This window comes from Dyella agri (assembly GCF_044904705.1).
Taxonomy (GTDB): Bacteria; Pseudomonadota; Gammaproteobacteria; order Xanthomonadales; family Rhodanobacteraceae; genus Rhodanobacter_A; species Rhodanobacter_A agri.
The window spans coordinates 55,700-505,406 of sequence record NZ_JADIKL010000004.1; the positions used below are offsets into that span (position 1 = coordinate 55,700).

Consider the following 449,707-nt stretch of genomic DNA (forward strand, 5'->3'; position numbering starts at 1 on the left):
CACGCCGGCGTTGTTGCCCACGATGGTCAGCCCCGTGGTCCCGGCCGCCAGCAAGGCGCCGATCAGGTTCTCGGGGATACCGCACAGGCCGAAACCGCCCGCCGCGATCGTCATGTTGTCGAACAGCAGGCCGTCGAGCGCCTTGGCCGCCGTTGCGTAGACCTTGTCCATTGCCGTGCCTTCATGCGGGGGGATCAGCTGCCAAGGATACGACGGATTGCCGCCGGCCCGTGTCGCACCAGGGGCGCAAGACTTTCCGCGACGGCGGAGGCGGCAGCTTGACGGCTATCATTTACGCGTGTAAACATAACTCCACTTACACGTGTAAACGGTGGCGTCATGGCAATCAGCGAAGCCGAAGCGGTGGTGATGGAAGTGCTGTGGCGCGCGGCGCCGCGCAGCGCCGAGGAAATTCTCGCCGAGGTAGGACCGGCGCAGGACTGGCAGGAGGGTACGGTGAAGTCCTTGCTGAACCGCCTGCTGAAGAAGAAGGCGGTGAGGGCCGAGCGCGACGGACGCCGCTACCTCTACACGCCGCTGCTGAGCCGCGAGAAGTACGTCTCGCAGGAGAGCAAGGGGTTGCTGGACCGCCTGTTCGACGGCCGCGTGGCGCCGCTGGTGGCGCACTTCTCCGAGCAGCGCAAGCTCACCAGGAAGGATGTCGCCGAACTGCGCAAACTGCTGAAGGAGCTCGACGATGAACAGCCTTGAATCGCTGGCGGCGGGGTGGGCGGCACGTGGTTGGCTGCTGCTTTTGGCGTTCACTGTGGCAGTGCTGGTGGTCGCTGCGTTGCGCAAGTCGTGCCGCCATTGGTTCGGGGCGGAGCGTGCCTTTCAATTGTGGCTGCTGCCGCCGCTGGCGCTGCTGGCCAGCCAGCTGCCGCATGCCGTCGCGTCGTCGAAGCCGCTGCCGCCGCTGGTGTACACGATCACCTTGGCGGTCGGCGCCGCGGCGCCGCATGCGGACCTTCCCGGCAGTTTCGATTGGCGTGCCGGCGCGCTGCTGCTGTGGCTGGCCGGCTGCATTGTCGTGCTCGCGCTTGCAGCCCTGGTGCAACAGCGCTACCGACGCCGGTTGCGTGGAGCCACGCCGATGAGCGGCATAGCGTCGGGACGGCCGGTACTGCGCGCCGCCAGCGTCGATACCGGCCCGGCCCTGGTCGGCGCATGGCGCAGCCGCATCGTGCTGCCTGCCGATTTCCGCGAGCGCTACAACGACACCGAACAAACATTGATTCTTGCCCACGAGGCCGCGCATGCGCGGCGTGGCGACGGCTGGTGGTGCCTGTCCGCGCAGATGCTCGCAGCGCTGTTCTGGTGCCATCCGCTGGCCTGGTGGGCGCTCGCGGCGCTGCGCCACGACCAGGAGTTGGCCTGCGACGCCGCGGTGTTGCGCGAACACGGCGCGCAACGGCGCAGCTACGCGAATGCGATGTTGAAAACCCAGTCGGCCGCGCTTGCGTTGCCGGTTGGCTGCACGTGGTCCCCTCGTCATCCACTTACGGAGCGTATTGCCATGTTGAACCAGAAGCCCATTCCCGCCCTGCGTCGTCGTGCAGGCAGCGTTGCCTTGATGGTGGTCCTTGGTGCGGTGGCGGGAGCAGCCTACGCGGCGACGGTGCCGCCGGCAACGAAAGGGAGCCCGATGGTGACGCCGGATCGCTACTCCCTGGAATTGACCGTGTCGTTCGACGACAACCCCGTCCAGCATCTCAAGAAAATGTGCCTGAAGCCGGGTGAGTACACGCATATCAATGGGGTCAGTACCGGTGTGCCGCCATGGAGCGGGCGCGTTGCGCTCGTCCCGGCTGCAAAGGGGCAAATCGAAGTGCGCACCTACTTGAGCGGCGGCAGCCTGGACAAGGCGGTGGCCCCGATCGTGCGCACTATGCCGGGACAGGAAGCCAGGATCGAAACAGGTCGGCGCGCAGAGGGCGGGAAGGGGGGCTTCACTGGCATCAAACTCGCCATGACACCCAACATCGGCTGCTGAGCTTCGTCACGCAGGGGCGGCAGGCAGGCTCGCTATACTTTCCCCCATTGATCCTCAGGGAAAGAGCCCCGTGAAGCCGCGCCGCCTGTTGCCTGCCCTTGCCGCTCTCGGAGTCGCCGCGATGAGCCACGCCGCCGTGCCACCCGTACTGGTGATCCACGGCGGCGCCGGGGTGATCAAGCGCGAGCTCACGCCGGCAAAGGAGAAGGCGATACGCGCGGCAATGACCAAGGCACTGCAAAGCGGCTATGCCGAACTGAAGGCCGGCAAGAGCTCAGTGGACGCGGTAAGCGCGGCGATCGTGGTGCTGGAGGACGATCCGAACTTCAACGCCGGCAAGGGCGCGGTGTTCACTCACGACGGAAAGAACGAGCTGGACGCGGCGATCATGGACGGTGACAGCCGCCGCGCCGGTGCGGTGGCGGGCCTGGAGCGGATCAGGAATCCCATCCTGCTGGCGCGCGCGGTGATGGAAAAGACGTCTTACGTGATGCTCTCCGGCCAGGGCGCCGAGGCGTTCGCGCGGGGCATCGGCATGCCGCTGGTCGATCCCTCGTACTTCCGCACCGAAGAACGCTGGCAACAGCTGCAGAAGGCGCTCAAGGAAGACGGTGCCGGCAAGCCGCACGAGGACGAGGAAACGGCAAAGCATTTCGGTACCGTGGGTGCGGTGGCGCTGGATGCGCAGGGGCATCTCGCCGCCGGCACCTCCACCGGCGGCATGACCGACAAGCGCTGGGGGCGTATCGGCGACTCGCCGATCATCGGCGCGGGCACCTATGCCAACAGCGATTGCGCGGTGTCCGGCACCGGCTGGGGCGAGTACTACATCCGCACCGTGGCGGCGCATGCGATCTGCATGCAGGTGAGCCAGATGCGCGTGCCGATCAAGCGCGCCGCGGCGGTGGTGATCAACCAGGAGATTCCCGCGCTGGGCGGCAACGGCGGCGCGATCGGGCTGGACGTGCACGGCAACATCGCGATCCCGTTCAATACCGACGGCATGTATCGGGGCTGGATCGACGCCAGCGGTGTGCCGCACGTGGCGATCTACGGCGATGAGGACGATGGCAGCTCCGCGCCGCCCGCACCGGCCGACAGCAGCGCAGACGGGTCCGACGACGAGCCGTAGGAGCGCACTCTGTGCGCGAATCGCCGTCGGTCCAGGCTCCGCGAGGCGCTTTCGCGCACAGGGCGCGCTCTACGGCAGCTTGCGCAGTTGCGCCTCGGCAAGCGCGCCACTGATACCTTGCCGGCTGCCGTCGGCATGGATGATTTCGGTGCGCGGCGTCTCGCCGCCCCAGTCCTGGTCGATCAGGAAATCGAGGTGCTCGGGCGAGGCCTCGGCATAGGCGTGGGCGGGGTAGCCGTCCATCCGCATGGCTTTGAGCCGCGCCGCGATCTGCACCTGCTGCGCGATGCTGTCGGTGGCAATAGTGACCAGTTCGACGTCGCGCGGATGCGCCTGCTGCAGTTTCGCCAGCACCTGCATGTTTGCTTCGCAGTAGGCGCAGTCGAGCGCCCACACGGCGAGGATGCGCACGCCATGGGCAGGCGGCTTGAGCAGGGCAGGAATTTCGTTCGCGGACAGCGGTGCGAGCGTGCCGGCATGGGCGCAGGCCGGCAGCGCCAGTGCGACCAGGGCGGCGAAAGCAAGGAGGCGCATCACGGTGCCTCGACGGGGGTCAGGCGGAAACCGTCGGCGGTGTTCCACGCGACGTAGACGCGATCCTGCCATGTCAGCAGTTGCGGCGAGCCCACGGCGGCGCTGGAGCGGGCGATCGCATGCGGCTCGCCGAAGTGCAGGCCGCCATCGGTGGAAACGCGCAGCGTCAACGTGTAGCCGTTCGCGTCGACCCGGTTCCAGACCAGCCACACGGTCTTGCCGTACGCGGCCACGTCGGCGTGGCTGGCGCCAGCGCCAGCGAGTTTCAGCGGTTGCCGCGGCGGGTGGCCGGGGTCGAGTTGGCCGTACCAGATCGCGGGGCCGTGGCTGGCTTCGTACCACACCGCATGGCGCGCGCCGTCCGCGCCGATCGCGAGGCCGGGACCGTGCTCCGGGCAGGCGGCGATCCGCCAGCCGCTGAAGGTGGCGCGTTCGGCATGCACGGGCTGGCCGTCGGTGGGCAGCAAGGCGTAGGCGTGGTCGCGGATGTTGTCGCCGTAGACGCCGCGGAAGAACGCCGCGACGTCGCCGCCCGGCGAACGCGCCAGCGTGATGCGGCAGCACTCGCAGGAGTTGTCCATCACTTTGCGCTCGGCCACGAAGGTTTTGCCCGCGTCATCCGACCAGCTGTAGTACACCGCGGCGCCGAGGTAGGGCTGGCCGTTGGCCTTCGCCGCCTCCACGCCGCGCTTGTCGATCCAGGCGATCACCACGCGGCCCCGGCCGTCCACCGCCAACGCATCGAAGCGGTGGGTGATCTCGGCTCGGTCGTGGTGCACGGTGATCGGCGTGGCGAAGTGCGCGCCGCCGTCCAGCGAGCGGGCGAAGCGCACGAAGCCGGTCCAGGGCTTCGCGCGTGGCTGCGACCAGCTCACGTACAACTCGCTCTTCGGCCCGAATGCGATCTTCGGCCGGTTCTCGCCCGAATCGTAGATGGGTTCGGCGACGGCGTTGACGTCGACCGGCGTGCTCAAGGTCTTGCCGAGGTCGTCGGAGTGGCGCAGCCGCACGTGGCCATCCGCCGCGTCCACCACCCACAGGCGGCCGTGCGCGTCGAAGGCGGCGCTGGCGCCCAGCGCAGGCCCATGGGACATCTTCATGCCGGCCATGTCGTGGGCGACTGCGGTGGACGACAGCAGGCAGAGCAGGACGAGGATCAGTTTGCGCATGGAGTGTCTTGGGTGGGAGGGGAAGGTTGCGGTGTGTGGCTTGCCCTTTCCCCGGCCCTCTCCGCAAGCGGGAGAGGAAGAAAATCGTGGGCTACAGTTCCCAGTGCAGCTCGCCGAACCAGGTGCGGCCGGCATAGGGATGGTAGACCCAGTAATGCTGGTTGGTGAGGTTGTCCACGCCCAGCGAGGCGGTCCATTGCCGCGCGAAGCGCCAGCGCAGCTTCGCGTCGGCCACGGTGAAGCGGCTCACTGCGCCGTAGGTGTCCACGAAGTCGCTGTTGTCCAGCGTGCCGTACTGGCGGCCGGAGTGGCGCAGGCCCAGCGAAGTGTCCCAGCCCGGCGCGAAGCGCCAATCGGCGAACAGGCTGACGCGCAGGCGCGGGATGCGCGGAAAATTCCTGCCATCCGCCGCGGGGAACTGCTGGTCGCGCAGGGTGGTCGCCTGGTTCCAGGCGGCGCTGGCGGTGAGGTCCACCGGGGCGCCGCCGATGTCGGTCAGCGCCAGTTCGCCCTCGATGCCGCGCGTGCGCACCCGGTCGATGTTCTGCACATTGGTCACCGGCACCGGCAGAGTGATGTCGGTCTGCGTGTACAGCGTGTCGGCGACATGATCCTGGAACAGCGATACGCGCCAGTGGCCGTGCGGCAGCGTGCGGATCAGGCTGAGGTCGGTGGACCAGTCGCGCTCCGGCTGCAGGTTGGGGTTGTTGTTGACGATCGCGTTGCCGGAGACCGAGCCCTGGAACAGTTCCTCGACGGTGGGGTAGCGCACCGCCTTGCCCCAGGAGAGGCGCAGCTGCCAGTCGCTTGCGAGGTCCCAGTTCAGCGCGGCCTTGGGCGAGAAGTCGCTGCGCCGGCGCGAGGGGTAGTCCAGCGCGGTGTGGGCGGTCGCCAGCAGGCCATCCCGGGCGCGCCACTGTTCCCAGCGTGCTCCGAGGGTCAGCGCCCAGGCTTCGGTGAAGCTCCACACATCTTGCAGGTAGAACGCGCTGGTTTGCGTGCGGCCGCCATAGGCGCTGACCAGCGGGCCGTCGGCGGGGCCTCGCCAGTCGCTGGCCGCATGCACGCGCGAGTCGAGCCGGTAGCGGTCGAGGTGGACGCCGGCATACAGCATGTTTTCGCTGCCGAGCGGACCGGAACTGCGCAGGTCGAGCGTGCTCCAGCCGGAACCGCTCAGATCGTTCACCGTGCCGGGGCCGCTCCATGTGCCGGCAGCGGACGAGCTGGCCGCATCGTGTTCGAGGCTGTGCTGGTAGTCGTAGCGGCTGGCCACGGCATCCCAATGCCAGCCGTTGTCGAGATGGCCGTTGAGCTCGGCGGCATAGAGCACATGGGTCTGGTCGAATGCGCTGGGGGCGAGGCCGCTGGCGGGCAGTGTCCAGACCTGGCCGCCGGCAACGATGCGGCCGGTATACACCGGCTGCCCGGTGGCGTCGCGGATCAGGCTGCGGGTGGCGTCGTAGGCATGGTTGTGCCACCAGCCGAGCGTGAACAGCGCGCTGACCTGAGGGGCGATATCGACACCTGCCTGCAAGCTGGCCTGGGTCTGCCGGGTGTGCTCGATGGTGTTGGCGCCGTAGACCAGTCGCGGCGTGCCGTTGGGGTTGCGGTCCAGCGTGGTGCCGGATACCGGCACGGCGCTGGCCGCGCTGCCGCCGGCCTTGGCGGTGGCGTACTGCATCGGCTGGCCGTGGTTGTCGAGCTGGTTGAGCGAGAGCAGCCAGCGCCAGCGGCCCTGCCTGTCGCCGAGCTGGGCGGCGAGGCGATGGCCGTCGTAATCGCTGCCGGCGCCGTAATGGTCGCTGTAGCCTTGGCTGAAATACTGCGCGTCCGCACTGGCGATCAGCCGGTCGGGCAGGCGGGTGTGGATCAGCACCGTGGTACCCATCGCGTTGCCGGGGTACAGCGCGGAGTAGGGACCGTACAGCACGTCCACTGCCCCGATTTCCCCGGGCGCCACCATGCCCCAGCGTGGCGCGCCGTCCCAGCCGTTGCTCATCAGGTTGGAGAGCAGCAAGCCGTCGACGTAGAGCAGGCTGCGCGCACTCTGCAGTGTGCCGCTGTTGCGGCCGCTGATGGTGGCGTTGGGATCGCCGATGTAGCGCTCGCGCACCTGCAGATTGGGGGCGTAGCGTAGTACGTCGGCGCTGTCGGCCAGGTTCTGTTGCTGCAGGCGCTGGCGCGGGATGTGCACGGTGACGCTGGGCGTGTTCAGCACGGCTGTGTCGCTGGCGTGCACATGCACGGGCGCCAGCGTGGTGGATTGCGGCGGAGTGTCGGCAAGCGCGACGTTGACGGCGGCAGCCAGCAGCAGCGCGATGGGGAAACGGAGGTCCAAACGACAACCCTTGACCATGGTCCAAGGTTGCCAGCGTAGCCGCCTTTCGTGGCAGCGACAGATGGCGCGTTGTCGCAGCCGCCGTGAATCAACCCTCGCCGTCGGGCCGTTCGCGCACCGGGTGCTTGCTCAGCTTGCGCTGCAGGGTGCGCCGGTGCATGCCGAGTCGGCGTGCGGTCTCGGAGATGTTGCCGTTGCATTCGGTGAGCACGCGCTGGATGTGCTCCCATTCCAGCCGCCGCAGCGCCAGCGGCGCCTCGGGGGCGTCGGGCAAGTCGTCGTCGTCGGCCTCCGCGCCGTTGTCGCCGTCGAGCAGGGCGCGCACCACGGCATCGGCATCCACCGGCTTGGCAAGGTAGTCGTGGGCGCCGCGCTTGATCGCTTCCACCGCGGTGGCGATCGAGGCGTAGCCGGTGAGCAGCAAGATGCGCATGTCCGGCACCAGCGAGTGCAGCTCGGGAATCAGGCGCAAGCCGTTTTCCTCGCCCAGTTTGAGATCGAGCACGCAGTAGCGCGGCTGGTGGCGGCGCGCCAGCATGCGGGCGTCGCCGAGGTTGGTGGCCGAGATCACCTCGAAGCCGCGCGAAGTCAGCGCGCGGGTCAGTACGCGGACGAAGGTGGCGTCGTCATCCACCAGCAGCAGGGGGCGCGCGGAGGTGGGGTAGGCAGGCTCGTTCATGCGGGGATTCCGGTGGGGCGACGTCGCCCATTTTGCCGCATGCGGTTCAAGGCTGCGAAATCACCGCCAGCGGCAGGCGCAGGCAGACCACGGCGCCGTCGTCGGTGTTGCGCGCCACCAGCTCGCCGCTGAGGCGCTCGGCGGTGGCCACGGCGAGGGTGAGGCCGATGCCGAGGCCGGACTGCTTCTGCGAGTGGCCCAGTCGCGCGTTGCCTTCGGTGCTAGCGAAGCCGGGACCGCGGTCGATCACCAGGAATTGCAGCCAGTCGCCTTCGCGCTCCACCTGCAGCAGCACTTCACGCGAATCGCGCAGGGCAGAGGCGTCGGCGGCGTTGTTCAGCAGGTTCAGCAGTGCGTGGCGCAGGCCGGGCGGCACGCGCAAGGGCAGTCGCGCGGTGACGTCGTCCAGTTGCAGCTCCAGTTCGGCCTCGGGGCGCAGCAGCTGGAACCGTTCGGTACAGCTGTGCAGGAACTGGGCCACGTCCAGCCGCTCGGGCTCCTGCGAGAGCTGGGCCTGGCCGAACGCCACCATCTCGCGCAGGATGTCGCGGCAGCGGTCGACCTGGCCTTCGAGCAGGGAGAGATCTTCGGCCAGCCCGGCGTCGTCGGCATGTTCGCGGCGCAGCTCGGGTAGCAGGGTGCGCATGGTCGACAGTGGGGTGTTGAGCTCGTGCGCGGCACCGGCAGCCTGGGTGGCGATGGCGAGGATGCCCTCGTCGCGCAGCGCGCGCTCGTGCACGCGCTGCATCGCCAGCTGCTGCACGCGCAAGGCACGCGCCAACCGGTTGGTGAAGAAGCCCAGCAGCAGCGCCATGATGACGAAGTTGACGCCCATGCCGATCACGTGCAGCGAGTAGCCGTGGTCGCGCATGCCATCCAGCACCGGCAACGGCATGTACCAGCGCATCAGCAGCAGGTAGGCGGTGCCGGCGATGGCGGCGACCACGAGGATGGTGCGGATCGACAACGCGGCGGCGGAAAGCGCGATCGGCACCAGCAGCAAGGTGACGAAGGGATTGCTGGCGCCGCCGGTGAAGTACAGCAGCACGCCCAGCACGAGGGTGTCGACGCCGATGTGGGCGATCGTCTCCCCCTCGCTCACCGGCCACGGGCGGCCCAGTCGCCAGGCCGCCAGCATCGAGAACACGGCGAGCAGGCCGATGCAGGCCAGCAACGGCAGTAGCGGTATCGCCAGATGCAGCCAGAGCGCGCAGACCAGCACCGCCACGCTCTGGCCGCCGATGGCGCACAGGCGCAGCCAGGCCAGGGCGCGCGCGAGCGCGAACGGACCGATGCGGTTCTTGATCGGGCGATGCTGCATTCGGTCCGTTCCGTTGCCATGCGCCCGCCGCCGTGCGGCGACGGGCACGGCGCGACTCAAGGCGTGTCGAACTCTTCGCTGCGCACCGCGGGCAGCGGTTCGCGGTTTGCCACGCCGGCATGGCTGGCCGACAGCTTCTTCATCAGCGGCAGCACCGCCAGCGCGACCACGGTGCAACCCACGCCGACCAGGCCGAGCTTGTTGAAGAGGTTGGTGTAGATGTCCAGCGACTGCACCGGGTCGGTGAGACCTTCCGGGATGTGCGCGTAGTTGGCCACCACGCTGCCCAGGTACTGCGAGATGCCCGAGGCCACAAAGTAGGCGCCCATCATGAAGCCGCCCATGCGCTCCGGCACGTAGCGGGCGATCATCGCCAGGCCCAGGCCGCTCACCAGCAGCTCGCCCAGCGAGTACAGACCGTAACCCCAGACCATGATCCACGAGGACACCTGGCCGTTCACCGCCCAGCGGGCGCCGACGCCGTAGATGAAGAAACCGGCGGCCACGGCGCCGAAGCCCCAGGCGAACTTCGCGGCGACGGAAATATCCTTGCCGATGCGGCCGAGCCCGTTGTAGATGAACACCAGCAAGGGGCTGAGCACCACGATCCAGACCGCGTTGAGGTTCTGGTACTGCTCGGGGATCCAGTTGAACAAGTGGATGCCGAACACGTCGAACGACAGGTTCACGTTCTTCTGCGCGAACAGGTTCAGCGAGGTGGACATCTGCTGGTAGAAGATGAAGAAGAAGATGGTCTGCACCACCAGCACCAGCGCGGCGATCAGGCCGGCGCGTTCGTCGCGGTGGCTGGAGGAAATCAGGTAGCCGAAGATGCACAGCAGCACCACGCCGGCGGCATATACGCAGATGCGCGCCACCGTCTCGCTGTGCAGGATGAAGGCGGACACGAACACCAGCGCCAGGGCGGCGCCCAGCACGCCGGCGAGGCGCTTCAGGTTCACCGGTTCGCGGTCGGCGGGCGAGCCGATGTGCTTCAGCGTGCGGCTCATCAGCGCGTAGTTCGCCAGACCCAGCAGCAGGCCGATGGCGCACACGCCGAACGCGGTGTGCCAGCCCCAATTGTCGCCATAGCGCTGGCCCACGTAGTCGCGGATCCACGGCGTCAGCGTCATGGAGATCATCGAACCGACGTTCACCGCCATGTAGTAGATGGTGAACGCGCTGTCGATCTTGGTGTCGTCGCCTTCGTAGATCTTGCGTACGAGGTTGCCGGCGTTCGGCTTGAACATGCCATTGCCGACGATGATCACGCCCAGCGCGAAGTACAGGAAGGTGGCGTTGTCGGTGGGAATCCACAGCAGCGCGTAACCCAGCATCAGCACGATCGCGCCGATGCGCATGGTGCGGCGGGTGCCGATCAGCTTGTCGCCCACCCAGCCGCCGATCGCCGGCGTCACGTAGATCAGCGCGGCGGCCGCGCCCCAGATCAGGTTCGCCTTGGTATCGACGAAGCCCAGCTTCTTCATCATGTAGGTGACCATCAACACCTGCATGCCGTAGAAGCCGAAGCGCTCCCACATCTCGATCAGGAAGACGGTACTGAACGACCGTGTTTGCGAAACGGGTGGATTCTGGATTGCCATGCAACGATTCCGTGCTGAGAAGTACAACGGCCGCGCAAGCGCGACCGGCGAGTTGTGGTGCTGAACGAAACCACAATCATTGAGGGTACCCCATCCGCCACGCGGGCTTCGCTGCAGCGCAATATCCGGCGTGCCGTCGCGCAAGTGCCGGGCCGGCCGTGGCATCATTGGCGTTTGGCCCGCCGTGCGGGACATCACTCGCCGGAGACTCGTTTCCCATGCCAGGCCACGGATTCCGCGGCAACCCGCGCCAACTCTGGAATGCCTTCCGCTGGTCGATGCTGGGCCTGCGCGCGGGCTGGCGGCACGAGGCGTCGTTCCGGCTGGAGGCGATGCTCGCGGTGGTGCTGATTCCTTTGGGCCTGTGGCTGGGGCATGGCGCACTGGAGAAGCTCGCCCTGGTGGCGCCGGCCTTCCTGGTGCTGTCCGCCGAGCTGCTCAACTCCGCGGTCGAGGCGGTGGTGGACAAGGTCAGCCCCGAGTTCCACGAGCTGGCCGGGCGCGCCAAGGACATGGGTTCGGCTGCGGTGTTCCTGTTGCTGGTGCTGATGGTGCTGAGCTGGGGGCTGGTGCTGGGCACACGCTTGCTCTGATTGCACGGCCTGGCGCAGGGTGCTGCAATGGCCCCTCACCGGAACGGAGCCCCGCCATGAAACTACTGCGCAATCTCGTGCTGTTGCTGGTGGCCGTTGGCCTCACCGGCTGCGGCTACAACGCCATGCAGCGGCAGGACGAGGCGGTCAAGGCCGCGTGGTCGGAAGTGCTCAACCAGTACCAGCGCCGGGCCGACCTGGTGCCGAACCTGGTCGCCACGGTAAAGGGCTATGCCCAGCATGAGGAAAAGGTGTTCACCGAGGTGGCCGATGCGCGCGCCAAGGTAGGCAGCATCCAGGTGACGCCGGAACTGGCGAACGATCCGCAGGCGCTGGCGAAGTTCCAGGCCGCACAAGGCGAGCTCGGCAATGCGCTGTCGCGGCTGATGGCGGTGAGCGAGAACTACCCGACGCTCAAGGCCGACGGCCTGTTCCAGAACCTTCAGGCGCAGCTGGAGGGCACCGAGAACCGCATCACCGTGGCACGCCAGCGCTACGTGCAGGCGGTGCAGCAGTACAACGGGCTGATCCGCACCTTCCCGAACAACCTCACCGCCAAGATGTTCGGCTACACCGTGAAGCCGAACTTCAGCGTGCAGAACGAGCAGGCGATTTCCAGCGCGCCGAAGGTCGATTTCGGCGGTGCCGCGCCGGCGCCTGCCGCCTCGGCACATTGAGATGATCCGGCGCCACCCGCGGGCGCTGTGGGCGTGGTTGCTGGCAGCCGCATTGCTGCTGCCGGCACTGCTGCACGCCGATGCTGCCGTGCCGAAGCTGGCGCGGCACGTCACCGACCAGACTGGCACGCTGAGCGCGCAGCAGGTGGACCAGCTCGACACGCAGCTGGTGGCGCTGGAAAAGGCCAAGGGTGCGCAGCTGGTGGTGCTGATGGTGGGCAGCACCCAGCCGCAGGACCTCGAGAGCTATTCCATCGACGTGGCGATGGCGAACAAGGTCGGCCGCCAAGGTGTCGACGACGGCGTGTTGCTGCTGGTCGCGAAGAACGATCGCGCCGTGCGCATCGAGGTGGGCGCGGGCTTGGAGGGAGCGATCCCCGATGCGGCTGTGGCTCGCATCATCCGCGAATACATCGCACCGAAATTCCGCACGGGCGATTATTACGGCGGCATCCAGGACGCCGTGGGCGCGCTGACCCAACTGATCGATGGCGAGCCTCTGCCGCCGCCGGTACAGGGGGCGCCGCATGAGCGGCGCGGCCTGGATCTCAACAGCTTGCTGGGCGTCGGCTTCTTCGCCTGGATCTTCCTGCGTGGCGTGCTGGGCCGCACGCATGCCTTCGTGCGTGCGCCGTTGGGCGGGCTGGTCATCGGTGGCCTGTTCTGGTTGATGGCCTCGGTGGGGATGGGCATTTTCGGCGGCATCGTGGGCGGGCTCCTGATGCTGCTGCCTGCAGGCGCCGGTCGTTCGATCGGTGGCGGCGGCTGGGGCGGTTTTGGTGGCTGGGGCGGTGGTGGCTTTGGTGGCGGCGGTGGTTTCGGCGGCGGTGGCGGATTCAGCGGTGGCGGCGGCAGCTTCAACGGCGGCGGCGCCTCGGGGAGCTGGTGAGATGGCGCGCATGCGACGCTTGCTGACAAACCTGTGCGAAGGCTGGTTCCGGTTGCATCAGCGCTTCCCTTCAAGCTTGCTGGACGAGATCGCCGCAGCCGTAGCGGAGGGCGAACGCACCCATCTGGGCGAGGTGCGCCTCGCCGTGGAATCGCGCCTGTCGCCGCTGGCCGTACTCGCGGGATTGGATGCGCCGACGCGCGCACGCCAGGTCTTCGGCCAGCTCGGCATCTGGGACACCGAACACAACAACGGCGTACTGCTCTACGTGCTGCTGGCCGAGCACCGCATCGAGATCGTTGCCGACCGCGGCATCGCCCGCCACGTGGCGCCCGAGGAGTGGGTGGCAGCGTGTACGCACATGCGCGATGCCTATGCGCGGGGGCAGTGGCGCGAGGGGAGTCTGCAGGGCATTGCGGATGTGCATGCCTTGCTGCGTCGGCATTTTCCTGACGATGGTGCGAGACGAGTCGACGAATTGCCGGATCGGCCGGTGCTGTTGTGAACTGTCTTCATTGAGTCGGCGGATCTGCGCGACTTGATTTACACCGTGAATCGCTGACGCCCGATTACGCACCTGCATCGCCCGCATATGCGAGCCTCTTCCGGCGAAGCTGCACCTGACGCTGGATGGTCCGCGTGCTTGAAGATCGCGGATACCGGCGACATGACGCCGAAGTGTCTTCCATAAAAAAACCGCCGGGCAAACCGGCGGCTCTTTCAAGAAACCTTCCGGCGATGCGGGCATCGCCGGAAGGTTCAAGGCTTCTCTTACAGCGAGAAGTCGTAACGGGCGGACAGGCGCACCGAACGCGGCGCGGTCAGCCCCAGCTCCTGGTCGTAGAACTGGCTGCGGGTATTGCGGTCCACCGCGTACTGCGGGTTGTTGAACTGCGCCGCCTGCTGGTTGAACACGTTCAGCACATCGGCCTGAAGCGTCAACTGGTTGTTCGCCCACTTCGGGGTGTAGGCCACGTTGAGATTGAACGTGTAGATCCAAGGCGTGCTGCCCTTGGTACCGCGCACCGATAGTGCGTAGTCCGACGACGGCGGGGTGTAGCCCTTGCTGCCCGGTGCCGTGCCCGAGCCCGGCAAACCGCAGAAGTGGTAGTAGGCGCCGTTGTACAGGCCCTTGTCCGCCGTCGGGTAATAGCTGGTGCAGCTCTTCGGGCGACCCGAAGTGATATAGCTCGTCGCACCCACGCGCCATTCCGGAGTGATCTGGTAGTAGCCAAACCCTTTGATCTGATGCGTGCGGTTGTTCGGCAGCAGGCCGTTCGAGCCCACCATGAGCTGCGGCAGGTCCCAGTCCTGGGTACGCGAGACGTCGGCCTGGCCACCCGAGCCAGTGTCGTTGTCCGACAACAACTGGCCTTCGGTGTCACCGTAGTTCCGCGAGAAGGTGTATTCCAGTTTGCCGTACCACTTTCCGTCGAACGGATGCTCTGCGAACAGATCCAGTGCGTAGTAGCGACGCTTCAGCTGCGGCATACCGAGCTGGGCGTTGGTGAACGTCTCCGTCTTGAAGCTGCCGTCGGGCTGCTGGATTTCGAAAGTGTTAGCCACGCCGGGATTGAACCCGAGGCAGTGGCCGCCCAGGACGGGGGCGCAGGTATCGTCGATCGCGCTGCGCAGGTTGCGGAAGGTGAGCTTGGCACCCCAGTTGAAGGCCGGCGTGAGCTGCTGCTGCATGCCTAGGATGTACTCGTCCTGGAAGTGCGACTTCATGTCCTTCGCAGATACCGTGCGCGGGTCGGGCGACTGACCGCACTCGTGGTTGCTGGACACGGCGCCGTTCGTGCCGGGGCAGATGTAGCCCAGGCTGGCATCAACCGGAACCGGCTTGAGGCCAGTCGGTGCGCCGGTCTTCGGGTCGGTGCCGGTGTAGGTGAAGTATTCCATCGTGTACAGCGAGGCCGCCGCACCGCGCACGGCCACGTTGTTCGGCGGTGCCAGATGATAACGGCCGGCGTTGGCGAACAACTTCAGCGTGGAGTCACCGAAGACATCCCACGAGAAGCCCAGGCGCGGCGCCAGCTGATTGCGCTGCGAGATGAACGGAAGGCCATCGCTGTTGTAGTTGGTGAACTGCTCGTTGCGCAGGCCCAGCACGAACAGCATGTGGTCGTTGAACTGCCAACGATCTTCGATGAACTGCGACGACTGGTCGACCTTCACGTCAGCGTAGTGGGTGTAGTACTGCCGGCGGACGAAATAACCCTTGTTAGGTGTGGGGCCTGCCACGCCCAGCCCGGAGCCGCCAGCGGAAGCGGGGGAGCCCACGCCCAGTCCAGCGTTGATGGGGGCGTTCTTGTCAGCAGTCTGCTGGAACACCCAGATGTAGCCACCGGCATACATGTCGCCGGTGATGGAACGGGCCGACTGTGTGTCGGCACCGACGTGGATGGCGTGATCGCCGATGCGGTACTCCACATCGAGGCGGCCGCCCTTGGTCTTGTCCCTGGAGCCCTGCGGGTACACGGTCGTCGCGAACTGGCAGGTCGGGTTGTAGGTGATGCCCGGCATCTGGTTGATCGCAGAAGTGTTGCCAGACAAGCGTGGGCAACTCGGGTCGTAATGCCACGGCGAATTGACGTGGTTGATCTTCTGCTCGCCATACAGCGCACTCACCGTCAGGCTGTCGGTGATATATCCGGTGTACTTGCCGATGTAGAGCTCGCCGCCGTCCTTGGTATACAGGCCGCCGGACTGCACATCGTTGTGCGATTTGCCGTTGTAGTTGAAGCGGGACAGATCGCTGAAGTACTGCGTCTTGTCGGAAATGCCGGTCAGTTCCAGGATGTTGCTGTCGTTGATGTTCCAGTCGATCTTTGCGGTCCAGCGGGGCATCTTGTAGCTGTAGTCGTTCCAGCCGTTGGCCGCGTTCGAGTTGGTAATGGCGTTGCCGACACTGTTGCCGCTCTGCTTGTTGATCTCGGCGCTTGCATAGATGAACAAGCGATCCTTGATCAGCGGACCACTGATGTAGGCGCCGTAGTCAATCACCGAGTACTGATTCTTGTTGCGATACTGGTAGAGCGTGCCGTCGGTGGACGGGAAGGCGCCCGTGTTCGGATAGCGAACGTTGCGCGGGTTGGCGCGCAGGCGCTCCGGAGTCCAGTAAGCCAGCACGCCGGCCTTCCACTCGTTGGTGCCGCGCTTGGTGGTGATGTTGATCACGCCGCCGGTGGAGCGGCCGAACTCAGCGCCGTAGCCGCCGGTCAGCACCTGCATCTGGTCGATCGCATCGAACGGCAGCGTGCTGTAGCCGAGAGAGGTGAGCGGATTGGTTACCGCGTAGCCGTTGATGTAGTAGGCGTTTTCGGAGGACGCCGAGCCACCGAAGCTGGGTGCGGCGGTGTACGACGAGTTGTTGATCACGCTGGGCGCGAGTAGCGCAACTGCGGAGATGTCGCGGCCCACCGGAAGCTTTGCGAGTTCACTGGCGGTGAACACCGTCTTGGTATCCACCGAGGAGACGTCGATCGAGGGCAGGGCCGAGGCCACCACCGAGACGCCTTCCAGGTTCTTGGCGTTTGCGGCTGAGCCAAACGACACTTCCACGCCGCCGGCGATGTTCACCAGTACGTTTTCGCGGGTGCTGACAGCTTGGCCGTTGTCCTGCAGCGTCACGGTATAGGTGCCGATCGGCAACGAGGTGATGCGGTAGCGGCCGGCGCTGTCGACTGGAATTGAGCGCTCGAAACCGGTGTCCGCGTTGCGGATGGTCACGGTGTTGCCATGCTGGCCCGAGATCTGGCCGAAGATCGAACCCGAAGCTTGCTGCGCCAGCGCGCTGGTGCCCGGCAGGCCAAGGCCAAGGCCGAGACTCAGCGCGAGGGTTGTGCGACGCAACTGACGCGCCGTGAAGGTCGTGCGATTACTCATGAAATGCATACTCCCCAAGTGATTCCGGCAAGGCCGGAGGAACTCCCCTAAATGCAAAAAAACGAGCAGTTTCATGTGCTTGAAGCAGGCATGACGCTGCGCTGCCCTCAGTTGGCTGCGGAGCAGACCAGCGGGGCATCGGCGAAAATCGTGGATTGAATGCGTACGTTCTTGCGCCTGATGCGGAACATAACGCGACCGTAACGGACATTCAACAATATTTTGCGATACGCATCCGCATGGACTTGCGTTCCAGCTGGACTGCAGGTTGCCGCATGCCTGGGACTGCGGAGGCGCTCACCGAGTACGTGCTTGGAGCCCTGAGTGCAGCTGGCTTCGCGAGGCATTGCCCACTGAAATATCGCTGCAGCTGGTCAGTGCTGCTGCAATCGGATTCGCGGCCGCGTGTCAGCGGCGTTTAGCGTAGGTCGCGTGCTATCCGGGAGTGAGGACTGAGTGCCCATGTCCTGCAACGGGATCGCGGGTATCAGGACCTGCGCCTGTGTCAGGACTCTCCCAAGAAAAAAGCCGCCGGGAGATCCCGGCGGCTTGAAGCGACTGGGTCAAGCGTAGGTACGAGACCCACGCCGGACCGATTGCATCAGTAGTCGTAGGTCACGCCGAAACGCACATAGCGCGGAGCCTGCGTGCTGATCGGACGCAGATAGCTGCTGGAGGCCGAAATCGGATAGGTCTGCGTGGTCTTCTGCGAGTTGAACACGTTGTAGACCATCACGTTGAAGGCCAGCTTCTTGCCTGCCCACTCCGGGCGGTACTCGGCGCTGAGATCCAGGCGATAAGTCCACGGGTTGGTCTTGGTGCCGGGCGGCCACGGCTTGCCGTTGCAGAAGTGGTAGTACGGACCGTAACCCAGGCCCGGATTGGGCTGGGAGCCGACGTAGTAGCCCAGGCAGGTCTGCGGCGAACCGGACAGGATGGACGCGTTGGCCGAGACCAGCCATTCCGGCGCGATCTGATACGAACCATAAGCCTTGAACTGATGCTTGTGGTTGTTCGCCAGATAGCCGTTGGCGTAGTCCATGAGCTGGGCGTAGTCCCAGTCCATCGTGGCCGAGACGTCATCCTGGCCGACGTCGGTACGCACCTGGCCTTCGCTGTTGCCGTAGTTGCGCGAGAACAGGTAGTCGAAGCGTGCAAACCACTTGCCGTCGAACGGATGCTCCAAGTACATGTTCAGGCCGTAGTAGTGGCGCTTCATGGTGGTGTTGAAACCGAAGTCCTGTTTCCAATCCATCGGGACCTGGTAGTAGCCACCGCCCAGCTTGGCGACGTAGTAGGTCGCGTTCTTGCCCGGGTTGATCAGGTAGCTGCCCGGCATGACGCTGGCGTCATACGTCGTCGGGTCGATACCCATCTTGTTCATCTTGTTGATGATCGAGTTCTTGTCGCCAATGTCGTCGATCGCGTTGCGCAGGTTGCGATAGGTGGCCTTGGCGCCGTACATCCACGAGTCGCCCAGCTTCTTGTCGAAGCCGAGGATGTACTCGTCCTGGTATTCCGACTTCAGATCCTTGGTCGCAGCCACCATGGGGTCGCGCGGCTGGCCGTATTCGCCGTTGGCAGACAGCGGCATGTCCGCGCCGCGGCTGGTGTCGATCGGAGTCAGGCCGGTCGGGACGCCGTTGGCATCGATGCCGGTGTAGGTGTAGTAGGTACGGGTGAACAGCGAGCTGCCCGCGGAACGCAGCGCCACGCTGGTCGGCAGGGCGAGGTAGTAGCGTCCCGCGTTGCCGTAGACCTTGAAGCTGGCGTCGCCATTGACGTCCCAGCTGAAGCCCAGGCGCGGCGCCCACTGCGGCTTGGTGAGGCGCAGGAACGGTCGGCCGGCGGCGTTGTAGTTGGTGAACTGGTCGTTGCGCAGGCCGAGGTTCAGCAGCAGGCGGTCGTTGACCTGCCAATCGTCCTGGATGTACTGCGCACGCTGCGCCACGCGCACCGAGGCGTTGTCGTGGTATTCGTACCGGGCCACGTAGTAGCCGGTTTCACCACCTGCGTAACCGGCGGTGGGGGCCACCCACGGCGAGTTGTGCCAGTCCGCGCCCGGCAGCGCCGAACCGGGGCCGCCCAGGATGTACAGATTGGGATCGGGATTGCCGTTGGCGTCGGTCACCGGCTCGTTGTATTCCCAGCCGTAACCCTTGCCTTCCGACGGGAACATCGTGCCGCCCTGGATGTTCTTCATGTCCATGTTGTCGATACCCGCGGTGAGCGTGTGATCGCCAAGGTGGTAGCTGAGATCGAAGCGCAAGTTGGTGCTGACGGAGCGATGCCCCGGCAGGTTGATCGTGCTGACGGTCTGGTTGTTGGTGATGAGATGACCGCCCGTGATGGCCGGGTTCTCGTAGTTCGGGGTGTAGATGTACGGATTGGTGGGGTCGTACCCGGGCGTGTCGCTGAAGTACGTGCTCTTCATCTTGCCGTACATGGCCGACACGGTGAGATCGTCGGTGATGTAGCTGGTGAACTTGCTCGAGAACAGCTGCGCGGCGTTCTTGGTGTGGGTGTCGTAGCTGTTGAAGCCACCTTCCTTCAGCGTGGCGTAGTCGAACTCGTTCATCGTGCCCTGGTAGGACGACTTGGTGGAGGCACCGGTCACTTCCAGGATGTTGCTGTCGTTGATGTTCCAGTCGAGCTTGGCGTACCACTTCGGGTTGTCATAGCGGTAGTGGGTGTCGTAGGGCGCGGCGTTCGAGCCGACGGACTGGCCCTGCTGGCGCTGCGCTTCGACGGAGGCGAACAGGAACAGCTTGTCCTTGATCAGCGGGCCGCCGACATAGGCATCGACCGTCGTGGTCCAGCTCTTGTTGTCGTTGCGGTACTGGCGCATCGAGCCCTGCGAGCCGTCCTTCTTGACGTAGTAGTAGTTCTTCGGATCGCTCTCGAGACCGGTGGGCGTCCATTCGATCAGGCCGCCGAAGTGCCAGTCGTTGGTGCCGCGCTTGCCGACCTGGCTGATCACGCCGCCGTCGGAACGACCGTAGGCCGCGCCATAGCCGCCGCTGAGGATTTCCTGCTGGTCGATCGAGCCGTACGGCAGCGAGATGCCGCCCATGCCGCTGAGCGGATCGGTGGTGTTGTAGCCATTGATGTAGTAGGCGTTCTCGGTGACCGAGGAGCCCCCGAACGAAACCAGCGAGCCGCCCATGGGGCCCGTGAAGTAAGAGCTGCCCTGGACGACGCCAGGAGCCAGCAGGGCGATCGCCTCGGCGCTACGCGCCAGCGGCAGCGTGGCCAGCTGCTGGGAGGTAATCACCGTGCGCGAATCGACGCTGGTGACGTCGATGGACGGCAGGGAATTGGCCGTAACCGTCACGGAGGAGAGGTTGTGGGCGTTCGCTTCGGTCGAGGCGAAGGAGACTTCCGTGCCGGCGCCAACGCGCAGCGTCACGTCCGAACGCGAATCAATGGTCTGGCCCGCGTGCTTCAGAGTGACGGTGTACGTACCCAGCGGCAGCGAGCTGACGTTGTAGCGGCCGGATGCGTCGACGGCGGTTTCGCGGGTGAAGCCGGTCGAGTTCTGGATGACCACCGTATCGGCGCTGCCTGCCGGTGCCTGGCCGAAGATGCTGCCCGTGGTGGCCTGGCCGAAAGCCAAGCCGCTGAAGCCCATGCCGAGCGCCAAAGCGAGAGCGGTTCGGCGATAGGTATATCCACGTCGAGTGTGGTTGTTGACCATCATCAATCTCCCCAAATGGGTTGTGCGGGAAAGTCAGAAAGAAGCAAGTTGTTTGGAAACAAAGCCTTGTGAGGCAATGGGGGGATCCAAACCTTGCTTGCGGCGGTGCGCGCCGTATGTGTCCAGCGTTCTTGTCAGGCGAAGCTGCGCCAGCAAGAACTTATGAACGTATAGCAAGAAAATGTGATGGTCAACAATTTCGTAACAAATCTTGCGCAAAAAAAAGCGAACCCTTCCGGGTTCGCCATGAGTACTTCTGCTTCAGCTATGGAAGGTCAGGGAGGCGTGGCGCCCTTGCCAATGTGCTTGGCCAGGAAGTCCTGCATCAGATTCAGGCGTTCCACGTTGTTGGCTTCCGTGTAGAAGCCGTGGCCTTCGCCAGACTTGCTCATCCATTCGTAGGGCTTGTGCGCGGCGTCCAGTGCGGCACGCATGGCCTTGGCCTGGGCGAACGGTACGCGCTGATCGGCTTCGCCGTGGATCAGCAGCACAGGGACATCGATCTGCTCGGCCAGCTTGGCGGGCGAGTTGGCCGCCAGTGCCGCGTCGTCCTTGCCGATCACGGCGGTGAGATAGTTCTTGCCGAAGGTGTCCGAACCGATGCTGCCTTTCGAGCGCATCATGGCCAGATCGTAGACACCGGCGTAGCCGATCGCGCACTTGAACAGTTTCGGCGCGCGGATCGCCGACATCAGCGCGGAGTAGCCGCCGAAGCTGCCGCCATACACGCAGACGCGGTCTGGGTCGGCATATTGCTGCTGCTCGGCCCACTTCACGCCGTCGATCAAGTCTTGCTGGATGCGCGTGCCCCACTTGAGGTAGCCGGCCTGCACGAAGTTCACCCCGCGGCTGCCGGAGCCGCGATAGTTCACCTGCAGCACCAGGTAGCCGCGGCTGGCAAGGAACTGCGCATCCTCGTCGAAGAACCAGTCGTCGTTGACGTCATGCGGGCCGCCGTGCGGCAGCAGCACCATCGGCAAGTTGCTCATCGGCACGCCGTTGGGCACGGTGAGGATCGCCTCTAGTTCCACGCCATCGCTGGCTTTGAAGCGCATCGGTACGCGCTCGGCCATCTTCGACGGATCGATCCACGGCGCCGCCGTAAACAGCTTGATTACTTTGTAGTGCTCGGTGTCGATCAGGTACCAGGTGCCAGGGTCGCGATCGCTGCTAACGGTGAACAGCAACTCGTGGCCGTCCTCGCTGAAGTTGATGAAATCGACGAACTCGCCCGGAAATTTCTGGCTGATCGCCGCATACAGCTTCGCAGCCGGCAGGTTCGGATCGACGTAGATCGGACGTGGCGTGCCGGTGGCGGTGATGATCGCGAATGGCTGCAGCGGCGGTGCCGTCCACTGGACGTTGTGGACGCTGCCGAAATCGTCCTTCGCCAGCACTTTGCGATCGCTTCCGTCCAGGCGCTGCACGATCAGCTCGGTGGGGCCCCCCGAGGTGCTGTGCATGGCATAGACGTGCTGGCCGTCGGGAGCCGTGGCGAATGGGGCGAAGTACTTGCCGGTTTGCGCCCGGTTCAGCTGGGCCCAGCGATTGGCGATGGACTGATAGACCACGTATTCGAAATTGACGTCGGTGCCGTAGGCGAATTCCGGCTTGCCATCGGGGCCGACAAGGAAACTGAGCTGGCCCACGCCGATGTCGCCGATCAGGTGGCGCACGTTCTTCATGGAATCGACATCGTAGAGACGGCTGCTGTTGCCCTCGTCCCAGGGGTGGGCGCCGAGATAGAAGTGGCCGTTGGTCTTCTCAGGCAGCCCTTCTACCGAGCCCCAGCCATCATCTGCCTGGCGGGTGGCGCCACGGCTGTTAGAGCCGGACTGGTAGCCGAACAGGTAATCCATGTGCTTGCCATCCACATCGGTGGCGATGACCTCCCCGGTAGCCTGGGGCGCGTCGATGGAGCCGAACATCTTGCCCTTTTCCACGACCAGCCGGGTCGAGCTGACCCAGGTCACGTTGACCGGCACCTCGTACCTGGGCATGCGCAGCATGCTGACCGGACGGGTCATGTCGGCGACGTCGAAGATCACCAATGCATGGTTGTCGCCGTCGTCCATGCGCACCGCGATGTGCTTGCCGTCGGGCGACAGCCGCGGCATCGACACGCTGGCATGGCGGGCGAAGTCCTCAACCGGAATCAGGTCTGCCGCGGCAGCCGCGACAGGCGACAGCAGGCACGCCGCGACCAGCGCGGCACGCAACTTGCGCAAAGACATCATCCTTGCTCTCCCCCTGTGAGTGATGTTGTGGCCCAGCCGTGGCGGATGCTCCCCAGCACCAGGACTGACCGGGCGGCTGGCAGTGTATCCGCCGGGTCGGGCCGTGTCCCGGTACACTGGCGGCCTTGTCTGCTTCGATCCCGTACCCGCATGGCGCAGCCTCCCGTCGTCACTATCGACCCGATCGCCTTCCACCTCGGCCCGGTGCAGGTGCACTGGTATGGGCTGATGTACCTGGTGGGTTTCTTCAGCGCTGCGCTGCTCGGCGAATACCGGCGGCGCAAGGGGCGCCTGCCGGTGACGCGCGACGCGCTGGGCGACCTGTTCTTCTACGGCATGATGGGCGTGATCCTGGGCGGGCGGATCGGCTACATGCTGTTCTATTACGCCGGCGGTCCGCGCTGGATCTGGACCGATCCACTGGCGTTCTTCCGCGTGTGGGACGGCGGCATGAGCTTCCACGGCGGCCTGCTCGGCGTGCTGGCAGCGGGGTGGTGGTGGTCGCGCCGGCAGCAGCTGCATTTCTTCGACACGGTGGATTTTGTGGCGCCGCTGGTGCCGATCGGTCTGGGACTGGGGCGGCTGGGCAATTTCATCAATGGCGAGCTGTGGGGCAAGCCCACGCAGCTGCCGTGGGGCATGATCTTCCCGCATGCGCATGGCGACGACGTGGCCTACGCAGCGGCGAATCCAGCTTGGCAGGCGCAGTTGCAGCAGCTCGGCGGACTGGCGCGCCAGCCCTCGCAGTTGTACGAGTTGGCGTTGGAGGGTGTGGTGATGTTCGCCGTGCTGTGGCTGGCGTCGATGAAGCCGCGGCCGCGCTACCTGATCTCCGGCTTGTTCGCGCTGATGTACGGCTGCTTCCGTTTCGCGGTGGAGTTCGTGCGTTTGCCTGACATCCAGCTGGGTTACCTTGCCTTCGGCTGGCTCACGATGGGGCAGATCCTGTCCTTGCCGCTGATCGCGGTGGGCCTGTGGCTGCTGTGGCTGTCGCGCCACGCGCCCACGCTGCACCTGTACACCGTGGCGATGCCGGCCGGGGACAAGGAATGAAAGCCTACCTCGACCTGCTGCGCCACGTGCTGGAGCACGGCACGGAGAAAGCCGACCGCACCGGCACCGGCACGCGCAGCGTGTTCGGCTGGCAGATGCGCTTCGACCTGGCTGACGGCTTCCCGCTGGTCACCACCAAGAAACTGCACCTGAAGTCCATCGTCCACGAGTTGATCTGGTTCCTGCGCGGCGACACCAACATCGCCTACCTCAAGGAACACGGCGTCAGCATCTGGGACGAGTGGGCCGACGAGCAGGGCAATCTTGGGCCGGTCTACGGCAAACAGTGGCGTTCGTGGCCCACGCTGGACGGCGGCACAGTGGACCAGATCCGCTGGGTCGTGGACGAGATCCGCCGCAACCCCGATTCGCGCCGGCTGATCGTCAGCGCGTGGAACGTGGGCGAGTTGCCGAAGATGGCGCTGATGCCCTGCCACTCGCTGTTTCAGTTCTATGTGGCGAACGGCAAGCTGAGCTGCCAGCTCTACCAGCGTTCCGGCGATATCTTCCTAGGCGTGCCGTTCAACATCGCCAGCTATGCGCTGCTCACCCACATGGTGGCGCAGGTGTGCGGGTTGGGCGTGGGCGACTTCGTGCACACGCTGGGCGATGCGCACTTGTACAGCAACCACGTGGAACAGGCGCGGCTGCAGCTCACCCGCGAACCGCGCCCGTTGCCGCGGCTGGTGCTGAATCCCGACGTGCGCGCACTGGAGGATTTCCGCTACGAGGACATCGCCATCGAGGGCTACGACCCGCACCCGGCGATCAAGGCGCCGGTGGCGGTGTAGCGGCAGGCTTGCAGCCGTTGACGCGACGGAACCAGGCCGTTTCGTGCGGGTAGTCCAGCGTCATGACGAAATGCTGGAAGACATTGCCGCCGACCGCGCCCTCGGTGGGCTTGTCCATCCATTGCGCCATGAATTGGTGATAGGCGCGGTCGGGCTGCTCGGTGAACCACACCGGCCCCACCGACCAGCCGGCGATTTCCACCTTGGGTACTTCGATGATGCGTTTGAGTGGTCTGGCGGCGACCTTGTCGTCGGCATGTTCTACCACGCGCCAGTCTGGGTGCGCCTTGTGCCAGCGTTCGAGCACGCTGGTGGTGATGTAGCTGGTGACCCCTTCGCCTTGCACGGTCGGCGTGCCACTGATGCGTGCGGCAGCCGGTGTGGGGTAAGACGAAGCGCCAGTGTCCAGCAGCATGTCCAGCGGCTGGCCGTCGACACGGATCGTGATGCGCGCAAAGCCCGAACCCAACCTGCCTTCGGCGTCGCGCTGGAAGCCCAATGGAGTGCGTCGGGCAGCCGGACCGGGTTGCCAGGTGTCGCCTTCGAAGGTCAGCCGGTGCGCGGGGTAGTCGAATGTCCAGACGCGGCCGGGCAGGTAGCCAGCGCCCAGTTGGCCGTCGCTGGCGTCGCCTCGCGGAAAGACCAGCAACGCCGCGCCGCACTGCCCCTTGCCTGGCGATGGCAGGCCGCGCCCGGCCTTGTAATCGGGTAGTTGGACGACCGGCATGGACTGATCGCCCAGCGTGCAGGTAGCGGATTTCAGTTGCAGGCGCTGCGCCGCCGCCTTGCTGATCCAATACATGCCGTTGCTGCCGCCGCCGCCGGTATCCACCAGCAACTTGAGCTGCTGGCCGTTGCGGGTCTCCGGCACAGCGTAGAAATGTCCCGCCTCGTACACGGTAGGCAGCACCTGCGCCCTGACGGGGGCGGCGGTTGCTGGAGCGGAGGCAACCGCGGCCGCCAGGACAGTCATGACGATAACCATGCTCGTTCTCTCCCTGAATCGCTACAATGGGCGGGATTATGGGCAGGCTGCCGCGCTGTCGCATATGCCATTCGAACCCGTGACCTTTGCCAGGAGCCAAGATGGCCATTTCGCTGATCGCCGCGCTCGATGAGAACTTCGCCATCGGCCGCAAGGGACAACTGCCCTGGCACCTGCCGGATGATCTGCGCTGGTTCAAGCAGCTCACCACGGGCAAGTATGTGCTGATGGGTTACAACACCGCGGTATCGATCGGCCGTGTGCTGCCGGAACGCACCAACCTGGTGATGTCGCGCCGGCACGAGGCGCCGTTTCCCGGCCAGATCACCGTGCGTTCGATCGAGGAAGCGATGGCGCGCTGCGACCACACCGGCCTGATGGTGATCGGCGGCGGCCAGGTGTTCCGCGAGGCGCTGCCGCTGGCGCGCCGGTTGTACCTGACCTGGGTCAGCGCGGCCATCGACGGCGCCGATACCTTCTTCCCCGGTGTGCACTTCAGCGACTGGACCGAGGTCTCACGCGTGCACCACAAGAAGGACGCCGAGCACGCTTACGACTTCGACATGGTCGAGTACGTCCGGGGCAGCTGATCCCGTCATGGCCGGCGCGCCGCTGCATGTGCTGGCTGGCGCGCTGCGCGACCGCGAGGGACGCGTGTTGCTGGCCGAGCGTCCTGCCGGCAAGCATCTGGCCGGCTTGTGGGAATTCCCCGGCGGCAAGCGCGAGCCCGGCGAGGCGCCGCTGGCGGCGTTGGCGCGCGAACTGGACGAGGAACTGGGCGTCGCGCTGGTCGACGCCGAACCGCTGATCCGCGTGCCCTGGCACTACCACGAGCGCGAGCTGCTGCTGGACGCCTGGTGCGTGACGCAGTGGCGGGGCGAGCCGCGCCCGCTGGAGGGGCAAGGGCTGCAATGGTGCCTGCCGATGCAGGCGGACCCGGCGACGCTGGCGCCGGCCGACCGCGCCATCCTGCAGGCGTTGCGCCTGCCGCCGCATTACCTGGTTACGCCGGCCGATGTGCTGCCGGCCGAGCGCGAGCTGTGGCTCGAGCAGATCGGCCGCGCCATCGAAGCGGGCGAGCGGTTGCTGCAGCTGCGGTTGCCGCGCTGGCCGCGCGAGGAAGTGCGGGAGTTCGCCGCGGCGCTGCTGCCGTCGGCACGCCGGCATGGCGCACAACTGCTGCTCAACGCGGATATCGAGGGTGCGCAGGCGCTGGGCGTCGGCGTGCACCTGACCGGTGCGCAGCTGGCCGCGCTGGCCGAACGGCCACTCCCGCTTCTGCAGGTCGTCGGTGCGAGTTGCCACGATGCCGTGCAATTGGCACAGGCGCTGCGGGTGGGGGCGGATTTCGCCAGCTTGTCGCCGGTGGCCGTCACCGCCAGCCACCCGCAGGCGGCACCGTTGGGCTGGGGGAGCTTCCAGGCCCTCGCCGAGGCAGCCGCGATGCCGGTCTATGCGCTGGGCGGCATGACGCCGGCGCAACTGGCGCAGGCGCGTGCGGCAGGCGCGCAAGGCGTGGCGGGGATACGCGGCTTCTGGCCTGCGCCGTAGCAGCGCACGTTGTGCGCGAATGCTTCTGGCTCCGGTAAAACGCCGGAGCCATCGCGCACAGGGCGCTACTGCGCTTCTTCGTCCTTCAGCGATTTCAGCAACTGGAACAGTTCGCGGAAGGCACGCGGCGGCTTGTTCGGCGTGGCCTGCTCGACACGCGCCTGGCGGATCAGCGCGCGCAGATGCTGGCGATCGATGCCGGAGTGTTGCTCGATCAGTTCGGTAGCCACGCTGTCGCCATCGTCGCCCAGCAGGCGCTCGCGCAGCGCCTCCAGCCGGTGCATCGCGGCGGTTTCCTGGCGCTGGCGGTCGCGGTTCTCGCCCAGCGCCGCGCGTACCGCGTCGAACGCCTCGCTGTCGTGGCGGCGCATGAGCTTGGCCAGGAAGGCCAGCTGGCGCTTGCGCGCGATGTGCGAACTGATGCGGCGCACGTGGGCGATTTCGTCGCGCACGTCGTCGGGCAGCTCCAGCTTCGCGAGTCGCGTCGGCGGCAGTTCGACCAGTTGGGTCGCCAGTTCCAGCACGGCCAGCGCGTCGCGGCGCTGCTGGGTGCGGGTAGGGCCGTAGTCGTGTCCGGGGTCGTCGGTGTAGGTGCGGTTCATCGGTCTTCCAGCAAGCCGGGCTCGGCCTGTTCCAGCGCGAAACGTGGCACGCTCGCGCCATCCACGATCACGGTTTCGGCAAACATCGCCGCGGGCCGCACCCACAGGCCGCGTTCGCCGTACAGCGCCTGATACACCACCAGCGTCTCCTCGGTCTCGCTGTGACGGGCGGTGCCCAGCACCCGGTAGTGCTGGCCCTTGTAATGACGATAGAGGCCGGGGGCGACCGACATGCGCTTGGCTCCGCGGGGCGTTGCGGGTGGGCCGTGCCGTCCCCATGTGGAGACTGCACGGCGCGGATCGTGCATTCTACCCGTTTGACTTGCCCGGAACCCTTCACGTGAGCGATATCGCCCCCGCCGCCGACCGCAGCCTGCAGGACCTGGACCGCCTCGCCGGGCTGGCCGAGGACGTGATCCGCCGCGCCCGCGCGGCCGGCGCCAGCGCCGCCGAGGTGGCCGCCAGCATCGACACCGGCCTCAACGTGAACGTGCGCCTGGGCGAGGTGGAGACGGTGGAGCACACCCGCGATCGCGGTTTCGGGCTCACCGTCTACTTCGGCCAGCGCAAGGGCTCGGCCAGCACGGCCGACCTCAACCCCGATTCGATCCAGGCCACGCTGGACCAGGCCTGCGCCATCGCCAAGTTCACCGAGGAAGACCCCGCCGCCGGGCTGGCCGATGCCGCGCGCATGGCGACGGATTTCCCCGACCTCGACCTGTGGCATCCCTGGGCCATCGACACCGCGGCGGCGATCGAGCTGGGCCGGCGCATCGAGGATGCCGGCCGCGCGCATGCCGGCATCGGCAATTCCGATGGTGCCGGCGTACAGATGGGCGAAAGCCTGTCGGTGTACGCGAACTCGCACGGTTTCCTCGGCCGCGAGCGCGGCACCCGGCATTCGCTGTCGCTGTCGCTGATCGCCGGCGAGGGCGAGCGCATGCAGCGCGACTACTGGTACGACAGCGTGCGCAGCGCCGACGATTTCATCAGCGCGCAGGCGCTGGGCGACAAAGCTGCCCAGCGCACGCTGGCGCGGCTGGACGCGCGCAGCCTGTCTACCCGCGAATGCCCGGTGTTGTTCGCGCCGGAGATCGCGCGCGGGCTGATCGGCCATCTGATCGGTGCGGTGAGCGGTGGCTCGCTGTACCGTCGCGCCAGCTTCCTGCTCGACCATGCCGGCAAGGCGGTCATGCCGGGCTGGTTCGACATAGCCGAACAGCCGCGACTCAGGCGCGGGCATGGTTCGGGCAACTTCGATGCCGAGGGCGTGGCCACGCGCGACAGCGCGCTGATCGAGCGTGGCGTGCTGGCGCGCTACGTGCTGGGCAGTTATTCGGCACGCAAGCTCGGCCTCGCATCTACCGGCAACGCTGGTGGTGTCCACAATCTGCGGGTGGCGCCCGGTGCGGCTGACGGCGAGGCCAGCGATTTCGTAGGCATGTTGCGCCGGCTGGGCACGGGCTTGCTGGTTACCGAGGTCATGGGGCAGGGCGTCAACACCATCACCGGCGACTACTCGCGCGGCGCGGCTGGTTTCTGGGTGGAAAACGGCGTCATCGCCCATCCGGTCGAGGAAATCACCATCGCTGCGAACCTGCGCGACATGTACGCCGGCATCCTCGCCGCCGGTGCCGACGTCGACCCGCGCTCGCACATCCTCTGCGGCTCGATCCTGGTGGACCGGATGACAGTGGCGGGCGAGTGACTCCTGCGTCATGCTGTAAGAGCCTGTCCAATGTCTCCACATGGCTCGCGCCGGGAGCTGTTTGCACGCAGGCCAAGGAAGAGCGAGGAAGTGGACGTCCGTCCACGACCGAGTGATGACGCAGGGATGTGGGCAAACAGACCCGGCCCTTCGGGTTGCCTTGCCGTGGCCGCCAAGCGGCAGCGCGCGGCTTGACCTGCCAGCCAGGCAGGCGCTGCGCCACGCGCCACCGCCTGACGGCCACGGCAAGGCAACGCGGGCCATGCGGAGACATTAGACGGGCTCTAGACGTTTGATCAGTCCGCGCGTGGCTGGCTGCCCGTGACGCGCGGTCCACTCACCGGGGAGGATTGCTCATGAGTACACCGTCGGACCAGATGCCGCCACCGCCGCCTGTCGCCACCGAGGCGAGCAGCGACGACCGCAACCTGGCCATGCTTACCCATCTGTCGGGTTTCATCCTCAGCCTGGTCGTGCCGCTGATCGTGTGGCTGGTGCACAAGGATCGCGCGGACAAGGCTTATCTGGTGAAGGAGGCCAAGGAAGCGTTGAACTTCCAGATCACCGTGGTGATCGGCTACGTGATCTGCGGGGTGCTTGCCGTCATCCTGATCGGTGCGTTGCTCGCCTGGCTGCTGTGGCTGGCGAACCTGATCCTCTGCATCGTCGCCGCGGTCAAGGTCAGTTCGGACGGCAGCTACCGCTATCCGTTCGCCTTGCGGCTGGTGAGTTGAGTCGCTGCTCGACCGGCATGACCATGAAAAGGCCCGCTTCGGCGGGCCTTTTCCTTTGCTTCAGCGGTGGCGTTGCGCGGCGTAGCGGGCCAGCTCCGCCAGCAGTTCGCCGCGCGGCCCCAAGGGCGCGATGGCGCCGAGGGCGATGGCGGTGAGTTCGGCCAGCCGCGCACGCGAGGCATCCAGGCCGATGATCGAGGAGAAGGTGGGTTTGTCGGCGGCGGCGTCCTTGCCGGCGGTCTTGCCGATCACGGCGGATTCGCCTTCCACGTCGAGGATGTCATCGCGCACCTGAAAGGCCAGGCCCACGGCGGTGGCGTAGTGGTCCAGCCCAGCCAGCGTGGCGTCGTCCGCCCCGGCAACCAGCGCGCCCAGCTGCACCGAGGCGCGGATCAGCGCGCCGGTCTTGCAGGCATGCATGTGTTCGAGTTCAGCAAGCGTGAGCTTCTCGCCCACCGCGGCAAGGTCCAGGGCCTGGCCGCCGGCCATGCCTTCGGCACCGCAGGCGCGGCCCAGTGCATGCAGCATGCGCATGCCGGTGGCGGCATCGGGTGCGGCGTCGGGCGCGGCAAGCAGTTCGAAGGCCAGCGCCTGCAGCGCATCGCCGGCCAGGATCGCCATCGCCTCGCCGAACACGATGTGGCAGGTGGGGCGGCCGCGGCGCAGCGCGTCGTCATCCATTGCCGGCAGGTCGTCGTGCACCAGCGAGTAGGCGTGGATCAGCTCCACCGCGCAGGCCGGTGCATCCAGCGCGGCGTCGTCGCGGCCCAGCGCGTGGGCGGCGGCATAGACCAGCAGCGGCCGCAGGCGCTTGCCGCCGCCGAGGACGGCGTAGCGCATCGCGCGGTGCAGTTGGACGGGCGATTGTTCGGCGCTGGGCAAGCAGGCGTCCAGCGCCTGTTCGGCGCGGTGGATCAACGCTTGCAGTGCAGGCCCCAGTTCAGTGTTCGGGTTCAAACGGTTCGGCGCTGTCGGGGGCTTCGGGGTCGAGCAGCAGGCGCACACGCAGTTCGGCTTGTTCCAAGGCCTGTTGGCAATGGCGGTACAGGCCGACGCCGCGCTCGAAAGAGGCCAGCGACTCGTCCAGGCTCAGTTCGCCACCCTCCATCTTCGTCACCAGCTGTTCGAGTTCGTCCAGCGAGTGCTCGAAGTCGGCGGCGGGTGGGGTCTTGGCGGCGGTGGAAGCGGTCTTGGCCATGGCCCGCAACGCTAGCGCAGCAGCCTGCGGGAATCAATGCGAACGGCGTTGCCGGGCTGGCTAAGCCGCGATTCCGAGAGGCGGTCGGCGGGCGTCAGGGGCCGGGCTGCCAGCCGGGTCGACTACCCGCGCTTTCGAACAGTTGCCGGCCGCGGGTACTGGCCCAGCGGTCGGCCACGGCGACCAGTTGCCCATCCTCGTACAGCAGAGGGCAGACAGCACGCTGCCATGGCGGCAATGCCGCCTGCTGGAACAAATCGCGCAGTTCGCGGGTGTGTGCGTCGCCGTCCGGCTTGATGCGCTCACCGCCTTGGCGCAAGCACACCGTGAGCGGCGTGGGCAGGCGCGTGTGTTCGTTGCTCAGCGCGAGCCATCCCCCGTCGGGCAGCACGAGCCGTTCGCCTTGCCAGGGCGTACGCCAGGACGGGTCGATGGCGGGCTGTGGTGCGCGTGCCCACAGGCGTCCCTTCCAGACATGCAGCTCCGTGCCTGGCCAGCGGATGCATGGCGACTGGCCCGGGCGGGCGGTGCACTGGCGTTCGATCTGCGCGCGCTGCGCCGTGGTGGGTGCGATGAGACCGCGCGCGTGCAGCCAATGATCGAGCAGCGGTTCGCGCAGGGCGGGGGCGAGCGCGAGCCAGCCGGTGGCGTCGAGACTGCCGGTGGCGCCGTCATGCAGCATCGCGAAGGCAGCCAGCCACTGGGCGCGCAAGGCGTCGGCGGCGGCGCGGTTGAGCGTGGCGCTGTGCAGGATCGAATCCACTGCCTGCGGCCAGTGCGCGGTGAGGCGCGGCAGGATTTCGTGGCGCAGCTGGTTGCGTGCGAACCGGGTGTCGGCGTTGGCGGGATCGTCGATGCAGGGCAGATGGTGCATGGCGACGTAATCGCGCAACTGCGCGCGCGCGATGTCGTTGAGCAGCGGTCGCCACAGTTCGCCACGTCCCAGCGGGCGGCGCTGGCGCATGCCGCCCAGGCCTTCCGGACCGGCGCCGCGCAGCAGCTTCAGCAGCACGGTTTCGGCCTGGTCGTCGCGGTGGTGGGCCAGCAGCAGGGTTTCACCCGCGTGCAGCTGTGTCGCAAAGGCCGTGTAGCGCACGTGGCGCGCGGCAGCCTCCAGGCCCTCGCCGCGGTGCATCTCGACCTGCACCTGCACCACGTCACAAGTCAGGTCGAGGCTGGCGCAGAACTGGCGGCATTGTCCGGTCCATGCGGCGCTCTGCGCGTGCAGGCCATGATCGACGTGCAAGGCACGCAAGCCGCGCGCCCGCGCCGTGGGCAGCTGCGCCAGCGCGTGCAGCAGGGCGGTGGAATCCGGGCCGCCGCTGTACGCCACGCACAGCGGTCCCGGCGGTGCTTTTTCCAGTGCGCGGGCCAGCAGCGCCGGCAGCGGCTGGCTCACTTCTTGCCGCTGCGCAGGCGCAGGTACATGTGTTTGCCGTTGCCGATGTGGCGCTCCTCGGTCTCGAACAGGCCGATGCCGTTCACCAGTGCGCTGAGCCTGGCGTAGCCGTAGTTGCGCGGGTCGAAATCGGGCGACTGCTTGTTGACGATGCTGCCGACCGCACCCAGACCGGCCCAGCCGTTGTCGTCGGCGGCGGCATCGATGGCGTTGCGCAGCAGGTTCATCAGCTGGCTGTCGCTGCGCAGTTCCTTGGCGGTACGTCGCTTCACCCCGGCGCTGACCTCGGTCGCTGTGGCCGGCGCCAGCACTTCGGTGTAGATGAACTTGTCGCAGGCGGTGCGGAATGGCTCGGGCGTCTTGCGCTCGCCGAAGCCATACACAGTGAGCCCGGACTCGCGGATGCGCGAGGCGAGCCGGGTGAAGTCGCTGTCGCTGGAAACGATGCAGAAGCCGTCGAAGCGCCCGGAATAGAGCAGGTCCATCGCGTCGATGATCATTGCCGAGTCGGTGGCGTTCTTGCCTACGGTATAGCGGAACTGCTGGATCGGCTGGATCGAGTGGCGCAGCAGCGCGTCCTTCCAGCTGTTGAGGTCGGGCTTGGTCCAGTCGCCGTAGATGCGCTTGACGTGTGCGGTGCCGATTTTCGCGATCTCGGCGAGCAGGCCCTCGACGATGGCCGGGCGTGCGTTGTCGGCGTCGATCAGTACGGCGAGCTTGTCGTGGGCCATGGTCGTTCCCGGCAGCCTGACGGTGTGGTCGATGGTAGCGCCGGCACAGTTACAGTGCGCCGGCCTCATGCAGCGATTGCTTGAATTTCTTTACGCCACTCCAGCCCAGGAATTTCTTGGTCAACACGCCGTTCTGGTAGACATAAAACGCCGGCAAAAGCCCCCACGCGTCACTGCCAAGTATTGACCATTCCGAGTTCTGCCATGCGATATGCATGGGCTGATCGGGGAACAGGTGATTCCATGTCTTGGCATATTCGAAACCATCTCCCTGGCTAGCCAGCCACATTGCGTGCTGGGCGAATAGCGGGCGCAGTTGCGCATCCGTCTCGACGGCGTTCGCGGCTTCATCGCAGAAATGACATCCGTCGCCGCTGAGCGCCACGATGCGCAACGCATGCGAAATATCAAATGACTCGCGAGTCATGCCGCCGTGCTTGTCGATGACCAGTGCAGTGGTCGCCGGGTGGGGCGAATCGCCGGTGCGGTCATCGACGGTTGGCATGGCGCTTTCGCCCAAGCCTGGATGCTGATGCAACAATGCGGCAGCTTCGGTGAGTCGACGGTCTGACAAGAGCAACCGGTACAGCCGGGCATAGTCCTGATCCTCGGCCATGCCGCGCCGCTGCATTTCGGCCAGGTCCATTTGCAACTGGGTGATGCGAATCGCACTCGGCGCGCCAACCATTGGCATTGCATATTCAGTTGCGCGCACAAGAAGCCGCAGATCCAAGTCGCTGGTCGTGCGCAGTCGTTCCGGCGCCTCGTAATCGGCGAATAGCCGATCGTAGCGCTGACTGTCGAGAGCAATGCGTTTTGCCACCGGAATGGAAGTAGGCGGCTCCTGCAGGACCAGTTCGTCAAAACGTTGTTCGATCTGGCTTTCGGGGCAACTTTCCGGCGCGCAGTGGCGTGCTTTGGCGTCCTCGGCGCGCTCATGCTGGATACGGGACTGTTTGGCTGGCGTCAGTCCGATATCCATGCTTTGGGCAAGTTTCTCCTGCTCGTTCCCAAACAGCGCAAAGATCTGGACGATTTGTGGATGAGTCAATTCGGCCATGGGTTCGCCGAAACTGATATTCCTTGCTCCCCGTGAGTCAAAATCCACCTGAGCAAGAAAGCGCCTGCGTGACCACGGCGGCAACTTGTCGAGCGGGGAGGTTCCCGCCGGCGTATCGCGCAAGTAACGCGCCAAGTCCGCCTTGGACTTTATCGGGAGCAATGCGTGCGCGTTGGCCTTGCCGGCATCAACAGCTGCTGGCGCGGCCTTGACGGGCATCAGGGGAGCGAGAAGTGGGATCGCTAGCGCATAGGGCAAGAGAGCTTTCATTGAAACCTCCATGCGCTGGCTGCGCGGTTCTATTCCTGGAACGCGCCGTGGCCGCGCAGGCGTGCGTAGCGCTGCTCCAGCAGGTCCGCCGTCGGCATCGCCTGCAGCTCGTCGAGCTGGTTCATCAGCACGGCCTTGAGGCGGATAGCCATGGAGCGCGGGTTGCGATGGGCGCCGCCCAGCGGCTCACGGATCACCTTGTCGACCAGGCCCAGCTCCAGCAGGCGCGGTGCGGTGAGGCCGAGCGCCTCGGCGGCGTCCTTGGCGCGCTCCGCGCTGCGCCAGAGGATGGTGGCGCAGCCTTCCGGGGTGATCACGGAATAGGTCGAGTACTGCAGCATGTTGATGCGGTCGCCCACGCCGATCGCCAGCGCACCGCCGGAGCCGCCTTCGCCGATCACGGTGCAGATGACCGGTGTCTTGAGGTCGGCCATTTCCAGCAGGTTGCGGGCAATGGCTTCACTTTGGCCGCGTTCCTCGGCGCCGATGCCTGGGTAGGCACCCATGGTGTCGATCAAGGTGATCACGGGCAGGCCGAAGCGCTCGGCCATCTTCATCAGGCGCAGCGCTTTGCGGTAACCCTCGGGGCGCGGCATGCCGAAGTTGCGCTTGAGCTTGCCCTTGGTGTCGCGCGCCTTCTGGTGGCCCACGATCATCACCGGTCGGCCGTTGATGCGGCCCAGGCCGCCGACGATGGCGCCGTCGTCCGCGTACATGCGGTCGCCGGCCAGTTCGTGGAACTCCTCGCACATCACGCCGATGTAATCCAGCGTGTAAGGCCGCGCCGGATGGCGCGACAGCTGGGCGACCTGCCATGAACTGAGGTTCTTGAAGATGTCGTTGGTCTTGAGCTTCAGCTTCTCGCGCAGCCGGCCGACTTCCTCGTCGATGTTGAGCGCCTGCCCATTGCTGGTATGGCGCAACTCCTCGATCTTCGCCTCGAGCTCGGCAATGGGTTGTTCGAAATCGAGGAAGTTGGGATTCATTCGCCGGGGTTCGTGACGCGGAAGCGGGGCAGTATACCGGGCGCGCAAAAAACGGGGGAACGGGGGCGTATGGGCATCCCGGTATTCCAGGCGGAGCGAGGCTGCGGCACATGGATGTGCCGCCCGTGCGCGGGCGCTTCAGCGCCTGCGCAGCTCAGACCGGGTCGGCTGCATCGACCCGGTCGACTCGAACGCCGCCAGGAAGGCGGCTTTCGAGATCAGGAAAGGCTCTGGCTCTGATTCCCCAAGCCGCACGAAAGCCTCAATGCTCGCTTTTCACGAGTCGCAACCGCGCTGCTTGCACCCCCGGCAGCGCCCGCACCGCGCGCAGCAGCTCGGGGATGGCCTCCACGCGCCAGTCCTCGCCCAGCTCCAGATCGGCCTGGGCCGTGGCGTTGTGGTAGCCGTGCAAGGTGACGCTGGCGCGCCCGCCGCGGAAGCCGGCCAGGGTCTGGCGCAGCTGCTCCGGGAAACCGGGGTCGATGCCGTTCAATTTCAGCTGGAGCAGGCGTGCGTGGCGCCGGCAGGCGTCGGCCAGGGTAATGGCGCCGCGGGCGCGCAACTGAAAGCCGCCGCCGGAGAACTCGTCGATGCGCAGGCCGCCTTCGACAATCAGCATCTCGTCGCGCACCAGCAGCGGCGCTATCTGCTGGTACAGCTCGCCGAAGAAGCTCACTTCGATCGCGCCGGTGCCGTCTTCCAGTCGCACGAAGGCGTCGCTGTCGCCGCGCTTGCGCATCGCCACCACCATGCCGGCGGCGGTCCATGGCGTGTCCGGGCCGCGGCGGAAGCGGTTGCCGTCGTCGCTGTCGCTCTTGCGCGGCCGGGGCGGCTGGTAGCGTTCGGCGATCTCGCCCAGCGGGCAGGTGGAGAGCTGGGCCAGTTCCTCGCGCCACGGGTCGACGGGATGGCCGGAGAGGTAGTGGCCGAGTGTGTCGCGCTCGCCCTGCAGCTTTTGCTCCAGCGACCAGTCGGGCGCGGTGGGCAGTTCGATCTGCACTACTGGCGTGGCGGCCCCCATGGCGGCGCCGAACATGTCGTTCTGGCCGGACTGGCGGTCGCGCAGGTGCTGCTCGGCCGCCTTGATCGCGTCGGGCAGCTGCAGCATCAGGCTGGCGCGGTTGGGCGCCAGTGCATCGAGCGAGCCGGAGAGGATCAGCGCCTCGAGCACGCGCCGGTTGAGCTTGGTCGGGTCGACACGGCGACAGAAGTCGGCAAGGTCTTTGTATGTGCCGCCGCGCTGGCGCTCGGCGACGATGGATTCGCAGGCACCCTGGCCCACGCCCTTGATCGCGCCCAGGCCGTAGCGGATGACCTTCGGCTCGACTGCCACGAACATGAAGTCCGAAGCGTTCACGTCCGGCGGCAGCACGGTGAGGCCGATCGCCTTGGACTCGTCGATGAAGGTCACCGCCTTGTCGGTGTTGTCCATGTCCGACGAGATCGTCGCGGCCATGAATTCGGCGGGGTAGTGCGCCTTCAGCCAGGCGGTCTGGTAGGAGACGAGTGCATACGCAGCAGCGTGTGACTTGTTGAAGCCGTAGCCGGCGAACTTCTCCATCAGGTCGAAGATTTCGTCGGACTTGCTGCTGCTGAGCCCGTCCTTGGCCGCGCCCTCGCGGAACTTGGCGCGCTCCTTCGCCATCTCCTCGATTTTCTTCTTGCCCATCGCGCGGCGCAGCAGGTCGGCGCCGCCGAGCGTGTAGCCGCCCACGATCTGCGCCATCTGCATCACCTGCTCCTGGTAGACCATGATGCCGTAGGTCTCTTTCAGGACAGGCTCGACGCGCGGGTCGGGGTAGATCACTTCCTCGCGGCCGTGCTTGCGCGCCACGAAGTTGGGGATCAGGTCCATCGGGCCGGGGCGGTACAGCGCGCCCAGTGCGATGAGGTCGTCGAAGCGGTCGGGCTTGGCGTCCTTCAGCATGCGCTGCATGCCCGACGATTCGAACTGGAAGATCGCGACCGTCTTCGCCTTGGCGAAGACCTCGGCGTAGGTGTAGGCGTCGTCCAGCGGCAGCTTGGCGATGTCCAGCGGTTCCTCGCCGCTTTGCGCGCGGCGCGCGTTGATCGCCTTTACCGCCCAGTCGATGATGGTGAGCGTGCGCAGGCCGAGGAAGTCGAACTTCACCAGGCCGACCGCTTCCACGTCGTCCTTGTCGTACTGGGTGACCACGCCGCCGCCACCGGCTTCGCAGTACAGCGGCGCGTATTCGGTGAGCGTGCTCTGGCCGATCACCACGCCGCCGGCGTGCTTGCCGACGTTGCGGGTGAGGCTTTCCAGCTTCAGCGCGAGATCGATCAGCGGGCGCGCCTCGTCCTCGTCCTGCGCGTACAGCTCGCAGAATTCCTTGACGACGCGCTCGGGCTCTTTCTTCGATTTCTCGGTGCGGCCCAGCGCGTCGGACAAGGTGAGATCGAGCGGACGCGGCGGAATCAGCTTGGCGATCTTGTCCACCGCGCCGTAGCCCATGCCGAGCACGCGGCCGGAATCGCGCAGCACCGCCTTCGCCGCCATCGAGCCGTAGGTGATGATCTGGCTGACATGGTCGCGCCCATATTTGCGCGCCACGTAATCGATCACCTCGTCGCGGCGATCCATGCAGAAGTCGATGTCGAAGTCGGGCATCGACACGCGTTCGGGATTGAGGAAGCGCTCGAACAGCAGGTTGAACTGCAACGGATCGAGGTCGGTGATCTTCAGCACCCAGGCGACCAGCGAGCCGGCGCCCGAGCCGCGGCCCGGTCCGACCGGGATGCCGTTCTGTTTGCCCCAGTTGATGAAGTCCGCCACGATCAGGAAGTAGCCGGGGAAGCCCATCTTGATGATGACGTCCAGCTCGCGTTCCAGCCGCGCCTCGTAGTCGGCGAGGCTGTGGCCCTCGGCCAGCGGTGCGGCGGCCAGGCGCTCCTTCAGGCCTTGCCGGGCCAGTTCGCGGATGTGGCTGTCGAGGTTGTAACCCTCGGGCACCGGGAAGTCGGGCAGGTAGTAGGTGCCGAACTTCAATTCGAGATTGCAGCGCTTCGCCAGTTCGACGGTGTTTTCCAGCGCCTCGGGAATGTCCGCAAACAGCTCGGCCATTTCCCCGGGGGATTTCAGGTATTGCTGGTCGCTGTAGTCGCGCGGACGCTTGGGGTCGGCCAGCACGCGGCCCTGGTGGATGCATACGCGTGCTTCGTGCGCCTCGAAATCGTCGCGCTTGAGGAAGCGCACGTCGTTGCTGGCGATCACCGGCAGCTCGAGTTCGGTAGCCAGCGCCAGCGCAGCCGAGTTCCAGGCCTCCTCGCCCTCGCGGCCGCAGCGGATGAGTTCGAGATACAGGCGGTCCGGGAACAGCCGTACCAGTGGGCGCAGCTTCGCCAGCGCGGCGTCGTGGCCTTGGGCCACTGCGATGCGCGCCACTTCGCTCTCGCGGCCGAGCAGGGCGATCAGGCCGTCCGTCGCGGGTGTGGCGAGCCAGCCCGCGTCGACCAGCGCGCGGCCGCCGTGCTGGCCTTCCTGCCAGGCGCGCGAGACGAGCCGGGACAGGTTGAGGTAGCCGTCGCGGTGCTGGCACAGCAGGGTGAGTCGCCACGGGCGCGGATCGTCCGGCGAACCGATCCACAGGTCGCTGCCGCAGATCGGCTTGATGCCGGCTGCGCTGCAGGCCTTGTAGAACTTCACCAGCGCGAACATGTTGCATTCGTCGGTGAGCGCCACCGCCGGCATGCCCGCTTGCACGCAGGCGGCGACCATCGCCTTGATGCGGATGGTCGAATCGACCAGCGAGTACTCGCTGTGCAGATGCAGGTGGGTATAGCGGATGGTCATGCGGTCTGGCGCAGTCAAGCCTCGCAGGCTACCCGGCACCGTGCGCAGCGGCAAGATTGACTTGTGCGTGGTTTGCGCGGTGTGCGGCGGTCAGTGCGGCGCGGCGACTGCCACGGCCTGCGCGGGTTCGACGAGCAGGGCATTGATCTCGGCCACCAGGCTGTCCAGCATGTCCTCGTCGTAGCCCACGTGCACCTGGGCCACGCGGCCGTCGCGGTGCAGCATCACCATGACCGGGATGCCCTTGTCGGTGCCATAGGATTTGCCCAGGGCGCCGTCGCGGTCCCAGGTCATCAGCAGGCCCGGCAGGCGGGGACGCAGGGCGCGCACGGTGTCTACGAAGACGCGCCGATCCTCGCGGTAGTTGATGGTGACCACCTGCAACGGCAGGCCGCGCTGGATCGCCAGTGACTGGAGGTTCGCCAGCGCCGGCATCTCCTTCATGCAGTAGCCGCACCAGGTGGCCCAGAAGCTGATCACCACGACCTTGCCGTGCAACGATGAAACCGTCACCTCCTGGCCGTCCTGGGTCGTACCCAGCGCGTCCGGCGGCGTATCGCCCGGTTGCACATGGGCGTGGGCGGCCAGGCAGAACAGCAGCCCCAGCAATACGATGGCGATACGACGCATGTCATCCCTTCCCCCGTGAAGTGCCGCCAGCGTAGCGACAGGCGCAGGGCGAGAGAAGCATCGCCATTCAACGGACGTGGAAGCGTTCCTCCTCCTGTTCCTCGCCGGGCGGCAGGTAGTGGCCGAGGCTGTCGACCTTCAGTGGCTGGAGGTTGTAGTCGGCGTGCGGCGGGACGTTTTTTTCGACGCCGCCGGTGGCGGGTTCGGTCAGTGCCGGCGGGGGCATGCCGGCCGGTACCGGGGGAGCGTTCGGATGGTTGGACGGGGGCATCATGGCACGACTCCTGCGATCGGCGATGCGCGTTGTGCGCAACGGTGGCAGCGGTCGGCGTGGCCGGTCTGGCGGGACGTCGCCGCTGCTGCGGGCGCGTCCATGCGGACGTGGTTTCCTGTAGTGAATGATGCTCTCGCGCGGGAAAAAGTTGCATAGACCGATGGCCTATGCCGAGCAGCTTCGGGAGGGGCGATCAGCCCTCGGGAACATCCTGGAACAGCCTTCCCTGATCCAGTAGCAGACGCACCGGCGCGAAGCTGCGCCGGTGCTGCACGCAGGGACCGAGCCGCTGCAACGCGGCCAGATGGGCGGGTGTGGGATAACCCTTGTGCACGGCGAAGCCGTAGCCGGGGTAGCTGGCATCCAGGGCCACCATCAGGCGGTCGCGGGTCACCTTGGCAAGGATCGAGGCCGCGCTGATCGCCGGCTCCGACGCGTCGCCGCCGACGATGGCGCGGCCGGGGCAGGGCAGGTCCTTCGGCAGTTTGTTGCCGTCCACCAGTGCCTCCTGCGCGGCCGGCACGAGGCCGGCCACGGCCCGGCTCATGCCGGCCATGGTGGCCTGGAAGATGTTGAGACGATCGATTTCCTCGGCCTCGACCACGATCACGCAATGCGCCAGCGCATCTTCGACGATGTGCGGATACAGCGCCTCCCGCCGTTTCTCGCTGAGCTTCTTGGAGTCGTCCAGGCCGGCGATGGGGCGGGTTGGGTCGAGGATCACCGCGGCCACCACGACGGGACCGGCCAGCGGGCCGCGCCCGGCTTCGTCCACCCCCGCTTTTAACAAATCATGGTTTGGCAAGGTCGAGGTATCCGCGGCTGGGAAGGTATGGATGTGGGATAGGGGCTGCACAGCGCGTTCGCCTCCTCTCCCCTCCGGGGAGAGGATTGAGGCGAGGGACCAGGGCTTGCGAAGAGCGGCATCGAAGCCTGCTTCGGTGCAAACTTATCGCCAGCGTGTCCCCTCACCCTGGCCCAGGGGCAGAAGGGGGAAAGCTACGCCTCTCCGCTCAGGGAAGCGGGAGAGGATTCGCGCTCCAACAGCTCGCCAATCGCCCCGGCCGCCGCATCCGCTGCGCTGCCATCCAGTTCCGCCCGCAAGGCTCGATGCAATTGCTCGAACGCTGCGACGATGGCACCGCGGCGCTCGCTGTCGTTGAACAACGCCAAGGTAGCGTCGGCGAGTTTCGCGGCGGTGCAGTTGTCCTGCATCAGCTCGGGCACCAGCACCGCGCGCTCGCCCATGCCGCAGGCGCGGGCGAGGATGTTTGGCAGTGCGTAGACGTCGGTCTTGAGCATGCGCAGCAGCTTGGCGATGCGGTAGCTGGTCGGCGAGACGCGGTAGCCCACCACCATTGGGCGCTTGGCCAGCATCGCCTCCAGCGTGGCGGTGCCGGAGGCCAGCAAGACCACGTCGGCGGCCTGCATGGCTTCGTGGGCATGGCCATCGAGCAGCAGCGGTGCAGCACCATCCTGCCGGAATCTGGCGAGCAAGGTGCGCAAAGGCCCCAGCATGCGCGGGTTGGCGGCGGGAATCACCACGCGCAGGCCGGGCAGGGCACTGGCGACACGCCGCGCGGCATCGAGAAAGGGCTCGCCCAGCCGGGCCAGCTCGCTGCCGCGGCTGCCCGGCAGCACCGCCAGCACCGGGGCGTCCTGCGGCAACTGCAGCGCTTCGCGCGCGGCGGCGCGGTCGGATACCAGCGGAAAACGATCGGCCAGCGGGTGGCCCGTGAAGCGCGCATCGACGCCGTGTCGTGCGTAGATCGCTGGCTCCATCGGGAACAGGCATAGCACGCGGTCGGCCGAGCGGCCGATCTTTTCGGCACGGTGCTCGCGCCAGGCCCATACCGAGGGGCTGACGTAATGCACGGTGCGCAGGCCGGCCTGTTTCAGCCGATGCTCCACCCCGAGATTGAAGTCCGGCGCGTCGATACCGACGACTACCGCCGGTTTCGCGGCGAGCAGGCGCGCGACCAGTGCCTTGCGCAACTTGAGCAGGCGCGGCAGATGCGACACCACTTCGGCGAGGCCGAACAGCGACAGTTCGCGGATGTCGTACCAGGATTCGAAGCCCTGCGCCTGCATGCGCTTGCCGCCGATGCCGACGAAGCGCGCGTCCGGATACCGGGCGCGCAGCGCCGCAATCAGGTCGGCGCCGAGCTGATCGCCGGAGTCTTCGCCGGCGATGAGCGCGATGAGCGGGGCTCCGGTGGCTTCTGCGGTCGGCATGGTTCAGCTGTCAGAACAAAGGCAGGCGCGCTTGCCTGATTTGCTGATATGCGCTGCGCGCATATCAGCGGGCGAGCGCGCGCTCGCTGCGGTCGATGAAGTCGAGCATCGCGCGTACGTCGGCGCTGTCCTGCGCCTGCGCGACCAGCTGTTCGCGTGCCTCGGGCAGCGACAAGCCGGCCATGTACAGAGTGCGGTAGGCGCGCTTGATCGCGGCGATGCGCGGGCTTTCGAAGCCGCGGCGCTTCAGGCCCTCGCTGTTGATGCCGCGCGGGCGCCCGTGCTGCTCGTTCGCCATCATCAGGAACGGCGGTACGTCGGAGCCGACCAGACAGCCCATCGCGATGAAGGCGTGCGCGCCCACTTTGCAGAACTGGTGCACGCCGGCGTAGCCGGAGATGATCACCCAGTCGCCGATCTCCACGTGGCCGGCCAGCGCCGAATAGTTGGAGAACACCACGTGGTTGCCGACCTGGCAGTCGTGCGCGATGTGCACGTAGGCCAGCAGCCAGTTGTCGTTGCCGATACGGGTGATGCCGCCGCCGTCGCCGGTGCCGCGGTTGATGGTGACGAACTCGCGGATCAGGTTGCGGTCGCCGATCACCAGTTCGGTGCGCTCGCCGGTGAACTTCTTGTCCTGCGGCTCGCCGCCGATGGAGGCGAACTGCGCGATGCGGTTGTCGCGGCCTATGCGGGTCGGGCCCTCGATCACCACGTGCGGGCCGATCACCGTGCCGTCGCCGATCTCCACGCCGGCACCGATCACGCTGTAGGCGCCGATGGCGACGTTCGCGCCGATTTTCGCGGCCGGGTCGATCTGCGCGGTGGGATGGATCGACGCGGGATGGGTCATTTGTCGGACCTCGCCGCGCACATCAGCTCGCAGCTGGCGACTTCCTTGCCATCCACCACGGTGCGCGCCGCGAACAGGCCCATGCCGCGCATCACGCGCTTGACCGACACCTCCAGGCGCAGCTGGTCGCCCGGCACCACCGGCGCGCTGAAGCGCGCGTTGTCCACCTTGACCAGGTAGAACAACGGGGTGGCGGTGTTGCCCTTCATGCGGTTGCTGAGCTGGGTGAGCAGGCCGGCGGCCTGCGCCATCGCCTCCACGATCAGCACGCCCGGCATCACCGGATGGCCGGGGAAGTGGCCGTTGAAGAACGGTTCGTTGATGGTGACGTTCTTCAGCGCCACCACACTCTGGTCGGGCACGATCTCGATGACCCGGTCGACCAGCAGGAACGGATAGCGGTGCGGCAGCAATTGCTGGATCTGCTCCACGTTCACCGGCAGGGTCACGGTCGCGGCGTTGTCACTCATCGTTCTTTTCCTTCTCCAGCGCCGTCAGGCGGCGCGCGAAATCGTCCAGGTGCTTGAAGCGGGCGGCGCTCTTGCGCCACTGCCTGTTTTCCTGCAGCGGCGTACCTGAAGAATACTCGCCAGGCTCGCGGATCGAGTGCGTGACCAGGCTCTTGGCGGTAATGGTAACCCGGTCGGCGAGTTCCAGATGGCCAAGCACACCGGCGTTGCCGCCGATCATGCAGTAGCGGCCGATCTTCGCGCTGCCGGCGACCGCGGCGCAGCCGGCCATCGCGGTATGCGCGCCCACGTGTACGTTGTGGGCGATCTGGATCTGGTTGTCCAGCCGCACGTCTTCTTCCAGCACGGTGTCGTCCAGTGCGCCACGGTCGATCGTGGTATTCGCGCCGATTTCGCAATCGTCGCCGATGCGCACGCCGCCGAGCTGGGGGATTTTCACCCAATGGTCGCGCTCGAAAGCGAGGCCGAAGCCGTCGGAGCCGATCACTGCGCCGGGATGCACCAGCACGCGCTTGCCCAGCGTCACGCGTGTCACCAGGGTGACGCGCGCCACCAGGCGAGACTGCGCACCCACCGTGCAATCCTCGCCCACGATGCAGTGCGGGCCGAGCACCGCCCCTTCACCGATCACCGCGCCGGCGGCGACCACGCAGCAAGGGCCGATGCTGGCGCCGGCACCGATGCTCGCCGCGCTGTCGACCACCGCGCTGGGGTGGATGCCGGGTGTAGCGGCGGGCTGGCGCTCGTACAGCGCGGCGATCTTTGCGTAGGCCACGTAGGGATCGGCGGCAATCAAGGCGTCGACCGGGCAGTCGCTCAGATGCTCCTCGCGCAGGATCACCGCGCCGGCGCCGGAGGCGGCCAGTTGCGCGGCGTACTTGCCGTTGGAGAGGAAGGCCAGCTGGCTGGCGCCGGCATTGGCGAGCGTGGCGACGCCCCCGATGCGGCGGTTGCCGTCGCCGCGCAGGCGCAGGCCGAAACGTTCGGCCAGTTCGGCGAGGGTATGGCTGGGTTGCGGGCTCAAGGCTTGCTCCTCGGGAGGGCGGCTATTGTATCGGCCATGCGCCAAAACGCGAAAAGCGCGGCTTGCCGCGCTTTTCGCCGTACGACAGCGTCCCCTTCGATCAGAACGTGGAGCCGAAGGTGAACTGGATGCGCTCCTCGTAGTAGTTATCGCCCGGCTGGGTGCGGAACGGCAGCGCGAAGTTGATGATCATCGGACCCATCGGCGACTGCCAGTGCAGCGACAGGCCGGTGGAGGCGCGCAGCGTCTTGGCGCTGAAACTGTTCCAGTTCGCATAGGCGTTGCCGGTGTCGACGAACCAGGAGACGCGCGCGGTGTTGACGTCCTTGAGGAAGGGCAGCGGCAGGTACAGCTCGGCCGTGCCCAGCACCTTCAGCGCGCCGCCGATCGGCTGGGCGTAGTTGTAGTAGCTGCTGTTGCAGTAGCTGCCACTGCCTTGGGCAAGCGCACCGGTGCCGCCGCACAGGCGCGGGCCCAGGGTGTTGTCCTGGAAGCCGCGCACATCGGTCACGCCGCCGGAGTAGAAGTTCTCCCAGAACGGGAAGTCGTTGCGCATGTCGGTGGGCACAGGCGTACCCGCCGCGGCGTAGGCAGCCTTGAGCTGGTCGAACTGCGCATCGCTGATGCCGTTCTGGCCGTAGGTCTTGCCGTAGCCGACCACGCCGTTGAGGTAGAGCACGAAGCCGTGGCCGATCGGCCAGTAGTGGTTCGCCTGGCCGGTCAGCTTCCAGTACTTCACGGTGGAGCTGGGCAGGGCTACTTCGGCGTTCAGCGACAGCTGGCCGCCGCGGGTGGGCGCCCAGTAGCCGTTGCGGGTGTCCATGGTCCAGCCCAGGGTGCCGATCGTCGAGTGGATAGTGTAGTTGCCGATTTCGTTCTGGTAGTCGATCAGCTGCTGCGGCGTGTAGCCGGCGATCGAATTGACCTTGTTGCTGCTCAGGCCGATGCCGGCGCGCAGGCTCTGGTAGTCGGTGATCGGGATGCCGAGGTAGGTGGAGAACGCTTGCTGGCTGGTGGAGTAATCGGCGAACTCGCCGTTGTCCACGTTGTTGTAGTCGGTCTTGGAATAGGTGAGGTTGTAACCGATGCCGATGCCGTTGTCGGTGAGGTAGGGGTTGTAGTAGTTGGCGTTGTAGCGGGTGTAGTAGGCGCTGCGCTCGCCGCCGACGGAGACAGTGTCGCCGCTGCCGAACAGATTGCGCTCCGATACCGAGGCGGACAGGATGATGCCCGAGTACTGCGAGTAGCCGATGCCGAACTGCAGGCTGCCGGCGGACTGCTCCTCGACCTTGACGGTGACGTCCACCTGGTCGTCGGAGCCTGGCACCCGCTTCTTGTCGACGTCGACCTTCTTGAAGTAGCCCAGCTGCTGCAGGCGGATCTTGGAGCGGTCGATCGTCGCCTGCGAGTACCAGGAGCCTTCGAGCTGGCGCATCTCACGGCGCATCACGTTGTCTTCGGTGAGCGTGTTGCCCTGGAAGATCACCCGGCGCACGTACACGCGCTGGCCCGGCTCGATGTAGAGCGTGAGGTCGACGGTGCGCTTGTCCTTGTCCAGCTTCGGATAAGGCGTGACCTTGGCGTAGGCGTAGCCGATGTTGGCCAGCAGCGCCTTGATCGCCTTGGTGCTGGTCTCGATCGCGCCGCGGTTGAACACTTCGCCCGGTTTGACGAACACCAGCTGGCGCAACGTGGCTTCCGGCAGCACCATGGTGCCGAGCAGCTTCACGTCGGAAATCTTGTAGATCTCGCCTTCCTTCACGTCGGCGGCGATGTACATCGACTGCTTGTCAGGCGCGATCGACACCTGGGTGGAGTCGATGCCGAAGTCGGCGTAGCCGCGGTCCATGTAGTAGGACTGCAGTTTCTCCAAGTCGCCCTTGAGCTTCTCCTGGGAGTACTGGTCGTTCTTGGAGTACCAGGACATCCAGTTCGGCGTGCCCAGCTCGAAATCGTCGCGGATCTGCTTGTCGGTGAACGCGTGGTTGCCGACGATGTTGATCTCTTTGATCTTCGCCACCTGACCTTCGCGGATCTCGACGTCGATCGCCACGCGGTTGCGTTCCAGCCGCACCACGTGTGGGATCACCGACACGCTGTACTTGCCGCGGTTGTAGTACTGGTGGATCAGTTCCTGCTGCACGTTGTCCAGCGCCAGCCGGTCGAAGGTCTCGCCCTCGGCCAGGCCGATCGACTTCAGGCCCTTCTGCAGGTCTTCGGTCTTGATGTCCTTGTTGCCGCGGATGGTGAGCTTGGCGATCGACGGCCGCTCCACCACCTTGATCACTAGGATGTTGCCGTCGCGCTCCATTTCCACGTCGCTGAAGAACTTGGTCTGGTACAGCGCGCGGATCGCCCGCTGCGCCACGGCGTCGCTCATCTGGTCGCCGCGGCTGATCGGCAGGTAGTTGAACACCGTGCCGGCCGAGATGCGGCTGAGGCCATCGATGCGGATGTCCGAGATCACGAACGGATCGAAGGCGAGCGCCTTGGCGGAGAGGGAGGCAAGCAGAATCAGGGCGGCGATACGCTTCATCGTCGGTTCCGGTGGATGGTTTCGATCAGGCCGCCGGCCCGATCAAGGCACGCGACAGGGTGACGCTCCGTCGCGAGAAAGAACTGGTGCCCGCAAAGGGCGCCGGATGCAGCAAACCGCCGCGCGATGGCGCGGCGGTCACGAACGTTTGCGGCGTCGACGAACCGTGGGGGCGGATCATCGGCGTCACGACAGCAACAGGCGATGGATGTCGTTGTAGAACACCAGGCCCATCAAGCTGAACAGCAGCACCAGCCCGATGTACTGGCCGATCGCCATGGCCTGTTCGCTGAGCGGGCTGCCCTTGAGCAACTCGATAAGGTAATACAGCAGGTGGCCGCCATCCAAGACGGGGATGGGCAGCAGGTTCAGCACCGCCAGGCTCAGCGACACCATGGCGAGGAACTGCAGGAACCAGGCCAGGCCCATGTGGGCGCTGGTGTTGGCCATCTGCGCGATGCCGATCACGCTGGACAGGTTCTTGGTCGAAGCCTCGCCGCCCAGCATCTTGCCGATCATGCCGAAGGTCTGCGTGACGTTGCGCCAGGTGCCTTCCAGTGCGGCACCGAACGCGCGCAACGGGCCGTAGCGCAGCGTGGCGGTTTCCATCGGCGGCGCGCTGATGCCGATCATCCAGTCAGTAGGACTGCCTTGCAGGGACTCGCGTTTCGCCACGACTTCCAGCGGGATCGTCTGGCCGTTGCGCTCGACCACGATCGCCAGCTTCGGCGATACGGCCGCGCCCTGCTGCACCAGCTTGCCCAGCGCTTCGAAATCCGACACCGGCTGGCTGTTGACGCTGAGGATGCGGTCGCCGCCCTGCATCCCGGCCAGCGCGGCAGGCTGATCGTCCAGCACGGTCGCAGCCACCGGGGGCGGCGGCGCCGGTTGCAGACCCAGTGTGGCAAGGTACTGGTCGACAGGCTGGCCAGGCGGCAGCTTGTCCAGCGGCAGCAGCAACTGCCGCTGCGTGCCGGCGGGATCGCGTACGGTCAGCGGCAGCGGGCTGCGGTCCAGCAAGGCGTTGGCGATCGCGTCCAGCGAGTCGCTCAAGGTGTCCACGTCGCGGCCGTCGATGCTGAGAATGCGGTCGCCCGGCTGGATGCCGGCCACTGCGGCCATGCTCTGCGGCTTGGCCGTGACGATGGGCGCCGCATCGGGGCGGCCCAGCATGAACATCAGCCACAGCGCGGCCACGGTGAAGATCAGGTTGAAACCCGGTCCGGCCAGCACGATCAGGATGCGTTTCCACACCGGCTGGCAGGTGAATTCCTGGCTCTGCAACTGCGGCGGCACCACGCCTTCGCGGGCGTCCAGCATCTTCACGTAGCCGCCCAGCGGGATCGCGGCGATCTGGTACTCGGTGCCGTCGCGGCCGATGCGTTTCCATACCGCCTTGCCGAAGCCCACCGAGAAGCGCAGCACCTTTACGCCGCAGCGGCGCGCGACCCAGTAGTGGCCGAACTCATGGAAGGTCACCAGCACGCCCAGCGTGACCAGCAACCAGAACACCGAGCCGAAAAAAGAAGTCATCAAGCGCCGCGACAGGAAATCAAGGGTGACAGGATATCAGCAAGCCCGCCGCAACAGGCGTCGGGCCGCAACCCGCGCCTCGCCGTCGCGTGCGACCAGAGACTCCACATCGACCACGGCTTGCGGCGGCAGTTCCGTGAGCACGGCTTCCACCACCTCGGCAATGGCGAGGAAGGGCAGTGCGCCAGCCAGGAAGGCTTCCACCGCCACCTCGTTCGCGGCGTTCAGGATGGCCGGCGCGTCGCCACCGGCGCGCAGCGCCTGGAAGGCGAGGGCGAGGCAGCGGAAGGTTTCCAGGTCCGGCGCCTCGAATTGCAGCGCGCCGCTGCTGGCGAGGTCCAGCGGGGCCACGCCCGCTTCCACCCGTTCCGGCCAGGCCAGCGCATGGGCGATCGCGGTGCGCATGTCCGGGTTGCCGAGCTGGGCCAGCACCGAGCCGTCCACGTATTCCACCAGCGAATGCACCAGGCTTTGCGGGTGGACCAGCACCTGGATCGCATCGGCCGGCGCGCCGAACAGGTGGTGCGCCTCGATCACTTCCAGGCCCTTGTTCATCAGTGTGGCCGAATCCACCGAGATCTTGCGGCCCATCGACCACTTGGGGTGCTTGCAGGCCTGGTCCGGCGTCACGGCCGCCAGTTCGGCGCGCGTGCGGCCGCGGAACGGGCCGCCGGAGGCGGTGAGGATCAGCTTGCGCACGCCGCTGGCGCGCAGGTCCGGGCGCCCGCCGGGCAGGCACTGGAAGATCGCGTTGTGCTCGGAGTCGACTGGGATCAGTTCGCCGCCGCCAGCGCGCAACGCCTCCAGCAGCAATGGGCCGGCCAGCACGATGGATTCCTTGTTGGCCAGCAGCAGGCGCTTGCCGGCGCGGGCGGCGGCGAGGGTGGAATCCAGTCCGGCGGCACCGACGATCGCGGCTACTACCGTGTCGCACTGTGGGCTCGATGCGGCGGCGGTGAGCGCGGCATGGCCGCTGGCCACCTCGCAGCGCACGCCGGCGGCAGCGAGCCGGCGCGCCAGTTCGCCTTCGAGCGCGGGGTCGGCGATCACTGCCAGCTCGGGGCGGTGCGTGACGCACAAGCCGGCGAGCGCCTCCACGTTGCGGTGCGCGCTCAGCACGCTGGTGCGGAAGCGCTCCGGATGCCTGGCAATCACGTCCAGCGTGCTGGCCCCGATCGAGCCGGTGGCGCCGAGTACCGCGATCCGTTTCATCGCCGCCGCCTCATCTCACAACCCCAGCAGCCACAGGCCTAGGGCGAACACCGGCAGGGCCGCGAACACGCTGTCCAGCCGGTCCAGCAGGCCGCCGTGGCCGGGGAAGATGGTGCCTGAATCCTTCACCTGAGCATGGCGCTTCATCAGGCTTTCCAGCAGGTCGCCCACAATGGAGGCGGCCACCGTGAATACAGCCAGCACGGCGAGGCCGGGCATCGCCGTGCCGCGCACGCCGAGCAACCAGCCGCCAACCAGGGCGACCAGCACGCCTGCGACCAAGGCACCGTAAGCGCCGGCGCGGGTCTTGCCGGGGCTGATCTGCGGTGCCAGCTTGCGCTTGCCGAAGCGGCGTCCGCTGAAATAAGCGCCGATGTCGGCGGCCCACACGATGATCAGCGCCAGCAGCATCCACCAGTGGCCGTGCGGCTCACGGCCGTGCAGGGCGATCACCGCCATCCAGGCGGGGAACATCACGAAGGCACCGGCGACGAGCTTCAGTGCGCGGTTTTCCGGCGTCGGCGCCGCAGCGAAGGCGAAGCGCCCCAGCCACACGCAGGCCAGCAGCCACCACGCCACGCCCAGCACCAGCAGCAGCGTGGTCAACGGGCCAGCGTGCGCAAACCAAAGCAGCGCGAACAGCACGACAGCTACCAGGAGCAGGGCGATGCGCCCGCCCGCCTGCCGCACGCCGGCAAGGCGCGCCCATTCCTCCAGCGCGCCCAGGAACACCGCGGCGCCGACCACGGCGAACCACGGCGTGGGCAGCAGCAAGATGATCAGGATCGCCAGCGGCGCGAGCAGCAAGGCAGTGAGGACGCGCTGGGCCAGCATGCTTATCCCTTGTCCGAGGCGATCTGTTCGCCGGTACGACCGTATCGGCGCTCGCGCCGGCCAAAGTCCTCGATCGCCTGATGCAGACTGGCCTGGTCGAAGTCCGGCCACAGGGTATCGGTGAAATGCAGTTCGGCATAGGCCGCCTGCCAGAGCAGGAAGTTGCTGAGGCGGCACTCGCCGCCGGTGCGGATGAACAGATCCAGCGGCGGCAGCTCGGCCAGGCACATCCGCTCGCTCAGCGCAGCCTCGTCGATCGCCCCGGCGTGCAGTTCGCCACGCGCCACGGCAACGGCGGCCCGCTGCGCGGCCTGCACGATATCCCAGCGGCCACCATAGTTCACTGCGATGTTGAGGTGCAGCTTGCTGTTGTCCGCGGTGCGCGTCATCGCTGCCTGCATGCGCTCGCGCAGCGGTTCATCGAATGCGGCGAGGTCGCCGACGAAGCGCAGCCGTACGCCCTGGGCGTGCAGTTCCTCGGTTTCCTTGTCCAGCGCGCGCACGAACAGCGCCATCAGCGCGCCGACTTCTTCTTCGGGGCGCCGCCAGTTCTCGCTGGAGAAGGCGAACAGGGTGAGCGCCTCGACACCTTCCCGCAGGCAGCCCTCCACCACCTCGCGTACCGCCTTGCGGCCGGCGTTGTGGCCGAAGCTGCGCGGCCGGCGGCGCGCCTTCGCCCAGCGGCCGTTGCCGTCCATCACGATGGCGATGTGGCGGGGGATGGCGGGTTTGGAAGTCATGGTGCGGCTTGGGCCGATCCTTCCCTGGTAAGGGAAACGCCGCTCCGGAGGGGGCGGCTGGTTGCGTGGTCGTCGCGAGCTTGCCTCTCCCCCCCTGGCCTCTCTCCAGAGGGGCGGGCGCGTGGTCCGCGCGGATCCGCCGGCGGGCGCGTCGAAGTGCCTCGGACGCGCCGGCTGCGGCGGGATCGCGGGCTTACATGGACATCAACTCGTCTTCCTTGGCCTTCACCACGCCGTCGACATCCTTCACGAAGCGGTCGGTGAGCTTCTGGATGTCGTCGTCGGCGCGGCGTTCCTCGTCCTCGCTGATCTGCTTGTCCTTGAGCAGATCCTTGACCTTCTGCATGGCGTCGCGGCGCACATTGCGGATTGCGATCTTCGCGTTCTCGCCTTCGTGCGACACATGCTTGGCCAGCTCGCGGCGGCGCTCCTCGGTGAGCGGCGGCATGTTGAGGCGGATCACGGTGCCGGCGGTGGTCGGCGTGATGCCGATGTCCGAGGCCAGGATGGCCTTCTCGACCGGGCCGACCAGGCTCTTGTCGAACGGGGTGATGATGATGGAGCGCGAATCGCCGAGGGCGACCGAGGCCACCTGGTTCAGCGGCATCTCCGAACCGTAGGCCGGCACCTTGATGCCGTCCACCAGCGCGGTGCTGGCGCGGCCGGTGCGCAGGCGGGTGAGCTCATGCTTGAGCGCGTCGATACTCTTGCCCATGCGGGTCTGGGCATCGGTCTTGATGTCGTTGATCATGGGCGTGTTCCGGTGGATCGGGCTAGCCGGCGAGTATAGCAGCGCGCGCCGCCACGGCTGGCGGGCGCGTCAGGGGCGCTCAGTTGTGGACCAGGGTGCCGATCGGCTCGCCGCGCATGATGCGCAGCAGATTGCCCGGCACCGTCATGTCGTAGATGCGCAGCGGCATGTCGTGGTCGCGGCACAGCGCGATCGCGGCGGTGTCCATCACCTTGAGGTTGCGCTGGATCACCTCGTTGTAGCTCAGGTCGTCGTAGCGCTTGGCTTCCGGGTGGCGGGCGGGATCGGCGGTGTACACGCCATCGACCTTGGTGGCCTTCAGCAGCAGGTTCGCACCGATCTCCACAGCGCGCAGGGCGGCGGCCGAGTCGGTGGTGAAGAACGGGTTGCCGGTGCCGGCCGCGAACAGCGCGATGCGGCCCTTCTCGATGTGGCGGATCGCCCGGCGGCGGATGAAGTCTTCGGCCACGTCGTGGATCTGGATCGCGCTCATCACCCGGGCGTAGCCGCCACGCTTTTCGATGGCATCGGCCATCGCCAGCGCGTTCATCACGGTGGCCAGCATGCCCATGTGGTCGCCGGTGACGCGGTCCATGCCGGTCGCCGCCAGGCCCTCGCCGCGGAAAATATTGCCGCCGCCGATCACTACGCCGACTTCGACGCCAGCGCGGCGCACCTCGATGATCTCGTCGGCCAGCCGGCCGATCACCTTCGGGTCGATGCCGTAGTCGGATTCGCCCATCAGCGCCTCGCCGGAGAGCTTGAGCAGGATGCGGCGGTACTGGGGCTGGTCGCTCATGGGGTCTCCGGATTGTGTTGGCGCAAACCGTCACATTGTAGCGATTGCAGCTTCCTGCGGCGAGCTTGCGCAGGCGCCGGATGTGAAAAAGGCGGGACCAGGAGGGTCCCGCCTTGGGTCGCACCAGCGACTGGGTCAGGCGAGGTTCTTCGCCGCGAATTCCCAGTTGGCCAGGTTCCAGAACGCCTCCAGGTACTTCGGGCGGGCGTTGCGGTAGTCGATATAGTAGGCGTGCTCCCACACGTCCACCGTGAGCAGCGGCTTGTCGCTGCCGGTGATCGGGGTGGCTGCATTGGAGGTGTTGACGATACCCAGCGCGCCGTCCGGGCGCTGTACCAGCCAGGTCCAGCCCGAGCCGAAGTTGCCGGCGGCGGACTTGGTGAACTCCTCCTTGAACTTCTCGAACGAGCCGAACGCCTTGTTGATCGCGTCGGCCAGCTTGCCGGTGGGCTCGCTGCCGCCCTTCGGGCTCAGCGAATGCCAGTAGAAGGTGTGGTTCCAGATCTGCGCGGCGTTGTTGAACACACCGCCGGAGGACTTCTTGATGATGTCTTCCAGGCTGGCGCCCTCGAACTCGGTGCCCTTGACCAAGTTGTTGAGGTTGGTCACGTAGGCCTGGTGATGCTTGCCGTAGTGGTATTCCAGCGTCTCGGCGGAGATGTGCGGTTCGAGCGCGTTCTTTTCGTAGGGCAGCGGGGGGAGTTCGATCGCCATGAATGGCTCCTTGAGGGTGGCTGGAAGAAGAGGTCGCGACGGCCGACGGCGGCCGATGGCCGACTGATACAATACCGGTCCGCCTGCATTGTAAAGATGAAGCATCCTGCTATGGACGTAAACGAGCGAATCAAGTCGCTGCTCGCCGCACACCCGATCGTGCTCTTCATGAAGGGCACGCCCGAGTTTCCGATGTGCGGTTTTTCCAGTCGCGCCGCACAGGCGCTGCAGCAGGCCGGCGCGCCGTTCCATGCGGTAAACGTGTTGGCCGACCCGGAGATCCGCGCGGCGCTGCCGCACTACGCGAACTGGCCGACTTTCCCGCAGCTGTTCATCGAGGGCGAGCTGATCGGCGGTTGCGACATCGTGGTGGACCTGCAGGCTTCCGGCGAGCTGGCGCGCATGGCCGGCGACGTGACCGGGGCGGCCCAGGAATGACACTGCCGATGGCGCACCTTCCCGCAGGCTGGATGCCTGCAAGCGATACGCTGGCCGGTCGCGTGGTGCTGGTCACCGGCGCCTATGGCGGCCTGGGCGGCGCGGTGGCGCGTGCGGCGACGCGCGCCGGCGCCACCGTGGTGATCAGCGGCAAGCGCAAGCGCCAGCTCGAGCAGTTGTATGACGCGATGCTGGCCGAGGGTTTGGCCGAGCCGGTGATCCATTCGCTGGACATGGAAACCGCAACGCCGCGCGAGTACACCGCGTTGGCCGACGGCCTGCGCCACGATTTCGGCCGGCTGGATGGCATTGCGCACTGCGCCGCCAGCTTCGCTGGACTTACTCCGGTCGGCATGCACAAGCCCGACGACTGGCTGCGCGCGATGCACGTCAACATCAATGCGCCGTTCGCGCTGACCCAGGCCTGCCTGCCGTTGCTGCAGCAGGCGGCCGACAGTGCGGTGGTGTTCGTGCTGGACGATCCGTCGCGGCTGGCGCGCGCGCACTGGGGTGCCTACGGCGCTTCGAAGGCGGCGCTGGAACGCTTCGCCGCCATCCTGCACGAAGAGACCGACGAGAGTTCCCTGCGCGTGCATGCGCTGCTGCCCGCACCGATGCGCACCAAGCTGCGCCGGCAGGCCTATTTCGGCGAGGACACCACGCAGCACCCGTTGCCGGATGCGACGGCGCAGGCCATGGTCTGGCTGCTCGGCGCGCAGGGACTGCCGGCGCGCGGCCGCGTGCTCGATTTGCGGGAAACGGCATGACGAACGGCCATCGTCAAACAGGGGCGCGCTGATGGAAACGCAGATGACCACCTTGGCGGCCGGGATCATGCTGTTCCTGATCATGGACCCGCTGGGCAATATCCCGATCTTCCTCAGCTTGCTCAAGGACGTGCCGCCCAAGCGCCGTCGCCGCGTGATGGTGCGCGAATTGCTGATCGCGCTCGGCGTGCTGCTCGGTTTCCTGGTGGGCGGGCAGTGGTTGTTGGACTTGCTGCAGCTCAAGCCCGATTCGATCAGCATCGCTGGCGGCATCGTGCTGTTCCTGATCGGCATCCGCATGGTGTTCCCGCCGGCGGACGGCGGCGGCATCTTCGGCAAGTCCGGCAGCGGCGAGCCCTTCATCGTGCCAATGGCGATCCCCGGCGTGGCCGGGCCCTCGGCCATGGCTGCGCTGCTGCTGCTTACCAACACCCAGCCGGGGCGCACCGCCGACTGGGCGATCGCACTGATCGGCGCCTGGCTGGCCACGGCGGTGATCCTGCTGTGCTCCACTTACCTGTTCCGCTGGCTGGGCGAGAGCGTACTGACTGCGCTGGAGCGCGTGATGGGCATGTTGCTGATTGCCTTGTCCGTGCAGATGTTCATGGCCGGCGTAGCGGCCTTCCTGCACCTGAAGCTCTGAGAGCTTGTTCAATGTCCGCGCCGGGAGCTGTTTGCGCGCAGGCCAAGGAAGAACGAAGGAGTGGATGTCCGTCCACGACGGAGTGATGACGCGGGCATGGGGCAGACAGGCCCGGCCCCGGAACTTATAGGTGCAGGGGTTGCTCTCGCATGGCCGCCATGCGGCAGCGCGCGGCTTGACCCGTCAGGCAGGCGCTGCGCCACGCGCCATCACCTGACGGCCATGCGAGAACAACGCGAGCTATGCGGAGACTTTGAACAGGCTCTGGGCCTATCGGCAAGGGCGAGCGGCTGACATTCGGCGGCTGCGCTGGCGTGTTGCAGTCAACCATCCATCGAATACCGACACGCCCATTTGCCCATGGCCGGCATGGTGTATCCGGCAGATTCGGACAGGCCGCCGACACTTGCGTGCGGATAATGGCAATTGTAAAGATACTGTCAGACGATCTCGCCAAAATGCTAACATTGGCGTAAGGATTCCACGGGCGAATCCAGAAGTTCAGCGGTCAGGATGCGATTTTCGCCTTCGGACCGCACAAGCAATAGCCGCATTCATCCACCTGGCTTTACGGTCGGGTTTTTTTGCGCCTGAAGAAAGCGTTTTTTCTTGCACATTCAGCAAGAAATTGATGGGTGCGGCGAGATCCTGCAGTGCTGAGCGCTTCTGTTGCGGAGTGTGTTCGTGCGATCCGGATGGATCGCACGGTCGGCGGGGTAGTGCGGCAGGGAGCCGCGACGGTCGGCGTAGCCGACTTCGCGGTGCCGTTCGCTTCCTCCGGAACTGCAGGTTGAATCCGAATGAAAAATCCAACCATGGGGTTCTGACGTAATGAAACGAAATCATCTTTCCCTGGCGATTGCGCTGGCCTGCTGCATGGCATCGGGTATGGCGCTGGCGCAGACCGCGACAAACCAGACCGACTCCGGCACGGCCGGTCAGTCCAGCCAGCAGCGTTCCAGCGTGTCGAGCACGTCGAACACGACGAACTCGAATGACACCAAGCGCGGCGTGCAGCAATTGAGCGCGGTGCAGGTGACGGCGCAGTCGCTGGCGCTCGGTGGCGGCCTGATGTCGGTGCAGACTGCCCCGAAGGCTGTGTCCACCGTCAGCCGCGACGCTATCGTCCAGGCCGCGCCGGGCGCTACCTTCGTGCAGATGATCGACAGCATTCCGGGTGTCAATGCGTCGACCGACGACGTGAGCGGCCTGGCCAACGGCAACTACCAGATCCGCGGTTTCACCAGCGACGAAATCGGCACCACCGTGAACGGCGCGCCGGTCAACGACAGCGGCAACTACAAGGTCTACTCGACCGAATACGGCGACGCCGAGAACTATGGCGACATCACCGTGCTGCAGGGTTACCCGGACGTCGATACGCCGATCTCGGGCGCTGCCGGCGGCGCGATCTCCTGGGTCACCATCGATCCTTCGCACACTGCCGGCCTGGATGTCACGCAGAGCTTCGGCGACCACGACTATCGCCGCACCTTCCTGCGCCTCAACACGGGCGACCTGGGGCCGGTGCGCGCCTGGTTGTCGTACTCGAACAACACGGCCAACCAGTGGCGCGGCCCGGGTGACATGAACGTCACCAAGGTCGATGGCAAGGCGCTGTGGACCATCGACGACAACAATTTCGTCTCCGCATCGTTCCAGTACAACCGCGAGCGCAATTACTCCTACAACAGCCTGACCAAGGCGCAGATCGCCCAAGGCGGCTACTTCCAGAGCTACGACACGGCCTACAGCCCGACCGACACCTACTACTGGAAGCTTCACACCAACCCGTTCCAGAGCTGGATGGCCAGCATGGACGGCGAGTTCAGGCTCACCGACAGCCTGCGCCTGTCGGTGGTCCCGTACTTCTGGTACGGCAACGGCGGCGGTGGCGGCGGCTACAAGTTCACCGAATCGACCCTGACGCAGAACACCATTGGCTACGCCGACCAGGATCTCAATGGCGACGGCAAGATCGGTGGCAGCGCCGTGGCCTATGCCTTCAACGCGACCTATACCTATCGTCCCGGCATCATCGCCAAGCTGAACCAGGATTTCGGCATGGACGACAGCCTGGAATACGGCTTCTGGTACGACCGCCCGCGCCAGCAGCAGAATGAGTTCTTCACGCCGGCCGTCAACGGCGATCCGGCCGACTTCTGGGCCACCACGGACCTCATCCGCTACTCGAACGGCGTGGTACAGCGCCTGTACCGCGAGTACACCAACTCCGACACCCGCAAATTCTTCGCGACCAACACCTGGACGCCGAACGACCAGTGGACCGTCACGGTGGGCGCGGCCTATCTGTGGGAGCAGCGCAGCGGCTACGACTACGAGAACTGGGGCAGCCAGAGCAGCAATCCCAAGTACGCGCAGTACGGCGGCCAGGCCAGCGCCACCTATCACAAGGTCAGCCCGACCGCGGGCGTCAAGTACCAGCTCAACGACGAGAACCAGTTCTACCTTGGTGCGGGCCAGACCTTCCGCGCCCCGATCAACGGCGCGCTGCTGCAGAACTTCGCCGTGGCGGCGAACTCGAAGAACACCGCCAACACGGCGGCTGGCGCCTACGTCAACAAGCCTGAGACGGCCACCACGGTGGACCTGGGCTGGCGCTTCTATGCCGACCAGTTCTCGGCCAACATCGACGCCTACCAGTCGCACCTGAACAACAAGCAGATTTCGGGTTACGACAACGCAACCGGCAGCACGGTCTACCTGAATCTGCCCAAGATGCGTATGCGCGGCGTGACTGCCGAGGCCAGCTACAAGCTGACCAAGGACTGGACCGTATACGGGAACTACTCGCTGCAGCGGGCCACCCTGGAAGGCAACGTCGATACCCTCGGCGACGGCACCTATCCGACGCAGGGCAAGACCTTCCTCAACACGCCGAAGAACTCGGGTTACATACGCGTGGCCTACGACCACGGTCCGTTCTGGGCCAGCCTGGACGCCAAGTATCGCGGCTCGGTCTATGGCGACTGGATGAACACCGAGAAGGTGGGCGGCTACACGGTGTTCAACCTGAATGCCGGCGTGAACCTGCCGGACTTCGCGAGCTGGCTGCGCCACCCGTACATCAAGCTCAACGTGTTCAATCTGGGCGACCGCCGCGCCTTGACCAACGCCAGCAACATCGGCGCGTTCCTGGCGAGCAACCCGGGCGGCATGTATACCGATCCGACCACGGGCAAGGCCTTGTACGCGTCGGCGCCGTATTACTCGCTGCTTGAGGAACGGACCTACATGGTCACCTTCGGCGTTTCGTTCCACTAAAAACCGGGTCATCAGCCTGCGGCTGACACAGCGCGGGCTCTCAGGCCGGCACCTTCGGGTGCCGGCTTTTTTTTGCCCTGAGCCGCTGCAACGGCGGTCGCGCCCGCACATTCGTGGCGCAAATGCATGCGCTTTGTGCGTCAAAAGTTACGATTCTGTAATATGCTGCGGTTACATTCGTCGTGATGTCCCGGGCTGGTCGCTGCACCGCGTACCCGGAGGGCATCAAGTTATTCCATTGAAATCAGTCTATTAGAACGGTAAGAGGGGTGGCCCCTCTATGCTGGTCCCGTGTTTTTCTTGCGAATCTCTTAGGGGTCGAATCTCGATGAACATCCGTTTGCACAACAAACTTTTGCCGGTAGCCATTGCCGCGCTGCTGGCCGCTTCGCCCGTGCTGGCCCAGGACACCTCCTCCTCGATCAGCGGCCGCGTGCTCGACGCCAGCGGCCAGCCGGTCACCGGCGCCACCGTGCAGATCGTGCACGAGCCGACAGGCACCACCAAGATCACCACCACCGACACCAACGGCCGCTACGCCGCGCAGGGTTTGCGCGTGGGTGGTCCGTTCGACGTCACCGTGTCCAAGGCCGGTATGGCCCAGATCGAGCAGAAGAACGTCTACCTGCAGCTGGCGCAGGACACCGCGGTCAACCTGACCATGGGGGCGGAGCAGGCCAAACAGGCGAAGGACCTCGGCGCTGTTACCGTGTCAGCTACCGCGTTGATGCAGACCTTCACGCCGGACAACAAGGGCATCTCCACCAACGTCTCGCAGCGCGAGCTGGAAGCCGTTCCCGCGCCGGACCGCTCGATCCAGAACATCGTGCGCATGGATCCCCGCGTGGTGATCACCGACCGCGAGCGCGGCGAGATCTCCGCGGTGGGCCAGAACAGCCGCTACAACAACATCACCGTCGACTCGGTGAGCGCGAACGATCCGTTCGGCCTCAACGCAAACGGCCTGCCCACGCTGGGCACGCCGATCTCGATGGACACCATTGCCGAATACAACATCTCCACCGCGAACTACGACGTGGCGAACCGCCGCGGCCTGGGTGCCGCGGTGAACGCGGTGACCAAGAGCGGCACCAACGATTTCCACGGTTCGGTGTACTACGTATTCCAGAACGACAAGATGATCGGCGACAACCAGAAGGGAGCCAGCTACAACGGCTTCTCGCGCCAGTGGACCGGCGGCGCCACGGTGGGTGGTCCGATCATCAAGGACAAGCTGTTCTTCTTCGCCTCGATGGAAAAGAGCACGCAGATCGGCGCCGGCAGCCCCTACGGCCCGGCGGACTCGGGTGCGGGCTCGCCGATCGCCGGCCTTACCACGGCACAGGTCGACCAGATCCGCCAGATCGCCGCGCAGAAGTACGGCATGACCGACATCGGCAACATCGGCGGCGGCAACTCCAACCTGCTGGACAAGCGCTACCTCGCCAAGATCGACTGGAACATCACCAACAACCACCGCGCCAGCTTCACCTTCAGCGAGACCAAGGAAACCAAGCCGATCATCACCGGCACTACCTCCAAGCTGGTGCTCTCCAGCGGCTGGTACACCTCGAAGACCGATAACAAGAGCTACGCGCTGCATTTCTACGACGACTGGTCGGACGTCTTCTCCACCGACACCACGTTCTCGTACGCCAACTTCAGCAAGAACAGTGCGCCGTACAACGGCGTGGACATGCCCGACATCACCATCTATCCGAATGTGTACGGCGGTCCCGCGGTGGAGTTCGGCACCAACTACTCCTACCAGGCCAACGTGCTGAAGGTGAAGACCTGGAACGCGGCCTGGGCCGGCACGCTGTTCCTGGGCGACCACACGGTGAAGGGCGGCATCGATTTCGAGCGCGACGAGTACTACAACCTGTTCGTGCAGAACCTGTTTGGCAGCTACACCTTCGAGGAGACCAAGGACAGCAAGGGCAACGTCATTGCCAATGGTCTGGCCAACTTCCTCGCCGGCAATTACTACCAGTACTACTACAACCGTCCGGCCAATGGGCTTTCGCTGGCCGACACCGCTGCCGCCTATAACCTCAATCAGTGGGGCGTGTTCCTGCAGGACACCTGGCAGGTCAACAACAATCTGTCGGTGCAGTACGGCGTGCGCGTGGACATTCCGTTGATGAGCGACCGGCCGATCTACAACCCGGCCTACGCGGCCGCGCCGGGCGTCGGCGTCCCGTCCAATCCGAACCAGTCCACGGGCGGTTTCGGCCGCAGCAATCAGGCCACGGTCAACGGCAACCGCGTAGTGCAGCCGCGCATGTCGTTCAACTACAGCTTCGACACCGAGCGCATGACCCAGCTGCGCGGTGGCGCGGGTCTGTTCGTGTCGAATCCGCCGGGCGTGTGGGTCGGCAACATCTTCTCCAACTCCGGCATGACCCAGGTGCAGTACAACTGCGGTCCGACCCAGAAGAGCTGCAACAGCAACCTGCCGCCGTTCAGCTCCGATCCGAATGCGCAGCACAACGGCAACGGAAATTCCGGCACCATGACGGTGAACACTCTCTCGCCGGGCTTCCGCATCCCCAGCGCATGGAAGTTCACCCTGGGTTTCGACAAGGAACTGCCGTGGTGGGGTTTGATCGCCACCGCGGACTACCAGCACATCAAGCAGCGTGATGCGATCTGGTTCCAGAACCTCAACCTCGGCGCGCCCACCGGTGTGTTGCCTGACGGCCGCCTGAGCTTCTATCGCTACCCGAATCTGGATCCGAAGGCGAAGAACCAGGTCGTGACCTACAACGCCAACCCGGCGTTCTCCAATGCGAACATCAACCTGGCCGACTCCAGCAAGGGCAAGGCCGACAGCCTGACCCTGGCGCTGAAGAAGCCGTTCGCGGACGGTTGGATGGCGATGGTCGGCCTTACCTGGGGCCGTTCCACCGAAGTGAACCCCGGCACCTCCAGCGTGGCGCTATCCAATTACCAGAAGAACTACCTCACCAACCCGGGCGAGAACGTGGCCAGCACGTCGAACTATTCGATTCCGTGGCGTGCAATCGCGTCGCTGACCTGGCAGCACCGCTTCTTCGGCGACTATGCCACCACGTTCAGCGCGTTCTACGACGGCCACTCGGCCTCACCGTACAGCTGGACCTTCGGCAACGACGCCAACGGCGACGGCGTGGTCAACGATCTGGTGTTCATCCCGAAGCAGGGGCAGGTGGAATTCCGTTCCACCGGCAATGCCGCGCTCGACGCCCAGTTGCAGAAGGAATTCTTCGACTACATCCAGGGCAACGAGTACCTGCGCGACCACGCCGGCAACATCGCCAAGCGCAATGGCGCCCGCGCCGGTTGGATCAACCAGCTAGACCTGAGCTTCAGCCAGGAGATTCCCGGCATCTTCAAGGGCAACAAGGGCGTGGTGCGGCTGGACATCTACAACTTCGGCAACATGCTCAACAAGAATTGGGGCGTGGAGAAGCGCGTGCCGTTCCCGGGCGGTCGTGCGCTGGCCGACTTCTACGGTGTGGATCAGGCCACCGGCAAGTACATCTACGACATCAGCTGCGGTGGTGCGAAGAGCTGCACCAACTACATCCAGAACGGCCATTACAGCCCACAGCCGATCCCGGTCTACATCAATAACAACGACGACCTGATGCAGCGCTGGTCGGTGCAGCTGACCCTGCGCTACAAATTCTGATCCGACCGGATCGGTGCTGTTTCATCCGGCCGGCGCCCGAAAGGGCGCCGGCTTTTTTCGTCTTGACGGCACCGCGGCCGAGGCAGGAAGCTTCCGGGTCGCCGCATCCGCGCGGGCGTGTGTCCGCGGGACAGTGGCATGGAGACACTGATGAATGATTCAGGTGCCGGCGTCGCCGGCAGCAACGCCACCGTGAGCGCGCGCATTTCGCCGGCCGGTGGACTGGACATCCTTTCCCGCCACGAGGTGGCGCGCCTGCGCGGCGCCAGCGACTCGGGCCTGCGCGGCCTGCTGCGCCGCTGCGCGCTGGCGGTGCTGACCTCGGGCACGATCAGCGACGACCCGCGGGCGATCCTCGAGCAATACCCCGACTTCGACATCCAGGTGCTGCAGCAGGACCGCGGCATCAAGATCGAGCTGACCAAGGCGCCGTCGCAGGCCTTCGTGGACGGCCAGATCATTCGCGGCATCAATGAGCTGCTGGTGGCGGTGGTGCGCGACATCGTCTACGTGTCCACCCAGCTGGAGCAGATCGGCAGCGACCTCGAACCCTCGGATGCGCTGACCCAGGCCGTGTTCGAGATCCTGCGCAATGCGCGCATCCTCAAGCCGCATATCGACCCGAACCTGGTGGTGTGCTGGGGCGGCCACTCGATCTCGCGCGAGGAGTACGACTACACCAAGGCGGTGGGCTACCAGCTTGGCCTGCGCGGGCTGGACATCTGCACCGGTTGCGGCCCGGGCGCGATGAAGGGGCCGATGAAGGGTGCGACCATCGCGCACGCCAAGCAGCGGCGCCGCCAGAACCGCTACATCGGGGTCACCGAGCCGGGCATCATCGCGGCGGAATCGCCGAATCCGATCGTCAACCACCTCGTCATCATGCCGGACATCGAGAAGCGCCTCGAGGCCTTCGTGCGCATCGGCCACGGCATCATCGTATTCCCCGGCGGCGTGGGCACGGCGGAAGAAATCCTCTACCTGCTCGGCATCCTTCTGCATCCGGACAACGCGGGCATTCCGTTCCCGCTGATCCTCACCGGGCCGAAGCAGTCGGCCGCGTATTTCGAGCAGATCGACCGCTTCCTGCGACTGGCGCTGGGCGACGCAGTGGCGCAGCACTACCAGATCATCGTGGACGATCCCACCGCGGTGGCGAAGGCGATGGCCAAGGGCATCGACAAGGTGCGCAACAATCGCCTGGACACCAAGGATGCGTTCTTCTTCAACTGGGCGCTGCGCATCCCGCTGGAATTCCAGACCCCGTTCCGGCCTACCCACGAGGCGATGCGAGGCCTGCAGATTCGCCATGGCCGGCCGCTGCACGAACTGGCAGCGGACCTGCGGCGCGCGTTTTCCGGCATCGTGGCCGGCAACGTGAAGGAGGAGGGCGTGCAGGCGATCGAGCAGAATGGCCCGTTCGACATCGACGGCGACCGCGACATCATGCAGGCGCTGGACCGGTTGCTGCAGGCCTTCGTGGAGCAGCACCGCATGAAGCTGCCTGGTGGCGCGGCCTACGTGCCGTGCTATCGCGTGATCACCGCCTGAAAGGCGGCGCCGGATGCGAACCTGCGGCTTGACAGCCCGGCGCCCAATCTACAAACTACGCTGCTCCCGCCCGAATAGCTCAGCTGGTTAGAGCACTTGACTGTTAATCAGGGGGTCGCTGGTTCGAGTCCAGCTTCGGGCGCCAGACAAATGAAAAGGCCGGCAGCGATGCCGGCCTTTTTATTTCTGTGTTCCCGCGTAACGCTCATTCATTGCGCTGCGGCGCAGCTGGCGGCCTGCCTGGCGCTGGCCGTGGCGCCGCGGATGCGGCCGGAATTGGAGACCACTACCACCAGGGCCTGGTCCGGCTGGCCGCGGCGGCAGAAGCGCAAGGTGTTGGGTGTGCCACGGGCGCTGCCATCGGTCTGGAAGCGCACGAGCCTGCGCCCGTTGTCGCCGAGTATGGTGATGCCGGCGTAGCCGGGCGTGATACGCAAGACGCGCGCGTGGGGTGGGCCTTTGCGGGCCGGCTCGTGGCTTATCAGCCAGCCGGATTCCCAGCGCGTTTCGCTGCTGCACTGCGCGCCGTCGCGGCTGGGGCAGAGTAGGGTGGGCTTGCCGCTGAATACGGCCGTGCCGCGGGCGTGCTGCAGGGCGGCGATGAATTCCGCCTGCGCCAATTTCACCTGGTTGCGCCGGAACAGCTCCGCCAGCGACGGCACGGCGATGGCGGTCAGTACACCGATGATCGCCAGCACCACGATCTGCTCGATCAGGGTGACGCCAGCTTGCCCTTCACGCAGACGGCAAGCCTGTCGCATTGCCATGATGCACTCCTGCACGGGCGGGAAGGCCATGCTAGAAAGCGCAGTCCGTGCAGCCAGCCGGCCGCGACATGGCCGCGTCGTCGGCTACTGCTGACAGGTCCTGTCAGCAGTGGCGATTTAATATGCAGGTATCCGCCCGCATATCGTCCGCCATGACCGAGCAATTCGAACTCGTCGCGCCCTACCAGCCCTCCGGCGACCAGCCCGAGGCGATCCGCCGCCTCAGCGAGGGTTTCGAAGCCGGCCTGGCTTCGCAGACCCTGCTCGGCGTCACCGGTTCGGGCAAGACCTACACCATTGCCAACGTGATCCAGCAGGTGCAGCGGCCGACCATCGTGATGGCGCCGAACAAGACCCTGGCGGCGCAGCTGTACGGCGAGTTCCGCGAGTTCTTTCCGAACAACGCGGTGGAGTACTTCGTCAGTTACTACGACTACTACCAGCCCGAGGCCTACGTAGCTGCATCGGACACCTACATCGAGAAAGACGCCTCGATCAACGAACACATCGAGCAGATGCGGCTGGCGGCGACCAAGGCGCTGCTGTCGCGGCGCGACGCGATCATCGTGGCCACGGTGTCGGCGATCTACGGCCTGGGCAACCCTGAGGACTATCTGTCGCTGCGGCTGATCCTGGCCAAGGGCGAGCGCATCGAGCAGCGCCAGCTGATCCGCCAGCTCACCGAGCTGCAGTACACCCGCAACGAGACCGAACTGCGCCGCGGCACCTACCGCGTGCGCGGCGAGGTCATCGATGTGTTCCCCGCCGAGTCGGAAACCGAGGCCTTGCGCATCGAACTGTTCGACGGCGAGGTCGAAAGCCTCTCGCTGTTCGACCCGCTCACCGGCGAGACCATCCGCAAGCTGCCGCGCTACACGGTCTACCCGCGCACGCATTACGCCTCGACCCGCGAGAGCGTGCTCAACGCGATCGACACCATCAAGGACGAGCTGAAGGAGCGGCTGGAGGTGCTGTACCGCGACAACAAGCTGGTCGAGGCGCAGCGGCTGGACCAGCGCACCCGCTACGACGTGGAGATGATGGCCGAGGTGGGCTACTGCCAGGGCATCGAGAACTACTCGCGCCACCTCACCCGGCGCGCGCCCGGCGAGCCGCCGCCCACGCTGTTCGATTACCTGCCGGCCGACGGCCTGCTGGTGGTGGACGAATCGCATGTCACCGTGCCGCAGCTAGGCGCCATGTACAAAGGCGATCGCTCGCGCAAGGAAACCCTGGTGGAGTTCGGCTTCCGCCTGCCGTCGGCGCTGGACAACCGCCCGCTGCGCTTCGAGGAATGGGAAGAGCGCGTGCCGCGCGCCATCTATGTTTCCGCCACGCCGCGCGACTACGAGCTGCAGAAGTCCGGCGACGCCGTGACCGAGCTGGTGGTGCGCCCGACCGGCCTGGTCGATCCCGAGGTGGAGGTGCGCCCCGTGCGCACCCAGGTCGACGATCTGCTGGGCGAGGCGAACAAGCGCATCGCCATGGGCGATCGCGTGCTGGTCACCACGCTGACCAAGCGCATGGCCGAAAACCTCACCGAGTACCTGTCCGAGCACGGCGTGAAAGTGCGCTACCTGCATTCGGACATCGAGACGGTGGAGCGCAGCGAGATCATCCGAGACCTGCGCCTGGGCGAGTTCGACGTGCTGGTGGGCATCAACCTGCTGCGCGAGGGCCTCGACATGCCCGAGGTATCGCTGGTGGCTGTGCTCGACGCCGACAAGGAAGGCTTCCTGCGCTCCACGGGCTCGCTGATCCAGACCATCGGCCGCGCCGCCCGCAACGTGCGCGGCAAGGCCATCCTCTACGCCGACGAGGTCACCCGCTCGATGCAGGCGGCGATGGACGAGACCGGCCGCCGCCGCGAGAGGCAGCTGGCCTACAACGAGGTCAACGGCATCACCCCGAAGACGGTGCAGCGTCGCATCGCCGACATCATGGAAGGCGCGCGCAGCGAAGCGCCGGCACGCGGGCGCGGCAAGGGCCGGCAACGCGCCGTAGCCGAGACGGCGGCCAGCTACGAGGCGATGGATCCGGCCAAGGCCTCCGCCACGATCAAGAAACTGGAAGCGCAGATGTACAAGCACGCCCAGAACCTGGAGTTCGAGGACGCGGCGAAGCTGCGCGACCAGATCCACAAGCTGCGCGAGCAGGTTCTGCGCTGACCGGGCTCCGGTCAGCCGAGCTTGTGGACGGCCCGGGAGTCGCCTATACTGCGCGGCTCGCGCGGCCTGCTGCCACGCGAATCGGGCGGTTAGCTCAGCGGTAGAGCACTACCTTGACATGGTAGGGGTCACAAGTTCGATCCTTGTACCGCCCACCACCTTCAAATCAGCAACGGCGCGGCTTTCGGGCTTTGCGCCGTTTCTGTTTTAGGGCCAACTGCGCCCCCTCCCCGCATTGAATCCTCGCTCGATGGGATGTCAACCCAATCTGCTGGAAAATGGGCGACGCTGAAGTGGACTTCGCAGCCTCGATCCAGACGGCGTCAACGTGACTCAAATCATCCCAGCCGTCGGACTTGACGCGCTCACTGCTTAGAGCATTCTCAACATGTTGGTCGCGTCGTCGAACCCAGAGGGGGACGGCTCAGCGTTGATCTTTGGGTGAGCCCAGGCAGGCATCTGAGTCGACCGTCTGCGTTATAAGCTGATGCCCACGGCCACTTGCCATCGCAACCGTCGTCTGCCAAGAATAGGAAACGCACGAGAACTGCTGCAAGCTAGAGCAGTCGACCTCATCATGGAGCGAACTGTGGCGCAATCCGTAGAAGCATTGTTTGACCCGAATTCGTACCCCATCGAGATGATCACGGGACGCGACATAGGTGCCGGATACATGAGGGGATGCGGCCTGGAGTTTTGGGGGCTCTATCCGCGACTGGAAAGTGACCCCATATTTGCCAAAGCACTCGCAGCGGCGTGGGCCAGAGGGTCGCTTCTGCATCCCCATAAGCTCGCGAACCTCTATCTTATGGTGCGCTATGGGATGAAGGATGATCGCAGCAATATCTTCGAGTTCGGCAGCTACATGGGAGGTTCTGCCGTCTTCATGGGATCGATCCTGAAGGCGCTTGGCCGAAAGGGTGCCGTCTATGCCTTTGACACTTTCGAAGGCATGCCGGAAACGGACCCGATACGTGACCATCATCGAGCTGGTGACTTTGCCGATGCTGGCTATCAGGAGCTGCTGGGCTACATCGAAGAGCATGGGCTGGCGCCCTACGTGAAGCCAGTCAAGGGTTTGTTCGACCTGACGCTGCCGGCCATGTTGCCGACGATTGGGGACGTGGGGCTGATCCACATCGACTGCGACATCTACGAGCCAATCAAATACCTCGTCAACACGACGTTTCCTAAGCTGTCCACGGGGACATATGTCGTTTTTGACGATCCTCTGTTCAGCTCGTGCCTTGGGGCCTTTGACGCCGTGCAAGAGTCGGTCATTCGCGGTTTCGAGCTGACTGCCGAGCAGGTGTATCCACATTTGGTGTTCCGGTATCCCGCGCTGTAGTAGCGTAGGGCGCGCATGGAGCGTTGGAGTGTGTCGGGCGAAGAGATAGACCGACGCATGCGGGTGGCGCACGCATTCCGCGTCCTGCGGAACAGGTTGATCTAAATCCGCTGTACATGTGCCTCATGACCGGCGTGTTTCGTGGTGCCTGATCCTGTCGCAGCCGCACCCTGCGTACTGGAGCAGCTGTATGTGCTTTCCGCACCAGCCGCAGTTGAGTGGCACCATGTAGCAGCAGTCCATCTCGGTAACCTTTTCCGTGCCGAACGTCGGCGGCCCTCCGGGCACTTGGCCACCTCCAGCATCTCCATGGTGTCGCAGAGCCAAGGTGTCGGGGTGATACGGACGTGCATGCTAGAGAAAGTTCGTCGAATCCCGCCTCAAGGGTGTGACGGATTGACTCAGGCGCTCAGCGCAATACGGGGTTTCATGCGGGCGAGCATGAATTCCCGCGATCGCGTCAGGTCTCGATTTCGTTGATCTTCCACGACATTGACATGATGGGAAGCACAAGTTCGACCCTTGTACAGCCCACTACCTTCAAACCAACAACAGCAGGCTTTCGGCCTTTGCGCCGTTTCTGCTTTTGGGGCCGGCTGGCTCTGGACCGACCCCGCGTAGCCGGCAGGGGCTCGGCGCATAGCTCCCGGGTCGCCGATCCGGCGCTGTTCGCGCCGTAGCGATACACATCCCTTCACCTGCGGGCAACCGCGAAAGCGGAATCACTGATACCGGGAGTCTGGACCATGGACAACACTGATTCGGCGTTCTGTGCGATCTATCGCTGGCGGCTCCATCCGGGATCCGAGGCATCCTTCGTCCAGGCATGGTCGCGAGTCACGGAGTTGCTGTTGAACACGCGGGGATCGCTTGGATCGCGTTTGCACCGCGGCCCCGAGGGCATCTGGTACAGCTATACGCAGTGGCCATCGGCGGAGGCAAAGGCCGAAGGTCTCGCGCGTCCGTCTGTCGATCCGGAAGCTTGGCAGCAATTGCGGGCGGCCATTGCCGAAAGCTTGCCGGAATTGATCCTTGAGCCTGTGTCAGACTTTCTCGCGCCCCTTCCGCAAGGTGGTTGTTCAAGCAAATCGATGGGCTAAGTATTTTCAACCGGAGCGTTGCGATGGTCTATCTGTGGGTCAAGAGCTTCCATGTGCTGTTCGTGATCGCCTGGATGGCCACGGTGTTCTACCTGCCGCGCATCCTGGTGAATCTCGCCGAGGCCGGCGACGAGCCGGCGGTGAAGGCGCGGCTATTGCTGATGGGGCGGCGGTTGTACAAGTTCGGCCACAACATGTTCGGCATGGCCTTCCTGTTCGGCCTGACGCTCTGGCAGGGCTGGCGGTTGTTTCCGTCGAGACTGCCGAACGTGGCCGCGGGCATGCACTGGATCGACGCCAAGCTGACCCTGGTGGTCGTGCTGCTGGTCTATTTCGTGTGGGCAGGGCGGATGATCAGGCGTTGCGAGCAGGGCGGGGCGCTGCCATCGTCGAAGGCGCTACGCTGGCTCAACGAGCTGCCCGTGCCGCTGTTGCTGGGCGTGATCTTCCTGGTGCTGGCCAAACCGTTCTGACCGTCGGCCGGTTATCGCTTGAAATACCCGCGGTACCAGGCCACGAAGCGCGCCACGCCTTCCTCGATGGAGGTGTTCGGCGCATAGCCGACGTCGCGTCGCAGTGCCGACACGTCGGCCCAGGTATCGGCGACGTCGCCGGGTTGCATCGGCAGCAGGTTCTTTTCCACCGTGCGGCCCAGGTGCTGCTCCATCAGTTCGATGAAGCGCAACAGCTGCACCGGCTGGTCGTTGCCGATGTTGTAGACGCGCCAGGGCGCGTTCGACGTGCCGGGATTGGGCGCTTCCGCGCTGTACGCCGGATCGGGCGTGGCCGGGTGGTCTAGCGTGCGAATGACGCCTTCCACGATGTCGTCGACATAGGTGAAGTCGCGGCTGTGGTTGCCGAAGTTGAACACGTCGATGGCTTCGCCGCGGCTGATGCGGTCGGCGAACAGCATGGGCGACATGTCCGGCCGACCCCACGGTCCGTACACGGTGAAGAAGCGCAACCCGGTGGTGGGCAGGCCGTACAGGTGGCTGTAGCTGTGCGCCATCAGCTCGTTGGCCTTCTTGGTGGCGGCGTACAGACTGACCGGGTGGTCCACCGCGTCCTCCACCGCGAACGGCAGCTTGCGGTTGGCACCGTAGACCGAGCTGGACGAGGCATAGACCAGATGCTCGACCGCACCGTGGCGGCAGGCTTCGAGAATATTGCCGAAGCCAACCAGGTTGCTCTGCACGTAGGCCTGCGGGTTCTTCAGCGAATAACGCACGCCGGCCTGCGCGGCCAGGTTCGCCACGCGCTGTGGTTTGAAGCTGGCAAACGCCTCGTTCACCGCGCCGGCGTCGGCCAGGTCGGCCCGGCAATGGGTGTAGCCCGGGTGGCTGGCGAAGCGCGCGAGGCGGGCTTCCTTGAGCCGCGGGTCGTAATAGTCGTTGTGATTGTCGATGCCCAGCACTTCGTCGCCACGCGCCAGCAGGCGCTCGGCCAGGGCGGCGCCGATGAAGCCGGCGGTGCCGGTGACGAGGATGCGCATGGGAGGAGTCCTTGGAAAGGTCGCCGTATTCTATCGCCGACCGCCAATTGACAGCCCGCGATAGGCTAGACTAGCGTTTCCGCATCCGTTTCGAGAGACAAGGTGGCCCGCGCCAAAACGCCGGCCGAGCGTGCGACATGGCAACTACCCGCCACCACTGCTGACGACCGCCACGCCTTGTGCTCCACGAAGGCGCCTCGGCGCCTTTGTTGTTTCCAGAGAATGACCATGATCGAGATCACGCTACCCGACGGCAGCAAGCGCCCGTTCGACCATCCCGTGTCCGTGCAGGACGTGGCCGCCTCCATCGGCGCCGGTCTGGCCAAGGCCACCCTGGCCGGCAAGGTGGACGGTGCGCTGGTGGATGCCAGCTTCCCCATCGACCACGATGCCAGCCTCGAAATCGTCACCGAGAAGAGTCCGGAAGCGCTGGAGATCCTGCGCCACTCCACCGCGCACCTGATGGGCCAGGCGGTGCAGCGGCTGTTCCCCGGCGCGCAGGTTACCATCGGTCCGGTGATCGATAACGGCTTCTTCTACGACTTCGCCTACGAGCGCCCGTTCACGCCCGACGACTTGCCGAAGATCGAGGCGGAGATGCAGAAGATCGTCGCCGAGCAGTTGCCGGTGACGCGCAGCGTGAAGTCGCGCGACGAGGCGATTCGCTTCTTCCGCGGCCTGGGCGAGGAGTACAAGGCCGAGATCATCGAGTCGATCCCCTCCAACGAGCCGTTGTCGCTGTACTCACAGGGCGAGTTCACCGACTTGTGCCGCGGCCCGCACGTGCCCAACACCGGCAAGCTGCGCGCGTTCAAGCTGATGAAGGTGGCCGGCGCCTACTGGCGCGGCGACAGCAACAACGCGATGCTGACGCGCATCTACGGTACGGCGTGGTTGAACGACAAAGACCTCAAGGCCTATCTGCACCAGCTGGAAGAGGCCGAGAAGCGCGATCACCGCAAGATCGGCAAGGCGCTGGATCTGTTCCACCAGCAGGAAGAAGGCCCGGGCATGGTGTTCTGGCACCCGAAGGGCTGGGCGATCTGGCAGCAGGTCGAGCAGTACATGCGAGGCGTGTACCGCAAGAGCGGCTACCAGGAGGTGCGCTGCCCGCAGGTGCTCGACGTCTCGCTGTGGAAGAAGTCCGGCCACTGGGACAACTACGCCGAGAACATGTTCTTTACCGAGTCGGAGAAGCGCACCTATGCGCTGAAGCCGATGAACTGCCCCGGCCACGTGCAGATCTTCAACGCCGGCCTGCACAGCTACCGCGACCTGCCGATCCGCTACGGCGAGTTCGGCGGCTGCCACCGCAACGAGCCCTCTGGCGCGCTGCACGGCATCATGCGCGTGCGCGCGTTCACCCAGGACGACGGCCACATCTTCTGCACGCCCGAGCAGATCGAGCCGGAGGTCACCGCCTTCCACCAGCAGGCGATGCAGGTCTATACCGACTTCGGCTTCGACAACATCGCGCTGAAGATCGCCTTGCGCCCGGACAAGCGCATCGGTTCGGACGAGGTGTGGGACAAGGCCGAGGAGGCGCTGCGCGCCGCGCTGCGCGCGGCCGGCGTCGCCTGGGAAGAGCTGCCGGGCGAGGGGGCCTTCTATGGCCCCAAGATCGAGTACCACATGAAGGACTCGATCGGCCGCGCCTGGCAGGTCGGCACCATGCAGGTGGATTTCATGATGCCCGAGCGCTTGGGCGCCGAGTACGTGGACGAGCACAGCCAGCGCCGGCATCCGGTGATGCTGCACCGGGCCATCGTGGGCTCGATGGAGCGCTTCATCGGTATCCTGATCGAGCACCATGCCGGTCTGCTGCCGACCTGGCTGGCCCCGGTCCAGGCGATGGTGTTCAGCATCACGGATGCCCAGGCCGATTACGTCCGCGAGGTGACGCAAGCCCTTGTCGATAAAGGCTTCCGTGTAGAGGCGGATTTGCGCAACGAAAAAGTCGGCTATAAAATCCGCGAGCATACGTTGCAGAAAGTGCCCTACCTGCTTGTCGTCGGTGATCGCGAGAAGGAGTCCGGGGCGGTTTCCGTGCGTACCCGTTCGGGTGAGGATCTGGGCAGCATGCCGCTGGCCGACTTCGCCGGGCGTCTGGGGGCCGAGACGCGACGCTGATCGACGTCCGGCCTACATCGTTCAATCTTCTGGAGGATCGTGGTATCGCTACCACCGACAACAAGGGTAACCGCCGTAACCTGGAAATCCGCGTTCCGCGCGTGCGCGTGATCGGCCCGGATTCGGAGCAGCTTGGCATCCTTACCCGCGACGAGGCGCTGCGTGCGGCCGAGGAAGCGGGCATGGATCTGGTCGAGATCCAGCCGAACGGCGATCCGCCGGTCTGCCGCATCATGGACTACGGCAAGTTCAAGTTCGAAGCCCAGAAGAAGGCGCAGGCCGCCAAGAAGAAGCAGAAGCAGGTCGAGATCAAGGAAGTGAAGTTCCGTCCGGTCACGGACGTGGGCGACTACCAGATCAAGCTGCGCAACATGCTGCGATTCCTGGAAGAGGGCGACAAGGTCAAGGTCACGATCCGCTTCCGCGGTCGCGAGATGTCGCACCAGGACCTCGGCCAGAGCCTGGCCAAGCGCATCCAGGAAGACGTGGGCGAGAACGGCCAGATCGAGTCCTTCCCGCGCCTGGAAGGCCGCCAGATGGTCATGATGATCGGCCCCAAGAAGAAGCAGTAAGGCAAACGGTGGCCTGCGGGCCGCCGTTTCGCATGAGGCGATGGGCAGGCGGCCTGCCCGGACGAGCGCCACAGGCTGGCGCCAGCCTCGTTTTCTCCGTACAATTGGCAGTTCGACCCGCCTGGAAGGGTCGTGAACCGATGTCGGCAGGACGGAAAGCGCGGCCTTGCGGTCGCCGCCGAATCAGTCAGAAACCGGGGTTTCGGCCCCATCAAGGAGCATTCCCATGCCCAAGATCAAGACCAACCGGGCGGCTGCGAAGCGTTTTCGCAAGACCGCTTCCGGCAAGTTCAAGGCCGGTCACGCCTTCAAGTCGCACATCCTGACCAAGAAGTCGACCAAGCGTAAGCGCAACTTGCGCGCCACCAACCACGTCAAAGCGTGCGACACCAAGGGTGTGGCTCGCATGTTGCCGTATCTCTGAACGGGAGGACTAAACCATGGCTCGTGTAAAGCGTGGCGTTACCGCCCGTCGTCGTCACAAGAAGATCATCGGCCGCGCGAAGGGCTACTACAACGCCCGCCGCAAGGTTTTCCGCGTAGCGAACCAGGCCGTCATCAAGGCCGGCCAGTACGCCTATATCGGCCGCAAGCAGAAGAAGCGCCAGTTCCGCGCCCTGTGGATCGTGCGTATCAATGCGGCCGCCCGTCAGTTCGGCCTGTCCTACAGCCGTCTGATCAACGGCCTGGCCAAGGCCGGCATCACGGTCGACCGCAAGGTGCTGGCGGACATCGCCGTGCACGACATCAAGGCGTTTGGCGCCATCGCAGAAAAGGCGAAGGCCAGCCTGGCCGCTTGATCGTCGCTCACTGACGATATGATGTGAATCAAGCGGGGAGAAGGCCAACGCCTTCTCCCCGCTTTGTTTTGGTAGCGCGCTTTTTGCGTTCGCCTCCTCTCCCTGCCGGGGAGAGGATTGAGGTGAGGGGCCGAGGCTTGCCCCGAACTTCATCGAAGCTCGCTTCGAACTGGCGTCGACGCAAGAGCGCCCCTCACCCCAGCCCTCTCCCCTAAGGGGAGAGGGAGAGAAGCGAGAGTCGCACCGATGGATGATCTCGACAGTCGCGCCGCACAGGCGCTGGCCGACATCGACAAGGCCGATACGCTGGACGCGCTCGAATCCCTGCGCGTGGGCCTGCTGGGCAAGAGCGGCATCGTCACCGCCGCGCTGAAGTCGCTGGGCGCGCTGGCGCCGGAAGAGCGCAAGGCGCGTGGCGCCGAGGTGAACCTCGTCAAGGAGCGCCTGGCCGACGCGCTGGCTGCGCGCAAGGCGACGCTGGAGCAGGCCGAGCTGGATCGCCGGCTGTCCTCCGAGACCATCGACATCTCGCTGCCCGGCCGCGACGGCGAGCGCGGTGGCATCCACCCGATCACCCGTGCGCTGGAACGTATTGCCGCGATCTTCGCGCGGCTGGGCTACCAGCGCGCCGACGGTCCCGAGATCGAGGACGACTGGCACAACTTCGAGGCGCTGAACTTCCCGCCGCACCACCCGGCGCGCGCCATGCACGACACCTTCTACTTCGGCGACGGCCGCCTGCTGCGCACGCACACTTCGCCGGTGCAGATCCGCTCGATGAAGGGTCGGCAGCCGCCGATCCGCATCATTGCGCCGGGCAAGGTCTACCGCAGCGATTCGGACCAGACCCACTCGCCGATGTTCCATCAGATCGAGGGCTTGCTGGTTGACGAGACCTCCAGCTTCGCCGATCTGAAGGGCACGCTGGCCGAGTTCATTCGCGCTTTCTTCGAGCGCGATTTCGAGATGCGCTTCCGCCCCAGCTACTTCCCCTTCACCGAGCCTTCGGCCGAGGTGGACATCCGCTGGGAGACCAGGGATGGCGAGTCGCGCTGGCTGGAAGTGCTGGGCTGCGGCATGGTGCATCCCAACGTGCTGGCGAACTGCGGCATCGACCCGGAGCGCTACACCGGCTTTGCCTTCGGACTCGGCGTGGAGCGCTTCGCGATGCTGCGCTATGGCGTGACCGATCTGCGCGCGTTCTTCGAGAACGACCTGCGCTTCCTCAAGCAGTTCGCGTAAACCGGGCAGGGAACACACGATGAAATTCTCCGAGAACTGGCTGCGCGAACTGGTCGACGTACAGGCCGATCGCGCCCAGCTGGCCCACGCGCTGACCATGGCCGGGCTGGAAGTGGAAGAGCTCACGCCGCTGGGCGAGGGCCTGGATGGCGTGGTGGTGGCCGAAATCGTCGGCGCCGAAAAACATCCCGAAGCGGACCGCCTGCAGGTGTGCAAGGTCGACACGGGGCAGGGCGAGCCGCTGCAGATCGTCTGCGGCGCGCCGAATGCGCGCGTCGGCATCAAGGTGCCGCTGGCCACGGTCGGCGCGGACTTGCCAGGCGGCATCCACATCAAGGCGGCCAAGCTGCGCGGTGTGGAGTCGTTCGGCATGCTGTGCTCGGCCAAGGAGCTGGGCATCGACGCCGATGCTTCCGGCCTGCTGGAACTGCCGTCCGATGCGCCGGTGGGCCAGTCGCTGGCGACATACCTGGGCCTGCCCGACGCCAGCATCGAGCTGAAGCTCACGCCGAACCGCCCCGATTGCCTTGGCCTCTACGGCCTCGCGCACGACGTGGCTGCGTTGTTCGGCAGCCACGTGAAGACCGGCGAGCAGGCGGCCGCGCCTGTGACTGGCGCGGCACGCCGCGGCATTCGTCTCGAAGCCGGCAAGGACGCACCGCGTTACCTCGGTCGCGTCGTCGAAGGCATCGATCCGGCCGCGCGCACGCCGCTGTGGCTGGCCGAGCGCCTGCGCCGCGCAGGTCTGCGCCCGATCAGCGCGGTGGTGGACATCACCAACTACGTGATGCTCGAGCTGGGCCAGCCCATGCACGCCTTCGACAACGACACGTTGGAAGGCGACATCGTGGTGCGCCACACGCGCGCTGGCGAAACGCTGAAGCTGCTCGACGGCAGCGAGGCGAAGCCCGATGCCGGCTTCGTGCTGATCGCCGACGACAAGAAGGCGCTGGCGGTGGCCGGCGTGATGGGCGGGTTCGACTCCCGCGTCACCGATGCCACGCGCAACATCTTCCTGGAGTCCGCGCACTTCGCCCCGGCCGCGATCATGGGCCGTGCGCGCAAGCTCGGCCTGCATACCGACGCCTCGCACCGCTTCGAGCGTGGCGTCGATCCCGCGCTGCCGCGCCGCGCGCTGGAGCGCGCCACCGAACTGCTGCTGGCGATCGCCGGCGGCAAGGCCGGGCCGGTGCTGGTGGCGGAGAACCTCGTCGATTTGCCGCAGCCTGCGCCGGTGGTGCTGCGCCGCGCACGCCTCAGGCGCGTGCTGGGCGTGGACGTGGCCGACGCCGAAGTGGCGCGCATCTTCACCGCATTGGGCATGAAGGTGGAGCCGCAGGTCGGTGGCTGGCAGATCACCGCGCCCAGCAGCCGCTTCGACATCGAGCGCGAGGAGGACCTGGTCGAGGAAGTCGCGCGCATCTTCGGCTACGACAACATTCCCACCGCCACGCCGGCGGGTGCATTGGCGCTGGCGGCCGAACCGGAAGCGCGCATTGGCGAACTGGCGCTGCGCGAACAGCTTGCCGCGCGCGGTTATTTCGAGGCGGTGAACCTGTCCTTCGTCTCCACCGAGTTGCTGGCGCGCTGGGGTCTCGCCGGTCAGGGCGTGCCCCTGGCGAACCCGCTGTCGGCCGATCTCGCCGTGATGCGCCCCTCGTTGTTGCCGGGCCTGGTCGAGGCGCTGCGCCACAACCGCGCACGCCAGCAGGAGCGGGTGCGCCTGTTCGAGGTGGCCCGGGTGTTTGCGGCCGGCGATCCGCCGGTCGAGACGCCCAGCCTGGCCATCGTCGCCTGCGGCAATGCCCGGGCCGAGCAGTGGGGCGAAGCGTCCCGCGCGCTGGATTTCTTCGATCTCAAGGGCGACCTGGACGCCTTGCTGGCCTGGGGCGGCGAGCCGCAGCGCTGGACCGTGCATACCGATGGCCTGCCTTCCTGGCTGCACCCGGGACGTGGCGCGCGCCTCTCGCGCGACGGTGAGACAGCGGGCTGGCTGGGCGCCCTGCACCCGCAGCTGGCCAAGGCGCTGGACCTGGGGCCGGATGTGCACGTACTGGAGCTGGCGCTGGAGCCGCTGCTGGCCCGTCGCCTGCCCAAGGCGCAGCCGGTGGCCCGGTTCCCCTCGGTGCGCCGCGACATCGCCGTCGAGGTGCCGGAAAGCGTGGCCTGGTCACACATCGGCGAAGCCGTTCGCGGCAGCCTCGGCGCGGTGCTGAAAGAGCTGCGGCTGTTCGATCGCTACAGTGGCAAGGGGGTCGAAGCGGGCCGAAAAAGTCTCGCTATGGGCTTGATTTTGCAGGATGCTTCACGCACCCTTACCGACGACGACGCAGACAGTTGCGTGCGGCAGGCCGTCGCCGCACTCGAACAGACATGCCAGGCTAAGTTGCGAGGATGAGATGGCGCTGACCAAGGCGGATATGGCCGAGCGGCTTTTCCTGGACGTGGGCCTCAACAAACGTGAAGCCAAGGAGTTCGTGGACGCCTGTTTCGAGGTTGTCCGCGAAGCACTGGAAAGAGGGGAGCAGGTGAAGCTGTCGGGTTTCGGCAACTTCGACCTGCGCGAGAAGAACCAGCGGCCAGGGCGCAACCCCAAGACCGGCGAGGAGATTCCGATCTCGGCGCGCCGGGTGGTGACGTTCCGGCCAGGGCAGAAACTCAAGGTGCGAGTCGAGGGCTATGCTGGACCAAGGGAATAACACCGAACTGCCGCCCATCCCTGCCAAGCGCTACTTCACCATCGGCGAAGTGGGCGAGTTGTGCGGGGTGAAGCCACACGTGCTGCGCTACTGGGAGCAGGAATTCCCCGCGCTCAATCCGGTGAAGCGCCGCGGCAACCGCCGCTATTACCAGCGCCACGATGTGCTGATGATCCGCCAGATCCGTGCGCTGCTGTACGACGAAGGCTTCACCATCACCGGTGCCCGGGCGCGGCTGGAAGGCCCACAGGCGCGTGTGGAGGCGAGCATGTCGCACCAGATCGTGCACCAGGTGCGGCTGGAGCTGGAAGAAGTTCTTGCCCTGCTGCGTCGCTGAGCGCGTTCATCTGTTATAGTTCGCGCTTTCTGATCGCATGATCGCGAAGCACAGAAGGCGGCCACGTTGCCGCCTTTCAAGTCCAAGTCGGGGCGTAGCGCAGCCTGGTAGCGCATTTGCCTGGGGGGCAAAGGGTCGTCGGTTCGAATCCGGCCGCCCCGACCAATTGGATTACTCTAGGCAACCCTAGATGTCCCGGAAACCGCGCTACGGCGCGGTTTTTTGTTTCTGCGTTGCCCGTAATGTCCCTGCACTTCTCTTGGGCTCCCCAATTCCGGGGGGATGGCTGGGTACGTGACCCATCAAACGTGGCGTACTCCAAAAGAAGGGTGCGGTAATGTCCGCTTTCGACGGCGGACGTAACCGTTCGTAGTAGCGTTGATCATGATGTCGGCGGCCTGATCGAGGCCCACTGGTTCAGGCGATCAACTTCATCGGTGTGCGCAAACAGGGGGCGCAGTTATGGAGCCGCGTGGTTTCGAAATCATTGCCGAACGAGAGAAAGGCTTGCGACGCGGCCTTTCGACGGCGCAGCTTTCGATGATTGCCATTGGTGGCGCCATCGGCACCGGGTTGTTCCTTGGCAGCGGCTTTGCGATCGGCTTCGCGGGTCCAAGTGTGCTCGTGAGCTATGCAATTGGCGCGCTGATCGCGCTGCTGCTGATGGGGTGTCTCGCGGAGATGGTGGTTGCACATCCCACCTCGGGATCCTTTGGCGCGTACGCGGAGTACTACATCGGGTCATGGGCCGGGTTCATGGTGCGCTACGCGTACTGGACGTCGATCGTGATCGCCGTAGGCACCGAGGTGACCGCCATTGCCGTCTATATGAAATATTGGTTCCCCGGCATTCCTGGCTGGTACTGGATAGTCGGCTTCTCGGGCGCGCTCATGGGCATCAACGTCGTGAGTGTCAAAGTATTCGGCTCGGTCGAATACGTGTTCTCCATGCTCAAGATCGCGGCGATCGTGGCCTTCATCGTCCTGGGTGCATGGATGGTGGCTGGCGCGCCCTCGAGTTCAGGCATCGGGCTGGCGAACTACACCGCACACGGTGGGTTCTTTCCGAAAGGCGTCTGGGGCATGTGGGTAGCCGTGATCGTCGCGATCTTCAGCTATCTGAGCATCGAGATGATTGCTGTCGCCGCCGGCGAGGCCAGCGAACCCCGGCAAGCCGTCACTCGGGCCTTCCGGGCAACGGTGTTGCGGCTGGTGTTGTTCTATCTGCTGACCCTGGCGTTGATGCTGGCCATCGTGCCTTGGACGGCGGCGGGAACCGATCAGAGTCCCTTCGTGAAAGTCATGGTCGCGACGCATATACCGGGTGCTCCCGGCATCATCAACTTCGTGATACTCATGGCCGCACTCTCGGCGATGAACAGTCAGCTCTATATCTCGACACGCATGATGTTCAGTCTTGCGCGGGCGGGCTACGCTCCACGGCGCCTTGGCCAACTCAACAGACATGGCGTGCCAGTGGCGGCACTCCTGCTCTCGGCGATCGGGATCGCCCTGGCCACGGTAGTGAATGCATTGCATCCCGATACGTCCTTCATCCTGATGATGGCGATCTCGCTGATTGCCCCGATGTTTACCTGGTTCATGATCTTCGTCACCCATCTGTTCTTCCGTCGTCGCCATCGCGGCGAAGTGCTTGGATTTCGCATGTGGGGTTACCCGGCAACGTCGCTTCTAGGCGCCGGGCTCATGCTTGGCGCGCTCCTGACGACGATCTTCACGCGCGAGTTCCGCATGACGCTGTTGTTCGGCGTACCGTTCCTGGCTGCGCTCGCGCTCGCGCATCGCCTTTGGCGTCGTGGACGGTTGCAGGCGCTAGGGAGTGAGGACCAGGTGCTTGGCTGACCTGCTCTTAGTGATCCGCGCGGTCATGGCGGGCTTCGACAAGGCAACCGACCTCGTAGAGAAGCAGGTGGCTATGGGATCGCAGTATCAACTGCTACCGGCAGCTCTCCGGGATGCGATTGATGCGGAATATGCCGCTGCGACACATGGCTAGACTGTCCGTTATCGACCCGAAGCGGAGGTCGAAAGGCACCTATGAGAGAACGGGAGTCGATATGACGAGTACTGACGAAGTTACGGTGATGTACCGCCCTGTTGGACCCGAGGAACTAGAATTGTTACGCCACGCAGGTTTCAGGCGGTGGCCTCCGCGCCTGCCCGAACAGCCCATTTTCTATCCGGTTACCAATGAGCAGTACGCGGCCGAGATAGCGGGTAAATGGAATGTGCGTGACAGTGGCTTTGGTGCGGTTACTCGCTTTCAGGTGCGAACATCTTTCATGAGCCGATACCAAATTCAACGCGTGGGGGGGGCTCACCACACGGAGTGGTGGGTGCCAGCTGAGGATCTTGAAGACCTAAACGACAACATCGTCGGCCTCATCGAGGTCACGCGCGAGTTCAGGTCATGAAATCGATGCCCGCTTTCGACCCGTAACGGACCTTTTGGGATAGGGGCTGTGTGGGGCTGTGAGAAAGCCAGGGGGGCACTAATGAGCGATGCGCAAGATGCCACGTTGCTAAGAACCGTCAGGACGTACTGGCGCGCTTTTGCTCCGGCATGGATTTTTCCAGCCATATTCCTGTTTGGCGGTCTTGCCTCTGACCGTATGGGCCATCCGAACCTGTTCTTTTTTGCCGTGCTTCCGCTCTTCTTCTGGAGCTTCAGTCGAGCTACTGGTCCCTGGAGGAGAGGGGAAATTCGCTACTGGCATGGAGCATTTTGGTGCTTGGTCGTTCCATTCATTGTTTGGGGTGTCGCTGTGTTTGCGCACCTGGCCGTGGTGGGCCGTTGAGACCGGAGCAGACTGACGCTAACTCGAAAACAGTCCGCTTCCACAAAGCGGACTGTTCGGGCGCGCGAAATACTCCGATCATCGGCTCGCACCTGATCACACGTCGGTCGCTCTCTGACGATCGCCGGATGAGGCCTGACTCACGGGCAGGCGCTAACATCCCGGGAACGTCGTCATTTGGCCCCCGACCTGAGACCGATTGAATGCCCTCGACAGACCGACCGGCTGGCGCTGACCAGCTACCCCACAGCCACCCCACCGGCACCGGCCACATGCCCAAACCCTTGCCGTCTGACCTGGACGGCGAGGCCACCGACTGCGCCGAGGGGCTGGCGCGCGAGGAAGCGCTGCGCGACTCCTCGCTTCGCGTGCCGCGCTGACGGGTGTCGCGCACGGTTGAAGGGCATCCCCGCCACCAGGTTGTTGCAGTGCAGGGCTTGCGAGGCATTGTTCGGTAGAAGCCGCCCCGACCATGGGATCACTCCAGGCAACCCTGGATGTCCCGGAAACCGCGCTACGGCGCGGTTTTTTGTTGGCTGTGCCCGTCTGCAACGCCCCGGCACCTCCTTCCCGCCAACACGCGGAAGGCGCCCATATGCGGCCGGAAGGCTTGCAGGGGACTTGCGCTGTAGGGGCATACGTATGCATCGTGTACGTATTCGCCGGTATCGGACAGGCCGATGCAGAGCTTCCTGACAGCTCTGTCAGGGAATGCCGACATCGGCCGAGCGCTTGTTCCTGCATTCTTGTACTGTTTCGTGAGTTTGGCGACGCGCCTGCGGTCCGTGGCAGACGTCGGCCAAGGCCTCTTATGACCCAGCCCAAGGCGTCCCATCGATGAGCATCCTGTTCGCGATCCAGGAAGACGATGCCGGCATGTGGTGCATCTGCCGCGGGCAGGCCTGCCTGTCGAACCGGCTTACCCTGGCGCAAGCCATTACCGATGCGCGCAAGCTGGCACGGGACCACCACGCCCGAACCGGCCTGACCGCCTCCGTGGACCTGATCAGCCCGGAAGGCACGACCCGCCTGGGCCACTATGCGCGCCCCAGTGCCGAGCCCGACGACGTAGCTGTGGCCTGACGCCAGTTATCGCGCCTGTTCGGGGCTTTGAACAGGCGCTAAGACGTCCGCGTTACGGACGCGCCGGGGCTTCCGCCGGCTTGGCTTTTGGCTCCGGCACGATCGGCGCCGCACCCTCCTTGCGCGGCAGGAAGTGTCTGGCCAGCAAGGCATCGGCCTGATCGTCCTTGCCGTCCTCACGCAATGCATTGACCAGGGCACGCACGAGATCGGCAGGCATGTCCGCACCCGCAGGGAATTTCTCGAGCATGGCGATGCGCTGGGCCGCGGGTTTGCTCATTTGCCGCATGGCCTTGTCCATGCCGGTGTACAGCGCGGGGTTTGCCGGATCGGCCTGGAAGCCATGCTGGAACACGGTGGCGGCTTCCGAGGGCGCCTGCCTGATCTCCAGCAATGCGCGACCGAGGCTTGCATCAAGCGACGGGATATCCGGTTTGAGGGAGGCGGCGTGGCGCCATTCTGCGATGGCCTGATCGGTGATGCCCTTGGAGAACAGTAGTGTTCCCAGCAGATAGTGCGCGGAGGCGTCGGAGGGGTTCCTGGCGAGGGCTGCGCGCAGGACCAGGAGCGTTTCGCGCCTTTCCGGGAACACATAGCGCAATGGCATGTGCGAAGCGGCCCGATAGTCGGCCAGCCCGGATTGGCCCATCTGCTCGCGGCAATAGCCACGGTAGTAGGCCAGCAAAGGGTATTGATCGGGCGATACCGTACCCGGCTCGGCCTGGTCGGCCGGTACGGCCGGATACGTGCGGGTGAGCAGCGCGAGCGAGTCGGAATAAAGCCCTAACCGGTTGTACTGGATCACCAGGTCGAGAATCCGGTTCGGGTCGCTGGCGAGGTGTTCGTCGAGCTGCGCATCCGGGTGCCCCAGGATGGATTGCTCGTTGCGCAGGAAACGGCTGGTGGGGTAGGTGGCAAGTGCCGTGGTGACGAGTTGCCGCGCGCGATCGACCGGGCCCAGGGCGCGCCGCACGGCCACCACATCTTCTATGCAGCGCTGGGCCACCGTATTGGCGGTGTCGGGGTGGCACACGTGGGCCAGCACGTCATGGGCGCGTGCGAAATCCTTGTCCTTGATGAGCGACTCGGCCAGCAGTACACCTGCCGCCGCCCGGTAGGATGGGTCGCGATAGGCCGCCTCGAATTCGATGCGGGCTTCCCGCGGATGATCGAGGAAGGCTTCTGCGATACCGCGGTAGTAGCGGGTTTCCCCGTCCCAGGTGGCGCGGTCTTCGACCTGCTTCAACAGACGCGAGGCGTCTTCGAAACGGAACAGGTCCACGTCCAACCGGCCCTGAGCCTTCAGGAGGGCCATGCTGTCCGGTGCTGCTGCAAGCGCCTGCGCATAGGTTTTATGGGCGGTGATCAACTGGCCCTGGAGTTCTTCGTTCCTGCCGCGCTCGAGCAGGCCGTCGCTGGTGTCGGACGGCTGATAAGTGGTCTGCGGGCCCGTGTGGACCTCGTCGCGCGGCGTCCAGTCGTACTGGTCCTCGGTATGTTCCAGAAGCACCTCGTGCTTGTCGTTCTCGACGACAAAGGTGTACTTCTTCGCCGGAGAAAGATCATCGAACGTGTGTTGCCATGTCTTGGCCGGGTCGAGCGTCGCGGAGTCCTGGAAGACCGTCTTGGCACCGTCCAGGATCCGGATACTTGCGCCGGGGAACCGGCGGTTGGCATTGAAGGCTACCGCCAGTGCTTCATGCCCGGCGGCATTGCGCTTCCTGGCCATGAACACGACGCCATTCAAGTTGGCGCGCGAGATGCCGCCGGTTCCGCGCACCGGCATCCAGTATTCGGAGAAGTGGATGATCTGCTCGGGCTGGAGAAAGCCGTAGGTCTCCTGGTTGCGGAAAAGTCCGGCCTGTACTTCCGCATACGCGCTGTCGTTGTCCGAAAGCACATGGCGCCACGCGAGGCCTTCGGTATTGGTGCCCCAGGTCCAGATCTTCTTGGCCGGCAGATCCGCATAGTCGGCATAGTGGACAACGCCGGCATCCGCATCCGGGTTGTAGATGCCCATGAAGGGTTCGCGGCTTCCGTAGGTGAAGCGCGATACGGGGCCGTCCTTGTGGTTGCCGATGATGCTGAGATCCATGCCTTTCGCATTCACCGGCCAGGTATCGATGTCCTTGAAGCCATGGCTGGCTGTGAACTGCATGGGGTACCAGATCTTCGAATCGTCACGGACCTGCACGCCTGCGTTGTTCCACCAGTAGAAGCGGTGCCGCAGTTCGCTTGGGTTGGACAGCGTCACGCGTTCTTCCAGCACGGTGCTGCCCTGGCGCAGGACCAGTTGGACCGTCCATTCCATGCCGTAGACACGATCGCGGTTGCCGATGGTCACCGAGGCGCTTCCGTCCGGATCCTGGGCGTAGGACCAGTCGACGGGAGAAAGGGAAACCCAGTTGTGCGAAACGGGGAAATTGAACTCGACGCCGAAGGCAGACCATGCGCCGCGATAACCAATCAGCGCCTTCTTCAGCGTCGGATTGGCATAGAACATCGGCTTGCCGTTGATCTTGTCGATGCACGTATAGATGTGCCCGCCAAGATCAGGAAGGATTGTGCACTTCAGGTATTCGTTCTCGAGAAAAAGCGCGCGCCAGAGATGCTTGGCTTCCGTGTTGCGCACATCTTCGCGCAGCGTGTAGGGGTAGCTGAATTTGTCGGTGCCGTAGATGTCGAACGGCGGGTTCTCGTCGGGCGGGCCTTCCTCCGATGCCGCAAGCGGCATCTGGCCCTGCCAGACGCGAACCTGTGCGTGCAAGGAAAGCGGCCCCAGCAGAAGCAGGATGCAGAGACTCAATCGCGAACGTGCCATTAGCTTCACCCTGTCGTATGTGAACCGTTGCCGGGACCGCATCTTGGCGGCGTGGTCTGTGCGGAAATCGCCGAGTTATTTGAAGCTGCCGCGAAATGCGGTCCACCCGTAAGCGTCGATTTATCGCAGCGTGCAGATCCAGCGACACGCTTTGCCGGGCCGGTATGCATTTGCTCGCTACCTGTTCGTACCAGCGTCATGATCGGCGCCTCGCAATGCCTTTAAGCCCGCTTCGCGAGGGATGCCTGTGGATGTTTGCCGTGGTCTTACGGCTTTGCAGATGGGGCGCTCCCTGCAACTGGCGGCTGACGCGGGATAGGGGTTTGCGCATGCTGCTGTTCGAGCCAGTGGGCCATGGCCTGCTTCATCCGCTCTGCTTCGTGTGGATGTGCATGGACAAGGTTGAATTGTTCGGTGGGATCGTTGGCCAGGTCGTACATCTCATAGTGATCGTCTTCATTGAAGTGGATCAGCTTGAGATCGCCCTGCCGGTAGACCACCCACGGCGTCACCAGCTGGTCGTCCCAGTAGTGAGGGTAGTTCCAGCCCATGTCGCGCTTCGCCATGCTATCGCCGTGCAGTAGCGGCACGACGCTGCGCCCATCGAGATCATCCTGCGGCTTGATGCCGGCAAGCTGCAGGAGCGTTGGCGTGAGGTCCACGCCGTAAACGGGCGTATCGTTGTGGCCGTGCGCCGGAATGTGGCCTGGTTCGACGAAGATCAACGGCACGCGCAAGCCGCCTTCGTAGGCGAAGCCCTTGCCGGCGCGCATCGGTGCGTTGCTGGTGGCGAGTGCGCTTCCGGTCTCGTTGGGAAGGTCGAGCCCACCGTTGTCGGACATGAACACCACGACGGTGTTGCGGTCCAGATGCAGTTCTTTCAGCGTCGCTGTCAGCTTGCCGACGCTACGGTCCAGCGCATGGATCATGGCGGCATAAGTGCGATTGTCCTGGCCATCGGCTGGCGTCCAGTCCTTCACCGCCGCCAGATCGGCCTCGGTAGCCTGCAGCGGTGCGTGCACCGCGTAGTGCGACAGCTCCAGGAAGAACGGGCGGTCCTGATGATGCGTAGCCGCGTCGTGGAGGTATTTGATGGCTTCTTCGGTGAGGCGATCGGTCAGGTATTCGCCGGGGCCGCCACCTTGCGCAGCCAGATCGGGCACCTGCCCCGGGCTGCCGGGTTTTCCATAGGGCCAGAAATAGGAACCCGGATGGCCCTGCGGACCAGCGGCGAGGCTCCAGTCGAACCCGTGGTCGGTCGGTAGCGAGCCTTTGCCGCCAAGGTGCCATTTGCCGATGATCGCAGTGCGATAGCCGACTTCGTCGAGGTCACGTGCCAGCGTGCGCACGTCAGGCAGTTGCTGGTTGAATTCGGGAACCCTGAAACGCGATTCCGCGGGCGTGCCTTCGCCCGGGATGTAATCCGTCAGGTGCAATCGGGCCGGCGTTAGCCCGGTCAGTAGCGAGGCGCGTGAAGGCGAGCACACCGCAGCCGAGGCGTACGCGTTCTCGAAGACCATGCCTTCGGCGGCCAGCGCGTCGAGGTTGGGGGTGCGATAGAAGCGACTGCCGCCGCCACTCCAGTCATGCCAGCCCATATCGTCAACCAGGATGAACAGGATGTTCGGAGGGGTGGGCGCTTCTTTGCGACTCGTGGTTGGCGCCTTTCCGGTGGCGCTAGCGGCAGGAAGGATCAGTGACACCAGGATCAGAACTATCGCCCCCATGCCGGAGCGTGCGGCTCGGGTAGTGCGAAACATTGGCTCGTGCCCCTCGTGATTCACACGGATTTCCTACGTTTTCTTTTTCCGTCGTCGGTTTTCCATCGATTCTGGAAATAAAGAAAGTAAACCGGATGTTTTCGAATATAAACGAAAGAAACATAGTTGCAAGTACCTCATGCAACCGGGCTGCGCAGCCTGCACCGCCGACGCGGTGCCAGATGGCGATTGGGGTGATGCGCCGCTGGGTGGACGCGCGGGCGCAGCGGTGGCGCCCGGCATGTTCGTTCGGGACTCGCCTTGCGCCGCAGAAGGTGCAGGAAATTTCAGCGGGGGCCGGCTAGGCTGCGGCATCGGGCTCGCCCACGCCAGGAGATGCCGCATGCCGTCGAACTGCTGCCACCCGAACGCGCCGCACGAGAAGCTCAAGGCGCCCGACTGGTACGTCTCGGCACTGATGATGGATCGCGCGCTGGACGCGATCCTGCGCCGTGTGAAAAAGCTCGACCGCGAACACGACATCCCTTACCTCGCCGGATACAGCCAGGACGGCAAGACGATCTACATCGACCGCCACCTGCCGAAGAGCTTCATCTTCCGCGGCCGCACGGTCGAAGTGGACCGTTTCCTGATCCTGCACGAAGAGGTGGAGAAGACCCTGATCGACCAGCTTGGCCTGCATTACCTGCACGCGCACCAGATCGCCACCCGTGCCGAGGAGGCCGCGGTGAACGCGCAGCGCGTCACCTGGAAGGCCTACGATCGCTTCATGCAGAAGTACGTGAAGTCGATCGGCGACGAACGCTTGCAGAAAGTGCCGGGCGACCTCGACCTGAAGCCTTATCGGGACTACCACGACTACGAACTGCTGCGGAACATGGCGGCGCATATCGACCAGGTGCCGGGGATGGGCGACAAGGCAAAGGCGGAGTTGAAAAGCTACGCGGCGGCATTCCGCGAGCAGCGGCGCGACGAGCAACGGCTCGCCCTGAAGGCGAGCGCAAAGGCAAGTACGCGTCGTGGGCCTGCAGCAAAAAAAGCGGCGGTCGAAACCGCGAAGCCGGCAAAGACCGTCAAGCGGAAAACCGGGCGTCGCGTCGTTGCCGCCTCGTCCGGCTGAGCACTTCCGGCAGCGCCGGCGGATCGAAGTCGGGCAGCCTCAGGGCTTGTCGACGCGTACGGAAAGATGCGCAAAAGCGCCGTTGCGGGTCAACGCGGTGACCCGGTGATCGCCTGCTTGCGGCAATGCCAGGTGCATATTGGCATTGCCGAGGCTGCTTCCCTGCAGGCGACCGTCGAGCAGCCATTGCACTTCTCCCGTGGTGCCGAGCGCTTGCAGGGTCACGTGCAGTGGCTTGGTGCTGTTCGGCGCCTGCCGCAAGCGCGCGCCATCGCTGAGCCCGGCGATGCGGATCGGGCTGGCGACATCGAGCGAATCCGTGGCACAGCCGGGAGCGAGCGGCGGCAAGGCGGCATGCGCGGCATCGTCGGTGCTTAGCCATGGGGTGGCCAATGCAGGCCAGCGTGCGATCTGCACTGTGTGCTCGCCCTTGCCATGGCAGGTGGCGCTCAGGCGGTGTCCGGCGGCGTCGACGCGCAAGTTCGCCAGCCCGGCGGACCAGGCCGTGAGGTCGCGTTCGGCGAAGGTCGGCGGCAATGCGCCATCGAGTGTCCATGCGCTGCGCCGCTGGCGGCACAGGGCTGGCGGCGTGCTGGACACGGCGCCACCCAATGGCCAGCAGATATCCATCTTGCGCACGCTTGCGGGCTGCGCGGCGTAGGCATGCTTGTCGGGCAGCATGTCGACGATGTCGAACATCAGCGGCAGCGACGTCACCGCGCCGTATTGGCCCGGGGATGGCGTGCCGTCGGGGCGGCCGATCCACACGCCGACGGTCCAGCCATCGGCGACACCGATGGCCCAGGCATCGCGGTAGCCGTAACTCGTGCCGGTCTTCCATGCGACGGCGCCATGCCGGTTGATCGTGCCTTCTATCGGCGCGCCGTCGACGTCGGCCGGATTGGTCGCCAGGATGTCGCGGATGATCCAGGCCGCACCGGGTGAAAGCAGGCGACGGGCCTGCCTGGGTTGTTCCGGTACGTAACGCGGCGTGCCGGCGATGCCGCCGTTGGCGAACGCGGTGTAGGCGCCCACCAGATCTTCCAGCCGTGTCGAGGCGCCGCCGAGGATGATGGACAGGTTCGGTTGCGCGCCTTGTGGCAGTTGCAGGTCGATGCCGCCATTCGCCAGTCGCGCCACGAAACGCTTCGGGCCTACATGGTCGAGTACATCCACGGCCGGCACGTTGAGCGAACGCTGCAAGGCCTCGGCCGCGCTGACCGGGCCACTGAAGGTTTCGTCGAAGTTGCCCGGCTTGTAGCCCCCGAAGTCCTGCGGCGCGTCGATCAGCAGGCTTTGCGAGGTGATCAGCCCGTCGTCGAGCGCGAGCCCGTACAGGAAGGGTTTGAGCGTGGAGCCGGGCGAGCGCGGCGCACGCACCATGTCGACGTGCCCCAACCGTTGCACGCTGCCGAACTCGGCCGTACCCACGTAGACGCGCGCCGCCAGCGACGTATTCTCGACCACCAGCACGGCAGCAGAGGTGCGTGGCGGCAAGCGGGCGAGATAGTTGCTGACGCGGTCTTCCACTGCGCGCTGCAGGTTCGCATCGATGGTGGTGACGATGCGCCTGGATTTCGGTTGTTGCTGGTGCAGTCGTTCGGCCAGCAACGCGGCGGCCAGGGGGGCGCGCAGCGAACGCGCGACCACCGGTTCCATTTCCGCATCGTGAACCGTGGCCGCGCTCCACAGGCCTTCGTCGTGCATGCGCCTGAGCACCTTGTCGCGTGCGCGCCGCGCTGCGTCGGGGTGCCGGTCGGGGCGCAGCAGGCTTGGCGATTGCGGCAGCACCGCCAGCAGGGCCGCCTCGGCATGCGACAGTCTTTCGGCCGGCTTGCCGAGGTACGCCCACGATGCCGCCTCCACGCCCTGGATCGGCCCGCCGAAGGGGGCGTGGTTGAGATACAGGTCGAGGATCTGCGCCTTGCTCAGGTGGGCTTCGAGTTGAAGCGCGCGAAAGACCTGCACCACCTTGCCCGCGACCGTATGCGGCATCGGCATGATGATGCGCGCCACCTGCATCGTCAGCGTCGAACCGCCGGACACGATGCGCCCCCCGCGCAACGACAGGAACGCGCCGCGCGCCAGCGCATACGGATTGACGCCCGGAAGCCGGTAGAACCAGCGGTCCTCGTAGGTGAGCAGGGCAGAGAGGTAAAGCGGCGACACTTTGCTCGCCGTGGTCGGATAGCGCCAGACACCGTCGCTGTCGGCAAAGGCGCGCAGCGGCGTGCCGTCGCGCGCCAACACCACGGTGCTGCCGGTATCGGGCGCCGGCAGCCTGAGAGGGAACAAGCGATCCAGCAGTACGGCCAGCAGAAGCAGCACGGCCATGGCGATCGCCGCGACGCGCAACCACCGGCGCAGCCGCGCAGAGGCGGGCCTGGTTCGGCGGCCGGTTGCAGGTGGTGCGAGGTCCATGCGGTTCATCGACCGGAGGGGCACGCGTGACGCCGCGTGCCCCTCCGTCGACTCAGGGTTCCACGACGTTGATCGAGGTGAGCGGGATGGCGCCGATGCCGCGCACGGCCGGCCGGTACATATCCTCCACCAGCGGCGGCGGGACGGTGTACGTGCCTGGCGTGACCGCGCGCACCAGGTAGAACACATGTGCCGCTTGCCCGCGTTGCAGCTTCAAGGCCGCATCGTAGCGATCGTCGCGGTATTCCTCGTGCACGATGTCGGCGGCGCCGGTGTGCTGGTCGAGGTTGATCCCGTCGACCACCACGCCCTGCCATTGCTGCGCGCCGCCCAGGTTGAGGTTCTCCACTTCCAACCCGCCGGGCAGCAGGTCGGTAACCATCGCGTCAGGCATGTCCATGCGCGCCTCGATGGTCAACTCGACGATCAGGCTGTCACCTTCCTTGAGCGTGTCGCCGGTCCACGGCTTGCCGTCCGTGCCGAAGTAGCTGCGGCGCACGTCGACCTGGCTGGCGTCGGCCGCGGGTGCTTTCGACGGGATGCCGGCGACATCGAACGTTGCGAACACGGTGGCCTTGCCGGCCGGCCGGATGGCGACGCCGCTGGCAAGCTCGGCAGGCGTCAGGTTGCGGGTCCACATGAACTTGTCCGCCGGCACCTGCTCGGCCTTGCCGCCGATATCCAGCGACGCGGCGAGCGGTGCGTTGCTTCCCGCATCGAACGCATGCGCCACGCGTGCGATGGCGACCTGCTCCTGTGTGCTGAGGTAGGACCACGACCAGTGGTAGTAGGGGATCTTCTCCTGAGTGGCGCGCACATCGACCGTGGCGTTGCGCGCCCAGTCGATGAGCTTGGCATCGTAGGCGGGCTTGTTCATGCCATAGCTGTGCGTGAGTGCCACCATCACGGCCAAGTCGCGCAGGTCCGAGCCGTAGTCGCCGACGTACCAGGGACGTTCTTTGTTCCAGGCGAACGCTTCGTCGATCGCCTTCTGCGCGCGCTCGTTGTCGCCCATCAGCTTCAGTGCGATGCCCAGGTGCACCAGCGGCAACGGCGCGACCAGTTTCTGGCGGTCGTTGTCGAAGATCGCGCGCAGCGTGCCCAGCGGCGCACGGTTGACGCGCGCCAGCACGAAGCCGGAATAGGCCTCGTCCGCGATGCGCATGTGGTCGTGGTGTTCGTAGCCGTAATACGGGTGGCCACCGGCGAGCAGGTCGTCGCTGAGGCGCTGCAGCGCCTTCTGCAGCACGTCCTGCGGCACCGCGAAACCGGCATCGCGCGCATCGAGCATGAAGTCGGTCACGTACGGCGTCATGAACGTTTCGATCGGGCTGCTGCCACCCCAGAAACTGAAGTGCCCGTTGCTGGCCTGGAACGACGCGATGCGGGCGAGGGCGCTTTCCACCGCCTCCCGGCGCTGCACATCGCCCAGGCCCATCACGCCGAGCGCCTTGGCCGTCTTGTCATCCATGTACAGCGCTGCGTAGCCCTTGCTGGTGGTCTGCTCGATGCAGCCGTAGGGATAGTCCAGCAGATGGCGCAGGGCGCTGTTGTAAGGCAGCGGCGGCAGCGTGCTGAGGGTGAGCTGGGTGCGCACCGTCGCCGGGATCAGACCGGCCAGCGAGCCGTCCAGGCGCGCGGGCTTGCCGTCCTCGATGGCCATGGGCGTGGTGCGGACCTGTTCCGGCCAGGCTGGGCGCACGGCGAACTCGAAGTGCCGGTCGACCTGGTAGTCGTTGAGCTTGGCATGGATGTCGAGCGTCGCCACACCCGCGCCGCCCTTGGCGGTCACCGGCATCAGCAGCGTCGTGCTGGCGCCATCCTTCAGCGGTACGTCGCGGGTGGCGTTGTCCACCTTGATCAGGTCGCTTGCTTTCACGCTGACCTTGGCCACGCCGTCTTTGCCGGACAGGTTCTTCACGTCCATGCTGATTTCCGCCTTGTCGCCGGCGGCCATCACGCGTGGCGTGCTGGGTTCGACCACCAGCGGCGCACGCACCGTCACGTTGCCGTCGGCGTTGCCGAAGCGTCGGTCGGTGTAGGCCAGCGCGGCGAGACGCAGGCTGCCGTTGAAGTCCGGTACCTGGACGTGCAGCGTGGCCTTGCCGTGGGCATCGAAGGCGACCGGGCCGGCGAACAGATCCACGATCCGCACCTTCGGATTCAGGCGGGCCGCATGCGGCAGGCCCTTGCCGCCCATGTCGCCGCCGTAGCGCAGCTTGGCGGTGGCGCCGTCCATCGCTTCGATCACGCGGCTGTACAGATCGTAGGCGTCGACACCGAGCGCGCGCTTGGCGAACATCCAGGCCCATGCATCCGGCACCGGGTAGTTGGTGATGTTGAGCACACCCTGGTCGACCGCCGAAAGCGTGACATAAGCGTGCTGCCCGGCGAGGCCTTGCGCCTGCGCCGTGACCTCAAGCGGATTGCCAGGGCGCATCATCGCCGGCGCTTCGAGCTTGAGCGGAATGCGCCGGTCATTGCGATCCATCGTGACGTGCTCGACGCCCATCGCGCGCGCCGGTGTGGTGTGCTCGGTGGCTTTGCCGCCGCGGAATACCAGCGCAACGACATAAACGTTGTGGCGCTCCCAGTCCTTGGTGACCGGGATATCGAACGTGGCTCCGGCGGTGGCGTTGATGTCGCGCGTGTACAGCAGGTGGTCCGACTCCACCAGCAGCACACCGGGGCCGTCGTGCGGCGGCGTGACAGTGACTTTCATAGTGTCGCCGGCGCGGTAGCGCGCCTTGTCCAGGGCCAGCTTCACCTTGTCCGGCCGTGCCTCTTTGCCGATGTTCTCGTCGTCCCAGCTGTAGCCGGCGAAGAACGGATAGACCGTGGTCAGCCGGGTGGCCGGGTCGTAGACCTCCAGCCGATAGCCGCCCCATTCCACCGGGAAATCGACCTGCGCGCGCTGGCCTGCGGCGACATCGACGTCCTTTTCTTCGATCTCCTGCAGTTGCACGTTGGCGTTGGACTTCCAGTCGTCTCCGTGCTCGTACAGCCAGTAGAAATCGCGGATCTCGCGCTGCAGCCGGACTTTCAGGTGCGAACCCGCCACCAGCTTGCCGTCCGCATTCGCGCGCAGGATCTCGAAGGACGCCCGGCCCTCACTTTCCGCGCCCTGGGTCGGATCGAACAACGGGCGTACGCCTACCAGCTCGGCAGTCGGCCAGTACACCCGGTTGAGGATGCGGGTGACCGCGCGACCGCCGGTTTCGAACACACTGCCCGACAGCGTCACGGTCAGTGGTGCCACGGGCTTCACATCGTCGGGCAGGGCGATGTCCTGTTCGAGATGGCCCTTCGCATCGAGCTTGGCGTCCACCACATCGTTGGCGCTCTTGGGCAGGTCGACCAGCGGATTGCCGAAGAAGGTATCGGGCAGGTTCGCCAGCGGATGCACCTCGGGCTTCACCAGCAACTTGGCGGTGAAGCGATTGCTGTCGGCAGGGGCGCCGTAGAGGTAGCTGGAGTTCACCACCAGTTGGAGCGGCTCGCTGGGGGCCAGCCGTGCCTGCGGGCTGGACAGGTCCACCTTCAGGCGCTCGGGCAGGAATTCCTCGACATGAAAGGGAAACGCCTGCACGGCCTCTTTGCTGCCCGGGTCCAGCCGGAATTCGAGCTGCCAGAGACCGGTGGGCGCGTCTTCGGGAATGACCTGGCTGAGCTCGAAGTAATTGAGGTCGTGGGGATCCAGCCGGGTGTCGACCAGGCTGCGTCCATCCGGTTGCTTGAGCCGTACGAACAGCGCCTGCGGCTTCATCGGGTTGCCGTCGTAGTCCCGCAGCAGGGCCGATGCGCGCAGCGTCTCGCCGGGACGGTACAGGTCGCGTCCGGACCAGGCGAACACTTCAAACGGCCGCTGGGGACGGCCGGTGATATCGAAATTGGAGACGTCCAGCGCGGGACGGTTGAACGGCAACACCGAGACGTCCTTGCCGTGCCGGGCGATCAGCACGTCCGACGGATCCACCTTGTACGCGATCAGGGCGTTGCCATCGCCGTCGGTGGTGGCTTTCAGCTTGGCGCTGCCACTGGGATCGTCGATTTCCACGTCGACGCCGCTGATCGGCGAACCATCCTCCAGGGATGCGACGTGGAGCAGCGCATTGTTGCGGTAGACGCGAAGATGCAAGCCCAGGTCGCTGACGAAGAAGATGGCGGTGTCATAGCCGTTCGAGAACGTGCCGCCCTTCTTGAGCACCGCCATGTACACACCCGGCTGGGCAAGCTGCGGAATGTCCTGTACCGGAATGTAGGTGATGGTGCGCGCGTTTTCGTCACCGCCCAAGGTGTAGTGGTTGGCGTAGACCGAGTCGCCCATGTCGGTGATCGGCCGGCGTACGCGGTCGCCGTGCTCGCAGCGGTCCCACGAGTTGATCTGGTGGTCGAGCTCGTAGTCGCCCCGGTGCTTGTTGGCGGGGTAGGCGCAGAACAGATCCGACAGCGCATCGTCGTGGACGCGGAAAAACTCGATGTCGGCGTCGTGCACGTTGACCGACACCAGCGGCAGGCCGCGCGAACCGCGTGCCGGCAGCACGCTGCCCGTCGAGGCGAAGCCCACGGCGGCCTGCAGGTTGCCGGAATAGACGTCGCGCTTGATCTCATGTCCCAGCGTGCTCCCGTCGGCCGCCAGCAGGCCGGCGTGCAGGAGCACGGCGTAATGCTGGTTCGGCGACACGAACGGGAAGCTCAGTGTCTTGCTGTCGTCCTGCAGGGACCAGCTGCCATTGACGACCTCGCCGTTCGGGCCGGTCACCGCGATCTGCTGGTCGAAAGACTGCGCGGAAGCCAGGGCAGCGCTGAAATGCAGCGCTATGGCGGTACCCGAGCCGGTCGACTGCGGGCTGGCCGAGAGCAACGCAAAGGGTTGTGCTTTCGCGGAATGGATGGAAGCACTCGCGGCGGGCGCCCCCTGTAGCGCCGGCTTGCCCCCTTCCTGATGGTGCCCGCATGCGGCCAACAGGCCGACCATGAGCAGCACACCGATCCCTCCCATGCCATTGCGTACGCAATGGCCGATCGACAGACGCGCCATAGAACCCTCCCTGAGTCTAGGCAGGAGTGTCGCATGCATTTATGGCGGCGCGAGGGCCGGGGCGTGGCGGCCCGATTCCGGCGCGCATAAAGCCTGCCCAAAGCCTCCTGGCTCAGGCCATGAGGGAGGCGGTGGGCAGGTTTTTGGGTGAGCGACCGCTATGTCGATGCGGTAGCTACTGGCTCAGGCGGCCTCCGCAACCGCCTCGTCTTCGGCCACTTTGAAAAAGGCCACGCTCCGCACCAGCGACCCGGCACGCAACTGCACGGCCTCGGCTGCGGCGGCAGCTTCTTCTACCAGGGCCGCGTTGCTCTGCGTGACCTCGTCCATCTGGCCCATGGCGCGGTTGACTTGCCGGATGCCGGCCGCCTGCTCCTGACTCTGCAGGGCAATCGAGCCGATGGTGTCGACGACCTTGTCAACGCTCCCGAGCAGCTTGCCGACCATCGCCTCGGCGTGGCCGATCCTCTGTGTGCTGCCGTTGATGATGGATACCGACTCCTCGATCAATGCCCGGATCTGGTCGGATGCGGCGCGCGAGCTGCGTGCCAAGGACTGGACCTCGGATGCCACCACGCTGAATCCCTTGCCGGCCTCGCCCGCGTGGGCTGCTTCGACCGCTGCGTTGAGTGCCAGTATGTGGGTCTGCGTTGCGATCCGCGCCATGGTCTCGGTGATGTCGTTGATTCGGTCGGAGACATCCTGGACGCGACCCATCGCTTCGACCGCTTCACCCATGGCGATGCCGCTCTCGCGGGCAACGGCGGAAGCGCCGGCGGCCAGCTGGGCGGCTTGCTGCGCGCGCATGGCGTTCGCGTTGACGCTTTCGGTGAACTCCTGCATCGACGCCGTGGTTTCCTCCAACGCCGCGGCCTGTTCGCTGGTGCGCGCTGAAAGGTCCTGGTTGCCGCTGGCGATCTGGCGCGTGGAGGAGGAGATCTCGTGGGAGCCGTTGCGGATCGTGCCGACGACCTGGAGCAAGCGGCGGTTCATGCGGTCCAGGGCGGCCAGCAACTGGCCGGTCTCGTCCCGGCTGGCGGCCTCGATGTACGTGCGCAGATCGCCATCGGCCACGGCCTCGGCCACCCTTACCGCCCGATGGATCGGCATGGTGATGCTGTATGCCAGCAGCCAGATCAGCAGCGTGCATGCAATCAGCGCGCAAAGCACAACCGCCGCCAGCAGGTGCCAGGCGCCGCGGTAGGCATTCTCGCTCTCCGCGTCGATGCTGCGGCCCGCGGCGGCGGCCCGGCCCTTCATGCCCGCCACCAGGGCGTCGATGGCGTCGGTCGGCGGGCGATCCATGCCTGCGACCGATGCGTCTACCGCGTGCACGCTTTCCGGCTTGCTGCCGTCGTACTTCAGCAGTGCATCGTCGTAGCGCTTCTGCAGTTCGGCGTGGGTGGACAGCGCGGCGTCGACGCCGCGAGTGTCCAGCCCGAGCGCAGCCATCTGCTGCTTGAGGGAGGCGAGATCCTGATCCACCGCATGGCTGCGGTCGATGAACTCGTCGTGGTACTTCTTGAACGCCGCGGGGGCCGCGCCACGCAGCAAGGTGTCCTTCCAGTTTTGCACCTGCTTCTTGAAGTCGACCTGGGCCACGCGCGCGGTATCCACGGCGGCGGCGAAAGCGGCGGCGGTGCGGGTGGTGCGGATCTGCAGTTCGTGGGTGCGTTTCAGGCCCTGCCAGCCGCCAAAGCCGATCGCGGCCGTGGCCAGCAGCATGATGAAGCCGAGCAGGCCGAGTCGCAGGGCGATGCGCAAATCACGTAACCGGAACGTCATGGGTATACCGAGGCTGGATGGAATGCCTGGATATCGGCATCCCATGGCAACGGCTTGAACCCTGTTCCGATGAAGGAGTGGCCCGGTGCTGCCTGGGTCAGTACAGCACCCGGGTGCGCAAGGTCCCCGGAATGGCTATCAGCTTGTCCTTCAAGGCATTGGCCTGTGCCTCGTCGGCCGCCACGTCGATCACTACGTAGCCCACTTCCGCGTCGGTCTGCAGGAACTGTGCGTCGATGTTGATGTTGCCCGCGGAGAACAGTTCGTTGATGCGCGACAACACGCCGGGCACGTTCTTGTGGATGTGCAGCAGGCGGCGGCTGCGCGGATGCTCGGGCAGCGATACCTCGGGGAAGTTCACCGCCGACAAGGTGGAGCCGTTGTCGCTGTAGCGCACCAGCTTGCTGGCCACTTCGATGCCGATGTTGTCCTGCGCTTCCAGCGTGCTGCCGCCGATGTGCGGGGTGAGGATCACGTTGTCCAGGCCCACCAGCGGCGACACGAACGGATCGTCGTTGCCCTTGGGTTCGACCGGGAACACGTCCACCGCGGCACCTGCCAGCTGGCCTTCGCGCAGCGCCGCCGCCAGCGCATCGATGTCGACCACGCTGCCGCGCGAGGCATTGATCAGCACCGCGCCGCGGCGCATCGCGGCGATTTCCGGTGCGCCGAACATCAACTTGGTGGCCGGCGTTTCCGGCACGTGCAAGGTCACCACGTCGGCGCGTTGCAGCAGGTCGTGGAGGCCGGCCGCGGCCTGGGCGTTGCCCAGCGACAGCTTGGTTTCCACGTCGTGGAAGATCACCCGCATGCCCAGGCCCTCGGCCAGCACGCCGACCTGGGTGCCGATGTGGCCGTAGCCGATCACGCCGAGCACCTTGCCGCGGGCCTCGTAACTGCCCGCGGCGGACTTGCTCCAGCCGCCGCGGTGGCATTGTGCGTTCCGCTGCGGGATGCCGCGCAGCAGCATGATCGCCTCGGCGATCACCAGCTCGGCCACGCTGCGGGTGTTGGAGTAGGGCGCGTTGAACACCGGGATGCCCAGCCGCTCGGCCTCGGGCAGGTCGACCTGGTTGGTGCCGATGCAGAAACAGCCCGCCGCGATCAGCCGCTTGGCGTGGCGCAGCGCCTCGGCGCTGAGCTGGGTGCGCGAGCGCAGGCCCACGATATGGGCGTCGGCAATGCGTTCCAGCAACTGCGCCTCGGGCAGCGACTTCTCGTGGTATTCGATATTGCTGTAGCCGGCGCGCTCGAAGACCTCCACCGCGGTACGACTCACGCCCTCCAGCAGCAGTACCTTGATGTCTTGCCGTGGGTACGAGGTCTTCATGGCGGCTCCGGCGCGGAATGAACTGCTACTATGCCAGAATTGCGGCAACGCAGCACGCTGTGTTTGGACGTCCGAACGCATCGCAAGACTGACCCACCGGAGAGCACATGAGCGCCGCCCTGGACGACCTCGCCCACCGCCTGCCCGGCCTGCGCCTGCTCACCGGGCAGGGCGACCTGGAGCACTACGGCCGCGACTGGACCCGCCGCTGGGCGCCGGCGCCGCTGGCGATCGCGCTGCCGGCCACGGTGGAGGAAGTGCAGAGCATCGTGTGCTGGGCCAACGAACACCATGTGGCCATCGTGCCTTCGGGCGGCCGCACCGGGCTTTCCGGCGGCGCAGTGGCGGCGCACGGTGAGCTGGTGCTCAGCCTGGAGCGGATGAACCGCGTGCTGGGCTTCGATGCCGCGGATCGCACGCTCACCGTGCAGCCGGGCATGCCGCTGGAAGCGGTGCACGGGGCGGCGCGCGAGCACGGCCTGGTCTACCCGGTGGATTTCGCCGCGCGCGGCTCCTGCTCCATCGGCGGCAATATCGCCACCAATGCCGGCGGCATCCGGGTGATCCGCTACGGCAACACCCGCGAATGGATCGCCGGACTCAAGGTGGTGGCCGGCAATGGCGAGCTGCTCGACCTCAACCGCGCGCTGGTGAAGAACTCCAGCGGCTACGACTTCCGCCAGCTGATGATCGGCTCGGAAGGCACCCTGGGCATCGTGGTGGAAGCCACGCTCAGGCTCACCGACCCGCCGCCGCCGGCGCAGACCATGCTGCTGGCGTTGCCGGGCATGGATGCAGTGCTGGCGGTGTTCGGCCTGTTCCGCGCGAAGCTGGCGTTGCAGGCTTTCGAATTTTTCACCGATGTGGCGTTGAAGCATGTGCTCGCGCATGGTGCGCAGCGCGCGCTGGACGGCGAGCATCCGTATTACGTGGTCACCGAGTTCGATGCGCCGGACGAAGCCGCGCAGGATGCCGCGCTGGCGGTGCTGAGCGAAGGCATGGAGCAGGGCTGGATCGTCGACGGCACGATCGCGCAGAGCGAAGCCCAGGCCGCCGCGCTGTGGCGGTTGCGCGAGGGCATCACCGAAAGCCTGGCGCCGCACAAGCCGTACAAGAACGACGTGTCGGTGCGCATCGGCGCCGTGCCGGCTTTCCTGCATGCGATGCAGGCACTGCTGGCGCGCGAGTACCCGCAGTTCGAAGTGGTGTGGTTCGGCCACATTGGCGATGGCAACCTGCACATCAATGTGCTCAAACCTGTCGGCATGGCCGACGCGGACTTCATCGCGCAGTGCGAACATGTGACAAAACTGCTGGCCGCCACGCTGAAGGAACATGGCGGCAGCATCTCCGCCGAGCACGGCATCGGCCTGGTCAAGCGGCCTTACCTCGACAGCACGCGCGGCGCGGCCGAGATCGCGCTGATGCGCGGCGTGCGCCAGGTGTTCGACCCCAACGGCATCCTCAACCCCGGCAAGCTGTTCGAGCCGGCCTGAGCCGGCGTCGCCGGCGATTCAGAAACTGAGCTGGGCACGTAGTTCGGTGATGTGCGGACCGGCTTGCCGTTCCTGGCGCGTGCTCGCGGCCCAGACTTCGTTGGCCTGGAACTTCAGGTGCGTGCCCAGGTACCAGTTGGCGCCCAGCGTCCAGTCGTGCTCGCGGCCTCCCGCGGGGCGCGTGTCGTCCATGTCGAGCTGGCTGTAGCGCAGCGCGATCTCCAGTGCGCCCCAGGCGTGGCCGGCGGGATGGATCGCCGAGCGGTCGGCGCTGCGGTAGCGGCGTTCCGAGACACTGCCGTCGGCATAGACGCGCGACTCGCCGGTCAGTGTCCAGGTGGCGTAGGCGTAATAACCGTGGACCTTGTAGTCCGGTAGTCCGTCGCCACGCTGGGCGGTGGCCTGGAGGTATTCGCCCTGGACCGACCATGGGCCGTCGATCCAGAGCGCCTCCAGGCCGCGCCGATCGATACGATCGGTATGGGGCAGCGTGCCCGAATCGACGAGCATGACGGGCGAAAGGCCATCCTCGGGCCGCGCCCGGAACCGCGCTGACGGTGGTTGGCCGGCGTGCCATTCGGGGGTTTCGCGCGATGCCGAAATGCCCAGGTGCAGCACATGGCCATCGCGCTGGATCGGTACCCATGCAAAGCGGGCGGCCACGCTGCGCCCGGGGTTGTTGCCGTCCAGATCCTCCGGCACGAAGTAGTAGCCCACGTTGACGAGATAGGTGGGGCGCAGGAAGGCCCAGTCCAGTCCGCTGCGCCGCCCCTCCCAGACGGCCTGGGTCGGCAGTGCGGTTTCGATGAACGTCGTCGCGGCCGCCGAGGTCGCTCCCTCGAAACCTACCGGCGTCTTGCTGTAGCCGAAGCGGAACAGCCCGACGTCCGCGCCGAGCAAACCCTGGCTGCGCACGCGGATGTAGGTGTCGCTCCATTGCTTCGCCTGGAAATCGTATTGCACGATCGCGTCGTACAGGCCGGGGTGGCGCAGGTACAGGCCGAGGTATTTGCGGCGGTTGGTCGCCGCGTCGTCGAAGCGGCCGCGATCCTGCGCGTAGCGGTTCACGTCGAACTGGTAGAGCGCCGTGACGCCGGCGACGGTGTCCTGGCCGAGTGCGAAGTGCGTCGGCAGGTCGCTCGGGGCGTCGCGGTCGTCGGCCGCGTGGATGGCGGGTGCCGCGGCAGCGAGCATCAAGGTGGTTAGGTAGGCGAATGCGGAGCGTGGCGTCATGGATGGGCGCGTGCGCAGCGGGGTATCCGGAAGGGGAATGCCATTCGAGCAACCGGACCGGCGCGAACGAAATGAAGTGTTGGCATGTGTTCATGCCCTGCCGGCAGCACCTTCGGCGAGACGCCGGAAGGGGGCGTATGGCCGGGAGGGTGTGCCTGGCCGCCGTGCTAGCCTTGGCGGCCCCCGATGCCGCCGAGTAAGTCCGATGAGCCAGGAACGCCGCACGCTGTACCCCGAGATCGAGCCGTACGATCGGGGCATGCTCAAGGTCTCGGAGTTGCACACGCTGTACTACGAGCAGTGCGGCAACCCGGACGGCAAGCCGGTGGTGTTCCTGCACGGCGGGCCGGGCGGCGGCACCAATCCGAAATGCCGGCGCTTCTTCGATCCGGCGGTGTATCGCATCGTGTTGTTCGACCAGCGCGGCTGCGGCCAGTCCACACCGCATGCGGAGTTGCGCGAGAACACCACCTGGGACCTGGTGGCTGACATCGAGCGCGTGCGCGAGCATCTAGGCATCGATCGCTGGCAGGTGTTCGGCGGCTCGTGGGGCTCCACGTTGGCGCTGTCGTATGCACAGACGCACCCGGACAAGGTCACCGAGCTGGTACTGCGCGGCATCTTCATGCTGCGCCGCTGGGAACTGGAGTGGTTCTACCAGAAGGGTTGCGACGCGCTGTACCCGGATGCGTGGGAGACCTATCTGGCGGCGATCCCCGAGGTCGAGCGCGGCGATCTGATGAGCGCCTACCATCGCCGCCTCACCAGCGACGACCCGGCCACCCGGCTTGCCGCGGCGCGCGCGTGGTCGGTGTGGGAAGGCGCCACCAGCTACCTGTTCCAGGACCCGGCCAGCATCGGCTCGCACGACGAGGATGCCTTCGCGCTGGCCTTCGCGCGCATCGAATGCCACTACTTCGTCAACGGCGGTTTCTTCGCGCATGACGACCAGCTGCTGCGCAACGTGGACCGCATCCGCAGGATTCCGGCGGTGATCGTGCAAGGCCGTTACGACGTGGTCTGCCCGATCCGCAGCGCGTGGGATCTGCACCGCGCCTGGCCGGAGGCCGACCTGCGCATCGTGCAGGACGCCGGCCACTCGGCGTTCGAGCCGGGCAATATCCACGAGCTCATCGAGGCGACCGACCGCTTCCGCGCCTGAGGCGCTGCCGCGGGGCTGGGCTACGGCCGGCCATGGCCGGAGCCCGGCTTTACGGCGCGGCCGCCGTGCCCGCGCGGGAGGACACGTGCAGGCTGGTGCCGGCGCGCTTGGCCTGGCGCTTTGCGCGCGCCGCCAGCATCGCGATCGACGCGGCGCGTTGCGGCAGGGGCGGCATCAGCTCGACCACGCCCATCACCACGGTGGTGCATGGGAAGCATTGCGGCTCGCCGCGGCGGTCCTTGCCGCGCAGGCCGCCGCGCGCCAGGTCGTCGGCATCGAACAGCTGCGGCGCGCGCGCGTTGAAGGCCTCGACGATGCGCCAGCAACGCGTCTCCCAGTCCGTGCTCTGGAACAGCACCACGAAATCGTCGCCGCCGATGTGGCCGACGAAGTCGAGCGCCGGGTCGACGTGCTCGTTCAGCAGGCCCGACAGCAGCCGGATCATCTCGTCGCCGCGCGAATAGCCGTAGTGGTCGTTGAAGGGCTTGAAGTCGGTGAGATCGACGTGCGCCACCGCAAAGCGCTCGCCGCCATCAAGCAGGCGCTCCAGGTGTTCGGTGGTGGGAATGTTGCCGGGCTGGAAGGTCAGCGGGTTGGCGTGGCGCGCTGCCTCGATGCGCAACTCGCTTACGCGCCGCACCAGCGCCTCGCCGGTGCCCAGCCCGAGGTAATGGCCGTGGCGGGTCACGATGAAACCGTCGGCCAGGTAGCGTTGGTCCTCGCCGCGTAGCACGTCGGCGAGGCTTTCCAGGCTGCGCTGTTCGTCGCAGACCAGCGGCGCGTCGTTCATCAGCACGGTGCATGGCTTGCGCGCCAGCAGTTCGCGGGCGAACGGTTGCGCCATGCGTTCGTTCACCAGCCGGCGATTCACCAGGCCGATCGGCCTGCCGTTCCGGACCACCGCCACGGCGTGCAGTTCGGAGTGGCGGCCGAACAAGGCCATCACCTCCTCGTTGGTCTGGTGCGGATCCACCATCGGCGCCTCGATCAGCAGATGGCTGACCTGGGTGGGGCGCTGGGTGATCGGGCCGCGCGGGCGCGGCAGCACCGGCACAGCCGGCCCGCCTGGTACATGCCTGGCCTCGGCGCGGGCCGCCGCGACGAGGGCTGGCGCCGGACGTCCGATCAGGAAACCCTGCGCGTAGGGGATGCCGAGATCGCGCAGCACGCGCAGGTCGGCAGGGTCTTCCACACCCTCGCCGACGAGGTCGGCCCCCAGCGCCTCGGCCACCTGGCACAGTGATCGCACGATCGCCAGTCGGCCGGCGCTGCGCGACAGCCCGTGCACGAGGTAGCGGTCGATCTTCACCACGTCGGGGTGGATCTCGTTCCACATCTCGAAATTGGAGTGGCCGTTGCCGAAATCGTCGAGAGCGATGCGGACGCCATGCGCACGCAGGTAACCCAGCGCGTGGGCAAGCAGGGCAGGGCGCTCCACCACGTCGCGTTCGGTGATCTCGATGGTGACGCGGGCCGGATCCAGACCGCTGGTGCGCAATGCGGCCAGCACTTCGTCCGGGCGCAAGCTGTCGTTGAGGATGGCGCGGGCGCTGAGATTCAGCAGCAGCCGGCCGGTGCCGCCCTGCGCGGCGAAGGCGGCGCAGATCGTGCGTGCGGCGTGCAGCTCCATGTCGACCAGTCGGCCCTCCATGCGGGCGAGGTCGAGCAGATCGAGGATGGAGACGTTGCCGGGCATGAAGGCGCAGCGGCTGAGCCCCTCGTGCGCGACCACTTCCAGCGTGTCCAGGCGCACCACGGGCTGGAAGACCGCATGGAGGCTTCCTGCAGCGAGTGCGCGCTCGAGCATGGTGTGGGGGCTGCGGTGGCGTGCGGGGAGGATGGGCATGCCTTGGCTTTCAGGCCGCGCGAGCGACCAGGGAAGGGAGCATCGCTGCGGGCGAGGGCCGGGCATCCGCTTCCGGTCCATGAGGCACCGGCGATTCGGCGGGAAGGCGGAAGAAATCCACCTGGCGGATCAGTGCCCCGGCATCGCCGGCGAGCGCCTGGCCGGTGGCATTGATGTCGTCCACCAGGCCGGCGTTGGCCTGGGTGATGCGGTCCATCTCGGCCACGGCGCGATTGATCTGGCCGATGCCGCCGGCTTGTTCCCGGCCGGCGTCGGAGATCCGGGCCATCAGCGCGGAGACGCGCGCCACGCTCTGCACGATGCCGTCCAGCGCGGCGCCCGACTGCGCCACTTTGTGGCGCGCCAGTTCCACCGCCTCGGTACTGCCGGCGACCAGCCGGCGGATGTCCTGGCCGGCCTCCACGCAGCGGCGTGCCAGCTGGCGCACCTCGCCCGCGACCACGGCGAAGCCGCGTCCGCGTTCGCCGGCATGGGCCGCCTCGATGGCGGCGTTGAGCGAAAGCAGGTTGGTCTGGAAGGCGATGCTGTCGACCAGGTCGACGATCTCCGCGATGTCGCGGCTGGCCTGCTGGATCGCATGCATGGAAGCGAGTGCCTCGTCCGCGACGTGGCGGCCTTGTTCCGCATGACCCAGCGCGTCGCGCGCCGCCTGGGCGGCGCCGTCGGCGTGGCTGACGCCTTGCCCGACGGTGGCGGCCATGTGCTCCATCGACGCCGAGGTCTGTTCGAGGCCGGCGGCCTGCGTCTGGGTGCGGGCGCTGAGCGCCTGGTTGTCGCGTGCCAGATGGTGCGCGCGCTGCTCCACCGAGCAGGCGCTGCTGCGTACCAGGGTCAGCACGCGCGCGAGCTGCCGGTCCATCGAGGCGAGCGCACGCAGCAGCCGCCCCAGCTCGTCGTCGCGACCCGGATCGACCGGTTCGCCCAGGCGTCCTGCGGCGATGCGCTCGGCGACCTGGGTGGCTTGCCGCAGGCGCCGCAGCAGGCTGCGCATCAGCGCACCATCCAGCACGATGGCGGAGAGCAGCGCCGCGGCCAGCAGGACGAGCAACAGCCCCATGCCCTCGCGGTTGGCCTGGCGCTGGCTCTGCGCTTGCGCGCTGCCCTGGTCCAGCGCGGCGAGGAACAGGTTGGCGAAGTCGCTTTGCAGCGGCTGGTAGGCGGGTTGCACTTCCGTGCCGAGCTTGAGCGCGGCCAGCTGGAACTGGCCTGCGTCGAGCAGGGCCAGTGTTTCGTCGATGGTGCGGTCGGCGTCGTCGCGATGGATCGCGGCCAGCTTCAGGGTCTGCGCCTGTGCCTGCGCCAGTTCGCTGGACAGCAGCGGTTTCCAGTGCCGCATGGCATCCACGCGGTCGGCATGGATGCGTGTGTGCGCCTCGTCCACGGCGGAAGGCAGTTGCGACAGCACCGCGTGAACCAGTGTCTGCAGACTGCTGTTGTAGTCGTTCTGCACCCGGCCGACGTCGGCGACCGGGCTGAGCGAGCCTTGCACCAGTCCCTGGATGCGGCGATCGGCCTGCCGCAATTGCAGCAGGCCGGCAACGCTGGTCACCGCGAGCAGGCCAAGGACGATGAACAGGCGCAGCAACAGGTGCTGGCGCAAGCTCGGGGCGGCAATCCACTTCGGTCGTTTGAGCATGGGGAGTGTGCGCGTGGGGATCTGCAGGAGCTGTCGGCCCATCGCGTCGCAACTTTAGCGAAGTGGCGAATAAATTTTCTTTGAAATCAAATTGTTATATTCCTTCCAGTGGGCTGGAAGGGCGCGTGGAAGATGACGTGGCGAGATGTCGGTTCCGTGACTGCCGTGTTGCGCTTTCGCGGAACGCGCAAGGGCAGGCGCTTGCCGACGATCCTCACGCGGCGACGGCGGCAGAGCTGCGCGAGCCCTGCGGGGATCGTGAACCGGTTTCAGGCATCCCGTGCCGGTGGCTTGCGACCGGCCATGCCCCGATGACTCAGCTGACGGGAAACTGTTTGGTGCCGAAGATCTTGTCGCCGGCGTCGCCCAGGCCGGGCAGGATGTAGCCGTGCTCGTTGAGCCGCTCGTCGATCGCGGCGGTATAGATCTCGATGTCCGGATGCGCCGCTTCGATGCGCCGCAACCCTTCCGGGGCGGCAACCAGGAACAGTCCCTTGATGTGCTTGCAGCCGGCGGCCTTCAGCATATCCACGGTGGCGACCAGGGTGCCGGCGGTGGCCAGCATAGGGTCGACGATCAGGGCGATGCGCTCGTCCATGCGGCCGGTGAGCTTTTCGTAGTAGGCGATCGGCTTCAGCGTTTGCTCGTCGCGTTGCAGGCCGACCACGCTGACCTTGGCCGCGGGGATCATGTCCAGCACCCCGGGCAGCATGCCGAGGCCGGCGCGCAGGATAGGCACGATGGTGATCTTCGCCCCTTTGATCCGCTGCACGACGAGCGGGCCGGCCCAGCCCTCGATGTGCTCCTCGACGGTCTGCAGATCTTTGGTGGCCTCGTAGGTGAGCAGGGCGGCGACCTCGCCTGCCAGTTCGCGGAACTCCTTGGTGCTGATGCCGGCGCGGCGCATCAGGCCCAGCTTGTGGCGGATCAAGGGGTGGCGGACTTCGACCAGCTTCATGCGATGGGACTCCGGCTGCGGGTTGCGCGAAGAAGCCGAGCATAAAACACCCGCCGCAAACGAAACGCCCCTGCCCGGCGTTGCCGTCGGACAGGGGCGGGGGCGTCAGCGCATCGACGCCTAGGCGGGGCGATGGCTCAGCCGGCCGGAGCGGCGGCAGCGTCGCCCTTCAGACAGGTGCTCATGAAGGTTTTGCGGTCGGCACCCTTGAGCGCCTTGGTCTTCGCGTCGGCGTTGCAGCTCTTCATCTTTTCCTGCTGCGTGGCCTTGGCCGCCGGTGCGGCAGCGGTGCTCTCGCCCTTCAGGCAGGAGCTCATGAAGGTCTTGCGCTCGGCGCCCTTCTTGCCGGTGGCTTCCTTGTTGCAGTCCGTCATGCGCTGCTGCTGCGCGGTGAGCGGCTTCTTGGCAGCCGGGGCTGCGGTCATGGCGGCTTGCGGCGCGACGGGCGCGGCGGTGGCTGCGAAAGCGGCACCGGCGAGCGCCATGGCGGCACTGACAGCAAGCACACGGATCGACACGGACATGATGTGACCTCCCTAGGTGACCGGCGGGTGCCGGCGAGGGCAGTCTATAGCCGTGGAGGGAGCATCGTCGCTGAACGATGCGTCGGACCTGTAGGCCCGCGGCCCGCACCGATGTCGGCGACGGGCCCCGGGCATCCTGCCGTAGCGAAAACCCGGCTACGACAGGAGGGGCGGACTGGCTCAGGCGGCCTTGCTTTCGCTCTTGCGCGGGCCTTCAAGCAGGGCGTGGCGCACATGCGACACCACCAGGTCCACTTCGGCGCTGGTGACGTTGAAGTGTGGGGTGAAGCGCAGCGAATTGACGCCACCGTGGATCACGCCGATGCCGCGTTCGCGCAGGTATTCCTCGATCGAACCGGCGCCGTAGCACTTGAATTGCGGGGCCAGCTCGCAGGAGAACAGCAGGCCGGTGCCCTGCACCTTGGTGATCAGACCGCCCAGCTCGTCTTTCAGCGTGTTGAGCTTGTCCACGAACTCTTTGCCGCGGGCACGGATGTTGGCGCGCACCGCATCGGTCAGCTCGCCAAGCGTGGCCAGCGCCACGTCCAGCGCACGCGGGTTGGCGGTCATGGTGTTGCCGTAGATGCCCTTGCGGTACAGGCCGGCGGTGCGTTCGCTCACCGCCAGCACCGAGAGCGGGTACTGGCCGGCGTTGAGCGCCTTGGAGAAGGTCTCCATGTCCGGCGCGGGCAGCTTCTCGAAGCCGGGGTAGTCGGTGAGCGAGAGCACGCCGTGCGCACGCAGGCCGGCCTGGATCGAGTCGATCAGCAGCAGGCTGCCGTGCGACTCGGTGAGCCGACGGGCGGCCGCGTAGAACTCCGGCGTCACCGCGCGGCCAGGGTCGCCTTCGCCCATCACCGGCTCCAGGAACATCGCCTCGATGAACCAGCCGTGCTTGTCGGCGTCGGCGAACGCGGCTTCCAGCTGGGCCACGTTATAGGGCTCGACCACCAGCACGCTGTCCTCGTGGCGGTAGCTGGCGAGGTATTGCTGGTAGGTCTTGCGCGAGGAATCGGAATACAGCGCCGGCTTGTCGGTGCGGCCGTGGAACGCGCCCTTCACCGCCAAGCGCTTGATCGTGCGCCCGGCGTAGCGGCCGCCGGCGTCGGTCATCAGCTTGGCGTTGACGTCGGCGATGCGGCAGGCCAGGCCGACCGACTCGGAGCCGGAGTTCAGGCACAGGTAGCTGACGTAGGGATTGCTGCCGCGGTTGCGGCCCAGCTCCCGGTTCAGCGCCTGGGTCAGGCGCAGTTGCGACACGCTCGGTGTCATCACGTTCGCCATCACCTGCCCGCGGGCCAGCGCGGCATCGATGGCCGGGTGGTTGTGGCCGAAGCCGAGCATGCCGTAGCCGCCGTTGTCGTGCACCACCGCGCCCTTCAGCGTGACGACCCACGGGCCGCGCGCAGCAGCCGGCAGGTAGGGGTTGATCGCGTCGTCGGGGTAGAAGTTGACGAAACCGGCCAGCGCCTGCGCCAGTTGCTCGGCTTCGTCCAGCTTCAGGAAGTCGCCGAGCTCGGCGCGCAGTTCGCGATGACGCGCCACGGCAGCGGCCACGGCCTCGCCGAGCATGGCGTCGGCCGCGGCCATGCGCTCGATGCTGGCATCGTCCAGGCCGGTGGTGCGCGGCTTGCCGCCGAATTCGCGCAGTTCGCGCAGCTGATCGATCAAACCCATGGCGTTCTCCTCGAAAATCCGTCGGCGCCTCGCACCCAGCGCAAAGCAGGCCGACGTGTAGTGCGTGGGGGAGCCTGGCTCCCGCGGCGCGTGGCCCGGCTCGGCCGGGGATGCGCGCGTCCACGAACCGCGAGGATAACCCGCGGCATGGCCTGCCCGGTACCCCCTGAGCCTGGCGCGGCGGGCGGCTGTCACCTTGTCCCCTCTTTTTCGATCAATGGTTTGGCCTGCGTTCGGGGCGTGGATGACGCTTGTCACCCGCGATGGTTGACGCTGGCGACTGGGGCCGGTGACACGCCCTGCCTAGGCTGTGGAACAGGAGGAGAGACCACCATGAACGACACCACTGTTGCCCGACTTGCCGCCGCCGTGAAGCGCTACGGCTCCCTCACCGCCCTGGATGGCGTGGACCTCGCCGTGAAGCGCGGTGAACTGCTTGCCCTGCTCGGCCCCAACGGCGCCGGCAAGAGCACCAGCATCAGCTTGTTGCTTGGCTTGATCCGCCCCGACGCCGGCCGCGCCGAATTGTTTGGACTCGACCCGCAGCGCATCGAGGCGCGCCGGCGCATCGGCGTGATGCTGCAGTCGGCCAATCTGCCGCCGACGCTGCGCGTCGGCGAGCTGCTGCGCCTGACGATGAGCTACTACCCGGAGCCGCGCGGCTTCGACGAGACCGCCGCGCTGGCCGGCATCGGCGACTTGCTGCTGCGGCCTTACGGCAAGCTGTCCGGCGGCCAGCAACGGCGCGTGCAGTTTGCGCTGGCGATGTGCGGTCGGCCGGAGCTGCTGTTCCTCGACGAACCCACCGTGGGCATGGACATCGACGCACGGCAGAAGCTGTGGGCGGCGATGCGCACGCTGGTCGCCGAAGGTTGCGCGGTGGTGCTCACCACGCATTACCTCGAAGAGGCCGAAGCGCTGGCGCAGCGCGTGGTGGTGCTGGGGCAGGGCCGGGTGCTCAGCGAGGGCAGCGTGGACGACCTGCGCAAGCGCGTGGCGCTCACCCGCATCCGCTGCGTGAGCGACCTCGATGCCGACGCGGTCGCCCGTTGGCCGGATGTGGCGTCCGCCGCGCGCGAGAACGGCCACCTGCGCATCGCCACGGCCCGTGCCGAAACGGTGGTACGCCGGCTGCTCGATGCCGATCCCGCCCTGTCCGAACTGGAGGTGCAACGCGCCGGCCTGGCCGAAGCGTTCACCGAACTCACCCGCGAAACCGCCGCCGAGCAGGAGGCTGCCTGATGAACGCCGTTGCCGTTGTCGCCGCATCGTCGGCTACCGTCCCCGTCATGCCGCCGCGCCGCGTGCTCGGCGCCTACCTTGCCGAGGCGCGCAGCGAATGCCTGCGCTATTTGAGAGCGCCGGGCTTCTTGCTGCCGGTTCTGCTGTTCCCGGGCCTGTTCTATCTGGTGTTCGGTGTGCTGATGGGGCGATCCGAGGGAGCCGATGCGGCGCGTTACCTGTTGGCCAGCTACAGCGTCTTCGGCGTGATGAGCCCGGGCCTGTTCGGCTTCGGTGTGTCGCTGTCGCTGGAGCGCGACGGCGGGCTGCTGACCTGGAAACGTGCGCTGCCGATGCCGCCGGGCGCCTATTTGTTGGGCAAGATGCTGATGGCGATGGGGGCCGCCGCGGTGGTGGTGCTGATGCTGCTGGCGATGGCGACGGGGCTGGGGCACGTGGCGATGACAGCTGAGCAGGCCGTCGCGTTGCTTGCCACCGGCATGCTGGGCGTGCTGCCGTTCTGCGCGCTGGGCATGCTGGTGGGCACCTTGATCAAAGGGCAGGGCGCGCCCGGCATGCTGCAGCTGGTCTATCTGCCGATGTCCTTCCTGTCCGGCCTGTGGTTCCCGTTGTCGATGCTGCCGAAGTCGCTGCAGCAGTTCGCGCCGGTGTGGCCGAGCTATCACCTCGACCGCATCGCGCTGACCGCGGCGGGCCTCACGCATGACGCGGTGCTGCCCCATGCGCTGGTGCTGGCCGGGTTCGCCGCGATCTTCTTCGCGCTGGCGGTGCGTCGGCTGCGCCGGGTCGGCTGACTCGCAGTAGCATGCCGGCATGAACGATACGAGTGCGCATTTTCCCGGCAGGCGATGGTTCGCCTGGCTAAGGCCGGCGCCAGGTTCCGCGGCGGCAACCATGCTGGCCGCGGGCCATTCGCCATGGGCTTATGCGTGGAACCTGCTGTGGTCGTTCTGGGTGTTCCTCGGCCCGCTGTTCGAGCATGTGGGGCCGGGCTTCTGGTGGTCGCTGGGGCTGGGCTATCCGCTCTTCCTGCTGATCTTCCTGCTCTCGTGGATACGGCCCACCGCCGAGGTGAACGGTTACGTGGGTGCGCTGGTGGTGTTGACCGCGTTGTCGATGCCGTTGAATCCCGCCGGGTGGACGTACGCGGTGTTCGCCTGCGCGATGGTGCCTTACCAGGGGTCGTGGCTCGCCAGCGCGATCAGGATGGCGATCATCCAGGCGCTGCTGGTGCTCGAGGGCATCTTTCTGCACTGGCCCTGGTATGCCCACCTGATCCTGGTGGGGGTGTGCACCAGTACGGGTGTCGGCGCGCTGGCGGGACGCATCAACTGGGAGAAGAACACCCGGCTGCGCATGTCGCACGACCAGATCCGCCAGCTGGCCGCCACCGCAGAGCGCGAGCGCATCGGCCGCGACCTGCACGATCTGCTCGGCCATACGTTGTCGCTGATCACCATGAAGCTGGAACTGTCGCGCAGGCTGCTGGATCGCGATCAGGTGTCAGCGCGGCGGGAGCTGGCCGAGGCCGAGGATGTGGCGCGCCATGCACTGGCGGAGCTGCGTTCGGCGGTCACCGGCATCCGCGCCGCGGGCTTCGCGGCCGAGCTGGCCTCGGCGGCCCTGCTGCTGCGCACGTCGGGCGTACAGTTCGACCAGCACTTGCAGGCAGCCAACCTGCCCGAATCGATCGAATGCAGCCTGGCGCTGATATTGCGCGAAGCGGCGACGAACATCGCGCGGCATGCGCACGCCACGCGGGCCAAGGTATCGCTCACCCGTTCGGGCGATGGCTTGCGGTTGCGCATCGAGGACGACGGTCGCGGCGGCGTCCGCACGGCCGGCAACGGCCTGAGCGGCATGCAGGAGCGCGTGCAGGCGCTCGGTGGCAGCTTGCAACTGGATTCGCCACCCGGCCATGGCACGCGGCTGGACATCGTGGTGCCGCTGGCGGCGCAAGCCGCTGTGCGTGACGCGGACCCGCCGCGCCCCCACGTGCTGCCCCCTGCGCAGGCCCGGCACGCCACATGAGCGCGGCATCCATCGTCCGCTGGTTTACGCCCGCCCCGGACTCCGGAGTGGCCGACGATCTCCGGCGCGGCAAGTCGCCGTGGGCCGACAGCGTGCATCTGCTGTGGTCGCTGTGGATTTTCGTCACGCCGCTGTTCGACAACGGTGTCCATGGATACACCCGGACCTGGCTGTGGTTCACGCTCGGTTCCTATCCGTTGTTCCTGCTGCTTTTCGCCAAGATCCAGCTGGCGCCGCAACGCACGGCGTACCTCTACGCCTGGGCCATGGCGGTGCTGTGTTTTGCCTTGCTGCGCTGGTATCCGAGCGGCCTCAGCTATTTCGTCTACGCCTGCGTGATGCTGAATCACTGCCGGATGCCCTTGCGCACTCAGCTGGTCCAATTGGTGCTGCTCAACGCGGCGATGCTGGGGCTGGCATGGTGGATCGGCTACCCGACCAGCGTCCTGGTGATCATGCCGGCCTCGGTCATCGTGATCAGCGTGATCATGCTGGTCGAGCGCATCAACAAGGAAAAAGACGCCGCCCTGCGGCTGTCGCAGGACGAGGTACGCCGGCTGGCGGTGCTCGCCGAGCGCGAGCGCATCGGCCGAGATCTGCACGATCTGCTCGGCCACACGTTGTCGCTGGTGACGCTGAAGTCCGAACTGGCGCGCAAGCTGGCGCTGGCCGATCCGCCGCGCGCGCAGCGCGAGATGGAAGAGGTGGAGCGGGTGTCGCGCCATGCGCTGGCTGAGGTGCGCGCCGCGGTCACCGGCATGCGGCGCAGCGATCTGGCGGCGGAGCTGGTCTCGGCGCGGCTGATGCTGGAAGCGTCGAATATCGCCTTCGACACCGTAATGCCCGCAGTGCTCGATCTGTCCGCGGAGATCGAGGCGTCGCTGGCGCTGGTGCTGCGCGAAGCGGTCACCAACATTCATCGCCACGCACGCGCCACGGTGGCCTGCGTGGTTTTCTCCCGCGAAACGGAAAGCTTCCACATGCGCATCAGCGACAACGGACGCGGCGGACTCGCCGCCCACGGCAACGGCATCAGCGGCATGCGCGAGCGGGTGCGCGCGCTGGGCGGCACGCTCGCCATCGACTCGCCGGCACGGCGCGGCACCACGCTCGATGTTGAAGTGCCCGTGCGCACCGCGTCGAAGTCTGCCGCTGCGGGTATGCGCCTGGCGCCGGCGCTGGCGGGCCTGGAGGGCGGCGCATGATCCGTGTGTTGCTGGCCGAGGACCAGGCCATGGTGCGCGGCGCGCTGACGGCGCTGCTGAATCTCGAATCCGACATCGAAGTGCTGGGCTCGGCTTGCGATGGCGAGGCGGCCTGGCGCGAGCTGCAGCGGCTGAAGCCCGACGTGCTGGTCACCGACATCGAGATGCCCGGCCTCACCGGGCTGGAGCTGGCGCAGCGCATCCAGCGCCACGAGCTACCGATCAAGGTGATCATCGTGACCACTTTCGCGCGCCCCGGCTTCCTGCGCCGCGCGTTGGATGCGGGCGTGTCCGGTTACTTGCTCAAGGATGCACCGGCGGAGAATCTCGCCGAGGCCTTGCGTACCGTACACCGCGGCGGCCGTGCGATCGATCCGCAGCTGGCACTGGAGGCGTGGTCGGAGGCCGATCCACTGAACGACCGCGAGCGCCAGGTGCTGCGCCTGGCCGGCGAAGGCCACTCCGCGGGCGACATCGCCACGCAGCTGAATCTTTCGCACGGTACTGTGCGGAACTATCTGTCCGAGGCGATCGGCAAGCTCGGCGTGGCGAATCGCATCGAGGCGTATCGCCTCGCGCGGCAGAAAGGCTGGCTCTAACGACTTTGCCGCCAGCGCGGCAGCGGTTTCTTGCTGCCGGGGGCGGCTGCGCTGGGTTGTAACGCACGCACGAAGCTGGCTGGATCGGCCGGAGACAGCACTACAGTGCACGCGGCTCCCCGCAGCACTACGGCACATTGCCAGTCGGTGACGAAGGCGCGGTATCGCCCCAGTTTGGCGTTGCGGAACCAGCCGCTGAAAGAGAACAGGCCGCCGTTGCCGAACAAGCGGATCGAGCCGGCGCCGGCCTCGGGATCGGTGGCGGCCTCGCGCAGCTCGCCCAGCGTCACCCGGGTGGTCCAGAACAAGCGGCGCACATGCAGGGCGCCGTCACGCAACTCGTAACCGCGTACCACGAAGAGCACGGCGGCCAGCAGGATCAGCAGCGGCCAGGCAAATACCACCTCGTGCAAGAGCGTCGGCACTCGCACCGGCATGACGAATGCGAACAGCAGGGATATTCCCAGCAGAAGCAGGGTGACGACGATCGAGATGCCCTTGAGGAAACCGCTCCAGGGTGCGGCGGGGTAGCGTGGATTCATGGGCCGGATTCTGGCCGTTGCCTGCAGCGGGGACAAGATGAACGACCGGACATCCGGGCTTGCGCGATAATGTGGCGCTACCCATTGCATTCACTCCGTTGCCGAGCCCCTCCTTGAAGAAGTCCGATTTCGATTTCGACCTGCCGCATGAACTGATCGCCCAAGTGCCGTTGCCCGAGCGCTCGGCCAGTCGCCTGCTGTTGCTGGATGTGGCTGCCGGCAGTCGGCAGGATCGGATGTTCCGCGAGCTGCCCGGGTTCCTGCAGCCTGGCGACCTGCTGGTGTTCAACGACACTCGCGTGCTGCCGGCGCGCCTGTATGGGCGCAAGGAGAGCGGCGGCGCGGTGGAGATACTGATCGAACGCGTCACCGGTGCGCACGAGGCCACCGTGCAGTTGGGCGTGAGCAAGAAGCCGAAGGAAGGCTCACGGATCGAGCTGGCGGATGGCAGCCATGCGGTGGTGCTGGGGCGCGACGAGAGTTTCTTCCGCCTGCGCTTCGAGGCGCCCGAACCGTTGGAGCGGCTGTTGCTCAAACTCGGCGAGATGCCGCTGCCGCCCTACATCGAACGGCATGCCGACGCCGCCGATCTGGAACGCTACCAGACCGTCTATGCACGCGAACCCGGGGCGGTGGCCGCGCCGACCGCGGGACTGCATTTCGACGAGTCGCTGCTGGCCGAGCTGCGCGGGCGTGGCGTGGATTTCGGCTATGTCACCCTGCATGTGGGGGCGGGTACCTTCCAACCGGTGCGGGTTGAGGACATCAGCGAGCACCACATGCACCGCGAGTGGCTCAACGTGGGCGCGAGCCTGGTCGAGCAGATCCGCCGCACCCGCGCCGCCGGAGGGCGGGTGATCGCGGTGGGCACCACCGTGGTGCGCGCTCTGGAAAGCGCCACTGTGGACGGTGAGCTGCATCCGTTCGCGGGCGAAACCCAGATCTTTATCTTCCCTGGCTATCGCATCACCAGCATCGACGGCCTGATCACCAACTTCCACTTGCCGCAATCGACCCTGCTGATGCTGGTGTCGGCGCTGGCCGGGCGCGAGTACGTGCTGGACGCCTACCGGCATGCGGTGGAGCAGCGCTACCGCTTCTTCTCCTACGGCGATGCGATGCTGATCCTGCCCCAGGGTGCTTGAGCATCTGCCCCTCTCCCGCCAGCGGGAGAGGGGAGAAGGCCGGGACCTGCGATAATGGCGGGATGACTTCCCTGAATTTCGACCTTCTCGCCACCGATGGCGCAGCCCGCCGCGGCCGTCTTTCCTTCCCGCGCGGCACGGTGGAAACACCGGCCTTCATGCCGGTGGGCACCTATGGCTCGGTGAAGGCGATGACGCCGCGCGACGTGCGCGAGACCGGCGCCGAGATCATCCTGGGCAACACCTTCCACCTGTTCCTGCGGCCCGGGCTGGAGATCGTCGAGCAGTTCGGCGGCCTGCACCGCTTCATCGGCTGGGACAAGCCCATCCTCACCGACTCGGGCGGCTTTCAGGTGTTCTCGCTGGCGCACCGGCGCAAGCTCACAGAGGAAGGTGTGACCTTTGCCTCGCCGGTCGATGGCTCCAAGGTGTTCCTGTCGCCCGAAGTGTCGATGAAGATCCAGCGTGTACTGGATTCGGACATCGCGATGATCTTCGACGAGTGCACGCCGTACCCGGCCACCGAGAAGGTCGCCTCCGATTCGATGGAACTGAGCCTGCGCTGGGCCGAGCGTTCGCGCCAGGCGTTCGACGACCTGAAGAACCCGAACAACCTGTTCGGCATCGTCCAGGGCAGCGTGTACGAGCCGCTGCGCCGGCGCTCGGCCGAACGTCTGGTGGAGATCGGTTTCGACGGCTACGCGGTGGGCGGCCTCGCCGTGGGCGAGCCGGAAGAGGCGCGCAACCACACGCTGGATTTCACCGTGGGCCTGCTGCCGCGGGACAAGCCGCGCTATCTGATGGGTGTGGGCCGGCCCGAGGACATCGTGGCGGCGGTGTGCCGCGGCATCGACATGTTCGACTGTGTGATGCCCACCCGCAACGCGCGCAACGGTTTCCTGTTCACCGCCGAGGGCACGCTGCGCATCCGCAATGCGAAGTACGCCGCCGATACCCGGGTGATCGAGGAGGGCTGCGACTGCCATGCCTGCGCCAATGGCTTCAGCCGTGCCTACCTGCGCCACCTCGACCGCTGCAACGAAATCCTCGGCAGCCAGCTCGCCACCATGCACAACCTGCGTCACTACCAGCGGTTGATGGCGGGCTTGCGTGAGGCGATCGCGGCGGGCCGGTTGCAGGATTTCGTGGCCGCATTCCATGCGCGCAGGCAGGGTGCCGCGGTCGAGGCTTGAGATCCCGCCGCCATCCGCGGGCCTTCGGCCTTGCAAAGCGTGACGGGCGCCCTGACTGCATCCGGGGGCCGGGCGGGGGTGTCCGGCGCACCGTGCGGTGGATGGGAACGCATGGCATAATCCATGGTCTTTTATCGGGCGTTCAGCAGAAATTCCTGCTGGCGCCACTACTTGCGAGACGAACCGATGAGTCTTCCGATGTCTATCACGCTGGCCCAGGCCGCTCCGGCGGCCCAGGGCGGCGGCATTTCCATGATCATCATGATGGTCGTGCTGTTCGGCCTGATGTACTTCATGATGATCCGCCCGCAGATGAAGCGGCAGAAGGAGCATCGCACCATGGTCTCCGCCCTCGCCAAGGGCGACGAGGTGGTGACCAACGGCGGCCTCGCCGGCCGCGTGGACGATGTGGGCGAAACCTTCATCACGATCGAGATCGCGCCGAACGTGAAGGTGAAGCTGCAGAAGGGTGCGGTGTCCCAGGTGCTGCCCAAGGGCTCGCTGAAGTCCTCCTGATCCGGTGCGCGCCGGGGCAGGGCATTTCTTATATTTGTGAAGTGCGGCCATCGATGGCCGCTTCTCGACGTTCGCGATCATGGATGATTGCAAAGGATCATAGATGAGCGATTTCCCACGCTGGAAGTACGCACTGGTCGTGTTGGCCATGCTGTTCGGCATCGTCTACGCGCTGCCCAACGCTTTCCCGCCGCTGCCGGCGGTGCAGGTCACCGCCAACAAGAGCTCGGCGCCGATCGACGACGCGTTGCGGCAAAAGGTGAGCGACGCCCTGACCAAGGATCACGTCGTCGCTGGCGAAGTGCTGGTGCAAGGCGACCAGCTGCTTGCCACCTTTGCCAACGCCGACGTGCAGAAGAACGGCGCCGACACCATCAAGACCCTGCTTGGCGACGGTTACACCGTAGCGTTCAAGCTGCAGTCGTCGGTGCCGCGCTGGCTCACCACGATCGGCGCGAACTCCATGCCTTTGGGCCTGGACCTGCAGGGCGGCGTGCACTTCCTGATGCAGGTGGACCAGAGCGGCGTACTCGACAAGCTGGAGAACAGCTATGCCGACGACATCCGCAACCAGCTGCGCGACAAGAACATCCGCTACGAGTCGGTGACGCGCAGCACGGTGGCGGGGCAGGGCATCGTGGTGGTGGTGCGTTCGTTGGACGATCGCAGCAAGGCTGCCGACCTGATCGCCGGCAATTCGCCCGACCTGGCGGTGACTGACGGCCCCAGCACCGGCGACCGCTACGTGCTGTACGCCGCGATCAAGCCGACCAAGCTGCGCGACCTCTCGCTGGGCACGATCAAGCAGAACCTCGCCACGCTGCGCAACCGCATCAACAACCTCGGCGTATCCGAGCCGCTGATCCAGCAGCAGGGCGAGGACCACATCGTGGTCGAGCTGGCCGGCGTGCAGGATCCCACCGAGGCGAAGAAACTGATCGGCGCCACCGCCACGCTGGAATACCGCCCGGGCATCGGCTTTGCGGGCGATCCGCGTGCCCAGGATGCCGCGCGTACTGGCAGCATCCCGCCGGACGCCAACCTCTACTACGAAGCCAGCACCCATGCACCCGTGCTGGTGGGCAAGCGCCCGATCGTCACCGGCGATGAGCTGATCAATGCCAACTCCGGCGTCGACCCGAACAACGGCTCGCCTTCGGTGAACGTGACGCTGAATGCTTCCGGCGCGAAGAAGATGCAGGAGTTCACCAACGCCAACGTCGGCAAGCCGATGGCGGTGCTGCTGATCAATACCGAGTACGAGACCAGCACGGTCGACGGCAAGGAAGTGCGCACGCCGAAGACCTACTACTCGGTGATCAACGACGCCCGCATCGAGAGTCCGTTCGGCAAGGATTTCTCCACCAACGGCCTTGGCAGTCCCAAGGAAGCCTCCGACCTGGCGCTGCTGCTGAAGAGCGGCTCGCTGGCCGCGCCGATGGACATCGTCGAAGAGTACGTGATCGGTCCCAGCCTCGGCCAGGAGAACATCACGAAGGGTTTCGACTCGGTGATGCTCGGCCTGTTGCTGGTGCTAGTGTGCGCGGCCGTCTACTACAAGCTGTTCGGCCTGGTGGCCGACATCGCGCTGTTCTTCAACCTGCTGATCCTGGTCGCGGTGATGTCGCTGATCCACGTCACGCTTACCATGCCAGGCATCGCGGGTATCGTGCTGACCCTGGGCATGGCGATCGACGCCAACGTGCTGATCTGCGAACGCGTGCGCGAGGAAATGCGCAACGGCTCCACGCCGCATGCGGCGATCCACGCCGGCTACGACAAGGCCTGGGCCACGATTCTTGATGCCAACGTCACCCACCTGATCGCGGCGCTGGCGCTGATGACGATGGGTACCGGCGCGATCCGCGGCTTCGGCGTCACGCTGGGCATCGGCATCCTGACCTCGATGTTCACCTCGGTGGTGATGACGCACGCGTTCACCGCGTTGATTCACGGCCGTCGCAAGCTCAAGACCTTGTCGGTCTAAGGGCGGGATTCAATCCATGGAAATCTTCAATCACAACAGCAATATCCACTTCCTGCGCATCCGCGTCTTCAGCATCGCGGTAGCGGTCGTGCTGATGATCGCTTCGGTCGCGTTGATCGCCACCAAGGGGCTGAACTACGGCCTGGACTTCACCGGCGGCGTTTCCCTGATCGTGGACTACACCCAGCCAGTGCAGACCGGCGACGTGCGCGACGCGCTGGAGAAGGGCGGCCTCGACAACGTGGTGGTGCAGAGCGTGGGCGGTTCCCGCGAAGTGTCGATCCGCATGCAGCCCACCAAGGACATGCTGGACACCAAAGGCCAGGTGAACCTGGACAAGGTGGCCAGCACGGTGATGCAGTCGCTGAAGGTCGCGCGCAATGATGCCTCGCTGAAGAGCCGCTCCTCGGTCAGCGCCGAAGTGGGCGCGGAGCTGAAGAGCGATGGCATGGTGGCCGCGGTGTTCGTGATCCTCGGCATCATGGCCTACCTGTGGATCCGTTTCGAGCGCCGCTTCGCGATCGCCGCGGTGCTCACCGAGATCCACGATACCCTGGTGACCCTCGGCATCCTGGCGCTGGTGCAGCGCGAGTTCGACATGACCGTGCTGGCCTCGGTGCTGGCGGTGATCGGCTATTCGATCAACGACAAGGTGGTGGTGTTCGATCGTATCCGCGAGCTGTTCCGCCTGGCGCGCAAGGCCGAGCCGGAGGAGATCCTCAACCGTTCGATCAACAGCACGCTGTCGCGAACCATCATCACCTCGCTGTTCACCGGCATCACCATGGCCGCGCTGTTCTTCTTCGGCGGCCCGGCGGTGCACGGCTTCGCGATCACCATGTTGATCGGCATCCTGGTGGGCACGCTCTCCTCGATCTTCGTGGCCAGCCCGATCCTGCTGTGGCTGGGCGTGTCGAAGAAGGACTTGATGCCGGTGACCCGGGAAAACCCGGAACTCGCCCGTCGCCCCTAAGACCGATGTCGCCCGCACCGCGGGCGACTCTGGTTACTCTCCCCCGCTTGCGGGGGAGATGCCTGAAGGGCAGAGAGGGCGCTTCGACAGCTTCATCGCAAACGCACAGACAGAGACGGCCCGGTTATCCGGGCCGTCTGTTTTTTGCGTGCCGCGACGACTTGATCGCGAGACTTTGCGATCGTCATCCCATGATGGAAAACGCGTCGTTGTTCACGTAGCTGGACGTACCATTCGCGCGGTCCCCTTTTCTCCACATCGACCATGCAAACTCTCTCCGTGCTCTGGACTGCTGCGGTGAACTGGCTGACGTTCCATGCGGTCGTGCCAGTGCTGGTCGCCTTGCACCTCACGCATTTCGTCGTCGATCCGCCGCGCGAGATCGCGCAGTACTTCCTGCTCACCGCGGCGGAGGTGGCGATCATCGCGTGTGTGTTCCGGCCGATGGAGAGTCTGTGGCCGGCGGAGCATTGGCCGGATCGCCGCACCACCGCGATCGACCGTACGTATACCCTGCTCAAGCTGTTAGGCGTGCTGCCACTGTTCACCTACCTGGTGCTGTCGCCCTTGACCCAGTGGCTTGGCGGTGCGGGCGCTGGCGACGATGCGGCCGGGCTGCTGAGCGTGCAGGGCATGCTGCCGTGGCTGGGGCATCATCCGGTGCTGCTGTTCCTGGTCTATTACGCCATCTACGACCTGGTGTACTACGGCATCCATCGCATGCAGCACACGATCCCGTGGTGGTGGGCGCTGCACAGCCTGCATCACAGCCAGCGCCAATTGAACTGCTGGACGAACGACCGCGACCACTACCTCGACGACTTGCTGGAGGCGCTGATCGTGGCGTTGGTCGCACTGCTGATCGGCGTGTCGCCCACCGACTACGCGCTGCTGGTGTTGAGCGGCAACCTGTTGCAGAACCTCGATCACGCCAACGTGCGCCTGCGCTTCGGTCCAGTGCTGGAGAAGCTGCTGGTCGATCCGCGTTATCACCGCCTGCATCACATGCGAGTGGACCCGGAGCGGCCGAACCTGCACTACTGCAATTTCGCCTTCATCTTCCCGGTCTGGGACATCCTGTTTGGCACCGCGCTGTTCGGCGAGCCGGTGCGGCCCACCGGCGTGGGCGATCCGATGGTGGACGCCGACAATCACTACGGCCTGGTGGGCCAGCAGCTCTACGTGTTGCGCCGCTTCTGGGGCGCATTCCGTCGTCGCGCCGGTTGGCGGCCAGGCGATGTGGCGTTCGACGAGAGCTATGCGCCGGTGTCGGTGCGCGATTTCGATCTGCACCAGCTGGAATCCAGCCAGATCCCGCTGACGCATGCCGAAACGCGGCGGGCCGTGGTTCAGCCGGAGAGTTCGGCGTCCAGTTGAGCGAGGCGCGCCGGCGTGCCCACGTCGGTCCAGCGGCCGCGATGCGCCGAACCCGTCAGCGTGCCATGCGCCATCGCCGCTTCCAGCAGCGGCCGCAGCTTGAAGCGTGGCGGATGCTCCACTACTCCCGGTACGTCGCCCACCGCGGTGCGCCAGTCGTCCAGCAGCTCGCGGCGGAACACGCCGATGCCGCTGTAGGTGAGCCGAGGTTCGCCGTCGGCATGCAGCCGGCCTTGAGCATCCAGCAGGAAATCGCCCACGGGATGATGCGCGGGGTTGCCCACCATCAGCAGGTGCGCACGTCCCTCCGGCTCGGCAGGCAAGGTGGCGAGATCGGCGTCGCACCATACATCGCCGCTGATCGTCAGCACCGGCTCCGGCCCCAGCAGCGGCAGTGCGTTGAGCAGGCCGCCGCCGGTTTCCAGCGGTGTCGGGCCTTCGTACACGTAGCGGATGCGCAGGCCCCAGCGCGAGCCGTCGCCCAGCGCCTCGGGAAACTGCCCGGCGAGATGCGAGGTGTTGATCGCCACGTAGTTCACGCCGATCGCGGCCAGCTTTTCCAGATGCCACACGATCAGCGGCTTGCCGCCCACCTGCAGCAGCGGCTTGGGCGTATGTTCGGTGAGCGGCCGCATGCGCTCGCCCAATCCCGCGGCGAAGATCAGCGCATGTCTCATGCGCCCACCTTGGTCAGGTCGCGGCCTTGCGCGTGGCGCTCCAGCAATGCGGCGAAGTCGGCCAGCTCGGGATAGCTGCGCGCCACCTCGATCACATAGCGGTACACCTGCGGAACGTCGGCGAGGTAGCCGGGTTTGCCGTCGCGGTACCACAGCCGGTAGAACTGACCCAGCACGCGCACGTGGCGATGCAGGCCAGTGAGGTCGAACCAGCGCAGGAAGTGCGCGGCGTCGATGTCATCGCCGATCACTCCGGCATGCCGCAGGCGTTGGCGGTAGGACTCCACCCAGCCTTCGACACGCGCGCGCGGCCATGCGACGTAGGCGTCGCGCAGCAGCGAGGCGAGATCGTAGGTGACCGGGCCGTGCAGCGCGCCCTGGAAATCGATGATCCCCGGGTTGTTCTCATCCACCACCAGCAGGTTGCGGCTGTGGTAGTCGCGATGCACGAAGCAGCGCGGCTGCGCCAGCGCGTTGCGGATGATCACGTCGAACGCCGCCTCCAGCACATCCCATTCCTCGCAGCTGGGCGTGTGGCCGAGGTGGCGTTCGAGGAACCACTTGGGCATCACTTCAAGGCCGTTCACCAGCACGATGTGGTCGAACGGTGGCAGGTCCTCGCAGGCCACCCGCGTCTGCATCGCGAGCAGCGCGTCCATGGCATCGCCGTAGAGCTTGTCGGCGTTCTCCGCATTGAGCTCGGTCAGATACAGCCGCGAGCCGAGGTCTTCGATCAGCAAGAAGCCTTGCTGCAGATCCTGCTCCGCCACTTTCGGTACGTGCAGGCCGGCCTTGGCAAGCCGCTCGCCGATCGCCAGCCAGGGGCGCGGGTCTTCGCGCTCCGGCGGCGAATCCATCACGATCCAGCTTTGTCCCGCATGCATGGTGCGCCAGTAGCTGCGGAAGCTGGCGTCGGAGGAGGCGGACTCCAGCGTTAACGCGGGATCGCCGAGCGTGCGGCGGGTCCAGGCGAGGCGGGCGGTGGCGCGGTCGTGGGCAGAGGAGGGCATGGCGCGATGCGGGCGGGGAATGCCCTGCAGCTTAGCCGCGCGATGGTGGCTGCGCGAGCCATCGGTCGCGCGGCGTGGGCGAAGGCGGTTACCGCGAGCAGGGGTGTTTGCAGGCAGGACCGACCGGTGGCGCGATCATCCCCCGGATCAGCGTGTGCTGCATGGCCGGGTGCGTCGCCTACGCAAGCGCCTTGGCCATAAACATGTTGAAGCCTGTCGCGGCGTATTCGCCAAAAGAATCACACTGCACGAAGCCATTGCGCCGATAGAGCATGTGCGCGGGTTCGAAGGCTGCGCCCGTGCCCGTCTCCAGAAGCAGGCGTGCGTACCCACGCTGGCGAGCGGCGCGGATGATTTCATCAAGCACTGCTTGTCCAACGCCGCGGCGAAGAAATTCGGCGCGCGTGCGCATGGATTTGACCTCGCCAGTACGGAAGTCCAATGCCTTCAGTGCCCCGCAGCCGCACGGAACACCGTCCGTCCGCGCCACCCAGAAGGTGACCTGTGGCGAGCGGAGGCTCTCGATGGCGAGGGCATGCACGCAGCCGGGCGGGGAGTTGCTGTGCATGCCGGAGAGGTGTTCGGCAATAAGCAGCCGGACCTCGGCTGAAGAGAGGTCGTCCTGCTGGATGTCCATGCTCGCCACGTGGCCCCCTTTGCGGCCTAGCTCAAGTTGTACGCCCGCTCCTCGTGCTCCGCGAGATCCAGGCCGATCTGCTCCTGCTCGGCATCCACGCGCAGGCCGACGGTGCGGTCGAGCAGCTTGAGGATCGCCCAGCTCAAGGCGGCGCTCCACACTAGGGTGAAGCCCACGCCCTTGGCCTGTATCCACAGTTGCAACAGCGGCGAGGCCACCGTGCCAAAGCCGCCGAGCTTCGCCGCGGCGAACGGGCCGGTGAGCAGCGCGCCGACGATGCCGGCGACGGCGTGCACGCCAAATACGTCGAGGGTGTCGTCGTAGCCCAGCCGGTACTTGAGCCGCGTGGCGGTGAAGACGCACACGCTGCCGGCGGCCAGGCCGATCAGCAGCGCGCCGCCGGGGCCACAGGTGCCGGCGGCGGGCGTCACCGCGACCAGCCCGGCCACCGCACCCGAGGCGATGCCGAGCACGCTGGCGCGTTTGTGCATGGCCCACTCCACCGCGGTCCAGCCGATCGCGGCGGCCGCGGCGGCGATCTGGGTCACCAGCATCGCCATGCCCGCGCTGCCGTTGGCGGCCACCGCCGACCCGGCGTTGAAGCCGAACCAGCCCAGCCACAGCAGGCTGGCGCCGATCACGGTGTAGCCAAGGTTGTGCGGCGGCATGTGGGTGTGCGGCCAGCCGCGGCGCTTGCCGATCACCAGGCAGGCCACCAGGCCCGCGATGCCGGCGTTGATGTGCACCACGGTGCCGCCGGCGAAGTCGAGCACGCCCATGTCACCCAGCAGCGAGCCGGGGCCACTCCACACCATATGCGCCATCGGCAGGTAGACCAGGCTGAGCCACAGGCCGGAGAACCACAGCATCGCGCTGAACTTCATGCGCTCGGCCCAGGCGCCGACGATCAGCGCCGGCGTGATCACCGCGAAGGTGAGCTGGAACATCACGTACACGCTTTCCGGCACGGTCTGGTAACGCGAGTCGGGCGTGAGTCCGGCCAGCATCGCGCGGTCCAGCCCGCCGATGAAGGAATGCCAGCCGGTGACGCCGGCGTGCATTCCCTCGGTGCTGAAGGCCAGCGAGTAGCCGTAGACGATCCACAGCACGGTGACCAGGGCTGTGACCGCGAAGCACTGCATCATCACCGAGAGCAGATTCTTGGCGCGCACCATGCCGCCGTAGAACAAGGCGACGCCGGGTATCGTCATCATCAGCACCAGCATGGACGCGGTAAGCATCCAGGCGGTGTCGCCGCTGTCGAGTTTCGGTACGGGCGCGGCTTGCGCGAAGGCGGAGAGTGGCAGGAAGGCGAGCGCGGCGGCGCCGGCCAGCAGTCGGCTAGAGCGCATCGGCGTCGACCTCCTGTGTACGGATGCGGATCACCTGTTCCAGCGCGCTGACGAAGATCTTGCCGTCGCCCACCTTGCCGGTGCGTGCGGTGCCGGCGATCGCTTCGATCGCGCGCTCCAGCTGCTCGTCGCTCACCGCAAGCTCGATCTTGAGCTTGGGCAGGAAATCGACCACGTACTCGGCGCCCCGGTACAGCTCGGTGTGGCCGTGCTGGCGGCCGAAGCCCTTGACCTCGGTGACCGTCATGCCCTGCACGCCGGCCTCGGCCAGCGCCTCGCGCACTTCGTCCAGCTTGAACGGCTTGATGATGGCGGTGATCCACTGCATGCGTCTGCCCCCCGCGGTTGGTCCCGTGTTGCAGCACAGCAGAATGCGTGCCAGCGGCAGCAGGCCCGGCGCAGAGCCATCTGGACGGCCAAATCCCGGACAAGCCGGTTCGGACCCGGCGAAGCTGGTGCAGGCCTTGCCTGTTCTTGGTGCAAACCGGAGATTTGACCGGTCCGGGCGCAATCAGTACCATTTTGGTCTGGATTAATGCCGCTCCCGCCCGATTTCCCCATGCTTCGCGTCAGTCGACTCACGGATTACGCCACGGTGGTGATGACTTGCATCGCCGCCCATCCGGACGATGTGCTCAGCACCGCGCAGATCGCCGATGAGACGCATCTGGAACTGCCCACGGTGAGCAAGTTGCTGAAGTCGCTGGGCCACGCCGGACTGGTGGAATCCTTCCGTGGCGTCAACGGCGGCTACCGGCTGGCGCGGCCCGCGCAGGCGATCACGCTGGCCGAGATCGTCGAGGCGATGGAAGGGCCGATCGGCATGACCGAATGCGGCGTCACCGAAGGCCAGTGCGAACGCGAGGCGCAATGCGGCGTGCGCGGCAGTTGGCAACGCATCAGCAGTGTGGTGGACCGGGCACTGCGCGCAGTGAGCCTGGCCGACATGCTGCGGCCGCCACCGCGCCGCACCGAAGTGACGGTCGACATCAGTACCCTGAAAGGCAGAACCACGGCATGAGCAGCGAGATCATCGAAAGCACCGCCACCGCGCTGCGCGACAACGCCGAGGTCGCCGAGGCGCTGGGTCGGCGCTACAGCGCCGGCTTCGTTACCGAGATCGAGATGACCGGCCTGCCGCCGGGCCTGGACGAGGAAACCATCCGCCAGCTATCCGCGATCAAGCGCGAGCCGGAGTGGATGACCGAGTGGCGTCTGGCCGCTTATCGCCACTGGCTGACCATGCCGCAGCCGGATTGGGCCAAGCTGAAGATGGACGCGATCGACTACCAGGCCCTCAGCTACTACGCCGCGCCCAAGAAGGCCCCGAAGTCGCTGGACGAGGTCGATCCAGCACTGCTGGAAACCTACGAGAAGCTGGGTGTGCCGCTGCACGAACGCGCGGCGCTTGCCGGCGTCGCGGTGGACGCGGTGTTCGACTCGGTCTCGGTGGGCACCACCTTCCGCAAGCAGCTGGCCGAGGCCGGCGTGATCTTCTGCTCGATGAGCGAGGCGATCCGCGAATACCCGGAGCTGGTGCAGAAGTACCTGGGCAGCGTGGTGCCGCCGGGCGACAACTTCTTCGCCGCGCTGAACTCGGCGGTGTTCTCCGACGGCAGCTTCGTGTTCATCCCGAAGGGCGTGCGCTGCCCGATGGAGCTCAGCACCTATTTCCGGATCAACGCGCAGAACACCGGCCAGTTCGAGCGCACCCTGATCGTGGCCGAGGAAGGCGCCCACGTTTCCTACCTCGAAGGCTGCACCGCGCCCAAGCGCGATGAGAACCAGCTGCATGCCGCGGTGGTGGAACTGGTGGCGCTGGAGCGCGCGCAGATCAAGTACTCCACCGTGCAGAACTGGTACCCCGGCGACGAGAACGGCGTGGGCGGCATCTACAACCTGGTCACCAAGCGCGGCGATTGCCGCGGCGACGACAGCAAGATCAGCTGGACCCAGGTGGAAACCGGCTCGGCGATCACCTGGAAATACCCCAGCGTGGTGCTGCGCGGCGACCGCTCGGTGGGCGAGTTCCACTCGGTGGCGCTCACCCACCACTACCAGCAGGCCGACACCGGCACCAAGATGATCCACATCGGCAAGGACACCAAGTCGAAGATCGTCTCCAAGGGCATCAGCGCCGGCAAGAGCAACAACAGCTACCGCGGCCTGGTGAAGGTGGAGAAGGGCGCCGAACGTGCGCGCAACTACACGCAGTGCGATTCGCTGCTGATCGGCAAGAAGTGCGGCGCGCACACCTTCCCGTACATGGAAGTGAAAAATCCCACCGCCATCGTCGAGCACGAGGCCACCACCTCGAAGATCTCCGATGACCAGATGTTCTACTGCCGTTCGCGTGGCATCGGCGAGGAAGACGCCGTGTCGATGATCGTGGACGGCTTCTGCAAGCAGGTGTTCCGCGAACTGCCGATGGAGTTCGCGGTGGAAGCGAAGAAGCTGCTCGAAGTCTCGCTGGAAGGTGCGGTGGGATGAGCGAGGGACGCCAGCAGCACTGGGAGACGGTGTACCGCGACAAGGAAGAGGGCGAAACCAGCTGGTTCCGTCCGCACCTGGACGAGTCGTTGCGCCTGATCGATGCGCTCGATGTGCCGCACGGGCAGCCGGTGATCGACGTGGGCGGCGGTCGTGCCACCCTGGTCGACGACCTGCTGGCGCGCGGCTTCCATGACGTGAGCGTGCTCGACCTTTCCGCCAATGCGCTGGCCGAAGCGCGCCGGCGGCTGGGGGCGCGGAGCGAGCGGGTGCACTGGATCGTCGGCGATGCGATCCAGGTCGAACTGCCGGTGGCGCACTACGCGCTGTGGCACGACCGCGCCGTGTTCCACTTCCTGGTCGAGCCGGGCGAGCAGGCACGTTACGTCACCACCGCGGCGCGCGTCTTGCGCACCGGCGGCCACCTCGTGGTCGGTTGCTTCGCGCCGGATGGTCCGGAGCGCTGCAGCGGCCTGCCGGTGGCGCGCCACAGCGCCGATGACCTGATCAAGCTGTTCGCCCCGGCCTTCGATCCCGTCGCCCAAAGCCGCGAGTTGCATCGCACGCCGGCCGGCCGGGACCAGGCTTTCACCTATGTCGTGCTGCGCCGTCGCGACGACGGCACCGGCCTTTGAACCGATCGAGTAGACCCATGCTGAAAATCGAGAACCTGCACGCCCGCGTCGAGGGCAAGGAAATCCTCAAGGGCCTCACGCTTACCGTGAACCCGGGCGAGGTGCACGCCATCATGGGGCCGAACGGCGCGGGCAAGTCCACGCTGGGCAACGTGCTCTCCGGCCGCGATGGCTACGAGGTCACCGCCGGCAGCGTGAGCTTCGGCGACATCGACCTGCTGGCGCTGGAGCCTGAGGCGCGCGCCGCCGCCGGTGTGTTCCTCGCGTTCCAGTACCCGGTGGAGATTCCCGGCGTCAACAACACCTACTTCCTGCGCGCCGCGCTCAACGCCCAGCGCAAGGCGCGCGGCGAGAAGGAACTGGATTCCATGCAGTTCCTCAAGCTGGTGCGCGAGAAGCTGAAGGTGATGCAGATATCCGACGAGCTGCTGCACCGCGCGGTGAACGAGGGTTTCTCGGGCGGCGAGAAGAAGCGCAACGAGATCTTCCAGATGGCGGTGCTGGAGCCGAAACTGGCGATTCTCGACGAAACCGACTCGGGCCTGGACATCGACGCGCTGAAGCAGGTGGCGCAGGGCGTCAACGCACAGCGCTCGCCCGAGCGCTCGTTCCTGGTCATCACGCATTACCAGCGCCTGCTCGATTACATCGAACCCGACTTCGTGCACGTGCTGGCCGGCGGCCGCATCGTGGAAAGCGGCGACAAGACGCTGGCGTTGAAGCTGGAAGAACACGGTTACGCCTGGGTACGCGAGCACGGCGAACCGGCGGGGGCATCGGCATGAGCCAGCCGGCGCCCGTGCCGTTCGTCGCGTCGCTGCTGGACGCGCCGTTGCCGGCCAGCGGCATCGCCTGGCTGGATGCGCAGCGCCGCGAACACCGCGACGCCTTCGCTGCCGCCGGCCTGCCCGATACGCGGATGGAGGCGTGGAAGTACACTGCGCTGCGTGCGCTGGGGCAGCGCCGCTACGCCGCCGGCGATGCGCAGGCGGCCATGCGTGCGATCGATCCTGCCGCTTTCGCCTTGCCCGGTGTCGACGGGCCGCGGTTGGTTTTCGTCAACGGCACGTACCGCGCCGATCTTTCCATGCTGGACGACCTGCCGGCGGGGCTCACGCTGCAGCCGCTGTCGCAGGCGCTGCGGCAGGACGCCGAGCCGCTGCGTTTCGTACTGTCGCGCCATGAGCCGGAACAAGGCGATGCCTTCGTGCGGCTCAATGCCGCGCTGGCCGCCGATGGCGTGATGCTGAAGGTGGTGGCCGGCGCGAAAATCGCGGCGCCGGTGCATCTCGTGTTCCTCGGCGCGCCTGCCGAAGGCGAACTGGCCTGGCACCTGCGCCATGTGATCGAGCTGGGCGAGGGTGCCGAACTGGCGCTGGTGGAACACCACGTCGCCGACGGTGAGCAACAGCACTTGGGCACCGCGGTGGGCGACATCATGCTGCGCGACGGCGCGGTGCTGCGGCACGTGCTGTACCAGCAGGCGGCGACGGGCAGCACTCTGATTCGGCGCAGCAGGCTGCACCTGGGTGCCCGGGCGCAAGCCATGCTGCACGTGCTGGAACTGGGCGGTGCGCTGGTGCGCCACGAGTTGCGCGCCGAGCTGGTGGGCGATGGTGCGCGATTGGACACGCGCGGTGTGTTCATGCCGCATGGCCGCCAGCACATCGATACCCAGCTGGCGATCCGCCACCAGGCGTTGAACACCGCGTCCGATTCGGTCTGGCGCGGCGTGGCCGACCAGCGCGCGCGCGGCGTGTTCCGTGGCGCGATCCTGGTGGCGCCCGGCGCCGACGGCAGCGACGCCAGCCTCAGCAACAAGAACCTGCTGCTGTCCGCGCAGGCCGAGATCGACACCAAGCCGGAACTGGAAATCTACGCCGACGAGGTGAAAGCCGCGCACGGCGCCACCGTGGGCCAGCTCGACGAGCGTTCGCTGTTCTACCTGCGCTCGCGCGGCATCCCGCAGGCCGAGGCGCGCGCACTGCTTACCGCCGCGTTCTGCCGCGCGATGCTGGACGACCTGCCGAACGTGGCCTTGCGCGAACACCTTGCCGGCTTGCTGGCGGCCCGACTGCCGGACTGACGCCAGCCGCCCGCAGGCTGGGAAAACACGGAATCCACCGACGATGAATGCACAAGCCAGCACACCTGCCACCTTCGACGTCCAGCGCGTCCGCGCGGACTTCCCGCTGCTCGCGCGTACGGTGCACGGCAAGCCGCTGGTGTACCTGGACAATGCGAACACCAGCCAGAAGCCGCGCCAGGTGATCGAGGCGGTGGATCGCCACTATCGCGAGCACAACGCCAACGTGTCGCGCGCCGTGCACCTGCTCGGCGAGGAAGCTACCGCGGCCTACGAGGGCGCGCGCGACGCGCTGGCGCGCTTCATCAACGCACCGTCGCGCAACGAGCTGGTGCTTACCTCGGGCACCACGCAATCGGCCAACCTCGTGGCCTACAGTTTCGTGTTGCCGCGGCTGAAGCCGGGCGACGCGATCCTCAGCACCACGATGGAGCACCACGCCAACATCGTGCCGTGGCAGATCGTGGCCGCGCGCACGGGCGCTACGGTGAAGGCGGCGCCGATCGACGAGCGCGGCGAGCTGATCGTGGAGAAGTTCGTCGAGCTGCTCACGCCGGAGGTGAAGCTGGCCTGCGTGGGTCATGTCTCCAACGTGCTGGGCACGGTGAACCCGGTGCGTGAACTGGCGAAGGAATGCCGCAAGCGCGGCATCCCGCTGTTCGTGGACGGCTCGCAGGCGGTGCCGCACCGGCCGGTGGACGTGCAGGCGCTGGGCTGCGACTTCTACGCGCTCACCGGCCACAAGATGCTGGCGCCCACCGGCACCGGCGCGCTGTGGGCGCGCAAGGAACACCTGGACGCGATGCCGCCGTTCTTCGGCGGCGGCGAGATGATCCGCGAGGTGAAGTTCTCGGGCACCACGTTCGCCGAGCCGCCGCACCGCTTCGAGGCGGGCACGCCGAACATCGCCGGTTTCGCCGGTGTCAGTGCGGCGATCGGCTATTACGAGTCGCTGGGCTTCGAGGCGATCCGCGCCCACGAGCGCGCCTTGCTCGACCATGCCACCGCGCGTTTGCGCGAAATCCCCGGCTTGCGCATCGTCGGCGAGGCGCAGGAGAAGGAGCCGGTGATCTCGTTCCTGGTCGATGGCGCGCAGGCCACCGACCTCGCCACCTTGCTCGACCTTGAGGGCGTGGCGGTGCGTTCCGGCCACCACTGCGCGCACCCGCTGATGCAGTTCTACGGCGTGCCGGCCACGCTGCGCGCCTCGCTGGCGTTCTACAACACGCACGAAGAGGTCGACGCTTTCGTGGCGGCCTTGCTCAAGGTGCGCCAGTTGCTGCGCTGATACTCATCGGCACCGGGTGTGCCGCCGCGCAGCGACGAGCCGCTCGATGGGCGACCGCCGCCGCCAGAGGGCCAGCGGCTGCAACGGACCGGGTGCAACCAAGGCGGTGTCGTGCGCATCTCTGTTGCCGGAGGTGTTGATTTCGGCGTGGCCGATTCGCAGGGCGCGACGGGGAAGAAACCTGCCCCGGGTGTTGCGGAGGTGCTGGCGACGCAATTTCTCCGCGGGACCCGCGGCGGCGTCTGCGCAACCGGTGTACTGGGGCTGGCTTGATCCGGTGCGTGGACGGGAGCGCCGTCACGCCGGGCGCAGTGATCGTGCTGTTCGGAGCTTTCCGGGCTGAGATCGCCGGATTCCTTGATGGTCGCGCGGTGCTCCAACCAGGCAACGGCGACTTTCCCTTTGTTCAAGACCAGCCGCTCGGCCGCTGCCGCGCGGCATGTGGACGGCTGTGCCTGCGTCCGGAGGAGACTGTATGCGCTGGTGTTTTCTCGCCTTGTCGTTGGTTTGCCCGCTGGTCGTCGCCGCGGCGCCGGAAGACTTGCGTGTCGTCAGGGTCATCAACGACACGCGCACCCAGATCGTTTCGTTCGCCGTGGCCTCCGCCGGCAGTGGCCACTGGCGCACGATCGAATTCACTCGGCGACCGTTCGACTACGGGCTGGTCTTCACCCTTGCCTGGCATGACGGCGATGGTTGCCTGCGCGATTTCCGCACCATGCTGTCCGACGGCCGTCGCATCGACGCCCGCGGCTTCGATCTGTGTGGACCGGATACCGCGTATTGGCCAGGCCGGTTTTTCCACCACGGTCGCCAGGTCGAAATGCCGAGGCTGTGAGCGATGCTGCTCGGCGGTGCATCTCGTCGACAGCGCTACGATCTGGAAAGGTGGGCGCTTGTTCCCGAACGCAACACGCAGGAACCCTGGGCCGGCCTGCTCGCATGCAAACCACCCGTAGTGACGCGGATCGTGCATGATGCGGTTCGCTCACTGTTTACCGCCGGATCTTCATGCCCGTTTTTATCCGCCTGCCATTGGTCATTGGCTTGCTGGCAGGCAATACGCTGTTGCACAGCCTTGCCCTGTTCGTGCTGACACTGTGCAAGCTGGTGTTGCCGCTGCCGGCCTGGCGCCGCGCGCTGTCGCGTGGCCTGGTGGCGATCGCGGAGAGCTGGATCGGGGTCAACAACGCGCTGTTCGAGCTGTTCACGCGTATCCACTGGCAGGTGGACGGCCTGGACGGCCTGCGCCGCGACGCCAACTACCTGGTGCTGGCCAACCACCAGAGCTGGGTGGATATCCCGGTACTACAGAAAGTCCTGAACCGGCGCATCCCGTTCCTGCGCTTCTTCCTGAAGAGCCAGCTGATCTGGGTGCCGCTGCTGGGACCGGCCTGGTGGGCGCTGGATTTCCCGTTCATGAAGCGCTATTCGCGGGAAACCCTGGCGAAGCACCCCGAACTGGCTGGTCGCGACATGGCGGCCACGCGCCGCGCCTGCGCAAAGTTCCGCCAATTGCCGGTGTCGGTGATGAACTTTGTGGAGGGCACGCGCTTCACGCCGGCCAAACACGATGCGCAGGATTCGCCCTACCGGCACCTGTTGCGGCCGCGGGCCGGTGGCGTGGCCTTCGTGCTGGATGCGATGGGCGATGGCCTGCAGGCGATCCTCGAGGTCGCCATCGTTTACCCCGGCGGGCCGTGCAGCATGCTCGACCTGATCGGCGGGCGGGTACGCGAGGTCCGGGTAAGCCTGCGCCAGTGCCCGATCGAGCCCGGCTTGCGCGGGGACTACGAGGGCGACGAAGCCTATCGCCAACGATTCCAGAGCTGGGTCAATGACTTGTGGCACGAGCAAGATGCGCGGATTGGGCGTCTGCTGGGATAATCTTGCGGGTGCCGCGTGCGCGACTGAATACCGCGTGAGGCGGTAAAACCGGCGTTATGCCCGCCATCGGGTAGGGCGCGGTAAGCTTGTCACGGCGGTGACGCCATTGTGAAGGCAGACATGGAACTGCCTGGAAATCGGTCGAAGGGGTGGAGGATGACGCTGGATCGAGGCCAAGCTAATCGGATTCGCGCGGGGCTTGCCCATGGGTGAGACGATGCGCCCATCGACGGGAACGAGCCAGGCCGCCGGCCGGGGCGCGTTGCAGGCCATCGCGCGGATGTCGTCCACCCGGACGAATTACCTGGTCGGCCAGGCCGCCGATTTCGTGGTCAGTCTCGCCTTGCTCGGCTCGGCGTTCTGGTATGACCACAGTCGCCCGCTGCAAGCCGTGGCGGTGGTGTTGCTGGGCCTGTTCATCTTCAGCTTCATCGAGTACGCCTTCCACCGCTGGCTGTTCCACGGGCCGGTGCCGCTGTTCGAGCAAGGCCACACCCTGCATCACGAAAAGCCGCTGGGCTACGATTCGCTGCCGTTCTTCTTCCCGCCGGCGGTGGTGCTGCTGCTCGCGGCAGTGCTGGCGCTGGTCGTGCCTACGGCGATCGCCTTGCTGCTCTCCGGCGGGATCGCGCTGGGTTACGCGATGTACGGTTTCAGCCACCTGATCATCCATCGCCGCCGTTTCAACCACCCGCTGGCACGCAAGTGGGCGGCGGTGCATCACGTGCACCATCATCATCCGGGCAAGAACTACGGCGTGACCTCGCCGCTGTGGGATTTCCTGCTGGGCACCTGGTACGTGTCCAAGAGCAAGGTGAGGTAATTTCCGCACCCGTCCCCGATCGCGAAGATCGTCAGGCGGGCGGCAGGCCGCGCAGTTCCACGCCGTCGGCGTCCACGTGCAATACCGAGCCTTGTTCGTACCAGTCGCCCAGCACGATGCGTTCGGCGGGCTGGCCGTCGAGCGCGAGGCGATGGATCGCGGGGCGATGGGTGTGGCCGTGGATCAGCCGCGTGGTGCCGGCCTTGCGCATGGCATCCGCCACGGCGTCGGCATTGACGTCCATGATGGCTTCCATCGTGTTGCCGGTATGGGCGCGGCTCTCCGCGCGCGACTTCGCGGCGAAGGCGCGGCGCGCTTCCAGCGGCATGGCGAGGATCTGCGCCTTCCATGCCGGCGTGCGCACCTGCTTGCGTACTGCCTGGTAAGCGAGGTCGTCGGTACACAGCACGTCGCCGTGCATCAGCAAGGTGGGGCGGCCGTACAGCTCGTGCACGGTGCCGTCTTCAAGCAGTTCGAAGCCTGCGCGTCGGGCGTAATCCTCGCCGAGCAGGAAGTCGCGGTTGCCGACCATGAAATACACCGGCACGCCGGACTCGCACACGGCACGGGTGGCGGCGGCGATGCGTCGCGGCAGTTCCGCGTCGTCGTCGTCGCCGATCCAGGCTTCGACCAGGTCGCCGAGGATGTAGAGCGCGTCCGCGTCGCGCACCTCGTCGCTGGCGAGGTAATGCTCGAACAGTGCGGTGATCTGCGGCCGGCTGTCGTCCAGGTGCAGGTCGGAGATGAACAGCGTGCTCATCGACCCTGCGCCGGCTTGCGGGCGCTGCGTTTCGCGGGTTTGGACGTTGCGGCGGGCACGATCGGGGCCGGGGTGCTGGCCGCGACGGCAGGCACCGCCTCTCCGACGACCTGGGCGCTTTCGATCACCACCAGCGGGTTGGGCACGTCGGCGGCGAACGGGCCGATGCCATGGGTAGGCAGGGCGGCCATCTTGTCCACTACGTCCATGCCCTTGACGACTTTGCCGAACACCGCGAAGCCCCAGGTGAGGCTGCTCTGGTTGCCCACGAAATCCAGCCGGCGGTTGTCGACCAGGTTGAAGAAAAACTGCGAGGTGCCGGAGTTCGGATCGGCGCCGCGCGCCACGGCGACGGTGCCGCGCAGGTTGGACAGGCCGTTGTCCGCTTCGCTGGCGATCGCCGAGTGGGTGCGCTTCGGTTGCAGCTCACGCGTGTACAAACCGCCCTGGACCAGGTAGCCGGGGATCGCGCGGTGGAACACCGTGCCCGCGTAGAACCCCTGGCGGACGTACTGCAGGAAGTTGGCCACGCTCTTCGGCGCCTTGTCCGGGTACAGCTCCAGCGTGATGTCGCCCTGGGATGTGTGCAGCACCACCTCCGGGCTGGTCGCAGCGGCGGCCGGCTTGGCGTCTTGCGCCTGCAGCACGGGTGCGAGCAAGGCGGCGGACAGGAGCAGCAGGGCGAGCTTGAGCTTAGGCATGGCAATCGGCGCTTCGGACTGTCCGCGCATGATACGCGGCCACGCCGCTGCGTGTGCCTTCGGAGTTCAGAAGTGTCTGAGGAGTGCGGCCATGGATGGCCGCGGGTGGCGCTAGGTAAGGGCGAGAGCTTGAAGCTTGCGGCCAGCTGTCTCCCTGCGGCGATTCCGGACGAATCGCACCCGTGCCGGAGTGCGGCCAAGGATGGCCGCTGGTGGCGCAAAGCAGGGGCGAGAGCTTGAAACTTGCGGCTAGCTGTCACGCTGCAGCGATTCCGGACGAGTCGCCCCCGTGCCGGAGTGCGGCCACGGGGCCGCCCGTTTGATCCTCGCGATCAGGGACGATCGCAAAAACTACGCCGCGGACAGTTCCAGCTCCAGACCCAGTTCGCCCATCGGCGCCTGTTCCTGCTGCAGGTCAGCCTCGCTGAGCGGATGCTGTTCCAGCCACGCGGCCGGTAGCCCGAGGCGCAGCCGCTGGCGGGTGGCAGTGAGCTTCATGGGCGGTAGCGACTCGGCGCGGCGGCCACGGCGGAACAGTACAGCGAGACGCAGCAGCGCCGTGGTGTAGCGGGCCAGCTGGCGGTAGCGCTGCGGCAGAGTGGCGATCACCGCCTTGTCCGGCTTGCGCCGATGCAGTTCGACCACGGCGGCAAGCAATTGCTGCTCCTGGCGCGAGAAGCCGGCCAGGTCGGCATGGCGCAGGATGTAGGCGCCGTGGTGATGGTGCTGGCTGTGCGCGATGGCAAGGCCGATCTCGTGCACGCGCGCGGCCCAGGACAGCCACTCGCGCGCCTCGCCGTCCAGCTTCCAGGCTTTCGCCACCTGGTCGAACAGCTGCAGGGCGGTGGACTCCACGCGCCGGGCCTGCGCGCGATCCACGCCGTAGCGGCTCGCCAGCGCGTCGATGCTGCCGGTGCGCGGGTCGCTGCCGGCGGCGCGACCCAGCAGGTCCCACAGCAGGCCTTCGCGCATCGAGCTCTCGCACACGCGCATACGCGTGATGCCCAGCGCCTCGAACGCGGCCTCGAAGATAACCACCGCGCCGGCGATCACCGGCGCGCGTTCCTCCACCAGTCCAGGCAGTTTCAGCGCGGCGATCGAGCCTTGCGCAAGGATCGCTTCGCGCAAGCCGGCGAGCGATGCAGGGGTGATGCCGTCGTCGCTGAGCTTCATCGCCTGCACCAGTGCGCCTATCGCTTTGGCGCTGCCGGAGGAACCGTAGGCGTCCTGCCAGCCCGACTCGCGATAGTCCTCGGCGAACTGCTGCAGCAGCACGCCGATCTCGCCGCATGCGCGCTGCCAGCGCTTGCGGTTGAGCTTGCCGCCGGGGAAGAAGCGCAGCGTGGAGGCGATGCACCCGGCCTGCACGCTCTCGGTGTGCAGCGGTGCCAGGCCGCGACCGATGATGAACTCGGTGCTGCCGCCGCCCACGTCCATCACCAGCCGCGGCTCGCGCGAGGCGGGCAGGTCGTGCGCGGCGCCGAGGAAGATCAGGCGGCCTTCCTCACGACCGGAGACCACTTCGATCGGATGGCCCAGCGCCGCCTCGGCGGCGCCGAGGAAGGCTTGCGGCGCGGCCAGCCGGCGCACCGTGTTGGTGGCCACCGCACGCACTCGCTGCGAGGGCAGGCCGGCGATGCGCTGGCCGAAGCGGGCCAGGCAGTCCATCGCGCGGGCGCGGCGGTCCGCGTCCAGCGAGCCGTCGCTGCGCAGGCCGGCGGCCATGCGCACGCTGTCGCGCAGGCGGTCGATCACCCGTGGCTCGCCGTGCTCCATGCGCGCCACGATCAGGTGGAAGCTGTTCGAGCCCATGTCCACTGCGGCGAGCAGTTCGCCGTCGCGTATCGGGGTCTGGTCGGCCTGGCTCAAGCGCGGGTTCCTTGTTGGCGGGGATGTGTGCCGCGACGCACATCATGCCGCATCCGCGCTCGGCATGGCACGGCGCGACGTGGCAAGCGCGCCGTTGGCTTGTTGCCAGGCTGGCGCGGAACGCTAGTGCAACGCCGCCTCGAACAACACGTACACCATGATGGCCAGCATGACGGCCGCCGCAGACCAGTGCAGCAAGAGTCTGCGCGTCCATGGCAATGGAAGGCAGAAGCAGACGATGGCGAGGCGCATCCACATGTGTTCGTTCCAGTGGAAGCTGCCGGCATGTACGGCCGTCGCCCACCCGGTCGCGATGACGTACAGGACGATCAGGGTGAAAAAGTAGCGACTCTCGGCAAAGTACACGGCAAGCAGGTCGCCATGGTGCACGCGCAGGGCATGCACGTCGGGTAGCGCAGCGGCGCAGATCAGGTACAGGAGGATCGGGAAAGCCAGGGCGAGCATGAAGGTGCCGACATTGGGGACGGCCATGGCCGCGACCTGGCCCAGATAGATGCCCCACCAGTAGTTGAGAACCATCAGCAGCGCGATGAACGCCCAGGTCAGCGGCAGCGCATTCCAGCGGAGTTCGCGGCGCCTGCGCATCAGCCGGTTGAAGCAGCCGAGCAGGCTGGTCAGCCCAAGGCCGATAACCACCGAGATCAATGCGAGCGAGTGTTCACGGATATCCATGATCCAGCCCCCTGAGCTGCGGTGAACGCTAAACGAGGGCTGGATGGAGCGCAACAGGATGCGACGGGCGTGGCCGTGCGCTGCGGTATTGCAGTGACGCGCCAGGGGGCGTAGCGCAGGCAGTTGATCGCCTCAGCTCACCGTGCTTCATGTGCGCCAGGGTGAAGCGGAAGCTGCTCGAACCTGTGCTTACCCATGTGGCGCAGTGCGGCCGGGATCGCCAGCCCCGGACCTGCCTGAGTTGATGCGCTGGGGAAGAGACATACGTGCTGCGGGCGCGCGACTGAAGCGGCGGTACGGCGAAAGCCGAATGGCTGGTTGCCCGGTCCCCTTTGGCGCGAAAACAAGCAGGGAGCCAGCGACACTACCGCTTCGGAGGTAATGTCCGCTGGCTCCCTGGTCCACGATGCAGCGTGGTCTCAGCCACGCCGTCAATCCACGCTCAGTATCAGTGGTCGTGATCGCCGTCGCCGGGGGCGAACGACACGCCGCGCAGCACTTCACCGAACTTCGCACCGCGCAAGGTCACGAATGACTCCTTCGCGGCAGCGGTTGCCGTGGTGTTCTTCAAGTCGTCACGGATCGCCACCAGCCGGTTCGGATCGGCACCGGTGTCGCCGTTGCCGCTCACCGTGGATGTCACTGCCCAGAGCGTGACCTTGCCATCACGGTCGACGCGACCGGTGATGTTGCGCAAGCCGTCGGTGGCAGGCGACCAGGGCAGGTTGGTGGCCGCGTTGGTCCCGGTCGGATAGTCGCGCACCGTGTACGGCTTGCCCAGGCCGAGCCCGGCCTGCAACGTGTAGGCCAGTTTCCAGCTCTGCGTCGCCGCATCGAATACCCATTTCTGCAGGCCGGCGGTGGTCTGCGCCGCGGCGTGCGTGTACAAGTCGCTGCCGCCCGCGTAGCCGTCGCCCTCGTCGGCCACATAAACAGTGTTGGCGTCGGCGAACCAGATGCCGAACGGATAGGCGACGGTCGTCGCCGTCTTGTTCGGCGTCGACGGGAAACCGGCCAGCACGCACATGTTGGTCGGCAGACCCGTCTTGGCCAGCGTGCTTGCGTCGTAGGGCAGCGGCGCAGAGGGCAGGGCGGCACCGGGCACCGGCACGCCCACGCCGTTGGGGCAGGCCTTGCCCGTCGTATCCACGAAGTAGACCGTATTGATGCCGTTCCCGCCGCTGCCCTTGGTGTAATAGAGCACGTTGTCGAACACGGTCATGCCGCGGAAATTGTCGTCCTTGCCGATCTTGTCGGCCTTCTGCCCCAACGCGGTCAGCGAGAAGCTGGCTACCGGCGTGCTGACGCCAGGCGTCTGCGATACCTCCGGCAGCGGCACCGGTGTGATGAACTGCGCGCCGGCACCCAGTACGACACCCTCTGGTTGCGGGTTGCTGCCGTTGCCCGCATTGCCAGCGGTGTAGAAATAATCGGCATTGCCGCGATTATTGAGGATGGCGGCGCGCCCGTTGTTGCCGCTGTAGGCATTGGTTTCAGTGAAGCTGAAGCGACCGTGACGATCCACCGTCGCCACCGCACGGTGGAAATTCTGGCCATCCGGGTTGGTGGGGTCGACGGCGCCGGCAGTGTTCGAGTTGGACACGTCGAGTGCGTTGACGGGGGCGACATAGCCCATGAACGTCAGGTACTTGTGGTCCAGCGACAGATTCAAGGCCAGCTCCGACTTGGAGCTGAAGCTGGTGACCAGCTCGCCCGCCATCGCTGTGGGCAGGGAACTGTTGGGTACCTCCAGCGAGTTGATCCGCCAGCCGTCGGGAGTCAGCTGATCCAGGAAGATGCGTGCCGTGATGCCGAAACTGCCGTCGTAGAGATCGTTGTTCCAGACATAGGGATAGGTGCCGTCATAGGGAGCGCCGGTTGCCGCACCGCAGCCGCCGGTGGTGTTTGCGCAGTTCGGCGCAAGGATGGTGCCGACAGCAATGTTGCTGCTCTTGTTGTCGTAAACGGCGCGACTTACCACCAGATTGCCGGGAAGAAACTGAAAGCCGTGTCCGTGCGAATAATCGTCGGCACTGGCGATGCCGCTGACAGCAAGAGCGCCAATCACCATGGCAGCCACGATGCGCTGACGGAAGGAGTGGCCGAGCAGAAGCTTCGTCATAGGAAGTGTCCTTGGGTAGGGCCGGATGAGCGCCGGACAGGGGCCGGGGCGCATCCACGCTACGCGTGGGCAATGAACGATTCTTGACAAAATGCTGCGCAAGAAACTGCGTAAAACATGGGCGCGAGCGCGACGCCCACGCCTCCTGCGACGGCTGGACTGGAGCCTGCGACGAGGGCAAGGATCAGTTGGAGTTGCCGCTGTCCGCGAGGTCATTTCGCGTGCGGTATTGCTGGCGCAAGGGCTGATGCGCGAACGCGAGCCGAGACAGGTCGCACAGGGTTGCGCAGTGGAGTCAACGATGGCGAATGGCTGATGGGGGGCGCCGATCCGGAAGAACCTGCGCCGACTGCCTGCGCCTCCTGCGCTGGCGCATCGCTGGCTCCGGTCGCCCTGATTTCCGCAGGTACGGCGGGGCGGTACCATGATTCCGTGTGCGGATGGTCGTCAGACATCGCCTTTGCGCGGAGTTCGAACATGATCCACGACAGGCCGACGCCAAACCTCTTCATGGTCGGCGCGCCGAAATGCGGCACGACGTCGATGTATCACTACTTGCGTCAGCATCCGCAGATATTTTTCCCGTTCGACGATGCGAAGCTCGGGCGGGCCAAAGAGCCCCATTACTTCTGCCCGGAGCTCGAAATCGGCGAACGGGATTCGATCAAGGATGAAGGCGAATACCTCGATCTGTATCGCGGCAGCGAGCATGCCAAGTGGCGTGGCGATGCTTCGGTGTTGTACCTGTTCAGTGAGCAGGCGGCGTCGCGAATCAAGCAGTTCTGCCCCGACGCGCGGATACTGATCATGCTGCGCCCGCCAGTCGAGCAGATGCATTCCCGCCACGCCCACTGCATTCGCCATATCACCGCGCGCGAGGACATCACCGATTTCTACGAGGCGATCGCGGCCGGCGAAGACCGCCGGAACGGTTTGCGGATCCCGCCGCATACGACCATTCCGAAGTGTCTCGATTATTTTTCCGTAGCGCGCTTCGCGCCGCAGGTAGAGCGCTATTTCGATACCTTTGGCCACGACGCGGTGAAAGTGATTCTTCTGGAAGACATGGTCGCTGCGCCGAAAGAGACCTATCGTCAGCTGCTCGCGTTTCTGCAGGTCGACGATTCGTTTGTGCCAGAGTTTCGCGCCTACAACGAAGCGCCCGCCCAAACCCCGCTTGAGCGCGCGGTGCATCGTGTTTACCGCAACAGCGCAGTCAAGCGTGTGGTTCAGGCCATTGCGCCTTACCAGGCAAGGCGACGGGTATTGAACGGCATCCGCGTGTTGGCGCGGGGCAGGAAGCAACGGTTGCCGCGCGACGAGGAGCTGTACCAGCGTTGCCGCCCGGATGTAGAGCGGCTGGCCCGGTTGCTCGAACGGGATTTGTCGCACTGGCTGTAGTGAAACGAGGCGAGAACAAAGTGATGGAGCCTGGGCTCCGTCCCTGTTTCACGGGCACAGCTTGTCCAGCAGCGCCTGCTGTGCGCTGTAGGGTGCGTGCCGGCCCGGCGTGGCGCGGTGGTAGCGGCCTTCGGTATCCAGCAGCCAGGCCTGGGTGTTGTCGGCGAGGCTGCTGGCGAGGGTTTCCTCGTAGACCCGCGCGGCCAGTTCGGGATCGCGGATCGGGAAGGCGATCTCGATCCGCCGCATCAGGTTGCGTTCCATCCAGTCGGCGCTGGCGCAGTAGATCTCGGGCGCGCCGTCGTTGCCGAACCAATACACCCGGCTGTGTTCGAGGAAGCGTCCCACGATGGAGCGCACGCGGATGCGCTCGGAGATGCCGGGCAGGCCGGGGCGCAGCGTGCAGGCGCCGCGCACGATCAGGTCGATCTCTACGCCGGCCTGTGAGGCACGGTACAGCGCCTCGATCACATGCGCCTCGTTCAGCGCGTTGAGCTTGGCGACGATGCGCGCGGGGCGGCCGGCGCGGGCCAGCGCGGTTTCGCGTTCGATCCGTTCCATTACCCCGGTGTACAAGGTGAACGGCGAGTGCAGCAGGTGCTTCAGCGCGATCCGCGGGCCCAGCCCGGAAAGCTGCTGGAACACCTTGTGCAGATCTTCGCCGATCTCCGGATCGGCGGTCATCAGGCCGATGTCGGTGTAGCTGCGGCTGTTGATCTGGTGGTAGTTGCCGGTGGAGAGGTGCGCGTAGCGGCGCAGCGTATCGCCCTCGCGGCGCACGATCAGCATCATCTTGGCGTGGGTCTTGTAGCCCACCACGCCGTACACCACCTGCACGCCGGCCTCCTGCAGGCGCGTGGCGAGGCGGATGTTGGCCTCTTCGTCGAAGCGCGCGCGCAGTTCGATCACCACGGTGACGTCCTTGCCGTGGCGCGCCGCCTCTACCAGCAGGTCCACCAGCGGGGTGTCCTCGCCGGCGCGGTACAGGGTCTGCTTGATCGCCAGCACGTTGGGATCGGTGCTGGCCTGGCGCAGCAGGTCCACCACCGCGGCAAAGCTCTGGTAGGGGTGGTGCAGCAACACGTCGCGCTGGGCGATCTGCTCGAACTTGTCGCGGCTCGTCTCCAGCCCGGCCGGCAGCTGCGGGGTGAAGCGCGGGTACTTGAGCTCGGGGCGGTCCAGCCAGTCGCAGATCAGTCCCGCGCGGATGATGTTGACCGGGCCGTCGCAGCGATAGACGTCGGCTTCCTCCAGCTGGAAGTTGCGCGTCAGCATCGAGGTGATGGATTGCGGGCAGTCGCTGGCGATCTCCAACCGCACCGGCCGTGCATAGCCACGCCCCAGCAGCTCCTCGCTGAGCGCACGGGCGAGGTTTTCCACCTCGGCCTCCTCCACCATCAGCTCGCTGTTGCGGGTGACCCGGAACTGGTAGGACCCGACCACCTTGAAGCCGGGGAACATCAGGTCGACGAAGGCGTGCAACAACTCGGCGAGGAACACGAAGTGATCGCCTTCGCCGCATACCTCGGCGGGCACGCGGATGATCCGCGGCAGCGAGCGCGGCGCGCGCACCAGCGCCATGTGACCCTCGTGGCCGAAGGCGTCGCGGCCCTTCAGCACCACCGCGATGTTCAGTGTCTTGTTGAGGATGCGCGGGAACGGATGCGCCGGGTCCAGGCCCAGCGGCGACAGCACCGGCAGCACCTCGTGCTCGAAATAGCCCTGTAGCCAGCGCCGCTGGCGCGGGCTCCACTGCTTGCGGGTGAGGATGTGAATGCGCTCTGCATCCAGCTGCGGGCGCAGTTCCTGTTGCCAGATCTGGTACTGCTCGGCGACCAGTTCCAGCACGCGGCTGCGGATGCGCGACAGCAGTTCAGGCGGCGACAGACCGTCCGGTCCCGGCGCGGCGGAGCCGTAGGCGTGGTGATGCTTGAGCATCGCCACGCGCACCTCGAAGAACTCGTCGAGGTTGTTCGCCACGATGCTGAGGAAGCGCAGCCGCTCCAGCAGCGGCACCGTGGTGTCGCGTGCCATCGCCAGCACGCGGAAGTTGAACTCCAGCGCGGCCAGCTCACGGCTGAGGTAGAGGCCGGGCGCGGCAAGGTCGATGGGTCCGGTGACGGCGGCGGGTTCGGACGGGCTGGCATGGGGACGCGGCATGGCGTGCATTCTGGCGCATGTGCGCCAGTCGGTGCGTGGCGCGCTGCACGCCGCTTCAGCTTTCGTCGTGGCCAGCGGTGGGCGCCAGCAGGCGTTCGGGGCTGAAATGGCAGGCGAAGGTGGAGCCGTGGCCCGGTTCGCTCTCGATGCTCAGCCGCGCCTGGTGCAGGTTCAGCACGTGCTTGACGATGGACAGGCCCAGCCCGGTGCCGCCGGTGCCGCGCGAGCGGCTGGAGGAGACACGGTAGAAGCGTTCGGTGAGCCGTGCGAGATGGCTGGCGGGGATGCCGTAGCCGGTGTCGCTGACCGAGTACGTCGCGCCATCGTCGCTGCGCCGCCAGCGGATCGTGATGCTGCCGCCGGCCGGGGTGTAGCGCACCGCGTTGCTGACCAGGTTGGACAGCGCGCTGTGCAGGTCCTTGGGCGAGCCGAGCAGGTCGAGTCCCGCATCGGCCTCCACGGCGACGGCATGGCGGCCCTGGCTGAGCGCCTCGGCCTCCTTGCGCAAGGTAGCCAGCAGCGGCGCCATGGGCACGCGCTCGTCCTCGACGCGGTGCTGGGTTTCCAGCCGCGACAAGGTGAGCAGGTCTTCCACGATCTGGCCCATGCGCTTGGATTGCGCCCGCATCTCGCCGAGCACCGGCGCCAGCGCGGGTGCGTCTTCGGGATCGATCAGCTCGAGGTAGCCGTGGATCACGGTGAGCGGCGTGCGCAGCTCGTGCGAAACGTTGGCCACGAAGTCGCGGCGCATCTGCTCCAGCCGGGTGACATGGCTGGTGTCACGCGCCAGCAGCACTTGCTGGCGGCGGCCGAATGGCAGCAGGCTGACGCTGATCTGGCTGTCCGGCTTACCCGGCGCGATGGTGTCGTGCAGCGGTTCGCGCTCGCCGCCTTGCTGCAGCCAGCCGGCCAGCTCCGATGCCTGCAACCGCTGCCGCAGCTGCACGCCGCGGTCCTGCGGCAGGCGCAGGCCGAGCAGGGTCTCGGCGGCATGGTTGCACCAGCGCACGTGCTGGTCCTGGTCGAGCAGGACTACGGCATCGGGTAGCTGGCTGGCGGTGCGGCGCAGGTCGCGCAGATTGGAAGCGAGGCGGCGGGTACGCATCTGGAGATGATCATGACGTGGCGTGGCAGCCCTGGCGGGCGCCGGCATGATGGATTGCGCCACATGACCGAATCGGGTCAGTAGCAAGACGATTTCCGCTACTGCGACAATCGCCACGCCTAAAACGACTCGGCCGCCGGCCAGCCAGCCCAGCAGCATGCCCGCCAGCAGGCCGGCGGCCAGCGCCACGGGCAGCGTCCAGGCGCGGCGCACAGGAGTCGTCGGATTCGGTACGGAGGTGGGCGGCATGGCGGCCAGCATCGGCAAAAGCCCGGGTCGCCGCAAGGCGGACGTCAGACGCTGGCCGAGAAGCGGTAGCCGCTGCCGCGCACGGTCTGCACCATGTCATGCAATTGCCACGGTTCCAGCGTCTTGCGCAGGCGGCGGATGTGCACATCGACGGTGCGCTCTTCCACGTAGACGCTGCCGCCCCAGACGTGGTCGAGCAGCTGGGCGCGCGAATACACGCGCTCGGGGTGGGTCATGAAGAAATGCAGCAGGCGGTATTCGGTGGGGCCGATCGTCACCGCCTCATCGCCGGCGAACACGCGGTGCGCGGGGCCGTCGATGCGCAGCCGGCCCAGCTCTACCACGCCAGACCCGTCGTCGCCGTGGCTGCGGCGCAGCACCGCCTTGATCCGCGCGAGCAGCTCGCGGGTGGAGAACGGCTTCACCACGTAGTCGTCCACGCCGGCTTCCAGGCCATTGACACGATCCATCTCCTCGCCGCGCGCGGTGAGCATGATGATCGGGATTTCCCGGCTCAGCTCTTCCTTGCGCAGGCGCCGGGCCAGCTCCAGGCCGCTCATGCCGGGCAGCATCCAGTCCAGCAGGATCAGGTCGGGGACCTGTTCGGAAATGGCCAGCTGGGCGGCGCGGGCATCGGCGGCCTGCATCGCTTCCATGTCGGCTTTGCGTAGGGCGAACGCGATCATGTCGCGGATCGAGGTCTCGTCTTCGACGATCAAGATGCGTTTGTGCACGCGGGCAGCGTCCGGTTGGCCTGTGACCGTGATATTGCAATGTAGGAATGTTACGCGGCGATGACATGAAATTTGTGTGCGCGTCCATGCACACATGAAATCATGTGGTGGTTGTGCGTTTCGCTGCGCTCGCCCCGGGGGCCGGGATCAAAAGCGGCCTTTCATTGCTGCCCTTGCCGCGAGGGTCTGAGGTCTGGCTTCAGTAAGCGCTTGATCCGAGGCCGAAACATAGCCGTCCCGCGCAGCGCTCGTCCTGCAGCTGTTGCGAGCCGTCCCGGGTCGCGGGGTTGTCCGGCGTGCCGATCTTGCGCTTCTGCAATTCCAGCACCAGCGGAGTGAGCTCGGCGATGCGCGCCTGGATGCGCGCGCGGGCGTAGTAGCTGAGGTCATTGCGCTTGAGCAGGCGCTTCAGCTGCTCCATCGCATCGAACGGGCGGCCGGAGTAGTAGCTGGCGTCGGCGAAGGCCTCGCCGGCGCGTTCGTCGTCGCCGGCCTTGTCGCTGGCGCGGGCGTAGGCGGCGTAGATCTCGGGCTGGTCGCTGTTTTCCAGCAGCGGACGCAGCAGTTCCGCCGCGGTGACGGCCTGCTGCTTGTCGCCGCCCTCGGTGAGCGCCGTGGCGTAGGCCAGCGCCACCGCACGGTTGCGCGGCGACTGCTGGTTGAGGTCGTGGTACAGCGCCAGGGCGTTGTCGCGCTGGCCGGCCTGTAGTTCGGCGTCTGCCAGGGCCAGTGTGAGAATCAGGCTGTCCTTGTGCGCCTTGAGCAGCGGCTGCAACTGCGTCGCCGCCTGCGCGCCGTGGCCGCTGCGGGTAAGTGCCAGCGCATAGCCGTAGCGGTTTGCCGGGGTGTCGAAGTCGGGCTGGCCCTTGAGGTTGCTGCTGTACCAGCTGGCAAGACGGACGGCGTTGCCGGACAGTACGCGCACCCGTTCGCGCATCAGCGTGTAGGTGCTCAGGCCGTCCTGGCCTGCGGTGTTACGGTCGAGCCGGATCGGCTCGCGCACGAACGGCATCGGCGCGGTGATCTGCTCCCACTGGCCTTTGAGCAAGGTGTCGCTGGAAGGGCGCAGCTTCTGTGCGGCGATCAGCGCGCCGGCGCGTGCCTTGGCGTCGGCGATGCGGTCGCTGGTGACCGGGTGGTCCTGCAGGAAGGATGGCGCGGCGCCGGCGGCGCCGGCGCTCATCACGTCTTCCATATGCCCGAAGAACGCAGCCATCGCGTTGGGATCGAAGCTGGCGTTGGCCAGGGTCTGGATGCCGGCACGGTCGGCTTCGATCTCGTCCTTGCGGGTGAAGTTGATCTGTTTCTGCGCGAGCAGGCCCTGGCCGCCGGCGAGTACCGCTATCGGCGCGTCGCCGGCACTGCGGCCGCCGGTCGCGCCGGCGGCGATCGCGCCCAGCAGTACCAGCGCCATCAACGGAGCGTCCTTCTTCGAGGCCTCGAACGCGCGTTGCAGGTGGTTCTGGGTGATGTGGCCGATCTCGTGGGCGATCACGCCGGCCAGTTCGTTCTCGTTGCGGGTGATCGTGATCAGGCCCGAGTTCACCGCGATGTAGCCGCCCGGCGCGGCGAAGGCGTTGATCTCGTCGTCCTTGACGATGAAGAACGCGAAGTGGTCGCGTGGCTTGGCGCAGGCGGCCACCAGCCGGAAGCCGAGATCGTTGATGTAGTCGTCCAGCAGCGGGTCGTCCACCACCATGTCCAGCGCACGCATCTGGCGCAGCATCGCGGCGCCGTAGTCCTGCGCCTCCTGCGGCGAGATCAGCGCGTTGGCCGAGCTGCCGAGGTCGGGCAGGCGCACGTTGTCCTGCGCCCCGGCGGCGAAGGCGAGGCCGGCGAGGATCAAGGCGGTCAGCAGGCGCTTGGCAGGGCGTCGTGGCGACATGGGCATGGGTTTGGGCGACAATGGGCGGTTGTTGCGATCATCCATGGTCGCAGGGATCAAACGGGCGGCCATCCATGGCCGCACTGTTCATTATTCAGTTGACCGTTGGCCTGAGTGCTTGTTCCTTGGCTTGTTGCCCTTATGTTGGGCGCAGGCAACCGGAGTTACGTGATGTCCAAGATCGAAGTCTATTCCACCGCGGTCTGCCCGTACTGCGTGGCGGCGAAGAACCTGCTCAAGGCCAAGGGCCTGAGCTGGGAAGACATCCGCGTGGATACCGACCCGGCGCAGCGCGACGCCATGCTGGCGCGCAGCGGCGGTCGCCGCACCGTGCCGCAGATCTTCATCAACGACCAGCTGGTCGGCGGCTACGACGACCTGGTGGCTGCCGAGCGCAGCGGCAAGCTGGCCGAACTGCTGGGCGAAGCCGCATGAGCGACGGGCAGGGTGGCGAAAAGGACCGCGTGGCCGAGTTCACCGCGTTCCGCCAGCGCATGAACGAGCGCATCCTGGCGGAGGACAACCAGGTGGTGCGGCGCTTCTTCGCGCTGGACACGCAGACCTACAAGCCCGGCGCGCTGGACGTGAAGACCAAAGAGCTGCTCGGTCTGGTCGCCTCGATGGTGCTGCGCTGCGACGATTGCATCAGCTATCACGTGGCGCAGTGCAAGGAGGCCGGCGTCAACCGCGAGGAATTTTTCGAAACCTTCAGCGTGGGCCTGGTGGTGGGCGGTTCCATCGTGATCCCGCACCTGCGCCGTGCGGTGGATTTCCTCGACCGGCTGGAAGCCGGCGAGGCCGGTTCGGCCGACAACTGCGCCGACCACGCCTGACGCCGCCACCCTCCTGTCTCGTCAGGGAAAAGGTTGGGGTATGCGAGTTATCGCAACGCTCCGTGCGAGGATTTTCAACGCCTTGCGCCAGCCTGCGGCTGTTCGCTGCCGTACGGATCGGCGATAATTACGGGGTTATCGATCCCGCTGCGCCCCTCTCCCGGCGCCGATCGACGGTTTCATTCCCCAAGGAGTTTCCCCCATGAGCAAGACCATCGCGGTGATCCCGGGCGACGGTATCGGCCCGGAGATCATGACCGCCACGCTGCGTGTGCTCGACGCGCTGGATTGCGGCCTGAAATACGACTTCGTCGACGCCGGCATGGTGGCGCTGGAGAAGCACGGCGACCTGCTGCCCAAGGCCACGCTGGACAAGATCGGCGAGCACCAGGTGGCGTTGAAGGGCCCGCTGACCACGCCGATCGGCGGCGGCTTCACCTCGATCAACGTCACCTTGCGCCGCCACTTCGACCTGTACGCCAACGTGCGTCCGGCGGTGAGCTTCCCCGGCACCAAGGCGCGCTTCGACAACATCGACATCATCACGGTGCGCGAAAACACCGAAGGCGCCTATCTGTCCGAGGGGCAGACCGTGTCTGAGGACGGCGAAACCGCGATCTCGATGATCCGCAACACCCGCAAGGGTTCCAGCCGCATCGTGCGCTACGCCTTCGAGCTGGCGGTGAAGAAGGGCCGCAAGAAAGTCACCGCCGTGCACAAGGCCAACATCATCAAGACCGCCTCGGGCCTGTTCCTCAACGTGGCGCGCGAGATCGCCAAGGAATACCCGCAGATCGAGTTCAACGAGATGATCGTGGACAACACCTGCATGCAGCTGGTGATGAAGCCCGAGCAGTTCGACGTGATCGTCACCACCAACCTGTTCGGCGACATCCTCTCCGACCTGTGCGCCGGCCTGGTCGGCGGCCTGGGCCTGGCGCCGGGCGACAACATCGGCGAGCACGCGGCGATCTTCGAGGCCGTGCACGGCTCGGCGCCCGACATCGCCGGCAAGGGCATCGCCAACCCCTGCGCGCTGCTGCTGGCCGCGGCCGACATGCTCGACCACCTCGGCATGGTGGACAAGGGCGACAAGCTGCGTGCCGCGATCCGCGACACCATGACCCACGACCGCGACAGCGTGACGCCGGATCTCGGCGGCAAGGGCAGCACCGCGAGCTTCGGCGAGGCGATCGCGAAGCGCGTCCAGGGCTGAGCTCCCGCGTGATCGACACGCAAGGCCGCGGCATCGTCCGCGGCCTTGTCGTTTCCGGATAGCGCGGAACGGTTGCTAGCATGGGCGTCCCGGGCCCGCCGACACGACTCGCGCAGACCATCCTATGGACATCTCGTTCTGGGTTTTCGTCTACATCGCCGCCGCTGTGCAAGCGGCGCTGCTGGCGCTGGCGCTGTGGCGCCGGCAGACCAATCGCGAGGCGAACCGCCTGCTTGCCGTGTGGGTGGCGTTGGCCGGCATCGACCTGGCGGTGAAGGCGGGCTACTGGCACACACTCGCGCCGGAATGGTTCCGCGCCTATCGCTTCGTGGCGCTGTTCCCGTTCCTCTACGGCAGTTTGTTCTTCCTCTACGTGCGGGCGCTGACCCGGGGGCTGGGATTCCGCTGGCGCGACCTGCGGCACCTGCTCGGTTTTGCCGCGATGCTGCTCGCCACCGCGCCCGTACTGCTGGGGAGCACGGCGCGACTGCAGGCGATGTCGGCGAGCTGGATCGCCGGCGAGCGGGCGATCGGCTCCTGGTTCGACCTCACCCTGTTCGTCTACAGCCTGTCCTATGTGGCGGCGGCGCTGGTCCGGGTGCACCGCTACCGCCGTGGCCTGCGCGAGCGTCGTTCCGACGCCGACCGCCTGTCGCTGCGCTGGATCGACACCATGGCGGCGTGCCAGCTCGTGATCTGGTGCATCGCCATCGTGCAGGCCCTGGTGTACTTGCCGATCCTCAATTACGGCCTGCTGTTCGGCGCCATCGCAGGGTGGATCTGCGTGATGGGCTGGTTCAGCCTGAACCAGTCGCCGGTGGCGGTCGAGCCCGAGGCTGCCCCGGCGGACGAGGGCAGCGGAGCAGCGACCCCGGCAGCCGAACCGGACGACGCCCGCTACGATGATGTCGCGACGCGCCTGACACAGCTGATGGACGGTGCCGCGCCGCTTTACCTGGAGCCGGCGCTGACCATCGGCCAGGTGGCGAAGCGCAGCGGTTACCCCGAATACCTGGTGTCCGCGGTGATCAACCGCCGCTTCGGCGGCACGTTCTGGGACTACATCAACCGGCTGCGCGTGGAAGCGGCCCGCGCCCGCCTCGCCGACACTGGCGACACGCGCACCATCCTCGACATCGCCTACGCCTGCGGCTTCACCTCCAAGTCCACCTTCAATGCCGCCTTCAAGCGGCAGGTCGGCGAGACGCCCAGCGGCTATCGCAAGGCGGCCCAGCCGCTCACAGGCGCGGCTGGCGACGCAGGGCGGCGATGACCGCCGCCACCAGGTCGCCGGTGTCGTCGCCGTAGTCCAGCGAGATGCCCATGCGCACCACCACCAGCCGTTCGGACGGCACGATCACCACGTACTGCCCGAACGCGCCGCGCGCGTAGTACATGTCCTTCGGCAGCTGCGGCATGCCCCAGGGCGCACTCCACACCGGCACTCTGGTGTCGTTTTTGATGTTCAGCCAGAAGCCCGCGCCGTAGCCGGTGTCCAGTGTCTGCGAGTGGCTGTAGGCCACCCAGCCTGCGGGCAGAATGCGCTGGCCGCCAACGACGCCGTCGTCGAGGTAGAGCTGGCCGAAACGGGCGAAATCGCGCGCCGTGCCGTAGCTGCCGCTGGCGCCGATCAGGCTGCCGTCGGCATCGGCCTGGATCACCGTGTGCGCCATGCCCAGCGGTGCGAACAGCTCGCGCTGTGCGAAGCGCTCGGCATCCACGGCGCTGCCGCCGGCGGCATCGGTGACCATGCGGCCGAGCAGCACGTAGCCCAGGTTGCTATAGCCCCACACGGTGCCGGGCGCGCGGGCCAGCGGCATGTGCGCGGCGTAAGCGGCCATGTCGCGCTCCAGGAAGGTCATCCGCGTCAGCGGGTTCAGCGCGCCGCCGGTTTCGTCGAACGGCAGGCCGCTGTCCATGCGCAGCAACTGATCGATGGTGATCGCGCGGCGCGGGTCGCCGGGCGACTGCCATCCGGCAACCGGCGCGACCTGCGGCAACTGCAGCCTGCCTTCGCGCACGAGGATGCCGATCAGCGCGCTGGTCAGCGACTTGGTCAGCGAATGCGCCCAGATCGGCGTGTCCGGCCCGTAACCGGGCGCGTAGCGCTCGGCGATCAGCCGGCCATCGTGCAGCACCACGATGGCCTTGGTATTGCGCGGATGTGCGGGGTCGGGTTCGGCGAAGGCGCGCTCCAGCGCGCGCTGGATGGCGGGGTCGTCCGATGCGACAAGGCGGTCCGGGAACGGGCTGGCGATGGGAGAAGGCGTGTAGCCGGCAGCCTCGGGCACCGCGCCGTCGCCGTGCATCAGCAGGCAACCCAGTCCCGGACGGAACACGGCGCGCGCATCGAAACCCCCGAGCACGCTGGTGCGTACTTCGTCGTGCGCGCGGTCCACCTGCCAGCGAACCGCCCAACCGATACCGCGCATCAGCGGCGCATGCTGCTCGCGAAACACCTGCCCGGGATCGACGCGGCTGACGTATACGGCGTCGCACAGCCCCTGGCTGACCGAGCCGCTGGCGACGAGCAGCAGGGGCTTGCCCGCCGTGCACAGCCAGGCGGCGCCTGCGAGCACGATGGCCAGCAGCAGGCCCAGGACGATTTTGAGGATGCGTGCAGTCATCGGATGCTTCCTTCGCTTCATGATTGCGCCGCCATGGCGGCAAGGGATGGATGTGACTGGCCCGTGGGCCGGCGCAGCAGGGCTTCGCACACGACCAGATTGATCGGCCAGCAGACCCAGGTCGCGAAGATGTAGACGGGCAGGAACGGCAGGTGGAGCGCCATGCCGATCGCCAGGATCAGCCGCAGCGTGACAGCGGCAAAGGTGAGCGCGGCGGTACGGCACATCCAACGGCGATGGCCGGCGATGTCGCCGGCCACGATGCGGCGGATGCCGTTGCCCATGCACCACAGCCAGACCGCGGCCAGGGCGGCCAGGGCCAGTCCGCTGGTCACGCCACCCTGGGTGCGCCGGGCCATTGACAGGGCTGCCACCGCGGCAATGAGGATGGCACCGGCGGACAGCCAGCCGCCCAGCCGGTGCAGGCGCGGCATCCGTCGGCGCACCCACGCGCTCAATTGCAACGGAGCCAACAGCAGCGCAAGGCCGGCGCCGAAGAAATGGGCCGGCACATCCAGCCCCGAGACGGCGAACTGGGCGGCGAAGCGGTTGTACGGCAGGTGGTCGCGATACAGATAAGCGAATGCATAGGCGGCGACCGCCACCGAGAGCGCGGCGAAAGCCACGGAGGCGATGCCGCGCAGCAGCCTGACGGAGCGTTCGCGCATGGAATGGTCCCGTTCGTCGGAAGGAGCCGTCAGCATGCGGAAGCGGGCGTTCGGCTTCGTCCGGGACGGCGGAACCGTACGGCGGCACGCGCCGTGCAGGTGCGATCCGGCCGGTTCGGACCTCTCCGATGACGCTTGGAGACATTGAACAGGCTCTAAGATGCGTGCTCGCCTGCCGGCGCGTCGCTGGCGCTGCTTGCCGGTCGACGGGAGAGTGCATTGAGGGTGAAGGAATGGCTGTCGGGTCTGCGCGGTGGGCGGCACGGTCCGGTGCGTCGCATCGCCACCGTCGCCGATGGCCTGGCCGGCGGCCGCGACAACTTCCTGCTGCTGCGGCTGCTGGCGGCGAGCCTGGTGATCTACGGCCATGCTCCCGCCATCACCGGCGGCCAGGGCTGGCCGGACGTCTTCGTCTGGATGGGCTGGGGCAGCTACTCCGGCGACCTGGCGGTGGACGTGTTCTTCGTGGTGAGCGGCTTCATGATCGCCGGCAGCTACCTGCGCCGACGGCACCTGCTGGATTTCCTGTGGGCGCGGCTGCTGCGCATTAGTCCCGCCTACATCGTGTGCCTGGCGGGTACGGCCTTTGTGCTGGGTGCGGCGTGCACCAGCCTGCCGCTGCACGACTACTACGGCAGCCACGAGGTGGTGCGCTACGTGTCGAAGAACATCCAGCTCGGCAAGGGGCTGGTCTTCACCCTGCCGGGTGTCTTCACCGACAACCCGAAGCTGGCGTTCGTCAACGGCTCGATCTGGACCTTGCCGGCCGAAGTGCGCATGTACCTCTGGGTGGCATTGGCCGGGGTGCTGGGCATCCTGTCGCGCCGCTGGAGTTGCAACCTGCTGCTGGCGGCTCTGTTCGTCTGTGGATGGCTGGCCCCGGCGCACGTGCCGCTGGTGCCGCTGGCCTCGTTCCTGCGGCTGGCCGGCTGTTTCGCATTGGGCGTGTTCTGCTTCGTCAATCGCGAGCGGGTTCCGGTCGGCTGGTGGTGGGTGGCCGTGCTGGCCGTACTGGCGTGGTTGCTGCACGCGACGCCGCTCTATCCGTTCGCTTTTGCGCTGGCGCTCGCGGCCTTCGTGTTCGCGTTCGGTTATGCCTCGCCGTGGCTGGGTTGCCTGCGCTTCGGCGACTACTCGTATGGTTTGTATTTGTGGGGTTATCCGATGCAGCAGCTGGTGGCGCATTTCGCTCCGAGATGGGCGCCGGCCGGCAACATCCTGCTGGCCTGGCCGCTGGCCATGCTGTTGGCGGTGTTGTCCTGGCACTTGGTCGAGCGGCCGGCGCTGCGGCTGAAGTCTCTGCCGGATGCGATGCAGGCGAAAGCGCGAGGGATGTTTGCGCGCATCCGCACAGACGGCTGAGGCCTGTGCGGATGCGTGCGTAGCGTCAGTGAGACGCCGGCTTGTAGTGGCCGCCTTCCGTGCGCACAGCGATGTTGAGCCGGTTCCAGGTATTGATCAGGCCGATCAGCAGGACCAGGTCGATCACCGCGGCTTCGTCGAAGTGCTGGCGCACGCGCGCGTAGAGCGCATCGGACACCGACTCGTGCGAGGGCAGTTCGGTGAGTTCCTCGGCCAAGGCCAGGGCGGCCTGTTCGGCCTCGCTGTACAGTTTGGTTTCGCGCCAGGCAGGCAGCAGATACAGGCGTTGCTCGGTTTCACCGGAGGCGCGGGCGTCTTTGCTGTGCATGTCCAGGCAGAACGCGCAGCCGTTGATCTGTGAGCAGCGCATCAGCACGAGATCAGCCAGCTTTGCGTCGATGTGGCCGCGCGCGCGGATCTCCTCGCCGAGCTTGATCAGCGGCTGCATGGTGGCGTAGTGGCGCTGGATGGAAATGCGGGTCATGGGGAAGCTCCTGTGTCAGTCGGCAAATGACGGCCGGAATGAGCCGTTCAGTGCAAGGACGTGCCAGCCGACGGATTCGTTACCGTCGCCGCCAGCCGCGCGAGCTTGCCCGGGTGGCGCAGCGCGTGGATGGCGGTGATGTGTTCGCCATCGCCCTCGACCTCGACCCAGATGGCCGTGGTCAGGGTGTCGCCGGCACAGGCCAGCAGCGCAGGCGCCCCGTTGAGCGTGAGCAGGCTGTAGCGCAGCGGCTGCAGGCGGGTGTTGTGGGCGATCTGCAGGTACAGACGCGCCAGCCGCTCGGCGCCGTGCAGCGGGTGCAAGGTGGCGGAGACCACGCCGCCGCCGTCGCTGATGTGGATGGCGTCCTCGGCGAACAGCGCCTGCAGCGATGCCAGCGTGGGTTGTTGCATGGCCGCCACGAAGCGCTGCAGCAGGCGCTGCTGCGCCTGTGCGTCCACGCTGTAGCGCGGGCGATCCTCGCGCAGCCGCGCTCTGGCGCGATGCACGCGCTGGCGGCAGGCGTTCTCGGCGATGCCTAGGATGGCCGCCGTTTCGGCATGGCTGTAGTCGAACACTTCGTTGAGCAGGAAGGCGGCGCGTTCGTCCGGGCCCAACCGTTCCAGCAAGGTAAGGAAGGAGAGGGTGAGGCTCTGGTCGCGCTCCAGCGCCGCTTCCGGTGTCGCCTCGGTGTCGGCTTGCGCACCCTCGTCCACCAGCGGCTCGGGCAGCCACGGGCCGGGGTAGTGCGCGCGCTCGGTCTTGGCGCGGCGCAGGCGGTCCAGCGCAAGGCGCGTGGTCACGGTGACCAGCCAGGCCTCCGGATCGTCCAAGGCGGCGGTGTCTTGCGCATGCCAGCGCAGCCAGGCGTCGTGCAGCACATCCTCGGCGTCGGCGGGCGTGCCGAGCATGCGGTAGGCCAGCCCGAACAGGCGCGGGCGGTGTTGCTGGAACAAGGCGGTTTGCGGGTCCATGGCGGCTTCCTCGGAAATATCACCTCAAGGACGCGCCAGTGGGCGCCGACGTGACAGGCTCAGCGAAAGAGCGGCCAGGGCGCCAGGAAGATCAGCCAGAGCAGCACCAGCATGCCCAGGTATTTCAGCACGCGGAACAGTTTCGGGTGCTTCTTCTTGAACGCGCGGTTGCGCTCGCGGTTGCGCTGGTTGAGCGCGAACATGCGGTTGACGAAACCGGTCTTCTCTTCCGGCGATTCGGTGTTCGGCGAGGCGGTGATCTTGCCCATAAATGCCCCCACGCGATGGTTGATCGCGTTCATCCAGCGCGTACGCAGCGGGCGCTCCACGTCGGCGAACAGGATCACCCGGGTCTGGTCGGTGGTGTTCTCCACCCAGTGCACGTAGGTCTCGTCGAACACCACGTCCTTGCCATCGCCCCAGGCGTGCTCTTCGCCGTCGACGAAGATGCGGCAATTGCGCGAGTTCGGCGTGATCAGGCCGAGGTGGTAGCGCAGCGAGCCGGCGAACGGGTCACGGTGCGGGTTGAGCCGGCTGTTTGGCGCCAGCGTGGCGAACATCGCTGCCTTCACGCTGGGGATGGATTTCAGCAAGGCCACGGTTTTCGGGCATAGCGTTTCGGCCGAGGCCAGCGGCTCGCCGTACCACTTCAGGTAGAAGCGCTTCCAGCCTTGCTTGAAGAAGCTGTTGAAGCTGGCGTCGTTGCCGCTGTGCGCCGCGCGGATATGGCCTTCGTCGAACAGCGACAGTGCCTCTTCGCGAATGGTCTGCCAGTTCGCCTGCAGCAGGTCCAGTTGCGGGAAGCCGCGGCGGTCCAGGATGGGGCGCGCCGGCACCGCGGAGAATGCGTACATCAGCAGGTTGTAGGGCGCGAAGATCGCCGAATGGTCCACCAGCTGGCGATCGAAACGCAGCCGCGCGCGTCCGCGCAGGTGCACCAGCAGCACGCACAGCGCGAACAGCAGGATCAGGACCAGCAGGACGAGGCGTGGGGTCATCGGATCGGGCAACAGGCGTGGCGGAAGAATGCGCCATTCTAGCGCCCGTGCCGTGAACCGCCGCAGCGCTTCGACTCAGTGCGACAGCACGCGCAGCGCTGCGCCGCCGGGCTGGTAGCCACGGGCCAGCGCACGTTGTACGTAGGCCACGGCGCGCTGCACGGCGCGGCGGGGCGATTGTCCCTTGGCCAGTTCGGCGGCGACCGCCGAGGCCAGGGTGCAGCCGGTGCCGTGGGCTTCCAGTTTCAGCCGCGGATGGCGCAGTTCCATCACGCCGCGAGCGTCGAAGTAGCGATCCACTACCTCGCGGCCGCTACCGTGGCCACCCTTGAGCAACACGCTTTCGGCACCGAGCGCACGCAGGTCGGCGCCGGCACGGAGGCAGTCCTTCGCGCTGCGGATCGGGTAGCCCAGCAAGGCCTCGGCCTCGGGCAGGTTGGGCGTGAGCACGTCGGCCAGCGGAATCAGCTCGTTCACCAGTACCGTGATGGCACCCTCGTCGAGCAGGCGTGCACCGCTGGTGGCGATCATCACCGGGTCGACCACCAGCCGTGCGGGTTTGCGTGCCGCCAGCTCGCGCGCTACCAGCCGCACGATCGCCGCGCTGCCAAGCATGCCGGTTTTCACCGCGCCGATCGGGAAGTCGTCGAACACGGCAGCGATCTGGCTGCGGATATGCGCGAGTGGCACCGGATGCACCGCGGTCACGCCGCGGGTGTTCTGCGAGGTGATCGCGGCGATCGCCGACAAGCCGTGCACGCCACGGGCGTGAAAGGTCTTGAGGTCGGCCTGGATGCCCGCGCCACCGCCGGAGTCGGAGCCGGCGATGGTGAGGGCGACGGGAGGCGTAAGCCTCACAATGCTTCCGACGCGAAATCCGCCAGCCGCGAGCGTTCGCCGCGCCGCAGGGTGACATGCGCCGAGTGCTCCCACTGCTTGAAGCGGTCCACCGCGTAGGTAAGGCCGGAGGTGGTTTCGGTGAGGTAGGGCGTGTCGATCTGTTCCACGTTGCCGAGGCAGACGATCTTGGTGCCGGGGCCGGCGCGGGTGATCAAGGTCTTCATCTGCTTGGGCGTGAGGTTCTGCGCCTCGTCGATGATCAGGTAGCGCGACAGGAAGGTGCGTCCACGCATGAAGTTCAGCGAACGGATCTTGATGCGCGAGGCGAGCAGGTCGTTGGTGGCCTGGCGGCCCCAGCTGCCGCCTTCCTCGGGGTTGGCGAGCACTTCGAGGTTGTCGGTGAGCGCGCCCATCCACGGCGTCATCTTTTCCTCTTCGGTGCCGGGCAGGAAGCCGATGTCCTCGCCGACGGACACCGTGGCGCGGGTCATGATGATTTCGCGGTAACGCTGCTGGTCCATCACCTGGGCCAGGCCGGCGGCGAGTGCCAGCAGGGTCTTGCCGGTGCCCGCGGTGCCGAGCAAGGTGACGAAGTCGATGTCCGGATCCATCAGCGCGTTGAGCGCGAAGTTCTGCTCGCGGTTGCGTGCGGCGATGCCCCAGACGTGGTGGTTGGCGTGGCTGTGGTCGTCCATCAGCGCCAAGGTGGCCTTGCCGCCGTCCAGGTGCAGCACGCGCAGTTCGACGCCGCCTTCGCCGGGCAGATACAGACACTCGTTGGGGTACCAGTCCTCGTCCTCGCGGACGTCGAGCTTGTAGTAGGTGCGGCCGCGCTCGTTCCACGACTGGACCTCGGGATGCTTGTCCCAGAAGTCTTCGGGCAGCGCGGCGGAACCGGTGTAGAGCAGGGCGAAGTCGTCCAGCGCGCGGTCGTTCTCGTAATCCTCCGCATCGATGCCGTAGATCTTGGCCTTGATGCGCAAGTTGATGTCCTTGGTGACCAGGATCACCGCGCGGTCGGGATTCTGGTCGCGCAGTTCGATCACCGCGGCCAGGATCAGGTTGTCGGCCTTGCCGTGGTTGGTGCTGGTGCGCTGCTGGAAGTACAGCCGTCCCACCGCAGCGCCGCGCTTGAGGTTGATGCCCTGCGGGCTGGTCAGTTCCAGGCCGTTGCTGATGCCGTGGCCGTTGCCGCGCACGATCAGTTCGTTGAGGAAGCGGCTGACTTGGCGGCCGTTGCGCGAGACTTCCGAGGCGCCTTTCTTCTTCTCGTCCAGCTCCTCCAGCACCGTCATCGGGATGAACACGTCGTGTTCTTCGAAGCGGAACAGCGACGTGGGGTCGTGCAGCAACACGTTGGTGTCCAGGGCGTAGATACGCTTGCTTGCGGTCATGCGGCGGGAACCTCGCAAGGGGCAGTACGAAGGGATCGCGGCATGGCGGATGCCGCGGGTGCGATGCTGGGAGGGGCGGTGGTCACTTGCTGGCGGGAATGGCGTCGAGCACGGCTTGGGCATGGCCCGGCACCTTCACGCCGCGCCATTCGGCGACGAGTTTGCCGTCCGGGGCTATCAGGAAGGTGCTGCGCACCACGCCCATGTGGCGCTTGCCGTAGAGAACCTTCTCGTGGATCACGTCGAAGGCGCGGCACCAGGTTTCGTCGGGGTCGGACACCAGCGGGAACGGCAGTTCCTGCTTGGCGGCGAAGTTGGCGTGGGATTTCGCCGAGTCGCGCGAGACGCCGACGATCTCGGCGTGGCGTTTCTTGAACTTCGGGTAGAGGTCGCGGAAGTCCTTCGCCTCGTTGGTGCAGCCGGGGGTGGAGTCCTTGGGGTAGAAATACAGCACCACCCATTGGCCCTTGAGGTCGGCGAGCTTCAGCGTGCTGCCGTCGCCGGTGGTGCCGCCCAGGGCAGGGGCTTTCTTTCCGATGTCTGGCATGGTCTCTCCGGAAACCCGGTGGGGTTTCGCCTGTGTTCGGGGCAGAGACTAGCGCGATGAATGTTACGGATGACAGCCTTGTCAGGCGTGTCGTGCAGGCGCATCCTAGGAACCTCGGCGGCGAAGCTTCGCAGAGGCTCCTAGAACTTCACCGGATCCATGATCGCGTCCAGGTTCAGGCCGTCGCACAGTTCCAGGAAATCGTCGCGCAAGGCGGCGATGTGCACGTCGGACGGAATGCCGATCGTGAACTGCGCCTGGAACATCTCCGCACCGGTCTGCATTGCGTGATAGCGGGTGGAGTGCAGCTGCTCCACGCTGATGCCTTGCTGGCTGAAGAACTCCACGATGCGCGCCACGATGCCGGGGCGGTCGGCGGAGATGATCTCGACCATGTAGGGCAGCAGGTGCGAATTCGGCTCGCGCGGCGCCGTACGATAGTGGCTCAGCCGCAGGTTCTCGTCGCGCGCCAGCTTGTTCAGCGCCGTCTCCAGCTTGGCGAGCGCGTCCCAGGCGCCGTTGGCCAGCAGCATCATCGACACCTCGTTGCCGATCGTCGCCACGCGCGACTCGGCCAGGCTGCAGCCGGCGTCGGCGATGCGGCGAGTCAACGCAGTAAGCGGGGAGTGGGCGGCCGAAGTCAGCGCGTGGATCAGCAACTGGTTGTCACTGCCCGAACGGGCGGAGGCGGGGGGCGTCGGTTTCAATGAGATGGCCTGTGCCGGATCCCGCGCGGCGCGGGAATCGCGCCGGCCAGCTTACTTGCCGCTCCGGCAAGGCCGCAAGTAACATGGTTGGTCTGAATCTGCAGCGGAACCGAGCCTTGGACATTCGCGGAAGCATCTGCGCGCTGGTGACGCCGTTCGCGCCCGATGGCGCGCTCGACCTGCCGGCGTTCGCGCGCCTGCTCGACCACCAGCTCGCCGGCGGTACGCAGGCGCTGGTGGTGGCCGGCTCCACCGGCGAGGCGCACATGCTCGAACACGACGAGTTCGATCGCCTGCTCGCGTTCGCGGTGGAGCATGTGGCCGGCCGCGTGCCGGTGATTGCCGGTACCGGCGAGGCGGGCACCGCGAAAACCGTGGCGCTCACCCGACGTGCCAAGGCGTTGGGCGCCGACGCAGCCCTGGTGGTGACGCCGTACTACGTGCGCCCCACCCAGGAAGGCATGCGCCGGCATTACCTCGAAGTCGCCGAGCACGGCGGCCTGCCGGTGGTGCTCTACAACGTGCCCGGCCGCACCGCCTGCGACCTGCTGCCGGAAACGGTGGCACAGCTCGCCGGCCACCCGGCCATCGTCGGCATCAAGGAAGCTTGCGCCGACGCCGGGCGCATCGCTGCGCTGGCGGAACTTGCGCGCCCGGATTTCGTCTATCTCTCCGGCGACGACGGCACGGCCGGGCAGGCCATGCTGGCGGGCGCGGCCGGTACCGTGTCGGTAGTGGCGAACCTGGTGCCCAGGGCGTTCCGCGCGCTGTGCGACGCGGCCACCGGGGGAGACAGGGTTGCCACTGCGCGTTGCGATGATGCGTTGGCACCCTTGGTGCTGGCGCTGAACTGCGCACCGAACCCGATCGCGGTGAAGGCCGGCCTGCCGGAACTGGGGCTGGGCTCGGCGCTGCCGCGGCTGCCGCTGGTGGAGCTCGCCGAGGGTCCGGACCGCGCCCGTTTGCGCGAGGCGCTGTCCAGTCTGGCATCCTTGGCACACGCTGCCTGATTCGAGAGCCGCGTTGGCGGCCATTAACGACCCATCCACGGAAATCCTTTGCATGAAGAAATCCTCGCTCCTCGTGACCTTGCCGGCACTGGCCCTCGCGGGCTTGCTGCTTTCCGGTTGCGGCATGTTCCGATCCACGAAGGCGTGGGAAACGGCCAAGCAGGAATCCCCGCTGGAAATCCCGCCGGGCCTGGATACGCCGCCGGCGACCGCCGCGCTGGTGATCCCGCCGCCGGGCTCGGAGCAGTCCCAGGCTGCGCCGGCCGCGCCCGACCAGATCTCGGACGCTTTCATCGTCTCGGACACCGTCGACAACACCTACCAGAAGGTGGGCACGTTGCTGGCCGCGGGTAGCGCTGGCCAGGTGGCCGGCCACGACGACGGCGCGCACAGCTACACCGTGAACGTGGTGGGCGGCGAAGTGCCGGCGAAGAAGCGCGGCTTCTTCGGACGCATGTTCCATCACGACAAGAACACGGCCACCTCCGACACCGCCACGCATGCGGTGCAGGTCACCGTGAACCCCAGCGGCAGCACCGCCAGCGAAGTGCGCGCACAAGGCGCCGCCGGCGCGGTCGCCAAGCTGATGGATGCACTGAAGAAGGGCATGGGCAGCTGACCCGGCTTTCGCCTCGACCAACGAAAAGGCCGCCCGATGGGCGGCCTTTTCGTTGATGCGCTACGCCGGCTTTCAGCGTTGCAGCAACTTGAGCTTGTCCGGCTTGCCTTCCCAGTCCTTCGCGTCGGCAAGGCCGTCCTTGCGCTCGGTGATGACCGGCCAGGCCTTCGCCAGTTCGGCGTTCAGCGCCACGAAACCCTCCTGGCCGCCGGGCACGTCGTCCTCCGGATAGATCGCGTTGATCGGGCACTCCGGCTCGCACAGCGTGCAGTCGATGCACTCGTCCGGGTCGATCACCAGGAAGTTCGGGCCTTCGTGGAAGGCATCGACCGGGCAGACTTCCACGCAGTCGGTGTACTTGCACTTGATGCAGTTGTCGGTGACGACAAAGGTCATGGGGGTGGGGCTCTTGCGATGGATGCCGGCAAGTATGACCGCATTGCGCGCGGCGTGAAAAGTCGCTGCTTGCCGTGTCGGCGGCTCATCCGGGCGCGAATCACCGCGTCTATCGCGCAGGTGGAAGGCGCGCGGCCAGGGGCGGTTGCCGGGGTGTCGCCCAAAAACAAAACGGCACGACCGCTGGGTCGTGCCGGCTGTTTCTGAAGAGTGCGGCCATGGATGGCCGCGGGTGGCGCTCGGGCAGGGCGGGTGTTTGAAGCTTGCCGCATTGCCGCGCCGGGCTGCGATTCTGGACGAATCGCACAAATAATGGCGCTCCCAACGAGGTTCGAACTCGTGTTCCCGCCTTGAGAGGGCGGTGTCCTAGGCCACTAGACGATGGGAGCGGATTGTCGCGAAGCGCGCTAGTATAGCGGAATTGTTTCGTCCGGCAATGCCTGCGGGTGACGTCGTGCATGATCCGCGGCCCTCGACCGCCGCGCCGTCGTCATGAGCCGCGGACCGTGCCGGGCGCGGTACTCCAAGGATTCCACTCGCTTGAATTCCGAAACCAGGAACGACGCCAGGCCCGCGCTGCGCATCATCCCGCGCGAGCAGCACACGATTTCCCGCAAGAACATCAGCAAGGCCGCGCTGCGCGTGCTGTACCGCCTCAACGAGGCCGGTTACGACGCGTTCCTGGTCGGCGGCGCCGTGCGCGACCTGCTGCTGGGCGGTCGGCCCAAGGATTTCGACGTGGCCACCAACGCCACGCCGGACGAGGTCAAGAAGCTGTTCCGCAACTGCCGGCTGATCGGTCGCCGCTTCCGGCTGGCGCATGTCGTGTTCGGGCCAGAGATCATCGAGGTGGCCACCTTCCGCGGCACCGGCGAGGAAGAGGGCGCGGAGGGCGAGCGCCACATCGTCGATGGCCGCATCGTGCGCGACAACGTCTGGGGCACAATCGAAGAGGACGCGCTGCGCCGCGACTTCCGCGTCAACGCGATGTACTACGACATCAGCGATTTCTCGGTGCGCGACTACGTGGGCGGCATGCAGGACCTGCAGGACCGCGTGCTGCGCCTGATCGGCGAGCCGGTCACACGCTACCGCGAGGACCCGGTGCGCATGCTGCGCGCGGCACGGCTGGCGGCCAAGCTCGGCTTCAGCATCGATACGGCCGCTACCGCGCCGTTCGAGGAGCTGGGGCCGCTGCTGGCCGAGGCGGCACCAGCGCGGTTGTTCGACGAATCGCTGAAGATGTTCCTCTCCGGGCACGGGCTGAAGAGCTTCCGCATGCTCGAGCAATGCGGCCTGCTGAAGTTCTTGTTCCCGGCCACCGCCCGTGCGCTCAAGCGCGGCGACGAGGCGCTGCGCGCGCTGGTCGAACAAGGGCTGGCGAACACCGACGCGCGCGTGGCCGAGGGCAAGTCGGTGACGCCGGCCTTCCTGTTCGCCGTGCTGCTGTGGGGCGAGGTGCGCGATGTGGCTCAGCAGCAGATCGCCCGCGGCAAGGACGGCAATGAGGCCTGGGCGCGCGCCGCGCTGCAGGTGGTGGGCGAGCAGTGCCAGCGCGTGGCGATCCCACGCCGCTTCACCTTCACCATGGAGGAGATCTGGTCGCTGCAGCCGCGCTTCGAGCAGGTGCAGCGCAAGAAGGTGTTGCGCTTGCTGGCGCATCCGCGATTCCGTGCCGCGTTCGATTTCCTGCTGCTGCGCGCACACGAGTCGCCGGCGATCCGCGAGCTGGGCTTGTGGTGGGACCATGCACAGCAACTGCCGCATGACACGCTGGCGGCGGCATTGCCGGTGCACGAGAGCGGCGGCAACGACCACGAAGCATCCGCACCGGCCAGCGCCGCGCGCAAGCGGCGCCGGCGCAAGCCTGCGACCAAGTCGAAACCGGCGTGACCGCGGCCTACATCGCGTTGGGCGGCAACCTGGGCGATCCGCGGCATCAGTTGCTGGATGCCATGGACGCTCTGGGACGGCTGCCTGCCACGCGGCTGCTGCGTCGCTCCCGCTTATACCGGACCCCGCCCTGGGGCGTGCTGGAGCAACCTCCGTTCCTCAACGCTGCCGCGCTGCTGGAGACCGGCCTCGGGCCGCACGACCTGCTGGATGCGCTGCTGGCGATCGAACAGCGCGCCGGACGCGTACGCGCCGAGCGCAACGGCCCGCGCACGTTGGACCTGGACATCCTGCACATGGAGGGCGTACGGATCGACGACGCCCGGCTCACCCTGCCGCACCCGCGCATCGCCGAACGCGCTTTCGTGCTGTTGCCGCTGGCCGACCTGGCACCGGATCTGCTGCTGCCGGGACAGGGCCGTGTGGCCGAATTGTTGGCTGCGGCGGATACCCAGGGTTGCGAGTGCCTGATCGAAGGCCGGCTGGCCGAATGATGCGGTGCAGCGGATAATCGGCCGCTCCCACCCTGCGAGACGACATCGTGTACGTGGATCCCGCCAAGACAACCGCCCGCAAACCGGTCACCGTGCCGGGCCTGCACGCGATGAAGGCCGAAGGCCGCCGCATCACGGTGCTTACCGCCTACGACTATAGCCTTGCCGCGCAACTGGAGCTGGCCGGCATCGACGTGGCCCTGGTCGGCGATTCGCTGGGCATGGTGGTCCAGGGTCACAAGAGCACCTTGCCGGTGACACTGGATCACATGGTCTACCACACGCAGGCGGTGGCGCGCGGTCTGTCGGCCACGCTGCTGGTCGCGGACCTGCCGTTCATGGCCGATCGCGACCTGCCGCACGTGCTGCAAGCCGGCGCGCGGCTGGTGGGCGAAGCGGGGGCGGCGATGGTGAAGATCGAGGGCGCCGCGCCGCACATCCTCGACGCGATTTCCGCGCTGGTGGCGCGGGCGATCCCGGTCTGCGCACACCTCGGCCTCACTCCGCAGTCGGTGCACAAGTTCGGCGGCTTCCGCATCCAGGGACGCGAGCAGGAAACGGCCGACCGCATCTTTGCAGAGGCGCAGGCCGTGCAGGCGGCGGGCGCGGACCTGCTGGTGCTGGAAGGCGTGCCCACCGCGCTGGGCGAGCGGGTGACCAAGGCATTGGATATCCCGGTGATCGGCATCGGCGCGGGTCCGCATTGCGACGGCCAGGTGCTGGTGATCCACGACATGCTGGGCATCACGCCCGGCAAGCGACCCAAGTTCAGCAAGGATTTCCTCGCTGGCCGCGATTCTGTGGCAGCGGCGATCGCCGCCTATGCGGCGGACGTGCGCAGCGGGGCGTTTCCTGCGCCCGAACATTGCTTCAACTGACCGACGGCGGTTTCCGAATGCAGACTGTGCAAGACCTTCCGGCCCTGCGCGCCGCGATCCGCAGCTGGCGGACCCAGGGCCAGACCGTGGGGCTGGTGCCGACCATGGGCAACCTGCACGCGGGGCACTACTCGCTGCTGAAGCTGGCGCGCGCGCGCGCCGATCGCGTGGTGGCCAGCGTGTTCGTCAATCCCACCCAGTTCGGCCCGAACGAGGATTTCGAGCGCTACCCGCGCACGCTGGCGCAGGACCAGGCCGGCCTGGCCGAGAGTGAATGCGACCTGCTGTTCGCACCCGAGGTGGCGACGATGTACCCGTTCGGCGCCGAGCATGGCGTCAGCATCCACGTGCCCGGCATTACCGACACGCTGGAGGGCGCGCACCGCCCCGGCCATTTCGATGGCGTGGCCACCGTGGTGTGCAAGCTGTTCAACCAGGTGCAGCCGGACATTGCCGTGTTCGGGCAGAAGGATTTCCAGCAGCTCAAGGTGATCGAGCGCATGGTGCGCGACCTGGCGCTGCCGCTGAAGGTGGTGAGCGCGCCTACCCAGCGCGCCGACGACGGCCTGGCACTCAGCTCGCGCAACCAGTACCTGTCGGCGGAGGAGCGCGCGCTGGCGCCGCAGATCCACGCCACGCTGACGCAGATGCGCGAGCTGGTCGTCGACAAGGGCCATGCGTGGCGCATCGTCGAGGAAGTCGCGCAGTCGAAGCTGGAGCGCGCCGGCTTCGTTCCCGATTACGTGGCGATCCGCCGTGCCGAGGACCTGACCGAGCCCGAGGCCGGCGAGCGCACGGGGCTGGTGGCGCTGGTCGCGGCGCGGCTGGGCGCGACGCGGCTGATCGACAACTTGCAGTTCGACTGAACGGCCCACATTTTCGAGCTGAACGGCCGATGTTGCGGTGCAATGTCGGCAGTTCGATAATGCGCAGCCAGGCGGGCCGTTCCCGCAGGAAATCGAAGTCATGCACCTGAACATGTTCAAGGCGAAGATCCACCGCGCCACCGTCAGCCACGCCGAGCTGCACTACGAGGGTTCGATCGCGATCGACGGCAACCTGCTGGATGCCGCTGGCATCCGCGAGTACGAGCAGATCCATGCCTGGGACATCGACAACGGCCAGCGCTTCGTCACCTACGCGCTGCGTGCCGAAGAAGGCTCGGGCATCATCTCGGTTAACGGCAGCGCCGCGCGCAGCGTGCAGGTGGGCGATCTCATCATCATCGCCGCGTTCGCCCAGATCGACGAGAAGGAGCTGGAGCAGTTCCAGCCCACCTGCGTCTACGTGGACGCGAACAACCGCATCACCCACACCAACCGCTCGATCCCGAAGCAGATGGCGGCGGCCTGAGCTTGCCGATGTAGGAGCGCACCCTGTGCGCGAATGCTCTGACGCTTGATCGAAGCCAAGAGTCATCGCGCACAGGGTGCGTTCCTACAGTGAATCATCAGAACGCCGGTAGCACCGCGCCCTGGTACTTCTGCTCGATGAACGCCTTGATCTCCGGACTGGTCAGCGCCTTCGCCAGCTTCTGCACGCGCGGGTCGTTCTGGTTGTCGGAACGGCCCACCAGGTAGTTCACGTAAGGCGAGTCCTTGTCTTCGATCAACAAGGCATCCTTGGTCGGATTGAGCCCGGCCGCCAGCGCGTAGTTGGTGTTGATCAGGGCCAGATCCACTTCATCCAGCGTGCGCGGCAGCATCGCCGCCTCCAGTTCCTTGAACTTCAGCTGCTTCGGGTTCGCCGTGACGTCTTTCGGCGTGGCCAGCGCGTTGCCGGGATCCTTCAGCGTGATCAGGCCGTGCTTGGCGAGCAGCAGCAGGGCGCGGCCCTCGTTGCTGGGGTCGTTCGGCAGCGTCACGGTGGCGCCGTCAGGCAGCTGGTCGATGCTCTTGATCTTGCGCGAGTAGGCGCCGAACGGCTCGATATGCACTCCGGCGACCGGCACAAGATGGGTGCCGTGCTCGTGGTTGAATGCATCCAGGTAGGGCTTGGTCTGGAAGTAGTTGAGGTCGATGGTCTTCTCGACCACCTGGGTGTTCGGCTGTACATAGTCGGCGAACACCTTGATCTTCAGGTCGACGCCTTCCTTCGCGAGGATAGGCTGCACCTGCTTGAGGATTTCCGCATGCGGCACCGCGGTGGCGGCCACGGTGAGCGTGTTCGCGTCCTCCTTGGGTGCCGAGCAGGCCGCGAGCAGCAAAGCAAGGGCTGCGGCGCTGGCAGCGCGCAACATCCGCGTCATGACGGCTTGCGGGCGAAGCCGGCGAGCAGCAGAAGGGACAAGGTGGCGGAGATGGCACCGAGCAGCAGCATGGATCATGGCGGTTTCCGGGGGGAGTTCCAGACTAGACGTCCATTCGTTGGCGGGGAAATAACCAGATCAGTATCGCTTATAACGCGCCACGATGCGGTCGCCGAACATCTGCAGCAGTTGCACCAGCACCACCAGCAACACCACGGTGACCAACATGTAGTCGGACTTGTAGCTCAGGTAACCGTAGCGGTAGGCGAGGTCGCCGAGGCCGCCGGAACCGATCGCGCCGCCCATGGCGGTGTAACCCACCAGCGCGATCGCGGTGACGGTGATGCCGGCGGCGATGCCGGCGCGCGCTTCGGGCAGCAGCACGTGGCGCACGATCTGCCAGGTGCTGGCGCCCATCGCCTGTGCCGCCTCGATCACGCCCTTCTGTACCTCGCGCAGCGCGGTTTCCACCAGCCGCGCGAAGAACGGTGCGGCGCCGATCACCAGCGGCGGGATCGCGCCGCGCACGCCGAGCTTGGTGCCCACCAGCGCGTAGGTCACCGGCATCAGCACGATCATCAGGATGATGAAGGGCACCGAACGCAGCACGTTCACCACCAGCGAGGTGACTCCGTACAGCTTAGGCATCGCGCGCAGCTGGTCTTGGCCGGTGAGGTAGAGCAGCACGCCCAGGGGCAGGCCGATCAGCACGGTGAGTGCCAGCGAGCCGCCCAGCATCAGTAAGGTGTCGACGCAGGCGCGGGCCAGCTCGCCCCAGTCGTCGATGTTGGGAAACAGCGTCTGCAGCAGCGGCGCGGTACTCATGGCAGCTCCTCGATCTCGATGCCGGCTTCGCGCAGGGCGGCCAGCGCGGCGTCGGTGTTCGCGCCTTCCAGCGCCAGGGTGAGCTGGCCGTAGGGCAGATCCTTGATGCGGTCGATGCGGCCGGCCAGCAGGTTGAAGTCCACGCCGCTCTCGCGCATCACCCGGCTCAATACCGGGCTGAGCGTGGTGGCGCCCCGGAAGGTGAGTCGCAGCTTGCGGCCGCCGACCTGCACCAGCGGCGTCTGCGCGCCGGCGGCTTCCTCGGGCAGCGCCTCGTTGACGAAACGCCGCGTGGTGGCGTGCCGCGGGTGCAGGAATACGTCGGCCACCGTGCCGCTTTCCACGATGCGCCCGGCGTCGAGCACGGCCACGCGGTCGCAGATGCGGCGCACTACGTCCATCTCGTGGGTGATCAGCACGATGGTGAGCTTGAGCTCACGGTTGATCGAGGCTAGCAGGTCGAGCACCGATGCCGTGGTCTGCGGGTCGAGCGCGCTGGTGGCCTCGTCGCACAACAGGATCTCCGGCCGGTTCGCCAGGGCGCGGGCAATGCCTACGCGCTGTTTCTGGCCGCCGGAGAGCTGCGAGGGGTATTTGCCCGCGTGCTCGGTCAGGCCCACGCGCGCCAGCAGTTCGCCGACGCGAGTGCGGATTTTCGCGGTGTCGCGCTCGCCGGCAAGGCGCAGCGGAAACGCCACGTTGTCCGCCACGGTCTGCGAGGCGAGCAGGTTGAAGTGCTGGAAGATCATGCCGATGCGTCGGCGCTGCGCGCGCAGCGCAGCCTCGTCCAGCGCGGTCATCTCGGTGTCGCCGATCAGGATGCGTCCGCCGCTGGGCTGCTCCAGCAGGTTGATCAGCCGGATCAGGGTGGACTTGCCCGCGCCGGAATGGCCGATGATGCCGAACACCTCGCCATCCTGGATGTCGAGGTTGAACGGCTGCAGCGCGGGAATCTCCCGGCCGTCCACGCGGTAGGACTTGTGTACGTCTAGGAAACGGATCACGGCGGTTCGGCGTCGGTGCGGGCGAGTATTCTAGCGTCTGGCACAGACTGCCATACGGCCATACCGGAGCTACCGCCATGAGCGACATCTACGACTTCAGCGCGCGCGACATCGACGGCAACGAACGTCCCCTGTCCGAATGGCGGGGCAAGACCTTGCTGGTCGTCAACGTGGCCTCCAAATGCGGCTTCACCCCGCAATACGCGGGCCTGGAGCAGCTGTGGCGGAACGGGCGCGACCGCGGCCTGATGGTGCTTGGCTTTCCCTGCGACCAGTTCGGCCACCAGGAGCCGGGCGACGAGGCGGAGATCCGCAACTTCTGCAGCACCAGTTACGACGTGAGCTTCCCGATGTTCGCCAAGATCGAGGTGAACGGCGAGCAGGCCCATCCGCTGTACCGGTGGCTGAAGCATGAGGGCAAGGGCATCCTCGGCAGCGAGGCGATCAAGTGGAACTTCACCAAGTTCCTGGTCGACGCCCACGGCCACGTGGTGAAGCGCTACGCGCCCACCGACACCCCGGAAAAGATCGGCAAGGAACTGGATCGCCTGCTGGCGGATTGAACCGGCTTCAATCGGCGCCGTGCCAGCCGGCCAGCAGCTGCACGATGGCGTCGATGTCCTGGTTGGCGGCGGGGGCGTCAGGCGCGGGCTCGTAGTTGTTGAGCAGGATCGTGAAGGCCAGCCGCTCGCCGCCCGCCGTGGTGACGTAACCGGCGATGCTGTGCACGTGGGCCATGCTGCCGGTCTTGGCTTGCACCCTGTCGATGGCAGGCCCGTCATGCATACGTCGTTTCAGCGTGCCGTCGACGCCGGCCACTGGCAGCATGTCGCGCAGCGTGGCCGCCCACGGCTGCGCGGCAAGGTATTGCAGCAGCCTTACCATCGCCTCGGGCGTCACCAGGTTGCCACGCGACAGCCCGGTACCTTCTTCCAGCAACACCGAAGACGGGGCGATGCCGATGCGTCCAAGCAGGTCGTGCAGCGCACGCAACCCCCAGGCTTCGTCGCTGAGAAACCCGCTGGGTGTGTCGGGCTTGTCCGCCGCCGCGGCCTTCGCGCCAATGCCGTCGATCTGCAGCAGGTTTTGCAGGTACAGGTTCTGCGAGCGCTTGAGGCCCTGGGCGAGGATCTCGGTGACCGGCGGCGACAGCAGCTCGGCCAGGACCTGGGCATGGCTGCGCAACGCATCGTCGCGCTCCGGCCAGTGCAGTACGCGCAGCTGTCCCTCCAGCTTTATGCCGTGGCTTGCCAGCGCCGCACGTAGCTCCTCGCCGGCCTGTTGCGCCGGATCGGGAATGGCCAGCCGATAGGTGCGCGCCGGTGTGCCGGCGGGGATGCTGCCGAACGCGTGCAGCAGGGGATGGCCGGGTGCGCGATACAGATTGATGTCGTCGTGGCTGTGTGGCGCTGCGGTGGTGAGCGAGCCGGTCAGGGGCGGCGCTGCCGTATCGGGCGCGAAGCTCAGCCGGGCCGGTCCGCCGGCGGTTGCGGCGGGCGTCACGGTCAAAGCCACGATGTTCTCGTGCACGCTGAGCGCCGCGGCGGGCGCTGCGAACCAGCCCAGCAGATCGCTTGCTTCCCAGCCGCTGCCAAACTGCGGGCCGGCGAAATAGCTGTCGTCGGCGACCAGGTCGCCGCGTATCGTGTGCACGCCGCGCGCAGTCAGTTGCCCGGCCAGGTCGTCCGCCCACGCGGGATTCGCACCGGGCGTGCCCAGCGTCGGATCGCCCATGCCGTACAGCAGCAGAGGGCCTTCCAGCCGGCCGTGCCGGATCGGTGCGGCCGAGAGCAGGCGGGTAGGGATGCGGTAATCCGTGGCCAGCGTGGACAGGGTCAGCGCCGCGGTGAACAGCTTGGCGATGGAGGCTGGCTGGAACAGCCGGCCCGCGTTCTGTGCATACAGCATGTGGCCGCTATCCAGCGACACCACGGCGATGCCCCAGTCGGCGGCGGCGTAGCGTGGCTGGTGAGTGATCGTGTCGATCTGCGCGATCAGCGCGGACAGATCATGTGGCGTGTCGGATGCCGGAGTGGCGGAAGCCGCCGACGGATTGGCGATCGACAGCAGACACAGCAGCGGAGCGATCCAGGTTGCGATCCGTTTCATCATCTGCGGAGTATCCCGCAGGTGCGTCGCGGTCAGCCAGGCATCGGCGCGGCGATCCACGCCTGGCGGCGCTGCAGCCGCAGCGCGATCAGGCCCAGGCTCACACCGCGCATCGCCATGAAGACGACGAAGGCGAACCACAGGCCGTCGTTGCCCCAGCCGCGGCAGGTCCAGGCCACTACAGCGAACAGCAGGGTCGAGAACAGCATGCCGTCGCGCATCTCGCGGGCGCGGGTGGCGCCCACGAACAGGCCGTCGAGCAAATAGCTCCACACTCCCACCAGCGGCAGCACGGCCAACCAGGGCAGGGCGTGGTAGGCCGTGGCACGTACCGCCGGCAGGCTGGTCTGCAGGTCCACGAACAGATGGCCGCCCAGCGCGAACAGCGCGGCGAAGCCCAGGCTGCCCAGCAGCGACCAGCCACTGGCCACCACCAGCGCGCGACGCAGGCCGGGCAAGTCGCGGGCACCGATTGCGTGGCCGCACAGGGCCTCGACCGCATTGGCCAGGCCATCAAGTCCGAACGCGGCGATCAGCAGCCCGTTCATCAGCAAGGCATTGGCGGCCACCACGGCGTCGCCGAGCCGGGTGCCGAGCAGGGAGACCGAAAAGAACACGGCCTCCAGCGCCACCGTGCGCAGGAAGATGTCGCGGTTCACTGCAAGCAGCGGACGCCAGTGCGACCAGCCGCGCATCGCGGCCCAGTCCACTCGGCCGGCGACGGCGCGCAGCGCCTGCCGCGCCCGCGCCAGGCCAAACAGCGTGCCGCACCATTCGCCGGCCACCGAGGCCAGCGCGATGCCGGGTACCCCCAGCCTGAAGCCCAGCACGAACAGCAGGTTCAGCGCGATGTTCACCAGGTTCGTGACCAGCAGCAAGGCCAGCGTGGTGCGTGTGTCGTGCTTGCCGATGAACCAGCCGGCCAATGCGTAGTTCAGCAGTGCGGCAGGCAAGCCGGCGAGGCGCAGGTGCAGGTAGTCCAATCCCAGCGTGCCCAGCGCGGCGGAGGGGTGCATCTGGCCGATCAACCACGGCAGCAGCGGCCACATCAGGGCGCCGACCAGCAGTCCGGCCGTTGCCGCCAGCAGCAGCGCCTGCGCCAGGATCGTGCGCAGCGCCGAGCCGTCGCGGGCGCCATGCGCCTGTGCGGCGAAGCCGGTGGTGCCCATGCGCAGGAAGCCCAGGCTCCACACCGGCAGTGCATACACGGCGCTGCCCACCGCCACCGCGCCCAGGTCGCTGGTGAGCGGCAGGTGGCCGGCCACCGTGCTGTCCACCAGCGCCACCAGCGGCACGCTGAGGTTGGACAGGATCATTGGCGTCGCCAGCGCCCACACGCGGCGATGCGTGGGGCGGTGGCGCCAGTCGGCCAGGATCGACGGCATGGATGGAGGCTCTTGGGGGACGCGGCATTCTGGCACGGGCGCCGCAGGGTCTGCGGGAGCGGGAAGGGGCGATCTGCTAGGCTGATCGTTCGTGCCGGTGTGGAGCCGGCTCATTCACCAGTTACCGGAAACCTTCATGCAGATCGCCCCGAATACCGTTGCCACCTTCCACTACACGCTCACCGACGACGACGGCCAGGTCGTCGACAGCTCCGCCGGACGCGAGCCGTTGGCCTACCTGCATGGCCAGGGCCAGATCGTGCCGGGCCTGGAGAAGCAGATGGAAGGCCGCCAGGTCGGCGACAAGTTCGACGCCCACGTGGTGCCGGAGGAAGGCTACGGCGTGCGTCACGACGAGCTGGTGCAGGAAGTGCCGCGCGAGGCCTTCCAGGGCGTCGAGGACATCCAGCCCGGCATGCAGTTCCAGGGCCATGGCCCGCAGGGCGTGATCAACGTCACCGTGACCAAGGTCGAGGACGGCAAGGTGCACATCGACGGCAACCATCCGCTGGCCGGCAAGGCTTTGCACTTCGCGATCGAAGTGACCGGCGTGCGCGAAGCCACCGAGGAAGAGCTCGCGCACGGCCACGTGCACGGCGAGGGTGGTCACCACCACTGACGAGGCGGCGCGATGCAGGGACGCAGCATGCGCATTGCCATCGTGGGCTACGGCGCCGCCGGTCAGGCGGCGTCGCTGTTTTTGGCCGGGCAAGGGCATCGGCTGAGCGTGTTCGAGCAAGCGCCGGCGCCGGGGCCGGTGGGTGCGGGCTTCCTGCTGCAGCCGACCGGGCTGGCAGTGTTGGCGCAACTTGGCTTGCGCGAACAGGCGTTGGCACTCGGCCAACGCATCGAGGCGCTGCATGGCTGCAATCCGCAGGGCCGGCAGGTGATGGCGATGCGCTATGCGGATCACGCACCGGACTGTTTTGGTCTGGGCATGAGCCGGGGCAGCCTGTTCGCATTGCTTCGCGATGCGTATGCCGATGCGGGCGCGATCCATGTCGGCATGCGCATGGTCAGCGTGGATGCGGAGTCCGGCATCCTGTATGACGAGCATGGCGATCGGCACGGCCCGTTCGACCTGATCGTGGCTGCCGATGGTGCCGGCTCGCGTCTGCGAGCCAGTCTTCCCCGCCTGGCGCGGCGCGACACGATCTATCCCTGGGGCGCGGTGTGGTGCCTGTTGCCTGCCGAGAACTGGCTGCACGCCGATACCTTGCAACAGCGCTACGCCGGTGCGAGCGAGATGATCGGCCTGCTGCCGGTGGGCCGCCGCGCCGATCGCAAAGACCGCTGGCTGACCTTTTACTTCAGCCTGCCTGGTGACCAAGTGGACGCTTTCGACGCGGCGGCGCTGGCGCGTCTGCGTGAGCGCGTCGAAGCGCTGTGGCCCGAGGCGTCGCCGTTGCTGGCCGGCATCGATGCGCCGGAACAACTGCAGCGCGCGCGTTATCGCGACGTAGTGGTGCCGGTGCCGTATCGCGGACGAGTGGTGTTCCTCGGCGACGCGGCTCACGCGATGAGCCCGCAACTCGGCCAAGGCGTGAACATGGCGCTGCTGGACGCGCAATCGCTGGCCGCAGCACTCGCCGAGCATGACGACCTGGCGCAGGCACTGCAGGCCCACCTGCGTGCGCGTCGTCGCCACCTGCAGGTGTACCAGTTCATGAGCCGCTGGCTCACGCCGTTATTCCAGTCGCGGCACGACCGTTTGGCACGGTTGCGCGATCTGGCTTTCGGTCCGCTGGGGCGCCTGCCGTTGGCGCGCGGCCAGATGCTGCGCATCCTGACCGGTGCCAAGCAGGGCTGGTGGCGTTAGAGCAGCTTGCGGTAGACGACGAAGCCCGATTTCTCGGCGACCTGGTCGTAGAGCCGCATCGCGGTGGCATTGGTTTCGTGGGTCTGCCAGTACACGCGCGGCGCATGGGCCGCACCGGCGTGTTCGTAGACCTGCTCGATCAATGCGCGGCCTACGCCACGGCCGCGCGCGGCTTCGACGGTGAACAAGTCCTGCAGGTAGCAGCTCTGCCCGGTCTGGATGGTGCTGCGATGGAACAGGTAGTGCGCCAGGCCCAGCAGTTCGCCGCCGCACTCGGCGACCAGCGCATGCACCGGTTCGGCCGGATCATGGAACCGCGCCCAGGTCGTGCGGGTGATTTCCTCAGGCAAGGCGCTGGGACCGCTGCGGCCGTAGAACGCGTTGTAGCCGTCCCATAGCGGCTTCCAGGCGGCGTAGTCGGCCATCGTCACCGGTCGGATCAGGATCGTATCGCTCATGGCGGTGCTCGCTTGTGCGGATCGAGGCTGCGGCATGCTCTCAGTACCAGTCGAGCAGCGACACACCCACTCCCAGGTAGGTGGCGTTGTGGTTGTAGTCGATCATGCTTTCGCCGTAGCCCTTGAACAGTTCCATGTAGCCGCGCAGGTTGCCGGCGATGGGGAAGCTCCAGGTGAAGCGCGCGGCGCCATGGCTCTGGTCGCCGCCGCGCAACGAATGGCGCAGCATCATGCCGAACTCCTGGCCTTGCCATTCGTGGACGATCTGCACCTCGGCACGCCCCATGTAGTTGCTGATGTCCGGGTTGTCGTCGTCGCTGCGCGGCTCGGGGATGCGCCACCATGGGCGGATCATGATCGTCCAGCCGGGGCGTTCGAAACCGAAGTCGGCGACCACCCGATTCCAGCTGCGCGACAGCGGATCGCCGCGGCCGTTGGATTGGTGGTCGACGCCGATGCTGAACAGGCGGCCGTCCCAGCCCAATACGCGGTAGTGCGTGTCGAACACCAGCAGCGCCTCGGGCTCGTAGTCGGTTTCGCGGAACGGGCGCGACGCTTGTGCGTTGTAGACCTGCCAGCGCGAGCTTTGCGTATAGCCCAGCCACAGGTCGCCGGCATCGCCGAACACGCCTTGCCACACCTTGGTCTTGAGGCTGAGCTGGAACTTGCCTTCGATGTTCTGCAACTGCTGCGGCGTCTGCACGGTATTGTTGGGATTCGGGCTGTGCGGCTCGGTGTTCTGGTTGCTGGTGGTGAACAGCGGCATGGCATAGACCGGCTTGTAGCCGCGCAGGTTGAAGGTGCCGAGCTTGCTTTCGGGCGACAGCTCCCAACGGCTGTCCAGCAGCGACAGTGGTGCCGACACCTCTGGTTCGGAACGGGTCGCGACGACCGAGGCTTGCCGGTCGTGCGCGAACACGCCGGCGTTCGTTGTGGCGGGCGGTTCGTTGCGCTTGCGCGCAGCTGGCAGCTGGTTGCGTCCGGTGGCGCGGTCATAGCAGGCCAGCCGCTGCGCATCGCTCTCGATCGCGGTGCAGCCGCGGATGTCGATCGGGTCGGGATTCTGCGCATGGCAGATACCGGCGGCAAGACAGCCAGCCAGCAACAGGGCGCGGCGGTATTTCATGGGGACTCCGGCGGCGTCGACCAGCGGGGATGGATGGAGTCTAGGACAAGGCGCGCATCCGGTTTCCGACAGGCGACAAAATCGCTGGTGGCAACACGGCATCGCATCGGCGATGCATGAAAGCGATGGTCACAAAAAAACCGGCCACATCGCGATGTGGCCGGTTCCATGCAAAGCGTCTTACTGGGCCTGCTTGACCCAAGCTTCGTACTGCGCCTTGCTGACGTGGGTGCCGTGGTGGCTGGCGTTGAGGAAGTCATTCGCCAGCGGCGGATAGGCGGCGGCCTGTTCCTCGGTGATCCATTTCTTGCCGCCGGAGAGTTGGCTGAATGGCGGTGGCGAGCCGACTTGCGGCGCGGCCGGCGGTACGCTGCGCACGGTCACGTCGGGCGGCGGCGTCTGCGCGGGGGCAGCAGTCTGCGCGGGAGCTGCAGTTTGCGCAGGAGCCGCAGTCTGCGCAGGAGCCGCAGTCTGCGCGGGGGCGGGTGCCTGCTGCATGGTGTCCTGCGCCGGTGGCGGCGTCTGGCCGGTGTTGTCCTGGGCGAAGGACGCGCTCGCGAAGATCAGGGCGCCGGTGGCGAGTACGGGCAACAACGCAGTGCGTGCTTTCATGATCGTTACTCCATGCCAGAATGTCCGAAGGAATGCGGGCTCGACTGGCGGCAAGAACGATTCGGCGCCGACGAGCCTGTAACTGACGCTAACAGAGGCTGCATAAATGTCGCCGCAACATTCTTGTCGAGCCGGTGTGAAGGCAGCGTGCCGTTGAGCGCGGCTTCAGCGAACGCGGTTGCTTTGAGTCCAGCGCAGGCGCGCGCGTTGCAGTTGCATGCGCAAGGCCTGCTGCAACCGCAGCGGCGCAAGCCGCGTCGCGCCGACGTGGTAGCGGCGATCGAGCGCATGCGCTTGCTGCAGATAGACAGCATCCACGTGGTGGCGCGCAGCCCCTACATGGTGCTGCACGCGCGTCTCGGCGATTACCCGATGGCATGGCTGGACGAAGCGCTCGCCGACGGTCTGATCGCCGAATGCTGGGCGCACGAAGCTTGTTTCGTCGGTGCGCGTGATCTCGCCGCGCATCGCGCCTGGCGCGAGCGCGGCAGCCATTGGGCGCAGCGGCATGCCGAACGCATGCATCGCGATCACCGGCCTGCAATGGACGCGCTGCTCGCGCGCATCCGCGACGGTGGGGCGGTGCTTGCTTCGGATTTTCCGCGCGAGGATCGCGGTGTTTCCGGCTGGTGGGAATGGAAGCCAGAGAAACGTTGGCTGGAAGCCTGGTTCGCGCTCGGCGAGTTGATGGTGCCGCGACGCGAGCGTTTCCAGCGCGTGTACGACCTTGCCGAGCGGGTGCTGGCGAAACTCGATCCGCCGTTCGTGCCCAGCGTGCTCGATCCGGCGCAACTGCGGCAGCACTTCATCCTCGATGGCGTGCGTGCGCTGGGCATCGCGCAGGCGCGCTGGATCGCCGACTACTTCCGGCTGAAACCGACGGTGAGCGCGCGCGAGCTTGCGCCGCTGGTGGCGACCGGCGAGCTAATCGAAGTGGCGGTGCGTGGCTGGGACGCGCCGGGCTATGTGCATCGCGAGCATGCCGGGGCGCTGGAATTGGCGCGCGGCGGTCGCCTGCGCGCCACCCACACCACGTTGTTGTCGCCGTTCGATCCGCTGGTGTGGGACCGCGCGCGTGCACTGGCGATGTTCGATTTCGACTATCGCATCGAATGCTACGTGCCTGCGCCGAAGCGGCACTATGGCTACTACGTGCTGCCGATCCTGCATCGCGGTGCCCTGGTGGGCCGGCTCGATGCAAAAGCACATCGCGCCGAGGGCGTGTTCGAGATCAAGGCGTTGTTCCTAGAGCCCGGCGTGGAATCCACGCCGCGCCTGGTGAGCGAGCTGGCTGCGGCAGTCATACGCACCGCGCGTTGGCATGGCACGCCGCGGGTCCGCCTGGGGCGCTGCCGGCCGGCGGCGCTGGCGCCGGCCTTGCGTCGCGCCTGGAAGGCGGAATCCGGCTGAATCAGTGCGACGTCGGCGCGGTGGCAGGTGCGGCCTTGCAGGCGCGTCCCTGCAGGTCCGCGTTCAACTGGTCGGACAGCAGGCGGCAGCGCGCGTCCAGGTACGGGCGGGTCTGCGGATCACGGGCGGCGTCGAGCAGGCTGTCGCGCATGGTCTGGTAGTGCGCCTGCAGCTGGCCGGCCGGAAAGATCGCCGCGGCCTGGTGGCAGGCCAGGTAGCTGGCCAGGTAGGTATCGCAGGCCGGAATGCCGGTAATCGCGGCAGGTGCCGGCGGCGGTGCGGCAGGGCGGGGCGGCCGGGTGGTGGCGCAGCCAGCCAGCAGCAGACCGGCGCACAGGGGGAGCAGCAGGCGGGTGCTCAAGGCGGAAAATCCTCGTGGTGGCGTGGGGCGGGCAGACATGATATGCGCATGCTCCTCGCTTCCGGGCGGCCCTCCGGGTATCATGGCAGGGCTGAGTTTGCCGGGGTCGCCAAGCACCGGTGACCCGATGCAGCCGATCCGCGATCTGCCTCATCTGTTCACCCCGGGGTTGTTTTCCTTTGCACACCAGTAAGCCGGCTGCCGCATGTCGCGGCGGTCGAGTCTCCTTTGATTTGAAATACCCAGTGGAGTGATTCAATGTCTGATCGTCAGATCGGTACCGTCAAGTGGTTCAACGACGCCAAGGGCTTCGGTTTCATCGCCCGTGATAATGGCCCGGACGTGTTCGTGCATTTCCGCGCGATCACCGGCAATGGCTTCAAGAGCCTGCAGGAAGGCCAGCAGGTCAGCTTCAAGGTGGTGCAGGGCCAGAAGGGCCTGCAAGCCGACGAAGTGTCCGCAGCCTAATTGCCGTTCGCGCGTCATCCGAAACCGGGCAGCAATGCCCGGTTTTTTTATGTCCGCTGCCCATGGCAGGCAGCTTTCGGGCCAATGCCCGCGGCTATGTCAAAAATCGCTATCTGGCGATTTTTGTGTCCGCGGACACTATCGGAAAATGACGCTTGACATGTCGCTTGCATTCGTGAAATTCCGTTATGCTTATTCCACTGCGTCTGCTTGGCCACGTGCGTGCCCGGTATGGAACGGTTCCCGATTCCATGTCGCTACACCCGACCCCGGCATGCCCAGTAAGTCGTCGACCCGCGGGGTCGGCTCGTCTCAAGCGTCTGGATTGGATCGGAGTGAGTCATGTCGGATCGTGAAACAGGTACCGTCAAGTGGTTCAACGACGCTAAGGGGTTCGGCTTCATCAGCCGTGAGAACGGCCCCGACGTGTTCGTGCATTTTCGTGCCATCAGCGGCACGGGCTTCAAGAGCCTGCAGGAAGGCCAGAAGGTGACGTTCAAGGTGGTGCAGGGCCAGAAGGGCCTGCAGGCCGAAGAAGTCACCCCGGCTTGATCGCTGTATCGCAGGTTGGAAAAGGCCGGCGCAAGCCGGCCTTTTCTTTTCCATGGCGATCGTCCGTGATCGCGAATATCACATGGGCGGCCATGAAGGGCCGTACTTCTCAATGAATACGACCACCATCCCAGAGCCCACCGCGCTGCCGCTGACGATGGCCGATGGCGCACGCGCCGAGTTGTTGTGCGTGGCGCCGGATGGCGTGCCGCAGGCGGCGGTGTACTGGCTGCCCGCGATGGGCGTGGCGGCGAAGCATTACCTGCCGCTGGCCGCGGCGCTGGCGGCGCGGGGCGTGGCCGTGGCACTGCACGAATGGCGCGGTATCGGCTCCAGCAGTCTGCGCGCCGGCCGCCGTTGCGACTGGGGTTACCGCGCACTGCTGGAGACCGACGTGTCCGTCGGCATGGCGGCCATGCGGGCACACTGGCCGCAGGCGCGCCCCTGGCTGGGCGGACACAGCCTGGGCGGGCAACTGGCCTGTCTTTACGCGGCCCTCCATCCGGACCAGGCCACCGGCATCGCCCTGGTCGCCAGTGGCTCGCCATACTGGCGGCGTTTCCGTCGTGGTGCGTTGATCGGCCTCGGCTACGTGCTGGCCCCGATGCTGGCCGGGTTGCTGGGGCATCTGCCTGGCCGTCGCATCGGCTTCGGCGGCAATGAGGCGCGTGGCGTCACCGCGGACTGGGCGCGCAGCGGCCGCCGCGGGCGCTACGCCGCGGCGGGCATGGCGGTGGATTTCGAACAGCGCCTGGCCGCGCTGGAACTGCCGCTGCTGGCGCTGCGCCTGCGCGACGACTGGCTGGGGCCCGCCGCTTCGCTGGACTGGCTGCTGGGCAAACTGCCGCGCGCATCGCGTCGCCACGAGCTGGTCACGCCGGATGAGCTTGGCGGACAGCCGGCCGATCATTTCGGTTGGATGAAGGCGCCGGACGCGATGGCCGCACGCATCGCCGGGTGGATTGCCGCGCACGACACAGCCTTCTCGGTTGCACGTTGCCCGGGCCCTTGATGCGGTGCCGGTGTGCCGGCACTGTAGATGTCTCCCTCCCCGGCCAGGCTAACGATGAAATTGTTCGAACCGTTCCCGCAGCGCAGCCTCAGCCTGCGCAACCGCATCGTGGTGTCGCCGATGTGCCAGTACTCGGCCATCGACGGCATGCCCGACCACTGGCACCTGGTGCACCTGGGCAGCCGCGCGGTGGGTGGCGCCGCCGCAGTGATCGCCGAGGCCACCGCAGTATCGGCACAAGGGCGCATCTCGCCGGGCGACACCGGCATCTGGAACGACGCCCAGGCCGCCGCCTGGCAGCCGATCACCGCCTTCATCGCGGCGCAGGGGGCGATCCCCGGCGTGCAGCTGGCGCATGCTGGCCGTAAGGCCAGCGCGCATCGGCCGTGGGATGGCGGCGGTGCGCTCACCGCGGCACAAGGTGCCTGGACCACGGTGGCGCCATCGGCGCTGCCGTTCGACGCCAGCTGGCACACGCCCGAGGCGCTGGATGCGGCCGGCATCCGCGGGCTGATCGCCGACTTCCGCGCGGCGACGGAGCGTGCGCTGGCCGCCGGTTTCCGCTTGATCGAGCTGCATGCCGCGCATGGTTATCTGCTGCACCAGTTCCTGTCGCCGCTCAGCAACCGGCGCGAGGACGAATACGGCGGCAGCTTCGAGAATCGCACGCGCCTGCTGCGCGAAGTGATCGCCGCCGTGCGCGAAGCATGGCCGGTGGAGCTGCCGCTGTGGTTGCGCATCTCCGCCACGGATTGGGCCGAGCACGGCTGGGACATCGAGCAGAGCGTGCGGCTGGCGCGCGAGGTCAAACCGCTGGGCGTGGACCTGATCGACGTTTCCAGCGGCGGCCTGCTGCCGCACGTGAAGATCCCGCTGGGACCGGGCTACCAAGTGCCGTTCGCCGCGCGCGTTCGCCGCGAGGCGGACATCGCCACCGGCGCGGTAGGCCTGATCACCGAGGCGCGTCAGGCCGCCGATATCGTGGCGAACGACGAGGCCGACGTGGTGCTGATCGCCCGCGAGAGTCTGCGCGACCCTTATTTCCCGCGCCGGGTGGCGCAGGAATTGGGTGCGCAGCTGCCCGCGCCGGCGCAATATCAGCGGGCATGGTGAGAGGGAGGAACCGATGGAAACGCAACCGACCCTGATCGACGGCCGCCTGCACGACCTTGGCGACGGCTTCACGGTGCGCCGGCTGCTGCCGGTACTCGAGGCCCGCCATGTGGGCCCGTTCGTGTTCTACGACCACATGGGCCCGGCGGATTTCGCGGCCGGCCGCGGCATGGACGTGCGGCCGCATCCGCACATCGGCCTGGCCACGGTGACCTGGTTGTTCGACGGCACGATCCGCCATCGCGACAGCCTGGGCAGTCTCGCCGACATCCAGCCCGGTGCGGTGAACTGGATGACCGCCGGCCGCGGCATCGTGCATTCCGAGCGCACGCCGCCCGAGGCGCGTGCCGCGGGCCAGCGCCTGCACGGCATCCAGGTGTGGGTGGCGCTGCCGCGCGACCACGCGGAGACGGCGCCGGCGTTCCATCACCACGAGGCCGATGCCCTGCCGCAGATCCGTCTGCCCGGCGTCGAACTGGTGCTGATCACCGGCACCGGCTGGGGCGAGGCCTCGCCGGTGAAGGTGTTTGCACCGATGTTCTTCGCCGAGGCGCGGCTGGCCGCCGGTGCCGAACTGGCCTTGCCGGCGGAGCATGCGGAACACGGCGTACACGTGATCGAGGGCGAACTGGAGTGGGGCGGTCTGACGCTGGAAGCGGGCCGGATGGCGGTGCAGGCAGGTGCGTCGGTACCGCCGCTACGGGCGCGCGGCGCCAGTCGCGCGATGCTGTTCGGCGGCGCGCCGCTGGATGGCGAGCGCCACCTGTGGTGGAACTTCGTGGCCAGCAGCCGCGAGCGCATCGAGCAGGCCAAGGCCGACTGGCACGAGGGGCGTTTTGCCAGGGTTCCCGGCGACGATCAGGAGTTCATTCCGCTGCCGCCAGGCTGAGAGGAGCACGCATGCCTGAATTCGCCAGTTTCCGCGCGTTCTATCCCTACTACCTCGGCGAGCACAGCCAGCGCCTGTGCCGGCGCTGGCATTTCATCGGCAGCTCGCTGGTGCTGCTGATCCTGCTGCTGGCGGTCGCCAGCGCCCATTGGGCGTGGTTGTGGCTGCTGCCGCTGGCCGGCTACGGCTGCGCGTGGATCGGCCACTTCGCCTACGAGAAAAACCGGCCGGCCACGTTCCGCCATCCGCTGTACAGCCTGATGGGCGACTGGGTGATGTACGCGCAGATGCTGCGCGGCAAGGTGACGTTCTAGCGGTACTTCTGGTGGCAGCTCTGGCAGGTCTCGCCGACCGGCTTGAGTGCCGCGGCCAACGCTTCGCAGGTGGCGGGGGCGGACACGGTGGCCTGCTGCAGGCGCGTCTGCAGCTGGTTCGCGTCGTCGACAAAGGCCTTGTCGGCGATGCCGAAGGTGGGCTGGATGTCGGTGGCGGTGGATTGCAGGCGCAGCAGGTGGTGCTGGATCGTGGCGGCGTCGCACTTCTGCGCCTTCAGCGCCTGCTTCAGTTCACCCATGTGGTAACCCATGGTGTGCATCACCGCCTTGGGCATGGGGTTGCGTGCGGCCAGCGCATTCATCACCCGGGATGTGCCGATCACACCGATGGCCAGGCCAAGCAGGATCAATAAGGCAGCACGCATTGCATGGATTCCTTGTGGAGACCGATTCCCGAGGATAACCCGGTTCGTCGGGGCGGGGCGATAGAATGGCCGCTTTGCGCCATGTGCGGCCTGGCCGCGGCACGGCGCCGAACCTTAAGGTCCTTCGATGAGCGAACCCTCCTTCCCGCACGAACGCTTTGCCGGCATCGAGCGCCTGTATGGCGCCGGCAGCGTGGCGAAGCTGGCGCAGCGCCACGTCTGTGTGGTAGGCGTCGGCGGCGTGGGTTCGTGGGCGGCCGAGGCGCTGGCGCGCAGCGGGGTGGGGCGGCTCACGCTGATCGACGCCGACGAGGTGTGCGTGTCCAACACCAACCGCCAGCTGCACGCGCTGGACGGCGAGTACGGCAGGTCCAAAGTGGGCGTGATGGCCGCGCGCCTGCATGCGATCAACCCGGCGCTGCGGCTGGAGGCGGTGGAGCGCTTCCTCACCACGTCGACGCTGGATGAGCTGCTCGACCGCGGCTACGACGTGGTGCTGGACGCTTGCGATGCATTCCGGGTGAAGCTGGAAATGATCGCCTGGTGCCGCCGGCGCAAGCTGCCCATTATCACCGTGGGTTCGGCTGGCGGGCGCACCGATCCGACGCAGATCCGCGTGCGCGACCTCTCGCGCACCGAGCACGACGCGATGTTCAGCCTGATCCGCAAGAAGCTCCGCAGCGATTTCAATTTCCCGCGCAGCCCGCAGCGCTACTTCGGCGTGCCGGCGGTGTATTCGCTGCAGAACGTGCAGTACCCGCAGCCGGACGGCAGCGTCTGCGGCACCCGGCCGCCCGGCGGCGATGCGTTGAACCTCGCCTGCGGCGGCGGTCTCGGCGCGGCGACCCACATCACCGGCGCGTTCGCGTTCGCGGCAGTGGGCAAGGTGATGGAGCGATTGCTGCAGGCGGGAGACTAGGCCGCTTCGGTCAGCTGCAGGCGGCGCCCCGGGCATCGACGCCTCCGGCAGTGCAGGTCTGGTTGCCGCCGGCTTGCTTGGCCCGGTACATGGCGTGGTCTGCGGCCTTGGCCAGCTGTTCGTCATTCTCGCCATCTGTGGGATAGATGGCCACGCCGATGCTCGCCGAGATACCGATCTGCAGGTCCAGCAGATGGAAGGTCGGGCCGAATGTCGCGCGGATGCGCTCGGCGATGTCCAGGCCGAGGCCCGGCGTCGCCAGCGTGTCGAGCAGCGCCACGAACTCGTCGCCGCCGATGCGCCCCGCGATGTCGTGTTCGCGCAGGCAGCTGCGGATGCGGTTGGCGACCTCGCAAAGCAGCAGGTCGCCGACGGGGTGGCCGTGGCGATCGTTGACCTGCTTGAATCCGTCCAGGTCGATGTAGAGCAGCGCCATGTGCGTTTTCCGCCGGCCGGCGTTTTCCAGCGCCATCTCCAGATGGCGGCGCAGCAGGTTGCGGTTGGGCAGATCGGTCAGCGGGTCGTGCAAGGCGAGGTGGTGCAGCTTCGCCTGGACCTGCTTGCGTTCGATCGCAGTGCTCACCTGGGTGGCGACGAATTGCAGCAGCTCACTGTCGGCATCGGTGTAGCCGGTGCGGCCGCGGTGCGCGACGACCAGCGCGCCGATCGTGTCGTCCTTCGATTGCAGCGGCACGCCTAGCCAGTGCGCGGCATCCGGCTCCATTGATGCATCAGGCGCGTCATGCACGACCCGGCCACCACGGATCACCTCGGCGATGCGCGTGTCGGCGACGAGGCTCGCCGCGTCCGGCGCGGGGCCGCGCCCGTAGGCCACATAGGGAAATTCCAGGCGGTTCCCGGCGCGGTCGTGCAGGACGGCGATGAAATTCGTCGCGGGCAGGATGCCGCCGATGATCCGGTGCACTTGTTCGAACAGTGCCGGCAGGTCTTGCGCGGCATGCGCCGCCTCGGCGACCGCGTGCAGCGCCAGCCGCATCGATTCGCCGCGCTTGAGCGCGGTGATGTCGCGGGCGACGGCGATCCTCACCCGGTCGGCTTCGGACCAGCGCGCTGACCACATGATGTGCACGACGGTGCCGTCCTTGCGCACGTAGCGGTTCTGGAAGTTGGATTCGGGCCTGCCGTCCATGATCGCCGCGGCGGTGCGCAACGTGACATCGCGATCATCCGGATGCACGAGGTCGATCATCCGCTTGCCGATCACTTCCGCGGGGGTGTAGCCGAAGATGCGCTCGAACGCGGCACTGACGAATACGTAGCGTCCCTCGGCGTCGACGACGCAGATGGCGTCCAGCAAGAGATCCAGGATCTTGCCCAACGGAGTGATTGCAGTTGTTTCCATCGAGTTCCGGTGAGTCGCCGTGTTCGTGCCGGTTCGGCATGCACGACTTGTGCCACGGCATGCCGGGCGATTCCGCCCTCACGGCCCTGCGCTCTGCCATCCACTCCCGGCCGGGCCGTATCGGCGGCAAGCGTCCTGCTGCTGCCGCCGGTCTGGCATCCTGCCCCACGTGGCAGGCGCCGTAGCGGGATGCGTTCTGGCTGGCGCATCCCGCAAATGCAGCGCTTACCAACCCATGTAGTGCCCGCCGTTGATGGCGAGGTTGGCGCCGGTGATCCAGGCGGCATCGTCGGTGGTGAAGAAGGCCACGGCGTGGGCGATTTCCTCCGGCTTGCCCAGCCGGCCGACCGGAATCTGCGCCACGATCTTCTCGCGAACCTCTTCGGGTACGGCCATCACCATGTCGGTGCCCACGTAGCCGGGCGAGACGGTGTTGACGGTGATGCCGAAGCGGGCGTTTTCCTGCGCCAGCGAGATCGTGAAACCGTGCATGCCGGCCTTGGCGGCGGCGTAGTTGGCCTGGCCGTACTGCCCCTTCTGGCCGTTGATCGAGCTGATCTGCACGATCCGGCCCCACTTGCGCGAGCGCATGCCCTCGATCACCGGGCGGGTGACGTTGAAGCAGGCGTTGAGGTTGGTGTTCACCACGTCCGTCCACTGCTGGTAGCTCATCTTGTGGAAGGTGGTGTCGCGGGTGATGCCGGCGTTGTTGACGAGGATGTCCACCGGCCCGCTGTTGGCCTCGACCGCCTGGATCATCGCCTCGCAGGAGGCGGGGTCGGAGACGTCGCCGGACACCATGCACACCTCGATGCCCTCGGCAGCCATCGCCTTGCGCCAGGCCTCGGCCTTGTCCGGATTGCGGTAGTTGGTGGCGACCCGATGCCCCTGTCCGGCCAGGTAGCGCACGATCGCGCTGCCGATACCGCCGGTACCACCCGTGACCAAAGCCGTGCGTTGCGTCATGTCCAGTCTCCTTGGGGTCGCTGCAGGGCACAACGTGCGACGGTCGGCGACCGGCGTTTGCCCATTGAGGGATTTATAACCGCTCAGCCGTTAAAGCAACCACCATGGCGCGGTAGGCGCGACGGATCGAAGCCGAGCGCGGCCGCGGCCAGCAGGGCCGGCGCATCGACGGCACCCGCCGGCACCGGCTGGCCAAGGAAGGCCAGGGCGCGCCGCAGCGCCGGCAGGGGATCGGCCGGATCGACGGGCCAGGCCTGCTCCGACTTGGAGAGTTTGCGCCCGGTCGCATCCAGCACCAGCGGCAAGTGCAGGTAGCGCGGTGTGGGCAGGTCCAGCAGGCGCTGCAGCCAGATCTGCCGCGGTGTGGAATCGAGCAGGTCGCAGCCGCGCACCACTTCGGTGACGCCTTGGCAGGCGTCGTCCACCACGCAGGCCAATTGGTAGGAGTACAGGCCTTCGACCCGGCGTATCACGAAATCGCCCGCGCTCTCGCGCAGGTTCTGCTGCTGTGGCCCCTGCAAGGTGTCGTCGAAGGCGATCTCGGTATCTGGCGCACGCAGCCGCCATGCCGGCTCGCGTTGCGGGTCGGGCGGCGCCACGCAGCAGCCGTCGCGATGCAAGCCGGCACCGGCGGCCAGGTCGCTGCGGCTGCACCAGCAGGGGAACACCGCGCCGGCCTCGCGCAGCCGCTCGAACGCGGCATCGTAGGCGGCAAGGCGTTGCGACTGGAACAGTACCGGTTCGTCAGCGACGAAGCCGAGCGCCGGCAAGGCGTCGAGGATGGCGGCGGCCGAGCCGGGCACCTCGCGCGGCGGATCGATGTCCTCCATGCGCAACAGCCAGCGCCCACCTGCATGACGGGCACGCAGCCAGCTGCCGAGCGCGGCGACCAGCGAGCCGAAATGCAGCTGGCCGGTAGGCGAGGGGGCGAAGCGTCCGCGATAGTCCATCCGGTGCAGTCTGCCTGCCGGGAGAGCGGCTGGCGAGTGGGCCGGATGCTTGAAAGCGGGCGTCTTTGCCCCCACCACCATCGCGTTCGTCCAACCTTTCACGTGACTGCCGCCAAAGAGACAGCCATGCGCCGTATCGCTTTATTTCTCGGTACCAATATCGCCGTCCTGTTCCTGCTGAGCATCGTCTGCCACCTGCTCGGGGTGGACCAGATGCAGGCCGCCCGGGGTTTCGGCGGCAGTACCGGCCTGCTGATCTATGCCGCGGTGTTCGGCATGGGCGGCGCCTTCATCTCGCTGGCCATGTCCAAGTGGATGGCCAAGATGACGACCGGGGCGCGGGTGATCGAGCAGCCGGCCAATGAGGCCGAGCGCTGGCTGGTGGAAACCGTGCGTCGCCACGCGCAGAACGCCGGCATCGGCATGCCCGAGGTGGCGATCTACGACGCGCCGGAGATGAACGCCTTCGCCACCGGCATGACCAGGAACAGCTCGCTGGTGGCGGTGAGCAGCGGTCTGCTGCAGCAGATGGACCGCGAACAGGTCGCCGCCGTGCTCGGCCACGAGATCGGCCACGTCGCCAATGGCGACATGGTGACCATGACGCTGATCCAGGGCGTGCTCAATACCTTGGTGATCCTCGCCGCGCGCATCGTGGGGCGGCTGGTGGACAGCTGGCTGTCCGGCGGCCGCGACGGCGACCGCGGCGGCAGCGGCATCGGCTACTTCGTCACCGTGATGGTGTTGCAGCTGGTGTTCGGCCTGTTCGCCTCGATGATCGTGATGGCGTTCTCGCGCTGGCGCGAATTCCGCGCCGACGCCGCCGGCGCGCACCTGGCCGGCCGCGGCGCAATGATCTCCGCGCTGCAGCGGCTCAAGGGCGACCACGGCGAGAACACCTTGCCGAAGACGCTGGCCGCGTTCGGCATCTCCGGGCCGCTGGCCGAGGGCTTCCAGCGCCTGTTCATGAGCCATCCGCCGCTGGACGAGCGCATCGCCGCGCTGCAGAACGCCTCGGCACACGCCTGATACGTTGAGACTCCTTTCCGCTGAGAGGATGAGAGGCCGGTTTGTGCGCAAGCTTGCGCTTCACCCGAACCCTCACCCGCCCTGCCGGGCACCCTCTCCCGCAGGGAGAGGGGATAATCCCTTCGTTACTTTGGAAATCCTGCCGCAATGACTACCGAAACCCGCAAGTTCGAAGCCGAAGTCGCCCAGGTGCTGCACCTGGTCACCCACTCGCTGTACTCGCACAAGGAAATCTTCCTGCGCGAGCTGATTTCCAACGCTTCCGATGCCTGCGACAAGCTGCGCTTCGAGGCGATCGGCAAACCCGGGCTCCTGGACGGTGACAGCGAGCTGCACATCGACGTGAGCTGGGACGAGACCGCGCGCACCATCACCGTGCGCGACAACGGCATTGGCATGACGCGCGACGAGGTGGTGGCGAACATCGGCACCATCGCCAGTTCGGGCACGCGGCGCTTCCTGGAAGCGATGAGCGGCGAACAGAAGGCCGATGCGCGCCTGATCGGCCAGTTCGGCGTGGGCTTCTACTCTTCCTTCGTGGTGGCCGACAAGGTCACCGTACTGACCCGTCGCGCCGATGCGCCGGTGGGCGAGGGTGTGAAGTGGGAAAGCGACGGCAAGGGCGAGTACGCGCTGGAGCAGGTCGAGCTGGCCGGGCGCGGCACGTCGGTGACCCTGCATCTGAAAGCCGACGAGGACGAATTCCTCAAGGCGTGGCAGCTGAAGTCGTTGATCCGCAAGTACTCCGACCACGTCGCCTTCCCGATCCGCATGCCAAAGGAAGAGGACGGCAAGCCCACCGCCGAATGGGAAACCGTCAACGACGCTTCCGCGCTGTGGACCAAGCCGAAGTCCGAGATTTCCGACGAGGATTACCAGAGCTTCTACAAGTCGCTGGGTCACGACTTCAACGATGCGCTGGCCTGGACGCACAACCGCGTCGAAGGCAGCCAGAGCTTCACCACGCTGCTCTACATCCCCGCGCAGCCGCCGTTCGACCTGATGATGGGTGGGCGCGACGAGCGCAAGGGTCTCAAGCTCTACATCAAGCGCGTCTTCATCATGGACGCGGCCGAGGAGCTGCTGCCGAACTACCTGCGCTTCGTGCGCGGCGTGGTCGATGCCGACGATCTGCCGCTCAATGTGAGCCGCGAGATCCTGCAGCACAACCGCCAGCTTGAGCGCATCAAAGCCGCCTGCGTGAAGCGCGTGCTGGACCTGATCGAGAAGCTGGCCAAGGACGAGCCGGAGAAGTTCGCCATCTTCTGCAAGGCCTTCGGCAACACGCTGAAGGAAGGCATCAGCGAGGATGCGACGAACCGCGAGCGCATCGCCAAGTTGCTGCGCTTCGCTTCAACCAAGGGCGAAGGTGCGCAGCAGACGGTGTCGCTGGACGACTACATCGGTCGCATGGCGGTGGGCCAGGACGCGATCTGGTTCATCACCGCCGACAGCTACGCCGCCGCCGCCGGCAGCCCGCAGCTGGAGGCGTTCCGCGCCAAGGGCATCGAAGTGCTCCTGATGTTCGATCGCATCGACGAGTGGATGGTCGGCTATCTCGGCGAATACGAAGGCAAGAAGCTGCGCAACGTGGCCAAGGGCGAACTGCCGCTGGACGAAGCCGAGAAGAAGCAGCAGGAAGAAACGGCGAAAGAGGCCGAACCGCTGCTCAAGAAGCTCAAGGAACTGCTTGGCGATCGCGTGGGCGACGTGAAGGTGTCGGCCCGCCTCACCGATTCACCCTCCTGCCTCGCGCTCAACGACTACGACATGGCGCCGCACCTCGCACGCCTGCTGCGCGAGGCTGGCCAGGACCTGCCCGAAAGCAAGCCCACGCTGGAGATCAACCCGCAGCACGCCCTGCTCAAGCGGGTCGAGAGCGAAGCCGACGAAGCGAAGGCGAAGGATCTGGCTACGCTGCTGCTGGAGCAGGCCGAGATCGCCGTCGGCGCGCAGTTGCCCGATCCGGCGGCTTTCGTGCAGCGGATGAACCGGGTGCTGCTGGGGACGTAAGCGCGCAACCCTGCGGGCGCATTCTCCGCCGCAACCCCGAAAAAAAGACCAGCCGCATGCGGCTGGTCTTTTTCATGCTGCATCGCCTTACCGGGTGCGCGACGGTGGAGGCGACGAAGGCGTGGAGACACTGCTGGCGGCGTTCTGCACGGCCGGCGTCGTCGCAGGCACAGGCTGGCTGAAGCTGCCCTTGTAGGCCGGCCGATAGCCGTCGCGGTAACGCTCCATGGGTACGTAGTTGCGCCTGTTGTTGAAGCGCATGTCCTGGCTGGCCAGCGCCAGCCGATCGCCGGTGAGGTGCACCCAGTACCAGTTGCCCGGCGGCACCGGCCGGGTCGAAACGTAGGTGAAATGAGCGGCGTAATCGCCCGTGCCGTTCGGTTCGGCCAGCAGCGCCACGTTCATCACGAACTGGCTGGATACCGGCTTGCCGTGCTTGTCGGTGGCGGGGGCGTGGATCATCTCGCCGAGGTTGGCATTCAGCAGGCGGGTCATCTTCGGCGAAAGCGAGTAGGCCGGCGAGACGTCGGTGACCTTGCCTTGGGCGTTCACTCGCAACAGCACCGGTTCGTACCTGTGGGGGAATTGGTTGAGCGACATGGAGTCGTCGGCAACGGCGCTCGTACCGCCCAGCAATCCAACAATCATGATGGAGGAAACCAGCAGCGATCGCATGTCCGTCTCCCTGTGACAGTGGGGCATTTCCCTGCTTACTCCGGGCGATTTGCCGCGTCAAGAGGCGGAGAAACCTCCGGTTTCACTGCAGTTTCGGTCAGCTCGCCGGGCTCTTCCGGCGCCGCGGTTTCTGCTCCGCCGCCGCCAACAATTGCTGCAGGTAGGCGATGCCTTCCTCCTCCGGAAAGAACGCCACCACGTCGGCGACGCTGAGCTGGTGGCGGGCGCGCAAGGCCAGGAATTCCTCGCGGGCGCGGGCAATGCGCGCGGCCTCGGCGGCTTTCTTGCCCAGCGGCTTGGGCTTCGGTTCGGGGCTGGCCTGTTTCGGCTCGGGTTTGCTCTGGTCGAGCGCGGCAAGCTCGGTCTGGAACTGGCGGAAGTCGTAGGGCTTGGAACTCATGGCTCGGATGCGGTTCGGAGGCGGGGCCATTCTCGCATGCCGGCAGTGCCGCGCAGCAGGCTTTCGGCTGCCGGCCGGATCGCGTCTAATGCGGCGCTGGTTCATGCGGAACGTCCGCGATGAGTGCGTTGTTGCTGCTGTTCGTCTGCCTGGTGCTGGGGGTGCTGGTGCGCCGCTGGGCGCGGCCTCCGGCCGGCATCGTGCACGGATTGAACTGGTGGGTGCTCAATGTCGCGCTGCCGGCGCTGGTATTGGAGCTGATTCCGCGGATGAAGTTCGATGCCGGGCTGTGGTTTCCGGTGGCGGCGATGTGGCTGGTGTTCTTCGGCGCCTGGCTGTTGTTCGCATGGCTGGGTCCGCGGCTGGGCTGGTCGCGTGGGCGTGTCGGCGCGCTGACCCTGGTGTGCGGGCTGGGGAATACCTCGTTCATGGGTTATCCGATGCTGCAGGCGCTGCACGGGCAGGCAGGCCTCACGCTGGCAGTGGTCGCCGACCAGCTCGGCTGCTTTCCGCTGCTGGCTTCGGCGGGCGTGGTGGTGGCCTGCCTGTACGCCGGGCGCGCGCCTGACCCGCGCCGGATCGTGTTTCGCATCGCCACGTTCCCTGCCTTCATCGCCCTGGTAGTGGGGGTGGTCGCCGGCGCGCTGGGTGGCTGGCCGCCCCTGCTGGATGGGGTGCTCCACCCGCTCGGCGCCACGCTGACGCCGCTGGCGCTGTTCTCGGTGGGCCTGCAGTTCCACCTGCAGACCGGGGAACGCCAGCTCGGCGCGGCGGCCTGGGGGCTGGGCTGGAAGCTGCTGCTGGCGCCGGCCCTGTGCTGGGTGCTGGGCGCGGCGACCGGCGTGGGTGGCCTGGTGCTGACCACCGGCGTGCTGCAGGCGGCGATGGCGCCGATGGTGTCGGCGGCCATTCTCGCCGACGAATACGAGCTGGATCCGGAACTGGCGAATACCGTGCTCGGCGCTGGCATCGTGCTGTCGCTGCTGACGGTGCCGCTGGGCAACTGGCTGCTCGGCGCGTGAGCGCTGGCGCCTGCGCGGACGATGCGGCGACAATCCCGGCGATGAATGACCCCCAGGGCAACGATTCCGCCGAAGTGCGCGCCGACGTGTGGCTGTGGGCCGCGCGCTTCTTCAAAACGCGCAGCCTGGCCAAGCAGGCGATCGATGGCGGCAAGATCGACGTCAACGGCGCCGGCTGCAAGCCGGCCAAGTTGCTCCATGCAGGCGACGTGCTGCGTATCGGTCGCGGCGAGGAGCGCCTGGAGGTCGAGGTGCTGGCGCTGTCTGAGCGGCGCGGGCCGGCCAGCGTGGCGCAAAGCCTGTATCGCGAGAGCGAGGCGAGCCGGCTGGCGCGGGAGGCGCAACGCGCGCAGCGCCGGCTGCTAGGCATGCAGGCGCCGCCGCAACGTCCGGACAAGCATGCACGCAGGGCGTTGCGCCGCCTGAAAGACGGCGGTTGAGCAGTGCATCTCAGATTGCGCCGTGGTTCTGTCGCAGCATGCGCAGCCATGGGGTATGCCGGTTTCGCGCTCCCCACCGATCAGAACGGCAAGGAGTCGCGCAATGAACAGCATGGGAATCTTCAAGCGACTGCTGGGCGGTGTGGCGGGCGAGCGGCCGGAACAGCGGCGGCAGGCCCCATCGGGCACGCGCATGCTGGTGGTGGACGATTCGCCGACGATCTGCGCCGTGCTCGGCCGCATGCTGGAGCAGGACGGCTATGCGGTGAAACGGGCGGCGGACGGCGAACGCGCGCTGGAGCTGGCGAAGGCCGAACTGCCCGAACTGATCTTCCTCGACATCGTTTTGCCGGGCATCAACGGCTTCGCGGTGTTGCGTGCGCTGCGCCATGATCCGCTCACCGCGCATATCCCGATCGTGATGATCAGCGGCAACCAGCAGGCCACCGAGCAGTTCTACGTACAGCGCTATGGTGCCGACGATTTCATGAAGAAGCCGTTTGGCCGTGCCGAAGTGATGGCCAGCATCGACGCACTGGTGCGTGCCGGTCGCATGCCGGCGCGCGACGTGGCGTTCGAGCGGATAACCGCACAAAGCTTGCCGCAGGATGCGCTGGGCGTGGTGGCCGGCCTGGCCACCTGACGAAACTTTCCGGGATCCCCGGTTTCCAGTTCGCGTGTCCCTTGGGGCTGCCTTGCCTCCGGGCAGTGCAGCATGCGAAGCCTGCATGTCAAAAGAAGGCCGCCGGTCGCCCGGCGGCCTTCTTGGTTTTTGCACCTTCGTGTCTCGCGCCGCCGACATCTGCGGCGCGAGACACGAAAAGCGACTTACCAGTCGAACTTGACGCTGAACTCGCCGTAGCGCGGAGCTTCGATGCCCACCGGCAATTTGTAGCTGGTGCTTGGCGCAGCCGTCGAGCCATAGCTGCTGTTGTAGGCCGTGATGGCCTGCTCGTTGAACACGTTGCGGACCTGTAGCTGCAGGGTCAGATGCTTGCCGGCCCATGCCGGGATGTAGCTCAACGACAGATTGAGCTGGTGGGTCCACGGCGTGCTACCTGCGTCGCCCGGACGCGACGGCTGGCCGCCGCACCAGTGCATGCCCGAACCATAGCCGATCGGGTTGGTCTGGCCGGGGCCGAAGAAACCCGCGCAGGTGAACGGCGCACCCGATTGGATGATGTAGGTGCCGCTGACCAGCCATTCCGGCGTGACCGCATAGGTACCGTAGGCCTTCAGCGTGTGCTTGTGCATGTTCGGAAGGTCGCCGTTGGCGTACTCCATCACCTCGGGGTAGTCCCAGGCCGTGGAGATCGAGCCGGACTCACCGCCACCGGACGCGGCCGAGGCGTTGGAGATCTGGCCGGACCACGACTCGGTCGGACCTTCGGTGGTGCCGTAGCTCCTGGCGAACACGTAGTCGATCTTGCCCATCCATTTGCCGTCCCACGGATGCTCCAGGGACTCTTCCAGGCTGTAGTACTTGCGGAACGCCGCCGGGAAGCCGACCAGACCGTCCGAGGGGTTGCCGACGGCCGTATGCGGGTTCCAGGTATAGGTGCCGTACTTCGTGCAGGTGGGGTTGAGCGCGCCGTTGTCGGCCACGCAGTAGCGCAGTGTGTTGCTGCGGCCCGGGTTGACCAGCACGTCCGTCTCCGTGGGATAGATGAGCGGATTCATGTCGGCATCGGCCGGCAGCTGGATGGCGCCGGTGTCGTCGACGATGTCGTTCATCTTCGAGTAGGTGGCCTGCGAGGCCCACACCAGCGACTGGCCGAAGACGCTGAATGCCTTCTGGAAGCCCAGCACATACTCGTCCTGGTACATCGGCTTCAGGTTGGTCGCGGCGATGACGCTCGGATCCTTCGGGACGCCGGTTTCGCCGTCGGGCGAGTACGCCGCACTGGTCGGGAGCTGGGTCAGGCCCTGCGGAAGGCCGTTCGCATTGATGGATGTGTAGGTGTAGAAGGTCTCGAGGTAGGCATTGTCGCCCGCCATACGCGTGCCCAGGCCCGAGGGCAGGGCGAGGTAGTAGCGGCCCGCGTTGCCGTACAGCTTGGCGCTGCTGTCGCCGAAGATGTCCCAGCTGAAGCCGAGGCGCGGCGCCCACTGCGGCTTGGTCATCCGGATGTAGGCCTGCATCGCCGGGTTGTAGTTGGCGAACTGGTCATTGCGCAGACCGAGGTTCAGCATCAGGTTCGGCGTCACCTGCCAGTTGTCTTCGACGTACTGCGCCTTCTGCATCACGGTGAACGAGGCCGTGCCGCCGTAGGTCAGCTTGCCCACGTAGTAGCCCTGCGGGTTGCCGGGGGATACCGCGGTGGGGACGCAGATGCCCTGGCCATTGCAGGCCAGGGTCGGCGAGGTGAGATTCGACTGCTGGCCATAGGACCAGTAGTAGCCCGGGCCGGCGGTGATGGAGCCGTCGTCGATATCGGTGCTGCGCTGGTTGTCGATGCCGAACTTCAGGTCGTGGCTGCCCAGCTTCCAGTCCAGGTCGACACGGAGGTTGTTCGATGTCGAGCGGTGGTCCGACGACGGCAAGGTGCCGGGATTGAGGTTGTAGTTGCCGAAGCCCGGAACCGTCGGGTTCTGGCCGCCGATGGCGCCCTGGCCGCCCATGCTCGGCAGTGACGGATCGTAACCGGGGTAAGCCAGCGCCTGGTCGAAGTAAGTGCTCTTCATCTTGCCGCCCAGCACGCTCAGCGTGATGTTGTCGGTGATGTAGGAGGTGTACTTCAGGATGCCGACGTTGAACTTGCTCGAGTACAGCGGATTGTTGACCTTTACGAAATTCCCCACGCTGTTGGTGATGTAGTTGTAGCTGTAGAGGTTGTTCGCGGTGTCCTCGACCTTGCTGGAGGCGTAGGTGGCTTCCAGCGTATTGTTGTCGTTGATGTTCCAGTCCAGCTTGCCGTAGAACTTTGGCGAGGACTGGCCGTGCGAACTCCAGGTCGTCTTCCCCGACGACGTGGCCAGGCCGGCGCTGGTGGCGTTGGTTTGCTGGGTTTCGGCGGTCAGGTAGAAGAACAACCTGTCCTTGATCAGCGGTCCCGATACGTAGGCATCGTAGATCCGGGACCAGGACTCGTTCTGCGAGCGCGGCTGACGGAGGTCGCCGTATTGCTGGCCCGTCTGGCGCGGCAGCGCGTTCGGGTTGGCGTAGTAGTAGTTGTCGTAGCTGCTCTTCGCCCAGTCCGGTGCCCAGGTGGCGTAGACGCCGGCATGGAAGTCGTTGCCGCCGCGCTGGCCGACCTGGCTGATCACGCCGCCGGTGGAACGGCCGTACTCGGCGCCGTAACCGGAGGTGATGGTCTGCTGCTCGGCGATCGCGAAATAGGGCAGGGCGATGCCGCCGGCGTTGCCCACAGGATCGGTGGTGTTGAAGCCGTTGATGTAGTAAGCGTTTTCCACCACGGAATCGCCGCCGAAGGAAATCAGCGGAGTGCCGGCTGGGCCGCTGCCCAGACCGGCATTGCCGCCGGCGGTGCCGGGCGCCAGCAAGGCGATGGATTCGGCGTTGCGAGCCAGCGGCAGCACCTTCAGGTCCTGCGCCGTGATCACCGAAGTCTGTCGGGTGGAGGACACGTCGATCGCGGGGATCGAGTTGGCGGTGACGGTGACGCTGGACAGGTTCTGCACCTTCTTGCCGGTCTCGGCCGCGGTAAACGGCACGGCAGAGCCGCCCGCCACGCTCACCTGCACCTGGTCGTGCGAGGCAAGCACGGTGCCCCCCTGCATCAGCGATACGCTGTAACTCCCCACCGGCAGGTTGCCGGCATTGAAGTGCCCCGTGCTGTCGACCGGCACTTCGCGGGTAAGCCCGGTCTGGTTGTTGACCACCTTGACTGTTTCACCCGCTGCCACCGGCGCCGTGCCGAAGACAGAGCCGGTCGTGGCCTGGCCATACGCCAGGCCGCTGATACCAAGGCCCACGGCCATGGCCGCAGCCAAAGTGTTGCGGCGACAGTGATTCTCACGCGTGACGCGCTTATTCATCCTTTTCCTCCCCATTTAGATGCCCGCTACGGGCAAGTGACATCGATCACGCCTGCCGCTTACGTAGCGGCATGGCATGGCTCCCCAGGCAAATCGAACCTATGAACATCGAAAGCAAAGATCAAATAACAAAAGTTATGAAATGCAAAATATATTGCGTTTATAGCGCTTTATCTTTCGATTTTGCCGAGCCGGATGACGCCAAAAACCTTGCTGGATCGGCGGCGTTGCACGTGATAAGCCACAAAATTCAGCCTTGCGCGCAGGCATGGGCGTTGCCCGCGCGGCGTTTACGCGGGCGAAAGCGCAGGGGTGGAAGGTTTCGGTTTGTTGAGGCGCGTGTGGCCGGCAGCGCGCGCAGGCCGCGCGGCTGGTCCGATCGTGATGATCCGTGGCGATCCCCGGCGGCCGGGTAGTTCCGCGCGCAGCGCTACGGCGCCGACGACGTCAGAGGGATGTCATTCGACTGCGCCGCAGCGCATGGCGGTATCGAGACATGGCTGCACGCAGAGCGGCCTGCCGCGCGTCTGGTCGGGTTGATTCCGCCGGTGGCGGGGAGCGCCGGTGCCATGCCCGGCGCGATGCCGGGCATGGCTGCCTGAAATACGCCTGCGATACCGTGCGAAGCCTGCTCAGGGTTTGAGCCCCAGCGCCTTGGCCACGCCTTCGCCGTAGGCCTTGTCGGCCTTGCGGCAATGTTCGATGTGACGGCGCTGGATGTCCTCCGGTACGCCCTGCATGGCGCGCGCGGTGTTCTCGAACAATGCCTTCTTCTGCTTTGCGCTCATCAGCCGGAACAAGGCGCCGGGTTGCGAGTAGTAGTCCTCGTCCACGCGGTGGTTCCAGTGGTCGGCGGCGCCCTCCAGCGAGAGCGGCGGTTCGCGGAAATCCGGCTGCTCATGCCATTCGCCGTAGCTGTTCGGCTCATAGGCCAGCGTGCTGCCCTGGTTGCCGTCCACGCGCATCGCGCCGTCGCGGTGGAAGCTGTGGTACGGGCAGCGCGGGCGGTTCACCGGTATCTGGTGATGGTTTACGCCGAGACGGTAGCGCTGCGCGTCGCCGTAGGAGAACAGCCGCGCCTGCAGCATCTTGTCCGGCGAGAAGCCGATGCCGGGTACTACCTGGGCCGGATTGAAGGCGCTCTGCTCGACGTCGGCGAAGAAGTTCTCCGGGTTCTTGTTCAGCTCCCACACGCCTACTTCGATCAGCGGATAGTCCTTGTGCGGCCACACCTTGGTGAGGTCGAACGGGTGGTACGGCACCTTGGCGGCATCCTTCTCCGGCATGATCTGCACGCACAGTTTCCATTTCGGGAAATCGCCGCGCTCGATCGCCTCGTACAGGTCGCGCTGGTGCGATTCGCGATCCTTGCCGATCAGCTTCTCGGCTTCCGCGTCGGTGAGGTTCTTGATGCCTTGCTGGCAGACGTGGTGGAACTTCACCCAGAAGCGTTCGTTCTTCGCATTGATGAAGCTGAAAGTGTGCGAGCCGAAGCCGTGCATGTGGCGGTAGCTGGCGGGGATGCCGCGCTCGCTCATCACGATGGTGACCTGGTGCAGTGCCTCGGGCAGCGAGGTCCAGAAATCCCAGTTGCTCTTCGCGCTGCGCAGGTTGGTGCGCGGGTCGCGCTTCACCGCATGGTTGAGGTCGGGGAATTTCAGCGGGTCGCGGAAGAAGAACACCGGCGTGTTGTTGCCGACCAGGTCCCAGTTGCCTTCCTCGGTATAGAACTTCAGCGCGAAGCCGCGGATGTCGCGCTCGGCGTCGGCCGCGCCGCGCTCGCCGGCCACGGTGGTGAAGCGGGCGAACAATTCGGTCTTCTTGCCGACCTTGGAGAAGATCTTCGCCCGGGTGTATTTGGTGATGTCCTTCGTCACGGTGAAGGTGCCGAAGGCGCCCGAGCCCTTGGCGTGCATGCGCCGCTCGGGGATCACCTCGCGGTCGAAATGGGCCAGCTTCTCCAGCAGCCACACATCCTGCAGCAGGGCCGGGCCGCGCGGACCGGCGGTGAGGATGTTCTGGTTGTCCGGTACCGGCGCTCCGGCGACGGTGGTGAGGCGGGGCTTGCGGTTCCTGGGCATGGCGGGCTCCGGATGGTGGTTGGCGTGCGCATCGAATCTACGCATCGGCGACGGCCGATGGAATTCGCTTGTTTCGATGCGGCCGATAGCGTGCGGCTATGGCCGGCGTCCGCATCGACAGCGGACGTACGTACATGCCACATCCGAGGTGGACGACAGATGATGCCGACGTGCGCCGCGACTCAATCGATCAGATCGTGCGCCGTGCTGCGCGCCGCCGCGCGGATTTCCTCGCGCAAGGCATCGTCCTCAACGGTGCGCGCCAGCACCATGCCGCCCACGCACAGCGCGGCGAGGGCGAGCCCGTGCCGGCGTGCGGCCTGAGCGCCGGCGGATGCGCCGGCGCTCTGCGCGAACATGCCGGCCATGCGCTCCAGCAGGCTGTGGTAGGCGCGCTTCACACCCGCGCCCGCGCGTGCCACGTCGGAGGGCAGGGCGATCATCGGGCAGTGGCCCTCGATGTCGTCCAGGTGTTCGCGGGAGAGATAGACGTCGACCATCTGGCGGGCGAAGGCGGTGCCGCAGCGTTCCGGATCGAAGTCCAGCTGCGGCCAGCGATCGATCGGGTTGAAGTCCTGGTAGATCGCCACTGCCTCCACAAACAGCTCTTCCTTGGTGCGGAAGTGGTTGTAGAAGCCGCCGCGGGTGAGCCCGGCGCTGGCCATGATCTCGTCGATCGACACTTCGGTGAAACCCTTGCGATTGAACAGTACGCGGGCGCACTCGACGATGCGCGCGCGGGTCTGCTGCTTGTGTTCGGTGGTATAGGGCATGGTGGTTTCCTCTGGTTCCGCACAGCGTAGCGCCGATGCTGAATATGTTCTTGAACATATGTTGATGCGGTGCAGACTGGGATCCTCCATCACCGAGGAGTTCCCCATGAAGCTGTACTACGCCGAGACCTTCAATCCCCGCAAAGCCTGCGCCGTGGCGAAATACCTCGAGTCGCCGGTCGACTTCGTGCGCGTCGACCTCGCCCACGGCGAGCATCGGCAGCCGCCGTACCTCGCGCTGAATCCGAACGGCAAGGTGCCGCTGCTGATCGACGGCGCGCTGCACCTCTGGGAAGCCGACGCGATCATGGTGCACCTGGCGACGCGGGCCGGTTCGGATCTGTGGCCGGCCGATCCGTCGCTGCAGGTCGAAGTGTTGCGCTGGTTGTCGTGGAACATGGCGCATTTCTCGCGGCACGGCAGCGCGCTGTACTTCGAGCGCCTGATCAAGCCCTGGCTGGGCATGGGCGAAGCCGATCCAGCTGCGGTGGCCGAAGCGGAGAAGTTCTTCCGGACTTTCGCGGCGGTCCTCGACGCGCACCTGGCCGGGCACGAATGGCTGGTGGGCGAGCGGCTCGGCGTGGCGGACTTCGCCGTCTCCACCCCGCTGGGCTGGGCAAAGGAAGCGAAGCTGCCGCTGGACGGCTTCGAGCACCTCGCACGCTGGCACCGGCAATTGCAGGCCCTGCCGGCGTGGCGCGAACCGTTTCCGGTCGCCTCCAGCGCCGGCGTCGCGGCCTGACCGCACTCATTCGGGAGTCGAGCCATGCGCAAACTGATTGCCTTCGAAATGGTGACATTGGATGGTTGCTACGCCACTACGGACGGTGACTTCGGCTGGACCCATCGCCGCGAGCGCGATGCAGAGTGGGATGCCTTCGTGGAAGGCAATGCCGGCAGCGGCGGCGAGCTGGTGTTCGGACGTACCACCTACCAGATGATGGCGGCCTGGTGGCCCTCGCCGGCGGCGGCGGAGAACGAACCGCGGGTGGCCGAGCGTATGAACGCGCTGCCGAAATACGTTTGCTCGCGCACGTTGCGCGAGGCAGCGTGGAACAACACAACGCTGCTGCAGGGCGAGGCGGCCGAGCGGCTGCAGGCCCTGAAACGCGAACCTGGCGCGGACCTGGTGATCCTCGGCAGCGGCGAGCTGGTGGCTGCCCTGGCGCCGACCGGGGTGATCGACGAGTACCAACTGGTGGTCATCCCGACCGTGCTGGGCCGGCGCGGCAAGTCGCTGTTCGGCAGCCTCGGGCGCGGCATGGAGCTGCGCCTCGTCGACTCGCGGCGTTTCGGCAACGGCAACATGTTGCTCTGCTACCAGCCGCAGCCAGCTACAGGCTGAGTCCCCGGCCCGAGCCCTCGGCTTGCGTCCGCCCGCGCCGGCACGGAAACTGCGCCGACGCGGGCGTCTTCGCCGGCCAGGGGGACAGGGGATGGCCGGATTCGGTCTGTTGAAGCGGCTGGTGGCCGGCGGTGAGCGCCGCCACAGCGAACCGCGCGTGCGCGCGCCTGTGGCCACCCGGGTGCTGGTGGTGGACGACTCGCCGACGATCCGCGCGGTGCTGGGCAAGATGCTCAGCCAGGACGGCTACGAAGTCATTGGGGCTGCCGATGGCGAAAGCGCGCTGGAGCTGGCGCGCGACAGACAGCCGCATCTGGTGTTCCTCGACATCGTGCTGCCCGGCATGTCCGGCTTCGAGGTGCTGCGCACCTTGCGCCGCGAAGCGGCCACGCAACTGATCCCGATCGTGATGATCAGTGGCAACGTGCAGGCTACCGAACAGTTTTACGTGCAGCGTTACGGCGCCGACGACTTCATGAAGAAGCCGTTCGGCCGCAGCGAGGTGTTCGAACGCGTCCGCCAGCTGGTGCTGGCCGGCCGCCTGCCAGCGCGCACGTCGGTCGGGCAGCCCTTGCCGCCGGCCGGAGTGAGCCAGGCCGAGTGGGATGCGATTCCCGACATCGCCATGCCGGACGAGGCCCATGTCTCGCCCGATGTGTTGGCGGAACCGGACGCGCCGCCATCGACTTGACAGTGGGTCCTTTGGCAGGTTCTTCGCGTGGCATCCGCGCGTCGGCGACGGCGGGCGCTTCACAGACACGGAAGAACGATTCCAGCCGGTTGCCGGCATCGCGCCGAGGTATTTCCGGTGATGGCGCGCGCCTAAATCATGGCTGAATTGATGCCGTGGCTACCATCATGGCGACGGTCAACTCGATGCATGGCCGCGCCGTTCTTTGCGTCGTGCCGGCCAGACGGACAACGATCCGGATCGACGCTTCGAGGGGTTCCGAAATTTCCAGCGCGGATGGCCGGTCTTCGACCGTCGGCCAGGATGCGCGGATGCGGCCTTCTGCCGTGCACGGATAGGTTTCTTGCAGCAATGATTCAACCTGCCAACCACCGAACGAGGGATTCACGCTCATGAATGCAAAGACGACGTTCCGCAACAGCTTGATGGCCCTGCTGGTGTCCGCCGCGTTCGCCTCGGGAGCCGCCATGGCCCAGGCCGCGCCACAGACCGATGTTCCGGGGCACCCGCGCGTCAACGAGGTCAACAATCGCCTGGAAAACCAGCAGGACCGCATCCAGGCGGGGGTGAAGGATGGCCAGCTCAATGCCAAACAGGCCACGCGCGACGAAACCCGCGACAACAACATCGCGGCGCGCGAGAGTGCCGACGAGGCGAAGCACAACGGCCATCTCACCAAGAAGGAACAGCGCAACCTCAACAAGTCCCTGAACAAGGATAGCCGTCAGATCCATCGTCAGCGCAAGCACTGATCCGGCGCGCAGACGGCCGGATGCACGGAAACCTCCTCGCATGCGCGAGGAGGTTTTTTTATTGCGGTACGGGCAGGCGGCCGGATGCGCCGCACGTGGTCAGCGCAGCGACTTCAGCCGGTACAGCGCTTCCAGCGCCTCGCGCGGACTCAGTGCGTCGGGATCGACCGCGTCCAGGGCATGCTCCACCGCCGACGGTGCGGGCGGTGCGAACAGCCCGAGCTGCGGCGAGGCATCGGCGGCGGGCGCCGGTGTGCCTGCATGTGCGTGCATGCCGTGTTCCAGTTCCGCCAGCGTGCGGCGCGCGTCGGCGATCACCGCTTTCGGCAGGCCGGCCAGCGCCGCTACCTGCAGGCCGAAGCTACGGTTGGCGGGGCCGTCCTTCACCGCATGCATGAACACCAGCTGCTCGCCGTATTCGACGGCGTCGAGGTGGACGTTGGCGATGCCGGGATAGTCGCCGGCCAGCTCAGTCAGTTCGAAGTAATGGGTGGCGAACAAGGTGAAGGCGCGGCTGGTGGCGGCCAGGTGCACTGCAGCGGCGCGCGCCAGCGCCAGTCCGTCGTAGGTGCTGGTGCCGCGGCCCACCTCGTCCATCAGCACCAGGCTGTGCGCGGTGGCGTTGTGCAGGATGTTGGCGGTTTCGCTCATCTCCACCATGAAAGTGGACTGGCCGCGCGACAGGTCGTCGCCCGCGCCGATACGGGTGAAGATGCGGTCGACCGGGCCAATCGCCGCATGCGACGCGGGTACGTAGCTGCCGATGTGGGCGAGCAGCACGATCAGCGCGTTCTGCCGCATGTAGGTGCTCTTGCCGCCCATGTTGGGGCCGGTGATGACCAGCATGCGACGGGCGTCGGCCAGCTTCAGGTCGTTCGGCTCGAACGGTTCCTCGCGCACTTTCTCCACCACCGGGTGGCGGCCGCGCTCGATGGCGATGCCGGGTTCGTCGGCGAGTTCCGGCGCGCTCCAGTCCAGCGTCTCGGCGCGTTCGGCGAGTGTGGCCAGCACGTCCAGTTCGGCGATGGCGGCCGCGGCCTGCTTCAGCGGTTCGAGTTTTCCGGTGAGCGTGTCGAGCAGCACCTCGTACAGCGCACGCTCGCGCATCAGCGAACGCTCCTTGGCACTGAGCACCTTGTCCTCGAACTGCTTCAGCTCCTCGGTGATGTAGCGCTCGGCGTTCTTGGTGGTCTGGCGGCGCGTGTAATGCGTGGGCGCCTTGTCCGACTGCGCCTTGCTGATCTCGATGTAGTAGCCGTGCACGCGGTTGTAGCCCACCTTCAGCGTGGGGATGCCGCTGGCCGCTTTCTCGCGTTCTTCCAGCTCCACCAGGTATTGGTCGGCGTGGGTGGAGAGTCGGCGCAGCTCGTCGAGTTCGGCGTCGTAGCCGTCGGCGATCACGCCGCCGTCGCGTTGCAGTACCGGTGGCTGCGGCACGATGGCCTTGGCGAGCAGGGCGGCGTTGTCGGCGTGGTCGCCGATGCGTTCGACCAGGGTGTGCAGCAGCGGGCTGTCCAGGTCCTCGATGCGCGTGCGCAGTTCCGGCGCTGCGAGGAGACCATCACGCAAAGTGGACAGGTCGCGCGGCCGCGCCGAGCGCAACGCCACACGCGCCAGGATGCGCTCCAGGTCGCCGATGCCGCGCAACTGTTCGCGCAGCGCTTCGTAGCGGCGGTTGTCGATCAGCGTGCCAATGGCCTGGTGGCGGGCGCGCAGCACGTCGCGCGAGCGCAGCGGGCGGTTGAGCCAGCGCCGCAGCAAACGCGCGCCCATCGGCGTCACGGTCTCGTCCAGCACGCCGAGCAAGGTGTGCTCGGTGCGGCCGCTGGGATGGGTATCCAGTTCGAGGTTGCGGCGGGTGGCGGCATCCAGCGCGATGGTCTCGCTGGCCGATTCCACCGCCATGCCGCTGAGGTGCGGTAGCGCGCTCTTCTGGGTTTCCTCGACGTAGCCGAGCAGGCAGCCGGCCGCGCCGATGGCGAGCGGCAGGCCATCCACGCCGAAGCCGCCGAGGTCGCGCGTGCCGAAGAAGCGGTTGAGTTCGCGCCGCGCGGCATCGGTTTCGAAATGCCACGGCGGACGCTTGCGCAAGCCGGGCAGGGTGGCGACCAGTTTCGGCCAGGCCACGCTTTCGTCGACCAGGGTTTCGGCGGGTTGCAGGCGCGCGAGTTCTCCGGCCAGCGCTTCCGCGTGCGGCACTTCGCTGAGCAGGAAGCGTCCGCTGGACAGGTCCACCCAGGCCAGGCCGTAGCCGTCCTTCGCACCGGCGGCGATCGCCAGCAGCAGGTTGTCGCGGCGTTCTTCCAGCAGCGCGGCGTCGGTCACCGTGCCCGGCGTGACCACGCGCACCACCTTGCGCTCGACGATGCCCTTGGCCAGGGCCGGGTCGCCGATCTGCTCGCAGATTGCCACCGATTCGCCGAGGCGCACCAGCTTGGCGAGGTAGTTCTCCACGGCGTGGTAAGGCACGCCTGCCATCGGGATCGGCGCGCCGGCCGACTGGCCGCGCTGGGTCAGCGTGATGTCGAGCAGCCGCGCCGCCTTGCGTGCGTCGTCGTAGAACAGCTCGTAGAAATCGCCCATGCGAAAGAACAGCAGCACATCGGGATGCGCCGCTTTCGCGGTGAGGTATTGGCGCATCAAGGGGGTGTGCAGGGAGAGATCGTCGTGGCTCATGCGTGGCTGCGCGTGGGTGGAACAAGGTGGCCGATCCGCGTTAACGTGCTGGCCTTGAAGATCGGGAGTCTCGCATGGAGTCGTCGTCCGTTCCTACCGATGCCGAACTGCAGGTGCTGGCGCAGGCGGTGGCGGAGGAGACGCTGCGCCAGCGCCGGATGCTGGTCACCGCCGAATCCTGCACCGGCGGCTGGATCGCCAAGACACTGACCGACTTGCCTGGCAGCTCGGCCTGGTTCGATGCCGGCGTGGTCACCTACAGCTACGAAGCGAAGCAGGCGCTGCTCGGCGTGGATCCGCGCACGCTGGAACATATCGGCGCGGTGAGCGAAGAGACCGCGCTGGAAATGGTGTCGGGCGCGCTGGCCCGCTTCGGCGCGGGCGTGGCGGTGGCGGTCACCGGCATCGCCGGCCCCAGCGGCGGCACGCCGGACAAGCCGGTGGGTACGGTGTGGATTGCGTGGAAGCGCCGCGGCGGCTACGCCCGTGCGCAGCTGTTCCATTTCGCCGGCGATCGCGAGGCGGTGCGCCGGCGGACCGTGGCCGCGGCCCTCGCCGGTCTGCGGAAAACCCTGACGGAGTGAGGCGCCTCGGGCCGGATGGCAGGCTTGACCGGTGTGGGATACTGCGTGATCGCAGCCCGTGAGACGCGACCCGGGCATGATGCTCCCCATTCACAGCCCAACCGGAACCAAGACGATGGATGACAACAAGCGCAAGGCGCTCGCCTCCGCCCTCGGCCAGATCGAAAAGCAGTTCGGCAAGGGCGCCGTGATGCGCATGGGCGATCGCACCAACGAGGCGATCGAGACCGTGTCCACCGGTTCGCTGGGCCTGGACATCGCGCTGGGCGTGGGCGGCCTGCCGCGCGGCCGCGTGATCGAGATCTACGGCCCGGAATCCTCGGGCAAGACCACGCTCACCCTGCAGGTGATCGCCAACTGCCAGAAGAACGGCGGTACTGCCGCCTTCGTCGACGCCGAGCACGCGCTCGATCCCAGCTACGCCGCCAAGCTCGGCGTGAACGTGGATGACCTGCTGGTTTCCCAGCCCGACACCGGCGAACAGGCGCTGGAAATCGCCGACATGCTGGTGCGCTCGGGCGCGGTGGACGTGGTAGTGGTGGACTCGGTCGCTGCGCTCACGCCCAAGGCGGAAATCGAAGGCGAGATGGGCGACTCCCACGTCGGCCTGCACGCCCGCCTGATGAGCCAGGCGCTGCGCAAGCTCACCGCCAACATCAAGAAGTCGAACTGCCTGGTGATCTTCATCAACCAGATCCGCATGAAGATCGGCGTGATGTTCGGCAGCCCGGAAACCACCACCGGCGGCAACGCGCTGAAGTTCTACGCCTCGGTGCGCCTGGACATCCGCCGCATCGGCGCGGTGAAGAAGGGTGAGGAAGTCATTGGTTCGGAAACCCGCGTCAAAGTGGTCAAGAACAAGGTGGCGCCGCCGTTCCGCCAGGCCGAATTCGAGATCCTCTACGGCGAAGGTTCCTCGCGCGAAGGCGAGATCATCGAGCTGGGCGTGGCGCAGAACCTGATCGACAAGTCCGGCGCCTGGTACAGCTACAAGGGCGACCGCATCGGCCAGGGCAAGGAAAACGTGCGCCAGTTCCTCCGCGACAATCCCGCCATCGCCAACGAGATCGACACCGAGCTGCGTGCGCGCCTGCTGGTGGGCGGCAGCGGCAAGGCCGCCGCGACTTCCGAGGAAGCGCTGGAAGAGGCGTGACAGCCCACCGCCCCATTCCCTCTCCTGCGTGCGGGGGAGGGAGGGGTAGGGTCTTCGCATGAAACGCCGCGATGGTGAGCCCGACAAACCCAGGCCCAGCGCCTACGACAAGGCGCTGGGCCTGTTGGCGCGCCGCGAACAATCCCGGCGCGAGCTGCGCCGCAAGCTCGACCAGGGCGGTTACGCCGGCGACGAATCCGACGCCGCGCTGAGCCGGCTGGCCGACCAGCACTACCAGGACGACGAACGCTTCGCCGGAGTGCTGCTGCGCAACCGCGCCAGCCAGGGCTACGGCCCCTTGCGCATCCGCATGGAACTGAAGACCCACGGCGTGTCCGACGCTGCCATCCGACGCCTGCTCGACGAGTCCGGGGTGGACTGGAACGCCAATGCCGCCGCCCAGCTGCGCCGCCACTACGGCGGCAAGCCCGCCACGGATCGCGCCGGGCAGGGCAAACGGGCACAATTCCTCCTGCGCCGCGGCTTTGCCGCCGCCACGGTAAGATACGCAACCCACGCCGAAGTGGACGACGCCGACGAGGAAAGCTGATCGCGGCATGGCCTCGGCGTGCTTTTTTCGCCGCCATTGCAGCCACGCATGAAAACTGCCGACATCCGTTCGACCTTCCTCGACTTCTTCCGCGCGAAGGGCCACACCATCGTGCCGTCCGCCTCGTTGGTGCCGGCCAGCGACCCGACGCTGCTGTTCACCAACTCGGGCATGGTGCCGTTCAAGAACGTGTTCCTGGGCAGCGAGAAGCTGCCCTACGTGCGTGCGGCGGACGTGCAGCGCTGCCTGCGCGCGGGCGGCAAGCACAACGACCTCGACCAGGTGGGCTACACCGCGCGCCACCACACCTTCTTCGAGATGCTGGGCAACTGGTCGTTCGGCGACTACTTCAAGCGCGAGGCGATCGCCTGGGCCTGGGAACTGCTCACCGGGGTGCTCAAGCTGCCGGCGGAGAAGCTGTGGGTCACCGTCTATCACACCGACGACGAGGCCTACGACATCTGGCACAAGGAAGTCGGCGTGCCGTCCGAACGCATCGTGCGCATTGGCGACAACAAGGGCGCGCCGTTCGCCTCCGACAACTTCTGGCAGATGGCCGATACCGGCCCCTGCGGTCCCTGCACCGAGATCTTCTACGACCACGGGGCAGACGTGGCCGGCGGTCCGCCCGGGTCGCCCGACGAGGACGGCGACCGCTACATCGAGATCTGGAACCTGGTGTTCATGCAGTTCGACCGCGCGCCCGACGGCACGTTGTCGCCGCTGCCCGCGCCCTGTGTCGATACCGGCATGGGCCTGGAACGCCTCGCCGCCGTGCTGCAGCACGTGCACTCCAACTACGAGATCGACCTGTTCCAGCACCTCATCAAGGTGGCCGCGGAACTCACCGCCACCCGCGACCTGGCCAACCAGTCGTTGCGCGTGATCGCCGACCACGTCCGTGCCTGCAGCTTCCTGATCGTCGACGGCGTGCTGCCGTCCAACGAGGGCCGCGGCTATGTGCTGCGCCGGATCATCCGCCGCGCGCTGCGCCATGGCTGGATGCTGGGCGTGCGCGGTGACTTCTTCTGGAAGATGGTGCAGCCGCTGGTCGAGGAGATGGGCGAGGCCTATCCCGAGCTGAAGGCCAAACAGGTTTTCGTGGAAGACGCGCTGCGCACCGAGGAACAGCGCTTCGGCGAAACGCTGGAGCACGGCATGCGCGTGTTCGACGAAGTGACCGGCAAGCTGTCCGGCAAGATCGTCGCCGGCGAGGATGCGTTCCGCCTCTACGATACCTATGGCTTCCCGGTCGACCTCACCGCCGACATCGCGCGCGAGCGCGGTCTCAGCGTGGACATGGCCGGCTTCGAGCAGGCGATGAACGAACAGCGCGAGCGCGCCCGCGCCGCGGGCAAGTTCGAGGCCAAGGGCCAGATGCCGGCGGAACTCGCCAGCCAGCTCGCGCCTACCGCCTTCCTCGGCTACGAGGCCTTGGCGGCGCAGGGCTGCAAGGTGCTGGGCATCGTGCGGGACGGTCGCCAGGTCGCGCAGCTGGCCGAGGGCGAGCAGGGCTTCGTGATTCTCGACCGCACGCCGTTCTACGCCGAGTCCGGCGGCCAGGTGGGTGACACCGGTACGTTGTCGAACAGCGCCGGCCGCTTCGAGGTGGCCGACACGCTGAAGATGGGCGGCGTGTTCTTCGGCCACGTGGGTACCTGGCGCGGCGCCGAGCCGCTCAAGACCGGCGGCATGGTGGATGCGCAGGTCGATGTCGCGCGCCGCCAGGCCATCGTGCTCAACCACTCCGCCACCCACCTGCTGCACGCCGCGTTGCGCAAGGTGCTGGGCACCCACGTCACCCAGAAGGGCTCGCTGGTGGCGCCGGACCGCCTGCGTTTCGACTTCGCCCACCACAAGCCGGTGAGCCGCGAGGAGCTGGCCGAGGTGGAGGCGCTGGTGAACGCCGAGGTGCGCCGCAACGCTGCCGCCGAAGTGCGCCACATGGCCTACGACGACGCCATCGCTTTCGGCGCGATGGCACTGTTCGGCGAAAAGTACGGCGATGAAGTGCGGGTGCTGAAGATGGGCGAGTTCTCCACTGAACTGTGCGGCGGCACCCACGTGGGCCGCACCGGCGACATTGGCTTGTTCAAGATCGTGGCCGAGTCCGGCGTCGCTTCCGGCGTCCGCCGCATCGAGGCGGTCACCGGCGCCGGGGCGCTCGCCTTCGTCGCCGACGAGGAGCGCCGTCTCGGCGAGCTGTCGCAGCTGCTCTCCAGCAGCGGCGACGACGCCATCGACAAGCTGCGCCAGCTGTTCGACAAGCAGAAGAAACTGGAACGCGAGCTGGAATCGCTGCGCGCCAAGGCGGCCGGCTCCGCCACGGCTGAACTCGCCGGCGGCGCGCACGACATCGACGGCATCAAGGTGGTGGCCGCCCGGCTGGAAGGGCTGGACGCCAAGGCGTTGCGCGACAGCGTGGACCAGCTCAAGCAGCAGCTGGGCGACTGCGTCATCCTGCTGGCCGGCGCGGCGGACGGCCGCGTGTCGCTGATCGCCGGCGTGCACGGCAAGGCGCTGGGCCGCATCAAGGCTGGCGATGTGGTTTCGCACGTGGCGCGGCAGATCGACGGCAAGGGTGGCGGCCGGCCTGACATGGCGCAGGGCGGCGGCATGGATACCCCCGCGCTGTCAACGATTCTGGCCGGCCTGCCGTTGTGGACCTCCGGCCAGCTGTCGGCCTAGTGTCGCGTCAACCTGTGCAGTGCCACAGGTCATGCCTGTGCATTGCGCCGATCTGGGATGCTCGCTAGTATCGTTCGAATGCCGATGGCCCCTGTCCCGACAAATTGATTGTCGCGGCAGGTAGCCGGATGGAGGGCCGGGAAGGCGGTAGGGCCTTTGACGGATCAGTCGTCGAACTGTGGTGATGGAGGCTCAGGGGTGAGGCGCCATCGCCGCAGGTCTGGAACCAGGATTTAATGGAGTAGTAACCATGTTGATTCTGACCCGTAGGGTCGGCGAGACCCTGATGATCGGCGACGAGGTGACCGTCACCGTCCTGGGCGTGAAAGGCAATCAGGTGCGCATCGGCATCAATGCGCCTAAGAACGTCGCCGTGCATCGCGAAGAGATCTACCAGCGCATCAAGGGCGAACACGAGCCGGGCAGCGGTTCCGCCTCCGGCGGCGCCGACGAACACTGATAGCGGCATCCAGGCTTTACCTCGAGCCGGTCGACGGTTATCCTTGCCGGCCAAGCTGCTGCATCACAAACCCGGAGAGATGCCCGAGTGGCCGAAGGGGCTCCCCTGCTAAGGGAGTATAGGGTCAAAAGCCTTATCGAGGGTTCGAATCCCTCTCTCTCCGCCAGATACGCAAAACGCCCCCTCGTGGGGCGTTTTGCGTATCTGGCGGAGAGATGAGGTGTGGACGAACCCTCTGGGTTCGACAAATTCGCCTGGAGCGAATTTGGACAGCCGCAGGCTGGCCCCGTAGCGCGCAGCGCGAAGGGGTGAGCCCCATGGATGGGGCGAACAATCCCTCGCGCCGGGTCAACGCGATGCTAATCCANGTGCATGCCCCCTCGTGGGGCGTTTTGCGTATCTGGCGGAGAGATGAGGTGTGGACGAACCCTCTGGGTTCGACAAATTCGCCTGGAGCGAATTTGGACAGCCGCAGGCTGGCCCCGTAGCGCGCAGCGCGAAGGAGTGAGCCCCATGGATGGGGCGAACAATCCCTCGCGCCGGGTCAACGCGATGCTAATCCAAGTGCACGCCCCCTCGTGGGGCGTTTTGCGTATCTGGCGGAGAGATGAGGTGTGGACGAACCCTCTGGCGACTCGGCACTTCCTGTGCCTCGCCCTCCGGGCCAGCGGCTACACCGCTGTTCGCTTCGGCCCCTGCTTCCGCGAGCGACACATTCGCCGGGAGCGAGTCGGTACAGCCACAGGCTGGCTGTCCCCTCTCCCTTGGTTGCTCAGCGTTCGCGCTCTTCAACCTTTGGGTCCAACCTCACCCAGTCAATGGCTTCGAGCACATAGGGGGCGAACAGGAAATCCCGGATCCGGGCGATCCGTTTTTCCGACCAGTTGATCAGGACAAAATGGGCAGGGCGTTCCATCGGGCCAGTGCTGTCGAAGACCAGCATGGCCGGTTGCCCTTCAATCGCACCCAGGGCGAACCGCCATTTCATCACTTCCGCATAGCGCGTGAAGTAGGGGACGATCTTGTCGCGTCCTTCCAATTGCAGCCGATTCACAAGATCGAGCTTCACGTCATCGGCGAGCATGGCGCGGATCGCATCGAAATCGCCGCTCTGGAACAGGCCCACATAGGCGATCATCTTCCGCCGGGCCGTATCGGACATCAGTGGCAGCCGGATGTCGTCGGGTGTTTGTGCGAGCCGGCGCAGCGTGACGCGCCCGCGCTGGAGAGCCGATTTGGCCGCTGCTGGGGAGCATTCGGCGATGCTTGCGATCTCCTCGACCGAATGCCCCAGGACGTCCTTGAGGATCACCGCGCAGCGTTGGAGCTCGGGCAACCGCAGGAAGGTGTGAAAGCTGATTGCGACGACATCCGCCTCGGGCATCGGTGCTGCCTCGATATCCTCGGTGAGCGGAACGATCGTGCTCCGGGACCGGGTGCGCAGGAAATCGAGGCTGGCGTTGTGGGCGATGCGAAACAACCAGCCTTCGAGATTGTCCACCCTGGCGCCCTGGGCCCGCGCCTGCAGGGCTTTGACAAGAGCATCTTGCAGGATATCCTCGCCATCGATCGCCGATCCGGCCATGCGCGCGCAGTAGCGATGGAGGCGTGGCCGCAGCGCTTTCAGGCGATCTTCGAATTCGTCCGTACTCATGCGTCGGAATCTGCGGCGCCGGCGCGCCTCGTCTGGCCAGGATTTGCGCCGATGCCGACGAGTATCTTCGACATGGCGTCCGGTTGCGACAGGAACGGCGAGTGGTTGCTTTCGAGCGTGTGGGTGGTCGTCTTGCCGCCGATCGCGGCGCCCATCGTCGCGATCATGTGATCCTGGCCGGTCAGCGGCATGGCGTGATCCTGCGTGCAGCGAATGTAATGGCGAGGCAGGGGAGCGACGCGATCCCACGTCGAACGGTTGTGCCAACCGCCGTAGACCAGGAAAAAACTGCCTTGCTTGCCGACATCGCTGGATTCTCCTGGCATGGTTTCAGAGCGGCGGGTTCAAACTTCCCGGTTGGCGAACAGGAACATCTGGACGCCCGAGTCATCCGGCGCGAAAAGCCGGCGGTCCGCTCCGGCCGCACGTCCCTCGGGGCTTGCGAACGCCTTTTTGATCGCAGCGAGGTCGTCGAAATGCAAGATCCCAATCCGATGGATATCGAGGGCGCCTACCGGGGTCGCGATGGGGCCATCGCTCACCTCATATTTCCTGAGGCCACAAATCTTCCAGGCGAGGGGCACGTGGACGTCGAAGTAATGCCGGTCGAATGCCTCGATGTCCTTGGGGGTAGGGTAGATCACCAACATCCGGGCCATTGCGGTTCTCCTCGTTAGCTCGCGTGGCGCAGGCTCTGGCAGGAACGCCATCAACGGGCTTCGCTCGCCACCGTCGAGCCCATGACCGAGTCCAAACTTGCCAGTTCGGTGATCTTCGGGAAGCAGGCCTTCATGCGTGGATCGTTGCGCATCGCCTCGACCGCGGCGGGGCTCTCCCACTCGGAGTAGATGACGACGCCGGTGCCATCCCTGGCCGCGATCAGCCGGGTCTTCCGCCAGCCATGGAGCGTACGCACCACGTTGTCGATGTTCTGCTTCAGGAGCGCGACCAGCGCATCCTGCTTTCCAGGCTCAACCTTCAGCAAGTTGATCAGGACAACGGACTCGTCAGACATGGCATGCCTCCTTCTGTTTGGGTCACACCAAGGACGATCCGGGTGGTGGAAACGGATCGCGGCACGGAAGTTTTTTTGGAAGGCCCGAGTCTGCCCGTCATCTCGTGGTCAGGCCCGACGCGGTCAGGGCATGCATGCGGCGCGGGTTCGGATATAGGAAAGCCGCGCCATTGCTGCCGCGGCTTTCCCGTACATCGCGGGCGCGCTTACCAGATCTTCACCCGCTGCTCCCCGTCGCGCACCATCGCATCGCTGCCCTTGCACTGGAACGCCTCGGCGAACGCGGGCATGTTGGATGGCGCACCGATCGCGCGGAATTTCGCGGGGGCGTGCGGGTCGGTGTTGAGCAGGGTGAGCTGGGCTTCGGGGCGGATGCTGCCGCGCCACACGCGGGCCCAGTTGAGGAAGAAACGCTGGTCCTGGGTGTAGCCGTCGATCTTCGATTTTGCCTCGGCGGGGTTCTTTGCCAGTGCCATCTGCAGCGCATCGTAGGCGGCGTTGAGGCCGCCGAGGTCGCCGATGTTCTCGCCCATGGTGAGGCGGCCGTTGACGTGCTTGCCGGGCAGCGCCTCGTAGCTGTCGAACTGGGCGGCCAGCTTGTCGGTGCGCGCTTCGAAAGCCTTGCGGTCGGCGTCGGTCCACCAGTTGGCGTTGTTGCCTTTGGCGTCGAACTTGCTGCCCTGGTCGTCGTAGCCGTGGCCCATCTCGTGGCCGATCACCGCGCCGATGCCGCCGTAGTTGAGCGCATCGTCGGCCTTGGCGTCGAAGAACGGCGGCTGCAGGATCGCGGCGGGGAACACGATCTCGTTCACCTGCGGGTTGTAGTAGGCGTTGACGGTCTGCGGTGTCATGCCCCATTCCTCGCGGTCCACCGGCTTGCCGATCTTGCCCACCATGTAGTCGTAGTTGAACTTGCGTGCGGCCTGCACGTTGGCGTAGTAGTCGCCCGGCTTGAGAGCGAGGCCGTTCCAGTCGCGCCACTTGTCGGGGTAGCCAATCTTGGGCGTGAAGCTGGCCCACTTCTCCAGCGCCTTCTGCTTGGTGGCGTCGCTCATCCACTCCAGCTTCTCGATGCGCGCCTTGTAGGCGGTGCGCAGGTTGTCGACCAGTTCCTGCGCGCGCTGCTTGGAAGCCGCCGGGAAGTGATCGGCCACGTACAGCTCGCCCAATGCCATGCCCATGCTGCCGTTGACGGTGCCGAGCACGCGCTTCCAGCGCGCCTGCATGGCTTGCTGGCCGTTCAATGTCTTCTCATTGAACGCGTAGTCTTCCTGCTGGAACGGCTTGGAGAGGTAGGGCGCGGCACCGTCGATGGCGTGGAAGCGCAGGTAGGCCTGCCACTCGATCACCGGCGTTTCTGCCAGCATGCGGTCGAACTCCGCGAAGAACTTCGGCTGCGACAGCGAGAAGCCCTGGCCCACGTCGGCGCCCTGCGCCTTGAAGAACGCCGCCCAGTCGAAGTGCGGCGTGACCTGGCCGGCCTCGGCGATGCTGACGTAGTGGTAGCGGTTCTCCGGCTTGCGCATCTCGGTGGGCACCAGCGAGGCGCCGGCGAGCCTGGTCTCGAAGGCCAGCACGGACTTCGCCTGCGCTTGCGCCGAGGCAGCAGGCGTGCCGGCCAGCTCGAACAGCTTGGCGATATGCGCCACGTAGGCGTCGCGGATCTTGGCGAAGTCGGGCTTGCTGTAATAGTCGGGCGTGGGCAGGCCAAGGCCGCCCTGGCCGGCGTAGGCGATCTCGCGGCTGGAGTCCTTGAAGTCACCGTTACCGTAGAAGCGGAACGCTACCGCGTGGCCTTGCGCGTAGCTGTCGCGGATGTAGGCGGCGATACCGGCGCTGTCCTTGAGGGCCGCGATGCGCGCCAGTTCGGGCTTGACCGGCCCGTAGCCGGCCTTGTCGATCGTCGCCTCGTCCATGCCCGAGGCGTACAGCCAGCCGATCTTCTGCTCGATCGAACCGGGCTTGGCCATGGCGGCATGTTTCGCCGCCTGCTCCACGATCGTGTGCTGGATGTTCAAGCTGTCCTCGCGCAGCGCGTCGAACGAGCCCCAGCGCGTGCGGTCGGCGGGAATCGGGTGCGCAGCCACCCACTTCGCGTTGACGAAGCCATTGAAGTCCTGGCAGGCGTTGATCTTGGTATCCAGCTCGCGCATGTCGAACGAGGTGGCGGGCGCGGCGAGCGCGCCGGTGGCGAGCGACAGGGCGATGGCCAGGGCCAGCGGCTTCGTGTAACGGTGGCTCATGCGGATGATCCTCGGAGCGTTGCGGGTCCGCGCCGCGGCGCGGGCTGAAAGAATTTGCGGAGTTGCAGGCTAGGCAAATCGGCGGGCGTTGCCACAGTGACGAAGGTCATGGATGCGCCGGCGCACGCGGCGATGATGTCCAGGTCGCCAGTGTCGGCGCCAGCCCTTAACATGCGCGCATGCCCGAATCCCCCCAGACCGATTTCCGCCCGGCCGTGATGGCCGACGTTCCCGCCATCGTCGCACTGGTCGAGTCCGCTTATCGCGGCGACTCCGGCCGCGCCGGCTGGACCACCGAATCCGACTTGCTGGATGGCCAGCGCACCGACGTCGCCGGCGTTGCCGCGCTGCTAGGCCAACCCTACAGCATGCTCTTGCTGGCCGAGCGCGACGGCGTGCTGCTGGCCAGCTGCCATATCGAGCGGCGCGGCGACTCGGGCTACTTCGGCATGTTCGCGGTCGCCCCTACCCGGCAGGGCGGCGGCCTGGGCAAGGCCGTGCTGGGCGAGGCCGAGCGCATCGCACGCGAGGAGTGGCATTGCCGCGCGATGCACATGACGGTGATCGTGCAGCGCGAGGAGCTGATTGCCTGGTACGAGCGCCGCGGCTATCGGCGCACTGGCGAATTCCAGCCGTTCCCGTACGGCGACGAGCGCTTCGGCATCCCGCGCCGCGACGATCTGCGTTTCGAGGTGCTGCGCAAGGACTTCGCCGGAGTGCCGGCATGAGTCTGGCGGGCGAGGGATGGGTGCAGGTTGGCACTCGCAGCGAATTGCTTCCGGGCGAATTCAAGGTGGTGTTCGACGGCGACACGCCGATCGCCGTGTACAACATCGACGGCGACCTCTACGCGATCGAGGACGTGTGCACCCACGACGGCGGCGATCTCGCCGGCGGCGAAGTGTTCGGCTTCGAGGTGGAGTGCCCGCGCCACGGCGCGCGCTTCGACCTGCGCAGCGGCGCGGTGACGCGTCCGCCCGCGGTGGAGCCGGTGACCCGTTTTCCAGTGCGCGAGGAAGACGGCGCGATCTGGACTCGCGACGACCGCTGAGCGGGGTGGGTCTCTTGCGATCTTTCTTGATCGCTGAAATCAAACGGGCGGCCATTCATGGCCGCCCGCTTCAAAAGTGGTAGACGAAGGCCAGTGACTCGGTGAGCTGGTTGCGCGAGCCGAACTGGCGCACCAGTGGGCTGGCGGCGGCCTGGCCGAGCAGATAGCCGTATTCCAGCGAGGCGGCCAGTCCGGTGTGCTTGCTGGTGGGCATGAACAAGTCGTATTCCAGGGTGGCGAGCTGGCTGCCGCCGTCGGGTTGCCATGCCGGCACGGCCAGCGCTTGCGCCGAGGCGGGCGTGATGCCGAAGAAGCGCCGCATCGCCGTGCCGTTCATCGATTGCCAGCGCAGTTGCAGCGACTGTTCCAGCAAGCCCAGCTTGGGCGGGTCCCATTCCGCGTAGAACTCGAGGTAGGCGCCTGCGCCGTTGATGTCGTGGCTGAGGCGCGCGCCGGCGTCGAGCCGTGGGGTGAAGTCCCACTCCAGGTAGCCGCCGCCGGTGGCGCGGGGCGCCAGCGAGGGCAGCTTGCCGGCCAGCTGGTGGAGGTCGTCGCGTTCGCGGCCCCACTGGAAGTCGCCGTAGAGGCCGCCGTGCAGGTGCGGGTCGCGGATCAGGTCCCACTGCAAGCCGTCCTCGGTGGACAAGCTGAAGCCGTACTGCGGCAATTCGATATCCACGAACGGGATCGGGTCGTCGCGGTGCGTACGCGCCCCGGTCCAGCCGGGCATGCGCTGCATGCCGGCGCCGATCGTCAGCACCGGCGGCGTGTCGGCGGTGTCGGCAGAGTCGGCCATGGCGCCGAACGGCAGGAACAGGCACAGCAGGGCGGGCAGCAGGCGCGAACGGGCGGCGGGCATCGGGCGGGAGCAACGGGAGTTCGGCGCAGCTTAACGGGTGTACGCGTACCGGTTCATAAACGGCCATGTGCCGGCTCGGGTCCGATTCGGCTTCCAGCGGCCGGTCGAGTGCCGTCGAAAGCCCCGATCCGCTTGTCGGGTCGGGATGCGCCGCACACCCCAGGCTGGCAAGCGCCCGATCGGCAGGCCGGGGAAAGGGCGCCGAAAGGCAGCTTGCCTAACGTGGCATCCATCATTGTTGCGAGCGTGCCTGCTGATGCCCGTTTCCGGCTGGACCATCCTGTGCGATTTCGACGGCACCATTTCCGTCGAGGACGTGATCGACTCGCTGCTCGACCGCTTTGGCCGCCCGGGTTGGGAAGTGCTGGAGCAGGACTGGCGCGCCGGTCGCATCGGTTCGCGTGAATGCATGGCCGGCCAGGTCGAGCTGCTGCAGATGACCCGCGCCGAGCTGGACGAGCACTTGCGTGAGCTGTGGATCGACCACGCCTTCCCGGGCTTCGTGGCGAAGGCGCGCGAGCTCAATGTGCCGATCCGCATCGTCAGCGACGGCCTCGACTACGCGATCCACCAGATCCTCGGCCGCTACGGCCTGGACGACCTGCCGCTGGCCGCGAACCATCTTGCGCCGGCCACGCCGCCCAAGCAGTGGCAGCTCACCTCGCCGTTCCAGGCCGCGGGTTGCCGCAGCGGTACCTGCAAGTGCGCCTGCGTGGCGCAGGCCCGCCAGGGCGGCGCCAAGACCTTGCTGATCGGCGACGGCGCCTCGGATTTCTGCGCGGCCGACCGCGTGGACTTCGTGTTTGCCAAGCACCGCCTGATCGAGCACTGCCGTGCCGCCGGCATCCCCTACATGCCGATCACCGGTTTCGAGGACGCGCTGGAATACCTGCCGCGCCTGCTCGACGGCACCTTGGCGCACCACGCGCGCTATCACGAAGCCGCAGCGGCCTGATCGGCCGCTTCGCTTCATCTGCAACACCCTCCGCCACCGTTCCCCCGGAACCCGACCCATGAACATCGACAAGAACGCCGTCGGTTTCATCGACGACGCGCAACTGCTCGCCGACGAGGCCAAGTACAGCTCCTTCGGCGACACCGTGCATTACGTGGACCCGCCGAAGATCTTCCGCCACGGCGAAGGCAGCTACATGTTCGACACGGCCGGCACGCCGTTCCTCGATCTGCAGATGTGGTACTCGGCGGTCAACTTCGGCTACGGCAACAAGCGCCTCAATGACGCGCTGAAGAAGCAGATCGACGTGCTGCCGCAGGTCGCCAGCCAGTATCTGCACCAGACCCGCATCGAGCTGGCCAAGACCATCGCGCTGGATGCGAAGAAGAAGTTCGGCCTCGACGGCCGCGTGCACTTCAACGTCGGCGGCGCGCAGGCGATCGAGGATTCGCTGAAGCTGGTGCGCAACGCCAGCAACGGCAAGAGCCTGATGTTCGCTTTCGAGGGCGGCTACCACGGCCGTACCCTGGGCGCCTCGTCGATCACCTCCAGCTACCGCTACCGCCGCCGCTTTGGCCACTTCGGCGAGCGCGCGATGTTCCTGCCGTTCCCGTATCCGTTCCGCCGCCCCAAGGGCATGACGGCGGAAGAGTATTCCGATAGCTGCGTGCGCCAGTTCGAGCGTCTGTTCGAGACCGAATACAACGGCGTGTGGGACCCCAAGACCGGCCAGTGCGAATACGCCGCGTTCTACGTCGAGCCGATCCAGGGCACCGGCGGCTACGTGCTTCCGCCGATGGGTTTCTTCAAGGGTTTGAAGAAGGTGCTGGACAAGTACGGCATCCTGATGGTGTCCGACGAAATCCAGATGGGCTTCTGGCGTACCGGCAAGCTGTGGTCGATCGAGAACTTCGGCGTGACGCCGGACATCGTGGTGTTCGGCAAGGCGCTGACCAACGGCCTGAACCCGCTGTCCGGCCTGTGGGCGCGCGAAGAGCTGATCAACCCCACGCTGTTCCCGCCGGGTTCCACCCACAGCACGTTCAACTCCAACCCGCTGGGCACCTCGCTGGGTCTGGAAGTGATCAAGATGGGTTACGAGCTGGACTACGAGACCACCGTGCCGAAGAAGGGCGCGCACTTCCTCGAAGGCCTGCGCGAGCTGCAGAAGAAGCACAAGGAAATCGGCGACGTCGACGGCCTCGGCCTCGCGCTGCGCGCCGAGATCTGCACCGAGGACGGCTTCACGCCGAACAAGACACTGCTCGACAAGATGGTCGACATCGGCCTCGCTGGCGACCTGGAGCACAACGGCAAGAAGATCGGCCTCGTGCTCGATGTGGGCGGCTGGTACAAGAACGTGATCACGTTCGCGCCGTCGCTGGACATCACGCATGAAGAGATTGATCTGGCGATGTCGCTGCTGGATCAGCTGCTGACGAAGGCCAAGAAGGGCTGACAACCCGTCGCGGTACAAACGAAAGGCCCGGCGGGAAACCGCCGGGCCTTTTGCTTTCCCCCTCCCTTTCCGGGGAGGATGCCGATTCGTGTCGATTTATCTGCCGGTCGTTCGTTGCATGGGTGGAAGCGTGCGCGGCCAAGGCGTACGACGTCCGGAACCGGGAAGGAAATGCAAGCCGTGGGGCGTGATGGCGATCATTCGCTTCGGCAGCACCTACCGGGATACTTCAACTTGATACGGAGCAGCTTGCCATGAACACCATTGTCCGAACTGCGTTGCGGCCGTTTGCCGCCGGTGCAGTTGCCATCCTGCTCGGCATGTATGGCGCGGCGTCCCGCGCGACCGACGCGGCTGCGCCATCGGCCATGCCCCCGGTGGCTGCACCACCCGCAGGCGCGTATCACATCGACAAGGCCCATGCGAGCCTCCAGCTTCGTGTAAGCCACATGGGATTCTCGACGTACACCACGCGATTCAGTCGCTTCGATGCGGCGCTGACGTTTGATCCGCGCAACATACCTGCGTCCAAACTGGTCGCTACGGTCGAAACCGCCTCGCTGGAAATGGATGCGGCCCCGAAGATGTGCATCGACATCGTGCAGGGGCCTCAGCTTCTCGACGCGGCGAAGTTTCCCAAAATCGTCTTCCGCTCGGAAAAAATCCAGATGACCGGTGCCAAGTCATTCGAGATCGAAGGCACCCTGGATCTGCACGGCGTCACTCGTCCATTGACGCTGACCGGCACTTACAACGGCGGCTATGCGGGAATGCCTGGCATGGATCCGCATGCGCGCATTGGATTTTCCGCGCACGGAGCCTTCAAGCGCTCGGATTTCGGCATGGGATTTGGCGTGCCTGCGCCGGGCACGACGATGGGAGTGGGCGACTTGATCGACGTGACCCTGGAGGCCGAATTCATCGGGCCGGCATTGGCGAATACCACCGGCAAGCCACGCTGACGTCCGTTGCGGATGCGGGAAGGCATCGGCAGGGATGGCGATGCCTTTCGGCCGTGCGGGAGGCTGGCCGAAAAGTCCGGCCACGACGCGTGGATTTTCCGTCCATGGATGGGAAGCGCCGCAAGGCGGTAGGCCCGGCTTGAGGCGCCCCGATCAGGGCGCCCGCTTCAACGCCAGCACGGCGTTGAGCCCGCCAAACGCGAACGAGTTGCTGAGCACCGCCCGCACCGGCATCTCGCGCGCCGTATTCGGCACGTAATCCAGGTCGCAGGCGGGATCGACCTTGTCCAGGTTCGCGGTAGGCGGCACCACGTTCTCGCGCAGCGCGCCGATCGCGGCCACCAGCTCCAGTGCGCCGGAGGCGCCCAGTGCGTGGCCATGCATGGACTTGGTCGAGGTTACCGCGAGGCGGTCGGCGTGTTCGCCGAAGGCAAGGCGGATGGCGCGGGTCTCGGTGACGTCGTTGGCCTGGGTGCCGGTGCCGTGGGCGTTGATGTAGTCCACGTCTTCCGGGTTCAGGCCGGCGTCTTCCAGTGCCTGGCGCATCGCGCTGGCGGCGCCGTCGGCGCTGGGCATCACGATGTCGCTGGCATCCGCGCTCATGCCGGTGCCGGCGAGTTCGGCGAGGATGGTGGCGCCGCGCGCCCGCGCGTGTTCCAGCGATTCCAGCACGAAGACAGCGGCGCCTTCGCCCAGCACCAGGCCGCGGCGGTTGGCGCTGAACGGGCGGCAGGTGTCGTCGGACAGTACGCGCATGGCTTCCCATGCACGCAGCGCGCCGTAGCTGAGGCAGGCCTCGGTGCCGCCGGTGACAGCCACGTCGGTCATGCCGAAGCGGATCATCTGCGCTGCCTGGATGATCGCGTGGTTGGCCGAGGCGCAGGCGCTGGCCACCGCGTAGGTAGGCCCGCGCAGGCCGTAGGCGATGCTGATCTGGCTGGCCGAGGCGTTGGTCATCAGCCGCACGATGGTAAGCGGGTGAGTGCGGCTGGCCTTCTCGGCGTACAGCCGGCGGCTCTGTTCGTCCTGGGTGGTTTCGCCGCCAACGCCGGTGCCCACCACCACGGCGGTGCGCAGGCCCAGGCCATCGCGGTTGAAATCGATGCCGGAGTGCGCGATCGCCTCGCGCGCCGCGTGCAGCGCGAACTCCGAGGTGCGGTCGAGCAGGGGCAGGGTGCGCTCGTCGATGCCGGTGGCCGGATCGAAGCTTTCCGGCACCTGGGCGGCGATCTTCACGCGCAGCACTTCGCCGTCCTTGTGGCGCAGCGGGCCGATCGCGCTGCGCCCTTCGCGCAGGCCTTGCCACAGTGCCCTGGCGCCCACGCCTTGCGGGCTGATCGCGCCCATGCCGGTGATGACGACCCGGCGTGTCTCGATGGTGGGCATTACTGGGCGCCTTCGCCGGCGGCGGCCTTCTCGTCCATCGCCGTCTGCACGGCGTCGACCAGGCTCTGCGCGGTGTCGCTGTCGAAATTGGCGCCCTGCTGCTCGGGGAAGTGGATGTCGAAATGCTCCTCGATATCGAAGATCAGCTCGATCGCTTCCAGCGAGGCGATGCCCAGATCCTTCAGCGTGGACTCGGGCTTGACGTTCGCCACGTCGACCTTGGCCTGCTTGGCGATGATCTCGAACACTTGCTGCTGGGTCGTTCCGGTCATGACGGGATCCTTGATGGCAGGCGACAATAGGCGGGTCCGCGCCGGACGTTCCGGCACGGGCAAGGCCCCTACAGTCTAGGCAAACTGGCTTACTCATGCCTTTCATTTCACAACTGGAACCTGACGCCTTGCTCAACGCGTTCATGGACGAGCCACCGATCGGCTTCGCCGTGGGCCGCTCGCCGCAAGGCATGCCGGGCTTCGTGGCGCCGTTCGACCTGCTGACCACGGCCGACGACGCGCTGCGCCGCCGCGTGGCCGGGCTGCCGCTTGCGCGGTACTGGCGCCGCCTGATCACCTGGCGCACCCGCTTTGCCGGCACCACCGTGTCCGAGTACGCGCCGCTGCCGGCCGACCTGCCGCCCGCCGCCCTGGCGCAGGGGCTTAAGGCGGCCTGGGGGCGCGAGTGCCGGCTGCTGATCGTGAAGGACATCGCGCAGGACTCGCCGCTGCTCAGCGACGCGGAGAACGCCCACGCGCGCGCCTTCGCCGCGGCGTGCGAGGCGGAAGGCTTCGTGCTGCTGGAGGGCCAGGCGCTGGCCTACGTGCCGATCGACTTCGGCTCGGACGACGATTACCTCGCGAGGCTCAGCTACAGCCGCCGGAAGAACATCCGCCGCAAGCTGCGTTCGCGGGCGAAGCTCGACATCGAGGTCGTGCATACCGGCGACGCGCGCTTCCTCGACGAGGCGACGCTGGCCACGTACTACGCGCTGTTCGACAACGTGTACGCACAGAGCGAGATCCACTTCGACCGCCTGAGCCTGGACTTCTTCCGCCGCGTGCTGCGGGATGCCTCGAGCGGTGGCGTGGTATTCGTCTACCGGCACGAAGGGAAGATGATCGGCTGGAATCTCTGCTACGAACACGGTGGCAAGCTGATCGACAAGTACATAGGCTTCGCCTACCCCGAGGCGCGCGACCACAACCTCTATTTCGTGAGCTGGATGCACAACCTCGGCTACGCGCGCGAGCGCGGACTGAGCCACTACGTGGCCGGCTGGACCGACCCCGAGGTGAAATCCTTCCTCGGCGCCAGCATGACCTTCACCCGCCACGCGGTGTACGCGCGCAACCCGCTGCTGCGCGCGCTGCTGCGCAAACTGGGCGGACATTTCGAGAGCGACCGCAGCTGGCAGGACGCAGCGGAGAAAGACGATGAGTGAATCCGTACAACGCCCCGTGGTGCTCGACATCGACAGCTCGGTGGGACCGCTGCCGGACGGCCTCGTGCTACCGCTGGCCGAATGGCAGGAAGCAATCCGCTTCGGTTGTTCGCTGGCCACCATGCGCCGCTTCCGCGCACTGCTCGACGAGCAACTGCCCGAGCGTCACGGCACCGTGTTCACCGGCTCGGGCGATTTCCACCATCTCAGTTGGCCGCTGATCGCGCGGCTCAAGCCCGCCACCTCCATACAAGTGGTGGTGCTGGACAACCATCCCGACAACATGCGCTTCCCGTTCGGCGTGCACTGCGGTTCGTGGGTGCGCCGCGTGGCCGCTTTGCCCTTCGTCGACCACGTGCACGTCCTTGGCATCACGTCACACGACATCGGCGCGGGCCACGCGTGGGAGAACTACCTGACGCCGCTGCTGCGCGGCAAGCTCACCTACTGGAGCATGGGCGTGGATACCGACTGGTCGCGCCGGCTCGGCATCGCGCGCGCGTTCCGCGGCTTCGACACGCCGGATGCGCTGGTCGATGGCTTCGTCGAGCAGCAGCGCACACAAACCCTGCCGACCTACCTCACCATCGACAAGGACGCGTTCGCGCCCGAGGTGGCGCGTACCAACTGGGACCAGGGGCGGCTGCAGCTGGCCCACGCGCTGGCCCTGATCGGCAGCCTGCGCCAAGGCCTGGCGGGCAGCGACATCAACGGCGAAGTCTCGCACTACCGCTACAAGGCCTGGTGGAAGCGCAAGCTCTCCGCGATGGACGAGCAGCCCGAGATCGACACCGCCCAGCTCGCCAGCTGGCAGGCGCAGCAGCATGCGCTCAACCTTGAGTTGCTCGAAGCCATCGGGGCACGCTCCGGCTGATGCCGCAGCTTGCGTCGGCAGCACCGGCGACGGCTTCCGGATCAGTCTTCGCCGGGGTTCGGCGCAGGCGTGGGGATTTCGCGTTTGCGGTCGGCTTCTGCCGCCACCGCGCTTGCAGGCCAGATACCCAGGCTGCGGCCGAAATACGCTTGCTTGTACAGCGGCGCCGGCATGTCCTGGTAATCGTTGTCGTCGCTGATGACCCAGCCGTCCGGGTGTGCGTGCACCCATGCCGCCACGGCGGCTGGATCGCGCGTGTCGGGAATGGCCGCCGTGAGCCGCCCGGCGAAAGTGAGCAAGCCGTACTGGGAGCCGGCAAACAGCATCGGGATGCCGTCCCGCTGCGCTGCAGCGACATGTTGCGCCATCGCGCGCACGTCGTAGCGTGGACCGATGCTGAGCACGAAAGCCAACTTGCACAGCATCACGGCAGCCAGCGTGCCAAGCGCGACCGCACTGGCTGAAGGCGGTTGCGCGCGCGGCACCAGGTACGAGACGCCCAGCAACACGATGAGCACGCCGCAGGCCACGGCGCCCATGGCCGAGTCGGGCGCCTCCCGCCAGCCCAGGCCAAGTGCGACGGCAAGACCGACGGTAATGAAGGTCGGGGCCGTCCGCCAGGCGACGATCCGCCAACGGCCCGAGCCGATACGCTCGCCCGCGAACAGGGCCAGCGGCGGGATCAAAGGCAGCAGGTAGTGAGGCTGCTTGCCGCTGATCAGGCTGAAGACCACGAAGCCGGGAATGACGGCGGTGGCTGCGAAGCGGCCAATGGCCTTGGCCGTGCTCCGCGAAGCGGACGCGATCGGTGCATGGCGCGCAAGGCACAGCGTCCATGGCAAGGTCATCGCGGGAAGTATGGGCAGATACCACCACCATGGACGCGCGTGCGCGAAGCTGTGTACCACGCGCCCCATCGTCTGACGCAGGAAGATGGCGTCGGCATAAGCGGGGCCGCCGGCCTGGGCCGCGGGAATCGCCCAGGCCAGCGCTAGCAGCACGGAAGCCAGCAGTACGATGAACAGGCGCAGATAGAACACCGCTGGCCGGGTCTGAAAGCCCGGCATCCAGTACGACGCGAACAGGGCCGGCAGGCCGCCCACCAACAGGGCGACGGGGCCTTTGGCGAGTATGCCGGCGCCCAGTGCCAGGCCCATCAGCAATACCCCGGCCGGCCAGCGTCGCCCGGCGAGAATCGTGGTGGCCAGCCATGCTGTCAGCGTGCAGAAGGTGAGCAGCAGATCGAACATGATGACGTCGGCGTAGATCGCCAGCGCCATGCAACCCAGCCAGAGCCATTGCGCATTCTCCGTCGCCGCGTCGTCGGCACCCAGTCGGCGACCCAGCGAGCCAAGCAGGGGCAGGGTCGACAGCCCGAGCAATAGCTCCAGCAGCCGGACTGCCCAGGCATGCACGCCGGTCACCGACCAGGCCAGGTTGATGAGCCAGAACAGCAGCGGCGCCTTGTCCGAATACGCTGCGCCATCCAGCCAGGGCACCAGCCACTGGCCGCTCGAGTGCATGTGCCATGCGACCGCCAGGTAGCGGGTTTCGTCGATGGGCACCGGGGGCAGGAAAAACACCGGTGACAGCAGCAGGATCAAGGCGGCGACGCGGCGCAGTGGTCGGCCCACGCTCGATTGCTTCAGGATGCCGATGCGATGCAGCGCCGTCATGCCGGGCTCGATGAGTTGCGCGGAAACGGTCCGCATGGTGACGCGTCGGATGCGTCATGCCAATGACGAACATGTGTAGAGCGGCCGCAACCCGGCGCCGCGGAATGGGCGCATGCGCTCAGCTGTTTTCGAGCACGCCGCAGATCGCCGCCATGTCCGCGTCGGTGAGCCATAGGCTGTTGCCGATGCTGAGGCTGCGCGCGGCGAAGTCGCGGGCGTTCGGCACATCGCTCGCGGGCACGATGTCGCTCAGGTAGGCATAGTCGGGCAGGGCGTGGATGAACAGGCGGCTGACGCCATGACCGGCTTGCCACAACGCGTTCAGCGCGGCATCGCGGCGGCCCTGATCGGGCAGCAGCAGGAAGAAGAACGGCCAGCTGCCTTGGCTACCGGGAGGATCTTCCAGCACGGTGACGCCAGGGATCGCGCGCAGGCGCGGCAGATGGCGTTGTGCGCGTGCCGCGCATTGTTCGATGAAGGCAGGCAGGCGCCGGGCGGCATGTGCTCCCACAGCCTGGCGCCAGCGGCCCACGGCGTGCAGGGGCAGCGGCAGGCCGAAATCGTCGCCCACCGCGGCCACCGGATCGCCGTGCCGCAGCGCGCGGCGCAACGGATTGCCATAGGCGAGCGCCAGGCCGCGCGGGCGGTACAAGGCCGCGTAACCCAGCAGTTCCACGCTGCGGCGCAGTTCCCAACCCAGGCTGGGCGGCGCGATGCGTGCGGCAGTGCGCGCCAGTCGTTCGCGCAGCTCGGGGTCGCGCGCGGCGAGCAGGCCGCCTTCGTAAATGGAGAGGCCCTTGCCCGCGGCGAGGCTGAAGAAGCCGATGTCCCCGGCGAGGCCCACGCTGCTGCCGTCGCGCCGCGCACCCAGCGCCTGGGCGGCATCTTCGATCACGTGGGCGCCCACGTTGTTGGCCACGGCGAGCGCGTCGTCCACGTCGGCGACGCGGCCGGCAAGATGGGTGGGCAGGATCGCCAGAGTGCGCTCGTCGCAAGCCGCGCGCAGCGCGTGCGGGTCCATGTCGTAATGGCCCGGGCGCAGGTCGCACAACACCGGCTCCAGCCCGGCCTGATGCACGGCCAGTGGCACCAGCGGGCAAGTGTAGGCAGGCATCACTACGCGACGGCGTTGCGGCTTCAGTTCGCGCAGCGCGGCCAGCGCGACCAGCAGTGCCGCGGTGCCGGAGCAGGTAAGTTCGAGCGGTGGCGTGCCCAGTTGCGCAGCGATGTCGACGGCCAGCGTGGCCGGGCCGGGGCGGAGGTCCGCCAGCTTCAGCGGCAGGCCGGCGGTGGGTGGCAGTTCGTGGCGGCGACGGGGCAGCATGCGCTGGGCCGGGTCTCAGGCCGGAGCCGGACCTTCGTCCGCTTCCGGCACATGTTCGCGGCTTTCGGCCAGCCCCAGGCAGACGATACCGGCGACGATGGCGACGGCGCCCAGCACACGCGGCAGGGTGAGGTGCTCGTCGAACAGCCATACCGACAGCAGCATCACCGACACCACTTCCAGGTGCGAGGCGGCGAAGGCGGGGCCGATCGGTGCGTGTTTGAGCAGGCTCATCCAGGTGAAGAACGCACCGACGTAGCCCACGATCGCACCGTAGATCCACGGCGCGCCGAACACGCGCAGCAGCCAGGCGATGTCCGCGGTGACCGGCAGCGCATGGGTGCCGGCGTACTTGAAGCTGATCTGCGCCAGGGTGTCGAAACCCATCAGCAGCGCGAAGCCGATGAGGTAGAACCAGCCGCGCTTCATCCGGCCACTCCCACGACGGCCACGCCCAGCGTCACCAGCAGGATGCCGGTCACGCGCAGGCGGGTGAGTTTCTCGCCGAACAGGAAGCGCCCGGCCACCATGATCGCCACGATGTTGATCGAGCCCAGCAGCACGCCTTCGGACAGCGGCACCAGCGAGAGGAAGGCGATCCACACCAGGAACTCGATCACGTAACTGCCGATACCCAGCCACAGCCATGGGCGCGAAGCCATGTGCTTCCAGCGGGCGAGGCCGTCGCCGGCATCCTTGTCGCCGGCGGCGGCCTTGAATGCGAGCTGGCCGCCGGTGTCGAGCACCACGTTGAGCACCCACAGCAGCGCCACCAATGACGAGATAGAACCCGTCGGCACGATCAGGCTGCCGCGCGCTGGGGAATGTCGGCCGCGGCGATGCGGTCGAAGAATGCAGCGGAGCGTTCGATCAGGGTGCGGCGTTCCTTGTCGATGGTGATCATGTGGTAGCTGTCGTCCAGCAGCAGCATCTCGACCGGGGCGCTGACTTCGCGCATCACCAGTTCGGCGTTCTTAATGCTGGCCACGTCGTCCTCGCTGGCGTGTGCCACCAGGCAGGGCGCGGTGACTTGCGAAAGCTGGCGACGCACCGCGGCGGACAGGCCGTACATCTCGGCCAGCGAATACCAGGGGTTGCCGGGCAGGCCGGCGGCGGCGCTGTCGCCGCCCAGCATCGCAGCGCTGACCTGGGCGCGCAGGCGCTCGTCGCGGATGCCGTAGGGCGGCTGCTCCATGAAGCTGCGGTGGCGGCCGATGCCGAGCTTCTTCAGCAACGGCAGCATGAAGGACATGCGCGCCATGCGCGGGATGCTCCAGCCGTCGTAGCGGAAGGTGGCGCCGTACACGCCCACGCCGGCGATCTGGTCGGGGCGATCGGCGGCGAGCTTGAGCGAAAGCAGGGCGCCCATCGACAAGCCGCCCACGAACAGGTGGTCGACCTTCTCGCGCAGCGCATCGGCGGCCTGCTCCACGCTGGCATACCAGTCGCGCCAGCCGGTGGCGAGCAGGTCCTCGGCATTGCCGCAATGGCCGGCCAGTTGCATGCCGTGCACGGTATAGCCGGCGCGGTTCAGGCCCTTGCCGAGCAGTTTCATCTCCATCGGCGTGCCGGTGAGGCCGTGGATCAGCAGCACGCCGCTGCGGCCACCTTCGAAGAAGAAATCGGTTTGCTGGATCACGCGCGACACCCAAGACGATGCGAGCCGCATCGGCGGCTTTTCAGGCGTGCAGCTTCGCAGCGGGCGGTTTCCCCAGTCTTTCGGCTATGTGCAGGCGGGGACGCTTGCCCACATTTTGCGGGATTCAGAGCGATTCCGGGTGCCTGAAACCGCCCGTTAGCTCGCGGCAGAGGGCGACGGCGTAGTGCGAATCAGTGCTTTCCGTCGGGCAGGAACCGCACGATCACCCGCTGGCCGATGCGCAGCTGCTGTTCGGGTTGGTCGAAGGCCAGCACGCACTCCACCGTACGCGCGTTGGCGCGGACCTGCGGATCGTTTTCCAGCGTGGCCGGGCCGTAGACCTGGCCCACGCGCAGCACGTGGGCGTTCCAGTGGCCGTTCTCGGCGTCGTCATTGGCGACCACCTCGGCGCGCATGCCGGCTTGCACCGCCGTTACAAAGCTTTCGTTGAGTTCGGCGCGCACGATGCGCGGCTTGTTGGGCAGCAGGGTGAACAAGGGGCCGGCGCCGGGCGATACGCTGGCGCCAGGCTGCGCGGCCACGTGCACCACCAGCGCGTCGAACGGCGCGCGCAAGCTGTGCTGCGCCAGCTCGTACTTTGCTTCAGCCAGTTTCTGGGCGGCCATGTCCACCGAGGCCTGGTCGGCATCGTGTTCGGCGTCGAGCTGGTTGCTGGCTTCGCGCGCGTCGTCGGCGCTCTGGCCGTCGCCGGCGCCGGCGGCGGCGGCAGAGGCGAGCCGCTGGGCGCGCAATTTGGCGGCGGCCTGCTTGATGTCGAGCAGCTTGAGCTGGGCTTGCGCCTGTTCCAGTTGCGCCTGGGCAGAGTCCGTTGCCAACTGGGCCGGGCGGGTGTCGAGCGCAGCCAGCAACTGGCCCTGCTTCACCGTCTCGCCTTCATGCACGGCGACGCTGGCCAGCACGCCTTCACGCGGCATCGTCAATGCGAGCATGCCGCCCTCGATATCGACGCGTCCGCGGGCCACTGCAGCGTAGTTGCTCGCAGCAACCTTGGGAGCAGCCGGCTCCGCGGGTTTCGAACAGGCGGCGAGCAGCAGCGTGGCGGCCAGCGCGAATCCGGCGGGCCGCAGCAGCGCCGCAAGGCGCGCGGACGAAGGCGGACGGGATGCGGTCGGCTTCATGGCGGGTTTTCCTTGGAGGCGACGGCGTCGGGGCGCCGGTCGCTGAGAATGCGGCCGTCTTCCATCGCCAGCACGCGGTCGGCGTGGGCGACCAGGCGCGGGTCGTGGCTCACGCACAGCACGGTGGTGCCGTGGGTGGTGGCGATAGTGTGCAAGATGTCGATGATGGTCTGGCCGTTGGCGGCGTCCAGCGCGCTGGTGGGCTCGTCGGCGAACAGCAGCTCCGGCTCCTTGGCCAGGGCGCGGGCGATCGCCACGCGCTGCTTCTCGCCGCCGGAGAGTTCCGACGGGCGCAGCTTGATGCGGTGGGCCAGGCCCACTTCGTCCAGCGAGCGGCGGGCACGCTCGCGTGCCTCCCGCTTCGACAAGCCCATATGGTTGAGCGGCAATTCCACCTGCTCCAGCGCAGTGAGCGCGGGGAACAGGTTGAAGCCCTGGAACACGAAGCCGGTGTGCTGCAGGCGGAAATGCTCCAGCGCGCGCAGGTCGAGCTGACCCAACTCGCTGCCCAGCGCATGCACGCGGCCGCTGTCCACCTTCTGCAGGCCGCTGAGGATCGCCAGCAAGGTGCTCTTGCCGCAGCCGGAGGGGCCGGAGATCAGGGTGAGTTCGCCGGGATCGATGCTCAGCGACAGATGGTCCAGCACCTGGGTGTGCTGGCGGCCGGAGTCGAAGGCCTTGCACACGGCTTCGGCCCGCAGGACTGGAGCGCTTGGCGAAGTGGCGGCGGCGATGGCGTGAGGCATCCGGTTCACCTCAGCAAGGTCGCAGGGTCGATGCGGCGCATGCTGCGCATCGCCGCCATGCCCGAGACCGCGGCCTGGCCCATGACCAGGGCAATGCAGGCGATCGCGGCCAGCGGCCCCAGCACCACCGGCACATCCTGGCTACGCGCCAGCAACAGCAGCAACACGCCGAGCACGGTGGCGCCGAGCAGGCCCAGCGCACCCACCCAGAACGCTTGCTCCAGCACTACTTTGCGCAGCGCGCCGACACCCACGCCCAGCGCGTTGAGCGTGGCGTATTCGCGCACCGAGCCTTGCACTGCGCCGACCAGGGTCTGGCTGGTGATGACCGCACCGACCAGGAACACGATGCCGGCGAGGAACAGCACGCCGGCGCCGGCGCCGGTGTCGAACAGCCAATAGAGCACCGAGATGCGGGCGAAGTTGGCGGCACTCCACGTGGTGTAGGGGCCGAAGGCGCTGCCGCCGCGCAGGCGCGCCGCGACGGTGTCGGCCTGCGTCGGATCGCGCAGCTTGGCGACCAGGTAAGTGGGGCCGTTGTCGGCGTTGTCGGTGTCGAGCTGGCGCGCGGTTTCCAGCGAGGCGATCACGTTGATGCCGCCCAGTCCACGCAGGCCGCTGCTCACGCCGACCACGCGCACGCGCTGGCCATTGATGGTGGCGGTGTGGCCCGGCGCAACGCCGAGCTTGTCGAGGTCGGCGCGATCCACGATCACCGCATCCGGTTCGGCCAGCCGCGCGCGCAGTTCGGGCGGCAGCACCTTGGAAAACATCAGGCCGTCGGCGGTGGGGTCGATGCCGGAAACGAACACCGATACGCCGCCGGTATCGCCCGTGCCGCGCCAGTCGCCGTCGATCCATTCGTAAGGCTCGACGCGCGTCACCGCCGGGTCCATCAGGATCCGCGATTCCACGTTGGCGTCGATGGAACGGCCCGAGCCCACGCTCTGGGTGCCGGGGAACCCGACCCACACGTCAGCGGACGAACCGGTGATATAGACGCTGGTGGCGCCGAAGATACCCAGCACCAGGGCCAGCTGCAGCAGCTGCAGCAGGCCGGCGAAGCCCACCGCGAGCATGGCGGGCAGGAAGCGCCGCCATTCGTAGATCAGGGTCTTGCGCGCCAGGGCCACCATCAGCGCGTCGCCTCGGTGGACTTGCCTGACTTCGCATCGGGTGTCTCGTCCGCCGGCAGCGGCGCACCGCCGAGGGCCTTGAACAACGCCACGTAGGCCAGGCTGCGGGCGGCGCGCGCCTCGGCCAGTTCGATCGCTGCCTGGTTGGCGGCAAGCTGGCCGTCGGTCAACACCAGCGGGCTTTCCAGCTTCAGCTTCACACGGGTCTGCAGCGTGTCGTCGACGCGTTGCAGTGCCTGCCAGGCTTCCAAGGTGTGCTGTTCGCGTTGCTGCTGTTGTTGCAGCGCGCCCAGCGCGGTCTCCACTTCGGCCACGCCCTGCAGCACAGCCTGGCGGTAGGCCAGCACGCTGGCTTTCAGCTCGTGCGATTTGGCGTGTTCGTTGGCCTCGCGCAGGCCCCAGTCGAACAGCGGCATGCTGAACATCGGACCCACCGTGACCAGGCCGTTGGAAACGGCATGGGCGCGGTTGTTGTTGAGGTCGGTGGCCCAGACCATCGAGGCATCCAGGCCGATGTTGGGGAAACGGTCGGCATGCGCCACGCCCAGTTCGCCGGCAGCGCGCAGCACATCGGCTTCGGCGCGGGCGATCTCGGGGCGCGTGCGTAGCAGGTTGGCCGGTGTGCCGGGCAACTCCCATGCGCCGAGTTGCGGTTGCGGGCCGGTTTGCAGCCAGGCCGGGTCGGGGTGGTTCTGGCCTGCCAGTACGGCCAGCCGCTGTGCGGCTTCATTGACGGCCTGACGTGGCGCGGCCAGCGCGGCCTGCGCCTGCGCGGCGGCGGCGGCGGCCTGATCCACCGCGCCGGCCGGCGCCAGTTGCAGGCGCTGGCGGATCTTCAGCAGTTCGAGTTGGTGGCTGCGCAGCTCGCCGATCTGTTGCAGCAGGGCTTCCTGTTGCTGGGCGGTGCGCAGCTCGATCCAGTTGCGCACGACTTCGGCCACCAGCGTCACGCGGGCCGCGTGCAGATCGGCCATGCTGGCATTCAGTTGGCCCTGCGCTTCGCGCTGGGCGCCCTTGGCGCGGCCGAACAGGCCGAATTCCCAACTGGCGTCGAAGCCGGCGACGAGATACGAGGCGCTGGCGTCGGGGTCGATCGTCTGGTCGGTGCTGGCCTTGAGGTAGGGCAGGTAAGGTGCGCCGGAATGCTGTTGCAGCACGCGCACGGCGCGTACCCGTTCGACCGCCTGCGCCACATCGAGGTTGTGCGCCAGCGCCTGGTCGACCAGCGCGTTCAGAGCCGGATCGTTGAAGGCACGCCACCAACCGCGCAGATCGGTGGGCTCGGCCGCTTGCGACGCCGCGGCATGCTGCCATTGCGCCGGGATCGGCGGTTCCAGCTTCGGCACCGCCACCGAGCAGCCGGCAAGGGCGATGGCTGCGCCGAGCAGGGTCGGGCGCCAGCGGCGCAGCGGCGCGACGCCTGCCTCAGCCATGCCGGTCACCACGTGTGGCGGAGCCGGTACGGGGGCCGGCGTTGTCGATGGGGGTCAGGGCCACGGTCAGGTCGGGATAGTGGAGGTGGAGGCGCGGATAACGACCGTGCGCATCTGCCTAGGATACAGGCCGGGTGCGGGGGCTGTCAGCGCGCCGGCGGCGTTTCGTGGGAGGCGGCCGCGCCGCCGCGGGGCCGCGGCGTCGGGAAGCGCACCTCTACGCACAGGCCGTGCTCCTCGCCCAGCTGGTAGATCACCTCGGCGTGGTGGCGTTCGGCAATGCGCTGCACGATCGCCAGTCCCAGACCACTGCCTTCCTCACTGGTTCCCGGCGCGCGGAAAAAACGCTCGCTTAGCCGCGGCAGCAGTTCGGGCGGCACGCCCGGGCCGTTGTCTTCGACCACCAGGTTGGCACCGCCGTCGGGCCGCGCCTGCAGGCTCACGGTGACGGTGCTCCCGCGGCCGGCGTAGCGGATGCTGTTGTCGATGAGGTTGTCCAGCAGATCGTGCAGGCTGGCAGCGTGGCCGGCGATGCTTAGCGCTTGCTCAGGGCCCTGGTAGCCGAGGTCGATGCCGGCGGCCAGCGCCTCGTGCACGCGCTGCATCACCGCCTCAGGGATTAGCCGGGTCAGTTCCAGCGGCACGTGTTCGATCGTGTCGGTCGATGGCGCCTGCGCGCGGGTCAGCGCCAGCAGCTGGGCGGTGGTACGCGCGGCGCGCTGGTTGAGCCGGCGGATGTGGGTGAGCGCGTCGTGCACGTTGGCCGGATCGGGATCGGCCAGCGCACGCTCCACGTGCAGGCCGAGTCCGGTCAGCGGCGTGCGCAGCTGGTGTGCGGCATCGGCGATGAAGCGGTCGTGCAGCGCGAGCATGCCGCGCAGGCGGGCGAACAGCGCGTCGATGGTGCGGGTCAGCGGCAGGATTTCCTGTGGCACGTCGGGTCCGCCGATCGGGGTCAGCTCGTGGTTGCGGCGCGCCAGCCGGCGGGTCAGCGGATCAAGCACGCGCAGGCCGTGGTTGACCCCGAACCACACCAGCGAGAGCACGCAGACGATCAGCAGCGCCTGGGTCAGGATGGCCAGCAGCAGGATGCTGCGCGCCTGCGCGTGACGGTCGTGCAAGGTCTCGGCCACGGTGATGATCAGGGGGTCGTCGGGGCGGCTGTCCGACGCCGTGCTCAGCGTGACCGCACGCAGCGGGCGGTTGTCCATGCGGGTGTCGAACAGCTGCGGCGACGCGCCCACGGCCGGCGTCCGCGCCGGCAGCGGCAGGTGGCCGTTGCCGGCCAGCAGGCCGTGCTTCCGGCTGATCACGCTGAAATAGCTGTCGCCATTGGGGTCGTACTGCAGCAGGAAGCGCGCCTGCGGAGTCAGCTCGCCGCCCAGTTGCTCGTTGCCCATCATCTTGGCCAGGGTCAACGCGTCATTGCCGAGGTCGCGGTCGTGCACGTGGTTGGAATAGCTCAGCGCCACGCCGTAGGTGAGCAAGATGTCCAGCACCAGCAGGATCGCCACCGGGATCAACAGGAAGCCCAGCAGGCGGCGGCGCAGACTGGGGCGGCGGGCGGGGGCGTGGCTCATGCGTGGTTGCCGTCGGCGGTGGCCTCTTCGAGCAGATAGCCCAGGCCGCGGATCGTGCGCACGCCGGTGCCACTGCCCTCGAGCTTGCGGCGCAGCCGGTGGATCGCGATGTCCAGGCCGTTGTCAGTGAGCTCCTCGTCCCAGCTGCACAGCGCCTCGATCAGCTGCGCGCGGCTGGTGACGCGGTCGGCGCGCAGCGCCAGCGCCTCCAGCAGGCCGAACTCGCGCGCGGTGAGCTCCAGCGGCTCGTCGTCCAGCCAGGCGCGATGGCCGGGCAGGTCCAGCCGCAGCCGGCCGAGCCGGAGCTCAGGCACACCCTGGCTGCTGCTCCGGCGCAGCAAGGCGCGCACCCGTGCCTCGAATTCGGACAGCGCGAATGGCTTCACCAGGTAGTCGTCAGCGCCCAGGTCGAGCACGCGGATGCGCTCGTCCAGCCCGTCGCGTGCGGTTACCACCAACACCGGCACGCCGGTGCCGCGGGAGCGCAGCCGGCGCAGCACTTCGCTGCCGTCCAGTTGCGGCAGGCCAAGATCCAGCACCAGCAGGTCGTAGTCGTGGTCGCGCAGCGCGGCATCCGCCAGCTGGCCGCTGGCTACGTGGTCGACGGCGTGGTTGCTGTGGCGCAGCGACGCGCAGATGCCTTCGGCGATGGAGGGGTCGTCTTCGGCGAGGAGGATGCGCATGCGGTTCGAGGTTCTCCGTAGGGATGGTGCACAGCTTGCCACGCGGCGCCAGTCCGGCAGCTTAGCGGGGATGCATGGGCTCATGCATGACCTCTGGCCTATGACGGCGGGCCGGGTCAGGCGCAGTCTGGAGGGATCACTCGTGGGGAGCGTGCGAATGGGGTCGATCAGGGGCAGGAGCGGGCTGTGGCTCGCTGCATTGACGGTGGGTTGGTGCGGAGCTTTTGCGAGCTTCGCGCAGGAGGCGCCGGCCACGGCGGGCAGCGCGGCGGCACCGGCGCCGGCGGTCGCCAGCACGGCGCCGGTTTCGATGGAGCCCATTCCGTTCGCGCCGGCGCACCGGACCACCATTACCACAGCCAGCGCGCCCGAGGCCTGGGGCGGCGAACGCAGCGGCCACGAATCCACGTTGTCCGATCGCGTGGTGAGCTACGCCATAGACGCCAGTCTCGATGTGGCGAAGCACCAGGTGGCGGGCAAGGAGCGCATGACCTGGCGCAACCGCAGCGATCGCCCGGTCAACCACGTCTACTTCCACCTCTATCTCAACGCATTCGAGAGCGATGGCAGCACCTGGTTCACCGAGCGCCAGGTGCTCACCGCGCATGGCCGCTCGCGCGGCAATGCGGTGCTGGAAAAGGGGCAATGGGGCTGGATCCACCTACAGAACGTGGCGCAGGATGGCGCGGCGCTGAAATGGAGCTTCGTGCACCCCGACGGCGGCCCGGCCACAGACCATACGGTAGTACGCATCGATCTGGCCCAGCCGGTGCCGGCGGGTGGCACGCTGGCGCTGGACGTCGACTTCCTCAGTCAGTTGCCGCGGGTCGTGGAGCGCACCGGCTGGTGGGGCGACTTCAACCTGGTCGGCCAGTGGTTCCCCAAGATCGGCGTGCTGGAACTGGCCGGCGAACGCGGTGCCGCCGCGCCGCGCTGGAACGTGCACGAGTTCCACTTCAACAGCGAGTTCTATGCCGACTTCGGCAGCTACGACGTGCACCTGGACGTACCCAGCGATTACACCGTGGGCGCGGTGGGCCAGCTGCAGGGCGAGCCGAAGACGGCAAACGGCCGCACCACTTACCACTATGCGCAGGGCGACGTGCATGACTTCGCCTGGGTGGCCGCCAAGGGCTACAAGACGATGGACGGCAGCTACACCGGCGCGGGCAGCCCGCCGGTGGCCGTGCGCGTGATCTATCCGCCCGAATACGCGGCCAGCGCTGCGCCCACGCTGAAATCCACCATCGATTCGCTGGGCTATTTCTCGCAGACCATCGCGCCGTACCCGTACCGCACGGTCACCGCGGTGATCCCGCCGTACAACGCGGACGAAGCGGGCGGCATGGAGTATCCAACCTTCTTCACCTCGGAGGGCTACAAGGAGGTCACGCCGGGCACCCTCAGCCAGTACGGCAGCGACTTCGTGAACATCCACGAATTCGGCCACGGCTACTTCTACGGCATCCTCGCCTCCAACGAGTTCGAGGAGCCCATGCTCGACGAGGGCATGAACGAGTATTGGGATGACCGCATGATGCGCGCGCGCAACGAGGATCTCACCCTCGCCACGCCCTTCATGAAGTGGCTGGGCATCGCGCCGGCGATGAGCGGCTTCCAGATGGAGCGCATGGGCGCGCAGCTGGATCGCCCCGAGGATCCACTGGCGCAGAACAGCTGGGACCGGCTCTCCAGCTCCAGCTACGGTACGGTGTACACCCGCACCGCCACCGCGATGCACGATCTGGAGCAGCGCGTCGGCGAGGCGGCAATGGAAAAGGGGATCCGGCTTTACTACCAGCGCTGGAGCTTCCGCCATCCCTCGGTGGCCGACCTGCGCCAGGCGCTGGCCGACGGTTCGGGCGATGCGAAAACGGTCAATGCGATCTTCGATCAGGTCGTCTATGGCATCGCGCACATCGACGACCGCGTGGCCGACATCGACACCACCGAAGTCCTGCCGCAGGCCGGCGTGAGCTGGAAGGACGGCAAGTCGGTGGAGGTCGACCAGAAGGCGCTGGACCAGCAGATCGCCAAACAGCGTGAGGACTGGAAGAAAGCGCACGCTGACGCCAAGCCAGGCAGCGGTGGGCCGTTCCCTTGGCATAGCACGGTGACCGTGCTGCGCGACGGCGCGCGGGTGCCAGAGACGCTGCGCGTCACGTTTGCCGATGGCAGCCACGAAGATCTGCGCTGGGACGACGACCGCCGCTGGGCGCGCTTCGAGTTCACCAGGCCGGGCAAGGTGGTCTCCGCCGAGCTGGACCCCGCGGGACAGGTCTATCTCGACGCCAACAAGCTCAACGACAGTTTCGCGACCAAGTCGAACGGCGCTGCTTCGCGCCGCTGGACGGCCGACGTGGCCGCGGTCCTGCAGACCCTCTACTCGATGCTGGTGACGCTGTGATGATGGCCAGGACGACTGCTCCACGCGCCGGTTTCGGTGCGTTGTTTTCCGCGATGAGTGCTGCCCTGCAGTGGCGCCTGCTGCTGCTGTGGCTGCTGCTGATGCTGCTGCCGGCCAGCGTGGTGGCCTTGCCGCTGTGGCGCACGCTTGGCGGCCTGCTCGACCACTCGGTGCATGCCGGGGCCTGGGCGCAACAGTTCGACCCGGTGATGTTCGGCGACGCGATGTTCGCGATGGCCGGCCATACCGCCTGGCTGGGCGGTGCGGCCCTGTTTGCACTGATGCTGACCCTGCTCATGTCGCCCTTCCTCGACGGCATGGCGGTGGGCAGCGGGCGTGCCGCGCGCAGCCTGGGCTTCGGTGCGCTGCTGCAGAGCGGCTGGATCGAGTACGGGCGGATGTTCCGGGTGATGCTGTGGTCGCTGCTGCCGTATGCGGTAGTGGTCGCGGTGGCGGGTGCGGGCATGCACATGGCCGAACAGCACGCCGACCAGGCGGTGCTGGAGGCACAGGCCGATGCCTGGGCGCACGGTACGCGCTGGGTGCTGCTGGCGGTGTTCGTGCTGGCGCAGGCCATCGTGGAATCCACCCGCGCGGCCTTCATCGCCGACACCAGTTTGCGTTCGGCCACCCGCGCCTTCGGCCGTGGCTTCATGCAGCTGCTGCGCCGGCCGCTGAAGACCTTGCTGTTCTACCTGGTGGTGAGTGTGCTGGGCCTGGCGGTCGCGGCGGCGCTGGGCATGGCGCGCATCCACACCACGGCGGTCGATGGCGGCTTCTGGCTGGCCTTGCTGCTCAGCCAGCTGATCGTGGTGGTGGTGGCGTGGATGCGCGTGGCGCGGTTGTTTGCGCTGGCGCGGTTGGCGCGTACGCGCTGACGCAGTCCGTTTTCCCCTCTCCCGCTTGCGGGAGGGGGGTAGAGGAGAGGGGTTTTTGCCCCGGCGAAAAGGCGTTGCCATGCATGGCAACGCCCGCTGCGCGGCCTGATCGGCCACGCCTCACCGCCGCATAGGGCCGCCCCAAGGGCAGCGCGCTCCTGCGCACAGAAGCAACGGCCGGAGCAAAGCCAGGGATTTCCCGCCAACGGGTGAGGCCGGATCAACCGCAGGCGGCGCGGCGCGTCTCACGGTGCGGCGGATAGTAGGCGAACACGTGGGTGTCGCTGCCGTAGAAGTCCATGTCGTCGATGTGCTCGCCGCCTAGGCGTTCGGCCACGCGGTCGGAGGCCTCGTTGCCCACGCGCACCAGGCTGATCACGCGCAGTGCGCGCAAGTGGTTCCAGGCGAAGTCGAGCACGGCCGTACCCGCTTCGGTGGCATAGCCGTGGTGGCGGTGTTCGGGTTTGAGCATCCAGCCCAGTTCCAGGTCGGGCCAACCCTCGGGGCAGAACAGGCCTGCGCGGCCTACGAATTCGCCGCTTTGTTTCAGCTCGAGCGCCCACATGCCGTAGCCGCGCAGCTGCCAGTGCCCCAGCAGCATCGCCAGCGAACGCCAGGCATTGGTGCGGTCCAGCGGCTGGCCGTCACCGATGTAGCGGGTGCTGTCCGGGTCGGCCAGCATCGCGGCGTAGTCGTCGAAATGGCGCTCGGTGAGCGCGGTCAGGCGCAGGCGCGCCGTCTCGATTACAGGGATGTCGATCATGCCAATTCAGCAAGCAACTCACATGCCACCGAGCAAGGCCGCCAGTGCGCGGGTGCTCGAAGCGAGGCTTTCGGTCCAGGACAATCCGGTGATTGTCTCACCTGTGAGCGCATCCGCAAAATCCTCGGCTTCGCCGGGCGGCAAAAGGTGCCGGTAGTCCACCGTGATCTCGGTGCCGGCGGGCAGGTCGGCCAGCGCGAACACGAAACCCAGGTGCCACAGGCCGTTGGGCTGGAAGCTGTGGTTGATGTAGCACTCGTCGGGCCAGTCCGGCGACACGGTGTAGCGGTCCTCGAACCAGCGCGCGCTGGCGTACTTGAGCTTCGCCAGTTCCGGCGCGGCGAACTCGTCGTGGCGGAAGGTGCGGTCGATCGCGTCGGGCGCGCTGACGATGCGTCCCGCGGTCACGGCTTCGTCGAGAAACAAGCCCTTGCCGGCACCGGGAATGCGCGAGGCGTCGATGTGATAGCGCGGCAGGATCATGGCGAGGGTCGGCGGAAAGGTGCGCCAGTGTAGTGCCTGCCGCGCGGCGCGGGCCGGCCGCAGGTGGCATGCTTGCTAGAATGGCGTTTTTCCCCGCTTTGGAGCCCCCCATGGATACCGCCCGCCTTTCACGTTATGTCAGCGGCCTGTGGGACGAGGAGATCGTGCCGAAGCTGGTGGAGTACATCCGCATCCCCAACAAGTCGCCGATGTTCGACAAGGACTGGAAGGCGCACGGCCACATGGACGCGGCGGTGAAGCTGATGAGCGACTGGGCGGCGTCCAAGCTCGCCGCGCTGCCCGGCGCCACGCTGGAAGTGGTGCAGCTGGAAGGGCGTACGCCGCTGATCTACGTCGAGGTACCGGCCACCGGCCAGAGCGACGACACCGTGGTGCTGTACGGCCATCTCGACAAGCAGCCGGAGATGACCGGCTGGGCCGAGGGCCTGGGGCCGTGGACGCCGGTGCTGAAGGGCGACAAGCTTTACGGCCGAGGCGGCGCCGACGACGGCTATGCGATCTTCGGCTCGCTGGCGGCGCTGCTGGCGCTGCGCGAGCAGGGCGTGCCGCACGCGCGCTGCGTGATCCTGATCGAGGCGTGCGAGGAATCGGGCAGCTACGACTTGCCGTACTACGTGGACCATCTCGCCGCACGCATCGGCAACCCTTCGCTGGTGGTGTGCCTGGACTCGGGCTGCGGCAACTATGACCAATTGTGGCTAACCACGTCGCTGCGCGGCATGACCGGCGGCAACCTCACTGTGCAGGTGTTGGAAGAGGGCGTGCACTCGGGCGATGCCTCTGGCGTGGTGCCGTCCAGCTTCCGCGTGCTGCGCGACATCCTGTCGCGGCTGGAGGATCCGGAAACCGGCACGATCAAGCCGAAGGAGCTCTACGTCGAGATTCCCGCCCAGCGCGTGGAACAGGCGAAGCACGCGGCCACCGTGCTGGGCAGCGACATCTACACCAAGTTCCCCTGGGCCGCGGGCATGCAGCCGGTGACCAGGGACCTGCCCGAGCTGGTGCTCAACCGTACCTGGCGACCGCAGCTCGCGGTGACCGGCGTCGGCGGCATCCCGCCGCTGGACAGCGCCGGCAACGTGCTGCGCCCGTTCACCGCGGTGAAGCTCAGCTTGCGCGTGCCGCCCACGCTGGACGCGAAGCAGGCTGGCCAGTTCCTCAAGCAGTTGCTGGAAAAGGACCCGCCCTACGGCGCCACGGTCACCTTCGACCTGGAGAAGGACGGTAGCGGCTGGAACGCACCCGCGCTGTCGCCGTGGCTGGAGCAGGCGGTCACCGAGGCCTCGCAACATCAGTTCGGCGCGCCGGCTACCTACATGGGCGAGGGCGGCTCGATCCCGTTCATGGGCATGCTGGGCGAGAAATTCCCCAAGGCCCAGTTCCTCATCACCGGCGTGCTGGGCCCGCACTCCAACGCCCACGGTCCCAACGAGTTCCTGCACATCCCCACCGGCAAGAAGGTCTCGGCCGTGGTAGCCGAGGTGGTGGCGAAGCATTACGCGCAGGGCGCCAAGGGTTGAAGCGTTTTCTCCCTCTCCCCCAGGGGAGAGGGGGCGAACGCAAAGAATCATCACCCATGGATCACTCTCACCTTGCCGCCAACTGGGCCGACGTCCGCCGCCGCGTGGACGAGGCTTGCCGCGCCGCCGGGCGCGACCCGGCCGAAGTCTCCATCCTGCCGGTCAGCAAGACCTTCGGCGCCGAGGTGGTGCGCGAGGCGGTGGCGATGGGGTTGCACCGCTTCGGCGAGAACAAGGTGCAGGAGATCCGCGACAAGTCCGGCCCGCTGGCCGACTGCGGCATCGCCTGGGTGGTGATTGGCCATCTGCAGACCAACAAGGCCAAGGACGTGGCGCGGCTGGCCAGCGAGGTGCAATCGCTGGACCGCCCCGAGCTGGCCGAGGCGCTGCATCGCCGCCTGCAGGCCGAGGCTCGTGCCATCGACGTGCTGGTACAGGTGAAAACCTCCAGTGAGGAGAGCAAGTATGGCCTGCCGCCCGCCGAGCTTCCCGGTTTCCTCGACAGCCTGGCGCGCTACGACAGCTTGCGTGTGCGTGGCCTGATGACGCTGGCCACCCACAGCGAAGACCCGGCGGAAATACGGGCCTGTTTCCGCCAGCTGCGCGAGCTGCGGGATGCGGCGCAGGCGCGCGGGCACGAACTGCCGCGGCTTTCCATGGGCATGAGCGGCGATTTCCCGCTGGCGATCGCCGAGGGCGCCACCGAGGTACGCATCGGCACCGCGATCTTCGGGCGACGCCCCGCGCCGGGCAGCGCCTGAAACAAGCCGGAAATCAAAAGCTGGAACAGCCGGTTTCGGGCCGATGGAAGCAAGTTTCGGAAAAATCTGCTGTTTTTCAGAACGTGATGGGTGTATCGGCGTTTGCGAACGATAGGGTTCAGTTAACCCCAATCCAACAACCCCCCCGGACCTTCTTGGTAAGTTCATCCCTTCGTCACGCCTCCTGCACGACAGGCGGCATCTCCGAAGTTAAGGTCGTAGGGGTGATTGCCTCATGCCAATCCAGCGATTGACCGGTGTCGCCGCGCTCGTTTCGATGCTGCTGCTGGCCACGCCCTCGCATGCCGCAACCCAGCAGGCCCAGAAGAAGCACGTCCAGCACCGTCACGCCAAGGCACACCGCTCCTCGTCGCACCACGCCAAGTCCAGCCATTCGCACTCCCAGGCCGTCGCCAGCACCTCCGCCGACAGCCAGTACTCGCTGGTCACCGGCGGCATCCTTACCTCGCCGCTGTCGCTGAACCCCTTGCCGACCCTCAGCCCGATGCCGACGCTGGCCTCGTCCGGCGTGGTGGGTTTCGGCGCCAACACGCCTCCGGCCTTTGGCGTGAAGAACAGCTTGCTGGCGCCGGTCGTTGCCGCTCCCGCCGTGGCCGAGGCCACCAAGCCGGGTGCCGACCAGGTCGACAGCGACGTCGACACGGTCACCGACCTGCGCAAGGCGCTGGTTTCGCTGGCGATGAACCTGCGCGACGTGCGTTACGTGCGTGGCGGCCACAGCCCCTCCACCGGTTTCGATTGCAGCGGCTTCGTGCGCTACGTGTTCGCCCATGCGATCGGCGTGCAGCTGCCCGCCAATTCCGCCTCGCAGTTCCTGGACGGCCTGAAGGTGAAGCGGGCGGACATGAAGGCGGGCGACCTGGTGTTCTTCCACACCGGCGGCCGTCGCCATCGCATTACCCACGTGGGCATCTACATTTCCAATGGCCAGTTCATCCACGCCCCCACCTATGGCAAGGCGGTGCAGGTCTCCAGCCTCGACGAGGCCTACTGGGCGAAGCGCTTCGTGGGCGCCAAGCGTCCCGAGGGCATGCTGGCCCTGGCCGGGAGCGGCGGCAACGGCTGATCCGAGCCTTGTCACTCGCATAGAGAAGCCGCCCAGTGAGGCGGCTTTGTTTTTTGCGATCGTCCCTGATCGCGGAAGTCAAACGGGCGGCCATCCATGGCCGCACTCTTCAATGTGTCTTTCCGTCTATGTTCGTGGGGCATCGCAGCCGTTACGCTAATGCTTTGCCCTTGTGACACTGGCATCGACGGAACCCTGCATGCCTAACCTCCCGCCGGTCACCCGCTACCTGCTGATCGCCAACGTACTGGTGTTCGCGCTGCAGCAACTGTTGCCGGATGCAGACTCGCTGGCCCTCGTCAGCCATTTCGCATTGTGGCCGCTGGGGCCTTCGCCGTACTCGAATGTCGCGGGGTTCGAACCCTGGCAGCTGGTCACCTACGCGTTCATGCACGGCGGGTTCGAACACATCCTGTTCAACATGTTCGGTCTGTACATGTTCGGCGGGGTGATCGAGCGCACCTTCGGCGCGCGCAACTACGCGATCTACTACTTCGTCTGCGCGATCGTCGCGGCGGTGGCGCAGCTGCTGGTGGTGAAGTATTTCACCCACGGCTTCTATCCCACCATCGGCGCCTCGGGCGCGCTGTTCGGCCTGCTGCTGGCCTTCGGCATGCTGTACCCGCAGGAGAAGATGTTCCTGATCTTCCTGCCGATCCCGATGCCGGCGTGGCTGTTCGTGATCGGCTACGCGGCGGTGGAGCTGGTGCTGGGCGTTACCGGCACCCAGGCCGGCGTGGCGCATTTCGCGCACCTCGGGGGCATGGTCGGCGGCTATGTCATGATCCAATACTGGCGCGGCCGCCTGCCGCTGAAACCGAAGCGCCGATTGCTGCGCTGATCACACAGGGAAACCCATGAGCCAAGACCTGCAGCGCCGCCTCACGCCGCGCCACATCACCTTCATGGCGCTGGGCATGTGCATCGGCGCCGGGTTGTTCCTTGGCTCGGGCAGCACGATCAAGCTGGCCGGCCCGTCGGTGCTGTTCGCCTACCTGATCTGCGGTGCGATGATCTTCATCATCATGCGTGCGCTGGGCGAGATGGCCGCGCACGAGCCGATCGCCGGCTCCTTCAGCGCGTATGCGCACAAGTACCTCGGGCCGTTCGCCGGCTACCTCACCGGCTGGAACTACTGGATCCTGATGATGGGTGTGGGCATCGTCGAGAGCACGGCGGTGGGCATCTACATGAAGACCTGGTTCCCCGATTCGCCGCAGTGGATCTGGGCCTTCGCCAGCGTGGCGATGATCGGCGGCCTGAACCTGCTGGCGGTGAAGGTCTACGGCGAGCTGGAGTTCTGGTTCTCGCTGATCAAGGTGCTCACCGTGGTGGCGATGATCGTGGGCGGCTTCGCGATGATCTGGCTGGGCTGGGGCAACCATGGCACGCCGGTGGGTCTGTCCAACCTGTGGACGCACGGCGGCTGGTTCCCACACGGTGTCACCGGCATGGTGCTGGCGCTGCCGGTGCTGGTGTTCTCTTTCGGCGGTATCGAGACCATCGGCATGGCGGCGGCGGAAGCCGCGCAGCCGGAGCGCACCATTCCGCGCGCGGTGAACTCGGTGATCTGGCGCATCCTGATCTTCTACGTCGGCTCGCTGTTCGTGATCATGGCGATCTACCCGTGGAGCGAGCTGGACGCGAACAGCAGTCCGTTTGTCACCACCTTCGCGCGGCTGGGTATTCCGCAGGCGGCGGGGCTGATCAATTTCGTGGTGATCACCGCGGCGTTGTCCAGCTTCAATTCCACCACCTTCAGCGGCAGCCGCATGCTGCACAGCCTCGCCGGCAAAGGCCAGGCGCCGGCGGCGATGGGCCGCACCAACACGCATGGCGTGCCGGTGCGCGGCGTGCTGGTGACCATGGCCTTCCTGCTGTTCGGCGTGCTGATGAATTACCTGGTGCCGGGGCGCATCTTCGGCATGATGATGTCCATCCTCGCGTTCAACACGGTGTGGACCTGGGGCATGGTGCTGGTGGCGCACTGGAGCTTCCGCCGTCGCCAAGTGCAGCCGCTGGGTTTCCGCCTGCGCGTGTGGCCGCTGTCCAGCGTGCTGTGCCTGGCCTTCCTCGCCTTCGTGTGGGTGATGCTGGGTTACAGCCCCGACACCCGCGTGGCGCTGTACGTGGGCGTGGCATGGATCGCGCTGCTCACCGTGGCCTATTACGCATTCGGCATCGAGCGGCGCATGCGGCAGGCGGCCACCTCGGGCGTGGCCTGATTCCGGCATAGCGACCCGGCGTTCGTTTCCTGAAGCGCGCAGCATAGGCTGCGCGCTTTTTTGTGCGCACCGTTCTTTGACATAGCTCCATGGCGGCGTGATGGCATATACTCCCCTGGGGTATACGAGAGGGGGCGTCCATGCCGTACTCGACGCAGGAAAAGAAACAAGCGCTGGTGCGCGTGCGCCGCATCGGCGGCCAGTTGGACGCGCTGGCGCAGGCGCTGGAGCAGGAGGCCGACTGCGGCGCCGTGCTGCAGCAGATCGCGGCGATCCGCGGCGCGGTGAACGGGTTGATGGGCGAGGTGCTGGAAAGCCATCTGCGCGCCAGTTTTATGCCGCCCACCGCAAAGCCCATCAGCCCGGCAGACGCGGCGGCGCTGGAACAGACCATCGCCTTGCTGCGCACTTATCTCAAATAGCCGGCCTCGCGCCGGCCGAACCATCGATTCACTACAGGAGCACCACCATGAAATCCCGCGCCGCCGTCGCCTTCGCCCCCGGCAAGCCGCTGGAGATCGTCGAGATCGACGTGGCCCCGCCGAAGAAGGGCGAGGTGTTGGTGAAGATCAGCCATACCGGCGTCTGCCACACCGATGCGTTCACGCTGTCCGGCGATGATCCGGAAGGCCTGTTCCCCTGCGTGCTCGGTCACGAGGGCGCGGGCGTGGTGGTCGAAGTGGGCGAGGGCGTCACCTCGGTGAAGCCGGGCGACCACGTGATCCCGCTGTACACCGCCGAGTGCGGCGAGTGCCTGTTCTGCAAGAGCGGCAAGACCAACCTGTGCGTGGCCGTGCGCGCCACCCAGGGCAAGGGCGTGATGCCGGATGGCACCACGCGCTTCTCTTACAACGGCGAGCCGATCTACCACTACATGGGTTGCTCCACCTTCAGCGAATACACCGTCGTCGCCGAAGTGTCGCTGGCGAAGATCAATCCGCAGGCGGACCACGAGCAGGTCTGCCTGCTGGGCTGCGGCGTCACTACCGGCATCGGCGCGGTGCACAACACCGCCAAGGTGCAGCAAGGCGACAGCGTGGCGGTGTTCGGCCTCGGTGGGATCGGCCTGGCGGTGGTGCAGGGTGCCCGCCAGGCGAAGGCGGGCCGCATCATCGCGGTCGACACCAATCCGGCCAAGTTCGAGCTGGCGCGGGCTATGGGTGCCACCGACTGCGTCAATCCGAAGGATCACGACAAGCCGGTCCAGCAGGTGATCGTGGAGATGACCGGCTGGGGCGTGGACCACAGCTTCGAGTGCATCGGCAACGTCAACGTGATGCGCGCGGCGCTGGAATGCGCGCACCGTGGTTGGGGCCAGAGTGTCATCATCGGCGTGGCCGGCGCGGGCCAGGAAATTTCCACCCGGCCGTTCCAACTGGTCACCGGCCGCAAGTGGATGGGTACCGCGTTCGGCGGCGTGAAGGGTCGCAGTCAGTTGCCTGGGATGGTCGAGGACGCGATGAAGGGCGAGATCGAGCTGGCGCCGTTCGTCACTCATACCATGGGGCTGGAACAGATCAATGAAGCCTTCGCGCTGATGCACGAAGGCAAGTCGATCCGTTCGGTGATCCACTACTGAGGCGCGCGATGGAACGCATCGAACACCGCGCCTGCTTCGGCGGCTGGCAGGATGTGTACCGGCACGACTCGGCCGTGCTGGGATGCACGATGAATTTCGCCGTCTACTTGCCGTCGCAGGCGGAAAAGGCGCGGTTGCCAGTGCTGTACTGGCTGTCCGGTCTTACCTGCACCGAACAGAACTTCATCACCAAGGCCGGCGTGCAGCGCTACGCGGCCGAACACGGCGTGATCGTGGTGGCGCCGGACACCAGCCCGCGTGGCGAAGGCGTGGCGGACGATCCGGCCTACGACCTGGGCCAGGGCGCGGGCTTCTATCTCAATGCGACGCAGCAGCCGTGGGCGGCGCATTACCGCATGCACGACTATGTGGCGGAGGAGTTGCCCGCGCTGATCGAAGCTGGCTTTCCTGCCAACGGCGTGCGCGGCATCAGCGGCCATTCGATGGGCGGCCACGGCGCGCTGACGATCGCGTTGCGCCAGCCCGGGCGCTACCGCAGCGTGTCGGCATTCGCGCCAATCGTCGCGCCGGCACAGGTGCCGTGGGGCGAAAAGGCGTTCGCTGCCTACCTCGGGCCGGATCGCGCGGACTGGGCACGCTACGATGCCACCGAACTGCTAAAGACGGCCACCGAGCGGCTGCCGCTGCTGGTGGACCAGGGCCAGGCCGATGAATTCCTCGCCGTGCAGCTCAAGCCGGAGCTGCTGCGCGAAGCGTGCGCGAAGGCGGACCATCCGCTCACCCTGCGCCTGCATCCGGGCTACGACCACAGCTACTACTTTGTGGCGAGCTTCATCGGCGAGCACATGGCCTGGCACGTGCGGGCGATGAAGGGCTGAGGCGCTTAAACCCCTCTCCCGCTGGCGGGAGAGGGGAGTGTCGCGGAGGCTCAGCGCAGCGCGAGGAAGTCGGCACTCACCACGAAACGTACGGCGTCCAGGCGCAGCCGCGATTGCGGCAGCGCGGCGAGCAGGGCGGCGCGTTCGGCGGCGAGGGTGGCGATTTCTGCGGTACTGATCGACGGGTTCACCGCGCGCAGTGCCTGCAGGCGCGACAGCTCGGCGTCCAGCGCGGCGCCGGCCTCGGCCATGGCGGTGTCGATCATCGCCTGCGCGCGGGTGCGGGCCGCGAGTTCCGCCTTTTCCAGCATCGGCGGCACCAGTTTGGCGAGGAATTTGCGATAGCGCGGCACTTCGATGTTGCGGTCGGCAGCCTTGCGCAAGGCCGCCTCGCTGGGCTCGAAGTCGGCGCGTTCGGCGAGCCGGGTGTCGATGGTGACGGTGATCGGCAACGCGGGCAGGAAGCGCTCCGCGTCGAGCCGGCGATCGGCCACGCATTCCAGCACGAACACGGTCTGCAACAGTGCGCTGCGCGGCGGCAGTGCGTCGTCCACCATGAATGCGGCATTGCCTTGTTCGCCGGAGAGCGCAAGGTCCAGCGCGCCGGCGATCATCGGGTGGTCGAGCCGCAGCAGCGGCAGCTCTTCGCGCGCCAGCGCCACCGCACGGCTGAAGGTGGCCGACTGCGGCCCCTCGGCGAAGCCGGGCAGGGCATCGGTAGAGAGATATTGCGGATCGAGCAGCAGCACCTTGCCGCCCAGTTCCTCGGCGTGGACGCCGTAGGTTTCCAACACGCGCTGCACGAAGGCGTCGCGGGCCGGGTCCTCGTCCTCGCGGCGGAACGCCTGGCTCAATTCCTCGGCATGCGGGTCGCGGCTAGCGGCTAGTTCCAGCAAGTGGTCGCGACCCTCGCGGATCAGCTCGGCCATCTGCTCGTGGGCGGCGCGTGTCTCGGCCAGCAGCACGTCCAGTTCCTGGTCGCGGCCGTCGCCGCCGCGTGCGTGCTGGTCGGCCAGTTGCGCCAGCGTGCCGCCGTAGCGGCGCAGCAGCTCGCGGCCGTCGGCCGGGCTCTGCCGGAACGCGTCCACGCCCTCGTCGTACCAGCGCGCCAGCACGTGCTGCGCGCTGTCGGCCATGGCCAGGATGTGGATGCTGATGTCGTGGGTCTGGCCGATGCGGTCGAGGCGGCCGATGCGCTGTTCAAGCAGGTCGGGATCCAGCGGCAGGTCCCACAGCACCAGCCGGTGCGCGAACTGGAAGTTGCGGCCTTCCGAGCCGATCTCCGAGCACAGCAGCAGGCGCGCGCCGTCGGGCTGGGCGAAGTAGGCGGCGTTGCGGTCGCGCTGCACGATGCCAAGGCCCTCGTGGAAGCGCGCGATGCCGGCGCCGCTGCGGGTGCGCAATGCCTCTTCCAGCGCTAGCACCTTGGCCTGGCTGCGGCAGATCAGCAGGAATTTGTCCTGCGGATGTGCGTCGAGCAGGGCCACCAGCGCGTCGAGGCGCGGATCGTTCGCGTAGTCGTGTTCCAGCACCGGTGGCGGCTGCTGGATGTCGGCGTGAAATTCGGCCAGCAAGGCCTGACGCGCGGCCTCGTCGAGGCCGGCGGCATCCAGCACGTGCCACTGCGGTACGCGCTGGGGGAAGCCACCGATGCCGGCGCGGCGGTTGCGGAACATCGCGCGGCCAGTGCCGTGGCGGTCGATCAGCGCGGCAAGAATCTCGCGCGCATGCTCGGGCTTGGTCGTGTTGGCGAGTCGCGCCTCCAGCGCCGCATCGCCGGTGAAGGCGCTGCGCAGCGTGGCGAGCTGGGCCTCGTCCAGTGCCTCGCCATCCAACAGCTTGTCGGCGATGCGCGACAGCGGCTGGAAGCGTTCGGCCTCGGCGAGGTAGGCATCCAGGTCGTGGTAGCGCTGCGGATCGAGCAGGCGCAGGCGGGCGAAATGGCCGCTGCGGCCCAACTGCTCGGGCGTGGCGGTGAGCAGGATCACGCCGGGCGTCTTCGCGGCCAGCCGTTCCACCAGGGTGTAGCGCGGGCTGGCGGCTTCGGGCGTCCAGGCGAGGTGGTGCGCCTCGTCCACCACCAGCAGGTCCCAGGGGGCGTCCAGCAGTTGCTGCGCACGCTTCGGGTTCGCTTCGAGGAAGGCGAAGTCCGCGATGACCAGCTGTTCGTCCTCGAACGGATTGCCGGCATCCTTGCCTTCCTCCGACAGCGTCAGCGCCTCGCAGCGCTCCTCGTCGTAGATCGCGAAGCTGAGGTTGAAGCGGCGCAGCAGCTCGACGAACCACTGGTAGACCAGGGTGTCGGGCAACAGCAACAACACACGCGAGGCACGGCCGGTGGCGAGCTGACGCGCCATGATCATGCCGGCCTCGATGGTCTTGCCCAGGCCCACCTCGTCGGCCAGCAGTACGCGCGGCGGCCGGCGCGCCGAGGCGATGCCGGCCACACGCAACTGGTGCGGTACCAGCCCGACGCGGGCGGCGCCCAGGCCCCAGGCCGGCGAGCGGCGCGCCTCGGCACGGCGGCGCAGGCCTTCCACACGCAGCTCGAACTGCGCCACCGGGTCGGTGCGGCCGCCGATCAGGCGGTCGTCGGCCTGGCTCACGCTCTGTTCGTCGTCGAGCTGGCCCTCGTGCAGTTCGCGGCCCTCGCCGCGGTAGATCAGCAGGTCCTCCTTGATCTCCACCCGTTCCACCAGGAAGGCGATGCCCTTGCCGGCCACGCGTTGCCCGGCGCGGAATTCCGCGCGCACCAGCGGTGCGGAATCGGCGGCATAAGGCCGCAGCACACCGGCCTTGGCGAACAACACCTGCACGCCGCGTCCTTCGACGCGGAGCACGGTGCCGAGGCCGAGCTCGGGCTCGGCGGTGGAGATCCAGCGTTGACCAGGTACGAACATTGCACAGCCGCTTGGGTTCAAGGGCCGCCAATTATCCGCGTTGTGGGCGTCAATGCACAGCGAAGCCGGGCCGGGCAGGCCGCCCGGGCAACCCGGCCGCAGGTCACGAGGTCGTCGTGACGGCGGTCACTTGCCGGCGGCAGGCGTTTGCCGCTCGTCGGGCAAATGCGCCCGCCGATCGGCTGGCGTCTGGCGGGGTTGCCCGCGGCGAGTAGATTGCGGAGCCGCATATAAGGGGGAAATCCATGCGCGTCCTGTCGCATCCGCGAGCCGTTCCGCCCGCTGGCACGTCGTGCCGGGCGGCAGGTTTCACCCTTGTCGAACTGATGATCACGATTGCCGTGGCGGCGATCCTGCTGATGATCGCCGTGCCGAGCTTCAACAACATCATCAACTCCAACCGGCTCACCACGGCGGCCAACACCATGGTGAATGCACTCAATACCGCACGGATGGAGGCGATCAAGCGCAACGGCTCGGTGCAGTTCTGCAGCAATTCGGCCAGTACCAATACGAGTGGCAGCGGCGACACGCTGGGCTCGAATTGCGGCACGAGCGCTGGCGCGGTTTACGCCGGCACTTCGACCACCCCGGTATTGGCGGCGCCTCCTGGCCTTGGGACCACGTCGGTACAGATACATGGGACCGTCGCCGCGATCCGCTTCAACGGGGAAGGCCTGGGCTACGCCCCAGGTTCGACCACTCCGTTCGACTCCGGCACGCTGGGGGCCGTCGTGGACCTGTGTTCAAAGGCGCTAAGCAGCAACAACCATATCCAGGTCAGCATGGCTACCGGCACCATCATCACCAGCGGTACTCCATTCACGGGAACCTGCCCATGAAACGGCGTGAACCATTCCTCCGCTTCGAGCGGTGCACGGGGCCGCGTCCGGCGTCGGCCAGCCAGGCTGGCGTGGGCCTGATCGAGGTGCTGGTAGCCGTGCTGGTGCTGTCCATCGGCTTCGTCGGCATGGCCGCGTTGCAGGCGCGTTCGCTGTCCACCAACAACAGCGCGATGGCGCGCAGCATGGCCACCGTGGCTAGCTACTCCATCCTCGATGCGATGCGTTCCGATCTCGCCAATGCGGTGCTCGGCAACTACAACGGTACCGTCAAGGCGAACGCATGTTCGACGATCTCGGCCCCCAATACGTTGGCCACCGCCCAGCTTACCCAGTGGTGCTCTGTTGACCTTGCGCCGTTGGGCGCCAACGCAAGCACCATGGGCATCATCAACTGTACTGCCGCTGCCGGCACCGCGACTGCCTATTGCACTGTCACCGTCCAGTTCGATGACAGCCGCGCCGGCCTGTCAGGTAGCACCTCACAGCAAGTCGTCACGCAGGCCATGCTATGAGCAACCAGTCTATGACCCGCGGCCAGCAGCGGCGCAATGCACGGCGCACGCATGGCTTCACCCTTATCGAGCTGATGGTGGCCATGCTGCTCGGTCTCATCGTGATCGGTGGCGTCAGCAGCGTGTTCCTCGCCGGGCAGCAGACCTATCGCACCAACGAAGCACTGGGCGACGTGGAGGACGGCTCGCGCACAGCGTTCGAATTGCTCAGTCGTGACATACGCAATGCCGGCCTCACTGGTTGCGATGACACCAGCGGGCGCATCGCCAACGTGATTAATCCCAATTCAAGCGGCAACACCTATTGGTATGCGAACTGGAACTATGCGCTGCAAGGTTTCGACGATGCCAGCACGGATCCTGCGCTGACCGGCATCACGGGTGACGGTACGCCGGTGAAGGGAACCAGTTCGATCGAATTGCTCAGCACCGCCAGCAGCGACGTGGTAGTGACGTGGAATACAAGCAATGGCAGCGGCTCCCCCGGCAACTTCGCGATCAATGCACCAAGTTCCTTGCTGGCCACTGGCCAGATCATCATGGTGTGCGACTTCAACCAGGCCACGATCCTGCAGATCACTAGTTATTCCGGCAATCAACGAGTGATCCACAACTCGGGCAGCGGCACTCCCGGCAATTGCACGAAGGGCATGGGCTTGCCTGTCGTTTGCTCGGCTAACGGCAACAATCACGACTACGCCAACAATGGGCGTGTGGCCATACTTACAGCGGTGGATTGGTATATCGGCACCAGCTCGAAGGCGAGCAGTGGCAAGTCACTGTACCGTTTGACCGTCAGCTACAGCAGCGGCAGTCCAACATTCACGCCGGTGGAAATGGTGCGCAACGTCACCGGCATGACGATCAACTACCTGCAGTCCTCGGGCACGCCTTCGGTCGGGGTCATGCCGGGTGCACTCCCCGGTACCGGGTTCGTCACTGCCACCAACGTCACCAATTGGGCGAATGTCTACGCCGCGCAGGCCACGCTTACCGTGCAGAGCAGCTTCACGCGCGCCAGCGTCAATGCCACGCCGCTCTCGCGTCCGTTCACTTCCACCACCGCCGTACGCAACCGGACGCCATGATATGAACGCGCCCACTCTTTCCAGCCTTCGCCGCATCCGCAGCCTGCATGCCGGTGCACGTACGCAACGCGGCATCGCCCTGGTGGTGGCGCTGATCCTGCTGGTGCTGATCACCCTAGTGGGTCTGGCCGCGGTGCACGGCACCATCCTGCAGCAGAAGATGGCGTCCAACCAATACGACCGCGAGCAGGCGTTCCAGAGTGCCGAGGCGGCGATACGCGCCGCAGCGGCCCAGGTGGCCACCACGCCGGGGATCAGCTGGCACAACTGCCAGGCTGGCGGCATTACCTGTCTGCCCAATCCGTTCAGCGATCCGACGTTGCCGACCAGCGCCATCTATACCGTGACCACGGGTACCGCAACGGGCAGCTATACCGCTACTGCGACCGCCGCTGGGCAGCCGCAGTACGTGGTGGAAAACATGGGTAACTGGGTGAACCAGCAGAGCAATACCGGTTTTGGCAATACGGCCAATTCCCGCAACTACGGCGTACAGGGTGGCTCCAGTACATCGGTGTACTACCGCATCACCGCGCGCAGTGGCGATCCCGCCAAGGTGGGTGATCGCGCGGTGGTCACCCTCCAGGCCGTGATCAAGCAGGGCTGATCGGCAGCGACGCATGACTCGCGGCATGCATGGCGCACAAATGCCAGGCACCGCAAACATCCAGAGTGGAAACGCCATGAAAACGCATCCGTTGCCGTTCATTTCCCGCATCGGCGCCTTCGGCAGGCTGCTGGTTGCCGCCTTTGGCGTCTGGCTGGTGGGAGCCGTCTATGCGCCGCCCGTCATGGCTGCGACTACGCAGGTGTCCGTGAGCCAGTCGCCGTTGAGCCTGCAGCCGACGATTCCGCCCAACGTGGTGCTGATGCTGGACGATTCCGGTTCGATGAATTGGGACGTGATGCCGGACTACTCGTATCTCGGCGCGACTCCAGGCTCGCCCACCGCGAGCGAGCTGACCAGCTCCGACGTCAACGGCCTCTACTACAACCCGAATGTCACTTACTCGCCACCATACAAGGCCAATGGCCAGTTGTACCCTGCGGCGACTTTTACCGCGGCATGGGTCGATGGTTTCCATACTGGCAACGGTATGGTGAATCTGACGAACTATGATGGTTCGAGCGACTCCAGCAGCAACAGCACTTGCTACGCAGCGAATGCATTCTGCCCGCCGAGCAATATCGGTTATACGGCGTCGTTTAATGTAACCACGACGGGTACCCCTTACGCGCCGACGATTTGCCCGACCGGGTATTCGATTCAGTCCAATGGGCAGTGCGTGGAGCAGCCCGCTACGCCCACCTGCGGGTATAACTATACGTTCCAGACCACGGGCAAGAATGCGGGTCTGTGTGTCAAAAACACGAATAGCAATAAGACCCAGAGCCCTACCTGTCAGTATGGATACACCTACAGCTCGACAACCATGCAGTGCATGCCGACTCCGGTCCTTTCCCAGGCGGCACTCTGCAACAGCAGCACGGACACCTACAACGCAAACACCAATCTTTGCACGCCGGTGCAGTCGCAGGCCACGTATTCGTTCTTCACCTATACGGTGAAAAACTCGGATGGCAGCTTCACGAGCCATTATGTGGGCCTGGCCGGCACCTGCGCATTGGCGGTGCCGGGCGGGATGGTTGCGAGCAACTGCGACGATAGTGCCGCGACCCAGCAAAACGTCGCCAATTGGTATTCCTACTACCACACCCGCATCCTGATGGCCAAGAGTGGCCTGATGGTGGCGTTCAACCAGATTGATCCGAGCTTCCGTTTCGGCTTTGGTTCGATCGACGGAGGAAATTACTCGGCGTCCATGGGCGTTAATGGTACCGACCCATTCACGACAAGCCTCGGTGGGGGGTACAACTACTCCACGGGCATCGCCCAGGTAGCACCGTTCGATACGAATTGTGTCAGCAGTCCCTCGACGTGCACGCCAGGCCAGTCGGGCACCCAGCGCGCGGATTTCTGGAGTTGGGTGGCTGGCGAGACGGCAGGCGGCGGCACGCCATTGCGCCAGGCCCTGGATTACGTTGGCCAGTATTACCAGACATCGCAGCCCTGGAAGACGATGTCCACCGACCCTGGTTACGGGACTACGAATCAACCGTCGAATATCGCCTGCCGGCAGTCCTACGCCATATTGACCACGGATGGTTTCTGGAACGACAGTTTTTCGTCTTCGAACTCGAGTCCGCCCGAGAATGGCGCCAGCAACGCACCATGGCCGGCCGTGAATGGTCCGAATGGTCTGGTCTGGCCGACCAGCACGAGCGGTAGCTCGCCGGGAGTACCTTACTCCGGAGGCGGAGTATCGTCGCAAGCCTCCTTGGCCGATGTGGCGTTGTACTATTGGGAAAACGACTTGATGTCGTCCGGCATGGGGGCATCCAATATCCCCAACGAAGTGCCGACCAATGCAGAGGATCCTGCGTTCTGGCAGCACATGACCACCTTCACCATGGGCCTTGGCTTTAAGCCGTCGGGGATCACGGGGAAGGCATCGAACGGCGATACGCCACCCACCATCAGCGATATCTTCAGCGCGGCCAACGGCAAGCTCACTCTCAGCAACTTCAGTTGGCCTACGCCTGCGTCAAACTCGATCAACAACCTCGCTGACCTCGCCCACGCGGGGGTGAACGGTCATGGCGGGTTCTATTCGGCGACCAGTCCGTCGACATTTATCAATGGCCTGACTGATGCTTTGAATCGCGCCTCCGAGCGCGTGGGCACGGGCGCCAGCCTGGCGGCCAATTCCACTCAGCTGACCAATGGTACCGTGGCCTATCAGGCCACCTACTACACCGCCGTGTGGGCGGGCGACCTGAATGCACTGGCGATCAATTCCAGCACCGGTGCCATTGCCACCACACCCACCTGGTCGGCGTCGACTAAGCTTCCCGCGGCCGCAAATCGCACGATAGTCACTTACAACCCGAGCGGAGCTTCAGGTTCCCAGTTTGTGGCGTTCCAGAACAACAGCAGCACTGGTGCGCCGCCGTCGCTGTCCACCACGGAATTGAACGCGCTCGGCAGTACGGCGACTGCGCAGGCGGCGGTGGTGAATTACCTGCGCGGCGACAGCTCGCAGGAGCAGAGCAATGGCGGCAACTATCGCACCCGCAAGACCCCGTTGGGCGACATCGTGGACTCGCAACCGGTGTATTCCGGGGCGCCGAATACCAACGAATTCGGGGGGCAGACATTCACCGGGATTACCAACACCGCGACGAGCGGAGACAATTCCTTCCAGGGTTTTGCCGGAGGTACCACGGATACCAGCGGCAATTTCACCGCCAGCGCGGCATCGCAGCGCGAGGCGCTGGTGTTCGTGGCTGGCAATGACGGCATGTTGCATGCTTTCGACGCAAGTTCTGGTGCTGAGACCTACGCCTACCTGCCAGGTGCTGTGATCGTCGGAGATAGCAATAACTACGGTGCCAACGCCACCATTGACGGTACTGCCCTGGCGACGCTGGCCAACACCAGCTATGGCACGACCACGGGTAGCACGCCGCACCAGTTCTACAACGATGGCGAACTTACCATTGCGGATGTCTTCGACGGCTCAAAATGGCGCACCGTGCTGGTGGGTACTACCGGCCGTGGGCCTGCGGAGGCCGTGTATGCGCTGGACGTTACCAACCCTTCCAGTATCACGCCGCTGTGGGAGCGCTCAGCCAACGATGGGAAAACCAATAGCAATTACATCGGCCAGATGGTGGGCAAACCGGTGATTGCCAAGGTGCAGGATGGCACCACGTCCGACTGGCAGGTGCTGATCGGCAATGGCTACAACAGCGCTAGTGGTCAGGCGGCGCTGCTGGAATTCGATGTCATCACGGGCACGCTTTCGGTGCATACGACCACCAATCGCTCGGGTTACACCACCGCCGGTAACGGTCTGGCTGCGCCGGTGGCCTGGATGGACAGCCCTGCTGCCGGCGTCAGCGACGTGGCTTATGCCGGCGATCTGCAAGGGCAGGTGTGGCGGTTCCCGTTGTCTACCTCCAAGACCACTGGTCAGGGGACCACCTATACGACTGATCCGGCAACCTTGGGCGGTACCGCTTCGGATGGTTTTGTCGTCTTCACTACCCAGCTGACCAGCAACGGTACGACCAATGTCCCGCAACCGATCATGGGCGGCATGCTGGCGGGCAGCGACCCTGCGACCAGCAACGTCTGGCTGTTCTTCGGTACCGGCCAGTATCTGAACAGCAATGACTTGGCCAACATGCAGGTGCAGAGCTGGTATGGCGTGGTCGCACAACCCAGCGGCGCATTTGCCACGAGTGCGTTGACGTACAGCAATCTGGTGCAGCGTGCGATCACTTCGGAGACGGATGGCAACACCAATGCTGTTCCGCCGACCTTGGGTGTGCGCACGATAACGACGAACGTCGACAGCAATGGTGGCGCCATACCCAGCGGCGATTCCGGCTGGTACATCAACTTGCAGGCACCGACCGGTGCGAGTGGGGCGCTGGTCAACCAGGGTGAGCGCATGGTTACCTCCAACCAGTTCCAGGGTAACCTGCTGCTGGCTACCACGCGCATTCCGATCGTTACCGACATCTGCAACCCCTCGGGCAGTGGCTGGGTGATGGCGGTGAACCCGTTCACGGGCACCAATCCGACCACGGGCTTCTACCAGGCCAATGGCAGCACCACGGTCACCATCACGGTGGGCGGCAGACTCGAGACGGTGCCGGTGGCGGGCGTGGGCTTCAGTTCGCTGCCGAACAATCCGATCTTCGTGGGCGGCGACATGTTGATGAGCTTCGACAACGGCACTACATCCAACGTGCAGACCACGGGTTCCACCGGTGGCGTGTCCCGCGTTTCCTGGCAGGAATTGGTGAACCCATGAACAAGATCGTCATGAATAAGGCAGACCGGACCGCCACGTGGAGGCAGGTGGGCTTCACCCTGCTGGAGTTGATGATCGTGGTGGCGATCGTCGCGATACTAGCGGCGATCGCGATCCCCTCGTATACGAACTATGTGGTCAAGACCAATCGGGCTGCGGCCGAAGGCTGTCTGTCCGAGTATTCGAACTACATGGAGCGGTTCTACACCACCAATCTGAGCTACTCCTATAACCAATCGACTGCAACGGCGTTCACTTCGCTGTCGTCGGTCAGCCTCGATTGCACCGCCACATCGCAGACAGGGAATAACTACACCTATAAGTTCCCGGCCGCCCCCAGCTCGACCAGCTATACCGTGCAAGCCGTGCCGATCAATGCGCAGTTGACGCGGGACACCCAGTGCGGGACGTTGAGTCTGGATCAGGCGGGCAACCGCAACATCAGCGGCACTGGTACCGTGGTCCAGTGCTGGGGCGGCTGATCGTGGTCGCTGGGCCGGGGGGCCGATTTCATTCGTAGCGCGGCGTGCGGTGTCGTGATGCAAGAAAGTGGTGACGGTTGTTGGATCCTGCACTCCGCAGGTACGGATTGCGAAACCCCGCGCTGGTCTGGCGTGCTCAGCTCTCCGCCCATTGCCGCAGCAGGTTGTGGTAGATGCCGGTGAGTTGCAGCACGGCGTCGCCGTCGGCGCCGGTGGCTCTGAGGCGCTGGATCGAGGCGTCCAGGTCGAACAGCAGGCGGCGGCGACCGTCGTCGCGTACCAGGCTCTGCACCCAGAAGAACGCGGCCACACGCGCGCCGCGCGTCACCGGCTGCACGCGGTGTACGCTGCTGGAGGGGTAGATGATGGCGTCGCCGGCGGGCAGCTTCACTTCGTGCTCGCCGTAGGTGTCGCTGACGATCAGCTCGCCGCCGTCGTAGTCGTCCGGATCGCTGAGGAACAGCGTGCAGGAGATGTCGCTGCGCAGCTGCTCGCCATTCGGCAAGGCCATCACCGAACCGTCGACATGCATGCCGTATTCGCCGCCGCCTTCGTAGCGGTTGAAGCGCGGCGGCAGCGTGCGCAGCGGCAAGGTGGCGGCGTGGTAGAGCGGGTGCTTCGCCAGTGCGGCAAGCACGACGCGGCCCAGCTCTTCGCGCAGCGGCGAGGCGTCTGGCAATTGCCGGTTGCGTTTCACCTGGGCGCCTTGCGCACCCACGGTTTCGCGGCCGTCGGTCCAGTTGGCCGCATCGAGTGCGCGGCGCAGCTGCGCGACCTGGGCGGAGTCGAGGATGTCGGGGATGTGCAGCAGCATGGCGAGGTTCCTTGACGCGGAAAGCCTTCCCCTGGGCGGGGAAGGTTCCGAGTTTGCCTCAGGCCGCTTCCGGCGGCGTGGTCGGGGTCAGAAGCGGAAGTTCGCCGTCAGCATGCCAGAGCGCGATGTGCCCGGGATGTAGCGGTAACCGCTCTTGTTGATGGACGCGGCGTAGTGCTTGTCGAACAGGTTGTAGAGGTTGAGCTGCAGGTCGAAGTGCTTGTTGACCGGATAGCTCGCCATGGCGTCGAACACCCAGTAAGCCTCGACGTATTTCGGCGTGCCGATCGCACCGTCGGCGCCGCGCTGCATCTCGCCCGAGTAGCGTGCGCCGCCGCCGATGACGAGGCCGAACGGCAGGTGGTAAGTGGTCCAGCTGGTGAACGCGTTCTTCGGCGTGTAGGCCAGCACGTTCGTGCCGTCGGCGGCAGGCGCCGAGCCGTTGGTGGCGCCGCTGAGGGCACCGTTGCTGGTGCTGGTGTGCATGGTGGTGAAGCCGGCGTTGACCGCCCAGTTCTTGGTGATCTGGCCGATGGCGGTGAGCTCCACGCCTTGCACGCGCTTGTTGCCGATCTGGTACCACAGCAGCGTGGTGGGATCCTGCTCCAGGTCGTTGCTGACCGTGGTGCGGTAGAGCGCGGCGGTAAGCAGCAGGCGTTCGTCGAACAGGTTCCACTTCGTGCCCAGCTCGGCGGTGCGCGACTTCTCCGGGTTGAGCGCAGGGTTGTCCACGCTGTTTGCGGATGCGCTGAACGACAAGCTGTTGCCGCCCGGAGGCTGCGCGGCGGTGGCGAGGTTGGCGTAGATGCTGCCGTTCGCCGCCGGCTTGTAGATCACGGCGAGCTGCCAGCTCGGCAGGTTGTCGGACTTGCTGGCATCGACGCCGGGCACGATGGTGCCGGTGGCCAGGTTCCCGCAGGCCGGGCCGCTCCTGCCTCCGCAGGCAACGGCGCTGCTGAAGTCGGTGGTGTAATGGTCGAGGCGTGCGCCGGCATTGACCTGCCACTGCTCGTTGAACTTCAGCGTGTCGAACACGTAAGCGCCCACCGTGTTGGTCTTGCCGCGCGTCCAGCCGCCGTTGGGGCCGTAGGTCAACGGAGTGGAGACATTCGGGTTCGGGTCGTACAGGTTGGCGGCGGACCAGGTGCTGCCGTTCAACGCGGCGAGCGTGGTCGTGCCCAGCGTCTCCCGGCTCAATTCGATACCGGTGCTCAAGTTGTGCGTGATCGTGCCGGTTTCGAAGTTGGCGGTGAGGTTGAGCTGGTTGGCGACGATACGGTTGGTCTGATCCTTGAAGTTCGGGTTGCTGCGCGCCACCGTCCAGGTCGAAGGATCGCCGGGGTTCGGCGTCTGCAGATTGGCGGCGGTGCCCATGAACGAGGTCAGCAGGTAATCCTCGTGGGTGCGCCCCCAGCGCAAGGTGTCGTGCAGCAACACGTCTTCCGAGAAGTCGTGCTGCAGGATGGCGGTGAACATGTCCTCGACGACGTGGTCGTGGTCCTGGTCGGTGCCGTAGAAGTTGCTCGGGTCGACCTTCGACGCATTGCCGATGAAGGGGCGCGTGGGGTCGGGTGAGGTGTAGCCGGGCAGGCCGATGGTGGGAATGCCGCCGTCGGGTACGTTGTCCTGCTTCACGTGCAGGTAGTCGAGGTAGACGCGCGTGGGCGTGCCCAGCCCGAAGGCCAGCGAGGGCGCCACGCCCCAGCGGTCGTTCTTCACTTCGTCGCGGCCGGGCACGCCGCTGTTCTGGCCGAGCACGTTGAGCCGGAAGGCGGCGTTGGTGCCGACCTGCTGGTTCCAGTCCGCGGTGGCGCGCTTCTGGTCGGCGCTGCCGTAGGACAGCGAGCCCGATACTGCGTTGCCGAGTTGTGGCTGCTTGGTCACCAGGTTGACCGCGCCGGAGGGCGCCGTGCGGCCGTACTCCGTGCTGTCCGGGCCCTTGGTCACTTCGATCTGTTCGATATCAAACACGTCGCGCGAGATCGTGCCGAGATCGCGCACACCGTCCACGAAGATGCTGCCGGAGGTATCGAAGCCGCGCATGAAGATGGCATCGCCAGTGCTGGTGGAGCCGTTTTCGCCCGCGAAGAACGTGCCCACCCCGGGGGTGTTGCGCAGCGCTTCGGTCAGCGTGGTGGCGCCTTGTTCGTGGATCAGCTCCTGGCTGATGACGACGATGGTCTGCGGCGTGTCCACCAGCGGTTGGGTGAACTTGGACGAGGACAGCTGATCGACCTTGTACGGCACCGCCTTGCCTTCCACGGTGACGCCCGGCAAGCGCTTGGCCGTGGCGACCTGGGCGTCGGTGGCGGGCGGCGGGGCATCGGTGGTGGCGGCCATCGCCGGCAGCGCGAGCGCGAGACTGGTCGCCAGCGTGGCGGTGAGTGCGGGGGCGGGTGAGCGGCGCGTCACCGGATGCTTGCGGCTTTTGACGAAGTCCATCAGGAAAAACTCCACAGGTATGCCGGAAAAGAGGGCGAGCGACGCTTCCTGCCTGACAAGGCGCACACGCAGCGTGCGTCGCATATGGCGGCGCAAGATAAAGCAAACGAGAATGATTCGCAATATTGAAATGTCTGCGGAGAGATGGCACGCCGACCAAGGTCGGCTCGGCAGCCACGGCAAGGCGGGTTAACCTGACCGGCGCACCGACGGATTCCGTCGCGAGGAGAACTGAGGCATGCGTATTCTGGTTGTCGGCGCCGGCGCCACCGGTGGCTATTTCGGCGGACGCCTGCTGCAGGCGGGCGCGGACGTGCGCTTCCTGGTGCGCGAGCAGCGCGCGGCCCTGCTGGCGCGCAACGGCCTGCGTATCCGTAGTGCGCTGGGCGATGCCGACATCGCAGCGCCGCCAACCGTCACCGCGGCCACGTTGCGCGAGCCGTTCGATCTCGTGCTGCTGAGCTGCAAGGCCTGGGACCTGCCGCAGGTGATCGAGGACATTGCGTCCGCCGTGGGCGAAAGCGGTGCGGTGTTGCCGATCCTCAACGGCATGCGCCAACTCGACCTGCTCGATGCGCGCTTCGGTGCTGCGCGGGTGCTGGGCGGGCAATGCGTAATTGCCGCCACGCTGGATGCCGACGGTACCGTGCACCATCTCAACCGCTCGCACAGCCTCAGCTTCGGCGAGCGCGACGGCAGCGATTCGGAACGCGTGCGAGGCATCGCGCAGGCGATGGCCGGCGCGAACTTCGAGCCGCGCGCCAGCGGCACCATCGTGCAGGACATGTGGGACAAGTGGGTGTTCCTCGCCAGCCTCGCCGGCATCACCTGCCTGATGCGTGCGCCGGTGGGTGACATCATGGCGGCGGCCGGCGGCCGCGCGGCGACACTGGCCTTGCTCGACGACTGCCGCCGAGTCGCCACTGCCTGCGGCCACGAGCCGCGGCCGGCGGCGCTGCAGCGCGCGCACGACGTGCTCACCGAAACCGGCTCCACGCTCAGTGCTTCGATGATGCGGGACCTCGAGCACGGTGGGCGCATCGAGGCCGATCACGTGATCGGCGACTTGCTGGCGCGCGGGGAGGCGCATGGTGTGGAAACGCCCATGCTGCGCCTGGCGCATGCGCACCTGAAGGCTTACGAGGCACGTTGCGCACACACGTGACGTTGCCTTGATTCCGTAGGCTGCAGCGTCTCTCGCCGGCGCGACCGCTCGCCGCGATTGCGGCCTTGCAAATGCTGCTTATCGGGCCACGGCGCACTTTGCGGGCGCGGCACCGGCACAAAAAAACGCCGCGCTTGCGCGCGGCGTCGAGGAGGCTGCGGGTCGCGGCGGGACCGGCCGCGACCCGCAGGGACTTACCAGATCTTCACCTGCTTGTCGCCCGAACGCACCATCGCATCGCCCGGCTTGCACTGGAAGGCGGTGGCGAAGGCGGTCATGTCCGACGGCGAGGCGATGGCGCGGACCGCGATCGGCGAGTGCGGATCGACGTTGAGGTACAGCTCGGCCTGCTTGTCGCGCACGCTGCCGCGCCACACGCGCGCCCAGCTGAGGAAGAAGCGCTGGTCCTGGTTGTAGCCGTCGATCTTCTGGTCGGCTTCGGACGCGTTCTTCTTCAGCGCGGCCTGCAGCGCCGAGTAGGCGATGTTGAGGCCGCCCAGGTCGGCGATGTTCTCGCCCAGGGTCAGCTTGCCATTGACGTGCAGGTCGGGCTTGCCCGCGATCGGGGCGTAGCCGTCGTACTGGTCGACCAGTGCCTTGGAGCGCTCGTCGAACTGCTTCTTGTCCTGCGGCGTCCACCAGTTGGCGCGGTTGCCGTCGCCGTCGAACTGGCTGCCCTGGTCGTCGAAGCCGTGGCTGGACTCGTGGCCGATCACTGCGCCGATGCCGCCGTAGTTGATCGCGTCGTCGCCCTTCGCATAGAAGAACGGCGGCTGCAGGATCGCGGCCGGGAAGTTGATGGTGTTGGTGCTCGGGTCGTAGTAGGCATTGACCATCTGCGGGGTCATATCCCACAGCTTGCGGTCGGTGGGCTTGCCGATCTTGGACAGGTCGTACTGGTAGTTGTACTTCTGCGCGGCCTGCAGGTTGCCGTACCAGTTGTCCGCGCTGATGTTCAGGCCCGACCAGTCGCGCCACTCGCCCTCGTCGGGGTAGCCGATCTTGGGCAGGAACTTGTTCCACTTGTCGACGGCCTTGGCCTTGGTCGCGTCGCTCATCCAGTCCAGATGCTCGATGCGGTCCTTCAGCGCGTCACGCACGTTGGTGACCAGCTCTTCGGCACGCTGCTTGGTCTCCGGCGTGAACACCTTGGCCACGTACAGCTGGCCCAGGCCCATGCCCATCGAGCCGTTGACGCCGCCCAACACCTGCTTCCAGCGCGCCTTCTGCTCGGGCTGGCCGGACAGGGTCTTGCCGTAGAAGTCGAACTTGTTGTCGCGGAACGTCTTGGACAGCGAGCTGGACGCGTCGTCGATGGCGTGGAAGCGCAAGTAGGCCTGCCACTCGGATGCCGGCGCGCTGGTCAGCAGCTTGTCGAACTCGGCGAAGAACTTCGGCTGCGACAGCGAGAAGCCCTTGTCGATGGTCACGCCCTGGGCCTTGAAGAACTGCTCCCAGCTGAAGTGCGGGGTGACCTTGTCGGCATCCTTGACGCTGACGAAGTGGTACTGGTTGTCGAGGTCGCGCATCTCGGTGGGGGCCAGCGAGGCGCCGGCCAGCGCGGTCTCGAACTTCATCACCGCGTCAGCCTGCTTCTTGGCGTCGGCCTCGGACACGCCGGCCAGCTGCAGCGTCTTGGCGATGTAGGCCACGTAGGCGGTGCGCAGGTCCTTGTACTCGGGCTTGGAGTAGTAGTCCTTGGTGGGCAGGCCCAGGCCGCCCTGCTGCGCGAAGCCGATCTGCTTGGTGGCGTCCTTGAAGTCCGCGCCGGCACCGAAGCCGAACACCTGGCCTTCGCCGTCGGCGGCGCTCTGGTTGAGGTAGTTCACGATGTCGGCGGTGTTCTTCAGGCCGTCGATGGCGGCGAGCTTCGGCTTGATCGGGTCGAAGCCGGCCTTTTCGATGGCTGCGTCGTCCATGCCGGACTTGTACAGCCAGCCGATCTTCTGCTCGACCGAGCCGGCCTTGGCGCTGTCGGCGTTCTTGGCGGCGTCTTCGACGATCTGGTGCTGGGTGTCCAGGCTCTGCTCGGCCAGCGCATTGAACGCGCCCCAGCTGGTGTGATCGGAGGGGATCGGATTGGCCGCGACCCACTTCGCGTTGACGAAGCCGTTGAAGTCCGTGCAGGCCTCGTTGCTGGCGCCCAGCTCGCTGACGTCGAACACGCTGACCGGGGCGGCGGCAGCCGCGGTGGTGGCGGCCGGGGCCGGGGCGGTGGCCGGTGCGGCCGGCGCGGCGGCCTGCTCGCTCTTGCCGCAGCCGGTCAGCGCCAGCGCGACAGCGGCGGCCAGCGCCAGGGGCTTCAGATACTGCTGGGTCATGGACTTCCCTCTCTTGGGTGTGTGGTTCCGCCGTGGCGGCGTTTTGCGCATGCAGGCCAGGCGCGGGCGGCTCCCCGTTCCGGCCATGACCGCCCACGCTAGGCCGATCGTCATGGTCGGCACAGTGTCAAAGGTCAGGGGTGGCTTCGGCAACCGGTCCAGGGCCGGTACCGCCGGGGTCCGGGACCTGGCTGGCGGAACGCGCCCGGTGGCCTGGCGGCGGCAGTCCACCGCGCGACGCGCGGTTACTGCGGCTGATCGGGTAGGCGGCGCGGGGCGGGCAGGCTTTCCGGCGACACCGCGCCACCGGAGATGATGAAGGCCATCGCCTGGTCCATGGTCCAGTCGGTCGGCGTCAGCTCGTCCATCGGCACCAGTTCGAGGTAGCCGCCGGTAGGGTTGGGCGTGGTCGGGATGTACACCGCCGCCATCTCGCGCCCGGTGCCTTCCTCGATCAGCGTGCGGGTGACGAAGCCCACGGCCTTCATGCCCGGCCGCGGGAAATCCACCAGCACCACGCGCTGGGTGCCGCCGGGCTTGTTCTGCAGCACCGCCATCAGCTTCTTGGTGCCGCCATAGATCGTCTGCACCAGCGGGATGCGCTGCAGCAGGCCGTCGAAGGTGTTGATGAGGCGGCGCCCGATCACGCGGTTCGCCAGCCAGCCCACCACGTACAGGCCGCCCAGGGTCAGCAGCAAGGCGAGCACGAAGACCAGCCCGCTCTTGTTGAGAGTGTCCGCGGCGTGCGGTGCGACCAGCTTCAGCGCTTCCGTCAGCGCCGCTACCAGCGGCGCGCCGATGCCGGCCAGCAGGCCCAGCACGAACTTGAACACCAATACCGTCACCCACAACGGCAGGAAGGTCAGCAGGCCGGTGATCAGATAGCGTTTGAGTCGCAGGGGAGGCATGGCGGCGCGGCTGGGGGAGGGTGGCCCATTGTAGGGAATGACGCGTCGGTGTGACTTTTTCCGCGGCCGTGCGAATCATGCTTGCAACGACGGGGATGCGTGGACGGACATGGGCGGCAAGGCGGACCAACAACGTTTCGAGGCGCTGTGGCGCGAGCACCGCGGCATCGTGCTCAAGGTGGCCAGCGTCTACGCGCGCAGCGCCGAGGAGCGGTTGGACCTGGCGCAGGAGATCGGCGCGCAGTTGTGGCGTTCCTTCGCCAGCTTCGACGAGCGGCGCGCGAAGTTCAGCACCTGGCTGTACCGCATCGCGCTGAACGTGGCGATTTCGCACCTGCGTCGCGAGAGCGGCGGGGACGGGCGCTTCGAGCCGCTGGACGAGGGGCATCTCGAAACCATCGCAGGCGAGCCCGCGGCGGAACCGGACGAACGCATCGGCGCGCTGCACACCTTCATCGGCGAGCTCGATGCGCTCAACCGAGCGCTGATCCTGCTGTACCTCGAAGACAGAAGCTACGCCGAGATCGCCGAGGTGCTCGGCATCAGCGCCACCAACGTGGCCACCAAGATCAACCGCGTCAAACAGAAGCTGCGCGGCCAGATGACCGCTGCGACCACTATCGGAGCATGACCATGGAACTCGACGAGATGAAACTTGCCTGGCAGGCACTGGGACAGCAGCTGGAGCGGCAGAACGCGCTCGGCCTCGAATTGTTGCGGCAAGGCCGGGCCAGCCGACTGCGCGGGCACCTGCGCCCGCTGGTGTGGGGGCTGTCGCTGCAGGTCGCGCTTGGCATCGCGATCATGCTGTGGGGCATCAGTTTCTGGTCCACGCACACGGCCATCTGGCAGGCGATGGCCTGCGGCATCGCCATGCAGGCTTTCGGCACGCTGGCCTTCATCTTTCCTATCCGTCTGCTGGCCATGCAGCAGGGCATCGACTATGCCGCCCCGGTGGTGGAAATCCAGCGTCGCCTCGCGCAGATGCGCGCGTGGCGAGTGAAGGTGGAGGCGCCGGTGTTCGCGCTGCTGGGGAGCGTGATCTGGATACCCGCGCTACTGATGTGGGGGCAGTACGAAGGGGATCGCTTCGGCCTGGATCTGTGGCAGCACATGCAACCCGGAGTGATGGTGTGGCTGCTGTTGAGCGTCGGTGTCTCGGTCGGGGTGGTGTTCCTCGCCCGCTTCGTGGTGCGCAGGCTCGGTCATGGCCGCTGGCTGGAAAACAGTCTGGCGGGCGGCTCCATCGTCAAGGCCGAGGCGGCGCTCGCGGAGATCGCGCGTTTCGAGCGGGAGTGAGGCGGGGGCTGGCGGCGAACCGCATGTCGGGCTTCAGCCCGACATGCACGGGGCATCGGGCGGGGGAGTCCCGACCCACGGAAGCCGCGGCCCTCAGCGCGCCCGCGGCTTCAAGCGCACGTAGAGCTGCTTGCGCACGCGAGCGATCACTTCGCCGGAGGCGGTGGTGATGTCGTTCTCGAACCAGTGCAGCACCTTCTCGCCGCCGGCCGCGGCGCCGCGCAGTTCGTCGACGATGGCGTCGTCGAGTTTGAAGTGGGCGTAGACGTCCTCGCGGCCGGGCGCCACGAAGTCGATCGCGCCGGCCTTGTCCCAGACGTAGTAGTCGGACCCGAGCCGGCGCATCGCCAGCAGCATCCAGAACGGATCGACCATCGCGAACAGGTTGCCGCCGAACTGGCTGCCCACGTAGTTGCGGTTGCGGCGGCGCAGGCGCAGCACCACCTTCGCTTCCGCGTAGTCCTCGCTCAGCGACTGCAGGCGGATGGCATTGATCAGGAACGGCGGCCACAAGTTCAGCAGCCGCCGGAAGGTGGATGCCTTCATCAGAACAGAAGGGAGGCCATGCGACGACGGTAGCGGCCGACCAGTTCAGCGTCGTCCAGCGTGTTGAAAGCGGCGAGCAGGCGCTTCTTCGCGGTGCCGTCGTTCCAGTCGCGGGCGTGTTGCAGGATGGCAAGGAACTGTTCGAGGCCGGCGGCCGGGTCGCCGCCCAGCAACAGGCGCACGCCGAGCAGATCGCGCGCTTGCCAGTCGGCGGCGTCGGTCGCCACGCGCTGCTCCAGCTCGGCTTGCGCGGGTGCGTCCTTCAGCACGCGCGCCAGTTCCAGCTGCTGGCGCAGGCGCACCGCGCGCGCATCGGTGGCGAGATTGGCGGGCAGGGCGTCGAGCTCGGCGGCGGCGGCGTCGCTATGGCCGGCCAGGGCCAGCGCCACCGCGAGGTCGAGTTTCAGTTCGGCGCGCTCGGGCTCGGCGGCGATAGCCTGCTGCAGGCGGTTGATCGCCGCTTCCGGCGTCTCGGCGGGCGCTTCGGCTGCTTCGGACTCACTTTCCAGCGGTTGCACGTGGCGTTCGAGGAATTCGCGCAGCTGGCCCAGCGGCAAGGCGCCGGCGAAGCCGTCGGCGATCTGGCCGTCCTTCACCAGCATCACGGTGGGCACGCTGCGGATGCCGAACATCGCGGCCAGCTGCTGGTTCTTGTCCACGTCCACCTTGCCGAGGCGGAACGCGCCCTTGTACTCGGCGGCGAGCTGTTCCAGCAGCGGGCCCAGCGTCTTGCAGGGGCCGCACCAGGTGGCCCAGAAGTCGACCAGCACCGGGGTGTCCAGCGAGGCACTGATGACCTCGGCCTCGAAATTCTGTTCGGTGACGTCGAAGACGTGGTCGAGGGTGGCGTCGGTCACGGCGGGTTCCAGCAAAGGGGAAACTCCCCACATCGGGGTGCCGGCGAGCATATCAAGGGAATCGACGAGGCTTCAGCCGCAAGCCGGCCGGATTTGCGAGAATTGCCGCATGGACGCGTCAACCCCGCACTGCATCGACACGACTGCTCCGGCGCTGCTGATCTGCGAGCACTGCGACACCGTGCATCGCCGTCACCCCCTGGCGAGGGGCGAGGTGGCCGAGTGCGCCCGCTGCGGCGCGGTGCTGGAGCGCTGCCGCGGCATGCCCGCGAAGACCATGCTGGCGCTGGTGCTGACCGCGCTGGTGGTGTTCGTGCAGGCCACGCTGTGGCCGATCGTGACGCTGGGCCTGAACGGCCAGTACGTGGACGCCACGCTGTGGGACATGATCCACATGATGTGGGTCGACCACTCGCAAGTGGTGGCGGTGCTGGCGGCAGGCACGCTGTTCGTGTTTCCGCTGGGCAAGATCCTGATCCTCGGCTGGCTGCTGATGTATGCGCGCAACGGCCGCCGTGCGCCAGGCTTCCGCCAGCTGATGGTGGCGCTGCATCACCTGGGGCCGTGGACGATGAGCGAGGTGTTCGTGCTCGGTGCGCTGGTGTCCATCGTCAAGGCGCACCTGTATTTCGACGTGCTCCCCGACCCGGGCATCTACGCCTATGGCGCGCTGATGCTATTGATCACCGTGTTCGCCGGTATCGACCTCACCCGGCTGTGGGACGAGACCCGCGACGAGCACGCGGAGGAGTTGCCATGAGCGCCTTGCCCCGCGCCGCCGAGCTCGGCCTGATCGGCTGCCACGTCTGCGGCCAGGTCTGCCATGCCGCGGGCGTCGAGGACGACGGCGGCACGCTGGCCTGTCCGCGCTGCGGCTCGACGCTGCACCGGCGCAAGCAGGCGGTCTATACGCGCACCTGGGCGCTGCTGATCGCCGCGTTCCTGATGTACATCCCTGCCAACCTGTTGCCGATCATGCGCACGGCGAGCCTGGGCGACATCGACGACAACACCATCCTGAGCGGCGTGGTAGAGCTGTGGGTGAAGGGATCGCCGGGGCTGGCGGTGATCGTGTTCTGCGCCAGCATCATGGTGCCGATGCTGAAATTCCTCGCGCTCGGCACCTTGCTGATCAGCTGCCACCGCGGCAGCAGCTGGGCACGGCGGCAGCGCGCGCAGCTGTACCGGCTGGTGGAGTTGATCGGCTATTGGTCGATGCTCGATGTGTTCGTGGTGGCGCTGCTCACCGCGCTGGTACGCTTCGGCTACTTCAGCCTGGTGGAGCCGCTGCCCGGCGTAGTGTTCTTTGGCCTGACCGTGGTGCTGACCATGTTCGCCTCGATGTGTTTCGATCCCCGGCTGATCTGGGACGGCAAGGAAGATTCCGATGACTGACGAGCAATCCGGCGCACCGCCATCGCCAGGCGGCGACGCCTTGCCGCGCCCGGTACTGCGCAAGCGGCGCACGAACGCCTCGCTGATCTGGCTGGTGCCGATCCTGGCGGCGATCGTGGGCGTGTCGCTGGTGGTGAACAGCTGGCTGCAGGCCGGGCCCGACATCACGATCAGCTTCCAGAGCGCGCAAGGCCTCGCCGATGGCAAGACGCCGGTGAAATACAAGGATGTGGTGATCGGCAAGGTGGACAAGATCCGCCTCAGCGGCGACCGCAGCCACGTATTGGTGAAGGTGGCGCTGGACAAGAGCGCGAAGGCTTTCGCCACCAAGGACACGCGTTACTGGGTGGTGCGCCCGCGCATCGGCCTGGGCGGCGTCTCCGGCGTGGATACGCTGTTCTCAGGCGCCTACATCGGTGCAGACACCGGCGATTCCAGCGAGCCGGAGGACGAGTTCAAAGGCTTGGAGAATCCGCCCGCGGTGACCAACGGCGAACCGGGCAAGAGCTACACCTTGCATGCCGACGACCTCGGTTCGCTCGACATCGGCTCGCCGGTGTACTTCCGCCGCATCCAGGTGGGCCGGGTGGTGTCCTACCAGCTGGACAAAGACGGCAAAGGCGTGTCGCTCGCGGTGTTCATCGACAGCCCGAACGACCGCTTCGTGGATACCTCCACCCGCTTCTGGAACGCCAGCGGCGTGGACGTGTCGCTGGGCGCGGACGGGCTCAAGCTCAATACCCAGTCGCTGGCCACCGTGCTGGCCGGCGGCGTGGCCTTCCAGGATCCGGGCGGTCCGCACGATGCCACGCCGGCGTCCGACGGCGCCAACTTCAGCCTGTTTGGCGACGAGACCGCCGCGATGGCGCCGCCCGACGGCGAGCCGCGCTACATCCGCATGCGTTTCGACCAGCCGCTGCGCGGGCTGGCGGTGGGCGCGCCGGTGGAGTTCCTCGGGATGAACTTCGGCAAGGTGGTGTCGATCCGCATGGATTATGACGAGAAGGCCCAGCGCTTCCCGTTCATCGTCGGCGCCGTGATCTACCCCGAGCGGCTGGGGCAAGCGAATGCCAAGCTGGTGGCGCTGGCGAAGGCCCACGGCGACAACGCCGATCTCTCGCACATGGTGGGCAAGCTGGTCGAGCACGGCCTGCGCGCGCAGGCGCGCACCGGCAACCTGCTCACCGGCCAGCTCTACATCTCGATGGACTTCCTGCCGCATGCGACGCAGGCGCACTACGATCCCGATGCGCGGCCGCTGGAGATTCCCACCGCGCCGGGCAGCTTCGACAAGCTGCAGGAGCAGATGGCCGACATCGTGGACAAGCTGGACAAGGTCCCGTTCGACCAGATCGGCAACCACCTCAACGACTCGCTGGCCAGCCTCGACGCCACGTTGAAGCAGGTGAACGGCCAGACCCTGCCTGCGATCAACGACACCATGCACGACGCACGCAAGACGCTGGGCACGGCCAACGATACGCTGTCGGCCGATTCGCCGCTGCAGCAGAACCTGGGCAACACGATGCAGGAACTGCAACGCACGATGCGCTCGCTGCGCGTGCTCACCGACTATCTCGGCGTGCATCCGGAATCGCTGCTGCGCGGTCGCCCGGCCGACCCGAAGCCGGCGGGGCCGAAGCCCGCCGCCCCCGCCAACAGGAGCCAGCCATGAGCCGCTCGTGGATACTCGCCGGCGCCGTCGCGCTGGGCCTCGCCGGCTGCGCCTCCGCCCCCATGCACTACTACACGCTGGCGACGCAGGCCGGCCCCGCGGCGCGCATCGCGCCGGCCCTGTATCCGTTCGAACTGCTGCCGGTCAGCGTGCCGGCCCAGGTCGACGTGCCGCAGCTGGTGGTGCGCACCGGGGGGCAGGGCATGCAGCCGCTGGACGGCGAGCGCTGGATCGCGCCGCTGGGTGACGAGATCCGCGGCGCGTTGTCCGCCGACCTGAGTCGTGCGCTGGGCGTGCCGGACATGAACGGCCTGCCCGGCAACGGCCAGCCGCGCCTGCGCATCGTGCTGGACGTCCGTCGCTTCGAGTCGATGCCCGGTGGCCACGCGCTGATCGAGGCTGCGTGGAGCCTGCGCCTCACCGGGGGTTCGGGCGGCCAGGACGCGTTTTCCTGCACCAGCCAGGTCAGCGAGCCGGCAGGCGCGGGCTATGACGCGCTGGTGGCTGCCCACCAGCAGGCGCTGGCCGAGCTGGCGAACCGCATCGCGGGCACGGCGCGGGTTTACGAGGCCGGCAACCGGCCGGCGTGCCCCGACGGCTGAGGCCGGCAGCCGGCAGGGAACGGCGGGTGTTCTGCTAATCTGATCCGTTCTCCCGGCAGCCCGCCACCCCGCGCCACGCTGCCCGCAAAGACCACGGCTACGGAACCATGCAAGACACCCACGACACCAGCAAGACCGAGCAGGACTATCAGCCGCAGACGGTGGAAGCCGCCGCCCAGCAGTACTGGGGCGCGCAGCACGCCTACGAGGTGAAGGAAGACCCGGCGCGGCCGAAGTTCTACTGCCTCTCGATGCTGCCGTATCCGTCGGGCGCGCTGCACATGGGCCACGTGCGCAACTACACCATCGGCGACGTGATCAGCCGCTACCAGCGCATGCAGGGCAAGAACGTGCTGCAGCCGATGGGCTGGGACGCGTTCGGCCTGCCCGCCGAAAACGCCGCGATCAAGAACAAGACCGCGCCGGCCAAGTGGACCTACGCCAACATCGAGCACATGCGCAGCCAGCTCAAGTCGCTGGGCTACGCGATCGACTGGACCCGCGAGTTCGCCACCTGCCGCCCCGAGTACTACCGCTGGGAACAGTTGATGTTCACCCGGCTGATGAAGAAGGGCCTGGCCTACCGCAAGAACAGCGTGGTGAACTGGGACCCGGTGGACCAGACCGTGCTCGCCAACGAACAGGTGGTGGATGGCCGCGGCTGGCGTTCGGGCGCGGTGGTGGAAAAGCGCGAGATCCCGCAGTGGTTCCTGCGCATCACCGACTACGCGCAGGATCTGCTCGACGGCCTGGACACGCTGCCCGGCTGGCCCGACGCGGTGAAGACCATGCAGCGCAACTGGATCGGCCGCAGCGAAGGCCTGGAGATCCACTTCGCGGTGGAAGGCGAGGCCGCGCCGCTGACTGTGTTCACCACGCGTCCCGACACCTTGATGGGCGTCACCTTTGTCTCCATCGCAGGCGAGCATCCACTGGCGCTGAAGGCCGCGCAGCACAACCCGCAGCTGGCTGCCTTCCTCGACGAACTGAAGCACGGCGGCGTTTCCGAAGCTGAGCTGGAAACCCAGGAAAAGCGCGGCATGGCCACTGGCCTGTTCGCCATCCATCCGGTCAGCGGCGACAAGGTGCCGGTGTGGGTGGCCAACTTCGTGCTGATGGGCTACGGCACCGGTGCGGTGATGGCGGTGCCCGGCCACGATGCGCGCGATTTCGAGTTCGCGCACAAGTACGGCTTGCCGATCCGGCAGGTGATCGCGGCCGGCGACGAAACCTACGATGCCGCCCAGTGGCAGGAGTGGTACGGCGACAAGACCCGTGCCGACATGCGCGTGATCAACTCCGGCGCGCTGGACGGCAGGAACTACCGCGAGGCTTTCGACTACCTCGCCGCGAAGCTCGAAGCCGAAGACAAGGGCTTGCGCCGGGTGAACTGGCGCCTGCGCGACTGGGGCGTCAGCCGCCAGCGCTACTGGGGCTGCCCGATCCCCGTCATCTATTGCCCGAAGTGCGATGCGGTGCCGGTGCCGGAAGACCAACTGCCGGTGGTGCTGCCCGAGGACGTGGCCTTCAGCGGCGTGCAGTCGCCGATCAAGGCCGATCCCGAGTGGCGCAAGTGCACCTGCCCGCAGTGCGGCGGCCCGGCCGAGCGCGAGACCGACACCTTCGACACCTTCATGGAGTCGAGCTGGTACTACGCGCGCTACACCTCGCCGGGTGCCGATGCGCAGGTGGATGGGCGCGCCAACTACTGGCTGCCGGTCGACCAGTACATCGGCGGCATCGAACACGCCATCCTGCACCTGCTGTACTTCCGCTTCTATCACAAGCTGATGCGCGACGCGGGCCTGGTGCAGTCGAACGAACCGGCCACCAACCTGCTGTGCCAGGGCATGGTGATCGCCGAGACGTTCTACCGCGACAACGCCGACGGTTCGAAGGATTGGATCAATCCTGCCGACGTGGAGATCCAGCGCGACGACAAGGCGCGCGTGGTCGGCGCGCTGCTCAAGGCCGACGGTCAGCCGGTGAAGATCGGCGGCACCGAGAAGATGTCCAAGTCCAAGAACAACGGCGTGGACCCGCAGGCCATGGTGGGCAAGTACGGCGCCGACACGGTGCGCTTGTTCTCGATGTTCGCCGCGCCGCCGGAACAGTCGCTGGAGTGGAACGAGGCCGGCGTGGAAGGCATGGCGCGCTTCCTGCGCCGCTTCTGGCGCGAGGTCACCACGCATGCCGCGCAGCCGAACCACCCGGTGGCCGATCCCGCTCAACTGGACGCCGGCCAGAAGGCGTTGCGCCGCCAGTTGCACGAAACCATCCAGAAGGTGAGCGACGACTTCGGCCGCCGCCATTCCTTCAACACCGCCATCGCCGCGCTGATGGAGCTGCTCAACGCGGTGAACAAGTTCGCCGACATGAGCGAGCAGGGTCGCGCGGTGCGCCACGAGGCGCTGGAAACCATGGTGCTGCTGCTGAACCCGGTGGTGCCGCACGTCAGCCACCACCTGTGGCAGGTGCTGGGCCATGCCGAGGCCGTGCTGGAGGACCAGCCCTGGCCGGCCGTGGACGAAAGCGCGCTGGTGCGCGACAGTCTGACCCTCGCGGTGCAGGTCAACGGCAAGCTGCGCGGCACCATCGAGGTGCCCGCCAACGCCGGCAAGGAAGAGGCGGAGGCGCTGGCGCTGGCGCAGCCGCACGTGGCCGCCTTCCTCAAGGACCTCGCCGTGCGCAAAGTGATCGTGGTGCCGGGCAAGATCGTCAACATCGTCGCAGGATGAAAGCCATGAACCGCATGCTCCGTGTCGCGCTGCCGCTCGCCGCCGCCCTCGTCCTGAGTGCCTGCGGCTTCCACCTGCGCCGCAACGCTGCGCTGCCGCCTGCGATGAGCCACGTGCATCTCACCGTCTCCGGCGGCGGCGACCTGGAGCGCAAGCTGACCCGCGCGCTGGAAAGCGCCAATGTCGACGTCGAGGACCAGGCCGGTGCCGGCGTCGCCGAGCTGCGCGTCCCAGTGGCCGCGTTCGGCACCGAATCGCTGACCCAGGGCGGCTATGCGCGCATCACCGAATACGCGGTGCGCTACCAGGTCGAGTTCGACGTGAACGGCGCCGACGGCAAGAACCTGGTACCACACCAGCGCATCGACATGCAGCGCGAATACAGCTACGACTCCACCGATACCGTGGGCAACGCCGCGCAGGTGCAGCAGATCCAGGGCAGCCTGGTCGACGACATGGTGCAGGCGATCATGTTCCGCCTCGAGGCCGCTGCCCGGCACCCGCAGGCCGCACCGGCGCCGGCATCCTCTACCGGCCAGCCCTGATGCCGCTGGCTCCCGCGCAATGGCAGAAGGCGCTGGCCGCTGACAGCCTGGCGCCGGTCTATCTGCTCGCGGGCGAGGAATTGCTGGTGCTGGAAGCCGCCGACGCGCTGCGCGCGCAGGCGAAGCGGCTCGGCTACGCCGAGCGCGAGGTGCTTGAGGTCGGCCAGCATTTCGACTGGGACGATCTTGCCCGTGCCGCCGCCGGCATGTCGCTGTTCGCCACGCGCCGCCTGCTTGACCTGCGCCTGCCCACGGGCCGGCCCGGCGTCGACGGCGCCAAGGCGATCGGCGAGTTCTGTGCCGATCCGCCGCCCGACGTCACCTTGCTGATCACCGCGATGGAGTGGAGCAGCAAGCACGACGGCGCCTGGAGCAAGAAGCTCGACGCTGCCGGCACCATGGTGGTATTCAACGCGCCCCGGCCCAACGAATGGGCAGCCTGGATTGGCGCGCGGCTCGCATCGCGCGGTCTCGCCGCTACGCCCGATGCTGCGGCCCTGCTGGCCGAACGCGTGGAAGGCAACCTGCTCGCTGCCGCGCAGGAAGTGGACAAGCTCGTCGTGCTGCGCGCAGGCGACAGCAGCCGCATCGACGCCGATGCGATGGAAAGCCTGGTTGCCGACAGTGCGCGCTACGACGTGTTCAAGCTCACCGACGCCGCGCTGGCGGGCGAAGGCGCCCGTGCGCTGCGCATCCTTGCTGGATTGCGTGCCGAGGGCGATGAGTTGATCGCCATGATGGGCTGGCTGGTGAACCAGCTGCAGCTGGCCCTGCGCCTCGCCAACGCACCCGATCTCGCCGCCCAGGCGCGTGCCGAACGCCTCTGGCCGGCGCGCGAGCAGCTGTTCCGCAAGGCATTGCGTCGCGCGCCGCGCGAACATTGGCTGGCCTGCCTGACACGCGCTTCGCGCATCGACCGGATCGCCAAGGGGCGGGAGCAGGGCGAGGCCTGGCGCGAGGCCGAACGTCTGATCGCGGCGATGGCGGAGCCGCGGGTGGCGCGGGCGCTCGCATGATCGCCGTGCCGCCTGCTTTGTTCCCTCTCCCCGCTGGGGTGAGTGATGGGTGCTCGCGACAATCCTTCATGATCGCACTTCGGCTCGCACCAGTTGCAGCGGAGGTCGCGCGATGAGCGCTCGCCCGCTTGCGATTTTCGGCGGCACCTTCGATCCCGTGCACATCGGCCATCTCACCGTCGCGTGGGAGGCCGCCGAGCTGCTGGATGCGGAGGTAAGGTTGATGCCGGCCAACGTGCCGCCGCACCGGGCGGCACCATTGGCTTCCGCCGCGGAGCGGGTGGCGATGCTGCGCGCGGCGCTGGCCGGCCAGCCGCGGCTGGTGCTGGATGCGCGCGAGCTGGAGCGCGACGGACCTTCGTACACCATCGATACGTTGATCGAGCTGCGTGCGGAGCAAAATGACCGCCCACTGGTGCTGTTGCTTGGCGCCGATGCGTTTGCGGGATTGCCGACGTGGCACTGTTGGCGCGAATTGTTCGACGTCGCACATATCGGCGTGCTGAGCCGGCCGGGTGTTCCGGCGGTGCTTTCCGACGAGTTGCTGCATGAGGTGGTGCCGCGCCGTAGCGATGATGTCGATGCTCTACGCGGTCAGCCGGCCGGCATGGTGATCGAGCTGACGGTCACACCGCTGGAAATCTCCGCGACGCGCATCCGTGAGTTGCTTGCCGCTGGGCGCGATCCCCGTTACCTGCTGCCGACAGGTCTGTTCGACACCCCCGCATTGCTGGCGCCTTATCGCGACTAGTCGTCCGTAGTTCGCTCATTGTTTTTGCATGCCGTGTGCATGCCACGTCGTGTGCATGCAAGTAGTCGTGCAATCGCCGTGGATCTTGGTCAGGAGCGGCAAGCGCGACGTAGCCATCAGGGCGAATCAGGTAGAGCCCATCGCGTTTGAAGCCGGCGCGTTTCATGTCGGCGTTCCACCCGAATACATGGATCGAAAGCTGGTGCTCGGCACATGCCGCACTCAGGTCCACATGTAATGCACCGTAGACATGCACCTGCCACGCCAACGATTCGAGCGGGCCGAAATTGTCGTGCTGCACATTGTCCCGTGCCGCTGGGACGCGGACCCATGGCAAGCGATCGCCGCCATGCACGGCACCGGCTTTGCCTGCACTCAGCCTGCTGTGCCGATACTCGATGCCGATTTGCGACATCGTGCGGAACAGAAATCGCCGCATTGGCGACCACCGGAACAACAGGGGTGCAATCACTGGAATCAGTTGCGTGCGGACAAGCCGTGCGAGCCGGCCTTCGCTGGTGGCCAGGGTAAAGCCACGATCCGTCGTGGCAACCAGTCGACGGGCAAACCTGATTCGTTCAACCTCGTAGGTATCGAGTAGGCTCTCGGTGGCGTGCTGGTTCAACACGGCGGCAAGTTTCCATGCCAGGTTTACCGCATCGCCGATGCCGGTATTCATGCCCTGGCCGCCGGCCGGGCTGTGGATATGCGCGGCGTCGCCCAGCAGAAACACACGCCCCTGCCGGAAGGACGGTGCCACCCGGTGATGCACGTGGTAGGTCGAGAACCAGTTCACCTTCACGACGTCGAGTCCGAGATGTGCGATCGCGCGTGGACTGATGTCGTCGAACGTCAGTTCGCCGTTTTCATCGGCGGGTTCGCGCACGGTGCCGACCAGGCGTACGCAGCCCTGTTCCTTGAGCGGGAAGACCGCGAGAAAGTCGGCGTCGTCGAGATCGATATGCAGCTCATGGTCGGTGGTCGGGCCCTTGGCTTGTATGTCAGCGACGTAAAACCGCTGTGTGTAAGTTCCCCCGGGAAAGGTGAACCCCAACCCGTTCCTGACCGTCGAGCGCGCGCCGTCGCAACCGGCAAGATAGGCCGCATGGCAGGTTGCCTCCGTGCCATCGGGCAGCCTGAGCGTGGCGCGCACGCCGTCATGCGACTGGTCAAATGCGAGCAGCTCGGTCTGACGCTCCACCGTCACTCCCAGTGCCTCCAGCCGTTCGATCAGCAGTCGCTCGTGGGCGTCCTGCGGAAAGACCAGCCCGAACGGAAACGGGCTAAGGCCCTTGCCGATCTGCCCGAAAGGCACCCGTGCGGCCTTGCTGCTTCTGACCCACAGATTGACGCCGGCAATCTGGACGCCACGGCTGACAACCGCATCGGCCAGGCCGACCTGCCGGTAAAACTCCAGCGTGCGCGATTGCACCGCCAAGGCGCGCGAGGTGCTTCCTGCTTCGGCGGTCTTGTCGATGATCCGTACGGCAATGCCGAGCCGGGTCAGCCACAGCGCCAGCACGAGGCCGGTAGGACCGGCGCCGGTGATCAGCACGTGGGTGTCATGGGCATCGGATCGTGCAGCTTGCATGGTGCAGGCCTGGTCGATGATCGCGAGATATCGAGCATGCCATAGCGAACCGCAGCGAGCGACCAGCACCGGGCACGCGTCTATCCGTCCAGCCGACGGTGTGCGTCAGCTCATGCCGTCCTCGGGATAAACCGCAACGCCACCGAATTCATGCAATAACGCAACCCCGTCGGCGGCGGCCCGTCATTGAACACGTGGCCGAGGTGGCTGTCGCAGCCAGCGCAGCTGATGGCGACGCGTTCCATGCCAAGGCTGTCGTCGCGGGTTTCGATCACGTTTTGTTTCGCGATCGGTCGCCAGAAGCTGGGCCAGCCGGTGCCGGAGTCGAATTCCGTGGCGGCGTTGTAGAGCGCGGTGGCGCAGGCAACGCAGCGGAAGATGCCGCGTTGCGCCGGGCGTTCGTGCGAGCCGCTGAAGGCGCGCTCGGTGCCGTCGCGGCGCATCACCTCGAAAGCGAGCGGCGACAGCCGCGCCCGCCATTGCGCGTCGGTAAGCACCAGCCGGGGCACGTGGCAGGGACCGAGGTCGCGGCCATCGTCGGCAAAGCACTCCAGCACCACGTCGCCGGGCGGCGTGTGCACCAGTGCGGGCACGCCGCCTTCCGCGCCGGCGGCCAGCAGGCGGGGCAGGGCGTAGCTGCCGCCCACCGCCAGCAGGGCACCGCCACAGAGCGTGGCGCGCAGGAAACGGCGGCGATCCATCGCGAGGGATTCATCGATGCGGGACATGACAGACCTCCATCACAGATACGCATGAGCCGATTGCAGTTGCGTGCGGCAATGGCATGTGCCGCACGCGATCAAGCACGTCGTGCCTGACCGCGGAGGCGAGTCCGGAGATGCGCCGGACTCGTCGCCCGGCTCGCCGACAGGAAGCGGGCGAGCCGGGCATCCGAAAAAAATCAGCCGAACGTGAACGCGTAGGCGCGCACGCCGGGGTCGAGGAAGGTGATGGTGAAAGTGTGCTCGCCATTGCCGTGAGCCTGGCGCACGAGCTGGTACAGGCGCTGCGCGGTGACAGTACCGTTGCCCGCAGCGTCGGTGTCCATGCCGTGGTCGGCGCCGGGGGCCTGGTCATCCAGCGTGATGCGGAAGCGCACTGGCTTGCCGTCCTTGCCGGGGCCAAGCACGAGGTGCAGGTCGCGGCCACGGAAGCGATAGGAGATGGAGCCGCCCGCGGTGTCCAGCGCGGCATCCTGCGTCTGCACGATCCAGCGGCCGGCGAGCGCCCATTGGTTGGCGGTGAGCTGCGCAGGCGCACGGTAGGTGAAGGTTTCGTCGTGCGCGACTTGTCCGCTGGCGAAGCCTTCGGCGCGTGCGTAGCCCACATAGGTTTCGGGAGAGCGGTCGTCGTCGCTGGAGATGGCTGCTTGCGCACCTTTCGCGCCGGGTTGCACGTAGCCGCCGGGCAGCTGGGTGTTGCCGGCTTCGGTCAGCAGCTGGCGGATGGCGTCCTCGCCTTCGGCATAGCCGCCTTCGCCGAAGTAGTGATGGCGGATCTGGCCTTGCGCGTCGATGAAGTAATCGGCGGGCCAGTATTCGTTGTTGAAGCCCTGCCAGACCGCGTAATCCGAATCCAGCGCCACCGGATAAGTCACACCCAGGCGCTTCACCGCGGCGGCCACGTTGGCCGGATCCTTCTCGAAGGCGAACTCGGGCGAGTGCACGCCGATCACCACCAGGCCGTGATCCTTGTACTTGTCGTACCAGGCTTCGACGTAGGGCAGCGAGCGCAGGCAGTTGATGCAGGAGTAGGTCCAGAAATCCACCAGCACCACCTTGCCGCGCAGCGACGCGGGCGTGAGCGGCGCACTGTTCAACCAGCCGGTGGCGCCGGACAGCGAGGGCAGCGTGCCTTCCACCGGCAATGCCTCGCCAGGCTTGGGCGCGGGTGCCGCGGCGGCGGGCATCGGCCGCACGGCGTCGATCAAGTGCTGCTCGATGCGGTTGGTACCGGCCAGCGAGACGCGGGTGAGCAGGCCGGTGTCCGCCCCCATGGCGATCGCGGCCACGCCGGCCAGCACCAGCACGCCCAGCGCGCGGCGTACCCATTGACCCGCGCCCAGCGAGCGTTTCATCAGCGCGAACACCTTGCCGCCGATCGCCAGCGCCAGCGCCAGCGAGGTCGCCGCGCCCAGCGCGTAGGTGAGCAGCAGCAAGGTGGTGGTGACGCTGGCACCCTTGAGCGCGGCGCCGGTCAGCAGCAGGCCAAGGATCGGTCCCGCGCACGGCGCCCACAGCAGGCCGGTGGCTATCCCCAGGCCCACCGCGCCCCAGATCGATTCGCCGTCACCCTCGCTGCGTTGGGTGAGCTTGTTGCCCAGGGCCACGAACGGCCGCGTCAGCCATTCGGCGACGTGCGCGGAAAGCAGGGTAAGGCCGAGGAAGGCCAGCACCACCAGCGCCACGGCGCGGCCGTACTGGTTCGCGTGCACCGCCCAGCCGCCGCCCACCGCCGCCAGCGTAGCGACCAGCGCGAAGGTGAGCGCCATGCCGGCCAGCATCGGCAGGCCGCTCTTCAGAAACGGGCGGTCGGCGCGGGCGAACACGAAGGGCAGCACCGGCAGGATGCAGGGACTGAGGATGGTGAGCACGCCGCCGAGGTAGGCAAGGATCAGCAGGAGCATGGTGGATCGTCCGATGTGGAGGTCTGTCGGTGATTCGTCGCTGCAGCGCGTCCGGTTACATGCATCGCGATGAGGTAACCGGCGCGCCGGACCCGGCGAATCACCGAAAGAACCCATGGCACGGAACGACACCCTTGACCGCCGACGGCAGCTTGGTACTAGATGGCGGTCTCCTCCCGACACTGGATCGCCGCGCCACCGTGTCCGCCGAACCCGCCAGCGCCAGCGAACAGGCCGATCGGCAGCGTGCCGTGTGGATGGCCGCCGCGCAGGCGGGCGATCGCCGCGCGTACGAGCGCGTGCTGGCCGATTCGGTGGCGCTGATCCGCGCGGTGGCGCGACGCCAGGGCGTGGCGACGGATGCGCTGGACGACGTAGTGCAGGAGACCTTGCTTACCGTGCATCGTGTGCGCCACACCTACGACCCGGCGCGCTCCTACGACGCCTGGCTGAGCGCGATCGCCGGCCGCCGCGCGATCGACGCGCTGCGCAGCCACGGCCGGCGCGGGCGCCGCGAGCTGCACGACGAGTTCGCATTGGACAACCAGCCTGACCGCGACGACGCCAGCATGGATGCCGAGCGCCGACAACAGGCGCGGCAACTGCGCGAAGCCATCGCCCAGCTGCCGCCCGGCCAGCGCGAGGCGGTGGAGCAGCTGGGCCTGCGCGAGCAGTCGCTGGCCGAGGCTGCCGCGCAGACCGGTCGCAACACCGGCGCCCTGAAAGTGAACCTGCACCGCGCCCTGAAGGCCTTGCGCAACCGCCTGCACGGAGATTCCTGAGCACCATGTCCGAACCACGCCACCAAGCCCTGATCGACGCGCTCGGTGCCGAGCTGATGCCGGTACGGCGTCTGCTGCCGCCGTGGCTGCGCACGCTGGGCTGGCTGGCGCTGGTGACGGCGTTCGCGCTGCTGCTGTTCGCGCATTACGGCGAAGCGCCCATGCTGCGCCGCTGGGCCGGTGCGCCCGACCTGGCCTGGGCCGCGCTGGGTGCGGTGCTGACCGCGGTCACGGCAGCCTGGGCTGCGTTCGCGCTGGCGGTGCCGGGACGTTCGCGGGCCTGGGCCTGGCTGCCGCTGCCGCCGGCGCTGTTGTGGATCGGCGCCAGCGGCCTGGGTTGCCTGCGTACCTGGCTGGCGCCGGATACCAGCATCGCCACCTTGCACCAGTCCGCCGACTGCCTGGTTTTCATCATCGCCTTCTCGATTCCCCTGTCGGCGCTGCTGGTGGGGCTGCTGCGCCGCGCCTGCCCGTTGCGCCCGCTGCTCACCGCGCTGCTGGTGGGCCTGGCCAGCGCGGCTGCCTCGGCCAGCCTGCTGGAGATCTGCCACGCCTTCGACGCCGCCGCCACCGACCTGCTCACCCATGCGCTGGCGGTAACGATCGTGGTGGCGGTGAACGCAGCGATGGGCGGTCGGCTGTTGTCGAAACATTGAGGTAACCGGCGCCCGGTGAGCAACGAAGCAGCGAATGGAGGCGGTGCGCCCGTCTCCATCCCTTTTCTCATTCAAGGATTCAGCCCATGAACGCACGCACGCTCGCCGCCCTCGCGCTTTCCGCCGCCGTCAGCGCCTTCGCCTTCGCGCCTGCCTTCGCCCAGGACGCCATGCCCGCCAGCTCCGGTTCGGCGATGTCGCACGATGCCATGCAATCCAAGGACGCGATGAAGGGTTCCATGCACAAGGATGCGATGAAGATGAAGAAGGACACGATGAAGTCCAAGGCCATGAAGCACGGCGACATGATGAAGAAGGACGACGCAATGAAGATGAAGCAGGATGCCGCCACCGCGACGAGCAGCGGCGGCTGAGGTATCCGCGGCATGGCGGATGCGACATATCCGCCATGCCGGGTTCATGCCGCATGGACGTGGCGGGCCGATAATGTCGCGATCCCCTGCAACGGATGATGCGCATGTCCTCGTTTGTACAGCGGCTGGGCATCGAATGCCCCCTTGTCCAGGCGCCGATGGCCGGCGCCACCACGCCGGAACTGGTCGCCGCGGTGTCAAACGCCGGCGGCCTCGGTTCGTTGGGTGCGGGCTATACCGAGCCGCAGGCCATCCTCGACCAGGCGGCAAGGATTCGCGCGCTGACTGACCGGCCGTTCGCGTTGAACCTGTTCGTGCTGCCCGACGAAGTCGCACCCGATCCGGCTGCCGTGACGCGGGCGCGGGCGCGTCTCGATGCGCTGATGGAGCGCGAAGGTTTGAGCGTCCGCACCAGCCTGCCGGCGCGCTGGGCGCCGCGCTTCTCCGAGCAATTCGCCGCGTTGTGCGAAGCGCGTCCCGCCGTGGCCAGCTTCGCGTTCGACTTGCTCGCGCCCACGCAGATGCAGGAACTCAAGCGCCGCGGCATCTATGTGATCGGCACCGCCACCACAGCGGCGGAGGCGCGCGCCTGGGCCGAGCGCGGCGCCGATGCGGTGTGCGTGCAAGGCGCCGAGGCGGGCGGCCATCGCGGCGGCTTCCTGCACGCGGGCGAGACGCCGCTGATCGGCCTGTTCGCGCTGATCCCGCTGGCGGCAAGCGCGGTCGCCGCCAGTGGCAGGGACATCCCCGTGATTGCCTCGGGCGGCATCATGGACGGTGCCGGCATGCTGGCTGCCGAGGTGCTGGGCGCCGCGGCCAGCCAGCTCGGCACGGCCTTCCTCGCCTGTCCGGAATCCTCGGCGGCCGAGGCGTGGAAGCACGACCTGGCCGCAGCGGAGGATCATCGCGTGGCCACCATTCGCAGCTTCTCCGGCCGCGCCGCGCGCGGTCTTCGCAACCGCTACGTGGAGGCCATGGAGGGTGCGGTGGACGAGCTTCCGGCCTATCCCGTACTCAACGCGCTCACCGCGCCGTTGCGGCGTGCGGCGGCGGCGGCCGGCCGCGCCGACCTGCTCTCCGAATGGTGTGGCCAGGCCGCCGCGCGGGTGCGCCCGCAACCCGCCGCCGAGCTGGTGGCGCGGCTGATGCACGAATACCGGCTGGCACGGCGGGCGTTGGCGCCGCATTGACGTTGGCGCGGGCAGCGGGCGTTATACTGCCGCCGCGCCGCACCGGCGCGTGATTCCGCACTGAGGCTCTCCTATCTTGAGCACTAGCCGCAAGACCAAGGCCGACTCCACGGCCGAACTGCGCAAGACCGTCGTCGCCGCGCTGGAAGAACTGAAGGCCAAGGATGTCCGCGAGATCGATGTCCGCGGCAAGACCTCCATCGCCGATCTGCTGGTGATCGCCTCCGGCACCTCCGCGCGCCACGTCAAATCCATCGCCGACGAAGTGGTGAAGTTCGCCAAGAAGGCGGGCGTGATGCCGCTGGGCGTGGAAGGCGAACAGGAAGCCGAATGGGTGCTGGTGGACCTGGGCGACGTGATCGTCCACGTGATGCTGCCGCGCATCCGCGAGTTCTACGGCCTGGAGCGGCTGTGGACGGTGGGCGATCGCGAGCAGGATGTCGACGCCGCGAGCGCGGGGTGAGCACTTGCCTTTCTCCCTTTCCCCTCCGGGGAGAGGGCCGGGGTGAGGGGGCGGTCTCGCGGCGAGTGGGCAACGCAGCGGAAAGCTGCTTCGATGTAAGCCTTCGCAAGTCCCGGCCCCTCACCTCAATCCTCTCCCCGAAGGGGAGAGGAGGCGGACGCGGGGCATGGTGTTCTCCCCCTCCCCTCCGGGGAGAGGGCCGGGGTGAGGGGACGGTCCCGCGGCGAGCTGGCGACGCAGCGGGAAGCTGCTCTGATGTGAGCCTTGGCAAGTCCCGGTCCCTTACCTCAATCCTCTCCCCGAAGGGGAGAGGAGGCGAACGTGGGGCATGGTGTTCTCCCTCTCCCCTTCGGGGAGAGGGCCGGGGTGAGGGGACGGTTTCGCGGCAAGCTGGCAACGCAGCGGAAAGCTGCTCCGATGTGAGCCTTGGCGCGCCCCGGCCCCTCACCTCAATCCTCTCCCCGAAGGGGAGAGGAGGCGAACGTTGGCGCTGTGCGCCGGCTTTTATTCTTGGACAGCGATCATGCGCGCGCGCCTGATCGCTGTCGGGGAGCGCATGCCGGGCTGGGTGGCGGAGGGCTTCGCCGAATACCGCAAGCGCCTCTCGCACGAGCTGCCGCTGGAACTGGTCGAGCTGAAGCCCGGCGCGCGCGGCAAGGGTCGCGACGATGCCAAGGCAATGCAGGATGAAGGCGCTGCGATTCTCGCCGCGTTGCCGCGCGACAGCCATGTCGTGGCGCTGGACGGACGCGGCAAACCCTGGTCCAGCGAGGAGCTGGCCGAACAGCTTGCGGCGTGGCGCATGTCCGGGCGCGAGCTGGCTTTCCTGATCGGCGGTCCAGATGGTCACGCACCGGCCGTGCTGGCGCGCGCCGACCAGCGTTGGTCGCTGGGCCCGCTCACCTTGCCGCACATGTTGGTGCGGCTGGTGCTGGCCGAACAGCTCTACCGTGCCACGACCATCGTGGCAGGGCATCCCTACCACCGCGCCTGAGGCGTCGATGAGCCTGTCGCTGCTCGGCTGGCTGTTTGCACTGGGCGTGGTCGCCCACAACGCCGAGGAGGCGTGGTTGCTGCCGGGCTGGTCGAAACGCCCCGCCCGCTGGCGCGTGAACCCGCGGATGTTCCACTTGGGTGCGCTGGTGTTGTCGCTGCTTGCCATGCTGGCGGCGTGGCTGGCCGAGGTGGGGGGCAGGCACAGCTTCGGTGCGTATCTGCTGGCGGGCTATGCGTTGGCGATGGTGCTGAATGTCCTGGCGCCGCATCTGGTCGCCTGCCTCGTCGCGCGCAGTTACGCGCCGGGCACGGCCACGGCCTTGCTGCTCAATCTGCCGCTCGGCGGCTGGTTGATCCATCGGTCGCTGGTGGATCGCACGATCGAGCCGGCGGTGTTTGCCTGGAGCGGGCCACTCGTGGTGCTGGGCCTGCTGGCCTTCATTCCCGTGCTGTTCGTGCTGGGTGGTATGCGGAGATCGTAAACAGGCTCTAAGCTTGCGGGACGACTCCTCCCCAGGGTTTGCCCATGTCGCTTGAGATACGTCGCGCCACGTTCCATGACCTCGATATGCTGGTGCCGCTGTTCGACGGCTACCGCCAGTTCTACGGCAAGCCGTCCGATCCGGCGGGTGCGCGCGAATTCCTCACCGCCCGCCTGCGCCTCAACGAGTCGATGATTCTGCTGGCGCACGACGGACACGGCGCGGCGCTGGGGTTCACCCAGCTCTATCCGCTGTTTTCCTCGGTGCGCATGGTGCGGACCTGGTTGCTCAACGACATGTTCGTGGCCGCTTCCGCGCGGCGGCAAGGCGTCGCGAAGGCCTTGCTGGAAGCCGCCGCCACGCAGGCCAGAAACCTCGGCGCGGCCAGCCTGTCGCTGTCTACCGCGCACGACAACCTGGCCGCGCAGGCGCTGTACGAGTCGATGGGCTGGCAGCGCGACACGGAGTTCCGCGAGTACGCCCTGACGCTATAAGAGCCTGTTCAATGTCTCCGCGTAGCTCGCGTTGCCCTCGGGCCGGGTCTGTTTGCCCCCATGCCTGTGTCATCACTCAGTCGTGGACGGACGTCCACTCCTTCGTTCTTCCTTGGCCTGCGCGCAAACAGCTCCCGGCGCGGGCCACGCGGAGACATTGAACAGGCTCTAAGGAACGATCCATGCTTTATCTCGCCTCGCAGTCGCCGCGCCGCCGCGAGCTGCTGAACCAGCTCGGCGTGGCGTTCCGGGCGATCGACGTGGACGTGCCCGAACGGCGCGCCGCGCAGGAATCGCCGCGCGAATACGTGAGCCGGGTCGCCCGCGACAAGGCGCAGGCGGGGCTTGCCGCGCTGGCCGGCGTGGCCGGTACCTGTGTGCTGGGGGCGGATACCGAGGTGGTGCTGGACGACGAGGTGTTCGGCAAGCCGCGCGATGCGTTCGATGCGGCGGCGATGCTGCGCCGCCTGTCCGGCCGCACGCATGCGGTGATCTCGGTGGTGTGGCTGGTCGATGCACAGGCCGAGCGCAGCGCGTGCTGCGTGTCGCGGGTGCGTTTCGCGGAACTCGACGAAGCCGACATCGCCGCTTATGTCGCCACCGGCGAATCCTTCGGCAAGGCCGGCGCCTATGCCATCCAGGGCCGCGGCGCGGTCCTGGTCGAGCATCTGGAAGGCAGTTATTCCGGCGTGATGGGCCTGCCGCTGTTCGAGACGGCGCGACTCCTGCGCGAGGCCGGGGTCATCGGCTGACTCAGCCCGGGCGGTAGAGCGAGACGAACAGCGCCAGCATCGCCAGCAGGTTGTTGCAGGCGTGGGCGATCACCGCCGGCCACAACGAGCCCGAGCGTAGCCGCAGCCAGGCCAGCACCACGCCCAGCAGCGCGAGGTTGGGCAGCGCGTACCACAGCCAGCGCAGGTCGGGCAGGTGCACCAGCGCGAACAGCGCGGCGCTGGCCAGCACCGCCCAGGCGGTGCGCAGCCGGCGCAGCAGGGCGGACAGCAGCACGCCGCGGAACAGCAGTTCCTCCACCAGCGGGCCGATGCTGGTCACCGTCAGCGTGAGCGCGACGCGGAGGCCGGTGCTGGCGCCGCCACTCAGTTGCTTGACGTCCTGCGGCACGGCGTGGCCGTGGGCCAGCAGTTCGGTGAGCTTGCTGCCGACCAGCGGCACCAGCAACCCCAGTGCCACCGCGGCGATGCAGTACGCCGCCGTGGGCGCGGTAAAGCCGAAGCCGGGCGGCGCGGCTTGCTGCCACAGCTGCGGCCAGCGCGCCCGCGCCACCCACAGCGTGGTCAGCGCGGCGCCGAGCAAGGTGGCGATCACCACGACACTGCTGACGTCTGGCCGCGCCATCAGCGCCGTCAGGTCGACCGGCGCGGCGCCGTGCAGGAGGCGGTAGCCGAAGCCCAGCAGCAGCGCCGCCACGAAGCCCGCCACCACCTGCAGCGCGAAGTACAGCAGGATCAGGCCCAGGGCCCCGCCGATGCCGGGCAGCCGGGGCAGGGCGGAAGCGGTGGCGGGTGGCTGGCTGTGGCGCGGTGCATCCATCGGACGAAAACCCATGCGCCTGACGGACGACGTCGCCGGAACGCACGGCGCCGCATCCCGATACCGCATCTTGGCGGTTTCGCGCGAGCGGGCGCAATCCTCCATCCGGCAGGGGCGGCACGGGTGGGGCGGAGCGCCCGCGGGCGCGAACGGCGCCAGGTGCTACGCTCTGGCCCGGATCGATGCCGCGGCCACGCGGCGCCGACCCGCTTGGGGGCTTTCGCTGCAGAGGAGGGGCTGTGAGCGAGGATTTCGTGCGCGGCGCGACCGAGCGCCTGCGTCCGGTCACCGAGTTTCCCGAGGTGCTCTTCGAGCGCCTGCTCGCCGACGGCAACGTGTGGCCGGGCTGCACCGTGCTGGATCTGCATTGTGGCGGCAGCAATGTCGCGCGTGGCCTGGCCCTGCGCGGCTGCGAGCTCACCGGCATCGACCATTCTGCGCCCCTGCTGGCCCAGGCCGCCGAGCTCGACCGGCATGCCGGCGTGGTGGTGAAGCAATGGCGGGCGCGGGTGGAGAACGCGGATTTTCCGGCGGCTTCGTTCGACGCGATCACTGCCGGACAATGCTGGCAGGCGTGCGAGCGGCCGCGCACGCTCGCGCTGGCGCGCGGCTGGCTGCGCCACGGCGGGCGGCTGCTGATCGCGCAATACGAATGGCTGCCGCTGACCGGCAACGTGGTGCAGGACAGCGAGCGGCTGATCCTGGGCTGCAATCCCGGCTGGACGGCGCACAGCAGCAGCGGGTTGCATCCGCTGTGGCTGAAGGAGGTGGCCGAGGCCGGTTTCGTCGACCTGCGCACCTGGTCGCAGGACCTGGAAGTGCCCTGCAGCCACGCAAGCTGGCGCAAGCGCGTGCGGGCCAGCCCGGCGGTGGCGATGCTGAGCGACGAGGCGCGGGTGCAGCAGCTGGACGTCGAGCTGATGACGATGCTGGCCAGCCGCCATGCGAACGAGCCGATGGCGGTGCCTTACCGCTTGTGGGTGGTGAGCGCGGCGACGCCCGGGGAGCTGGCCTGAGCCTGCCATGGCCGGCGCGGTGGCGTGATGTCCAGCTTGTATAGTGGTCGGCCTTTCCATGGAGGACGACGGCGCTCCGGCGCTCCCTCATGTTCGCATTCGACTGGCTGACCGATCCCTCCGCCTGGGCCGGCCTCCTCACCCTGGTGGTGCTGGAGATCGTGCTGGGCATCGACAACCTGGTCTTCGTCGCGATCCTCGCCGACAAGCTGCCGGCGCAGCAGCGCGACCGTGCCCGCCTGCTGGGCCTCGGCCTCGCGCTGGTGATGCGCCTGCTGCTGCTGGCGGCCATGTCCTGGCTGGTGCGGCTGACTGCACCGATCCTCACCTTGGGCGGCCTCTCACTGTCGTGGCGGGACATCATCCTGCTGCTGGGCGGCGCCTTCCTGCTGTTCAAGGCCACGCTGGAGCTACACGAGCGTCTGGAGGCCGGCGACGAGCACGGCGCGGGCGAGCGTGCCCGCGCGCGCTTCTGGCTGGTGGTGGCGCAGATCGTGGCGCTGGACCTGGTGTTCTCGCTGGATTCGGTGATCACCGCGGTGGGCATGGTCGACCATCTCGCGGTGATGATGATCGCGGTGGTGATCGCGATGGTGCTGATGATCGGCGCGAGCAAGCCGCTCACCGCCTTCATCAACGCGCGTCCCACGGTGGTGATCCTGTGCTTGTCGTTCCTGCTGATGATCGGCTTCAGCCTGGTCGCGGAAGGCTTCGGTTTCCATATCCCGAAGGGCTATCTGTACGCCGCGATCGGCTTCTCGATCATGATCGAGGCGTTCAACCAGACCATGCGCCGCAACCGGCAGCGCAGCCTGTTCAGCAGTCCGCGCAACCTGCGCGACCGCACCGCGCAAGCGGTGCTGCGCCTGCTTGGCGCCGGCGGCGAGGACGAGGAGGATGTCTCCAGGGCCGCCGCGGTGGCCACCGAGAGCGGCGTCGCGGTATTCGGCAAGGACGAGCTGGCGATGGTGCAGGGCGTGCTCGACCTGGCGCACCGGCCGGTGCGTTCGATCATGACCCCGCGCCCGGAGATCAGCTGGATCGATCCGCGCGAGGATGCCGAAAAGCTGCGCGCCGAAGTCACCGCTTCCAGCCACCATTGGCTGCCGGTGGCCGGCGACGATCTCGACCAGCTGGTCGGCGTGGCGACCTCGCGCGATCTGCTGGCCAGTCTGCTGGAACACGGCCGCATCGACGCGGACGAAGTGGTGCGAAAGCCGATGACTGTGCTGGAGTCGCTGAGCGTGTTGCGGCTGATCGACGAATTCCGCCGATCGCCGCTGCAAGTGGCGTTGGTGGTGGACGAGTACGGCAGCGTGCTTGGCCTGGTCACCCCGGCCGACGTGCTGGAAGTGATTGCCGGCGAATTTCCCGATGCGGACGACGGCGACCCCGCGGCTATCCGTGAGAGCGACGGTACCTGGCTGCTGGACGCCAGCCTGGACCTGCGCCGGGTGGAGCATCTGCTTGGTCATCGCCTGGGCGGCGACGACGGCTTCGCCAGCCTTGCCGGCTATGCGCTGCAGCAACTGGGCCGCTTGCCGGTGGCCGGCGAGTGCTTTGCCAGCGAGGGCTTGCGGTTCGAGGTGGTGGCGATGGATGGGGCGCGCATCGAGAGGCTGCGGGTCGGGCCGGCCTGAGAGTTTGTTTACGATCTCCCTGTGCAAGGGAAGTCGTGTCATCGCAAGCGTGAGGAGCGGTTCCGGTCGCCTGCCGGCGAATGCGGGCCCAACGCCTCGACGCCATGACTTGTGTCCCATTGATCGGCCCTCGCACAGGTTCTTACGATGCGCCGAACGGTCGCCCCTCGTCCTGTCCCGGCCCATCAATGGATGCCCATGAGATCGATACGTAGCGTCATTGCAGTCGCTTGTTTCGCGCTGGCTCCGGCCTTGCATGCGGCCTCCGCGCCAGCGATTCAGCTGGAGCCTTTCATGGGCCGCGCCTTGATCGTTCACGCGACGATCGGCGGGCACCCGGGCGTGTTCATGTTCGATAGCGGCGGCGGCGTGAGCAACATCACTCCCGCCTTTGCCGCGCAGATCGGCTGCAAGCCATGGGGCCAGATTTCAGGCTTCCAGATGAGCGGCCAGCGCCTGGACATGCAGCGTTGCGACAACGTCAGCGTCCAGATCGGCGCGCATCGGGCCCGTCGCGAGACCATCGGCGTGTTCGACATGGACAAGTACTTGCCGACGGGTTCCACCGAACGGGTGGATGGCACGCTGGGTCTCGATATCTTCGACGGGAACGTGGTGCGCTTCTCTTATGCCGATCGCACTCTGACCGTGCTGGACAAAGCGGCTGCGGACGCGCTGTCGAAGCGTGGCGGCGCCATGCCTATCCACGTGGTGCGGGACGCCGAAGGCCTGGCGCTGACGGTCAACCTTCCCGTGCACACGGAAAGTGGCACGGCCTGGTTCGAAATGGATTCGGGAAACACCAGCCCTTTCGTGCTGGTTGGAAAGCATCTCGCCGGCAGCTTCAACCTGCAGGATGATCCCAAGAGCAAGCAGGCCTTGAAGGCCGCACTCGTCGGCGGCCAAGCTATCGAAGGCACTGCCAAGGTGCTCGATCTCACGCTCGACGGCAATCTGGGGACGACGTTCCTGTCGCGCTACGACGTTACCCTCGATCTGGCCCATCAGCGCGCATGGGTTGTTCCGGGCCAGGGAGCCAGTCTGGCGACGGCCCCCAAGCCAGTTTCCGAATAGGCGTCGCCAACAAACGTGTCAGAGCCTGTTCCATGTCTCCGCGGGCCACGCGGAGACATGGAACAGGCTCTCAGATCTCGAACGCATCCAGATCCGCCGGCGCCTTGTCTGGCGCCGGCGAAGCACACTGCGTCAGGCCGCCAGCAAGGCGCGGACCACGCCCGTCAGCGCCATCAGCAGCACGGCGACCAAGCCGAGCGCACTCAAGACGAAGCCGCCTTCGCGCTTGCTGGCTTCCTTGAGATAGGCCAGCGCGTACCACACGCGGCCAAGCAACCAGACCAGGCCGGCGAGGCCCGCCCAACCGCCCAGGCCGTAATGCGCGGCCAGCCAAAGCAGGGGCAGGAACATCACGCAGGCTTCCAGCGTGTTCATCTGCACCCGGAACGCGCGCTCGAAGTCCGGGTGGCCGCTGGTGGCCGGCGCCTTGATGCCATAGCGCGCGCGGGCGCTGCCGACGGCGTACGCGGTACCGCCCATCAGCAGCACGGCAAGCAGGGTGACCAGGGCGGGCAGTTGCTGGAGCATGGCGAATCTCGCGCGGAAGGGGACGTCACTGTAGCGGTTTGGCACGGTGGCGGGCGAGGCGCTATCGTCGCCACGGGCACCGGCACGGGAGCGCGAACATGGACTGGCAGAAGGGCGAAAACAGCGACAACGTCGAGGAAGGCAGCGGCGGTGGCGGTGGCGGCGGTTTCCAGCCGGGCGGGGTCCACCTCGGCATCGGCGGCATCCTGATCCTCGTGGTGCTCAGCCTGATCTTCAAGCGCGACCTCATCACGCCCTTCCTGGGCGGCGACGGCGGCGTTGCGCAGCAGACCAGCGGGCAGGCGCGACCCGCACAGGCGGTGAATTGCCAGAATCCGGCCAACGAACAGATCTCCTTCGCCTGCCACATCATGGGCTCGACCGAGAAGACCTGGAGCGACTATTTCGCTTCGGCCGGCCAAACCTACGTCGATCCCAAGCTGCACCTGTTCCAGGGCCAGGTGGGAACCGCGTGCGGTGCCGCTTCCACCGCGGTGGGGCCGTTCTATTGTCCGGGTGACCAGAAGGTCTACCTCGATCTGGGCTTCTTCCAGGAGCTGCAGGATCGATTCCACGCCTCCGGCGATTTCGCGCGAGCCTACGTGATCGCGCACGAAGTCGGCCATCACGTGCAGAAACTGCTGGGTGTCTTCGACAAGGTGCAGCAGATGCAGCAGCAGGGCGCTCCGATGGACGGGGCCGACGGTCTGTCCGTGCGGCAGGAGCTGCAGGCCGACTGTTTCGCCGGCGTGTGGGCCAACCGCACGCAGCAGCGCCTCGACTGGCTGAAGCCCGGCGACGTGGAGTCCGCGCTCAACGCGGCCAGCGCGGTGGGCGACGATACGCTGCAGAAGGAAACCCAGGGCCGGGTGATGCCCGACACCTTCACCCACGGCACCTCGGCGCAGCGCGTGAAGTGGTTCAAGGCCGGCATGGCCAGCGGCGACATCCAGAGCTGCAACACCTTCGCGGGCGAGCCCTGAGCTTGTAGCGCCGTTCGTCCCTGGTGCAGGTTTTGCGGCCTGTGCCCGGGGCGAACGATGGCGTGCCCGGGCGCCTCTTTCGCGCGTTGGCGGCGAGCCCTAAAATCCCTGCGCTGCGCGCCTCGGGGTGCGCCTTCGCCGGCCTGCATGAGCCATCCCTGCCTGAGTTGCGGCGCCTGCTGCGCCTATTTCCGCATCGCCTTCCACTGGTCCGAGACCGATCCGGCGCTGGGCGGCACCGTGCCCGCCGAACTCACCGAGAAGCTCGATCCGCACCGCGTGGTGATGCGCGGCACGCAGTCGAAGACGCCGCGCTGTGTGGCCCTGGTCGGCGAGATCGGCAAGGCTGCGCACTGCGGCATCCACCCGATCAAACCCTCGGTGTGCCGCGAAGTGGAACCGTCCTGGGAATTCGGCCGGCACAGTCCGCAGTGCGACAAGGGGCGCATCGCCCATGGCCTGCGTCCGCTGACGCCGGAAGACTGGGCCGGCGTCGACGGAGCAGGGCAGGCTTAGTCCGGCCAGGTCCCGCCCATTACGGCGCGTGGCCCGTCTGCAGGTGCTGCACGATGGCCAGCGACTTCTTGACGTGATCCTCGGGGTGCAGGTGGTCGGCCTCGGAGGACAGCGTGGCGATGATCCGGCCGTCGCGCCCGATCACGAAGGTCGTGCGCGGGATGAAACCATGGTCGATGGCCACGCCACGCACGTCGGTCATGCCGGCTTCCGCCGGATGCAGCTGCAGGCCGTAGGAAGCGGCGATCTTGCCGTCGGCATCGGAGGCGACCGGGAACTTGCCGGCGCAGTAATTCGGATCCGAGGAGAAGCTGTCGAGCCGCTGGATACTGTCGGCCGAGACGCCGATGATGGTCGCGCCGGCGGCATCGAATCCGGCCTTCTGCGTGGCGAAGGTATGCGCCTCGATGTCGCAGCCGCCGGTGTAGGCCGCCGGGTAGAAATACACCACGACAGGCCCTTTCTTGAGGGCATCCTTCAGCGAAAAGCTGAAATCCTTGCCGGCCAGGCTGGCCTTGGCAGTGAAGTCCGGCGCCTTCGCGCCCTGGCCCAGCGCGGCAAGCGCCGGCATGGCCAGCAACGCCGCCGCCGCGAACATGCCCGCGGTCATCAAACCTGTCAGTCGATGTTTCATTTACGTCACCCTTCTCGTGGTTGTGGGGATCCGTCAGTGCGCGTCGCTGCCGCCGCTGCCCTGGCGCAGTGCCTGCGCGAAGCTGCGCAGTGCGGCGGGGTCGACGTCGGAGACCGCGGCATAGTGCATGCCATCGTCAGTCCATCGCAGCACAGTGTAGCCATGCTGCTGCGATTCGCGCTGGACGGCGCTGGCCGTGGCGGTGGCGGCCGGCCATTCGTACACGCTGATCAGGTGCAGGTGCCGGCGGTACACCAGGGCGGCGACGCTGCGGCCGCCCAGCGCGTCGAGGCGGCCGCCCACCAGCGGAAAGCCGGCGCCGGCCAGGTCCACCACCCGCGGCGAGTAGTCGAGCTTGCCGTCGAACCAGGGCTTTACCGTGTGCTGGTCGGTGGACACCACGTCCATCAGGTGCTGCGGTTGCAGCGCACGCAGATGGCTGCTGACCGCCTCGTCGACCAGCGCGTCGCCGGCCGTGCTGCGCTGCTGCAAGCCGTAGTACAGCGGCGTGGCCAGCAGCAGCGCCCCGGCGAAACCCGCCGCCAGCGCCCAGGCGACCGGCGCACGGCGTGGGCGGATCGGCGGCGCGGCGGCCGTGTCGTGCCGCGGCGTCCAGCGTTCGCGCAGCGCTGCCGGCGCGCGCTGGTACAGCTCGGACTGCCTGAGCGCCCGGCGCAAGCGCTCGTGTTCGCGAAAGCGGCTGGCGCAGGCGGTGCAGCCGTGCAGGTGGCTGGCGATCGACGCGCTCTGGGCGGCGTCGAGTTCGTCGTCCAGGTAGGCGTGCAGCAGTAGTCGGGCGTCAGCGCAGATCATGGCGGCGCGCCTCCCCGGTTCGACCGGACAATTCAAGTTTCAGGCGCTCGCGGGCGCGAGCGAGGCGGGACATCACCGTACCGATCTTCTGGCCGGTGATGGCGGCGATTTCCTTGTAGGAGCACTCCTCCAGCTCGCGCAGCACGATCGCCTCGCGCCAGGGCGGCGGCAGCCGTTCCAGCGCCTGCCGCAGCGAGCCGACGTCGACCGCGAGCAGGGTCAGCGCCTCCGGCGAGGCCTGCTCGTCGGGCAGCGGATGGGCTTCCTCGTCCAGCGGTTCGAGCAGGTGTTCGGGCAGCGTCTTCGCGCGCAGCGTGAAGTAGGTGTTGCGCACGATGGCGAGCAGCCACACGCGCGCGTCGCCGCCGCGGAAACTGTCGAAGTAGCGCAGCGCCCGCAGCATCGCCTCCTGCACTACGTCCTGCGCGTCGGCGTCGTCGCGGGCCAGCCAGCGCGCAAGGTTCCAGGCCGCGTCCAGCCACGGCAACACCACGGCTTCGAAGCGTGCGCCGACGGCAGGCTGCGGGGCTGGGGATGCGGCTGGCGCTTGGGTGGGCATGTAAGAGCCTGTTCAATATCTCTGCGTAGCTCGCGTTGCCTTGCCGTGGCCGTCAGGTGGTAGTGCGTGGCGCAGCGCCTGCCTGGCTGGCAGGTCAAGCCGCGCGCTGCCGCGTGGCGGCCACGGCAAGGCAACCCAGCACCTATAAATTCCGGGGCCGGGTCTGTTTGCCCCCATCCCTGCGTCATCACTCAGTCGCGGACGGACGTCCACTCCTTCGTTCTTCCTTGGCCTGTGCGCAAACAGCTCTCGGCGCGGGCCACGCAGAGATATTGAACAGGCTCTAGGGATTACCGCGTTGCCAGCGACTTTATTCCCGACGCGAAATAACCGGAATAGGCCATGGGCTGGCCCGGTAATGCAAGGTGAAGGGCGCTTCCCGCACCCACCGTGGAGTACCACCATGACACAGCAGCGCGACGACGAGCCCCTGGACCGCCGTGGGTTCCTCAAGTGCATGGCCTGGGCCGGGGCCGGCACCTTGCTGATGATGAAGGGCGGCGTGCTGCATGCGCGCACGCTGGGCGCCGACGCGGGCGCCGAAGCGAAGGACGCCAGCTTCAGCTTCGTCCAGGTCAGCGATTCGCACATCGGCTTCCACCTGGCGCCGAACCCGGACCCGGCATCGACACTGCGCGCCGCGCTGGCCCAGGTTGACGCGCTGCCGGTGCGCCCGGACTTCCTGCTGCATACCGGCGACCTCACCCACCTGTCGCGGCCGGACCAGTTCGATACCTTGGCCGGGTTGATGCAGGAGTCGCGCGCCGGCAAGGGCAAGGTGTTCTATGTGCCGGGCGAGCACGACGTGATCGGCGACAACGGCGCGGAGTTTTTCCATCGCTTCGGCGAGCGGCAGCAGGCGGGCGGGTGGTACAGCTTCGACCACCATGGCGTGCACTTCGTGGGCCTGGTCAACGTGCTCGGCCTCAAAGCCGGCGGGCTGGGTTTCCTGGGCGCCGAGCAGCTCGCGTGGCTGAAGAAGGACCTGGCGCCGCTCTCCGCCGAGACGCCGGTGCTGGTGTTCGCGCACATGCCGATGTGGTCGCTGTATCCGGCCTGGGGCTGGGGCACCGACGACAGCATGGAGGCGATGGGTTATCTGCGCCGTTTCGGTTCGGTCAGCGTGCTCAATGGCCACATCCACCAGATCCAGCAGAAGGTGGAGGGCAACATCACCTTCTACACCGCACGCTCGACCGCCTACCCGCAGCCGGCACCCGGCGCAGGGCCGGCGCCGGGGCCGCTGAAGACGGTGGCGCCCGGCGCGTTGCACAGCTACCTCGGCATCCGCAGCGTGCGGCATGTGCAAGGCAAGGACGCGCTGGCCGTTACCGAGGAGGTGATGGCATGAACCGCCTTGCTTGCGTGATGTGCCTGCTGCTGGCCCCGGGTGTCTGGGCGGTGGCTGGCGCCGCCACGGCCGGCCATGCGGCCGCGGCACAGCCGAACCGGATCGAGATCCGCAACTTCATGTTCATGCCGAAGACGCTCACCGTGCCGGCGGGCGCCACGGTGACGTGGGTCAACCGCGATGAGGAGCCGCACATCGTGGTCAGCGCGAACGGGCAGTTCGCGCCATCGAAGGCGCTGGACAGCAACGACAGCTACACGACTACCTTCGGCAAGCCGGGCACTTATGTGTACTACTGCACGGTGCATCCGTTCATGACCGGCACCGTCATCGTGAAATGACGCCTGGCCGCGTGGCGATCAGCGCGATGCGGCGATGAAGCTGTTCGGTGCGTACAACGTCCAGTCGTCCGTGTTGCCGTTCACGGCGACACGGGCGACGAACGCCACGCAGCTGTGGTCCGGGCAGGGATCGTCGGCGTCCGTGCTGGCCGTAGCCGGCGCCTGCAGCGCGTAGTCATGGCTGAGGTTGATCTCGCGGCAGAACTCCGGCGGTCCGCCGACGATACGCATCACCACGGGATGGGCGTAATAGCTGCTGCGGCCGGAGACCTGCAGCTTGAATTCCTCGCGGGTGCAGCCCCACGCGCCGGTCTTGAAGCTCACGGCGGTGGCCGTCGCCGGCGGTGCGAGCCGGGCCTCTTCGGCCAGCGTGGGCATGCTGGCATTGCGGCCGTAGTGCCAGAGCAGAAAACCGCCGACCACGATCATGCATCCGAGCATGCCGCCCAGCCTGGTTCCCGACATCGTGTTCTCTCCCTAAGGCGGCAGCGGGCCGCGGCGCGCAACTTGGCACGCCCGTCGCAAACGGTCAATCGGGGCGCGGGCCGTCGAAACGGTAGATGTCCATCGCCAGGAAGCCGAGGTCGATGCCGGCATCGATGCGCTGAGCGTGTGCGCCGTCGCCGGCCGCACCCAGCGCCACGTAGAGCGGCAGCAGGTGCTCGTCGGTGGGGTGGGCGCGCTGGGCGAACGGCGCCTGGCGGCGGTAGTCGAGCATGGCATCGACATCGCCCGCCGACAGTTTCTGCTCGATCCAGCCGATGAACGGGCGCACGTAGGGCGCCTCGCGCTCGCTGCTGTAGCCGGCGCGGAAGTCGTGCAGGTTGTGGGTGATGCTGCCCGAGCCGATCACCAGCACGCCTTCCTCGCGCAGCGGCGCCAGCGCGCGGCCCACCGCATACTGGTGGGCGGGGCCGAGCTCCGGCTGGATCGACAGCGGCACCACCGGGATGTCGGCCGCGGGGTAGAGCAGGTGCAGCGGCACCCAGACGCCGTGGTCCAGCCCGCGTTGCGGGTCGAGCCGCGGGGCAAGGCCGGCCTGGTCCAGCAATTCCGTCACCCGTGCGGCGAGCGCGGGTGCACCCGGCGCGGGGTAGCGCAGCTGATACAGCTCGGGCGGAAAGCCGTGGAAGTCGTGGATGGTTTCCGGCTGCGCGGCGCCGCCGACCAGCGGTGCGCGCGCCAGCCAGTGCGCGCTGGCGATCACGATGGCCTTGGGGCGCGGCAAGGCTCGCGCCAGTTCCGCCAGCCGCGCGCCGGTCGCGCCGGGCTGCAGCGCGGTCATCGGCGAGCCGTGGGAGACGTACAGGCTGGGCAGGGCGGACATGGCGGATCGCCTCTCAGGGGGATCTGCCCAAGATAGTGGTGCCTGCGGGATTTGCATCAATGGCGTGACGAACGCAGCGTTGCCTTGCGGAAACGCCGATGTGCGGTCGTGTGCAGATCGGGCTTCAGCGCGATATCACCGCAACGCAAGTCGGGCTGGAGCCCGACCTGCGCCCGATCTGCGGAAGCATCGCCTTATTTCGTCCGCGGCGGCTTGCCACCGTGCGCATGCGGCTTGCGCGGACCGGGCTTGGCGCCACCGGGCTTGAAGCCACCCGGTTTGCGGAAGCCGCCCGGACGACGGGCGGGGTGCGTGTCGTGTCCGCCACCGGTGCCGTCGTCCTTGCCGTCCCAGGCGTGGATCTGCAGCTGCTGGCGCGCCACCCAGACCTTCTTCAGGTGCTCGAAGATTTCCTTCGGCATGCCTTCGGGCAGGTCGATCAGGCTGTGGTCGCCGCGGATGCTGAGGCGGCCGATGTACTGGCTGTCCAGCCCCGCCTCGTTGGCGATGGCGCCGATGATATTGCCAGGCTTCACGCCGTGATCGTGGCCTACCTCGATGCGGTAGGTGATCTTGCCGGCTTCGGTGTTGTGCGGGCGCGATACATGGCCGGCGGTACGCGAGTGCTCGCGTTCGGGACGCTCGTGCCGGTTGCCGCGCTCGGACTTGTCGTGATGCTCGCCGTGCTCGCGCTTGCTGCGGGGCTCGGCCTGTTCGCGCGGCGCGTATTCGCGTTTCGGCGGCGGCGTGAGCAGCAGCGGGCGGTCGCCCTGGGCGATGCGTGCCAGTGCGGCGGCGATCTCGACGGCGGGGATGTCGTGCTCTTGTTCGTACTGCTCGATGAGCTGGCGGAACAGGTCGAGTTCGCCCATCGCCAGCGTGTCGCTGATGCGCTGCTTGAACTTGGCGATGCGCTGGTCGTTCACGGCCTCGACCGTGGGCAGCTTCATTTCTTCGATCTTCTGCCGCGTGGCGCGCTCGATCGCGTGCAGCATGCCCTTCTCGCGCGGTGTGACGAACAGGATCGCCTCGCCGCTGCGGCCCGCGCGGCCGGTGCGGCCGATGCGGTGCACGTAGCTTTCGGTGTCGTAGGGGATGTCGTAGTTCAGCACGTGGCTGATGCGCTCCACGTCCAGGCCGCGCGCGGCCACGTCGGTGGCGACCAGGATGTCGAGCTTGCCGTCCTTCAATTGCTGGATCACCCGCTCGCGCTGCGGCTGGGCGATGTCGCCGTTGATCGCGGCGGCGGCGAGGCCGCGCGCCTGCAGCTTCTCGGCCAGTTCCTCGGTGGCCTGCTTGGTGCGCGCGAACACGATCATCGCGTCGAACGGCTCGGCCTCGAGGATGCGCGTCATCGCGTCCAGCTTGTGCAGGCCGCTGACGAACCAGTAGCGCTGGCGGATGTTGGCCGCGGTGGTGGTGGCCGCCTTGATGGCGATCTCCACCGGCTCCTTCAGGTGGCGCTGCGCGATCTTGCGGATCGGCACCGGCATGGTGGCGGAGAACAGTGCCACCTGACGGGTCGGCGGCGTCGCCTCGAGCACCTTCTCCACGTCGTCGACGAAGCCCATGCGCAGCATTTCGTCGGCTTCGTCGAGCACCAGGTACTTCAGCTCGGAGAGGTCGAGCGTGCCCTTGTCCAGGTGGTCGATCACGCGGCCCGGGGTGCCCACCACGACGTGCACGCCGCGACGCAGCGCATGCAGCTGCGGGCCGTAGCTCTGCCCGCCGTAGATCGGCAGCACTTGCAGGCCGGGCAGGTGCGCGGCGTAGCGCTGAAACGCCTCGGCCACCTGGATGGCCAATTCGCGCGTGGGCGCCAGCACCAGGGCCTGCGGCTTGCCGGGCTTGAGGTCGATGCGCGACAGGATCGGCAGCGCGAACGCGGCGGTCTTGCCGGTGCCGGTCTGCGCCTGGCCCAGCACGTCGCGGCCTTCCAGCAGCGGTGGGATGGTGGCGGCCTGGATCGGCGAGGGCGATTCGTAGCCCACGTCGGCCAGCGCTTTCTGCACCTCGGGCGAAAGCGCGAGCGCGCCGAAGCCGGCGGTTGCCGGGGCGGAATCGGGAGACGGGGCGGACATGGGGAACCTCGGGGTGGCATGCGCGGCGGCATGCGGGAGAATGGGCGGCATTGTAACAGCCTGGGATTTATGCCGTTCGCCCTGAGCGTAGGCCCGAAGGGCCGACGCGGGGAGCGGCCAAGGATGGCCGCGCTCTGAGGAGCGAGGAAGTCGAAGGGCATCGCGTGGCGCTTCGACTCCGCTTGCTGGCGCAAGCTACGCTCAGCGCGAACGGAACTTTAGATTGGGAGACGAGCATGCCGAGCCGTTTGACAGACCGCATTGCGCTGGTGACCGGGGCCTCCTCCGGCATCGGCGAGGCCACCGCGCTGGAACTGGCCCGGCAAGGCGCCAGGGTGGCCATAGCGGCACGCCGCCGCGACCGGCTGGAGGCATTGGCCAAGGAACTGGCAGCGCTCGGCGCCGAGCCGCTGGTGCTGGTGGCCGACCTGGCCGACGAGGCCGATGCGCAGCGCATCGTGCGCGAAACCGAGCAGCATTTCGGCCGTCTGGACATCCTCGTCAACAACGCCGGCGTGATGTACCTGGAGCCGATCGCCGAGGCCGATCTCGGCCGCTGGCGGCAGATGCTGGAGCTCAACGTGCTGGGCCTGATCGCCGCCACGCAGGCGGCGCTGGCCGGGATGCGCGCCCGGCGCGACGGCCACATCGTCAACGTCTCCTCCACCGCCGGCCGCATCGCCAATCCGAATGCGGGCGGCTACGCGGCCACCAAGTTCGGCGTGGTGGCGTTCTCCGAATCGCTGCGCCGCGAGGTGTACAAGGACAATATCCGCGTCAGCGTGATCGAGCCGGGCGCGGTGGCGACCGAGTTGCGCGAACACATCGGGCACACCGCGACCAAGGACGCGCTCAACGCCTGGGCCGACAGCATGCGCCAGCTGCAGAGCCAGGACATTGCCGAAGTGATCGCCTTCTGCGTGAGCCGGCCGTCGCACGTCAACATCAACGAAGTGCTGGTGCGGCCCACCGACCAGGAACGCTGACGCCGTGAGTCTCTCGCCGCGCCTGCAAACTGCGCGCACCCGCATCCGCCTCGCCGTGGAAGCGGATGCGCCGGCACTGCTGCGCTATCGCGTGGCGAATCGTGCGCATCTGGCGCCATGGGAACCGTTGCGCGAGGAGGCGTTCTACACGCTGGAGCATTGCGTGCAGTCCATTGCCGACGGCCGCGAGCATGTGCGGCTGGATCGCGGCTATCCCTTGTTGGTGTTCGACTGCGACGAGGTCGAAATCCTCGCCACGTTCACCCTTGCGAACGTGGTGCGCGGCGCCTTCCAGGCCTGCCATCTCGGCTACGGCGCGGCGGCGTGCACACAAGGGCAGGGGATCATGCACGAAGCCTTGCAGGCCGGCCTGGACTGGGCCTTCGGCGAACTGGACCTGCACCGCGTGATGGCGAACCACCTGCCACGCAACGAGCGCAGCGCGCGCCTGCTGGCGCGGCTGGGCTTCGAGCGCGAGGGCTATGCGAAACGCTACCTGCAGATCGCCGGCGTGTGGGAGGACCACGTGCTCACCGCCCGGATTCGTCCGGGCGGTTGAGCCGGCGCCGTCACGCCTTGGCGGCGGGACGCGGCCGGTGGCGGCGCTTGCGGTTGCCCGCGGCGTGCTCGCCGTTGCCCTGCTTCTGCGCATGGCCGTGCGGGCGATGCGCCTGCGAGCTGCCTTGCGAGCGTTGCGACTGTCCGCCCTGCGAGCGTTGCGGCGCGCGCGGCTGGCGCTGGCCCTGTTTCGGGCGCGGCGCGCCGGCATCCAGCCGCAGCGGCGTGGAAGGCTCGAAGCCGGCCACGTTGTCGATGGCGATCTCGTCCTTGAGCAGCTTGCGGATGTCGCGCAGCAGGCCGGATTCGTCGTGGCTCACCAGCGACACCGCCATGCCTTCGCTGCCGGCGCGGCCAGTGCGGCCGATACGGTGCACGTAATCCTCAGCCACCATCGGCAAGTCGTAGTTGATGACCATCGGCAGCTGGTCGATATCGATGCCACGCGCGGCGATGTCGGTGGCGACCAGCACGGTGATGCGGCCGCTCTTGAAGTCGCCGAGCGCCTTGGTGCGCGCGTTCTGGCTCTTGTTGCCGTGGATCGCCGCGGCGCGCAGGCCGGCGTGCTCCAGGTACTTCACCAGCTTGTCGGCGCCGTGCTTGGTGCGGCTGAAGACCAGGGTCTGGCGGCGGCTGTCCTGCGCCAGCACGTGCAGCAGCAGCTCGCGCTTGCGCTCGGCGTCCACCGGGTGCACGTGATGGCTCACCGTCGCGGCCACGGTATTCGGCGGCGTCACCGAGACTTCGCGCGGCTCGCGCATGAACTGCAGCGCCAGCGCCTTGATCTCCGGCGCGAAGGTGGCCGAGAACAACAAGGTCTGGCGCTGCTTCGGCAGTGCGCCGAGGATGCGCTTGAGCGCCGGCAGGAAGCCCATGTCGAGCATGCGGTCGGCCTCGTCCAGCACCAGCGTTTCGACGCCGGAGAGATCCACGGTGCGCTGCTGCATGTGATCGATCAGGCGGCCCGGGGTGGCGATCACGATGTCCACACCGCGGCGCAGTGCATTGATCTGCGGACCCATGCCGACGCCGCCGAAGATGGTGGTGGCGCTGATGCGCAGGTGTTTGCCGTAGGCCTGCGCGTTGTCGAGGATCTGCGCGGCCAGCTCGCGGGTGGGCGTGAGCACCAGCGCGCGCGGGCGGCGCGTCATGGTCGGGCCGGCGTTGGAAAGCTTGTGCAGCAGCGGCAGCGCGAACGCGGCGGTCTTGCCGGTGCCGGTCTGCGCGGCGGCAAGCAGGTCGTGGCCAGCCAGTACCAGCGGGATGGAACCGGCCTGGACCGGGGTGGGTTCGGCGTAGCCCTGTTCGGCGAGCGCACGCAGCAACGCGGGCGCGAGGCCCAGCGATTCGAAAGACATGAAACGACTCCTGTGCAACCCGGAGCGTTCATGCGGAACCGTGTTGCGATCTTGGGGGGAATGGGGCGGCATGAGCCGCAACGGCTGGGAAGCCGTGGGCGGATTGTAGCCGATATGCGCGCCGGCATGCAGATTTGGCGGCGAGGCGCCCCGTGCAGGGCGGGCGGCGACACCGTGCTAGCCTGCGCCATTGCCTTGCGGAGTGCCATGCCATGTCGCTGCTGTCGTCCCTGCGCGAACTGAATCATGAGCAGCGGCACACGGTGATGGCGAGCTTCCTGGGCTGGACGCTGGACGCGTTCGACTACTTCCTGTTGACCCTGGTGATCGTGGCGATCGCCAAGGAGTTCGACGTCGGCAACACCGAGGTCACCTTTGCGTTGACGCTGACCCTGGCGGCGCGGCCGCTGGGGGCGCTGATCTTCGGCCGGCTGGCGGACCGCTACGGGCGGCGGCCGATACTGATGCTGGACGTGATCCTGTTCTCGCTGTTCGAGCTGGCGACCGCGTTCTCCACCTCGCTGGCGATGCTGCTGGTGCTGCGCTTCCTGTTCGGCGTGGCGATGGGCGGCGAATGGGGCATCGGCGCCTCGCTGGCGATGGAGTCGATTCCGCCGAAGTCGCGCGGCCTGGTCTCGGGCCTGCTGCAGAGTGGTTATCCCTGCGGCTTCTTCCTTGCCGCGCTGGTGAACTGGCTGCTGGTGGATCACATCGGCTGGCGCGGCCTGTTTGTGGTGGGCACGCTACCGGCGCTGCTGGTGCTGTACATCCGACGCAAGGTGCCCGAATCGCCGGTGTGGCAGGCCGGGCAGCACGCGCGGGGCAGGGTCGGGGTGCGCGAGGCGATGCACGGGCATTGGAAGCTGTTCGCCTACATGATCGTGCTGATGTGCGCGTTCAACGCCTTCAGCCACGGCTCGCAGGACATGTACCACACCTTCGAGGAAGTGAACCTGCACCTGCCCACCGGTTCGGGTACGGCCTTTCTGCTGGTGGCGCTGCTCAACCTCGGCGCGCTGGCGGGCGGTCTGTACTTCGGCGCGTGGTCGGAAAAAGCCGGCCGCCGTCGCGCGATGATCGTGGCGGCGCTGCTGGCGATCCCGGTGATCCCGCTGTGGACGCACGGCGGCTCGCTGCTGCTGCTCGGCATCGGGGCTTTCCTGATCCAGGTGATGGTGCAGGGCGCGTGGGGCGTGGTGCCCACCCACCTCAACGAACTGTCGCCCGACGCGGTGCGCGGCACCTTACCGGGCTTCGCCTATCAGTTGGGCAACTTGCTCGCCGCCGGCACCGCCACGGCGCAGACGTGGATAGCGCAGCGGCATGGCGGCGACTTCGCCTTTGCTATGGCGCTGTGGATCGCGGTGGTGGCGGTGGTGCTGGCCGTGCTGGTGTGGTTGGGGCCGGAGGCGCGTGGGGTGGGGTTCGGCAAGGCGGAGTCGTGACAGAAGGCGTCCTGATAGAATCGGCGCTTTGCACCCATTCGAGAGACAGGCAATGAAGGCTGGCAAGGACAAAGTCGTCGCGCTGCACTACACGCTCAGCGTGGATGGCGAGAAGGTCGAGAGTTCGCACGATCGCGGCGAGCCGCTGTGGATCCTGCTCGGCCACGGCCAGCTGATCCCGGGGCTGGAGAAGGCGCTGGAAGACCACGCCGCCGGCGACAACCTGCAGGTCTCGATCGCTCCGGCCGACGGCTATGGCGAGCGTCAGGAAGGCCAGATCCAGCGCGTGCCGAAGAAGTACTTCCAGGACGCCAAGTACCTCAAGCCCGGCATGGCCACCGTGCTGGCGCTGAAGGAAGGCGGCCAGCGCGCGGTCACCGTGCACAAGGTCGGCATGAGCACGATCGACGTGGACCTCAACCACCCGATGGCCGGCAAGACCTTGGACTTCGACGTGAGCATCCAGGAAGTGCGTGACGGCACCGAGGAAGAGATCAAGCACGGCCACGCTCACCCACCGGGCAGTGCCCCGCACTGACCGGCGGGTCAACGATCAAAGCAAAACGGCGCCCATGGCGCCGTTTTTCGTTCGCCCCCTCTCCCTCCGGGAGAGGGTTGGGGAGAGGGTACGGACTCGCGCGAACCCGCTTTGGCTCGCCCCCCTGCAGGAAACCTCTCTCCCCCAAACCCTCTCCCGCAAGCGGGAGCGTGAAGTTCATGCCCGGCGCCTTCCCGCATGCCCCTGGCGGGCAAAGGAAGGATCAATCCAGCACCCGCCTCCCATAGGCGAAGTGATCGCGCCAGTACGGTCCGTCGATGTCGTCCAGCCGCACGGTGCCGCCGCTGTTCGGCGCATGCACGAAGCGGCCCTTGCCCACGTACACGCCGACGTGGCTGATGCGCCCGCCGATACCGAAAAACACCAGGTCGCCGCTGACCAGCTGGGTCATGCGTTTGACCTTGCGTACGTCCATGTCGGCCATTTCGCCGGAGGTGCGCGGCAACTGCAGGCCGGTGGCGTTGCGGTAGATGTAGTCGACCAGGCCGCTGCAATCGAAGCCGCCAGCCGGGGTGTTGCCGCCCCAGTGGTAGGGGGTGCCGACCAGCGCCATCGCGCGGAACAGCACATCGTTGGCGGCGGCGATGCCCCCCTCGGGGCCGCGGGCGGGTTCGTTGGCGAGTGCGGACGGCGTGGCGGCCGAAGGGCGACGCGGCGCGCCAGCACAGGCGGCGAGCAAGGCGATGGCGAGGGTCAGCAGCGCCAGCCGGGCGAAGTGCGTCGGCGACATGGCGAACCGGACGGCGGGCTGCGGAATCACGGAACAACCTCGGCGTGGGACGTGCCGAGGTTATCAATTCAATAATTCATATGCAAATCAAAAGACTTTCTGCAGCTTTGAATTTGATTTCTCAACATCGTCGGCCGGGCTCGGCGGCGGATGGAGATCGAACGCGACGGGTACGCGCACATAGCCGTCGACAGGCTTGCCGTCCTTCGTTTCCGGGTTGAAGCGCCACTGCCTTGCGGCATCCGTGGCCGCCGCGATGAGGTCGGCGGAGGTCGTGGTGCTGTGTTCGGGCTCGTAGGCGATGCTGCCGACGGAGCCGTCGGCGAGTACCTGGACTTTCAACATCACCGTGCCCTGTTCTCCCGCCTTGATCGCTGCGGCGGGATATTTCGGATATAGGCGCGAGTTGTAGCTAAGGTCCTGGCCAGCTGTCTGATGCGGCGGGTTGCCCGTCGCCGCCTGCGCCACGAACACGCTGCCTGCCATCAGTACGGCAAGCGCGGCATAGCCTGCGCGGCGGCGCAGGGCGCCGGGACGGTGACGCTGGATCATGCTGAGTCGCTCCTTGAGCTGTGGCTCGGCGAACCAGGGGATCAGCGCCGGCGCCGCGGACAGGTCGACGCTATGCAGCAAGGCCTGCGCATAGCCGGCTTCGTCGCGCGGCGTGTGGCGCAGCACGCGTTCGTCGCAGGCCAGTTCCTGGTCGAGCCGGAAGCGCGGCCGCGCCAGCCAGGCCAGCGGATGGAACCACAGCAGCGCGAGCATCAGTTCGGCGGCGAGGCTCCAAAGCGCGTCGCCGCGGCGCAGATGGGTCAGTTCGTGGCGCAGCACCAGTCGCTGCCCAGTGGCGTCGAAACGGTCGAGGAAATCCGCCGGCAGCAGCAACAGGCTGCGTGGCGCCCACAACACCGCCGGGCCGCTGGCGTGCAGGCGCAACCGGTGTAGATCGAAACCATCCAGCAGCTGCGGCAGGCTGGCCGCCATGGACGCCGGCAGCGCCCGGGCCTGTCGGCGCAGGCGCACGTAATGCACGCCAAGCCGTAGCAGCATCGCGGCCGTGCCGGCCAGCCAGAGCCAGCGCAGCCACGGCATGGACACGGTGGCATCGGCGGCTGGCATGCCGACAGCTATGGCGCCGGGCAGCACCCGGATGGACGGCAGCACGGACCAGCCGGCGGGCAGCTCCGGCAGGCAGGGCAATACCAGCGCCAGGGCGGGCAGCAGCCAGAGGCTGAAGGCGGGGCCGGCGCCGAAGGCCTGGCGGGCGGGTCGGCGCGCCAGCAGCACCAGGGCCAGCGCTGCGCTGATGTACCACAGGCTGCGAAGCAGCGCGGCATCCATTTCAGCGCGCCTTCTTCTCGATGCTTTCGAGCAGTTTGCGCAGTTCGGTCACGTCCTTCGCGCTGAGTTTTTCGTGTTCGCTGAAGTGCGCGAGCAAGGGACCGAGCCGGCCGCCGAACACGCGGTCGAGCAGGCTGCGGCTTTCCTGCGACTGCCATTGCTCGCGGGTGATCGTGGGGGAATACAGGTAGCGGCGGCCGTCCTTTTCCGCGCTCGCCGCGCCCTTGCCGAGCAGGCGGCTGAGCAGGGTGCGGATGGTCTTTTCGTGCCAGTCGCTTTCCCGCTGCAGGGCCGCGACGATCTCCTCGGAACTCTGCGGCGACTTGCGCCACAGCACTTCCATCACCCGGCTTTCGGCTTCGCTGATATTTGTCGATGGAGCTGCCATGCTTGCGCCGCCAAAGGATTACGAACGTAGTTCATATTGAGACTACGCCCGTAATTTTTTCGATGCAAGCGGCTAGCGCTGGGCCACGGTGATGGTGTATTCCGACACGGTGGTGCCATCGATGTTCTTGGCACGCAGCCGATAGCTGCCGGGGCGCAGATAGAGCAGGGTAGCTTCCTTGGTGCCCATGAAGGCATAGCGGTCGGCAGGGATGGCGTCATCCGGTTCGTCGGCGTAGTACGCGTCGACCACGCAGGGGAGAGAGTTCCTGCACAGCGCCCCATCCACCGGATAAGCGCGACGCTTTCCGCCCAGGGATAGCCAGTCCGCCCGTTGCATCGCGTTGCTGTCGTCCACGTGCGGCAGGCCACCCACCATGGAGTCGTTCCTGAAGCCGTACTTGTACACGCCGAATGCCTGGATGCTGAGGCTGGGAGGCACGATCACGTTGACATCGTAGGCCGCCGGGCGGTCGCTCCAGGGCAGCCCCGTGCGGCGGTTGAGCAGCACCTCGGCGCCACTGGACGGAAACTCGTGCGCGAGCTGGTGATAGGCATCGCCAGGGTCGACACCAGTCTCCAGGAAATCGGTCTGGTCGATCGACAGCGGCGTTATCCCGGTCAGCGCCGCCAGTTGCATCGCCATGGGTCGCAAGTCGCCGAGGCGCCCCGCGACCTTGTCGATATGGGCGTAGCCGGCATGCACGAACAGGCGCGCGTGCGGGTCTTTGGCAAACACCTTCTCGTACAAGGCCTGGGCTTGTCCGGTTTCGCGTGCCTGCCCGGTGAGCGTGTTGTCGTAGGGCACGATGATGAAACCCAGCCGGACCGCCTGCCGCACGATGTCGCCGTATACCGGGTCGCGCAGGTATTCCGTGCCGCTCTTCGCCGTCGGGTAGCCGCGCTTGGCCAGGCCGGGGTCGCTGTCGGTCAGCGCCTCGGCAGCGAAATAATTGAAGCCCATGGCCTTCAGCCGGGGCAGCAGTTCCAGCGTGAGCACGCGGGTATGGGTGTCGTGATGCGCCTCGTTGACCATCACGATGCGGCGATCTGCGGCGAGCGAGGTGATGACGTCGACGGCGTTGGCGGACTTCCAGTCCGTCTGCGTCGGAAGGGTCAGATTGGAGGGCAGCTGGTTCCTGAGCGGGAAGCTGAAGACGGCCTGGTCGTAAAGGCCCAGCTCGTCCAGCGAGAAGGAAACGAACTGCATCGCCAGGACCCGGTCGTCTGCCGAGAGCTTCGGTATTTCGCGGGCCAGGTACTGGTAGCGGGCGAGCGTGTTGGGCTCGTGCTCGATCGTTTGGAGCAGTTTCAGCTCCGCGGGGTTGAAGGATTGCGCGGCGGCGCTGGCGCTGACCAGCAGCGCGGCAAGGAAGACTGCACGGGAGGCGAGGATGATGGACACACCTGGGCCAAGTGAACAGACTGGGCGCATCATGCCCGTGGCCTATGGGCGGTGCAAGACGGGGGGCGCCGACGGCCGGCTACAATCGGCGGATGGATACTTTTCGTGGAGACGTGCTGGTACTCGGCGGTGGGGTCATCGGCCTGGCCAGTGCGTTGTATCTGTTGCGCCAAGGGGCTTCGGTGCGGCTGCTGGAGCAAGGCGTGCCCGGTTGCGGCGCCTCGCACGGCAACTGCGGCACCATCACCCCCAGTCATGCCGCGCCGCTGGCGATGCCGGGCACGCTGGGCGTGGCCTTGCGTTCGGTGCTGCGCGCCGACGCACCGCTCTACCTCAATCCGCGCCTAGACGGCCCGCGCCTGCGCTGGCTGCTCGGCTTCGCCCGGCACTGCAATTGGCCGGACTTCCATCGCGCCACGGTGGCGCGCTCGGCGATCCTGCAGCGCTCGCGCCGGCTGCTGGGCGAACTGGTGCGCGACGAGGCGCTGGACTGCGAGTTCGCCGAGGAAGGCGAGCTGTACGTGTACCGCGACGCAAGGGCCATGGCGGCCGACGAGCGGCACCACGCGGCCGTGCTGGATCGCCTTGGCATCGAGGTGCAGCGCCTGCGCGGCGACGCGGTGGAGGCGATGGAGCCGGCGTTGAAGCCCGGCGTGGTCGGCGGCCTGTTCCATCCCGGCGATGCGCGCCTGCGACCGGATCGCTATGTGGACGAGCTGGCGCGGCGGGTGCGCGAACTGGGTGGGGTGATCGAGAGCGGTGCGCGCATCGAGGGCTTCGCCACCGATGGCAAGCGCATCACCCAAGTGCAAACCTCGCGCGGCGCGTTTGCGGGCGAACGCGTGCTGCTGGCGCTGGGTGCCTGGTCGCCGCTGCTGTCCCGTTCGCTGGATCTGCGCCTGCCGATGCAGCCAGGCAAGGGCTATTCGATCACCTACACGCGGCCGGCGCGGGCGCCGCGCCACGCGCTGGTGCTGCGCGAGGCCCAGGTCTGCGTCACCACCTGGGCCAGCGGCTACCGGCTGGGCAGCACGATGGAATTTTCCGGTTACGCCGAGGGCCTCAACCGCGCGCGCCTCGATGCGCTGCGCCGCGGTGCTGCCGCCGGCCTGCACGAGCCGGAAGGCCCGGTGCAACTGGAGGAATGGTGGGGTTGGCGGCCGATGAGCGTGGACGAGGTGCCGATCATCGGCCCCAGCACGCGCTGGGCCAACCTGCATCTGGCCACCGCGCACGGCATGCTGGGGGTGAGCATGTCGGCCGCCACCGGCGAGCTGGTCGCCGCGCAGCTGGCTGGCGCCACGCCGGCGCTGGACCCGCAGCCTTACGCGCCGGCCAGGTTCGGTCTCTGACGACACGCTGCGCGGTTCGCAGCCAGGTCATCGGGTGTTGCGTGCGTGGCCCCGGTCCGGGGACGATCCCGGTCGAGCGGAACATCTGGCGTCATTCGCGCGTTTTGCAAGGTGATGACGACGGCGCGCAAAGTTTGTTATACGCGCCGTCACCTAGCTGAAGCTCGGATATCCACATTCGACGCATTCTGCAAAACCTGGACCAAATTCAGTCCCAGTAGCCCTGCGATGCTGCTATTGTGCAGCCGTCGCGCCACCCGTGGCGCCGGGTTCCGGCCGGGTTCGCGATACAACAATATCGTCGAGGTTCACCGTCATGATGCGTAAACTTGCGATCGCTTCTCTGCTCGTCGCCGGCGTTGCCCTGTCCAGCTCCGTGCTGGCCCAGGAAGCTGCTCCGCAGGCCGCCCCGGCCGCCCCGGCTGCTCAGGCCGCTCCTGCTGCCATGCAGGCTGCCCCGGCTGCTGAGCACAAGGCTGCCAGCCACCACAAGTCGAGCAAGCACCACAAGAGCCACAAGAAGGCTGCGAAGAAGTCCGATATGCCCGCGACGGCCGCCAGCGGCGGTTGATCGTCGGATCGACGAAGTCACGAAAAACCCGCCGGTTCGCCGGCGGGTTTTTTTTGTGCGGTCTGAAATGATCGCCAGCACTTTTGAAAAGTGTGGCTGGGGGCACGCTCGTTCGGCCCTCGCAATCAGCGCGATCGTGGAGATTTGTTGAAAGTGCGACCAGGGAAGGCCGCCCGTTCGACCATCACGATCAGGGACGATCGCAGAGATCTTTTTTGAAAGGGCGGCCTGGGATGGTCGCCCGTTTGACCTTCGCGATCAGGGACGATCGCAGTGGCCGAGTGCTGCTACGCACTTCAGCTCGATCGCGATCGGCGTGGGCAGGGCGGTAATGCCCAGCGTGGTGCGACAGGCGTCCACACCGGCGAAGTGCTCCGCGTAGAGGCGGTTGTAGGCGGCGAAGTCGCGCGCCATGTCGGTGAGGAACACGGTGACGTCGACCAGGTCCTCCCAGCGCGCGCCGCTGGCTTCCAGCACCGCGCGCACGTTGGCGAACACCTGCCGGCACTGCGCCTCGATGTCGTAGGCCACCAGCTTGCCGTCGGCATCGTGGACATTGCCGGGGATCGCGTTCGTCCCCGGCTGGCGCGGGCCGACGCCGGAGAGAAACAGCAGGTTGCCCACGCGCCGCGCATGCGGATAGGCGCCCACCGGCGCCGGCGCCGCGTCGGTGCGCACGACGTCGCTCACGCTGCGCTCCAGCGCTCGGCGAGCGAGGCCAGTACGCCTTCGTAGGCGGCAGGCAACTGATCATGGCTGCGCACGTCTAGGCCCAGGTCGTGGATATGACCGTCCTTCAGGCCATAGATCCAGGCATGCACGGCCAGCTCCTGGCCGCGTTCCCAGGCATCCCGGACGATGGTGCTGTGGCACACGTTGACCGCTTGCTCGATCGCATTGAGTTCGCACAGGCGCGAGTGGCGCACCGCGAATGCCATGGCCGGGTCGAGCTTGTCGTCGTGCTTGAGCGCGACGTCGCCGATATGGCGCAGCCAGTTGTCGATCAAGCCCATCCGCGACTGCTGCAGCACTGCGCCGATGCCGCCGCAACCGTAATGGCCGACCACCAGGATGTGCTTCACCTTCAGCACGTCCACTGCGAACTGGATGCAGCTGAGCGCGTTGAGGTCGGTGTGCACCACGACGTTGGCCACGTTGCGGTGCACGAAGATCTCGCCCGGCGGAAGGTCGACGATCTGGGTGGACGGCACGCGCGAGTCGGCGCAGCCGATCCACAGGTATTTCGGCGCCTGCTGGTGCACCAGCTTCTCGAAGTAGTCCGGCTCTTGCGCAGTGACTGTGGCGGCCCAGCGCCTATTGTTGGCCAGCAGGTCTTTCAACGAGTTCATCGGCGTTTCCATATCGGAGTATTCAGTAGCGGATGCAGACATTCTTCGGCTCGGTGAAGAAGCGCAAGGCCTCGGTGCCGCCTTCGCGGCCCAGGCCCGAGTGCTTCATGCCGCCGAACGGCGTGCGCAGGTCGCGCAGCATCCAGCAGTTGATCCACACGATGCCGAATTCCAGCTGCGCGGCAAACCGGTGCGCGCGTGCGAGGTCGCGCGTCCACAGCGAGGCAGCGAGGCCGTAGCCGGTGCCGTTGGCGATCGCCAGCGCTTCGGCCTCGTCGTCGAACGGGATCAGCGTCACCACCGGGCCGAAGATTTCCTGCTGGTTGGTGGCGGCCTCGTTCGGCAGCCCCTCGATCACCGTGGGCGCCACGAACCAGCCGTTCGTGCAGCGACCGGGCACGGCGACCGCTTCGCCGCCGCACAGTACCTGGCCGCCCTCGGCGCGCGCCTGGGCGAGGCAGGCCAGCACCTTGTCGTAATGGGGTTTCGACACCAGCGCACCGAGGTCGCTGGCGGCATCATCCGGATCGCCCACGCGCAGAGCGCGCACGCGCTCCAGGTAGCGCGCGCGGAAGCTTTCGTAGATGGAGCGTTGCACCAGCAGGCGCGAGCCGCACAGGCAGATCTCGCCCTGGTTGGCGAAGCCCGAGCGCACCATGGTGTCGAGGTTGGCGTCGGAAAGATCCGCATCGTCGAACACGATGGCCGGGTTCTTGCCGCCCATCTCCAGCGACACTTTTTTGAACTGCGCGGCAGCGGCCGCGGCGATGTGCGCGCCGGTGGCGGTGCTGCCGGTAAAGGAGACCGCCTTGACACGCGGATGTTCGACCAGCGCCTGGCCCACCGTGGGGCCGCGGCCGTGCACGATGTTCAGCACGCCCGGCGGCAGGCCGGCCTCGATGGCCAGCTCGCCGAGCAGGGCGGCGGTGCAGGGCGTGATCTCGGAGGGCTTGGCCACTACCGCGTTGCCGGCCGCCAGCGCGGGGGCGATCTTCCAGGTGAACAGATACAGCGGCAGGTTCCACGGGCTGATGCAGCCCACTACGCCCAGCGGCTGGCGCAACGTGTAGTTGATCGCGCCCTGGTCCGGCTGGCCGGGTGCCATGGCGTGCGACTCGCTGCCCCACGCCGTGACGGCGGCGGCGAAGTAGCGCAGGTTGCTCACTGCGCGCGGGATGTCCACGCGGCGCGCCAGCGCTACCGGCTTGCCGCTGTCGCGCGATTCCAGCGCGGCGAACTCGTCCAGTCGCGCTTCGATGCGATCCGCCAATGCGTGCAGCAGCTGGGCGCGCTGTTCGACCGGCATGGCGGCCCAGCCCGGCGCAGCGCGCTGGGCGGCCTCGACTGCCTCGGCGACGTCAGCGGCATCCGCATCGGGGCAATGCGCGAAGATTTCGCCGGAGGCGGGTTCGAACACATCGAGCCAATGATCGGTCTGGGGCGGCACGAGGCGGCCGTCGATCAGGTTGGCGAGTCGCGTGATAGGCATCCGCGCAAGCTTACGCCGCGCGGCACGCGATTGCACCGGACGCCTGCGTACGCGTGGTGGACAGGCGCTTAGAGCCTGTTCCATGTCTCCGCGTAGCTCGCGTTGCTCTCGCATGGCGGCCATGCGAGAGCAACCCTTCCTCGCTCCTCAAGGCCGAGTCCATCCATGGACTCTCCCCGCGTGTCCTCGCTCTTCCTTGGCCTGCGCGCAAACAGCTCCCGGCGCGGGCCACGCGGAGACCTGGAACAGGCTCTTACAGCGAACGCATGCGTCCGCCGTCCACCGGCAGGCTGACGCCGGTGATGTAACTGGCGGCAGGGGATGCGAGGAAAGCCACCGCGGCGGCGATTTCCGCCGGTTCGGCGAAGCGGCGCATCGGCACCTCGGCCTCCATCGCTTGCTGCACTTCGAGCAGCGCCTTGCCGCTCTTTTGCGCGCGTGCGGCGACGATCTGCTCGATGCGCGGCGTGCGGGTGGAGCCGGGCAGCACGTTGTTGACGGTGATGCCGTACGGCGCCAGTTCGCCGGCCAGGGTCTTGGCCCAGCTGGCCACCGCGCCGCGGGTGGTGTTGGAAACGCCGATGCCGGGAATCGGCTCGCGCACCGAGGTAGAGATCACGTTGACGATGCGGCCCCAGCCGGCCGCGCGCATGCCCGGCACCACGGCTTGTGCCAGCGTGTGGCAGGCCAGCAGGTGCTGGCGCCAGGCGGCGAGGAAGTCCTCGGGATTCGCGTCGAGCACGCTGCCGGGCGGCGGTCCGCCGCTATTGTTGACGAGAATGTGCACCGGCGCGGCGGCGGCGAGCGACGCGGCTTGCGCACGCAGGGCGGCGGTATCGCCCACGTCGGCGACGATGAAATCGTGGCGTTGCGCCGCATGCGTGCGCGGCAGCTCGCGCACCAGGGTTTCCAGCGCCTCGGCGCGGCGCGCCAACGCGGTGACGCTGGCGCCCAGCGCGGCCAGCTCGATCGCGCTGGCGCGGCCGATGCCTTGCGAGGCGCCGCAGACCAGGGCGTGACGGCCGTCGAGTTGCAGTTGCATGGGCGTGGCTCCGTGGTCGAGTGTGCCGGTCAGCCCCAGCGCAGGCGCATCGCCAGCGCGGCCAACCAGCACAGCCAGCCCAGCCACTGGCTGTAGCGCCAGATGCCGCGCCAGCGGTCGATGTCGCGATCCTGCAGCGCCGGCAGCGCGGGCGAGCGCAGCACGTATTGCATGCGCATCCACACATGCAGCGGGCCGGTTTTGCCCTTGGCGGATTCGATCACCACCTGCCAGTGTTGCGGATAGCGCAGGCGCATCAGCGCGGCCACCCGGAACGGCGCCACGTAGGAGAGCACGAACAAGGCGACGCCGGCGAACAGCAAGCCCAGATAGATGGCCAGCACGCTCAGCTCCCCTTGGCCTTGACGGCGCTGCCGGTGTCGGTGCTGCCGGTGTTGCTGGTCCACGGCAGCGGCAGGGCGCTGCGCAAGGTGTTCAGCACGCCGTCGCCTTTTTGCGGCTTCTTGCAGATCGCGTTGTCCACCGCCTTGGCATAGGTGGAGTCGATCATGCCGACCCAGATCGTGCCGTCCGGCCCATGCGGCACGCTGAAAGTGCCGCTGGAGTTCATGTCCAGCGTGGCCTTGGTGCTGCTGGAGAAGGTGGCGGGCGACTGTTCCCAGTAGGTCTTGCCGGTCTGCTGCGCGGCCGAGCTGTAGACCAGCAGGTAGCGCGCCTGCTTGCTGGTGACGGTAAAGCTGCCGAACGCGCCCGAGGCCGCGTCGCTCCAGCCCATGTGTTCGCACAGCGAGATGTCGTCGGAGCCGATCGGCTGGAAGCCGCTGTCCAGCATCACCACGGTGGGGGCGAACAGGTAGCTGGACTTCAGCCAGCGGCCGTTCAATTCCGACTTGAACGCCACCCGGTAGGGCAGCTTGGCGCCTTCGGGCAGGCGGAAGGCGAGGAAGTAGCTGTGCGTACCGTTGATGTTGGCCACGCTGCTGCCGCTGCCCAGGGTGTACGGCTGCGGCTGCCACGGCAGCAGGTTCTGGTAGGAGAAGTCGGCGAAGCTGGTGCAGCACGGCGTGGCGTCGAGCAGATGCTGCTGCGCCTGCTTGAGCGAATCGTCGGTGTTTTCCGGTGCGCGCAGGTTCGGCGGCACCAGGACCTTCACGCTGTGGCAGCCGGCCAGCAAGGTGCCGGCGGCCAGGGCGAGGAACAGAATGGGGAACCGGCGCTTCGTTCGCATGGGGTACTCAGAATTCGGCTGTCCCCGCCGCACGCGGATAGGGGATGGCATCGCGGATGTTGGAGAGGCCGCAGACGTAGACCAGCAAGCGCTCGAAACCGAGGCCGAAGCCGGCGTGGGGTACCGTGCCATAACGGCGCAGGTCACGGTACCAGCCATAAGTGACGGGATCGAGGCCGAACTTGGCCATGCGGCGGTCGAGGTAATCCAGGCGCTCCTCGCGCTGGCTGCCGCCGATGATCTCGCCGATGCCCGGCGCCAGCACGTCCATCGCCGCCACGGTCTTCTCATCGTCGTTGAGGCGCATGTAGAAGGCCTTGATCGCCTCGGGGTAGTTCATTACGACAACCGGGCGGCCGATATGTTTCTCGGCCAGGTAACGTTCGTGCTCGGTCTGCAGGTCGATGCCCCAGGCCACCGGGTATTCGAACTTCTGCCCGGAGTTCTTGAGGATCTCCACCGCCTCGGTGTAGTCGATGCGTTCGAACGGCTGGCTGATGAAGCCCTCCAGCCGGCTGATCGCGTCAGGCTGCACGCGTTCGGCGAAGAAGGCCATGTCGTCCGCGCGCTCTTCCAGCACCGCCTTGAAGATCGCCTTGAGGAAGCCCTCGGCGCAGTCGGCGTCGGCGGTGAGGTCGGCGAAGGCGATCTCCGGCTCCACCATCCAGAACTCGGCGAGGTGGCGCGGGGTGTTGGAGTTCTCGGCGCGGAAGGTCGGGCCGAAGGTGTAGACCTTGCTCATCGCCAGGCAGTAGGCCTCGACGTTGAGCTGGCCGGACACGGTGAGGAAGGCTTCGCGGCCGAAGAAGTCCTTGCGGAAATCGATCTTGCCCTTGTCGTCGCGTGGCAGGTTGGCCAGGTCCAGCGTGGACAGGCGGAACATGTCGCCCGCGCCCTCGGCGTCCGAGGTGGTGATGATCGGGGTGTTGATCCAGAAGAAGCCCTGCTCGGTGAGATAGCGGTGGATCGCCGTCATCATGGTGTGGCGCACGCGGGTCACCGCGCCGAACAGGTTGGTGCGCGGGCGCAGGTGGGCCACCTCGCGCAGGAACTCCATCGAATGCTGCTTCGGCTGGATCGGGTAGGTTTCCGGATCGTCCACGAAGCCGGTGACCTCGATGCGGTCGGCCTGGATCTCGAACGCCTGGCCCTTGCCCTGCGAGGGCACCAGGGTGCCGCTGACGATCACGCCGGCGCCGGCGGTGAGGTGCTTCACCTCACTGTCGTAATTGGCCAGCGTGGCCGGCGCCACCGCCTGGATCGGGTCGAAGCAGGAGCCGTCGCTGACGGCCACGAAGGACAGGCCGGCCTTGGAGTCGCGGCGGGTGCGCACCCAGCCGCGCACGGTCACGGAGCTGCCGGCGTCGAGCTTGCCGGAAAGTGCTTGCTTCACACTGCATGCCGTGGGGCGGACCGCCGTCATGGATTGAAACTCCTGTGGATGCACCGCATCTATCGGGTACATGGATCGTTGGAACGCGCGTCCTGCGGAGCGCGTGGACAAACCGGCATGATAATGTAGGCCTTGCCCGCGTCGCGACCTTTACGGCGTGCGCGATCTCCGTTTTCGCACAAAATCTCCGTCTGTCATGACCATCACGATCACACCCGCCGCCAGCGAACGCATGCGCCAGTTCCTCGCGCAGACACCCGGCGCCGCCGGCGTGCGCTTCGGCGTGAAGCGCACCGGCTGCTCCGGCTTCGGCTACGTGGTGGACCTGGCCGTCGCCACGGGCGAGGGCGACCGCGTGCTGGAGGTCGACGGCGTGCCGCTGGTGGTGGACGACAAGAGCCTGCCGCTGGTGGATGGCACGGTGATCGACTTCCGTCGCCAGGGGCTCAACGCCAGCTTCGTGTTCCACAACCCCAACGCCACCGGCGAGTGCGGCTGCGGCGAGAGCTTCACGGTAGGCTGAGCGGGGTAGGCGCCTGGGCGCGCGTCCGTGGGCGCGAAGGTCAACGGGCTGCCATTCATGGCTGCACGTTTGGATGCCTTGCGATCGTCCTTGACCGCGAAAGTCCGACGGGCGGCCGTCCATGGCTGCACTCTTCAAATTCAGTCGCTTGCGTGGCGTCCCCGGTTCCCCGTACAATTCCGCTTCTGTCCGCCCTGAAAGGGGCGTGGCGGACACTTGCCTCACCGCATCCAGCGGGAGGCTGCGAGGCCATTCCGGCCGCATCCACAAGGAGTCGAATCACGATGTCCCAGCGACATTATGAAGTCGTGTTTCTGGTCCACCCTGACCAGAGCGAACAGGTCCCGGCGATGATCGAGCGCTACAAGTCGCTGATCGAGGCCGATGGCGGCAAGATCCACCGCCTGGAAGACTGGGGCCGCCGCCAGCTGGCCTATCCGATCGTCAACCTGGCCAAGGCGCATTACGTGCTCCTGAACATCGAAGTCGGCCAGAACGCGCTGAACGAGCTGGAGTCGGGCTTCCGCTTCAACGACGCCGTGCTGCGCCACCTGGTCATCAAGCGTGACGCCGCCGACATCGAGCCGTCCTTCATCCTGAAGAGCAAGGAAAAGGATGACGCCCGTTCGTCGCGCCGCCGCGATGACGACAGCGATGGCGACGGCGACAGCCGTGGCAACGACCGCGACAGCGACGACTGAGAGGAGCCCAGACCATGTCCAAGTTTTTCCGCCGCCGCAAATTCTGCCGTTTCACCGCGGAGAAGGTGAAGGAGATCGACTACAAGGATCTCAACACCTTGCGCCAGTACATCACCGAGAACGGCAAGATCGTGCCGAGCCGCATCACCGGCACCAAGGCGCGCTACCAGCGCCAGCTGGCGACCGCGATCAAGCGCGCGCGCTTCCTCTCGCTGCTGCCGTACACCGACAACCACGACGTCTGATGCTCCGGCGCCCCGCTCCTTCCGGGGCAGGGCGCCGAACGCAGGACCTTCGGACAACCGTCCACGGCTGCGCCGGCCATCCCGGCGCTAACGAAAAGGAATACCCATGGAACTCATTCTTCTGCAGAAAGTGCGCAACCTCGGCGATCTCGGCGACAAGGTCAGCGTGAAGCCGGGCTACGGCCGCAACTTCCTGATCCCGCAGGGCAAGGCCGTGCGCGTGAACGCCGCCAACCTGGCCGCGTTCGAGCAGCGCCGCGCCGAGTACGAAACCCGCGCCAAGAACGCGCTGACCGAGGCCGAGGCCCGCAAGGCCAAGCTGGCCGACGTGTCGGTGACGATCGAGGCGCACGCCAGCCCCGAGGGCAAGCTGTACGGCTCGGTGGGTCCGCGCGACATCGCCGAGGCGCTGCAGGCTGTCGGCCACGACATCCACAAGGGCGAGGTCATCCTGGGCGAAGGTCCGCTGCGCAACACCGGCGAGTTCGAGGTGGCCATCCACCTGCACGCCGACGTGCAGACCAGCGTCAAGGTGATCGTGGTCGGCGAGAAGTAATTCCGCCACCGCCACAGGCACGACGGACGGGCGCCCTCGGGCGCCCGTCTGCTTTGGAGGATCCAGGGCCGCGTTATCCCCAGCGATCCCCAGCTTATCCACAGACTTGTTGTCTCGACGCCTGAGACGGCGCCGCGCATCATGCTGGTCTTGCCACCGGCGGGCGCAGGTGGCGTCCGCCGCTTCGTTTTCCAGAGGTATCCCGATGTCCTTCGTGCCCGATCGCAAGCCTTCGTCGCCGGCCGTCGAGGCGCTGCGCGTGCCGCCGCATTCGATCGATGCCGAGCAGGCGGTGCTGGGCGGCCTGATGCTGGCGCCCGATGCACTGGACAAGGTAGCCGACCGCCTCGGCGAGGAGGACTTCTACCGCCGCGACCACCGCCTGATCTGGCGTGCGATCACCGAGCTGGCGAACAAGGGCATGCCTTGCGACGCGGTGACCCTGGGCGACTGGTTCGAAGGGAACGGCCTGGCCGAGATGGTGGGCGGCGCCAGTTACCTGATCGAGCTGGCCAACAGCACGCCCAGCGCGGCGAACATCGCGGCCTACGCGGAGATCGTGCGTGAGAAGTCGGTGCTGCGCCTGCTGATCGACGCCGGCACCGCGATCACCGAGGACGGCTACCGCCCGGAAGGCAAGAGCGTGCAGGAGGTGCTGGAGAGCGCCGAACAGTCGGTGTTCAAGATCGCCGAGTCCGGTGCGCGCGGCAAGAAGGATTCCGTCTCGATGCGCGAGGCGGTGAAGGATGCCTTCCGCCTGCTCACCGAGCGCTACGAAAACAAGGGCCAGCTCACCGGCATCACCACCGGCTTCACCGACCTCGACAACCTCACCTCGGGCCTGCAGCCCTCCGACCTCATCATCGTGGCCGCGCGTCCCTCGATGGGCAAGACCGCGTTTTCGCTCAACATCGCCGAGACGGCCGCGCTGCGCGCGAAGAAGGCCGTGGTGGTGTTCTCGATGGAAATGTCCGCCTCGCAGCTGGCGTTCCGACTGATCTCCTCGGTGGGCCGCATCCACCAGCAGCACCTGCGCAACGGCGACCTGGCCGAGGAGGATTGGCCGCGCGTCTCCAACGCCATCGCGATCCTGTCCGAGGCGAAGATCTTCATCGACGACACGCCCGGCCTGTCGCCAGTGGAAATGCGTTCGCGTTCGCGCCGGCTGCACCGCGAGCACGGCGGTCTGGGGTTGATCGTGATCGACTACCTGCAGCTGATGCAGGTGCCCGGAAACAAGGAGAACCGCGCCACCGAGATTTCAGAAATCTCGCGTTCACTGAAGGGACTCGCCAAGGAACTCAACGTGCCCGTGATCGCCCTCTCGCAGTTGAACCGCTCGCTGGAGCAGCGTGCCGACAAGCGCCCGATGATGTCGGACCTGCGCGAATCCGGCGCTATCGAGCAGGACGCGGACGTGATCATGTTCATCTACCGCGACGAGTACTACAACAAGGAATCGCCGGACAAAGGCCTGGCCGAGATCATCATCGGCAAGCAACGAAACGGCCCCACTGACACCGTCAAGCTGACCTTCCTCGGCCACTACACCAAGTTCGAGAACTACGCCGCCGATTCCTTCGTGGGCGGCTTCGAGTGATCGCGCGCCACGCATGAGCCGGACCACCGTCGCCACCATCCATCTGGGCGCGCTGCGCCACAATCTCGCCCGCATCAAGGCCATGGCCGCGCCGGCGAAGGTGATGGCGGTGGTCAAGGCCGATGCCTACGGCCACGGCCTGGAGCGCGTGGCGCGCGCACTGGACGCCGAGGCCGAATGCTTCGCGGTGGCCGCGCTGGGCGACGGCCTGCGCCTGCGCGCGGCCGGCCACCGCCAGCGCATCGTGGTGCTGTCCGGCCCCGACCAGCCCGGCGACATCGCCGAAATGCAACGGCTGGGACTGGACGCGGCAATCCATCACGAGGCGCAGCTGACCTGGCTGGCCGAGGCCAGCGCGCGGCGCGGACGCTTGCGTGCGTGGCTGAAGGTGGACAGCGGCATGCACCGGCTCGGCTTCGCACCCGAACGTGTGCCGGAAGTGCATGCGCGGCTAGTGGCGATGCCTGGCGTCGACCCCGGGATCGGCCTGCTCACGCACTTCGCCGAATCGGAAGTGTTCGACGGCGAGGTCACGCGTGCGCAGATCGCGCGCTTCAACGAAGTGATCCGGGGATTGGATGGCCCGCGCTCGCTCTCCAACTCGGCCGCGGTGCTGGGCTGGCCTGAGGCGCGCGCCGATTGGGTGCGCACCGGCGGCCTGCTGTACGGCCTGTCGGTGGTGGACGGCAAGAGCGGCGCGGATTTCGGTTTTCGTCCGGCGATGACGCTGTCCACGCGGCTGATCGCGATCAACCGCATCGGCAAGGGTGAGCGCATCGGCTACAACGGCACGTGGATCTGTCCGGAGGACATGCCGGTGGGCGTGGCTGCCATCGGCTACGGCGATGGCTACCCGCGCAGCGCGGCCAGCGGTACGCCGGTGCTGGTGGGTGACGCGCGCGTCCCGCTGATCGGCCGCGTCTCGATGGACCTCGTCACGCTCGACCTGCGCACGGCGCCGCAGGCAAAGGTGGGCGACCGCGTCACCTTGTGGGGCGAGGGTCTGCCGGCAGAAGCCGTCGCGCCTCACGCCTGCACCATCAGCTACGACCTCACCTGCGGCATGACGCGGCGCGTGCTGTTCGTCGAGGACGAAGGCTGACGACACGGCGCGACGGTTGCGTCTCGCTCCCTGCGATGGCTGGCGGCTAAGCTTGCCCGCATCGCCTTTGCGCTCGTCCATGAGCGCGAAGATCAAAAAGCAGCCATCCTTGGCCGCACTATTCACAAGGAGCGGAACTCTCGATGGCCAAGGCCAAGACCGCCTACGTCTGCACCGACTGCGGTGCCGAACACCCGAAGTGGCAGGGCTCGTGCGTGGAGTGCGGGGCGTGGAACACGCTTTCCGAGATCGTGCTGCAGCCGGCGGTGAAGTCGGTTGGCGCGGCGCGCGGCGGTTATGCGGGCAAGGCGGCGGGCGCCAGCAAGGTCATGCCGCTGACGGAGGTCGCGCTGACCGCCGAGGCGCGCACGCTCACCGGCATCGGCGAGCTGGACCGCGTGCTGGGCGGCGGCCTGGTCGAGGGCTCGGTGGTGCTGGTCGGCGGCGACCCGGGTATCGGTAAGTCCACCTTGCTGCTGCAGATGCTGGGCACGCTGGGTGCGCAGCTGCCCAGCGTCTATGTCACCGGCGAGGAATCGCTGGCGCAGGTGGCCGCACGCGCGCAGCGCCTTGGCCTGCCGCTGGCGCCCCTGCAGGCGTTGGCTGAGACCTGCATCGAGCGCATCCTCGAACAGGCGGCGGCGGAGAAGCCGCGCGTGCTGGTGATCGATTCGATCCAGACGATCTGGACCGAGCTGCTCACCGCGGCGCCGGGTTCGGTGTCGCAGGTGCGCGAATCGGCGGCGCGGCTCACGCGCTTCGCCAAGGAAACCGGCACCAGCGTGTTTCTGGTCGGCCACGTCACCAAGGAAGGCGGCATCGCCGGTCCCCGCGTGCTGGAGCACATGGTGGACGCGGTACTGTATTTCGAGGGCGAATCTGGCAGCCGCTTCCGCGTGCTGCGCGCCTTCAAGAACCGCTTCGGTGCGGTCAACGAGCTGGGTGTGTTCGCGATGGGCGACAAGGGCCTGCGCGAAGTACCCAATCCTTCCGCGATCTTCCTTTCCGCGCACGCGGGGCCAACCCCGGGCAGCGCGGTGATGGTGACCCGCGAGGGCACCCGGCCGCTGCTGGTCGAGGTGCAGGCGCTGGTGGACCAGTCCAGCCTGGGCAATCCGCGCCGCGTGGCGCTGGGCCTGGAGCAGAACCGCCTGGCGATGCTGCTGGCCGTGCTGCACCGGCACGGCGGCGTGGCCGCCTACGACCAGGACGTGTTCATCAACGTGGTGGGCGGCATCCGCGTGCAGGAAACGGCGGCGGACCTGCCCGCGTTGCTGGCGGTGCTGTCCTCGCTGCGCGACCGGTCGCTGCCGGAGAAGACCATCGCCTTCGGCGAGGTGGGCTTGTCTGGCGAGATCCGCCCGGTGCCGAACGGCGAGGAGCGCCTGAAGGAGGCCGCGCACCACGGCTTCCGCCGCGCCATCGTGCCGAAGTCGAACGCGCCGAAGTCCGGCCGCGTGGGCGAACTGGAGGTGGTGGGGGTGGAGCGGCTGGCGCAGGCGATCGACGCCTGCCGATGAACGTTTTGCTCCCCTCTCCCGCCTGCGGGAGAGGGGCAGGGGGAGAGGGGCGGGCCTGCGTCGAGGCTGAGGCGATCTGGTTTGCCCTCTCCCCCGACCCCTCCCCCGCAAAGCGGGGGAGGGGAGACGAGCGCAAAAAAGCCGGCCAAGGCCGGCTTTTTCGTCACACGCGATGCGAGCGGCTTACGCCAGTTCGTGGATCTTCGCGTTCAGGCGGCTCTTGTGACGAGCGGCCTTGTTCTTATGGATCAGGCCACGCGAGGCGTAGCGGTCCATCACCGGCTGGGCGGCGGCGAAGGCTTCGACAGCGGCTGCCTTGTCCTTGGCCTCGATGGCCTTGACGACCTTCTTCAGCGCGGTGCGCACCATGGAACGGGCGCTGATATTGCGCAGGCGGCGCTGCTCGGACTGGCGCGCACGCTTCTTCGCGGACTTGATGTTGGCCAAGGTAAAACTCCCGAATCGCGGGTTGCAGGTTGGAGAAAGAGGCGAATTATGCGGTCGATTCGCCCATGCGTCAAGCATTTAGATGACAGCAGGCGAGGCATTGCCCGCGTTCGGTCATGATCCGGCGGTGATCTTGCCCGCGCCGGCTGGCAGACTGTGCGCCCATTCGCCCGCTCGATCCAGGATTCCCTACCGGATGAAGTCTCCCAGCATGTTCCGCGGGCTGCTCTCGTTCAGCAGCATGACGATGGTATCGCGCGTGCTCGGCTTGATCCGGGACATGTCGCTGAACGTGGTGTTCGGTGCCAACGCCGTCACCGACGCGTTCTGGGTCGCATTCCGTATCCCCAACTTCATGCGCCGGCTGTTCGCCGAGGGCTCGTTCTCCACCGCCTTCGTGCCGGTGTTCACCGAGGTGAAGGAGAAGGGCACGCACGAAGACCTGCGGCAGCTGATGGCGCGCGTCTCCGGCACGCTGGGGGCGGTGGTGCTGCTGGTGACCGCGCTGGGGCTGATTTTCGCGCCGCAGGTGGCGACGATGTTCGAGCCGGGCGCGCTGGATCAGCCGCACAAGTTCGACCTCACCATCGACTTGTTGCGATTGACGTTTCCGTTCCTGTTCTTCGTCTCGCTGACTGCGCTGGCGGCGGGCGTGCTCAACAGCTTCCATCGTTTTGCGTTGCCGGCGCTGGCGCCGGTGATCCTCAACATCTGCATGATCGTGGGCGCGCTGTGGCTGTCGAAGCGGCTGGCGGTGCCGATCATGGCGATGGGCTGGGCGGTGCTGGCGGCCGGCGTGCTGCAGTTGCTGTTCCTGTTGCCGTCGCTGCGCAAGCTGGACCTGCTGGTGTGGCCGCGCTGGGGCTGGAGCCATCCCGAGGTCAAACGCATCCTTAAGCTGATGGTGCCCACCTTGTTCGGCTCTTCGGTGGCGCAGATCAACCTGCTGTTGGACACGGTGATCGCCTCGTTGCTGGTCACCGGTTCGCAGAGCTGGCTGTCGCTGTCCACCCGTTTCCTCGAGTTGCCGCTGGGCGTGTTCGGCGTGGCGCTGGGCGCGGTGGTGTTGCCTTCGCTGTCGCGCCATCACGTGAACACGGACCGCGAGGGGTTCTCGCGGGCGCTGGATTGGGGCCTGCGGCTCACCTTGCTGATCTCGGTGCCGGCGATGTGCGCGCTGCTGCTGCTGTCCGAACCGATCGTGGCGACGCTGTTCCAGCATGGCCGCTTCAATGCGTTCGACACGCGCATGTCCACGCTATCGATCCTGGCCTTGAGCTGCGGCCTGCCGGCTTTCGCGCTGGTGAAGGTGCTGCTGCCCGCGTTCTATTCGCGCCAGGACACCCGGACCCCGGTACGCGCCGGCGTGGCGGCGCTGGTGGTGAACATGCTGGGCAACTTCCTGTTCATCGCGCTGCTGTTCGAGCTGTGGGCGCCGGCCGCCGTGCGCCAGGACAGTTGGCTGGCAGGCATCGCGCAGGTGCCGGGCCTGCATCTGGCGCTGGGCATTGCCAGCTCGCTGTCCAGCTACCTCAACTTCGTGCTGCTGTGGTACTGGCTGAAGCGCGCCGGCGTGTACCGGCGCCAGCCGGGCTGGCTGCGCCACTGGACGCGGCTGACGCTGGCGTGTGCCGCGATGGTGCTGGTGCTGGCGGCGGGCCGCTGGCTCTGGCCGGACTGGGACCACGTAGCCACCTTCACCCGGGTCTGGCGCCTTGCCGTGCTGGTGGCCGCGGGCGGCGCGGCGTACGTGGCGACATTGTTCGCAACGGGTTTGCGGATGCGGGATCTGCGGGCGGTGTGATGGCACTTTTTGCAAAAGCCTGGATGCCATCCGCGGCGTGACTGGGGGCGGCCCGATATACTGCCGCGATGACGAAACTTTCCCGCGATATCGCAGGCCCTTGCCTGGCGCCCCAGGGCAGCGTGGTGGCCGTCGGTGCGTTCGACGGCTTGCATCGGGGTCACCAGGCCTTGTTTGCGCAAGTGCAGCGCCGTGCGCGGTCGCTGGGTTGTGCAGCGGCGGTGGTGACGTTCGAGCCGCTGCCGCGGACCTATTTCTCATCCGAGCCGCTGCCCCGCCTTTCCAGCGTGCGTGAAAAGCTGCTGGGGTTTGCGGCAGCGGGTTTCGAGCAGGTGCACATGTTGCGCTTCAACGCCGAACTGGCCGCGATGTCGGCCGGGGACTTCGTGCAGCGCGTATTGGTCGAGCGCCTGGCTGCCAAAGAAGTCTGGGTGGGCGCGGATTTCCGCTTCGGCCACCAGCGAAGCGGCGATGTGGCCTTGTTGCGCCAGCTGGGCGAGAAGGCCGGATTCGCCGGCTGCGTGATGCCGTCGATCCTGCTGGAAGGCGCGCGCGTCTCCGCCAGCCGCGTGCGCCAATTGCTGGGCGCCGGCGAGTTCGCCGGTGCCGCCGCGTTGCTCGGCCGTCCGTTCGTGATCGAAGGCAAGGTCGAGTACGGCAACCAGCTGGGCCGCACGCTGGGTTTCCCCACCGCCAACATCCACCTGCGCGAGCGGGTCAGCCCGGTGGGCGGCATCTTCGCGGTGCGCGTGGGCCTGGGCGAGAGCGAATGCAGCTGGCCGGGCGTGGCCAGCCTGGGCGTGCGCCCCACGGTGAACCAGGTCAGCGAGCCGCTGCTGGAGGCCCACCTGTTCGATTTCGAGGGCGACCTCTACGGCCGACGCATGGCGGTGGAGTTCGTCGCCAAACTGCGCGACGAGCAGAAATTCGACGATCTGGATGCACTCAAGGCGCAGATGGATCATGATGCGCGCTCGGCCCGGGAAATCCTGGGTATGAATCCGGTACTGGCCCGCGCATGAGCACCCGCGACAAGTCCAATCCGAGCTACACCGCCGGCAGCCGCGTGAACGCGGCCGCGGCGGTCGTCATTATTATTTGAAGGCATCCGCCCGCAGCGCGTGCGCCTGCCGCCGCGCGCGGTGGGCGGTACAACAGCGCTCCGGGCCGGGCGGCATCGGGGCGGGACTGAAGAGGCACCCGAAGCGATGACCCAGGATTACAAGAGCACCATCAACCTGCCGCAGACGGATTTCCCGATGCGCGGCGACCTGCCCAAGCGCGAGCCGGGCTGGCTGGCCGAGTGGGAGCAGGTCGGGCGCTATGCGCAGATCCAGGCCAGGACCGCCGGCCGCGACAAGGCCTTCGTGCTGCACGACGGCCCGCCTTACGCGAACGGCGCGATCCACATCGGCCACGCGGTCAACAAGATCCTCAAGGACATGGTGGTGCGCTCTAAGCTGCTGGCCGGGCATCGCGCACCCTACGTGCCGGGCTGGGACTGCCACGGCCTGCCGATCGAGATCGCGGTGGAGAAGCAGCACGGCAAGCCGGGCGAGAAGCTCGACGCGCGCGCATTCCGCCAGAAGTGCCGCGAATACGCCGCCGAACAGATCGACACCCAGCGCGCCGGCTTCAAGCGCCTGGGGGTGCTGGGCGACTGGGAAAACCCGTACCGCACGATGGACTTCAAGTACGAGGCCGACATGGTGCGTGCCTTGTCGCGCATCGTCGCCAACGGCCACGTGGTGCGCGGCGCCAAGCCGGTGTACTGGTGCTTCGACTGCGGTTCGGCGCTGGCCGAGGCGGAAATCGAATACGGCGACAAGGTCTCGCCGGCAGTGGACGTGGCCTATGACGCGGTCGATCCCACAGCGCTGGCCGCGGCGTTCGGCGTGGATGCGGGCGACGCCATCGTCGCCGTGCCGATCTGGACCACCACGCCCTGGACGCTGCCGGAAAGCCAGGCGGTGTCGTTGGGTGCGGAACTCGAATACGCCCTGGTCGAAGGCCCCGCGCGCGGCGGCAGGCGCGTGCTGCTGGTGATCGCCGCTGCGCTGGTCGACAAGGCGCTGGCCCGCTATTCCCCTCTCCCTCCGGGAGAGGGTGCCCGAAGGGCGGGAGAGGGTACGGGCGGAGCGCAGCATTCCGGCTCCGCCGAACCCTCACCCCCAACCCCTCTCCCGAAGGGAGAGGGGAGGGTGTTGGGCCACGCCGTTGGCGCCACGCTCAATGGCGTGAAGCTGCACCGCCCGTTCTACGACCGCGTCGTGCCGGTCATCCTCGGCGAGCACGTCAGCGCCGAGGACGGTACCGGCGCGGTGCACACCTCGCCCGACCACGGCGTCGAGGACTTCGTGGTCGGCCGTGAGAACGGCATCGGCCTGCTCAACTACATCGGCGCGCGCGGCACCTACCGCGACGACACGCCCAAGGCCGGCGAACTCGACCTGGCCGGCATGCACGTGTGGAAGGCCAACGACGCCATCGTCGAGCTGCTGCGCACGCGCGGCGTGCTGCTGGCGCACGCGAAGATCGAACACAGCTACCCGAACTGCTGGCGCCACAAGACGCCGGTGATCTTCCGCGCTACGCCGCAGTGGTTCATCGGCATGGAGCAGGCTGGCCTGCGTGCCACCGCGATGAAGTCGATCAAGGACGTGCGCTGGGTGCCGGGCTGGGGCGAGGAGCGCATCGCCGGCATGGTGGCCGGTCGCCCGGACTGGTGCATCAGCCGCCAACGCACCTGGGGCGTGCCGATCGCGCTGTTCGTGCACAAGGCGACGCAGGAGCCGCATCCCGATTCCGTGGCGCTGATGGAACAAGTGGCCAAGCGCATGGAGCAGGGCGGCATCGACGCGTGGTACGACCTCGATCCGGCCGAGCTGCTGGGCGACCAGGCGAAGGACTACGACAAGGTCACCGACGTGCTCGACGTGTGGTTCGACTCCGGCGTCACCCACTTCGGCGTGATCGGCCAGCGTCCCGAGCTGCAGCAGGGCAGTGCGTCGCAGTACAAGGTGATGTACCTCGAAGGCTCCGACCAGCACCGCGGCTGGTTCCAGTCCTCGCTGCTCACCTCGGCGGCGATCCACGGCCGCGCGCCCTACGACGACGTGCTCACCCACGGCTTCACCGTGGACGCCTCGGGCCGCAAGATGTCCAAGTCGCTGGGCAACGTGGTGGCGCCGCAGAAGGTGATGGACACACTGGGCGCCGACGTGCTGCGCCTGTGGGTGGCCTCGGCCGACTACCGCAACGAGATGAGCGTCTCCGACGAGATCCTCAAGCGCGTGTCGGATGGCTACCGCCGCCTGCGCAACACCGCGCGCTTCCTGCTCGGCAACCTCGACGGCTTCGATCCGGCGAAGCACCTGGTAAAGGTGGAAGACAGCCTGCCGCTCGACCAATGGGCGGTGCAGCAGGCCTACGACGTGCAGCAGGCGGTGGTCGCCGCCTATGAGCGCTACGACTTCCCCGAGGTGGTGGCGCGCGTGCAGAACTTCTGCACCAACGAGATGGGCGCGCTCTATCTCGATATCACCAAAGACCGCCTGTACACCATGCCCACCGACAGCCACGGCCGGCGCAGCGCGCAGAGCGCGATGTACCGCATCGCCGAGGCGCTGGTGCGCTGGCTGGCGCCTATACTCGGTTTCACCACCGAGGAGATCTGGCAGGCGCTGCCCGGTCAGCGCAGCGAGAGCGTGCTGTTCGAGACCTGGTACGACGGTCTGGCCGCCACCCAGGCTTCGCCCGAGCAGCGGCGCTGGTGGGCCGACCTGTTGGCGATCCGCGACAGCGCCGCGCGCGTGCTCGAAGGCATGCGCAAGGCCGAGCAGATCGGCGCCGCACTGGAGGCGAAGCTGGCGATCCATGCCGACGAGGCGACGGTGGCGCGCTACACACCGGCGCTGAACGAGCTGCGCTTCTTCTTCATCACCTCCGACGTGCGCCTGGATAAGGCCGGTGGCCAGCCGGACGACGCCGTGCTCACCGAGCTGGAAGGGGCCGACGTATGGGTCTCGGCCACCGTCAGCGGGGCCGCCAAGTGCGTGCGCTGCTGGCACCGCCGCGACGACGTGGGCCACCACGCCGACCACCCGGAACTCTGCGGGCGTTGCGTCAGCAACGTGGAAGGACCGGGCGAGACGCGGCGCTGGTTCTGACCTGAAAATATCCCGTTCGCCCTGAGCGTAGGCCCGCAGGGCCGAAGTGGAAGGGGCGTGGTGCGTGGCCCTTCGACTTCGCTGCGCTACGCTCAGGGTGAACGGCAATGAACGGATGACCCTGGCTGAATCCATGACCACCAAACCCAACGCGCTCCCCTGGCTGCTGCTTTCCGCCGTCGTCATCGTCCTCGACCAGCTCAGCAAGTGGTGGGCGCTGGCCGCGCTGCAGCCGGCGGGCCTGCCGCACCCGGTCATTCCGGGCTTCATGAACTGGACGCTGGCTTACAATCCCGGCGCCGCCTTCAGCTTCCTCGCCTGGGGCAACGGCTGGCAGCGCTGGTTCTTCGTGGCGCTGGCGCTGATCATCAGCGCGGTGCTGGTGGCGTGGCTCTCGCGCACCTTGCGGCGCGACTGGCGCACTGCGCTGCCGCTGTCGCTGGTCATCGGCGGCGCGCTTGGCAACCTGATCGACCGTTTGCACGCGGCCCAGGTCACTGACTTCGTCGACGTGTATTTCGGCAATTGGCACTACCCGGTGTTCAATCTTGCCGATTGCGGCATCACCGTGGGGGCCGTGCTGCTGGTGGCGTTCGGCCTGTTCGGCGGCAAGGGGCAGGGCGGCGTGCGATAATCCGCGCTTGCCTGTCGCCGGTTCGTCCATGGATATCCTGCTCGCCAATCCCCGTGGTTTCTGCGCCGGCGTCGACCGCGCCATCGCCATCGTCGAACGGGCGCTGGAGTCGTATGGCGCGCCGATCTACGTGCGCCACGAGGTGGTGCACAACCGCTACGTGGTGGACAAGCTGCGCCACGACGGCGCGGTGTTCGTGGAGGAGCTGCACGAGGTGCCCGACGGCGCCACGGTGATCTTCAGCGCCCACGGCGTCTCCAAGGCCGTGCGCGAAGAGGCCGAGCAGCGCGACCTCAAGGTCTTCGACGCCACTTGCCCGCTGGTCACCAAGGTGCATATGGAAGTCGCGCGGCTGGGGCGCATCGGCCGCAGCGTGGTGCTGATCGGCCATGCCGGCCACCCCGAGGTGGAAGGCACGATGGGCCAATGGAATGCCACCAACAGCGGCGAGATCCTGCTGGTGGAGTCGGTGGATGACGTGGCGGAGCTGGTACCGCGCTTCCCGCATCTGCTGTCCTACGTCACCCAGACCACGCTGTCGGTGGACGACACCAAGGCGATCATCGCCGCGCTGCGCGCGAAATTCTCCGACATCGAGGGGCCGCGCAAGGACGACATCTGCTATGCCACGCAGAACCGCCAGGACGCCGTGCGCCGGCTGGCCGACGCGGTGGACCTGATGCTGGTGGTCGGCTCGGTCAACAGCTCCAATTCCAACCGCCTGCGCGAGCTGGCCGAGAAGCAGGGCGTGCGCGCCTACTTGATCGACGGCGCCGAGCACATCGATCGCGCGTGGCTGGAAGGCGTGGCCCGCATCGGCCTCACCGCCGGCGCCTCCGCACCCGAGAAACTGGTGCGCGACGTGATCGCCCGCCTGCAATCCTGGGGCGCTGGGGCGGTGCACGAACTGGACGGCGAGGCGGAAACCATCACCTTCGCCCTGCCGAAGGAGCTGCGTGTGCTGGAAAGCGGCCCGGCGGCGGACTGATCCGGCTTGCGCCCCATCCGGCCGCCCCGTAAACTTCGCGGCTCGCCATCGCCGGAATAGCTCAGTTGGTAGAGCGGCGCATTCGTAATGCGTAGGTCGCAGGTTCGACTCCTGTTTCCGGCACCATATTTCGAATAAAAACAGCGGCATGCGCATATCAGCGTCTGCCGCTGTTTTTATTTGCATCCCACGAGGGCCACGGTTTGTGTGGCCAATCTGTGGCGACGGCGGCCCCGCGTTGTACCCGCTTGCAAAGGTGTATGCGACAAAGCGATGCAGTCGCCAGGCAAGAGGCAAGTGCTACATTGCCAGCCCTGTTCTCCGCTTCTTCCGGTCGATTGCGTGTTGCGACGTAAGGCCAAGCGACAACCCATGGCCTGGCTGGCCTGGCTGGCCATGGCGCTGCTGCTCGTGGCGCCGCTGGTATCGCGTGTCCTGCCGGCATCGACACCGGTGACGCACGCCATGATGGGCGGAGTTTGTCCGCATGGCATGGCGTATGCCGGCCATGCGTCCAGGCAACCCGGTGAGAAGAGTCCGACGGATTGCTGTGGCTACTGCGTGCTGCTCGGACAGCAGTCGCTGCTGGCTGCGCACGCCATCCTTTACCTGTTGCCTGCAGCACCGCGCGAAGCCGTTGCAGCGGCCTATCAGGTGCCATCGCTTGAACCGCCGGCCCGCCTCTGGGCCCGACCACGCGGCCCTCCATACCAGGCTTGAGCTTCTCTGGCATGCGTCTGCGCCGATCCGGCGTCGGGCCGATGCTTTTCATCTCCACCCGTGTCGTCGCGCACCGACCATCGCATGCCATCGCATGCGCCCCGGATGCCGGCGCACGCAAGCCCATTTCCAGCGCGCGAACCGTACGACGTTCGCCGCGCGTTTCAAGGCCGGATCTTCATGCGCCACACATCATCATCGTCTCGCACGCCATCGCTGCGTCGCTCGCCGCGGCATACTGCAGCGCCTGGTGCGGCATTCTTGCTTGCCGCAGCCTGCATGCCCCAGCTTGCCCACGCCTGTGCCACGTGCGGATGCACGTTGAGCACGGATGCCGCCACGGGCTATTCGACCGCCAGCGGCTGGCGGATCAACGTCGACTACACCTATATCGATCAGAGCCAGCTTCGTCATGGCGGCAGCAAGGCGTCGCCCGAACAAGTGGTCGATCAGCCCTCCGATCCGTCGCTGGGCGGCGGGGAGATCGAAAAGGGGACCACCAATCGCTATATCAACATCGGCGCGACGTATCGCTTCAATGCCGACTGGGGCGTGTCGCTCGTCGTGCCGTATGTCATCCGCGACCACGACACCTACGGCACACAACTGGCGCCGTACACACCCGGCGAGAGCGCGCCTGACCAGATCAGCGGCGCCCATGTGGCCGGCATCGGCGACGTCAAGGTGATCGGCAGCTACCAGGGCTTCCTGCCCACGCACAATTTCGGCATCCAGTTCGGCGTCAAGCTGCCCACCGGGAACTATGGCGGCCAGACCGGCGATGGCGCGTTCGTCGGTCAGCCCGTGACATTCCATTCGGGCCCGGGCCTCGGCCAGTCGCTGGACAGCAGCCTGCAGGCGGGTACGGGCAGCACCGACCTCATCGTCGGCGCCTATTACTTCCAGCCCGTGAGCCAGAATTTCGACATGTTCGTGAATGGGCAGTTCCAGGCGGCAGTAAGCGAGAAGATGGATAGACCGGGCGCCAACTTCCGGCCGGGCAATCTGGCTTCCGCCAGCTTCGGCCTGCGCTACGAAGCCCATGCGGACTGGGTGCCGCAGCTGCAGGTCAACGTGTTCCATCGCAGCGCCGACCAGGGCGCCTTCGCCGATACGCCCGATACGGCCGGCACGGTGGTCTATCTCAGCCCCGGCATCAGCGCCAGCTTGACCCGGAACCTGCAGTTCTATGCTTTCGTGCAGCTGCCCGTGTACAGCCATCTACAGGGATACCAATTGTTCCCGCGCTGGACGGGCACGGTTGGCCTGAGCATGCAACTGTAAGCAACGTTGGTTTGGACGTGCCTGCCAAGGCAGGCATGTCCATGTCAGGACGATCCCCATGGCCTTGTTCTCCATGACCCCTCTTCGCTGCGTCGCCGTCGCCTGCCTGTTGTGCGTACTCGGCATGTCGCCCGTGTCCGCGAACGACCTCCGCGTAGGCCAGCCCGCCCCCGACATCACGCTGGACACGCTGGACGGGCAGCACATCGCCCTGCACGACCTCCGCGGAAAGACGGTAATCCTCACGTTCTGGGCAACCTGGTGCGTTCCATGCCGCGAAGAGTTGCCGCTGTTGTCGCGCTACGCCCGGGCGCACATGAGCGACGGCCTGGTCGTACTCGGATTCAGCCTCGACACACCCGATACGCTGGCACAGGTACGCCAGGTCGCATCAGGCCTGCACTTCGCGGTGGGCCTGCTTGGCGATGCGCACGTCCAGGGCTACGGGCGCATCTGGCACCTGCCCGTGAGCTTCGTCGTGGATCGCCACGGCGTGCTTGTGTACGACGGCTGGAACGACAAGCAGCCGGCGTTGACGCGCGAACGGCTGGAACAGGTAGTTGCACCGCTGCTCGGGCCATCGCCTCGTTGAGGCGTGGGCCGGCCTGGACCGTGGACCCGCGGTGGTGGAAGCGCCGTGAGAGTGCGGACCCGGCAGCGTGTCGTGGCTTGCTGTGGGGGCGCTGGACTGGATATGTGACAGCGGCCAGGTTTTGCGGGGCCGGCTCGCCGCTTGTCGGCAAGTTCTTGCCGTTCGTCACCGCAAATACTTGACGAAATAACTTGCGTCACTAACCTGCGATCTACGGTCCAGGGGAGTGATCATGCAAGTCCAGTCGCAGCCATCGGGCATTCTGCCGGGCGGGTCGCGCGGATGGCGTGCCATCCGCGGGCAGGCGTGGGGGCCGTGCGCCCGGCGCGGCTTCACCCTGGTCGAGCTGATGATCACCGTGGCCGTGGCGGCCGTGCTGCTGATGATCGCGGTGCCCAGTTTCAAGAACATCACGCTTTCGAACCGGCTCAATACCGCCGCCAACGACCTGGTCAACGCGATCAACGTCGCGCGCATGGAGGCGGTCAAGCGCAACGCCAACACCCAGTTCTGCAGCAATTCGGCCAGCGCCAACACCAACGACGGGCTCGGCGGCGCCTGCGGCACGGAAGCCGGTGCGGTCCGGGCCATGCGCGGAAACGCAGTCGATGAGAACCCGGTTCTCGCCGGTGTAGCCAGCCTAGGCCCGCCCATCCAGATCAACGGCAATCTGACTGCACTGCGTTTCAGCGCGCAGGGACAGGCGCGCAAGGCCGGCGATGCCACTTCTTTCGGCGATGTGGTGGCGGACATCTGCACCAGCCAGATGAGCCGCGACAACCATCGCGTGATCACCATGCGGGCGGGCTCGATCCTCGCCACCACGACCTCCAGTGGAGACTGCCCTTCGTCATGAACGACTCGATCGCGTCCGCGCGACAGGCGCGCTGCCATGTGCATTTCCGGAGCCACCAGACTGGTGTCGGTTTGATCGAGGTATTGGTGGCCGTGCTGGTGCTTTCGATTGCCTTCCTGGGCGTGGCGGCGCTGCAGGCAAGATCGCTCGCCACCACCAATAGCGCGATGGCGCGCAGCCTGGCCACCATCGCCAGCTATTCGATCCTCGACGCGATGCGCCTGGACATCGCCGCAGCCAGGGCGGGCAGCTACAACCGCAGCGCCGATTCGGCGGTCGTGGCCAACGCCTGCCCGGATGCCTCCGGGTCCTTGATCAACGACCAGCTCAACCAGTGGTGTGCCCAGCTCGGCCAGGGCCTTGGCATGGCGGCCACCACCACCGGGCAGATCGCCTGCTCGGATGCGGGTGTCACCGCCGACTGCACCGTCACCATCACCTTCGACGACAGCCGCGCCGGCACCGGGGGCAGCAATGTCCAGACCGTCGCCACTAGGGCCATGCTATGAAGCGCCGTCCGCTTGCCGGCTTCACCTTGATCGAGCTGATGGTGGCGATGGTGCTGGGCCTGGTCGTGATCGCCGGCGTCACCAGCGTGTTCCTCGCCAACCAGCAGGCGCACCGCACCAACCAGGCGCTGGGCGACGTGCAGGACAACACGCGCATCGCCTTCGAGATGATGGCGCGGGACATCCGCGACGCCGGGCTTACCGGCTGCAGCAACGACGGCCGCGTCGCGAACGTGCTCAACAACGGCCCGGTCGCCGGCGGCAGCGCCTGGTGGGCGGACTGGAACCATGCACTGGTGGGTTACGGCGGCAGCCAGACCGATCCGGCGGTGACCACCGGAACCGCGGCGGGAAACCGGGTGGGCGGCACGGACTCGCTGCAGCTGCTGGGCGGCGATGGCCTGGGCGCGAGCATGCAGGTGAACGCCGAACCGGCCGCCACCTTCACCCTCAACGAAACCGGTTCCAATCTGAAGGTCGACCTGAAAGTCGGCGACGTGATGGTTGTATGCGATCCCGACCACGCCGCGCTGGTGCAGCTCACCAGCCTGAGCGGCGGCACCCTCGGCCATGCCGGCGCCACCGGCTCGCCGGGCAACTGCACCACCGACCTGAACTACCCCACCGTGTGCAGCAGCACCGCCAGCTACGTGTTTGCGACGAACGCGCAGATCACCCGCCTGCGTGCGGCCGACTGGTATGTGGGCAACAACCCGGACGGCGGCAGATCGCTGTACCGCTCCAGTCTGGTCAACAACGCCGGGATACCCACCCCTACCTCTGAGGAACTGGTGAGCGGCGTCACCAACATGAGCATCACCTACCACCAGGCGGGCAGCACCGGTTTCGTGGCCGCCAGCAGCGTAGGCAACTGGACGCAGGTCGATGCCGTACAGGTACGCCTGTGGCTTGAAAGCGCCGACCAGCATGCCGGCACCGATGCCAAGCCACTGCAGCGCGATTTCACCGCCACCACCACCGTACGCAACCGGGTGAATTGACATGTCCAGCGCCATGACCGTCCGTTCGTATCACCGGTTCGCCCGCCGCGCCATGCCAAGGCGCGTGGGGCAGCGCGGCGTGGCGCTGGTGGTGGCGCTGCTGCTGCTAGTGGTGATCACCTTGGTCGGTCTTGCCGCGGTGCGCGGCACGATCATGCAGCAGAAGATGGCGGCCAACCTGTTCGACCGGCAGATCGCCTTTCAGAGTGCCGAGGCGGCGATGCGCGCCGCCATGGCCCGCATCGCCGGCAACCCCGGCGAGATTGCCCGCAACTGCCAGGCCGGCGGCGTGTTTTGCCAGAGCAATCCGTTCGAGGATCCGAACCTGGATCAAAGCAAGATCATTCCTGTCGTGACCGGCACCGGCACCGGCCAGTTCGATGCCGGCGCGCTGGCGGCCAGCCAGCCGCAATACGTCATCGAGAACATGGGCAATTGGTACAACCCCAGCACCAGCACGGGCTTCGGCCAGAGCGCCAACGCACACAACTACGGCGCCCAGGGCACCTCCACCACCGCCGTGTATTACCGCATCACCGCCCGCAGCGGCGATCCCTCCCTGGTGGAGGGACGCGCCATCGTGGTGCTGCAAGCCATGGTCAAGCAGGGCTGACTTCCGGCGTTCCCAACGAGTCCCTTGGGGCGCATGGTCATGCCATGACGCTCCATCCAGCAGAGCGAGCCGTCATGAACATCGTGTCCCGTTTGCGCAGCAAAGCCGCCGGCTTCCTGGCCAGGCTGCTCGTCACCAGCGTGCTGGTGTGCGCCGCAGGTATCGGCCCCGCGATGGCGGCCAGCGTCAGCGTCGACCAGTCGCCGCTGATCATCCAGCGCTCGCTGCCGCCCAACCTCGTGCTGATGCTGGACGATTCGGGTTCGATGGATTGGGACTACATGCCCGACTGGAGCTATCTGAGCAGTACGTCAAACGATGCCGTGCGCAACGCCAACGTCAACGGCACCTATTACAACCGCAACGTGAGCTATGCGCCGCCGGTCAAGGCCGATGGCACGTTCTATCCGAATTCGCCGGGACTGACGACGGCCTACAAGGACGGTTTTCTCGATACCAGCGCCACGGACGTGACCCGCTACGCGAGTCCGTACCAGTCCCGGTTTCCGTACTACACGATGTTCCCGATTGTCACCAACTATGCGGCGACATCGACGACCACCTATTCGTGTCCAAGCGGCTATACCGCGTACGGCGTCAATCAGTGCCAGAAAACCAACACGCCCAACAAGGGCTCGATCATCGATGCCACGGCCTCGATAACCTACAGCTGCAACAGTGGCGACACCAAGAGCGGCAGCCAGTGCACGAATACGACGAATAAATACTATTTCACCTATACGACCGGTACGGCCAATACCCAGAACTACGTTGGCGTAACGGGAAGCTGCGCCAGCCTCACGTCTGCCCAGCAGGCGGTTTGCGACGACAGCACCGCGGCCCAGCAGAACGTGGCCAACTGGTTCTCGTACTACCGCACGCGCATCCTGATGGCCAAGAGCGGCCTGATGAGTTCGTTTTCGACCATCGATCCCTCCTTCCGGATCGGCTTCGGCTCGATCAACGACAACAACGACAGCAACCTGCCGGCGTCCACCTGGGCGAATGGAACGAACGGCAACGTCATCGCGCAGGTCAGCCCTTTCGGCGATGGCTCTTCAGGTACGCAGAAGGCCAACTTCTGGAAATGGGTCAGCAGCAGCAAGGCCAACTCGAGCACGCCGCTGCGCGTCGCCCTCGATGCCGTCGGCACCTATTACCAGACCGCGCAGCCGTGGAAGGGAATGAGTTCCGATCCCGACTACACCACCGCGGCCGCCAACACGCAGCTTGCCTGTCGCCAGTCCTACACCATCCTGACCACGGATGGCTTCTGGAACGAAAGCTTTTCCGGCGCGGGCGACGTGGACGGCAGTGCCGGCAGCACGATCAACGGCTCCAACGATCAGCACTACACCTACACGCCGGCACTTCCCTATACCGATTCGGCAGTAAGCACCTACACCACCACCTCCACGCCGTCCTGCCCGAGCAGATACAGCCTCACCAAAGTCGGCAACGTCTACCAGTGCACGCGCTCGGGCTACACCAACCAGGCCCCGACCTGTCCGGCCGGCAGCACCCTCAGCGCCGACCAGCACACCTGCCAGAAGACCGTGACCGCGCCTAATCCGAGCTACTCGGATACCTTGGCCGACGTGGCCATGAAGTACTGGTCCACCGACCTGCGGCCGGACATGGCCAACGAGGTGCCGACCAACGACGCGGATCGCGCCTTCTGGCAGCACATGACCACGTTCACCCTGGGCCTGGGCTTCGACGCGACGGACGGCACCGGCACCAAACTGGACACGGACCGCATGGCCAGCATCTTTGCCTGGGGCCAGGGCGACGCGACCAAGGCGATCAGCGGATTCAGCTGGCCGAAACCCGCCGGCGATTCGATCAACAACATCGCCGACCTGGCGCACGCCGCGGTCAACGGCCACGGTGGTTTCTATTCGGCCAAGAGCCCCGGGGATTTCGCCAATGGCCTCAAGGAGGCGCTGAAGCGCGCCGCCGAGCGCGTGGGTACCGGCGCCAGCCTGGCGGCCAATTCCACCCAGCTGCAGACCGGTACGGTGGCCTACCAAGCCAACTATTGGACGGCCAAATGGAAGGGTGACCTGAAGTCGCTGGCGGTGGACTCCGCTACCGGCACGATTGCCGCCAGTCCCACCTGGACGGTGTCGGGCAAGCTGCCCGCGGCAGCCAACCGCACCATCAAGACCTTCAATCCCGGCGCCGCGGCGGGCAGCCAGTACGCGGATTTCGCCTGGGGCTCGTTGTCGACGGACCAGCAGAACGCGCTGGTGGCCGTGCCGCTGCCGGCGGGAACCGTGTTCAGCGGTGCCGGCCTGGTCAACTACCTGCGCGGCGACAGCTCGCAGGAGCTCGTCAACGGCGGCGTGTTCCGCAACCGCGACACGCCGGTGGGCGACATCGTCAATTCGCAGCCGGTCTACGTGGGCGCGCCCAACGCGAACCAGTTCTATACCGAAAGCTTCAGCGGCTCGACGGTGTTCGCGAAATACGCGAGCGGCCAGAGCAAGCGCGCCGGCACGGTCTACGTGGCCGCCAACGACGGCATGCTGCACGGTGTCGATGCCACCTCCGGTGTCGAGAAGTTCGCCTATCTCCCCGGTGCGACGATCACCGCCGGGGTGAGCGCACTGGCCAGTCCGGACTACGGCGGCACGGTGGCGCACGGTTTCTTCAACGATGGCGAGCTGACCGTGGCCGACGTCTACACCGGCAGCCCGGCGAGCTGGAAGACGGTGTTGGTGGGCAGCACCGGGCGCGGCGTGGCCAAGGCCGTGTACGCGCTGGATGTCACCGACCCGGACAACGTGAAATTCCTGTGGGAGCGTTCGGCGGGCGACGGGTTGGCGAACAGCAACTTCATCGGCCAGATGACCGGCAAGCCGGTGATCGCGCAGACCGCGAATGGCAGCTGGTCAGTGCTGATGGGCAACGGCTACAACAGTGCGGCCGGCAAGTCGGCGCTGCTGCAATTCGAGATCGTGGACGGCACCTTGCATGCGCACGTCACCACCGACACCAGCGGCCTGGCGGCGCCGGCGGTATGGATGGATCCCTCCGGCAACGGCATCAGCACCGCGGCCTACGCCGGCGACGCGAACGGCGATGTATGGTCGTTCAAGCTCAACACCAGCGCAGGCACCAGCGCTACCGCCACGCCTGACAGCGCCGGGGTGAAGATCTTCGTCGCCAAGGACGCCAGCAACAACCTGCAGCCGATTACCGCGGGCATGCTGGTCGGCAAGGACCCGGGCACCGGTAACACCTGGGTGTTCTTCGGCACGGGCCGCTACTTGAACGCCGCGGACCTCACCGATACCAGCGTGCAGAGCTGGTACGGCCTGATCGTGCAATCGGGCACCAGCGGGCTGGCGGTGACGTCGGCCATGACCCGCACTGCCAACCTGGTGAAACGCGCCATCACCGCCGAAGCCGGCAACGCGCGCGCCGTCACCACGCTGGACGAGGCCATCGCGGCGAATACGGCTATGAGCGGCAAGTCGGGCTGGTACGTCGACCTGAGGTCGCCGGTCGCCGGCGCCGAAGGCGAGCGCATGGTCACGCCCAATCAATTCCAGGGCAACCTGCTGCTGGGCACCACACGCATTCCCAAGGCCAGCGACCCCTGCAACCCGTCGGGCCGCGGCTGGATCATGGCGCTCGATCCGTTCTCCGGCACCAATCCATCGCGGGCGTTCTTCGACCTCAACGGCGACGGCAAGGTGGACGACAACGACTTTATCGACGGCAAGCCGGCCGCGGGCATCGGTTTCAGTTCGCTGCCGAACAATCCGATCTTCGTCGGCAGCGCCATGCTGACCAGTTTCGACAACGGCAGTACGTCCAGCACCCAGACCGCGAGCTCGACCAACGAACCGAAGCGCGTGTCCTGGCGCGAGATGATTGTCCATTGAGGAACGAACGATGAAGAGGTTTCCACGCACGCGGGCGCGGGGCGCCGGCCATGGGAAGGTCCCTGCATGCAGCGCCGGTTTCACCCTGCTGGAGCTGATGATCGTGGTGGCGATCATCGCGATCCTGGCAGCGGTGGCCGTGCCCTCGTACACGAAGCACATCGTGAAGACCAAGCGGGTGGCAGCGCAGGCCTGCCTGTCGGAGCACGCCAACTACATGGAGCGCTACTACACGACCAACCTGCGCTACAACGAGGACACCAGCACTCCCGCGGTGCCCAATCCGCTCTCCGGTGCGACGCCGGCGATGACGCTGGATTGCGCCCTGCGCACCAGCGCCGATTACCAGTACCGGTTGACGGCGGTGGCGCTGAAGCCTTCTACCTACAGCCTGACGGCGACGCCGATCGGCGCGCAGGCGGCACGCGACACCACCTGCGGCACGCTCTCGCTCGATCAGGCCGGCACGCGCGCGCCGGCCACCGCCGGTTGCTGGTAAGCCTGCTCAATCACCTTGCAGCCGCGCGGCCAGCCCCGAGTGCCGCCGGGTGCGCTGGGCGATCGTCTGTTCGACGATCGCCGCGTCGCCGACCAGGCTGAACCAGCGGCGTGCGCGGGTGATGCCGGTGTAGAGCAGCTCGCGCGTCAGCACGGCGTTCGGTTCTGGCGGCAGCAGCAAGGCGGTGTGCTCGAACTCCGAGCCCTGCGACTTGTGCACGGTGAGCGCGTAGGCGGTTTCCACGTCGCTCAATCGCGAAGGCGCGACGAAACGCAGCCGCGTGCCACTGCCATGCTCCATGGCAGTGGCGAGGAAGGCCACCGCCAGTCGTGTGCCGCCGCTGCCGTCGTCGGTGGGCAGGCGCAGGCACAGGCCGATGTCGCCGTTCATCAGGCCCAGGCCGTAGTCGTTGCGGGTCAGCAGCACCGGGCGGCCTTCGTACCAGCCGTGCTCACTGTCGATGTATCCGCGCGCGTGCAGCGCCGCGGCGAGCCGGCGGTTCAGGCCTTCCACGCCATGCGGGCCGCGGCGCAGCGCACACAGCAGCTGGAAGCGGTTGAACGCCTCCAGTGTGCCGCGCGCCCAATCCGCATGCGCTGCCTCGCCGGCGTCGGCGGCGGGGCGATGGGTGCGCAGCCATGCGAGGTAATGGCGCAGGCCGCGCGGGCCATCGTCATCATGCGGCGCGACACTGCCCTCGATCGCCAGCGCGGCCAACGCATCGGCGTCGGCCGAAGGCAGCCAGGCGAGATCGCGCGACGGCGCGTGCAGCAGTGCGAGTGTGCCGGGGGTGTCGCCCGCGTTCACCGCGCGCGCCAGTCGGCCGATGCCGCTGGCCGCGCCAAAGCGGTGGCTGACGCGCAGCATCGCGATGCGCTGGTCCAGCGCCTGCGCATCGCCTTGCACGAAGTGGCCGATGTCGTCGCCAGTGACGGCTTCGAGCCACCGGGCGGTGGCGGCGTCGTAGTGGCCGGCTTCGGCGCGGCGGCAGAGATCGCCGAGCACGGCGCCTGCTTCCACCGACGAGAGCTGGTCCTTGTCGCCGAGCAGGATCAGGCGCGCCGACGCCGGCAGCGCGTCGAGCACGGCGGCCATCATCTCCAGGTCGATCATCGAGGCTTCGTCGATCACCAGCACGTCCAGGTGCAGCGGGTTGCGGCGGTCGTGACGGAAGCGGCGCGTGTCCGGCCGCGCGCCAAGTAGGCGGTGCAGAGTGACGACCTCGGCGGGAATCGCCGCGCGCACCGCAGCATCCACGTCTAGCCGGGCGAGCTGACCGCTGATCGAGGCGTTGAGCCGCGCCGCGGCCTTGCCGGTGGGGGCGGCGAGGCGGATGCGCAGCGGTTGCGCGTGCTCCTGCAGCTGCAGCGTCTGCAGCAGGCCAAGCAGGCGCACCACGGTAGTGGTCTTGCCGGTTCCGGGGCCGCCGGTAATCACGCTGAACGGGCCGCGCGCGGCCAGCGCGCAGGCAATGCGCGGCCAGTCGGGCGCATCGGCCGACGCAGCGGGAAACAGGCGCGCGAGTTCGCCGGCCAGGTGTTCCGACGGCGGTTCTTGCTGCGCTACGCGGGCGAGGATGCCTTGCGCCACGCTGCGCTCGTGGTTCCAGTAGCGGCGCAAGTACAGCCGCGTGCCGTCGAGCACCAGCGGCGCATCCTCCGGCTCGCCTTCATGGTTCATGGCGAGCAGCGGCGAGGCGGGCAGATGCAAGGTGTCGCCGTCGCGCAACGCATCACCTAGCGCGCGCCAGTCGGCGGGCCAGTCCTGTTCCTGCGCCAGCGCGGGCAGCAGCGCCAGGTCAAGGCAGAGATGGCCGTCGGCGAGTTGCCGGCTGAGCACGGCAGCCAGCCACGGCAGCGCTGGCGCGATCTGCGCGTCGCGTTCGGCGAGGAAGCGCGCAAAAGCCACGTCCAGCGGGCGCAGGCGTTGCTGTTCCAGCGCGCGGTCGAGCAAGGCGTACAAGGCGTCATGCCGCATGCGCGATGCCTCCGGTGGCGAACAGCTTGTCCAGCGCGTCGATCAGTGCGAATGGCAGCCGTTCGCGGTGCACGCCGTGGCCGTCGCTGTCCACGCCGCGCAGGTACAGATAGAGCACACCGCCCATGTGCCGCTCATAGTCGTAGCCGGGCAGGCGTGCCTTGAGCTGGCGATGCAAGGCCAGGGTGTAGATCGCGTATTGCAGGTCGTAGCGGCTTTGCAGCACCGAGTCGCGCATCGCTTCCGTGGTGTAGGCGTTGGCATCGCGGCCCAGCCAGTTGGACTTGTAGTCGGCCACGTACCAGCGGCCTTCGTGCTCGAACACCAGGTCGATGAAACCCTTGAGCTGGCCGTTCACGGCCTGGGGTGGCAGCGCGGGGCGTGTCGCGCCATCCAGTGTATGTGCGGTGACGAGGCGATCCAGCACCTGGGTGTCGACGTGGTTCGCCTCGAACCAGAATTCCAGCTCGGCGCGATAGCGGATCGGGTCGGCCAGCGCGATCAAGGGCATCGCGCCGCCGTCGGGCAAGGCCAGCGGCATGCGCAGCAGTTCGGGCAGCCACCGTGTCAGCGGCGTGATCCAGTCGTGCCAATCGCGCGCCTGGCAGCGCCGCGCAATGGTGTCGCGCAGCGTGGCGGAAGGCGCGGCGGCGCGGGCGAAACCTTCGTCCGCGCAGCTTTCCAGCAAGTCATGCAGGAAGGTGCCGGCATGGGCGCCGCGCGGGAAAGCGTGGATGCCGTGTACCGGTGCGTTGGCGGCCTCCGCATCGCTGGCGGCGACGGCTTCGGCGAGCGTGGCCTGCCCGGCGGTTTCGGGGGCGGAGCGCGGCAAGGTGGCATCGTCGTGACGGGCCAGTGCGCTGTAGCTGGCGATCCACCAGGGCTGGTGCGGCGGCAGCGTGCAGCTGCGCGCGGGACGGGTGGCATCGGTGGTCGCGATGGCCTGATAGCGGTGCTCGTCGGCGGCTTCGTCCAGCGCGACGACGTCGATGGAAGCGGGTGTGCCGGCAAGCGCCCGCACGCGCGGCAGCAGCTCCGTGGGCGCGATGGGTGTGCCGCCCGCGAGCACGTAGCCGAACGCGGACTTGTGCAGGCCGGAGTCCTTCTTCTGCCCATCCCTGAGGCAGGCCACGCCCAGCCAACAGGCATGGCGGGCACGGGTGAGCGCCACGTAGAGCAGGCGCAGTTCTTCCTGCAGGCGTTCGCGGTCGGCGGCAGCCAGGGCGCCGGCGTCGGGGGCGAGGTCGAGTTGCGCACTGTCCTCGCCGTCGCGAGTGCGGATCGCGTTCCTGTCCTTCTCCTCGCGAAAACCGCAGGCGAAGGGCAGCAGTACCACGGGGTATTCCAGGCCCTTGGACTTGTGGACGGTCACCACTTTGATCAGGGCGGCTTCGCTTTCCAGCCGCACCAGCTGCGCTTCGGCGGCTTCGCCGCTGCCGGGATTGGCGATCTGCGCGGCGAGGAAGCGGATCAGCGCATGCTCGCCGTCGAGCCCGGTGGCGGCCTGCTGCAACAGCTCGGCCAGGTGCAGCAGGTTGGTGAGCACGCGCTCGCCGCCGTCGCGCGCGAGCAGGCGCGCAGGCAGGCCAAAGCGATGCAGCAGCTCGTGCAGCATGGCCAACACGCCGTGGCGCTGCCACAGCAGGTGCAGCTGGCGGAAGTGTTCGTCGCAGGCCTCGCGATAGCCTTCGTCGCGGTCGAGCCGATCCAGTTCGGCGAGGCTGCGATGCATGCTGGGCGTGGCCAGCGCGGTCCGCAGCGCGCGGTCCGCGCCGGGCTGGGCGCAGGCATGCAGCCAGCACAGCAGGTCGCCGGCCTCGTCGCTGGCGTAGACCGACTGGTTGTCGGAGAGATAGACGTGGGCAAGGCCGCGCCGGCGCAACGCGGTCCGCATCGCGGCGGCGTCGGTCTTGTCGCGCACGAGGATCGCGATGTCGCCGGGTTGCAGCGGCGCCAGTCCGCCGTCGTCGCCGGCGAAGCCGCAGCGGTCGGCCTGTGCAGCGGCCAGCCAGGCCACCAGCTGTGCCGCCGCGTGTTCGGACATGCGCGCTCGCCACTCGCCGGCAGCAAGGGGTTCGATGGACGTATGGACGGCCATCTGCATGGCGGGTACCGGCTTGCCGTCGAACTTCAGGGTTTCCTTGCGGCCCTTGGCTTGCACCGGGATGAAGGGAAGTTTCGCGCCGAAACCGAAGGCGCCCTGTGGCTGGGTGCCCGCGAATTCGAACACGCGGTTCACCGCCTGCACCAGCGCCTCGGTGGAGCGATGGTTGGTACCCAGCGTCCAGTGCGGACTGGCCGCGGCGGCGCGGGCGCGCAGGTAGGTGTGGATGTCCGCACCGCGGAAACCGTAGATCGCCTGCTTGGGATCGCCGATCAGCAGCAGTGCGGTGCGGTCGCGTTCGCGTTCGCCGTAGATGCGCTGCAGGCTGCGCCATTGCAGCGGATCGGTGTCCTGGAACTCGTCGACCAGCGCCACCGGATATTGCATGGCAATGGTGCGCGACAGCGCGTCGCCGTTGGCGCCGTGCAAGGCGGCGTCGAGGCGCTTCAGCATGTCGTCGTAGCCGAGCTGGTCGCGCTGGCGGCGGGCCTCGTCGAGGCGATGGGCGATCCACGGCGCCGCGTGGGCGAGCAGCCACGGTTGCAGCGCATCGGCCCGTGCCTTGGCGGCAAGCCACTGGTCGATGGCGTGGAAGGCGGGATGTGCGGGCGCTGTCTTGCCGGCATTGACCGCATCGTCCAGGCGCCGCTGGCCGAAACGTTCCAGCGTTTCGCGCCCGGCCTCGCCGCCTTCCGCCCAGGCGCGCATGGCGGCGAGATGGCGCGGGAGATCCTTCGCCCTGACCTTGTTGCCGTTGAAGACCTTGGTTTGCACGGCCGCCGCCACGGTCTCTTCGATGGTTCCGACATCGGCGCGCCATGATTCGCGCGCCGCGCGTTCGGCGCTGTGCAGCGCTTCGGCTTCGGCATCCAACAGGCCAGCAGGATCCGCGATGGCCGGGATGGGCCGGCCCGCCAGCCGCAGCGTGTCGGGCGGCTGCGCCAACAACGGCCTGACCGCGTATTGCAGGTCGTCCGGCGTCTTCCAGTACGGCCCGACCAGCCTGGCGGCGTCGCGCTGCAACGGAAAATAGAAACGGCGCCAGTAGTCGCGCACGGCTTCGGCCAGCAAGGCGTTCTCGTCGGCGATGCCGCCCTCGCTGGCGGCCTCGCCGCTGTCGAAGGCATGCTGGGTGAGCATGCGCTGGCACCACCCATGGATGGTGAACACCGCAGCCTCGTCCATCCATTGCGCGGCCAGTTCCAGCTGGCGCGCGGCGGTCGCGCGCGCCTCCTCGCCAGGGTATTCGGCGATCAATGCGCGCAAGAAGTCGTCGGCTTCGCGTTGGCCGCGGAACGCACCGGCGGCTTCCGTGAGGCGGCTGCGGATGCGCTCGCTCAACTCGGCGGTGGCAGCCTTGGTGAAGGTCATCACCAGGATCTGCGCGGGCAACAACGGCGCGGTGCGACCATGGCCGAGCACCAGGCGCAGATACAGCGCGGCGATGGTCCAGGTCTTGCCGGTGCCGGCGCTGGCCTCGATGAGCTGGATGCCGGCCAGTGGCAGGCGCAGCGGGTCGAGTGGTGCGGCGGCGCTCATGCGGCGTCTCCTTCGCGCTGCACGGCGGCGGCCAGCGGCGCATACAGGTGCAGCCAGCGCTCGAAGCCGGCAGCGCGCAGGCGCGCGAAATCCGGCCAGTCGCGGGCGAGGCAGGCGTCCTCATCCACCTCGCCCTGGCCGTACCTGCCGTCGCGATGGTCGTAGCACTGGCGCGCCGCGTCGGCGGGATCCTTCGCCTTGTCGGGCGTGGCCGTGCGATTGGCCGCCTCGATCTGCAGCCATGCGAACGCGGTCTTGCGCGCGATCGGCAGCGGCGATTGCATGCCGGTGTGGAAGGCGGCGAGCAGTTCGTCAATCTGCCTGCTGGCCTCGGCCGGTTCGAGCGGCGGCAGCATCAGCACCGCATCGGGGGCGGCGATCCAGCTGGAAAGCCGCAGTGCGTTGGCATTGGCGAGCAGATGCGCGACCCAGGTATCGAGCAGCTTGTCGTGACGCAGGGTCTTGTCGTCCTGCAAGCGGCTTGCGGTGGCGAGCAGGCGCACGTGGCCGCCCGCGCCGTCGTGGCGCAGGTCGCCCAGCCAGTCCTCGACCCGCAAGCCATGGGCTTCGTGTTGCAGCTCGCGGATGCCGGCGGCTTGCGGCCAGCGTGCCGCCAACGCATGCCAGGCGTTGCCGGCGTCGCGCGCGGCCTGCTCGACAGGCTCCAGCGCCAGCGCGCCGAAGCTGCCGGGCGGCAGCGCGCCTTGTTCGCGCAGGTGCTGCGCGGCGGGCGCGAGCGCGTCGACGCCGGAGACGATGGCGGTGCGCAGCAGGGCATCGGTGGCGCCGTAGCGTTCCAGGCCGCCGAGCAGGAAGGGTTCGTGTTCTTCGTCGGCGTCGTCGAGCGCGTCGAAACGCACGCCGAGGCGTTCGGCATAGAAGGTTCGCGCCGGTGCCTTCAGAAAGCGCTGCAGCTGGCCGAGGCTGAGTGCGGTTTCGGCGTGCCATGCTGCGAGCGGCGCGGTGTCGGAGGCGGGCGCGGCGTGGCGGGCGCGCTGCCATTCGCTGGCATAGGTGAACAGATGCGCGTCGTCGCCAGCGTCGAAGTAGCGCTGGCTGAAGGCTTGCAGCGGGTACGCGGTGGTGAGCGCAGCGAGCAGGTTTTTCGCGCCGTCGGCATCGTTCGCATCATCGCTCGCGCGACGCCAGCCGGCAGCGAGGTAGTCGCGCAGCTGGCCTACCAGCACCGAAGGCGGCAGCTCGCCGTTGTCGCGCGCGCTACGGCCCACCCAGCTCACGTACATGGTGTCGCGGGCAGAGAGCAAGGCCTCGAGGAACAGATAGCGATCGTCTTCGCGGCGCGAGCGGTCGCCGGGGCGCTGCTGCCCCTGGTTTGCCATCAGATCGAAGTCGGGTGCGCTGTGGCGGCGCGGGTAGTCGCCGTCATTCATGCCGAGCAGGCAGACCACGCGGAACGGGATCGCGCGCATCGGCAGCAAGGTGCCGAAACTCACCGCGCCGCCGAGGAAGCGCTGCGACAGGCGGCTCTCGTCGATCGCGGCGAGCCAGTGCTCGCGCACCACGGCGAGCGGCAGCGGCTGGTCGAACCCGGCCTCCGTGCAGGCCTGTTCCCAGGCAGCCAATGCGTCGTCGAGGCGCTGCAGCGCCAGTGCATCGTCGTCGTCACGGCCGGCGTCGAACATCGCCGCGAGCAGGCTGCGCAGGCGCGCGGCCCATTGCGCCGGCGTGGCTGGCGCGGCGAGCAGGCGCCAGTAATGCTCCAGTCGTTCGAGCAAGGCGGCGAGCGGGCCGACCAGGGCGGCGTCGAGGCCGCCCACCTCGGCATACGGCGCGATGCCATCCAGCGACGCGCCATCGCCCACGGCGTAGCCCAGCAACATGCGGCGCAGGCCGAAACGCCAGGTGTTCTGCTCCTCGGGCGGCAGGCCAAGCATTTCCTTCTGCATGCCGGAGAGACCCCAGCGGATGCCGGCGCCTTCGATCCAGCGGCGCAGCACCGGCAGGCCGGCTTCGTCCAGCTTGTAGCGGCGGCGCAGCGCGGGGGCGTCGAGCAGGTCGAGGATGTCGCCGGCGGCGAAGCGCGATTCGGGCAGGCGCAGCAGCTGTTCCAGCGCGACCAGCAGCGGCGCCGCGCCGCGCGCGGGACGATCGGCGATGCTGCATGGCAGATAGCGCGGATCGTCGAGCGGCACGCGGCCGAACACCGCCTGGATATGCGGCGCATAGCTGCGGATGTCCGGCACCATCACCATCACATCGCGCGGGGCCAGCGGCCTGCCATCGCGTGCGGCCTGCTCGAACAGCGCCAGCAGTTCATCGTGCAGGATCTCCACCTCGCGCTGCGGGTTGTGCGCGATGTGGAAGCGCAGCGAGTCGTCGCCGGGTTCCAGCGGCTGGCGTTGCGCCGGATCGGCGGGCAGCGGTTCGAGATCGAGGATGGCTTGCTGCACCTGGTGCAGCAGGCTGTCGCGGCCGGGATCGGCGAACAGGTCGATGTCGCGGCCCAGCGCGGCGAAGCGCGGGCGGTAGGCATCGGGACGGTCGAAACTGTCGAGCAGGCGGATGTAGTCGCGGCCCTGCTTGCCCCACGCGGCCAGCAGCGGGTTGGCGTGCAGGTGCAATTCCTCGTAGCGCGGCTCGGCCGGCAGGCCGGGCTTGCCGGCATGACGGCGTTGCGCCGCCTTGAGCAGTTCGCGGTCCTCGATGATGTCGGCCCAGTAGTGCCGGCACGGGTTGGCGACCAGCAGCAGCACCTGGCAGACGCGGCCCAGCGCGGTCAGCGCCTCCAGCGTCTGCTGCGGCAGCGAAGAAATGCCGAACACCACGATGCGCCGGGCCAGCGTGGCAGGGCGCCGTTCCAGCGTGGCGACGCGGTCGAGGAAGGTGCGGTGGACCGCGGCGCGATGGCTGTCGCGCTGCGCGGCACCCACGTCGTGCAGCAACGCGCGCCACAGCCGGGCCTGCCAGCGTTGCGCCGCGGGCAGCGGTTCGCGGTTCGCGCGCAAGTCGTCGCGCAGCACGTCGCGGCCGTGTTCCCAGTCGTCCAGCCAGTCGGCGCGGTAGACCTGGTACTGGTCGAACAGGTCGGCGATCTGCCGGGCGAGCTGGAAAAGTTTGATGGCGTCGGGCTTGACCGGATCCGCCTTCAGCAGATCGGCGGGTTCGGTGCCGAGGAAGTGGCGCAGCGGCGCGAAGGCCTCGTCGTCGAGCTGCGCGGGCAGCAGGCGCATCAGCCGCCAGGTGAGCCGCGATTTGTCGAACGGCGAATCGGCGGGCACCGCGTCGCGCCCCAGCACGGCGCGATAGGCCTGCCACAGGAAGCGGCCGGGCAGCTGCATCTCCACCGCTGCACTGATGCCCATGCCGCCGGCCTCGCGCGGGCGCGCCAGCGCCAGTTTCAGCCACTGCGCGATGCCGTTGCTCTGCACCAGCATCAGCTCGTCTTCCAGCGGGGCCAGCGGCGTACGCGCCAGCCAGGCGATCAGCAGGTCGCGTAGATCCTCGAGATGGTTGCCATGCACGACCATCAGGCCGGGCTGGATGTCTTCCGTGAGGGGCGAGGGGGCTGGCATCCGCCGATTTTGCCGTCCTTTGGTCTCGCCGTCTGCGATGGCCGCAAAAATGGAAACGGCCCGGAGTGTCCGGGCCGTTTCCTCAAGCGGGTGCGGTGGTGGATCGCCGCCGTTCGATTCCCGCGATCAGGCGAAGCTCATACCCTCTCAGCCGTTCACCCACACGCCGACATGGAAGTGCCAGCCGTCGCCGCGCTGCTCCCAGTGCGGATGCACGTAGTGATAACCGGGACGGACCGGCTCCCAATGGCCGGCCACCGACACGTAGCGTCGGCCGTTCCAGTGCCAGTAACCGCGCGCCCACACGTAGCCCGGACGCGACTCCTGCACCACTTCCACGACGGCCGGCGGCGGCGGCTGCGGCGCAATCACTTCCACCACCTCGGGCGGCGGCGGGGGCGGCGCGTAGACCACGGGGCGCGGATGCGGACGCGGCGGCGGCTCCACCACGCAACCCGCGGTGGTCGCGATGACCGTGGCTGCAATCAACAGACCTGCAAGACGTGACGACATGGATTCCCTCGTTTGTTGTGATGGAGCGTGGCTGGACGGCGTTGCCGCGCCGTGAAGACGGTCGGCAGTCTAGAGGCGGCCGATGCAACGGAAAGCGGCGCGGTATCGCCGTTTCCGTCGCAGGTTGTTGCGTGTTCAGCGGGTCCAGTAGCCATTGTTGAAGTGCCAATGGCCGCGCGGTCCCTGGTACCAGCGCGCGGGCATGTAGCGATAGCCAGGACGCGCGCGCATCCAGCGGCCATCCACCCAGACGTGGCGGCGCATGCGCGGGCTCCACACCCAGTAGCCGGGTGCCCACATGTAACCGGCGCGCGGCGGCGGCACGCGCTCGAAACGCGGCGCCGGCGGTGCTACGCCGATGTTGACACCCACGCCAACTGACACCTGGGGCGCGGCTTGCACTGCGGTCGTGGCGGCGAGGCCGACACCGGCCAGCGCCAGCGCGGCGGACAGGATCAGGGCGGAAGATTTGCGGCTCATCGTGCTCTCCATGAGTGCCGGGAAAGGCGGCAGACAAGACGGAGAACGCCGCCTGGCGGTGCGTGTTGACGCCGGCACAGCGGTGCATTCAGGCGCGGGTGGGACTCGCATCGTCGCGTGTGCGCCTGCCCTGAAAAGCCCGCTTGGAAGTGCACGCGACAGGGGATTGTAAAAGAACGAACGGTCGTGCTATTTTTCCCGCCCATGGAAATCGCATCCGCCCCCGGCAAGCGCGCCGCCACGCGCGACACCATCCTCGATCACGCCTATGCGCTGGCGCGCAACGACGGGCTGGAAGGCTTGTCCATCGGCGCGCTGGCGACCGACGTGGGCATGTCCAAGAGCGGCGTGTTTGCGCACTTCGGCTCGCGCGAAGAGCTGCAGCTGGCGGTGCTCGACCTGGGCGCGCGGCGCTTCATGGCCAACGTGCTGCTGCCTGCGCTGAAACAGCCGCGCGGTCTGCCGCGCCTGCGCGCGATCGTGGCGAACTGGTTCGCCTGGGCGCGCAAGAACCAGAGCGGTTGCGTGCTGCTCTCCGCCGCCAGCGAATACGACGGCCGCGACGGCGCGCTGCACGACGCCGTGGTGGCACAGCAAGCCGGCTGGCGGGTCGAGTTGCAGAAGGCGATCGCGCAGGCGGTAGCCGAGGGCCACCTGCACGCCGACACCGACACCGCCCAACTCGCCTTCGAGATCTACGCGCTGCTGCTCGGCCTGCATCACGACGGCGGCCTGTTCGGTTACGACGAGGCCCAGCGCCACACCGCGGCCGCCTTCGAGCGCCTGTGGCGCAGCTGGCAACCCTGACTCTCCCGCACGAGGAGCTCCCCCATGTCCCCCCATGCCGCTTCCGTTTCGACCCGTCTTCGCCTCGGTGCGCTGCGCGCCGGCTTCGCGATGGGCGGTTGGCTGGCACCGAGGCATACGGCCGACCGCGCCGCGCGCTTGTTCGCCACGCCGTTCGCCAGCAGCCGCCGCCGCGCGCTGGCAGTGCCGGAGGATGCGGCCATGCGGCGCGGCGAGCTGCATATCGGCGGCGAAACCATCGCTACCTACGTGTGGGGCGATCCCGCCACGCAGCCGTATGCGCTGCTGGCGCACGGCTGGTCCAGTTTCGGCCTGCGCTTTCAGTCGTGGGTGGATGGTCTGCGCGCGCTGGGCTACGCGGTGGTGACGTTCGACCAGCCCGGCCACGGCCGCAGCAGCGGCAAGCTGTGCACGTTGCCGGAATTCACCGCCACCTTGCGCGCCGTCGGTCGCCACTACGGCGCGGCTGCGTTGGCGGTGGGGCACTCGCTGGGCGGCGCCGCGCTGGCGCTGGCGCAGGACGAAGACTGGCATGCGCAGCGCCTGGTGCTGGTCGCACCCGCCGCCGACATGGTCGACGCGGCTAACCGCTACTTCCGCCTCGTGCATCTTGGTGAGCACTTGCGTCAGGCCTTCTACGACTGGCTGCTGCGCCGCACCGGTATCAGCGTGGAACAACTGGAAGTGCATCGTCGCCTGCCGGCGCTGGGCCAGCCTGCATTGATCGTGCACGACCTCGACGACGCCGACGTGCCGTGGAGCGAGGGCGAACGCTACGCGCGCTACTGGCCCGGCGCGCGCCTGCTCACCACGCAGGGGCTGGGCCATCGCCGTGTACTGGACGCACCCGCGGTGATCGCCGCGTCGCTGGCCTTCGTACGCGGCGAGGCCGTGGGCGAGCGTGTGATCGGCACGACCAACCTGCCGTTCGGCGTGGCCTGATCAGAGGCAGCTTCGCAGCCGGCGCACGCCTTCTTCGATGGTGTGCTCGTCCACGCTGCCGTAGCCGAGGATCACGCCGCTGAGTGTCGCTTCGCCGCGATAACAGGGCGACAGCGGCCGCACCGACACACCGACCTGCGCCGCCCGCCGCGACAGCGCCACATCGTCCACGTCCGGCGGCAGCAGGGCGGTCAGTTGCATGCCTGCCTCGGCGCCCACCACCTGCAGCGTATCGGGCAGGTGGCGACGGATCGCCGCCTGCAGCGCCGCGCGCCGCGCCGCGTACAGCACACGCATGCGCCGGATGTGCCGCGCGAAGTGGCCTTCGCGGATGAAGTCGTGCAAGGCCCGCTGCGGCAGCATCGGCGAGCAGGTGTCCAGCGCGTCGCGCGCAGCGCGGAAGGCCGGCAGCAGGTCCTTCGGCACCACCAGGTAGCCCAGCCGCAGCGCCGGGAACAGCACCTTGCTGAAGGTGCCCACGTAGATCACCCGTGCGTCGGCATCCAGCCCCTGCAGCGCAGCGATCGGCTTGCTGCCGTAGCGGTATTCGCTGTCGTAGTCGTCTTCGACGATCCAGCTGCCGGTGCGCGCCGCCCATTGCAGCAGCTCGATGCGCCGCGCCGCGCTCATCGTGGCGCCCAGCGGAAACTGGTGCGACGGCGTGACATAGGCCAGCCGCGCCGTCGGCGCAAGGCGGATGCCTGCGGCCACATCCAGCCCCTCGGCGTCCACCGGCACCAGCACGGGCTCGGCATCCACCGCGGCCAGCGCCTGCTGCGCGCCGGAGTAGCCGGGTTCTTCCACCCAGGCGCGGTCGCCCGGGTCGAGCAGGGCGTGCGCGCTGATCTGCAGGCCGTGCTGCGCGCCGCTGGTGATCATCACCTGCTCGGCATCGGCGTGCACCGCGCGCACGGTCGCCAGGTATTCGGCGATCGCCTCGCGCAGCGGCGCGTGGCCCGAGGTGTTGCCGTAGACCAGCGCGTCGATGCCGACATGGCGTGCATGCCGGCTCAGCAGCCGCGACCACACCCCATGCGGGAACTGGTCGAGCGCGGGCACACCGACGCGGAACGCTCCCTGGCTTTCCAGCCAGGTCTGCGGTGGCCCGGCCATCGCCGCCACCCGCGCGGCGGTTCGGCGCGGAACCGGCGTCGAGGACGCGGCCGGCGTGCGCGGCGGCCGGCGTGGCGGCACGGCCGCCGCCTCATGCGGGATCGCCGCGGCCACGCAGGTGCCGGCACCGGTGAAGCTCTCCAGGTAACCCTCGGCATGCAATTGCTCGTAGGCGCCCAGCACCGGCAAGCGCGAGACACCGAGCTCGCTGGCCAGCGCGCGGGTGGAGGGTACGCGCTGGCCCGGCTGCAGCCGGCCCTCGGCGATGGCGCGACGGAACCAGTCGGCCAGCTGCTGGTAGATGGGGCCGCCGCCCTCCAGCACGATCGATGGCACCAGGCCGGTAGGCACGCGCTTCATGACGATCTCCCTAGTGGTCATGTCATGCTAGTGCGATGTGGCTATTTGTTCGAGCCACTTGCTCGCCTAGTCTGCCCGCTACAGGCGAACGGTGGAGGTGTCGGTGGTCATGCGGGGAAGGGCGGGAAAGCTACGACGGACGGCATGCCGCCTTGCGGCACTGCTTGCCCTGCTGCTGGGCGCGGGCACGGCCGCGGCCCAGGATGCCGGCCCGCCGCGCCAGTCGCTGGACGACGCCTGGTGGACCGGCCCGATGCTGGCCAATTCCGCCGAGACGCTGCCGCCGGGGCACATACTGGTCGAACCCTACGTCTACGACGTCGCTTCGAAGGGCACGGACGCGTTCGGCTCGCGCGCCTACGTGCTGTACGGACTCACCGACCGGCTCACCGTGGGCCTGATCCCGATCATCGGCTACAACCGCGTCAGCAACGGGCCGAACAGCTCGGGCATCGGTCTCGGCGACCAGATCCTGCAGGCGCAGTACCGGCTCACCCGCTTTCACGAAGGCAGCTGGCTGCCCACGCTCTCCCTGCAACTGCAGGAAACCGTGCCCACCGGCCGCTACGACCACCTGGCGCGCGCCAGCGACGGCATGGGCGGCGGTGCGTGGGCCACCATTCTGGGCCTCAATGCGCAGAGCTATTTCTGGCTGCCGAACGGCCGCCTGCTGCGCGTGCGGGTCAACCTCACCCGTACCTTCAGTGGCGACGCTGATGTGACCGGCGCCAGTGTCTACGGCACCGCGCCCGGTTTCCGTGGCACCGCCCGGCCGGGCGACGCGTTCTATATCGGCACCTCGTTCGAATACAGCCTTACCCGCCGCTGGGTGTTGGCGCTGGACCTGTTCCGCAGCCACGGCGCGGCCAGCCGCGTCGACGGCAGCACGGACCCGGTCAATGCCTTGCCTATGCCGGTGCATCTGCAAGCCGGCTCCAGCGACGCTTACGGCTACGCGCCCGCGGTCGAGTACAGCTGGACGCCGAACATCGGTGTGCTGCTCGGCGCCCGCGTGATCGTGGGCGGGCACAACACGACGCGTTCGCTGACGCCGGCCATCGCGATTAACTACGTGCATTGATGGGTGCTGGTCCGGCTTGAGGACCATTCCCGCCCAGCGAGCACGGGTGCGGACAGCAACGCGGCCAGGCCGGCCAGTTGGAGTTCCAGTGGTGGCGCAGGGACCGTGCCTCGCAACGGTACACACCCCAACCTGGAGAGAGTGTTCGCCATGCATACGAAGATGATTTTCCGCACCTGCCTGCTGGCCATGGTCGCGATGACCGGGTGGCAGTCGCCGTCGGTCGCGGGCGCGGCGCAGGCCGACGATCAGCAGCATGCTTTCGATTTCCACTTCGGCACCTGGCGAACCCAGATCATGAGTCGGGACGTCACCGCGTCGGGCGTCGGCGCCTGGGTCAAATTCACCGGCACGGTGATCGATCAGCCCTTGTGGAACGGGCGGGCCAACGTGGAGAAGATCGAAGCCTCCGGCGCCGGCGGCCACTTCCAGGGCGTGACGCTGTTCCTGTACAACCCGGCGTCCGGGCAGTGGAGCGAACAGTTCGCAGGCAGCAGCAACGGCACCTTGCAGGAGCCTTCGTACGGGGAGTTCAAGAACGGGGTCGGCGTGTTCCACGCCTGGACCGAGTCCGCCGGCAAGAAGGTTCTGCAGCGCGACATCTGGTCGAACGTCACGCCGAACTCCTACCACTACGAGATCGCCACTTCGACCGACAGCGGCAAGACCTGGGTCACCAACTTCGTGGCGCAACTCACGCGGGTGAGCAAGGCCCCCGACTACGAGGTGCACCTCACGCAAGGCAGCGGACCGGAGCACGGCTTCGACTTCAACATGGGGCGCTGGGACACCCGGATACGCGAGGTGTCGAACCCGCTGTCCGCGCCCGATGTGTGGAGCAAGTTGAGCGGCACGCATGCGGTGTATCGCCTCTGGGATGACTGGGCCAACATCGGACAGCTCGAAGTCGACGGGCCTGGCGGCCGCCTCGAGTATCTGGCGCTGCGCCTGTACGACCGCAAGACACAGCAGTGGCGGGTCTACTTCGCCAACGGCAAGACCGGGACGCTCTACCAACCGATGGTGGGTGAATTCAAGGATGGCGTGGGAACCTTCATCGGCTCGGACGAGGTCGAAGGCAAGACCGTGCTGACCCGCAACGTCTGGTCGGGCATCAGCGCGAAATCCTGCCAGCAGGATTGGGCCGTTTCGGCAGATGGCGGCAAGACCTGGGTGCCCACCTGGACTTCCGTCGACACGCTGGGCGGATGATCCCGGCGAAAACACTGACAACCTGACGGGAGGCGTCATGGCTTCGATTGGTCTGGATCACCGATGTCCTGCCGGACGAATTGGCGGACCTCATCGGCCAGAACGTGGAGCTGGGTGCCGCGGCCATGAAGCGGGTGCTGGAAAGGAAAGCCTACGCCCGGTGATCTCGGTGATCACGTTCAACCACGCCTGGGAGGAATACGCCGATGAACACAAGCAGCGCGGCGGTGAGTCACGCGAGGAAACGGTGCGCAAGGTCGCCTGGTCGGCGGTAAAGCAGGGCTGCGCCAAAGGCGACGACGCGAAATAGGCCAGCAGCGGCCACCTGTTTGGGCGGGCGCTGCGGCAAGTCAACCGTGATTGGACGGAGCGAGCAGGGTCGGCCCTGCGTCATCCGTCTGCAGGCCGCCGTCGGCGAGGGCATCGGCCGCATTCATGTTGGGTTTGTCGACCCACGGTGCCGGCGTGTACGGTCCGGGAACGTAGGTTCGCCACACGACCTTGTCGGGAGCGGTTCTGCCGTGTGGCAGGAGGTTGAAAATGATCGGGACACGGGCCACCCAGCTGTCTCGCTTGGCCAGCCTGCCCGTGGTGGGAACCTTGAAAGTCCATTGACGTATTGCCTTGAGCGATGCATCGGCAAGGATCTTTCGGTACTGCGTGAGCAGGCTGTCCGGGCCGATATTTTCAAGATTGACCTGTTCGGCAACGGCATCGGTGACGTGGCCACTGCGGTCCACGCGCAACGATAGGTACACCGTTCCTTGCGCATGAGCCACGACCGCTACCCCAGGGTATTTGGGGACTATCTTCTGGTCGTCCGTGGTCTCGCTCAACGTACTGGTGTCGTTCGGGTTGTAGTCACCGAACGTGACGCCCTTGATGCGTGCGGTGTAGTTGCCGTCGGGCTTCTGCTTCAGCACCACGCGGGCGTGCATGCTGGCCTTGGCGACCACGGGCTGGCCGTCCTGCAGCACGGGCTGGAAGTGCCACTGCAGCGCCGCGTTGCGCACCATATCCGCGATGGGTTGGCCGTACTTGGCCGCGTCGTCGATGACGGCGGTCTGCACCGTACCGTCCTTGGCCAGCACGATGGTGCCGTTGACGACGGCGGAAGACTCGGCGTCCTGGCGCGTAGCGGCCTGGGCGGTGATGGTCGTTACCGCGAGGAGTGCCCCGAGCATGGCCTTCTTCATACGATTTCCCCTGAACTGCGTTGAAGTCGATCAACTCCGCGCGGCCGATGCCGGCAAGCCGGGCCAGTGCGCGGTTCGCACCACGTTCGACACCGCCGAGCCGGGCACGGTACCTGCCTCCACCCTTTGGTGATTTGTCCCCCTGGCGGATGCCGGACGGCGCCGCGCAGCTGGCGCGCAGTATGTAGGCAAACCGCGACCCGCGTAAGCCGGTCCCGGCGGCCCGGATTCCGCTGGAACCTTCGAATCCATACGTTCCGGTACGCGCACTGCAACAAGCCCTTGACGCCGATCCCCACTAGAATTGTCCGGTTCAAGCACACGAAGTCGGAGTCGCCATGAGTTCCCCCGCCAAGCACGTCCCCGCCGGCGCCCCCCAGGCCGAGACCACCCCGCTGCGCTTCGTCACCGCGGCCAGCCTGTTCGACGGCCACGACGCGGCGATCAACATCATGCGCCGCATCATCCAGAGCCAGGGCGCCGAGGTGATCCACCTGGGTCACAACCGCTCGGTGGAGGACGTGGTGCGCGCCGCGCTGCAGGAGGATGCCGACGCCATCGCGCTGTCGTCCTACCAGGGCGGCCACGTCGAGTACTTCAAGTACATGGTGGACATGCTGAAGGAGAAGGGCGCCGCGCACATCCGCGTGTTCGGCGGCGGCGGCGGCACCATCACGCCGGAGGAGATCCGCGAGCTGCAGGCCTACGGCGTGGAGCGCATCTACCACCCCAACGACGGCATGAAGCTCGGTCTCACCGAGATGATCGAGGACGTGATGCAGCGTGCCGGCAACGCCGCCGCGCAACGCGCGCCCGACACCGCCGCGTCCGAGGTGGACGTGGACGACGAGATCTCCATCGGCCACATGCTCAGCGCCATCGAGGAGGGCAAGCTCTCCGCCACCGACCTCGACCACCTGCGCAAGCAGTGGAAGCTGGCCGGCAAGGCCACGCCCGTGCTGGGCCTCACCGGCACCGGCGGCGCGGGCAAGTCGTCCGTGGTGGACGAGCTGCTGCTGCGCTTCCTGCACGCCTTCCCGCAGATGCGCATCGCCGTGCTCGCTATCGACCCCACCCGCCGTCGCTCCGGCGGCGCACTGCTGGGCGACCGCATCCGCATGAACGCGCTGCGCAGCCACCGCGTCTACATGCGCTCCATGGCCACGCGCCGCCAGCACGCCGCCACCAACGAAGTGCTGCACGACTGCATCGACTTCCTCAAGGCGCAGCCCTACGACCTGGTGATCGTGGAAACCGCCGGCATCGGCCAGAGCGATTCGGAGATCGTCGACCTCGTCGACTTCCCGGTCTACGTGATGACCAGCGACTACGGCGCGGCCAGCCAGCTGGAGAAGATCGACATGATCGACTTCGCCGAGTTGGTGGTGCTCAACAAGTTCGACAAGCGCGGCGCGGAAGACGCCCTGCGCGATGTGCGCAAGCAGTGGAAGCGCAACCGCACCGCCTTCGCCGTCAAGGACGAAGACGTGCCGGTGTACCCCTCCATCGCCAGCCAGTTCAACGACCCCGGCGTCACCTGGATGTTCGCCAACCTGTGCCGGCTGATGCGCGACAAGCTGCACCTGCCCGCGGACAAGTGGACGCCGCAGATCGACACCACGCTGAAGGAGCCGCGCGCCACCGTGCTGATCCCCGGCAGCCGCGTGCGCTACCTCGCCGAGATCGCCGAACAGGGGCGTGGCATCAACGCCTCCGTCGCGCACCAGGCCGAGGCCGCCAGCAAGGCGCAGCACTACTACGAGTCGCTGAAGGAACTGGGTGACGACAAGCTGCCGAAGCCGCTAGAGCTGTACCACAGCGAAGATTTGCATCCCTCTCCCTCCGGGAGAGGGGCCGAGGGTGAGGGTACGGCCCTTGCCTCAAACGCCACGCAAGCCCCGAACCCTCACCCCCAGCCCCTCTCCCAAGGGGAGAGGGGAGCAGTGGACCGCACCTTGCTGCTGCTCCGCCAGCGCTACAACGCCGCGCTCAAGGAACTCACCCACGAGTCCATCCACCTGCTGCGCGACTGGCCCAAGCTGCGCGAGTCGGTGACCAAGGACGTCAACGAATACAAGGTGCGCGACAAGACCATCCGCGTCGAGAACTACCGCGAATCCCTGAGCCACCAGAAGATCCCGAAAGTCGCGCCGCCGAAGACCGCAAGCTGGGGCGACCAGCTGCTGTTCCTCGGCAAGGAAAACCTGCCCGGCCACTACCCCTACACCGGCGGCGTGTACCCGTACCGCCGCAGCGGTGAAGACCCCACCCGCATGTTCGCGGGCGAGGGCACGCCCGAGCGCACCAACCGCCGCTTCCACTACCTCAGCCAGGGCGGCGCGGCCACGCGCCTCTCCACCGCGTTCGACTCGGTCACGCTGTACGGCGAAGACCCGGCGCCGCGCCCCGACATCTACGGCAAGATCGGCAACTCCGGCGTCAACATCGCCACGCTGGACGACATGAAGAAGCTGTACTCCGGCTTCGACCTCAGCGCGCCCACCAGCTCGGTGTCGATGACCATCAACGGCCCCGCGCCGATCATCCTCGCGATGTTCATGAACACCGCGATCGATCAGAACGTGGAGAAGCACCTCAAGGAAGATCCCGTGCGCTGGGCCGCGGCGGAAAAGCAGATCGCCGCGATGTACCCGAATGGCCGCCCGCAGTATTCCGGCGAGCTGCCCAAGGGCAACGAAGGCCTCGGCCTCGGTCTGCTCGGCGTCACCGGCAACCAGCTGGTGGACGGCGAGACCTATGCCCGCATCAAGGCCGAGACGCTCAGCAGCGTGCGCGGCACCGTGCAGGCCGACATCCTCAAGGAGGACCAGGCGCAGAACACCTGCATCTTCTCTACCGAGTTCGCCCTGCGCATGATGGGCGATATCCAGCAGTACTTCGTGGAGCACAAGGTCCGCAACTTCTACTCCGTCTCCATCTCCGGCTACCACATCGCCGAGGCCGGCGCGAACCCGATCAGCCAGCTCGCCTTCACCCTGAGCAACGGCTTCACCATCGTGGAGTACTACCTCGCGCGCGGCATGAAGATCGACGACTTCGCGCCCAACCTGTCGTTCTTCTTCTCCAACGGCATGGACCCGGAGTACACCGTGATCGGCCGCGTCGCCCGCCGCATCTGGGCCCGCGCCATGCGCGAGCGCTACGGCGCCAGCGCGCGCAGCCAGATGATGAAGTACCACATCCAGACCAGCGGCCGCTCCCTGCACGCGCAGGAAATCCAGTTCAACGACATCCGCACCACGCTGCAGGCCTTGTACGCGCTGTTCGACAACTGCAACAGCCTGCACACCAACGCCTACGACGAAGCCATCACCACGCCCACCGAAGAAAGCGTGCGCCGCGCCGTGGCCATCCAGATGATCATCAACAAAGAGCTGGGCCTCAACTTCAACGAAAACCCCTGGCAGGGCAGCTACGTGGTCGAGGAACTCACCGACCTGGTGGAAGAGGCCGTGTACAAGGAGTTCGAAGCCATCAGCGAGCGCGGCGGCGTGCTCGGCGCCATGGACACCATGTACCAGCGCGGCAAGATCCAGGAAGAGAGCCTGTACTACGAGCACAAGAAGCACGACGGCAGCCTGCCGCTGATCGGCGTCAACACCTTCCTGCCCAAGGACCACGGTGGCGAGATCGCCACTGAGATCGAGCTGATCCGCTCGACGGAGGAGGAGAAGGGGCAGCAGATCGCCAATGTGCAGGCGTTCCAGAAGGCGCGTAATGCGCTGGCGCCGGCGGGCGAGACGTCACATGCGCATGGGACGGATTCCACGGATGCACCGGTGGCGCAGGTGCATGACAAGCATGGGTTGGCCTATCTACAGGACACGGCGCGGGACCGCAAGAATGTGTTCAATGCATTGATGGAGGCGGTGAAGACGCATTCGCTGGGGCAGATCAGCCATGCGTTGTATGACGTTGGTGGGGAGTACCGGCGAAACATGTAACGCGATAACCCCCTCTCGCTTGGCTGCGCGGGGGGCTATCCTGAAGAGACACTTGATGAATGTCTGTCAGCTACCCGCAACGCAATTCCGACTCGATGTCGCTGGGAGGAACCCATGACCGCTGACCCCTCAGGCGCTATTGTCAAAATTGATGGCAAAGCTGTTTCGAAGGTTGGGGTAAAGCTCATCGAGAAGGTTGCAGAGGGAATCGGTGGCCTGTACAGGCCAGTTGGAATAGTTCGCGAAGCAAAGGCCAATGCTAAAGCTGAGGTCATTGCTGCGTTGGCCGCGCAGCAAGTTAGCGAAATTCAACAACGTGCGGTTCAACGATTTGTTGCAGAGGAAGTCAGGCGCCAAGAAAACATCGAGAAAATCACTGCTGAAGCGATCAATCATCTCCACGAAGATGCCGAGCCCTCGAAGATCAATGATGACTGGATGGCGAACTTCTTTGAGAAGGCGCGGATCGTGTCTGACGAGGAGATGCAGAGTATTTGGTCGAAAATTCTCGCTGATGAAGCGAATGCTCCAGGCAAGTTCTCTAAAAGGACGATAAACCTGCTGTCGGATCTTGATAAGTCTGATGCGTTGATGTTTTCAACTCTGTGTCAGTTCTCGGCTAACTTCGGGTCGAGCCAGCTTCTTGTATTTAACCCCGATGCGGCAGTCTACAACGCGAGCGGAATCAACTTTCCTGCGCTTTCGCATTTGGAATCGCTGGGCCTTATCAAGTTCGAAACACTTACAGGTTTCACGCTTACGGGCCTGCCCAAATATTTCTCATTTACCTACGCCGGAAGGCAGCTAAACATTGCGCTGAAGAAGTCGGGAGATTCATTTCAGACAGGTAAGGCCATGTTTACGAGGATGGGAAGCGAACTATCTACCCTAATTGAGGTTGCTGAGGTGCCGGGCTTTTTCGATTACCTATCTGCGCAGTTTGAGTCGGCGGGCATCATGCATTCTGTCAGTAAAGATGTCACAGTAACCATTCCGTCAGCCACTCATCAGGCGCCTGATACTTCATCAATCCTCGAAACGGGGGCATATGCGGCGTGGTCGCATAAGGGGTCGGACGACGCTAGTGGGGCGTAGCGGGGTTAATGCTCGGGAAAAAGGTGTCAGAGACAATTTCTGACAGCGGTTGGGGCTTGGAGGCTAGCGGGGGCAGGTTCACTTACTTACTGCGGGTTAGCTGGGCGCGGTGGCCGGCGGGTGGGGCGGATGCCGACGAAGCGGCGGGTTTTGGCCTCGACCATGGCGCGAAAATCGTCCCGGCTCCGTGCGTGCTGTTGCTAAAGATAGGGTCCAGAACGGGGTCAGGTTCACTCATCTGGCTTTTGGAAGTGAACTTGGCCCCGTTTCGTCGGACCTATCCCCGATTGGTCGGCTGGCCCAATATTTCTCCACGGTTGTAGGGGGTGGGAGTGAGGTTTTTTGGCAATGGTCTTAACGGGGCTTACCTGCGTGATGTGCTGCCGCAGGACGGAAGCGAGGTGGAGTGGGTAAAGGCCGCAATCGCATATGGTAGCGACGAGAAGACGCTGGTTCAGAACTGCCTTGAGCTAGGCAAGCGGCTTGACATATGGATGCGATACGACCACACGGTTCCGGTGTCGCCTGCGCTACTGAATCACTTGCTCCGCTCTGAGCAGCGCAACATCTTCTGCAAGCTCGTGCCGGATGTTCTACATGCCAAGGTTATATGGTGGCGGGGATACGGCGCCTACATAGGCTCGGCCAATCTCACGGACCGGGCATGGATGACTAACATCGAATTTGGGGTCTTTTTATCGGAAGTGGAGCTGGAGGCAGCCCGGGCGATAGGTGAACTTGAGGTTTTCTTCGGAGCACTCGAGTCATGTGATGAGCTTGTCGAGCTGACAGAAGATCTCATCAAAGAGCAAGCAGCTATTCAACGGGCGAGGCAGAAGCTGGAAGCTGAGGCTGAGTCGAAAAGCAGAGCAATGAGGTCGCGAGGTGTTTGGGGTGGTCCCGCGTTTGTCGGGGGACGCCGAGCTGCAGTCGATCGTCAGAGGGAAGCGTTCATCAAGGAATGGCGAAACGGCGCCTCAATACTTGCCCATTTGGCGGAGCAAGCACCGTCATTCCGTCCTATTTGGCTAAACGAGGATGTTCCGCCGGCTTGGCAGGCAGATCAGTTTCTCCACGCGTACTATTACAACCAGGTGGTAGATGGGCCCGCGCATCCCTTTGAGGACTTCTACAAAAAGAACTTTGGGAGCCCTAGTTCTGCGGTGAAAGCGGCGTTCCAGTGGTGGTCGGAACTTCGATCACCACCCTCCGAAGAAGACGTCAACTGCCACGAAAGAGCCCCGGTGATCCGGCGGTTGCTAGCCCCATCGACGATCGAGGCGCTAACCGAAGCAGAGCTCCACGAGCTCCTGCAAGCGAATCATTCAAGTAGAGATCACATTCGGCGCATGACCTTGGAGGAGTTGCGTGTTGATCCGTCGGCCGGCGGCTCGGTGGATCGGATACAAGCGTTCGCTCGACTGCTATATCGGCAACGTAACAGCGCAGGGCAGTCGTTCCCGGAGGTGCTTGAGTTTGTTCTTGATGGCGGAGCACCGGAGGACATGCCATTGCGGCTGTTCGAAGCTGCTGGTGAGCGTGGGTTCGCACATGTCGGGAAGAATCAACTTGCGGAGATGGCGGGTTGGGCCAGACCCGAGAAGTACTCGCCACGTAACGGTCGCACCAGTAAGGCACTGAGGGCGCTGGGCTTTAACGTGAAGGTCTATTAGACAGTGCGGCACCCTCACCAAAACAGCCGCTGGGTGCCGGCTGGCGTGAAGGCGGCGGGTGTGCATCGCCGGTCAGTTGCATCGGAAAAAAGGTGTCAGGGACAATTTCTGACGGGGGATTGGCGGCTGGGATGAAGGCGGGGCGCGGCTTGCACTGATCGCGGTATGCAGGGCCGTGGGCGATGCTGTACGGCATAAAAACTGGGGTCAGAGTGCACTTTCTGTCCCTGTAAAGATGCGCTCCGCCCCATGCTTCTGAACTCAGCTTCTGTTTTACGCTCAGTACGGCACGTCGCCTGAATCGACCGGGGATGGCATAGACAGCTGGCTGAGCCGCTCAGCTTGCTCGCTAAGGAAATAGAGGGCGGCGAAGAGGCCTTCGGTAGTGGGCGCATCCAGCGGGCAGCAGCCTGGTTCGATAGTGTCGCTCTGGCTGTTGGTGTGGAGATCGCGGAAGGCTTCGCTGTTGGTGAGGACGCGGGCGAGGGCGCGGATGGCGGTGGTGAGGCCGGCCAGGGTGGCGGCGTCCTGCTGGTCGGGGTCGGCTTCGGCGAGCGTCCAGTAGGGGCGCGATAGCGGGTTGGTGGGGATGCGCGCATCGTCGTGCGCGACTGCCGTATGATCGGGCTTAGCCATGGTCAACTCTCCAGTAGTTGGTTGTGGTCAGCGGGTCGTATGGGTTGCTGCCCATGCGGCCCGCGTTGCTTTTGGTCTTGCGGATTTCCTTTAGTGGCGGTTTTCGCCGACCGGCGGCTATTGCGCTGCGGCGGTTTTGATATTAAGGCGGATGGAAAGCAAAATCTGCCGGGTGGATGGGATTAATTTGTAGGGATTGGACTTTATTTCGTAGTCCACGGATTTAATTAACTCATTCTGATTTAATTGTCGATTTAAATGGCCGGCATGAGGGTGGCGGAGGAATTGCGGCGATTGTTATAAGCTATCTCGCGGAAAATGATGAGCCAGGGGGCGCCATGGAAGCAGCGATCACTGCCAAGCCGAGGGAGGTTCGTATCGGCGTTCTTTGCCTTTGGGTGGCACTGGCCTTGGGGTTGTTCGGCGACCTTCAGCACGTCATCCGGTTCGGAACGAGCGTTTCTCCAGTAGTCCTGTGCTGCAGCTATCTGCTTGCGGTGATGTTCTCGGCATTCTTCATCCACACGATTTCGCTAGGGCGAAGCTGGGCGAGGGCCACTTACCTGGTCCTGCTCTTGCTTGGTGTGGCGATAACAGCCCGTGGGCTGGTGGATGAATTCAGCCTCGACCCCGTCGCCGCGATGATGACGGTGGGCCGCGTGGTTGTATTGGCCTGCGCGGCGCATCAGTTGTTCAGCTATCCGAGCGATGCATGGTTCGCAAGCCGCAAGCAGGCGACAGCGTCATGACGCCGCGGACTTATCGGTGGCTGGATCGAATCTGCCGGCCTATCCAGTGGATCGTTGGATTCGCCACGGGCTTGGGTAGCTATGTCCTATGCACGATAGCGGTTGGAAATGCTTGGCGATTGGGGCCGATTCTTCCCATATTGGTCGTGACGTTGTTCGGCCTTGCGACCACCATCATTCACGAGCTTGGTCACTATGCAGCAGCACGCTGGGCCGGCATGACGGTCATGCACGTTCGCTTTGGAAGCATCGAGGTCATTCCGCAGCAGCAAGGATGGCGTGTCCGGTGGAATGCCCAGCAAAAGATCCGGGTAGGTGGCTTTGTTGTGGCTGCCTGCGATCCCCGGCGGCCTATGCGACCACAGGCGCTTTGCTTGGTCGCCGGCGGTCCGCTTGCCAATCTGGTGGCGGTGGCGATCTTTGTTGTCCTGGCAAATGTATGGCCTTCGGCGGTCGCGGGCCCGCTTCTGTGGACCTGCGCAACACTCAATGCTGGCGTAGCCCTCGGCAATCTCTTGCCCACCTCACGCGGCAAGGGCACAGACGGCATGCGTCTGCTGACCTGGGCACCAAAGGACGTAGAGAGCGATCCGAGGTTGGTGTACCTGCGTCTGCAGGCGTTGTCCATGGCCGGCGTTACCGCCGATCGGTTGCCTGGCGATCAAATAGCAGCGTTGGAGTCGATGGCGATACCCATGCCGCTCATCGCGCTCTGGTATCGGCTGAAGGCGCACCAGAACCGTGGCGAGTGGCAGTCAGCAGCCCAGCTGCGAGAGACTTACGAGAGTTTGATGCAGGCGCTTCCTGATACGGCTCGACCCAAGATGGTTGCGGCGAATGCGGTCCTGCGTACTGAACTGGCCTTTGCAGAAGCGATGCAGAGCGGCGATGCCTCTGGATTGACTGATGGGCTGTTGCCAAAAGCAACAGCATGGCTGGTTCCCAGTCTGTGGCCACGCTGCCTCGCGCTCCGTGCGATTCTCGCCGGGAATATCGTCGAAGCAGAGCGGCTGCTGGACGAGACGAAACGCTACGCCGAGCAGTCGATGGATAAAGCATTGCCGAAGAGTGAGGCGTTGATACGAGCCTATATGTTGTCGTTGCCCGTCGATGGTATTCCCTTGTTGCGAGATGTGGCCTGCAACGAAGCTGGCTAGTCACGCTTCTCCTTGCATGGCCGGGAGGATGTCGACGTTCTGAAAGGGTTTCTGGCCTAAGCTTGCATGAGTCGTATGTTGAAGGATGGGACATGGGTATGCGAAAGCAGGCTTTCACGGTGGCAATGGGGTTGATGATCTGCTTGTTGATCGGTTGCGGCCGAGATGTCGGCATGGCGCATGATTCGACAGTGACGTTCTATCCGTTGGGCCTGGAGTTGGTCTGTGACCAGTCCACGCCTTCGCCGTTGAGGACCGACTACCCCGTACGAGATGTTGAAAATGCCGTAGGGACGGATTGCATCGAGCGCAATTCGGGTGCCGATGCGTTGACCATCTCAGAGGGCAACATTTATCGCAACAAGGCTTTTAGTGAGCCCCTCTACGAAATCCATTTTCACATCGATCGAAAGGACTGGAAACGCGTAGACGCGGTTATGAGCAAGGCCATGCAGACCCGCAGATCTCTTGCGTTTATTGTCAATGGTTCAATAGTAGCTCGCGCGTTCGTAACGAGCGTTCCGAAAGAAGGCGTCATCGAGATGGGCGGATATGGCAGCGTCAAGGAGGCCGAAGTGGTGGTCTCGCGCTTTGAGGTTTCGCGGGCTGGAGAGCGCGTGGCCAAGGGCGGCGCGGCCCCATAAGGGGATGGAGGGGGTTAAACGTTTCCCGGGCCCAGGTGGCGGATCGTCGTGGACGGCCGCGTTGGCGCAGCTGGGCGGAACGACCCCGCGCAGTTTCGATCATGGCCTGGAACTTGGCGTCGCCCAGCGCTCGCTCTTGTTCGAGGTGTGTCGTCACCTGAAAACTCGGTCTCTTAATTCCCTCCGTCCCCCTTTGGTGCGTCTTTGGCCATCCCGAGTGCCTGCATGATCGCCTTAACCACCGCCGAGGCGCGCTGTTGCGTGAGGCAGGCGAGGATGGCGTCGAGTCGTCGTCGACCAAAGCTCCGTGCGCGGGGCGGTGGTGGGTCTTGGAAGTGAACCTGACTCCGTTAGGTGTTGGACCCACTAGGTCCAATCAGCCCTTCTTTTCCGGGCGCTTCCCCACGCCCGGCAACGCAGCAATCTGCTTCATCCACGCCGCCACCTGGCGCTCATCGATGTCGTCCACAGAGGCAAGTTCGACGCCACGGGTCGCCTTGCCCATGGCAACCGGTGTTACCGGAGGCACCGGGGTTAGCGTCACGCCGTTGACGAACATCAGCTTGACGTGGGTGTCGAAGGCCCCGCAGCTGAAGCACCAGCCATCGCCGACGCCGTAGTACGACATGCCCCATTTCACGCTGCGCTGCAGGCCAGGGAGCGTTTCGGCGGCCAGTTGGTCGATACGTTCCGCAATGCCGCGCTGCGGTTGCGGCAGGCTGGCGATATAGGCGAACACGGGCTTGTCGCCGACGGCGGCCTTGGCGGGGCTGGCCTTCCCGGGAGCCATGGATGCCGGCAAGGTGGTGGCGGCTGTGCCCGTTTTTGCGGCGGGAGGTGGCGCCGGCCGCGCGTTTGTCTGGGCGGGTTTGTCGGTTTTCCGGGTCGCCATGATTCACTCCTTCTCGGGGTGGTCCAGCACCTGGCAGTGGCTCGATCCGATCGGGCCGGCTGTCCATAAGGGTAACGAGCCAGCGCCTGGGAAATCGACAGGTTCGAAAAGGCGAAAAGGTGTCAGGGCCCCTGTCTGGCGATGGCTAGCTCCGTGTGCGGTCTTGCGTACCGCACGGGTGCTGACGATCGCGACCCTTCAGGGGCGTGAAAAAAGCTGCCACCTTTTCCGATCATCGCACCACCAGCCGCGGCCTGAAGCGGCTGACATGCGCGGCCTCGACGCCTGCGAACGCGTCATCGGGCGTGGGCTCGGTCACCACGCGACTGGGATGCGGTCGCCGATGGACCTCTCCTACGAAGCGGTAACCCAGGGTATGCACGGTGGCGATGTAGCGCGGGTGGAGTGCCGAGTCGCCCAGGGCATGGCGCAGCTGCGAGATGGCGCGGCTCAGTACGCCCGGTGTGACGTGGTGGTGGCCCCACACGGCATCGAGCAGCGTGTCCTTGTCGACCATCGTGCCGGCATGCTCCAGCAGCGTCACGAGCACGGTATAGGCCTTTGGCTCCACTTGCCGGGCTTGGCCGTCACACTCCAGTCGGTGCGCACATGGATCGACGATGAGGCCGTCGCATTGATAGAGCCAGTGGTTGTCGAGATCGGAGGGGCGCATGGCCGTGCCTGTCGATGACTTACCCTGCAAGCGAAGTGTGTGCCTGCCGATGACCGGCGCCATCTGCCATACGTAATACCTGCGGCGTGGTCTGTGCTGATCGGTTTGGCACGATTTTTCCCAGGAACGGGGCCATGAACTGGGGCAGGTTTATTTCCTGCTTTCGGCGGCGTCGGTCGGTATCGTCCAGGAAGCAGGGCAGGCGATTGTTGCCTCGCTGCGAAATTAGGGGTCCGAGTGCACTTTTTGAAGTTAATAAAGTGCACTCCGATCCTGCTTTACCTCACACTGGTGGCCAGAGTTGCTGGACCGTTGGCACAAGGATCTCGTTGCCTTCGTCGAAGCGGACGCTTTGCGCGTAAATTTCCCAACGACCGTTGCCGTCATTGAATCCAATGACGTTGTGCCATGAGTATTTGGCGTCGTCGGTATCGCCGTAGCCGACAAGCGTGCCCGAGGCTTTGGCGAAGCCTGTCGGCGACGCGACGTCCGCCCCCATTTCGCCGCCGCTTGAGAAGCGCCGCGAATTTTTGCCGAAACCAACAGCCTCGCCTTGTTGATTGCGCCATTTCGATCCGGCGGAGGTCGCGCTTCCGATGCTATCGCCGGCGATATGCGCGATGCGCAGCGGCACGACCGTGTCCCCAGTTGTCGCCTCGCCGACACGAACCGTGCAACCGTTGACCTCGCTGGTCAGGAACATCGACGCATTGTTATCGAGATCAACGTGGACGGTCTTCTTGCTTTCCCACGGTAGCCAATAGGCGTATAACTTTGTCGCCGAACTGCTTGCGGCCTTGGTGCGCGAGGCATAGGCCGTGATTTCGTGGACGAACGCATTCGTCGCGCCGTATTTCTTGTACACGACGTCGATCCGACAAAGCCCAGCCTGCTGCGGCATCTTCGACGAATCGTTGGCATACGTGATCGCGTGGGTCTCGAGGAACAGGCGTTTCCCGTCGCGTAGACGCTTTGTCTGACCGTCACTCATCTCGGCACCCCCCAAAGGCTATCGATGTCGACCAGCCCTGAAATCATACGTCGCTGGACAGCATCCGTCCGGTTGAGGAAGCGGCCATGGCCGAGGTCGATCAGCTTCGCCGCCTGCGCATAGCTGTCCGGCATGCGCTGCAGCGTGGCGGTGTGGCTGGCTTCGGCGGCCCGGGCCTGGCCGAACATCACGGCCAGCAAGAGGGCGCTACCCGCTTTCAGGTACATCCTGTTCAAGGCGTGTCTCCCGTCCGACAGCCAGGACAGGGGCCGGGCAGGCTCCTTCATCGACTTGAGGCGGCGCAGGAAGTTCAGGGAGTTCGTGCCACTTGGGGCACAAGGGGGCGGGAATTGAACGTTTCCCGACCCCGGATCGCGGATCGCCTTTCGCTGGGGTAACGAGCAACGCCAGCGTTACCCGTTATCTACGGGCAAGGGCGTGACCCTCAAGATCAATAAGACAACGACAGCGAGCTCATCCAGGTCAAGGCCTCCGGGCGCTTCGGGGTAGGGATGGGGTTGACGGTGTAACTCAGCTGGTTGGACAGGTAAATGCCCCGCGTCAGACGGTGCACATAAGACAGTGCATAGTTGCGGCTGTAGTCCACCGCCGTGTAGCCCTTTGCCTGCTGCATGTGCTCGAACGCCTTGCTCAAGCGATTGAAGGTGTAACTGAGCGCGAACGCGTCGGAGGCCTGCCGGAACGGGCCGAGCATGTAGAGCGTCACGCCGGCATCGCTGGCGTAGACGTTCCGGTCGGGCGGCGCGTAGTCGGCTTTCACATTGACATAGACCCCGCGGAATGGCTGTGCGTCGTCCGGTCGGGTCAGTTGGTAATCGCCGACCAGGTAATAGGCGTAGTTGTGATTGGCATGGCCGCCGCGGAAGTCGGGGAACCGGCTCGCGTTGTACATCACGCCTTGGCGAAGCCACATCATGTGTTGCTGAGGGGCGGGATCGCGCTGATAGCCCAGTTCATTGACGTACAGCGCCCCGGCGCCGGGGATATGCCATTTCAGCCCCAGGAAATTGTTGTTGTCCCAATCCGCTTGGGGGCCCTGGGGATCCACGCTGCGCGTGATGCCTGCACGTTCGTAGAAGTGCCCGCTGTCCGAAGCCAGGCGCAGGTTGATCTCGGGTGCGGACTTGTTGAAGATGAATCCGACTTCGTAGGGGATGGAACTGCCGACGCCCGCGGGCGATGTCGTCGAATTGGTTCCCAGCGAAAAGCCGTAAAACTGGTTGGCTATCTCGTCATACCCGTACTGCAGCTGCACCCGCCCGTTGTCGAAGCGCTGGCTGATATACAGGCTGTTGATCGCGAAGCCTGTCGGATTTTCTCCGGCGTAGGAGAACGCCTGCAAGTTGGCGTTGAACAGCAGGAGCGCTTCCCCCGCGAAACCGATCCGGGACAAATCGTAGTTGGCTGTTACAAACGCATTGGCGCGGTATGTAGGATCCTGGCCGATATAGAGCTGGGGTCGTTCGCCGTGGTTCAGGAGATCGAACGTGCCGCCCAGGATGGCGCCGCCCTGGATCAGCCAGCCGCTGCCAGCGAGGTTCTCACGAAGCCCATTCCAGTCAGGCGACAGCGTGTCGCACGTACTGATCGCGGGACTGGTCGTGCCTTGGGCCTGCAACTTGTCGTAACGCTGACAACGGGTGAAGCCGGCTTGCGCGCCGGCATCGGACGAGTCGGTCGAGGATTGGTAATTGGCGCGTGCGTCATCGCAAATGGCGGATAAAGCCAGTAGCAAACTTCCTGCCAGCACGAAAGCAGCACGGTGAGTCATCTTGGACATGGCAATCGGCGCGGGGGTATTGAGTTGGGGATACTCAACCTTGCTTGGGAGCCTAACCGTGTGCGTGGCGCCGAATACAGTGCCGGATGGCATGCATGACCTGCCAGCCGAAAGCGGCACGGGAATGGCACCATTCACTTCTTTGCCGGGTACTCGAAGCGGGTGCGCAGGGATTGGAGAGGCCGGGATTATTGAACGGGCGTTCTGGCGAACCATGCCTTCCTGGATTGACAGGTTTCCATGGCGCGCTGGTAGCCTGCGCGCGCGCTGGTGCGGGCGATATAGGCTTTCTCTGTTTCGCCGAGGCTGATGCCTGCTCCGTGTTGCGCCAGTTCCAGCGCGTAGGTCACCGAGATGTCGGCAGCCGTGAACATCTCGCCGGCGAGATAAGGCGTGCGTGCCAGCTGCCGCGTCACCAGACCCAGCCGGGTTTGGAAAACGTCCAGCGCCTGATGGGCGCTCCAGTTTTGCCGTTCGGACTCCGGCGCGAAATGGCGCGCGCCGAGGACGAAGTAGGCGGAGGCCGCGAGGCCGGCTTCGCCAAGGTGCAGGAACTGCTGGTAAGCGGGGAACGCCGGATCGTGCGGCGCGGGTGCCAGTGGGGTGGGCCCGTAGCGGGCCATCAGATACTCCATGATCGCGATGGACTCGACCATGGTGACGTCGCCGTCCCGGATAGCGGGGATGAAACCGGCAGGGTTGATGGCCAGGAACTCCGGGTCGTTCTCGGCGCCGGCCAGCAGGTCCACCGGCCGCAACCGGTGTGCGAGGCCCATCTCTTCCAATAGCCAGATGACCCGAAAGCCTCTCCCTTCGCCAAAGACCGTGATCATCGTTAGTCATCCTCCTGGGGGTGGGCTTTGTCGGCTCTGCGAGAGGAAGACGAGCGGGGCCTTCGGAAATCGACATGGACACGGGGCATAAGGGGGCGGAGGGAATTGAAGGCTTCCCGGTCGGATGGCGGATCGCCGTAGCCGGTGGCGCTAGCGCCGCTGGGCGAAGCGCCCCAGCGCCTTTTCGATCATGGCCTGGAACTGGCGTCGCCCAGCACGCGCGCTTGTTCGAGGCGCGTGTCGTCTACGGATTCCGGTCGCACTGAACATCGATTCCGGTGAGCGCTGAACACTCTGCTGGTGCGGACCAAAGGCGGCGGGCTCACCGCTGTCAGGCGCTTCAGCTTGCATCCTGGAAGCGGCCGCATTCGGCAAAGTGGACGTTAGCCATGATAGACGCCCCCCATGATTGTTCACGATGGCCCACAAAATCCCGACGAGTCCCTACCCAAAGCGCTTGCGTAACCTGGGGCGTGTTGACTACACGTGTAGCCACGGATTAGTGTGGCTACACGTGTAGCCAAGGAGCGTGAGATGCCAACACTAAGCAGGACGTGGGTAGCGGTTATCTTGGGTATGGCCATCGTGCATACGGCTTCAGGGGCCACAGCTTGCTCGGCCACCGGCTCGACTTTCCAGACGGAAAGCACCAGCTACCACCGGCAATTTGTTTCAGTGGCAGATGGAGTGCGGCTGGAAGTGCTCGATTGGGGCGGAACTGGGCGACCGCTAGTACTCTTGGCGGGGCTTGGCAATACGGCGCATGTGTTCGATTCGATTGCCCCGGAATTGGCGGGACATTTTCACGTTTATGGCATCACTAGACGCGGCTTCGGAGCATCGTCCGTGCCCAAGAACGGCTATGACGCCGATCGGCTGGCCGATGATGTCATGGCGGTGGTCAAAGCACTCGATATCGATCGCCCCATCCTTGCCGGCCATTCGATCGCCGGCGAGGAATTGAGCGCGGCAGGGACACGTTATCAAGGCAAAATTGCCGGACTGATCTACCTCGATGCCGCGCACGAATACGCGATCTACGATCAGGATCGCGGTGCCTATCATGCTGACTTGAGTCATCTGTCCGCGCAGATTTCGCGCGTGCACGATCACCCGACAGACAAGTCGCAGATGACTAAGCTGTTGAATGAAGTCTCTGTGTTGCAACGGAGCCTTGGGAACGAGCTTGCTGGGGTGGCGGCGGATGACGCCAGTACAACGGGGGCTCCGCCTTCCGATCCAACGCCCAAGCAACTGGCCAGTTTCCCGGCGTTTCGTTGTTTCGTCTCTGCACAACTCGGGGGAGTCATCCCTGAAGACGAGATACGCCAGACGTTTGCGACAAGCGCCACGGGCGGCGTCGGAGAGCAGAAAACACCGGCGTTCGTTTACAACGCCATCCTTGAAGGCGAAGAGCGCTTCCACGCGCCTAACGTTCCCATACTCACCATCGTCCCGGTCCCACGCGCGTCGGATCTTCCAGTCGGCAGTGATGAGGCGAAGCGTCAAGCAGCGGATGCGATGCACACTCGAATGCAGGAGCAGGAAATCGCTACGCTCCAACGTCAACAGCCATCAGCGAAGATCGTGCGAATACCGCACGGCCACCACTTCATATTCCTGTCGAATCCAGCCGAAGTGGTGAGCGCCATGATCAAGTTTGGGGAGCAGTTACCTTAGGTCTGCTCTTGGCCGGTTTCGGTCGATGGCCTCCCATGGGTCGAGATGCCGGCGCGCAGCGCATGACCCCATCCCGCAACTTGGTGCCTTGGTCAGCACCAGCGAGATGGTCAGGAGTTGCCGGAACGATGGTCAGCCATTGCCGGAATCCGCATCGTCACCTGAAAACGCGGTCTCTTCATTCCGTCCGTTCCCCTTGGGTGGAGAAGATCTGCGATCGGATCGAAAAGCAGCGGCGTTCCAACGAAACGGGCGTCGGCTGGAGCCGCCCGTCCTCAGTCCCGCAAGCTCACCGTCTGGCTCCTCCAGACGGCATCCTGATAGCGGTAAAACTGGCTCAGCGAGGACGGTTTGTCGGCCTGGCGGGTGGTGGCGAGGGAGGTCATGTCCATGATCTCGAAGCGGTGGACGAAGCGGCCGTTCACCCGCGCCTCGCGCGCCACCAGCATCTGGCGGTCGCCGGGCACCCAGCCGGCGAATTCGATGTAGCCCAGCTGCGGGTCGTCGTCGGCGGGCGGCAGCACGTCGATCACCCATTGCGTGCCGACCACGTGGAACAGCCACAGCTCGCGCCAGCTGGTCATGGGTTGCACGGCCAGCGCCAGCGCGGTGCCGCCCGCATTGGCGCGCGCCGAGCCGGCCCATACCGTGCCATAGGTGCAGCGTTGGGCCAGCGGCGCCTTGGTGTCGTGCTTGCGGTCCAGCAGCTGGATGCAGGTCTCGCCGGGGCGGCCTGCCGTGGTGGCGATGTGCAGGTTGGTGCCCGCCTTGGGCACTGGCAGGGCCGCCCAGCGCGAGGCGCCCACGCGTATCGCCGCATCGTTGTAGTCGTCGCGGTCGCTTTCGACCAGCGCACGGGTGTCGACGGCCGCCAGTTCGTCGATGGCGCGCGACGCGGCCTGCTGCGCCGGTTGCTGGCTGCGTGTGCGTTCGAAGGCGATCGCCGACCAGACCGAAGCCTCGCGCATGTGCAGACGATTCTGCACGTAGCGGGGCAGCGCTTCGCGCGGCACGCGGTCGAGCAGGTCGGCGCGCCAGCTGTCGAATGCCGCGAGTTGCACGGGCGGCAGGCCGGGGTCGATGCAGGCCGGGTCGGTAAGGGCCAGCGCGGCGGTGGCTTTCTGCATCGCGCTGGCGTTCATCGCCATCACGCGGCGGAAGGCATCGCCGTCGTAGCACAGCCTCACGCCATCGCCGCCGGTGATGCTGCGGATCGCGACGCCGTAGTCGGCCACCACTTCCAGTTGTCCGGACAGCGCCTGCTCCAGCGCCTTGGTGCGGTTCGTGGAGGCGCGCCGGGCCAGGCGTTCGGCCATCACGCCCAACGCGTCGAACGGCTCGGCATCGATGGCCTTGCCTGGCGCGGCCTTGAGATAGGCCGCGGTGTAGGCGATACCCAGCGCCTCGCTACCTGGCGCGTCGCGCAGGAAGCGCACGACGGCCAGCAGTTCCGGCGCATCGCCCGGTTGCATCGAGACGATGCGCACCCGGCTGGCGCGGACGAAGCCGGCGCGTTCGATGCGATGGTCGTAGACCTGCAAGTAGTCCAGTGTGCGCCCGCGCACCTCCAGGTTCTCGCCTTGCCACAACACCGCCTGCGGGGCCGCCGAGTGGCGCGCCTGCGCCCGCAGCGCGGTGCCGTCCTGGGTGACGATGGCCAGCGGGTTCGCGGGCGGCGCGGCGGGTTCGGTGGCGTGCGCCATGCCCATGCCGAGCAGCAGAGGCAGGGCGATCCAGGTCAGTGCCTTCATGGTGCACTCCCGGAGGCATTCCCCGTCGCGGGGGCCGGGTGCGCGCCGTCGATCACGGCCTGGCCGATGAATCCGCCGGTGGCCGGCGGCGGCGCGATGATGACCGAGATCTTGTCGGACAGCTTGTCGGCCAGGGTCTTCTGGATCAGCAGCGGGTGCTTGTCGATCAGGGCGCCGTCGCGCGCGAGCTGCTCGCTGTTGACCTTGCCCAGCGTTTCCTGCCGGTAGGCATCGGCGTCGGCGAGCTTGCGGCGCGAGTCGGCCTCGCCGGCGGCTTCGATGCGCCGCGCCTCGGCGGTGCCCTTGGCGTTCTGGATGAGGGAGGCGCTCTGGGCCTGCGCCTCCAGTTCGCGCTGCTCGATCTGCTGGCGCTTGAACGGCAGCACGTGCTTCATCGCTTCTTCCTGGCCCTTGGCCGCGATGATCTGCTCGTCGGCGGCCGCCTCGGCCGCGGTGTCGCGCCGCGCCTTGTCGGCCTCGGCCTGCAGCTTCGACTCCTGCACCTGCTTCTCTTTCAGCTGCAAGGTGTACTGCATCTGCTGGGCTTCCAGCTCGGTGGCCAGCACCTTGTTCATGCCTTCGCGGTAGTCCGGCGGCAGGTCGACGTTGCCCATCATCACGTTGCGCAGCACGATGCCGTCGGCCGCCAGCATCGGCTTGAGCTCGCTCTCGATCAGCGTCTGGATCTCCTGCCGCCTGGTCGAGAAGATCTCGCGCACGGTGTAGCGCGTGAACACCTTGTAGATCACACCTTGCACCAGTGGCTCGACCAGGTCGCTGCCGACATCGTTGGGCAGCCCCTTGGCGACCCTGGGCAAGGTCTTCGGATCGATCGCGTAGCGGATCGCCAGCTCCACGCCGATGGACAAGCCCTCTGACGACTGGAACGGTGCCGGGCCGTCGGCCTTGGCGCTGCGGGTGGGGCGATAGATCTCGTCCTGCAGCGGAAACCGGCGCAGGCTGTGGATGCCGGGAATCACCAGGCACGTGCCCTGGCCCACCTCGCTCACCGAGCCGGTCCACGCGTTCGTGCGGATGCCGACCTGCTGTGGCCCGATGGTTTCGATGGGTGGATGGCGATACAAGCCGTAGCCTGCCAGGGCGAGGATCGCCAGGGCCAGGGTCTTGCGGTTGAGTACGCGTGTTGCTGCTTTGCCGAGCTTGCTCGACGTGTCCATCTTGATGCCGCCCCCTGCCGCATGGTTTCCATTGATGGCTCCGTCCCGTTGCGGGTCCGGAGCTGACCTTCCATGGGTTCCGGGCGATTGCCGCCCGGAACCGTGGTTGGCGCTTATTAGGAAGCCAGAGGGAGCCGCGCGCGGGCCGGAGATGCGACATGCCGGGGAAGGGATGTGGCAACTTGCTGGCAGCGCGTGGGAGCGGGACGAAGGTCTCCAGCCAGGCCCTTAGGAGCGAAGGTAGGCCGTGGCTACCCAAGGGGCGGAAGCCGGTGACCTGCTCTTCGGTAAACCGCGTGCTGTCACCTGGATGCGATGCACTCCGTCCCCGTTGGGCCGTGTCCTAATATGGCTACCCATCACCTCACATTGATCGGCCCAGGCAGGGGGATACGTGGACATCTTGTCTGACACGGTGCGTTCCTTGGAAAGCGTTCCGGCACGACTCGATCTGCTCTATCGCACGATGCCGGCGTCCTATTGGGACTGGAAACCGGCGTCCTGGGAGGCGTGTCCCGGCGAGGAGTTTTCATTCCGTGAGCATGCTTGCCACATGCTCGACTTTGACGCGCTGGTCTATCACGTTCGCATACGGCGAACACGCGACGAGCGCAACCCGAAGTTTGAGCGTGTTTTCGGCGACGAACTCGCTGCAAAGCGCCGGTACTCTGAAATCCATCCGCTCGAAGCTATCGCGGATTTTGTGGCCGCCCGCAAGGCGACGGTGGCCACGATCAAAGCGCTCGACGACCTGCAACTTCAGCGCAAGGCTGACTTGGCGCAATACGGCGAGATCACCCTCGGTGGGCTGGTTCACCTGTTGTGCGATCACGATTCGCGCCATTTGGCCTGCATGCACTGGCTGCTGGCCAAGCTGGCATGCAGCGGCCATCCAGTCTGATTCGCGAGGATCAAGCCGATGCGCATCGGAAATAGAGGTCATGCGGTAGTGATACGTCCGATGCCTGGCGGCGAAAACCGGGGTCAGAGTGAACTTTCTAACCTCGAAAAGGGCACGCTGACCCGGTTTCTCTTTCGTTGTCCTCGGCGCCAGGATTTGCGGCACGTGGTGCATGGCCTCGGTTGAACAGCCTTACTTCGGTGCACGCTGCGTCATCCCCAGCGCCTGCATGACCGCCTTGGCCACCGCATCCGGTTGATCGATCTGGATGTCATGCGAGGTATCCGCAACGTGCACCAGCGTGCCGTGGGAAGAGGTGGCGACGATCTGCGCCTGCGTCTGGGCCCGGGCTTCTTCCAGCCCTTTGCGGTCACGCGGCAGCGCATCGGCGTAGGTGTTGGCAGCGGACAGCACGATCAGGGGTGACGAGCCGTGCGTCTCCTGCTTTGACACCGGCGGCTTGAACACCGCTGGATTGCTCTGGAGCACCGACAGCACGGTGTGCCAGTACGCCGGCTTCGACATCAAGGCCAGGTTCACCGCGTTGAGCTTGGCGCTGGCGTGCGGATCGGCCTCGCCGAGACACTGGCTCAAGTCCTTATTGGTGGACGGCAATGCGTGCTTTTCGGCGGCCGCTTCGCATTGGTGGAGAAACGCGAACCGCTGCACCGAGAGGGTGTCTTCATCCTTTTGCCAGCCGGGGGCGAACCGGCCGATGTCCTGCGCGGGCGGATCGATCAGCACCATCGCGCTCACGTCCGCCGGGTAGCGGCTCGCGTACTGCCGAACGATGTTGCTGCCCAGCGAATGCCCCACCATCACCAGCGGGGTCGCAAGGCTGGCGCGCTGGATCAGCGCGTGCAGATCCGACACGTCGGCGTCGAGATTTCGCGGCAACGGCCCCTCGCTGCTGAAGCCGAAACCGGCCCGGTCGTATGCGCAGACGCGCGCGTGGGCGGCCAACAGTGGCTGCACCTTGAACCAGGTGGAGGAATCGGCGAGCGCACCGGCCTCCAGCAGGACGGTCTGCGGCCCGCTGCCCGAACAGCGCAGATTGAGGATGCGGCCATGGCCAAGGTCGATCAGCTTCGCCGCCTGCGCATAGCTGTCCGGCATGCGCTGCGGCGTGGCGGTATGACTGGCTTCGGTGGCCGCGGCCTGGCCGAACATCACGGCCAGCAGCAAGGCGCCGCTCGCTTTCAGGTACATCCTGTTCAAGGCGTGTCTCCCGTCGATGGCCCGGACAGGGCGCCGGGCAGGCCTCTTCATCGACTTGAGGCGGCGCAGGAAGTTCAGGGCGCGGGTCACTTGGGCAAAACGGGGGCAAAACAGGGGGGCATTTTTCAGAAGTTCGACTCTGCCCTTGTTTTCTTTCGTGCAGGAGCGAGCGGATCGGTTTGCCGCGATCAGCCAATGGGTCGTCCGCGCACACGTTCGAATCGTCCCGGGCACCCTCGCTGAGCTGCTTTGTAAGCGGTTGACCTTGAAGCGCTGTGGCAATGATGATCGCGTGCGTCGCGAGACCATCAGGACGTTGCCGGCCGGACCGCTAGCGCCGCGGGGAGTCATGGTGAGGGGGGAATCAGTCGTGTGGGCGAAGCCTCCACGGCAGCTGCGCAGGCGCTGGTTGCGGCGGTTTGATCGGCACTATCACTACGGAACGGGGGATGCCATGTCGACGGACAATATGGAAGAACGGCTTGCGGCGTTGGAAAGACGCCTTGCGCAGATCGAGGAACGTCTTGATGTGCGCTTTGTCTGGCCGCAATCGTCGCGCACGATGCCGCCCCCGCCGGAGTCGTCGCCAGGGCAGGCCCAGCAGGCATCGCCGCCGCCCCTGCAAGCGCCGCGGCCCCAGCAAGCCCATCCACAGGCACCTGCCGCGCCGTCGCCGGCTGCCCGGCCGGCCGTTGCGGCAAGAAGCGCATCGGCCCAGGCCGTACTGGCCCGCACACGGGCGGTACCCGACAGCCCTTCGTTCGCTACGAGCATCCTGGGTTGGGGCGGCGCGGCGGCTTTCGTGCTGGCGGCGGCGTACCTGATACGCCTCGGTATCGACAGCGGCTGGCTGACGGCGCTGGTGCAGATCGCCGCGGCGGCGGCAGGGGGGCTGCTGCTGATCGTCGCGGGGCTTTGGTTGCGCGACGCCCATCCGCGCTACGCAGGCTACCTGCCGGCGTGCGGCATCGTGATTCTGTTCCTCGCGATCTATGGCGGGCATCTCTACTACGCGTTGATTTCGGCCAAGACGGCGACCTTGTTCGTCATCGGTGTCTGCGCCTTGTCGCTGTGGCTGTGCCGGGTCTTCGACAGCGAGCTGTATGCCTTGTTCGCGGTGGCGGGATCTTATTCCGCGCCCTTCCTGCTCGCCGGCGACGGGGGCTCCATCACCGACCTGGTGATCTACTACTCGGCCTGGAGCGTGGTGTTCAGCATCTACGCCATTTGGTGCGGGCGGCGCCTGATCTACCTGCTAGCGCTCTATCTGGCGCTGATCGGGTTCGACGCGATCTGGCAGATGCATGCGCCGACGGAATGGATCGCCGGGCTCTCGTTCCAGACCGTGCAGTTCGTGATTTTCGGCATCGCCACGATGGTGTTCTCGGTACGCCGCCAGCAACCGTTGGACGAGGCGGTGGCGATGCTGCACCTGCCTCCGTTGCTGCTGTTCTATGTGCTGCAATACGTCGTGCTGGCCCAGCACGTGCCCGACCTGGCGCCATGGATTTCGTTCGCCAGCGTGGTGGCGGTGGGCTTGCTCTACCTGATCGCGCGCCGGCTGTCGGATGCGCCGCTTCCGGGCGGCGAATGGTTGCTGTGGTGCTACCTCGCCGTGGTGCTGCTGCATGCGGGCTACCTGGAGGCATGGCCGAGCGACTGGGCGCCTTGGGCCAGCTTCATCCTGGTGCCCGTTGCGTTCTGGATCACGCTTAGGCGCGCGGGTGGGATCGGGCCGTTGTGGGCATTGTGGACGGCGGTGGGTGCGATCTTCCTGCTCAACTATGTCCGCGTCGTCGTCGGTTTCAAGCTGGAGCAGGTGCCGGGACACACCATCCTGGCCATCGCCTATGCGGCGATGCTTTACCTGGGGTACGCCATGGTTTCGCGCAGGGAAGGCGGGCGCGAAACGCGCATGCTGCTGGTCTACGCCGGCCATGTCAGCGCGATGGCGGCCGCCGTGCACTTGCTCGATGCGGCCATCGTCGTCTCCACCGCCTGGGGATTGCTGGCGCTGGCCTGCCTGGGCATCTCGATGTGGAGGAGCGACCGGATGCTCGGCCAGTCCTCGCTGCTGGTGTTCGGCGCCACCGCGGGCAAGGTGCTGCTCTACGACCTGAGCGGCGCGCAGCCCCTGGCGCGCATCATCAGCCTGGTGGTGCTGGGCGTGACGTTCTACATCGGCGGGATGTTCTACCAGCGTCTGACAGGGGCGCGGTGATTGAGGCGGAGCAGGTAGTGGTTCCGACACGAGGAATTCCAGCGGTCGGTGCTATAAATCGTCCTGAGCTGGAGCAGGCCAGGGCAAGCCGAGAAGGCTGCCTCTGCTTTCGAGATGGATCGCATGGGGGTTTGATGAGCACGTGCATAGTTCGATGGTCGCTCTGGCGCAACGGGGTCGTAGCGCTGATTGGCGCAACGCTGACCGTGCTCGGCGCCATAGCGCTCTTTAGAAGCGCCCATGACCAGCGCGTCCTTTTTTTCGGCGTGCTGTTTTTCGGCCTTACCACGTTGTTGTTCGCTCGCCGGGCGCTTTATCGGAAACCCGTCTTGGTGATCGATGCGCAGGGCATGACCTTGCCACGGTGTGGACTGGTCCCTTGGGATGACATCGACAGAGTGGGTATGGCGCCAGGGCAAGCGGTCCTGATTTTTCCTAAGCGACCGGAAGCATGGCAAGCAAAGCTGCCGACCTTCTATGCCCTCATGTGGCGGCTGTTTCCAAAGCGACGCTGCTTAAGCGTATCGCTGCAAAATGTGGATACGCCCACGCCAGCCATCTACGACGCCACGAAGTCGTATCTCGTGAACGAAAGCACGGGACAAGGTCTGCTGATACTTAAGCGGGGTGACTACGCGTAAGGGGGCGGAGGGATTGAGCCTGCGCGCGACCGAAAGGGTCAGCGTTATGCGGTCGGCCGTGCATCGAACGCGGTGAAGGACGGGGTCCCGGCACGTTTTCGGCTCTGCATCGGCTTGATTCAGAGTTATGTAATTTCCTGCGATATCGATGGTGCCGTCGAGCGACTGCATTTGACACTGGAGATGCAGGCCAGATTGCGTGAGACTCGGCGCCGACAGGGGGAACTCGCCGCGGCCGCCATCGCTTGCCAAGGGCAATTGAAGTCGTGCGCTCCCCCCAAGCACGGAATGTTTGCGTTGAATGACGCAATGCATAGGGATATCCATTCACCGGGGGCAGCATGAAGGGGTTTGTGGCGGACCATCGTTTTATCGGAAAACTCGCGGTAGCCCTCGTATTGGCTGCATCAGGCAGTTCGGCAAGCGCCATGGCGCAGCCTTCGCAAGGCGATATCGCCACTGCGGCCAGTACCGCGATGGTGGCAATACACCCGGCCGTGACACTGCATGACGATGAAAAGCTCGTCGGCCCACTGTCCGTTTCGCAGCCCATGCACGTGGTAGTCGCCCTCAGGCTGCGCAACGAGCAACAGCTCGATCAATACATCGCCAAACCCGGCTTCAGGCCGCTGACCTCCGGCCAGTTCCGGATGCTCTACGCGCCGACCAGGCCACAGGCTCAGGCTGTCGCTGACTATCTGACCAAGGCGGGCTTCACCAACGTAAAGATCGGTGACGGCAATGCATATGTGCAGGCCGATGGCCGTGCAGACACGGCGCAGGCCGCGTTCCACACTTCGTTCGTGCACGTCAAGGCGCGCGACGGAAGCGACACCTTCGCCAATAGCAGTGCGGTGCAAGTGCCTGCCAGCCTGCAAGGCGCCGTGCATGCGGTGGTCGGCCTGCAGAACGTACACAGTTTTCACACGATGGCGCGTCGTTACGACCCCATTGCCGCACACGCCATGGCGATGCAAACCGAAGCAACGGGTGCCGAGGTCGGTCACCCGCCTTCCGACTTCCCCGTGATCTATGGCGCCGGCGGGATGCCTAGCGTGACGTCCGTACCGGTGGGTTCGATCTCGGCCGGGCCGATGGCCCATGTCTTGAGCGACCTTGCATCAGTGGATCCGGGCGTCACGGTCACGCTGAAGGGGGACACCAGTGTAGGCAATGGAAGCGGCAGCAACAGCAGCGACATCGAATGGGATCTCGACAGTCAGACCATCATCGCCTTCACCGGCATCCAGCAGTATTACTTCTACGTTGCCGCATCGCTGTACGACACGGACGTCCAGACGGCCTATGCCCAGGTCGTCTCGGACAACCTGCTCAAGGCCATCGATGTCTCGCTGGGCGAGTGCGAATCCGATGCGCAGTCGGATGGCACGGCGGCTGCCAACGACGCCACGTTCAAGCAAGGTGTTGCGCAAGGCCAGACCTTCTTTGTCGCGGCCGGTGATTCCGGCTCCAACGAATGCGGCGAGGGGACAGGTTCGCCCACGATGGCGTGGCCGACAACGTCGCAATACGTGACGTCGGTCGGTGGCACTTCACTCGATACCAGTCCCAATACCACGTGGCAAGGCGAGGAAGGCTGGTCCGTCTCGCAAAGCGGCAGCAGTGGTGGTGGCGTGAGTGCGTTCGAGCCCATTCCGAGCTGGCAGCTTGGCGTTCCAGGCATCGTCAACCAGACCTATCGCGGCGCGCCGGACATCGCGTTCGACGGCAGCCCCAGTAGCGGGGCCTTGGTAACCATTGATGGGCAGGGCAACCAGTTGGTCGGTGGCACCAGCCTGTCCGCGCCACTGGCGGTGGGCATGTGGGCCCACGTGTTGCAGGCCGACGGCATCAATCTGGGTTTTGCCTCTCCGATTATCTACAAGGTTGCCCGGATGTCGGAGGCTGGCTATGGCACCGGCTTCCACGACATCCTCCTCGGGAACAATCTCCACTACCAGGCTGGCGCGGGCTGGGACTATGTCAGTGGCTGGGGCAGCGTGCTCGTCAGCCAGTTTGCCAGTCTCGTTCCCGCCATCAATTACAGCTCAAGCTCCCCGGTCGTGTCGTTTGAAACCTTGCCTGCGCTGCAGGTGACGACGCCCGTGCCAGGGAGCACGCATACGCCGGGGGATTTCGACGGGAATGGAACCTCCGACCTGCTGTGGTTCAACCCATGGACAAGCCAGGTTGGCCTCTGGAACATGAGTTACCAGCTGTCGAGCGACTGGATGGGCGGCGGTGTCACGCGCAAATCGCTGGAGACCTACAACATTACGCCGGGCTACTTTGTCGGCGCCGTAGGCGATTTCAACGGCGACGGTTATGCCGATCTGGTGTTCACCAGCGCAAATCGCGACTTGTATTTATGGACGAACGACCAGAAGGGTGGCTTCACTGCGCGTTACATAGGGACCTACCCGGGCAATTGGCAGCTGATCGGTGCAGGTGATGTCGATGGCGATGGCCATGACGATCTGTTGTGGCTGGATCCTTCCGAATGCAAGTTCGGCTACTGGACGATGAATGGCGCTACCGTCACCGGTTACCACATGGTCAACATTGCGTGCGGCTATTACCCGATCAGCCTCGGCTATTACACGCCGTCGAACCGGCTGAGCATCATCTGGACGAGCGCGGCAAACGATCTGTACATCTGGGACAGCAATGGCGGCAGCGCCGGCAACGGCTTTAATGCGTATAACCTGACTTCCCAGATCCCCGTCAATAGCCATGTTGTCTCCGTGGGCGGCGGCTATGAGGGGCAGAACATGGGCGTGCAGCTGTATACGCTCAGCTCCGACGGGACATATGACGCCGATCAGGGAATCATCCTTTCGCGCTCCTTCGATGCCAACGGCAACCAGACGGGTGTCCAGAAGACGGTGTCATGGAGCTTCAACGGGATTCCCGGCTACATAGGGTCGGCCGGGTATGTGATCGCGGGCAATACCGCCGGCACCGCATTCAACAACACGGGCGTTTACAACATCGACCCAAGCAACATGACCATCAACACGGGTGGATTGATCACTGCTCTCTCCCCCTCTACATCCGGAAACGCGCCCGAGTTTCCGCAATATCTGCCGGACAGCTGGGCTTATCCTGCAGGTTGGTGGGTGGTTGGCGCCCTCTTCAACGGCACGACTGCACCTCCCTGGAAATAGGCCTGCCAAGGGGCGGAGGGAATGAAGCGCCGCTTCCCCTGGATGTCTGGTCACTGTGGCTGACCGTACCGGTGCTTTGGGCAGCGCCGAAGAACGGGGTCTGGCTCACTTTCTGTGCGCCTGTATGCGACGTGGCGGCCGATGTGCAAGGCGGGTGCTGGCGAAGCGTCGGCTCTTGGCTTCGACCATGGCGCGGAAGTCGTTGCGGCCCAAGGCGCGCCGTGGCTGAAGGTAGGCGCGGATGGCGGTGATGTCGTCATCGGCCAAGGCTTCATGCACGGCGCGATGGCAGGTCTTGGCTCGATCCGGCGCTGTGGCGACAAGGGCGGTGCAGGCCGGGTGGGGTGTGAGTTGCGCGTCTTGTTGTTGGCCGCAATGGGTGACGCAGCTTGGCAGGTGTGCAGCGCCCGTCCTTGTCGGGCAGTGAATCTGACTCCGTCAGGTGGCGTTCACGTAAGATTTTGCGAAAGATGGCGGATGAACGGCTCCGTTAGAGGGCTGATCACGAAAAAGCGATGAGCGTCACGTTTTTCTTACGCCATTCTGGAGCAGCCTAACAATCCGTAAAGGTTGGCCTGCGTAGTTTTAACGTTGGACCGGAGTTTGGTCCATTCCCCCCGAGATGTAGACGAAGGCTTGTCGCAGGCACCCGGGGAACGACGAGTCTTGGAGTCTTAAATGAATTTTCCCCGCAATGATAAGGCGGGGCGTCTCGCGTGCGCCCTCGCTTCTACCCCTGCCGTTGCTTCGACCCCTGGCGCGGCCACTCATCCGCGTGCTTTGGGCAAGCCGTCCAGGTTTCTACGCGGCGTGGGCGCAGGCAGCTGCGCCACGCTGTTGACCCTGTTGATGACCACGCTGTCCGCGAATGCTTTTGCCGCGACAGCACCCGCCGTGACTGCGGCGCATCCCCGGTTGATCCTCGATGCGCCAACCCTTTCGACCCTGCGCCAGAACGCCGCCGCCAACACGCCCGAGTGGCAGATGCTGAAGTCGGTCTGCGACTCGTACATCGGTGGCACGGTGAATTATCCGACCGGCGCTACCTACCCGAACCTGCCCAATATCGGTTCGGGCTACCAGGGCGAGTCTTACCTGCCGGCGCTGCTGTCCGAGGCGCTCTGCTATCAGACTTTGAAGACCAGCAACCCCACCGCTGCGGCCACCTACGGTGCGAAGGCGGTCGATATCCTGATGAAGATGGCTGCGCCGTACGGCAGCCAGGGTGAGAACCCGAACGTCGATGACGGCTACGCCATTCGCTTCTACGGCGTGGGCTTCGGCCTGGGCTACGACTGGCTGTACGACTTGCTGACCCCGGCACAGCGGACCCAGGTCTACACCACCGCCAATGCGTGGGTGACGTCCTTCGAAACGCAGACGTTCGAATACAGCCACCCGCAGAGCAACTATTTTGCCGGCTATTTCCACGCCAAGGCGGCCATTGCACTGGGCACCTACGGGGACAACCCCAGTGCGCCGACGCAGTGGAGCGACTGGTACACCAACCAGTTCGGCCAGCGCGTGCAGCCGTTCTACGCGCAGCACCTGACCGGCGGTGGCTGGCCGGAAGGCTATGCCAACTACGCGCCGTTCGGCATTCTCAACATGACCTTGCCCGCACGCGAAGTGATGACGGCGACCGGCACGGACATCATCCACCCCACGGCGACACCGTACGGCTTTCCGCTGGACAGCGCCGACTACATGGTCCATTTCACCTGGCCGTCGCGTGCGTATTTCGACGACCGCGACACCAACCACGCGGATGGCTCGCCTGTCGGCATCGGGATGCCCGGCACCACGCAGGTGGGCCTGGCGGAGATGATCCTGGGCGAAATGGGGTTCTGGAAATCGCCCAAGGTGGGCGTATTCCATGAGTATCTCAACGAGGTCAGCACGGCCACCAGCGGCTTCAATTCCTCCGCGCCATGGCTGCTGTTCCTGGAGACCAACCCTGCCGCGCCCACCACATCGCTTACCTCCCTGCCGTTGTCGTACTTCGCCAGTGGCATGAACGCGGTGGCGGCGCGCTCGGATTGGGGTACCGCTGCCAGCTGGATGTCGTTCCGCGCGGGGCCGTACACCAATGCGCCGTCGCAGGGTGAGGAATACTTCGACCAAGGCAGCCTGGCGCTGACGCAGGGCAACACGCCGCTGCTGGTCAATGCCGGCGGCTGGATGGTGCACGGGCCTACCGGCTCCGCGGACGAGAACAGCATCTACAACGACAACTACGGCAGCAGCGACGGTACGCTCTACATGGGCAACCGCCAGCTCTACAACATCTTCTACGTGTTCAACAAAAGCGGCAGCACGATCGTCGAAGGCGGTTCGCAGGCAGCGGCAACCACCGAAGACAACCAGGTGCGCACGCACGTCGCGGCCTTCGAGGAAGGTGGGCCGTACGTCTACACCCGCGCCGAACATATCGAGGATATGTATCGCAAGTTCTCTGCCGGCCCGGCCGTGGCGGCCTGGTCGCGCGAGGTGGTGTACCTGCGACCGCATCGATTCGTCGTCCACGACCGCACCACGGCCGGCAGCAGCGCCTACGACCAGTACCTGGCGTGGCATTTCCCGGCCACCCCGGCCAAGGGCTCGGCGCCAGCCGGCGAGACGCGGCTGGACGTGACCTACAACGGAACCTATGCCGGCGCGATGACCTCGGTGCTTCCCGCCAATGCGACCACCACCACGGTGGGTCTGTATCCGAGCAGCAACCCGGTGAAGGTGTGGCAGGTGCAGGAGCGCGCGCCGACCGCAGGCCTCAGCCAGCAGTGGTTGAACGTGTTCGATACCTCGTCGTCGCCGACGGCCGTGGCCTCTGCCACGCCGGTCACCGTCAACGCGGGCGCCATTGTGGGCGTGAGCTTGTCGGGCAGTGACGGCAACGACGTGGTCATCAATAACGCCGGGGCCGCAGGCACGCCCATCAGCGGGACCATCAGCTACACCGTGCCCGCGAATGCCGCCACGCATGTGGTCACCGAGCTGGTCCCCCAGGCCGCTTATTCGGTGACGGTGGCCAACGTCAACGGACAGCAGCAGGTAAGCGTGTCGCCCGGTGGCACGTTCATGGCCAGCGCCAATGGCGTGCTTGCCTTCAACGTAAGCGGTGGCGGCACCGTGACCGCGGTTCCGCCTCCGCCGGCGATCACATCGCTACCGCCGCCGGCACCCGCACCGGCGCCTGCACCGGCACCCGCACCGGCACCCGCACCGGCACCTGCACCGGCACCGGCACCGGCACCTGCACCTGCACCTGCACCTGCACCTGCACCGGCACCGGCACCGGCACCCGCACCCGCACCCGCACCCGCACCCGCACCGGGCGGCAAGTTGCAGAACGACGTCCCCGTGACCGGACTGAAGATCGCGGCGGGTGGGGACCTGCGGTACACCGTGACGATCCCCAGCGGCGCCACCTACAGCGAGGTGATGACGGTGAACGGAACGGGCAACGCCGATCTGTACATCAAGTACGGCTCGGCGCCGACGCTGACTAGCTACGGCTGTCGCTCGTCCAACGCCGGCAACAACGAGCTGTGCGCCTCAAGCAATCCGAAGCCTGGTACGTACTACGTGTTGGTGCATGCCCAGACTGCCGTCACCGGCCTGACCCTTCGGGCCCAGTGGTTGCCGTAAAAGCAAGTGACGTCACCCTTCGGTGACGTTCTGGAAAGGGATGCTCCGCGATGGCCGGCCTGGCCATCGCGGACGTCCAAAGCAAGCGCCAGAGTGCGCTCTCACCAAGCTGGCGTGTACCGCGGCAGCCCAGGTAGGACGGACAGCACCAGAAAGGTTCGCTTGTACGTCTGTTGATGCCTTGCATCATCTTCTTGCCGAACTTCGGGCAAGGCTGCGGCGCTTCGACCACTTGCTCGTCGCCTCGGCACGCTTACGATCCCATCTCCTGGATCAGCCCGCGCGGATCAGAATCCCGGCGGCCGTTCCCCGGCCACCGCCACCCTCGCTTCCAGCGCGCGTCCGACACGCCCCAGCGTGCCTTCCTCGAACAGCCGGCCGATCAAGGTGATGCCATAGGGCACGCGGTGCGGCTTGGCCAGCTTGGGCAACGGATGTTTCGGGTCGGGCGCCCAATCGCTACGCACCTGACTCACTTCCACGAAGCCGGTGCGCAAGGTGAGCGACGGGTGGCCGGTCATGTTGGAGATCACCATCATCTCGTCGCGCAGCGAGGGCACCAGCAGCAGGTCCACCTCGCCCATCACGCGCTCCATCTCTTTCGCTACTTTGCGGCGCAAGCGGTCGGCCTGCACGAAGTCGACGGCGGAGAGGAAGCGCGATTCGCGGAACAGGTTGGGCCAGGCATCCGGAGTCTGTACGCGCATCTGGTCGGCGGCGCCGGAGAGCGTGAGCTCCTCGAAGGCCGCCGCGGATTCGGCGAACAGCAGCACGTTGAGGTCGTCGTACGGCCAATCGGGCAGGGACACTTCGGTGGGGACCAGACCGAGCGCGCGCAGCTGGTCGAGTGCGGTGCGGTCCAGGTCGGTGGCTGGCGCATCTTTCATCCAGCCGGGGAAGTAGCCAACCTTCAGGCCCTTGATCGGCGCGGCCGCGTCGTAATCCAGGTGCGCGGCCACGCTGGCGTCGTCGCCGGGGTCGGTGCCGTGGATGGCGTCGAGCACCAGCAAGGTATCTTCCACCGAGCGGGCGATGGGGCCGAGCTTGTCCATCGTCCAGCACAGCGTCATGGCGCCGGTACGCGGCACGCGACCGTAGGTGGGGCGCAGGCCGGTGGTGCCGCAGCGCATGCACGGGCTGATGATGCTGCCCTGGGTTTCGCTGCCGATGGCGAACGCCACCAGCCCGGCCGCCGTGGCCGAGGCCGGGCCGGCGCTGGAGCCGGAGGCGCCTTCCTGCAGCAGCCACGGGTTCATGGTCTGGCCGCCGAACCAGATGTCGTTGAGCGCCAGCCCGCCCAGGCTCAGCTTGGCGACCAGCACCGCGCCGGCCTCGTTGAGCTTGCGGGTGACCGCGCCGTCGTCCTTCGGCACGCGGTTCTTGAAGGGATCGGCGCCGTAGGTGGTGGCGATACCGGCGGTGTCGAGCAGATCCTTCGCGCCCCACGGAATGCCGTGCAGCGGGCCGCGGTAATGGCCGGCGGCGAGCTCCTTGTCGGCCTGTGCGGCCTGCGCCAGTGCGTGGTCTTCGCACAAGGTGATGACGCAGCGCAGCTGCGGGTCGAAGCGCTTCAGGCGCTCGAGGTAGATCCTGGTCAGCCGGGTGGAGCTGAGCTTGCGCGCGTGGATCCATGCGCCGAGCTGGGCGACCGAGGCGAAGGCGATGTCCTCATCCTTGGCCGGCAGCGGCGTGGCCGCCACCTTGGACGGCGCGAAGCGATCATGTGTGGGGCCAGCGTGCGCGCGGCCCATCGCCGGGAACCAGGTGGTGGCCGGGGCCAGCCCTTCTTCCAGTGCCACCTTGCGCGGGCCGGTGCGGCGCTCCAGCAACGCAGCCATGGAGGTGGGCCAGTTGGCCACCGCCATCTCGCGTTGCGCTTCGGTCATCGTTACCTGTTGCAGCTTCTCCGCCTCGGCGAAGGTGGCCGTGGTCAGCTTCGGTCCCGCCGGCGGCGCGGTGTTGAAGGCGCCGGGCGAACCGGGCGGCGGCGTGGCCGGGGCAGGGTTCTGTCCGGTCTGCGCCAATGCGCCACCAGCCACCACGGCACCCAGCAGGCCCAGCGGCGCCTGAGTCAGGAAATCGCGACGCGTCTTCATGCTTCTCCCCGATGCGCCCCTGCAGCGGGGGCGCGTTGTTGTCGAATACTCGGCAAGGAAGCGGCCCGGCAACGGTGCCGGCGCCGCTTATTTGCTGCCGGAAGTGCGCTGACTCGCCTTGATCCTGACCTTCGGCGGACGCCGCTGCTTATGGCGAGGCCGAAGGCGTCGATGCCGATGTTGCCGCAGCGGGTGACGCGGCCGTGGTCGCACCGGCGGGTTGCGCGCCGCCGGAGGCGTATTGGCCGACCTGCAGGGTGAACGGTGCTTGTTGTCCGGACGGCATCGTCGCTGGATCGACGTATACCTGAATCATGTAGTTCGTCGCCGTCGCAGCCGACTCGGACCAGGTGTTCGTCCCGGTGGCGCTTGTGTCGACCAGCGGTTTGTTGTGGGTCTGGTCATTCACCTTGAAGTGCAGCTGGGGGGTGCTGGAGACCAGATTGACCTTGACGGCCATGCCCGCGGCAATGGAAACGGTGAAGTTGTGTGCGGTCGCGCCAGAAGCCAGGCTCCCATTTTCCACCGCCCATGGCTTGTTGGCCTGGAACGTCATGGCGGTCGTCGGGGGCTGCAAGTCGGCGGCCCCGTACTGCCCGATCTGCAACGCATATTTCGCGGTTTCGTCGCGCTTTACCGCCTCAGGGTCCATGTAGACCTGGATCGTGTACGTCGTGGCTGTCGCGTTCGGAGACGACCAGGTGGAGGCGCCCGTTTTATGGGAGTCCAGCAGTTGTTTGTCGTGGGTCTGGTCGTTCACTTTGAAATACACGTTCGCATTGCTGGTGATGAGGTTGAGCTGCAATGTCTTGCCCGCCGCGATCGCCACGGTGTAATCGCGCGAGCTGTCGGAATGATCGAGGTTTCCGATCTGCTGCGCCCACACGCTGTTCGCCTCGAAGGTCACCGTGACCGGCGTGGTGGCGAAAGCGGGCAGCGACATGCAGGCAGCAGCTACGCCGAGACTCACTCCCATGGCGGTACTGCGGAGAAAATGGAAACGTGGCATGTGTGGAATCCTCGCGTCGTTTGGAATTCGGTTGTCAAACAGGAAAAAGGCGTCAGCGACACGCTGACGATGGTTGGGGGCTTGGGACGAGATTGCCGTTGAGTCTGTGCTGAGGGTGGCGGGAAGGTTGGCATGGGATGCTGCCATGCATGGCTCGACTTCCGTATGGCAACCCTCCGGTATTCAAGTTGTCCCCGATACTTTTTGCTCTGCTCTGTTGCCAGGAATTTCACAAGGCCTTCTACGTCAGCGCCTTGCCGAGCAACATCTCATAGAGCTGGAGCCGTAGTCTGACGCTGATCTGCTGCATACTCAGCCAGTAGCCAAAAACCAGCGCAAAGATCAGGAAGACTTCCAACCAGCTGGGGTGGGGCGGCCAGTGCATGTCCTTGAACTGCAGATAGAGTGCGATGACGATGGGCAGGGCGCCCAGCTTTTCGATGCTGCCGGTGAGCATGGGGAGTTTCTCCTTCATGCGTGCGTGCCGGTAGCTGACGAACTCGCTCAGCTTTTCGCGCTGGTCGCGTGGAAAACTGCGCAGCCAATCGACCAACGCCAAGTGGTGAGGTAAGTCGAAATCCAGTTCTGCCGCGAATTCACACCGTTCGCGGGCGAATGTCGGCCACTGCCTGGGCATTTCGGCGAGAGCGGCGATAACGATGCCCACGATCTCTATGACGATGCCCATAGCGCTGAGGATGAGCGTGTAGATCGCGTTGCTGGGAAGCAACTTGACGCTGAGCAAGCTAAGCAGTGCGCCCACAATAGCAACCAGGAATCCCCACTTGGCCTTCTTTGGAAGGATGGTCGAATCGTCAGGGAACTTGGGCAATGCGTCGATTTTTGCGTTCAATACGGCAAACGTGAGCTTCGGCGACTCCAACGCGTCTGGATGCATGCCTGCACTCGCGTCGATGCTTCCTTCCATGTGCAGAGCCATCTCTTCCCCCCCGGGGTCAATGCAGCTAGCGGACCATACGCCGGCCCGGTGCTGTTCGCCATATCCCGGGCAGGCAGGGGAATGCCATAACCGGACCAGGCGGGTGCCGCCGAGGGCCAAGTGATGCTCGCTTTTGGCGGAAGGGTTCGCGTTGGCGCGCAAGAGCGGAGTGCGCGCGTATCTGCCGGTCGTCCCTGAAAGCGACCCACGGCAAACCCGGCCAGCCCACTCCGCCCAGCCTTTGCCTACATCGCCATCCCGGCAGGCGTGCCGTCGGACCAGGTGGCGACGCCGACCAGGAGCACCGACAGCGGCGGCAGGGCGGCAGCCTCGGCTTGATGGCCCGGCGTGTAGAACCAGTAGTTGCCGCCGAAGACCGGAGAGCCCGACGCGTTGGCCCCCCAGTTGGCGCCATCCTTGAACGGGACGTAGAACATGACGTGCGCCATGTCGTGGCCGCCGTCATCCGACAGGTAGGCGGTTTTCGACATCATGTAGCACATGGCGCCCGGCTCCAGTGGCGGGATTTCCTTGGTGCGCAGGGCGGCCTTGATGCGGTCGGCGACTTCCGCGTCGGTGCGGCCGGCAAGGGTCATCGCCGTACGCAGCTTGGCAATCGCAGTGACGGTGCGCGCGGCCTGCGGGTTGTCGCATCCGGGGGCGCGGATCTTCGGGTTCCATCGCTCGGGCCAGTCGGGGGCGCCGCTGAAACTCCGTGCCACCCAGCACACAAACCCGTTGCTGCCCGTGACGGCGGTTTCATAACCGGTGCGGGTCATGACCAGGATGGTCGCGTCCTTGGAGATGGACGCCGGCGCGGCACTTTTGGCCAGGGCGATTTCCTGGGGGCGGGCCATCAGGTAAGCATCGACGGGGGCCATGTGGGCATAGGTTTCGGCGGGAGCCGCGACAGCGCCGCTGGCGGCAAGCAAAGCCAGCGGGGCGCACGCCATCAGTTGGGCGGCAAGCCGGCCCACGAGCTTCTTTCTCACGGTGCTCCGCCTGCCCCCGAAGGTGCCATCGATGCCGAGCGAAACAGACTTGTTCAGAGCCAGCTTTCTCATAGTGATCTCTCCTGTGAAAGTCGGCCCTTGCGACCGTGCTGGAGCGACGAAGGAGACTCCCGCAGATCGACATGGATTCGAAATTTTTTGGTGTGCTGTCATCCATGTGCCGCTGTGCCGTAGTTTCGGACTGGCGTGTGTCGAACCGCGCTTGGCCTGTTCGTCGTGAGGAGAACGGCAGCCACTGGGGCTGCGAGGCCTCGGGACATGGCATGAGCAAGTACCTCATCTACTTCAACCAGGCGTGGGTCGGCGACCACAGCGAGGCGTGGTTCGCCTCGCGCGGGCCGCTTGCACATGCCGTCGTGACCGACATGAAGGCCGCCGGCGTCTACGTGTTTGCCGGAGGGCTGGAGGAGGACCCGCAGGATGCCTTCAGCGCGGATACCACCAGCGGCACGCTGACGTTCACCGACGGGCCGTACCTGAACAACCCCCAGTTCCTGGGCGGGTTCGCCGTGATCGAAGTGGCCGACGAGCCGGCGGCAAGGCAATGGGCCGGTAAAGTGGCCGAAGCCTGCGGCTGGCCGCAGGAGGTTCGCCGGTTCAAGCCGTAGCTCGTGCGCGAACGAAAGCGGGTGGCAAGTATCCTAGGGCTGAATTCGGATCGGAGTGCAGGTTGCTGACAGCGTGCGGCTGGCTCCGGCTGCCGCAAGGCGTGCCGGGATGACGCTGCCATGCCAACCGGGCCGTAGCCACTTTTGAGACGTGGCTCAGCCGCCGATGCGCCGCCAGACCGATACCGGCACATTGCCATCCGGACGCGGCGGCACCCGGTAGCTGAGCGTGTCGCCGTGCAGCTCGAAGCTGCGGCTTTGCTGTTGCCCCTCCCAGTTGGGAAAGGAGGCGCCTTCGATATGGAACACCATCTGGTGCCGGTCCGGTTCGACCGTGATCATGCCGAAATGCGTGCTCGCGCCCATCACGGCTGCCCGGTATTCCTGCGCGCTGGCCTTGGCCTTGTCCGGGTTGGCGAAGCGCGGGCGGTCGCCGCGGAAGATCTGCAGCGCGTAGTGGCCCATGCGGTCGATCAGCAGCAGGCCCTTCGGCGCATCGCCGTAGTCGTGCGAGCGTGAGCCGTCCGGATGCAGCACGTCAGCCGCCACCAGCGTCCAGGTACCGGCCAGCGAGGCATCGCCCCGGGTATCGGCCCCTGTGGCGCCCGAGGACCAGGCCAGGCCGGGCAACAGGCAGGCGACAACGGCAAGGCGGAGCAGGGTGTGGCGCAGGCTCATGGGGTTGTTCTCCTTCGAATCAGGGGCCGCATGGATGGGGTTGGGTCGATCGTAGGTCTTGCTGATCTTCGGAAAAACCGAATAATTCGGTGGTAACACTTTTGAATTTCTTATCTATGTCGTTTCCCAATCTCGACATGGACGCCTTGCGCAGCCTGGTGGCGATCCTGCACCTGGGCAGCCTGGCCCGTGCCGCGGAACGGATCGGACGCTCGCCCTCGGCGATCAGCCAGCAGATGCGCAAGCTGGAACTGCAGTTGGGTGAACCGTTGTTTCGCAAGCAGGGCCGCCGCGTGGTGTTGACCGAGGCGGGCGACCGGGTGCACGCCTATGCGCAGCGCATCCTGGAGCTCAACGACGAAGCGATCCATGCGGTGCGCGGCGCGGCGGTCGATGGCGTGGTGCGCTTCGGCCTGCCGGGCGATTTCGCCGAGAGCTGGTTGCCGGCGGCGTTGGGGCAATTCAGGAAGGCCTACCCGGCGGTGCGGGTGGATGTGCTGGTCGAACGCAACGGGCTGCTGCTCGAACGGCTCGACCGCGGCGAGCTCGATCTGGTGCTTGCCATGAACCAGGGCGCGCGCGCGGACGCCGAGCGCCTGGCCGTGCTGCCGATGGCCTGGATCGGTCCCGCAGGGACGGGCGAGCTGGTGCGGCCCGACACGGTGCTGGATCTGGCGCTCTACCAGCCGCCGTGCTTCTTCCGCCAGGCGGGTACGGCCGCGTTGGATAGCGCCGGCATCGCCTGGCGGCCGGCTTTCGTCACGGCCAGCCTGCACAGTCTGTGGGCCGGCGTGACCGCGGGTCTGGGCATCACCGTGCGCACGGCCGCCGACCTCCCGCCTTCGCTGATGCGGCTGGACGAACGCCACGGCCTGCCGCCGCTGCCGCATGTGGACCTGTGCCTGCATGCCGCCCTTGGCCCGCCGTCGCCAGCGTTGACGCAGCTGCGACAAGCGGTGATGGAGCAGGCACGAACGCATCTGGGCTGAGAAAGCCAACAGGACACATCATGCACTCGGATGCAGGCCGCATGCCTATGTGTCGATGGGCCATCGTGACATCTGCCTGGCTACCTCCCCGGAGCGACCTGCGATCTGGCGAACTGGGCCGGTTGCGGCCAAAGCGGTCGTTGTCGATAGACTGAGGCGGTGGCCAAGCGCAACGAGGCAGTATGGCTCCGGCGAAATCCAAACCTGAGGCGCAGCAGCGACAGTTTCAGTCTGCCCAAGAATTTCGTTCTTGGTTGGCGACAGAACATGCCCAGGCCGACGGCCTGCTTCTCAGGATTTTCAAGAAGGATTCCGGCGTCGAGTCAATCACCTATGCCGAAGCGCTGGATCAGGCGCTGTGTTTCGGTTGGGTCGACGGGCAGAAGTTGCCGCTAGACGCAGACTCCTGGATACAGAAATTCACGCCACGCGGCCCCAAGAGCCGCTGGTCCAAGAGGAATACCGAACACGTGGACCGACTGATCCGTGAGGGTCACATGACAGCTGCGGGCCTCAAAGAGGTGGATGCAGCCAGGGCAGACGGGCGATGGGCCGCTGCTTACGACTCCCCCGCAAACGCAACGGTGCCTCCGGAATTTCTCAAGGAGCTGGCTCGCAACAAAAAGGCCAGCCAGTTCTACGCGTCGCTCAATAGAGCCAATCTGTACGCGATCGCCTACCGACTGCAGACCGCCAAACTCCCGGAAACCAAGATCAAGCGAATGAAGCAGATCATCGAAATGCTGGCGCGTGGGGAAAAGTTTCATTAATGGAGCTGCGCAAATGCCCCATAGCAGCGTGACCTGTCTGTAGCCGCGCGCTGCCTTGGTCAGCACAGGTCCGGTGGGCGGTGATTACCGGAATGTCTGGTCAACTGGGCCGGATATGCACCGCCGACGGAGACGGCACGGCGATTGACGTCACGCCGGTTGGTGGTGGTTCTGGTATGTTGGCCCCGAAAGCCCTGGCTTGGGTGGCTGCTGGCGCAGCAGGGCTCGGTTGCATAGCGTTACCGGACCGCCCCGATCGTGCGCAAGCACGTTCGCGTTCCGTTCGACAAGGGGAGAGCCATGGGCCACGACAAGTCACGCTCAAGCGTTTCGGTCGGTACGGTCGACTGGAACGACCCGCATCTGAGTTCGCTGCTGGAGAAGGCCGACGGCTGGCACCTGGAGAATCGCGGCCAGTTTCCCCCGCAGGAAGTGCAGATTCACATCAACACGGGCTGGGCGACGACCAACACGGTCTGCAAGCCTGCGCTGGTGGTTGCGAAGCACGAGGGCACCATGGTGCTCGTGACCCGCTTTCCCGTCCCGCTGGGCGAACGCCTGAGGGTCGATAGTCCCCGGGATGACGGCACGCAGGTCGCGTGGGGCATAGTGACCGAAGAACGCGAAGGGCATCGGGTCGAAGACCGCGAGTGCGGTTTGTTCCTGAACTGGTTGCGGCTCGACTGAAACAGGTTCGGAAAACAGGCAGGGCGGGTGAGGGTCGTCTTTCCACTATGAGGCGGCGACGCTGTTTCCCTTGGCGCCGCCGGGATGGCTATCGCCGATGCTTCGCACGATCAGGAATGCCATCAGCACGACGACGAGCGCGTAAACGTACTGCGTCCGCGCCACGCCGATGCCGAACGGAAACCAGATGCCCGGCACGCCGATGGGATCGAGCCATTCGCTGCCAAACAGCGCGGCCATGATCGAGGCCAGGGTCACAAGTGCCAGGACCCGCATCGGTCCGTCGCGGACAACGCGCACGCCGATCACCACGCATAGCGCGATCGACCCGAGCCGGCTGATGCGGGTCATGTCTGTCGCATGGATCATGGCGCCGATCAGCCCGACGACCATCAGCACCACGGCCGCGACGTCGATGCTTCGCCACGGGTGCCGGCTCCAGCGGTTCCAGGCCAGCGCCCACGCGGCCACCGTCGGCACCCACATCACCGACGCCAACCACGTATAGGTGGCGAGGTCCTGCAGGTCGGTCCACGCCACGATGGCATTGTTGAGGCGTCTGGCTGCGGTAAGCGCGAGCGCGATGCCGCCGAAGACCAGGAAGCCCTTGCGGCTGCTGCGGGACCAGCATGCGAACGCCAGGACGACGAGTGCCAGCATGGCGATCGGTTCGATCGCATCGACAATGTAACCGGCGATGGTCCGCGCCCATTGCACGCGATGGAGCGCGTCGCTTACCGGCCGCGGGGCGAGTATGGGGGCGCTGTGCATGCCACCCCCGTCGGCGCTGACCCCGGAGCTGACGAGCATGTAGGTGCGGATGGCGAGCACGCCGCGGGTGCCTGCCGCATCGGCGGGAAGGGCGAACCGCAGCGGCCGCGTGCCGACCACGCGCGGGTCCGGGCCGAGCCGGCCCGAGCCGCCCAGCCGCTGGCCGTTCCAATACAGCTCGTAGCCATCGTCGACGAGGGTCGGTCCGAGGATGTCCCATGACCCGCGCCCGGCCGGTACCGTCACCACACGTCGGTACCAGGCGTAGCCGTGATAGCCGGGATGGCCGTGCGCCATCCACCCGCCCACGTAGTCCGGCAGACCCACATCGCCATCGTGGCTGCCCGGCGGGGCCGTCAGGTCGACCGTCTCCCATGGGGTATCGTCCGTACGGACATCCGCCCAGTGCGGATCGTCGCCGATGTGGAATCGCCAGGAACCATCGAGCAGCGTTGCGGCGGAGCGCAGCGCCTGCGGATCGGGGCGGCCGCCGATCGCCAGGTCGGCCATCACGGCGATCAAGGTGACCAGCGTCACCACGACGATGCCGATGAAAAGCCTGCGTTGTGTCGTGTCGATCGACGGCGCAGCCGCGGCTGGCGATGGGGACATCATGCAATGACCTCGACGGCTGTTTGATGCCGGCAGACAGGTTACCATTCAAATTCATTTAGACGGTAGCATAGGGGCGTGATCCAAAGGACCCGCCCATCACGCATGTCGCCCGCGCACGGTCATTTGCCGCCACGGCCGGTTGACGCCATCCGCCTCGATGGGGGACGCCTGTGCCTGGATTTCGTCAACAGCATCCACGACCGCTACGCCGTCGAGATCGAGGATTACCTGCAGCAGCCGCAGCGTTTCATCGCGTGGTGCCTCCGCGCCGGTGCGTTGCATCCGGGCGATGGCGTCCGTGCACCGCGCGTAGTGCACAAGCGTGCGGTGTTGATGCGCGAGGTGGAGACCTTGCGCGATCAGCTGCATGCATTGTTCGCCGCGCGGGTCGACGGCTCGCCGATGCCTGCGGGGGCGGTGCGTGGGCTCGATCGCTGGCTGCAGCTGGCTTGGGCCGGCCAGTCGCTCGGTGCCGATGGACACCTGCATTGGCGCGCCGATGCCCGCGATGCACGGCTGCCGCTGAAGCGCATTGCGCTGGATGCGCTGGACTTGCTCGGCGATGCGTCTATCTCGCGGCTGCGCCGCTGTGCCAATACCACCTCGTGCGGATGGCTGTTTCTCGATACCAGTAAAAATCAGCGCCGCCGCTGGTGCGCCATGGAAACCTGTGGTACCGCGGACAAGATGCAGCGCTATCGCCGGGATTGATCACCCGTTGCCGTGGAAGTGGAACGCCACTACCTCCCAATGCTGCACGTTGCTGGGCGCAAAGCGCATGCCGGTGATCGTGTGCGACGCATGGGTATTGAACGCCGTGTAGATATCCGGCTTGAGGCCTTCGATGGCAACGATGTGCCCGGCCGGATCCACCAGCACATGCGCATAAGCATCGATGCTGCTTGGCTTGCCGTTGGCATCCGCAGGCCATGGCTGGCCGACGCCTGGCACCTCTCCCGCTGACGTCGGAGAGACCGTGAACTGTTTCTGCGCTACCAAAGCCAGCTCCGACGGGGAGATGCCGGGTACGGGCTGCGGTTGGCATTCCCTGGCGGCTTGTGAGGGCGGCCATGCCACTGCGGCATCCGCTGCCGAACCGAAATTCACGGGAACCCGGAGATAGCTGGAAGCTGGAAAGCCGTTCTTCATTTCCGGTTGGTACAGATGCGTGGTCATGTGTTTTATCGCTGACGCATCGAGTACATCGTTGCCGCTGCTTTTCTCGATACAGGCTTCTACCGGCACGCCGCGATAGTCGACCAGGATGAGCAGCAGGGTTTCGCCGGTAGCGGGGCGTCCAGCAGCATCCACCGGCCATGGAGCACCATCCAGCGTGACTCGATGCTGTGGCGGCGGAACGCATCCCGCCAAGCCCATCAAAAGTGCCAGGACGCCCCATTCCTTGCGCATCGCTCCCCCTTCGTTGCCGGACGCGGCAACAAGAAAGTCGGCAGCGTACCGTGCTTCATGGTGGGACGGGAGGCCGACGGCAGGCCCGGTGCCGCGCCTGCGCCATCTGTCGGTTGCCGGCCTGGTCCGGTGGCGGCACGGTGCTGGCATGTCGATTTCCGGCCCACCCGTTCGTCATGGGGTAGGGTCGCTCGCTGGCGCTTTTGGCTGGTGTGCCATCGGGGCCGATCCGGATCGAGTCGGATTCCAACCAGCCATGCCTGCGCGATGAGACGGGGAGAACTGCGATGAAGCAAGGTACCGGCCGCTGGAAGATCGGTGTGACACTGGGCGTGCTCCTGGCCACAGCAACGGCCGCCGCCGAAGGTTCGCCAGCGCAGAACCCGCCACACGCCTATCCGGCCATGGCGCCGCTGGCGCAATACCTGATGGCGGACCGCAATGCGGAAATCGCGCTGGCACGCAGCGCGGCACCCAAGGCCATTTCCGATGACGCCACGGTCCTGGTGCTCGGGCCGCATGGCTACATCACAGCGGTCAAGGGCAAGAACGGCTTTGTCTGCCTGGTCGACCGGGGCTGGACGGCGCAGTTCGATTTCCCTGAGTTCTGGAATCCCAAGCTGCGCGGGCCCATGTGCCTCAATCCGCAGGCTGCCCGGTCGATCCTGCCGATCAGCCTGAAGAGGACGGAGCTGGCGCTTGCCGGCCGATCGAAGGAGCAGATCCTGCAGGGCATGAAGGCCGCGGTGGCCGGCAAGCAGCTGCCGCCGCTGGAGCCCGGCGCGATGTGCTACATGTTGTCGAAGCAGGGTTACTTGAACGACGACGTGGGGCACTGGATGCCGCACTTGATGTTCTATGTCCCGCGCGACGCGGACTGGGGTGCCGACCAGCCCGGCTCGCCGGTAATGTTGAACCCGCAGTTCCACGACGGCCCCGAGCCGGTCAAGGTGATGATGGTGCCGGCCGACAAGTGGTCCGACGGAACGCCCGCGCCGGCGATGTAAGGCACCCGGGTTGGTGTTCCCGTGGGTGCCGGAGCATGCTTCGGGCATGGCACGGCGCCCTGCGGCGCGGCCGGAAATTCGGGAAATCCCTGGGAGACGCGTCATGCGGAAATCATTGGAATGCTGCGCCTTGGCAGTCGTGATGTTTGCGGGCGCGACACATGCCCAGGGAGCGCCGAAGGCAGCTGCCATCGAGGCATTCGGCAAGGGCGTGCAGATCTACTCATGCAAGGCTTCCGGTGCAACCTATGCGTGGGCATTGAAGGCACCGGATGCCACCCTGACGAATGCCAAGGGCAAGGCGATCGGCAAGCATTTCGCCGGGCCGACCTGGCAGGCGAGCGATGGCAGCACGGTGGTGGGCGAACCCGTGAATGTCTCGCCTTCGCCCGATGCCGGTGCCATACCCTGGCTGGTACTGCACGCCAAATCGCACGCAGGCAACGGCGAAATGGCGACGGTGCAATACATCGTGCGCGAGCGCACCGAGGGCGGCGCGGCGCCGGCGTCGGGGTGCGATGCGGGCCATGCGGGCAAGGAAGCGCGCGTGCCGTACAGCGCGGTGTACCTGTTTTTTCGGGGTTGAATCTTGCAGGTGCAGCCGATTCCCGCGCTGCCGGCCATCGTCGTGATGGGCGTCTCCGGCAGCGGCAAGAGCCATGTCGGCGCCGCCCTGGCGCGTGCATGCGGCGTGGACTTCGTGGAGGGCGACGCGCTGCATCCCGCGACGAACATCGAAAAGATGCGTGCCGGCATCCCGCTGGACGATACGGATCGCCAGCCATGGCTTGAAGCGATCGCTTCGGCGATCGCCATGCATCGCGGGCAGGGCGTGGTGGTTGCCTGCTCCGCGTTGCGTCGCGCCTACCGCGATGTGCTGCGCCAGGCGGATCCCGCATTGCGCCTGGTTTATCTGCGCGTGCCGCGCGACGAACTGGCACGCCGCCTGCGCGAGCGCACGCATTTCATGCCGGCCAGCCTGCTCGACAGCCAGCTGGCAGCGATGGAGGAACCTATCGCGGACGAGCACGCCATCGTGCTGGAGGCCGGTGCCGACCTGGGCTCCATGACGGCTATGGCCATGCAGGCGCTGTCGATGCCGGGCCGGTCGGCTTGAAGCTGGCCTTGGCGTGCGTGCTTCGCTCGATCGATGCTGTCAGTGCCGGGATACTTCAGGACTTGCGGGGCCGTCGTGGTGTCATCGGTCGGGGGCTTGGTTGGCGGCCTCTGCCGCAATCTCCCGCAACGCCTGTTCGAACACCTCCGGCGGCTGCCCACCCGAGATCAGGTGCGTGCCGTTGACGATGGTGGCGGGCACGGAGTGGATGCCGGCCTGCTGGAAGTGCCGCTCTCTCGCGCGCACTTCGTCGGCGTATTCGCCGCTGTCCAGCACACGGCGCGCTTCGCCGGCGTCGAGGCCGGCACTCCCGGCGACGCGGACGAGTACGTCGCGGTCGGAGACGTTTTCGCCGTCGCTGAAATAGGCGCGCAGCAGCGCATTCTTCAGCGCCAGCGCGCGAGTGTTGTCCTGCAATTCGGCCCAGTGCAGCAGCCGGTGCGCATCGAAGGTGTTCCAGACGCGGCTGCCGTGCCGCACGTTGTAGGCGAAGCCGAGCGCCGCGGCGCGTTCGCGGATCGCTGCGCGGTTGGCATCCATCCGGGCCTCGTCGATGCCGTACTTGCGCATGATGTGTTCGCCAGCATCCTCGCCTTCGGCCGCCATCTGCGGATTCAGCTCGAACGGCTGCAGGTGGATTTCCGCGTGCACCTCGCCATCGAGTTTCTCCAGCGCCTGCTGCAAGCTGGCGAGCCCGACCGCACACCACGGGCAGGCCACGTCGGAGACGAAATCGATGCGGAGCGGGGCAGCGGCGGCCATGGGCGATCCAGAGCAGGTTCGGGTGCCCATGATGTGGAGGCGGAAGCGCGCATCTCAATCGCGCGGCGTGCGTGCTGCGCCCGCGTTATTCGAATGACCCGGTCTGCACTGCGCCCTCACGGAAGTAACGGTTGACCAGCACGCCGCTGCTTGTGGTCCTCGACGCAGCGAGGCGAAAAGCCGAGGCCAACGTGTGATCGTCGAACAGGCGCTTGCCGCGGCCGAGCAGCACCGGATAGACCAGCAAGCGCAGTTCGTCGACCAGCTCCGTGGCCAGCAACTGGCGCACCAGCGCGCTGCTGCCCTGAGTGACCAGGTTGGGGCCGTCGCCCTGCTTGAGTTCACGCACCGTGGCGGCGATATCCGGTGCCAGCGCGCGGCTGTGCCGCCATGCCAGCGTCTCGGGATGATGGGTGGCGACGTGCTTGATCGTGCCATTGAACATGTCCGCAATGCCTCGGTACGGCGCATCCTCCGGCACGTGCGGCCAGTACGAAGCGAAGATGTCGTAGGTGCGGCGTCCAAGCAGCAGCTCGAACGGCTCCGAGAACACGCCGCCCATCACTTCGCCGGACGTGTCGGCGTAAGGCCAGATCCAGCCGCCGTAGGCAAAGGCGCCGCTGGTGTCCTCCTCCGGGCCGCCGGGCGCTTGCACGACGCCATCGAGGCTGATGAATGCGGGAACGATGAGTTTGCGCATTGCCGGACTTCCTGCTGCGCGAGCCGAGCTGCCCGCCTGTCTTCATGACGAACGGACGACTCGGGAATCGACAACAGGAGAAGTTGAGCTTGGCCAGTTCATTCGGGCCGCCGGCTGCCAGATGGGCGGCGTTTCGCTACATCCGCATGATGCGTGCGGAGAACTGGGGCTGCGGGGAAAACGTATCAGGCTGCCCCGGATCAGGGGGCCACCCTGCCTGACGCAATGCGGCCGCTCAGTGGGCTGCCGGGGCACTGTCTGACGCGGCGTGCTCATTCAGCACCGCCAGCATGTCGATGAACTCGCGGCCGCTGGCCAGCGGATGGAGCAGCAGAAAGCAGCGGCCGGAGCGGCCGGCCGTCCGGCTGGCGGCAACGTTGCAGAGTTGCCCGTCCTGCGTGGACATCGCAGGCGGCAGGGCGTAGCGGGGATCCCACAAACGACGCCGGATCAGGCCGTGCTCCGGTCCCCCAGCGATGATGCATTCGATGAACTGGTACATGACGGCGGTTCCAAGGTCCCTAAGCGGAGGCTCACTGTCAGAAAGAGCATGTCCCGGGCCAGGAGAAGGCGTCCAAATGTGGTGTGCATCACACATTGCATGGCCCGCAGCCCGGCTTGACGTCCGCCTCGCGGTTACGCCACTTTCCCGCCATTGCACCTGCGAGCGGCCGGCACATGCGACGCGAGATCGCCATCATCGTCTTTCCGGGATTCCAGCTGCTGGATGCCGCCGGTCCGGTTGCGGTGTTCGAGATGGCGGAGCGTTTTCGTCCGGACAGCTACACGATCAAGGTGCTGGCCCCGGGCGGCGGCATCGTGCGCAGCTCCTCGGGCGTGTGTTTGGCGGCCGCGCCGCTGGCGCCGGGGTGTTTCGACACGGTGATCGTTTCGGGCGGGAACTTGGCACAGGTCGAGGAGAGTCAGCGCGACATCATGGCCTGGCTGGGCGTGGACGCGCGGCGGCGCACGGCGGGCGTCTGCTCCGGCGCCTTCTTCCTCGCGGAGGCTGGCCTGCTCGACGGCCGCCGCGCTACCACGCACTGGGACGCAGCCGAACGCTTCCGGCTGCGTTACCCAAAGGTGCGGCTGGATGCCGACCGGATGTTCGTGAGGGACGGCGAGGTGTGGACGTCGGCAGGCATCTCCGCCGGGATCGACCTGGCGTTGGCGCTGGTCGAGGATGATCTGGGTCCCGGCATCGCGCGGCGCGCGGCGCAGCAACTGGTGGTGCACCAGCGGCGGCACGGTGGGCAGTCGCAGTACTCCGCGCTGGTGGAACGTGGCGGCCGCACCGGGCGTTTCGGCGAGCTGATCGACTGGATGCGTGCGCGCATCGCCGAGCCGATGACGATCGAGCGGTTGGCCGAGCGTGCCGCGATGAGCCCGCGGAACTTCGCCCGCGCCTTCGCCGCGGAGATCGGCGCGACGCCGGCGAAGGTCGTGGAAGGCCTGCGCCTTGAAGCCGCGCGCATCGCGGTAGAGACCAGCCATCTCAGCCTGGACCACATCGCCGCGTCGACGGGTTTCGGCGATGCCAGTCGCATGCGCCGCGCCTTTGTCCGTGCGCTGGGCATGTCGCCGCAATCCCTTCGTCGCGGCGCAGCCGCCTGATCGCAGCATGCTGTCGCCGGCGTGCCGCACATGCGCGGCGCGTAGGCGCGTTGGCTGTTTTTGTCCGGAAATTGTCCTTGCCGGCAAGGCGCGATCCGCCCATAAAAGGGCGCCTCGGAGCAGGCCGGCAAACGCGGCTTGCCGAGGAACATTCCCCAACCTTACGTACGAGGATACGCATGCGCCTGATCCGTTTCGTTTCGGCTTGGCTGCTGTTGTGTGCCGGTGTCGCGCAGGCGTCGGCACCGGCGACCGTTGCCGCCGCGCCCGCCACGCGGCTGGACCACATCTTGCTGTGGGGGCGCGGGATCGATCAGTCCACCGCAGTCATGGCGGTCAAGCTGGGCTTCCAGGTGCGGCCGGGGCACGACCCTGGCGGTGTGGCCAACCGCTACATCCGACTGGCCGACAGCAGTTTCATTGAACTGCTAGGCATCACCCGGCCCGATCCCGCGTTCGATCCGGGCATGAAGGAGGACCAGCAGGCGTTGAAGGGTGGGCCGGGTTCGCGCACCTTTGGTTTTCGCACTTCCTCGCTGGATGCGATTCACCGCTCGCTGCAGGCCTTGCACTACGCGGTCACGCCCTTCTTCTCCGGCCCCGACAGCGCAAAGCCTGGTTGGCAGCTGTTCGCGTTCGACCGCGCGCCGCTGTCGAGCAACACCTTCTTCATCGACTACGCGGACGGCTATGCGCCCGACCAGTTCGATCCCGCCAACGCCGGCGACTACCGTGCGACGCGCGAGCATCCCAACGGGGCGCGCGAGCTGTCATCGATCTGGCTGGTGTCGGCCGACGCCGATGCCGATCGCCGCCAGCTCGAAACGATGGGTTACGGCCATGCGGTGCCGGTCAAGCTGCCGGCGCTCGGCGCGAAGGGCTATTGCGTGCCGGTCGGTCCGACCGCGCTGCTGGCGCTGCAGCCCGACGGCGCGGGCATCGCTGCGCAGACCATGGCGAACGGCGGCCCGCGCGTCCTGGGCGTGAGTATCGGCGTGAGCGACCTCGGCCGCGCGCAGCGCTGGGTGGAGCGTGGCTATGAGCGCCCGCTGGCGACCTACCGCGGCCTGTCCGGCGCATCCATCCTCGCGCCGACACAAGACGATCTCGGCCTGTCCATCGAATTCCATGCAATGCAGTCAGGGGTGTCGCCCTGCGCTGGCGCGAGTCTCTGATCCCTGATGGCCCGCGCCGTGCGTGATGGCGCGCAGGCGGGGGCGGCGAGCCTGCGCGCGGTCAGTGCAGGCTGGTGAGCTGGTAGCCCACGTACAGCACCAGGAACAGCGCCAGCGCGACCAGCAGCGCGGTCAGCACGCGCTCGACCATGGTGCCGCGGTAGGCCGCTGCGGCTTCGGCCTGGATAAGCCGGCTGTTGCGATAGAAGCTGCGCGTGGCGAGCAGGATCAGGGCGGCGCCCAGCAGGATCATGCCCAGGCCCAGCCACTCGGAGGCGCGCAGGTGCAGGCCGCTGTTCAGCACGGAACCGCGCGTCGTGTAAATGAGGAAAACGTCGAAGCGCTCGATCAGGAAGCCGAAACCCATCAGCGACACCGCCGTGCGAATCCAGGCGAGATAGGTGCGTTCGTTGGCGGAGAGATCGCTGAAGTGGGGGATCATGGAGATGGTCCGCGCAAGAGTTGGGGCCAGTCTAGCCCGCGCCTGCGCAAGCATGTTTCCGGGCCAGGCCGGAGTGCCGTTTGTCAGGTGGTCCGCAGCGGTGGCGGCGCCTCCGTTCGTGGGATGATCGGAGGGTCCCCTCATCGAGAGAACCCCATGAACGATCGTGGCGATGTGATGCATTCGGGCCGGCGCCGCTTCCTGCAAGCTTCGGCGCTCGGTGCGGCGGCACTGCCGGTGGCGATGCTGGCCGGCAACGCCGCTGCGGCGGAAGCGGATGGCATCAAGCTGCCGGCATCGATCCTCGCCTTGCAGCCGGTGAAGTCGCAGATCGTGCCGATCACCGACGACGAACGCCGCGGCCGGCTGGCCCGGGCGCAGGAGCTGATGGGGCAGCACGGCATCGACGCCATCTACCTCGACGGCGGCACCACGCTGGACTACTACACCGGCATGCACTGGTGGACCAGCGAGCGCCTGATGGGCATGCTGCTGCCGCGTTCGGGCGACCCGGTGTACATCACGCCCGCGTTCGAGCGCAGCCGCGCGCTGGAGCAGATCCGCTTCGGCCACGACGTGCGTACCTGGCAGGAGAACGAGAGCCCCTACGCGCTGATCGCGCAGGCGATGCGCGAGAAGCACGCCGGCACCGGCACGCTGGGCATCGAAGAGAAGGTGCCGTACTTCCGCGCCAACGGCCTCGCCGAGGCCATGCCGCAGGCGAAGCTGGTGCCGGCGACGCCGGTCACCGCCGGCTGCCGCGCGATCAAGAGCCCTGCGGAACTGGCGCTGATGCAGGTGGCGAACAACGCCACGCTGGCCTTGTACAAGGCGGTCTGGCAAGGCCTGGAACCCGGCATGACCCAGCAGCACATCGCGGCATGGGTGGACGCCGGCTACGCGCGCATGGGCTTGCGCGGCGACGCCAGCATCAACGTCGGCACCTATACCGCGCTGCCGCACGGTTCGCGCGAACCGCAGGTGATCCGCGAAGGCACGCCGGTGATGTTGGACGACGGTTGTTACGTCGAGGGCTACGAGAGCGACATCACCCGTACCTTCACCCTGGGCAAGGCCAGCGACAAGATGAAGCGGGTATTCGATATCGTGCGCAAGGCGCAGCAGGCCGCACTCGCGGCGGCGCGTCCGGGCGCGACGATGGCATCGGTCGATGCCGCCGCGCGCAAGGTGATCGCCGATGCCGGCTACGGCCCCGGCTACACGTATTTCTCGCACCGCCTCGGCCATGGCATCGGCATGGACATGCACGAGTGGTACTACCTCGTCGAAGGCAATACGCGGAAGATCGAGGCAGGCATGACCTTCAGCGATGAACCCGGCATCTACATCCCCGGCGAATTCGGCGTGCGGCTGGAAGACGACATGCATGTCGGCGCCGACGGCGCGCGCTGGTTCACGCCGCAGAGCCCGTCCATCGAGAAGCCGTTCGGGTAAGTGCGCAGCAGAGGGCGGGCCCGCGGCGGGCATGCCCAGGCGGAATCATCAGGCTCGGGAATAGTGAAGGTGGCGAACATGAAGAAGGCTGTTGTGCGGCGCTGGCTGCCAGGGTGTGCCGCGTTGCTGGCGACATGCGCGGTTTCGGCGGCGAGCCCGCACGACGCGAACTCTGCACGGTTCGCGCCGGGTTCGCGCGTGGTGACCACGGCCGAGCCGCCGGTGTCGCGGCCGGCGGGCAAGCCGTGCATGGTGACGCTGTTCGACCACGAGGCGTTCGACGACAAGGGTGACGGTTCGTCGATGGCCGCGCGGCCCCACCGCTTCGACTTCACCCCACCCGAGGGCTGCGCAGGCGGCTGGGGCAAGGTGGTGCTGGAGGCGGATTTCTCGGTGCCGGCCGGCCGCCAGTTCGACCGCACCGTGGCGCTCTGGCTCGGCGGCGTGAACCTTTATTTCGGTACCACCATCGAGCCCGAGCCGGACGTGGCCCAGCACTGGCATGTGGAGCGCGACCTCAGCGACTACGCCGCGCTGTTCCGGCAGGCGCGGGCGGGGCAGATGATCCTCAACAACTGGGTGAGCCCCACCACCGATCAGCCGATCTACGTGGATATGCGCCTGGCGTTCTATCCGGAAGGCGCCGGTCAGCCGATCGCGGCGTCCGCCGACCGTGTCTACCCGTTGAGCAGCGATCCGCGCGGCGAGCAGGCCGAACTCGACACCCCACAGCAGAGCCTGTCGCGCACGATCAGCTTCCCGCGTAACGTGGAGCGCGCCTATCTCGACGTGATCGCGCAAAGCCAGTCGCACGACGAACGCTGGTACACCTGCGTCGACCAGGCCTACCTGGAGAAGACGCGCGACTACTCGCTGGAGTCGTTCGAGGCCTGCGACGGCGGCAGCTTCCGCGGCATGGAGGTGCTGGTGGATGGCAAGCCGGCCGGGTTGGCGCCGGTCTATCCGTGGATCTTCACCGGCGGCGTGGCGCCGCACCTGTGGCTGCCGACGCCGGCCATCCAGACCACGAACTTCATTCCGGCGCGGGTGGACCTGACACCGTTCGCCGGCGTGTTCGACGATGGCAAGCCGCACACGGTGGCCGTGCGTGTGCCGGGCGCCGATCACTTCTTCAACGTTGCGGCAAACCTGCTGGTCTATCAGGACCCGCACGCCAGCCAGTTGAGCGGCGAGCTCACGCAGGACACGCTGGCCGAGCACCAGCCGGCGGAACTCGTCGTGCGCGACACACTGCATGCCGATGCCGCCGGTCGCATCGTGGGCACGATCACCACCGACCAGACGCAGTCCGGGGTGATCGCCGGTCGCCTGCACACACCGCGCGGCACCCTGGACATTACGGTGCGCTACGACAGTGACTTCCATAACCATCAGAGCTTCGCGCGACCGGGCGAGAAGCGCTACGACGAGACCATCGACCAGTTGGGCATGACGTCGGTGGCGGTGAAGCGCACTCTGGACGGCCGCCCTCTGGACGGCTACACGGTAGAGCAGCGCGATCCGCTCTACCTCTCCTCGCGCAAGACCATGATCACCAAGGGACAGGACTTCACCGCCGAGGTGGCGATGAAGCAGGGCCATCGCATTGATAGCTGGCGCACGGATGCACGGGGCGCAAGCTACCACGCCGTGCTGGACGAAAGCCTCACCACCCGCGACCACGCCGACGGCAAGACCATTCCCGACCCGCTCGACCGCACGAGCTTCGCGCACGATGAGGCAGGCGGCGAACAGGTGAGCTTCGCCGACTCGCTGGGCAGTTGCTACCGCACCACCATCCAGTCGCGCGACCAACGCCTGACGGCGGCGAGCGAGGGCAGCGGATGCCCCGGCAACGCCAATCACCTGGACAGTCGCTCGCGTCCCGATCATCCGTGGCTGGCGCCGCTGAGCCCGCTCCCCGTGAATCGGGAGCAGGCGGCAGCCGGCAAGCACTGAAGATCATGCAAGGGCGGTTGCCGGATGCAGCGCCGCCGTTGTCCCCTTCGGGTTATTTCGGATCCAGTGTCACCGAAATTTCGGTGATCGAGTCGACCGGGATCTTGTTTTGCGGCGGCCGACTCATGCCAGCATCCGGTGATCTGCGGCGCGAATGGCATAGTGCTGCGGCGTGCTGCGTCGTAGAGCGCGTCGCAGGGAGAGCTTCGGTGCGATGCAGACCAAAGCGAGCCCGCCGGTCGCTCGCGCAAAGTGCGCAGCACCGGCGAAATGACGCCAAGCCGCTTCAGCTTGCATCGCGACGGCCTGGCTGTCACCGCTCAGCCAGGTCGTTTCCGCGGGTGCTTGCCGAGTCATGCAGATCGCCCCGTGGTTGCCGGACAAGCGCATCGTGCACCGCCTGGTTCATGCCGTCCCTGCCATCGCGCCGGGCGAGATGCGCGGATCATGTCGCTCCTGTCGGCCCTTTTGATTCCATTTGAGCGAAGATCGGGCGAAAACCCCAGTTAAGGGATTGACGCCGCTTGCGTGTAGTACATTGCGGGCATATAGCCGGCTACCTGCAATGTACCAAGGGGCAAAGGAGGGGATTCATGTCCGACAGGAAGTGTGGACTGCGGCCGTGTGCCGTGGCATTTGCAGTGGCGCTCGCGTTGGGATTGTCGGGCTGTGGAGATTGTGATGCAAACATCAAGCCCACCCAGCCACCACAGGTAGGTGGCAGCGATTTTGCCGGGGGTAATGTAAACGTCAATGCCGGTAATGCCACCGTCTGGCCCGCCGACATCAGCGGCTCAATTGACTTGGTGAAAGTGGGGGCTGGTACGTTGGTACTGACCGGCACCGACAGCTACACCGGCGGTACCACAGTTAGCGCCGGCACTTTGCAGCTTGGCAACGGCGGTACGAGCGGAGTAATCACCGGCGACGTGATCGATAACGGGTCCCTGGTGTTCGACCGCAGCGACAACGTGACTTTCACGGGCATCATCAGCGGCAGCGGCTCGTTGGTGCAGGCTGGCACAGGGACGTTGACCCTGACGGGGAAAAGCACCTACACCGGCGCCACCGCGATCAGCGCAGGCACGCTGGCACTGACCGGTAGCGCCAGTCTGGCGAGCTCCGCTGGGGTAAGCGACGCGGGTACATTTGACATTTCGGGTACCAGCAGTGGTGCGACGATCGTGAGCCTGTCGGGCAACGGTACAGTGATGCTTGGCGAGCAGACGCTGACGGTGAGCAATGCCGCAGGCACGTTCGGTGGCGTCATCAAGGGTAGCGGCGATTTGCGATTGGCAGGTGGGACGGAAATACTGACGGGAGCGAATGCTTATACGGGTGGTACCACCATCAGCGGTGGCATCTTGCAGTTGGGAGGTGGTGGTACGAGTGGCGCAATCACCGGCGACGTGATCGACAACGGCTCTCTGGTATTCGATCGCAGCGACAGTGTGAGTTTCAGCGGCATCATCAGTGGCAATGGCTCGCTGACACAGGCCGGCACCGGCACCCTGACCTTGACGGGTGACAACACCTGCACCGGCGGCGCCACGATCAGCGCTGGCACTTTGCAGCTAGGCAACGGCGGTGTGACCGGTATGGTCGCCGGCAACCTGACGGACAATGGATCGCTGATATTCGACCGCAGCGATGACGTGAGTTTTAGTGGCTTCGCCGCTGGCAGCGGCACACTGACGCAAGCCGGCACGGGTACCTTGACGCTGACGGGTAACAACACCTACACCGGCGGCACCACGATCAGCGCTGGCATCTTGCAGCTAGGCAACGGCGGTGTGACCGGTGCGATCACCGGCAACGTAGTGGACAACGGATCGCTGATATTCGATCGCAGCGACGATGTGAGTTTCGGCGGTGCCGTCACTGGCAGCGGCTCGCTGACCCAAGCCGGCACTGGCATGCTGACTTTGACGGGCACCAATACCTACACGGGCGGCACCACGATCAGCGCCGGCATCTTGCGGTTCGGCGACGGTATCCGTACTGGCTCGGTCGCAGGTGATATCACGGACAACGCCTCTCTTGTGTTCAGCCCAAGCAGCAATCTGAGCTACGCGGGCATGATCAGCGGGAGCGGCTCGTTAGTGAAGGCCGGTGGCGGCACGTTGAAACTGACTGGCGTCAGTAGCTATGCCGGTGGTACTACGGTGAGTGGCGGCGTTCTAGAAATTGCGGCTGGAGCGGTGCCTGGTGCCGGCAGCATTACGGTGTTCGGTATCTGGCCCTCTTCAAATCCTGATCAGATGTTGCAGGTGGATAGTGGCGCCTCACTTTCCAATCAGATTGTGCTGGACGGCTTTGGAGTACTGAACAATGCCGGGAAACTCAGTGGCAATCTTGGTGCCGCCGTAAAAGGCGCGGACCCTTTTGTCACTATCGTGAATCATGATGGCGGCATCATCGAAGGAAATGCTTCCGCTGTGGCGTTTTTTTCCAATGGTACGGTCGAAAACAGCAGCGGCGGCATCATTGAAGGAGGCAGCTTTGGCGTGGTAATGAATGACGGAGGGACGGTCTCCAATGACGGTGCCGGAAGCATCATTCGATCGCCAGGTGGAATGGCCGTCCAGGTGTCAGGAGAAACTGGTGTCGTGACAAATACCGGTGGTGGCACGATCATGAGCAGCTTGACACCGGTTTATTTGCAACATGGCGGCACCGTGACCAATGGGGCAGGGTCCACCATTGAGACGACCGCGGCAAGGAGCGGGGATTGTGCAAGCACAGGCATTTGCAGCATTTTCGTAGCCTGGGGAGACAGCACTGTTTCCACTTTCGACGGCGGGCTGACGCTGAGCAACGCGGGGAGCATCATCGGCAACGTGCAGATGATTCAAGCCGCGCGCAACTATGTCACGTTATCGGCGGGTGGCTCCATTCATGGCAACTTGCTTATAGGCTCGAATAGTGCCTCGCTTTTGATGTTGAACGGTGATGCGGGAACGGTGCAGTTGTACTCGCAGGCCGTTACCGGTGCGACCACGTTTGCAGGATTATTTCGGAAGTCCGGCGATGGTAGGTGGATCATCGACAACAACGAACTTGACTCGTCAAGTTCGACCGAAATAGACGGTGGCACGCTGCAAGTCGGCAATGGTGCAGCCGAAGGCTCGATCGGCCAAGGTACGATCAAGGTCCTCGGCGGCTCGCTGGTGTTTGACCGCAGTGATGACCTGACTTTCCAGGGGCAGATTGTGGTTGGGCAATCCGGTGCTTTGGTACAAGCCGGCACCGGTACGCTGATACTGACTGGCAATACCTTCAGCGGGCCAGCCTCCGGCGTCACCATCAAAAGTGGTGCCTTGCAAGTAGGTGACGGTGGTACGGCCGGTATGCTTTCCGGTGATGTGGCGAACAACGGATCACTGGTTTTCGACCGTGGCGACAACGTGGCCTTCAACGGTGTGATTTCCGGGACGGGATCCCTGACGCAGCAGGGAGCCGGCACGTTGACTCTGTATGCGGACAACACATATACGGGAGACACCGTCGTCAATAACGGTATGTTGCGGGCGTTGTCGACTTTGCCCGGCAACGTAATAGTGAATGCCGGAGCTGTACTTGATGGTGCCTCTTACTATGGGGCGCCGCCTGGCGTATTCCAGGTGGCCGGTAATCTTTCCAATGCCGGCACGGTGGCCGTTCATGGACGTGATTCCACAGTGATTGGAGACTATGTCCAGTCATCTACGGGCACGTTGGCGGTCAGTCTCGGCAGCAAGCTCACTGTGCTCGGTGCGGCCAAGCTCAACGGTGGCATACTGGAGGTGACCGGTGCCGACAGCGGCTATATAAGCAATGTCCACACCAATGTCCTTACTACGGGCAGAGGTGTTAGCGGCACCTTCAGCCAGTTGGTCAAAGACGCCGGCGTGGTATTTATCGCAACGACCATCAATTACGACGCCAGCAGCGTATGGCTGGATACCACCGGTCTCAACGTGACCACCGCGGCGGCAGGTGCGGGCGTCAGCTACACACCGGCTTCCATGGGCAGCGCACTGCGCGTACAAGCGGCCTTCGAGCAACTCGACAGCAAGATCGCAACCGACAATCTTTCGAGCGTGTCGAGCAATTTCCTGAGGGCCGCAGGCCAGTTCCAGCAGGCACCCACCCTGCAGGCCGCGCAAGCTTCGCTGCAAAGCCTGTCCGGTGAGTTGCATGCAGCCAGCGCAGCGATGACTTTCGAGGCGATCGATGCATCGAGTCGTGCGTTGTCGGACCGCTTCGACAAGCTGCTCGGCAAGGAGGCGAGTTTCGGCGCATGGACGCAAAGCCTCGACATGGGCGGCAGCATGGCTCGCACCGGCTATGACGGCGTCGGTTTCCAGTTGAACGGCTGGCTCGTTGGCAGCGATCGCCAGATTGGCCATTCCGGAGTGGCCGGTTTTGCTTTCGGCCAGAGCCAAGGCCTGCAGCAGACGGGGCAGGGCTTCGGCCGCGACAACAGTCGGAGTACCGAGAGCATGGTGTACGCGGGCTGGTCTGACGGTAATTGGTACACGCAGGGACGGGTTGGTTTCGGCCACCTTCAACAGGATGTCAACAGGCAGGTTCTGTTGGGCTACAACACGCAGGGCGTTTCTACCCAGTACAGCAGCAATTTCAGCGTGGCTTATGGTGAGAGCGGTCTGTATCTGAACTATCGTGGTACCCGCATTACGCCATTTGCCAATGTGGAGTACGCAAGCATCAAACGTGGCGGCTTCGCTGAACAGGGCGCCAGTGGTTTTGGCTTACAGAGCGAAGCGCAGACGACAACTCGCTGGCAGGCGGGCCTTGGCGTGCGGGCAAGTCGTCATTGGAACCTGGGCGATGGCCGGGCCGTGGATTTCAGTGCCCGTGCGCAATGGCAGCGTACCTTGGCAACCCGGGGCGATGTGTTCGACGCCAGTTTCGTGGGCGTGCAGCAATGGCAGCCGCTGACAGGTATCGGACTGTCCCGCTACAGCGGTTTGCTGGGTTTGGGGCTGGATGCAACGCTGTCGGCGCGAGCAGCCCTGAACTTCGGCTACGACTACGAAGTCGGTCAGCGGGAAAGTGCGCAAATACTGTCGGCGCGACTGAACGTGGCGTTCTGAGGCGGATCAGACTCTCCGTTGCTGACGCCGCCAGGCAAGGACCTGCATCAACCGAGATAGCTCCCCCTCCCTCACATGCGAGGGAGGGGCTCGGCATTTTCTGGACGGTTCAGCGATTGCCGCCCGTCACGCAGGGTTGCGGTGCGCCGGCGGGTGAGGCATCCGCGCCCCAATTGGCCGCAGGCAGCGCCGCCTTGCCCTCGCCCTGGAAGGACATTGCCGAGTGGCCCAGTTGCAGCTGGTAGTCGCCGGCGGGTTGCTGCCAGTGCTGGCCTTGGCCGTCGAAATTCGCCAGCAGGCGCGGATCGGCGGTCGCCACCAGATGCGCGGACTGGCCGGGCTTCAGGCTGACGCGGCACCAGCCGGCCAGCCGCCGCACTTCGCCCGGGCCGGGCAAGGTCACGTAGAGCTGCGGCACGTCCACGCCCGCGCGCGAGCCGCGGTTGGTCACGGTGAACGAGGCCGTGATGCGGCCATGCTCGACGCGCGGCTTGAAGTCGCTGTAGTCGAAGTGTGTGTAGCTCAGGCCATAGCCGAACGGGAACAGCGGTTCGCGCTGTTTGTGCTGGTACCAGCGGTAACCTACGTTGGCGCCTTCGATGTTGTAGTCCACGTCCTGGGCTGGCTGGCCTTGCGGCGGCTGGCCCATGGACGTGAGCGCGGCACCGGGGATTTCGGGGCGCGGCAGTTGCGATTCGTCGCGCGGCCAAGTCACCGGCAGGCGACCGGACGGATCGACTTCGCCGTAGAGCAGCCGAGCGATGGCCTCGCCGCCGCCCGCGCCGGGGTACCACGCCTCCAGCACGGCACCTACCTGGTTCAGCCATGGCATGGCGAGCGGGCCGTTGTTCTCCAGCACCACGATGGTGTGCGGGTTGGCCTTGGCCACGGCTTCGACCAGCGCATCCTGCTTGCCGGGCAAGGTCAGCTGCGGTGCGTCGATACTTTCCGCCGCCCACTGCTCGACGAACACCACCGCGACCTTGGCCTGCGCAGCGAGTTTTGCCGCGGCGGCGATGTCGTCGCCGCTGGCGTAGTCCACCTTGCCGCGTGCGCGTCGTTCGATCGCTGCCAGCGGCGCCGAGGGCTGGTACAGGCGCGGGCCGGGCCAATCCGTGGGCGCAAGGCCCGGCACCGCGTTGCCCTGCGGCGACTGCACCGCCGAGGAGCCGCCGCCGGTCAGCACGCCTTTGTCGGCATGGCCGCCGATCACCGCCACGGATTGCGTAGCGGACAACGGCAGCAGCGCCTCCTGGTTGCGCAGCAGCACCGCGCCGGCTTCCTCGGCGCGCTGCGCCACCTTGCGGTCGGCATCGAAGTCGATGGAGGCCTGCGTGGCCGGATGGTCGATCGCGCCGGCCGCGAACAGGCTGCGCAGGATGCGTCGCGCCATGTCGTCGATGCGCGACTGCGGCACCGCGCCGGACGCCACCGCGGCGCGCAGCGGCTTGTCGAAGTACACCTCCTGGTCGAAGGTCTCGCCGGCGGACTCCTGGTCCAGCCCGGCCAGCACGGATTTCGCGGCACTGTGCACGGCGCCCCAGTCCGACATCACGAAGCCGGGGTAGTGCCAGTCGCGCTTCAGCACCTGGTTGAGCAGCCAGTCGTCCTCGCAGGCGTAGACCGCATTGACCCGGTTGTAGGAGCACATCACCGAGCCGGGCTTGCCGGCGGTGATGGCGATCTCGAAGGCGAGCAAGTCCGATTCGCGCGCGGCGGCTTTGTCGATGTTCGCGCTGAGCGTGTTGCGGGCGGTTTCCAGATCGTTGAGCGCGTAGTGCTTGATGGTGGAAACGAGGTGCTGGCTCTGGATGCCGGCAATGGCGTTGCCGACGATCAGGCCGGCCAGCAGCGGATCCTCGCCGGCGTATTCGAAATTGCGGCCGTTGCGCGGATCGCGCACCAGGTCCACGCCACCGGCCAGCATCACGTTGAAGCCGCGGCGGTGCGCCTCGCTGCCGATCATCGCGCCGCCGGCGTAGGCCATCGCGGGGTCGAAACTGGCTGCGGTGGCGAGGCCTGAGGGCAGGGCGGTGGCGCCGAGCTTCAGCGGCTTGGCCACGCCGAGGCCGGCGTCGCTTTCCTGGATGGCCGGCAGGCCCAGCCGCGCCAGTGCCGGCTGGTAGCCGGCCGAGCCCAGCGCGCCCGGCGACATCGTATGGCCGTTCTGGTTGTCGCCGAATTCGGTGCGGATCAGGTGGAATTTCTCATCCTGCGTCATCGCCTTCAGCACCAGCTCTGCACGCTGGTCGGGCGACAGCTTGGGATTCATCCACGGGCGCGCTTCGCCGCCTTTGGCGGCCGCCGCGCAGGTGCCGCCGAATGCCAGCAGTGCCATGCCGATGAAGGAAGCAACGCGAGTCTTGCGATGTGCCATGACATCCCCGTCCGTTTTGCCTGCCAAGGCGCAAGCATGCGCACAGCGAACGCGGGATGACAAGCGAGGACAGTCTTCAGAAGAATGTAGGCATCACTTCCAGCACCCGCAGCGCGTCGTCGACGCGCAGCACCTGCCGCCATTTGTCGAACGTCAGGCAGGGGTGGGAGGCGTCGAACGAAACGATGTCGCCGATGCGGAGGTCGGCGTCTTCGGGGATCGCGAGCATGGTGTGCTGATCCATCACCTTGCGGGTCGCACAATGCCGCAGCGCATGCGCAGGCTCGCCCGGCCGGTGCCGCTGCAGAGGGATCGGCAGGTCGGGGTCGCAGGAGATGTCGCGCTTGCCCATCGCGACGACCGCCAGGCCGGGTTCGGGCAGCGACTGCACGTGGGCGAACACGGCGAGGGCCGGCTGCAGGTTGCCTTCGAGTTCCGGGTGGCGCGCCTTCACCTCGGCCAGCGCGTCGCGGTACGAGCGGTGGTCGTGGACGACATAGCAGCCCGGTCGCAGCACCGGCGTGCAGCGCTCGCGCAGGTCCACCCGATCGAACGCTTCGGCGATCAGGTCGAACCATTGCGAACCCGCTGCAGTGACGATCGGCTTGCGGTCGGCGAACGCCCCCGCGTCCATGAGCCCGTGCAAGGTGGCGACGAGTTGGCCGGCATACGCGCGGATGCGGTCGACCGCATGCTCGCCACCGATCAGTGCTTCATAACCTTCGACACCGCAGAGCGCGATGGCCGGCGCGGCCGCGATGGCATCGACCAGCGCCGTGAGGGCGGAGGCGTCGCGCACCCCGCAGCGGCCACCGGGCACGCCGAGCTCGATCAGCACATTCAGGGTCAGGCCGCGCTCGCCGAAGAATCGGTCCAGCGCCGCGACGTTGGCCGCGCTGTCGACCACGCAGCAGTAGTCCGCGCCGCGCCCGATCAGGTCGGCGACGATCGCCATATTGGGCGTGCCGACCAGCTGGTTCGCCATCAGCAGGCGCGCGACGCCGTGCTCGAAAGCCGCGGCGCACTGCACGGCGGTAGCCAGCGTGATGCCCCAGGCGCCGGCATCGAGCTGGCGGCGGAACAGTGCGGGCGTCATCGTGGTCTTGCCGTGCGGCGCGAGTTGCGCGCCGTGGTCGTCGGCGTAGCGCTGCATCCAGGCGATGTTGTTGGCCAGCGGCGAGTCGAAGATTGCCGTGGCCGGCAAGCTCACGTCCTCGAGTAACGATTGACCGGTGATGGGGGCGCCTTTTTCAAGTTGCTGTGCCTGGAATGTCATGGGTTGCGATCTGGTCGGGAGCTGGTAGTCGATGCTGTGATGACCGGGATATTTGCTGCTTGATTTTATGCTCACGGAGCTGGCGTTTAAGGTCGCTGCATCGTCCACCATCGCCCATCATCAACGACACGTACCGGATCGAATGGGCATGTTACCCATGTCCTGCTGCGGCGGTGTCTGCTCCTCCCGGTTGGTGCGCTGCGGCAACGATCATTGCGGCGGCCCCAATGCCTGAGGCCCGGGACTTTTCATCGGTTTTCGTGTAATACATTGCGGATGCAAGTCGACGTGTCGGCTATGCGCCAGGGGAAAAGGGGGAGGGAATTCATGTCCGATGGGAAGCATGGACTGCGGCCGTGCGCCGTGGCGTTTGCAGTGGCATTCGCGCTGGGGTTGTCGGGTTGCGGCGGCGGCGGTGGCGGTGGAGGGGCAAACGTCAGACCCACGCCGCCGCCACCGATCGGGGGCAGTGATTTCACTGGGGGCACCGTCAACGTCGATGCCGGCAATACCACCGTCTGGCCCGCCGATATAGGAGGCTCGATTGACCTGGTCAAAGGTGGGGCTGGCACGCTGGTGCTGACCGGTACCGACAGCTACACGGGTGGTACCACGATCAGCGCCGGCGCCTTGCAGCTTGGTAACGGCGGCACGACGGGCTGGATCGTTGGCGACGTGACGGACAATGGTTCCCTGGTATTCGATCGCAGCGACAACGTGAGTTTCGCGGGCGTCGTCAGCGGCAGTGGTTCGCTGACGCAAGCTGGCACGGGCACGCTGATCCTGACGGGAAACAACACGTACACGGGTGGCACCACGATCAGTGTCGGCACCTTGCAGCTCGGCAACGGCGGCACGACAGGCTGGATTGTCGGCGACGTGACGGACAACGGATCTCTGGTGTTCGATCGCAGCGACAACGTGAATTTCGCGGGCGTCGTCAATGGCAGTGGTTCGCTGACGCAAGCTGGCACGGGCACCCTGACCCTGACGGGAAACGACACCTACACCGGCGGCACCACGATCAACGCCGGCACCTTGCAGCTCGGCAACGGCGGCACGACGGGCTGGGTCGTCGGCAACGTGACGGATAACGGTTCCCTGGTATTCGATCGCAGCGACAACGTGAGCTTCAGCGGCACCGTCAGTGGCAGCGGTTCGTTGACACAGGCCGGTACGGGCAGGCTGACCCTGACGGGAAACAACACGTACACGGGTGGCACCACGATCAGCGCCGGCACCTTGCAGCTTGGCAACGGCGGCACGACAGGCTGGGTCGTCGGCAACGTGACGGATAACGGTTCCCTGGTATTCGATCGCAGCGACAATGTGAGTTTCGCGGGCGTCGTCAGTGGCAGTGGTTCGCTGACGCAGGCTGGCACGGGCACGCTGACCCTGACGGGAAACAACACGTACACGGGTGGCACCACGATCAGTGCCGGCACCTTGCAACTCGGCAACGGCGGCACGACAGGGTGGGTCGTCGGCGACGTGACGGACAACGGTTCCCTGGTGTTCGATCGCAGCGACAACATGAGTTTCGCGGGCGTCGTCAGTGGCAGTGGTTCACTGACGCAGGCTGGCACGGGCACGCTGACCCTGACGGGAGGCAATACCTACGCCGGCATCACGAAGATCAGTGCGGGCACGCTTGCGCTGACGGGCAACGGCAGCGTGGCAAGTTCCAGCGGGGTGAACGATACCGGCACGTTTGACATATTGGGCACGAGCAATGGCACGACGATTGCGAGCCTGTCCGGTGATGGTACGGTGATGTTGGGCTCAAAGACGCTGACGTTGAGCAACGCCGCTGACACGTTCGGCGGTGTCATCTCAGGCACCGGTGGCCTGACGCTAACGGGGGGCACGGAAATACTGACGGGTGCGAACACGTACACCGGCGGTACAGCGATCAGCGACGGCACTTTGCAACTCGGCGGTGGTGGCACGACAGGCTGGGTTGTCGGCGATGTCACGAACAACGGCATCCTGGTGTTCGACCGCAGCGACAATCTGATCTTCACCGACATCGTGAGTGGCGGTGGCTCGCTGGTTCAGGCTGGCACAGGTACGTTGACCTTGACGGGAAGCAACACCTACTCCGGTGGTACCACGATCAGTGCTGGCATCTTGCAGCTCGGCAGCGGTGGCACGGCAGGATCGATCACTGGTGGCGTAACGGACAACGGTTCTCTGGTGTTTGATCGCAGCGACAACGTTAGCTTTAGTGGCGTGATCAGCGGCGGTGGCTCGCTGACGCAGGTCGGTACGGGTACGTTGACGCTGGATGGCAACAGCAGCAGCTTCATCGGGAGTAGCACGGTAGCTGCAGGGACGCTGGTGGTCGGCAGCGCCGCCAACAACGGCGCAGCGTTAGGTGGCAACGTGACGGTGGATGCCAGCGCCACGCTGCGCGGCCACGGCACGATCGGCGGCAATGTCGATGTCCTGTTTGGCGGCATCGTGACTCCGGGTGACTCCATCGGCACGCTCACCGTCAACGGCAACTTCACCGCTGCGCAAGGCAGCCTGATGGATTTCGCTTTTGGCGCGCCGGGAGCAAATTTCCACCAGGCCGCCGGCACTGGCGACAACGTGATTGTGGGCGGCAACCTCATCCTCAACGGTGCCACGCTCAACGTCACTAATACGGGTGGCATGGGGCCGGGCTTATACAACATCTTTAGCTACGGCGGCACCTTGACTGAGACGAACGGCGGCCTGCGCCTGGGTAGCACGGCTGGCCAGACACTGTTCCTGCAGCACCTGACGGCATCGAAGCAAATCAATCTCGTGAATACCACGGGATACACGGTGCACTTCTGGAATGCGAACGGGCAGGCCAGCGGCACGCAGATAGGCGGTGGCAGCGGTACCTGGTCTGCAACATCGCAAGTGTGGACGGATATAACCGGTGCCGTGCCGAACGGCCCAATGTCGCCACAGCCGAGTTTCGCGGTCTTCGCTGGCGCGCCGGGCACGGTAACGGTGGATGATGGCGCAGGCAACGTCAGCGCCACCGGCCTGCAGTTCGCGGTGGATGGCTATACGCTTACAGGCAGCACTCTGACACTGGTGAGCACTATCACCAATGGCTTCGCCAGCCAGCCGTTCATCAACGTGGGGAACGGCACCAGTGCCGGTGCTGGCATGACGGCGACGATAGCCAACGTGCTGGTCGGCACAAACGGATTCAACAAGACCGACTTCGGCACGCTGGTGCTGACTGGCGCCAACACCTATGGCGGCATAACCCAAGTGAACGGCGGTGCACTTGAGATCGCGCCGGGTGGCGTACCCGGTAGCGGCCAAGTGGTGGTGGACGACAGTTCCAACCAGGCTTCGACGCTGCGGGTGGACAATGGTGCGTCGCTACCCAATCTCGTCGTGCTGAGCAACGGCGGAATGCTGGACAATGCCGGTACGCTCAACGACCCCGCCAGCGGTTACACGGTGGTATCAGACATCGGTACGGCGACCGTCAGCAATACGGGCACTATCACGGGCATCCAGACCGCCGTGGGGCTGTCGTATGGCGGCTCCATCAACAACACAGGCACCATCACGGGCAACATAGATGGCGCGTCGCTGACGGGCGGCGGTTCGATCAGCAATATCGGCGGCACCATTACAGGCACCAGCAGGACCGGCGTGACGCTGACGGGCGGTGGTTTGATCAGCAATGTTGGCGGCACCATCAGTGGTGGCATCACGGGGGTATCCATCGCAGTAGCCGCCGGTAGCCTTGTTAACAATAACGGCGGCATCATCCGAGGTCCGGCGGACGGCGTCCTGGTGGTAAACGGTGGCACGATCACCAATGGCGCTGGCTCGTTGATCGAAACCACCGGTACTACCTCCGGCGACTGCAACGCCAGTGGCGATTGCGCCATCTTCGTGCCCGCGTCCTGGCCGACGTCGGGAAGCAATGGCGGTCCGCTGAGTCTGAGCAACGCCGGCAGTATTGTCGGCAACGTGCAGTTATTCATGGGTGCTGCCAATACCGTCGAGTTGACCGCAGGGGGTTCCATTCAGGGCGATCTGTCGATTGGCACCAGTACGCAGTCGACGCTGACATTGGACGGTGACAACGCAACACCGCAGTTGTATTCGCATGCTGTCACCGGTACTACGACCTTCGCCGGAAACCTCGTCAAGAGCGGTAGTGGCACCTGGGTCATCGATAACAGCGCTCTCCAGAACGTAGTCGATACATCCGTCAATGCCGGGACGTTGCGCGCAACTCAAATGCTCTCGGGCGAAGTAACCGTAGGTGCTTCAGGCAACCTCGATGCGGTGCCCGGCGTGGTCGGGGATCTATCCAATGTCGGGAGAGTCGCCGTTCACGGCGGTGATTCCACTGTTGGCGGCAATTACACCCAGGCATCCACGGGCACATTGGCCGTCAGCTTGGGTAGCAAGCTCGCCGTGACCGGTACGGCTACACTCAATGGCGGCACGCTGGAGGTGACCGGTGCTGACAGCGGGTACGTGGCCAACACCCACACCGACGTCCTTACCGCGACAGGAAGCCTGACCGGCACTTTCGCCCAACTGGTCAAGGACACCGGTGTCGTGTTCACTGCGACCACCATCCAGTACGACGCCAACAGCGCCTGGCTGGATACCACCGGCCTCAACGTGACCACTGCAGCGGCAGGTGCCGGCGTGAGCTATACGCCGGCTTCCATGCAAAGCGCGCTGCGCGTGCAGGCTGCCTTTGAGCAGATCGACAGCAAGATCGCGACCAACAATCTTTCAGGTGTTCCTGGCGATTTCCTGCATGCCGCAGGCCAGTTCCAGCAGGCGCCCACCTTGCAGGCCGCACAGGCTTCGCTGCAAAGCCTGTCCGGCGAGTTGCACGCAGCCAGCGCGGCGATGACCTTCGAAGCCATCGATGCGTCCAGCTGCGCGTTGTCTGATCGCTTCGATAGCCTCTTGGGCAAGCGCTCCAGTTTCGGCGTGTGGACACAGAGCCTCGACGTCGGGGGCGACATGGCACGCACCGGTTATGACGGTGTCGGGTTCCAGTTGAACGGCTGGCTGGTTGGTAGCGACCGCGAGATTGGCCACTCCGGGGTGGCGGGTTTTGCATTCGGCCAGAGCCAAGGTAGGCAACAGGCAGACCAGGGTTTCGGCCGCGACAACAACCGCAGTACCGAGAGCATGGTGTACGCGGGTTGGCTCAACGGCAATTGGTATACGCAGGGGCGTGTCGGTTTTGGCCATTTCCAGCAGGATGTCAACCGACAGATCCTGTTGGGTTATAGCGCGCAAGGTGTTTCAACCCAGTACAGCGGCAACTACGGTGTGGCCTACGGTGAGAGTGGCTTGTACCTGAACTATGGCGGTACCCACATCACACCTTTCGTCGATGTGGAGTATGCAAGCATCGATCGTGGTGGTTTCGCCGAGCAGGGTGCTGGCGGCTTTGGCCTGCGCAGCGGTACTCAGGCTCTGGATCGATGGCAATCAGGCCTCGGCGTGCGCGCCGACCGCCGGTGGGATCTTGGCGATGGTCGTGCCGTGAACCTTGGTGCGCATGCGCAATGGCAGCGTACCTTGGCTTCACATGGTGACGTATTCGACGCTAGCTTCGTTGGCTTGCAGCAATGGCAGCCGCTGACCGGTATCGGCCTGTCGCGCTACAGCGCCCTGTTCGGTTTCAAGTTGGACGCGACCCTGTCGGCGCGTACGATGCTGAATTTCGGCTACGACTACGAAATGGGCCAGCGTGTCAGTGCGCAGATGTTGTCGGCGCGCCTCAACGTGGCGTTCTGACGCCACCGACTTTGTCGCGGACAAACCGGGGTGCTGCGGCAGCGCCCCTGGTGCAACGGATGCCGGAGACTGCTTGGCGCATGGCGGACAAATGGAGCGGGCGATAGTTGCTGCCGGCTGTGGTGCCTGCATACACCACTGCGACATGCGCTCGTGGGTTGTTCCAGCTCGTCATGCGCCCTGTGCCCGCACCCACTGCACGATGCCCGCGGCCTGCATCGCGCCGGCCTGGCGCGCGACTTCGCGGCCCCTCCTGAACAGCGCCAGGGTGGGGATGCTGCGGATGGCGTAACGGTTGCCTAGCGCCTGTTCGGCGTCGGTGTCGACCTTGAGCAGGCGTACGCGCGGCTCGAGCTGCGCGGCGGCCTGCGTGAAGTGCGGCGCCATCATCTGGCAGGGGCCGCACCACGTCGCCCAGAAATCCACCAGCACGGGGATGTCGTTGCGGGTGATGTGCTTCTGGAAGCCGGCCTCGTCGACGGCCAGCGGATGGCCGGTGAACAGTGGCTGGTGACACTGGCCGCAGGTGGGCGATGCAGCCAGGCGGTCGGTCGGCACGCGATTCACGGCCTGGCAGTGCGGGCACACAAGATGCGACATGTCGCTCATGGCATGAACCTCGCGGACAAGGAGAGAGTTGCACGGACATGGGGGCGGCGGTGTCCGTATCAAAGCGACGACGCTTCTGACGGGGACGCGAGGTGGTTTCCGCTCGACTCGCCGAAGACGCCGCTCATCCCTCAATGCGCAACTCCCATCCCGGCGGGTTGGGATCGGCTTTTGGCGTGGTCCAGCATGACGGATTCCGAATCGTGGGTGACGCATGAAGGCCGTGGCCAAAACCTTGTTCGCATGCTTCCTGGTCGTCGCATGCATCGCGCGGGAAGCCTGGCCACAATCGCCTGCGCCATCTTTCGATCTGCGCTTGCTCGACGCGCCGCATGCGGTGGACACCGATACCGGGACGCAGGTATTCCAGGAATTGCATCTGGCCAATTTCGCGGCCGTGCCATTGCGCCTATCCCGCGTCGACGTGGTGGATGCAGGGAATGGACATGTGCTGGCGATCTTCGCTGGCGAGGTGCTGCGGCAGCGGTTCGCACTGATCGGCGTGCCAGCCGCCGTGCGCGATCCCGTCGTCCCGCCGGGGCGGCATGGCGTGGTCTACATCGAATGGACCTTGCAAGGCAGCCATCCGCGAGTAATCGAACACATGGTGACGTACACGGTGCCGCCGGATACGGCGGCAATCGGCTTGTGGGGTGCGCGTACAGCGGTGTCGTATGCCAGCGGGGTTGCGTTGGGGCCGCCATTGCGCGGAGGCCCCTGGGTCGCGGTCCATGGAGCCGGTTGGGCCAATGGCCATCGCCGCGTCTTCAACACGGTCGATGGCGCGGCGCGTATTCCGGGGCGCTTCGCCGTCGACTGGGTGCGCGTCGATGACGCCGGGCATCTCGCGCGGGGAGATCGGAATCTGCCGCGCAACTGGTTGGGCTATGGCGCCGGCGTGCTGGCTGTGGCCGATGCCACCGTGGCGGCTGTGCGCGACGGTATGACCGAGGCTGCAAGCGTGTCCGGGAATCCCAAACATTCACTGGCGGAGGATGCGGGCAACTATGTGGCGATCCGCCTGGACGACGGCCGGTACGCGTTCTATGAGCACTTGCGGCCCGGCAGTATCGCGGTCAGGCCGGGCCAGCGTGTGCATCGCGGCGAGGTGCTTGGCGCGTTGGGCTTCACCGGCGCATCCACCGGCCCGCACCTACACTTCCATATAGCTGGCGGGCCATCCCCGACCGGGGCGGAAGGGCTCCCTTTCGCGTTCGACGCATTCGACCTGCTGGGCCGCTACGAGGATCTGAGCCAGCTCGACAAAGCAGGCTGGACGCCCAGGCGCGCGGACGAAGCCGGTCGGCGACTGGACGAATGGCCGGCGGAGAACGCGGTCGTCCGGTTTCCGGACCAATGAAAGCTGCTCAGGTGATCGACCACGCGATGGCCTGCCCCGCCCGGAACGGAATGCAATGGCTGTCGCCGAAGGGCAGGGTATCGGGCACCGTCCAGGACTTGCGCTCCAACACGATCGTGTCGGTGTTGCGCGGCAGGCCGTAGAAATCCGGGCCGTGGAAGCTGGCGAAGGCTTCCAGCTGGTCCAGCTTGCCGGCCTGCTCGAATGCTTCGGCGTACAGCTCGATGGCGGCGTGCGCGGTGTAGATGCCGGCGCAACCGCAGGCAGCCTCCTTGGCTTGCTGCGCATGCGGCGCGCTGTCGGTGCCGAGGAAGAAGTGGGGGTCGCCGCTGGTGGCCGCTTCCACCAGGGCCTGGCGGTGCGTCTCGCGCTTCAGCACGGGCAGGCAGTAATAGTGTGGCCGGATGCCGCCTTCGAAGATCGCGTTGCGGTTGAGCAGCAGGTGGTGCGCGGTGATGGTGGCGCCCACGTGGGCCGGCGCTTCGCGGATGAAGTCCACCGCGGCGCCCGTGGTGATGTGTTCCAGCACCATGCGCAGCTCCGGGAAGCGTGCGCGCAGCGGGATCAGGTGACGCTCGATGAAGGCGTGTTCGCGATCGAAGATGTCCACGGTCGGATCGGTGACCTCGCCATGCATCAGCAGCGGTAGGCCGTGCCGTTCCATCGCCTCCAGCACGGGATAGACGTGCGCCAGGTCGCGCACGCCGGCCTGCGAGTTGGTGGTGGCGCCGGCGGGGTAGTACTTCACCGCGAACACGGTGCCGCTGGCCTTGGCGCGTGCGATCTCCTCGGGCGTGGTGGCCTCGGTGAGGTAAAGCGTCATCAGCGGCTGGAAGCGCGTGCCTGCCGGCAGGCCGGCGAGGATGCGTCGGCGATAGTCCTCGGCCTGGGCCACCGTGGTCACCGGCGGCTTGAGGTTGGGCATCACGATGGCGCGCGCGAACTGCCGCGCGGTGTCGGCCACCACCGAACCCAGAGCGGCGCCGTCGCGCAGGTGCAGGTGCCAATCGTCCGGACGGATGATTTCGAGGCGCGTGGACGACATGGTGGTGCTACTCCGGTACACGAATCGGGGAACGGCGGCGCGCGGATGCGCGGGACGCGGCGTGGGCGCGCACCGCCGGATGGGGACGCCCATGGTATCGGATCGTGGCTCGCCCAGCGTTGCCATGGAGCGCGCCATCGCCGGCGCACGCCGTGCGGAAGTGACGCATGGGCGATCTCTATGCCGCATCGCTGTAGCCGGATGCCGTCGGTTTCGACGCGCTGATGCGGTCGATCGGGCGATCAGCGAGCAGGGTAGTTCGAAGCATGTGCACCTCGACCGCTGGCGCCTGAGCTAGCGGGCAGGGCGCGATCACACGCTCACCATGACCAAAGGCCCATGAGCGCGATCGTGCGGAGCGCTAGATTCGAAAGTTCTTGCGTGGAATCGCTCAGGGGAAAACCGTGATCAAGCGTTGCATGTTGATGTTGTGCCTGGGTTTCAGCGGCCTGGCTCTGGCCCAGGAGCCGGTAGATCAGGAGATGGCCAGCCGTATCCGGCAGGAGGCCTTTCACCATTCGCAGGTGATGGACATCCTCGGCCACCTCACCGAGGACATCGGCCCGCGTCTCACCAACTCGCCGCAGATGGCCAAGGCGAATGCGTGGACGCGCGAACAGTTCGGCAAGTGGGGCCTGGCCAATGCGCACGACGAGGCCTTCGACGATTTCGGCCGCGGCTGGGAGTTCAGCGAGGCCAGCGTGGACATGCTCGCCCCCCGCAGCGCGCCGCTGTATGCGCTGCCCAAGGCGTGGACGCCCGGCACAGACGGCCCGGTCGAGGGCGAGGTGATGCGGGTAAGCATCAAGAGCCGCAAGGACCTCGACCAGTACAAGGGCAAGCTCAAGGGCAGGATCCTGCTGCTGGACGATGCGCGCGAGTACAAGCCCGGCACCGAGGCCGACTGGCAGCGCTACGACGAAGACCAACTCACCGAGCTGCAGCGCCTCGACCTGCCCAAGGGCGCGACCCGCGATCGCGCCGCCCTCATCAAGCGTTACGCCGAGCGCCAGGAGCTGACGCGCACGGTCAACGCGTTCTTTGTCGCCGAAGGCGCGCTGGCCACGATCGGCATCAGCGGCTGGGACAACGGCATCATCCGCGCTGGCGGCGGCGGTTCGCGCCGCGCCGGCGAGTCCGTGGGCGTGCCGGAACTGGTGATGATGGCTGAGCACTACAACCCGCTGGTACGCGCGCTGGAGCGCAAGGAGACAGTGAAGCTGCGCGTGGACGTCAAGGCGCGCTTCACCGACGACAGCAACCGGCCCGGCTACAACACCCTTGCCGAGATTCCCGGCAGCGGCGGCAAGGCGAATGAGATCGTGATGCTGGGCGCGCACATGGATTCCTGGCACACCGGCACCGGCGCTTCCGACAACGGCGCCGGCGTGGCGGTGATGATGGAGGCCATGCGCATCCTCAAGGCGGTGGGCGCGAAGCCGAAGCGCACCATCCGCGTGGGGCTGTGGAGCGGCGAGGAGCAGGGCTTGATCGGCTCGCGCGCCTATGTGGCGAAGCATTTCGCGGCGTATCCGGAGCCCACCGATCCCGCGCAGCAGGCGCTGCCCGCCTTCCTGCGCGAACCCACCGGCACGCTGCAGAAGAAAGCCGAATACGAGCGTTTCGCGGCCTACTTCAACATGGATAACGGTTCGGGCCGCTTCCGCGGCATCTATGCCCAGGAGAACACCGCGGTGATGCCGATCTTCAAGGCCTGGCTGGAACCGTTCCACGACGTCGGCGCCACCACCGTGACCAGCCGCAACACCGGCAGCACCGACCACGTTTCTTTCGACGCCGTGGGCCTGCCGGGCTTCCAGTTCATCCAGGACAAGCTGGACTACTCCACCAACGTCCACCACAGCAACCTGGATACGTTGGACCACGCCTCCGCGGATGATCTGAAGCAGGCCGCCGCCATCGTGGCCTTCTTCGCCTGGCAGGCCGCGCAGCGCGAAGAGAAGTTGCCGCGCAAGTCGCTGGCGCAGGACTGATGGCACGACGCCCCTCTCCCCATGGGAGAGGGGTTGGGAGGAAGGAGAGGGTACGGGCGAAGCGTGTTCGCGCCGGCGCTGCGCACCACTCTCTCCCGCAGAGATAAAGAAGCGAGCCTCGCCGCTTGAGGCCCGCCAGCTGGCGTGGGACGATCCCACCGATGAGCAGCGCCTCTCCCCCGGCAACGCATCTGCGCGACCTCGCCCGCCTGCGCCGCGTGCGTGACCGCATCGATCGCGAATACGCCCAGCCGCTGGACGTCGAATCCCTGGCGGACACCATCGGCATGTCGGCCGGCCACCTCAGCCGCCAGTTCAAGCTCGCCTTCGGCGAGTCGCCCTACAGCTACCTTATGACGCGACGGATCGAGCGTGCGATGGCGCTGCTGCGTCGCGGCGACCTCAGTGTCACCGAGGTCTGCTACACGGTGGGCTGCGCCTCGCTGGGTACCTTCAGCACCCGTTTCACCGAATTGGTTGGCCAGTCGCCCAGCGTTTACCGGCGCGAGGCGGCGCTGGCGACCGCAGGCATGCCGTCGTGCGTGGCGCGCCAGGTGACGCGACCGATCAGAAATCGAGAAGCGCCGGCCACGGAAGAAACCTAGGATGGCGACACCTTCCACACCGAGCGACACCGTCATGGACATCAACATCCACGCCAGCTTTCTCCCGCACAACGACCCCGATGCCTCGCTGGCGTTCTACCGCGACACCCTTGGCTTCGAAGTGCGCAACGACGTCGGCTACGGCGGCATGCGCTGGATCACCGTCGGCCCGGTCGGCCAGCCCGGCACCGCCATCGTGCTGTATCCGCCGCAGGCCAGCCCCGGCATCACCGACGACGAGAAGCGCACCATCGCCGAGATGATGGCCAAGGGTACCTACGCGATCATGCTGCTGGCGACCCCGGACCTCGACGCCAGCTTCGAGCGCATCCAGGCCAGCGGCGCCGAGATCGTCGAGGAGCCGACCATGCAGCCGTACGGCGTGCGCGACTGCGCCATCCGCGACCCGGCCGGCAACCTGCTGCGCGTGCAGGAACGGCGCTGAACTTTTCCAGATCGAATTTTGCGAGGAGTTTCCGATGAGCCCGGTTGCCAAGAAAGCCGCAAAGAAGACCCCAGCCAAGACCACCGCGTCGCCCGACAAAAAAACCGGCTTCAGCGACGACGAGAAGGCCGCGATGAAGGCCTACGCCCAGGAGCTGAAGGCGCAGGCACGCGCGGACAGAACCCGGGAGGACGGCGAGCGCGAAGTGCTGGCGGCGATCGCCGCGATGCCGGAGTCCGATCGCGTCATTGCCGCGCGGGTGCATGCCCTCGTCAAGGCCCATGCCCCGGTGCTGGTGCCGAGGACCTGGTACGGCATGCCGGCGTACAGCAAGGACGACAAGGTGGTCTGTTTCTTCAAGGACGCGCAGAAGTTCAAGGACCGTTACGCCACCTTCGGCTTCAACGACAAGGCCATGCTCGACGACGGTGCCATGTGGCCGACCGCGTTTGCGCTAACGACGATGAACGCCGATGTGGAGAAGCGCATCGCCGTGTTGTTGAAGAAGGCCTTGGGCTGAGCCATCCATTTTGGATCGGTGAGCGGGCGGGATGTTTTCCCGCCCGCTCACCGGTCTCCTAAGATGGCGCTCCGCTCACCGATGAGGCCACTCGCCATGCATACGGCTCTTCCACGTTCGTGCCGCGTCCTGCTGGGGCTGGCGCTCGCGTCATCCGCTCCGTGGGCCGCGGCTGCCGATTCGGCGCCTGTGACGCACGTAGACAGCGGTACGCTGTCGGGTATCCACGATGCCCAGACGGGCCTCGATGAGTTCAAGGGCATTCCGTATGCCGCGCCGCCCGTCGGCGCACTACGCTGGAAGCCGCCGCAGCCCGCGGCTGCGTGGAACGGCGCGCGCAGCGCCGAGCATTTCGGCCCGCGCTGCATGCAGCGGCCGCTGTTCGGCGACATGGTGTTCCGCTCCGCCGGCATGAGCGAAGACTGCCTCTACCTCAACGTATGGAAGCCGGCGCACGCCACGGCCGGCAAGTTGCCGGTGCTGGTGTATTTCTACGGCGGCGGCTTCCTGGGCGGCGATGGTTCGGAGCCGCGCTACGACGGCGCCAGTCTGGCGCGGCACGGCATCGTCACGGTGACCGTGAACTACCGGCTGGACGTGTTCGGCTTCCTTGCCATGCCGGCCCTGACCGGCGAATCCCCGGCGCATGCCAGCGGCAACTACGGCTTGCTCGACCAGGTCGCCGCGCTGCGCTGGGTCCAGCGCAATATCGCGGCGTTCGGCGGCGATCCGGCCCAGGTCACCATCGGTGGCGAATCGGCCGGCGCCATGTCGGTGTCGGCGCTGATGGCCTCACCGCTGTCAAAAGGGCTGATGCAGCGTGCCATCGGCGAGAGCGGCGCGGTACTCGGCAATCTCAAACCGGGGCCGCTGGTGCTGGCCGAACAGCAGGGCCAGGCCTATATGCAGCATGTCGGCGCGCATTCGCTGACGGAGCTGCGCGCGATGAAAGCGGACGTTCTGCTCAAGGCCTGCGGCGACAAAGGCGTGCCCGAGTTCGGTCCCATCCTCGACGGGTATTTTCTGCCGCGCCCGCCCGAGGCCATCTACGCGGCCGGTGCGCAGGCGCACATCCCGCTGCTGCTGGGTTCGAACTCACAGGAGGGTTACTACCCGTACCTGCTCGGCAAGCAAGCGCCCACGCCGGCGAACTATCGCGCCGCGGTGCAGCGGGTGTTCGGCACGCATGCGGACGAGGCGCTCAAGCTTTATCCGGGCGGCGACGAGGCGGAAGTGAAAACTTCTGGCACCGCGCTGGAAGGCGACCAGTTCATCGCCTTCGCCACCCGGCGCTGGATGGACTGGCAGCGCAAGACCGGCAAGGCGCCGGTGTATTACTACTACTTCGACCAGCCGCGCCCGGCGAAGCGCGACGGCAGTGCCGGCCCGGATGCCGGCGCGGTGCACAGTGGCGAGATCGAATACGCGCTGGGCGACCTTGCCGGTAACCGTGTCTATGCGTGGACCGCTACCGACCAGCGCGTCTCGGTGGTGATGGAAGGCTACTGGGCCAACTTCATCAAGACCGGCGATCCCAACGGGGCGGGCCTGCCGCACTGGCCGGCCGCCGCGGACAAGGACGATGGCGTGCTGCGCCAGGTGATCGGCGCGGAGACGCATACCTTCATCGACCGAAACGCGGCGCGCTACGAATTCCTGCAGCGCTTCGAGCCCGACGCACATCTCTGAAGCGCCGAAAGCGGCCTTCGCGTCAGTAGGGCCGTGTGCGCTTGCCGGCTGCGCTGGCGGCCTGCATCTCGACGCTGAGGGTGAAGGTGCGCCGCTCGTCCGGCTGCATGGCGCCGACGCCCACCAGCTTGCGCGCGATCTCCTCGCCGCGTTCGTTGCGGATGGTCAGCACCATCGAATACTCCCACGCGCCGCTGTCGGGATTGCGGAAGCTGCCTTCCACGCGCAGCGGCACAGACGCCGCCGGCGCTGCGCGGGCGCCGCTGGTCGGTTCGCTGAAGCGCAGCTTGTGGCGGCAGGCCGGGCACACGCTCGCACTTTCGAGGATGGTCTCCCGGCAGTGCGGGCAGGTGCGCGTCGCCCCGGCCGTGCCTGACGCTGCGGCGCTCACGAACTTGTGCCGTTGTGCCTGTCGCTCGTACGTGCGGCGTTGTCATCCCAGCCGAACTCGGCCTGGCCGCGCATGCGCGAGCCGGCGGCCACGCTGAGTGAACCGGCCTTCAGATCGCCGGTCAGCGCGCCGCTCTGCAGCAATTCCACGTGTGCCGCGGATTCGATGTTGCCCACCAGCTCGCCTGCGATGGTGACCTTCTCCGCGCGTACGCTGCCGGTCACCTTGGCGCCGGGTTCGATGGTGAGGTCCCCGCGCACGCTGATGTCGCCCTTGAAGTTGCCGGCGATGCGCACGTGGCCGGCGCCCTCGATCTTGCCCTCAATGGTGATGTCGGGCGCGATCAGCGACTCGGCCTTGGGCTTGCCCGGTACGGCCACGGGCGTGGGACGGGAGACCGGCTGTACCGGCGCCGCCGCTTCCGGCTTGGCTTCAGGAATGTCGAAACGGGCCTGTTCCGTGGCTTCGGGCACTGCAGCGGTAGGGGACTTGGCGGTTTCTTTCCACAAGGCCATGGCGGGGCTCCGCTCACTCAGGGGGAGGTCGAGCGTACCCCCGGGCGGCTGGGATGGAAACCGGTGCAGACAGCTCGGGTTCACGGCTTGGAGCACGGATAGGCCGATAAACGCCAAAACCTGCGTTTCCATGGCAGTCTTCCTACCTTCGATGGCTCCGCGCGAGTTCCTGCGTACTTAAGCGATGTGTCGCCTCGCAGGGCTGCAGCGATTCCGATGACAAGCGCCAGGGGGCAGTTGAAGCCAGCCGCGTTCGGGTAGAGTGCGCCATCTGACAGGGGGTGGTCGTGGCGACTTTCAGGACCGGCTGCGTGCTGGCGATGTTGGCGTTGGCATGGTGGGTGATTCAGCCTGCCTTTGCGCAACAGCCTCCTGTCGCAGGCGACCCGCAGTTCCGCCCGCCACCGCCCGGCGCGCACCCGCCGCCGCAAGGGCCGCCGCCGCGTGGCGCGCCGGGATGGGTGCCGCCCCCGCCCCCGCCGCCATCGCCAAGGGTCGAAGCGGAGGCGCCCGCTGCGGCGCCGGCCTTGCTACCCGCTCCTGCGCAGGTGGCGCCCGCTCCTACGCGTGCGGACCCGATCGTAGCGGTGGGAAGCACTGCGGCCCCTGCGCCGCTTGCAGCAACGTCTGCGACGCTGCCCGCCACGCAAGCTGCATCATCGAGCGCCGCGCCGTCGAGCGTACCCGTGTCCTCGACGCCCGATGCCGTCGCCGTACCGCCATCGCAAAGGCATTCGCTGGCCTGGCTGCTGCTGCCGGTACTGGGTGTCGTGCTGCTGGCCTGGTGGGCGTCGCTGCGCCGCGCCCGGCAGCTGGGGCAGCAGACCGAACAGCTGACGCGCCAGCAGCGCTTCCTGAAATCCGCACACAGCCACCTGCAGCGCAGGTCGGAACAACTGCAGTACCTGTCCATGCACGACCCGCTCACCGGCACGCTCAACCGGCATGCTTTCGCCGGGGAGCTGCGCGCACGCATCGACCATCTGTCGAAATACAACCAGCCGCTGTGCCTGATCGTGTTCGACCTCGACCACTTCAAGCAGATCAACGACCGCTACGGTCACCAGGCGGGTGACGCGGCATTGGCGCTGGTGGTGGGGGTGGCGCGCGAACACCTGGTGAGCGACGACTTGTTCGGCCGTTTCGGCGGCGACGAATTCATGATCGCCTGCGGTGGACAGGACACGACCCAGGCCACGGCGCTGGCCGACGCCCTGCGTACCGCCGTGGCTGCCCGTGCGCCTCAGGCGGAGCCGCCGATTCCCGATCTCACGCTGAGCCTTGGCGTGGCGCAGGCCGATCCGCAGCGTGGCTACGACGCGGACGAACTGTTCGCGCGCGCCGACGCGGCGCTGTACGCGGCCAAGCGCCGCGGCCGCAATCAGGTGGTCGCCGACGCCAGCGACGAAGCGTTGCCGATGCCGGACGCCGTGCGCCGGCACCTGTAATGAGCGCGCTCAGCGCCGGATCGCAAGCACTCCATCCAGTGCCAGTTCTGATTTGAAGCCAGCCTCTTGCAGTCGCCGCGCCACCTCGCGCGGCACGTCGCGGCCGCTGGTCAGCTTGTTCGGGCTGCCGGTGTAGTGGAACAGGCGGCCGCCCCGGCGCAGCACGCGGGCGAGCTGTTCGTAGAACGCCAGCGAGTACAGCTCGCCGGCGATGCCGAAGCGCGGCGGGTCGTGCAGCAGCGCGTCCACCGAAGCATCCGCGAGTTGCGCGATAGCCTGCGACACGTCGGCATGCCGCAGCGAGAGGCGACCGCCATGTTCCGGCGCGTCCGGGTCGGGCGACCATGGGTTGAGCGTGCGCAGCCACAGCACGTCCGGATTCTTCTCGAAGGAATGGATGCGCGCTGCGCCAGCGTCCAGGCAGCAGGCGGCGAAGTAGCCCATGCCGCCGCAGGTATCCAGCACCGCTTTGCCGCGCGGTTCGACCAGCGCGACCTTGCGGCGTGCGTCGTCCAGCGGCGACGTCTTCGAAGTGGGCAGCATCTTGATGCCGTCGATCTCGAAGGTGGGCACGTCCCATTCGGTGGGCACCAGTTTGATCAGCGCGCCGGAGAAGCGCGCCGCCGGCGCGAACGCCTCGCCGTCCCAGTAATGGATGCTGCGATCCTTTGGCAGGGGCGGGTAGGGGTAGCGTTCGCCGCGCCATTGCCAGGCGTCGGCCTGCAGCTGCGCGGTGCCGGTGGATCGGCCCAGGTCCAGCGAACCCGTCCACCCGGCGGCACCGGCATCGCGCGCGGCGAGCAAGGCCTCGGCAGTGGGGCGGGTAAGCAAGGGGCCGGCGTAATGCGTCACGAAGAAGTCTCCTGGGGCGCCGGTGCGGTGGTGCAAAGCGGTTCCGGCGAATGGCGAATCATGACGGATGTGGCGCCGGTAGCGACATCGTTCCGTTTTCCTCACGAAGACGGAGGCATAGTCGGGCGACTGCGGCCGGGGCCGCGCCGTTCGGGAGTCGTGCCATGACGAAGTGTTTCACGCGTGGGTTGCCGGCCTTGCTGCTGGCGCTCGCCTTGCCGGTCGCCGCGCAGGCGGCGGATGCGAGCGGTGCCGCATCGAAACAGATCGCCACCGCCGGTGCGCACGCCGGCATGGCGCTGGGTGCGGCAGACCTGGCCACGGCGCATGCGCACCTGCACCATGTGGTGAATTGCCTGGTCGGTCCCGCGGGCAAGGGTTTCGATGCCACGGCGGAGGATCCCTGCAAGGGCATGGGCCAGGGTGCCATCGTCGATGCGAAAGGCGACAGCGCCGTCGAGGGCCGCCTGCACATGGCGTTGAGCCAGGCCGAGCAGGGGCTGAAGGCGAATACGCTGGATGCCGCGCATGCCGATGCGAAGAAAGCCATGGATGCCTTGCAGGCGAAGTGACGGCGCGCCGCCCATCGAGTGTCAGCGCCTGTTGCATCGTGTCTTGCTAGCTTGAAGCCTCGTACCGCATGACGAGGAGGCCGGCGATGAAGTTTTCCATGCTCGCGTGCGCCTGGGCGGCGGCGTTGGCCTGCGTGGCCTGTTCGCAAGGGTCGCAGGAACCGGCGGCGCCGGCATCCTCCGTGTCTTCCCCCGTGGTGCCGACCACGCAGGCACCGCCGCCCGGCGCGATGACGACGGCCGGCGTCGTCGCTGCGGCCACGGTGGAAAAACCGGTTGCGGTGCCGATCTACCTGTTCGACCTGCTGCAGCGGCCCGATTTCGTGCAGGCACTGGGTGCGCTGCCCGAGGCGCAGGCCTTGCCGGCCTGGGTGCGCACGGGCGGCACGGCGACGCCGGTGCAGACCGTGCAGCTGGACGGCAAGTCCATGCTGCTGGCGACGGCGTGCAAGCCGCACGATTGCCCGACCGAGCGCGTGGCCCTGCTGTACGACGCGCAAGGCCACGCCATGTGGGGACTGTTCGCGCAACGCCCCGAGAACCTGCCGCCGGCGGTCGATCCGGCTGACAGTTCGCAGGACCGGCTCAGCTGGCTGGGCGCGCCGGATCCGGACCGGCGCAAGCTGCTGCGCGCCGCGCTGTACGCGCGTTGACGCCGCGCATCACGCCGGCTTGATCGCGCGGCGTGTCCAATGAATCGGATGCGCCGCAGCCGCGCGGCGCGCATTCCCCGTGGGAGATTTCTGCATGAGCACGATCAAGGTGGCGTTACTGGTGGGCAGCCTGCGCAAGGCGTCGATCAACAAGCGGCTGGCGCACGCGGTAGAGCGGCTGGCGCCGAAAGAATTCGCCTTCGAGTACATCCGCATCGACAACCTGCCGCTGTACGACCAGGACTTCGACGCCGACTATCCCGCCGAGGCCAGGCGCCTGAAGCGCGAGATCGAGGCGGCCGACGCACTGCTGTTCGTCACGCCGGAGTACAACCGCGGGATACCGGGCGTGCTGAAGAACGCGCTCGACGTCGCCTCGCGGCCCTGGGGCACGAACTCGTTTGCCGGCAAGGCGGGGGCGGTGATCGGCGCCTCGATCGGCGCCACCGGCAGCGCGTTGGCGCAGCAGCACCTGCGCAACGTGTTGGCCTATCTCGACGTGGCGACGCTGGCGCAGCCGGAGGTGTACGTGCAGTTCAGGGACGATGGCCTGATCGACGCCGAGGGCCACGTCGCCAACGAGGGCACGCAGCAGTTTCTGCAGGGCTTCGTGGACCGTTACGTGGCCTGGGTGAAGCAGCACCTGAAATAAGCCGCGTTGTAGCGCATCCTGTGCGCGAACGCTCTTGCTGACGTTCGATCAAAAGCATTCGCGTACAGGATGCGCTCTTGCGCGCGGCAGGCTGAGAGAGCGCTCAGGCTTCCGTGCCGCAGAACTTCTCCAGCAATTGCTGCTGCGCGTCGCGCACCGCCTCGTCGGGTGCGCGCGTCACCGGGCGGTAGCTGCCGTCGGCCTGCAGTTCGGTGGAGCCGACGTTGTCGGCCAGGTAGAGCTCCAGCGCGCTGAAGACGCGCTGCTGCAGCTTCTTGCCCTCGATCGGGAACGCACATTCCACACGGCGGTCCAGGTTGCGTTCCATCAGGTCGGCGCTGGAGAGGTACAGCCGCGGCTCGCCATCGTTGGCAAACCAGTACGCGCGGCTGTGTTCCAGGAAACGGCCGATCACCGAGCGCACGCGGATGTTCTCCGACACGCCGGGCACGCCCGGGCGCAGACAGCACATGCCGCGCACGATCAGGTCGATGCGCACGCCGGCGATGCTGGCCTTGTACAGCGCGCGGATCATCTTGGGGTCGGTGAGCGCGTTGATCTTGATGAGGATGCGCGCGTCCTTGCCTGCCGCGGCGTTCGCCGCCTCCTGCGCGATCAGGTCGAGCAGGCCTTGTTTCAGCGTGAACGGCGCCTGCAGCAGCTTGCGCAGGCGCAGCATCTTGCCCATGCCGGTGAGCTGGCTGAACAGCTTGTGCACGTCCTCGCACAGCACTTCGTCGGAAGTAAGCAGGCTGTAGTCGGTGTACAGCCGCGCGTTGCCTGCGTGGTAATTGCCGGTACCGAGGTGCGCGTAGCGCACCAGCTCGCTGCCTTCGCGGCGCTGGATCAGCATCAGCTTGGCGTGGGTCTTGATGCCGACCACGCCGTAGATCACCATCGCGCCGGCTTGCTGCAGGCGCGAGGCGAGCGTGAGGTTGGATTCCTCGTCGAAGCGTGCGCGCAGCTCCACCACCGCGGTCACTTCCTTGCCCGCGCGCGCGGCGTCGACCAGGGCGTCGACGAGTTCCGAATCCGCGCCGGTGCGGTACAGCGTCTGCTTGATCGCCAGTACCTGCGGATCCTTCGCGGCCTGACGCAGCAAATCCACCACCGGCACGAAGGATTCGTAGGGGTGCAGCAGCAGCACGTCCTGCTTCGCGATCACCGAGAACAGATCTTCGGCGTGCTTCAGCGTCTTCGGCAGCGCGGGTACGAATGGCTTGTACTGCAGCCTGGGGTAGTTCACTTTGCTGGCGATGCGGAACAGCCGCGCCAGGTTCACCGGGCCGTTCACTTCGTACAGCTCCGACTCGGTGAGGCCGAACTGTTTCAGCAGATGCGTGCTGAGTGCCTTGGGGCAATTGTCGGCCACCTCCAGCCGCACCGCGTTGCCGAAGCGGCGCGAATACAGCTCGCCGCGCAGCGCCAGCGCCAAGTCCTCCACGTCCTCGGGATCGAGCGCGAGGTCGGCGTTGCGGGTCAGCCGGAACTGATAGCAGCCGAGCACGTTCATGCCGGGGAACAGTTCTTCGGCGTGCGCATGGATCATCGAGGACAGCAGCACGTAGCAATCGCCGCCGTCGGCAATCTCGTCGGGCACGCGGATCAGCCGCGGCAGTACGCGTGGCGCGGGCACCACGGCGAGGCCGGAGTCGCGGCCGAACGCGTCCACGCCGTCCAGCTGCACGATGAAGTTGAGGCTCTTGTTGACCAGCAGCGGGAACGGGTGGGTGGGGTCCAGGCCGATCGGCGTCACCAGCGGCGCCACCTCCTCGCGGAAGTAGCGGCGCACCCACTGCCGCTGCTTGTGCGTCCACTCGTCGCGCCGCGCGATGCGGATACCGTGCGCAGCGAGCTCCGGCAGGATGCGCTCGTTGAGGATCGCGTACTGCCGCTCGATCTGCTGGTGCGCGATCGTGCTGATCTCGGCCAGCGTCTGGCGCGGCGCCATGCCGTCGGCACCGAGCAGTTCGTGGTCCAGCGCGATCTGGCCCTTGAGGCCTGCCACGCGGATCTCGAAGAACTCGTCCATGTTGCGCGAGAAGATCAGCAGGAACTTCAGCCGCTCCAGCAGCGGCGTGCGCTGATCCAGCGCCTGGTCCAGCACGCGGATGTTGAACTCCAGCTGCGACAGCTCGCGGTTGAGGTACAGCCGGCGTTCGCCGAGGTCGGGCGCGGCGACCGCGTCGTTGGCTGCGGATGCGCTAGCGGCGGCCGGCGACGGCTTGCGGGGGGCGTGTGAACTCATCGAGGCGTAATCCGTGGGAGCGCATGCCGCGCCGGTCCTTCCGGGCATGGTAACCCCGGCGGCTCATGCGCTCCGTGCATGAGCGTGGGCGACACCGTGCCGTTGTTTCATGACGGTTCAATGACACCGGCCGCGCTGTGGCCCGAGGCGCCTTCGCGACCATGCAACGCCAGGTAGCGGCTGGGCGGCGCGCCCAGCGTGCGCCGGAACGCGGCGCTGAACGCGCTGGCGCTGGCGTAGCCCAGCTCGATGGCGACGGTGGTGACTGGTTCGCCGCTGCCGAGCCGGGTCAGTGCGGCGAGCAGGCAGGCTTGCTGGCGCCACGCGGCGAAGCTCATGCCGGTCTGCTGGCGGAACAGCCGGGTGAAGTGGCGCCGGCTCATGCCGGCCTTGTGCGCCATCGCATCGACGTCGATCTCCAGCGCGGGTGCGGCGAGCAGGGCGCGGCACAGCCGGCGCAGGCGCGGCTCGTCGGGCAGCGGCGTGTTCAGCGGCAGCGCGGGCATGGTACGAATCTCGTCCAGCAGCAGCGCCATGACGCGGCCGTCGCGACCGTCCAGCGCGTATTCCAGCGGAAGGTCCACCGCTTCCAGCAGCAGCGCGTGCAGCAGCGGCGACACCTCGATCACCTGGCAGTACGCGGGCAGGCCCGCGGCGTCGGCGGCCTCGCGCCGTACGTAGACGCTGCGTGTGGAGACCTCGCCGCTCATGTGCACCTCGTGCGGCACGCCTGGCGGTAGCCACAACGCGCGCCGCGGCGGCACCACCCAACTGCCGCGGTCGGTCACCGCGCTGACCACGCCGGTGGCCGCGTACAGCAGCTGGCCGCGCTGATGCGCATGCGCAGGCAGCACGTAGCCGGCGGCGTAGTCGTTGCCGGTGGCCACGACATCGCGCGGGGCATTCTCGTACGCATCAACGCGGGTATGTCGCATGGCCCGATTTCGACAGAAGTTGACCCAGCGGCGCATGCGGGCCGCCATCCGGCGAATTATCGTGTGCGCAGCGACGGATGCAAGGCGCGCCGTCGTGATCCGTTCCCCCGAGATCCCCGACGAGTCCCCCCATGCAGACCCGCGTCGACGCTATTCCACTGAGCCCTGCCGCCAACCCGCCCGCGGTAGCCGAGGATCGCACCCAGTTCACTGTGCTGGGTGCGATCAGCTTCTCGCACCTGCTCAACGACATGATCCAGTCGCTGATCCTGGCGATCTACCCGCTGCTGAAGAGCGGTTTCAACCTCAGCTTCGCCCAGGTCGGCCTGATCACGCTGACCTACCAGGTCACCGCTTCGCTGCTGCAGCCGCTGGTGGGCATGGCGGCCGACCGCCGCCCGATGCCGTATTCGCTGGCCGCGGGCATGGGCTTCACGTTGGCCGGGCTGCTGCTGCTGGCGACCGCGCCCAACTTCCCGGTGCTGCTGTTGGCGGCGGCGCTGGTGGGCACCGGTTCGTCGATCTTCCATCCGGAGTCGTCGCGGGTGGCGCGCATGGCTTCGGGCGGCCGCCCGGGGCTGGCGCAGTCGGTGTTCGTGGTGGGCGGCAACCTCGGCGCCTCGCTGGGGCCGTTGCTGGCGGCGTGGATCATCGTGCCTTATGGACGCGGCAGCGTGGCGTGGTTCGCGCTGGCGCCGCTGCTGGCGATCGCGGTGTTGATGCAGGTCGGCCACTGGTACGCCCGCCACCACGCTACCCACGGCAAGTCGCGCGCCCGCCGCGCGGCGTTGCGCGAGCTGTCGCCGGGCATGGTGAAGGCTTCGCTGCTGATCCTGGTGGTGCTGATCTTCTCCAAGTATTTCTACATCGCCAGCATCAGCAGCTATTACACGTTCTACCTGATGCACCGCTTCAACGTGTCGGTGCAGAACGCGCAGGTGCATCTGTTCGTGTTTCTCGCCTCGGTGGCGGCGGGGGTGCTGATCGGCGGGCCGCTGGGCGACAAGGTCGGGCGCAAGTGGGTGATCCTGGGTTCGATCCTCGGCGTGGCGCCGTTCACCCTGCTGCTGCCGCATGCGAATCTGTTCTGGACCGGCGTGCTCAGCGTGGTGATCGGCCTGGTGCTGGCCTCGGCCTTCACCACCATCATCGTCTACGCGCAGGAGCTGGTGCCGGGTCGCATCGGCATGATCTCCGGCGTGTTCTACGGGCTGGCCTTCGGCATGGGCGGCCTGGGCGCCGCGGTGCTGGGCAAGCTGGCCGATCTCGATGGCATCGGCTACGTGTATCAGCTGTGTGCCTTCCTGCCGCTGATCGGTGTGTGCGCGATCTTGTTGCCGGATATCGAGAAGCCGGCCAAGGGGTGAGGTTCCGGCGGTAGCCGAACCCTCACCCCAACCCCTCTCCCGGAGGGAGAGGGGTTGGGGTTTCAGCGGCGCAGGTTGCTGCGCGCCAGTTCGATCAGTTCGTCGCCGCGGCCGTTCATCACGGTGCGCAGCGCCCACAGGCTGAAGCCCTTGACCTGTTCGAGCTGGATCTTCGGCGGCATCGACAGTTCCTGGCGGTTGGTGCGCACGTCGACCAAGGCGGGACCCTCATGCGCGAAAGCCTCGCGCACCGCGCCTTCCAGATCGCCGGGGTCCTCCACACGCACGCCATGGATGCCGACGGCGCGCGCCATGGCGGCGAAGTCGGGGTTGTCCAGCGATACGCCGACGGGCAGGAAGCCGGCGGCCTTCATCTCCAGCTCCACGAAACCCAGCGTGCCGTTGTTGAACACCACGATCTTCACCGGCAGCTTGTGCTGGATCAGGGTGAGCAGGTCGCCCATCAGCATCGCGAAGCCGCCGTCGCCGGAGAGGCTGACCACCTGGCGCTGGGGAAACGCGGTCTGCGCGCCGATGGCCTGCGGCATCGCGTTGGCCATCGAGCCGTGCACGAAGGAGCCAAGCAGGCGGCGCTTGCCGTTCATGCGCAGGTAGCGCGCGGCCCAGATCGTGGGCGTGCCCACATCGCAGGTAAACACCGCGTCCTCGCTGGCGACCTGGTCCACCACCTTCGCCACGTATTGCGGGTGGATGGGTTTCTGGCCCGGCTTGCCGCTGGCGAGTTCGTCCAGCCCTTCGCGCGCCTTGCGGTAGTGGGCGAGGCTGGCCTTGAGGTGGCCGTCATCGCGCGCGGGCTTGAGGCGCGGCAGCAGTGCCTCGAGGGTGGCGCCAACGTCGCCGACCAAGCCCAGGTCGAGCTTGCAGCGGCGTCCCAGGTTCTCGCCGCGCAGGTCGATCTGGCAGATCGTCGCATCGCTGGGGAAAAACTGCCGGTACGGGAAGTCGGTGCCGAGCAGCAGCAAGGTGTCGCAATTCATCATCGCCTGGTAGCCGGAGCTGAAGCCGATCAGGCCGGTCATGCCGACGTCGTTGGGGTTGTCCCACTCGATGTGTTCCTTGCCGCCCAAAGCGTGCACCACCGGCGCCTTCAGCGTGTCGGCCAGG

Annotated in this window: 401 protein-coding genes, 6 tRNA genes and 1 pseudogene (2 of these 408 cut by a window edge); 222 read left to right on the forward strand and 186 right to left on the reverse strand. The window is 66.4% G+C overall.

The features are described 5' to 3' along the window. On the reverse strand, positions 1 to 171 hold the 5' portion of the coding sequence (locus tag ISP14_RS08020; RefSeq protein ID WP_404537942.1) for a 3-oxoacid CoA-transferase. It extends 1,188 nt beyond the left edge of the window; the window shows 171 of its 1,359 coding nt (coding positions 1-171); its start codon is at positions 169 to 171; its stop codon lies beyond the left edge, outside the window. Positions 172 to 339: 168 nt separating this feature from the next. Here ISP14_RS08020 and ISP14_RS08025 point away from each other — a divergent pair, with 168 nt between their 5' ends. From ISP14_RS08025 to ISP14_RS08035, 3 genes are all read left to right on the forward strand, one after another. Then, a complete protein-coding gene (locus ISP14_RS08025; RefSeq protein ID WP_404537943.1) occupies positions 340 to 711 on the forward strand; it encodes a BlaI/MecI/CopY family transcriptional regulator in 372 nt (123 codons plus the stop codon). Beyond that, complete coding sequence (locus tag ISP14_RS08030) at positions 698 to 1,993, forward strand: M56 family metallopeptidase (protein ID WP_404537944.1); 1,296 nt, start codon at positions 698 to 700, stop codon at positions 1,991 to 1,993. The genes ISP14_RS08025 and ISP14_RS08030 overlap by 14 nt, the downstream gene beginning before the upstream one ends. Positions 1,994 to 2,114: 121 nt before the next feature. Continuing rightward, complete coding sequence (locus tag ISP14_RS08035; protein ID WP_404537945.1) at positions 2,115 to 3,125, forward strand: isoaspartyl peptidase/L-asparaginase family protein; 1,011 nt, start codon at positions 2,115 to 2,117, stop codon at positions 3,123 to 3,125. Positions 3,126 to 3,194: 69 nt separating this feature from the next. On the opposite strand, the gene ISP14_RS08040 is transcribed toward ISP14_RS08035, so the two are convergent. The 6 genes from ISP14_RS08040 to ISP14_RS08065 form a co-directional block, all read right to left on the reverse strand. After that, the gene (locus ISP14_RS08040; RefSeq protein ID WP_404537946.1) at positions 3,195 to 3,659 is read right to left on the reverse strand and encodes a thioredoxin domain-containing protein; all 465 of its coding nucleotides are present in this window, start codon (positions 3,657 to 3,659) and stop codon (positions 3,195 to 3,197) included. Beyond that, the gene (locus ISP14_RS08045) at positions 3,659 to 4,828 is read right to left on the reverse strand and encodes a sialidase family protein (RefSeq protein ID WP_404537949.1); all 1,170 of its coding nucleotides are present in this window, start codon (positions 4,826 to 4,828) and stop codon (positions 3,659 to 3,661) included. The genes ISP14_RS08040 and ISP14_RS08045 overlap by 1 nt, the downstream gene beginning before the upstream one ends. 91 nt (positions 4,829 to 4,919) lie before the next feature. Next, positions 4,920 to 7,166, reverse strand: a complete 2,247-nt coding sequence (locus tag ISP14_RS08050) for a TonB-dependent receptor (RefSeq protein ID WP_404537950.1) — start codon at positions 7,164 to 7,166, stop codon at positions 4,920 to 4,922. A gap of 88 nt (positions 7,167 to 7,254) precedes the next feature. Next, positions 7,255 to 7,845, reverse strand: a complete 591-nt coding sequence (locus ISP14_RS08055) for a response regulator transcription factor (protein WP_404537951.1) — start codon at positions 7,843 to 7,845, stop codon at positions 7,255 to 7,257. Positions 7,846 to 7,891: 46 nt separating this feature from the next. Beyond that, the gene (locus ISP14_RS08060; RefSeq protein WP_404537952.1) at positions 7,892 to 9,166 is read right to left on the reverse strand and encodes an ATP-binding protein; all 1,275 of its coding nucleotides are present in this window, start codon (positions 9,164 to 9,166) and stop codon (positions 7,892 to 7,894) included. 56 nt (positions 9,167 to 9,222) lie between these two features. Continuing rightward, complete coding sequence (locus ISP14_RS08065; protein WP_404537953.1) at positions 9,223 to 10,770, reverse strand: peptide MFS transporter; 1,548 nt, start codon at positions 10,768 to 10,770, stop codon at positions 9,223 to 9,225. 218 nt (positions 10,771 to 10,988) lie between these two features. On the opposite strand from ISP14_RS08065, the gene ISP14_RS08070 reads away from it, so the two are divergent. From ISP14_RS08070 to ISP14_RS08085, 4 genes are read left to right on the forward strand one after another with little or no spacing between them, the layout of a single operon-like run. Further along, the gene (locus ISP14_RS08070; protein WP_404537954.1) at positions 10,989 to 11,363 is read left to right on the forward strand and encodes a diacylglycerol kinase; all 375 of its coding nucleotides are present in this window, start codon (positions 10,989 to 10,991) and stop codon (positions 11,361 to 11,363) included. Between the two features lie 56 nt (positions 11,364 to 11,419). Continuing rightward, entirely contained in the window at positions 11,420 to 12,040 is a 621-nt protein-coding gene (locus tag ISP14_RS08075) for a LemA family protein (RefSeq protein ID WP_404537956.1), read from the forward strand. Position 12,041: 1 nt separating this feature from the next. After that, a complete protein-coding gene (locus ISP14_RS08080; protein ID WP_404537957.1) occupies positions 12,042 to 12,929 on the forward strand; it encodes a TPM domain-containing protein in 888 nt (295 codons plus the stop codon). A 1-nt stretch (position 12,930) separates the two neighbouring features. Beyond that, positions 12,931 to 13,434, forward strand: a complete 504-nt coding sequence (locus ISP14_RS08085; protein WP_404537958.1) for a TPM domain-containing protein — start codon at positions 12,931 to 12,933, stop codon at positions 13,432 to 13,434. A gap of 266 nt (positions 13,435 to 13,700) precedes the next feature. On the opposite strand, the gene ISP14_RS08090 is transcribed toward ISP14_RS08085, so the two are convergent. The 3 genes from ISP14_RS08090 to ISP14_RS08100 form a co-directional block, all read right to left on the reverse strand. Next, the gene (locus ISP14_RS08090; protein WP_404537960.1) at positions 13,701 to 16,817 is read right to left on the reverse strand and encodes a TonB-dependent receptor; all 3,117 of its coding nucleotides are present in this window, start codon (positions 16,815 to 16,817) and stop codon (positions 13,701 to 13,703) included. A gap of 601 nt (positions 16,818 to 17,418) precedes the next feature. Continuing rightward, entirely contained in the window at positions 17,419 to 20,514 is a 3,096-nt protein-coding gene (locus ISP14_RS08095) for a TonB-dependent receptor (RefSeq protein WP_404539149.1), read from the reverse strand. Between the two features lie 275 nt (positions 20,515 to 20,789). After that, positions 20,790 to 22,751, reverse strand: coding sequence for an alpha/beta hydrolase family protein (locus ISP14_RS08100; protein ID WP_404537961.1), 1,962 nt, complete (start codon positions 22,749 to 22,751; stop codon positions 20,790 to 20,792). A 150-nt stretch (positions 22,752 to 22,901) separates the two neighbouring features. On the opposite strand from ISP14_RS08100, the gene lgt reads away from it, so the two are divergent. Both lgt and ISP14_RS08110 read left to right on the forward strand, forming a co-directional pair. Further along, the gene (lgt, locus tag ISP14_RS08105; RefSeq protein ID WP_404537963.1) at positions 22,902 to 23,804 is read left to right on the forward strand and encodes a prolipoprotein diacylglyceryl transferase; all 903 of its coding nucleotides are present in this window, start codon (positions 22,902 to 22,904) and stop codon (positions 23,802 to 23,804) included. Continuing rightward, positions 23,801 to 24,595, forward strand: a complete 795-nt coding sequence (locus tag ISP14_RS08110; RefSeq protein WP_404537965.1) for a thymidylate synthase — start codon at positions 23,801 to 23,803, stop codon at positions 24,593 to 24,595. The genes lgt and ISP14_RS08110 overlap by 4 nt, the downstream gene beginning before the upstream one ends. On the opposite strand, the gene ISP14_RS08115 is transcribed toward ISP14_RS08110, so the two are convergent. Further along, positions 24,573 to 25,568: a hypothetical protein gene (locus ISP14_RS08115; protein ID WP_404537967.1), complete on the reverse strand. Its 996-nt coding sequence runs from the start codon at positions 25,566 to 25,568 to the stop codon at positions 24,573 to 24,575. The genes ISP14_RS08110 and ISP14_RS08115 overlap by 23 nt on opposite strands. Positions 25,569 to 25,681: 113 nt before the next feature. Here ISP14_RS08115 and ISP14_RS08120 point away from each other — a divergent pair, with 113 nt between their 5' ends. Both ISP14_RS08120 and ISP14_RS08125 read left to right on the forward strand, forming a co-directional pair. After that, on the forward strand, positions 25,682 to 26,170 hold the full coding sequence (locus ISP14_RS08120) for a dihydrofolate reductase (protein WP_404537968.1): 489 nt from the start codon (positions 25,682 to 25,684) through the stop codon (positions 26,168 to 26,170). A 7-nt stretch (positions 26,171 to 26,177) separates the two neighbouring features. Further along, on the forward strand, positions 26,178 to 27,131 hold the full coding sequence (locus ISP14_RS08125) for a Nudix family hydrolase (protein ID WP_404537971.1): 954 nt from the start codon (positions 26,178 to 26,180) through the stop codon (positions 27,129 to 27,131). Between the two features lie 65 nt (positions 27,132 to 27,196). On the opposite strand, the gene yjgA is transcribed toward ISP14_RS08125, so the two are convergent. Both yjgA and ISP14_RS08135 read right to left on the reverse strand, forming a co-directional pair. Further along, entirely contained in the window at positions 27,197 to 27,733 is a 537-nt protein-coding gene (yjgA, locus tag ISP14_RS08130; protein ID WP_404537974.1) for a ribosome biogenesis factor YjgA, read from the reverse strand. Then, the gene (locus ISP14_RS08135) at positions 27,730 to 27,966 is read right to left on the reverse strand and encodes a DUF1653 domain-containing protein (protein WP_404537975.1); all 237 of its coding nucleotides are present in this window, start codon (positions 27,964 to 27,966) and stop codon (positions 27,730 to 27,732) included. The genes yjgA and ISP14_RS08135 overlap by 4 nt, the downstream gene beginning before the upstream one ends. A gap of 107 nt (positions 27,967 to 28,073) precedes the next feature. Here ISP14_RS08135 and pmbA point away from each other — a divergent pair, with 107 nt between their 5' ends. Both pmbA and ISP14_RS08145 read left to right on the forward strand, forming a co-directional pair. Continuing rightward, complete coding sequence (gene pmbA, locus ISP14_RS08140; RefSeq protein WP_404537977.1) at positions 28,074 to 29,441, forward strand: metalloprotease PmbA; 1,368 nt, start codon at positions 28,074 to 28,076, stop codon at positions 29,439 to 29,441. 356 nt (positions 29,442 to 29,797) lie between these two features. After that, positions 29,798 to 30,175 (forward strand): DUF4870 domain-containing protein, encoded by a 378-nt coding sequence (locus ISP14_RS08145; RefSeq protein WP_404537979.1) that lies wholly within the window; start codon positions 29,798 to 29,800, stop codon positions 30,173 to 30,175. A 60-nt stretch (positions 30,176 to 30,235) separates the two neighbouring features. Here the strand turns inward: ISP14_RS08145 and ISP14_RS08150 are convergent, their stop codons facing one another. The 22 genes from ISP14_RS08150 to sodB all read right to left on the reverse strand — a co-directional run bounded on the left by ISP14_RS08150 (position 30,236) and on the right by sodB (position 54,235). Further along, positions 30,236 to 31,132, reverse strand: coding sequence for a polyprenyl synthetase family protein (locus ISP14_RS08150; RefSeq protein ID WP_404537981.1), 897 nt, complete (start codon positions 31,130 to 31,132; stop codon positions 30,236 to 30,238). Continuing rightward, positions 31,116 to 31,373, reverse strand: a complete 258-nt coding sequence (locus tag ISP14_RS08155) for an exodeoxyribonuclease VII small subunit (protein ID WP_404537983.1) — start codon at positions 31,371 to 31,373, stop codon at positions 31,116 to 31,118. The genes ISP14_RS08150 and ISP14_RS08155 overlap by 17 nt, the downstream gene beginning before the upstream one ends. Before the next feature lie 94 nt (positions 31,374 to 31,467). Beyond that, the gene (gene tilS / locus ISP14_RS08160) at positions 31,468 to 32,772 is read right to left on the reverse strand and encodes a tRNA lysidine(34) synthetase TilS (RefSeq protein ID WP_404537985.1); all 1,305 of its coding nucleotides are present in this window, start codon (positions 32,770 to 32,772) and stop codon (positions 31,468 to 31,470) included. Then, entirely contained in the window at positions 32,769 to 33,503 is a 735-nt protein-coding gene (locus tag ISP14_RS08165) for an NYN domain-containing protein (protein ID WP_404537987.1), read from the reverse strand. The genes tilS and ISP14_RS08165 overlap by 4 nt, the downstream gene beginning before the upstream one ends. A gap of 49 nt (positions 33,504 to 33,552) precedes the next feature. Next, the gene (locus tag ISP14_RS08170) at positions 33,553 to 34,833 is read right to left on the reverse strand and encodes a hypothetical protein (RefSeq protein WP_404537989.1); all 1,281 of its coding nucleotides are present in this window, start codon (positions 34,831 to 34,833) and stop codon (positions 33,553 to 33,555) included. Positions 34,834 to 34,862: 29 nt separating this feature from the next. Further along, positions 34,863 to 35,819: an acetyl-CoA carboxylase carboxyltransferase subunit alpha gene (locus tag ISP14_RS08175; protein WP_404537991.1), complete on the reverse strand. Its 957-nt coding sequence runs from the start codon at positions 35,817 to 35,819 to the stop codon at positions 34,863 to 34,865. 262 nt (positions 35,820 to 36,081) lie between these two features. Beyond that, positions 36,082 to 39,630 carry a DNA polymerase III subunit alpha gene (gene dnaE, locus ISP14_RS08180; protein WP_404537992.1) on the reverse strand — a complete coding sequence of 1,183 codons (3,549 nt, stop codon included), beginning with the start codon at positions 39,628 to 39,630 and terminating at the stop codon, positions 36,082 to 36,084. Between the two features lie 90 nt (positions 39,631 to 39,720). Then, on the reverse strand, positions 39,721 to 40,260 hold the full coding sequence (locus ISP14_RS08185) for a TlpA family protein disulfide reductase (RefSeq protein ID WP_404537994.1): 540 nt from the start codon (positions 40,258 to 40,260) through the stop codon (positions 39,721 to 39,723). A gap of 67 nt (positions 40,261 to 40,327) precedes the next feature. Continuing rightward, positions 40,328 to 40,534 carry a hypothetical protein gene (locus ISP14_RS08190; RefSeq protein WP_404537996.1) on the reverse strand — a complete coding sequence of 69 codons (207 nt, stop codon included), beginning with the start codon at positions 40,532 to 40,534 and terminating at the stop codon, positions 40,328 to 40,330. Positions 40,535 to 40,727: 193 nt separating this feature from the next. After that, entirely contained in the window at positions 40,728 to 41,372 is a 645-nt protein-coding gene (rnhB, locus tag ISP14_RS08195) for a ribonuclease HII (protein WP_404539152.1), read from the reverse strand. Positions 41,373 to 41,533: 161 nt separating this feature from the next. Then, positions 41,534 to 42,769 carry a lipid-A-disaccharide synthase gene (gene lpxB, locus ISP14_RS08200; protein ID WP_404537998.1) on the reverse strand — a complete coding sequence of 412 codons (1,236 nt, stop codon included), beginning with the start codon at positions 42,767 to 42,769 and terminating at the stop codon, positions 41,534 to 41,536. Positions 42,770 to 42,833: 64 nt separating this feature from the next. Then, positions 42,834 to 43,622: an acyl-ACP--UDP-N-acetylglucosamine O-acyltransferase gene (gene lpxA / locus ISP14_RS08205; RefSeq protein ID WP_404537999.1), complete on the reverse strand. Its 789-nt coding sequence runs from the start codon at positions 43,620 to 43,622 to the stop codon at positions 42,834 to 42,836. Then, on the reverse strand, positions 43,619 to 44,092 hold the full coding sequence (fabZ, locus tag ISP14_RS08210) for a 3-hydroxyacyl-ACP dehydratase FabZ (RefSeq protein ID WP_404538000.1): 474 nt from the start codon (positions 44,090 to 44,092) through the stop codon (positions 43,619 to 43,621). The genes lpxA and fabZ overlap by 4 nt, the downstream gene beginning before the upstream one ends. Continuing rightward, entirely contained in the window at positions 44,085 to 45,116 is a 1,032-nt protein-coding gene (gene lpxD, locus ISP14_RS08215; protein ID WP_404538002.1) for a UDP-3-O-(3-hydroxymyristoyl)glucosamine N-acyltransferase, read from the reverse strand. Before lpxD ends, fabZ begins: the two co-directional genes overlap by 8 nt. A 100-nt stretch (positions 45,117 to 45,216) precedes the next feature. Next, positions 45,217 to 47,652: an outer membrane protein assembly factor BamA gene (gene bamA, locus ISP14_RS08220; protein WP_404538004.1), complete on the reverse strand. Its 2,436-nt coding sequence runs from the start codon at positions 47,650 to 47,652 to the stop codon at positions 45,217 to 45,219. Between the two features lie 186 nt (positions 47,653 to 47,838). Continuing rightward, complete coding sequence (rseP, locus tag ISP14_RS08225) at positions 47,839 to 49,185, reverse strand: RIP metalloprotease RseP (protein WP_404538005.1); 1,347 nt, start codon at positions 49,183 to 49,185, stop codon at positions 47,839 to 47,841. A gap of 36 nt (positions 49,186 to 49,221) precedes the next feature. Beyond that, entirely contained in the window at positions 49,222 to 50,397 is a 1,176-nt protein-coding gene (locus tag ISP14_RS08230) for a 1-deoxy-D-xylulose-5-phosphate reductoisomerase (RefSeq protein ID WP_404538007.1), read from the reverse strand. Positions 50,398 to 50,412: 15 nt separating this feature from the next. Continuing rightward, positions 50,413 to 51,231 carry a phosphatidate cytidylyltransferase gene (locus ISP14_RS08235; protein WP_404538009.1) on the reverse strand — a complete coding sequence of 273 codons (819 nt, stop codon included), beginning with the start codon at positions 51,229 to 51,231 and terminating at the stop codon, positions 50,413 to 50,415. Between the two features lie 2 nt (positions 51,232 to 51,233). Then, entirely contained in the window at positions 51,234 to 51,971 is a 738-nt protein-coding gene (gene uppS / locus ISP14_RS08240; RefSeq protein WP_404538010.1) for a polyprenyl diphosphate synthase, read from the reverse strand. Between the two features lie 193 nt (positions 51,972 to 52,164). Beyond that, entirely contained in the window at positions 52,165 to 52,722 is a 558-nt protein-coding gene (frr, locus tag ISP14_RS08245) for a ribosome recycling factor (RefSeq protein WP_404538012.1), read from the reverse strand. A gap of 79 nt (positions 52,723 to 52,801) precedes the next feature. After that, complete coding sequence (pyrH, locus tag ISP14_RS08250; protein WP_404538014.1) at positions 52,802 to 53,521, reverse strand: UMP kinase; 720 nt, start codon at positions 53,519 to 53,521, stop codon at positions 52,802 to 52,804. A gap of 135 nt (positions 53,522 to 53,656) precedes the next feature. Further along, on the reverse strand, positions 53,657 to 54,235 hold the full coding sequence (gene sodB, locus ISP14_RS08255; protein ID WP_404538016.1) for a superoxide dismutase [Fe]: 579 nt from the start codon (positions 54,233 to 54,235) through the stop codon (positions 53,657 to 53,659). Positions 54,236 to 54,346: 111 nt separating this feature from the next. Here sodB and grxD point away from each other — a divergent pair, with 111 nt between their 5' ends. The 7 genes from grxD to ISP14_RS08290 all read left to right on the forward strand — a co-directional run bounded on the left by grxD (position 54,347) and on the right by ISP14_RS08290 (position 64,740). Next, complete coding sequence (grxD, locus tag ISP14_RS08260) at positions 54,347 to 54,673, forward strand: Grx4 family monothiol glutaredoxin (RefSeq protein WP_367844413.1); 327 nt, start codon at positions 54,347 to 54,349, stop codon at positions 54,671 to 54,673. Further along, on the forward strand, positions 54,670 to 55,440 hold the full coding sequence (locus ISP14_RS08265) for an SDR family NAD(P)-dependent oxidoreductase (RefSeq protein ID WP_404538018.1): 771 nt from the start codon (positions 54,670 to 54,672) through the stop codon (positions 55,438 to 55,440). Before grxD ends, ISP14_RS08265 begins: the two co-directional genes overlap by 4 nt. 43 nt (positions 55,441 to 55,483) lie before the next feature. Further along, complete coding sequence (locus ISP14_RS08270; RefSeq protein WP_404539159.1) at positions 55,484 to 56,083, forward strand: MarC family protein; 600 nt, start codon at positions 55,484 to 55,486, stop codon at positions 56,081 to 56,083. A gap of 831 nt (positions 56,084 to 56,914) precedes the next feature. Next, positions 56,915 to 59,368, forward strand: coding sequence for a TonB-dependent receptor (locus ISP14_RS08275; RefSeq protein WP_404538020.1), 2,454 nt, complete (start codon positions 56,915 to 56,917; stop codon positions 59,366 to 59,368). A gap of 328 nt (positions 59,369 to 59,696) precedes the next feature. Beyond that, positions 59,697 to 63,044 (forward strand): TonB-dependent receptor, encoded by a 3,348-nt coding sequence (locus ISP14_RS08280; RefSeq protein ID WP_404538022.1) that lies wholly within the window; start codon positions 59,697 to 59,699, stop codon positions 63,042 to 63,044. A gap of 150 nt (positions 63,045 to 63,194) precedes the next feature. After that, a complete protein-coding gene (ppnN, locus tag ISP14_RS08285; RefSeq protein ID WP_404538024.1) occupies positions 63,195 to 64,595 on the forward strand; it encodes a nucleotide 5'-monophosphate nucleosidase PpnN in 1,401 nt (466 codons plus the stop codon). Positions 64,596 to 64,663: 68 nt separating this feature from the next. Further along, positions 64,664 to 64,740, forward strand: a tRNA-Asn gene (locus ISP14_RS08290). A gap of 64 nt (positions 64,741 to 64,804) precedes the next feature. Here ISP14_RS08290 and ISP14_RS08295 read toward each other — a convergent pair. Next, positions 64,805 to 65,362 (reverse strand): GspH/FimT family pseudopilin, encoded by a 558-nt coding sequence (locus ISP14_RS08295; RefSeq protein WP_404538026.1) that lies wholly within the window; start codon positions 65,360 to 65,362, stop codon positions 64,805 to 64,807. A 152-nt stretch (positions 65,363 to 65,514) separates the two neighbouring features. Here ISP14_RS08295 and uvrB point away from each other — a divergent pair, with 152 nt between their 5' ends. The 5 genes from uvrB to ISP14_RS08320 all read left to right on the forward strand — a co-directional run bounded on the left by uvrB (position 65,515) and on the right by ISP14_RS08320 (position 70,451). Then, positions 65,515 to 67,530: an excinuclease ABC subunit UvrB gene (gene uvrB, locus ISP14_RS08300; RefSeq protein WP_404538028.1), complete on the forward strand. Its 2,016-nt coding sequence runs from the start codon at positions 65,515 to 65,517 to the stop codon at positions 67,528 to 67,530. Between the two features lie 83 nt (positions 67,531 to 67,613). Continuing rightward, a tRNA-Val gene (locus tag ISP14_RS08305) sits at positions 67,614 to 67,688 on the forward strand. A 419-nt stretch (positions 67,689 to 68,107) separates the two neighbouring features. Then, entirely contained in the window at positions 68,108 to 68,878 is a 771-nt protein-coding gene (locus ISP14_RS08310; RefSeq protein ID WP_404538031.1) for a TylF/MycF/NovP-related O-methyltransferase, read from the forward strand. A gap of 746 nt (positions 68,879 to 69,624) precedes the next feature. Further along, positions 69,625 to 69,978, forward strand: a complete 354-nt coding sequence (locus tag ISP14_RS08315) for an antibiotic biosynthesis monooxygenase family protein (RefSeq protein ID WP_404538034.1) — start codon at positions 69,625 to 69,627, stop codon at positions 69,976 to 69,978. Positions 69,979 to 70,001: 23 nt separating this feature from the next. Then, complete coding sequence (locus ISP14_RS08320; protein ID WP_404538036.1) at positions 70,002 to 70,451, forward strand: CopD family protein; 450 nt, start codon at positions 70,002 to 70,004, stop codon at positions 70,449 to 70,451. Positions 70,452 to 70,462: 11 nt separating this feature from the next. Here ISP14_RS08320 and ISP14_RS08325 read toward each other — a convergent pair whose 3' ends face one another. Next, positions 70,463 to 71,470: an NAD-dependent epimerase gene (locus tag ISP14_RS08325; protein WP_404538039.1), complete on the reverse strand. Its 1,008-nt coding sequence runs from the start codon at positions 71,468 to 71,470 to the stop codon at positions 70,463 to 70,465. A gap of 228 nt (positions 71,471 to 71,698) precedes the next feature. Between ISP14_RS08325 and thrS the strand changes: the two genes are divergently transcribed. The 14 genes from thrS (at position 71,699) to ISP14_RS08395 (ending at position 83,152) form a co-directional block, all read left to right on the forward strand. Continuing rightward, on the forward strand, positions 71,699 to 73,600 hold the full coding sequence (gene thrS / locus ISP14_RS08330) for a threonine--tRNA ligase (protein WP_404538041.1): 1,902 nt from the start codon (positions 71,699 to 71,701) through the stop codon (positions 73,598 to 73,600). Positions 73,601 to 73,644: 44 nt separating this feature from the next. Next, entirely contained in the window at positions 73,645 to 74,172 is a 528-nt protein-coding gene (gene infC, locus ISP14_RS08335) for a translation initiation factor IF-3 (protein ID WP_404539161.1), read from the forward strand. A gap of 226 nt (positions 74,173 to 74,398) precedes the next feature. Beyond that, positions 74,399 to 74,596: a 50S ribosomal protein L35 gene (gene rpmI, locus ISP14_RS08340; protein ID WP_019467379.1), complete on the forward strand. Its 198-nt coding sequence runs from the start codon at positions 74,399 to 74,401 to the stop codon at positions 74,594 to 74,596. 16 nt (positions 74,597 to 74,612) lie between these two features. Beyond that, a complete protein-coding gene (gene rplT / locus ISP14_RS08345; protein WP_128898432.1) occupies positions 74,613 to 74,972 on the forward strand; it encodes a 50S ribosomal protein L20 in 360 nt (119 codons plus the stop codon). A gap of 246 nt (positions 74,973 to 75,218) precedes the next feature. Then, entirely contained in the window at positions 75,219 to 76,214 is a 996-nt protein-coding gene (gene pheS, locus ISP14_RS08350; RefSeq protein ID WP_404538046.1) for a phenylalanine--tRNA ligase subunit alpha, read from the forward strand. 19 nt (positions 76,215 to 76,233) lie between these two features. Then, complete coding sequence (pheT, locus tag ISP14_RS08355; protein ID WP_404538049.1) at positions 76,234 to 78,612, forward strand: phenylalanine--tRNA ligase subunit beta; 2,379 nt, start codon at positions 76,234 to 76,236, stop codon at positions 78,610 to 78,612. A 1-nt stretch (position 78,613) separates the two neighbouring features. Then, the gene (gene ihfA / locus ISP14_RS08360) at positions 78,614 to 78,913 is read left to right on the forward strand and encodes an integration host factor subunit alpha (RefSeq protein WP_077481444.1); all 300 of its coding nucleotides are present in this window, start codon (positions 78,614 to 78,616) and stop codon (positions 78,911 to 78,913) included. Further along, positions 78,894 to 79,250 (forward strand): MerR family transcriptional regulator, encoded by a 357-nt coding sequence (locus ISP14_RS08365; RefSeq protein ID WP_181301494.1) that lies wholly within the window; start codon positions 78,894 to 78,896, stop codon positions 79,248 to 79,250. Before ihfA ends, ISP14_RS08365 begins: the two co-directional genes overlap by 20 nt. A gap of 88 nt (positions 79,251 to 79,338) precedes the next feature. Beyond that, positions 79,339 to 79,415: transfer RNA gene (locus tag ISP14_RS08370), tRNA-Pro, on the forward strand. Positions 79,416 to 79,712: 297 nt separating this feature from the next. Then, a complete protein-coding gene (locus ISP14_RS08375; RefSeq protein WP_404538053.1) occupies positions 79,713 to 81,113 on the forward strand; it encodes an amino acid permease in 1,401 nt (466 codons plus the stop codon). Further along, positions 81,106 to 81,267, forward strand: a complete 162-nt coding sequence (locus ISP14_RS08380) for a hypothetical protein (protein ID WP_404538056.1) — start codon at positions 81,106 to 81,108, stop codon at positions 81,265 to 81,267. Before ISP14_RS08375 ends, ISP14_RS08380 begins: the two co-directional genes overlap by 8 nt. A gap of 61 nt (positions 81,268 to 81,328) precedes the next feature. Beyond that, complete coding sequence (locus ISP14_RS08385) at positions 81,329 to 81,685, forward strand: ADP-ribosylation/crystallin J1 (protein ID WP_404538059.1); 357 nt, start codon at positions 81,329 to 81,331, stop codon at positions 81,683 to 81,685. Between the two features lie 81 nt (positions 81,686 to 81,766). Further along, the gene (locus ISP14_RS08390) at positions 81,767 to 82,069 is read left to right on the forward strand and encodes a hypothetical protein (RefSeq protein WP_404538064.1); all 303 of its coding nucleotides are present in this window, start codon (positions 81,767 to 81,769) and stop codon (positions 82,067 to 82,069) included. Between the two features lie 837 nt (positions 82,070 to 82,906). Then, positions 82,907 to 83,152, forward strand: coding sequence for a hypothetical protein (locus tag ISP14_RS08395; protein ID WP_404538067.1), 246 nt, complete (start codon positions 82,907 to 82,909; stop codon positions 83,150 to 83,152). A gap of 52 nt (positions 83,153 to 83,204) precedes the next feature. On the opposite strand, the gene ISP14_RS08400 is transcribed toward ISP14_RS08395, so the two are convergent. Further along, the gene (locus ISP14_RS08400; RefSeq protein WP_404538070.1) at positions 83,205 to 85,973 is read right to left on the reverse strand and encodes a DUF5107 domain-containing protein; all 2,769 of its coding nucleotides are present in this window, start codon (positions 85,971 to 85,973) and stop codon (positions 83,205 to 83,207) included. Between the two features lie 266 nt (positions 85,974 to 86,239). After that, positions 86,240 to 87,733: a sulfatase gene (locus ISP14_RS08405; RefSeq protein WP_404538073.1), complete on the reverse strand. Its 1,494-nt coding sequence runs from the start codon at positions 87,731 to 87,733 to the stop codon at positions 86,240 to 86,242. Positions 87,734 to 88,076: 343 nt separating this feature from the next. Between ISP14_RS08405 and ISP14_RS08410 the strand changes: the two genes are divergently transcribed. After that, the gene (locus tag ISP14_RS08410; protein WP_404538075.1) at positions 88,077 to 88,814 is read left to right on the forward strand and encodes a hypothetical protein; all 738 of its coding nucleotides are present in this window, start codon (positions 88,077 to 88,079) and stop codon (positions 88,812 to 88,814) included. 39 nt (positions 88,815 to 88,853) lie between these two features. Here ISP14_RS08410 and pbpC read toward each other — a convergent pair whose 3' ends face one another. From pbpC to serA, 4 genes are all read right to left on the reverse strand, one after another. Then, complete coding sequence (gene pbpC / locus ISP14_RS08415) at positions 88,854 to 91,235, reverse strand: penicillin-binding protein 1C (RefSeq protein WP_404538078.1); 2,382 nt, start codon at positions 91,233 to 91,235, stop codon at positions 88,854 to 88,856. 52 nt (positions 91,236 to 91,287) lie between these two features. After that, on the reverse strand, positions 91,288 to 96,276 hold the full coding sequence (locus tag ISP14_RS08420) for an alpha-2-macroglobulin family protein (protein WP_404538081.1): 4,989 nt from the start codon (positions 96,274 to 96,276) through the stop codon (positions 91,288 to 91,290). Between the two features lie 183 nt (positions 96,277 to 96,459). Next, positions 96,460 to 98,040 (reverse strand): methyl-accepting chemotaxis protein, encoded by a 1,581-nt coding sequence (locus tag ISP14_RS08425; RefSeq protein ID WP_404538084.1) that lies wholly within the window; start codon positions 98,038 to 98,040, stop codon positions 96,460 to 96,462. Between the two features lie 118 nt (positions 98,041 to 98,158). Then, the gene (serA, locus tag ISP14_RS08430) at positions 98,159 to 99,391 is read right to left on the reverse strand and encodes a phosphoglycerate dehydrogenase (protein ID WP_404538086.1); all 1,233 of its coding nucleotides are present in this window, start codon (positions 99,389 to 99,391) and stop codon (positions 98,159 to 98,161) included. A gap of 107 nt (positions 99,392 to 99,498) precedes the next feature. Here serA and ISP14_RS08435 point away from each other — a divergent pair, with 107 nt between their 5' ends. Continuing rightward, positions 99,499 to 100,887 (forward strand): FAD-binding oxidoreductase, encoded by a 1,389-nt coding sequence (locus tag ISP14_RS08435; protein ID WP_404538088.1) that lies wholly within the window; start codon positions 99,499 to 99,501, stop codon positions 100,885 to 100,887. 18 nt (positions 100,888 to 100,905) lie between these two features. Here ISP14_RS08435 and ISP14_RS08440 read toward each other — a convergent pair whose 3' ends face one another. Next, complete coding sequence (locus ISP14_RS08440; protein WP_404538090.1) at positions 100,906 to 102,120, reverse strand: OprO/OprP family phosphate-selective porin; 1,215 nt, start codon at positions 102,118 to 102,120, stop codon at positions 100,906 to 100,908. Between the two features lie 205 nt (positions 102,121 to 102,325). On the opposite strand from ISP14_RS08440, the gene pip reads away from it, so the two are divergent. Further along, positions 102,326 to 103,282 carry a prolyl aminopeptidase gene (gene pip, locus ISP14_RS08445; protein WP_404538092.1) on the forward strand — a complete coding sequence of 319 codons (957 nt, stop codon included), beginning with the start codon at positions 102,326 to 102,328 and terminating at the stop codon, positions 103,280 to 103,282. A gap of 49 nt (positions 103,283 to 103,331) precedes the next feature. Here pip and ISP14_RS08450 read toward each other — a convergent pair whose 3' ends face one another. The 5 genes from ISP14_RS08450 to ISP14_RS08470 all read right to left on the reverse strand — a co-directional run bounded on the left by ISP14_RS08450 (position 103,332) and on the right by ISP14_RS08470 (position 109,944). After that, the gene (locus tag ISP14_RS08450; RefSeq protein ID WP_404538095.1) at positions 103,332 to 105,128 is read right to left on the reverse strand and encodes an EAL domain-containing protein; all 1,797 of its coding nucleotides are present in this window, start codon (positions 105,126 to 105,128) and stop codon (positions 103,332 to 103,334) included. 10 nt (positions 105,129 to 105,138) lie between these two features. Then, positions 105,139 to 106,785 carry a methyl-accepting chemotaxis protein gene (locus tag ISP14_RS08455; protein WP_404538096.1) on the reverse strand — a complete coding sequence of 549 codons (1,647 nt, stop codon included), beginning with the start codon at positions 106,783 to 106,785 and terminating at the stop codon, positions 105,139 to 105,141. Between the two features lie 316 nt (positions 106,786 to 107,101). After that, positions 107,102 to 107,743, reverse strand: coding sequence for a uracil phosphoribosyltransferase (gene upp / locus ISP14_RS08460; RefSeq protein WP_404538098.1), 642 nt, complete (start codon positions 107,741 to 107,743; stop codon positions 107,102 to 107,104). A gap of 137 nt (positions 107,744 to 107,880) precedes the next feature. Beyond that, entirely contained in the window at positions 107,881 to 108,267 is a 387-nt protein-coding gene (locus ISP14_RS08465; RefSeq protein WP_404538099.1) for a PsiF family protein, read from the reverse strand. 180 nt (positions 108,268 to 108,447) lie between these two features. Beyond that, positions 108,448 to 109,944 carry an aminotransferase class III-fold pyridoxal phosphate-dependent enzyme gene (locus tag ISP14_RS08470; protein ID WP_404538103.1) on the reverse strand — a complete coding sequence of 499 codons (1,497 nt, stop codon included), beginning with the start codon at positions 109,942 to 109,944 and terminating at the stop codon, positions 108,448 to 108,450. A gap of 333 nt (positions 109,945 to 110,277) precedes the next feature. Here ISP14_RS08470 and ISP14_RS08475 point away from each other — a divergent pair, with 333 nt between their 5' ends. Genes ISP14_RS08475 through ISP14_RS08495 form a run of 5 tightly spaced genes read left to right on the forward strand, consistent with a single transcriptional unit; the run spans position 110,278 to position 115,021 of the window. Beyond that, positions 110,278 to 111,186: an ABC transporter ATP-binding protein gene (locus ISP14_RS08475; protein ID WP_404538106.1), complete on the forward strand. Its 909-nt coding sequence runs from the start codon at positions 110,278 to 110,280 to the stop codon at positions 111,184 to 111,186. Beyond that, the gene (locus ISP14_RS08480) at positions 111,186 to 111,980 is read left to right on the forward strand and encodes an ABC transporter permease (RefSeq protein ID WP_404538108.1); all 795 of its coding nucleotides are present in this window, start codon (positions 111,186 to 111,188) and stop codon (positions 111,978 to 111,980) included. The genes ISP14_RS08475 and ISP14_RS08480 overlap by 1 nt, the downstream gene beginning before the upstream one ends. A 19-nt stretch (positions 111,981 to 111,999) precedes the next feature. Then, on the forward strand, positions 112,000 to 113,217 hold the full coding sequence (locus ISP14_RS08485; RefSeq protein WP_404538111.1) for a sensor histidine kinase: 1,218 nt from the start codon (positions 112,000 to 112,002) through the stop codon (positions 113,215 to 113,217). Next, positions 113,214 to 114,422 carry a sensor histidine kinase gene (locus tag ISP14_RS08490; protein WP_404538114.1) on the forward strand — a complete coding sequence of 403 codons (1,209 nt, stop codon included), beginning with the start codon at positions 113,214 to 113,216 and terminating at the stop codon, positions 114,420 to 114,422. Before ISP14_RS08485 ends, ISP14_RS08490 begins: the two co-directional genes overlap by 4 nt. Beyond that, entirely contained in the window at positions 114,419 to 115,021 is a 603-nt protein-coding gene (locus ISP14_RS08495; RefSeq protein WP_404538116.1) for a response regulator transcription factor, read from the forward strand. The genes ISP14_RS08490 and ISP14_RS08495 overlap by 4 nt, the downstream gene beginning before the upstream one ends. On the opposite strand, the gene ISP14_RS08500 is transcribed toward ISP14_RS08495, so the two are convergent. Next, positions 115,018 to 115,563, reverse strand: a complete 546-nt coding sequence (locus tag ISP14_RS08500) for a PH domain-containing protein (RefSeq protein ID WP_404538119.1) — start codon at positions 115,561 to 115,563, stop codon at positions 115,018 to 115,020. The genes ISP14_RS08495 and ISP14_RS08500 overlap by 4 nt on opposite strands. Positions 115,564 to 115,676: 113 nt before the next feature. On the opposite strand from ISP14_RS08500, the gene queA reads away from it, so the two are divergent. The 6 genes from queA (at position 115,677) to ISP14_RS08530 (ending at position 122,754) form a co-directional block, all read left to right on the forward strand. Next, positions 115,677 to 116,708, forward strand: coding sequence for a tRNA preQ1(34) S-adenosylmethionine ribosyltransferase-isomerase QueA (queA, locus tag ISP14_RS08505; RefSeq protein WP_404538121.1), 1,032 nt, complete (start codon positions 115,677 to 115,679; stop codon positions 116,706 to 116,708). 62 nt (positions 116,709 to 116,770) lie between these two features. Then, positions 116,771 to 117,901 carry a tRNA guanosine(34) transglycosylase Tgt gene (tgt, locus tag ISP14_RS08510; protein WP_404538124.1) on the forward strand — a complete coding sequence of 377 codons (1,131 nt, stop codon included), beginning with the start codon at positions 116,771 to 116,773 and terminating at the stop codon, positions 117,899 to 117,901. A gap of 186 nt (positions 117,902 to 118,087) precedes the next feature. Further along, a complete protein-coding gene (yajC, locus tag ISP14_RS08515; RefSeq protein ID WP_404538127.1) occupies positions 118,088 to 118,417 on the forward strand; it encodes a preprotein translocase subunit YajC in 330 nt (109 codons plus the stop codon). Between the two features lie 103 nt (positions 118,418 to 118,520). Then, positions 118,521 to 120,404, forward strand: coding sequence for a protein translocase subunit SecD (gene secD / locus ISP14_RS08520; protein WP_404538129.1), 1,884 nt, complete (start codon positions 118,521 to 118,523; stop codon positions 120,402 to 120,404). Between the two features lie 16 nt (positions 120,405 to 120,420). Then, a complete protein-coding gene (gene secF / locus ISP14_RS08525; protein WP_404538132.1) occupies positions 120,421 to 121,377 on the forward strand; it encodes a protein translocase subunit SecF in 957 nt (318 codons plus the stop codon). A 264-nt stretch (positions 121,378 to 121,641) separates the two neighbouring features. Then, a complete protein-coding gene (locus ISP14_RS08530) occupies positions 121,642 to 122,754 on the forward strand; it encodes a sterol desaturase family protein (protein WP_404538135.1) in 1,113 nt (370 codons plus the stop codon). Here the strand turns inward: ISP14_RS08530 and murU are convergent. The 5 genes from murU to ISP14_RS08555 all read right to left on the reverse strand — a co-directional run bounded on the left by murU (position 122,727) and on the right by ISP14_RS08555 (position 126,758). After that, on the reverse strand, positions 122,727 to 123,431 hold the full coding sequence (gene murU / locus ISP14_RS08535) for an N-acetylmuramate alpha-1-phosphate uridylyltransferase MurU (protein ID WP_404538137.1): 705 nt from the start codon (positions 123,429 to 123,431) through the stop codon (positions 122,727 to 122,729). The two genes, ISP14_RS08530 and murU, sit on opposite strands and share 28 nt — an antisense overlap. Next, the gene (locus ISP14_RS08540; RefSeq protein ID WP_404538139.1) at positions 123,428 to 124,441 is read right to left on the reverse strand and encodes an aminoglycoside phosphotransferase family protein; all 1,014 of its coding nucleotides are present in this window, start codon (positions 124,439 to 124,441) and stop codon (positions 123,428 to 123,430) included. The genes murU and ISP14_RS08540 overlap by 4 nt, the downstream gene beginning before the upstream one ends. A gap of 178 nt (positions 124,442 to 124,619) precedes the next feature. After that, positions 124,620 to 125,078 carry a GNAT family N-acetyltransferase gene (locus tag ISP14_RS08545; protein WP_404538141.1) on the reverse strand — a complete coding sequence of 153 codons (459 nt, stop codon included), beginning with the start codon at positions 125,076 to 125,078 and terminating at the stop codon, positions 124,620 to 124,622. A gap of 26 nt (positions 125,079 to 125,104) precedes the next feature. After that, positions 125,105 to 126,430: an ammonium transporter gene (locus tag ISP14_RS08550; protein ID WP_404538144.1), complete on the reverse strand. Its 1,326-nt coding sequence runs from the start codon at positions 126,428 to 126,430 to the stop codon at positions 125,105 to 125,107. After that, positions 126,420 to 126,758: a P-II family nitrogen regulator gene (locus ISP14_RS08555; RefSeq protein WP_404538146.1), complete on the reverse strand. Its 339-nt coding sequence runs from the start codon at positions 126,756 to 126,758 to the stop codon at positions 126,420 to 126,422. The genes ISP14_RS08550 and ISP14_RS08555 overlap by 11 nt, the downstream gene beginning before the upstream one ends. A 231-nt stretch (positions 126,759 to 126,989) precedes the next feature. Between ISP14_RS08555 and ISP14_RS08560 the strand changes: the two genes are divergently transcribed. From ISP14_RS08560 to ISP14_RS08600, 9 genes are all read left to right on the forward strand, one after another. Then, positions 126,990 to 127,451, forward strand: a complete 462-nt coding sequence (locus tag ISP14_RS08560) for an SUF system Fe-S cluster assembly regulator (protein WP_404538149.1) — start codon at positions 126,990 to 126,992, stop codon at positions 127,449 to 127,451. Continuing rightward, entirely contained in the window at positions 127,448 to 128,920 is a 1,473-nt protein-coding gene (gene sufB, locus ISP14_RS08565) for a Fe-S cluster assembly protein SufB (RefSeq protein WP_404538151.1), read from the forward strand. The genes ISP14_RS08560 and sufB overlap by 4 nt, the downstream gene beginning before the upstream one ends. Beyond that, a complete protein-coding gene (locus ISP14_RS08570) occupies positions 128,917 to 129,555 on the forward strand; it encodes a class I SAM-dependent methyltransferase (protein WP_404538153.1) in 639 nt (212 codons plus the stop codon). The genes sufB and ISP14_RS08570 overlap by 4 nt, the downstream gene beginning before the upstream one ends. 17 nt (positions 129,556 to 129,572) lie before the next feature. After that, positions 129,573 to 130,340: a Fe-S cluster assembly ATPase SufC gene (sufC, locus tag ISP14_RS08575; protein WP_404538155.1), complete on the forward strand. Its 768-nt coding sequence runs from the start codon at positions 129,573 to 129,575 to the stop codon at positions 130,338 to 130,340. Continuing rightward, positions 130,337 to 131,641 (forward strand): Fe-S cluster assembly protein SufD, encoded by a 1,305-nt coding sequence (gene sufD / locus ISP14_RS08580; protein ID WP_404538157.1) that lies wholly within the window; start codon positions 130,337 to 130,339, stop codon positions 131,639 to 131,641. The genes sufC and sufD overlap by 4 nt, the downstream gene beginning before the upstream one ends. A gap of 43 nt (positions 131,642 to 131,684) precedes the next feature. Beyond that, complete coding sequence (locus ISP14_RS08585; protein WP_404538159.1) at positions 131,685 to 132,929, forward strand: cysteine desulfurase; 1,245 nt, start codon at positions 131,685 to 131,687, stop codon at positions 132,927 to 132,929. A gap of 475 nt (positions 132,930 to 133,404) precedes the next feature. Next, the gene (locus ISP14_RS08590; RefSeq protein WP_404538160.1) at positions 133,405 to 133,767 is read left to right on the forward strand and encodes a hypothetical protein; all 363 of its coding nucleotides are present in this window, start codon (positions 133,405 to 133,407) and stop codon (positions 133,765 to 133,767) included. A gap of 173 nt (positions 133,768 to 133,940) precedes the next feature. Then, complete coding sequence (locus ISP14_RS08595; protein WP_404538162.1) at positions 133,941 to 134,816, forward strand: acyltransferase; 876 nt, start codon at positions 133,941 to 133,943, stop codon at positions 134,814 to 134,816. Between the two features lie 205 nt (positions 134,817 to 135,021). Then, positions 135,022 to 135,639: a sterol desaturase family protein gene (locus ISP14_RS08600; RefSeq protein ID WP_404538165.1), complete on the forward strand. Its 618-nt coding sequence runs from the start codon at positions 135,022 to 135,024 to the stop codon at positions 135,637 to 135,639. Positions 135,640 to 135,670: 31 nt separating this feature from the next. Here the strand turns inward: ISP14_RS08600 and lpxH are convergent, their stop codons facing one another. The 5 genes from lpxH to ISP14_RS08625 form a co-directional block, all read right to left on the reverse strand. After that, the gene (gene lpxH / locus ISP14_RS08605; protein ID WP_404538168.1) at positions 135,671 to 136,399 is read right to left on the reverse strand and encodes a UDP-2,3-diacylglucosamine diphosphatase; all 729 of its coding nucleotides are present in this window, start codon (positions 136,397 to 136,399) and stop codon (positions 135,671 to 135,673) included. Then, complete coding sequence (locus ISP14_RS08610; protein ID WP_404538171.1) at positions 136,396 to 137,100, reverse strand: peptidylprolyl isomerase; 705 nt, start codon at positions 137,098 to 137,100, stop codon at positions 136,396 to 136,398. Before ISP14_RS08610 ends, lpxH begins: the two co-directional genes overlap by 4 nt. A 351-nt stretch (positions 137,101 to 137,451) precedes the next feature. Next, entirely contained in the window at positions 137,452 to 138,969 is a 1,518-nt protein-coding gene (locus ISP14_RS08615; protein ID WP_404538174.1) for a Ppx/GppA phosphatase family protein, read from the reverse strand. Positions 138,970 to 139,092: 123 nt separating this feature from the next. Next, positions 139,093 to 139,662: a hypothetical protein gene (locus ISP14_RS08620; protein ID WP_404538176.1), complete on the reverse strand. Its 570-nt coding sequence runs from the start codon at positions 139,660 to 139,662 to the stop codon at positions 139,093 to 139,095. A gap of 448 nt (positions 139,663 to 140,110) precedes the next feature. Further along, positions 140,111 to 141,784, reverse strand: a complete 1,674-nt coding sequence (locus ISP14_RS08625) for a hypothetical protein (protein WP_404538179.1) — start codon at positions 141,782 to 141,784, stop codon at positions 140,111 to 140,113. Positions 141,785 to 142,261: 477 nt separating this feature from the next. Here ISP14_RS08625 and ISP14_RS08630 point away from each other — a divergent pair, with 477 nt between their 5' ends. Beyond that, positions 142,262 to 143,185 (forward strand): hypothetical protein, encoded by a 924-nt coding sequence (locus ISP14_RS08630; protein WP_404538181.1) that lies wholly within the window; start codon positions 142,262 to 142,264, stop codon positions 143,183 to 143,185. Between the two features lie 48 nt (positions 143,186 to 143,233). On the opposite strand, the gene ppk1 (ISP14_RS08635) is transcribed toward ISP14_RS08630, so the two are convergent. The 4 genes from ppk1 (ISP14_RS08635) to ISP14_RS08650 all read right to left on the reverse strand — a co-directional run bounded on the left by ppk1 (ISP14_RS08635) (position 143,234) and on the right by ISP14_RS08650 (position 149,324). After that, positions 143,234 to 145,345, reverse strand: coding sequence for a polyphosphate kinase 1 (gene ppk1 / locus ISP14_RS08635; RefSeq protein ID WP_404538184.1), 2,112 nt, complete (start codon positions 145,343 to 145,345; stop codon positions 143,234 to 143,236). 55 nt (positions 145,346 to 145,400) lie between these two features. Then, the gene (gene phoR, locus ISP14_RS08640) at positions 145,401 to 146,699 is read right to left on the reverse strand and encodes a phosphate regulon sensor histidine kinase PhoR (RefSeq protein ID WP_404538187.1); all 1,299 of its coding nucleotides are present in this window, start codon (positions 146,697 to 146,699) and stop codon (positions 145,401 to 145,403) included. A gap of 44 nt (positions 146,700 to 146,743) precedes the next feature. After that, positions 146,744 to 147,433, reverse strand: a complete 690-nt coding sequence (phoB, locus tag ISP14_RS08645) for a phosphate regulon transcriptional regulator PhoB (protein ID WP_404538188.1) — start codon at positions 147,431 to 147,433, stop codon at positions 146,744 to 146,746. A gap of 199 nt (positions 147,434 to 147,632) precedes the next feature. Continuing rightward, entirely contained in the window at positions 147,633 to 149,324 is a 1,692-nt protein-coding gene (locus ISP14_RS08650) for a M48 family metalloprotease (RefSeq protein WP_404539164.1), read from the reverse strand. A 165-nt stretch (positions 149,325 to 149,489) separates the two neighbouring features. Between ISP14_RS08650 and grxC the strand changes: the two genes are divergently transcribed. From grxC to ISP14_RS08670, 4 genes are all read left to right on the forward strand, one after another. Then, positions 149,490 to 149,753 carry a glutaredoxin 3 gene (gene grxC / locus ISP14_RS08655; protein ID WP_404538191.1) on the forward strand — a complete coding sequence of 88 codons (264 nt, stop codon included), beginning with the start codon at positions 149,490 to 149,492 and terminating at the stop codon, positions 149,751 to 149,753. Further along, positions 149,750 to 150,151, forward strand: a complete 402-nt coding sequence (locus ISP14_RS08660) for a carboxymuconolactone decarboxylase family protein (RefSeq protein ID WP_404538196.1) — start codon at positions 149,750 to 149,752, stop codon at positions 150,149 to 150,151. The genes grxC and ISP14_RS08660 overlap by 4 nt, the downstream gene beginning before the upstream one ends. Positions 150,152 to 150,353: 202 nt before the next feature. Next, entirely contained in the window at positions 150,354 to 151,367 is a 1,014-nt protein-coding gene (locus tag ISP14_RS08665) for an isocitrate dehydrogenase (protein ID WP_404538200.1), read from the forward strand. 124 nt (positions 151,368 to 151,491) lie between these two features. Continuing rightward, the gene (locus ISP14_RS08670; protein WP_404538203.1) at positions 151,492 to 152,640 is read left to right on the forward strand and encodes a helix-turn-helix domain-containing protein; all 1,149 of its coding nucleotides are present in this window, start codon (positions 151,492 to 151,494) and stop codon (positions 152,638 to 152,640) included. Here ISP14_RS08670 and ISP14_RS08675 read toward each other — a convergent pair. Both ISP14_RS08675 and ISP14_RS08680 read right to left on the reverse strand, forming a co-directional pair. Beyond that, positions 152,606 to 153,994, reverse strand: coding sequence for a serine hydrolase domain-containing protein (locus ISP14_RS08675; RefSeq protein ID WP_404538206.1), 1,389 nt, complete (start codon positions 153,992 to 153,994; stop codon positions 152,606 to 152,608). The two genes, ISP14_RS08670 and ISP14_RS08675, sit on opposite strands and share 35 nt — an antisense overlap. Positions 153,995 to 154,011: 17 nt before the next feature. Further along, positions 154,012 to 154,662: a DUF2306 domain-containing protein gene (locus tag ISP14_RS08680; protein ID WP_404538208.1), complete on the reverse strand. Its 651-nt coding sequence runs from the start codon at positions 154,660 to 154,662 to the stop codon at positions 154,012 to 154,014. Positions 154,663 to 154,887: 225 nt separating this feature from the next. Here ISP14_RS08680 and ISP14_RS08685 point away from each other — a divergent pair, with 225 nt between their 5' ends. Beyond that, entirely contained in the window at positions 154,888 to 156,024 is a 1,137-nt protein-coding gene (locus ISP14_RS08685) for an acyltransferase family protein (protein WP_404539167.1), read from the forward strand. A 25-nt stretch (positions 156,025 to 156,049) separates the two neighbouring features. Here the strand turns inward: ISP14_RS08685 and ISP14_RS08690 are convergent, their stop codons facing one another. The 7 genes from ISP14_RS08690 to ISP14_RS08720 all read right to left on the reverse strand — a co-directional run bounded on the left by ISP14_RS08690 (position 156,050) and on the right by ISP14_RS08720 (position 161,968). Next, positions 156,050 to 156,508, reverse strand: a complete 459-nt coding sequence (locus ISP14_RS08690; protein WP_404538211.1) for a carboxymuconolactone decarboxylase family protein — start codon at positions 156,506 to 156,508, stop codon at positions 156,050 to 156,052. A gap of 47 nt (positions 156,509 to 156,555) precedes the next feature. Further along, positions 156,556 to 157,482, reverse strand: a complete 927-nt coding sequence (sigJ, locus tag ISP14_RS08695; protein WP_404538214.1) for an RNA polymerase sigma factor SigJ — start codon at positions 157,480 to 157,482, stop codon at positions 156,556 to 156,558. Between the two features lie 59 nt (positions 157,483 to 157,541). After that, positions 157,542 to 158,480, reverse strand: coding sequence for an aspartyl/asparaginyl beta-hydroxylase domain-containing protein (locus ISP14_RS08700; RefSeq protein WP_404538217.1), 939 nt, complete (start codon positions 158,478 to 158,480; stop codon positions 157,542 to 157,544). Between the two features lie 75 nt (positions 158,481 to 158,555). Beyond that, the gene (gene thiD, locus ISP14_RS08705) at positions 158,556 to 159,341 is read right to left on the reverse strand and encodes a bifunctional hydroxymethylpyrimidine kinase/phosphomethylpyrimidine kinase (RefSeq protein WP_404539170.1); all 786 of its coding nucleotides are present in this window, start codon (positions 159,339 to 159,341) and stop codon (positions 158,556 to 158,558) included. Continuing rightward, the gene (locus ISP14_RS08710) at positions 159,335 to 160,714 is read right to left on the reverse strand and encodes a PhoH family protein (RefSeq protein ID WP_404538220.1); all 1,380 of its coding nucleotides are present in this window, start codon (positions 160,712 to 160,714) and stop codon (positions 159,335 to 159,337) included. The genes thiD and ISP14_RS08710 overlap by 7 nt, the downstream gene beginning before the upstream one ends. Positions 160,715 to 160,796: 82 nt before the next feature. Continuing rightward, complete coding sequence (locus ISP14_RS08715) at positions 160,797 to 161,261, reverse strand: peroxiredoxin (protein WP_404538223.1); 465 nt, start codon at positions 161,259 to 161,261, stop codon at positions 160,797 to 160,799. A 140-nt stretch (positions 161,262 to 161,401) separates the two neighbouring features. Continuing rightward, entirely contained in the window at positions 161,402 to 161,968 is a 567-nt protein-coding gene (locus ISP14_RS08720) for a glycine cleavage system protein R (RefSeq protein ID WP_404538225.1), read from the reverse strand. A gap of 116 nt (positions 161,969 to 162,084) precedes the next feature. Here ISP14_RS08720 and dapA point away from each other — a divergent pair, with 116 nt between their 5' ends. Next, on the forward strand, positions 162,085 to 162,978 hold the full coding sequence (gene dapA / locus ISP14_RS08725; RefSeq protein WP_404538228.1) for a 4-hydroxy-tetrahydrodipicolinate synthase: 894 nt from the start codon (positions 162,085 to 162,087) through the stop codon (positions 162,976 to 162,978). A gap of 52 nt (positions 162,979 to 163,030) precedes the next feature. Beyond that, positions 163,031 to 163,597 carry a hypothetical protein gene (locus ISP14_RS08730; protein WP_404538231.1) on the forward strand — a complete coding sequence of 189 codons (567 nt, stop codon included), beginning with the start codon at positions 163,031 to 163,033 and terminating at the stop codon, positions 163,595 to 163,597. A gap of 72 nt (positions 163,598 to 163,669) precedes the next feature. Here ISP14_RS08730 and fdxA read toward each other — a convergent pair whose 3' ends face one another. Beyond that, positions 163,670 to 163,993: a ferredoxin FdxA gene (gene fdxA / locus ISP14_RS08735; protein ID WP_404538233.1), complete on the reverse strand. Its 324-nt coding sequence runs from the start codon at positions 163,991 to 163,993 to the stop codon at positions 163,670 to 163,672. A gap of 313 nt (positions 163,994 to 164,306) precedes the next feature. Next, positions 164,307 to 164,382: transfer RNA gene (locus tag ISP14_RS08740), tRNA-Glu, on the reverse strand. A gap of 151 nt (positions 164,383 to 164,533) precedes the next feature. Here ISP14_RS08740 and pcnB point away from each other — a divergent pair. The 5 genes from pcnB to panD all read left to right on the forward strand — a co-directional run bounded on the left by pcnB (position 164,534) and on the right by panD (position 168,611). Next, positions 164,534 to 165,886, forward strand: coding sequence for a polynucleotide adenylyltransferase PcnB (gene pcnB, locus ISP14_RS08745; protein WP_404538236.1), 1,353 nt, complete (start codon positions 164,534 to 164,536; stop codon positions 165,884 to 165,886). Further along, positions 165,883 to 166,380 carry a 2-amino-4-hydroxy-6-hydroxymethyldihydropteridine diphosphokinase gene (gene folK, locus ISP14_RS08750; RefSeq protein WP_404538239.1) on the forward strand — a complete coding sequence of 166 codons (498 nt, stop codon included), beginning with the start codon at positions 165,883 to 165,885 and terminating at the stop codon, positions 166,378 to 166,380. Before pcnB ends, folK begins: the two co-directional genes overlap by 4 nt. A 47-nt stretch (positions 166,381 to 166,427) precedes the next feature. Continuing rightward, positions 166,428 to 167,258 carry a 3-methyl-2-oxobutanoate hydroxymethyltransferase gene (gene panB / locus ISP14_RS08755; protein WP_404538241.1) on the forward strand — a complete coding sequence of 277 codons (831 nt, stop codon included), beginning with the start codon at positions 166,428 to 166,430 and terminating at the stop codon, positions 167,256 to 167,258. 17 nt (positions 167,259 to 167,275) lie between these two features. Further along, a complete protein-coding gene (gene panC / locus ISP14_RS08760; RefSeq protein ID WP_404538244.1) occupies positions 167,276 to 168,124 on the forward strand; it encodes a pantoate--beta-alanine ligase in 849 nt (282 codons plus the stop codon). Positions 168,125 to 168,224: 100 nt separating this feature from the next. After that, on the forward strand, positions 168,225 to 168,611 hold the full coding sequence (panD, locus tag ISP14_RS08765; protein ID WP_404538247.1) for an aspartate 1-decarboxylase: 387 nt from the start codon (positions 168,225 to 168,227) through the stop codon (positions 168,609 to 168,611). A 97-nt stretch (positions 168,612 to 168,708) separates the two neighbouring features. Here the strand turns inward: panD and ISP14_RS08770 are convergent, their stop codons facing one another. The 3 genes from ISP14_RS08770 to ISP14_RS08780 all read right to left on the reverse strand — a co-directional run bounded on the left by ISP14_RS08770 (position 168,709) and on the right by ISP14_RS08780 (position 171,335). Next, positions 168,709 to 169,506 (reverse strand): MetQ/NlpA family ABC transporter substrate-binding protein, encoded by a 798-nt coding sequence (locus tag ISP14_RS08770; protein ID WP_404538250.1) that lies wholly within the window; start codon positions 169,504 to 169,506, stop codon positions 168,709 to 168,711. 138 nt (positions 169,507 to 169,644) lie between these two features. Further along, entirely contained in the window at positions 169,645 to 170,331 is a 687-nt protein-coding gene (locus ISP14_RS08775; protein ID WP_404538253.1) for a methionine ABC transporter permease, read from the reverse strand. Next, on the reverse strand, positions 170,328 to 171,335 hold the full coding sequence (locus ISP14_RS08780) for a methionine ABC transporter ATP-binding protein (protein WP_404538256.1): 1,008 nt from the start codon (positions 171,333 to 171,335) through the stop codon (positions 170,328 to 170,330). The genes ISP14_RS08775 and ISP14_RS08780 overlap by 4 nt, the downstream gene beginning before the upstream one ends. A gap of 77 nt (positions 171,336 to 171,412) precedes the next feature. Between ISP14_RS08780 and ISP14_RS08785 the strand changes: the two genes are divergently transcribed. Then, on the forward strand, positions 171,413 to 171,898 hold the full coding sequence (locus ISP14_RS08785; RefSeq protein ID WP_404538259.1) for a glutathione peroxidase: 486 nt from the start codon (positions 171,413 to 171,415) through the stop codon (positions 171,896 to 171,898). A gap of 7 nt (positions 171,899 to 171,905) precedes the next feature. Here ISP14_RS08785 and dacB read toward each other — a convergent pair whose 3' ends face one another. Further along, positions 171,906 to 173,444 (reverse strand): D-alanyl-D-alanine carboxypeptidase/D-alanyl-D-alanine endopeptidase, encoded by a 1,539-nt coding sequence (gene dacB, locus ISP14_RS08790; RefSeq protein ID WP_404538262.1) that lies wholly within the window; start codon positions 173,442 to 173,444, stop codon positions 171,906 to 171,908. Positions 173,445 to 173,476: 32 nt separating this feature from the next. Next, positions 173,477 to 174,829, reverse strand: a complete 1,353-nt coding sequence (locus ISP14_RS08795; RefSeq protein ID WP_404538265.1) for an MATE family efflux transporter — start codon at positions 174,827 to 174,829, stop codon at positions 173,477 to 173,479. Positions 174,830 to 174,965: 136 nt separating this feature from the next. Here ISP14_RS08795 and ISP14_RS08800 point away from each other — a divergent pair, with 136 nt between their 5' ends. Beyond that, entirely contained in the window at positions 174,966 to 175,448 is a 483-nt protein-coding gene (locus ISP14_RS08800) for an FKBP-type peptidyl-prolyl cis-trans isomerase (RefSeq protein WP_404538267.1), read from the forward strand. A 27-nt stretch (positions 175,449 to 175,475) separates the two neighbouring features. Next, positions 175,476 to 176,648 (forward strand): FAD-dependent oxidoreductase, encoded by a 1,173-nt coding sequence (locus ISP14_RS08805; RefSeq protein ID WP_404538270.1) that lies wholly within the window; start codon positions 175,476 to 175,478, stop codon positions 176,646 to 176,648. On the opposite strand, the gene ISP14_RS08810 is transcribed toward ISP14_RS08805, so the two are convergent. The 3 genes from ISP14_RS08810 to ISP14_RS08820 form a co-directional block, all read right to left on the reverse strand. Next, the gene (locus ISP14_RS08810) at positions 176,645 to 177,106 is read right to left on the reverse strand and encodes a GNAT family N-acetyltransferase (protein WP_404538273.1); all 462 of its coding nucleotides are present in this window, start codon (positions 177,104 to 177,106) and stop codon (positions 176,645 to 176,647) included. The two genes, ISP14_RS08805 and ISP14_RS08810, sit on opposite strands and share 4 nt — an antisense overlap. A 40-nt stretch (positions 177,107 to 177,146) precedes the next feature. Next, on the reverse strand, positions 177,147 to 178,232 hold the full coding sequence (locus ISP14_RS08815; protein ID WP_404538276.1) for a phospholipase A: 1,086 nt from the start codon (positions 178,230 to 178,232) through the stop codon (positions 177,147 to 177,149). Between the two features lie 180 nt (positions 178,233 to 178,412). After that, positions 178,413 to 178,844 (reverse strand): hypothetical protein, encoded by a 432-nt coding sequence (locus tag ISP14_RS08820; protein ID WP_404538279.1) that lies wholly within the window; start codon positions 178,842 to 178,844, stop codon positions 178,413 to 178,415. Between the two features lie 183 nt (positions 178,845 to 179,027). Here ISP14_RS08820 and ISP14_RS08825 point away from each other — a divergent pair, with 183 nt between their 5' ends. After that, positions 179,028 to 180,254, forward strand: coding sequence for a winged helix-turn-helix domain-containing protein (locus ISP14_RS08825; RefSeq protein ID WP_404538282.1), 1,227 nt, complete (start codon positions 179,028 to 179,030; stop codon positions 180,252 to 180,254). 1 nt (position 180,255) lies between these two features. Here ISP14_RS08825 and ISP14_RS08830 read toward each other — a convergent pair whose 3' ends face one another. Further along, a complete protein-coding gene (locus ISP14_RS08830; protein ID WP_404538285.1) occupies positions 180,256 to 180,615 on the reverse strand; it encodes a hypothetical protein in 360 nt (119 codons plus the stop codon). A 258-nt stretch (positions 180,616 to 180,873) separates the two neighbouring features. Between ISP14_RS08830 and ISP14_RS08835 the strand changes: the two genes are divergently transcribed. The 6 genes from ISP14_RS08835 to ISP14_RS08860 all read left to right on the forward strand — a co-directional run bounded on the left by ISP14_RS08835 (position 180,874) and on the right by ISP14_RS08860 (position 184,963). Continuing rightward, on the forward strand, positions 180,874 to 181,083 hold the full coding sequence (locus ISP14_RS08835) for a cold-shock protein (protein ID WP_404538288.1): 210 nt from the start codon (positions 180,874 to 180,876) through the stop codon (positions 181,081 to 181,083). Between the two features lie 342 nt (positions 181,084 to 181,425). Then, positions 181,426 to 181,635, forward strand: a complete 210-nt coding sequence (locus ISP14_RS08840; RefSeq protein WP_367845586.1) for a cold-shock protein — start codon at positions 181,426 to 181,428, stop codon at positions 181,633 to 181,635. Positions 181,636 to 181,747: 112 nt separating this feature from the next. Continuing rightward, a complete protein-coding gene (locus tag ISP14_RS08845; protein WP_404538291.1) occupies positions 181,748 to 182,647 on the forward strand; it encodes an alpha/beta hydrolase family protein in 900 nt (299 codons plus the stop codon). 54 nt (positions 182,648 to 182,701) lie between these two features. After that, a complete protein-coding gene (locus tag ISP14_RS08850) occupies positions 182,702 to 183,760 on the forward strand; it encodes an NADH:flavin oxidoreductase/NADH oxidase (protein ID WP_404538294.1) in 1,059 nt (352 codons plus the stop codon). A 13-nt stretch (positions 183,761 to 183,773) separates the two neighbouring features. Continuing rightward, on the forward strand, positions 183,774 to 184,649 hold the full coding sequence (locus ISP14_RS08855; RefSeq protein WP_404538297.1) for a pirin family protein: 876 nt from the start codon (positions 183,774 to 183,776) through the stop codon (positions 184,647 to 184,649). 11 nt (positions 184,650 to 184,660) lie between these two features. Beyond that, entirely contained in the window at positions 184,661 to 184,963 is a 303-nt protein-coding gene (locus ISP14_RS08860; RefSeq protein ID WP_404538300.1) for an Mpo1-like protein, read from the forward strand. Here the strand turns inward: ISP14_RS08860 and ISP14_RS08865 are convergent. Continuing rightward, positions 184,960 to 185,349 (reverse strand): cytochrome c, encoded by a 390-nt coding sequence (locus ISP14_RS08865; RefSeq protein ID WP_404538303.1) that lies wholly within the window; start codon positions 185,347 to 185,349, stop codon positions 184,960 to 184,962. The two genes, ISP14_RS08860 and ISP14_RS08865, sit on opposite strands and share 4 nt — an antisense overlap. 127 nt (positions 185,350 to 185,476) lie before the next feature. On the opposite strand from ISP14_RS08865, the gene ISP14_RS08870 reads away from it, so the two are divergent. Further along, positions 185,477 to 186,268 (forward strand): tRNA threonylcarbamoyladenosine dehydratase, encoded by a 792-nt coding sequence (locus tag ISP14_RS08870; RefSeq protein ID WP_404538306.1) that lies wholly within the window; start codon positions 185,477 to 185,479, stop codon positions 186,266 to 186,268. Between the two features lie 10 nt (positions 186,269 to 186,278). Here the strand turns inward: ISP14_RS08870 and ISP14_RS08875 are convergent, their stop codons facing one another. From ISP14_RS08875 to gluQRS, 3 genes are all read right to left on the reverse strand, one after another. Then, positions 186,279 to 187,631 carry a sensor domain-containing protein gene (locus tag ISP14_RS08875; RefSeq protein WP_404538309.1) on the reverse strand — a complete coding sequence of 451 codons (1,353 nt, stop codon included), beginning with the start codon at positions 187,629 to 187,631 and terminating at the stop codon, positions 186,279 to 186,281. 225 nt (positions 187,632 to 187,856) lie between these two features. Further along, positions 187,857 to 188,597, reverse strand: a complete 741-nt coding sequence (gene phbB / locus ISP14_RS08880) for a beta-ketoacyl-ACP reductase (protein ID WP_404538312.1) — start codon at positions 188,595 to 188,597, stop codon at positions 187,857 to 187,859. 83 nt (positions 188,598 to 188,680) lie between these two features. Continuing rightward, a complete protein-coding gene (gene gluQRS / locus ISP14_RS08885; protein ID WP_404538315.1) occupies positions 188,681 to 189,547 on the reverse strand; it encodes a tRNA glutamyl-Q(34) synthetase GluQRS in 867 nt (288 codons plus the stop codon). Between the two features lie 126 nt (positions 189,548 to 189,673). Between gluQRS and htpX the strand changes: the two genes are divergently transcribed. Both htpX and htpG read left to right on the forward strand, forming a co-directional pair. Continuing rightward, positions 189,674 to 190,576, forward strand: a complete 903-nt coding sequence (gene htpX, locus ISP14_RS08890) for a protease HtpX (protein WP_404538318.1) — start codon at positions 189,674 to 189,676, stop codon at positions 190,574 to 190,576. Positions 190,577 to 190,723: 147 nt separating this feature from the next. After that, positions 190,724 to 192,589 (forward strand): molecular chaperone HtpG, encoded by a 1,866-nt coding sequence (htpG, locus tag ISP14_RS08895; protein ID WP_404538321.1) that lies wholly within the window; start codon positions 190,724 to 190,726, stop codon positions 192,587 to 192,589. 87 nt (positions 192,590 to 192,676) lie between these two features. On the opposite strand, the gene ISP14_RS08900 is transcribed toward htpG, so the two are convergent. Together ISP14_RS08900 and ISP14_RS08905 are read right to left on the reverse strand one after the other, a co-directional pair. Beyond that, the gene (locus ISP14_RS08900) at positions 192,677 to 193,264 is read right to left on the reverse strand and encodes a hypothetical protein (protein ID WP_404538323.1); all 588 of its coding nucleotides are present in this window, start codon (positions 193,262 to 193,264) and stop codon (positions 192,677 to 192,679) included. A gap of 97 nt (positions 193,265 to 193,361) precedes the next feature. Next, on the reverse strand, positions 193,362 to 193,664 hold the full coding sequence (locus ISP14_RS08905; RefSeq protein ID WP_404538326.1) for a 2-hydroxyacyl-CoA dehydratase: 303 nt from the start codon (positions 193,662 to 193,664) through the stop codon (positions 193,362 to 193,364). 119 nt (positions 193,665 to 193,783) lie between these two features. Between ISP14_RS08905 and ISP14_RS08910 the strand changes: the two genes are divergently transcribed. From ISP14_RS08910 to ISP14_RS08920, 3 genes are all read left to right on the forward strand, one after another. After that, a complete protein-coding gene (locus ISP14_RS08910; protein WP_404538329.1) occupies positions 193,784 to 194,686 on the forward strand; it encodes an AEC family transporter in 903 nt (300 codons plus the stop codon). 41 nt (positions 194,687 to 194,727) lie between these two features. Further along, complete coding sequence (locus ISP14_RS08915; protein WP_404538332.1) at positions 194,728 to 195,126, forward strand: RNA-binding S4 domain-containing protein; 399 nt, start codon at positions 194,728 to 194,730, stop codon at positions 195,124 to 195,126. Between the two features lie 103 nt (positions 195,127 to 195,229). Next, the gene (locus ISP14_RS08920; protein ID WP_404538335.1) at positions 195,230 to 195,769 is read left to right on the forward strand and encodes a response regulator; all 540 of its coding nucleotides are present in this window, start codon (positions 195,230 to 195,232) and stop codon (positions 195,767 to 195,769) included. A gap of 185 nt (positions 195,770 to 195,954) precedes the next feature. Here ISP14_RS08920 and ISP14_RS08925 read toward each other — a convergent pair whose 3' ends face one another. The 3 genes from ISP14_RS08925 to ISP14_RS08935 form a co-directional block, all read right to left on the reverse strand. Beyond that, positions 195,955 to 199,125 carry a TonB-dependent receptor gene (locus tag ISP14_RS08925; RefSeq protein ID WP_404538338.1) on the reverse strand — a complete coding sequence of 1,057 codons (3,171 nt, stop codon included), beginning with the start codon at positions 199,123 to 199,125 and terminating at the stop codon, positions 195,955 to 195,957. 632 nt (positions 199,126 to 199,757) lie between these two features. Then, the gene (locus ISP14_RS08930; protein ID WP_404538341.1) at positions 199,758 to 201,206 is read right to left on the reverse strand and encodes a catalase; all 1,449 of its coding nucleotides are present in this window, start codon (positions 201,204 to 201,206) and stop codon (positions 199,758 to 199,760) included. Positions 201,207 to 201,388: 182 nt separating this feature from the next. Next, complete coding sequence (locus tag ISP14_RS08935) at positions 201,389 to 201,979, reverse strand: TetR/AcrR family transcriptional regulator (RefSeq protein ID WP_404538344.1); 591 nt, start codon at positions 201,977 to 201,979, stop codon at positions 201,389 to 201,391. Between the two features lie 106 nt (positions 201,980 to 202,085). Between ISP14_RS08935 and ISP14_RS08940 the strand changes: the two genes are divergently transcribed. The 3 genes from ISP14_RS08940 (at position 202,086) to ISP14_RS08950 (ending at position 204,015) form a co-directional block, all read left to right on the forward strand. Further along, positions 202,086 to 202,721 (forward strand): glutathione S-transferase family protein, encoded by a 636-nt coding sequence (locus ISP14_RS08940; RefSeq protein WP_404538347.1) that lies wholly within the window; start codon positions 202,086 to 202,088, stop codon positions 202,719 to 202,721. Between the two features lie 24 nt (positions 202,722 to 202,745). After that, the gene (locus ISP14_RS08945; protein ID WP_404538350.1) at positions 202,746 to 203,324 is read left to right on the forward strand and encodes a dihydrofolate reductase family protein; all 579 of its coding nucleotides are present in this window, start codon (positions 202,746 to 202,748) and stop codon (positions 203,322 to 203,324) included. 91 nt (positions 203,325 to 203,415) lie between these two features. Next, positions 203,416 to 204,015: a response regulator gene (locus ISP14_RS08950; protein WP_404538354.1), complete on the forward strand. Its 600-nt coding sequence runs from the start codon at positions 203,416 to 203,418 to the stop codon at positions 204,013 to 204,015. A gap of 136 nt (positions 204,016 to 204,151) precedes the next feature. Here the strand turns inward: ISP14_RS08950 and ISP14_RS08955 are convergent, their stop codons facing one another. After that, complete coding sequence (locus tag ISP14_RS08955; RefSeq protein WP_404538358.1) at positions 204,152 to 204,484, reverse strand: hypothetical protein; 333 nt, start codon at positions 204,482 to 204,484, stop codon at positions 204,152 to 204,154. On the opposite strand from ISP14_RS08955, the gene ISP14_RS08960 reads away from it, so the two are divergent. Then, a complete protein-coding gene (locus ISP14_RS08960; protein ID WP_404538361.1) occupies positions 204,483 to 204,767 on the forward strand; it encodes a hypothetical protein in 285 nt (94 codons plus the stop codon). The two genes, ISP14_RS08955 and ISP14_RS08960, sit on opposite strands and share 2 nt — an antisense overlap. Before the next feature lie 99 nt (positions 204,768 to 204,866). On the opposite strand, the gene mutS is transcribed toward ISP14_RS08960, so the two are convergent. Next, entirely contained in the window at positions 204,867 to 207,443 is a 2,577-nt protein-coding gene (gene mutS, locus ISP14_RS08965) for a DNA mismatch repair protein MutS (RefSeq protein WP_404538363.1), read from the reverse strand. 74 nt (positions 207,444 to 207,517) lie between these two features. Between mutS and ISP14_RS08970 the strand changes: the two genes are divergently transcribed. The 6 genes from ISP14_RS08970 to ISP14_RS08995 all read left to right on the forward strand — a co-directional run bounded on the left by ISP14_RS08970 (position 207,518) and on the right by ISP14_RS08995 (position 213,044). Further along, the gene (locus ISP14_RS08970) at positions 207,518 to 208,027 is read left to right on the forward strand and encodes a CinA family protein (protein WP_404538365.1); all 510 of its coding nucleotides are present in this window, start codon (positions 207,518 to 207,520) and stop codon (positions 208,025 to 208,027) included. Positions 208,028 to 208,142: 115 nt separating this feature from the next. Then, positions 208,143 to 209,180: a recombinase RecA gene (gene recA, locus ISP14_RS08975; RefSeq protein ID WP_404538368.1), complete on the forward strand. Its 1,038-nt coding sequence runs from the start codon at positions 208,143 to 208,145 to the stop codon at positions 209,178 to 209,180. A 58-nt stretch (positions 209,181 to 209,238) separates the two neighbouring features. Continuing rightward, a complete protein-coding gene (locus tag ISP14_RS08980; protein ID WP_404538371.1) occupies positions 209,239 to 209,730 on the forward strand; it encodes a regulatory protein RecX in 492 nt (163 codons plus the stop codon). Between the two features lie 48 nt (positions 209,731 to 209,778). After that, positions 209,779 to 212,418, forward strand: coding sequence for an alanine--tRNA ligase (gene alaS, locus ISP14_RS08985; RefSeq protein ID WP_404538374.1), 2,640 nt, complete (start codon positions 209,779 to 209,781; stop codon positions 212,416 to 212,418). A 250-nt stretch (positions 212,419 to 212,668) separates the two neighbouring features. Next, complete coding sequence (gene csrA, locus ISP14_RS08990; protein ID WP_404538377.1) at positions 212,669 to 212,878, forward strand: carbon storage regulator CsrA; 210 nt, start codon at positions 212,669 to 212,671, stop codon at positions 212,876 to 212,878. A 73-nt stretch (positions 212,879 to 212,951) separates the two neighbouring features. Beyond that, positions 212,952 to 213,044: transfer RNA gene (locus ISP14_RS08995), tRNA-Ser, on the forward strand. A 606-nt stretch (positions 213,045 to 213,650) separates the two neighbouring features. On the opposite strand, the gene ISP14_RS09000 is transcribed toward ISP14_RS08995, so the two are convergent. The 5 genes from ISP14_RS09000 to ISP14_RS09020 form a co-directional block, all read right to left on the reverse strand. Continuing rightward, positions 213,651 to 214,532: a sigma-70 family RNA polymerase sigma factor gene (locus ISP14_RS09000; protein WP_404538381.1), complete on the reverse strand. Its 882-nt coding sequence runs from the start codon at positions 214,530 to 214,532 to the stop codon at positions 213,651 to 213,653. Further along, complete coding sequence (locus tag ISP14_RS09005; protein ID WP_404538384.1) at positions 214,529 to 214,858, reverse strand: hypothetical protein; 330 nt, start codon at positions 214,856 to 214,858, stop codon at positions 214,529 to 214,531. The genes ISP14_RS09000 and ISP14_RS09005 overlap by 4 nt, the downstream gene beginning before the upstream one ends. A gap of 18 nt (positions 214,859 to 214,876) precedes the next feature. After that, a complete protein-coding gene (locus tag ISP14_RS09010; protein ID WP_404538387.1) occupies positions 214,877 to 215,191 on the reverse strand; it encodes an EthD family reductase in 315 nt (104 codons plus the stop codon). 50 nt (positions 215,192 to 215,241) lie between these two features. Further along, on the reverse strand, positions 215,242 to 215,547 hold the full coding sequence (locus ISP14_RS09015; protein ID WP_404538390.1) for an antibiotic biosynthesis monooxygenase family protein: 306 nt from the start codon (positions 215,545 to 215,547) through the stop codon (positions 215,242 to 215,244). Between the two features lie 206 nt (positions 215,548 to 215,753). Continuing rightward, positions 215,754 to 217,790 (reverse strand): M13 family metallopeptidase, encoded by a 2,037-nt coding sequence (locus ISP14_RS09020; protein WP_404538393.1) that lies wholly within the window; start codon positions 217,788 to 217,790, stop codon positions 215,754 to 215,756. A gap of 179 nt (positions 217,791 to 217,969) precedes the next feature. Here ISP14_RS09020 and ISP14_RS09025 point away from each other — a divergent pair, with 179 nt between their 5' ends. Together ISP14_RS09025 and ISP14_RS09030 are read left to right on the forward strand one after the other, a co-directional pair. Then, entirely contained in the window at positions 217,970 to 218,518 is a 549-nt protein-coding gene (locus tag ISP14_RS09025; RefSeq protein ID WP_404538396.1) for a GNAT family N-acetyltransferase, read from the forward strand. Further along, positions 218,515 to 218,841 carry a non-heme iron oxygenase ferredoxin subunit gene (locus ISP14_RS09030; RefSeq protein ID WP_404538399.1) on the forward strand — a complete coding sequence of 109 codons (327 nt, stop codon included), beginning with the start codon at positions 218,515 to 218,517 and terminating at the stop codon, positions 218,839 to 218,841. Before ISP14_RS09025 ends, ISP14_RS09030 begins: the two co-directional genes overlap by 4 nt. 70 nt (positions 218,842 to 218,911) lie before the next feature. On the opposite strand, the gene ISP14_RS09035 is transcribed toward ISP14_RS09030, so the two are convergent. Beyond that, positions 218,912 to 219,700, reverse strand: coding sequence for a MipA/OmpV family protein (locus tag ISP14_RS09035; RefSeq protein WP_404538402.1), 789 nt, complete (start codon positions 219,698 to 219,700; stop codon positions 218,912 to 218,914). A 256-nt stretch (positions 219,701 to 219,956) separates the two neighbouring features. Here ISP14_RS09035 and ISP14_RS09040 point away from each other — a divergent pair, with 256 nt between their 5' ends. The 3 genes from ISP14_RS09040 (at position 219,957) to ISP14_RS09050 (ending at position 223,076) form a co-directional block, all read left to right on the forward strand. Beyond that, positions 219,957 to 220,655, forward strand: a complete 699-nt coding sequence (locus tag ISP14_RS09040; RefSeq protein ID WP_404538406.1) for an MtnX-like HAD-IB family phosphatase — start codon at positions 219,957 to 219,959, stop codon at positions 220,653 to 220,655. 58 nt (positions 220,656 to 220,713) lie between these two features. After that, positions 220,714 to 222,114 carry an aspartate aminotransferase family protein gene (locus ISP14_RS09045; RefSeq protein WP_404538409.1) on the forward strand — a complete coding sequence of 467 codons (1,401 nt, stop codon included), beginning with the start codon at positions 220,714 to 220,716 and terminating at the stop codon, positions 222,112 to 222,114. A gap of 254 nt (positions 222,115 to 222,368) precedes the next feature. Next, positions 222,369 to 223,076: a YceI family protein gene (locus ISP14_RS09050; RefSeq protein WP_404538414.1), complete on the forward strand. Its 708-nt coding sequence runs from the start codon at positions 222,369 to 222,371 to the stop codon at positions 223,074 to 223,076. Between the two features lie 153 nt (positions 223,077 to 223,229). Here the strand turns inward: ISP14_RS09050 and ISP14_RS09055 are convergent, their stop codons facing one another. Both ISP14_RS09055 and ISP14_RS09060 read right to left on the reverse strand, forming a co-directional pair. Next, positions 223,230 to 224,462 (reverse strand): beta-ketoacyl-[acyl-carrier-protein] synthase family protein, encoded by a 1,233-nt coding sequence (locus tag ISP14_RS09055; RefSeq protein WP_404538417.1) that lies wholly within the window; start codon positions 224,460 to 224,462, stop codon positions 223,230 to 223,232. Next, the gene (locus ISP14_RS09060; protein ID WP_404538420.1) at positions 224,462 to 224,734 is read right to left on the reverse strand and encodes an acyl carrier protein; all 273 of its coding nucleotides are present in this window, start codon (positions 224,732 to 224,734) and stop codon (positions 224,462 to 224,464) included. The genes ISP14_RS09055 and ISP14_RS09060 overlap by 1 nt, the downstream gene beginning before the upstream one ends. 95 nt (positions 224,735 to 224,829) lie before the next feature. On the opposite strand from ISP14_RS09060, the gene ISP14_RS09065 reads away from it, so the two are divergent. Together ISP14_RS09065 and ISP14_RS09070 are read left to right on the forward strand one after the other, a co-directional pair. Next, positions 224,830 to 225,900 (forward strand): GNAT family N-acetyltransferase, encoded by a 1,071-nt coding sequence (locus tag ISP14_RS09065; RefSeq protein WP_404538423.1) that lies wholly within the window; start codon positions 224,830 to 224,832, stop codon positions 225,898 to 225,900. Further along, positions 225,893 to 226,774 (forward strand): hypothetical protein, encoded by an 882-nt coding sequence (locus ISP14_RS09070; protein ID WP_404538426.1) that lies wholly within the window; start codon positions 225,893 to 225,895, stop codon positions 226,772 to 226,774. The genes ISP14_RS09065 and ISP14_RS09070 overlap by 8 nt, the downstream gene beginning before the upstream one ends. Positions 226,775 to 226,815: 41 nt before the next feature. On the opposite strand, the gene ISP14_RS09075 is transcribed toward ISP14_RS09070, so the two are convergent. From ISP14_RS09075 to ISP14_RS09125, 11 genes are all read right to left on the reverse strand, one after another. After that, positions 226,816 to 228,486: an ArnT family glycosyltransferase gene (locus tag ISP14_RS09075; protein ID WP_404538429.1), complete on the reverse strand. Its 1,671-nt coding sequence runs from the start codon at positions 228,484 to 228,486 to the stop codon at positions 226,816 to 226,818. An 82-nt stretch (positions 228,487 to 228,568) separates the two neighbouring features. Next, complete coding sequence (locus ISP14_RS09080; RefSeq protein ID WP_404538431.1) at positions 228,569 to 229,774, reverse strand: DegT/DnrJ/EryC1/StrS family aminotransferase; 1,206 nt, start codon at positions 229,772 to 229,774, stop codon at positions 228,569 to 228,571. Between the two features lie 15 nt (positions 229,775 to 229,789). Then, positions 229,790 to 230,203 (reverse strand): DMT family transporter, encoded by a 414-nt coding sequence (locus tag ISP14_RS09085; RefSeq protein ID WP_404538434.1) that lies wholly within the window; start codon positions 230,201 to 230,203, stop codon positions 229,790 to 229,792. Then, the gene (locus tag ISP14_RS09090) at positions 230,200 to 230,574 is read right to left on the reverse strand and encodes an EamA family transporter (protein WP_404538437.1); all 375 of its coding nucleotides are present in this window, start codon (positions 230,572 to 230,574) and stop codon (positions 230,200 to 230,202) included. Before ISP14_RS09090 ends, ISP14_RS09085 begins: the two co-directional genes overlap by 4 nt. Positions 230,575 to 230,576: 2 nt before the next feature. Further along, a complete protein-coding gene (locus ISP14_RS09095; RefSeq protein WP_404538440.1) occupies positions 230,577 to 231,413 on the reverse strand; it encodes an alpha/beta hydrolase in 837 nt (278 codons plus the stop codon). Between the two features lie 191 nt (positions 231,414 to 231,604). Beyond that, entirely contained in the window at positions 231,605 to 232,552 is a 948-nt protein-coding gene (locus ISP14_RS09100; RefSeq protein WP_404538443.1) for an efflux RND transporter periplasmic adaptor subunit, read from the reverse strand. After that, positions 232,549 to 233,298 (reverse strand): ABC transporter ATP-binding protein, encoded by a 750-nt coding sequence (locus ISP14_RS09105; RefSeq protein WP_404538446.1) that lies wholly within the window; start codon positions 233,296 to 233,298, stop codon positions 232,549 to 232,551. Before ISP14_RS09105 ends, ISP14_RS09100 begins: the two co-directional genes overlap by 4 nt. A 5-nt stretch (positions 233,299 to 233,303) precedes the next feature. Beyond that, positions 233,304 to 234,434, reverse strand: a complete 1,131-nt coding sequence (locus ISP14_RS09110; protein ID WP_404538449.1) for an ABC transporter permease — start codon at positions 234,432 to 234,434, stop codon at positions 233,304 to 233,306. Then, positions 234,434 to 235,867, reverse strand: a complete 1,434-nt coding sequence (locus tag ISP14_RS09115; RefSeq protein WP_404538452.1) for an efflux transporter outer membrane subunit — start codon at positions 235,865 to 235,867, stop codon at positions 234,434 to 234,436. Before ISP14_RS09115 ends, ISP14_RS09110 begins: the two co-directional genes overlap by 1 nt. A gap of 146 nt (positions 235,868 to 236,013) precedes the next feature. Continuing rightward, positions 236,014 to 237,447 carry a sensor histidine kinase gene (locus ISP14_RS09120; RefSeq protein WP_404538455.1) on the reverse strand — a complete coding sequence of 478 codons (1,434 nt, stop codon included), beginning with the start codon at positions 237,445 to 237,447 and terminating at the stop codon, positions 236,014 to 236,016. Continuing rightward, a complete protein-coding gene (locus tag ISP14_RS09125) occupies positions 237,444 to 238,130 on the reverse strand; it encodes a response regulator (RefSeq protein ID WP_404538458.1) in 687 nt (228 codons plus the stop codon). Before ISP14_RS09125 ends, ISP14_RS09120 begins: the two co-directional genes overlap by 4 nt. Positions 238,131 to 238,287: 157 nt before the next feature. Between ISP14_RS09125 and ISP14_RS09130 the strand changes: the two genes are divergently transcribed. Next, a complete protein-coding gene (locus tag ISP14_RS09130) occupies positions 238,288 to 240,537 on the forward strand; it encodes a M1 family metallopeptidase (RefSeq protein ID WP_404538461.1) in 2,250 nt (749 codons plus the stop codon). A gap of 53 nt (positions 240,538 to 240,590) precedes the next feature. Continuing rightward, positions 240,591 to 241,415: a hypothetical protein gene (locus tag ISP14_RS09135; protein WP_404538464.1), complete on the forward strand. Its 825-nt coding sequence runs from the start codon at positions 240,591 to 240,593 to the stop codon at positions 241,413 to 241,415. 220 nt (positions 241,416 to 241,635) lie between these two features. Here ISP14_RS09135 and ISP14_RS09140 read toward each other — a convergent pair whose 3' ends face one another. Next, positions 241,636 to 242,178 carry a GNAT family N-acetyltransferase gene (locus tag ISP14_RS09140; RefSeq protein WP_404538467.1) on the reverse strand — a complete coding sequence of 181 codons (543 nt, stop codon included), beginning with the start codon at positions 242,176 to 242,178 and terminating at the stop codon, positions 241,636 to 241,638. A gap of 18 nt (positions 242,179 to 242,196) precedes the next feature. Further along, positions 242,197 to 242,661, reverse strand: coding sequence for an SET domain-containing protein (locus ISP14_RS09145; RefSeq protein ID WP_404538470.1), 465 nt, complete (start codon positions 242,659 to 242,661; stop codon positions 242,197 to 242,199). A 110-nt stretch (positions 242,662 to 242,771) separates the two neighbouring features. Here ISP14_RS09145 and ISP14_RS09150 point away from each other — a divergent pair, with 110 nt between their 5' ends. The 8 genes from ISP14_RS09150 (at position 242,772) to fghA (ending at position 250,693) form a co-directional block, all read left to right on the forward strand. Further along, positions 242,772 to 244,202, forward strand: coding sequence for a M20 family metallopeptidase (locus ISP14_RS09150; RefSeq protein WP_404538474.1), 1,431 nt, complete (start codon positions 242,772 to 242,774; stop codon positions 244,200 to 244,202). Between the two features lie 56 nt (positions 244,203 to 244,258). After that, positions 244,259 to 244,963 carry a YggS family pyridoxal phosphate-dependent enzyme gene (locus ISP14_RS09155; RefSeq protein WP_404538477.1) on the forward strand — a complete coding sequence of 235 codons (705 nt, stop codon included), beginning with the start codon at positions 244,259 to 244,261 and terminating at the stop codon, positions 244,961 to 244,963. A 235-nt stretch (positions 244,964 to 245,198) separates the two neighbouring features. Continuing rightward, the gene (locus tag ISP14_RS09160; RefSeq protein ID WP_404538480.1) at positions 245,199 to 246,050 is read left to right on the forward strand and encodes a C40 family peptidase; all 852 of its coding nucleotides are present in this window, start codon (positions 245,199 to 245,201) and stop codon (positions 246,048 to 246,050) included. A 199-nt stretch (positions 246,051 to 246,249) separates the two neighbouring features. Continuing rightward, positions 246,250 to 246,891 carry a rhomboid family intramembrane serine protease gene (locus ISP14_RS09165; protein WP_404538482.1) on the forward strand — a complete coding sequence of 214 codons (642 nt, stop codon included), beginning with the start codon at positions 246,250 to 246,252 and terminating at the stop codon, positions 246,889 to 246,891. Positions 246,892 to 246,907: 16 nt separating this feature from the next. Continuing rightward, positions 246,908 to 248,275 (forward strand): amino acid permease, encoded by a 1,368-nt coding sequence (locus ISP14_RS09170; RefSeq protein WP_404538485.1) that lies wholly within the window; start codon positions 246,908 to 246,910, stop codon positions 248,273 to 248,275. Positions 248,276 to 248,415: 140 nt separating this feature from the next. Continuing rightward, positions 248,416 to 248,697, forward strand: coding sequence for a metal/formaldehyde-sensitive transcriptional repressor (locus ISP14_RS09175; protein ID WP_404538488.1), 282 nt, complete (start codon positions 248,416 to 248,418; stop codon positions 248,695 to 248,697). Positions 248,698 to 248,744: 47 nt separating this feature from the next. Then, on the forward strand, positions 248,745 to 249,854 hold the full coding sequence (locus ISP14_RS09180; RefSeq protein WP_404538491.1) for an S-(hydroxymethyl)glutathione dehydrogenase/class III alcohol dehydrogenase: 1,110 nt from the start codon (positions 248,745 to 248,747) through the stop codon (positions 249,852 to 249,854). An 8-nt stretch (positions 249,855 to 249,862) separates the two neighbouring features. Beyond that, positions 249,863 to 250,693, forward strand: coding sequence for an S-formylglutathione hydrolase (gene fghA / locus ISP14_RS09185; RefSeq protein ID WP_404538494.1), 831 nt, complete (start codon positions 249,863 to 249,865; stop codon positions 250,691 to 250,693). A gap of 50 nt (positions 250,694 to 250,743) precedes the next feature. Here the strand turns inward: fghA and rapA are convergent, their stop codons facing one another. After that, a complete protein-coding gene (rapA, locus tag ISP14_RS09190) occupies positions 250,744 to 253,593 on the reverse strand; it encodes an RNA polymerase-associated protein RapA (protein WP_404538497.1) in 2,850 nt (949 codons plus the stop codon). A gap of 245 nt (positions 253,594 to 253,838) precedes the next feature. Here rapA and ISP14_RS09195 point away from each other — a divergent pair, with 245 nt between their 5' ends. The 6 genes from ISP14_RS09195 to ISP14_RS09220 all read left to right on the forward strand — a co-directional run bounded on the left by ISP14_RS09195 (position 253,839) and on the right by ISP14_RS09220 (position 261,406). After that, positions 253,839 to 254,435 carry a GspH/FimT family pseudopilin gene (locus tag ISP14_RS09195; RefSeq protein ID WP_404538500.1) on the forward strand — a complete coding sequence of 199 codons (597 nt, stop codon included), beginning with the start codon at positions 253,839 to 253,841 and terminating at the stop codon, positions 254,433 to 254,435. After that, positions 254,432 to 254,950: a type IV pilus modification protein PilV gene (pilV, locus tag ISP14_RS09200; protein WP_404538504.1), complete on the forward strand. Its 519-nt coding sequence runs from the start codon at positions 254,432 to 254,434 to the stop codon at positions 254,948 to 254,950. The genes ISP14_RS09195 and pilV (ISP14_RS09200) overlap by 4 nt, the downstream gene beginning before the upstream one ends. Then, positions 254,947 to 256,038, forward strand: coding sequence for a prepilin-type N-terminal cleavage/methylation domain-containing protein (locus ISP14_RS09205; RefSeq protein ID WP_404538508.1), 1,092 nt, complete (start codon positions 254,947 to 254,949; stop codon positions 256,036 to 256,038). The genes pilV (ISP14_RS09200) and ISP14_RS09205 overlap by 4 nt, the downstream gene beginning before the upstream one ends. A gap of 1 nt (position 256,039) precedes the next feature. Then, positions 256,040 to 256,645 (forward strand): pilus assembly PilX family protein, encoded by a 606-nt coding sequence (locus ISP14_RS09210; RefSeq protein WP_404538511.1) that lies wholly within the window; start codon positions 256,040 to 256,042, stop codon positions 256,643 to 256,645. A gap of 76 nt (positions 256,646 to 256,721) precedes the next feature. Beyond that, the gene (locus tag ISP14_RS09215; RefSeq protein ID WP_404538514.1) at positions 256,722 to 260,924 is read left to right on the forward strand and encodes a pilus assembly protein; all 4,203 of its coding nucleotides are present in this window, start codon (positions 256,722 to 256,724) and stop codon (positions 260,922 to 260,924) included. After that, complete coding sequence (locus tag ISP14_RS09220; protein ID WP_404538517.1) at positions 260,921 to 261,406, forward strand: type IV pilin protein; 486 nt, start codon at positions 260,921 to 260,923, stop codon at positions 261,404 to 261,406. Before ISP14_RS09215 ends, ISP14_RS09220 begins: the two co-directional genes overlap by 4 nt. 136 nt (positions 261,407 to 261,542) lie before the next feature. Here ISP14_RS09220 and ISP14_RS09225 read toward each other — a convergent pair whose 3' ends face one another. Together ISP14_RS09225 and ISP14_RS09230 are read right to left on the reverse strand one after the other, a co-directional pair. Then, entirely contained in the window at positions 261,543 to 262,220 is a 678-nt protein-coding gene (locus ISP14_RS09225; RefSeq protein WP_404538520.1) for a Fe2+-dependent dioxygenase, read from the reverse strand. Between the two features lie 87 nt (positions 262,221 to 262,307). Beyond that, the gene (locus ISP14_RS09230) at positions 262,308 to 264,662 is read right to left on the reverse strand and encodes a catecholate siderophore receptor Fiu (RefSeq protein ID WP_404538523.1); all 2,355 of its coding nucleotides are present in this window, start codon (positions 264,660 to 264,662) and stop codon (positions 262,308 to 262,310) included. Positions 264,663 to 264,900: 238 nt separating this feature from the next. On the opposite strand from ISP14_RS09230, the gene panE reads away from it, so the two are divergent. After that, on the forward strand, positions 264,901 to 265,827 hold the full coding sequence (panE, locus tag ISP14_RS09235; protein ID WP_404538525.1) for a 2-dehydropantoate 2-reductase: 927 nt from the start codon (positions 264,901 to 264,903) through the stop codon (positions 265,825 to 265,827). A gap of 194 nt (positions 265,828 to 266,021) precedes the next feature. Here the strand turns inward: panE and ISP14_RS09240 are convergent, their stop codons facing one another. After that, positions 266,022 to 268,148: a M13 family metallopeptidase gene (locus ISP14_RS09240; protein WP_404538528.1), complete on the reverse strand. Its 2,127-nt coding sequence runs from the start codon at positions 268,146 to 268,148 to the stop codon at positions 266,022 to 266,024. 245 nt (positions 268,149 to 268,393) lie between these two features. Further along, positions 268,394 to 269,056, reverse strand: a complete 663-nt coding sequence (locus tag ISP14_RS09245; protein ID WP_404538532.1) for a DUF502 domain-containing protein — start codon at positions 269,054 to 269,056, stop codon at positions 268,394 to 268,396. A gap of 109 nt (positions 269,057 to 269,165) precedes the next feature. Here ISP14_RS09245 and ISP14_RS09250 point away from each other — a divergent pair, with 109 nt between their 5' ends. Together ISP14_RS09250 and ISP14_RS09255 are read left to right on the forward strand one after the other, a co-directional pair. After that, positions 269,166 to 269,687, forward strand: coding sequence for an RNA polymerase sigma factor (locus tag ISP14_RS09250; protein ID WP_404538535.1), 522 nt, complete (start codon positions 269,166 to 269,168; stop codon positions 269,685 to 269,687). Between the two features lie 2 nt (positions 269,688 to 269,689). Further along, on the forward strand, positions 269,690 to 270,355 hold the full coding sequence (locus ISP14_RS09255) for a hypothetical protein (RefSeq protein WP_404538538.1): 666 nt from the start codon (positions 269,690 to 269,692) through the stop codon (positions 270,353 to 270,355). Positions 270,356 to 270,448: 93 nt separating this feature from the next. Here the strand turns inward: ISP14_RS09255 and ISP14_RS09260 are convergent, their stop codons facing one another. Further along, positions 270,449 to 270,901, reverse strand: coding sequence for a DUF4442 domain-containing protein (locus ISP14_RS09260; protein ID WP_404538541.1), 453 nt, complete (start codon positions 270,899 to 270,901; stop codon positions 270,449 to 270,451). After that, positions 270,901 to 271,758, reverse strand: coding sequence for a thioredoxin (gene trxA / locus ISP14_RS09265; protein ID WP_404538544.1), 858 nt, complete (start codon positions 271,756 to 271,758; stop codon positions 270,901 to 270,903). The genes ISP14_RS09260 and trxA overlap by 1 nt, the downstream gene beginning before the upstream one ends. A gap of 109 nt (positions 271,759 to 271,867) precedes the next feature. Between trxA and ISP14_RS09270 the strand changes: the two genes are divergently transcribed. The 8 genes from ISP14_RS09270 to nadD all read left to right on the forward strand — a co-directional run bounded on the left by ISP14_RS09270 (position 271,868) and on the right by nadD (position 280,480). Then, positions 271,868 to 272,518, forward strand: coding sequence for a paraquat-inducible protein A (locus ISP14_RS09270; protein ID WP_404538547.1), 651 nt, complete (start codon positions 271,868 to 271,870; stop codon positions 272,516 to 272,518). Then, on the forward strand, positions 272,515 to 273,153 hold the full coding sequence (locus ISP14_RS09275) for a paraquat-inducible protein A (protein WP_404538549.1): 639 nt from the start codon (positions 272,515 to 272,517) through the stop codon (positions 273,151 to 273,153). Before ISP14_RS09270 ends, ISP14_RS09275 begins: the two co-directional genes overlap by 4 nt. Then, positions 273,146 to 274,828: a PqiB family protein gene (locus ISP14_RS09280; protein WP_404538552.1), complete on the forward strand. Its 1,683-nt coding sequence runs from the start codon at positions 273,146 to 273,148 to the stop codon at positions 274,826 to 274,828. Before ISP14_RS09275 ends, ISP14_RS09280 begins: the two co-directional genes overlap by 8 nt. Then, a complete protein-coding gene (locus ISP14_RS09285) occupies positions 274,825 to 275,430 on the forward strand; it encodes a PqiC family protein (RefSeq protein WP_404538554.1) in 606 nt (201 codons plus the stop codon). The genes ISP14_RS09280 and ISP14_RS09285 overlap by 4 nt, the downstream gene beginning before the upstream one ends. A 107-nt stretch (positions 275,431 to 275,537) precedes the next feature. Then, positions 275,538 to 278,168: a leucine--tRNA ligase gene (gene leuS, locus ISP14_RS09290; RefSeq protein ID WP_404538557.1), complete on the forward strand. Its 2,631-nt coding sequence runs from the start codon at positions 275,538 to 275,540 to the stop codon at positions 278,166 to 278,168. A gap of 5 nt (positions 278,169 to 278,173) precedes the next feature. Beyond that, positions 278,174 to 278,713, forward strand: a complete 540-nt coding sequence (locus ISP14_RS09295) for an LPS-assembly lipoprotein LptE (protein WP_404538560.1) — start codon at positions 278,174 to 278,176, stop codon at positions 278,711 to 278,713. Further along, positions 278,713 to 279,729 carry a DNA polymerase III subunit delta gene (holA, locus tag ISP14_RS09300; protein ID WP_404538563.1) on the forward strand — a complete coding sequence of 339 codons (1,017 nt, stop codon included), beginning with the start codon at positions 278,713 to 278,715 and terminating at the stop codon, positions 279,727 to 279,729. Before ISP14_RS09295 ends, holA begins: the two co-directional genes overlap by 1 nt. 112 nt (positions 279,730 to 279,841) lie before the next feature. Beyond that, positions 279,842 to 280,480, forward strand: coding sequence for a nicotinate-nucleotide adenylyltransferase (nadD, locus tag ISP14_RS09305; protein ID WP_404538568.1), 639 nt, complete (start codon positions 279,842 to 279,844; stop codon positions 280,478 to 280,480). Positions 280,481 to 281,036: 556 nt separating this feature from the next. On the opposite strand, the pseudogene ISP14_RS09310 reads toward nadD, so the two are convergent. The 3 genes and pseudogenes from ISP14_RS09310 to ISP14_RS09320 all read right to left on the reverse strand — a co-directional run. Beyond that, positions 281,037 to 282,071, reverse strand: a pseudogene (locus tag ISP14_RS09310) (FAD-dependent monooxygenase); the annotation flags it as partial. Positions 282,072 to 282,181: 110 nt separating this feature from the next. Further along, positions 282,182 to 282,799: a peptide-methionine (R)-S-oxide reductase MsrB gene (gene msrB, locus ISP14_RS09315; protein ID WP_404538573.1), complete on the reverse strand. Its 618-nt coding sequence runs from the start codon at positions 282,797 to 282,799 to the stop codon at positions 282,182 to 282,184. 173 nt (positions 282,800 to 282,972) lie between these two features. Continuing rightward, on the reverse strand, positions 282,973 to 284,697 hold the full coding sequence (locus ISP14_RS09320) for a cytochrome c biogenesis protein DipZ (protein WP_404538576.1): 1,725 nt from the start codon (positions 284,695 to 284,697) through the stop codon (positions 282,973 to 282,975). 257 nt (positions 284,698 to 284,954) lie between these two features. On the opposite strand from ISP14_RS09320, the gene ISP14_RS09325 reads away from it, so the two are divergent. From ISP14_RS09325 to ISP14_RS09365, 9 genes are all read left to right on the forward strand, one after another. Further along, positions 284,955 to 285,479: an RNA polymerase sigma factor gene (locus tag ISP14_RS09325; RefSeq protein ID WP_404539172.1), complete on the forward strand. Its 525-nt coding sequence runs from the start codon at positions 284,955 to 284,957 to the stop codon at positions 285,477 to 285,479. 5 nt (positions 285,480 to 285,484) lie between these two features. After that, positions 285,485 to 286,135, forward strand: a complete 651-nt coding sequence (locus ISP14_RS09330; RefSeq protein WP_404538579.1) for an NrsF family protein — start codon at positions 285,485 to 285,487, stop codon at positions 286,133 to 286,135. A gap of 86 nt (positions 286,136 to 286,221) precedes the next feature. Continuing rightward, positions 286,222 to 286,509: a pentapeptide MXKDX repeat protein gene (locus ISP14_RS09335; RefSeq protein ID WP_404538582.1), complete on the forward strand. Its 288-nt coding sequence runs from the start codon at positions 286,222 to 286,224 to the stop codon at positions 286,507 to 286,509. 104 nt (positions 286,510 to 286,613) lie between these two features. Continuing rightward, positions 286,614 to 287,699 carry an NAD(P)H-dependent flavin oxidoreductase gene (locus tag ISP14_RS09340; RefSeq protein WP_404538585.1) on the forward strand — a complete coding sequence of 362 codons (1,086 nt, stop codon included), beginning with the start codon at positions 286,614 to 286,616 and terminating at the stop codon, positions 287,697 to 287,699. A gap of 76 nt (positions 287,700 to 287,775) precedes the next feature. Then, positions 287,776 to 288,162: a ribosome silencing factor gene (rsfS, locus tag ISP14_RS09345; RefSeq protein WP_404538588.1), complete on the forward strand. Its 387-nt coding sequence runs from the start codon at positions 287,776 to 287,778 to the stop codon at positions 288,160 to 288,162. Positions 288,163 to 288,685: 523 nt separating this feature from the next. After that, the gene (gene rlmH / locus ISP14_RS09350; RefSeq protein WP_404538591.1) at positions 288,686 to 289,156 is read left to right on the forward strand and encodes a 23S rRNA (pseudouridine(1915)-N(3))-methyltransferase RlmH; all 471 of its coding nucleotides are present in this window, start codon (positions 288,686 to 288,688) and stop codon (positions 289,154 to 289,156) included. A gap of 7 nt (positions 289,157 to 289,163) precedes the next feature. After that, positions 289,164 to 289,640, forward strand: coding sequence for an HXXEE domain-containing protein (locus ISP14_RS09355; RefSeq protein ID WP_404538594.1), 477 nt, complete (start codon positions 289,164 to 289,166; stop codon positions 289,638 to 289,640). Between the two features lie 44 nt (positions 289,641 to 289,684). Further along, positions 289,685 to 290,134, forward strand: coding sequence for a GNAT family N-acetyltransferase (locus tag ISP14_RS09360; protein ID WP_404538597.1), 450 nt, complete (start codon positions 289,685 to 289,687; stop codon positions 290,132 to 290,134). A 182-nt stretch (positions 290,135 to 290,316) separates the two neighbouring features. Continuing rightward, positions 290,317 to 290,886, forward strand: coding sequence for a Maf family protein (locus tag ISP14_RS09365; RefSeq protein WP_404538600.1), 570 nt, complete (start codon positions 290,317 to 290,319; stop codon positions 290,884 to 290,886). A 1-nt stretch (position 290,887) separates the two neighbouring features. Here ISP14_RS09365 and ISP14_RS09370 read toward each other — a convergent pair whose 3' ends face one another. Further along, entirely contained in the window at positions 290,888 to 291,685 is a 798-nt protein-coding gene (locus ISP14_RS09370) for a CPBP family intramembrane glutamic endopeptidase (RefSeq protein WP_404538603.1), read from the reverse strand. A 239-nt stretch (positions 291,686 to 291,924) separates the two neighbouring features. Here ISP14_RS09370 and ISP14_RS09375 point away from each other — a divergent pair, with 239 nt between their 5' ends. The 3 genes from ISP14_RS09375 (at position 291,925) to ISP14_RS09385 (ending at position 295,415) form a co-directional block, all read left to right on the forward strand. Next, entirely contained in the window at positions 291,925 to 292,701 is a 777-nt protein-coding gene (locus tag ISP14_RS09375) for a class I SAM-dependent methyltransferase (protein ID WP_404538606.1), read from the forward strand. A gap of 89 nt (positions 292,702 to 292,790) precedes the next feature. Then, on the forward strand, positions 292,791 to 294,341 hold the full coding sequence (locus tag ISP14_RS09380; RefSeq protein WP_404538609.1) for a TerC family protein: 1,551 nt from the start codon (positions 292,791 to 292,793) through the stop codon (positions 294,339 to 294,341). Positions 294,342 to 294,635: 294 nt separating this feature from the next. Next, positions 294,636 to 295,415: an aspartyl protease family protein gene (locus tag ISP14_RS09385; protein ID WP_404538612.1), complete on the forward strand. Its 780-nt coding sequence runs from the start codon at positions 294,636 to 294,638 to the stop codon at positions 295,413 to 295,415. A gap of 132 nt (positions 295,416 to 295,547) precedes the next feature. Here the strand turns inward: ISP14_RS09385 and ISP14_RS09390 are convergent, their stop codons facing one another. Further along, a complete protein-coding gene (locus ISP14_RS09390) occupies positions 295,548 to 295,943 on the reverse strand; it encodes an MAPEG family protein (RefSeq protein ID WP_404538615.1) in 396 nt (131 codons plus the stop codon). A gap of 98 nt (positions 295,944 to 296,041) precedes the next feature. On the opposite strand from ISP14_RS09390, the gene ypfJ reads away from it, so the two are divergent. Further along, positions 296,042 to 296,926, forward strand: coding sequence for a KPN_02809 family neutral zinc metallopeptidase (gene ypfJ / locus ISP14_RS09395; protein WP_404538618.1), 885 nt, complete (start codon positions 296,042 to 296,044; stop codon positions 296,924 to 296,926). Between the two features lie 147 nt (positions 296,927 to 297,073). After that, a complete protein-coding gene (locus ISP14_RS09400) occupies positions 297,074 to 297,442 on the forward strand; it encodes a YkgJ family cysteine cluster protein (protein ID WP_404538621.1) in 369 nt (122 codons plus the stop codon). 19 nt (positions 297,443 to 297,461) lie between these two features. Here the strand turns inward: ISP14_RS09400 and ISP14_RS09405 are convergent, their stop codons facing one another. From ISP14_RS09405 to ISP14_RS09415, 3 genes are read right to left on the reverse strand one after another with little or no spacing between them, the layout of a single operon-like run. Continuing rightward, the gene (locus tag ISP14_RS09405; protein WP_404538623.1) at positions 297,462 to 298,076 is read right to left on the reverse strand and encodes a peroxiredoxin; all 615 of its coding nucleotides are present in this window, start codon (positions 298,074 to 298,076) and stop codon (positions 297,462 to 297,464) included. 33 nt (positions 298,077 to 298,109) lie between these two features. Continuing rightward, a complete protein-coding gene (locus ISP14_RS09410) occupies positions 298,110 to 298,889 on the reverse strand; it encodes an anti-sigma factor family protein (RefSeq protein ID WP_404538626.1) in 780 nt (259 codons plus the stop codon). Beyond that, positions 298,876 to 299,448 carry a sigma-70 family RNA polymerase sigma factor gene (locus ISP14_RS09415; protein ID WP_404538629.1) on the reverse strand — a complete coding sequence of 191 codons (573 nt, stop codon included), beginning with the start codon at positions 299,446 to 299,448 and terminating at the stop codon, positions 298,876 to 298,878. The genes ISP14_RS09410 and ISP14_RS09415 overlap by 14 nt, the downstream gene beginning before the upstream one ends. 403 nt (positions 299,449 to 299,851) lie before the next feature. Between ISP14_RS09415 and ISP14_RS09420 the strand changes: the two genes are divergently transcribed. Together ISP14_RS09420 and ISP14_RS09425 are read left to right on the forward strand one after the other, a co-directional pair. Further along, positions 299,852 to 300,799 (forward strand): metallophosphoesterase family protein, encoded by a 948-nt coding sequence (locus ISP14_RS09420; RefSeq protein ID WP_404538632.1) that lies wholly within the window; start codon positions 299,852 to 299,854, stop codon positions 300,797 to 300,799. Next, a complete protein-coding gene (locus tag ISP14_RS09425) occupies positions 300,796 to 301,140 on the forward strand; it encodes a cupredoxin domain-containing protein (RefSeq protein ID WP_404538635.1) in 345 nt (114 codons plus the stop codon). Before ISP14_RS09420 ends, ISP14_RS09425 begins: the two co-directional genes overlap by 4 nt. An 18-nt stretch (positions 301,141 to 301,158) precedes the next feature. On the opposite strand, the gene ISP14_RS09430 is transcribed toward ISP14_RS09425, so the two are convergent. From ISP14_RS09430 to ISP14_RS09440, 3 genes are all read right to left on the reverse strand, one after another. Continuing rightward, the gene (locus tag ISP14_RS09430; RefSeq protein ID WP_404538638.1) at positions 301,159 to 301,605 is read right to left on the reverse strand and encodes a hypothetical protein; all 447 of its coding nucleotides are present in this window, start codon (positions 301,603 to 301,605) and stop codon (positions 301,159 to 301,161) included. 64 nt (positions 301,606 to 301,669) lie between these two features. After that, a complete protein-coding gene (locus ISP14_RS09435) occupies positions 301,670 to 302,467 on the reverse strand; it encodes a dioxygenase family protein (RefSeq protein ID WP_404538641.1) in 798 nt (265 codons plus the stop codon). Positions 302,468 to 302,661: 194 nt separating this feature from the next. After that, entirely contained in the window at positions 302,662 to 304,548 is a 1,887-nt protein-coding gene (locus ISP14_RS09440) for a DEAD/DEAH box helicase (protein WP_404538644.1), read from the reverse strand. Between the two features lie 236 nt (positions 304,549 to 304,784). On the opposite strand from ISP14_RS09440, the gene ISP14_RS09445 reads away from it, so the two are divergent. Together ISP14_RS09445 and ISP14_RS09450 are read left to right on the forward strand one after the other, a co-directional pair. After that, positions 304,785 to 305,534 carry an SDR family NAD(P)-dependent oxidoreductase gene (locus tag ISP14_RS09445; protein WP_404538647.1) on the forward strand — a complete coding sequence of 250 codons (750 nt, stop codon included), beginning with the start codon at positions 304,785 to 304,787 and terminating at the stop codon, positions 305,532 to 305,534. Between the two features lie 4 nt (positions 305,535 to 305,538). After that, entirely contained in the window at positions 305,539 to 306,093 is a 555-nt protein-coding gene (locus ISP14_RS09450) for a GNAT family N-acetyltransferase (RefSeq protein WP_404538650.1), read from the forward strand. 10 nt (positions 306,094 to 306,103) lie between these two features. Here ISP14_RS09450 and ISP14_RS09455 read toward each other — a convergent pair whose 3' ends face one another. Then, positions 306,104 to 307,450, reverse strand: a complete 1,347-nt coding sequence (locus ISP14_RS09455) for a DEAD/DEAH box helicase (protein WP_404538653.1) — start codon at positions 307,448 to 307,450, stop codon at positions 306,104 to 306,106. A 212-nt stretch (positions 307,451 to 307,662) separates the two neighbouring features. On the opposite strand from ISP14_RS09455, the gene ISP14_RS09460 reads away from it, so the two are divergent. Next, entirely contained in the window at positions 307,663 to 308,895 is a 1,233-nt protein-coding gene (locus ISP14_RS09460) for an MFS transporter (RefSeq protein WP_404538656.1), read from the forward strand. 52 nt (positions 308,896 to 308,947) lie between these two features. After that, the gene (locus ISP14_RS09465; protein ID WP_404538659.1) at positions 308,948 to 309,433 is read left to right on the forward strand and encodes an FKBP-type peptidyl-prolyl cis-trans isomerase; all 486 of its coding nucleotides are present in this window, start codon (positions 308,948 to 308,950) and stop codon (positions 309,431 to 309,433) included. A gap of 223 nt (positions 309,434 to 309,656) precedes the next feature. Here the strand turns inward: ISP14_RS09465 and ISP14_RS09470 are convergent, their stop codons facing one another. The 4 genes from ISP14_RS09470 to ISP14_RS09485 form a co-directional block, all read right to left on the reverse strand. Then, entirely contained in the window at positions 309,657 to 310,184 is a 528-nt protein-coding gene (locus tag ISP14_RS09470; RefSeq protein ID WP_404538663.1) for a C40 family peptidase, read from the reverse strand. 87 nt (positions 310,185 to 310,271) lie between these two features. After that, a complete protein-coding gene (locus tag ISP14_RS09475) occupies positions 310,272 to 311,525 on the reverse strand; it encodes a M56 family metallopeptidase (RefSeq protein WP_404538666.1) in 1,254 nt (417 codons plus the stop codon). A gap of 1 nt (position 311,526) precedes the next feature. Then, complete coding sequence (locus ISP14_RS09480) at positions 311,527 to 311,913, reverse strand: BlaI/MecI/CopY family transcriptional regulator (protein ID WP_404538669.1); 387 nt, start codon at positions 311,911 to 311,913, stop codon at positions 311,527 to 311,529. A 72-nt stretch (positions 311,914 to 311,985) separates the two neighbouring features. Then, positions 311,986 to 313,317 carry a hypothetical protein gene (locus ISP14_RS09485; RefSeq protein WP_404538671.1) on the reverse strand — a complete coding sequence of 444 codons (1,332 nt, stop codon included), beginning with the start codon at positions 313,315 to 313,317 and terminating at the stop codon, positions 311,986 to 311,988. Between the two features lie 92 nt (positions 313,318 to 313,409). On the opposite strand from ISP14_RS09485, the gene ISP14_RS09490 reads away from it, so the two are divergent. After that, on the forward strand, positions 313,410 to 314,669 hold the full coding sequence (locus tag ISP14_RS09490; RefSeq protein WP_404538674.1) for an NAD(P)/FAD-dependent oxidoreductase: 1,260 nt from the start codon (positions 313,410 to 313,412) through the stop codon (positions 314,667 to 314,669). Positions 314,670 to 314,985: 316 nt separating this feature from the next. Then, the gene (locus tag ISP14_RS09495) at positions 314,986 to 315,240 is read left to right on the forward strand and encodes a hypothetical protein (RefSeq protein WP_404538677.1); all 255 of its coding nucleotides are present in this window, start codon (positions 314,986 to 314,988) and stop codon (positions 315,238 to 315,240) included. A gap of 258 nt (positions 315,241 to 315,498) precedes the next feature. On the opposite strand, the gene ISP14_RS09500 is transcribed toward ISP14_RS09495, so the two are convergent. From ISP14_RS09500 to asnS, 7 genes are all read right to left on the reverse strand, one after another. Next, positions 315,499 to 315,930 (reverse strand): RidA family protein, encoded by a 432-nt coding sequence (locus ISP14_RS09500; RefSeq protein ID WP_404538680.1) that lies wholly within the window; start codon positions 315,928 to 315,930, stop codon positions 315,499 to 315,501. Then, positions 315,927 to 316,589 carry a carbonate dehydratase gene (gene can, locus ISP14_RS09505; RefSeq protein WP_404538683.1) on the reverse strand — a complete coding sequence of 221 codons (663 nt, stop codon included), beginning with the start codon at positions 316,587 to 316,589 and terminating at the stop codon, positions 315,927 to 315,929. The genes ISP14_RS09500 and can overlap by 4 nt, the downstream gene beginning before the upstream one ends. A 22-nt stretch (positions 316,590 to 316,611) precedes the next feature. Then, positions 316,612 to 318,078 (reverse strand): aldehyde dehydrogenase, encoded by a 1,467-nt coding sequence (locus ISP14_RS09510; RefSeq protein ID WP_404538685.1) that lies wholly within the window; start codon positions 318,076 to 318,078, stop codon positions 316,612 to 316,614. 253 nt (positions 318,079 to 318,331) lie between these two features. After that, positions 318,332 to 319,120, reverse strand: coding sequence for an SDR family oxidoreductase (locus tag ISP14_RS09515; protein WP_404538688.1), 789 nt, complete (start codon positions 319,118 to 319,120; stop codon positions 318,332 to 318,334). A gap of 29 nt (positions 319,121 to 319,149) precedes the next feature. Next, positions 319,150 to 319,464, reverse strand: a complete 315-nt coding sequence (locus ISP14_RS09520; protein ID WP_404538691.1) for a hypothetical protein — start codon at positions 319,462 to 319,464, stop codon at positions 319,150 to 319,152. Between the two features lie 2 nt (positions 319,465 to 319,466). Further along, complete coding sequence (locus tag ISP14_RS09525; RefSeq protein WP_404538694.1) at positions 319,467 to 320,309, reverse strand: hypothetical protein; 843 nt, start codon at positions 320,307 to 320,309, stop codon at positions 319,467 to 319,469. Between the two features lie 7 nt (positions 320,310 to 320,316). After that, a complete protein-coding gene (gene asnS, locus ISP14_RS09530; protein WP_404538697.1) occupies positions 320,317 to 321,732 on the reverse strand; it encodes an asparagine--tRNA ligase in 1,416 nt (471 codons plus the stop codon). A gap of 166 nt (positions 321,733 to 321,898) precedes the next feature. On the opposite strand from asnS, the gene ISP14_RS09535 reads away from it, so the two are divergent. The 7 genes from ISP14_RS09535 (at position 321,899) to radA (ending at position 327,949) form a co-directional block, all read left to right on the forward strand. After that, on the forward strand, positions 321,899 to 322,225 hold the full coding sequence (locus tag ISP14_RS09535; protein ID WP_404538700.1) for a HesB/IscA family protein: 327 nt from the start codon (positions 321,899 to 321,901) through the stop codon (positions 322,223 to 322,225). Between the two features lie 284 nt (positions 322,226 to 322,509). Beyond that, on the forward strand, positions 322,510 to 322,926 hold the full coding sequence (rpsF, locus tag ISP14_RS09540; protein WP_404538703.1) for a 30S ribosomal protein S6: 417 nt from the start codon (positions 322,510 to 322,512) through the stop codon (positions 322,924 to 322,926). 14 nt (positions 322,927 to 322,940) lie between these two features. After that, entirely contained in the window at positions 322,941 to 323,171 is a 231-nt protein-coding gene (gene rpsR, locus ISP14_RS09545; RefSeq protein WP_008213232.1) for a 30S ribosomal protein S18, read from the forward strand. 106 nt (positions 323,172 to 323,277) lie between these two features. Further along, entirely contained in the window at positions 323,278 to 323,727 is a 450-nt protein-coding gene (gene rplI, locus ISP14_RS09550) for a 50S ribosomal protein L9 (RefSeq protein ID WP_404538706.1), read from the forward strand. 205 nt (positions 323,728 to 323,932) lie between these two features. Next, complete coding sequence (locus tag ISP14_RS09555) at positions 323,933 to 325,327, forward strand: replicative DNA helicase (protein ID WP_404538709.1); 1,395 nt, start codon at positions 323,933 to 323,935, stop codon at positions 325,325 to 325,327. Positions 325,328 to 325,340: 13 nt separating this feature from the next. After that, positions 325,341 to 326,429 carry an alanine racemase gene (gene alr / locus ISP14_RS09560; RefSeq protein WP_404538711.1) on the forward strand — a complete coding sequence of 363 codons (1,089 nt, stop codon included), beginning with the start codon at positions 325,341 to 325,343 and terminating at the stop codon, positions 326,427 to 326,429. Between the two features lie 143 nt (positions 326,430 to 326,572). After that, positions 326,573 to 327,949, forward strand: a complete 1,377-nt coding sequence (gene radA / locus ISP14_RS09565; protein WP_404538714.1) for a DNA repair protein RadA — start codon at positions 326,573 to 326,575, stop codon at positions 327,947 to 327,949. Between the two features lie 183 nt (positions 327,950 to 328,132). On the opposite strand, the gene rpsT is transcribed toward radA, so the two are convergent. Next, a complete protein-coding gene (rpsT, locus tag ISP14_RS09570; protein WP_192105491.1) occupies positions 328,133 to 328,396 on the reverse strand; it encodes a 30S ribosomal protein S20 in 264 nt (87 codons plus the stop codon). Between the two features lie 196 nt (positions 328,397 to 328,592). On the opposite strand from rpsT, the gene murJ reads away from it, so the two are divergent. The 15 genes from murJ (at position 328,593) to ISP14_RS09645 (ending at position 345,961) form a co-directional block, all read left to right on the forward strand. Continuing rightward, on the forward strand, positions 328,593 to 330,200 hold the full coding sequence (gene murJ, locus ISP14_RS09575) for a murein biosynthesis integral membrane protein MurJ (protein WP_404538718.1): 1,608 nt from the start codon (positions 328,593 to 328,595) through the stop codon (positions 330,198 to 330,200). A gap of 68 nt (positions 330,201 to 330,268) precedes the next feature. Further along, positions 330,269 to 331,222, forward strand: coding sequence for a bifunctional riboflavin kinase/FAD synthetase (locus ISP14_RS09580; protein ID WP_404538720.1), 954 nt, complete (start codon positions 330,269 to 330,271; stop codon positions 331,220 to 331,222). Positions 331,223 to 331,408: 186 nt separating this feature from the next. Further along, positions 331,409 to 334,369 carry an isoleucine--tRNA ligase gene (locus ISP14_RS09585; protein WP_404538723.1) on the forward strand — a complete coding sequence of 987 codons (2,961 nt, stop codon included), beginning with the start codon at positions 331,409 to 331,411 and terminating at the stop codon, positions 334,367 to 334,369. Positions 334,370 to 334,502: 133 nt separating this feature from the next. Then, positions 334,503 to 335,003 carry a signal peptidase II gene (gene lspA / locus ISP14_RS09590; RefSeq protein WP_404538726.1) on the forward strand — a complete coding sequence of 167 codons (501 nt, stop codon included), beginning with the start codon at positions 334,503 to 334,505 and terminating at the stop codon, positions 335,001 to 335,003. Between the two features lie 28 nt (positions 335,004 to 335,031). After that, complete coding sequence (gene ispH, locus ISP14_RS09595; protein ID WP_404538729.1) at positions 335,032 to 335,991, forward strand: 4-hydroxy-3-methylbut-2-enyl diphosphate reductase; 960 nt, start codon at positions 335,032 to 335,034, stop codon at positions 335,989 to 335,991. A 50-nt stretch (positions 335,992 to 336,041) separates the two neighbouring features. Beyond that, positions 336,042 to 336,117 (forward strand) — tRNA-Thr (locus ISP14_RS09600). A 246-nt stretch (positions 336,118 to 336,363) separates the two neighbouring features. Continuing rightward, the gene (locus tag ISP14_RS09605) at positions 336,364 to 336,711 is read left to right on the forward strand and encodes a DUF2946 family protein (RefSeq protein ID WP_404538731.1); all 348 of its coding nucleotides are present in this window, start codon (positions 336,364 to 336,366) and stop codon (positions 336,709 to 336,711) included. Between the two features lie 321 nt (positions 336,712 to 337,032). After that, on the forward strand, positions 337,033 to 337,995 hold the full coding sequence (locus ISP14_RS09610) for a transporter (RefSeq protein WP_404538735.1): 963 nt from the start codon (positions 337,033 to 337,035) through the stop codon (positions 337,993 to 337,995). 58 nt (positions 337,996 to 338,053) lie between these two features. Next, a complete protein-coding gene (locus ISP14_RS09615; protein ID WP_404538740.1) occupies positions 338,054 to 338,587 on the forward strand; it encodes a peroxiredoxin family protein in 534 nt (177 codons plus the stop codon). A 232-nt stretch (positions 338,588 to 338,819) separates the two neighbouring features. Continuing rightward, positions 338,820 to 339,443 carry a GspH/FimT family pseudopilin gene (locus tag ISP14_RS09620; protein ID WP_404538743.1) on the forward strand — a complete coding sequence of 208 codons (624 nt, stop codon included), beginning with the start codon at positions 338,820 to 338,822 and terminating at the stop codon, positions 339,441 to 339,443. Beyond that, positions 339,440 to 339,952 carry a type IV pilus modification protein PilV gene (gene pilV / locus ISP14_RS09625; protein WP_404538745.1) on the forward strand — a complete coding sequence of 171 codons (513 nt, stop codon included), beginning with the start codon at positions 339,440 to 339,442 and terminating at the stop codon, positions 339,950 to 339,952. Before ISP14_RS09620 ends, pilV (ISP14_RS09625) begins: the two co-directional genes overlap by 4 nt. Then, positions 339,949 to 340,953, forward strand: coding sequence for a prepilin-type N-terminal cleavage/methylation domain-containing protein (locus ISP14_RS09630; RefSeq protein ID WP_404538748.1), 1,005 nt, complete (start codon positions 339,949 to 339,951; stop codon positions 340,951 to 340,953). Before pilV (ISP14_RS09625) ends, ISP14_RS09630 begins: the two co-directional genes overlap by 4 nt. Before the next feature lies 1 nt (position 340,954). Continuing rightward, positions 340,955 to 341,566: a pilus assembly PilX family protein gene (locus ISP14_RS09635; protein WP_404538751.1), complete on the forward strand. Its 612-nt coding sequence runs from the start codon at positions 340,955 to 340,957 to the stop codon at positions 341,564 to 341,566. 74 nt (positions 341,567 to 341,640) lie between these two features. Further along, complete coding sequence (locus ISP14_RS09640; RefSeq protein WP_404538754.1) at positions 341,641 to 345,462, forward strand: pilus assembly protein; 3,822 nt, start codon at positions 341,641 to 341,643, stop codon at positions 345,460 to 345,462. Positions 345,463 to 345,472: 10 nt separating this feature from the next. After that, positions 345,473 to 345,961 (forward strand): type IV pilin protein, encoded by a 489-nt coding sequence (locus ISP14_RS09645; RefSeq protein WP_404538757.1) that lies wholly within the window; start codon positions 345,473 to 345,475, stop codon positions 345,959 to 345,961. A gap of 6 nt (positions 345,962 to 345,967) precedes the next feature. On the opposite strand, the gene recD is transcribed toward ISP14_RS09645, so the two are convergent. From recD to ISP14_RS09670, 5 genes are all read right to left on the reverse strand, one after another. Further along, complete coding sequence (recD, locus tag ISP14_RS09650) at positions 345,968 to 347,938, reverse strand: exodeoxyribonuclease V subunit alpha (RefSeq protein ID WP_404538760.1); 1,971 nt, start codon at positions 347,936 to 347,938, stop codon at positions 345,968 to 345,970. Then, entirely contained in the window at positions 347,928 to 351,581 is a 3,654-nt protein-coding gene (gene recB / locus ISP14_RS09655) for an exodeoxyribonuclease V subunit beta (protein ID WP_404538763.1), read from the reverse strand. Before recB ends, recD begins: the two co-directional genes overlap by 11 nt. After that, positions 351,578 to 355,114 carry an exodeoxyribonuclease V subunit gamma gene (gene recC, locus ISP14_RS09660; protein ID WP_404538765.1) on the reverse strand — a complete coding sequence of 1,179 codons (3,537 nt, stop codon included), beginning with the start codon at positions 355,112 to 355,114 and terminating at the stop codon, positions 351,578 to 351,580. The genes recB and recC overlap by 4 nt, the downstream gene beginning before the upstream one ends. Before the next feature lie 147 nt (positions 355,115 to 355,261). Next, positions 355,262 to 355,627, reverse strand: a complete 366-nt coding sequence (locus tag ISP14_RS09665) for a hypothetical protein (RefSeq protein WP_404538768.1) — start codon at positions 355,625 to 355,627, stop codon at positions 355,262 to 355,264. Between the two features lie 135 nt (positions 355,628 to 355,762). Continuing rightward, positions 355,763 to 356,107 (reverse strand): hypothetical protein, encoded by a 345-nt coding sequence (locus ISP14_RS09670; RefSeq protein ID WP_404538771.1) that lies wholly within the window; start codon positions 356,105 to 356,107, stop codon positions 355,763 to 355,765. 204 nt (positions 356,108 to 356,311) lie between these two features. Here ISP14_RS09670 and ISP14_RS09675 point away from each other — a divergent pair, with 204 nt between their 5' ends. Both ISP14_RS09675 and ISP14_RS09680 read left to right on the forward strand, forming a co-directional pair. Next, on the forward strand, positions 356,312 to 356,914 hold the full coding sequence (locus tag ISP14_RS09675) for a TetR/AcrR family transcriptional regulator (RefSeq protein ID WP_404538773.1): 603 nt from the start codon (positions 356,312 to 356,314) through the stop codon (positions 356,912 to 356,914). A gap of 24 nt (positions 356,915 to 356,938) precedes the next feature. Next, complete coding sequence (locus ISP14_RS09680; protein WP_404538776.1) at positions 356,939 to 357,856, forward strand: alpha/beta hydrolase; 918 nt, start codon at positions 356,939 to 356,941, stop codon at positions 357,854 to 357,856. On the opposite strand, the gene pdxR is transcribed toward ISP14_RS09680, so the two are convergent. Beyond that, positions 357,857 to 359,329, reverse strand: a complete 1,473-nt coding sequence (gene pdxR / locus ISP14_RS09685; protein ID WP_404538779.1) for a MocR-like pyridoxine biosynthesis transcription factor PdxR — start codon at positions 359,327 to 359,329, stop codon at positions 357,857 to 357,859. Positions 359,330 to 359,438: 109 nt separating this feature from the next. Between pdxR and ISP14_RS09690 the strand changes: the two genes are divergently transcribed. The 3 genes from ISP14_RS09690 (at position 359,439) to ISP14_RS09700 (ending at position 361,932) form a co-directional block, all read left to right on the forward strand. Continuing rightward, entirely contained in the window at positions 359,439 to 360,410 is a 972-nt protein-coding gene (locus ISP14_RS09690; RefSeq protein ID WP_404538782.1) for a transporter, read from the forward strand. 150 nt (positions 360,411 to 360,560) lie between these two features. Then, a complete protein-coding gene (locus tag ISP14_RS09695; RefSeq protein WP_404538785.1) occupies positions 360,561 to 361,622 on the forward strand; it encodes a hypothetical protein in 1,062 nt (353 codons plus the stop codon). A 160-nt stretch (positions 361,623 to 361,782) separates the two neighbouring features. Then, positions 361,783 to 361,932: a ChaB family protein gene (locus tag ISP14_RS09700; protein WP_404538787.1), complete on the forward strand. Its 150-nt coding sequence runs from the start codon at positions 361,783 to 361,785 to the stop codon at positions 361,930 to 361,932. A gap of 40 nt (positions 361,933 to 361,972) precedes the next feature. On the opposite strand, the gene ISP14_RS09705 is transcribed toward ISP14_RS09700, so the two are convergent. After that, on the reverse strand, positions 361,973 to 362,818 hold the full coding sequence (locus tag ISP14_RS09705) for an energy transducer TonB (protein ID WP_404538790.1): 846 nt from the start codon (positions 362,816 to 362,818) through the stop codon (positions 361,973 to 361,975). Here ISP14_RS09705 and ISP14_RS09710 point away from each other — a divergent pair. The 4 genes from ISP14_RS09710 (at position 362,805) to ISP14_RS09725 (ending at position 369,551) form a co-directional block, all read left to right on the forward strand. Then, a complete protein-coding gene (locus tag ISP14_RS09710) occupies positions 362,805 to 362,951 on the forward strand; it encodes a hypothetical protein (protein ID WP_404538793.1) in 147 nt (48 codons plus the stop codon). The two genes, ISP14_RS09705 and ISP14_RS09710, sit on opposite strands and share 14 nt — an antisense overlap. A 205-nt stretch (positions 362,952 to 363,156) precedes the next feature. After that, on the forward strand, positions 363,157 to 366,783 hold the full coding sequence (locus ISP14_RS09715; RefSeq protein ID WP_404538795.1) for a methylmalonyl-CoA mutase family protein: 3,627 nt from the start codon (positions 363,157 to 363,159) through the stop codon (positions 366,781 to 366,783). Positions 366,784 to 366,897: 114 nt separating this feature from the next. Beyond that, a complete protein-coding gene (locus tag ISP14_RS09720; protein ID WP_404538798.1) occupies positions 366,898 to 367,878 on the forward strand; it encodes a DUF2806 domain-containing protein in 981 nt (326 codons plus the stop codon). A gap of 332 nt (positions 367,879 to 368,210) precedes the next feature. Beyond that, a complete protein-coding gene (locus ISP14_RS09725; protein WP_404538801.1) occupies positions 368,211 to 369,551 on the forward strand; it encodes a phospholipase D family protein in 1,341 nt (446 codons plus the stop codon). A gap of 279 nt (positions 369,552 to 369,830) precedes the next feature. Here ISP14_RS09725 and ISP14_RS09730 read toward each other — a convergent pair whose 3' ends face one another. Beyond that, the gene (locus ISP14_RS09730) at positions 369,831 to 370,187 is read right to left on the reverse strand and encodes a hypothetical protein (protein ID WP_404538804.1); all 357 of its coding nucleotides are present in this window, start codon (positions 370,185 to 370,187) and stop codon (positions 369,831 to 369,833) included. A gap of 338 nt (positions 370,188 to 370,525) precedes the next feature. Between ISP14_RS09730 and ISP14_RS09735 the strand changes: the two genes are divergently transcribed. The 3 genes from ISP14_RS09735 to ISP14_RS09745 all read left to right on the forward strand — a co-directional run bounded on the left by ISP14_RS09735 (position 370,526) and on the right by ISP14_RS09745 (position 372,737). Beyond that, positions 370,526 to 370,936: a hypothetical protein gene (locus ISP14_RS09735; protein WP_404538806.1), complete on the forward strand. Its 411-nt coding sequence runs from the start codon at positions 370,526 to 370,528 to the stop codon at positions 370,934 to 370,936. Continuing rightward, positions 370,900 to 372,093, forward strand: a complete 1,194-nt coding sequence (locus tag ISP14_RS09740) for a site-2 protease family protein (protein ID WP_404538809.1) — start codon at positions 370,900 to 370,902, stop codon at positions 372,091 to 372,093. Before ISP14_RS09735 ends, ISP14_RS09740 begins: the two co-directional genes overlap by 37 nt. 92 nt (positions 372,094 to 372,185) lie before the next feature. Then, entirely contained in the window at positions 372,186 to 372,737 is a 552-nt protein-coding gene (locus tag ISP14_RS09745) for a hypothetical protein (protein WP_404538812.1), read from the forward strand. A gap of 376 nt (positions 372,738 to 373,113) precedes the next feature. Here the strand turns inward: ISP14_RS09745 and ISP14_RS09750 are convergent, their stop codons facing one another. The 6 genes from ISP14_RS09750 to ISP14_RS09775 all read right to left on the reverse strand — a co-directional run bounded on the left by ISP14_RS09750 (position 373,114) and on the right by ISP14_RS09775 (position 377,927). Further along, positions 373,114 to 373,476: a DUF1801 domain-containing protein gene (locus ISP14_RS09750; protein ID WP_404538814.1), complete on the reverse strand. Its 363-nt coding sequence runs from the start codon at positions 373,474 to 373,476 to the stop codon at positions 373,114 to 373,116. 385 nt (positions 373,477 to 373,861) lie between these two features. Next, positions 373,862 to 374,302, reverse strand: coding sequence for a winged helix-turn-helix domain-containing protein (locus ISP14_RS09755; protein ID WP_404538817.1), 441 nt, complete (start codon positions 374,300 to 374,302; stop codon positions 373,862 to 373,864). 283 nt (positions 374,303 to 374,585) lie between these two features. After that, on the reverse strand, positions 374,586 to 375,293 hold the full coding sequence (locus tag ISP14_RS09760; RefSeq protein ID WP_404538820.1) for a hypothetical protein: 708 nt from the start codon (positions 375,291 to 375,293) through the stop codon (positions 374,586 to 374,588). Beyond that, positions 375,290 to 375,529, reverse strand: a complete 240-nt coding sequence (locus ISP14_RS09765) for a hypothetical protein (RefSeq protein WP_404538825.1) — start codon at positions 375,527 to 375,529, stop codon at positions 375,290 to 375,292. Before ISP14_RS09765 ends, ISP14_RS09760 begins: the two co-directional genes overlap by 4 nt. A 215-nt stretch (positions 375,530 to 375,744) precedes the next feature. Next, positions 375,745 to 377,094 (reverse strand): hypothetical protein, encoded by a 1,350-nt coding sequence (locus ISP14_RS09770; RefSeq protein ID WP_404538829.1) that lies wholly within the window; start codon positions 377,092 to 377,094, stop codon positions 375,745 to 375,747. 188 nt (positions 377,095 to 377,282) lie between these two features. Then, positions 377,283 to 377,927 (reverse strand): glutathione S-transferase family protein, encoded by a 645-nt coding sequence (locus tag ISP14_RS09775; RefSeq protein WP_404538831.1) that lies wholly within the window; start codon positions 377,925 to 377,927, stop codon positions 377,283 to 377,285. Positions 377,928 to 378,503: 576 nt separating this feature from the next. Between ISP14_RS09775 and ISP14_RS09780 the strand changes: the two genes are divergently transcribed. Next, entirely contained in the window at positions 378,504 to 379,607 is a 1,104-nt protein-coding gene (locus tag ISP14_RS09780) for an alpha/beta fold hydrolase (protein WP_404538834.1), read from the forward strand. Between the two features lie 275 nt (positions 379,608 to 379,882). On the opposite strand, the gene ISP14_RS09785 is transcribed toward ISP14_RS09780, so the two are convergent. Both ISP14_RS09785 and ISP14_RS09790 read right to left on the reverse strand, forming a co-directional pair. Next, positions 379,883 to 381,358, reverse strand: a complete 1,476-nt coding sequence (locus tag ISP14_RS09785) for a hypothetical protein (RefSeq protein ID WP_404538836.1) — start codon at positions 381,356 to 381,358, stop codon at positions 379,883 to 379,885. Beyond that, on the reverse strand, positions 381,355 to 382,536 hold the full coding sequence (locus tag ISP14_RS09790) for an SPFH domain-containing protein (protein WP_404538839.1): 1,182 nt from the start codon (positions 382,534 to 382,536) through the stop codon (positions 381,355 to 381,357). The genes ISP14_RS09785 and ISP14_RS09790 overlap by 4 nt, the downstream gene beginning before the upstream one ends. Positions 382,537 to 382,930: 394 nt before the next feature. On the opposite strand from ISP14_RS09790, the gene ISP14_RS09795 reads away from it, so the two are divergent. Further along, entirely contained in the window at positions 382,931 to 383,437 is a 507-nt protein-coding gene (locus ISP14_RS09795; RefSeq protein ID WP_404538841.1) for a DinB family protein, read from the forward strand. Positions 383,438 to 383,629: 192 nt separating this feature from the next. On the opposite strand, the gene ISP14_RS09800 is transcribed toward ISP14_RS09795, so the two are convergent. Further along, entirely contained in the window at positions 383,630 to 384,964 is a 1,335-nt protein-coding gene (locus ISP14_RS09800) for an alpha/beta hydrolase (RefSeq protein ID WP_404538844.1), read from the reverse strand. 145 nt (positions 384,965 to 385,109) lie between these two features. Between ISP14_RS09800 and ISP14_RS09805 the strand changes: the two genes are divergently transcribed. The 3 genes from ISP14_RS09805 (at position 385,110) to ISP14_RS09815 (ending at position 390,684) form a co-directional block, all read left to right on the forward strand. After that, on the forward strand, positions 385,110 to 386,876 hold the full coding sequence (locus ISP14_RS09805) for a DUF2339 domain-containing protein (protein ID WP_404538847.1): 1,767 nt from the start codon (positions 385,110 to 385,112) through the stop codon (positions 386,874 to 386,876). A 134-nt stretch (positions 386,877 to 387,010) separates the two neighbouring features. Further along, positions 387,011 to 387,517: an STM3941 family protein gene (locus ISP14_RS09810; protein ID WP_404538849.1), complete on the forward strand. Its 507-nt coding sequence runs from the start codon at positions 387,011 to 387,013 to the stop codon at positions 387,515 to 387,517. Positions 387,518 to 387,858: 341 nt separating this feature from the next. After that, complete coding sequence (locus tag ISP14_RS09815) at positions 387,859 to 390,684, forward strand: protease pro-enzyme activation domain-containing protein (RefSeq protein ID WP_404538852.1); 2,826 nt, start codon at positions 387,859 to 387,861, stop codon at positions 390,682 to 390,684. A gap of 105 nt (positions 390,685 to 390,789) precedes the next feature. Here the strand turns inward: ISP14_RS09815 and ISP14_RS09820 are convergent, their stop codons facing one another. Beyond that, a complete protein-coding gene (locus tag ISP14_RS09820) occupies positions 390,790 to 390,951 on the reverse strand; it encodes a hypothetical protein (RefSeq protein ID WP_404538855.1) in 162 nt (53 codons plus the stop codon). A 543-nt stretch (positions 390,952 to 391,494) separates the two neighbouring features. Between ISP14_RS09820 and ISP14_RS09825 the strand changes: the two genes are divergently transcribed. Further along, positions 391,495 to 394,332, forward strand: a complete 2,838-nt coding sequence (locus ISP14_RS09825; RefSeq protein WP_404538858.1) for a PPC domain-containing protein — start codon at positions 391,495 to 391,497, stop codon at positions 394,330 to 394,332. A 287-nt stretch (positions 394,333 to 394,619) separates the two neighbouring features. Here the strand turns inward: ISP14_RS09825 and ISP14_RS09830 are convergent, their stop codons facing one another. The 4 genes from ISP14_RS09830 to ISP14_RS09845 all read right to left on the reverse strand — a co-directional run bounded on the left by ISP14_RS09830 (position 394,620) and on the right by ISP14_RS09845 (position 399,441). Beyond that, positions 394,620 to 396,428, reverse strand: coding sequence for an amidase (locus tag ISP14_RS09830; RefSeq protein ID WP_404538860.1), 1,809 nt, complete (start codon positions 396,426 to 396,428; stop codon positions 394,620 to 394,622). 148 nt (positions 396,429 to 396,576) lie between these two features. Beyond that, a complete protein-coding gene (locus tag ISP14_RS09835; RefSeq protein ID WP_404538863.1) occupies positions 396,577 to 397,437 on the reverse strand; it encodes a hypothetical protein in 861 nt (286 codons plus the stop codon). A 241-nt stretch (positions 397,438 to 397,678) separates the two neighbouring features. Continuing rightward, positions 397,679 to 398,365 carry a hypothetical protein gene (locus ISP14_RS09840; RefSeq protein ID WP_404538866.1) on the reverse strand — a complete coding sequence of 229 codons (687 nt, stop codon included), beginning with the start codon at positions 398,363 to 398,365 and terminating at the stop codon, positions 397,679 to 397,681. Between the two features lie 257 nt (positions 398,366 to 398,622). Then, positions 398,623 to 399,441 carry a hypothetical protein gene (locus ISP14_RS09845; RefSeq protein WP_404538869.1) on the reverse strand — a complete coding sequence of 273 codons (819 nt, stop codon included), beginning with the start codon at positions 399,439 to 399,441 and terminating at the stop codon, positions 398,623 to 398,625. A 71-nt stretch (positions 399,442 to 399,512) separates the two neighbouring features. On the opposite strand from ISP14_RS09845, the gene ISP14_RS09850 reads away from it, so the two are divergent. Further along, entirely contained in the window at positions 399,513 to 399,998 is a 486-nt protein-coding gene (locus tag ISP14_RS09850; RefSeq protein ID WP_404538872.1) for a YciI family protein, read from the forward strand. 156 nt (positions 399,999 to 400,154) lie between these two features. Here the strand turns inward: ISP14_RS09850 and ISP14_RS09855 are convergent, their stop codons facing one another. Beyond that, on the reverse strand, positions 400,155 to 400,676 hold the full coding sequence (locus tag ISP14_RS09855) for a lipocalin-like domain-containing protein (protein ID WP_404538874.1): 522 nt from the start codon (positions 400,674 to 400,676) through the stop codon (positions 400,155 to 400,157). Between the two features lie 116 nt (positions 400,677 to 400,792). Here ISP14_RS09855 and ISP14_RS09860 point away from each other — a divergent pair, with 116 nt between their 5' ends. The 3 genes from ISP14_RS09860 (at position 400,793) to ISP14_RS09870 (ending at position 403,122) form a co-directional block, all read left to right on the forward strand. After that, complete coding sequence (locus ISP14_RS09860) at positions 400,793 to 401,665, forward strand: LysR substrate-binding domain-containing protein (protein ID WP_404538877.1); 873 nt, start codon at positions 400,793 to 400,795, stop codon at positions 401,663 to 401,665. Positions 401,666 to 401,847: 182 nt separating this feature from the next. Further along, positions 401,848 to 402,435: a YdeI/OmpD-associated family protein gene (locus ISP14_RS09865; protein WP_404538880.1), complete on the forward strand. Its 588-nt coding sequence runs from the start codon at positions 401,848 to 401,850 to the stop codon at positions 402,433 to 402,435. A gap of 300 nt (positions 402,436 to 402,735) precedes the next feature. Beyond that, on the forward strand, positions 402,736 to 403,122 hold the full coding sequence (locus ISP14_RS09870; RefSeq protein ID WP_404538883.1) for a hypothetical protein: 387 nt from the start codon (positions 402,736 to 402,738) through the stop codon (positions 403,120 to 403,122). Positions 403,123 to 403,167: 45 nt separating this feature from the next. Here the strand turns inward: ISP14_RS09870 and ISP14_RS09875 are convergent, their stop codons facing one another. Further along, entirely contained in the window at positions 403,168 to 404,508 is a 1,341-nt protein-coding gene (locus tag ISP14_RS09875; protein WP_404538886.1) for a glycoside hydrolase family 2, read from the reverse strand. Positions 404,509 to 404,610: 102 nt separating this feature from the next. Here ISP14_RS09875 and ISP14_RS09880 point away from each other — a divergent pair, with 102 nt between their 5' ends. Beyond that, positions 404,611 to 405,219, forward strand: a complete 609-nt coding sequence (locus tag ISP14_RS09880; protein ID WP_404538889.1) for a CGNR zinc finger domain-containing protein — start codon at positions 404,611 to 404,613, stop codon at positions 405,217 to 405,219. Here the strand turns inward: ISP14_RS09880 and ISP14_RS09885 are convergent, their stop codons facing one another. After that, positions 405,220 to 405,918, reverse strand: a complete 699-nt coding sequence (locus ISP14_RS09885; RefSeq protein ID WP_404538891.1) for an energy transducer TonB — start codon at positions 405,916 to 405,918, stop codon at positions 405,220 to 405,222. A gap of 287 nt (positions 405,919 to 406,205) precedes the next feature. Here ISP14_RS09885 and ISP14_RS09890 point away from each other — a divergent pair, with 287 nt between their 5' ends. Genes ISP14_RS09890 through ISP14_RS09900 form a run of 3 tightly spaced genes read left to right on the forward strand, consistent with a single transcriptional unit; the run spans position 406,206 to position 408,042 of the window. Next, positions 406,206 to 406,925, forward strand: coding sequence for a hypothetical protein (locus tag ISP14_RS09890; RefSeq protein ID WP_404538895.1), 720 nt, complete (start codon positions 406,206 to 406,208; stop codon positions 406,923 to 406,925). Positions 406,926 to 406,938: 13 nt separating this feature from the next. Beyond that, positions 406,939 to 407,511, forward strand: a complete 573-nt coding sequence (locus ISP14_RS09895) for a DUF3455 domain-containing protein (protein WP_404538898.1) — start codon at positions 406,939 to 406,941, stop codon at positions 407,509 to 407,511. Between the two features lie 9 nt (positions 407,512 to 407,520). Beyond that, positions 407,521 to 408,042, forward strand: a complete 522-nt coding sequence (locus tag ISP14_RS09900; protein WP_404539175.1) for a gluconokinase — start codon at positions 407,521 to 407,523, stop codon at positions 408,040 to 408,042. 81 nt (positions 408,043 to 408,123) lie between these two features. On the opposite strand, the gene ISP14_RS09905 is transcribed toward ISP14_RS09900, so the two are convergent. The 3 genes from ISP14_RS09905 to ISP14_RS09915 form a co-directional block, all read right to left on the reverse strand. Further along, complete coding sequence (locus ISP14_RS09905) at positions 408,124 to 408,804, reverse strand: DsbA family oxidoreductase (protein WP_404538901.1); 681 nt, start codon at positions 408,802 to 408,804, stop codon at positions 408,124 to 408,126. An 85-nt stretch (positions 408,805 to 408,889) separates the two neighbouring features. Next, positions 408,890 to 409,504 (reverse strand): dihydrofolate reductase family protein, encoded by a 615-nt coding sequence (locus tag ISP14_RS09910; protein WP_404538904.1) that lies wholly within the window; start codon positions 409,502 to 409,504, stop codon positions 408,890 to 408,892. 235 nt (positions 409,505 to 409,739) lie between these two features. Next, positions 409,740 to 410,006 carry a hypothetical protein gene (locus tag ISP14_RS09915; protein WP_404538907.1) on the reverse strand — a complete coding sequence of 89 codons (267 nt, stop codon included), beginning with the start codon at positions 410,004 to 410,006 and terminating at the stop codon, positions 409,740 to 409,742. 176 nt (positions 410,007 to 410,182) lie between these two features. On the opposite strand from ISP14_RS09915, the gene ISP14_RS09920 reads away from it, so the two are divergent. Then, on the forward strand, positions 410,183 to 411,118 hold the full coding sequence (locus ISP14_RS09920; RefSeq protein WP_404538909.1) for a GlxA family transcriptional regulator: 936 nt from the start codon (positions 410,183 to 410,185) through the stop codon (positions 411,116 to 411,118). A 179-nt stretch (positions 411,119 to 411,297) separates the two neighbouring features. Continuing rightward, positions 411,298 to 412,293 (forward strand): VOC family protein, encoded by a 996-nt coding sequence (locus ISP14_RS09925; RefSeq protein WP_404538911.1) that lies wholly within the window; start codon positions 411,298 to 411,300, stop codon positions 412,291 to 412,293. A gap of 61 nt (positions 412,294 to 412,354) precedes the next feature. Here the strand turns inward: ISP14_RS09925 and ISP14_RS09930 are convergent, their stop codons facing one another. After that, complete coding sequence (locus tag ISP14_RS09930) at positions 412,355 to 412,735, reverse strand: YidH family protein (RefSeq protein WP_404538914.1); 381 nt, start codon at positions 412,733 to 412,735, stop codon at positions 412,355 to 412,357. A gap of 156 nt (positions 412,736 to 412,891) precedes the next feature. Between ISP14_RS09930 and ISP14_RS09935 the strand changes: the two genes are divergently transcribed. The 3 genes from ISP14_RS09935 to ISP14_RS09945 all read left to right on the forward strand — a co-directional run bounded on the left by ISP14_RS09935 (position 412,892) and on the right by ISP14_RS09945 (position 421,248). After that, on the forward strand, positions 412,892 to 414,190 hold the full coding sequence (locus ISP14_RS09935) for a M24 family metallopeptidase (protein WP_404538916.1): 1,299 nt from the start codon (positions 412,892 to 412,894) through the stop codon (positions 414,188 to 414,190). 78 nt (positions 414,191 to 414,268) lie between these two features. Beyond that, positions 414,269 to 416,149 (forward strand): peptide-N4-asparagine amidase, encoded by a 1,881-nt coding sequence (locus ISP14_RS09940; protein WP_404538918.1) that lies wholly within the window; start codon positions 414,269 to 414,271, stop codon positions 416,147 to 416,149. Positions 416,150 to 416,742: 593 nt separating this feature from the next. Further along, positions 416,743 to 421,248, forward strand: a complete 4,506-nt coding sequence (locus ISP14_RS09945) for an autotransporter-associated beta strand repeat-containing protein (protein WP_404538921.1) — start codon at positions 416,743 to 416,745, stop codon at positions 421,246 to 421,248. A 109-nt stretch (positions 421,249 to 421,357) separates the two neighbouring features. Here ISP14_RS09945 and ISP14_RS09950 read toward each other — a convergent pair whose 3' ends face one another. Both ISP14_RS09950 and ISP14_RS09955 read right to left on the reverse strand, forming a co-directional pair. Further along, positions 421,358 to 423,625 (reverse strand): beta-glucosidase, encoded by a 2,268-nt coding sequence (locus tag ISP14_RS09950; RefSeq protein WP_404538924.1) that lies wholly within the window; start codon positions 423,623 to 423,625, stop codon positions 421,358 to 421,360. Between the two features lie 76 nt (positions 423,626 to 423,701). After that, on the reverse strand, positions 423,702 to 424,901 hold the full coding sequence (locus ISP14_RS09955; RefSeq protein ID WP_404538927.1) for an amino acid deaminase: 1,200 nt from the start codon (positions 424,899 to 424,901) through the stop codon (positions 423,702 to 423,704). Positions 424,902 to 425,228: 327 nt separating this feature from the next. Here ISP14_RS09955 and ISP14_RS09960 point away from each other — a divergent pair, with 327 nt between their 5' ends. Next, positions 425,229 to 430,682, forward strand: coding sequence for an autotransporter-associated beta strand repeat-containing protein (locus ISP14_RS09960; protein ID WP_404538930.1), 5,454 nt, complete (start codon positions 425,229 to 425,231; stop codon positions 430,680 to 430,682). 171 nt (positions 430,683 to 430,853) lie between these two features. Here the strand turns inward: ISP14_RS09960 and trxC are convergent, their stop codons facing one another. Continuing rightward, positions 430,854 to 431,291 (reverse strand): thioredoxin TrxC, encoded by a 438-nt coding sequence (trxC, locus tag ISP14_RS09965; protein WP_404538932.1) that lies wholly within the window; start codon positions 431,289 to 431,291, stop codon positions 430,854 to 430,856. 316 nt (positions 431,292 to 431,607) lie between these two features. Here trxC and ISP14_RS09970 point away from each other — a divergent pair, with 316 nt between their 5' ends. Next, positions 431,608 to 432,651, forward strand: coding sequence for a M23 family metallopeptidase (locus ISP14_RS09970; RefSeq protein ID WP_404538935.1), 1,044 nt, complete (start codon positions 431,608 to 431,610; stop codon positions 432,649 to 432,651). 7 nt (positions 432,652 to 432,658) lie between these two features. Here the strand turns inward: ISP14_RS09970 and pyrC are convergent, their stop codons facing one another. Beyond that, positions 432,659 to 433,696, reverse strand: coding sequence for a dihydroorotase (gene pyrC, locus ISP14_RS09975; protein ID WP_404538938.1), 1,038 nt, complete (start codon positions 433,694 to 433,696; stop codon positions 432,659 to 432,661). Positions 433,697 to 434,115: 419 nt separating this feature from the next. Between pyrC and ISP14_RS09980 the strand changes: the two genes are divergently transcribed. The 5 genes from ISP14_RS09980 to ISP14_RS10000 all read left to right on the forward strand — a co-directional run bounded on the left by ISP14_RS09980 (position 434,116) and on the right by ISP14_RS10000 (position 438,949). Continuing rightward, on the forward strand, positions 434,116 to 435,690 hold the full coding sequence (locus ISP14_RS09980) for a M20/M25/M40 family metallo-hydrolase (RefSeq protein ID WP_404539178.1): 1,575 nt from the start codon (positions 434,116 to 434,118) through the stop codon (positions 435,688 to 435,690). 161 nt (positions 435,691 to 435,851) lie between these two features. Further along, complete coding sequence (locus ISP14_RS09985) at positions 435,852 to 436,295, forward strand: helix-turn-helix transcriptional regulator (protein ID WP_404538941.1); 444 nt, start codon at positions 435,852 to 435,854, stop codon at positions 436,293 to 436,295. Between the two features lies 1 nt (position 436,296). Further along, positions 436,297 to 436,740: a VOC family protein gene (locus tag ISP14_RS09990; protein ID WP_404538944.1), complete on the forward strand. Its 444-nt coding sequence runs from the start codon at positions 436,297 to 436,299 to the stop codon at positions 436,738 to 436,740. A gap of 34 nt (positions 436,741 to 436,774) precedes the next feature. Then, entirely contained in the window at positions 436,775 to 437,260 is a 486-nt protein-coding gene (locus ISP14_RS09995; RefSeq protein ID WP_404538946.1) for an iron chaperone, read from the forward strand. A 189-nt stretch (positions 437,261 to 437,449) separates the two neighbouring features. Further along, positions 437,450 to 438,949 (forward strand): carboxylesterase/lipase family protein, encoded by a 1,500-nt coding sequence (locus ISP14_RS10000; RefSeq protein ID WP_404538949.1) that lies wholly within the window; start codon positions 437,450 to 437,452, stop codon positions 438,947 to 438,949. A 22-nt stretch (positions 438,950 to 438,971) separates the two neighbouring features. Here ISP14_RS10000 and ISP14_RS10005 read toward each other — a convergent pair whose 3' ends face one another. Together ISP14_RS10005 and ISP14_RS10010 are read right to left on the reverse strand one after the other, a co-directional pair. Next, positions 438,972 to 439,340 carry a hypothetical protein gene (locus ISP14_RS10005; RefSeq protein WP_404538951.1) on the reverse strand — a complete coding sequence of 123 codons (369 nt, stop codon included), beginning with the start codon at positions 439,338 to 439,340 and terminating at the stop codon, positions 438,972 to 438,974. Continuing rightward, a complete protein-coding gene (locus ISP14_RS10010; protein ID WP_404538953.1) occupies positions 439,337 to 439,855 on the reverse strand; it encodes a bactofilin family protein in 519 nt (172 codons plus the stop codon). The genes ISP14_RS10005 and ISP14_RS10010 overlap by 4 nt, the downstream gene beginning before the upstream one ends. Positions 439,856 to 440,541: 686 nt before the next feature. Between ISP14_RS10010 and ISP14_RS10015 the strand changes: the two genes are divergently transcribed. Next, positions 440,542 to 441,303 (forward strand): GGDEF domain-containing protein, encoded by a 762-nt coding sequence (locus ISP14_RS10015; protein WP_404538956.1) that lies wholly within the window; start codon positions 440,542 to 440,544, stop codon positions 441,301 to 441,303. Positions 441,304 to 441,312: 9 nt separating this feature from the next. Here ISP14_RS10015 and ISP14_RS10020 read toward each other — a convergent pair whose 3' ends face one another. After that, on the reverse strand, positions 441,313 to 442,155 hold the full coding sequence (locus ISP14_RS10020; protein ID WP_404538959.1) for a class I SAM-dependent methyltransferase: 843 nt from the start codon (positions 442,153 to 442,155) through the stop codon (positions 441,313 to 441,315). Between the two features lie 164 nt (positions 442,156 to 442,319). Here ISP14_RS10020 and ISP14_RS10025 point away from each other — a divergent pair, with 164 nt between their 5' ends. The 3 genes from ISP14_RS10025 to ISP14_RS10035 all read left to right on the forward strand — a co-directional run bounded on the left by ISP14_RS10025 (position 442,320) and on the right by ISP14_RS10035 (position 444,032). Beyond that, positions 442,320 to 442,727, forward strand: a complete 408-nt coding sequence (locus ISP14_RS10025) for a hypothetical protein (protein WP_404538962.1) — start codon at positions 442,320 to 442,322, stop codon at positions 442,725 to 442,727. 86 nt (positions 442,728 to 442,813) lie between these two features. Next, positions 442,814 to 443,380 carry an Ivy family c-type lysozyme inhibitor gene (locus tag ISP14_RS10030; protein WP_404538965.1) on the forward strand — a complete coding sequence of 189 codons (567 nt, stop codon included), beginning with the start codon at positions 442,814 to 442,816 and terminating at the stop codon, positions 443,378 to 443,380. Positions 443,381 to 443,474: 94 nt separating this feature from the next. Beyond that, a complete protein-coding gene (locus tag ISP14_RS10035; protein WP_404538967.1) occupies positions 443,475 to 444,032 on the forward strand; it encodes an NADPH-dependent FMN reductase in 558 nt (185 codons plus the stop codon). 103 nt (positions 444,033 to 444,135) lie between these two features. On the opposite strand, the gene ppk1 (ISP14_RS10040) is transcribed toward ISP14_RS10035, so the two are convergent. Beyond that, positions 444,136 to 446,280 carry a polyphosphate kinase 1 gene (gene ppk1 / locus ISP14_RS10040; protein WP_404538970.1) on the reverse strand — a complete coding sequence of 715 codons (2,145 nt, stop codon included), beginning with the start codon at positions 446,278 to 446,280 and terminating at the stop codon, positions 444,136 to 444,138. Positions 446,281 to 446,387: 107 nt separating this feature from the next. Then, positions 446,388 to 447,215: an AraC family transcriptional regulator gene (locus tag ISP14_RS10045; protein WP_404538972.1), complete on the reverse strand. Its 828-nt coding sequence runs from the start codon at positions 447,213 to 447,215 to the stop codon at positions 446,388 to 446,390. Between the two features lie 131 nt (positions 447,216 to 447,346). On the opposite strand from ISP14_RS10045, the gene ISP14_RS10050 reads away from it, so the two are divergent. Continuing rightward, on the forward strand, positions 447,347 to 448,582 hold the full coding sequence (locus tag ISP14_RS10050; RefSeq protein WP_404538975.1) for an MFS transporter: 1,236 nt from the start codon (positions 447,347 to 447,349) through the stop codon (positions 448,580 to 448,582). 62 nt (positions 448,583 to 448,644) lie between these two features. Here the strand turns inward: ISP14_RS10050 and poxB are convergent, their stop codons facing one another. Beyond that, positions 448,645 to 449,707 carry the 3' portion of a ubiquinone-dependent pyruvate dehydrogenase gene (gene poxB / locus ISP14_RS10055; RefSeq protein ID WP_404538978.1) on the reverse strand. It continues 668 nt past the right edge of the window, so the window shows 1,063 of its 1,731 coding nt (coding positions 669-1,731); the start codon falls outside the window, past its right edge; the stop codon is at positions 448,645 to 448,647.

What these genes read in the sequence shown, in the direction of transcription:
- ISP14_RS08025 (WP_404537943.1), top strand. Translation starts at nt 340, where the DNA reads ATGGCAATCAGCGAAGCCGAAGCGGTGGTGATGGAAGTGCTGTGGCGC.
- ISP14_RS08030 (WP_404537944.1), top strand. Translation starts at nt 698, where the DNA reads ATGAACAGCCTTGAATCGCTGGCGGCGGGGTGGGCGGCACGTGGTTGG.
- ISP14_RS08035 (WP_404537945.1), top strand. Translation starts at nt 2,115, where the DNA reads ATGAGCCACGCCGCCGTGCCACCCGTACTGGTGATCCACGGCGGCGCC.
- ISP14_RS08040 (WP_404537946.1), bottom strand. Translation starts at nt 3,659, where the DNA reads ATGCGCCTCCTTGCTTTCGCCGCCCTGGTCGCACTGGCGCTGCCGGCC.
- ISP14_RS08045 (WP_404537949.1), bottom strand. Translation starts at nt 4,828, where the DNA reads ATGCGCAAACTGATCCTCGTCCTGCTCTGCCTGCTGTCGTCCACCGCA.
- ISP14_RS08055 (WP_404537951.1), bottom strand. Translation starts at nt 7,845, where the DNA reads ATGAACGAGCCTGCCTACCCCACCTCCGCGCGCCCCCTGCTGCTGGTG.
- ISP14_RS08060 (WP_404537952.1), bottom strand. Translation starts at nt 9,166, where the DNA reads ATGCAGCATCGCCCGATCAAGAACCGCATCGGTCCGTTCGCGCTCGCG.
- ISP14_RS08065 (WP_404537953.1), bottom strand. Translation starts at nt 10,770, where the DNA reads ATGGCAATCCAGAATCCACCCGTTTCGCAAACACGGTCGTTCAGTACC.
- ISP14_RS08070 (WP_404537954.1), top strand. Translation starts at nt 10,989, where the DNA reads ATGCCAGGCCACGGATTCCGCGGCAACCCGCGCCAACTCTGGAATGCC.
- ISP14_RS08075 (WP_404537956.1), top strand. Translation starts at nt 11,420, where the DNA reads ATGAAACTACTGCGCAATCTCGTGCTGTTGCTGGTGGCCGTTGGCCTC.
- ISP14_RS08080 (WP_404537957.1), top strand. Translation starts at nt 12,042, where the DNA reads ATGATCCGGCGCCACCCGCGGGCGCTGTGGGCGTGGTTGCTGGCAGCC.
- ISP14_RS08085 (WP_404537958.1), top strand. Translation starts at nt 12,931, where the DNA reads ATGGCGCGCATGCGACGCTTGCTGACAAACCTGTGCGAAGGCTGGTTC.
- ISP14_RS08090 (WP_404537960.1), bottom strand. Translation starts at nt 16,817, where the DNA reads ATGAGTAATCGCACGACCTTCACGGCGCGTCAGTTGCGTCGCACAACC.
- ISP14_RS08095 (WP_404539149.1), bottom strand. Translation starts at nt 20,514, where the DNA reads ATGGTCAACAACCACACTCGACGTGGATATACCTATCGCCGAACCGCT.
- ISP14_RS08100 (WP_404537961.1), bottom strand. Translation starts at nt 22,751, where the DNA reads ATGATGTCTTTGCGCAAGTTGCGTGCCGCGCTGGTCGCGGCGTGCCTG.
- lgt (WP_404537963.1), top strand. Translation starts at nt 22,902, where the DNA reads ATGGCGCAGCCTCCCGTCGTCACTATCGACCCGATCGCCTTCCACCTC.
- ISP14_RS08110 (WP_404537965.1), top strand. Translation starts at nt 23,801, where the DNA reads ATGAAAGCCTACCTCGACCTGCTGCGCCACGTGCTGGAGCACGGCACG.
- ISP14_RS08115 (WP_404537967.1), bottom strand. Translation starts at nt 25,568, where the DNA reads ATGACTGTCCTGGCGGCCGCGGTTGCCTCCGCTCCAGCAACCGCCGCC.
- ISP14_RS08120 (WP_404537968.1), top strand. Translation starts at nt 25,682, where the DNA reads ATGGCCATTTCGCTGATCGCCGCGCTCGATGAGAACTTCGCCATCGGC.
- ISP14_RS08125 (WP_404537971.1), top strand. Translation starts at nt 26,178, where the DNA reads ATGGCCGGCGCGCCGCTGCATGTGCTGGCTGGCGCGCTGCGCGACCGC.
- yjgA (WP_404537974.1), bottom strand. Translation starts at nt 27,733, where the DNA reads ATGAACCGCACCTACACCGACGACCCCGGACACGACTACGGCCCTACC.
- ISP14_RS08135 (WP_404537975.1), bottom strand. Translation starts at nt 27,966, where the DNA reads ATGTCGGTCGCCCCCGGCCTCTATCGTCATTACAAGGGCCAGCACTAC.
- ISP14_RS08145 (WP_404537979.1), top strand. Translation starts at nt 29,798, where the DNA reads ATGAGTACACCGTCGGACCAGATGCCGCCACCGCCGCCTGTCGCCACC.
- ISP14_RS08155 (WP_404537983.1), bottom strand. Translation starts at nt 31,373, where the DNA reads ATGGCCAAGACCGCTTCCACCGCCGCCAAGACCCCACCCGCCGCCGAC.
- ISP14_RS08165 (WP_404537987.1), bottom strand. Translation starts at nt 33,503, where the DNA reads ATGGCCCACGACAAGCTCGCCGTACTGATCGACGCCGACAACGCACGC.
- ISP14_RS08170 (WP_404537989.1), bottom strand. Translation starts at nt 34,833, where the DNA reads ATGAAAGCTCTCTTGCCCTATGCGCTAGCGATCCCACTTCTCGCTCCC.
- ISP14_RS08175 (WP_404537991.1), bottom strand. Translation starts at nt 35,819, where the DNA reads ATGAATCCCAACTTCCTCGATTTCGAACAACCCATTGCCGAGCTCGAG.
- dnaE (WP_404537992.1), bottom strand. Translation starts at nt 39,630, where the DNA reads ATGACCATCCGCTATACCCACCTGCATCTGCACAGCGAGTACTCGCTG.
- ISP14_RS08185 (WP_404537994.1), bottom strand. Translation starts at nt 40,260, where the DNA reads ATGCGTCGTATCGCCATCGTATTGCTGGGGCTGCTGTTCTGCCTGGCC.
- ISP14_RS08190 (WP_404537996.1), bottom strand. Translation starts at nt 40,534, where the DNA reads ATGATGCCCCCGTCCAACCATCCGAACGCTCCCCCGGTACCGGCCGGC.
- lpxB (WP_404537998.1), bottom strand. Translation starts at nt 42,769, where the DNA reads ATGCCGACCGCAGAAGCCACCGGAGCCCCGCTCATCGCGCTCATCGCC.
- lpxA (WP_404537999.1), bottom strand. Translation starts at nt 43,622, where the DNA reads ATGACCCATCCCGCGTCGATCCATCCCACCGCGCAGATCGACCCGGCC.
- fabZ (WP_404538000.1), bottom strand. Translation starts at nt 44,092, where the DNA reads ATGAGTGACAACGCCGCGACCGTGACCCTGCCGGTGAACGTGGAGCAG.
- bamA (WP_404538004.1), bottom strand. Translation starts at nt 47,652, where the DNA reads ATGAAGCGTATCGCCGCCCTGATTCTGCTTGCCTCCCTCTCCGCCAAG.
- rseP (WP_404538005.1), bottom strand. Translation starts at nt 49,185, where the DNA reads ATGACTTCTTTTTTCGGCTCGGTGTTCTGGTTGCTGGTCACGCTGGGC.
- ISP14_RS08230 (WP_404538007.1), bottom strand. Translation starts at nt 50,397, where the DNA reads ATGAAACGGATCGCGGTACTCGGCGCCACCGGCTCGATCGGGGCCAGC.
- ISP14_RS08235 (WP_404538009.1), bottom strand. Translation starts at nt 51,231, where the DNA reads ATGCTGGCCCAGCGCGTCCTCACTGCCTTGCTGCTCGCGCCGCTGGCG.
- uppS (WP_404538010.1), bottom strand. Translation starts at nt 51,971, where the DNA reads ATGACTTCCAAACCCGCCATCCCCCGCCACATCGCCATCGTGATGGAC.
- frr (WP_404538012.1), bottom strand. Translation starts at nt 52,722, where the DNA reads ATGATCAACGACATCAAGACCGATGCCCAGACCCGCATGGGCAAGAGT.
- pyrH (WP_404538014.1), bottom strand. Translation starts at nt 53,521, where the DNA reads ATGAGCGACCAGCCCCAGTACCGCCGCATCCTGCTCAAGCTCTCCGGC.
- sodB (WP_404538016.1), bottom strand. Translation starts at nt 54,235, where the DNA reads ATGGCGATCGAACTCCCCCCGCTGCCCTACGAAAAGAACGCGCTCGAA.
- grxD (WP_367844413.1), top strand. Translation starts at nt 54,347, where the DNA reads ATGGACGTAAACGAGCGAATCAAGTCGCTGCTCGCCGCACACCCGATC.
- ISP14_RS08265 (WP_404538018.1), top strand. Translation starts at nt 54,670, where the DNA reads ATGACACTGCCGATGGCGCACCTTCCCGCAGGCTGGATGCCTGCAAGC.
- ISP14_RS08270 (WP_404539159.1), top strand. Translation starts at nt 55,484, where the DNA reads ATGACCACCTTGGCGGCCGGGATCATGCTGTTCCTGATCATGGACCCG.
- ISP14_RS08275 (WP_404538020.1), top strand. Translation starts at nt 56,915, where the DNA reads ATGAAACGAAATCATCTTTCCCTGGCGATTGCGCTGGCCTGCTGCATG.
- ISP14_RS08280 (WP_404538022.1), top strand. Translation starts at nt 59,697, where the DNA reads ATGAACATCCGTTTGCACAACAAACTTTTGCCGGTAGCCATTGCCGCG.
- ppnN (WP_404538024.1), top strand. Translation starts at nt 63,195, where the DNA reads ATGAATGATTCAGGTGCCGGCGTCGCCGGCAGCAACGCCACCGTGAGC.
- ISP14_RS08295 (WP_404538026.1), bottom strand. Translation starts at nt 65,362, where the DNA reads ATGGCAATGCGACAGGCTTGCCGTCTGCGTGAAGGGCAAGCTGGCGTC.
- uvrB (WP_404538028.1), top strand. Translation starts at nt 65,515, where the DNA reads ATGACCGAGCAATTCGAACTCGTCGCGCCCTACCAGCCCTCCGGCGAC.
- ISP14_RS08310 (WP_404538031.1), top strand. Translation starts at nt 68,108, where the DNA reads ATGGAGCGAACTGTGGCGCAATCCGTAGAAGCATTGTTTGACCCGAAT.
- ISP14_RS08315 (WP_404538034.1), top strand. Translation starts at nt 69,625, where the DNA reads ATGGACAACACTGATTCGGCGTTCTGTGCGATCTATCGCTGGCGGCTC.
- ISP14_RS08320 (WP_404538036.1), top strand. Translation starts at nt 70,002, where the DNA reads ATGGTCTATCTGTGGGTCAAGAGCTTCCATGTGCTGTTCGTGATCGCC.
- ISP14_RS08325 (WP_404538039.1), bottom strand. Translation starts at nt 71,470, where the DNA reads ATGCGCATCCTCGTCACCGGCACCGCCGGCTTCATCGGCGCCGCCCTG.
- thrS (WP_404538041.1), top strand. Translation starts at nt 71,699, where the DNA reads ATGATCGAGATCACGCTACCCGACGGCAGCAAGCGCCCGTTCGACCAT.
- rpmI (WP_019467379.1), top strand. Translation starts at nt 74,399, where the DNA reads ATGCCCAAGATCAAGACCAACCGGGCGGCTGCGAAGCGTTTTCGCAAG.
- rplT (WP_128898432.1), top strand. Translation starts at nt 74,613, where the DNA reads ATGGCTCGTGTAAAGCGTGGCGTTACCGCCCGTCGTCGTCACAAGAAG.
- pheS (WP_404538046.1), top strand. Translation starts at nt 75,219, where the DNA reads ATGGATGATCTCGACAGTCGCGCCGCACAGGCGCTGGCCGACATCGAC.
- pheT (WP_404538049.1), top strand. Translation starts at nt 76,234, where the DNA reads ATGAAATTCTCCGAGAACTGGCTGCGCGAACTGGTCGACGTACAGGCC.
- ihfA (WP_077481444.1), top strand. Translation starts at nt 78,614, where the DNA reads ATGGCGCTGACCAAGGCGGATATGGCCGAGCGGCTTTTCCTGGACGTG.
- ISP14_RS08365 (WP_181301494.1), top strand. Translation starts at nt 78,894, where the DNA reads ATGCTGGACCAAGGGAATAACACCGAACTGCCGCCCATCCCTGCCAAG.
- ISP14_RS08375 (WP_404538053.1), top strand. Translation starts at nt 79,713, where the DNA reads ATGGAGCCGCGTGGTTTCGAAATCATTGCCGAACGAGAGAAAGGCTTG.
- ISP14_RS08385 (WP_404538059.1), top strand. Translation starts at nt 81,329, where the DNA reads ATGACGAGTACTGACGAAGTTACGGTGATGTACCGCCCTGTTGGACCC.
- ISP14_RS08390 (WP_404538064.1), top strand. Translation starts at nt 81,767, where the DNA reads ATGAGCGATGCGCAAGATGCCACGTTGCTAAGAACCGTCAGGACGTAC.
- ISP14_RS08395 (WP_404538067.1), top strand. Translation starts at nt 82,907, where the DNA reads ATGAGCATCCTGTTCGCGATCCAGGAAGACGATGCCGGCATGTGGTGC.
- ISP14_RS08400 (WP_404538070.1), bottom strand. Translation starts at nt 85,973, where the DNA reads ATGGCACGTTCGCGATTGAGTCTCTGCATCCTGCTTCTGCTGGGGCCG.
- ISP14_RS08405 (WP_404538073.1), bottom strand. Translation starts at nt 87,733, where the DNA reads ATGTTTCGCACTACCCGAGCCGCACGCTCCGGCATGGGGGCGATAGTT.
- ISP14_RS08410 (WP_404538075.1), top strand. Translation starts at nt 88,077, where the DNA reads ATGCCGTCGAACTGCTGCCACCCGAACGCGCCGCACGAGAAGCTCAAG.
- pbpC (WP_404538078.1), bottom strand. Translation starts at nt 91,235, where the DNA reads ATGGACCTCGCACCACCTGCAACCGGCCGCCGAACCAGGCCCGCCTCT.
- ISP14_RS08420 (WP_404538081.1), bottom strand. Translation starts at nt 96,276, where the DNA reads ATGGCGCGTCTGTCGATCGGCCATTGCGTACGCAATGGCATGGGAGGG.
- serA (WP_404538086.1), bottom strand. Translation starts at nt 99,391, where the DNA reads ATGAAGACCTCGTACCCACGGCAAGACATCAAGGTACTGCTGCTGGAG.
- ISP14_RS08435 (WP_404538088.1), top strand. Translation starts at nt 99,499, where the DNA reads ATGAGCGCCGCCCTGGACGACCTCGCCCACCGCCTGCCCGGCCTGCGC.
- ISP14_RS08440 (WP_404538090.1), bottom strand. Translation starts at nt 102,120, where the DNA reads ATGACGCCACGCTCCGCATTCGCCTACCTAACCACCTTGATGCTCGCT.
- pip (WP_404538092.1), top strand. Translation starts at nt 102,326, where the DNA reads ATGAGCCAGGAACGCCGCACGCTGTACCCCGAGATCGAGCCGTACGAT.
- ISP14_RS08450 (WP_404538095.1), bottom strand. Translation starts at nt 105,128, where the DNA reads ATGCCCATCCTCCCCGCACGCCACCGCAGCCCCCACACCATGCTCGAG.
- ISP14_RS08455 (WP_404538096.1), bottom strand. Translation starts at nt 106,785, where the DNA reads ATGCTCAAACGACCGAAGTGGATTGCCGCCCCGAGCTTGCGCCAGCAC.
- upp (WP_404538098.1), bottom strand. Translation starts at nt 107,743, where the DNA reads ATGAAGCTGGTCGAAGTCCGCCACCCCTTGATCCGCCACAAGCTGGGC.
- ISP14_RS08465 (WP_404538099.1), bottom strand. Translation starts at nt 108,267, where the DNA reads ATGTCCGTGTCGATCCGTGTGCTTGCTGTCAGTGCCGCCATGGCGCTC.
- ISP14_RS08470 (WP_404538103.1), bottom strand. Translation starts at nt 109,944, where the DNA reads ATGGGTTTGATCGATCAGCTGCGCGAACTGCGCGAATTCGGCGGCAAG.
- ISP14_RS08475 (WP_404538106.1), top strand. Translation starts at nt 110,278, where the DNA reads ATGAACGACACCACTGTTGCCCGACTTGCCGCCGCCGTGAAGCGCTAC.
- ISP14_RS08480 (WP_404538108.1), top strand. Translation starts at nt 111,186, where the DNA reads ATGAACGCCGTTGCCGTTGTCGCCGCATCGTCGGCTACCGTCCCCGTC.
- ISP14_RS08485 (WP_404538111.1), top strand. Translation starts at nt 112,000, where the DNA reads ATGAACGATACGAGTGCGCATTTTCCCGGCAGGCGATGGTTCGCCTGG.
- ISP14_RS08490 (WP_404538114.1), top strand. Translation starts at nt 113,214, where the DNA reads ATGAGCGCGGCATCCATCGTCCGCTGGTTTACGCCCGCCCCGGACTCC.
- ISP14_RS08495 (WP_404538116.1), top strand. Translation starts at nt 114,419, where the DNA reads ATGATCCGTGTGTTGCTGGCCGAGGACCAGGCCATGGTGCGCGGCGCG.
- ISP14_RS08500 (WP_404538119.1), bottom strand. Translation starts at nt 115,563, where the DNA reads ATGAATCCACGCTACCCCGCCGCACCCTGGAGCGGTTTCCTCAAGGGC.
- tgt (WP_404538124.1), top strand. Translation starts at nt 116,771, where the DNA reads ATGACTTCCCTGAATTTCGACCTTCTCGCCACCGATGGCGCAGCCCGC.
- yajC (WP_404538127.1), top strand. Translation starts at nt 118,088, where the DNA reads ATGAGTCTTCCGATGTCTATCACGCTGGCCCAGGCCGCTCCGGCGGCC.
- secD (WP_404538129.1), top strand. Translation starts at nt 118,521, where the DNA reads ATGAGCGATTTCCCACGCTGGAAGTACGCACTGGTCGTGTTGGCCATG.
- secF (WP_404538132.1), top strand. Translation starts at nt 120,421, where the DNA reads ATGGAAATCTTCAATCACAACAGCAATATCCACTTCCTGCGCATCCGC.
- ISP14_RS08530 (WP_404538135.1), top strand. Translation starts at nt 121,642, where the DNA reads ATGCAAACTCTCTCCGTGCTCTGGACTGCTGCGGTGAACTGGCTGACG.
- murU (WP_404538137.1), bottom strand. Translation starts at nt 123,431, where the DNA reads ATGAGACATGCGCTGATCTTCGCCGCGGGATTGGGCGAGCGCATGCGG.
- ISP14_RS08540 (WP_404538139.1), bottom strand. Translation starts at nt 124,441, where the DNA reads ATGCCCTCCTCTGCCCACGACCGCGCCACCGCCCGCCTCGCCTGGACC.
- ISP14_RS08545 (WP_404538141.1), bottom strand. Translation starts at nt 125,078, where the DNA reads ATGGACATCCAGCAGGACGACCTCTCTTCAGCCGAGGTCCGGCTGCTT.
- ISP14_RS08550 (WP_404538144.1), bottom strand. Translation starts at nt 126,430, where the DNA reads ATGCGCTCTAGCCGACTGCTGGCCGGCGCCGCCGCGCTCGCCTTCCTG.
- ISP14_RS08555 (WP_404538146.1), bottom strand. Translation starts at nt 126,758, where the DNA reads ATGCAGTGGATCACCGCCATCATCAAGCCGTTCAAGCTGGACGAAGTG.
- ISP14_RS08560 (WP_404538149.1), top strand. Translation starts at nt 126,990, where the DNA reads ATGCTTCGCGTCAGTCGACTCACGGATTACGCCACGGTGGTGATGACT.
- sufB (WP_404538151.1), top strand. Translation starts at nt 127,448, where the DNA reads ATGAGCAGCGAGATCATCGAAAGCACCGCCACCGCGCTGCGCGACAAC.
- ISP14_RS08570 (WP_404538153.1), top strand. Translation starts at nt 128,917, where the DNA reads ATGAGCGAGGGACGCCAGCAGCACTGGGAGACGGTGTACCGCGACAAG.
- sufC (WP_404538155.1), top strand. Translation starts at nt 129,573, where the DNA reads ATGCTGAAAATCGAGAACCTGCACGCCCGCGTCGAGGGCAAGGAAATC.
- sufD (WP_404538157.1), top strand. Translation starts at nt 130,337, where the DNA reads ATGAGCCAGCCGGCGCCCGTGCCGTTCGTCGCGTCGCTGCTGGACGCG.
- ISP14_RS08585 (WP_404538159.1), top strand. Translation starts at nt 131,685, where the DNA reads ATGAATGCACAAGCCAGCACACCTGCCACCTTCGACGTCCAGCGCGTC.
- ISP14_RS08590 (WP_404538160.1), top strand. Translation starts at nt 133,405, where the DNA reads ATGCGCTGGTGTTTTCTCGCCTTGTCGTTGGTTTGCCCGCTGGTCGTC.
- ISP14_RS08595 (WP_404538162.1), top strand. Translation starts at nt 133,941, where the DNA reads ATGCCCGTTTTTATCCGCCTGCCATTGGTCATTGGCTTGCTGGCAGGC.
- ISP14_RS08600 (WP_404538165.1), top strand. Translation starts at nt 135,022, where the DNA reads ATGGGTGAGACGATGCGCCCATCGACGGGAACGAGCCAGGCCGCCGGC.
- lpxH (WP_404538168.1), bottom strand. Translation starts at nt 136,399, where the DNA reads ATGAGCACGCTGTTCATCTCCGACCTGCACCTGGACGACAGCCGGCCG.
- ISP14_RS08610 (WP_404538171.1), bottom strand. Translation starts at nt 137,100, where the DNA reads ATGCCTAAGCTCAAGCTCGCCCTGCTGCTCCTGTCCGCCGCCTTGCTC.
- ISP14_RS08620 (WP_404538176.1), bottom strand. Translation starts at nt 139,662, where the DNA reads ATGGATATCCGTGAACACTCGCTCGCATTGATCTCGGTGGTTATCGGC.
- ISP14_RS08625 (WP_404538179.1), bottom strand. Translation starts at nt 141,784, where the DNA reads ATGACGAAGCTTCTGCTCGGCCACTCCTTCCGTCAGCGCATCGTGGCT.
- ISP14_RS08630 (WP_404538181.1), top strand. Translation starts at nt 142,262, where the DNA reads ATGATCCACGACAGGCCGACGCCAAACCTCTTCATGGTCGGCGCGCCG.
- ppk1 (WP_404538184.1), bottom strand. Translation starts at nt 145,345, where the DNA reads ATGCCGCGTCCCCATGCCAGCCCGTCCGAACCCGCCGCCGTCACCGGA.
- phoR (WP_404538187.1), bottom strand. Translation starts at nt 146,699, where the DNA reads ATGCCGCCCACCTCCGTACCGAATCCGACGACTCCTGTGCGCCGCGCC.
- ISP14_RS08650 (WP_404539164.1), bottom strand. Translation starts at nt 149,324, where the DNA reads ATGCCCATGTCGCCACGACGCCCTGCCAAGCGCCTGCTGACCGCCTTG.
- grxC (WP_404538191.1), top strand. Translation starts at nt 149,490, where the DNA reads ATGTCCAAGATCGAAGTCTATTCCACCGCGGTCTGCCCGTACTGCGTG.
- ISP14_RS08660 (WP_404538196.1), top strand. Translation starts at nt 149,750, where the DNA reads ATGAGCGACGGGCAGGGTGGCGAAAAGGACCGCGTGGCCGAGTTCACC.
- ISP14_RS08665 (WP_404538200.1), top strand. Translation starts at nt 150,354, where the DNA reads ATGAGCAAGACCATCGCGGTGATCCCGGGCGACGGTATCGGCCCGGAG.
- ISP14_RS08670 (WP_404538203.1), top strand. Translation starts at nt 151,492, where the DNA reads ATGGACATCTCGTTCTGGGTTTTCGTCTACATCGCCGCCGCTGTGCAA.
- ISP14_RS08675 (WP_404538206.1), bottom strand. Translation starts at nt 153,994, where the DNA reads ATGACTGCACGCATCCTCAAAATCGTCCTGGGCCTGCTGCTGGCCATC.
- ISP14_RS08680 (WP_404538208.1), bottom strand. Translation starts at nt 154,662, where the DNA reads ATGCGCGAACGCTCCGTCAGGCTGCTGCGCGGCATCGCCTCCGTGGCT.
- ISP14_RS08690 (WP_404538211.1), bottom strand. Translation starts at nt 156,508, where the DNA reads ATGACCCGCATTTCCATCCAGCGCCACTACGCCACCATGCAGCCGCTG.
- sigJ (WP_404538214.1), bottom strand. Translation starts at nt 157,482, where the DNA reads ATGGACCCGCAAACCGCCTTGTTCCAGCAACACCGCCCGCGCCTGTTC.
- ISP14_RS08700 (WP_404538217.1), bottom strand. Translation starts at nt 158,480, where the DNA reads ATGACCCCACGCCTCGTCCTGCTGGTCCTGATCCTGCTGTTCGCGCTG.
- ISP14_RS08710 (WP_404538220.1), bottom strand. Translation starts at nt 160,714, where the DNA reads ATGACCGCAAGCAAGCGTATCTACGCCCTGGACACCAACGTGTTGCTG.
- ISP14_RS08715 (WP_404538223.1), bottom strand. Translation starts at nt 161,261, where the DNA reads ATGCCAGACATCGGAAAGAAAGCCCCTGCCCTGGGCGGCACCACCGGC.
- ISP14_RS08730 (WP_404538231.1), top strand. Translation starts at nt 163,031, where the DNA reads ATGAAGAAATCCTCGCTCCTCGTGACCTTGCCGGCACTGGCCCTCGCG.
- fdxA (WP_404538233.1), bottom strand. Translation starts at nt 163,993, where the DNA reads ATGACCTTTGTCGTCACCGACAACTGCATCAAGTGCAAGTACACCGAC.
- panC (WP_404538244.1), top strand. Translation starts at nt 167,276, where the DNA reads ATGCAGACTGTGCAAGACCTTCCGGCCCTGCGCGCCGCGATCCGCAGC.
- panD (WP_404538247.1), top strand. Translation starts at nt 168,225, where the DNA reads ATGCACCTGAACATGTTCAAGGCGAAGATCCACCGCGCCACCGTCAGC.
- ISP14_RS08770 (WP_404538250.1), bottom strand. Translation starts at nt 169,506, where the DNA reads ATGACGCGGATGTTGCGCGCTGCCAGCGCCGCAGCCCTTGCTTTGCTG.
- ISP14_RS08775 (WP_404538253.1), bottom strand. Translation starts at nt 170,331, where the DNA reads ATGAGTACCGCGCCGCTGCTGCAGACGCTGTTTCCCAACATCGACGAC.
- ISP14_RS08785 (WP_404538259.1), top strand. Translation starts at nt 171,413, where the DNA reads ATGAGCGACATCTACGACTTCAGCGCGCGCGACATCGACGGCAACGAA.
- dacB (WP_404538262.1), bottom strand. Translation starts at nt 173,444, where the DNA reads ATGAAACGGATCGCAACCTGGATCGCTCCGCTGCTGTGTCTGCTGTCG.
- ISP14_RS08795 (WP_404538265.1), bottom strand. Translation starts at nt 174,829, where the DNA reads ATGCCGTCGATCCTGGCCGACTGGCGCCACCGCCCCACGCATCGCCGC.
- ISP14_RS08800 (WP_404538267.1), top strand. Translation starts at nt 174,966, where the DNA reads ATGCAGATCGCCCCGAATACCGTTGCCACCTTCCACTACACGCTCACC.
- ISP14_RS08805 (WP_404538270.1), top strand. Translation starts at nt 175,476, where the DNA reads ATGCGCATTGCCATCGTGGGCTACGGCGCCGCCGGTCAGGCGGCGTCG.
- ISP14_RS08810 (WP_404538273.1), bottom strand. Translation starts at nt 177,106, where the DNA reads ATGAGCGATACGATCCTGATCCGACCGGTGACGATGGCCGACTACGCC.
- ISP14_RS08815 (WP_404538276.1), bottom strand. Translation starts at nt 178,232, where the DNA reads ATGAAATACCGCCGCGCCCTGTTGCTGGCTGGCTGTCTTGCCGCCGGT.
- ISP14_RS08820 (WP_404538279.1), bottom strand. Translation starts at nt 178,844, where the DNA reads ATGAAAGCACGCACTGCGTTGTTGCCCGTACTCGCCACCGGCGCCCTG.
- ISP14_RS08835 (WP_404538288.1), top strand. Translation starts at nt 180,874, where the DNA reads ATGTCTGATCGTCAGATCGGTACCGTCAAGTGGTTCAACGACGCCAAG.
- ISP14_RS08840 (WP_367845586.1), top strand. Translation starts at nt 181,426, where the DNA reads ATGTCGGATCGTGAAACAGGTACCGTCAAGTGGTTCAACGACGCTAAG.
- ISP14_RS08845 (WP_404538291.1), top strand. Translation starts at nt 181,748, where the DNA reads ATGAATACGACCACCATCCCAGAGCCCACCGCGCTGCCGCTGACGATG.
- ISP14_RS08850 (WP_404538294.1), top strand. Translation starts at nt 182,702, where the DNA reads ATGAAATTGTTCGAACCGTTCCCGCAGCGCAGCCTCAGCCTGCGCAAC.
- ISP14_RS08855 (WP_404538297.1), top strand. Translation starts at nt 183,774, where the DNA reads ATGGAAACGCAACCGACCCTGATCGACGGCCGCCTGCACGACCTTGGC.
- ISP14_RS08860 (WP_404538300.1), top strand. Translation starts at nt 184,661, where the DNA reads ATGCCTGAATTCGCCAGTTTCCGCGCGTTCTATCCCTACTACCTCGGC.
- ISP14_RS08865 (WP_404538303.1), bottom strand. Translation starts at nt 185,349, where the DNA reads ATGCGTGCTGCCTTATTGATCCTGCTTGGCCTGGCCATCGGTGTGATC.
- ISP14_RS08870 (WP_404538306.1), top strand. Translation starts at nt 185,477, where the DNA reads ATGAGCGAACCCTCCTTCCCGCACGAACGCTTTGCCGGCATCGAGCGC.
- ISP14_RS08875 (WP_404538309.1), bottom strand. Translation starts at nt 187,631, where the DNA reads ATGGAAACAACTGCAATCACTCCGTTGGGCAAGATCCTGGATCTCTTG.
- phbB (WP_404538312.1), bottom strand. Translation starts at nt 188,597, where the DNA reads ATGACGCAACGCACGGCTTTGGTCACGGGTGGTACCGGCGGTATCGGC.
- gluQRS (WP_404538315.1), bottom strand. Translation starts at nt 189,547, where the DNA reads ATGGACTATCGCGGACGCTTCGCCCCCTCGCCTACCGGCCAGCTGCAT.
- htpX (WP_404538318.1), top strand. Translation starts at nt 189,674, where the DNA reads ATGCGCCGTATCGCTTTATTTCTCGGTACCAATATCGCCGTCCTGTTC.
- htpG (WP_404538321.1), top strand. Translation starts at nt 190,724, where the DNA reads ATGACTACCGAAACCCGCAAGTTCGAAGCCGAAGTCGCCCAGGTGCTG.
- ISP14_RS08900 (WP_404538323.1), bottom strand. Translation starts at nt 193,264, where the DNA reads ATGCGATCGCTGCTGGTTTCCTCCATCATGATTGTTGGATTGCTGGGC.
- ISP14_RS08905 (WP_404538326.1), bottom strand. Translation starts at nt 193,664, where the DNA reads ATGAGTTCCAAGCCCTACGACTTCCGCCAGTTCCAGACCGAGCTTGCC.
- ISP14_RS08910 (WP_404538329.1), top strand. Translation starts at nt 193,784, where the DNA reads ATGAGTGCGTTGTTGCTGCTGTTCGTCTGCCTGGTGCTGGGGGTGCTG.
- ISP14_RS08915 (WP_404538332.1), top strand. Translation starts at nt 194,728, where the DNA reads ATGAATGACCCCCAGGGCAACGATTCCGCCGAAGTGCGCGCCGACGTG.
- ISP14_RS08920 (WP_404538335.1), top strand. Translation starts at nt 195,230, where the DNA reads ATGAACAGCATGGGAATCTTCAAGCGACTGCTGGGCGGTGTGGCGGGC.
- ISP14_RS08925 (WP_404538338.1), bottom strand. Translation starts at nt 199,125, where the DNA reads ATGAATAAGCGCGTCACGCGTGAGAATCACTGTCGCCGCAACACTTTG.
- ISP14_RS08930 (WP_404538341.1), bottom strand. Translation starts at nt 201,206, where the DNA reads ATGCCCAGGAACCGCAAGCCCCGCCTCACCACCGTCGCCGGAGCGCCG.
- ISP14_RS08935 (WP_404538344.1), bottom strand. Translation starts at nt 201,979, where the DNA reads ATGCCCTATACCACCGAACACAAGCAGCAGACCCGCGCGCGCATCGTC.
- ISP14_RS08940 (WP_404538347.1), top strand. Translation starts at nt 202,086, where the DNA reads ATGAAGCTGTACTACGCCGAGACCTTCAATCCCCGCAAAGCCTGCGCC.
- ISP14_RS08945 (WP_404538350.1), top strand. Translation starts at nt 202,746, where the DNA reads ATGCGCAAACTGATTGCCTTCGAAATGGTGACATTGGATGGTTGCTAC.
- ISP14_RS08950 (WP_404538354.1), top strand. Translation starts at nt 203,416, where the DNA reads ATGGCCGGATTCGGTCTGTTGAAGCGGCTGGTGGCCGGCGGTGAGCGC.
- ISP14_RS08960 (WP_404538361.1), top strand. Translation starts at nt 204,483, where the DNA reads ATGGCCCAGGCCGCGCCACAGACCGATGTTCCGGGGCACCCGCGCGTC.
- ISP14_RS08955 (WP_404538358.1), bottom strand. Translation starts at nt 204,484, where the DNA reads ATGGCGGCTCCCGAGGCGAACGCGGCGGACACCAGCAGGGCCATCAAG.
- mutS (WP_404538363.1), bottom strand. Translation starts at nt 207,443, where the DNA reads ATGAGCCACGACGATCTCTCCCTGCACACCCCCTTGATGCGCCAATAC.
- ISP14_RS08970 (WP_404538365.1), top strand. Translation starts at nt 207,518, where the DNA reads ATGGAGTCGTCGTCCGTTCCTACCGATGCCGAACTGCAGGTGCTGGCG.
- recA (WP_404538368.1), top strand. Translation starts at nt 208,143, where the DNA reads ATGGATGACAACAAGCGCAAGGCGCTCGCCTCCGCCCTCGGCCAGATC.
- ISP14_RS08980 (WP_404538371.1), top strand. Translation starts at nt 209,239, where the DNA reads ATGAAACGCCGCGATGGTGAGCCCGACAAACCCAGGCCCAGCGCCTAC.
- alaS (WP_404538374.1), top strand. Translation starts at nt 209,779, where the DNA reads ATGAAAACTGCCGACATCCGTTCGACCTTCCTCGACTTCTTCCGCGCG.
- csrA (WP_404538377.1), top strand. Translation starts at nt 212,669, where the DNA reads ATGTTGATTCTGACCCGTAGGGTCGGCGAGACCCTGATGATCGGCGAC.
- ISP14_RS09000 (WP_404538381.1), bottom strand. Translation starts at nt 214,532, where the DNA reads ATGAGTACGGACGAATTCGAAGATCGCCTGAAAGCGCTGCGGCCACGC.
- ISP14_RS09005 (WP_404538384.1), bottom strand. Translation starts at nt 214,858, where the DNA reads ATGCCAGGAGAATCCAGCGATGTCGGCAAGCAAGGCAGTTTTTTCCTG.
- ISP14_RS09010 (WP_404538387.1), bottom strand. Translation starts at nt 215,191, where the DNA reads ATGGCCCGGATGTTGGTGATCTACCCTACCCCCAAGGACATCGAGGCA.
- ISP14_RS09015 (WP_404538390.1), bottom strand. Translation starts at nt 215,547, where the DNA reads ATGTCTGACGAGTCCGTTGTCCTGATCAACTTGCTGAAGGTTGAGCCT.
- ISP14_RS09020 (WP_404538393.1), bottom strand. Translation starts at nt 217,790, where the DNA reads ATGAGCCACCGTTACACGAAGCCGCTGGCCCTGGCCATCGCCCTGTCG.
- ISP14_RS09025 (WP_404538396.1), top strand. Translation starts at nt 217,970, where the DNA reads ATGCCCGAATCCCCCCAGACCGATTTCCGCCCGGCCGTGATGGCCGAC.
- ISP14_RS09030 (WP_404538399.1), top strand. Translation starts at nt 218,515, where the DNA reads ATGAGTCTGGCGGGCGAGGGATGGGTGCAGGTTGGCACTCGCAGCGAA.
- ISP14_RS09035 (WP_404538402.1), bottom strand. Translation starts at nt 219,700, where the DNA reads ATGCCCGCCGCCCGTTCGCGCCTGCTGCCCGCCCTGCTGTGCCTGTTC.
- ISP14_RS09040 (WP_404538406.1), top strand. Translation starts at nt 219,957, where the DNA reads ATGCCCGTTTCCGGCTGGACCATCCTGTGCGATTTCGACGGCACCATT.
- ISP14_RS09045 (WP_404538409.1), top strand. Translation starts at nt 220,714, where the DNA reads ATGAACATCGACAAGAACGCCGTCGGTTTCATCGACGACGCGCAACTG.
- ISP14_RS09050 (WP_404538414.1), top strand. Translation starts at nt 222,369, where the DNA reads ATGAACACCATTGTCCGAACTGCGTTGCGGCCGTTTGCCGCCGGTGCA.
- ISP14_RS09055 (WP_404538417.1), bottom strand. Translation starts at nt 224,462, where the DNA reads ATGCCCACCATCGAGACACGCCGGGTCGTCATCACCGGCATGGGCGCG.
- ISP14_RS09060 (WP_404538420.1), bottom strand. Translation starts at nt 224,734, where the DNA reads ATGACCGGAACGACCCAGCAGCAAGTGTTCGAGATCATCGCCAAGCAG.
- ISP14_RS09065 (WP_404538423.1), top strand. Translation starts at nt 224,830, where the DNA reads ATGCCTTTCATTTCACAACTGGAACCTGACGCCTTGCTCAACGCGTTC.
- ISP14_RS09070 (WP_404538426.1), top strand. Translation starts at nt 225,893, where the DNA reads ATGAGTGAATCCGTACAACGCCCCGTGGTGCTCGACATCGACAGCTCG.
- ISP14_RS09075 (WP_404538429.1), bottom strand. Translation starts at nt 228,486, where the DNA reads ATGCGGACCGTTTCCGCGCAACTCATCGAGCCCGGCATGACGGCGCTG.
- ISP14_RS09080 (WP_404538431.1), bottom strand. Translation starts at nt 229,774, where the DNA reads ATGCTGCCCCGTCGCCGCCACGAACTGCCACCCACCGCCGGCCTGCCG.
- ISP14_RS09085 (WP_404538434.1), bottom strand. Translation starts at nt 230,203, where the DNA reads ATGAAGCGCGGCTGGTTCTACCTCATCGGCTTCGCGCTGCTGATGGGT.
- ISP14_RS09100 (WP_404538443.1), bottom strand. Translation starts at nt 232,552, where the DNA reads ATGAAGCCGACCGCATCCCGTCCGCCTTCGTCCGCGCGCCTTGCGGCG.
- ISP14_RS09105 (WP_404538446.1), bottom strand. Translation starts at nt 233,298, where the DNA reads ATGCCTCACGCCATCGCCGCCGCCACTTCGCCAAGCGCTCCAGTCCTG.
- ISP14_RS09110 (WP_404538449.1), bottom strand. Translation starts at nt 234,434, where the DNA reads ATGGTGGCCCTGGCGCGCAAGACCCTGATCTACGAATGGCGGCGCTTC.
- ISP14_RS09115 (WP_404538452.1), bottom strand. Translation starts at nt 235,867, where the DNA reads ATGGCTGAGGCAGGCGTCGCGCCGCTGCGCCGCTGGCGCCCGACCCTG.
- ISP14_RS09120 (WP_404538455.1), bottom strand. Translation starts at nt 237,447, where the DNA reads ATGAGCCACGCCCCCGCCCGCCGCCCCAGTCTGCGCCGCCGCCTGCTG.
- ISP14_RS09125 (WP_404538458.1), bottom strand. Translation starts at nt 238,130, where the DNA reads ATGCGCATCCTCCTCGCCGAAGACGACCCCTCCATCGCCGAAGGCATC.
- ISP14_RS09130 (WP_404538461.1), top strand. Translation starts at nt 238,288, where the DNA reads ATGGGGTCGATCAGGGGCAGGAGCGGGCTGTGGCTCGCTGCATTGACG.
- ISP14_RS09135 (WP_404538464.1), top strand. Translation starts at nt 240,591, where the DNA reads ATGAGTGCTGCCCTGCAGTGGCGCCTGCTGCTGCTGTGGCTGCTGCTG.
- ISP14_RS09140 (WP_404538467.1), bottom strand. Translation starts at nt 242,178, where the DNA reads ATGATCGACATCCCTGTAATCGAGACGGCGCGCCTGCGCCTGACCGCG.
- ISP14_RS09145 (WP_404538470.1), bottom strand. Translation starts at nt 242,661, where the DNA reads ATGATCCTGCCGCGCTATCACATCGACGCCTCGCGCATTCCCGGTGCC.
- ISP14_RS09150 (WP_404538474.1), top strand. Translation starts at nt 242,772, where the DNA reads ATGGATACCGCCCGCCTTTCACGTTATGTCAGCGGCCTGTGGGACGAG.
- ISP14_RS09155 (WP_404538477.1), top strand. Translation starts at nt 244,259, where the DNA reads ATGGATCACTCTCACCTTGCCGCCAACTGGGCCGACGTCCGCCGCCGC.
- ISP14_RS09160 (WP_404538480.1), top strand. Translation starts at nt 245,199, where the DNA reads ATGCCAATCCAGCGATTGACCGGTGTCGCCGCGCTCGTTTCGATGCTG.
- ISP14_RS09165 (WP_404538482.1), top strand. Translation starts at nt 246,250, where the DNA reads ATGCCTAACCTCCCGCCGGTCACCCGCTACCTGCTGATCGCCAACGTA.
- ISP14_RS09170 (WP_404538485.1), top strand. Translation starts at nt 246,908, where the DNA reads ATGAGCCAAGACCTGCAGCGCCGCCTCACGCCGCGCCACATCACCTTC.
- ISP14_RS09175 (WP_404538488.1), top strand. Translation starts at nt 248,416, where the DNA reads ATGCCGTACTCGACGCAGGAAAAGAAACAAGCGCTGGTGCGCGTGCGC.
- ISP14_RS09180 (WP_404538491.1), top strand. Translation starts at nt 248,745, where the DNA reads ATGAAATCCCGCGCCGCCGTCGCCTTCGCCCCCGGCAAGCCGCTGGAG.
- fghA (WP_404538494.1), top strand. Translation starts at nt 249,863, where the DNA reads ATGGAACGCATCGAACACCGCGCCTGCTTCGGCGGCTGGCAGGATGTG.
- rapA (WP_404538497.1), bottom strand. Translation starts at nt 253,593, where the DNA reads ATGTTCGTACCTGGTCAACGCTGGATCTCCACCGCCGAGCCCGAGCTC.
- ISP14_RS09195 (WP_404538500.1), top strand. Translation starts at nt 253,839, where the DNA reads ATGCGCGTCCTGTCGCATCCGCGAGCCGTTCCGCCCGCTGGCACGTCG.
- pilV (WP_404538504.1), top strand. Translation starts at nt 254,432, where the DNA reads ATGAAACGGCGTGAACCATTCCTCCGCTTCGAGCGGTGCACGGGGCCG.
- ISP14_RS09205 (WP_404538508.1), top strand. Translation starts at nt 254,947, where the DNA reads ATGAGCAACCAGTCTATGACCCGCGGCCAGCAGCGGCGCAATGCACGG.
- ISP14_RS09210 (WP_404538511.1), top strand. Translation starts at nt 256,040, where the DNA reads ATGAACGCGCCCACTCTTTCCAGCCTTCGCCGCATCCGCAGCCTGCAT.
- ISP14_RS09215 (WP_404538514.1), top strand. Translation starts at nt 256,722, where the DNA reads ATGAAAACGCATCCGTTGCCGTTCATTTCCCGCATCGGCGCCTTCGGC.
- ISP14_RS09220 (WP_404538517.1), top strand. Translation starts at nt 260,921, where the DNA reads ATGAACAAGATCGTCATGAATAAGGCAGACCGGACCGCCACGTGGAGG.
- ISP14_RS09225 (WP_404538520.1), bottom strand. Translation starts at nt 262,220, where the DNA reads ATGCTGCTGCACATCCCCGACATCCTCGACTCCGCCCAGGTCGCGCAG.
- ISP14_RS09230 (WP_404538523.1), bottom strand. Translation starts at nt 264,662, where the DNA reads ATGGACTTCGTCAAAAGCCGCAAGCATCCGGTGACGCGCCGCTCACCC.
- panE (WP_404538525.1), top strand. Translation starts at nt 264,901, where the DNA reads ATGCGTATTCTGGTTGTCGGCGCCGGCGCCACCGGTGGCTATTTCGGC.
- ISP14_RS09240 (WP_404538528.1), bottom strand. Translation starts at nt 268,148, where the DNA reads ATGACCCAGCAGTATCTGAAGCCCCTGGCGCTGGCCGCCGCTGTCGCG.
- ISP14_RS09245 (WP_404538532.1), bottom strand. Translation starts at nt 269,056, where the DNA reads ATGCCTCCCCTGCGACTCAAACGCTATCTGATCACCGGCCTGCTGACC.
- ISP14_RS09250 (WP_404538535.1), top strand. Translation starts at nt 269,166, where the DNA reads ATGGGCGGCAAGGCGGACCAACAACGTTTCGAGGCGCTGTGGCGCGAG.
- ISP14_RS09255 (WP_404538538.1), top strand. Translation starts at nt 269,690, where the DNA reads ATGGAACTCGACGAGATGAAACTTGCCTGGCAGGCACTGGGACAGCAG.
- ISP14_RS09260 (WP_404538541.1), bottom strand. Translation starts at nt 270,901, where the DNA reads ATGAAGGCATCCACCTTCCGGCGGCTGCTGAACTTGTGGCCGCCGTTC.
- ISP14_RS09270 (WP_404538547.1), top strand. Translation starts at nt 271,868, where the DNA reads ATGGACGCGTCAACCCCGCACTGCATCGACACGACTGCTCCGGCGCTG.
- ISP14_RS09275 (WP_404538549.1), top strand. Translation starts at nt 272,515, where the DNA reads ATGAGCGCCTTGCCCCGCGCCGCCGAGCTCGGCCTGATCGGCTGCCAC.
- ISP14_RS09280 (WP_404538552.1), top strand. Translation starts at nt 273,146, where the DNA reads ATGACTGACGAGCAATCCGGCGCACCGCCATCGCCAGGCGGCGACGCC.
- ISP14_RS09285 (WP_404538554.1), top strand. Translation starts at nt 274,825, where the DNA reads ATGAGCCGCTCGTGGATACTCGCCGGCGCCGTCGCGCTGGGCCTCGCC.
- leuS (WP_404538557.1), top strand. Translation starts at nt 275,538, where the DNA reads ATGCAAGACACCCACGACACCAGCAAGACCGAGCAGGACTATCAGCCG.
- ISP14_RS09295 (WP_404538560.1), top strand. Translation starts at nt 278,174, where the DNA reads ATGAACCGCATGCTCCGTGTCGCGCTGCCGCTCGCCGCCGCCCTCGTC.
- holA (WP_404538563.1), top strand. Translation starts at nt 278,713, where the DNA reads ATGCCGCTGGCTCCCGCGCAATGGCAGAAGGCGCTGGCCGCTGACAGC.
- nadD (WP_404538568.1), top strand. Translation starts at nt 279,842, where the DNA reads ATGAGCGCTCGCCCGCTTGCGATTTTCGGCGGCACCTTCGATCCCGTG.
- msrB (WP_404538573.1), bottom strand. Translation starts at nt 282,799, where the DNA reads ATGTCCCGCATCGATGAATCCCTCGCGATGGATCGCCGCCGTTTCCTG.
- ISP14_RS09320 (WP_404538576.1), bottom strand. Translation starts at nt 284,697, where the DNA reads ATGCTCCTGCTGATCCTTGCCTACCTCGGCGGCGTGCTCACCATCCTC.
- ISP14_RS09325 (WP_404539172.1), top strand. Translation starts at nt 284,955, where the DNA reads ATGGCCGCCGCGCAGGCGGGCGATCGCCGCGCGTACGAGCGCGTGCTG.
- ISP14_RS09330 (WP_404538579.1), top strand. Translation starts at nt 285,485, where the DNA reads ATGTCCGAACCACGCCACCAAGCCCTGATCGACGCGCTCGGTGCCGAG.
- ISP14_RS09335 (WP_404538582.1), top strand. Translation starts at nt 286,222, where the DNA reads ATGAACGCACGCACGCTCGCCGCCCTCGCGCTTTCCGCCGCCGTCAGC.
- ISP14_RS09340 (WP_404538585.1), top strand. Translation starts at nt 286,614, where the DNA reads ATGTCCTCGTTTGTACAGCGGCTGGGCATCGAATGCCCCCTTGTCCAG.
- rlmH (WP_404538591.1), top strand. Translation starts at nt 288,686, where the DNA reads ATGCGCGCGCGCCTGATCGCTGTCGGGGAGCGCATGCCGGGCTGGGTG.
- ISP14_RS09355 (WP_404538594.1), top strand. Translation starts at nt 289,164, where the DNA reads ATGAGCCTGTCGCTGCTCGGCTGGCTGTTTGCACTGGGCGTGGTCGCC.
- ISP14_RS09360 (WP_404538597.1), top strand. Translation starts at nt 289,685, where the DNA reads ATGTCGCTTGAGATACGTCGCGCCACGTTCCATGACCTCGATATGCTG.
- ISP14_RS09365 (WP_404538600.1), top strand. Translation starts at nt 290,317, where the DNA reads ATGCTTTATCTCGCCTCGCAGTCGCCGCGCCGCCGCGAGCTGCTGAAC.
- ISP14_RS09370 (WP_404538603.1), bottom strand. Translation starts at nt 291,685, where the DNA reads ATGGATGCACCGCGCCACAGCCAGCCACCCGCCACCGCTTCCGCCCTG.
- ISP14_RS09380 (WP_404538609.1), top strand. Translation starts at nt 292,791, where the DNA reads ATGTTCGCATTCGACTGGCTGACCGATCCCTCCGCCTGGGCCGGCCTC.
- ISP14_RS09385 (WP_404538612.1), top strand. Translation starts at nt 294,636, where the DNA reads ATGGGCCGCGCCTTGATCGTTCACGCGACGATCGGCGGGCACCCGGGC.
- ISP14_RS09390 (WP_404538615.1), bottom strand. Translation starts at nt 295,943, where the DNA reads ATGCTCCAGCAACTGCCCGCCCTGGTCACCCTGCTTGCCGTGCTGCTG.
- ypfJ (WP_404538618.1), top strand. Translation starts at nt 296,042, where the DNA reads ATGGACTGGCAGAAGGGCGAAAACAGCGACAACGTCGAGGAAGGCAGC.
- ISP14_RS09400 (WP_404538621.1), top strand. Translation starts at nt 297,074, where the DNA reads ATGAGCCATCCCTGCCTGAGTTGCGGCGCCTGCTGCGCCTATTTCCGC.
- ISP14_RS09405 (WP_404538623.1), bottom strand. Translation starts at nt 298,076, where the DNA reads ATGAAACATCGACTGACAGGTTTGATGACCGCGGGCATGTTCGCGGCG.
- ISP14_RS09410 (WP_404538626.1), bottom strand. Translation starts at nt 298,889, where the DNA reads ATGATCTGCGCTGACGCCCGACTACTGCTGCACGCCTACCTGGACGAC.
- ISP14_RS09415 (WP_404538629.1), bottom strand. Translation starts at nt 299,448, where the DNA reads ATGCCCACCCAAGCGCCAGCCGCATCCCCAGCCCCGCAGCCTGCCGTC.
- ISP14_RS09420 (WP_404538632.1), top strand. Translation starts at nt 299,852, where the DNA reads ATGACACAGCAGCGCGACGACGAGCCCCTGGACCGCCGTGGGTTCCTC.
- ISP14_RS09425 (WP_404538635.1), top strand. Translation starts at nt 300,796, where the DNA reads ATGAACCGCCTTGCTTGCGTGATGTGCCTGCTGCTGGCCCCGGGTGTC.
- ISP14_RS09430 (WP_404538638.1), bottom strand. Translation starts at nt 301,605, where the DNA reads ATGTCGGGAACCAGGCTGGGCGGCATGCTCGGATGCATGATCGTGGTC.
- ISP14_RS09435 (WP_404538641.1), bottom strand. Translation starts at nt 302,467, where the DNA reads ATGTCCGCCCTGCCCAGCCTGTACGTCTCCCACGGCTCGCCGATGACC.
- ISP14_RS09440 (WP_404538644.1), bottom strand. Translation starts at nt 304,548, where the DNA reads ATGTCCGCCCCGTCTCCCGATTCCGCCCCGGCAACCGCCGGCTTCGGC.
- ISP14_RS09445 (WP_404538647.1), top strand. Translation starts at nt 304,785, where the DNA reads ATGCCGAGCCGTTTGACAGACCGCATTGCGCTGGTGACCGGGGCCTCC.
- ISP14_RS09455 (WP_404538653.1), bottom strand. Translation starts at nt 307,450, where the DNA reads ATGTCTTTCGAATCGCTGGGCCTCGCGCCCGCGTTGCTGCGTGCGCTC.
- ISP14_RS09460 (WP_404538656.1), top strand. Translation starts at nt 307,663, where the DNA reads ATGTCGCTGCTGTCGTCCCTGCGCGAACTGAATCATGAGCAGCGGCAC.
- ISP14_RS09465 (WP_404538659.1), top strand. Translation starts at nt 308,948, where the DNA reads ATGAAGGCTGGCAAGGACAAAGTCGTCGCGCTGCACTACACGCTCAGC.
- ISP14_RS09470 (WP_404538663.1), bottom strand. Translation starts at nt 310,184, where the DNA reads ATGTCGCCGACGCACTTCGCCCGGCTGGCGCTGCTGACCCTCGCCATC.
- ISP14_RS09475 (WP_404538666.1), bottom strand. Translation starts at nt 311,525, where the DNA reads ATGGATGCCGCGCTGCTTCGCAGCCTGTGGTACATCAGCGCAGCGCTG.
- ISP14_RS09480 (WP_404538669.1), bottom strand. Translation starts at nt 311,913, where the DNA reads ATGGCAGCTCCATCGACAAATATCAGCGAAGCCGAAAGCCGGGTGATG.
- ISP14_RS09490 (WP_404538674.1), top strand. Translation starts at nt 313,410, where the DNA reads ATGGATACTTTTCGTGGAGACGTGCTGGTACTCGGCGGTGGGGTCATC.
- ISP14_RS09495 (WP_404538677.1), top strand. Translation starts at nt 314,986, where the DNA reads ATGATGCGTAAACTTGCGATCGCTTCTCTGCTCGTCGCCGGCGTTGCC.
- can (WP_404538683.1), bottom strand. Translation starts at nt 316,589, where the DNA reads ATGAACTCGTTGAAAGACCTGCTGGCCAACAATAGGCGCTGGGCCGCC.
- ISP14_RS09510 (WP_404538685.1), bottom strand. Translation starts at nt 318,078, where the DNA reads ATGCCTATCACGCGACTCGCCAACCTGATCGACGGCCGCCTCGTGCCG.
- ISP14_RS09515 (WP_404538688.1), bottom strand. Translation starts at nt 319,120, where the DNA reads ATGCAACTGCAACTCGACGGCCGTCACGCCCTGGTCTGCGGCGCCTCG.
- ISP14_RS09525 (WP_404538694.1), bottom strand. Translation starts at nt 320,309, where the DNA reads ATGCGAACGAAGCGCCGGTTCCCCATTCTGTTCCTCGCCCTGGCCGCC.
- asnS (WP_404538697.1), bottom strand. Translation starts at nt 321,732, where the DNA reads ATGACGGCGGTCCGCCCCACGGCATGCAGTGTGAAGCAAGCACTTTCC.
- ISP14_RS09535 (WP_404538700.1), top strand. Translation starts at nt 321,899, where the DNA reads ATGACCATCACGATCACACCCGCCGCCAGCGAACGCATGCGCCAGTTC.
- rpsF (WP_404538703.1), top strand. Translation starts at nt 322,510, where the DNA reads ATGTCCCAGCGACATTATGAAGTCGTGTTTCTGGTCCACCCTGACCAG.
- rpsR (WP_008213232.1), top strand. Translation starts at nt 322,941, where the DNA reads ATGTCCAAGTTTTTCCGCCGCCGCAAATTCTGCCGTTTCACCGCGGAG.
- rplI (WP_404538706.1), top strand. Translation starts at nt 323,278, where the DNA reads ATGGAACTCATTCTTCTGCAGAAAGTGCGCAACCTCGGCGATCTCGGC.
- ISP14_RS09555 (WP_404538709.1), top strand. Translation starts at nt 323,933, where the DNA reads ATGTCCTTCGTGCCCGATCGCAAGCCTTCGTCGCCGGCCGTCGAGGCG.
- alr (WP_404538711.1), top strand. Translation starts at nt 325,341, where the DNA reads ATGAGCCGGACCACCGTCGCCACCATCCATCTGGGCGCGCTGCGCCAC.
- radA (WP_404538714.1), top strand. Translation starts at nt 326,573, where the DNA reads ATGGCCAAGGCCAAGACCGCCTACGTCTGCACCGACTGCGGTGCCGAA.
- murJ (WP_404538718.1), top strand. Translation starts at nt 328,593, where the DNA reads ATGAAGTCTCCCAGCATGTTCCGCGGGCTGCTCTCGTTCAGCAGCATG.
- ISP14_RS09580 (WP_404538720.1), top strand. Translation starts at nt 330,269, where the DNA reads ATGACGAAACTTTCCCGCGATATCGCAGGCCCTTGCCTGGCGCCCCAG.
- ISP14_RS09585 (WP_404538723.1), top strand. Translation starts at nt 331,409, where the DNA reads ATGACCCAGGATTACAAGAGCACCATCAACCTGCCGCAGACGGATTTC.
- lspA (WP_404538726.1), top strand. Translation starts at nt 334,503, where the DNA reads ATGACCACCAAACCCAACGCGCTCCCCTGGCTGCTGCTTTCCGCCGTC.
- ispH (WP_404538729.1), top strand. Translation starts at nt 335,032, where the DNA reads ATGGATATCCTGCTCGCCAATCCCCGTGGTTTCTGCGCCGGCGTCGAC.
- ISP14_RS09605 (WP_404538731.1), top strand. Translation starts at nt 336,364, where the DNA reads ATGGCCTGGCTGGCCTGGCTGGCCATGGCGCTGCTGCTCGTGGCGCCG.
- ISP14_RS09615 (WP_404538740.1), top strand. Translation starts at nt 338,054, where the DNA reads ATGGCCTTGTTCTCCATGACCCCTCTTCGCTGCGTCGCCGTCGCCTGC.
- ISP14_RS09620 (WP_404538743.1), top strand. Translation starts at nt 338,820, where the DNA reads ATGCAAGTCCAGTCGCAGCCATCGGGCATTCTGCCGGGCGGGTCGCGC.
- pilV (WP_404538745.1), top strand. Translation starts at nt 339,440, where the DNA reads ATGAACGACTCGATCGCGTCCGCGCGACAGGCGCGCTGCCATGTGCAT.
- ISP14_RS09630 (WP_404538748.1), top strand. Translation starts at nt 339,949, where the DNA reads ATGAAGCGCCGTCCGCTTGCCGGCTTCACCTTGATCGAGCTGATGGTG.
- ISP14_RS09635 (WP_404538751.1), top strand. Translation starts at nt 340,955, where the DNA reads ATGTCCAGCGCCATGACCGTCCGTTCGTATCACCGGTTCGCCCGCCGC.
- ISP14_RS09640 (WP_404538754.1), top strand. Translation starts at nt 341,641, where the DNA reads ATGAACATCGTGTCCCGTTTGCGCAGCAAAGCCGCCGGCTTCCTGGCC.
- ISP14_RS09645 (WP_404538757.1), top strand. Translation starts at nt 345,473, where the DNA reads ATGAAGAGGTTTCCACGCACGCGGGCGCGGGGCGCCGGCCATGGGAAG.
- recD (WP_404538760.1), bottom strand. Translation starts at nt 347,938, where the DNA reads ATGCGGCATGACGCCTTGTACGCCTTGCTCGACCGCGCGCTGGAACAG.
- recB (WP_404538763.1), bottom strand. Translation starts at nt 351,581, where the DNA reads ATGAGCGCCGCCGCACCACTCGACCCGCTGCGCCTGCCACTGGCCGGC.
- recC (WP_404538765.1), bottom strand. Translation starts at nt 355,114, where the DNA reads ATGCCAGCCCCCTCGCCCCTCACGGAAGACATCCAGCCCGGCCTGATG.
- ISP14_RS09665 (WP_404538768.1), bottom strand. Translation starts at nt 355,627, where the DNA reads ATGTCGTCACGTCTTGCAGGTCTGTTGATTGCAGCCACGGTCATCGCG.
- ISP14_RS09670 (WP_404538771.1), bottom strand. Translation starts at nt 356,107, where the DNA reads ATGAGCCGCAAATCTTCCGCCCTGATCCTGTCCGCCGCGCTGGCGCTG.
- ISP14_RS09675 (WP_404538773.1), top strand. Translation starts at nt 356,312, where the DNA reads ATGGAAATCGCATCCGCCCCCGGCAAGCGCGCCGCCACGCGCGACACC.
- ISP14_RS09680 (WP_404538776.1), top strand. Translation starts at nt 356,939, where the DNA reads ATGTCCCCCCATGCCGCTTCCGTTTCGACCCGTCTTCGCCTCGGTGCG.
- pdxR (WP_404538779.1), bottom strand. Translation starts at nt 359,329, where the DNA reads ATGAAGCGCGTGCCTACCGGCCTGGTGCCATCGATCGTGCTGGAGGGC.
- ISP14_RS09690 (WP_404538782.1), top strand. Translation starts at nt 359,439, where the DNA reads ATGCGGGGAAGGGCGGGAAAGCTACGACGGACGGCATGCCGCCTTGCG.
- ISP14_RS09695 (WP_404538785.1), top strand. Translation starts at nt 360,561, where the DNA reads ATGCATACGAAGATGATTTTCCGCACCTGCCTGCTGGCCATGGTCGCG.
- ISP14_RS09710 (WP_404538793.1), top strand. Translation starts at nt 362,805, where the DNA reads ATGGCCTTCTTCATACGATTTCCCCTGAACTGCGTTGAAGTCGATCAA.
- ISP14_RS09705 (WP_404538790.1), bottom strand. Translation starts at nt 362,818, where the DNA reads ATGAAGAAGGCCATGCTCGGGGCACTCCTCGCGGTAACGACCATCACC.
- ISP14_RS09715 (WP_404538795.1), top strand. Translation starts at nt 363,157, where the DNA reads ATGAGTTCCCCCGCCAAGCACGTCCCCGCCGGCGCCCCCCAGGCCGAG.
- ISP14_RS09720 (WP_404538798.1), top strand. Translation starts at nt 366,898, where the DNA reads ATGACCGCTGACCCCTCAGGCGCTATTGTCAAAATTGATGGCAAAGCT.
- ISP14_RS09730 (WP_404538804.1), bottom strand. Translation starts at nt 370,187, where the DNA reads ATGGCTAAGCCCGATCATACGGCAGTCGCGCACGACGATGCGCGCATC.
- ISP14_RS09735 (WP_404538806.1), top strand. Translation starts at nt 370,526, where the DNA reads ATGGAAGCAGCGATCACTGCCAAGCCGAGGGAGGTTCGTATCGGCGTT.
- ISP14_RS09740 (WP_404538809.1), top strand. Translation starts at nt 370,900, where the DNA reads ATGGTTCGCAAGCCGCAAGCAGGCGACAGCGTCATGACGCCGCGGACT.
- ISP14_RS09745 (WP_404538812.1), top strand. Translation starts at nt 372,186, where the DNA reads ATGGGTATGCGAAAGCAGGCTTTCACGGTGGCAATGGGGTTGATGATC.
- ISP14_RS09755 (WP_404538817.1), bottom strand. Translation starts at nt 374,302, where the DNA reads ATGCGCCCCTCCGATCTCGACAACCACTGGCTCTATCAATGCGACGGC.
- ISP14_RS09760 (WP_404538820.1), bottom strand. Translation starts at nt 375,293, where the DNA reads ATGAGTGACGGTCAGACAAAGCGTCTACGCGACGGGAAACGCCTGTTC.
- ISP14_RS09770 (WP_404538829.1), bottom strand. Translation starts at nt 377,094, where the DNA reads ATGTCCAAGATGACTCACCGTGCTGCTTTCGTGCTGGCAGGAAGTTTG.
- ISP14_RS09775 (WP_404538831.1), bottom strand. Translation starts at nt 377,927, where the DNA reads ATGATCACGGTCTTTGGCGAAGGGAGAGGCTTTCGGGTCATCTGGCTA.
- ISP14_RS09780 (WP_404538834.1), top strand. Translation starts at nt 378,504, where the DNA reads ATGGCCATCGTGCATACGGCTTCAGGGGCCACAGCTTGCTCGGCCACC.
- ISP14_RS09785 (WP_404538836.1), bottom strand. Translation starts at nt 381,358, where the DNA reads ATGAAGGCACTGACCTGGATCGCCCTGCCTCTGCTGCTCGGCATGGGC.
- ISP14_RS09790 (WP_404538839.1), bottom strand. Translation starts at nt 382,536, where the DNA reads ATGGACACGTCGAGCAAGCTCGGCAAAGCAGCAACACGCGTACTCAAC.
- ISP14_RS09800 (WP_404538844.1), bottom strand. Translation starts at nt 384,964, where the DNA reads ATGGTCTCGCGACGCACGCGATCATCATTGCCACAGCGCTTCAAGGTC.
- ISP14_RS09805 (WP_404538847.1), top strand. Translation starts at nt 385,110, where the DNA reads ATGTCGACGGACAATATGGAAGAACGGCTTGCGGCGTTGGAAAGACGC.
- ISP14_RS09810 (WP_404538849.1), top strand. Translation starts at nt 387,011, where the DNA reads ATGAGCACGTGCATAGTTCGATGGTCGCTCTGGCGCAACGGGGTCGTA.
- ISP14_RS09815 (WP_404538852.1), top strand. Translation starts at nt 387,859, where the DNA reads ATGAAGGGGTTTGTGGCGGACCATCGTTTTATCGGAAAACTCGCGGTA.
- ISP14_RS09830 (WP_404538860.1), bottom strand. Translation starts at nt 396,428, where the DNA reads ATGAAGACGCGTCGCGATTTCCTGACTCAGGCGCCGCTGGGCCTGCTG.
- ISP14_RS09835 (WP_404538863.1), bottom strand. Translation starts at nt 397,437, where the DNA reads ATGCCACGTTTCCATTTTCTCCGCAGTACCGCCATGGGAGTGAGTCTC.
- ISP14_RS09840 (WP_404538866.1), bottom strand. Translation starts at nt 398,365, where the DNA reads ATGGAAGGAAGCATCGACGCGAGTGCAGGCATGCATCCAGACGCGTTG.
- ISP14_RS09845 (WP_404538869.1), bottom strand. Translation starts at nt 399,441, where the DNA reads ATGAGAAAGCTGGCTCTGAACAAGTCTGTTTCGCTCGGCATCGATGGC.
- ISP14_RS09850 (WP_404538872.1), top strand. Translation starts at nt 399,513, where the DNA reads ATGGATTCGAAATTTTTTGGTGTGCTGTCATCCATGTGCCGCTGTGCC.
- ISP14_RS09855 (WP_404538874.1), bottom strand. Translation starts at nt 400,676, where the DNA reads ATGAGCCTGCGCCACACCCTGCTCCGCCTTGCCGTTGTCGCCTGCCTG.
- ISP14_RS09860 (WP_404538877.1), top strand. Translation starts at nt 400,793, where the DNA reads ATGTCGTTTCCCAATCTCGACATGGACGCCTTGCGCAGCCTGGTGGCG.
- ISP14_RS09865 (WP_404538880.1), top strand. Translation starts at nt 401,848, where the DNA reads ATGGCTCCGGCGAAATCCAAACCTGAGGCGCAGCAGCGACAGTTTCAG.
- ISP14_RS09870 (WP_404538883.1), top strand. Translation starts at nt 402,736, where the DNA reads ATGGGCCACGACAAGTCACGCTCAAGCGTTTCGGTCGGTACGGTCGAC.
- ISP14_RS09875 (WP_404538886.1), bottom strand. Translation starts at nt 404,508, where the DNA reads ATGATGTCCCCATCGCCAGCCGCGGCTGCGCCGTCGATCGACACGACA.
- ISP14_RS09880 (WP_404538889.1), top strand. Translation starts at nt 404,611, where the DNA reads ATGTCGCCCGCGCACGGTCATTTGCCGCCACGGCCGGTTGACGCCATC.
- ISP14_RS09885 (WP_404538891.1), bottom strand. Translation starts at nt 405,918, where the DNA reads ATGCGCAAGGAATGGGGCGTCCTGGCACTTTTGATGGGCTTGGCGGGA.
- ISP14_RS09890 (WP_404538895.1), top strand. Translation starts at nt 406,206, where the DNA reads ATGAAGCAAGGTACCGGCCGCTGGAAGATCGGTGTGACACTGGGCGTG.
- ISP14_RS09905 (WP_404538901.1), bottom strand. Translation starts at nt 408,804, where the DNA reads ATGGCCGCCGCTGCCCCGCTCCGCATCGATTTCGTCTCCGACGTGGCC.
- ISP14_RS09910 (WP_404538904.1), bottom strand. Translation starts at nt 409,504, where the DNA reads ATGCGCAAACTCATCGTTCCCGCATTCATCAGCCTCGATGGCGTCGTG.
- ISP14_RS09915 (WP_404538907.1), bottom strand. Translation starts at nt 410,006, where the DNA reads ATGTACCAGTTCATCGAATGCATCATCGCTGGGGGACCGGAGCACGGC.
- ISP14_RS09920 (WP_404538909.1), top strand. Translation starts at nt 410,183, where the DNA reads ATGCGACGCGAGATCGCCATCATCGTCTTTCCGGGATTCCAGCTGCTG.
- ISP14_RS09925 (WP_404538911.1), top strand. Translation starts at nt 411,298, where the DNA reads ATGCGCCTGATCCGTTTCGTTTCGGCTTGGCTGCTGTTGTGTGCCGGT.
- ISP14_RS09930 (WP_404538914.1), bottom strand. Translation starts at nt 412,735, where the DNA reads ATGATCCCCCACTTCAGCGATCTCTCCGCCAACGAACGCACCTATCTC.
- ISP14_RS09935 (WP_404538916.1), top strand. Translation starts at nt 412,892, where the DNA reads ATGAACGATCGTGGCGATGTGATGCATTCGGGCCGGCGCCGCTTCCTG.
- ISP14_RS09940 (WP_404538918.1), top strand. Translation starts at nt 414,269, where the DNA reads ATGAAGAAGGCTGTTGTGCGGCGCTGGCTGCCAGGGTGTGCCGCGTTG.
- ISP14_RS09945 (WP_404538921.1), top strand. Translation starts at nt 416,743, where the DNA reads ATGTCCGACAGGAAGTGTGGACTGCGGCCGTGTGCCGTGGCATTTGCA.
- ISP14_RS09950 (WP_404538924.1), bottom strand. Translation starts at nt 423,625, where the DNA reads ATGGCACATCGCAAGACTCGCGTTGCTTCCTTCATCGGCATGGCACTG.
- ISP14_RS09955 (WP_404538927.1), bottom strand. Translation starts at nt 424,901, where the DNA reads ATGACATTCCAGGCACAGCAACTTGAAAAAGGCGCCCCCATCACCGGT.
- ISP14_RS09960 (WP_404538930.1), top strand. Translation starts at nt 425,229, where the DNA reads ATGTCCGATGGGAAGCATGGACTGCGGCCGTGCGCCGTGGCGTTTGCA.
- trxC (WP_404538932.1), bottom strand. Translation starts at nt 431,291, where the DNA reads ATGAGCGACATGTCGCATCTTGTGTGCCCGCACTGCCAGGCCGTGAAT.
- pyrC (WP_404538938.1), bottom strand. Translation starts at nt 433,696, where the DNA reads ATGTCGTCCACGCGCCTCGAAATCATCCGTCCGGACGATTGGCACCTG.
- ISP14_RS09980 (WP_404539178.1), top strand. Translation starts at nt 434,116, where the DNA reads ATGTTGATGTTGTGCCTGGGTTTCAGCGGCCTGGCTCTGGCCCAGGAG.
- ISP14_RS09985 (WP_404538941.1), top strand. Translation starts at nt 435,852, where the DNA reads ATGAGCAGCGCCTCTCCCCCGGCAACGCATCTGCGCGACCTCGCCCGC.
- ISP14_RS09990 (WP_404538944.1), top strand. Translation starts at nt 436,297, where the DNA reads ATGGCGACACCTTCCACACCGAGCGACACCGTCATGGACATCAACATC.
- ISP14_RS09995 (WP_404538946.1), top strand. Translation starts at nt 436,775, where the DNA reads ATGAGCCCGGTTGCCAAGAAAGCCGCAAAGAAGACCCCAGCCAAGACC.
- ISP14_RS10010 (WP_404538953.1), bottom strand. Translation starts at nt 439,855, where the DNA reads ATGGCCTTGTGGAAAGAAACCGCCAAGTCCCCTACCGCTGCAGTGCCC.
- ISP14_RS10025 (WP_404538962.1), top strand. Translation starts at nt 442,320, where the DNA reads ATGACGAAGTGTTTCACGCGTGGGTTGCCGGCCTTGCTGCTGGCGCTC.
- ISP14_RS10030 (WP_404538965.1), top strand. Translation starts at nt 442,814, where the DNA reads ATGAAGTTTTCCATGCTCGCGTGCGCCTGGGCGGCGGCGTTGGCCTGC.
- ISP14_RS10035 (WP_404538967.1), top strand. Translation starts at nt 443,475, where the DNA reads ATGAGCACGATCAAGGTGGCGTTACTGGTGGGCAGCCTGCGCAAGGCG.
- ppk1 (WP_404538970.1), bottom strand. Translation starts at nt 446,280, where the DNA reads ATGAGTTCACACGCCCCCCGCAAGCCGTCGCCGGCCGCCGCTAGCGCA.
- ISP14_RS10045 (WP_404538972.1), bottom strand. Translation starts at nt 447,215, where the DNA reads ATGCGACATACCCGCGTTGATGCGTACGAGAATGCCCCGCGCGATGTC.
- ISP14_RS10050 (WP_404538975.1), top strand. Translation starts at nt 447,347, where the DNA reads ATGCAGACCCGCGTCGACGCTATTCCACTGAGCCCTGCCGCCAACCCG.